The 461,373-nt window shown below is 63.0% G+C and carries 436 protein-coding genes, 4 tRNA genes, 1 other RNA gene and 3 pseudogenes (2 of these 444 running past the window's edge); 173 read left to right on the forward strand and 271 right to left on the reverse strand.

Annotated features, from left to right (window positions below):
• Positions 1-607 carry the 3' portion of an SDR family NAD(P)-dependent oxidoreductase gene (locus tag AC2ETI_RS03095; protein ID WP_483633556.1) on the forward strand. 233 nt of this gene lie to the left of the window's left edge, so 607 of the gene's 840 nt are visible here — the last part of the coding sequence; its start codon lies beyond the left edge, outside the window; it ends in the stop codon at positions 605-607.
• On the opposite strand, the gene AC2ETI_RS03100 is transcribed toward AC2ETI_RS03095, so the two are convergent.
• Positions 569-1,525 carry a DMT family transporter gene (locus AC2ETI_RS03100; protein WP_070386731.1) on the reverse strand — a complete coding sequence of 319 codons (957 nt, stop codon included), beginning with the start codon at positions 1,523-1,525 and terminating at the stop codon, positions 569-571. The two genes, AC2ETI_RS03095 and AC2ETI_RS03100, sit on opposite strands and share 39 nt — an antisense overlap.
• Before the next feature lie 91 nt (positions 1,526-1,616).
• A complete protein-coding gene (locus AC2ETI_RS03105) occupies positions 1,617-2,912 on the reverse strand; it encodes an MFS transporter (protein ID WP_020907429.1) in 1,296 nt (431 codons plus the stop codon).
• Positions 2,913-3,071: 159 nt separating this feature from the next.
• Between AC2ETI_RS03105 and AC2ETI_RS03110 the strand changes: the two genes are divergently transcribed.
• Positions 3,072-3,497 (forward strand): pyridoxamine 5'-phosphate oxidase family protein, encoded by a 426-nt coding sequence (locus AC2ETI_RS03110; protein WP_020907428.1) that lies wholly within the window; start codon positions 3,072-3,074, stop codon positions 3,495-3,497.
• Positions 3,498-3,573: 76 nt separating this feature from the next.
• Here the strand turns inward: AC2ETI_RS03110 and AC2ETI_RS03115 are convergent, their stop codons facing one another.
• The 5 genes from AC2ETI_RS03115 to AC2ETI_RS03135 form a co-directional block, all read right to left on the reverse strand.
• Entirely contained in the window at positions 3,574-4,353 is a 780-nt protein-coding gene (locus AC2ETI_RS03115; RefSeq protein ID WP_483633557.1) for a nuclear transport factor 2 family protein, read from the reverse strand.
• Complete coding sequence (locus tag AC2ETI_RS03120; RefSeq protein ID WP_408989486.1) at positions 4,350-6,080, reverse strand: acyl-CoA dehydrogenase family protein; 1,731 nt, start codon at positions 6,078-6,080, stop codon at positions 4,350-4,352. The genes AC2ETI_RS03115 and AC2ETI_RS03120 overlap by 4 nt, the downstream gene beginning before the upstream one ends.
• A 58-nt stretch (positions 6,081-6,138) precedes the next feature.
• Entirely contained in the window at positions 6,139-6,798 is a 660-nt protein-coding gene (locus AC2ETI_RS03125; protein WP_070386971.1) for a rhomboid-like protein, read from the reverse strand.
• Between the two features lie 22 nt (positions 6,799-6,820).
• The gene (locus AC2ETI_RS03130; protein WP_020969392.1) at positions 6,821-7,492 is read right to left on the reverse strand and encodes an O-methyltransferase; all 672 of its coding nucleotides are present in this window, start codon (positions 7,490-7,492) and stop codon (positions 6,821-6,823) included.
• 79 nt (positions 7,493-7,571) lie between these two features.
• A complete protein-coding gene (locus AC2ETI_RS03135) occupies positions 7,572-9,317 on the reverse strand; it encodes a proline--tRNA ligase (RefSeq protein ID WP_020969391.1) in 1,746 nt (581 codons plus the stop codon).
• Positions 9,318-9,372: 55 nt separating this feature from the next.
• On the opposite strand from AC2ETI_RS03135, the gene yaaA reads away from it, so the two are divergent.
• Complete coding sequence (yaaA, locus tag AC2ETI_RS03140; protein WP_019748050.1) at positions 9,373-10,116, forward strand: peroxide stress protein YaaA; 744 nt, start codon at positions 9,373-9,375, stop codon at positions 10,114-10,116.
• Positions 10,117-10,128: 12 nt separating this feature from the next.
• Here the strand turns inward: yaaA and AC2ETI_RS03145 are convergent, their stop codons facing one another.
• From AC2ETI_RS03145 to mqo, 10 genes are all read right to left on the reverse strand, one after another.
• Positions 10,129-11,637 (reverse strand): protein adenylyltransferase SelO, encoded by a 1,509-nt coding sequence (locus AC2ETI_RS03145; protein WP_060939567.1) that lies wholly within the window; start codon positions 11,635-11,637, stop codon positions 10,129-10,131.
• A gap of 35 nt (positions 11,638-11,672) precedes the next feature.
• Positions 11,673-12,101 (reverse strand): CBS domain-containing protein, encoded by a 429-nt coding sequence (locus tag AC2ETI_RS03150; RefSeq protein ID WP_483633558.1) that lies wholly within the window; start codon positions 12,099-12,101, stop codon positions 11,673-11,675.
• Positions 12,102-12,181: 80 nt separating this feature from the next.
• A complete protein-coding gene (locus tag AC2ETI_RS03155; protein WP_020907421.1) occupies positions 12,182-13,678 on the reverse strand; it encodes an MFS transporter in 1,497 nt (498 codons plus the stop codon).
• Between the two features lie 11 nt (positions 13,679-13,689).
• Positions 13,690-14,916, reverse strand: a complete 1,227-nt coding sequence (gene cobA, locus AC2ETI_RS03160; RefSeq protein WP_483633559.1) for a uroporphyrinogen-III C-methyltransferase — start codon at positions 14,914-14,916, stop codon at positions 13,690-13,692.
• Entirely contained in the window at positions 14,913-15,326 is a 414-nt protein-coding gene (locus tag AC2ETI_RS03165) for a cobalamin biosynthesis protein (RefSeq protein WP_021333008.1), read from the reverse strand. The genes cobA and AC2ETI_RS03165 overlap by 4 nt, the downstream gene beginning before the upstream one ends.
• Positions 15,310-16,686, reverse strand: a complete 1,377-nt coding sequence (locus AC2ETI_RS03170; protein ID WP_483633560.1) for a cobyrinic acid a,c-diamide synthase CobB — start codon at positions 16,684-16,686, stop codon at positions 15,310-15,312. The genes AC2ETI_RS03165 and AC2ETI_RS03170 overlap by 17 nt, the downstream gene beginning before the upstream one ends.
• Positions 16,680-17,294 carry a cob(I)yrinic acid a,c-diamide adenosyltransferase gene (cobO, locus tag AC2ETI_RS03175; RefSeq protein WP_019748043.1) on the reverse strand — a complete coding sequence of 205 codons (615 nt, stop codon included), beginning with the start codon at positions 17,292-17,294 and terminating at the stop codon, positions 16,680-16,682. Before cobO ends, AC2ETI_RS03170 begins: the two co-directional genes overlap by 7 nt.
• A 21-nt stretch (positions 17,295-17,315) precedes the next feature.
• Positions 17,316-19,280, reverse strand: coding sequence for a magnesium chelatase subunit D family protein (locus AC2ETI_RS03180; RefSeq protein WP_483633561.1), 1,965 nt, complete (start codon positions 19,278-19,280; stop codon positions 17,316-17,318).
• 224 nt (positions 19,281-19,504) lie between these two features.
• Positions 19,505-19,981, reverse strand: coding sequence for a GNAT family N-acetyltransferase (locus AC2ETI_RS03185; RefSeq protein WP_003942808.1), 477 nt, complete (start codon positions 19,979-19,981; stop codon positions 19,505-19,507).
• An 11-nt stretch (positions 19,982-19,992) separates the two neighbouring features.
• A complete protein-coding gene (gene mqo, locus AC2ETI_RS03190; RefSeq protein WP_483633562.1) occupies positions 19,993-21,531 on the reverse strand; it encodes a malate dehydrogenase (quinone) in 1,539 nt (512 codons plus the stop codon).
• Between the two features lie 146 nt (positions 21,532-21,677).
• Here mqo and AC2ETI_RS03195 point away from each other — a divergent pair, with 146 nt between their 5' ends.
• Together AC2ETI_RS03195 and mtr are read left to right on the forward strand one after the other, a co-directional pair.
• Positions 21,678-22,727 carry an alpha/beta hydrolase gene (locus AC2ETI_RS03195; protein WP_483633563.1) on the forward strand — a complete coding sequence of 350 codons (1,050 nt, stop codon included), beginning with the start codon at positions 21,678-21,680 and terminating at the stop codon, positions 22,725-22,727.
• Positions 22,724-24,100, forward strand: a complete 1,377-nt coding sequence (gene mtr, locus AC2ETI_RS03200) for a mycothione reductase (RefSeq protein WP_483633564.1) — start codon at positions 22,724-22,726, stop codon at positions 24,098-24,100. Before AC2ETI_RS03195 ends, mtr begins: the two co-directional genes overlap by 4 nt.
• 77 nt (positions 24,101-24,177) lie before the next feature.
• Here mtr and AC2ETI_RS03205 read toward each other — a convergent pair whose 3' ends face one another.
• Together AC2ETI_RS03205 and AC2ETI_RS03210 are read right to left on the reverse strand one after the other, a co-directional pair.
• Positions 24,178-24,723, reverse strand: a complete 546-nt coding sequence (locus AC2ETI_RS03205; RefSeq protein ID WP_003942671.1) for an alpha/beta fold hydrolase — start codon at positions 24,721-24,723, stop codon at positions 24,178-24,180.
• Positions 24,724-24,933: 210 nt separating this feature from the next.
• Positions 24,934-25,395 carry a PPOX class F420-dependent oxidoreductase gene (locus AC2ETI_RS03210; protein ID WP_060939574.1) on the reverse strand — a complete coding sequence of 154 codons (462 nt, stop codon included), beginning with the start codon at positions 25,393-25,395 and terminating at the stop codon, positions 24,934-24,936.
• A gap of 121 nt (positions 25,396-25,516) precedes the next feature.
• Between AC2ETI_RS03210 and AC2ETI_RS03215 the strand changes: the two genes are divergently transcribed.
• Positions 25,517-26,386: a PhzF family phenazine biosynthesis protein gene (locus AC2ETI_RS03215; protein WP_269577321.1), complete on the forward strand. Its 870-nt coding sequence runs from the start codon at positions 25,517-25,519 to the stop codon at positions 26,384-26,386.
• An 88-nt stretch (positions 26,387-26,474) separates the two neighbouring features.
• Positions 26,475-26,900, forward strand: coding sequence for a DUF6069 family protein (locus AC2ETI_RS03220; protein WP_483633565.1), 426 nt, complete (start codon positions 26,475-26,477; stop codon positions 26,898-26,900).
• On the opposite strand, the gene AC2ETI_RS03225 is transcribed toward AC2ETI_RS03220, so the two are convergent.
• The 5 genes from AC2ETI_RS03225 to AC2ETI_RS03245 all read right to left on the reverse strand — a co-directional run bounded on the left by AC2ETI_RS03225 (position 26,897) and on the right by AC2ETI_RS03245 (position 31,587).
• Entirely contained in the window at positions 26,897-27,730 is an 834-nt protein-coding gene (locus AC2ETI_RS03225; protein WP_019748033.1) for a GAF and ANTAR domain-containing protein, read from the reverse strand. The genes AC2ETI_RS03220 and AC2ETI_RS03225 overlap by 4 nt on opposite strands.
• Before the next feature lie 76 nt (positions 27,731-27,806).
• Positions 27,807-28,376: an RNA polymerase sigma factor gene (locus AC2ETI_RS03230; RefSeq protein WP_021333021.1), complete on the reverse strand. Its 570-nt coding sequence runs from the start codon at positions 28,374-28,376 to the stop codon at positions 27,807-27,809.
• An 84-nt stretch (positions 28,377-28,460) separates the two neighbouring features.
• Positions 28,461-29,972 carry a cobyric acid synthase gene (locus tag AC2ETI_RS03235; RefSeq protein ID WP_021333022.1) on the reverse strand — a complete coding sequence of 504 codons (1,512 nt, stop codon included), beginning with the start codon at positions 29,970-29,972 and terminating at the stop codon, positions 28,461-28,463.
• An 8-nt stretch (positions 29,973-29,980) separates the two neighbouring features.
• Positions 29,981-30,838 (reverse strand): type I methionyl aminopeptidase, encoded by an 858-nt coding sequence (map, locus tag AC2ETI_RS03240; RefSeq protein ID WP_007734970.1) that lies wholly within the window; start codon positions 30,836-30,838, stop codon positions 29,981-29,983.
• 29 nt (positions 30,839-30,867) lie between these two features.
• Positions 30,868-31,587: a transglutaminase domain-containing protein gene (locus AC2ETI_RS03245; RefSeq protein ID WP_020907403.1), complete on the reverse strand. Its 720-nt coding sequence runs from the start codon at positions 31,585-31,587 to the stop codon at positions 30,868-30,870.
• A gap of 53 nt (positions 31,588-31,640) precedes the next feature.
• On the opposite strand from AC2ETI_RS03245, the gene AC2ETI_RS03250 reads away from it, so the two are divergent.
• The 4 genes from AC2ETI_RS03250 to AC2ETI_RS03265 all read left to right on the forward strand — a co-directional run bounded on the left by AC2ETI_RS03250 (position 31,641) and on the right by AC2ETI_RS03265 (position 34,406).
• Entirely contained in the window at positions 31,641-31,991 is a 351-nt protein-coding gene (locus tag AC2ETI_RS03250) for a DMT family transporter (RefSeq protein ID WP_097387472.1), read from the forward strand.
• Entirely contained in the window at positions 31,988-32,314 is a 327-nt protein-coding gene (locus AC2ETI_RS03255) for a DMT family transporter (RefSeq protein ID WP_019748027.1), read from the forward strand. Before AC2ETI_RS03250 ends, AC2ETI_RS03255 begins: the two co-directional genes overlap by 4 nt.
• 54 nt (positions 32,315-32,368) lie before the next feature.
• Positions 32,369-33,187, forward strand: a complete 819-nt coding sequence (locus tag AC2ETI_RS03260; RefSeq protein ID WP_019748026.1) for a helix-turn-helix transcriptional regulator — start codon at positions 32,369-32,371, stop codon at positions 33,185-33,187.
• 142 nt (positions 33,188-33,329) lie between these two features.
• Entirely contained in the window at positions 33,330-34,406 is a 1,077-nt protein-coding gene (locus tag AC2ETI_RS03265; RefSeq protein WP_225989566.1) for an ABC transporter substrate-binding protein, read from the forward strand.
• A gap of 17 nt (positions 34,407-34,423) precedes the next feature.
• Here the strand turns inward: AC2ETI_RS03265 and AC2ETI_RS03270 are convergent, their stop codons facing one another.
• Positions 34,424-35,017, reverse strand: coding sequence for a GNAT family N-acetyltransferase (locus tag AC2ETI_RS03270; RefSeq protein WP_416315223.1), 594 nt, complete (start codon positions 35,015-35,017; stop codon positions 34,424-34,426).
• 162 nt (positions 35,018-35,179) lie between these two features.
• Between AC2ETI_RS03270 and AC2ETI_RS03275 the strand changes: the two genes are divergently transcribed.
• Together AC2ETI_RS03275 and AC2ETI_RS03280 are read left to right on the forward strand one after the other, a co-directional pair.
• Positions 35,180-35,578 (forward strand): DUF7144 family membrane protein, encoded by a 399-nt coding sequence (locus tag AC2ETI_RS03275; protein WP_416315222.1) that lies wholly within the window; start codon positions 35,180-35,182, stop codon positions 35,576-35,578.
• A gap of 78 nt (positions 35,579-35,656) precedes the next feature.
• Positions 35,657-37,102 (forward strand): hypothetical protein, encoded by a 1,446-nt coding sequence (locus AC2ETI_RS03280; protein WP_042951662.1) that lies wholly within the window; start codon positions 35,657-35,659, stop codon positions 37,100-37,102.
• Here AC2ETI_RS03280 and AC2ETI_RS03285 read toward each other — a convergent pair.
• Both AC2ETI_RS03285 and AC2ETI_RS03290 read right to left on the reverse strand, forming a co-directional pair.
• The gene (locus tag AC2ETI_RS03285) at positions 37,080-37,457 is read right to left on the reverse strand and encodes an SHOCT domain-containing protein (RefSeq protein ID WP_020969370.1); all 378 of its coding nucleotides are present in this window, start codon (positions 37,455-37,457) and stop codon (positions 37,080-37,082) included. The genes AC2ETI_RS03280 and AC2ETI_RS03285 overlap by 23 nt on opposite strands.
• A gap of 131 nt (positions 37,458-37,588) precedes the next feature.
• Positions 37,589-37,840: a three-helix bundle dimerization domain-containing protein gene (locus AC2ETI_RS03290; RefSeq protein ID WP_483633566.1), complete on the reverse strand. Its 252-nt coding sequence runs from the start codon at positions 37,838-37,840 to the stop codon at positions 37,589-37,591.
• A 219-nt stretch (positions 37,841-38,059) separates the two neighbouring features.
• Here AC2ETI_RS03290 and ppk2 point away from each other — a divergent pair, with 219 nt between their 5' ends.
• From ppk2 to AC2ETI_RS03310, 4 genes are read left to right on the forward strand one after another with little or no spacing between them, the layout of a single operon-like run.
• A complete protein-coding gene (gene ppk2, locus AC2ETI_RS03295; protein ID WP_153212522.1) occupies positions 38,060-38,827 on the forward strand; it encodes a polyphosphate kinase 2 in 768 nt (255 codons plus the stop codon).
• Between the two features lie 27 nt (positions 38,828-38,854).
• Positions 38,855-41,617 (forward strand): cation-translocating P-type ATPase, encoded by a 2,763-nt coding sequence (locus AC2ETI_RS03300; protein WP_019748018.1) that lies wholly within the window; start codon positions 38,855-38,857, stop codon positions 41,615-41,617.
• A complete protein-coding gene (locus AC2ETI_RS03305) occupies positions 41,614-43,308 on the forward strand; it encodes a SulP family inorganic anion transporter (RefSeq protein ID WP_483633567.1) in 1,695 nt (564 codons plus the stop codon). The genes AC2ETI_RS03300 and AC2ETI_RS03305 overlap by 4 nt, the downstream gene beginning before the upstream one ends.
• Before the next feature lie 47 nt (positions 43,309-43,355).
• Positions 43,356-44,321, forward strand: coding sequence for an endonuclease/exonuclease/phosphatase family protein (locus AC2ETI_RS03310; protein WP_483633568.1), 966 nt, complete (start codon positions 43,356-43,358; stop codon positions 44,319-44,321).
• A 36-nt stretch (positions 44,322-44,357) separates the two neighbouring features.
• On the opposite strand, the gene AC2ETI_RS03315 is transcribed toward AC2ETI_RS03310, so the two are convergent.
• Entirely contained in the window at positions 44,358-45,356 is a 999-nt protein-coding gene (locus tag AC2ETI_RS03315) for an Lrp/AsnC family transcriptional regulator (RefSeq protein ID WP_223257884.1), read from the reverse strand.
• A gap of 136 nt (positions 45,357-45,492) precedes the next feature.
• Between AC2ETI_RS03315 and AC2ETI_RS03320 the strand changes: the two genes are divergently transcribed.
• The 7 genes from AC2ETI_RS03320 (at position 45,493) to AC2ETI_RS03350 (ending at position 53,928) form a co-directional block, all read left to right on the forward strand.
• Positions 45,493-46,836: a DUF3100 domain-containing protein gene (locus tag AC2ETI_RS03320; protein WP_020969365.1), complete on the forward strand. Its 1,344-nt coding sequence runs from the start codon at positions 45,493-45,495 to the stop codon at positions 46,834-46,836.
• Between the two features lie 84 nt (positions 46,837-46,920).
• On the forward strand, positions 46,921-48,135 hold the full coding sequence (locus tag AC2ETI_RS03325) for an amidohydrolase (RefSeq protein ID WP_483633569.1): 1,215 nt from the start codon (positions 46,921-46,923) through the stop codon (positions 48,133-48,135).
• Positions 48,132-49,490, forward strand: coding sequence for an L-serine ammonia-lyase (locus AC2ETI_RS03330; protein ID WP_080910464.1), 1,359 nt, complete (start codon positions 48,132-48,134; stop codon positions 49,488-49,490). Before AC2ETI_RS03325 ends, AC2ETI_RS03330 begins: the two co-directional genes overlap by 4 nt.
• A gap of 125 nt (positions 49,491-49,615) precedes the next feature.
• Positions 49,616-50,521, forward strand: a complete 906-nt coding sequence (locus AC2ETI_RS03335) for a hypothetical protein (RefSeq protein ID WP_283567448.1) — start codon at positions 49,616-49,618, stop codon at positions 50,519-50,521.
• Positions 50,522-50,647: 126 nt separating this feature from the next.
• Entirely contained in the window at positions 50,648-51,808 is a 1,161-nt protein-coding gene (locus tag AC2ETI_RS03340; protein WP_047888828.1) for a serine hydrolase domain-containing protein, read from the forward strand.
• Positions 51,809-52,104: 296 nt separating this feature from the next.
• Positions 52,105-52,791, forward strand: a complete 687-nt coding sequence (locus tag AC2ETI_RS03345; protein ID WP_020969360.1) for a TetR/AcrR family transcriptional regulator C-terminal domain-containing protein — start codon at positions 52,105-52,107, stop codon at positions 52,789-52,791.
• Between the two features lie 9 nt (positions 52,792-52,800).
• Entirely contained in the window at positions 52,801-53,928 is a 1,128-nt protein-coding gene (locus tag AC2ETI_RS03350; RefSeq protein WP_060939584.1) for an FAD-dependent oxidoreductase, read from the forward strand.
• A gap of 23 nt (positions 53,929-53,951) precedes the next feature.
• On the opposite strand, the gene AC2ETI_RS03355 is transcribed toward AC2ETI_RS03350, so the two are convergent.
• Both AC2ETI_RS03355 and AC2ETI_RS03360 read right to left on the reverse strand, forming a co-directional pair.
• Positions 53,952-54,794, reverse strand: a complete 843-nt coding sequence (locus AC2ETI_RS03355) for an SDR family NAD(P)-dependent oxidoreductase (RefSeq protein WP_020969358.1) — start codon at positions 54,792-54,794, stop codon at positions 53,952-53,954.
• A gap of 102 nt (positions 54,795-54,896) precedes the next feature.
• Positions 54,897-55,640 (reverse strand): GntR family transcriptional regulator, encoded by a 744-nt coding sequence (locus tag AC2ETI_RS03360; RefSeq protein WP_182261083.1) that lies wholly within the window; start codon positions 55,638-55,640, stop codon positions 54,897-54,899.
• Between the two features lie 96 nt (positions 55,641-55,736).
• Here AC2ETI_RS03360 and AC2ETI_RS03365 point away from each other — a divergent pair, with 96 nt between their 5' ends.
• The 6 genes and pseudogenes from AC2ETI_RS03365 (at position 55,737) to AC2ETI_RS03390 (ending at position 61,478) form a co-directional block, all read left to right on the forward strand.
• Positions 55,737-56,864: a TIGR03364 family FAD-dependent oxidoreductase gene (locus AC2ETI_RS03365; protein WP_483633570.1), complete on the forward strand. Its 1,128-nt coding sequence runs from the start codon at positions 55,737-55,739 to the stop codon at positions 56,862-56,864.
• 25 nt (positions 56,865-56,889) lie between these two features.
• Positions 56,890-57,567, forward strand: a complete 678-nt coding sequence (locus AC2ETI_RS03370) for a phosphonatase-like hydrolase (RefSeq protein WP_019748003.1) — start codon at positions 56,890-56,892, stop codon at positions 57,565-57,567.
• Positions 57,568-57,592: 25 nt separating this feature from the next.
• The gene (locus tag AC2ETI_RS03375; protein WP_020969356.1) at positions 57,593-58,642 is read left to right on the forward strand and encodes a 2-aminoethylphosphonate ABC transporter substrate-binding protein; all 1,050 of its coding nucleotides are present in this window, start codon (positions 57,593-57,595) and stop codon (positions 58,640-58,642) included.
• A 2-nt stretch (positions 58,643-58,644) separates the two neighbouring features.
• A complete protein-coding gene (locus AC2ETI_RS03380) occupies positions 58,645-59,820 on the forward strand; it encodes an ABC transporter ATP-binding protein (protein WP_020907382.1) in 1,176 nt (391 codons plus the stop codon).
• Positions 59,817-60,719 carry a 2-aminoethylphosphonate ABC transporter permease subunit gene (locus AC2ETI_RS03385; RefSeq protein ID WP_483633571.1) on the forward strand — a complete coding sequence of 301 codons (903 nt, stop codon included), beginning with the start codon at positions 59,817-59,819 and terminating at the stop codon, positions 60,717-60,719. Before AC2ETI_RS03380 ends, AC2ETI_RS03385 begins: the two co-directional genes overlap by 4 nt.
• A pseudogene (locus tag AC2ETI_RS03390) lies at positions 60,694-61,478 on the forward strand (ABC transporter permease). The gene AC2ETI_RS03385 and the pseudogene AC2ETI_RS03390 overlap by 26 nt, the downstream one beginning before the upstream one ends.
• A gap of 57 nt (positions 61,479-61,535) precedes the next feature.
• Here AC2ETI_RS03390 and AC2ETI_RS03395 read toward each other — a convergent pair.
• Positions 61,536-63,158, reverse strand: a complete 1,623-nt coding sequence (locus tag AC2ETI_RS03395; RefSeq protein WP_019747998.1) for an AMP-binding protein — start codon at positions 63,156-63,158, stop codon at positions 61,536-61,538.
• A gap of 178 nt (positions 63,159-63,336) precedes the next feature.
• Between AC2ETI_RS03395 and AC2ETI_RS03400 the strand changes: the two genes are divergently transcribed.
• On the forward strand, positions 63,337-64,146 hold the full coding sequence (locus tag AC2ETI_RS03400; protein ID WP_060939588.1) for a LuxR C-terminal-related transcriptional regulator: 810 nt from the start codon (positions 63,337-63,339) through the stop codon (positions 64,144-64,146).
• A 4-nt stretch (positions 64,147-64,150) separates the two neighbouring features.
• Here AC2ETI_RS03400 and AC2ETI_RS03405 read toward each other — a convergent pair whose 3' ends face one another.
• From AC2ETI_RS03405 to dxr, 5 genes are all read right to left on the reverse strand, one after another.
• Positions 64,151-65,965, reverse strand: coding sequence for a penicillin-binding transpeptidase domain-containing protein (locus AC2ETI_RS03405; RefSeq protein WP_259119581.1), 1,815 nt, complete (start codon positions 65,963-65,965; stop codon positions 64,151-64,153).
• Between the two features lie 69 nt (positions 65,966-66,034).
• Complete coding sequence (locus tag AC2ETI_RS03410; RefSeq protein WP_003942692.1) at positions 66,035-66,871, reverse strand: GNAT family N-acetyltransferase; 837 nt, start codon at positions 66,869-66,871, stop codon at positions 66,035-66,037.
• Between the two features lie 111 nt (positions 66,872-66,982).
• Complete coding sequence (gene ispG, locus AC2ETI_RS03415; protein ID WP_007734888.1) at positions 66,983-68,140, reverse strand: flavodoxin-dependent (E)-4-hydroxy-3-methylbut-2-enyl-diphosphate synthase; 1,158 nt, start codon at positions 68,138-68,140, stop codon at positions 66,983-66,985.
• An 87-nt stretch (positions 68,141-68,227) separates the two neighbouring features.
• A complete protein-coding gene (locus AC2ETI_RS03420; RefSeq protein ID WP_020907377.1) occupies positions 68,228-69,445 on the reverse strand; it encodes a M50 family metallopeptidase in 1,218 nt (405 codons plus the stop codon).
• 7 nt (positions 69,446-69,452) lie between these two features.
• Positions 69,453-70,610, reverse strand: a complete 1,158-nt coding sequence (gene dxr, locus AC2ETI_RS03425) for a 1-deoxy-D-xylulose-5-phosphate reductoisomerase (RefSeq protein ID WP_483633572.1) — start codon at positions 70,608-70,610, stop codon at positions 69,453-69,455.
• A 120-nt stretch (positions 70,611-70,730) separates the two neighbouring features.
• On the opposite strand from dxr, the gene AC2ETI_RS03430 reads away from it, so the two are divergent.
• Positions 70,731-71,000 (forward strand): DUF2631 domain-containing protein, encoded by a 270-nt coding sequence (locus AC2ETI_RS03430; protein WP_019747993.1) that lies wholly within the window; start codon positions 70,731-70,733, stop codon positions 70,998-71,000.
• An 80-nt stretch (positions 71,001-71,080) separates the two neighbouring features.
• Here the strand turns inward: AC2ETI_RS03430 and rlmN are convergent, their stop codons facing one another.
• The gene (rlmN, locus tag AC2ETI_RS03435; protein WP_019747992.1) at positions 71,081-72,190 is read right to left on the reverse strand and encodes a dual-specificity RNA methyltransferase RlmN; all 1,110 of its coding nucleotides are present in this window, start codon (positions 72,188-72,190) and stop codon (positions 71,081-71,083) included.
• A gap of 102 nt (positions 72,191-72,292) precedes the next feature.
• On the opposite strand from rlmN, the gene AC2ETI_RS03440 reads away from it, so the two are divergent.
• Positions 72,293-72,703: a LapA family protein gene (locus AC2ETI_RS03440; RefSeq protein WP_483633573.1), complete on the forward strand. Its 411-nt coding sequence runs from the start codon at positions 72,293-72,295 to the stop codon at positions 72,701-72,703.
• A 95-nt stretch (positions 72,704-72,798) separates the two neighbouring features.
• The gene (locus AC2ETI_RS03445) at positions 72,799-73,641 is read left to right on the forward strand and encodes an HpcH/HpaI aldolase/citrate lyase family protein (protein WP_030244636.1); all 843 of its coding nucleotides are present in this window, start codon (positions 72,799-72,801) and stop codon (positions 73,639-73,641) included.
• 79 nt (positions 73,642-73,720) lie between these two features.
• Here the strand turns inward: AC2ETI_RS03445 and AC2ETI_RS03450 are convergent, their stop codons facing one another.
• The 6 genes from AC2ETI_RS03450 to rpsB form a co-directional block, all read right to left on the reverse strand.
• Positions 73,721-74,449 (reverse strand): class I SAM-dependent methyltransferase, encoded by a 729-nt coding sequence (locus AC2ETI_RS03450; RefSeq protein ID WP_483633574.1) that lies wholly within the window; start codon positions 74,447-74,449, stop codon positions 73,721-73,723.
• Between the two features lie 6 nt (positions 74,450-74,455).
• Positions 74,456-75,352 carry a phosphatidate cytidylyltransferase gene (locus tag AC2ETI_RS03455; RefSeq protein WP_003942673.1) on the reverse strand — a complete coding sequence of 299 codons (897 nt, stop codon included), beginning with the start codon at positions 75,350-75,352 and terminating at the stop codon, positions 74,456-74,458.
• A 48-nt stretch (positions 75,353-75,400) separates the two neighbouring features.
• The gene (gene frr / locus AC2ETI_RS03460) at positions 75,401-75,958 is read right to left on the reverse strand and encodes a ribosome recycling factor (RefSeq protein ID WP_003942777.1); all 558 of its coding nucleotides are present in this window, start codon (positions 75,956-75,958) and stop codon (positions 75,401-75,403) included.
• A gap of 43 nt (positions 75,959-76,001) precedes the next feature.
• Positions 76,002-76,730 carry a UMP kinase gene (gene pyrH / locus AC2ETI_RS03465; RefSeq protein WP_019747988.1) on the reverse strand — a complete coding sequence of 243 codons (729 nt, stop codon included), beginning with the start codon at positions 76,728-76,730 and terminating at the stop codon, positions 76,002-76,004.
• 200 nt (positions 76,731-76,930) lie between these two features.
• Positions 76,931-77,758, reverse strand: a complete 828-nt coding sequence (tsf, locus tag AC2ETI_RS03470; RefSeq protein ID WP_019747987.1) for a translation elongation factor Ts — start codon at positions 77,756-77,758, stop codon at positions 76,931-76,933.
• A gap of 170 nt (positions 77,759-77,928) precedes the next feature.
• Positions 77,929-78,786 carry a 30S ribosomal protein S2 gene (gene rpsB / locus AC2ETI_RS03475; protein ID WP_003942709.1) on the reverse strand — a complete coding sequence of 286 codons (858 nt, stop codon included), beginning with the start codon at positions 78,784-78,786 and terminating at the stop codon, positions 77,929-77,931.
• A gap of 307 nt (positions 78,787-79,093) precedes the next feature.
• Here rpsB and AC2ETI_RS03480 point away from each other — a divergent pair, with 307 nt between their 5' ends.
• Positions 79,094-79,594, forward strand: coding sequence for a M23 family metallopeptidase (locus AC2ETI_RS03480; RefSeq protein WP_024487342.1), 501 nt, complete (start codon positions 79,094-79,096; stop codon positions 79,592-79,594).
• A gap of 25 nt (positions 79,595-79,619) precedes the next feature.
• On the opposite strand, the gene AC2ETI_RS03485 is transcribed toward AC2ETI_RS03480, so the two are convergent.
• Together AC2ETI_RS03485 and AC2ETI_RS03490 are read right to left on the reverse strand one after the other, a co-directional pair.
• Positions 79,620-80,729: a MinD/ParA family ATP-binding protein gene (locus tag AC2ETI_RS03485; RefSeq protein WP_019747985.1), complete on the reverse strand. Its 1,110-nt coding sequence runs from the start codon at positions 80,727-80,729 to the stop codon at positions 79,620-79,622.
• Positions 80,730-80,851: 122 nt separating this feature from the next.
• Entirely contained in the window at positions 80,852-81,778 is a 927-nt protein-coding gene (locus AC2ETI_RS03490; RefSeq protein ID WP_031331262.1) for a tyrosine recombinase XerC, read from the reverse strand.
• A gap of 84 nt (positions 81,779-81,862) precedes the next feature.
• Between AC2ETI_RS03490 and AC2ETI_RS03495 the strand changes: the two genes are divergently transcribed.
• Positions 81,863-83,035: a multidrug effflux MFS transporter gene (locus tag AC2ETI_RS03495; protein ID WP_046379882.1), complete on the forward strand. Its 1,173-nt coding sequence runs from the start codon at positions 81,863-81,865 to the stop codon at positions 83,033-83,035.
• Here the strand turns inward: AC2ETI_RS03495 and AC2ETI_RS03500 are convergent.
• The 5 genes from AC2ETI_RS03500 to AC2ETI_RS03520 all read right to left on the reverse strand — a co-directional run bounded on the left by AC2ETI_RS03500 (position 83,032) and on the right by AC2ETI_RS03520 (position 87,849).
• The gene (locus AC2ETI_RS03500) at positions 83,032-83,802 is read right to left on the reverse strand and encodes a siderophore-interacting protein (protein WP_338480854.1); all 771 of its coding nucleotides are present in this window, start codon (positions 83,800-83,802) and stop codon (positions 83,032-83,034) included. The two genes, AC2ETI_RS03495 and AC2ETI_RS03500, sit on opposite strands and share 4 nt — an antisense overlap.
• Before the next feature lie 295 nt (positions 83,803-84,097).
• Entirely contained in the window at positions 84,098-84,457 is a 360-nt protein-coding gene (locus AC2ETI_RS03505) for a histone-like nucleoid-structuring protein Lsr2 (RefSeq protein ID WP_003942721.1), read from the reverse strand.
• Positions 84,458-84,860: 403 nt separating this feature from the next.
• Positions 84,861-85,988, reverse strand: a complete 1,128-nt coding sequence (dprA, locus tag AC2ETI_RS03510) for a DNA-processing protein DprA (protein WP_060939596.1) — start codon at positions 85,986-85,988, stop codon at positions 84,861-84,863.
• Positions 85,985-87,493, reverse strand: a complete 1,509-nt coding sequence (locus tag AC2ETI_RS03515; RefSeq protein ID WP_021333044.1) for a YifB family Mg chelatase-like AAA ATPase — start codon at positions 87,491-87,493, stop codon at positions 85,985-85,987. The genes dprA and AC2ETI_RS03515 overlap by 4 nt, the downstream gene beginning before the upstream one ends.
• Positions 87,493-87,849 carry a YraN family protein gene (locus AC2ETI_RS03520; protein ID WP_029255132.1) on the reverse strand — a complete coding sequence of 119 codons (357 nt, stop codon included), beginning with the start codon at positions 87,847-87,849 and terminating at the stop codon, positions 87,493-87,495. The genes AC2ETI_RS03515 and AC2ETI_RS03520 overlap by 1 nt, the downstream gene beginning before the upstream one ends.
• A 262-nt stretch (positions 87,850-88,111) precedes the next feature.
• Between AC2ETI_RS03520 and AC2ETI_RS03525 the strand changes: the two genes are divergently transcribed.
• On the forward strand, positions 88,112-88,846 hold the full coding sequence (locus AC2ETI_RS03525) for a hypothetical protein (RefSeq protein WP_003942731.1): 735 nt from the start codon (positions 88,112-88,114) through the stop codon (positions 88,844-88,846).
• A gap of 115 nt (positions 88,847-88,961) precedes the next feature.
• On the opposite strand, the gene AC2ETI_RS03530 is transcribed toward AC2ETI_RS03525, so the two are convergent.
• Positions 88,962-89,768 carry a helix-turn-helix transcriptional regulator gene (locus AC2ETI_RS03530; RefSeq protein ID WP_042951517.1) on the reverse strand — a complete coding sequence of 269 codons (807 nt, stop codon included), beginning with the start codon at positions 89,766-89,768 and terminating at the stop codon, positions 88,962-88,964.
• 144 nt (positions 89,769-89,912) lie between these two features.
• Between AC2ETI_RS03530 and AC2ETI_RS03535 the strand changes: the two genes are divergently transcribed.
• From AC2ETI_RS03535 to AC2ETI_RS03545, 3 genes are all read left to right on the forward strand, one after another.
• Positions 89,913-90,920, forward strand: coding sequence for an iron-siderophore ABC transporter substrate-binding protein (locus AC2ETI_RS03535; protein WP_030244629.1), 1,008 nt, complete (start codon positions 89,913-89,915; stop codon positions 90,918-90,920).
• Positions 90,921-91,001: 81 nt separating this feature from the next.
• Positions 91,002-91,235, forward strand: a complete 234-nt coding sequence (locus AC2ETI_RS03540; protein WP_019747974.1) for a hypothetical protein — start codon at positions 91,002-91,004, stop codon at positions 91,233-91,235.
• A 97-nt stretch (positions 91,236-91,332) separates the two neighbouring features.
• Complete coding sequence (locus AC2ETI_RS03545; RefSeq protein WP_080910454.1) at positions 91,333-92,514, forward strand: RtcB family protein; 1,182 nt, start codon at positions 91,333-91,335, stop codon at positions 92,512-92,514.
• A 65-nt stretch (positions 92,515-92,579) separates the two neighbouring features.
• On the opposite strand, the gene AC2ETI_RS03550 is transcribed toward AC2ETI_RS03545, so the two are convergent.
• From AC2ETI_RS03550 to AC2ETI_RS03575, 6 genes are all read right to left on the reverse strand, one after another.
• Positions 92,580-92,885, reverse strand: a complete 306-nt coding sequence (locus AC2ETI_RS03550; RefSeq protein WP_003942715.1) for a DUF2469 domain-containing protein — start codon at positions 92,883-92,885, stop codon at positions 92,580-92,582.
• 37 nt (positions 92,886-92,922) lie between these two features.
• Positions 92,923-93,603, reverse strand: a complete 681-nt coding sequence (locus tag AC2ETI_RS03555; protein ID WP_019747972.1) for a ribonuclease HII — start codon at positions 93,601-93,603, stop codon at positions 92,923-92,925.
• A gap of 50 nt (positions 93,604-93,653) precedes the next feature.
• On the reverse strand, positions 93,654-94,457 hold the full coding sequence (gene lepB / locus AC2ETI_RS03560) for a signal peptidase I (RefSeq protein WP_024487347.1): 804 nt from the start codon (positions 94,455-94,457) through the stop codon (positions 93,654-93,656).
• A gap of 55 nt (positions 94,458-94,512) precedes the next feature.
• Complete coding sequence (gene rplS, locus AC2ETI_RS03565) at positions 94,513-94,854, reverse strand: 50S ribosomal protein L19 (RefSeq protein ID WP_003942791.1); 342 nt, start codon at positions 94,852-94,854, stop codon at positions 94,513-94,515.
• A gap of 89 nt (positions 94,855-94,943) precedes the next feature.
• On the reverse strand, positions 94,944-95,831 hold the full coding sequence (locus AC2ETI_RS03570; RefSeq protein WP_003942742.1) for a hypothetical protein: 888 nt from the start codon (positions 95,829-95,831) through the stop codon (positions 94,944-94,946).
• Between the two features lie 104 nt (positions 95,832-95,935).
• Positions 95,936-98,269 carry a Tex family protein gene (locus AC2ETI_RS03575; protein ID WP_446696075.1) on the reverse strand — a complete coding sequence of 778 codons (2,334 nt, stop codon included), beginning with the start codon at positions 98,267-98,269 and terminating at the stop codon, positions 95,936-95,938.
• Between the two features lie 75 nt (positions 98,270-98,344).
• Between AC2ETI_RS03575 and AC2ETI_RS03580 the strand changes: the two genes are divergently transcribed.
• Positions 98,345-99,331, forward strand: a complete 987-nt coding sequence (locus AC2ETI_RS03580; protein WP_042951510.1) for a serine hydrolase — start codon at positions 98,345-98,347, stop codon at positions 99,329-99,331.
• Positions 99,332-99,357: 26 nt separating this feature from the next.
• On the opposite strand, the gene rffA is transcribed toward AC2ETI_RS03580, so the two are convergent.
• Together rffA and AC2ETI_RS03590 are read right to left on the reverse strand one after the other, a co-directional pair.
• Positions 99,358-100,500 (reverse strand): dTDP-4-amino-4,6-dideoxygalactose transaminase, encoded by a 1,143-nt coding sequence (rffA, locus tag AC2ETI_RS03585; protein WP_021343913.1) that lies wholly within the window; start codon positions 100,498-100,500, stop codon positions 99,358-99,360.
• The gene (locus tag AC2ETI_RS03590) at positions 100,490-101,476 is read right to left on the reverse strand and encodes a glycosyltransferase (RefSeq protein ID WP_021333052.1); all 987 of its coding nucleotides are present in this window, start codon (positions 101,474-101,476) and stop codon (positions 100,490-100,492) included. The genes rffA and AC2ETI_RS03590 overlap by 11 nt, the downstream gene beginning before the upstream one ends.
• A 172-nt stretch (positions 101,477-101,648) precedes the next feature.
• Here AC2ETI_RS03590 and AC2ETI_RS03595 point away from each other — a divergent pair, with 172 nt between their 5' ends.
• Both AC2ETI_RS03595 and AC2ETI_RS03600 read left to right on the forward strand, forming a co-directional pair.
• The gene (locus AC2ETI_RS03595; RefSeq protein WP_483633575.1) at positions 101,649-103,847 is read left to right on the forward strand and encodes a hypothetical protein; all 2,199 of its coding nucleotides are present in this window, start codon (positions 101,649-101,651) and stop codon (positions 103,845-103,847) included.
• Complete coding sequence (locus AC2ETI_RS03600) at positions 103,844-104,290, forward strand: GtrA family protein (RefSeq protein WP_020969332.1); 447 nt, start codon at positions 103,844-103,846, stop codon at positions 104,288-104,290. Before AC2ETI_RS03595 ends, AC2ETI_RS03600 begins: the two co-directional genes overlap by 4 nt.
• 5 nt (positions 104,291-104,295) lie before the next feature.
• On the opposite strand, the gene AC2ETI_RS03605 is transcribed toward AC2ETI_RS03600, so the two are convergent.
• Positions 104,296-104,874: a TetR/AcrR family transcriptional regulator gene (locus AC2ETI_RS03605; RefSeq protein WP_019747964.1), complete on the reverse strand. Its 579-nt coding sequence runs from the start codon at positions 104,872-104,874 to the stop codon at positions 104,296-104,298.
• Positions 104,875-104,942: 68 nt separating this feature from the next.
• Between AC2ETI_RS03605 and AC2ETI_RS03610 the strand changes: the two genes are divergently transcribed.
• On the forward strand, positions 104,943-105,518 hold the full coding sequence (locus AC2ETI_RS03610) for a dihydrofolate reductase family protein (protein ID WP_019747963.1): 576 nt from the start codon (positions 104,943-104,945) through the stop codon (positions 105,516-105,518).
• Here the strand turns inward: AC2ETI_RS03610 and trmD are convergent.
• The 24 genes from trmD to AC2ETI_RS03730 form a co-directional block, all read right to left on the reverse strand.
• Positions 105,515-106,219: a tRNA (guanosine(37)-N1)-methyltransferase TrmD gene (gene trmD / locus AC2ETI_RS03615; protein WP_019747962.1), complete on the reverse strand. Its 705-nt coding sequence runs from the start codon at positions 106,217-106,219 to the stop codon at positions 105,515-105,517. The genes AC2ETI_RS03610 and trmD overlap by 4 nt on opposite strands.
• Positions 106,220-106,228: 9 nt before the next feature.
• Positions 106,229-106,801, reverse strand: coding sequence for a ribosome maturation factor RimM (rimM, locus tag AC2ETI_RS03620; RefSeq protein ID WP_322742208.1), 573 nt, complete (start codon positions 106,799-106,801; stop codon positions 106,229-106,231).
• A 14-nt stretch (positions 106,802-106,815) separates the two neighbouring features.
• Positions 106,816-107,058, reverse strand: coding sequence for an RNA-binding protein (locus tag AC2ETI_RS03625; protein WP_003939023.1), 243 nt, complete (start codon positions 107,056-107,058; stop codon positions 106,816-106,818).
• On the reverse strand, positions 107,055-107,525 hold the full coding sequence (gene rpsP, locus AC2ETI_RS03630) for a 30S ribosomal protein S16 (RefSeq protein WP_003942818.1): 471 nt from the start codon (positions 107,523-107,525) through the stop codon (positions 107,055-107,057). Before rpsP ends, AC2ETI_RS03625 begins: the two co-directional genes overlap by 4 nt.
• A 209-nt stretch (positions 107,526-107,734) precedes the next feature.
• Positions 107,735-108,817, reverse strand: a complete 1,083-nt coding sequence (locus tag AC2ETI_RS03635; protein ID WP_483633576.1) for an amidohydrolase family protein — start codon at positions 108,815-108,817, stop codon at positions 107,735-107,737.
• Between the two features lie 3 nt (positions 108,818-108,820).
• Positions 108,821-110,398, reverse strand: coding sequence for a signal recognition particle protein (gene ffh / locus AC2ETI_RS03640; RefSeq protein WP_003942713.1), 1,578 nt, complete (start codon positions 110,396-110,398; stop codon positions 108,821-108,823).
• 115 nt (positions 110,399-110,513) lie between these two features.
• Entirely contained in the window at positions 110,514-113,021 is a 2,508-nt protein-coding gene (locus AC2ETI_RS03645; RefSeq protein ID WP_070796281.1) for a [protein-PII] uridylyltransferase, read from the reverse strand.
• Entirely contained in the window at positions 113,011-113,349 is a 339-nt protein-coding gene (locus AC2ETI_RS03650) for a P-II family nitrogen regulator (RefSeq protein WP_003942772.1), read from the reverse strand. Before AC2ETI_RS03650 ends, AC2ETI_RS03645 begins: the two co-directional genes overlap by 11 nt.
• Positions 113,350-113,405: 56 nt before the next feature.
• Positions 113,406-114,665, reverse strand: a complete 1,260-nt coding sequence (locus AC2ETI_RS03655) for an ammonium transporter (protein ID WP_042450902.1) — start codon at positions 114,663-114,665, stop codon at positions 113,406-113,408.
• A 247-nt stretch (positions 114,666-114,912) separates the two neighbouring features.
• Complete coding sequence (gene ftsY, locus AC2ETI_RS03660) at positions 114,913-116,361, reverse strand: signal recognition particle-docking protein FtsY (protein ID WP_483633577.1); 1,449 nt, start codon at positions 116,359-116,361, stop codon at positions 114,913-114,915.
• A 42-nt stretch (positions 116,362-116,403) separates the two neighbouring features.
• A complete protein-coding gene (smc, locus tag AC2ETI_RS03665; RefSeq protein ID WP_483633578.1) occupies positions 116,404-119,991 on the reverse strand; it encodes a chromosome segregation protein SMC in 3,588 nt (1,195 codons plus the stop codon).
• 26 nt (positions 119,992-120,017) lie between these two features.
• Entirely contained in the window at positions 120,018-120,302 is a 285-nt protein-coding gene (locus AC2ETI_RS03670) for an acylphosphatase (protein ID WP_019747956.1), read from the reverse strand.
• Positions 120,303-120,307: 5 nt separating this feature from the next.
• Positions 120,308-121,231: an SMP-30/gluconolactonase/LRE family protein gene (locus AC2ETI_RS03675; protein ID WP_483633579.1), complete on the reverse strand. Its 924-nt coding sequence runs from the start codon at positions 121,229-121,231 to the stop codon at positions 120,308-120,310.
• Positions 121,231-121,683, reverse strand: coding sequence for an OsmC family protein (locus AC2ETI_RS03680; RefSeq protein WP_020907278.1), 453 nt, complete (start codon positions 121,681-121,683; stop codon positions 121,231-121,233). The genes AC2ETI_RS03675 and AC2ETI_RS03680 overlap by 1 nt, the downstream gene beginning before the upstream one ends.
• Before the next feature lie 41 nt (positions 121,684-121,724).
• The gene (gene mutM / locus AC2ETI_RS03685; protein WP_019747953.1) at positions 121,725-122,594 is read right to left on the reverse strand and encodes a bifunctional DNA-formamidopyrimidine glycosylase/DNA-(apurinic or apyrimidinic site) lyase; all 870 of its coding nucleotides are present in this window, start codon (positions 122,592-122,594) and stop codon (positions 121,725-121,727) included.
• Positions 122,595-122,602: 8 nt separating this feature from the next.
• Positions 122,603-123,376: a ribonuclease III gene (gene rnc, locus AC2ETI_RS03690; RefSeq protein ID WP_019747952.1), complete on the reverse strand. Its 774-nt coding sequence runs from the start codon at positions 123,374-123,376 to the stop codon at positions 122,603-122,605.
• 19 nt (positions 123,377-123,395) lie between these two features.
• The gene (gene rpmF / locus AC2ETI_RS03695) at positions 123,396-123,578 is read right to left on the reverse strand and encodes a 50S ribosomal protein L32 (RefSeq protein WP_007729318.1); all 183 of its coding nucleotides are present in this window, start codon (positions 123,576-123,578) and stop codon (positions 123,396-123,398) included.
• 2 nt (positions 123,579-123,580) lie between these two features.
• Positions 123,581-124,141 carry a YceD family protein gene (locus AC2ETI_RS03700; protein ID WP_007729319.1) on the reverse strand — a complete coding sequence of 187 codons (561 nt, stop codon included), beginning with the start codon at positions 124,139-124,141 and terminating at the stop codon, positions 123,581-123,583.
• 189 nt (positions 124,142-124,330) lie between these two features.
• On the reverse strand, positions 124,331-125,092 hold the full coding sequence (locus AC2ETI_RS03705; protein WP_003942696.1) for a DivIVA domain-containing protein: 762 nt from the start codon (positions 125,090-125,092) through the stop codon (positions 124,331-124,333).
• A gap of 131 nt (positions 125,093-125,223) precedes the next feature.
• A complete protein-coding gene (gene coaD / locus AC2ETI_RS03710) occupies positions 125,224-125,718 on the reverse strand; it encodes a pantetheine-phosphate adenylyltransferase (RefSeq protein ID WP_003942776.1) in 495 nt (164 codons plus the stop codon).
• The gene (gene rsmD, locus AC2ETI_RS03715; RefSeq protein WP_483633580.1) at positions 125,715-126,281 is read right to left on the reverse strand and encodes a 16S rRNA (guanine(966)-N(2))-methyltransferase RsmD; all 567 of its coding nucleotides are present in this window, start codon (positions 126,279-126,281) and stop codon (positions 125,715-125,717) included. Before rsmD ends, coaD begins: the two co-directional genes overlap by 4 nt.
• Positions 126,278-129,682 (reverse strand): pyruvate carboxylase, encoded by a 3,405-nt coding sequence (locus AC2ETI_RS03720; RefSeq protein WP_483633581.1) that lies wholly within the window; start codon positions 129,680-129,682, stop codon positions 126,278-126,280. The genes rsmD and AC2ETI_RS03720 overlap by 4 nt, the downstream gene beginning before the upstream one ends.
• A 120-nt stretch (positions 129,683-129,802) precedes the next feature.
• On the reverse strand, positions 129,803-132,064 hold the full coding sequence (gene recG / locus AC2ETI_RS03725; protein ID WP_483633582.1) for an ATP-dependent DNA helicase RecG: 2,262 nt from the start codon (positions 132,062-132,064) through the stop codon (positions 129,803-129,805).
• A gap of 73 nt (positions 132,065-132,137) precedes the next feature.
• Positions 132,138-133,847, reverse strand: coding sequence for a DAK2 domain-containing protein (locus AC2ETI_RS03730; protein ID WP_020907273.1), 1,710 nt, complete (start codon positions 133,845-133,847; stop codon positions 132,138-132,140).
• 348 nt (positions 133,848-134,195) lie between these two features.
• On the opposite strand from AC2ETI_RS03730, the gene rpmB reads away from it, so the two are divergent.
• A complete protein-coding gene (gene rpmB / locus AC2ETI_RS03735; protein ID WP_003942669.1) occupies positions 134,196-134,387 on the forward strand; it encodes a 50S ribosomal protein L28 in 192 nt (63 codons plus the stop codon).
• 131 nt (positions 134,388-134,518) lie between these two features.
• On the forward strand, positions 134,519-135,313 hold the full coding sequence (locus AC2ETI_RS03740; protein ID WP_019747947.1) for an enoyl-CoA hydratase-related protein: 795 nt from the start codon (positions 134,519-134,521) through the stop codon (positions 135,311-135,313).
• 66 nt (positions 135,314-135,379) lie between these two features.
• Here the strand turns inward: AC2ETI_RS03740 and AC2ETI_RS03745 are convergent, their stop codons facing one another.
• Genes AC2ETI_RS03745 through AC2ETI_RS03755 form a run of 3 tightly spaced genes read right to left on the reverse strand, consistent with a single transcriptional unit; the run spans position 135,380 to position 137,631 of the window.
• On the reverse strand, positions 135,380-136,051 hold the full coding sequence (locus AC2ETI_RS03745) for a uracil-DNA glycosylase (protein WP_020907272.1): 672 nt from the start codon (positions 136,049-136,051) through the stop codon (positions 135,380-135,382).
• Positions 136,051-136,572, reverse strand: coding sequence for a gamma carbonic anhydrase family protein (locus AC2ETI_RS03750; RefSeq protein ID WP_007729328.1), 522 nt, complete (start codon positions 136,570-136,572; stop codon positions 136,051-136,053). The genes AC2ETI_RS03745 and AC2ETI_RS03750 overlap by 1 nt, the downstream gene beginning before the upstream one ends.
• Before the next feature lie 9 nt (positions 136,573-136,581).
• The gene (locus tag AC2ETI_RS03755) at positions 136,582-137,631 is read right to left on the reverse strand and encodes a thiamine-phosphate kinase (RefSeq protein WP_483633583.1); all 1,050 of its coding nucleotides are present in this window, start codon (positions 137,629-137,631) and stop codon (positions 136,582-136,584) included.
• A 77-nt stretch (positions 137,632-137,708) separates the two neighbouring features.
• Between AC2ETI_RS03755 and AC2ETI_RS03760 the strand changes: the two genes are divergently transcribed.
• Positions 137,709-138,401, forward strand: coding sequence for a DUF3515 domain-containing protein (locus tag AC2ETI_RS03760; RefSeq protein ID WP_078377411.1), 693 nt, complete (start codon positions 137,709-137,711; stop codon positions 138,399-138,401).
• Here the strand turns inward: AC2ETI_RS03760 and AC2ETI_RS03765 are convergent, their stop codons facing one another.
• From AC2ETI_RS03765 to AC2ETI_RS03775, 3 genes are all read right to left on the reverse strand, one after another.
• The gene (locus tag AC2ETI_RS03765) at positions 138,402-139,508 is read right to left on the reverse strand and encodes a D-alanine--D-alanine ligase family protein (protein WP_024487352.1); all 1,107 of its coding nucleotides are present in this window, start codon (positions 139,506-139,508) and stop codon (positions 138,402-138,404) included. It abuts the gene before it with no gap.
• Between the two features lie 72 nt (positions 139,509-139,580).
• Entirely contained in the window at positions 139,581-140,732 is a 1,152-nt protein-coding gene (locus AC2ETI_RS03770; RefSeq protein WP_483633584.1) for a cystathionine gamma-lyase, read from the reverse strand.
• Positions 140,729-141,727 carry an NAD(P)H-dependent glycerol-3-phosphate dehydrogenase gene (locus tag AC2ETI_RS03775; protein ID WP_019747941.1) on the reverse strand — a complete coding sequence of 333 codons (999 nt, stop codon included), beginning with the start codon at positions 141,725-141,727 and terminating at the stop codon, positions 140,729-140,731. The genes AC2ETI_RS03770 and AC2ETI_RS03775 overlap by 4 nt, the downstream gene beginning before the upstream one ends.
• Before the next feature lie 126 nt (positions 141,728-141,853).
• Here AC2ETI_RS03775 and cofC point away from each other — a divergent pair, with 126 nt between their 5' ends.
• From cofC to AC2ETI_RS03790, 3 genes are read left to right on the forward strand one after another with little or no spacing between them, the layout of a single operon-like run.
• Complete coding sequence (gene cofC / locus AC2ETI_RS03780; protein WP_099698029.1) at positions 141,854-142,603, forward strand: 2-phospho-L-lactate guanylyltransferase; 750 nt, start codon at positions 141,854-141,856, stop codon at positions 142,601-142,603.
• A gap of 51 nt (positions 142,604-142,654) precedes the next feature.
• Positions 142,655-144,898: an RNA degradosome polyphosphate kinase gene (locus tag AC2ETI_RS03785; RefSeq protein ID WP_003942685.1), complete on the forward strand. Its 2,244-nt coding sequence runs from the start codon at positions 142,655-142,657 to the stop codon at positions 144,896-144,898.
• Positions 144,899-144,915: 17 nt separating this feature from the next.
• Positions 144,916-145,842, forward strand: coding sequence for a bifunctional NUDIX hydrolase/histidine phosphatase family protein (locus AC2ETI_RS03790; protein ID WP_019747939.1), 927 nt, complete (start codon positions 144,916-144,918; stop codon positions 145,840-145,842).
• A gap of 165 nt (positions 145,843-146,007) precedes the next feature.
• Here AC2ETI_RS03790 and AC2ETI_RS03795 read toward each other — a convergent pair whose 3' ends face one another.
• The 3 genes from AC2ETI_RS03795 to leuC all read right to left on the reverse strand — a co-directional run bounded on the left by AC2ETI_RS03795 (position 146,008) and on the right by leuC (position 148,853).
• Positions 146,008-146,637, reverse strand: a complete 630-nt coding sequence (locus tag AC2ETI_RS03795) for an HU family DNA-binding protein (RefSeq protein ID WP_019747938.1) — start codon at positions 146,635-146,637, stop codon at positions 146,008-146,010.
• A gap of 157 nt (positions 146,638-146,794) precedes the next feature.
• Positions 146,795-147,403, reverse strand: coding sequence for a 3-isopropylmalate dehydratase small subunit (leuD, locus tag AC2ETI_RS03800; RefSeq protein WP_019747937.1), 609 nt, complete (start codon positions 147,401-147,403; stop codon positions 146,795-146,797).
• 28 nt (positions 147,404-147,431) lie between these two features.
• Positions 147,432-148,853 (reverse strand): 3-isopropylmalate dehydratase large subunit, encoded by a 1,422-nt coding sequence (leuC, locus tag AC2ETI_RS03805; RefSeq protein WP_019747936.1) that lies wholly within the window; start codon positions 148,851-148,853, stop codon positions 147,432-147,434.
• A gap of 178 nt (positions 148,854-149,031) precedes the next feature.
• Here leuC and AC2ETI_RS03810 point away from each other — a divergent pair, with 178 nt between their 5' ends.
• The 3 genes from AC2ETI_RS03810 (at position 149,032) to AC2ETI_RS03820 (ending at position 150,573) form a co-directional block, all read left to right on the forward strand.
• The gene (locus AC2ETI_RS03810; RefSeq protein WP_007729342.1) at positions 149,032-149,733 is read left to right on the forward strand and encodes an IclR family transcriptional regulator; all 702 of its coding nucleotides are present in this window, start codon (positions 149,032-149,034) and stop codon (positions 149,731-149,733) included.
• Positions 149,734-149,788: 55 nt separating this feature from the next.
• Positions 149,789-150,286 carry a pyridoxamine 5'-phosphate oxidase family protein gene (locus AC2ETI_RS03815; RefSeq protein WP_069145947.1) on the forward strand — a complete coding sequence of 166 codons (498 nt, stop codon included), beginning with the start codon at positions 149,789-149,791 and terminating at the stop codon, positions 150,284-150,286.
• A gap of 89 nt (positions 150,287-150,375) precedes the next feature.
• Positions 150,376-150,573 carry a DUF5302 domain-containing protein gene (locus tag AC2ETI_RS03820; protein WP_007729345.1) on the forward strand — a complete coding sequence of 66 codons (198 nt, stop codon included), beginning with the start codon at positions 150,376-150,378 and terminating at the stop codon, positions 150,571-150,573.
• A 139-nt stretch (positions 150,574-150,712) separates the two neighbouring features.
• Here the strand turns inward: AC2ETI_RS03820 and AC2ETI_RS03825 are convergent.
• The 10 genes from AC2ETI_RS03825 to AC2ETI_RS03870 all read right to left on the reverse strand — a co-directional run bounded on the left by AC2ETI_RS03825 (position 150,713) and on the right by AC2ETI_RS03870 (position 161,493).
• Positions 150,713-150,785 (reverse strand) — tRNA-Glu (locus tag AC2ETI_RS03825).
• 95 nt (positions 150,786-150,880) lie between these two features.
• A tRNA-Gln gene (locus AC2ETI_RS03830) sits at positions 150,881-150,952 on the reverse strand.
• A 156-nt stretch (positions 150,953-151,108) separates the two neighbouring features.
• Positions 151,109-152,584: a glutamate--tRNA ligase gene (gltX, locus tag AC2ETI_RS03835; protein ID WP_019747934.1), complete on the reverse strand. Its 1,476-nt coding sequence runs from the start codon at positions 152,582-152,584 to the stop codon at positions 151,109-151,111.
• A gap of 73 nt (positions 152,585-152,657) precedes the next feature.
• Positions 152,658-153,818: an alkane 1-monooxygenase gene (locus tag AC2ETI_RS03840; protein ID WP_020969312.1), complete on the reverse strand. Its 1,161-nt coding sequence runs from the start codon at positions 153,816-153,818 to the stop codon at positions 152,658-152,660.
• 390 nt (positions 153,819-154,208) lie between these two features.
• Positions 154,209-154,982, reverse strand: a complete 774-nt coding sequence (locus AC2ETI_RS03845) for a fumarylacetoacetate hydrolase family protein (protein ID WP_483633585.1) — start codon at positions 154,980-154,982, stop codon at positions 154,209-154,211.
• Between the two features lie 84 nt (positions 154,983-155,066).
• On the reverse strand, positions 155,067-156,080 hold the full coding sequence (locus AC2ETI_RS03850) for a 3-isopropylmalate dehydrogenase (protein ID WP_020907259.1): 1,014 nt from the start codon (positions 156,078-156,080) through the stop codon (positions 155,067-155,069).
• Between the two features lie 74 nt (positions 156,081-156,154).
• A complete protein-coding gene (serA, locus tag AC2ETI_RS03855; RefSeq protein WP_003944758.1) occupies positions 156,155-157,747 on the reverse strand; it encodes a phosphoglycerate dehydrogenase in 1,593 nt (530 codons plus the stop codon).
• Between the two features lie 250 nt (positions 157,748-157,997).
• Complete coding sequence (gene ilvC, locus AC2ETI_RS03860) at positions 157,998-158,999, reverse strand: ketol-acid reductoisomerase (protein ID WP_029255107.1); 1,002 nt, start codon at positions 158,997-158,999, stop codon at positions 157,998-158,000.
• 53 nt (positions 159,000-159,052) lie between these two features.
• On the reverse strand, positions 159,053-159,556 hold the full coding sequence (gene ilvN / locus AC2ETI_RS03865; protein WP_003944718.1) for an acetolactate synthase small subunit: 504 nt from the start codon (positions 159,554-159,556) through the stop codon (positions 159,053-159,055).
• Positions 159,553-161,493: an acetolactate synthase large subunit gene (locus AC2ETI_RS03870; RefSeq protein WP_019747929.1), complete on the reverse strand. Its 1,941-nt coding sequence runs from the start codon at positions 161,491-161,493 to the stop codon at positions 159,553-159,555. Before AC2ETI_RS03870 ends, ilvN begins: the two co-directional genes overlap by 4 nt.
• Before the next feature lie 266 nt (positions 161,494-161,759).
• Between AC2ETI_RS03870 and AC2ETI_RS03875 the strand changes: the two genes are divergently transcribed.
• The gene (locus tag AC2ETI_RS03875; protein WP_021333074.1) at positions 161,760-162,281 is read left to right on the forward strand and encodes a PH domain-containing protein; all 522 of its coding nucleotides are present in this window, start codon (positions 161,760-161,762) and stop codon (positions 162,279-162,281) included.
• Between the two features lie 72 nt (positions 162,282-162,353).
• A complete protein-coding gene (gene ilvD / locus AC2ETI_RS03880) occupies positions 162,354-164,195 on the forward strand; it encodes a dihydroxy-acid dehydratase (protein ID WP_019747927.1) in 1,842 nt (613 codons plus the stop codon).
• A 109-nt stretch (positions 164,196-164,304) separates the two neighbouring features.
• Here the strand turns inward: ilvD and AC2ETI_RS03885 are convergent, their stop codons facing one another.
• Positions 164,305-164,505 carry a hypothetical protein gene (locus AC2ETI_RS03885; protein ID WP_047890154.1) on the reverse strand — a complete coding sequence of 67 codons (201 nt, stop codon included), beginning with the start codon at positions 164,503-164,505 and terminating at the stop codon, positions 164,305-164,307.
• Between the two features lie 495 nt (positions 164,506-165,000).
• Here AC2ETI_RS03885 and AC2ETI_RS03890 point away from each other — a divergent pair, with 495 nt between their 5' ends.
• Positions 165,001-166,536, forward strand: a complete 1,536-nt coding sequence (locus AC2ETI_RS03890) for an amino acid permease (protein WP_019747924.1) — start codon at positions 165,001-165,003, stop codon at positions 166,534-166,536.
• A 68-nt stretch (positions 166,537-166,604) separates the two neighbouring features.
• Here AC2ETI_RS03890 and AC2ETI_RS03895 read toward each other — a convergent pair whose 3' ends face one another.
• Positions 166,605-167,432: a DoxX family protein gene (locus AC2ETI_RS03895; RefSeq protein WP_082148572.1), complete on the reverse strand. Its 828-nt coding sequence runs from the start codon at positions 167,430-167,432 to the stop codon at positions 166,605-166,607.
• Between the two features lie 90 nt (positions 167,433-167,522).
• Between AC2ETI_RS03895 and AC2ETI_RS03900 the strand changes: the two genes are divergently transcribed.
• Positions 167,523-168,653 (forward strand): PQQ-dependent sugar dehydrogenase, encoded by a 1,131-nt coding sequence (locus AC2ETI_RS03900; protein ID WP_020907254.1) that lies wholly within the window; start codon positions 167,523-167,525, stop codon positions 168,651-168,653.
• Between the two features lie 140 nt (positions 168,654-168,793).
• Entirely contained in the window at positions 168,794-169,840 is a 1,047-nt protein-coding gene (locus AC2ETI_RS03905; protein WP_019747921.1) for an NAD(P)-dependent alcohol dehydrogenase, read from the forward strand.
• Positions 169,841-169,915: 75 nt separating this feature from the next.
• Here the strand turns inward: AC2ETI_RS03905 and gatB are convergent, their stop codons facing one another.
• From gatB to AC2ETI_RS03925, 4 genes are all read right to left on the reverse strand, one after another.
• Positions 169,916-171,427, reverse strand: coding sequence for an Asp-tRNA(Asn)/Glu-tRNA(Gln) amidotransferase subunit GatB (gene gatB / locus AC2ETI_RS03910; RefSeq protein ID WP_019747920.1), 1,512 nt, complete (start codon positions 171,425-171,427; stop codon positions 169,916-169,918).
• Positions 171,428-171,452: 25 nt separating this feature from the next.
• Positions 171,453-172,484 carry an ATP-dependent 6-phosphofructokinase gene (locus AC2ETI_RS03915; RefSeq protein ID WP_019747919.1) on the reverse strand — a complete coding sequence of 344 codons (1,032 nt, stop codon included), beginning with the start codon at positions 172,482-172,484 and terminating at the stop codon, positions 171,453-171,455.
• A gap of 115 nt (positions 172,485-172,599) precedes the next feature.
• On the reverse strand, positions 172,600-173,262 hold the full coding sequence (locus AC2ETI_RS03920) for a response regulator (protein WP_007729374.1): 663 nt from the start codon (positions 173,260-173,262) through the stop codon (positions 172,600-172,602).
• Positions 173,263-173,271: 9 nt separating this feature from the next.
• Positions 173,272-174,546: a sensor histidine kinase gene (locus AC2ETI_RS03925; RefSeq protein WP_243617156.1), complete on the reverse strand. Its 1,275-nt coding sequence runs from the start codon at positions 174,544-174,546 to the stop codon at positions 173,272-173,274.
• Between the two features lie 164 nt (positions 174,547-174,710).
• Here AC2ETI_RS03925 and AC2ETI_RS03930 point away from each other — a divergent pair, with 164 nt between their 5' ends.
• The gene (locus AC2ETI_RS03930) at positions 174,711-175,385 is read left to right on the forward strand and encodes a hypothetical protein (protein WP_029255103.1); all 675 of its coding nucleotides are present in this window, start codon (positions 174,711-174,713) and stop codon (positions 175,383-175,385) included.
• Entirely contained in the window at positions 175,382-176,782 is a 1,401-nt protein-coding gene (locus tag AC2ETI_RS03935) for an alpha/beta-hydrolase family protein (protein ID WP_483633586.1), read from the forward strand. Before AC2ETI_RS03930 ends, AC2ETI_RS03935 begins: the two co-directional genes overlap by 4 nt.
• A 57-nt stretch (positions 176,783-176,839) precedes the next feature.
• Here the strand turns inward: AC2ETI_RS03935 and gatA are convergent, their stop codons facing one another.
• Together gatA and gatC are read right to left on the reverse strand one after the other, a co-directional pair.
• Complete coding sequence (gene gatA / locus AC2ETI_RS03940) at positions 176,840-178,318, reverse strand: Asp-tRNA(Asn)/Glu-tRNA(Gln) amidotransferase subunit GatA (protein ID WP_483633587.1); 1,479 nt, start codon at positions 178,316-178,318, stop codon at positions 176,840-176,842.
• Positions 178,315-178,614 carry an Asp-tRNA(Asn)/Glu-tRNA(Gln) amidotransferase subunit GatC gene (gatC, locus tag AC2ETI_RS03945; RefSeq protein WP_003944747.1) on the reverse strand — a complete coding sequence of 100 codons (300 nt, stop codon included), beginning with the start codon at positions 178,612-178,614 and terminating at the stop codon, positions 178,315-178,317. Before gatC ends, gatA begins: the two co-directional genes overlap by 4 nt.
• 278 nt (positions 178,615-178,892) lie before the next feature.
• Between gatC and AC2ETI_RS03950 the strand changes: the two genes are divergently transcribed.
• Positions 178,893-179,543 carry an ACT domain-containing protein gene (locus tag AC2ETI_RS03950; RefSeq protein ID WP_020969299.1) on the forward strand — a complete coding sequence of 217 codons (651 nt, stop codon included), beginning with the start codon at positions 178,893-178,895 and terminating at the stop codon, positions 179,541-179,543.
• 13 nt (positions 179,544-179,556) lie between these two features.
• Here the strand turns inward: AC2ETI_RS03950 and AC2ETI_RS03955 are convergent, their stop codons facing one another.
• From AC2ETI_RS03955 to AC2ETI_RS03995, 9 genes are all read right to left on the reverse strand, one after another.
• Positions 179,557-180,045: a GNAT family N-acetyltransferase gene (locus AC2ETI_RS03955; protein WP_019747912.1), complete on the reverse strand. Its 489-nt coding sequence runs from the start codon at positions 180,043-180,045 to the stop codon at positions 179,557-179,559.
• 47 nt (positions 180,046-180,092) lie between these two features.
• Complete coding sequence (gene ligA, locus AC2ETI_RS03960; RefSeq protein WP_400821228.1) at positions 180,093-182,174, reverse strand: NAD-dependent DNA ligase LigA; 2,082 nt, start codon at positions 182,172-182,174, stop codon at positions 180,093-180,095.
• An 82-nt stretch (positions 182,175-182,256) separates the two neighbouring features.
• A complete protein-coding gene (locus AC2ETI_RS03965) occupies positions 182,257-183,279 on the reverse strand; it encodes a uroporphyrinogen decarboxylase/cobalamine-independent methonine synthase family protein (protein ID WP_400820423.1) in 1,023 nt (340 codons plus the stop codon).
• Positions 183,276-184,388, reverse strand: coding sequence for a tRNA 2-thiouridine(34) synthase MnmA (mnmA, locus tag AC2ETI_RS03970; protein WP_003944736.1), 1,113 nt, complete (start codon positions 184,386-184,388; stop codon positions 183,276-183,278). Before mnmA ends, AC2ETI_RS03965 begins: the two co-directional genes overlap by 4 nt.
• Positions 184,388-185,617: a cysteine desulfurase family protein gene (locus tag AC2ETI_RS03975; protein WP_400820420.1), complete on the reverse strand. Its 1,230-nt coding sequence runs from the start codon at positions 185,615-185,617 to the stop codon at positions 184,388-184,390. Before AC2ETI_RS03975 ends, mnmA begins: the two co-directional genes overlap by 1 nt.
• 52 nt (positions 185,618-185,669) lie before the next feature.
• Positions 185,670-186,569, reverse strand: coding sequence for a lysophospholipid acyltransferase family protein (locus AC2ETI_RS03980; protein ID WP_020907246.1), 900 nt, complete (start codon positions 186,567-186,569; stop codon positions 185,670-185,672).
• Positions 186,569-187,405, reverse strand: a complete 837-nt coding sequence (locus tag AC2ETI_RS03985; protein ID WP_133728492.1) for a GNAT family N-acetyltransferase — start codon at positions 187,403-187,405, stop codon at positions 186,569-186,571. Before AC2ETI_RS03985 ends, AC2ETI_RS03980 begins: the two co-directional genes overlap by 1 nt.
• A gap of 135 nt (positions 187,406-187,540) precedes the next feature.
• Positions 187,541-188,497 carry an electron transfer flavoprotein subunit alpha/FixB family protein gene (locus AC2ETI_RS03990; protein WP_003944698.1) on the reverse strand — a complete coding sequence of 319 codons (957 nt, stop codon included), beginning with the start codon at positions 188,495-188,497 and terminating at the stop codon, positions 187,541-187,543.
• Positions 188,498-188,545: 48 nt separating this feature from the next.
• The gene (locus tag AC2ETI_RS03995) at positions 188,546-189,346 is read right to left on the reverse strand and encodes an electron transfer flavoprotein subunit beta/FixA family protein (RefSeq protein ID WP_019747906.1); all 801 of its coding nucleotides are present in this window, start codon (positions 189,344-189,346) and stop codon (positions 188,546-188,548) included.
• 271 nt (positions 189,347-189,617) lie between these two features.
• Between AC2ETI_RS03995 and AC2ETI_RS04000 the strand changes: the two genes are divergently transcribed.
• The 3 genes from AC2ETI_RS04000 to AC2ETI_RS04010 are packed head-to-tail and all read left to right on the forward strand — an operon-like array spanning position 189,618 to position 193,218.
• Positions 189,618-190,412, forward strand: a complete 795-nt coding sequence (locus AC2ETI_RS04000) for a class I SAM-dependent methyltransferase (RefSeq protein ID WP_317831003.1) — start codon at positions 189,618-189,620, stop codon at positions 190,410-190,412.
• A 29-nt stretch (positions 190,413-190,441) separates the two neighbouring features.
• Positions 190,442-191,977 (forward strand): 1,4-alpha-glucan branching protein domain-containing protein, encoded by a 1,536-nt coding sequence (locus AC2ETI_RS04005; RefSeq protein WP_483633669.1) that lies wholly within the window; start codon positions 190,442-190,444, stop codon positions 191,975-191,977.
• Positions 191,974-193,218 carry a glycosyltransferase family 4 protein gene (locus tag AC2ETI_RS04010; protein WP_264614385.1) on the forward strand — a complete coding sequence of 415 codons (1,245 nt, stop codon included), beginning with the start codon at positions 191,974-191,976 and terminating at the stop codon, positions 193,216-193,218. The genes AC2ETI_RS04005 and AC2ETI_RS04010 overlap by 4 nt, the downstream gene beginning before the upstream one ends.
• Before the next feature lie 10 nt (positions 193,219-193,228).
• On the opposite strand, the gene AC2ETI_RS04015 is transcribed toward AC2ETI_RS04010, so the two are convergent.
• Positions 193,229-193,864 (reverse strand): maleylpyruvate isomerase family mycothiol-dependent enzyme, encoded by a 636-nt coding sequence (locus AC2ETI_RS04015; protein ID WP_019747902.1) that lies wholly within the window; start codon positions 193,862-193,864, stop codon positions 193,229-193,231.
• A gap of 97 nt (positions 193,865-193,961) precedes the next feature.
• Positions 193,962-194,726 (reverse strand): acyltransferase, encoded by a 765-nt coding sequence (locus AC2ETI_RS04020; protein WP_019747901.1) that lies wholly within the window; start codon positions 194,724-194,726, stop codon positions 193,962-193,964.
• A gap of 137 nt (positions 194,727-194,863) precedes the next feature.
• Between AC2ETI_RS04020 and AC2ETI_RS04025 the strand changes: the two genes are divergently transcribed.
• The gene (locus AC2ETI_RS04025; RefSeq protein WP_483633588.1) at positions 194,864-196,171 is read left to right on the forward strand and encodes an outer membrane protein assembly factor BamB family protein; all 1,308 of its coding nucleotides are present in this window, start codon (positions 194,864-194,866) and stop codon (positions 196,169-196,171) included.
• Between the two features lies 1 nt (position 196,172).
• Here the strand turns inward: AC2ETI_RS04025 and AC2ETI_RS04030 are convergent, their stop codons facing one another.
• Genes AC2ETI_RS04030 through AC2ETI_RS04050 form a run of 5 tightly spaced genes read right to left on the reverse strand, consistent with a single transcriptional unit; the run spans position 196,173 to position 200,888 of the window.
• Positions 196,173-197,330: a THUMP-like domain-containing protein gene (locus AC2ETI_RS04030; RefSeq protein ID WP_020969292.1), complete on the reverse strand. Its 1,158-nt coding sequence runs from the start codon at positions 197,328-197,330 to the stop codon at positions 196,173-196,175.
• A gap of 1 nt (position 197,331) precedes the next feature.
• The gene (locus tag AC2ETI_RS04035; protein ID WP_003944733.1) at positions 197,332-198,348 is read right to left on the reverse strand and encodes a class I SAM-dependent methyltransferase; all 1,017 of its coding nucleotides are present in this window, start codon (positions 198,346-198,348) and stop codon (positions 197,332-197,334) included.
• A 53-nt stretch (positions 198,349-198,401) separates the two neighbouring features.
• Entirely contained in the window at positions 198,402-199,181 is a 780-nt protein-coding gene (locus AC2ETI_RS04040) for an enoyl-CoA hydratase/isomerase family protein (protein WP_003944701.1), read from the reverse strand.
• A gap of 10 nt (positions 199,182-199,191) precedes the next feature.
• Entirely contained in the window at positions 199,192-200,010 is an 819-nt protein-coding gene (locus AC2ETI_RS04045; RefSeq protein WP_003944751.1) for an NUDIX hydrolase, read from the reverse strand.
• A 56-nt stretch (positions 200,011-200,066) separates the two neighbouring features.
• A complete protein-coding gene (locus tag AC2ETI_RS04050; RefSeq protein WP_003944728.1) occupies positions 200,067-200,888 on the reverse strand; it encodes an ABC transporter ATP-binding protein in 822 nt (273 codons plus the stop codon).
• Between the two features lie 51 nt (positions 200,889-200,939).
• On the opposite strand from AC2ETI_RS04050, the pseudogene glgX reads away from it, so the two are divergent.
• Positions 200,940-202,982 (forward strand): annotated as a pseudogene (gene glgX / locus AC2ETI_RS04055) (glycogen debranching protein GlgX); the annotation flags it as partial.
• Here glgX and yczE read toward each other — a convergent pair.
• The 4 genes from yczE to ctaD form a co-directional block, all read right to left on the reverse strand.
• Positions 202,895-203,689 (reverse strand): membrane protein YczE, encoded by a 795-nt coding sequence (gene yczE, locus AC2ETI_RS04060; RefSeq protein ID WP_029255092.1) that lies wholly within the window; start codon positions 203,687-203,689, stop codon positions 202,895-202,897. The pseudogene glgX and the gene yczE sit on opposite strands and share 88 nt — an antisense overlap.
• Before the next feature lie 37 nt (positions 203,690-203,726).
• Positions 203,727-204,512: a peptidyl-tRNA hydrolase gene (locus tag AC2ETI_RS04065; protein ID WP_092763652.1), complete on the reverse strand. Its 786-nt coding sequence runs from the start codon at positions 204,510-204,512 to the stop codon at positions 203,727-203,729.
• A complete protein-coding gene (serB, locus tag AC2ETI_RS04070; RefSeq protein ID WP_020969288.1) occupies positions 204,509-205,729 on the reverse strand; it encodes a phosphoserine phosphatase SerB in 1,221 nt (406 codons plus the stop codon). The genes AC2ETI_RS04065 and serB overlap by 4 nt, the downstream gene beginning before the upstream one ends.
• A 116-nt stretch (positions 205,730-205,845) precedes the next feature.
• On the reverse strand, positions 205,846-207,636 hold the full coding sequence (gene ctaD, locus AC2ETI_RS04075) for an aa3-type cytochrome oxidase subunit I (protein ID WP_020907234.1): 1,791 nt from the start codon (positions 207,634-207,636) through the stop codon (positions 205,846-205,848).
• 349 nt (positions 207,637-207,985) lie between these two features.
• Between ctaD and AC2ETI_RS04080 the strand changes: the two genes are divergently transcribed.
• The 3 genes from AC2ETI_RS04080 (at position 207,986) to AC2ETI_RS04090 (ending at position 210,665) form a co-directional block, all read left to right on the forward strand.
• The gene (locus AC2ETI_RS04080) at positions 207,986-208,981 is read left to right on the forward strand and encodes an ABC transporter substrate-binding protein (protein ID WP_019747891.1); all 996 of its coding nucleotides are present in this window, start codon (positions 207,986-207,988) and stop codon (positions 208,979-208,981) included.
• A 49-nt stretch (positions 208,982-209,030) separates the two neighbouring features.
• Entirely contained in the window at positions 209,031-210,125 is a 1,095-nt protein-coding gene (locus tag AC2ETI_RS04085; RefSeq protein WP_113682981.1) for an iron-siderophore ABC transporter substrate-binding protein, read from the forward strand.
• A gap of 66 nt (positions 210,126-210,191) precedes the next feature.
• On the forward strand, positions 210,192-210,665 hold the full coding sequence (locus tag AC2ETI_RS04090; protein WP_019747889.1) for an NUDIX hydrolase: 474 nt from the start codon (positions 210,192-210,194) through the stop codon (positions 210,663-210,665).
• A 75-nt stretch (positions 210,666-210,740) separates the two neighbouring features.
• Here AC2ETI_RS04090 and nrdF read toward each other — a convergent pair whose 3' ends face one another.
• Positions 210,741-211,706, reverse strand: a complete 966-nt coding sequence (nrdF, locus tag AC2ETI_RS04095) for a class 1b ribonucleoside-diphosphate reductase subunit beta (RefSeq protein WP_003944744.1) — start codon at positions 211,704-211,706, stop codon at positions 210,741-210,743.
• 170 nt (positions 211,707-211,876) lie between these two features.
• Here nrdF and AC2ETI_RS04100 point away from each other — a divergent pair, with 170 nt between their 5' ends.
• Positions 211,877-212,794 (forward strand): SPFH domain-containing protein, encoded by a 918-nt coding sequence (locus tag AC2ETI_RS04100; protein ID WP_483633589.1) that lies wholly within the window; start codon positions 211,877-211,879, stop codon positions 212,792-212,794.
• Between the two features lie 12 nt (positions 212,795-212,806).
• Entirely contained in the window at positions 212,807-213,019 is a 213-nt protein-coding gene (locus AC2ETI_RS04105) for a type II toxin-antitoxin system antitoxin (protein WP_003944723.1), read from the forward strand.
• A 60-nt stretch (positions 213,020-213,079) separates the two neighbouring features.
• On the opposite strand, the gene nrdE is transcribed toward AC2ETI_RS04105, so the two are convergent.
• The 3 genes from nrdE to nrdH all read right to left on the reverse strand — a co-directional run bounded on the left by nrdE (position 213,080) and on the right by nrdH (position 216,013).
• On the reverse strand, positions 213,080-215,263 hold the full coding sequence (nrdE, locus tag AC2ETI_RS04110) for a class 1b ribonucleoside-diphosphate reductase subunit alpha (protein ID WP_029255087.1): 2,184 nt from the start codon (positions 215,261-215,263) through the stop codon (positions 213,080-213,082).
• Positions 215,221-215,700 carry a class Ib ribonucleoside-diphosphate reductase assembly flavoprotein NrdI gene (gene nrdI / locus AC2ETI_RS04115; RefSeq protein ID WP_019747887.1) on the reverse strand — a complete coding sequence of 160 codons (480 nt, stop codon included), beginning with the start codon at positions 215,698-215,700 and terminating at the stop codon, positions 215,221-215,223. Before nrdI ends, nrdE begins: the two co-directional genes overlap by 43 nt.
• A gap of 82 nt (positions 215,701-215,782) precedes the next feature.
• Positions 215,783-216,013, reverse strand: a complete 231-nt coding sequence (gene nrdH, locus AC2ETI_RS04120; protein WP_019747886.1) for a glutaredoxin-like protein NrdH — start codon at positions 216,011-216,013, stop codon at positions 215,783-215,785.
• 375 nt (positions 216,014-216,388) lie between these two features.
• On the opposite strand from nrdH, the gene AC2ETI_RS04125 reads away from it, so the two are divergent.
• Positions 216,389-217,132 carry a siderophore-interacting protein gene (locus AC2ETI_RS04125; RefSeq protein ID WP_483633590.1) on the forward strand — a complete coding sequence of 248 codons (744 nt, stop codon included), beginning with the start codon at positions 216,389-216,391 and terminating at the stop codon, positions 217,130-217,132.
• A 72-nt stretch (positions 217,133-217,204) separates the two neighbouring features.
• Here AC2ETI_RS04125 and AC2ETI_RS04130 read toward each other — a convergent pair whose 3' ends face one another.
• A complete protein-coding gene (locus AC2ETI_RS04130; protein ID WP_483633591.1) occupies positions 217,205-217,771 on the reverse strand; it encodes an NAD(P)H-dependent oxidoreductase in 567 nt (188 codons plus the stop codon).
• 106 nt (positions 217,772-217,877) lie between these two features.
• Between AC2ETI_RS04130 and AC2ETI_RS04135 the strand changes: the two genes are divergently transcribed.
• Positions 217,878-218,477 carry a TetR/AcrR family transcriptional regulator gene (locus AC2ETI_RS04135; protein ID WP_019747883.1) on the forward strand — a complete coding sequence of 200 codons (600 nt, stop codon included), beginning with the start codon at positions 217,878-217,880 and terminating at the stop codon, positions 218,475-218,477.
• Between the two features lie 35 nt (positions 218,478-218,512).
• Positions 218,513-219,292, forward strand: a complete 780-nt coding sequence (locus AC2ETI_RS04140) for an META domain-containing protein (RefSeq protein ID WP_279163832.1) — start codon at positions 218,513-218,515, stop codon at positions 219,290-219,292.
• Positions 219,293-219,311: 19 nt separating this feature from the next.
• On the opposite strand, the gene AC2ETI_RS04145 is transcribed toward AC2ETI_RS04140, so the two are convergent.
• Complete coding sequence (locus tag AC2ETI_RS04145) at positions 219,312-219,866, reverse strand: nucleosidase (protein WP_019747881.1); 555 nt, start codon at positions 219,864-219,866, stop codon at positions 219,312-219,314.
• A 68-nt stretch (positions 219,867-219,934) separates the two neighbouring features.
• Here AC2ETI_RS04145 and nadE point away from each other — a divergent pair, with 68 nt between their 5' ends.
• Positions 219,935-220,759 (forward strand): ammonia-dependent NAD(+) synthetase, encoded by an 825-nt coding sequence (nadE, locus tag AC2ETI_RS04150; RefSeq protein WP_019747880.1) that lies wholly within the window; start codon positions 219,935-219,937, stop codon positions 220,757-220,759.
• Between the two features lie 13 nt (positions 220,760-220,772).
• Here nadE and AC2ETI_RS04155 read toward each other — a convergent pair whose 3' ends face one another.
• From AC2ETI_RS04155 to moaA, 3 genes are all read right to left on the reverse strand, one after another.
• Positions 220,773-221,528, reverse strand: coding sequence for a hypothetical protein (locus tag AC2ETI_RS04155; protein ID WP_020969281.1), 756 nt, complete (start codon positions 221,526-221,528; stop codon positions 220,773-220,775).
• A 314-nt stretch (positions 221,529-221,842) separates the two neighbouring features.
• A complete protein-coding gene (locus tag AC2ETI_RS04160) occupies positions 221,843-222,100 on the reverse strand; it encodes a MoaD/ThiS family protein (protein WP_003944706.1) in 258 nt (85 codons plus the stop codon).
• Complete coding sequence (gene moaA, locus AC2ETI_RS04165) at positions 222,093-223,151, reverse strand: GTP 3',8-cyclase MoaA (RefSeq protein WP_019747878.1); 1,059 nt, start codon at positions 223,149-223,151, stop codon at positions 222,093-222,095. Before moaA ends, AC2ETI_RS04160 begins: the two co-directional genes overlap by 8 nt.
• A 111-nt stretch (positions 223,152-223,262) precedes the next feature.
• Here moaA and AC2ETI_RS04170 point away from each other — a divergent pair, with 111 nt between their 5' ends.
• The 4 genes from AC2ETI_RS04170 (at position 223,263) to AC2ETI_RS04185 (ending at position 227,554) form a co-directional block, all read left to right on the forward strand.
• A complete protein-coding gene (locus tag AC2ETI_RS04170) occupies positions 223,263-224,465 on the forward strand; it encodes a molybdopterin molybdotransferase MoeA (RefSeq protein WP_483633592.1) in 1,203 nt (400 codons plus the stop codon).
• A 28-nt stretch (positions 224,466-224,493) separates the two neighbouring features.
• Positions 224,494-225,480, forward strand: coding sequence for a bifunctional molybdenum cofactor biosynthesis protein MoaC/MoaB (gene moaCB, locus AC2ETI_RS04175; RefSeq protein WP_019747876.1), 987 nt, complete (start codon positions 224,494-224,496; stop codon positions 225,478-225,480).
• Complete coding sequence (locus AC2ETI_RS04180) at positions 225,473-225,886, forward strand: molybdenum cofactor biosynthesis protein MoaE (RefSeq protein ID WP_003944730.1); 414 nt, start codon at positions 225,473-225,475, stop codon at positions 225,884-225,886. Before moaCB ends, AC2ETI_RS04180 begins: the two co-directional genes overlap by 8 nt.
• Before the next feature lie 228 nt (positions 225,887-226,114).
• Positions 226,115-227,554 carry a DEAD/DEAH box helicase gene (locus AC2ETI_RS04185; RefSeq protein ID WP_019747875.1) on the forward strand — a complete coding sequence of 480 codons (1,440 nt, stop codon included), beginning with the start codon at positions 226,115-226,117 and terminating at the stop codon, positions 227,552-227,554.
• Between the two features lie 15 nt (positions 227,555-227,569).
• Here the strand turns inward: AC2ETI_RS04185 and bluB are convergent, their stop codons facing one another.
• The 3 genes from bluB to AC2ETI_RS04200 form a co-directional block, all read right to left on the reverse strand.
• Complete coding sequence (gene bluB, locus AC2ETI_RS04190) at positions 227,570-228,199, reverse strand: 5,6-dimethylbenzimidazole synthase (RefSeq protein WP_080909772.1); 630 nt, start codon at positions 228,197-228,199, stop codon at positions 227,570-227,572.
• A complete protein-coding gene (locus AC2ETI_RS04195; protein WP_483633593.1) occupies positions 228,196-229,248 on the reverse strand; it encodes a CobW family GTP-binding protein in 1,053 nt (350 codons plus the stop codon). The genes bluB and AC2ETI_RS04195 overlap by 4 nt, the downstream gene beginning before the upstream one ends.
• 81 nt (positions 229,249-229,329) lie before the next feature.
• Positions 229,330-229,932: a lipocalin family protein gene (locus tag AC2ETI_RS04200; RefSeq protein ID WP_021334361.1), complete on the reverse strand. Its 603-nt coding sequence runs from the start codon at positions 229,930-229,932 to the stop codon at positions 229,330-229,332.
• 178 nt (positions 229,933-230,110) lie between these two features.
• On the opposite strand from AC2ETI_RS04200, the gene AC2ETI_RS04205 reads away from it, so the two are divergent.
• A complete protein-coding gene (locus tag AC2ETI_RS04205; RefSeq protein ID WP_483633594.1) occupies positions 230,111-232,642 on the forward strand; it encodes an alpha/beta fold hydrolase in 2,532 nt (843 codons plus the stop codon).
• 10 nt (positions 232,643-232,652) lie between these two features.
• Here AC2ETI_RS04205 and AC2ETI_RS04210 read toward each other — a convergent pair whose 3' ends face one another.
• The 14 genes from AC2ETI_RS04210 to AC2ETI_RS04275 all read right to left on the reverse strand — a co-directional run bounded on the left by AC2ETI_RS04210 (position 232,653) and on the right by AC2ETI_RS04275 (position 245,327).
• Positions 232,653-233,768, reverse strand: a complete 1,116-nt coding sequence (locus AC2ETI_RS04210) for an NAD(P)/FAD-dependent oxidoreductase (protein WP_483633595.1) — start codon at positions 233,766-233,768, stop codon at positions 232,653-232,655.
• A 225-nt stretch (positions 233,769-233,993) separates the two neighbouring features.
• A tRNA-Ala gene (locus AC2ETI_RS04215) sits at positions 233,994-234,066 on the reverse strand.
• A 145-nt stretch (positions 234,067-234,211) separates the two neighbouring features.
• Complete coding sequence (locus AC2ETI_RS04220; RefSeq protein WP_007731305.1) at positions 234,212-234,955, reverse strand: DsbA family protein; 744 nt, start codon at positions 234,953-234,955, stop codon at positions 234,212-234,214.
• Positions 234,956-234,997: 42 nt separating this feature from the next.
• Positions 234,998-235,486 (reverse strand): MauE/DoxX family redox-associated membrane protein, encoded by a 489-nt coding sequence (locus AC2ETI_RS04225; protein ID WP_019747868.1) that lies wholly within the window; start codon positions 235,484-235,486, stop codon positions 234,998-235,000.
• 25 nt (positions 235,487-235,511) lie between these two features.
• The gene (locus tag AC2ETI_RS04230; protein WP_084326404.1) at positions 235,512-236,765 is read right to left on the reverse strand and encodes an MFS transporter; all 1,254 of its coding nucleotides are present in this window, start codon (positions 236,763-236,765) and stop codon (positions 235,512-235,514) included.
• 42 nt (positions 236,766-236,807) lie between these two features.
• Positions 236,808-238,445: a phosphoglucomutase (alpha-D-glucose-1,6-bisphosphate-dependent) gene (gene pgm, locus AC2ETI_RS04235; RefSeq protein WP_021334357.1), complete on the reverse strand. Its 1,638-nt coding sequence runs from the start codon at positions 238,443-238,445 to the stop codon at positions 236,808-236,810.
• Between the two features lie 97 nt (positions 238,446-238,542).
• Positions 238,543-238,887, reverse strand: coding sequence for a fluoride efflux transporter CrcB (gene crcB / locus AC2ETI_RS04240; protein WP_483633596.1), 345 nt, complete (start codon positions 238,885-238,887; stop codon positions 238,543-238,545).
• Entirely contained in the window at positions 238,884-239,261 is a 378-nt protein-coding gene (locus AC2ETI_RS04245) for a fluoride efflux transporter FluC (RefSeq protein WP_019747864.1), read from the reverse strand. Before AC2ETI_RS04245 ends, crcB begins: the two co-directional genes overlap by 4 nt.
• 23 nt (positions 239,262-239,284) lie before the next feature.
• Positions 239,285-240,088, reverse strand: a complete 804-nt coding sequence (locus AC2ETI_RS04250; RefSeq protein ID WP_037130102.1) for a DUF1295 domain-containing protein — start codon at positions 240,086-240,088, stop codon at positions 239,285-239,287.
• Positions 240,085-241,401: a class I SAM-dependent methyltransferase gene (locus AC2ETI_RS04255; RefSeq protein WP_317559306.1), complete on the reverse strand. Its 1,317-nt coding sequence runs from the start codon at positions 241,399-241,401 to the stop codon at positions 240,085-240,087. The genes AC2ETI_RS04250 and AC2ETI_RS04255 overlap by 4 nt, the downstream gene beginning before the upstream one ends.
• Entirely contained in the window at positions 241,398-242,687 is a 1,290-nt protein-coding gene (locus tag AC2ETI_RS04260; protein ID WP_069145920.1) for an SAM-dependent methyltransferase, read from the reverse strand. The genes AC2ETI_RS04255 and AC2ETI_RS04260 overlap by 4 nt, the downstream gene beginning before the upstream one ends.
• Complete coding sequence (locus AC2ETI_RS04265) at positions 242,684-243,427, reverse strand: DUF1365 domain-containing protein (protein ID WP_024487210.1); 744 nt, start codon at positions 243,425-243,427, stop codon at positions 242,684-242,686. Before AC2ETI_RS04265 ends, AC2ETI_RS04260 begins: the two co-directional genes overlap by 4 nt.
• On the reverse strand, positions 243,418-244,698 hold the full coding sequence (locus AC2ETI_RS04270; RefSeq protein WP_019747859.1) for an NAD(P)/FAD-dependent oxidoreductase: 1,281 nt from the start codon (positions 244,696-244,698) through the stop codon (positions 243,418-243,420). The genes AC2ETI_RS04265 and AC2ETI_RS04270 overlap by 10 nt, the downstream gene beginning before the upstream one ends.
• Complete coding sequence (locus AC2ETI_RS04275; protein ID WP_020969265.1) at positions 244,695-245,327, reverse strand: alpha/beta hydrolase; 633 nt, start codon at positions 245,325-245,327, stop codon at positions 244,695-244,697. The genes AC2ETI_RS04270 and AC2ETI_RS04275 overlap by 4 nt, the downstream gene beginning before the upstream one ends.
• A gap of 53 nt (positions 245,328-245,380) precedes the next feature.
• Between AC2ETI_RS04275 and AC2ETI_RS04280 the strand changes: the two genes are divergently transcribed.
• The 3 genes from AC2ETI_RS04280 (at position 245,381) to AC2ETI_RS04290 (ending at position 248,670) form a co-directional block, all read left to right on the forward strand.
• Positions 245,381-246,196: a GNAT family N-acetyltransferase gene (locus AC2ETI_RS04280; RefSeq protein ID WP_024487211.1), complete on the forward strand. Its 816-nt coding sequence runs from the start codon at positions 245,381-245,383 to the stop codon at positions 246,194-246,196.
• A gap of 108 nt (positions 246,197-246,304) precedes the next feature.
• Positions 246,305-247,588 carry an HNH endonuclease signature motif containing protein gene (locus tag AC2ETI_RS04285; RefSeq protein WP_483633597.1) on the forward strand — a complete coding sequence of 428 codons (1,284 nt, stop codon included), beginning with the start codon at positions 246,305-246,307 and terminating at the stop codon, positions 247,586-247,588.
• A 101-nt stretch (positions 247,589-247,689) separates the two neighbouring features.
• Positions 247,690-248,670 (forward strand): alkaline phosphatase family protein, encoded by a 981-nt coding sequence (locus tag AC2ETI_RS04290; protein WP_046378361.1) that lies wholly within the window; start codon positions 247,690-247,692, stop codon positions 248,668-248,670.
• Between the two features lie 89 nt (positions 248,671-248,759).
• Here the strand turns inward: AC2ETI_RS04290 and ssrA are convergent.
• The 3 genes from ssrA to AC2ETI_RS04305 all read right to left on the reverse strand — a co-directional run bounded on the left by ssrA (position 248,760) and on the right by AC2ETI_RS04305 (position 251,703).
• Positions 248,760-249,130: a transfer-messenger RNA gene (gene ssrA / locus AC2ETI_RS04295) on the reverse strand.
• Between the two features lie 66 nt (positions 249,131-249,196).
• Positions 249,197-250,735, reverse strand: coding sequence for an SDR family oxidoreductase (locus AC2ETI_RS04300; RefSeq protein WP_259118718.1), 1,539 nt, complete (start codon positions 250,733-250,735; stop codon positions 249,197-249,199).
• A gap of 20 nt (positions 250,736-250,755) precedes the next feature.
• A complete protein-coding gene (locus AC2ETI_RS04305) occupies positions 250,756-251,703 on the reverse strand; it encodes an NAD(P)/FAD-dependent oxidoreductase (protein WP_060938676.1) in 948 nt (315 codons plus the stop codon).
• Positions 251,704-251,768: 65 nt separating this feature from the next.
• Here AC2ETI_RS04305 and AC2ETI_RS04310 point away from each other — a divergent pair, with 65 nt between their 5' ends.
• Positions 251,769-252,353 carry a helix-turn-helix domain-containing protein gene (locus tag AC2ETI_RS04310; RefSeq protein ID WP_483633598.1) on the forward strand — a complete coding sequence of 195 codons (585 nt, stop codon included), beginning with the start codon at positions 251,769-251,771 and terminating at the stop codon, positions 252,351-252,353.
• 36 nt (positions 252,354-252,389) lie between these two features.
• Here the strand turns inward: AC2ETI_RS04310 and AC2ETI_RS04315 are convergent, their stop codons facing one another.
• The 7 genes from AC2ETI_RS04315 to prfB all read right to left on the reverse strand — a co-directional run bounded on the left by AC2ETI_RS04315 (position 252,390) and on the right by prfB (position 258,037).
• Complete coding sequence (locus tag AC2ETI_RS04315; protein WP_483407283.1) at positions 252,390-253,259, reverse strand: EamA family transporter; 870 nt, start codon at positions 253,257-253,259, stop codon at positions 252,390-252,392.
• Complete coding sequence (gene smpB / locus AC2ETI_RS04320) at positions 253,256-253,729, reverse strand: SsrA-binding protein SmpB (protein ID WP_003942330.1); 474 nt, start codon at positions 253,727-253,729, stop codon at positions 253,256-253,258. The genes AC2ETI_RS04315 and smpB overlap by 4 nt, the downstream gene beginning before the upstream one ends.
• Before the next feature lie 76 nt (positions 253,730-253,805).
• Complete coding sequence (ftsX, locus tag AC2ETI_RS04325) at positions 253,806-254,711, reverse strand: permease-like cell division protein FtsX (protein WP_003942367.1); 906 nt, start codon at positions 254,709-254,711, stop codon at positions 253,806-253,808.
• 81 nt (positions 254,712-254,792) lie between these two features.
• Complete coding sequence (ftsE, locus tag AC2ETI_RS04330) at positions 254,793-255,473, reverse strand: cell division ATP-binding protein FtsE (RefSeq protein WP_020969258.1); 681 nt, start codon at positions 255,471-255,473, stop codon at positions 254,793-254,795.
• A gap of 71 nt (positions 255,474-255,544) precedes the next feature.
• Positions 255,545-256,027, reverse strand: a complete 483-nt coding sequence (locus AC2ETI_RS04335; RefSeq protein ID WP_483633599.1) for an Rv3103c transmembrane domain-containing protein — start codon at positions 256,025-256,027, stop codon at positions 255,545-255,547.
• Positions 256,024-256,908, reverse strand: coding sequence for a mechanosensitive ion channel family protein (locus tag AC2ETI_RS04340; RefSeq protein ID WP_019747849.1), 885 nt, complete (start codon positions 256,906-256,908; stop codon positions 256,024-256,026). Before AC2ETI_RS04340 ends, AC2ETI_RS04335 begins: the two co-directional genes overlap by 4 nt.
• A gap of 22 nt (positions 256,909-256,930) precedes the next feature.
• Entirely contained in the window at positions 256,931-258,037 is a 1,107-nt protein-coding gene (gene prfB, locus AC2ETI_RS04345) for a peptide chain release factor 2 (RefSeq protein WP_003942364.1), read from the reverse strand.
• 133 nt (positions 258,038-258,170) lie between these two features.
• On the opposite strand from prfB, the gene AC2ETI_RS04350 reads away from it, so the two are divergent.
• The 3 genes from AC2ETI_RS04350 (at position 258,171) to AC2ETI_RS04360 (ending at position 261,137) form a co-directional block, all read left to right on the forward strand.
• Complete coding sequence (locus tag AC2ETI_RS04350) at positions 258,171-258,665, forward strand: beta-class carbonic anhydrase (RefSeq protein ID WP_283309207.1); 495 nt, start codon at positions 258,171-258,173, stop codon at positions 258,663-258,665.
• A 19-nt stretch (positions 258,666-258,684) separates the two neighbouring features.
• Positions 258,685-259,467, forward strand: a complete 783-nt coding sequence (hisN, locus tag AC2ETI_RS04355; RefSeq protein WP_283309208.1) for a histidinol-phosphatase — start codon at positions 258,685-258,687, stop codon at positions 259,465-259,467.
• A gap of 137 nt (positions 259,468-259,604) precedes the next feature.
• Positions 259,605-261,137: a multicopper oxidase family protein gene (locus AC2ETI_RS04360; protein ID WP_483633600.1), complete on the forward strand. Its 1,533-nt coding sequence runs from the start codon at positions 259,605-259,607 to the stop codon at positions 261,135-261,137.
• Here the strand turns inward: AC2ETI_RS04360 and AC2ETI_RS04365 are convergent.
• Together AC2ETI_RS04365 and AC2ETI_RS04370 are read right to left on the reverse strand one after the other, a co-directional pair.
• Entirely contained in the window at positions 261,131-261,769 is a 639-nt protein-coding gene (locus tag AC2ETI_RS04365) for a response regulator (protein ID WP_019747845.1), read from the reverse strand. The genes AC2ETI_RS04360 and AC2ETI_RS04365 overlap by 7 nt on opposite strands.
• The gene (locus AC2ETI_RS04370) at positions 261,766-262,872 is read right to left on the reverse strand and encodes a sensor histidine kinase (protein ID WP_283309331.1); all 1,107 of its coding nucleotides are present in this window, start codon (positions 262,870-262,872) and stop codon (positions 261,766-261,768) included. Before AC2ETI_RS04370 ends, AC2ETI_RS04365 begins: the two co-directional genes overlap by 4 nt.
• Before the next feature lie 142 nt (positions 262,873-263,014).
• Between AC2ETI_RS04370 and AC2ETI_RS04375 the strand changes: the two genes are divergently transcribed.
• From AC2ETI_RS04375 to AC2ETI_RS04385, 3 genes are all read left to right on the forward strand, one after another.
• A complete protein-coding gene (locus AC2ETI_RS04375; RefSeq protein WP_024487214.1) occupies positions 263,015-264,463 on the forward strand; it encodes an acyl-CoA dehydrogenase family protein in 1,449 nt (482 codons plus the stop codon).
• A 27-nt stretch (positions 264,464-264,490) separates the two neighbouring features.
• Positions 264,491-265,696 (forward strand): acyl-CoA dehydrogenase family protein, encoded by a 1,206-nt coding sequence (locus tag AC2ETI_RS04380; RefSeq protein WP_003942363.1) that lies wholly within the window; start codon positions 264,491-264,493, stop codon positions 265,694-265,696.
• A gap of 173 nt (positions 265,697-265,869) precedes the next feature.
• Complete coding sequence (locus AC2ETI_RS04385; protein WP_019747842.1) at positions 265,870-267,504, forward strand: acyl-CoA synthetase; 1,635 nt, start codon at positions 265,870-265,872, stop codon at positions 267,502-267,504.
• Positions 267,505-267,510: 6 nt separating this feature from the next.
• Here AC2ETI_RS04385 and AC2ETI_RS04390 read toward each other — a convergent pair whose 3' ends face one another.
• The 3 genes from AC2ETI_RS04390 to AC2ETI_RS04400 are packed head-to-tail and all read right to left on the reverse strand — an operon-like array spanning position 267,511 to position 271,063.
• Positions 267,511-268,839 carry an amidohydrolase family protein gene (locus tag AC2ETI_RS04390; protein WP_113682994.1) on the reverse strand — a complete coding sequence of 443 codons (1,329 nt, stop codon included), beginning with the start codon at positions 268,837-268,839 and terminating at the stop codon, positions 267,511-267,513.
• A gap of 40 nt (positions 268,840-268,879) precedes the next feature.
• A complete protein-coding gene (locus tag AC2ETI_RS04395; RefSeq protein WP_113682995.1) occupies positions 268,880-269,857 on the reverse strand; it encodes an isopenicillin N synthase family dioxygenase in 978 nt (325 codons plus the stop codon).
• Positions 269,858-269,872: 15 nt separating this feature from the next.
• Complete coding sequence (locus tag AC2ETI_RS04400) at positions 269,873-271,063, reverse strand: nitrate ABC transporter substrate-binding protein (protein WP_230091129.1); 1,191 nt, start codon at positions 271,061-271,063, stop codon at positions 269,873-269,875.
• Between the two features lie 251 nt (positions 271,064-271,314).
• Here AC2ETI_RS04400 and AC2ETI_RS04405 point away from each other — a divergent pair, with 251 nt between their 5' ends.
• From AC2ETI_RS04405 to AC2ETI_RS04420, 4 genes are read left to right on the forward strand one after another with little or no spacing between them, the layout of a single operon-like run.
• Complete coding sequence (locus tag AC2ETI_RS04405; RefSeq protein ID WP_019747838.1) at positions 271,315-272,097, forward strand: ABC transporter ATP-binding protein; 783 nt, start codon at positions 271,315-271,317, stop codon at positions 272,095-272,097.
• Complete coding sequence (locus AC2ETI_RS04410; protein WP_020969249.1) at positions 272,094-272,999, forward strand: ABC transporter permease; 906 nt, start codon at positions 272,094-272,096, stop codon at positions 272,997-272,999. Before AC2ETI_RS04405 ends, AC2ETI_RS04410 begins: the two co-directional genes overlap by 4 nt.
• Positions 272,996-274,066 (forward strand): isopenicillin N synthase family dioxygenase, encoded by a 1,071-nt coding sequence (locus AC2ETI_RS04415; protein ID WP_483633601.1) that lies wholly within the window; start codon positions 272,996-272,998, stop codon positions 274,064-274,066. Before AC2ETI_RS04410 ends, AC2ETI_RS04415 begins: the two co-directional genes overlap by 4 nt.
• A gap of 47 nt (positions 274,067-274,113) precedes the next feature.
• Positions 274,114-274,758 carry a GntR family transcriptional regulator gene (locus AC2ETI_RS04420; RefSeq protein WP_020907137.1) on the forward strand — a complete coding sequence of 215 codons (645 nt, stop codon included), beginning with the start codon at positions 274,114-274,116 and terminating at the stop codon, positions 274,756-274,758.
• A gap of 4 nt (positions 274,759-274,762) precedes the next feature.
• On the opposite strand, the gene AC2ETI_RS04425 is transcribed toward AC2ETI_RS04420, so the two are convergent.
• Both AC2ETI_RS04425 and AC2ETI_RS04430 read right to left on the reverse strand, forming a co-directional pair.
• Complete coding sequence (locus AC2ETI_RS04425; RefSeq protein ID WP_483633602.1) at positions 274,763-275,539, reverse strand: esterase/lipase family protein; 777 nt, start codon at positions 275,537-275,539, stop codon at positions 274,763-274,765.
• Between the two features lie 73 nt (positions 275,540-275,612).
• Positions 275,613-275,686: transfer RNA gene (locus tag AC2ETI_RS04430), tRNA-Met, on the reverse strand.
• Between the two features lie 450 nt (positions 275,687-276,136).
• On the opposite strand from AC2ETI_RS04430, the gene AC2ETI_RS04435 reads away from it, so the two are divergent.
• Positions 276,137-276,691 (forward strand): transglycosylase family protein, encoded by a 555-nt coding sequence (locus AC2ETI_RS04435; RefSeq protein ID WP_019747833.1) that lies wholly within the window; start codon positions 276,137-276,139, stop codon positions 276,689-276,691.
• 88 nt (positions 276,692-276,779) lie between these two features.
• Here the strand turns inward: AC2ETI_RS04435 and AC2ETI_RS04440 are convergent, their stop codons facing one another.
• Complete coding sequence (locus tag AC2ETI_RS04440; RefSeq protein ID WP_020907135.1) at positions 276,780-279,695, reverse strand: UPF0182 family protein; 2,916 nt, start codon at positions 279,693-279,695, stop codon at positions 276,780-276,782.
• A 174-nt stretch (positions 279,696-279,869) separates the two neighbouring features.
• Between AC2ETI_RS04440 and AC2ETI_RS04445 the strand changes: the two genes are divergently transcribed.
• Positions 279,870-280,472: a PPA1309 family protein gene (locus AC2ETI_RS04445; RefSeq protein WP_019747831.1), complete on the forward strand. Its 603-nt coding sequence runs from the start codon at positions 279,870-279,872 to the stop codon at positions 280,470-280,472.
• A 41-nt stretch (positions 280,473-280,513) separates the two neighbouring features.
• Here the strand turns inward: AC2ETI_RS04445 and AC2ETI_RS04450 are convergent, their stop codons facing one another.
• Entirely contained in the window at positions 280,514-281,536 is a 1,023-nt protein-coding gene (locus AC2ETI_RS04450) for a YlbL family protein (protein ID WP_020907134.1), read from the reverse strand.
• Between the two features lie 123 nt (positions 281,537-281,659).
• Here AC2ETI_RS04450 and AC2ETI_RS04455 point away from each other — a divergent pair, with 123 nt between their 5' ends.
• From AC2ETI_RS04455 to AC2ETI_RS04465, 3 genes are all read left to right on the forward strand, one after another.
• Complete coding sequence (locus AC2ETI_RS04455; protein ID WP_024487215.1) at positions 281,660-283,060, forward strand: zinc-dependent metalloprotease; 1,401 nt, start codon at positions 281,660-281,662, stop codon at positions 283,058-283,060.
• A 101-nt stretch (positions 283,061-283,161) separates the two neighbouring features.
• Positions 283,162-284,073, forward strand: a complete 912-nt coding sequence (locus tag AC2ETI_RS04460) for a hypothetical protein (protein ID WP_483633603.1) — start codon at positions 283,162-283,164, stop codon at positions 284,071-284,073.
• A gap of 4 nt (positions 284,074-284,077) precedes the next feature.
• Positions 284,078-285,421, forward strand: a complete 1,344-nt coding sequence (locus AC2ETI_RS04465) for an ABC1 kinase family protein (RefSeq protein WP_020907132.1) — start codon at positions 284,078-284,080, stop codon at positions 285,419-285,421.
• A gap of 5 nt (positions 285,422-285,426) precedes the next feature.
• On the opposite strand, the gene AC2ETI_RS04470 is transcribed toward AC2ETI_RS04465, so the two are convergent.
• Both AC2ETI_RS04470 and AC2ETI_RS04475 read right to left on the reverse strand, forming a co-directional pair.
• A complete protein-coding gene (locus AC2ETI_RS04470) occupies positions 285,427-285,750 on the reverse strand; it encodes a WhiB family transcriptional regulator (RefSeq protein ID WP_003942321.1) in 324 nt (107 codons plus the stop codon).
• Positions 285,751-286,262: 512 nt separating this feature from the next.
• The gene (locus AC2ETI_RS04475) at positions 286,263-288,401 is read right to left on the reverse strand and encodes an ATP-dependent DNA helicase UvrD2 (protein WP_029537946.1); all 2,139 of its coding nucleotides are present in this window, start codon (positions 288,399-288,401) and stop codon (positions 286,263-286,265) included.
• A 103-nt stretch (positions 288,402-288,504) separates the two neighbouring features.
• Here AC2ETI_RS04475 and AC2ETI_RS04480 point away from each other — a divergent pair, with 103 nt between their 5' ends.
• On the forward strand, positions 288,505-288,762 hold the full coding sequence (locus tag AC2ETI_RS04480; protein WP_003942350.1) for a mycoredoxin: 258 nt from the start codon (positions 288,505-288,507) through the stop codon (positions 288,760-288,762).
• A 30-nt stretch (positions 288,763-288,792) separates the two neighbouring features.
• Here AC2ETI_RS04480 and nudC read toward each other — a convergent pair whose 3' ends face one another.
• Positions 288,793-289,692, reverse strand: a complete 900-nt coding sequence (gene nudC / locus AC2ETI_RS04485; RefSeq protein ID WP_031333165.1) for an NAD(+) diphosphatase — start codon at positions 289,690-289,692, stop codon at positions 288,793-288,795.
• A 38-nt stretch (positions 289,693-289,730) separates the two neighbouring features.
• A complete protein-coding gene (locus AC2ETI_RS04490) occupies positions 289,731-290,798 on the reverse strand; it encodes a potassium channel family protein (RefSeq protein ID WP_021343744.1) in 1,068 nt (355 codons plus the stop codon).
• 156 nt (positions 290,799-290,954) lie between these two features.
• On the opposite strand from AC2ETI_RS04490, the gene AC2ETI_RS04495 reads away from it, so the two are divergent.
• Complete coding sequence (locus AC2ETI_RS04495) at positions 290,955-291,356, forward strand: DoxX family protein (protein ID WP_019747824.1); 402 nt, start codon at positions 290,955-290,957, stop codon at positions 291,354-291,356.
• On the opposite strand, the gene AC2ETI_RS04500 is transcribed toward AC2ETI_RS04495, so the two are convergent.
• Entirely contained in the window at positions 291,353-294,745 is a 3,393-nt protein-coding gene (locus AC2ETI_RS04500; protein ID WP_060938626.1) for an ATP-dependent helicase, read from the reverse strand. The two genes, AC2ETI_RS04495 and AC2ETI_RS04500, sit on opposite strands and share 4 nt — an antisense overlap.
• A complete protein-coding gene (locus tag AC2ETI_RS04505; RefSeq protein WP_020969239.1) occupies positions 294,746-298,108 on the reverse strand; it encodes an ATP-dependent helicase in 3,363 nt (1,120 codons plus the stop codon).
• Between the two features lie 52 nt (positions 298,109-298,160).
• Here AC2ETI_RS04505 and AC2ETI_RS04510 point away from each other — a divergent pair, with 52 nt between their 5' ends.
• From AC2ETI_RS04510 to AC2ETI_RS04520, 3 genes are read left to right on the forward strand one after another with little or no spacing between them, the layout of a single operon-like run.
• The gene (locus tag AC2ETI_RS04510) at positions 298,161-298,949 is read left to right on the forward strand and encodes an alpha/beta hydrolase (RefSeq protein WP_019747821.1); all 789 of its coding nucleotides are present in this window, start codon (positions 298,161-298,163) and stop codon (positions 298,947-298,949) included.
• 10 nt (positions 298,950-298,959) lie between these two features.
• Complete coding sequence (locus AC2ETI_RS04515) at positions 298,960-299,256, forward strand: MGMT family protein (RefSeq protein ID WP_019747820.1); 297 nt, start codon at positions 298,960-298,962, stop codon at positions 299,254-299,256.
• 49 nt (positions 299,257-299,305) lie between these two features.
• Entirely contained in the window at positions 299,306-301,057 is a 1,752-nt protein-coding gene (locus AC2ETI_RS04520; protein WP_483633604.1) for an NTP transferase domain-containing protein, read from the forward strand.
• 5 nt (positions 301,058-301,062) lie between these two features.
• Here AC2ETI_RS04520 and AC2ETI_RS04525 read toward each other — a convergent pair whose 3' ends face one another.
• Both AC2ETI_RS04525 and AC2ETI_RS04530 read right to left on the reverse strand, forming a co-directional pair.
• Positions 301,063-301,416 (reverse strand): hypothetical protein, encoded by a 354-nt coding sequence (locus AC2ETI_RS04525; RefSeq protein WP_020907125.1) that lies wholly within the window; start codon positions 301,414-301,416, stop codon positions 301,063-301,065.
• Positions 301,413-301,991 (reverse strand): hypothetical protein, encoded by a 579-nt coding sequence (locus tag AC2ETI_RS04530; RefSeq protein ID WP_070796178.1) that lies wholly within the window; start codon positions 301,989-301,991, stop codon positions 301,413-301,415. The genes AC2ETI_RS04525 and AC2ETI_RS04530 overlap by 4 nt, the downstream gene beginning before the upstream one ends.
• Positions 301,992-302,080: 89 nt before the next feature.
• Here AC2ETI_RS04530 and AC2ETI_RS04535 point away from each other — a divergent pair, with 89 nt between their 5' ends.
• Positions 302,081-302,848 (forward strand): 8-oxoguanine DNA glycosylase OGG fold protein, encoded by a 768-nt coding sequence (locus AC2ETI_RS04535; RefSeq protein WP_003942311.1) that lies wholly within the window; start codon positions 302,081-302,083, stop codon positions 302,846-302,848.
• Positions 302,849-302,883: 35 nt separating this feature from the next.
• Here AC2ETI_RS04535 and AC2ETI_RS04540 read toward each other — a convergent pair whose 3' ends face one another.
• The 7 genes from AC2ETI_RS04540 to AC2ETI_RS04570 form a co-directional block, all read right to left on the reverse strand.
• Entirely contained in the window at positions 302,884-303,531 is a 648-nt protein-coding gene (locus AC2ETI_RS04540) for a maleylpyruvate isomerase family mycothiol-dependent enzyme (RefSeq protein WP_069145901.1), read from the reverse strand.
• A complete protein-coding gene (locus tag AC2ETI_RS04545) occupies positions 303,476-304,225 on the reverse strand; it encodes a sirohydrochlorin chelatase (RefSeq protein WP_019747815.1) in 750 nt (249 codons plus the stop codon). Before AC2ETI_RS04545 ends, AC2ETI_RS04540 begins: the two co-directional genes overlap by 56 nt.
• Positions 304,212-305,372: a uroporphyrinogen-III synthase gene (locus tag AC2ETI_RS04550; protein ID WP_019747814.1), complete on the reverse strand. Its 1,161-nt coding sequence runs from the start codon at positions 305,370-305,372 to the stop codon at positions 304,212-304,214. Before AC2ETI_RS04550 ends, AC2ETI_RS04545 begins: the two co-directional genes overlap by 14 nt.
• On the reverse strand, positions 305,369-305,782 hold the full coding sequence (gene nirD, locus AC2ETI_RS04555) for a nitrite reductase small subunit NirD (RefSeq protein ID WP_019747813.1): 414 nt from the start codon (positions 305,780-305,782) through the stop codon (positions 305,369-305,371). Before nirD ends, AC2ETI_RS04550 begins: the two co-directional genes overlap by 4 nt.
• 90 nt (positions 305,783-305,872) lie before the next feature.
• Complete coding sequence (nirB, locus tag AC2ETI_RS04560) at positions 305,873-308,374, reverse strand: nitrite reductase large subunit NirB (RefSeq protein WP_483633605.1); 2,502 nt, start codon at positions 308,372-308,374, stop codon at positions 305,873-305,875.
• Between the two features lie 49 nt (positions 308,375-308,423).
• Positions 308,424-309,824: an MFS transporter gene (locus AC2ETI_RS04565; protein WP_085989607.1), complete on the reverse strand. Its 1,401-nt coding sequence runs from the start codon at positions 309,822-309,824 to the stop codon at positions 308,424-308,426.
• A 113-nt stretch (positions 309,825-309,937) separates the two neighbouring features.
• Positions 309,938-311,200, reverse strand: a complete 1,263-nt coding sequence (locus tag AC2ETI_RS04570; protein ID WP_070796175.1) for an MFS transporter — start codon at positions 311,198-311,200, stop codon at positions 309,938-309,940.
• 93 nt (positions 311,201-311,293) lie between these two features.
• Here AC2ETI_RS04570 and AC2ETI_RS04575 point away from each other — a divergent pair, with 93 nt between their 5' ends.
• Positions 311,294-311,974: a FadR/GntR family transcriptional regulator gene (locus tag AC2ETI_RS04575; protein WP_020907120.1), complete on the forward strand. Its 681-nt coding sequence runs from the start codon at positions 311,294-311,296 to the stop codon at positions 311,972-311,974.
• Here AC2ETI_RS04575 and AC2ETI_RS04580 read toward each other — a convergent pair.
• Genes AC2ETI_RS04580 through AC2ETI_RS04590 form a run of 3 tightly spaced genes read right to left on the reverse strand, consistent with a single transcriptional unit; the run spans position 311,971 to position 315,152 of the window.
• Positions 311,971-312,825: a TIGR02569 family protein gene (locus AC2ETI_RS04580; RefSeq protein WP_007731227.1), complete on the reverse strand. Its 855-nt coding sequence runs from the start codon at positions 312,823-312,825 to the stop codon at positions 311,971-311,973. The genes AC2ETI_RS04575 and AC2ETI_RS04580 overlap by 4 nt on opposite strands.
• Positions 312,826-312,870: 45 nt before the next feature.
• The gene (gene moeZ / locus AC2ETI_RS04585; protein ID WP_483633606.1) at positions 312,871-314,058 is read right to left on the reverse strand and encodes an adenylyltransferase/sulfurtransferase MoeZ; all 1,188 of its coding nucleotides are present in this window, start codon (positions 314,056-314,058) and stop codon (positions 312,871-312,873) included.
• Positions 314,059-314,105: 47 nt separating this feature from the next.
• Positions 314,106-315,152, reverse strand: coding sequence for a DUF3152 domain-containing protein (locus AC2ETI_RS04590; protein WP_153212496.1), 1,047 nt, complete (start codon positions 315,150-315,152; stop codon positions 314,106-314,108).
• Positions 315,153-315,481: 329 nt separating this feature from the next.
• Here AC2ETI_RS04590 and fasR point away from each other — a divergent pair, with 329 nt between their 5' ends.
• Positions 315,482-316,153 (forward strand): HTH-type transcriptional activator FasR, encoded by a 672-nt coding sequence (fasR, locus tag AC2ETI_RS04595; RefSeq protein WP_003942309.1) that lies wholly within the window; start codon positions 315,482-315,484, stop codon positions 316,151-316,153.
• Between the two features lie 69 nt (positions 316,154-316,222).
• Here fasR and AC2ETI_RS04600 read toward each other — a convergent pair whose 3' ends face one another.
• A complete protein-coding gene (locus AC2ETI_RS04600; RefSeq protein WP_003942312.1) occupies positions 316,223-316,453 on the reverse strand; it encodes a DUF3107 domain-containing protein in 231 nt (76 codons plus the stop codon).
• 107 nt (positions 316,454-316,560) lie between these two features.
• On the reverse strand, positions 316,561-317,256 hold the full coding sequence (locus AC2ETI_RS04605) for a ferritin-like fold-containing protein (RefSeq protein ID WP_195791237.1): 696 nt from the start codon (positions 317,254-317,256) through the stop codon (positions 316,561-316,563).
• A gap of 400 nt (positions 317,257-317,656) precedes the next feature.
• Between AC2ETI_RS04605 and AC2ETI_RS04610 the strand changes: the two genes are divergently transcribed.
• Positions 317,657-319,261 carry a DEAD/DEAH box helicase gene (locus tag AC2ETI_RS04610; protein WP_046378343.1) on the forward strand — a complete coding sequence of 535 codons (1,605 nt, stop codon included), beginning with the start codon at positions 317,657-317,659 and terminating at the stop codon, positions 319,259-319,261.
• 9 nt (positions 319,262-319,270) lie between these two features.
• Positions 319,271-320,473 (forward strand): Rv3212 family protein, encoded by a 1,203-nt coding sequence (locus AC2ETI_RS04615; protein ID WP_483633607.1) that lies wholly within the window; start codon positions 319,271-319,273, stop codon positions 320,471-320,473.
• A 15-nt stretch (positions 320,474-320,488) separates the two neighbouring features.
• Here the strand turns inward: AC2ETI_RS04615 and AC2ETI_RS04620 are convergent, their stop codons facing one another.
• Positions 320,489-321,286: a ParA family protein gene (locus AC2ETI_RS04620; RefSeq protein ID WP_483633608.1), complete on the reverse strand. Its 798-nt coding sequence runs from the start codon at positions 321,284-321,286 to the stop codon at positions 320,489-320,491.
• A gap of 71 nt (positions 321,287-321,357) precedes the next feature.
• On the opposite strand from AC2ETI_RS04620, the gene AC2ETI_RS04625 reads away from it, so the two are divergent.
• Together AC2ETI_RS04625 and AC2ETI_RS04630 are read left to right on the forward strand one after the other, a co-directional pair.
• Positions 321,358-321,981, forward strand: a complete 624-nt coding sequence (locus AC2ETI_RS04625; RefSeq protein WP_019747801.1) for an acid phosphatase — start codon at positions 321,358-321,360, stop codon at positions 321,979-321,981.
• A gap of 17 nt (positions 321,982-321,998) precedes the next feature.
• Positions 321,999-322,478 (forward strand): N-acetyltransferase family protein, encoded by a 480-nt coding sequence (locus AC2ETI_RS04630; protein WP_483633609.1) that lies wholly within the window; start codon positions 321,999-322,001, stop codon positions 322,476-322,478.
• A 26-nt stretch (positions 322,479-322,504) separates the two neighbouring features.
• On the opposite strand, the gene AC2ETI_RS04635 is transcribed toward AC2ETI_RS04630, so the two are convergent.
• A complete protein-coding gene (locus AC2ETI_RS04635; protein ID WP_019747799.1) occupies positions 322,505-322,975 on the reverse strand; it encodes a membrane protein in 471 nt (156 codons plus the stop codon).
• Between the two features lie 41 nt (positions 322,976-323,016).
• Between AC2ETI_RS04635 and AC2ETI_RS04640 the strand changes: the two genes are divergently transcribed.
• Both AC2ETI_RS04640 and AC2ETI_RS04645 read left to right on the forward strand, forming a co-directional pair.
• Positions 323,017-323,973 carry a diacylglycerol/lipid kinase family protein gene (locus AC2ETI_RS04640; protein ID WP_019747798.1) on the forward strand — a complete coding sequence of 319 codons (957 nt, stop codon included), beginning with the start codon at positions 323,017-323,019 and terminating at the stop codon, positions 323,971-323,973.
• A gap of 255 nt (positions 323,974-324,228) precedes the next feature.
• The gene (locus AC2ETI_RS04645) at positions 324,229-324,483 is read left to right on the forward strand and encodes a WhiB family transcriptional regulator (RefSeq protein WP_003940950.1); all 255 of its coding nucleotides are present in this window, start codon (positions 324,229-324,231) and stop codon (positions 324,481-324,483) included.
• Between the two features lie 119 nt (positions 324,484-324,602).
• Here the strand turns inward: AC2ETI_RS04645 and AC2ETI_RS04650 are convergent, their stop codons facing one another.
• The gene (locus tag AC2ETI_RS04650) at positions 324,603-326,105 is read right to left on the reverse strand and encodes a sensor histidine kinase (protein WP_483633610.1); all 1,503 of its coding nucleotides are present in this window, start codon (positions 326,103-326,105) and stop codon (positions 324,603-324,605) included.
• 8 nt (positions 326,106-326,113) lie between these two features.
• Positions 326,114-326,329, reverse strand: a complete 216-nt coding sequence (locus AC2ETI_RS04655) for a biotin/lipoyl-binding carrier protein (RefSeq protein WP_007731208.1) — start codon at positions 326,327-326,329, stop codon at positions 326,114-326,116.
• 136 nt (positions 326,330-326,465) lie between these two features.
• Between AC2ETI_RS04655 and AC2ETI_RS04660 the strand changes: the two genes are divergently transcribed.
• Complete coding sequence (locus AC2ETI_RS04660; protein ID WP_022597109.1) at positions 326,466-326,540, forward strand: 50S ribosomal protein bL37; 75 nt, start codon at positions 326,466-326,468, stop codon at positions 326,538-326,540.
• A gap of 102 nt (positions 326,541-326,642) precedes the next feature.
• Here the strand turns inward: AC2ETI_RS04660 and rsrA are convergent, their stop codons facing one another.
• The gene (gene rsrA / locus AC2ETI_RS04665; protein WP_003940722.1) at positions 326,643-326,924 is read right to left on the reverse strand and encodes a mycothiol system anti-sigma-R factor; all 282 of its coding nucleotides are present in this window, start codon (positions 326,922-326,924) and stop codon (positions 326,643-326,645) included.
• On the reverse strand, positions 326,921-327,619 hold the full coding sequence (locus AC2ETI_RS04670; protein WP_019747795.1) for a sigma-70 family RNA polymerase sigma factor: 699 nt from the start codon (positions 327,617-327,619) through the stop codon (positions 326,921-326,923). Before AC2ETI_RS04670 ends, rsrA begins: the two co-directional genes overlap by 4 nt.
• Positions 327,620-327,826: 207 nt before the next feature.
• Between AC2ETI_RS04670 and ybaK the strand changes: the two genes are divergently transcribed.
• A complete protein-coding gene (ybaK, locus tag AC2ETI_RS04675; protein ID WP_019747794.1) occupies positions 327,827-328,321 on the forward strand; it encodes a Cys-tRNA(Pro) deacylase in 495 nt (164 codons plus the stop codon).
• Between the two features lie 24 nt (positions 328,322-328,345).
• Positions 328,346-329,059, forward strand: coding sequence for an SIMPL domain-containing protein (locus tag AC2ETI_RS04680; protein WP_019747793.1), 714 nt, complete (start codon positions 328,346-328,348; stop codon positions 329,057-329,059).
• 3 nt (positions 329,060-329,062) lie between these two features.
• Here AC2ETI_RS04680 and AC2ETI_RS04685 read toward each other — a convergent pair whose 3' ends face one another.
• Positions 329,063-329,815, reverse strand: a complete 753-nt coding sequence (locus tag AC2ETI_RS04685) for an SOS response-associated peptidase (RefSeq protein ID WP_020969226.1) — start codon at positions 329,813-329,815, stop codon at positions 329,063-329,065.
• A 49-nt stretch (positions 329,816-329,864) separates the two neighbouring features.
• On the opposite strand from AC2ETI_RS04685, the gene aroA reads away from it, so the two are divergent.
• Both aroA and rsgA read left to right on the forward strand, forming a co-directional pair.
• Complete coding sequence (gene aroA / locus AC2ETI_RS04690; protein WP_400820302.1) at positions 329,865-331,178, forward strand: 3-phosphoshikimate 1-carboxyvinyltransferase; 1,314 nt, start codon at positions 329,865-329,867, stop codon at positions 331,176-331,178.
• A complete protein-coding gene (gene rsgA, locus AC2ETI_RS04695) occupies positions 331,127-332,164 on the forward strand; it encodes a ribosome small subunit-dependent GTPase A (protein ID WP_084326448.1) in 1,038 nt (345 codons plus the stop codon). The genes aroA and rsgA overlap by 52 nt, the downstream gene beginning before the upstream one ends.
• Before the next feature lie 139 nt (positions 332,165-332,303).
• On the opposite strand, the gene AC2ETI_RS04700 is transcribed toward rsgA, so the two are convergent.
• From AC2ETI_RS04700 to AC2ETI_RS04725, 6 genes are all read right to left on the reverse strand, one after another.
• Positions 332,304-333,545, reverse strand: coding sequence for a fatty acid desaturase family protein (locus AC2ETI_RS04700; protein WP_483633611.1), 1,242 nt, complete (start codon positions 333,543-333,545; stop codon positions 332,304-332,306).
• A gap of 138 nt (positions 333,546-333,683) precedes the next feature.
• A complete protein-coding gene (locus AC2ETI_RS04705; RefSeq protein WP_020907111.1) occupies positions 333,684-334,946 on the reverse strand; it encodes a fatty acid desaturase family protein in 1,263 nt (420 codons plus the stop codon).
• 24 nt (positions 334,947-334,970) lie between these two features.
• Entirely contained in the window at positions 334,971-336,089 is a 1,119-nt protein-coding gene (locus AC2ETI_RS04710) for a ferredoxin reductase (RefSeq protein WP_003940928.1), read from the reverse strand.
• A gap of 92 nt (positions 336,090-336,181) precedes the next feature.
• Positions 336,182-336,682 (reverse strand): DUF6912 family protein, encoded by a 501-nt coding sequence (locus tag AC2ETI_RS04715; protein ID WP_029255041.1) that lies wholly within the window; start codon positions 336,680-336,682, stop codon positions 336,182-336,184.
• 23 nt (positions 336,683-336,705) lie between these two features.
• Positions 336,706-338,115 (reverse strand): WS/DGAT/MGAT family O-acyltransferase, encoded by a 1,410-nt coding sequence (locus tag AC2ETI_RS04720; RefSeq protein WP_020969222.1) that lies wholly within the window; start codon positions 338,113-338,115, stop codon positions 336,706-336,708.
• Positions 338,109-338,534 carry an HAD-IA family hydrolase gene (locus AC2ETI_RS04725; RefSeq protein WP_020969221.1) on the reverse strand — a complete coding sequence of 142 codons (426 nt, stop codon included), beginning with the start codon at positions 338,532-338,534 and terminating at the stop codon, positions 338,109-338,111. Before AC2ETI_RS04725 ends, AC2ETI_RS04720 begins: the two co-directional genes overlap by 7 nt.
• Before the next feature lie 55 nt (positions 338,535-338,589).
• Here AC2ETI_RS04725 and AC2ETI_RS04730 point away from each other — a divergent pair, with 55 nt between their 5' ends.
• Positions 338,590-339,183 carry an Rv3235 family protein gene (locus AC2ETI_RS04730; RefSeq protein WP_020723642.1) on the forward strand — a complete coding sequence of 198 codons (594 nt, stop codon included), beginning with the start codon at positions 338,590-338,592 and terminating at the stop codon, positions 339,181-339,183.
• Between the two features lie 52 nt (positions 339,184-339,235).
• On the opposite strand, the gene secA is transcribed toward AC2ETI_RS04730, so the two are convergent.
• The 18 genes and pseudogenes from secA to AC2ETI_RS04820 form a co-directional block, all read right to left on the reverse strand.
• On the reverse strand, positions 339,236-342,079 hold the full coding sequence (secA, locus tag AC2ETI_RS04735) for a preprotein translocase subunit SecA (RefSeq protein ID WP_046378336.1): 2,844 nt from the start codon (positions 342,077-342,079) through the stop codon (positions 339,236-339,238).
• Positions 342,080-342,209: 130 nt separating this feature from the next.
• A complete protein-coding gene (gene hpf / locus AC2ETI_RS04740) occupies positions 342,210-342,890 on the reverse strand; it encodes a ribosome hibernation-promoting factor, HPF/YfiA family (protein WP_003940893.1) in 681 nt (226 codons plus the stop codon).
• A 175-nt stretch (positions 342,891-343,065) separates the two neighbouring features.
• The gene (locus AC2ETI_RS04745; protein WP_483633612.1) at positions 343,066-343,764 is read right to left on the reverse strand and encodes a ComF family protein; all 699 of its coding nucleotides are present in this window, start codon (positions 343,762-343,764) and stop codon (positions 343,066-343,068) included.
• Between the two features lie 48 nt (positions 343,765-343,812).
• Positions 343,813-345,591: an MtrAB system accessory lipoprotein LpqB gene (gene lpqB, locus AC2ETI_RS04750; RefSeq protein ID WP_020907106.1), complete on the reverse strand. Its 1,779-nt coding sequence runs from the start codon at positions 345,589-345,591 to the stop codon at positions 343,813-343,815.
• Complete coding sequence (mtrB, locus tag AC2ETI_RS04755) at positions 345,588-347,327, reverse strand: MtrAB system histidine kinase MtrB (protein ID WP_019747781.1); 1,740 nt, start codon at positions 347,325-347,327, stop codon at positions 345,588-345,590. The genes lpqB and mtrB overlap by 4 nt, the downstream gene beginning before the upstream one ends.
• Positions 347,324-348,024 (reverse strand): annotated as a pseudogene (mtrA, locus tag AC2ETI_RS04760) (MtrAB system response regulator MtrA). The gene mtrB and the pseudogene mtrA overlap by 4 nt, the downstream one beginning before the upstream one ends.
• 116 nt (positions 348,025-348,140) lie before the next feature.
• Complete coding sequence (locus AC2ETI_RS04765) at positions 348,141-348,782, reverse strand: dTMP kinase (RefSeq protein ID WP_483633613.1); 642 nt, start codon at positions 348,780-348,782, stop codon at positions 348,141-348,143.
• Positions 348,783-348,862: 80 nt separating this feature from the next.
• Positions 348,863-350,341, reverse strand: coding sequence for an adenosylhomocysteinase (gene ahcY, locus AC2ETI_RS04770; RefSeq protein WP_021332564.1), 1,479 nt, complete (start codon positions 350,339-350,341; stop codon positions 348,863-348,865).
• A 60-nt stretch (positions 350,342-350,401) separates the two neighbouring features.
• Positions 350,402-351,043: a TetR/AcrR family transcriptional regulator gene (locus AC2ETI_RS04775; RefSeq protein ID WP_483633614.1), complete on the reverse strand. Its 642-nt coding sequence runs from the start codon at positions 351,041-351,043 to the stop codon at positions 350,402-350,404.
• A gap of 48 nt (positions 351,044-351,091) precedes the next feature.
• Complete coding sequence (locus AC2ETI_RS04780; protein WP_003940894.1) at positions 351,092-351,274, reverse strand: rubredoxin; 183 nt, start codon at positions 351,272-351,274, stop codon at positions 351,092-351,094.
• Positions 351,271-351,456: a rubredoxin gene (locus tag AC2ETI_RS04785; RefSeq protein ID WP_003940827.1), complete on the reverse strand. Its 186-nt coding sequence runs from the start codon at positions 351,454-351,456 to the stop codon at positions 351,271-351,273. Before AC2ETI_RS04785 ends, AC2ETI_RS04780 begins: the two co-directional genes overlap by 4 nt.
• Positions 351,456-352,682, reverse strand: coding sequence for an alkane 1-monooxygenase (locus AC2ETI_RS04790; protein WP_020907102.1), 1,227 nt, complete (start codon positions 352,680-352,682; stop codon positions 351,456-351,458). The genes AC2ETI_RS04785 and AC2ETI_RS04790 overlap by 1 nt, the downstream gene beginning before the upstream one ends.
• A 111-nt stretch (positions 352,683-352,793) precedes the next feature.
• A complete protein-coding gene (locus AC2ETI_RS04795; protein ID WP_019747776.1) occupies positions 352,794-354,290 on the reverse strand; it encodes an amino acid permease in 1,497 nt (498 codons plus the stop codon).
• Between the two features lie 86 nt (positions 354,291-354,376).
• Positions 354,377-355,336, reverse strand: a complete 960-nt coding sequence (locus AC2ETI_RS04800; protein ID WP_021343715.1) for a cation diffusion facilitator family transporter — start codon at positions 355,334-355,336, stop codon at positions 354,377-354,379.
• A 28-nt stretch (positions 355,337-355,364) separates the two neighbouring features.
• On the reverse strand, positions 355,365-356,612 hold the full coding sequence (gene manA / locus AC2ETI_RS04805) for a mannose-6-phosphate isomerase, class I (protein WP_378667201.1): 1,248 nt from the start codon (positions 356,610-356,612) through the stop codon (positions 355,365-355,367).
• Positions 356,613-357,707 carry a hypothetical protein gene (locus AC2ETI_RS04810; RefSeq protein ID WP_021332559.1) on the reverse strand — a complete coding sequence of 365 codons (1,095 nt, stop codon included), beginning with the start codon at positions 357,705-357,707 and terminating at the stop codon, positions 356,613-356,615. It lies immediately after the preceding gene.
• Positions 357,708-357,870: 163 nt separating this feature from the next.
• Positions 357,871-359,244 carry a phosphomannomutase/phosphoglucomutase gene (locus tag AC2ETI_RS04815; protein ID WP_019747772.1) on the reverse strand — a complete coding sequence of 458 codons (1,374 nt, stop codon included), beginning with the start codon at positions 359,242-359,244 and terminating at the stop codon, positions 357,871-357,873.
• 127 nt (positions 359,245-359,371) lie between these two features.
• A complete protein-coding gene (locus AC2ETI_RS04820) occupies positions 359,372-359,758 on the reverse strand; it encodes a DUF3499 domain-containing protein (protein WP_020969213.1) in 387 nt (128 codons plus the stop codon).
• Positions 359,759-359,838: 80 nt separating this feature from the next.
• On the opposite strand from AC2ETI_RS04820, the gene AC2ETI_RS04825 reads away from it, so the two are divergent.
• Positions 359,839-360,327 (forward strand): metallopeptidase family protein, encoded by a 489-nt coding sequence (locus AC2ETI_RS04825; protein WP_003940797.1) that lies wholly within the window; start codon positions 359,839-359,841, stop codon positions 360,325-360,327.
• 155 nt (positions 360,328-360,482) lie between these two features.
• On the opposite strand, the gene AC2ETI_RS04830 is transcribed toward AC2ETI_RS04825, so the two are convergent.
• The gene (locus AC2ETI_RS04830; protein WP_020907098.1) at positions 360,483-360,761 is read right to left on the reverse strand and encodes a WhiB family transcriptional regulator; all 279 of its coding nucleotides are present in this window, start codon (positions 360,759-360,761) and stop codon (positions 360,483-360,485) included.
• 380 nt (positions 360,762-361,141) lie between these two features.
• On the opposite strand from AC2ETI_RS04830, the gene cofD reads away from it, so the two are divergent.
• Genes cofD through AC2ETI_RS04845 form a run of 3 tightly spaced genes read left to right on the forward strand, consistent with a single transcriptional unit; the run spans position 361,142 to position 364,080 of the window.
• A complete protein-coding gene (gene cofD, locus AC2ETI_RS04835) occupies positions 361,142-362,134 on the forward strand; it encodes a 2-phospho-L-lactate transferase (RefSeq protein ID WP_069145889.1) in 993 nt (330 codons plus the stop codon).
• Complete coding sequence (locus AC2ETI_RS04840; protein ID WP_483633615.1) at positions 362,131-363,516, forward strand: coenzyme F420-0:L-glutamate ligase; 1,386 nt, start codon at positions 362,131-362,133, stop codon at positions 363,514-363,516. Before cofD ends, AC2ETI_RS04840 begins: the two co-directional genes overlap by 4 nt.
• Positions 363,517-363,519: 3 nt before the next feature.
• Positions 363,520-364,080, forward strand: coding sequence for an NUDIX hydrolase (locus tag AC2ETI_RS04845; RefSeq protein WP_141487457.1), 561 nt, complete (start codon positions 363,520-363,522; stop codon positions 364,078-364,080).
• On the opposite strand, the gene AC2ETI_RS04850 is transcribed toward AC2ETI_RS04845, so the two are convergent.
• The 4 genes from AC2ETI_RS04850 to rfbD are packed head-to-tail and all read right to left on the reverse strand — an operon-like array spanning position 364,071 to position 367,750.
• Positions 364,071-364,841, reverse strand: a complete 771-nt coding sequence (locus AC2ETI_RS04850; RefSeq protein WP_019747767.1) for an SGNH/GDSL hydrolase family protein — start codon at positions 364,839-364,841, stop codon at positions 364,071-364,073. The genes AC2ETI_RS04845 and AC2ETI_RS04850 overlap by 10 nt on opposite strands.
• Positions 364,842-364,873: 32 nt before the next feature.
• The gene (gene manB / locus AC2ETI_RS04855; protein WP_019747766.1) at positions 364,874-365,956 is read right to left on the reverse strand and encodes a mannose-1-phosphate guanylyltransferase; all 1,083 of its coding nucleotides are present in this window, start codon (positions 365,954-365,956) and stop codon (positions 364,874-364,876) included.
• Positions 365,953-366,867, reverse strand: coding sequence for a glycosyltransferase family 2 protein (locus tag AC2ETI_RS04860; RefSeq protein ID WP_477994313.1), 915 nt, complete (start codon positions 366,865-366,867; stop codon positions 365,953-365,955). Before AC2ETI_RS04860 ends, manB begins: the two co-directional genes overlap by 4 nt.
• Before the next feature lie 43 nt (positions 366,868-366,910).
• Positions 366,911-367,750: a dTDP-4-dehydrorhamnose reductase gene (rfbD, locus tag AC2ETI_RS04865; protein ID WP_355332482.1), complete on the reverse strand. Its 840-nt coding sequence runs from the start codon at positions 367,748-367,750 to the stop codon at positions 366,911-366,913.
• 66 nt (positions 367,751-367,816) lie between these two features.
• On the opposite strand from rfbD, the gene AC2ETI_RS04870 reads away from it, so the two are divergent.
• Together AC2ETI_RS04870 and AC2ETI_RS04875 are read left to right on the forward strand one after the other, a co-directional pair.
• Positions 367,817-369,349, forward strand: coding sequence for an LCP family protein (locus AC2ETI_RS04870; RefSeq protein ID WP_483633616.1), 1,533 nt, complete (start codon positions 367,817-367,819; stop codon positions 369,347-369,349).
• Between the two features lie 21 nt (positions 369,350-369,370).
• Complete coding sequence (locus AC2ETI_RS04875) at positions 369,371-370,084, forward strand: TIGR03089 family protein (protein WP_483633617.1); 714 nt, start codon at positions 369,371-369,373, stop codon at positions 370,082-370,084.
• Positions 370,085-370,087: 3 nt separating this feature from the next.
• Here AC2ETI_RS04875 and AC2ETI_RS04880 read toward each other — a convergent pair whose 3' ends face one another.
• The 7 genes from AC2ETI_RS04880 to AC2ETI_RS04910 form a co-directional block, all read right to left on the reverse strand.
• Positions 370,088-372,538: an ABC transporter permease gene (locus AC2ETI_RS04880; RefSeq protein ID WP_483633618.1), complete on the reverse strand. Its 2,451-nt coding sequence runs from the start codon at positions 372,536-372,538 to the stop codon at positions 370,088-370,090.
• The gene (locus AC2ETI_RS04885) at positions 372,535-373,332 is read right to left on the reverse strand and encodes an ABC transporter ATP-binding protein (RefSeq protein WP_021343705.1); all 798 of its coding nucleotides are present in this window, start codon (positions 373,330-373,332) and stop codon (positions 372,535-372,537) included. The genes AC2ETI_RS04880 and AC2ETI_RS04885 overlap by 4 nt, the downstream gene beginning before the upstream one ends.
• Positions 373,333-373,466: 134 nt before the next feature.
• Positions 373,467-374,159 (reverse strand): response regulator, encoded by a 693-nt coding sequence (locus tag AC2ETI_RS04890; RefSeq protein WP_483633619.1) that lies wholly within the window; start codon positions 374,157-374,159, stop codon positions 373,467-373,469.
• A gap of 35 nt (positions 374,160-374,194) precedes the next feature.
• The gene (locus tag AC2ETI_RS04895; protein WP_483633620.1) at positions 374,195-375,382 is read right to left on the reverse strand and encodes a sensor histidine kinase; all 1,188 of its coding nucleotides are present in this window, start codon (positions 375,380-375,382) and stop codon (positions 374,195-374,197) included.
• Positions 375,383-375,417: 35 nt separating this feature from the next.
• A complete protein-coding gene (locus tag AC2ETI_RS04900) occupies positions 375,418-375,795 on the reverse strand; it encodes a hypothetical protein (protein ID WP_020907086.1) in 378 nt (125 codons plus the stop codon).
• Between the two features lie 7 nt (positions 375,796-375,802).
• Entirely contained in the window at positions 375,803-376,315 is a 513-nt protein-coding gene (purE, locus tag AC2ETI_RS04905) for a 5-(carboxyamino)imidazole ribonucleotide mutase (protein WP_047890252.1), read from the reverse strand.
• Positions 376,299-377,498 (reverse strand): 5-(carboxyamino)imidazole ribonucleotide synthase, encoded by a 1,200-nt coding sequence (locus AC2ETI_RS04910; protein ID WP_279393701.1) that lies wholly within the window; start codon positions 377,496-377,498, stop codon positions 376,299-376,301. Before AC2ETI_RS04910 ends, purE begins: the two co-directional genes overlap by 17 nt.
• A 191-nt stretch (positions 377,499-377,689) precedes the next feature.
• On the opposite strand from AC2ETI_RS04910, the gene AC2ETI_RS04915 reads away from it, so the two are divergent.
• Positions 377,690-378,307: a GtrA family protein gene (locus tag AC2ETI_RS04915; protein WP_021332550.1), complete on the forward strand. Its 618-nt coding sequence runs from the start codon at positions 377,690-377,692 to the stop codon at positions 378,305-378,307.
• Between the two features lie 26 nt (positions 378,308-378,333).
• On the opposite strand, the gene AC2ETI_RS04920 is transcribed toward AC2ETI_RS04915, so the two are convergent.
• The 5 genes from AC2ETI_RS04920 to AC2ETI_RS04940 form a co-directional block, all read right to left on the reverse strand.
• A complete protein-coding gene (locus AC2ETI_RS04920) occupies positions 378,334-379,656 on the reverse strand; it encodes a sensor histidine kinase (protein ID WP_019747754.1) in 1,323 nt (440 codons plus the stop codon).
• A gap of 26 nt (positions 379,657-379,682) precedes the next feature.
• Positions 379,683-380,363 (reverse strand): response regulator transcription factor, encoded by a 681-nt coding sequence (locus tag AC2ETI_RS04925; RefSeq protein ID WP_003940916.1) that lies wholly within the window; start codon positions 380,361-380,363, stop codon positions 379,683-379,685.
• Between the two features lie 37 nt (positions 380,364-380,400).
• Positions 380,401-380,967 (reverse strand): PH domain-containing protein, encoded by a 567-nt coding sequence (locus AC2ETI_RS04930; RefSeq protein WP_021343702.1) that lies wholly within the window; start codon positions 380,965-380,967, stop codon positions 380,401-380,403.
• A gap of 62 nt (positions 380,968-381,029) precedes the next feature.
• Complete coding sequence (locus AC2ETI_RS04935; protein WP_003941007.1) at positions 381,030-381,605, reverse strand: HdeD family acid-resistance protein; 576 nt, start codon at positions 381,603-381,605, stop codon at positions 381,030-381,032.
• Between the two features lie 118 nt (positions 381,606-381,723).
• A complete protein-coding gene (locus AC2ETI_RS04940; RefSeq protein ID WP_020907080.1) occupies positions 381,724-382,578 on the reverse strand; it encodes a biotin--[acetyl-CoA-carboxylase] ligase in 855 nt (284 codons plus the stop codon).
• 115 nt (positions 382,579-382,693) lie between these two features.
• Here AC2ETI_RS04940 and AC2ETI_RS04945 point away from each other — a divergent pair, with 115 nt between their 5' ends.
• Genes AC2ETI_RS04945 through AC2ETI_RS04955 form a run of 3 tightly spaced genes read left to right on the forward strand, consistent with a single transcriptional unit; the run spans position 382,694 to position 385,329 of the window.
• Positions 382,694-384,334 carry an acyl-CoA carboxylase subunit beta gene (locus AC2ETI_RS04945; RefSeq protein ID WP_003940853.1) on the forward strand — a complete coding sequence of 547 codons (1,641 nt, stop codon included), beginning with the start codon at positions 382,694-382,696 and terminating at the stop codon, positions 384,332-384,334.
• Positions 384,331-384,672, forward strand: coding sequence for an acyl-CoA carboxylase subunit epsilon (locus AC2ETI_RS04950; RefSeq protein ID WP_019747751.1), 342 nt, complete (start codon positions 384,331-384,333; stop codon positions 384,670-384,672). Before AC2ETI_RS04945 ends, AC2ETI_RS04950 begins: the two co-directional genes overlap by 4 nt.
• Before the next feature lie 15 nt (positions 384,673-384,687).
• Positions 384,688-385,329 carry a Maf family protein gene (locus tag AC2ETI_RS04955; RefSeq protein WP_007731146.1) on the forward strand — a complete coding sequence of 214 codons (642 nt, stop codon included), beginning with the start codon at positions 384,688-384,690 and terminating at the stop codon, positions 385,327-385,329.
• A 124-nt stretch (positions 385,330-385,453) separates the two neighbouring features.
• Here AC2ETI_RS04955 and AC2ETI_RS04960 read toward each other — a convergent pair whose 3' ends face one another.
• Together AC2ETI_RS04960 and AC2ETI_RS04965 are read right to left on the reverse strand one after the other, a co-directional pair.
• Positions 385,454-386,758 carry an HNH endonuclease signature motif containing protein gene (locus AC2ETI_RS04960; RefSeq protein ID WP_483633621.1) on the reverse strand — a complete coding sequence of 435 codons (1,305 nt, stop codon included), beginning with the start codon at positions 386,756-386,758 and terminating at the stop codon, positions 385,454-385,456.
• Between the two features lie 63 nt (positions 386,759-386,821).
• Positions 386,822-388,519 carry an MFS transporter gene (locus AC2ETI_RS04965; RefSeq protein ID WP_019747749.1) on the reverse strand — a complete coding sequence of 566 codons (1,698 nt, stop codon included), beginning with the start codon at positions 388,517-388,519 and terminating at the stop codon, positions 386,822-386,824.
• A 150-nt stretch (positions 388,520-388,669) separates the two neighbouring features.
• Between AC2ETI_RS04965 and AC2ETI_RS04970 the strand changes: the two genes are divergently transcribed.
• The 9 genes from AC2ETI_RS04970 (at position 388,670) to AC2ETI_RS05010 (ending at position 397,616) form a co-directional block, all read left to right on the forward strand.
• Positions 388,670-390,163 carry a condensation domain-containing protein gene (locus AC2ETI_RS04970; protein WP_483633622.1) on the forward strand — a complete coding sequence of 498 codons (1,494 nt, stop codon included), beginning with the start codon at positions 388,670-388,672 and terminating at the stop codon, positions 390,161-390,163.
• Entirely contained in the window at positions 390,163-391,626 is a 1,464-nt protein-coding gene (locus AC2ETI_RS04975) for a condensation domain-containing protein (RefSeq protein ID WP_483633623.1), read from the forward strand. The genes AC2ETI_RS04970 and AC2ETI_RS04975 overlap by 1 nt, the downstream gene beginning before the upstream one ends.
• Before the next feature lie 118 nt (positions 391,627-391,744).
• On the forward strand, positions 391,745-392,650 hold the full coding sequence (locus AC2ETI_RS04980) for a sulfurtransferase (RefSeq protein ID WP_019747746.1): 906 nt from the start codon (positions 391,745-391,747) through the stop codon (positions 392,648-392,650).
• Entirely contained in the window at positions 392,647-393,063 is a 417-nt protein-coding gene (locus tag AC2ETI_RS04985) for a SufE family protein (RefSeq protein WP_019747745.1), read from the forward strand. The genes AC2ETI_RS04980 and AC2ETI_RS04985 overlap by 4 nt, the downstream gene beginning before the upstream one ends.
• Positions 393,064-393,069: 6 nt before the next feature.
• On the forward strand, positions 393,070-394,470 hold the full coding sequence (locus tag AC2ETI_RS04990) for a condensation domain-containing protein (RefSeq protein WP_113683014.1): 1,401 nt from the start codon (positions 393,070-393,072) through the stop codon (positions 394,468-394,470).
• A 138-nt stretch (positions 394,471-394,608) separates the two neighbouring features.
• Positions 394,609-396,405 carry an acetyl/propionyl/methylcrotonyl-CoA carboxylase subunit alpha gene (locus AC2ETI_RS04995; protein WP_019747743.1) on the forward strand — a complete coding sequence of 599 codons (1,797 nt, stop codon included), beginning with the start codon at positions 394,609-394,611 and terminating at the stop codon, positions 396,403-396,405.
• 76 nt (positions 396,406-396,481) lie between these two features.
• On the forward strand, positions 396,482-396,907 hold the full coding sequence (locus tag AC2ETI_RS05000; protein WP_020907074.1) for a DUF1707 SHOCT-like domain-containing protein: 426 nt from the start codon (positions 396,482-396,484) through the stop codon (positions 396,905-396,907).
• Positions 396,907-397,257: a hypothetical protein gene (locus AC2ETI_RS05005; RefSeq protein WP_003940792.1), complete on the forward strand. Its 351-nt coding sequence runs from the start codon at positions 396,907-396,909 to the stop codon at positions 397,255-397,257. Before AC2ETI_RS05000 ends, AC2ETI_RS05005 begins: the two co-directional genes overlap by 1 nt.
• Positions 397,254-397,616, forward strand: coding sequence for a VanZ family protein (locus tag AC2ETI_RS05010; RefSeq protein ID WP_113683015.1), 363 nt, complete (start codon positions 397,254-397,256; stop codon positions 397,614-397,616). Before AC2ETI_RS05005 ends, AC2ETI_RS05010 begins: the two co-directional genes overlap by 4 nt.
• Here AC2ETI_RS05010 and AC2ETI_RS05015 read toward each other — a convergent pair whose 3' ends face one another.
• Complete coding sequence (locus AC2ETI_RS05015; protein ID WP_483633624.1) at positions 397,617-398,417, reverse strand: tyrosine-protein phosphatase; 801 nt, start codon at positions 398,415-398,417, stop codon at positions 397,617-397,619.
• A gap of 116 nt (positions 398,418-398,533) precedes the next feature.
• Between AC2ETI_RS05015 and uraD the strand changes: the two genes are divergently transcribed.
• The 6 genes from uraD to AC2ETI_RS05045 all read left to right on the forward strand — a co-directional run bounded on the left by uraD (position 398,534) and on the right by AC2ETI_RS05045 (position 405,252).
• Positions 398,534-399,052 carry a 2-oxo-4-hydroxy-4-carboxy-5-ureidoimidazoline decarboxylase gene (uraD, locus tag AC2ETI_RS05020; RefSeq protein WP_113683016.1) on the forward strand — a complete coding sequence of 173 codons (519 nt, stop codon included), beginning with the start codon at positions 398,534-398,536 and terminating at the stop codon, positions 399,050-399,052.
• Complete coding sequence (gene uraH, locus AC2ETI_RS05025; protein ID WP_113683017.1) at positions 399,049-399,378, forward strand: hydroxyisourate hydrolase; 330 nt, start codon at positions 399,049-399,051, stop codon at positions 399,376-399,378. The genes uraD and uraH overlap by 4 nt, the downstream gene beginning before the upstream one ends.
• Positions 399,379-399,442: 64 nt before the next feature.
• The gene (gene pucL, locus AC2ETI_RS05030; RefSeq protein ID WP_024487453.1) at positions 399,443-400,360 is read left to right on the forward strand and encodes a factor-independent urate hydroxylase; all 918 of its coding nucleotides are present in this window, start codon (positions 399,443-399,445) and stop codon (positions 400,358-400,360) included.
• Positions 400,361-400,413: 53 nt separating this feature from the next.
• A complete protein-coding gene (locus AC2ETI_RS05035; RefSeq protein ID WP_483633670.1) occupies positions 400,414-401,727 on the forward strand; it encodes an 8-oxoguanine deaminase in 1,314 nt (437 codons plus the stop codon).
• A 7-nt stretch (positions 401,728-401,734) separates the two neighbouring features.
• Positions 401,735-402,544 (forward strand): FAD binding domain-containing protein, encoded by an 810-nt coding sequence (locus tag AC2ETI_RS05040; protein ID WP_060938629.1) that lies wholly within the window; start codon positions 401,735-401,737, stop codon positions 402,542-402,544.
• The gene (locus tag AC2ETI_RS05045; protein WP_113683019.1) at positions 402,541-405,252 is read left to right on the forward strand and encodes a molybdopterin-dependent oxidoreductase; all 2,712 of its coding nucleotides are present in this window, start codon (positions 402,541-402,543) and stop codon (positions 405,250-405,252) included. The genes AC2ETI_RS05040 and AC2ETI_RS05045 overlap by 4 nt, the downstream gene beginning before the upstream one ends.
• Here AC2ETI_RS05045 and lat read toward each other — a convergent pair.
• Together lat and AC2ETI_RS05055 are read right to left on the reverse strand one after the other, a co-directional pair.
• On the reverse strand, positions 405,249-406,577 hold the full coding sequence (lat, locus tag AC2ETI_RS05050) for an L-lysine 6-transaminase (protein WP_070796163.1): 1,329 nt from the start codon (positions 406,575-406,577) through the stop codon (positions 405,249-405,251). The genes AC2ETI_RS05045 and lat overlap by 4 nt on opposite strands.
• A 66-nt stretch (positions 406,578-406,643) precedes the next feature.
• Positions 406,644-407,108: an Lrp/AsnC family transcriptional regulator gene (locus tag AC2ETI_RS05055; RefSeq protein ID WP_019747732.1), complete on the reverse strand. Its 465-nt coding sequence runs from the start codon at positions 407,106-407,108 to the stop codon at positions 406,644-406,646.
• A gap of 30 nt (positions 407,109-407,138) precedes the next feature.
• Between AC2ETI_RS05055 and hglS the strand changes: the two genes are divergently transcribed.
• Together hglS and amaB are read left to right on the forward strand one after the other, a co-directional pair.
• Positions 407,139-408,455 carry a 2-oxoadipate dioxygenase/decarboxylase gene (hglS, locus tag AC2ETI_RS05060; RefSeq protein ID WP_042951383.1) on the forward strand — a complete coding sequence of 439 codons (1,317 nt, stop codon included), beginning with the start codon at positions 407,139-407,141 and terminating at the stop codon, positions 408,453-408,455.
• Positions 408,452-409,957, forward strand: a complete 1,506-nt coding sequence (gene amaB, locus AC2ETI_RS05065) for an L-piperidine-6-carboxylate dehydrogenase (RefSeq protein WP_021343689.1) — start codon at positions 408,452-408,454, stop codon at positions 409,955-409,957. Before hglS ends, amaB begins: the two co-directional genes overlap by 4 nt.
• Here the strand turns inward: amaB and AC2ETI_RS05070 are convergent.
• Genes AC2ETI_RS05070 through AC2ETI_RS05080 form a run of 3 tightly spaced genes read right to left on the reverse strand, consistent with a single transcriptional unit; the run spans position 409,908 to position 413,126 of the window.
• Positions 409,908-410,693, reverse strand: coding sequence for an alpha/beta fold hydrolase (locus AC2ETI_RS05070; protein ID WP_113683021.1), 786 nt, complete (start codon positions 410,691-410,693; stop codon positions 409,908-409,910). The genes amaB and AC2ETI_RS05070 overlap by 50 nt on opposite strands.
• Complete coding sequence (locus tag AC2ETI_RS05075) at positions 410,690-411,754, reverse strand: isopenicillin N synthase family dioxygenase (protein WP_070796160.1); 1,065 nt, start codon at positions 411,752-411,754, stop codon at positions 410,690-410,692. Before AC2ETI_RS05075 ends, AC2ETI_RS05070 begins: the two co-directional genes overlap by 4 nt.
• Positions 411,735-413,126, reverse strand: a complete 1,392-nt coding sequence (locus tag AC2ETI_RS05080; protein ID WP_029255021.1) for a uracil-xanthine permease family protein — start codon at positions 413,124-413,126, stop codon at positions 411,735-411,737. Before AC2ETI_RS05080 ends, AC2ETI_RS05075 begins: the two co-directional genes overlap by 20 nt.
• 134 nt (positions 413,127-413,260) lie before the next feature.
• Between AC2ETI_RS05080 and AC2ETI_RS05085 the strand changes: the two genes are divergently transcribed.
• The 3 genes from AC2ETI_RS05085 to AC2ETI_RS05095 are packed head-to-tail and all read left to right on the forward strand — an operon-like array spanning position 413,261 to position 416,012.
• On the forward strand, positions 413,261-413,824 hold the full coding sequence (locus AC2ETI_RS05085; RefSeq protein WP_003940980.1) for a helix-turn-helix domain-containing protein: 564 nt from the start codon (positions 413,261-413,263) through the stop codon (positions 413,822-413,824).
• 57 nt (positions 413,825-413,881) lie between these two features.
• A complete protein-coding gene (locus tag AC2ETI_RS05090; RefSeq protein ID WP_019747726.1) occupies positions 413,882-414,886 on the forward strand; it encodes an acyl-CoA dehydrogenase family protein in 1,005 nt (334 codons plus the stop codon).
• 34 nt (positions 414,887-414,920) lie between these two features.
• Positions 414,921-416,012 carry an N-formylglutamate amidohydrolase gene (locus AC2ETI_RS05095; protein WP_483633625.1) on the forward strand — a complete coding sequence of 364 codons (1,092 nt, stop codon included), beginning with the start codon at positions 414,921-414,923 and terminating at the stop codon, positions 416,010-416,012.
• A gap of 24 nt (positions 416,013-416,036) precedes the next feature.
• On the opposite strand, the gene AC2ETI_RS05100 is transcribed toward AC2ETI_RS05095, so the two are convergent.
• Positions 416,037-417,368 (reverse strand): anaerobic C4-dicarboxylate transporter family protein, encoded by a 1,332-nt coding sequence (locus AC2ETI_RS05100; protein ID WP_020907057.1) that lies wholly within the window; start codon positions 417,366-417,368, stop codon positions 416,037-416,039.
• Positions 417,369-417,474: 106 nt separating this feature from the next.
• Here AC2ETI_RS05100 and AC2ETI_RS05105 point away from each other — a divergent pair, with 106 nt between their 5' ends.
• Complete coding sequence (locus tag AC2ETI_RS05105) at positions 417,475-422,022, forward strand: ATP-dependent helicase (RefSeq protein ID WP_031330957.1); 4,548 nt, start codon at positions 417,475-417,477, stop codon at positions 422,020-422,022.
• 48 nt (positions 422,023-422,070) lie between these two features.
• Positions 422,071-422,862: a DNA-formamidopyrimidine glycosylase family protein gene (locus AC2ETI_RS05110; protein WP_317559274.1), complete on the forward strand. Its 792-nt coding sequence runs from the start codon at positions 422,071-422,073 to the stop codon at positions 422,860-422,862.
• Here AC2ETI_RS05110 and AC2ETI_RS05115 read toward each other — a convergent pair.
• Positions 422,849-423,418, reverse strand: a complete 570-nt coding sequence (locus AC2ETI_RS05115; protein ID WP_019747721.1) for a TetR/AcrR family transcriptional regulator — start codon at positions 423,416-423,418, stop codon at positions 422,849-422,851. The genes AC2ETI_RS05110 and AC2ETI_RS05115 overlap by 14 nt on opposite strands.
• A gap of 87 nt (positions 423,419-423,505) precedes the next feature.
• Here AC2ETI_RS05115 and AC2ETI_RS05120 point away from each other — a divergent pair, with 87 nt between their 5' ends.
• The 3 genes from AC2ETI_RS05120 (at position 423,506) to AC2ETI_RS05130 (ending at position 425,986) form a co-directional block, all read left to right on the forward strand.
• On the forward strand, positions 423,506-424,447 hold the full coding sequence (locus tag AC2ETI_RS05120) for an oxygenase MpaB family protein (RefSeq protein WP_019747720.1): 942 nt from the start codon (positions 423,506-423,508) through the stop codon (positions 424,445-424,447).
• Between the two features lie 17 nt (positions 424,448-424,464).
• Positions 424,465-425,001, forward strand: coding sequence for a hypothetical protein (locus AC2ETI_RS05125; protein WP_019747719.1), 537 nt, complete (start codon positions 424,465-424,467; stop codon positions 424,999-425,001).
• A gap of 100 nt (positions 425,002-425,101) precedes the next feature.
• Positions 425,102-425,986 (forward strand): aldo/keto reductase, encoded by an 885-nt coding sequence (locus AC2ETI_RS05130; RefSeq protein ID WP_172933443.1) that lies wholly within the window; start codon positions 425,102-425,104, stop codon positions 425,984-425,986.
• 22 nt (positions 425,987-426,008) lie between these two features.
• Here the strand turns inward: AC2ETI_RS05130 and AC2ETI_RS05135 are convergent, their stop codons facing one another.
• Both AC2ETI_RS05135 and AC2ETI_RS05140 read right to left on the reverse strand, forming a co-directional pair.
• On the reverse strand, positions 426,009-426,752 hold the full coding sequence (locus tag AC2ETI_RS05135; protein WP_020907052.1) for a 3-hydroxybutyrate dehydrogenase: 744 nt from the start codon (positions 426,750-426,752) through the stop codon (positions 426,009-426,011).
• Positions 426,749-428,125, reverse strand: a complete 1,377-nt coding sequence (locus tag AC2ETI_RS05140; protein WP_020969173.1) for an MFS transporter — start codon at positions 428,123-428,125, stop codon at positions 426,749-426,751. Before AC2ETI_RS05140 ends, AC2ETI_RS05135 begins: the two co-directional genes overlap by 4 nt.
• Before the next feature lie 153 nt (positions 428,126-428,278).
• On the opposite strand from AC2ETI_RS05140, the gene AC2ETI_RS05145 reads away from it, so the two are divergent.
• Positions 428,279-429,226: a LysR family transcriptional regulator gene (locus AC2ETI_RS05145; protein WP_172933442.1), complete on the forward strand. Its 948-nt coding sequence runs from the start codon at positions 428,279-428,281 to the stop codon at positions 429,224-429,226.
• Here the strand turns inward: AC2ETI_RS05145 and AC2ETI_RS05150 are convergent.
• The 3 genes from AC2ETI_RS05150 to AC2ETI_RS05160 all read right to left on the reverse strand — a co-directional run bounded on the left by AC2ETI_RS05150 (position 429,195) and on the right by AC2ETI_RS05160 (position 432,346).
• On the reverse strand, positions 429,195-429,911 hold the full coding sequence (locus AC2ETI_RS05150) for a GAF and ANTAR domain-containing protein (RefSeq protein ID WP_019747714.1): 717 nt from the start codon (positions 429,909-429,911) through the stop codon (positions 429,195-429,197). The two genes, AC2ETI_RS05145 and AC2ETI_RS05150, sit on opposite strands and share 32 nt — an antisense overlap.
• Positions 429,912-429,961: 50 nt before the next feature.
• Entirely contained in the window at positions 429,962-430,504 is a 543-nt protein-coding gene (locus tag AC2ETI_RS05155) for a hypothetical protein (RefSeq protein ID WP_021332531.1), read from the reverse strand.
• A gap of 99 nt (positions 430,505-430,603) precedes the next feature.
• Positions 430,604-432,346, reverse strand: coding sequence for a glycerol-3-phosphate dehydrogenase/oxidase (locus AC2ETI_RS05160; RefSeq protein WP_047890264.1), 1,743 nt, complete (start codon positions 432,344-432,346; stop codon positions 430,604-430,606).
• Between the two features lie 108 nt (positions 432,347-432,454).
• Here AC2ETI_RS05160 and glpK point away from each other — a divergent pair, with 108 nt between their 5' ends.
• Together glpK and AC2ETI_RS05170 are read left to right on the forward strand one after the other, a co-directional pair.
• On the forward strand, positions 432,455-433,945 hold the full coding sequence (gene glpK, locus AC2ETI_RS05165; protein ID WP_019747711.1) for a glycerol kinase GlpK: 1,491 nt from the start codon (positions 432,455-432,457) through the stop codon (positions 433,943-433,945).
• A gap of 171 nt (positions 433,946-434,116) precedes the next feature.
• Positions 434,117-435,532: an MFS transporter gene (locus tag AC2ETI_RS05170; RefSeq protein ID WP_259118863.1), complete on the forward strand. Its 1,416-nt coding sequence runs from the start codon at positions 434,117-434,119 to the stop codon at positions 435,530-435,532.
• Here the strand turns inward: AC2ETI_RS05170 and AC2ETI_RS05175 are convergent.
• Positions 435,529-436,425, reverse strand: a complete 897-nt coding sequence (locus AC2ETI_RS05175) for a LysR substrate-binding domain-containing protein (RefSeq protein ID WP_483633626.1) — start codon at positions 436,423-436,425, stop codon at positions 435,529-435,531. The genes AC2ETI_RS05170 and AC2ETI_RS05175 overlap by 4 nt on opposite strands.
• An 84-nt stretch (positions 436,426-436,509) precedes the next feature.
• Here AC2ETI_RS05175 and AC2ETI_RS05180 point away from each other — a divergent pair, with 84 nt between their 5' ends.
• Positions 436,510-437,424, forward strand: a complete 915-nt coding sequence (locus AC2ETI_RS05180; protein ID WP_020907046.1) for a CoA transferase subunit A — start codon at positions 436,510-436,512, stop codon at positions 437,422-437,424.
• Positions 437,421-438,206 carry a CoA-transferase subunit beta gene (locus tag AC2ETI_RS05185; protein ID WP_483633627.1) on the forward strand — a complete coding sequence of 262 codons (786 nt, stop codon included), beginning with the start codon at positions 437,421-437,423 and terminating at the stop codon, positions 438,204-438,206. Before AC2ETI_RS05180 ends, AC2ETI_RS05185 begins: the two co-directional genes overlap by 4 nt.
• On the opposite strand, the gene AC2ETI_RS05190 is transcribed toward AC2ETI_RS05185, so the two are convergent.
• Together AC2ETI_RS05190 and AC2ETI_RS05195 are read right to left on the reverse strand one after the other, a co-directional pair.
• The gene (locus AC2ETI_RS05190; protein ID WP_019747706.1) at positions 438,187-439,368 is read right to left on the reverse strand and encodes an aminotransferase-like domain-containing protein; all 1,182 of its coding nucleotides are present in this window, start codon (positions 439,366-439,368) and stop codon (positions 438,187-438,189) included. The two genes, AC2ETI_RS05185 and AC2ETI_RS05190, sit on opposite strands and share 20 nt — an antisense overlap.
• 180 nt (positions 439,369-439,548) lie before the next feature.
• Positions 439,549-440,952 (reverse strand): NAD(P)H-quinone dehydrogenase, encoded by a 1,404-nt coding sequence (locus AC2ETI_RS05195; protein ID WP_020969166.1) that lies wholly within the window; start codon positions 440,950-440,952, stop codon positions 439,549-439,551.
• Positions 440,953-441,106: 154 nt separating this feature from the next.
• On the opposite strand from AC2ETI_RS05195, the gene AC2ETI_RS05200 reads away from it, so the two are divergent.
• Positions 441,107-441,577: a gamma-glutamylcyclotransferase family protein gene (locus AC2ETI_RS05200; RefSeq protein ID WP_003940753.1), complete on the forward strand. Its 471-nt coding sequence runs from the start codon at positions 441,107-441,109 to the stop codon at positions 441,575-441,577.
• A 13-nt stretch (positions 441,578-441,590) separates the two neighbouring features.
• Here AC2ETI_RS05200 and AC2ETI_RS05205 read toward each other — a convergent pair whose 3' ends face one another.
• Genes AC2ETI_RS05205 through AC2ETI_RS05220 form a run of 4 tightly spaced genes read right to left on the reverse strand, consistent with a single transcriptional unit; the run spans position 441,591 to position 445,739 of the window.
• Positions 441,591-442,667 (reverse strand): hypothetical protein, encoded by a 1,077-nt coding sequence (locus AC2ETI_RS05205; RefSeq protein ID WP_020907043.1) that lies wholly within the window; start codon positions 442,665-442,667, stop codon positions 441,591-441,593.
• Positions 442,668-442,722: 55 nt separating this feature from the next.
• Positions 442,723-443,871, reverse strand: coding sequence for a M20 family metallopeptidase (locus AC2ETI_RS05210; protein WP_003940741.1), 1,149 nt, complete (start codon positions 443,869-443,871; stop codon positions 442,723-442,725).
• Complete coding sequence (locus AC2ETI_RS05215) at positions 443,868-445,028, reverse strand: M20 family metallopeptidase (RefSeq protein WP_020969164.1); 1,161 nt, start codon at positions 445,026-445,028, stop codon at positions 443,868-443,870. Before AC2ETI_RS05215 ends, AC2ETI_RS05210 begins: the two co-directional genes overlap by 4 nt.
• Before the next feature lie 12 nt (positions 445,029-445,040).
• Positions 445,041-445,739 carry an enoyl-CoA hydratase-related protein gene (locus AC2ETI_RS05220; RefSeq protein ID WP_019747702.1) on the reverse strand — a complete coding sequence of 233 codons (699 nt, stop codon included), beginning with the start codon at positions 445,737-445,739 and terminating at the stop codon, positions 445,041-445,043.
• Positions 445,740-445,806: 67 nt separating this feature from the next.
• Here AC2ETI_RS05220 and AC2ETI_RS05225 point away from each other — a divergent pair, with 67 nt between their 5' ends.
• Positions 445,807-446,604, forward strand: a complete 798-nt coding sequence (locus AC2ETI_RS05225; protein WP_020907041.1) for a purine-nucleoside phosphorylase — start codon at positions 445,807-445,809, stop codon at positions 446,602-446,604.
• A complete protein-coding gene (locus tag AC2ETI_RS05230) occupies positions 446,601-448,193 on the forward strand; it encodes a phospho-sugar mutase (protein WP_182262351.1) in 1,593 nt (530 codons plus the stop codon). The genes AC2ETI_RS05225 and AC2ETI_RS05230 overlap by 4 nt, the downstream gene beginning before the upstream one ends.
• Here AC2ETI_RS05230 and upp read toward each other — a convergent pair.
• Positions 448,190-448,813 (reverse strand): uracil phosphoribosyltransferase, encoded by a 624-nt coding sequence (upp, locus tag AC2ETI_RS05235; RefSeq protein WP_007727319.1) that lies wholly within the window; start codon positions 448,811-448,813, stop codon positions 448,190-448,192. The genes AC2ETI_RS05230 and upp overlap by 4 nt on opposite strands.
• Positions 448,814-448,894: 81 nt before the next feature.
• Here upp and AC2ETI_RS05240 point away from each other — a divergent pair, with 81 nt between their 5' ends.
• Genes AC2ETI_RS05240 through AC2ETI_RS05260 form a run of 5 tightly spaced genes read left to right on the forward strand, consistent with a single transcriptional unit; the run spans position 448,895 to position 452,112 of the window.
• Positions 448,895-449,209 carry a type VII secretion target gene (locus AC2ETI_RS05240; protein WP_483633628.1) on the forward strand — a complete coding sequence of 105 codons (315 nt, stop codon included), beginning with the start codon at positions 448,895-448,897 and terminating at the stop codon, positions 449,207-449,209.
• Positions 449,206-450,180: a C40 family peptidase gene (locus tag AC2ETI_RS05245; RefSeq protein WP_483633629.1), complete on the forward strand. Its 975-nt coding sequence runs from the start codon at positions 449,206-449,208 to the stop codon at positions 450,178-450,180. Before AC2ETI_RS05240 ends, AC2ETI_RS05245 begins: the two co-directional genes overlap by 4 nt.
• Positions 450,177-450,530 (forward strand): hypothetical protein, encoded by a 354-nt coding sequence (locus tag AC2ETI_RS05250; protein WP_483633630.1) that lies wholly within the window; start codon positions 450,177-450,179, stop codon positions 450,528-450,530. Before AC2ETI_RS05245 ends, AC2ETI_RS05250 begins: the two co-directional genes overlap by 4 nt.
• The gene (locus AC2ETI_RS05255) at positions 450,527-450,826 is read left to right on the forward strand and encodes a YbaB/EbfC family nucleoid-associated protein (RefSeq protein ID WP_021332523.1); all 300 of its coding nucleotides are present in this window, start codon (positions 450,527-450,529) and stop codon (positions 450,824-450,826) included. The genes AC2ETI_RS05250 and AC2ETI_RS05255 overlap by 4 nt, the downstream gene beginning before the upstream one ends.
• Before the next feature lie 47 nt (positions 450,827-450,873).
• Complete coding sequence (locus AC2ETI_RS05260; RefSeq protein WP_020969158.1) at positions 450,874-452,112, forward strand: hypothetical protein; 1,239 nt, start codon at positions 450,874-450,876, stop codon at positions 452,110-452,112.
• Positions 452,113-452,127: 15 nt separating this feature from the next.
• Here the strand turns inward: AC2ETI_RS05260 and AC2ETI_RS05265 are convergent, their stop codons facing one another.
• From AC2ETI_RS05265 to AC2ETI_RS05275, 3 genes are read right to left on the reverse strand one after another with little or no spacing between them, the layout of a single operon-like run.
• A complete protein-coding gene (locus tag AC2ETI_RS05265) occupies positions 452,128-453,213 on the reverse strand; it encodes an adenosine deaminase (protein ID WP_020969157.1) in 1,086 nt (361 codons plus the stop codon).
• 9 nt (positions 453,214-453,222) lie between these two features.
• Positions 453,223-454,518, reverse strand: a complete 1,296-nt coding sequence (locus AC2ETI_RS05270; protein ID WP_019747694.1) for a thymidine phosphorylase — start codon at positions 454,516-454,518, stop codon at positions 453,223-453,225.
• Positions 454,511-454,915, reverse strand: coding sequence for a cytidine deaminase (locus tag AC2ETI_RS05275; RefSeq protein WP_019747693.1), 405 nt, complete (start codon positions 454,913-454,915; stop codon positions 454,511-454,513). The genes AC2ETI_RS05270 and AC2ETI_RS05275 overlap by 8 nt, the downstream gene beginning before the upstream one ends.
• Before the next feature lie 253 nt (positions 454,916-455,168).
• Between AC2ETI_RS05275 and sdhC the strand changes: the two genes are divergently transcribed.
• From sdhC to AC2ETI_RS05295, 4 genes are read left to right on the forward strand one after another with little or no spacing between them, the layout of a single operon-like run.
• A complete protein-coding gene (gene sdhC, locus AC2ETI_RS05280) occupies positions 455,169-455,573 on the forward strand; it encodes a succinate dehydrogenase, cytochrome b556 subunit (protein ID WP_020969155.1) in 405 nt (134 codons plus the stop codon).
• Between the two features lies 1 nt (position 455,574).
• Positions 455,575-456,030 (forward strand): succinate dehydrogenase hydrophobic membrane anchor subunit, encoded by a 456-nt coding sequence (locus AC2ETI_RS05285; protein WP_003940699.1) that lies wholly within the window; start codon positions 455,575-455,577, stop codon positions 456,028-456,030.
• 15 nt (positions 456,031-456,045) lie between these two features.
• The gene (sdhA, locus tag AC2ETI_RS05290; protein ID WP_019747692.1) at positions 456,046-457,797 is read left to right on the forward strand and encodes a succinate dehydrogenase flavoprotein subunit; all 1,752 of its coding nucleotides are present in this window, start codon (positions 456,046-456,048) and stop codon (positions 457,795-457,797) included.
• Entirely contained in the window at positions 457,797-458,564 is a 768-nt protein-coding gene (locus AC2ETI_RS05295) for a succinate dehydrogenase iron-sulfur subunit (protein WP_003940925.1), read from the forward strand. The genes sdhA and AC2ETI_RS05295 overlap by 1 nt, the downstream gene beginning before the upstream one ends.
• A gap of 58 nt (positions 458,565-458,622) precedes the next feature.
• Here AC2ETI_RS05295 and AC2ETI_RS05300 read toward each other — a convergent pair whose 3' ends face one another.
• A complete protein-coding gene (locus tag AC2ETI_RS05300; protein ID WP_097387561.1) occupies positions 458,623-459,645 on the reverse strand; it encodes a LacI family DNA-binding transcriptional regulator in 1,023 nt (340 codons plus the stop codon).
• A 75-nt stretch (positions 459,646-459,720) separates the two neighbouring features.
• Here AC2ETI_RS05300 and AC2ETI_RS05305 point away from each other — a divergent pair, with 75 nt between their 5' ends.
• Complete coding sequence (locus AC2ETI_RS05305; protein WP_097387562.1) at positions 459,721-460,512, forward strand: SDR family oxidoreductase; 792 nt, start codon at positions 459,721-459,723, stop codon at positions 460,510-460,512.
• Positions 460,512-461,373, forward strand: partial view of a Gfo/Idh/MocA family protein gene (locus AC2ETI_RS05310; protein ID WP_070386858.1) — the 5' portion only. Its footprint extends 179 nt past the window's final position; 862 of the gene's 1,041 nt are visible here — the first part of the coding sequence; the start codon lies at positions 460,512-460,514; the stop codon falls past the right edge of the window. The genes AC2ETI_RS05305 and AC2ETI_RS05310 overlap by 1 nt, the downstream gene beginning before the upstream one ends.

The raw sequence follows: 461,373 nt of genomic DNA on the forward strand, positions 1-461,373 counted from the left end.
GTTTGCACGCATTGCCGAGGAACAGTCAGGCCGCCTCGATCTTCTGGTCAACAACGTCTGGGCCAACCCGGCGGGCTATGCCGGCTTCGCCGATCCGTTCTGGAAGAGGCCGATCGACGATTGGGATTCGCTGATCGGAATCGGACTGCGCGCCCACTACGTTGCTTCGGTAGAAGCGGCGAAGTTGATGGTCCCCCGGGGCAGTGGAGTGATCGGCAATATCTCGTCATTCGGCACCCGCGGGTACCTGCACTCTGTCCTGTACGGGATGTCAAAAGCAGGTTTGGACAAGATGGCCGCCGACATGGCTGTCGAATTGAAGGGAACCGGCGTCACCGCACTTTCCTTCTGGCTCGGGTTGATCCGCAACGAGCGGATGGAGGCGAGTGGGATCGAGAGCTTCGAAGGCTTCTCACTGGCCGAGGCCGAAACCCCGGAATTCGTCGGCCAGGTCATCACTGCATTGGCCAACGATCCAGAAGTGAACGCGCGCAGCGGTCACACACTGATCACCGCCGAGACGGCCGTCGAGTACGGAATCACCGACGCCAACGGGAGACAACCTGCGTCACACCGCAGTGCCTTCGGTGGCGGCCCGCTTTTCTGAATCATCGGTCGCAGTGGTCGCGTCGCGTGCCGGCACAGCACGCGGCGCTGCCACTCGCGCCTTCAGGGCAAGCCAGGCACACCCGATGACGACGACGCCGCCGGCCACGATCGAGGGTGACAACGCCTCACCGAGTATCAGCGCCGACCAGGCAATGCTGAGCACCGGTTGAACCAACTGTGTTTGGCTCACAGTGGAAATGGGACCGATCGCCAGACCCCGGTACCAGGGAAAGAACCCGAGAAACATACTCACGCATCCCAGGTAGGCAAACGAAAGCCACGAATTCACATCGGCAGAAACCGGAGCCTGGGCCATGGACGCCACCGTCAACGCAATCGTGACCGGCAGTCCGAGAATCAATGCCCAGGCAATCGTCTGCCACGACCCGATCTCGCGGGCCAGCAACGCACCTTCCGAATATGCCAGCGCTGCACACACAACCGCGGCGAACAGAAGAAGATCAGCGAGATGAAACGAGCCGAGTCCGCCGTTTGCGACGGCCACGAACCCTACGACCGATACCGCGCCGGCGGCGCTTGCCCACCAGAATCCCTTACTGGGACGCTCTTTTCCTCGGACGACGGCAAATACCGCGGTCGCAGCGGGAAGTAGTCCGATCACGACTGCCGCGTGACTCGCCGGCGATGTCTGCAACGCAAACGTGGTGAACAGTGAAAACCCCAGTACCGCGCCAACGGTCACGAGTGCGATGCGCAACCACTGCCGAAGCGTCGGAAGCGTCGCGCGAGTAACCGACAGCATCACAATCGCAAGGGCCCCGGCAACGACGGCGCGGCCCGCGCCGACGAACAGGGGGTCGAGATCCGCGACGGCGACCCTCGTGAGCGGAACGGTGAACGAGAACGCCAGAACACCGAGCAAGCCCCACCACAAACCGGATCGAGACGATGGCATCGGTAGCGGTGCCCGTGACGTGACGATAGCGCTACTCTTCATACTCATATTCAACGATAGCAGTAGCGCACCAACCTGCGAAACTGGTATTTCAGGTGCGAACCCGTGTGCAGGAGATCGAAATTGCACCGAGCAGTCCGACGAGCGCGAAAGCGTAGAAACCCCACGGCACGGCGTAACCCGCACCCAGGAGAACTCCGCCCAGAATCGGGCCACAGATCGCACCGACCCGGCCGACACCCGCCGACCATCCGAGCGCTGTCGCGCGAATCTGCGGTGGGTGATTGGCGCTCGTGAAGGCGTAGACCAGTACCTGTGCACTGAAAACGAAGCATCCGGCGAGGAAGACCATCACGTAGATTCCGAACGACACCTTCACACTCAGAAGCGCCAGGAACAACGCTGCTCCCGTGAACCACACGATTGCTGCGGTACGCGGGCCGATCTTGTTCGCGACGCCCCCGGCGATCAACAGCCCGACGACGGCTCCGGCATTGAGGATCAGAAGGAACGTCAACGAGGCTCCGAGGTTGTAACCGGCCTCGCGCATGATCGTCGGAAGCCACGTGTTCAATCCGTAGACGAGCAGCAAGCCCATGAAACTGGTGATCCAGATGGCGATGCTGTTACGCAGGAACTTCGAAGAGAACAGTGCGCGAACGGGATTGGCGGCTTCGGCGCGCCCAGCTTCGGACGTAGGCGCAGCCTCGAGCTCGACACCGTAGCGGGCAGCGATTTCCTCGGCCTCGGCACGCTTTCCGTGAGCGAGAAGGTACGACGGGGATTCCGGCAGATACCGCAACATGAGTGGAATCAGGACGACGGCAGGAAGTGCGCCGACAACGAACATCGCCCGCCAACCGAAAGGTTCGATCACGACGAGCGCCAGCGCGGCGGTGGCAACGGCGCCGACGTGATAGCCGGTCATCAGCATGGTCGACGCAGATCCACCGCCTTGTTTCTTCGAGAATTCGTTGACCAGAGCCAATGCCGTCGGAAGGGCGCCACCCAGTCCCACCCCGGCGAGGAAGCGCAGCAGACCGAAGATGAACGGGTTGGGCGCAATTGCGCACAACAGAGTCAGAATCGAGAATGCGGCAACGGCGTACAGCAGCGCGCGGCGTCGACCGATGACGTCAGTGAGAGTGCCGATGACGAGGGCGCCGATGGTCATGCCGATGAGCCCGAAGGTCGAGATCATCGTGATCGTGCCGGTACTCAATCCCCACGCGTCGTAGTCGAGAAGCGAAGGAATGACCGCACCGAGTACGACCAGGTCGAATCCGTCCAGAAGCACAGCGATCCAACACAGCGGTGCTACCCACATTGCGGCACGCGCCCCAGGCGAACCGGTGATCGAACTCGATTGCGTATGCGGTGCGGTCATCGGATCCTCGACATTCACTGCTTGTGGGCGTTCGCTACCGGTTCAGATCCAGTAGTCCAGATCGAGATCTGTTCGCATTGCGAACGCATGTTCATAATGAGCACATCGATTGTGTACGGAGTCACAACGCCATGTCAAACGTCGCGGTAATCTCGAGGAATGGCACTCTCCGAAAATGAGCGTGAACAGTTCCTGGCCGAACCCCACATCGGGGCGCTGTCCGTAGCGGACGGCACCGAACGCGGTCCGTTGACCGTCCCGATCTGGTACCTGTACTCACCCGGTGGCAAACCATGGATCCTCACGGGCAAGGATTCACGAAAGGCACGACTCATCGAGTCGGCCGGGCATTTCTCGTTGATGGCCGAAAGGCTCGATCCGACAATCCGTTACGTCAGCGTCAGCGGATCCGTCGACAAGATCGTTCCGGGCACCGACGAGATGCTGGTCGAAGTCTCGCGGCGATACCTGACCCCGGACAAGGTCGACGGATATCTCGAATTCGCGCGATCGCAGTTGGGCGAGCAGGTAGCGATCTATATGAATCCGCAGCACTGGCTGTCTGCGGATCTCGGGGCGATCTGACAATTCTCAGAAAAGCGAAGGCTCGGCGCGCCGGAGTGGCGCGCCGAGCCTGACCTGCATTCGAGTGTTCTCGGTATCAGCTCTCGGTGAAGAAGCGCACCCGATTGAGGCGATGACCGCTCGCCTCGAAGCCGAACAGGGCGATGGCCGGTTCCCCGCACACGATTACGCTCGCCGTCACAGTTCGACCGGCAACCAGCATCTTGCTCTTCGTCACGCCGGTGAGCAGAGCGTTGACGTCGGCTTTGGACAACTGCGTTCCCGCCGGAAGCTCGACGGGTACCGGCGGCGTTCGACCGACAGCGGCCGCATCGAGGAACCGCGAAGCCGCCTTCTTGCCTTTGTCTCCGACTCCGAAGATGCCGCGCGAGAATCCGAGCGCTCCGCCGATCCCCTGGTTCGAGAGCAGCTGCGGGGTCAACTTCGCGGCAGCCTTCACCCCGGCAACGCCGGCGGTAGCGAGCTGGCTCAGCATCGTTGCCAATTCCCAATGCGCATAGAGGGTTCCGATCCGCAAGGAATCGGGCTCCCCCACCAAGTCGTAGCGCAAATGCATCGGCACGTCGAGGACGACTCCGGTCGACATCTCGGTAGCGAGGCTCAGATCGCGCCACACTGTGCGGCCGCACACGATATCGCGCTCGACGTGGAAGGTGATCGAATTGGGGGCGATGAACGTGTCGTAAAAACTCTCGATCGCCGCCTGCCCGTTATGCGGACGTGAACCTACAGGGTCGTTGATCTCGCCCTCTTCGGCAAACAGCGCAACCCAGGTCGAGCGATCATGCGCGCCGACGGCTTTCGGGGATCCCTCCACGACGGCCATCAACTGCTCACGTACCACCGGCGCGGTCATGCGCGCATCTCGTATGCACCGTCGTACGCCTTGACCTGCTGCCACACCCGGTCGAAGCGTTCACTGTCCACAACAGGCTTCCGCACTGCGGCCAAGGCCCACTTCTGCTGCTCCGGCGTCGACGACGGCTTTCCGTGCAGTGCGATCGCGTATCCCGAGAAGTCGCGAATCTGGAAGTCGAAGATCTGATCGACAACGTCGGCGTCGAGTCCGCTGATCTCGGCCTGCTCGAGAATCAGATGACCGTAGACGACGAGGGAGAACAGGTGCCCGACATTGAGCATGAAATCGAGATCCTTCTGCTGCTGCGCGTCCGGCGCTGCGGCAGTGAGCAATTCGGTGAGTGCGATCGCCTGCTCGTAGAAACGAGCGACGTTCGGGATCGAAGAGTGCTTCTCGTAGACGGGCTTCCACTCGTGGAACTGGATCTTCGCAGCGCCGCGGGTCGGTCCCTGATTCCAGAAGAACTCGTCGTCGGCTGCGTCGTCGCGCGTGACGATCTCCGGGAACTCCGCGGGGTTGAACAGGTAGTTCGGCAAGAACTTGAGGATCAGGCCGACGTTGACGTGGACGGTGCCCTCGAGCTTGGGCAGCGTGCCGATCATCTGCGCTGCTTCACGGAAGTACGTGGACTTCTCGTACCCCTTTGCCGCGATCACGTCGTGCAGCAACCCGACGACCTTTTCACCTTCCGAGGTGACCTTGGCCTTGGTCATGGGATTGAACAGCAGGTAGCGACGGTCTTCGAGGCTGGCGCTGCGGAAGTAGTCGACCGCACGCGCGCTGAACTGTTTCATCGCGATCAGACGTGAGTACGCGTCGACGAAGGCGGCGCGTACATGGGCGAAGTCGGTGACCGGATTACCGTAGAGAATTCGATTCTGCGCGTGAGTGATTGCTTCGAAGAACGCATGTTCGGTGATCCCGATGGAGCCGGTGCACAGGTTGAACTTTCCGACGTTGACCGTGTTGAGCGCGGCCTCGAATGCGGCGACGCCGGTGTGCAGAATGTCTTCCTCGCGCACCGGGTAGTCGTCGAGGCGGAAATTGCTGACGTACATTTGCCCGCGCAGGACATTGTCCACAAGCTGATAGTTCGGATGTGCACTGTCGGCGACGAAGAACACGTAGCCTTCGGGACCCTCGACGTCGGTACGGCGCCCGAACACAGACACCATTCCGGCTACGTTGCCGTTTCCGATGTAGTACTTCTCGCCGCTCGCGCGGAAGGCGACGTCGCCGTCGGTGGGAGTGAGAAGCATGTCGGTGGAGTACACGTCGGCGCCGTGATCACGCTCGGACAGGCCGAACGCCATGACACCACCGTCGACGAGTTCCTGCGCTGCACGCTTCTTCGCTGCGTCGTTGTCACTCATCCAGATCGGTCCGAGTCCGAGGATCGTGACCTGCCAGGCGTACCAGTAAGCGAGTCCGTAGAAACCGAAGATCTCACTCAAGGCCGCGTTGCGGGCACCGTCCCAACGACGGTTCTCGTCACCGTCGGCGAATGCCGCCGGAGTCTGGAACGTCGCGAACAACTTCTCCTTGCCGACGAACTCGAGAAAGTCGGAGACCCACACTGCGTCGAGGTCGTCCTGAAGCAGTTGCTTCTTGCCGCGCCTCTCGAACCATTCGATGGTGGCTCGCAGCAAACGGCGGGTCTCCGGATCGAACTGAGCGGGGTCGTAAGTATGGGGGTTGAAGAGCAATCCATCGGTGCCAGACACGTCATTACCTTTCGTCGATGACGCTAAACTACCAGCGGGTAACTTTCCGCGGTGCGATTCATGGAAGACCTGCGATTCTTCGCGAATGCCACAGGTCCATCGGATTCCACGTGCCCGCCCGAGCACGCGTGATCGGATAGCACGCCAATCCCAGCAACAACGCAGACATGTGGCCGATGGCGGTGAAATTGGTGGCGAAAATCAGAGGTACACCGTAGAAGACCAACAGCCCCGCGAGATAGACGTATCGCCACGGATCGACGATGCGGTACACCAGAATCCCCATGATGCCGGCCAGACCGTAGCTCACTCCCACGTCGAGAGTGTTGACCGCCGACTCCGCCACGTATCCGTGCCGAATACCTTCGTACAGAACACCTTCGCTGATGTACGTGGCTCCGACGTGGGCGATGACGACAACACACAGCCACCGCCACGTCCCGAGCCAACGCTCAGCCGTTGCATGAAAGATGGTGAAGAGAACCAGGTATCCCAACCAACCGCCACCTTCGAGCCAGAAGGCACTCGAGAACAGGACTCGTAGCGGGTCTTCGGCCAGGTGATGCAGATTGGTCGAGCGCTTGCCGAGAAAACGCTCCTCGACATTGTCAGGCAGATGCCGCAGGAACAGCGTGGTGAACAGCAGGGCAAGCAACCAGACATAGGTACCGGGAGCACTGCGCACCCATCGCCATGCCGCCTTTGCTGCCCCCAGCATCCTCACCGCTTCGAGTCTGCGCTCACTCGTTCACTACTGCAACGGCAAACCCGTCCCACCCCTTCGAACCCACGGTTTGAATGGCGGTGCCGTCGAGTTTCGGCTCGGCCGCGATCATCTCCAACACCGCTCGACTCGCTTTGACGCGCTCGTCGTCGATATCCGGGTTGGACACATGTCCCCCACGCACCACGTTGTCCACGATGATGACGGTTCCGGGATGCGAAAGGGCCAACGCCCACCGCACGTACTCGGTGTTGTTCTCCTTGTCGGCGTCGATGAAGACCAAGTCGAAAGGTCCCAACTCTTCCTTCGCGATCGACGGGAGGCTGTCGAGCGCGGCCCCGACGCGGACGTCGACACGGTCAGCCAAGCCGGCGCGCTCGATATTCGCCCGAGCGACATCCGCATGAGTGGGATCGAATTCCAGCGTGATGACCTGGCCCGAGGGGCCGACCGCGCGAGCGAGCCAGATCGTGCTGTATCCGCCGAGCGTTCCGATCTCGAGGACATTGCGCGCCAAGCACATTCGCGCCAGAAGGTTGAGGAGCTTGCCCTGGTTCGGCGCCACGTCGATGGGCGGGAGACCGGCCTCGGAGTTGGCGGCGAGTGCCGCGTCGAGAACCGGATCTTCACCTACCAACGTGGAAACGAGATAGCCGTCGACTTCTGCCCAATCCGGTTCGCGTTCCATAGCCACGATTGTGGCAGAAAAGAAGGGCCGCCGCAGACACCTCGGAAGGTGGCTGCGACGGCCCTGACGACTATTCGAATCAGCCGCGAACTGCGCTGATGATCTCCTCGATCGCCGAGTCGGCGTCGATCTCACGGCTCTCGCCGGTGAAGCGGTCGCGAATCTCGACCTTGCCGTCGGCCCAACCACGGCCGACGACAACGATCAGCGGAACACCGATCAGCTCGGAGTCCTTGAACTTCACGCCAGGCGACGCCTTACGGTCGTCGAGAATCACTTCGAGTCCGGCACGGTCGAGTTGCGCGGCGAGGCCTTCGGCGCCTTCGCGCGCGGTCTCGTCCTTGTTCGCGATGACGAGGTAGACGTCGGCCGGTGAAACCTCGGCAGGCCAGCGCAGACCCTTCTCGTCATGGTGCTGCTCGGCAATGACGGCCACCAGACGCGAGACGCCGACGCCGTACGAACCCATGGTCGGGCGGACGGGCTTGCCGTTCTCGGCGAGGACGTCGACGGTGAAGACGTCGGTGTACTTGCGGCCGAGCTGGAAGACGTGCCCGATCTCGATACCGCGAGCCGAGACCAGCGTGCCGGCTCCGTCGGGCGAGGCGTCGCCGTCACGAACCTCGGCGGCTTCGATGGTTCCGTCAGGGGTGAAGTCGCGACCGGCAACGAGGCCGACCACGTGCTTGCCGTCTTCGTCGGCGCCGGTGATCCAGCTGGTGCCGTCGACGACGCGCGGGTCGACAAGGTAGCGAACACCGTTGGCCTGCAGAGCCTTCGGGCCGATGTAACCCTTGGCCAGGAACGGGTTGTTCTTGAAGTCGGTCTCGGTGATCATCACGAACTCGGCCGGCTCCAGTGAAGCTTCGAGGCGCTTTTCGTCGACCTCACGGTCGCCGGGGATGCCGATACCGAGCAGTTCCCACTCGCCGCCGGGCAGGCGGGTCTTGACCATGATGTTCTTGAGAGTGTCGGCGGCGGTGATCGTGCGGCCGAGGTCGGCACCGTTCGCCCAGTCCACGAGAGTGTCGATGGTGGGTGTGTTCGCGGTGTCGTACACCTTCGCTTCGGGCAGCCCGTCGAACGGAATGGAGTCGGGAACAACAGTCTTGACGGCCTCGACGTTGGCGGCGTAGCCGGATTCGAGGCAGCGTACGTAGGTGTCTTCGCCGATCTCGCTCTCGGCAAGGAACTCCTCGGACGCGCTGCCGCCCATCGCACCGGAGGTGGCCGAGACGATGACGTACTTGACGCCCAGACGCGTGAAGATCTTCTCGTAGGCACCGCGGTGCGCCTGGTACGACTCCGTCAGACCTTCGTCGCTGAGGTCGAAGGAGTACGAATCCTTCATGAGGAACTCGCGACCACGCAGAATGCCCGCACGCGGACGCTCTTCGTCGCGGTACTTGGTCTGCACCTGGTACAGGGTGACCGGGAAGTCCTTGTACGAGTTGTACTCACCCTTGACCGTCAGAGCAAAGAGCTCCTCGTGGGTCGGGCCGAGCATGTAGTCGTTGCCCTTGCGGTCCTTGAGGCGGAACAGGTTGGGGCCGTACTCGGTCCAGCGGTTCGACGCCTCGTACGGATCGCGCGGGAGCAGAGCAGGCAGCAGAATTTCCTGCCCACCAATGGCATTCATTTCTTCGCGGACAACACGCTCAACCTCGCGCAGCACCCGCAATCCCAGCGGCAACCACGAGTAGACGCCTGGAGCGATACGACGCACGTAGCCGGCACGAACCAGCAATTTGTGGCTGGCAACTTCGGCGTCCGAGGGATCGTCACGCAGGGTACGCAGGAACAGGTGGGACAGACGGGTAATCACGAGGTGTAAGGATAGTCGCCGCAGTCGGCCGAGCGGGCCTCGGTACGGTTACAGCGTGCTTGTACTGCTGCCTCCCTCAGAAACCAAGTCCGACGGCGGCAAGGATGCGCCCCTCGATCTGGCCGAACTGTCGATGCCACAGTTGACCGAAACGCGCGAATTGCTGGTTCAGACGCTGGTCGATCTGGCCGCTGACGTCGAGGCGTCGTGCGAAGCGCTCGGGCTCGGTCCGACGCAAGCAGACGAAGTGGAACGCAACGCCAAGCTGTGGGTGTCCGCGACGCGGCCCGCACTGCAGCGCTACACCGGGGTGCTCTTCGACGCCCTCGACGCCAAGTCGTTCACCCGCGCCCAGAGGGCCAAGGCTCTCGATCGGATCGCGATCGGCTCCGCTCTGTTCGGTGCAGTCCGTGCGGGAGATCTGATCCCCGCCTACCGCCTTTCCGGCGGGTCCAAGCTGCCCGGGATGGGCACGCTCCGCTCACTGTGGAAGCCGGAACTGCCGAAGGCCTTGGCGGCCGAAGCCGACGGCCTTGTCATCGATCTACGGTCCGGCACCTACCAAGACCTCGGACCGGTTCCGGACGCACTGATCGCAACGGTCCTCACCGAGAAGCCGGACGGCACCCGCACTGTCGTCAGTCACTTCAACAAGCACCACAAAGGTCTGCTCGCCCGTGCGCTGGTGGTCTCGCGCGGCGAACCGACCGACATCAAGGGTGTTGCGCGGGTGGCGTCGAAGGCGGGCTTGCGCGTCGAAATCGCGTCGGAGCGCGAATTGATCATCCTGACGGATTGATGGCTTCGTCTGTCAAGTGCCACAGAAGGTTTGGAATGTCTCGCTGAAAGACTGCGGAGCCGCCTCGGTGTAGTCAGCCCACTCGTCGCGTCGGCCGAACGGGTGCGTGACCACTTCCAACAGCTTCTCGAAGGGAGCGAGGTCACCGTCGGTCGCGGCGCGCAAGGCCGCATCGAGCCGATGATTACGCGGAATGTACAGCGGGTTGACGCGATCCATCGCGCTCGCGGTCTCCGCGGCCCCGTGTCCGTTTTCGGTCAGGGCTCCCTGCCACCGCTGCAACCAGGGCGCGATGTGCTCCCGTGGCACGAGGTTGTCGAGAGGCACCGAATTTCCGCGCAATTCGTCGGCGAGAGCGCGGAAACTGCCCGTCCAATCAGCACCGTGTTCCGCCAACAACGTCAGCAGATCGTCGACGAGCGCCCGATCGACAAACGGCTGGGCCAGACCGAGCTTTGCCGCGAGACCGGCCGCGTAGTGACCCTCGTAGCGCTCGTCGAAGGTCTCGAGAACTGCTGACGCCGCGGAAATTGCTTCGTCGGGTGTGGAATCGATCAGTGGCAACAGCGTTTCTGCCAAGCGCGCCAGGTTCCACTTCAGTACAGCGGGCTGATTGCCGAATGCATAGCGGCCCCCGTGGTCGATCGAGCTGAACACTGCCGCCGGATCGAACGCGTCGAGGAAGGCGCACGGACCGTAATCGATGGTCTCCCCCGAAATTGTCGTGTTGTCGGTGTTCATGACCCCGTGCACGAAACCGATGAGCATCCACCTCGCCACCAGTGATGCCTGCGCCTCAACCACCGCCTCGAGGAACTTCAGGTAGCGATTGTGTGTACCCGTTGCCGGAAGTTCGGTCAGCTCCGGGTAGTGCCGGGCAATCGCGTAATCGGTGAGCGGCTGCAATACCTCGCCCTGCCGGGCCGCGAACTCGAAGGTCCCAACGCGTAGGTGACTCGACGCGATCCGTGCAAGCACGGCACCGGGTTCTGCGCCGTTGCGGCGAACGTCTCGGCCCGTCGCCACCACCGACAGCGCGCGCGTAGTGGGGACACCGAGGGCATTCATCGCCTCACTGACGAGATATTCGCGCAGCATCGGCCCTACGACCGCATACCCGTCGCCGCCCCGAGAGAACGGCGTGCGCCCGGAGCCCTTCAGATGCAAGTCCACTCGCTGCCCGTCAATGCTGACGAGTTCGCCGAGTAACAAAGCCCGACCGTCCCCGAGAATTGGTGCGTACCCACCGAACTGATGACCCGCATATGCCATCGCCACCGGTGTGGCCCCGACCGGCACCGTCGAACCGGACAGGACGCCGATCCCGTCCACACTTCGCAGCGCTGCTACGTCCAATCTCAACGACGCAGCCAGCTGCTCGTTCAGCACGAGCAACTGCGGGTCGGGCGCGGCAGCACCTTGCCACGGCACCGTCAGAGCGCCGAGTTCGTCGGCGAAGGTGCTCTCGAGGCCGGCCACGATGGTGACCGTGCCTGCTGTGGATTCCTGGAATGCGGCCATCACACGAGAGTAGTCACCGTGCGACAACCTATCGATCAGCCCTGATCGATGTACGACTCGAGCTGATCGCGTTCGCTCTTGAGCTCGTCGATGCGGCTCTTCACCACGTCACCGATACTGACGATGCCGAGGAGGTTGCCGTCCTCGATCACCGGCAGATGTCGGATTCGACGCTCGGTCATGATCGCGGCAATGCTGTCCACCGCGTCTGCCGGAACGCACGTGTACATCAGAGCGGTCATGACCTCGGAAATCTGGATCCCGAGAAGGTCCGGGCCACGCTCGTGCAGGCGTCGAACGACATCGCGTTCGGAGATGATGCCGACCACCGCGTCGTTGTCGACCACCACCATGGCTCCGATGTTGTGGCGGGCAAGATCGCACAGCAACCCGTTGACCGTCGTGTGGGCGTCGATCGTGACGATGCTGTTGCCCTTGTTTCGCAATATGTCCGCGATCCGCATCACGGCACCCCGATTCGTCGAGACTCTCGGCACGTCCTGCAACGATCGTATCGGCTAGCGAAGCGGAAAAACAGGACTGATCAGGCAATTCCCTGAGCTGCCTTCTCCGCAGCCTGTGCCTGGGCTACCTGAGAAGGTGTGAACCTGATGCACAGCGCCGCGATGCCGGCGAACACGGCGCAGACCGCGCAGCCCACAAGTGCGAAGGTGTATCCCTCTCCGAGTGCGATCAATTGCGCCGGATTCATGTCCGCTGCCTTGCCCGAAGTGCCGCCGAGCGAGAGCGTCTTCGACGTCGCCATCGCACCGATCACCGAAAGCGCCAGTGGTCCACCGAGCGTCTGGGCAACCTGAGCGATGGCCGTCAGCGGGCCGATCTCGGTCTCCGGGACACCGGCGATCGCGCACAGTGGCAACGGCACCATCGCGAGGCCGATACCGAATCCGATCCCGATCACAGGCACGAACAAGTTGGCCAGGTAGGTGGAATCGGAATCGAGAGTAGATCCGTAGAGGAGTCCGACGATCATGATCACGACGCCGGTGAGGACCAGCCAACGGGGTTGAACCTTTACGGCGAGCTTGGAAGCAACCGACGCGGCGGCGCCCAATCCGAACGCGAACGGAATGAACGCGATACCGGCACGCAACGGCGAATACTGCATGATGTCCTGCACGAACAGCGCGACGAAGGCCGTCATGCTGAACATCGCGCCACCAACGAAGAAGATGGCGAGGAACGTCGCGACACGGTTGCGATCGGCGAACAACGAGAAGGGCAAGAGCGGGTTGTCCGCAGTTCGCTCGACGAAGAGGAAGGCGGCGAGGGCGACCAATCCGGCCGCCAATGCACCGATGACGGCGATACTCCCCCATCCCATTTCCGGGCCTTCGGTGAGAGCAAAAACAACACCGGTACAACCGAGGGTCGCGAGGATCGCGCCGGGGACATCCAAAGCCAGACGCGTCTGATTCGTCTCGCGAAGGGCGCGGAACGCCATGCCGACGAGCGCGATGCCGATCGGGACGTTGATGAGGAAGATCAGACGCCACGACACCTCGGTCAATGCGCCGCCGATGATCAGACCGGCGATCGATCCGACGCCCGTCATGGCGGCAAAAATCGCGATGGCCTGATTACGAGCCGGACCCGCGGCGAAAGTCGTGGCAACAAGGGCGAAGGCGGTGGGCGACGCTACGGCTGCGCCGACACCTTGAAGCGCCCGCGCTGCGATCAACATGCCCTCGTTCAGGGCGAGACCACAGAGCAACGACGCCACCGTGAACAGCGAGACTCCCGCGATGAACATCTTCTTGCGCCCGTACGCGTCACCGAGGCGACCGCCGAGGAGCATGAGCCCACCGAACGCAAGCGCGTACGAGGTCAACACCCAATTACGACCACTGTCGCTCAGCCCGAGGTCTGCCTGCAGTGGCGCCAGCGCGAGGTTCGCGACGGTGCCGTCGAGCACCACCATCATCTGCAAACCACTCAGGACGATGATGGCGAGCCCGATGACTCGAGTCGCTACCGGGGCATTCGCCGAAGCGGTTTCAGATGTTGGGGAATCAGACACAAGACTTCACGTTACCCAGCGTCGACGGAAAAGCCCGCGACCGGCCCGATCACGATGATCGCCGGAGGCTTGATCTCCTCGTCTTTGACGCGCTGAGCAACGGTCGCCAGATCGGCCCGAAGTTCACGCTGGGTGCGCAGAGTGCCCTCTTGGATCACGGTGACCGGCGTTGTTGACGGGCGTCCACCGTCGACGAGCGCCTTCGCGAACTGATCGATGCGCTCGACCGCCATGAGCAGCACGATCGTGCCGCGCAACTTGGCCAGTGCCGACCAGTCGACCAGCGAATCCGGATGATCGGGAGCCACGTGCCCACTGACGACGACGAACTCGTGGGTGACGCCGCGGTGGGTCACCGGGATGCCTGCGGCCGACGGGACCGAGATCGCGCTCGTGATTCCGGGCACTACGGTCACCGGAACGCCGGCAGCGGCACACGCTTCGAGTTCTTCGTATCCCCGCCCGAAGACGTACGGGTCCCCGCCCTTGAGGCGGACCACGAACTTGCCTGCCTTCGCGTTGTCGATCAGCGCGGCGTTGATGGCCTCCTGAGCCATGGCACGGCCGTACGGGATCTTCGCGGCGTCGATCACCTCGACGTCGGGACCCAGTTCGGCGAGCAACTCCGGCGGAGCCAATCTGTCGGCCACGACGACGTCAGCGCGTGCGAGCAAACGGCGTCCGCGCACGGTGATCAGGTCGGGGTCACCGGGGCCACCACCGACGAGAGCAACGCCCGCAGCGGCCGGATCGGCCGTATCGGCGAGCACGCCCGACTGAAGACCTTCGACGACCGCGGTGCGGACTGCTGCCGAACGACGGTGATCGCCGCCGGCAAGAATTCCGATACTCATACCGTCGTACTCGGCGCTGGCGGGAGTTACCGCGGTGCCGTGCTTCGCGTTGTCGGCGCGCACGCAGAAGATGTGGCGACGCTCCGCTTCGGCGACGATCGCCGCATTGGTTTCCGGCTCGTCGGTCGAGGCGATGGCATACCACGCACCTTCGAGGTCGCCGTCGGCGTACGGGCGCTCTTCGACCGTGATCTGCCCGGCCGTGGCCATACCTTCGACGGCTGGAGTGAACGCGCGACTGATGACGTGAACACGGGCACCAGAGGCGACCAGCAGTCCGAGTCGGCGCTGAGCCACAGTGCCGCCACCGAACACGACCACGCGTCGATCGGTCAGGTTGAGGCCGACCAAGTAGTTGGTCTCGTCTGCGGTGGACTCGCTCACTCGCACTCCGTTTCGTCGTCAGAATTGGTCAAGCTGGAGGGAACTTTACGGGCCGCCGCCACGGTCACTCCATCCCTGGCAGTCTTGGCCACTAGGAGCGGGCCGCCCCCGGAGGCGAGGATCGCCGCCGCTTCCGCGACGCTTGCCGTCCCGATCGCGTGCTCGACGCGAGTCGACGGTGACGGAACCTGAACTCGCCCAAGTACGTCCGGGTCGAAACTCACAATCGGGACGTTCAGTTCATCGGCGGCAGCGAGCAGAGCTGCAGACGCCGCCTTGCCGGTCGCAGTGGCGAGGACCACGATCCTCGCTCGCTCCTGCAGCACCGCGTTCACCGCAGCGACGATGTCCTTCGCGGTGGCGCTCGACGTGAATCCAACGCCTATACAAAGGTCATCCCCGTGCGGCATCGACGAACTTCGCGATCGATTCGGGCTGCCCCACCGGATGAGTGTGCAGATACGACGCGTGGACGCCGCCGCGAACAAATCCTTCGCGGACACTGCCGCCGTCCCAGGGCCGCCACCCCCACGCACTTCCGCAACCGTCCGCGTCTGCCGAGACGAGAGACGTTCGGTGGAACTCGTGACCGGTGACGCGGGAGCCTGCTTCGAAGAGGCTGGAGTCGCTGATCGCCACTGCTTCGCGGTACCCGAGGGTCAGGCGTTTCCCGAATGTGGCATCCACCCCGACAACACCGGCCATGCTGTGACCGTCCAAGCTGCGAGCGAGGTAGAGCAGACCGGCACACTCGGCGTGGATCGGTGCGCCGCCGTCCGCCAGGTCACGAACCTGCTGCAGCAGAACGGTATTGGCCGCGAGGTCCACCGCATGCTCTTCCGGGAACCCGCCAGGAAGGACAAGAGCAGCAGTTCCCGCGGGAAGCTCGTCCCGCAACGGGTCGAACACCCGCACGTCCGCGCCGGCAGCAGTCAGGAGTTCACGGTGCTCGGCATAGCCGAAGGTGAAGGCAGGGCCGCCCGCCATGGCAACCACGGGACGAGACTCGGCATGTGCGCCGACCTCGGCAACCGGATCCCATGCAGCTGCACCCACGTTCGAGGCGGCCAGTGCACGAACAGCGTCCAGTTCGACGTGCGAGGCAATCAAGTCGGACATCGCGTCCACTGCGGCCACAGCGGCGGCGCCGTGCTCGGCCGCCGGAATCAGACCGAGGTGCCGGGAGGGAACTTCGAGTTCCGTCAACCGTGGCACAACTCCGAGCACTGCGACGCCGACCTTGTCGCACGCATGACGCAACACCTGCTCGTGACGAGCGCTCCCGACGCGATTGAGAATGACGCCGCCGATGCGCACACCTGCGTCGTAGGTCGCGAAGCCGTGGAGTACGGCGGCCAGACTCTGACTGTGCCCACGGGCGTCGATCACGAGGATTACCGGCGAACCGAGGATCGACGCTACCTGCGCCGTCGATCCCTCCGCCGACGGCTGCGAGTTGGCCTCGTCGATCTTTCCGTCGAACAGACCCATGACGCCTTCGACCACGGCGATGTCACAGCCGGCGGTTCCATGCCGGTAGAGCGGTCCGATGCGATCCGGGCCGACCAGAACAGTGTCGAGGTTGCGTCCGGGCCGCCCTGCCGCGAGTCCGTGATAACCCGGGTCGATGTAGTCCGGCCCCACCTTGAAGGGTGCAACGCTGCTACCGGACCGCCGCAGCGCGCCGATCAATCCCGTTGCCACCGTGGTCTTTCCGCTACCCGAGGCAGGAGCGGCGATCACCACGGCCGGAGTGGAAGGACTTACCATTCGATGCCCCGTTGACCCTTTCGGCCGGCATCCATCGGGTGCTTGATCTTCGTCATCTCGGTCACAAGGTCGGCGGCGTCGATCAGCGCCTGCGGGGCGTCACGCCCCGTGATGACGACGTGCTGGTTGCCTGGGCGATCGCGCAGTGTCTGCACCACCTCGTCCACGTCCACCCAACCCCACTTGAGCGGGTACGTGAACTCGTCGAGGACATAGAATCGATGCTCCTCGCCTGCAAGCCTTCTCGCGATCTCCTGCCAACCCTCCGCAGCGGCAGCAGCATGATCTTCCTCGCTACCGGCCTTGCGTGTCCATGACCAACCTTCGCCCATCTTGTGCCACTGCACCGGCCCACCGACGCCGGTTTCGTCATGCAGGTTTCCGAGCGCGCGGAACGCGGCTTCCTCGCCGACCTTCCACTTGGCACTTTTCACGAACTGGAACACGCCGATGTCGAAACCCTGATTCCAGGCACGCAGCGCCATGCCGAAAGCGGCGGTGGACTTACCCTTTCCAGGGCCGGTGTGCACGGCAAGTACCGGCGCGTTACGACGCTGACGCGTGGTCAGACCGTCGTCGGGAACTGTCTCGGGCACACCCTTGGGCATCGTGAACTCCTGAGCTGGGATCTATGCTGCGGCGCGGACGACACCCGCGACCTGCTGCGCTGACAATTCGGCAAGGCGGACGTAACCGCCACGTAGTTCTCGGGCCAACTCGGCTGCCAGCCCCAGACGCACGAGGCCGGTCTCGCAGTCGACGACGATGGAAGCGACGGACGCGTCGGCAAGAAGATGCGCGGCGACGCGGGCGCGGTGCAGCGCGTCCTTGCCTCCGGTAGCCCGGCCGTCGGTGAGCGTGACGACGAGGGCGCGGCGCTGCGGGTCACGAAGTCGTTCCCGCAGAACCACTTCGCGAGCACGCAGGAATCCCTCTGCGAGTGGGGATTTGCCGCCGGTACGCATCGACTGCAGGCGACGGACGGCGATGTCCACCGAAGAGGTCGGCGGCAGTACGAGCTCTGCTTCACGACCACGGACAGTGATGACGGCGACCTTGTCGCGGCGCTGATAGGCGTCGCGGAGTAACGAGACAACCGCACCGGTGACCGCGGAGAGGCGGTCGCGTGCTGCCATCGACCCCGACGCGTCGACAACGAAGACGATCAGATTGCCTTCTCGCCCTTCACGAATCGCGCCGCGGAGATCAGCAGGTGCCAGCCGCAGCCGTCCAGCAGTGCGGCCGCGCGCAACTTGAGACTCGGCTGCGGCGAAGACCGTGCTCGTCAGGTGCAATCCGTGGCCACGTTCCCGCGTGGACCGCACGACTCGTCCACGGGACGACATGGACCGCGAGCGGCGTCCCGGTGCACCTTCGCCAACACCAGGAACCTCAAGGAGCTTGGCCTTGAATTCGCCGGCCGGTGGCGCCGAGGGGCGATCGGTAGCGCGTACTCCCCCGCCAGGTCCGTCAGGGTCTTCCGGGCCGTCGTCGTCCGGACCCTCGTCTTCAGGACCGCCGTCTTCGGGGCCACCATCTTCCGGGCCATGGTCTTCGTCAGGGCCACGGTCTTCGGGATTCTCGGGAGGTTCGGGCTCTCCGTCGCGCGCGTCGTCCTCGACCTGCGACTGGGCGTCCTGATCGGCCTGCTCGAGTGCATCGTCCAACTGCTGCTGATCCAAGCCGGGCTCGTCGAACGGATCGCGGCGGCGGCGATGCGGCAGCGTCAGTTCCGCAGCCACTCGCACGTCCTCCGCAGTGACCTCACTGTCGCCTCGCCAGGCAGCGTGGGCGGTCGCGGTGCGCGCCAGCACCAAGTCCGCGCGCATACCGTCGACGTCGAACGACGCACACAGTGAGGCGATTCGACGCAGCTCGCGGTTGCTCAGCTCGACCGAGTCCAGTTTCTCACGCGCCGTGCGGATTTCGGCCGCGAGCTCCTCATCGGCGGATGAGTACCGAGCGACAAACGCCTCGGGGTCGCGCTCGTAGTCGAGCCGGCGACGCACCACTTCCATGCGTACGTCGACGTCGCGGGAAGCTGCGACATCGACCGCCAGTCCGAAACGGTCCAACAACTGTGGACGCAGTTCTCCCTCTTCGGGATTCATCGTGCCGACGAGTACGAATTTAGCCGGGTGCGAATGGGAAATTCCGTCACGCTCGATGTGAACGCGACCCATCGCCGCGGCGTCGAGAAGCACGTCGACCAGGTGGTCGTGAAGCAGATTCACCTCGTCGACGTACAGAACTCCCTGGTGAGCCGCGGCGAGCAGTCCAGGTTGGAAAGCGCGCTCACCGTCGCGGAGAACCTTCTCGAGGTCGATGGACCCGATCACTCGGTCCTCGGTGGCGCCGACGGGCAGTTCCACCAAGCGGGCCGGTCGTGTCGTTCCGGCGTCGTCGACCGCGGGCAGCAGCGCAGTCAGCGCGCGCACGACCGTCGACTTGGCAGTTCCCTTCTCACCGCGGACCAGGACTCCACCGATCCCCGGATGCACAGCACACAGAATCAGCGCCAACCGCAATTGATCCTGGCCGACCACAGCACTGAACGGGAAGCCCGCCACTGGTCGATCTTCTTCACTTCGCACGTCGATATCCCTCCACCTCTCGGTTTCCTCGCCGAGAATTTGGCTGCACTCGAATGTCGCGGCAACCTGGCTGAGATCTCCCGGTCAGTCGGTAGAGGAGAGATCTTTCACAGTGGCGGGACCGCGCCTGGATCGAACAGGACTTCCCCGCGAACATTCGGTATCGAAAAAACCCTAGTCGGCTCGCTTTTCCACGAGCCGACCAGGGTCAAATCTCCGACAAACTAGCTGACAGCCACGAAAGGCTCTCCCCCGCCACGGCGCATCGGGGTGTGCGGGATGCCGTCTTCGATGAACTCTTCGCCGTCAGCCTTGAATCCGTGCTTGGCGTACATCTCGACCAGGTAGGTCTGGGCGTTGATCCGACACGGCGCTTCGCCGACCTCGGCCAGTGCGGCCTGCAGGAGGCGGGTCGTGTGGCCCTGGCCGCGAGCCTGACGCGACGTGCAGAGGCGTCCGATTCGGAAGCTCTTGTTTCCGTCGTCGTGCTCTTCGAGCAGACGGAGTGTGCACACCACCTGGCCGTCCTGCTCGAGCCAGAAGTGGCGTGTTTCCGTCAGCAGGTCCCGCCCGTCCAACTCGGGATACGGGCAGGCCTGCTCGACGACAAAGACCTCCACTCGAAGCTTCAACAACTCGTAGAACGTCTTGTTGTCGAGGTCGAGTGCCCATGAACGCTTCAAAGCTGCTGTTGCCGTCATGGGTTGGACTATCACACAGTCGCGACGGTATCCGCGACCGGAGCCGATTCGGAAGCACCAGCGGAATCGAGCTCGAGAACCTTCGAGGACCAATCCCAGACCTGGTTGAACAGGCCTTCGTTGTCAGTGAGTTTGACGCCGATGGACGGAACCATCTCACGAAGCTTGCCCTTCCAACCCTGGAACTCGGTCGGGAAGCAGCGCTCGAGGACGTCCAGCATCGCCGGGACGGCCGTGGACGCACCGGGCGAGGCGCCGAGCAGGCCGGCGATGGAGCCGTCCTCAGCGGCGACCACAGCGGTACCGAATTCGAGGACGCCGCCCTTGCCCTTGGCACGGCGGATCACCTGGACGCGCTGGCCCGCGGTGATGAGCTCCCAGTCCTGAGCCTGCGCCTTGGGCGCGAATTCACGCAGATCCCAGATGCGACCGGCTTCGTTCTTGGCGAGTTCGCTGACCAGGTACTTGACCAGGCCGAGCTCGGTGACGCCGACGCCGAGCATCGAGAGGATGTTGTTCGGCTTGACCGAGCCGGGCAGGTCCGTGACGCGACCCTGCTTGAGGAACTTCGGCGACCATCCGGCGTAGGGGCCGAACAGCAGACCCGGCTTGTTGCCGATGACACGGGTGTCGAGGTGCGGCACCGACATGGGCGGGGCGCCGACGGCAGCCTTGCCGTAGACCTTGGCGCTGTGCTGGTCGATGAGTTCGGGGTTGGTGCATCGCAGGAAAGCACCGCTGACCGGGAAGCCACCGAAGCCCTTGGCTTCCTTGATGCCGGACTTCTGCAGCAGGTGCAGGGCGCCGCCACCGGCACCGACGAACACGAAGCGCGAGCGAACGGTGCGCTTTTCACCGGTGCGACGGTTGGTGACCTTGACGGTCCAGGACTTGTCCGAGTTCTGGGTCAGGTTGGTGACCTCGTGGCCGAAGTACATCTTGCCGCCGGTCTTACCGATGTAGCCGATGAGCTGCTTGGTGAGCGCTCCGAAATCGACGTCGGTGCCGTCCTGGCTCCAGTTCAGGGCGATGGGATCGGAGAAGTCGCGTCCCTTGGCCATGAGCGGCAAACGCTCGCTGAACTCGGCCGGATCGTCGATGTACTCCATGCCGCGGAAGAGCGTGTGGCCGGCAAGTGCGTCGTAGCGAGCACGCAGGTACTTGGCGTTGGCCTCACCGTGAACGAAGCTCACGTGTGGGATGGGGTTGATGAATTCCTTGGGCTGAGTCAGGACGCCCTGCTCGACCGCATGTGCCCAGAACTGGCGGGACACCTGGAACTGCTCGTTGACGTTCACGGCCTTCTTGATGTCGACCGTGCCATCGGAGTTCTCCGGGGTGTAATTGAGCTCACACAGGGCGGAGTGACCGGTTCCCGCGTTGTTCCAGGGGTCGCTGCTCTCGGCTGCGACGGCATCGAGCCGCTCGAAGGTCGAGATCGACCAATCGGGCTGCAGCTGGCGCAACAATGCACCCAGCGTGGCGCTCATGATGCCTGCGCCCACGAGCACTACATCCGTCTTCGTCTCTACCGCGTTCTGATTCGACACTGGAGAATCGACTTCCTTGTCATTAGCCGTGCGCGCATCCGCCTGCTGTGTTACGCCGAATAGGTTACCCGTGCGTACTCGCGCGGTTCACCACCCCCAATTGTGCTCTACAACGCGCACCCGAAACGACGATTAGATTGTGATTTGTGACTACTTGGGTTCCAGACGTCCTCGGTGACGGATATCAGCAGCTGACGATCCCGCTCGGAACGGATCCGGACGGCGAAGGCGAGGTGGACGCATCACTGGTCCGCTACCAACCGCGGAAGGAGGCGGTGAAGACACGTCGTGCCGTCTTGTACGTGCACGGATTCACCGACTACTTCTTCCAGAAGCACCTGGCCGAGCATTTTGCCGAGCAGGGCTACGCATTCTTCGCACTCGACCTGCGCAAGTGCGGGCGATCCCTCAAGCCGGGACACACGGCGCACTACGTCTCCGACCTTGCGCTCTACGACGCCGAACTGAACGAGGCGCTGCGCATCGTCCGCAGCGAGACCGACGGGAGCGAGGTGCTGCTCATGGCGCACTCGACCGGCGGTCTGATCGTTCCGCTGTGGCTGAACCGTTTGCAGCGCAAGCCCGGTGGCAGCGACGGCGCCGGAATCTGCGGGCTGGTGCTCAACAGTCCCTGGTTCGATCTTCAGGGCCCCTCGGTGGTGCGCAACGTGGGAACCACCGCGATCGACGCCCTCGGACGGGTATCGGCGAAGACGGTGATCCCGGGAACCGGACTACCGACTTACGGTTCCAGCCTTCATGTTTCGGCAAACGGAGTGTGGGACTACAACCTCGACTGGAAGCCGCTGGCCGGCTGCCCCGTCACCTTCGGCTGGATGCGGGCCGTCCGAGCGGGTCACGCGAAACTTCACCGCGGCCTCGACATCGGAGTGCCTGCGCTGATTCTGCGCTCGAAGAAGTCGCAGTTCGCCAAGGCGTACAACCCGAGCGTCGACCTCGCCGATTCCGTTCTCGACGTCAAGCAGATCGCACGCTGGGCGGGTTGCCTCGGCGATCGCACCACCATCGTCCCGATCGACGGCGCCCGTCACGACGTGTTTCTTTCGACCGAGAAGCCCTTGGCCACAGCCTTTTCCGAACTCGACCTGTGGCTGGAGTGGCTCGACGGCCACCTCACCCCCACCGCAGAAAGTTCGGCAAGCACAGCAAGCAACACACAGGAGATCGCGCAGTGACGCACTACGACCTTGCAATCATCGGCAGCGGATCCGGAAACTCGCTGCCCGACGAGCGGTTCGACGGCAAGAAGATCGCAATCCTCGAAGAGGGAACCTTCGGCGGAACGTGTCTCAATGTCGGGTGTATCCCGACCAAGATGTTCGTCTACGCCGCCGAGGTGGCACGCACCATCACCACTGCCGAGAAGTACGGCGTCGACGCCACGCTCGACGGCGTCCGTTGGTCCGACATCGTCAAGCGCGTCTTCGGCCGCATCGATCCCATTTCCGCAGGTGGTGAGCGGTACCGCAGCGAAGACAGTCCCAACACCACCGTCTACCGCGGCCACGCCACGTTCACCGGCGACAAGACGATCGACACCGGAACCGGCGAGACGATCACCGCCGACCAGGTGGTCATCGCTGCCGGTTCGCGTCCGATCATCCCGGAAGAGATCGCGTCGAGCGGTGTGAAGTACTACACCAACGAAGACATCATGCGACTGCCCGAACTTCCCGAGCACCTGGTGATCGTCGGCTCCGGATTCATTGCCACCGAGTTCGCACACGTGTTCTCCGCGTTGGGTTCTCGCGTGTCGATCATCGGTCGCAGCCAGAGACTGCTGCGGCACCTCGACGACGAGATCTCCGAGCGCTTCACCGAGTTGGCCGAACAGAAGTGGGACGTCCATCTGGGCTCACCCCTCACGTCGGTACGCGGCGACGGCGACAACATTGCCGTCGAACTGGCAAACGGCACAGTCGTTTCCGGTGACGTCCTTCTCGTCGCGGTGGGTCGTCAGCCGGACGGTGACCTACTCGGTCTCGACAAGGCCGGCGTCGAACTCGACGACAAGGGCTCGGTCGTGGTCGACGAATACCAACGCACCACCGCCGAGGGCGTCTTCGCGCTCGGTGACGTCTCGTCGCCGTACCAGCTCAAGCACGTCGCCAACCATGAAGCGCGCGTTGTTCAGCACAACCTGCTCCAGGACGCTTGGAAGGACACGTCCGAGCTTCGCAGCACCGATCACCGCTTCGTGCCGGCAGCCGTGTTCACCGACCCGCAGATCGCCGACGTCGGAATGACGGAGAAGCAGGCTCGCGACGCCGGACTCGACATCACCGTCAAGGTGCAGGCATACGGCGACGTCGCGTACGGCTGGGCGATGGAGGATCAGGAGGGCATCTGCAAGGTGATCGCCGAGCGCGGCACCGGACGCATCCTGGGTGCCCACGTCATGGGCACGCAGGCTCCGACCGTCATCCAGCCCCTCATCCAGGCGATGAGCTTCGGTTTGTCAGCTCAGGACATGGCGCGTGGCCAGTACTGGATCCACCCGGCCCTGGCCGAAGTGGTCGAGAACGCGCTGCTCGGCCTCGACATCTGAGCCCCGCAGCCCTTACAACGCCGAAAAGGCGGGCACTCCGCGCAGTGGGAGTGCCCGCCTTTTCGTAGGTCAGAGTTTCACCAGGGGCTGGTACGCAGCACGATCTCGGTTGCGAGTTCGGCCGGTGCCGACTTGACGACGTCGTCGACACCCGGAAGTTCCGTCACGCGGAAGTCGGAGTACACGAAACGACCGCTGGCGTCGGCGATGGCCCGACCTCCACTGCCCACGACGACGGTGGTCGGAACCTCGACCGGCGGTACGCCGGCAATATCGCTCGCCGACGGATGGCCACGGTCCACGGCGATTAAACTCGCGAAGCGGCCGAACTGACGTGCCGCCAACAGCCACGCGAGATCGGCGCCCTCCCGGTGACCGACCAGGTTCACCCAGGCGATGTTCAACTCGTCCAGAAGTACCACAGCCGAGGTCTCGTCGAGATTCTCGATCGATTCCACCGCGACGGTCCGCAGATCCGAATGGTGCAGTCGCTCACACACATCGTCGTACAAGTCGACGGGGTCGCCCTTGCCGGGGAGCAGGAGTACCGCATGCTTGCTGACCGGCCCGTCGATCCGAACGGTGCACGAACCACTGCCCACCGCTACTCGAGTCAATTCCATGTCTGGAAACGGTACGCGATCCACACTGTGGAGGACCCTGGAGTCGACAGAAGTATGACCACTCATACATTCTCACCACCGCCGGCGAGTCCGAATTGTTCGCTCTGCACCGCCTCTCCCCTGAGCGAAAGTGGCTTTCGGCGCATCTGAGGCGACGGACGTACCGTTCGCTCGGGTTGGGGGTGGGCCAAACTCGAGTGGGGCGCGGGGCTAGGTGCCGGACGGCTTGGGGAGCCTCGTCATTCCGTAGACGTGATCAGCGCGCACCGTGAGGATCTGTCGACGCTCCGCAACCATTGCTTCGCGGTACTCCTCCCAATCAGGATGCTCCTGGCCGCTGATGTCCCGGTACAGCTCGACCAGTGCGTCAGACACTTCGTCGTGAGGATCGGCCGCGACGGGTGTCACCACGGCAAGTCCTTCGATCACGGCGTAGCTCCAGAAGTCGGGCGCGCTGACGTGGAGGGAAACCCGCGGATCGCGGATCGCATTTTTACTCTTGGCGCGATCGGCTGTGATGGACACGGAAGCCGTCTTCGACTCGACGTCCCAGCAGTAAATGATGTTGGACAACTGTGGGCGGCCGTCACGCTTGACGGTTGCCAGCACGCCTTGTTTTCCCTGGGCCACGAGTGCGAACAACGCTTCGGCGGTGTCTGTGTCATTGCTCATATCTGCACCAACGACGCCGTGCGGCCGGTTTGTTCCGGAGGCAGGCCAGTTCGAAGATCGCGGACCGCAATCGCGCGATGTCTCTTCCCCCGATGGACGACAGCGGACAAAGATGGTCGACATGGCAACTTCTCACGACATCCTCCGACTGACTGCGTTCAGTTCGGATCCGGCCGGCGGTAATCCCGCCGGCGTGCTGCTCGACGCCCGCGGGCTCGACGACCCCGAATTACAATCCGTTGCAGCCGAAGTCGGGTATGCCGAGACGGCGTTCCTCATCGAACCGGAACTCGGAGGCAACCCGCGCCACAGCCGGATCCGGTACTTCTCCCCTATCGCCGAAGTACCGTTCTGCGGTCATGCCACTATTGCGACGGCCATCGCTCTCACCGAGCGAGACGGCGACGGAACCTTCACATTCGAAACACCGATCGGACCGGTATCCATCGACACGGCGACCGACGAGGACGGAAGGTCGACCGCGACCTTCACCAGCGTCGAACCGTCGGTCTCGCCGATCGATCACGCCGTGCTGACAGCGCTGCTCGGGCTCATCGGCGTCGATTCGTCTGCGCTCGACGCGCGGTATCCCGCAATGCTCTCGTACGCCGGCAACACTCACCCGATCGTCGTACTTCGTGATCAGTCGACATTCGACGAGTTCACCTTCGATCCATCCGCAATGCGAATTCTGATGGACGCGCAGGGGTGGGCCGGCACGGTGACAATCCTGCACCCCCTCGGCGACAACACCTTCGAAGCCCGAAATCTGTTTCCGGTGGGAAACATCGTCGAGGATCCTGCAACCGGGTCCGCAGCGGCGTCGACCGGCGGTTACCTGCGCAAACTCGAACCCGCGGCCACTCCGCGGCGGATCACCATCCACCAGGGCCGACACGTCGGGCGTCCCAGTGTGCTCGAGGTCGACATCCCAGTCGACGGCGGTATCTCGGTCACCGGCACCGCAGTGCCCGTCGTCGACGGGCAATAGTCAACCTCAGCGATGAGTTTCTGCCGGCCGGCGGGTCTATTCACCAGAGCGACGTCACAAGACCATCGCATCGAGCCGGGAGAACACCATGTCTGCAATCACGTCAACCGCACACAACCTCCACGTCACCAAGCCACGTGCCGTACTCGGCGCCACGGTAATTTCTCTCGTCGTCAATCTGATCCTGTGGTTGATCGGCCTCGCATTGGGCGGATCCTTCGAGATGACAGATCAGGGAAAGCCGGCGAGCGTCGCGCCTGGTGGGGTCATCACATTGACGGTGGTGCCACTGCTGGTCGGTTTGTCGGTCGCAATGTTGATCTCGCTGAAGTGGGAGCCGATCATCCGCATCGCCCAGATCGTGGGTGCAGTCGTGGCGCTCGGCACCATCGCTTTGACCATTGCCGCGGACTTCGACGCCGCCAGCACGGTCATGCTCGCGCTGATGCACGTGGTTGTCGCCGCGGGCGTCGTCGTCGCGCTCGAGGCTGTACGTCGGTCCCCCTCGAACTAGACAGCGGTAGGCGGCGCCGAATACGTCTCGACGATCTCGGCTGCCACGTCGCGCAACCGGGTATTCGTCGTCTGAGACTGCTTGCGCAGCATGTGAAATGCGGTGTCGGCGTCGATCCGATGGATGGCCATCAGCATGCCTTTGGCCTGTTCGATCGGCGCCCGGGTCTCGAGCGCACGTTGCAAGGCATCAGCCACCGCCTTGGCGGACTTGAAACGAGAGAAGTCGCCGATCGCGCGTGAGACCGTTGTCGTGAGAATCTCCATGACATCCGCGTCGACCCGGTCGAATGCCGCTGAGGCGCGTCCGTACAGGTTGAACGAACCCAGTCGCTGATCCGGCGTGAAGAGCGGCGCCGCGAGAAAGGACTTGATCCCTTCGTCCTTCGCCGCCGCCGCGAACCGCGGCCAGCGTTCCGCGCTGGTCTCGGCATCGACGACAACGGTTTCACCGGTTCGAGCGGCGTGCAGACATGGTCCGTCGCCGGCGTCGTATTGCTCGATGTCGACACGCAGAGTCCGCGAATCGGTATGAACGGCGGTGTAGGTCTGCCCGGCCAGATCGATGGTGACGCCGATGCTGTCGGCGCCCTCGATGGCGTCGTTCGCGATTTCGACGGCGCGCTGGAGCAAAACCACGAGTTCGTCCTCGTCGCCGATACTTCCTCCGAGCGCTGCCAGCAACTCCCGGACCGCGCTTGCAGTCAGCCGAGTTTCCGCAGCCTCGACGGCGACGTCAGCACCCGTTGCCGTCGCATCGTCCGGCATTACCGACGGCACCGAATCCTCGGTTCTCGGGTCGAAGCCTCTGGGGTCGAAAGCGGTATCCACGACGAAGCATTCTTCCAGCTACCCGGGCCGTCAGGAGAGTGAGTTCGGTGACAGAACCCGGCAAACCGCCGAGTCGTCATCGCCATCGGTCGAGCGCGAGACCCAGATTCCGCCTCGCCCGAGTGTGTTGGCCACGAACCGCGTCCGGACTCAGTTCCAGGACAACTGCGATCTGTGGATACGTCATGCCCTCGACTTCCCGCAAGACCCAGGCGGCGCGCTGACGCAGCGGTAGACGATCGAGTTCGGCTTCAAGAGCGTCGAGAAATGCTGTGCCGCATACTTCCTCGCTCGGATCGCGCAATCGAGTATCGACTTCGTCCCGAAGTCCGTCCACATCGGCGGCGCAGGAGCCGACTTTTCGATGGACATCCGAGATCTTGCGAGAACAGATCGCGAACAACCAGGTCTTGATGCTCGAGCGCCGCTGAAACCCCGGAAGTTGGCGCCAGGCGGCAACGCAGGTTTCCTGGACGATGTCGTCGACGTCACTCTCACTGGTGACGAGTCGACGGGCAAATCGATACAAGTGCGGGCCGTATCGGCGAACGATGACGTCGAAGGCCGCATGATCGCCGAGCATTGCCGAGTCGACCAGCACCTCGTCACTGAAGTCGGTAAGCAAGCCGTCGAATTGATCTGTCACCGCGCACACTCCTACTAGGGAGCCGTCGCGGGAGTGAGGCCTGGCTATTCTACCGCGTCCACGTCGACGCCCGCGGGAGCGCTCTCAGGCTTCGAGTGCGGAGGCAATGACGGGAAGCCCGATCGGCGCCCCACCGTTGATCAGTTTCTCGAGTAGATCCTGATCGAGGTGCTGCTCGACGAGATCAGCGAGAAGGTCGAGTTGTTGTTCTCGCACCGCGGCAACCGAGGTGTCGGGTGCAGCAACAAAACCGGGAACCGCGATCTCACGCAGCAGGCTGCGCCGAAAGTCGTCACTTTCCAGGAGACCATGCCAGTGTGTCCCTCGAACAGACCCTCGCACACTGCCTTCCGGCACACCGCCCGAGTCCGCCAGCAATGGACGGTCCCCGTTGTGCACGACGCGTCCGTGATGAATCTCGTACCCCGACACCGAGATACCGTCGGCGGAACCGGTTACCTGCGCCAGCACTTTGTCCGAAGCGAATTCGATGTCGAGGTCCAGCAGACCGAGTCCTGCGGTGATCCCTGATCCTGATTCGACGTCATCGACGATGGAATTACCCAGCATCTGGTATCCGCCGCAGACTCCCAGCACTGCCTGCCCGCGGCCCGCCCGGGCGATGATCTCGTCAGCCAGGCCGGTACTCCGCAACCACTCGAGGTCACTCACGGTGGACTTACTACCGGGGATCACCACGAGGTCTGCGTCGCGGATCCGCGACGGATCGGTCACCCACGAAACTGCCACGCCCGGTTCACATGCCAGCGCCTCGACATCCGTCGAGTTGGAGATGCGCGGGAGCCGAACCGCAGCAACGGTGAGCCAGGCCGAACCGACGGGTGGGCCAGGGCGCCCTACCGGGGCGTTGCCGGTGACGCCAAGCGAATCCTCGGCGTCGAGCCAAAGATCGTCGGCAAACGGAATCACTCCGAGAGTGGGTCGACCGGTGAGGCTGCGCAGTTGATCCAGTCCGGGTTCCAACAGTGCAACGTCACCGCGGAATTTGTTGATCACAAATCCCGCGATCAATGCCTGGTCGCTCGGCGAGAGCACAGCAACGGTCCCGAACAGATGGGCCAGGACGCCGCCGCGATCGATGTCACCGACGACGACGACCGGAATCTGCGCAGCCTCAGCCAATCCCATGTTGGCAAGATCCGTTGCGCGCAAGTTGATTTCGGCCGGTGAACCGGCGCCTTCACAGATCACGACGTCGAACTCGGATCGAAGCGATTCGAGATCTTCGGCCACGACGGCGCGAAGCCACTGCCGATGCTGCATGTAATCGCGAGCACCCACTGTGGTCATCGCCTTGCCCCGAACGACCAGTTGCGAAGTGCGATCACTCCCCGGCTTGAGCAGCACGGGATTGAATCGAACACTCGGCTCCAGACCGCATGCCCGCGCCTGAAGTGCCTGCGCACGGCCGATCTCTCCGCCGTCCAGCGTGACCACGGAGTTGTTCGACATGTTCTGCGCCTTGAACGGCGCCACTCGGACGCCTCGACGCGCCAACATACGACACAATCCGGCTACCAGAACGCTCTTGCCTGCGTCGGAAGTAGTGCCGGCTACCAGCAGAGCGCCGCGCATCGCCGAACTCAAGGCAGGGTGAGAATCTCTGCACCGGTCTCGGTGACCACCAAGGTGTGCTCGAACTGCGCCGTCCACTTACGGTCCTTGGTGACGACGGTCCAGCCGTCCTCCCAGATCTCGTAGTCGATACCACCGAGGTTGATCATCGGTTCGATCGTGAAGACCATGCCCGGTTCGATGATCGTCTCGACCGCGGGCTCGTCGTAGTGCAGGATCACGAGGCCGTTGTGGAAGGTCTCGCCGATTCCGTGTCCGGTGAAGTCCCGGACGACGCCGTACCCGAACCGATGGGCGTAGGACTCGATGACGCGTCCGATCACGTTGAGCGCGCGGCCGGGCTTGACGGCTTTGATGGCCCGCATCGTTGCCTCGTGTGTGCGCTCGACGAGCAAGCGGTTCTCTTCGGACACGTCACCGGCGAGGAACGTCGCATTGGTGTCCCCGTGCACTCCGTTGATGTACGCGGTGACGTCGATATTGACGATGTCTCCGTCCTGGATCACGGTCGAGTCGGGGATTCCGTGGCAGATCACCTCGTTGAGAGACGTGCAGCACGACTTCGGAAAGCTCTTGTAGCCCAACGTCGACGGGTATGCGCCGTGGTCGAGCATGAACTCGTGTGCGATGCGGTCGAGCTCGTCGGTCGTGACACCGGGAGCGACAGCCTTGCCGGCTTCCTGCAGCGCGCCGGCAGCGATCTTGCTGGCGATGCGCATCGCCTCGATCGTCTCCGGCGTCTGAACCCAGGGCTCGTTGCCCTCTTTGGCGGTCGGCTTCCACGCGTACTCGGGCCGCTCGATCTTCGAGGGCACAGCGAGGACGGGAGAGACGGTTCCAGGGACCAATGGGGTACGCACAGACATGCAGAACAGCCTAGACCTCGCGTCGCGCGTCAGCCGGATGCACTCCAGTTCCGGAAAACCGGATCGACGAGAATTCTGATGGGGGTCGACATCGTCTGTCCGAATTCCTCGAAGAGCTTGTCGCGAGATTCGAAGGTGCCCAGATCACGGTCGACGAATTCGGAGAAGTCCAAGCAATCGCACGAAATTGATTTGCCCCAACTGATCGGAGCGCGTCCGATCGCGTCGAACAGTGTCTCCTCGCCGGTATTCGTGAACGGTTCGAGCGCTGAGACCACCGCAGGTGAAACGATCTCGGAGATGTCCTGCCAGCGTCCGTCGACCAGAAATTCCGGCCACGCCAGCAGCACTGACTTCGGAATCACCGCATGTAGACGCCGAAATCTCGGGTACCAGAACTCCCCACGAAGTACGAGACCGCGAACTCGGGTGGCGATACCTCGGCGGCGAGCCAACGCTTCGACGATAGCCAGTCTCTGACTGCAGGATCCGCGTCCTCGGCTCAATGTCACCGAGACGGGTTGCCGGTCGTCGAGGCCGTACACCGGCCGAATATTTGCAGCGACGCTGCGATGCGCCGACACCAGGAACTCCTGCGCCGACTGGATCGCACCTTCTGCAATGTCCTCGTAGAGGCGAGCCACGTCATCGTGGCCCCAGTCGAGAATCGGCGTCGCGGTTATATCGCCACCGGACACATCGTGGCGGATGTCACCTTGGCGGATTCCGCCGAGCAGCACGCACGTCATGTCTCGACCGTAGTGCGCGACCGGAATCGGTGGAGCCTGACAGAATCCGAACCGTGAAGAAATGGCTCCTGTTGATCACCGCGATCCTGACCGAGGTGTCTGCGACTCTGTCTCTGCGCGCGGCCCTCGATCACCCCGCCTGGTACGTCGTGGTCGTCGGCGGATATCTCGCAGCATTCACCGCGTTGTCGTTCGTCCTGAGGGAGGGCATGGGACTCGGTGTTGCATACGGAATCTGGGGCGCAACCGGAGTTGTCCTGACCGCGGTGTTCGCGACTTTCCTTTTCGGCGACCCCCTGACAGCCACCATGGGCGTCGGCATTGCCCTGGTCATCGGCGGAGTCCTGTGCGTTGAACTCGGTTCCCAGGTTGCTGCCGACAGCGGGCCGGTGGACCCGGCATGACCTTCGTATTTCTGATCGCTGCAATTATTTCCGAGGTCACCGCGACGTTGTCACTACGGATGGCGTCGCAGGACGGCAGCGACAAACGATGGCTCGCGGTTGTCACCGTGGGGTACCTCGCCGCTTTCGCTTTCCTCACGCTCGCACTCGACGCGGGCCTGACAATCGGCGTTGCGTACGGCATCTGGACTGCTTGCGGGGTGGCGCTGACAGCAATCGCATCCCGCATTCTCTTTCGCGAACCGCTGACCAAGCTCATGATCGTGGGGATCGGCCTTATCGCGGCAGGCGTGCTTCTCATCGAACTCGGTGCGGGCCACTGAACCCAGCAAACAGGGTGTAAGGTTTACCTAACTTTGCTTTGGAGGTAGTCCGCGGTGCCGATCCCTGCCCTTCGTGAAATCGACGGTGGCCTCCACCTGTCGGATTCCGACCGCCACACTCCGATGGCGCGCGCCGTCCCGGCGCCGTTCCAACTGACGACGTACATCGTCGAGACCGACCACATCACCCAGTGGCCACAGCACGCTCATGCCGAGCACGAACTCATCTGGTCCGACCGCGGCGTCGTCAACATGATCATCGACAATCAACTCTGGACCGTCACGCCCGGCGTCGGCCTGTGGATCCCTCGCGGGGTCCTCCACGAAGGTCAGGCCAATCCGCACGTCGCATTCCGCGCCACTCTCTTCACCCCCGAGTTGTGGACTCCCGCCTGGAACGAACCGTGCATCGTGACCTTGAGTGAGGCAGCCCGGGTACTGCTGATACACCTCGCCCATACCGGAATGCCTGCAGAACAACGCCTTCGGGCACAGCAGGTCTGTGTCGATCTCCTCACCCCGGCATCGGCACCTCACTTCGACGTACCGATCCCCCGCGATCCCCGGCTTCGACAACTCGTCGACAAAGTGTTGTCGGATCCCGCCGACGATCGGTCACTCGACCAGTGGGCGCACGTTCTCAACCTCAGCCGACGCACGGTCACCCGGATTTTTGCCGCGGAACTTGCGCTGAGTTTTGCGCAATGGCGCACTCTGGTTCGCATGAGTACAGCGCTGGGCATGCTGGGGACCGGGATGAGTGTGAACGCCGTCAGCCGTCGAGTCGGGTACGGGACGTCGAGCTCGTTCATCGCTGCTTTTCGTAAGACGGTCGGCTACACCCCTGGCAATGCGCTCGCCGCTGTCAACTGACTCGAGCCTGACCTGTTGTCGACATCTGCTGGCCCCTTCGCTACACGCACGCGCCCTAGATTCACTTAGGTAAGCCTGCTCTCATGTGCGTACCGCGCTGAGTCGTGCAAGCACTTCCCCGATCTATCCCGAGGAGTTTCGCGTGTTCAGATCTGCCCGTCAGAGAATTCGTCCCCAACGGAAGAGGCGAATTGTCGTTGCGCTGATGGTGGCGGCCGCACTGCCTCTGACCGCCTGCACGCAGTCGTCATCGGACGCCCAGGAAAATAGTTCGTCGGCATCTGCTGTCGAGGACGGCGCATACCCCGTCACGATCGAGCACGCATTCGGCGGCACCACCATCGACAAGGAACCGACCAGGATCCTCACCCTCGATTCCGCAGCGGCCGACACTGTCATCGCCCTCGGCGTCACTCCGATTGCAATGCAGAAGGACTCGTGGGCCGGCGACGCCGACGGCTTCCTCCCGTGGACGCGCGCGGAACTCGAGAAGTCGGGCCAGCCGCTGCCCACACCGGCGCCGTACTACTCCGACAGCGGTGAGCTTCTGTTCGAGCAGATCCTCAATGCCGCACCCGACCTGATTCTGGCCCCGTACTCCGGTTTCTCCGAGCAGGACTATTCGCGTCTGAGCTCGATCGCCCCGACACTCCCCTACGACACCAAGCCGTACCAGCCGAGTTCGTGGCAAAACCTCGCCACCGATGTCGGCAAGGCCTTGGGGCGCCCGGCCCAGACCGCGGATTTGATCAAGTCCGTCGAAAAGACGGTAGAAGAGTCGAAGACCAGCCATCCTGAATTCAATGGAGTCACGTTCGCCTTCGGGTCCTACATCCGCGAAGGCGAAACCGAGACCGCCATCTACGGCCCGGACGATCCGCGCGTGAAGTTCGTCGAAAACCTCGGGCTCACAGTCGCTCCCGACGTGGTCAACGGTGCCAAGAACTTTGCAGGCGACTCGTTCCTGTTCGGCATCAGCATGGAAAAGCTCGACACGATAAACACCGACGTATATCTCGGATGGGCAAGCGATCAGTCGGAGGTCGACAGCACGTTGGCCAACACCCTGTTCGCACGGTGGCCGGTTATCGCCAACGGGAAGGACTTGTGGATCACCGACAATCGCCTGACAGCCGCCACCATGTACGTCAGCGTTTTGAGCGTTCCATGGGCAACTGACGAGCTGGTCCCCCAGTTGACCGAACTGGTTGCGAAGTAGCAGCTCGGCCCTCCTGATCAGAGACTTGTAGGCCACTCACTGCGCAGCGTTGCAAAAACCACAGTGTCGGTCCACTCGTTCTTGATCCACGCGTTCTGCCGAAAATGCGCCTCTCGCCGCAACCCGATTCGCCGCGCGAGTCGCGCCGAGGATTCGTTTCTCGCATCCATCTGCGCGACCACGCGGCGCAATCGGGGTGTCGCGAAGACCAGGTCGATCAGAGCGGTCACAGCTTCCGTCGCGAATCCTCGGCCGCCGAACTCGGGCGAGAATGCCCACCCGACTTCGGCGGTGCGCTCGGTGTCGACAGCGTCCCCTGATTCGTCGACTAGCCAGGCACTCACGCTTCCGACAACCCGGCCCTCGTATCCGACAACAAGAGCCACCGCGCCCGCTGCCAGGTCGCGGCGAGACATTCTGGTCTGCACTGCCTCTCGCGCATCGTTCGGGCTCCAGGGTTCGTTGAACAAATACCGGCACACGTCGCTACGCCCGTAGAAGGTGAGAAGGTCCTGATGATCGCCGGGACGGTAGGTACGAAGCACCAGTCGATCCGTCCGAATTGTTACCGGCGCAGTCGTCGGCGTCATGCCTGCGTCCTCCACATCCATGCCGTCACGGTAGATCCTCTCGGATTCGTGGGCGAGCGAATATCGCGAGGATGTCCAGCGCTCAATGTTTGATTTGCCCCGTGGCGGGATACTTCACCACCGTAAATGGTCGCAATACGGAGTTACGCCAGGCAATTTCGCACTTGATACCAAGGGGCGGTCATGGCCGAGGAATCACTGGTCAAGCAAGGTGTGGCAAAAGGAAGTGCGCTGGGCGGAGCCGTACTTCTCGTCACCGTCGGCGTGCTCGAAATTCTCCAAGGCATCTCGGCGATATCCAAGGACGATGTGACCGTCGTCGGCCCTGAATACGCGTACCAATTCGACCTCACATCCTGGGGATGGATTCACCTCGTACTCGGCGTGCTCGTCACCGCTGTCGGAATCATGCTCTTCACCGGCGCGACGTGGGGACGGGTAGGCGCGATAATCTTCTGTTCGCTGTCGATCCTCGCGAATTTCCTGTGGCTACCCCACTCTCCGTGGTGGTCGATCACCATCATCGCGCTCGACGTATTCGTCATCTGGGCTGTCGCGACATGGAATCCCGACGTGATCTGAAGTCTCGACTCCAGATCCACCCATCGAATTCAGCGTTTTCATCTGTGCGGCAGCAGTTTCCCTCCGGAGAGGAACATGATGGCAAACGGCACGAACGACGGCCCACTCCAGGAGGACGAACGTGCCGAACTAGCCAGGTTGCGGCAAGAGGTTGCAACACTTCGAGAGCAGACTCCCAGCGCCCGCGAAACGACCGTCGAGCAAGTCTCCCGGCCACCTCGACACGGACTCCGGTGGACTGCCGTGGCGATACTGCTGGTGTTGGTCGCCCTCCTTGCAGTCTTGTCCGTGACCACCCGCTTCACCCGTAGTCAGATACTCGATACGGACCGCTACGTCAGCACGGTCGCGCCACTTGGCGAGAATCCCGCCGTGCAGGCCGAGATCACGAATCAGATCACCGACGAGATCTTCGATCGTGTCGACGTCGAGGGGCTCACCACCGACGCACTCACCGCACTGACCGACGTGTCGAATCTTGCGGCCAACGCGCCGCGTCTGGATCAAGCCGTAGTGGGGTTGGCACCGGTGATCGCCGGCCAGGCAAAGAGCTTTGTTCACGACACGGTGGGCTCGCTCGTTCGGTCACAACAGTTCGAGGACTTGTGGATTCAAGCGAACCGATCGGCGCACAACGCACTGGTCTCGGTCATGACCGGAGATTACGGCCCCAATTCCGTCGAAGTCGATCAGAGCGGAACCGTCAGCATTTCGCTCAGTACGATCATCGACAGGGTCAAAGCAGCTTTGATCGACCGCGGCTTCGCCTTCGCAGACAAAATCCCCTCCGTGGACAAGGAATTTGTTCTCTTCCAGTCCCCCGAGCTGGTGAAGGCTCAGCGAGCCGTCTCGGCACTCGACAAGGTCTCAGCGGTGTTGCCGTGGTTGGGAATCGCTTGCGCGGCAGCCGCTGTCGCCGTTGCGCCAACCGGTCGCAGGCTCCGCGCACTGTCCCTGGTCGGCTTGTCGATTGCGTTGGGAATGCTGGTTCTCGCGATCGGAATTCTCATCGGACGCGCAATCTACCTCGACAGTGTGCCCACCGATATCCTCTCGCCAGACGCCGCGACTGCCGTCATCGACACAGTTCTGGTACCACTGCGCACGAGCCTGCGAGCGGTTGCGGTCCTCGGCGTGGTGGTCGGGCTCGGCGCCTACCTGGTCGGTGGGTCGTCGTCGGCGATCGCCGTTCGACGAGGCTACGGGCAGGCATTGGACTTCGTCCGGCATTCTTCAAGCGGCCGTACGCCAAATCAGGTGGAGCGGTGGGCCAATCAGCTTCGTGTTCCGCTGCGCTGCGCCATCATCGGCATCGCCGCATTGTTGCTGCTCTTCTGGCGCTACCCCACCGGTTTGGTCGTGGGTTGGATCGTCGTCATTGCGCTGGTTGCACTCGTAGCTCTCGAAGTGCTGGTTCGTCCGGCACGCGCCGCCGCGCAGGACGCCCGGCCTGACGACGCCGGAACCGACGACGCCAGGCCTGGGGCAGAAGATACAAAAACTACGCCAGCGCCTTTGCCTTGATTGCCTGGAATTCCTCTTCGTTGATCGCGCCGGAGTCGAGAAGCTCTCTGGCGTCGGCGATCTGCTGAGTCGGAGACCTGCCGGCGACGGTTCGAATGTAGTCACTCTGCGCGTGTATGTGCTGTTGAGCGGCCTCCATCGACCGCCGAGTCATTCCGTCATTCTTGACAACCACGTAGATCATCGCGGACAAGAATGGAATGACGAAGAGGAAAATCATCCACAACGCCTTGGCCCAACCCGAAGTCTCGTGATCACGGAACAAGTCGGTGATGATCGAGAACAACACGCTCAAATACGCCACAAAGGCAAAGCAGACGAAGATGAACCAGAAGAATTCCCAGAAACCTTCCATGTCAACGCTCCCTGTACTCGGTTTACACATAAGGAGTTCGGGAGGCTGACATTCCGCGCCTGAAATCTGCAGTCGGCCAAAACTCCCTGGTCCAAGGTCATTTCAGTATGCGCCGACGACGTCCGTTCCGGCTACAGTTCGAGAGGGTTCAGCACTGCGGACCGTTCATCCATTATCGGAATCACGATCATCCGGTTCGAGATCTCGTGTCTGGCCGCCTTTTCGACAAGGAGAGGCACGAAATCACGTATCCGACAGCCCATAAAACGTTGGTGAATTGTTCGCACTCTGTTTTCGATCTCCGATGGAGGAACATTCGGATACCGGGAAATCAGGCGAGTGATCACCCGCTCGACGTGGAGCAACTCTTCGTCGCCAGTCATTCGTTAATGGTCGTCCGTCCAGGCGACTGCGTCAAGACTCGAAACAGGTTCGAAAACAACACGATTCGGGTCTCGATCACGGAGAGAATAGGTTGACCGAATACGGGGCATACACATACGAGCGGACGATGCCCCGCGCGCTCACGTCTCCAAGGAGTGGAAGTGGGAAAGAACGCTCGGATTCTTCACGACGACGCGGCACTCGTCGCAGAAAAACCGATGAAGAACAAGGTATACCGCCACGAACTCAAGCCGATGCACGGTGAGCTCGTGGCTTTGCAGGAGTGGGTCAAATCGTCTGGCGCCAAGGTCTGCATCGTGTTCGAAGGCCGAGATACCGCGGGGAAGGGCGGAGTAATCAAAGCCATCACCGAACGCGTGAGTCCACGAGTGTTCCGGGTGGTTGCTCTACCGGCGCCGACGGAGCGAGAGCATTCGCAGATGTACGTCCAGCGCTACGTCCCACATCTCCCGGCGGCGGGCGAGATCGTCATCTTCGACCGAAGTTGGTACAACCGTGCCGGAGTCGAACGAGTGATGGGCTTTTGCACCGAAGAACAGGCTCATCAATTTCTCCAGCTCATTCCGACCGTCGAACGCGCGATCGTGGAATCGGGAGTCATCCTGCTCAAGTACTGGCTCGAGGTCAGCGAAGAACAGCAGCTCTTACGTCTGCAAAGCCGGATCGACGATCCTCGAAAGATCTGGAAGCTGTCGAATCTCGATCTGAAGTCGTTCAGTCATTGGTACGACTACTCGCGTGCTCGCGATGAGATGTTTCGCTTCACCGACACCGGCTGGGCGCCCTGGTATGTCGCGAACAACGACGACAAGAAACGCGGACGACTCAACATCATCAGTCACATTTTGAGTCAGATCCCCTACGAGCCCGTGCAATCCACTGACATCACCCTGCCGAAACGGCAGAAGGCCCACGGCTACCAGACGCCCAAACAACCGCTTCACTGGATTCCGACCCGGTATTGACGATCGCCAAGGAAAGGACGTGCGGTCATGAGCCCCACGCCGTGGCATGCGCAGAGTGGCGAATCAGTCGTGTCCGTACTGCAGTCGGACCAGCAGCGCGGACTGCAATCGAGTGAGGCCGACCAACGTCGACAACGCTACGGGTCGAACGAAATCACCTCGACGCCACCGCCGTCGACGTGGTCGATCGCACTGCTGCAACTGAAAGATCCGATGAACTTGATGCTCGTCGCCGTGGCCGCGGTCAGCATCGCCATCGGTGAAGTGCCGACAGCGATCGTGGTGGCGGTGCTCGTCGTGCTCAACATCGTCCTCGGAACTCGACAGGAGTTGAAGGCACGGGCCAGCGTCGACGCGCTCGCCAAGATGCAGACACCCCAAGCGCGGGTCATTCGTGACGGGAACCTGATTCAGCTCGACGCTACCGAACTGGTGCCGGGTGACGTCGTCCAAGTCGAGGCAGGAGACATCATCGCTGCCGACGGGCGGTTGCTCGCCTCGACCACCCTGGAGACACAGGAAGCCGCATTGACCGGGGAAAGCGCGCCGATCCCGAAGGACCCGAAAACGCTGAGCAATGAGGATATTCCACTCGGAGACCGCAGCAATCTGGTGTTCCAGAACACCTCGGTCACCCGCGGCACAGCGACCATGGTGGTCACCGAGACCGGAATGCAGACGCAGATCGGCCAGATCGCGTCGATGTTGTCGGCCGTCGCCCCTGGCAAGTCGCCACTACAACGAGAATTGGACTCTCTCACCAAACTTCTCGGCATCATCGCGTGGACGGCCGTGATCGTCATCGTCGTCATCGGACTCATTCGTGGTCAGGACCTGACAACGCTTCTGCTCCTTGGTATCGCGATGGGAGTGTCCGCGATTCCGACCGGCCTGCCAACCTTCGTCCAGGCAATGCTGGCCTACGGGGCCCGTCAACTGGCCGACGCCAAGGCCGTCGTGAAGAACCTGACCGACGTCGAAACTCTCGGCGCGACCAGTGCAATCAACTCGGACAAGACCGGCACGCTGACCATGAACCAGATGACCGTCCGATCGCTGTACGTCCACGGCCGTTGGTACACGGTCGACGGCGAAGGCTACGCCAAAGCGGGAAGGATCACGCAGGTTGCCGGCGAGGCACCGCCCGACTTCACCCTTCTCGCATACGGACTGTGTCTCGACAGCGATGCAACGGTTTCCGATTCCGGGGAAGTTGTCGGCGACCCGACCGAGGCCGCACTCGTGGTGCTCGCGGCAAAGATCGGTGCCGACGCCCCACTCACCAGACGGACCTACCCGCGGGTGGCGACGGTTCCGTTCGATTCCGCGTACAAGTTCATGGCCACGTACCACCATCTCGAAGTCGACGGCGTAAGTCAGTTCGTCGGATTGGTCAAGGGCGGACCCGATGTCGTCCTCGCTCGGTGTTCTTCGGCCTTTCTCCCCGGCCGTCGGCAGGTCCCGATCGAGGAAGTCCGAGACGAACTCACGGCAGCAAATCAGTCCATGTCCGAGAAGGGTCTTCGGGTGCTGGCATTCGCGGTCAGACGCCTCGACGGACGGGAAGACGCTGTCGTGGCGGACCCTATGTCCTTTGTCGAGGACCTGACGTTTGTCGGTATGGCAGGCATCATCGACCCGCTGCGTCCGGAGGCGGTCGATTCGGTGCGAACCGCACACCGGGCCGGCATCGAGGTCCGCATGATCACCGGCGACCATGCCATCACCGCCGCCGCGATCGGTGCCGAACTCGGACTCGGCCCGGGCGCGGTCGGCGGAGCCGAATTGCAAGCGATGACCGATGACGAACTCTCGGCCGCGTTGCCGAACCTGCACGTGTTCGGCCGAGTCACTCCGCAGGACAAACTTCGCTTGGTCGATGTCATGCAGAGCGGTGGCGCCGTGGTCGCGATGACCGGAGATGCTGTCAACGACGCCGCCGCGTTGAAGAAGGCCGATATCGGCGTCGCCATGGGCTCGGGCAGTGAGGTAACCAAACAGGCGGGCAAGATGGTGCTCACCGACGACAACTTCGGAACCCTCATCACCGCGATCACCCTGGGCCGCAACATCTACGGGAAGATCGTCTCGTACATCCGCTACCAGATGTCGAAACTCTTCTCGTTGGTACTCCTCTTCCTCGCTGCGAGCATCTTCAACATCAACGAGGGTGTGGCACTGACACCGCTGATGGTGCTGTTCCAGCACTTCTTCATCACACTGTTCCCCGTCGCCGTGATCATGCTCGACCCGCCGCCACCGGATCTGATGAACAAGCCGCCACGCGATCCCAAGATGCCGATCGCACATCGAAGCGCAGTCGCTCAGTGGCTCGCGTACGGCGTCTTGCAATTTGCCGTGACACTCGCAGCGATGCTTCTCGCACCCGGCGAAATGAGCACTACTGAGGCGAATGTCCCCATGACCACCGCATTCGTAGTGCTCTCTCTCGGTTCGATATTCGCTGGGTTGACCATGCGGCGTGATCCCGAGTCCGGACTTGTTCCGCCGGTTCTCGGTGCCATCAAGATCTTGACCATCCCCACGGTCGTGACCGTATTTGCCGTCGAGGCGGGTGTTCTCCAGGATCTCCTCATGACAACCTCACTGACCGGCGCCCAGTGGCTCGTCTGCCTAGGCTGGTCGCTGATCATCCCGGTTGTCGTCGAGTTGGAAAAGGCGATCCGACGCCGCCGCCTCTCACCGACACCTGTCGCCATCACCGCGACCACTGCAGTTGCCCCCGAGCGCGCCCGTCACTCCGCTGAGGGAGGGACAATCACACGATGACGTGGACGGAGGGTCTAGGTCGGCTACCGGGGATCGCGACTGCCCGCGGGTACCGCCGCGAATGGCTGCGAACCGACATCACAGCGGGGCTCGTCTTGACGGCCCTGCTGATCCCGGCGGGGATGGGCTACGCCGAGGCCGCCGGATTGCCCGCGTACGCCGGTCTGTACGCAACCATCGTGCCGTTGCTCGCGTATGCGGTAGTCGGACCGTCGAAGATTCTTGTACTCGGACCTGATTCGTCGCTGGCACCGCTCATCGCCGCCGCAGTCATACCGCTGGCGGTGGTCGGCGATTCGGAGAACGCGCTTGCACTAGCCGGAGTTCTCGCCGTTCTTGTCGGGCTCATCCTGGTGATCGGCGGATTCCTGCGTCTGGGTTTCGTGACCGAACTCCTCTCGAAACCGATCCGCCTCGGCTACCTCAACGCCATCGCGCTCGTCGTCGTAATCGGTCAGATTCCCAAGCTGCTCGGTTTCTCCGTCGACGCGTCCGGCCTCCTCGGTGAAATCGGTGAGATCGGAAAGGCTCTGGCCGGTGGAGATGTCGATCCCCTCGCTGCCGTCATCGGCGTGGGTTCACTCATTGTCATTGTGGTCTTCCGGCTCTGGGTACCTGTTATACCCGGTGTGCTGGTCGCCGTCGTCGCGGCAATAGTCTTGTCCGCCGCCGCCGGTCTCACCGATGACATCGGCATGGTCGGCGCACTGCCGGAAGGACTTCCCCTCCCCTCTCTCGGTGGAGTCACCTGGCAGGACGTCGGGCACCTGATCGGACCGGCGGCAGGTATCGCGCTGATTGCCTTCGCCGACACCGGCGTTCTCTCGCGCACCTTCGCCGCCCGCCACGGCGAGGACGTGAACGGCAGTACCGAGATGAAGGCGATCGGTGTCGCGAACGTGGCCGGCGGACTGTTCGGCGGATTTCCGATATCGGCGAGCGGATCACGGACGCCGGTAGCCGAACAGAGTGGGGCGCATACACAATTGGCCGGTGTCGTCGGAGCACTCGCCGTCCTGGTGTTTGTCCTCGTCGCTCCCGGACTGACGGCATATCTGCCCGATGCAACACTGGCCGCCGTCGTCATCGTCGCCGCGTGTGCACTGATCGACGTGGGCGGCATGGTCCGCATGTGGCGCATGAGCACCGTGGAATTCGGCCTCGCCGTCGCGGCGTTTCTGGGCGTTGCCCTGGTCGGGGTGCTTCAAGGCATCCTTGTTGCGATCGGACTCTCCTTCGTAGCGGTCATCGCGCAGGTATGGCAGCCACATCGAACCGAACTCGTCGAGACGGGCGAACCCGCGGGATTCCACGACGTCGAACGCCACCCGGACGGACATCGCATCCCCGGCCTCGTGTTGGTGAGATTTGACGCACCACTGTTTTTCGCGAACGGCGAGATCTTCGACGAGTACGTTCGCTCCGTCGTCGCCAAGGCACCCGACCCGGTCGAATGGGTGGTCATTGCCGCCGAGCCGATCACCGGGCTCGACACGACCGCCGTCGACGAACTCGTCGATCTGGATACATTTTTGGAGGGCAAAGGAATTCGATTGGCATTCGCGGAGATGAAAGGTCCGATCAAGGATCGACTCATCCGATTCGGGGTCGGCGACAGGTTCGATTCGACGCACTTCTACCCGACCATCGAAGCGGCCGTGAACGCATTCCGCACCCGAACCAGCGATTGACAACGCCGGGCAATCGGGAGCCTAGGCTGCATTAGGTACCGTTTGGTATGGGATTCACGACGGACAACGTTCCGGCTCGCCGTATCGCTCAGGTCGCCGGGGTGGGTGGGATTGCCGTCGGTGTCATTGCGCTGATCTCGCTGTACTCCACCAAGCCGATCAACCCGTTGATCGCCGTGGCCTCCTTTGTCCCGATGCTGCTTGCAGTCACACTCGCAGCGTCCGTGATATGCCTGGTTTTTCGCCGCTGGATCCTGCTGGCGATCTCGGTGGTACTGACAGCGGTGGGCGCGTCGGTGATCAGTCCACTGTATGTAGCAAACAGTTCCGAAATCGACGGGCCGTCTCTGCGCGTAATGCAAGCGAACCTTCTCTTCGGGCAGGCAGACCCCGTCAGTTTGACTGCGACGGTGCGTGAGAAGGCAGTCGATGTCCTGACGGTTCAGGAACTGACCACATCACTCGAAGGCTCTCTGAGAGATCAAGGGCTCGAGCAACTGCTGCCGCATCACTACTTGGTACCGGACGAGGCCGGCGGGGGTGGCGCAGGTATTTACAGCCGTTATCCACTGACGGAAACTCGGGAATTGAACGGCTTCGGACCTACCAATCTTGTTGCCGAAGTGGGATTCTCAACCCCGTTCACCCTTCTGGCGGTTCACCCCGGACCGGCGTACGTGACCCCGCCCGACGTGTGGACTGCCGAGCTGAGCACTTTGCGAAACGCGCTCGACGCTGCTGCCGCCGAGGGAACCGTCATCGTCAGTGGCGATTTCAACACGACCTTCACGCACAAGCAATTCCGTGACCTTCTCGACGTCGGCTACTCCGATACCGCAGACCAATTGGGAGTCGGCATCGTTCGCACCTACCCGGCGGACAAAAAATTTCCCGCGATCGTCGGCATCGACCATGTACTTCTGCGGGGTGCACAGGCGAAGTCTCTCGAGCGCATCGAGATCGAAGGTTCCGATCACTACGGCTTGATCGTCGACGTGGCGATCCCCCAGTAACCGGAGAGCACCCGATCCGCGCGAACGCGTTACGGATCACCCGTGCTTCGGCATGCTTCGACCCGACACATCGATCGTTCGATGTAGATGATGCGGCGTACGCAGGACGATCGACCGGTCCACCACGGATACGCCCGGAAACTGCTCGGCGAGATAACCTTCCAAACGCTGCACGTCGTCGATCGAGCGCAGCCACACCGCCAATGCGATGTCGTAGCTGCCGATCGTCGAAGCAACAAGCCTCGCCTCACGCAGGAGGGAAAGGCGCTGAGCAATGGCTTCCTTTCGCCCCTCGAGACGTAAGAAATACCAGGCGTAGACCGGCCAGCCGGAGTAGGGCCGAGCAATCTCCGTGCGGACGACCAGGCGCCCCGTCGACAGCTCGTGAGAAAGGAGCGCCCCGGCGCGAGCCGGCGTGACGCCGAGGGCTGCAGCGAGGGCCGAGACGGTAATTCGTGGTTCGCGAGAAAGGATGTCGAACAGCTTCGACTGTTCCTCTTCGCTGGCGCGTACCCCACGACTCTTCGCCGCCGGGGCCGACTCGAGCGCGGCAATTTCTTCCGCATCGAGAGCACGTAGACGCCAGTTTCGTGCGTCGGAATTCGCCGAGGACACGATCTGAGTTCGCATCGCAGTGACCATCGGCAGCGATCGTGTTCGTTCCAAGACATACCTGGACAATTGATCGAGGTCAGTGCAGGTGAGCGTGACGAGTAGATCCCGATTGCCGGTTGTGAGATCGACTGTGAGAACTTCGGGATCGTGCGCGATCTGTTCGGCCACGCTCAAGGTCTGTGCCGGTGCGCATTCGATCTCGAGCAGTGCGGTCGCCGACACGATGGGACCCCCACGGTACGCAGCGATCCACGCTATCCCTTGCGAGTGCAGACGCTCCCAACGCCTGGTCAGGGTGACCGGGTCGGAACCGATCGCGCGTGAAAGCTCGGACCACGAGGCTCGCGGCCTGATCTGCAGTGCGTTCAACAGCCGAAGATCTTCGTCCTTGAGCACCTGATCCTGCACCGAGGACCTCACTTTCAAAAGAATGCTGCACCGAGACAGGATCGAAACGCATCGATCCTAACTTCATCACATCAATAGTCCACCAAATCCTGAACCTCGAGAACGCTTGCTTCTTGCGTTCGTTCGCCCCCTCGAGAAAGACACCGACATGACCGAAGCATTCCCTGTCTCGCATGACGATTCTCCGGTCAGCGATCAAACCCCGACGCAAAAGATCGTTTTCGCCTTGAGGTCGCCACGGCTGTGGATCGTGGCGATTCTGCTCCTCGCGCTTGCGGCAGGCGCCCAACTGATCGGCCCCGCAGTGATTCCTGTCGGCGCTGCCGCCATCACGATCTTGCCCATGGTGTGGGGACTGATTGCCGGCGGTGCCGTCTCGAGTCAGAAGTGGAAACCTCTCGGCCTCGATCTTCAGGCCGCAGCCTCGGCAATCATGGGGCTGGCTGTTCTCTTGCTTTGCGCGAGACTGTCTTTCACCATCGGCCCGAACATCCAACTGTTGTTCGAGGCGGGCCCCGCCCTGCTACTGCAGGAACTGGGGCACTTGTTCGGCACTATCGCTCTCGCACTCCCGTTGGCGGTACTCCTTCGGATGGGACCGGCCACCGTCGGAGCCACCTTCTCCATCGACCGCGAGGGGTCCTTCGCGATGGTCAGTGAACGCTACGGTCCCGATTCCGACCAGTACCGTGGTGTCCTGTCGATGTACGTCTTCGGCACTCTGTTCGGTGCCGTGCTGATCAGCCTGATTGCGTCGCTGGCGACATCCTTCAACATCTTCGACCCCCTTGCATTGGCTATGGGTGCTGGGGTCGGATCCGGCTCGATGATGGCTGCCGCTGCCGCCAGCGTCGTTTCGGCGCACCCCGAGATGGCCGACCAGGTACTCGCCGTAGCGGCAACATCCAACATCATCACCGGCCTCCTCGGCGTGTATGTCGGCATGTATGTCGCACTCCCCCTTGCCGATCGAATCTACGGCGCACTCACCAAGCGCTCGAAGACGACCAGCGAACGGAAAGCCGACACTGCCCCACGAGCGGTTGCGCCGAGCGTCACCGTGCCGCTGACCACCATCGTTCCGATTCTGTTCGTCGGTGGGGTCATCGTCTCCTCAATCGCAGCGGGTGGCGTATCTCGATCGATCATCGTCGGTTACCTGATCCTCACCGGATTGTTGCTCCTGGGCGTCGGCGTGGCCCGCCTGACGCGCGGCAAGATCGCGGCGATGATCGCAATCATCACCATCGGCGCCTTGGCGACAACACCGTGGTCCCCCATCGGTGATTTCGTCTCGAGCACCGTCGGGACTGTCGACTTTCTCTCGATCTGCACCCTCACCTTGACTGTCGCAGGTCTCAGCCTCGGCAAGGACCTTCCCTTGCTCAAGACGATCGGCTGGAAGATCGTGCCCGTCGGAATCGTCGCGATCCTCGCCTCTTACCTACTTTCCGTGGTCGTCGCGGAGTTCGCGCTGGGCCTCTGGCACTAGAACTGCACCCGAAGACGCTGAGAACCGAAGACACCGCGATCCGAAGACACAGAGAACCAAAGATGTTGAAAGGAAGCAATACCCATGTCCATCGCTGACACCCTCACCCACACAGACTCGGTTTCGAGCACGATCGAGAAGTGGGCATCACGCCTCATCGATGTCAGCCACACGATCCATGCTCACCCAGAGCTGGCATTCGAAGAGCATCGGGCGTCCGCCCTCTTGGCGGACGCCGCACAGGAAGCCGGCTTCACGGTTACTCGCGCCGCCTACGGCCTCGAGACGGCATTCGAAGCTGTGCGAGGCTCCGGCCCCTTCCGCGTCGTAGTCTGCGCTGAGTACGACGCCCTTCCCGACATCGGTCATGCGTGTGGACACAATGTCATCGCCGCTGCCGGACTGGGAACAGCGATCGCGCTCGGAGAGGTCGCGGAGGAACACGGCCTGAGCGTCGTCCTTCTCGGTACGCCGGCCGAAGAACATGGCGGCGGGAAAGTCTTGCTGCTCGAACGTGGCGCATGGGAGGGCGCGGCGATGTCGATCATGGTCCACGGCGCTGCGGGTGAAGACGTCAGTTGCACGGTCACCGGAACGCAGGCAGTCGACCGGTTCGACGTGACCTACACCGGACGAGCCGCACACGCGGCCGCTGCGCCACACAAGGGCATCAACGCAGGTGACGCCGCCACGATCGCCTTGGTCGCCATCGGACTTCTCCGTCAACAACTTCCGTCCGACGTCAGGCTCAACGCCTATGTCGAGCACGGCGGCGAAGCAACAAACATCATTCCGGCCTCGACGTTGGTGCGAGCGGAAGTTCGGGCCGCAGAACTCGACGTGCTGTTGGACGCCAAGCGTCGCATGCTCTCCTGCTTCGAGGGCGCAGCTGTGGCCAGCGACTGCTCCTGGTCGACCGAACGCGCCGAACCGCGCTACGAGGAGCTTGTTCAACATCGCGTGCTGGCGACGATCTGGGACGAGGAGATCGCGAGCCTGGGCCGCACCGCGGCCGCCCGAACTCCCCTGACCGGCGGCTCGACGGACATGGGCAACGTGTCGAAGGTGGTCCCCTCGATCCACCCGATGATCGCGTTGCGCGGCGTCACCGGAGTTCCTCACACTATCGAGTTTGCCGCTGATGCCCGCTCCGCAGCGGGCGACGAAGCTGTTCTGCACGGAGCAATCGCAATGGCGCGCACAGTGATCCGAGCCGCCACCGGGGACTCGCGCTCCAATCTCCTGACGATTGCGGCCCAGCGCGAGTCAGGAGCGACCACCGTCACGAGCGCCGAATGAGCACCACCGGCGTCTATGTTTCCGCTCTCGAATTCTTCTCCATCGGCATCGGACCCTCCAGTTCACACACGGTCGGTCCGATGCGCGCCGCTCGCACTTTCGGCGGCGAGCTCTCCGCCGCCGGCTTGACCGCGTCGGTCGACCGAATTCGCTGCAACCTGCACGGCTCTCTCGCCGCCACCGGAATAGGTCACTGCACTCCCGACGCGGTGATTGCGGGACTTCGTGGGTTGGATCCTGAAACGTGCGAGCCGACCGACGTTCACGGGCGATGGGCCGAACTGTCGGACGGCGGATCGGTGATGCTCGTCGGCGGTTCACTCGGACATGTTGTGTTCACTCGCGAGGACATGGTGTTCGAGCCACTCGTTCGCCGTCACGGGCACCCCAACTCGATGACACTGACAGCCTTCAAGGGTAACGAAATCGTCTGTACGAGTACATATCTGTCGATCGGTGGCGGATTCGTACTGCGCGCCGGAACGGAGACGCAAGCAAGCACGCATTCGATCAACTCACACTATCGAACCGCGAAAGAACTACTGGCGGAATGCGACTCCGGAACTATCGCCGAGCTGGCACTGTCGGACGAAATCGCGATACACGGCCAGGATCGGGCATTCGCCGGCATCGACGCGATCTGGTCCGCGATGCGCGCATGCATCGAACGCGGCACCCAGACCGAAGGTGTATTGCCCGGGCGTCTCGGAGTTCGCCGACGAGCACGGTCTGCGAACATTCAACTGGAACAACGTAACTGCGCACCATCCTCACGCGAGTGGTTGACCGTCTACGCCATGGCGGTCAACGAAGAAAATGCAGCAGGCGGCCGCGTGGTAACGGCTCCGACGAACGGTGCCGCAGGCATCGTGCCGGCGGTGCTCTACCACCACATACGTGCGACGGGCGCCGGCGCTCACGACGTTCGAACCTTTCTCCTCACCGCTGCCGCAATCGGATCGATCATCAAGGCGAATGCCTCGATCTCGGGCGCGGAGGCGGGGTGCCAGGGTGAAGTCGGAGCTGCCTGCGCGATGGCGGCAGCCGGCTTGTGCGCTGTCATGGGCGGATCACCACGACAAATCGAGAATGCAGCTGAGATTGCCATGGAACACCATCTGGGGCTGACCTGCGATCCGGTTGGTGGCCTGGTCCAAATCCCCTGCATCGAACGAAATGCCGTAGCCGCCTCGACTGCAGTCACCGCAGCTCAGCTCGCATACCTGGGTGACGGGACGCATGTGGTGAGCCTCGATACCGTCATCGAAACCATGCGCCAAACCGGAAACGACATGTCCGTGCGTTACAAGGAAACCAGTGAAGGCGGACTCGCCGTCAATGTCGTCGAGTGCTGAGGGGATGTCGACGGCAGCGGCGACGGCGGGCGGACGCCATCGCCGGAAATATCATCCTCTCGAACGATGAAGTCCGGTGTACCGATTTCTACACTCGTTGACATGACTTTGTGGACGGTGACCAGATGATCGCTCATCACGCTGGAGGAATCCCACTGCACAACTCTCCACTGCACAACACCGCGGGGCCGTCGCGCTCGACGCAGTCCTCCGGTCGCAAGATCGCCACGTTGATCGCGTTGGTCGCCGGTTTCTCCGCTGCCTTCGTTCTCGCCCCGGGCATGCTGACGAGTAGGCCGGGCGATGGGTACGCAGGCGAGGGGGAATTCGTCGAGACGGTTCGCGCCGCGTTCGTCGAATACTGGAGTTCCGGTGTCCAAGCCTTCTCTCCGAGCTTGGAGTCCGCTGTCGACTACTGGCTGCGTTACCACGTGGCCAAGGCTGTGATCGCGGTAATCCTGCTGACGGTTCTGCTCGCACTCGGCCGCATGGTCAAGGCGTCGTTCGTGAACGCCGGCTCTCTGACGGTTGTAAAGAAACTCGCATTCGTCTCGGCGGGAGGCCTGGTCACGCTCCTCGCGCTGTTCTCTTCGGTACTCGTGATGGCAAATGTCCAAGGTGTTGTCGCACCCTTCTCTTCGCTGATCTCGATGTTGCCCGTGGCCCAGACGGATGGGGCACTCTCCGAAACCGTCGGGCAGGTCCGACAACAGCTCGCTCAGTCGACGGCCACCGGAAATCAGCAAAGTCCCGCCCTCGAACTGATGATCAGCGACTTCGCGCGGTATCACTTGGCCATGGCGGTGATCGCGCTGATCGCGGCAGCAATATCACTGGCCGTGACTGTGGTCGTGTCGGCACGCTTCGCGAGAACGGCACGATCCGACAGGCGGACGAGATTCATGTCGGGGTCGATAGGCCTTCTCACTGCACTGTTCACGCTGGGATTGATCGTTGTCGGCGTAGCAAATATGGGCACCGCGGCAGACCCCGCACCGGCGCTGGCGGCGTTCTTCGACGGCGGGCTCTGACCCAAGTCAAGGGTTCAGGCCAGGGTTCCGTAGTCCCCCGGTACCGGTTGAGGAGGTACCTGGGGACTGCGTCTGCCGTACCCGGGGTCGATGTGTGAGTGCCCTCGGACAGGCAGAGTTCGACTCATGAAAACCGGAGCAAGACGCATCATGCTTGTCGGCCTGTGCAGCGCCATGGTTGCCGGCGCTGTAATCAGCTGCAGCACGGACAAATCCGCAGACAATCCCACATCCACCACTGACAAGGTCATGGACTCTGCCATCACCGGCCAGCTCGATTCGATCATCGACGCTGCAGTGAATTCGACGGGGATTCCCGGTGCGATGGTGGGCATTTGGGGACCCGACGGCAACTATGTGAAGGTTGCAGGAGTCGCCGACACTGCAACCAAGGCACCGATGGAGACCGACTTCTACCACCGGATCGGTAGCGTCACCAAGACATTTACCGTCACCGCCCTGCTGCAATTGGTCGACGAGGGAAAGATCGGTCTCGACGATCCGATCTCCCAGTACGTCGACGGGGTCATGGAAGGTGATGCGATCAGCTTGCGTCATCTGGCAGGGATGCGCAGCGGCCTCGTGGACTACACGACGTCTGAACAGTTTGTGATGGAATATCTTTCGGATCCTCGCCGAACTTTCACACCGGAGGAACTCGTCGGATACGTCAAGGACCTCCCACTCCAACTTCGACCAGGGACCACCGTCGACTACTCGAACACCAACACTATTCTGCTGGGAATGGTGATCGAAAAGGTCTCCGGCTCAAAACTGTCGGACGTCATCGACACCAAGATCACGACACCACTCGGCATGGAGCACACCAGCTTTCCCACGACCAACGCGTTCCCGACACCACACGCACAGGGTTACACCAACCAAACGCTCGACGAATCCGTGACCGCGGCGACGGACTGGAATCCGTCGTGGGGCGGCGCCGCGGGTGCAATGATCTCGTCGTTGGACGACATGCGCATCTGGGTTCCGGCGCTGGCCAAGGGCGATCTCCTCACCGACGACACTCAGAAGCAGCGCCTGCAGACCGTGAACTTGAGCGAAGGGGACGACAGCTCCGGCTACGGACTCGGATTGTTCAACAGCGGTGGCTGGATCGGTCACAACGGAAGCCTGCCCGGCTACAAGACAGTCTCGGTCTACTTGCCCGAGAAGGACACCACCCTGGTCGTCTTCATCAACACCGACATCGACGGCGAGACTGATCTGACCAGCGCGTTGATGGTACCGATCACCAAGTTGATCAGCCCCGACAACGTCTACGGCTGATCACCTCAGGTCCGATCGACAATTCAGACAAAAGTGCCATATCGGGTTCGATCTGTCGATAAGCTCGACCGTCGGCAGATCGAAACCCGAAAGAGGCGCTCATGGGATCGTTGAACGACTGGCTACTCAACAGCGACAGCCCGCTCGTGGGCATAGTCGGCGGCATCCTGCTGACGATCGCAATGCTCTCCGGCGGTACGGGCATGTAGCCCATTAACATCAGCATGTGATTCGTGACATCTTCACGTGACTCAACGAACATGTTCGTTACGAACATGTTCGTGTACGGTGAAAGCATGCCCAACCAGCCAGCAAGTCCATCGAGCCGACGCAATCGTCCGGCCAAACCCGCTCTGACACGCGAGGGCATCGTCAGTACCGCGGTGGAAATCTTGCGGTCGGAGGGGTTGCAGAAGTTGACCATGCGTCGACTCGCCCTCGAACTCGACACCGGGCCGGCGTCGCTGTACGTGTACGTTCAAAATACCGCCGAATTGCACGCCGCCGTTCTGGACGAACTGCTCGGAGTCGTGGACCTCGCCGAAAATTCCTCCGGCACTTGGCAAGCGCGCCTCGAACGGGTGCTGACGTCCTACACGGCCATACTGTTCGATCATCCCGGCCTTGCCCAGTCGGCTCTCGTTTCCCGGCCCAGCGGAGTTCACTACGTACGCCTGCTCGAGCGCCTGCTGGCATTGCTAGACGAAGGCGAAGTCCCTTCGGGTCAAGCCGCGTGGGGCGTGGACTTGCTGCTGCAGTACGCGACGTCCACTGCTGCCGAACACTCGGCGCCGAACAATTCCGCCGACTCGGATGCCCAATGGAGCGCGTTGACCGACGCAATCCGGAACGCAAACCCGCAGACGCACCCACTCGTCGCAGGCCATGCAACAGCTCTACTTGCCGGTGAACCCACCGCGCGCCTCTCCTGGGGATTCCGCACGCTCATCACGGGCATCGAGAACACCCCACTCACTTCTTAGGAACCCACCATGAACCACTACCCCATCGCAATCATCGGCGCCGGCCTCGGCGGCCTCACCCTCGCCCGAGTCCTCCATCTCCGCGGAATCGATTCGGCGGTATTCGATTTCGAATCCGGACCAACAGCTCGGACCCAAGGCGGGATGCTCGACATCCACGAAGACTCGGGCCAGATCGCGCTTCGTGCCGCAGGCCTCTACGACGAGTTCCGCGCACTCGTTCATCAAGGCGGCGAAGAGACACGCGTCCTCGATCGAAATGCCGTCGTGCACCTGAGCGAGCAGGACACCGGAGACGGCGACCGCCCGGAAATCGACCGCGGCCAGCTGCGTGACCTACTGCTCAGCTCAATTCCGAAAGAAACAATCCGCTGGGGAGCAAAGGTCCGCAGTGCCCATCCGTTGCCGGACGGTCGGCATGAAGTCCACCTCGTGGATGGCACCCACTTCACCACCGATCTCCTGGTCGGCGCCGACGGCGCGTGGTCGAAAATTCGCCCACTGGTTTCAAACGCCACTCCTGCCTATACCGGAGTATCTTTCGTGGAGTTCGACCTTCACGACGCCGACAACCAGCACGCGAAGGCCGCTGAAACAGTCGGCGGCGGAATGATGTTCGCGCTCAGTGCCGACAAGGGCTTCCTTGCCCACCGTGAGACCGACAACAGTCTGCACATCTATGCCGCCCTGCGAGTTCCCGAGAACTGGTCAGCTAGTGTCGACTTCTCCGACGATCATATTGCGAAGAAGATTCTGCTGGAACACTTCTCGGACTGGGACGAGTCGCTGCGGTCACTGATCGTCGAAGCGGACAGCTCGCTGACCCCTCGCCCCATCCATGCTCTTCCCATCGGGCACAGTTGGAGCCGTACTCCCGGGGTCACTCTGCTCGGGGACGCAGCGCATGTCATGTCGCCGTTTGCCGGAGAGGGCGCGAACCTGGCAATGCTCGACGGCGCCGAACTCGGCCAGGCGATCGCGTCACATAGCGGCACGGAGGAAGGACTTGCTGCCTACGAGGAACGACTCTTCCCACGCAGCGCCGCATCGGCACAACAGTCGGCTGACGGTCTGGACATGTGCTTCGGCGAGAACGCACCCCAGGGGCTCCTGGACATGTTCAACTCACAACCGTGACCTGACGAATTCGGATCAGGTCGTCATGCCTCGAGGGCAAGCGACGAAGACAAACCACGGTGGGCTTCGACTTCATCGAGCAGTTGGTGGGCTTTCTGCTCGACCACGGACAGTGCATCGGCGCCGGCGACCCACCGACGCGGGGGTAGCGGCGAATCGACAAGTGCCACAAGTGCCGCGGCAAGTTTCACCGGATCCCCACCCTGGGCACCGTTCATGCTCTTCCACGCTTCGACGGTCTTGCCAGTCCGGGCGTCGTAATCGTCTATCGACAATTCAGGCCAGATCGACGACGCACCCTCGACAAGCAGTTCGGTCCGGAAGAATCCCGGCTCCACGATCGTCGTCCCGATTCCGTACGGTTCGACGTCGAATCGCAATGATTCCATCCAGCCCTCCAGCGCAAATTTCGACGCGGCGTAGGCTGCGCAAAACTCCTGACCAACCAGGCCCGCAAGCGAACTGACAGTCACGACATGTCCACTCCGTTGCCTACGCATCACCGGCAACACCGCCCGTGTCACATTGATCGGCCCGAAAAAGTTGGTCTCCATCTGAGCGCGAAGTTGCGCCGGACTGACAACCTCGAAGAACCCGGCGTAGAAGTTTCCGGCGTTGTTCACCAGCACATCGATTCCACCGAATCGTGCAACTGCCGTGTCCACCGCAGCATATGCGGCTTGTTCGTCGGTGATGTCCAAGGCAATCACCAACAGGTCGTCATGCTCACCGATCGCTGCAGAAACACGGTCCGCATCACGCCCCGTTGCCACCACCGCGTGCCCGCCGGCAAGAGCCGCCTGCGCAATGTCGACTCCCATGCCCCGGCCTGCGCCGGTTACGAACCAGACCTTCTTGTCACCCATGTTCACTGTCCTCCCGTTTGATGGAGTCCAGTACAGAACAGATTCCACGGGCCTGGGAGTGCCTATCGTTCCCGGTAACAGCAGACCCCCTCGACGCCCCTCCTACTCGCGAAGAGTCGTCAAGAAGGCAATACGGTCACCACGGTAGAGCGAACGAACGCGCTCGATCGGCACACCCTCCGGATCGACGGAGGTCCGGTGCAGCAGAAGCATCGGCATCGAGGTCGTGGACTCGACGAGCGTTGCCTCACGTGGTGACGCGAGCACCGTCTCGATCCGTTCGGTTGCGGAGGCGAAGACCACGCCGATCGAGCGAATGGCCGCGTAGAGCGATGTCGTCGCGTCGAAAGCGTCGAGCATCTCACCGAACCTGCTGTCCGGCAGGAAGGTTGATTCGAGTCCGATCTTCTCGCCGTCGGCGAAGAGGACACGTTCGAGATGAACGACGCTGTCGCCCAGCTCGATACCCAACTCCGTGGCGAGACCGTCGTCGGCCGACATTCGTTCGAACGTCACAACCTTACGACTGGGCACTCGCCCAGCACTCAGCGCGCCTTCGGTATACGAACGAATCGAGAGAGGCTGAACCAACTTCGGACTCGCGACGACAGTGCCCCGCCCCCGCCGCTCGATCCGTCCTTCGACAAGCAGATCACGAAGCGCTTGACGGACCGTCTCGCGAGCGACAGTGAACCGTGCCGCCAATTCCCGCTCGGACGGGACTGCGTCGCCCTCCTCGAGCCCACTGAGAATGGTCTCGATCTCGGTGCGCACCCGGTAGTACTTCAGCTCCGGTTCGATCACGACGCTCGAGGTCCCCGGCCCGGTGGACGTCTGCTGATTCATGGCGCAAGCGTACAAGAATTCGGTCTATACCAATTGTTAACCTGGAGTTCGTCTCGATTCTCCCTATTGGTCTAGACCAAACGTCACTATCTCTACATGCGAATTTTGATTGTGGGCGGAGGAATCCTCGGAACGGCGCACGCCGACGAGGCAATCCGCCGGGGACACGACGTCATCCATCTCGAACGCGAGCCCGAAGCCCGCGGTGCAACGGTACGGAACTTCGGATTGGTCTGGGTATCCGGGCGTGCTCCGCACGAACTCGAAGCCGCGCTGCGTTCGCGCGAGCTGTGGGCGGACCTTGCCGCCCGTGTCCCCGGCGTCGGATACCGCCCGGCCGGCTCCATCACCCTCATGCGCACCGAGGAGGAGGTCGCGGTCGCGAAGGAAGCATTCGCTCGGCCGGACGCCGACAACCGAGGGTTCGCACTTCTCGATCCCGACGCCGTTCGCGTCGTCAACCCCGCGCTCCGGGGCAAGTTTCTCGGCGGACTGCACTGCACCCTGGACGCCGCTGTCGAGTCACGGCAAGCGCTCCCCGCCATCCGTTCTTACCTCGAATCCACCGGCCGTTACACCTTCCACGCCGGAACGGAAGCCCGCGAGATCGCGACGAACACCTCCGGCGTACACATCCGCGACGACCACGGTCGCAACTTCGACGCCGATCTCGTGATCGTCTGCCCCGGAGCAACACTCGGCGGATTGGCCCGCGATCTCGCCGGCGATCTCCCGTTGCGACGTGTGCGCCTGCAGATGATGCAGACCGCCCCACTCGGCGAAAAGCTCACCACCGCAATCGCGGACGGTGACAGCTTCCGCTACTACCCCGGTTTCGCCGGATCTGCCCTCGATCACCTTCGCACGGTGCAGCCACAGGAACCGACTGCCGAGGAGCACCGCATGCAGCTCCTGTGCGTGCAGCGCTTGCACGGCGGTCTGACCATCGGTGACACCCACGAATACGAGGAGCCCTTCGACTTCGACGTCGACGAGGCGCCCTATCGCCATCTGTCCGGAGTCGTGGAAACACTTCTGGGACGCGATCTTCCGCCCATCGTCAAGCGATGGGCGGGCGTCTACAGCCAGTGCCTCGACCCCTCACAACTTGTTCACCGCGCACAAGCCGCCGACAACGTCTGGGTGGTTGCCGGTCCCGGTGGCCGCGGCATGACGCTCGGCCCGGCATTGGCGGAACAAACCGCCGACCAGCTCGGTCTCTGAATCCTTCCGACAAGAAAGACTTCTCATGTCTCCCATCACCCTTGCCGTTCTCGACATGGCCGGCACCACCGTCGCCGACGACGGACTGGTTCTTCGCGCGTTCGCCGCCGCTGCCGAAGCCGGCGGACTGCCTGCCGAAGGCCCGGAAGCCGACGCCGCTCGCCAGTACGTCCTCGACACCATGGGCCAGTCGAAGATCGTCGTGTTCCGGGCGATCTTCGGTGACGAGAACCGCGCCCAGGCCGCGAACGCCGCCTTCGAAACCACTTACGATTCCCTCATCGACCAGGGCCTGGCCGAGCCGATCCCTGGCGCGGAGAAGGCGATCACCACACTGCGCGAGGCCGGCATCAAAGTTGCCTTGACCACCGGTTTCAGCCGATCGACGCAGGACAAACTCCTCGTCGCACTCGGCTGGGAAACCCTCGCCGATCTCACCCTCTCCCCCGCCGAGGCCGGTCGCGGTCGACCGTACCCGGACCTGATTCTGACTGCCCTGCTCAAACTTTCGATCGACGACGTCCACCAGATCGCCGTACTCGGCGACACGTCCAACGACGTGCTCAGCGGCATTCGCTCCGGCGCATCCATCGTCGCCGGAACTCTGACCGGCGCACACGACGAGCAACAGCTTCGCGACGCCGGAGCCACCCACATCGTCCCGTCCGTGACGGAGTTCGCCGAACTCCTCACCCACTCCTGATCTCACCTCCGAAAAAGGAATCGTCATGCGTCTACGCCCGAGCATCGCTGCGGCCGCTCTCGCCGTGTCCGTCCTTTCGTTCACCACTGCCTGCGGTGGCACCGGCACTGCTGCCGGATCAGATACCGAGACCGTCACCGTCTACAGCGCCGACGGTCTGTCCGGTTGGTACAAGGGAAGATTCGACGCCTTCACCGCGCAGACCGGTATCGCCGTCAACCTCGTGGAAGCCGGATCCGGCGAGGTCGTCTCGCGGGTCGAGAAAGAACAGTCCAACCCACAGGCGGACGTGATCATCACGCTGCCGCCGTTCATCCAGAAGGCCGACGCCCAAGGTCTGCTCGAGCCCAGCGGAATCGACACCTCCGCCGTTCCCGCGGACGAGAAGGACGACGCCGGCAAATACGTACCCGTCGTCGAGAATTACCTCTCGTTCATCGCCAATCCGACTGCGTCACCCGCCCCACAATCTTGGGACGACCTGCTCACTGATCAGTTCAAGGGCAAGTTGCAGTACTCCACGCCCGGCCAGGCCGGCGACGGTACCGCGGTGTTGTTGCTGCTCCAGCATCTGATGGGCAAGGAAGGCGCACTCGACTACCTCGGAAAGCTCCAGGCCAACAACGTCGGTCCCTCGTCCTCCACCGGAAAGCTCCAGCCCAAGGTCAGCAACGGGGAACTCCTGGTCGCCAACGGTGACGTCCAGATGAACCTCGCCTCCATCGCCGACGACGGCTCGAAGTTCGACATCTTCTTCCCCGCGGGAGCCGACGGCACTCGCACCACCATTGCACTGCCCTACGTGATGGGCCTCGCCAAGAGCGCACCGAGCAGCGAACAAGCCAAGAAGTTGATGGAGTTCCTGCTCTCCGAAGAATCCCAGAAGACCGTCGCCACCGATGCACTCGGCGTATCGGTCCGCGAGGACGTCCGAAGCAGTGCCGGTGAATCGACCGACAAGAACACGCCTTCGGGAGTTCTGCAGGGCGTCAACGTGTGGACCCCGAACTGGAACGACGTCCTCAGCTCGCTCGACGCCGACATCGCCGCTTACCAGAAAGCCACCGGGAGCTGATCATGGCAAGAACCAGACTGGGGCGGACGCTCCCCGAGACCGTCGGTGTTCACGGAGCGATCGAACATTCCGCTCCGGCCATCACCTTCGATCGCGTCAACGTCGCCTACGGCCGCGGGAAGACCGCAACCCATGCACTCGTCGATTTCAATCTGCGAGTGGCACCGGGTGAAACTGTGGCACTGCTGGGGCCCAGTGGATCCGGCAAGTCGACCGCCCTGAAGGCCCTCGCGGGTTTTGTCCGCCCCACGTCCGGTTCCGTCAAGCTCGGCACCCGAGACGTCACCAATCTGCCTCCCGCACAACGCGGTATCGGCGTCGTCGTTCAGTCGTACGCTCTTTTCCCGCACATGCGAGTTTCCGAGAACGTAGCCTTCGGACTCCGAGCCCATCGCGTGCCGCGCTCGGAGATCGGCCCTCGCGTAGCCGAAGCCCTCGACATGGTCGGGATGTCGGCGTACGGAAAGCGCCTTCCCCGTGAGCTTTCCGGCGGTCAACAGCAGCGAATCGCAATCGCCCGAGCCTTGGCAATTCGCCCTGGAGTACTCCTCCTCGACGAACCACTGGCCGCCCTGGATGCGCAACTTCGCGAGAGCATGCTCGGCGAACTGGCGAGACTGCGCGCCGCACTACCTGACACAGCCATGCTCTATGTGACGCACGATCAGAGTGAAGCCCTGGCGCTCGCAGACCGAATCGCAGTGATGCGCAACGCCAGACTCGCGGACATCGACACCGCCGAGGCCTTGTGGAAACGCCCGCCGTCCAGCTTCACCGCGGCCTTCCTCGGGGGTGCCAACCTGCTGCCCTGCACCGTCACACGCGTCATCGGCACCTCCGCACTGGTCTCGATCGGTGGCACGCCGTTCACCGCTCACGCCCCGCAGCCCGAGATCGGGCACATCGAATGGGAGTCCGACATGGACGCCTACCTGTGTGTTCGTCCACACGCGGTAGGCGTAACCGGCGTCGGCGCACGAGGATCATTCCCGGCGCGCATCGTCTCGAGCGTCTGGCGCGGTTCCACGACGCGTCTGACGCTGGCTGTCCGTGGCCTCGACGACGTCCGCGTCGACGCGGATGTTCCAGGGCACGACGAACGACCGGTCGACACCGAAGTGGGCGTCGTCTTGCCCACGGACGGCAGTGTCCTGGTTCCGGCGGATCGCCACCCATGACGACAACCTTGGAACGCCCCGAAACCGCTGTGCCCCAGCACAAAGACCCGATCCCGTGGCGCCGGATCGGGTGGACGCTACCGCCACTGCTTCTTGTCCTCGTGTTTGCTGTCTATCCCACTGCGCGTGTCCTCACGGAATCGCTGAGCACCGGAAGCGGCACCGGGTTGTCCACGTGGTCCTCCGTGCTCGGTTCGGAACTGTTCAGGACCGCACTCTGGCGGACCATCCAGATCGCCGTGGCGTCAACCCTGGGGTGCCTGATCCTGGGAACCTTCCTCGCCTTGGTGCTTGCCTTCGTTCCATTCACCGGATCCAAGGTGGTGGGGCGATTGATCGACACGGTGCTCGCCCTGCCGTCATTCCTGATCACGCTGGCGTTCACGTTTCTGTACGGCACGGCCGGCGCCGTCAACGCCTTGATCATCCGCATCACCGGCGACGCGAGCGGCCCGCTGAACTTCCTGAACACTCCGTTCGGAGTCATCGCGGCCGAAATCACCTTCTTCACACCCTTTGTCGTGCGTCCGCTATTGGCCGCGTTCACCCAGATTCCGCGTGAACAGCTCGACGTTGCAGCCAGCCTCGGCGCGTCACCCGTCCGAGTTCTGCGGCAGGTGGTGATGCCGGAAGCGTGGCCAGCCCTCCTGGCCGGTGGATCGCTCGTACTTCTGATGACACTGAATGAATTCGGCATCGTGCTCTTCACCGGAGCAAAAGACGTCGTAACGCTTCCGGTCCTCATCTACACCCGCGGCATCGTCACCTTCGACTTGCCCGGCGCGGCAGTGATCGCGACGGTCCAGGTCGCACTCTCACTCGGCCTGTACTGCCTCTACCGATTCACCTTCAACAGATTGATGGGAGGCAGCCGTGCTGCTGTGGACACGAAGCTCTAGGGCTCTCGTACTCGGATTCTTCACCCTGGTCGTCGCGGTGGTTTTTGTCGCGCCCATCGCCACCGTCGTCGCGGCTGCCTTGGCCGGATCGTGGACCGGTCCACTTCCGTCGAATCTCGGCGGCAAGAACTTCTCCACGGCGCTGTCCGACGAGAACTTCGCCAGCCTGATCGTCAGTTTGCAGACTGCATTCATCTCGGGAGCACTGGCATTGATCGTCGGAACGTGGGCCGCGCTGGCCTCTCGTGAGGCACCGATGTGGCTGCGGCGCATCACCGATGCCGTATTCCATTTACCGATTGCAGTTCCGTCGGTCGCGATCGCCTGGGTCTGCTCATCACTTTCAACGAGCGCCCATTACTGCTCGGCGGCACCAAATGGATCGTGATTCTCGCTCACACGGTTTTGGTGCTTGCCTTTGCCTTCAGTTCCGTATCGGCCGCGCTCGAACGGCTCGATCCCGCCTACCGTCAAGCTGCCGAATCACTCGGCGCCGGCCCAGTGCGGGTGCTGACGCGGGTGACGCTACCGCTGCTGCTCCCAGCGTTGGGTGCGGCCGCCGGGCTTTCCATCGCACTGTCGATGGGTGAGCTGGGCGCAACGGTCATGGTCTACCCGGCGACATGGAAGACCTTGCCGGTCAGCATCTTCGGACTCACCGACCGCGGCCAGGTATTTCTTGCCGCAGCAAATACGACACTGCTGCTTGCAGTTACCCTGATCGCCCTCATGGTGGTCGGCAGAATCCGTCGGCGCTGACCTTGCTGTGCGCCTTTATTAACCGCCCGCGGTTAATAAAGGCGCACAGCAAGGGGTTTATCCCTTCCGCAAGATGTACCGCTGAACCTTGCCGCTCGGGGTCTTGGGCAGGTTCGGAACAAAGTGCACCGTGCGTGGGTACGCGTGCGCTGCAAACTTCTTCTTCACCAGGGTTTGCAGTTCCTTCTCGAGTTCGTCGTCACCGTCGACACCTTCGCGAAGTACGACGAACGCCTCGAGGACCTCACCGCGCAACTCGTCGGGCATGCCCACCACTGCCGCCTCGATGACGTGCTCGTGCATGACCAGCACGCTCTCGACGTCGAAGGGACCGATGCGGTAGCCCGCCATGATGATGACGTCGTCGTCGCGCGAGGAGAAGAAGAAGAATCCGTCCTCGTCCGTCATTCCGGCGTCACCGGTGATGTACCAGCGACCGTCTTCGCTGAATCGCTGCTTCGTCTTCTCCGGCGCATCGACGTACCCGGTGAACCACATCAACGGACTGTTGTGAGTATCGATCGCCACGCGTCCCTGAGTGCGAGCCGGTGCGATGTCATCCGAATTGTCCTCCAGCACAGCGGCAGACCAGCCCGGCAACGGACGACCCATGGATCCTGGACGGACGTCCTCGCGGAGTCCGTCGGCCCAGGCGTTGACAATGAACATGCCGTGCTCGGTCTGGCCGTAGTGATCACGAACCTCGACGCCCAACGAGTTCTTCGACCACGCAACAACATCCGGGGTCAAGGGCTCACCGGCCGAGGACGCGCGGCGAAGCGAGATGCCTTCCGGAACGGGCGCCTTGTCGGCACGCAGACTGCGGTACACGGTCGGAGCAGCGGCAAAATTGGTGACACCGAACTTCTCGATGATCTGCCACGTCAGCGGCGCGGAGAATCCGGCGTGCAGCAGAATGCTTCGCGTTCCCGCGGCAAGCGGACCGAGCAACGCGTAGTACAGCCCGTACGCCCAGCCCGGGTCTGCGGCGTTCCAGAACACGTCGTCCTGACGGACGTCGAGGCCGAACTCCTGGTAGGCATGGAACGACGCGAGCGCGCGCACCGGAACCGGCACGCCCTTGGGTGTCCCCGTGGTGCCACTGGTGAACAACTGCACCATCGGTGCGTTGCCGCCGACTGCCTGAGCAGCGCCCTTCGGGTCTTCGGCATCCTGAGCTGCGACAAGTGCATCGAAGTCCAACTCGTCACCGGCCGCGCCGCCCGCGACGATGACCTGCCACGCTGCGTCGGCGGGGATGTCCTCACCCGGCGCGAGCTTGTCGAGCTGATTGGCGTCGGAAACGACCACCTTCGCGCCACTGGCCGTCAAGCGGAAAGCGATGGCCGGCGAAGCGAACGCCGTGAACAAGGGCACGTGGACCGCGCCCCGGCGCCAGATTCCGAGGAGCGCGACCACGAGGTCCGCAGACTTGCCCATCAAGGTCGCGACGTTGTCACCCGGCTCGACTCCGAGGTCCGCCAGAGCTGCCGCGAAACGCGCGGACTGCTCACGTAGATGACCGTAAGTGAGGTCCACCGAGCTAAGGTCTGCCTCGACGACGGTGAATGCAACGCCATCCGCGGGATGCCGATCGCAGAGCAATTCTGCGGCGCTGGCATGCGGGGTGTCGTACTGGTCCAGCAGCTCGCGCACCCGTGCGGTGGGATCGGTGCTCATCAACTTGCTCCTTATCGATCGTCGTATGGTTGGCCCGACCGGTTACGTTGGCGGCTCGTCATACGTACTGTTCACCCCCTATGATCTAGCTCACAAGAGAACTTCACTACCCCCAGAAAGGGGTACCTGCGTGAATCGACATGCTTCGTCACTTCTGCGTCCCCGCGACGGGGACGCTATGCGAGGTGAACTCCGAACAATTGCAGCTCAGGGCGTTGTTCCCGTGCTGTTCGGAGGCGAGGTCCAGGACGGAACCCTGCACCTGAGCGAATTCGTCGGCACCCGCACCAACAATCTCAAGGGCTTGGCCATCCCGCCGCGCTCGGGCATGGGCGGACGCGTCGTCGCCCAGGGTTCACCGATCACCGTCAACGATTACGGCAATTCGCAGTCCATCACTCATCACTTCGACCGGCCTGTTCTGAGCGAGGGCCTGCATTCGATCATCGCCGTTCCGGTCATGGTGTCCGGCAAATCGCGCGCGGTCCTCTACGCCGCGATCCGCGACTCCGCTCCCCTCGGCGATCGCACAGCAGACGTCATGGTCAGCGCATCCCGGCGTCTCGGGATGGAGTTCGCCATCCGCGACGAGGTCGATCGTCGCCTGCAACTACTTCAGGCCGCCGCCGCGACCACCGCCGACGGTATGTCTTCGGAAGAGATCCGCGGAGTCCACGCCGAACTACGCAGTGTCGCCCAGACCGTGACCGACACCGACTTGCAGACCAAGCTCCGCGGACTTTCCCAGCGTTTGGCCAACCTGCTGCGCCCTACCGCCGACGCCGAATCCGCCGTCGCACTCACCCCACGTGAAGTGGATGTTCTCTCGCAAGTCGCACTCGGCTGCACCAACATCGAAGCCGGCCAAAGGCTTTCCCTTCGACCTGAAACAGTCAAGAGCTATCTGCGAAGCGCGATGGGAAAGCTGGACGCGAGCTCACGCCACGAAGCCGTGGTGACCGCCCGCAGGTTGGGACTGCTCCCCTGACGGGTCAGTAGCCCTCCGGCAGAGCGGTGAGCATGTCGCGGGTGACTGCGACGGCGTTGTCCGAACTTCCGCCCCGCACAACCAGAGTGGCGAAGGCCAGGTTGCCGCGATAGCCGACGAACCACGCATGCGATCCCCCGTCGACCTCGGCTTCACCGGTCTTGCCGTACACCTCACCCTGATCTTCGACGCGTTCTGCAGTACCGCTCGTGACCACGAGTCGCATCATGCCGCGCAGACCGTCGACCATGGCCGGCGTGATCGCCGGGCGCTCACCGTCGATGGTGGTTTCGCGCCCCGAAATAAGTTGCGGCACCGGAGTCGAACCGTTCGCGACCGTCGCAGCTGCCATCGCCATTCCGAACGGACTGACCACGACCTTGCCCTGACCGAACCCGTCTTCCGTCCGCTGGACCAGGTCCGACGCCGGCGGCACCGAACCGGAATCGATCGGCAATCCCACCACGTTGTAGTCCTGGCCGATGCCGAACTGCGCTGCGGCAGTGGTCAACGTGTCTGCCTGCATCTCGCTGGCCAACTTGGCGAAGGACGTGTTGCACGAACGCGCGAAGGCCGTTGCCATCGGCACCGTGCCGAGTGCGAACTCGTTGTAGTTGGGCACGCTGCGCTCGCCGATCTCGATTCGGCCCGGGCATGGCACCATCGTGTCGGGGGTCGCCTGACCGGTCGAAATTGCCGCACCTGCCGTGATGATCTTGAAGGTCGAACCAGGCGGGTACTGACCCATCGTCGCGACCGGCCCGTCGCGGTCAGCTGCCTTGTTCTGCGCGACGGCCAGGATCGCGCCACTCGACGGTTCGATCACCACCATCATCGCCTGATCCTTGTTCACGTTCACCGCGCGCTGAGCAGCGATCTGGATGTTGCGGTCCAGACTGATACTGAACGACGGAACCGGTTGTGGCGCAGTCTCGGTCAACACGTCGGTGTCGACGCCGTTCTGGTTGACCGTGACGACACTCCAGCCGGCTTTGCCGTCGACCTCGTCGATGATCGTCTTCTTGATCTGCCCGAGAAGGTCAGGCGCGAACTCCGGGTCGGTCGACACGAGATCCGATTCGTCCGATACCGATACTCCCGATATCGCACCCAACTGCGCCGAAACTTGGTCGTAGTCATCACTGCGCAGCCGCGTCACGAGATAGTCACCCTTGACGGCCGTCGAGGATTCGGCGATCGACTGACCGGTCAGCGACGGATCGAACCGCCCGAGAACACTTGCGAGACTGTTCGCGGAACCTATGATGTCGTTGCTCTTGGAGCGATCGAACTTCACTCGGTAGACGATTCCCGGCACCAGGACGTCGGTCCCCGAATGCTCGTTGACCCGCGCTCGCGGCGCCGCGGTTGCCCGCAACGACATCGTCTGCTTGTCACCGAGGCGCGGATGAACGTCCGTCGAACTCCAACGGACGGACCAGTCGCCGTCCTTGCGTCCCATCTGCAGCTCGCCGTCGTACGTCCAGACGCGGTCTTTCGGCAGGTGCCACTCGTAGGTGTAGCCGACCGTCGCAGTGTCACCGTTCATCTTCACCGACGTGGTCTCGGCAGTCATCGACTCCGCCTGAAGCGCATCCCAGGTGTCACTCAATACAGGACCCGCGGAATCAGGCCGGTCCGTCATTTTTGCTGCCTCGTCGATGTCCCTGTCACCGAACGCACTCAGGAACTGCTGCGCGACGGGCTCGGGGCCGGCGGGTTTCGGAGTACACGAACTGATCCCCACCGCCAAAAAGATCACGGTGCAGGAGGCCAACAGTTGGGCCGAGCGACTACGAGAGAAATGCCGAGTGTTCATCGAGCCCCATAGTAGGGCGACAAATGCTCCACCCAGCGTAGGCGCGACCATTGCACGCAGCTTGGACGCTCAGTCGAGCAGCACCGTCGAGAAGGTCGCGACCTGCCGGAACCCCACCCGCGAATAGGTCGACCGCGCAATCGTATTGAAGCTGTTGACGTACAGGCTCGCAATGCGACCGGTCGCCATGATCGACTCCGCTACAGCCGCTGTACCGGTCACGCCGAAGCCCTGCCCACGAAATTCCGGGTTGACCCACACGCCCTGAATCTGGCCACAGCGAGCAGACATCGAACCGACCTCCGCCTTGAAGACGACCTGGCCGTCCTCGATATGCGCCCACGCTCGACCAGCGGCGATCAGGCTTGCCACACGATGTCGATATCCGCGCCCACCGTCGTTTGCACGCGGATCGACGCCAACCTCTTCGATGAACATCGCGATCGCGGCAGGCAGATAGATCTCGAGTTCGTCCGAGCGAACCTGCCGCACCAGTGGGTCCGACGGGCATGCCAGCGGCTCGGATACCGCGAGCAACGGCTGTTCGGGGCGAACCTCCCGCGCAGTTCCCCAATCGAGCTCGAGCATCTCCCACAGCGGCAACGCCAATTCGGCGCGACCGACCACCGACGAGCACATGCGCGGAATCCGACAGGCGCGGTCAGCGAATGCCCGAATGTCATCCGGATCGCCTCGAAGTGGAACCAGATTTGCCCCGGCAAAGCACAGCGAGGACAACGGCCCGCCTCGACTCCACAGCTCGCCGTGAATCATTCGTGGGTCGACACCGCATTCTTCGACGCGCGCGGCAATCATGCAGGCGGCCACCGGATCGGCGTCGAGTACCCGTCGGACGTCTTCGAGATCTCGACTTCCGACCTGCTTGGCTCCGAGGAGTTTGAGCATCCGTCAACCCCCTCGACTCGACTGCGCGTCCACGAATATCACTACCCGATCATGATGCACTCAGATTGCCACGAACCTGACACCGACGGGGAAGATTCATCCGGCAATCACTCAACTCACGGTGACGACCGGCGCACCCTCCGAAGCGTCACCCTCCATGCTTTCGGCGATTTTCATCGCTTCTTCGATCAAAGTCTCGACGATCTGCGCCTCGGGCACCGTCTTGATGACCTTGCCCTTGACGAAGATCTGGCCCTTGCCGTTGCCGGACGCCACACCGAGGTCAGCCTCACGTGCTTCACCCGGTCCGTTCACGACGCAACCCATGACTGCCACGCGCAGCGGGATCTCCATGCCTTCGAGGCCGGCAGAGACCTCGTCGGCAAGTGTGTAGACATCGACCTGTGCACGGCCACACGAGGGGCATGACACGATCTCGAGCTTGCGGGGACGCAGGTTCAGAGACTGCAGAATCTGGTTACCGACCTTGATTTCTTCGGCCGGCGGGGCCGAGAGCGAAACCCGGATGGTGTCGCCGATACCCTCCGCGAGCAGCGCACCGAAGGCGACCGCGGACTTGATCGTGCCCTGAAACGCCGGCCCTGCCTCCGTGACGCCGAGGTGCAACGGGTAGTCGCACTTGGCGGCGAGTTGGCGGTAAGCCTCGACCATGATCACCGGATCGTTGTGCTTGACGGAGATCTTGATGTCACCGAAGCCGTGCTCTTCGAACAACCCGGCCTCCCACAGCGCGGACTCGACCAACGCTTCGGGCGTCGCCTTGCCGTACTTCTCCATCAACCGAGGATCGAGCGATCCCGCGTTGACACCGATACGAATCGGAATGCCTGCATCACCGGCAGCCTTGGCTACCTCTTTGACACGGCCGTCGAATTCCTTGATGTTGCCCGGATTGACGCGCACCGCAGCGCATCCCGCATCGATTGCCGCGAAGATGTAGCGCGGCTGGAAGTGGATGTCGGCGATAACCGGAATCTGGCTCTTCTTCGCAATGATCGACAACGCGTCCGCGTCTTCCTGACGCGGGCAGGCGACACGGACGATGTCGCAACCGGACGCGGTCAGTTCCGCGATCTGCTGGAGCGTTGCATTGACGTCGTGCGTCTTCGTGGTGCACATGGACTGCACCGAGATGGGGAAATCGCTGCCCACACCTACCGTGCCGACCTGCAGCTGCCGTGTCTTGCGTCGAGGAGCAAGAATCGCTGCGGGTGCCGAGGGCATTCCCAGTCCGATAGGGATGGTCACGTCTGTGCCTTCTTTCATAGCTTCACTGCAAGTTTAGCCGGGCGATCGCCGCACTACCGCGCGGCAACCGTCGCCATGCTCACACGGTCAGAAGATCTTGATCGGATTGACGATGTCAGCCGTGAGTGTCAGCAACATGAACGCGCCACCGATCACGATGAATACGTAAGTAATCGGAAGGAGTCTCGTGTAGTCGACGGGACCGCCCGGAATCAAGCCGCGGCGAGCGCGGAACCAATCGCGGATCTTCTCGTAGAAGACCACCGCGATGTGACCGCCGTCTAGCGGCAACAGCGGCAGAATGTTGAACACGCCGAGGAAGAAGTTGATCGACGCGAGCAGTCCGACGAACATCGGCCACTCGGCTCGATCAGCGGCCTCGCCACCGATCACGCTGGCGCCGACCACGCTGATAGGTGTGTCCAGCGCCCGCTCGCCGCCCGTGATCGACTCCCACAGAGCCCCCACCTTCGACGGAATGTCAGCCAACGCCTTCACCGAGTCGACCATGATCTGTCCGGTGTAGTCGAAGGCTGCCGGAACAGCAGAGAGCGCGTTGTACTCGATCAGATTGCTGACACCCTCGATTCCGACAGCGCCTACCTTTGCCAGTTCCGGCGTTGTGCTGCCCTCTTTGGCTACGTAACGCTCAACCGGCGATACGTCGACCGGAACTTGAACAGTCTCGTCGCCGCGCTCGACTGTGAGCGTGACTGTCCCGGACTTGTCGCGGATCGCCGCGGAAACCTTGGCGAAAGTGTCCGTCGGTTGACCGTCCACCGCGACGATCCGATCGCCGGCAGCAATTCCGGCTGCCTCCGCCGGGCCGGTACCGGTGCAATCCGCGAGTTTCCACCCCTGATCCTGACCGAGTTGCGTCGGAGCAACACACGTCACGCCCTTGACAACAGGCGGTGCCGGCTCCGAACTAGTTCGACCCCAACCGAGGAGCAATGCGTAGATCAGGAGGAACCCGAGAATGAAGTTCATCGCGATACCGCCGGACATGACGACGACGCGCTTCCACGCCGCCTTCTTGTACATCGCGTGCGGCTCTTCTTCGGGTGTCATCTCGTCGAGAGCCGTCATGCCGGCGATGTCGCAGAATCCACCGAGCGGCAGCGCCTTGAGGCCGTACTCGGTCTCACCTCGACGGAACGAGAAGATCTTCGGTCCGAAGCCGATGTAGTAGCGGCGAACCTTCATTCCCAAAGCTTTGGCCGTCCACATGTGGCCGGCTTCGTGCAGGGCGATGGACACGCCGATGCCGAGGGCAAACAGCACTACGCCCAGTGCAAAAACCATGAAAGCTCTAGCCCTCCTGCTTCACGAGCTGACGCGCTCGTGTGCGTGCCCAGCCGTCTGCGGCCAGAACGTCGTCCACGGTAACCGGTTCCGCGGACCATTGACCTGCATCGTCGAGAACAGCGGCCACCGTGCGGACGATCGCCGGGAAGGAAATGACACCGTCGAGGAATGCCTGAGCCGCCACTTCGTTGGCCGCGTTGTAGATCGCGGTGAAGCAACCGCCGGATTTGCCCGCGCTTCGCGCCAGATCGACGGCGGGGAACACCGACGAATCGAGCGGCTCGAATTCCCAGGTGGAGGCGGTGGTGAAGTCGCATGCCGACGCAGCACCTTCGATGCGGTCCGGCCAGCCTAGAGCGAGAGCGATCGGGAGCTTCATGTCCGGCGGGCTTGCCTGCGCCAGCGTCGACCCGTCGAAGAAGGTGACCATGGAATGCACGATCGACTGCGGGTGCACGGTGACGTCGATGCGGTCGTAGTCGATCCCGAACAGCAGGTTCGTCTCGATCAGCTCGAGGCCCTTGTTGACCAGAGTTGCCGAATTGAGGGTGTTCATGGGCCCCATCGACCAGGTGGGGTGCGCTTTTGCCTGAGCTGGATTCACACTTTCGAGATCCTCGGCGCTCCAGCCACGGAACGGTCCACCCGAAGCGGTGAGAACCAACCGAGCCACTTCGTCGCCTGTTCCACCACGTAGACACTGGGCAAGCGCCGAATGCTCCGAGTCGACCGGCACGATCTGACCGGGTGCGGCGGCTTTGGTCACCAGCGCTCCGCCGGCGACAAGCGATTCCTTGTTCGCCAGCGCAAGGCGCGCTCCCGAGTTCAACGCCGCCAGAGTCGGTTCGAGTCCCAACGAACCGACGAGTGCATTGAGGACAACATCGGCACCGCTGTCCCGAACCAGTTCCGTCACGGCGCTCGGTCCCGAACGGGCGGTTACCGACTGCAGCGCCGATGCCGCTGCAGGATCGGCGACGGCGACGTCCGTGACGCCGGTTGCACGAATCTGTTCGCCCAACAACTCGACGTTGTTGCCGCCCGCTGCGAGACCGACTACTTCGAAACGACCGGGGTTGGCTGCGATGACCTCCAGCGCTTGGGTACCGATCGAACCGGTACTGCCGAGGAGGAGGACGCGGGTACGTGTGGTTTCCTGCACTCGCCCATTGTTCCTGATAACACCTGAGAACAACCTTATCGACGCCCAACTACGTACGACAGGCAGTCGTATGTCACCATATTGGGCAGTAGTGCAACCGAATGAGCAGGAGGATCGACCGTGGCCGATACCCAGTTGGACGTCAAGTCCAGCGCCCCCGTCGTGGTCTCGCACGTCGATGAGGCCGAGGTCCCCTCTGCCGCATGGGGGTGGAGTGGTGAAGGACTCAAGTTTTTCCGTTTCCTCGGATGGTTCTTCGCGATATTCCTGCTTCTGATGATGATCGGAAACCATCACGGCAAAGTCGAGGATCTGTGGCTCATCGGCACCGCCGGATTGATGATCTTCGTTCTGGTCCGCGACATCGTCATCCGTCGCCGCCCGCGCTAGAGACCTGACAAAGAGAAGGCCTCCACGAACGAAAGTTCGTGGAGGCCTTCGCTTTATGTGTTTTTCAGGCCTGGAGGGTTTCAGTTCTCGGCTGCCAGCTGGCCACAGGCTGCGGCGATTTCCTGACCGCGCGTATCGCGCACAGTGCACGAGACGCCCTGGGCGATGACCCGACGCACGAACTCACGCTCGACGTCCTTGGGGCTCGCGTCCCACTCGCTACCCGGAGTCGGGTTGAGCGGAATCAGGTTGACGTGCACCAACCCGCCGAGTGCTTTCTTCAGCTTCTTGCCCAGCATGTCCGCGCGCCACGGCTGATCGTTGACGTTCTTGATCATCGCGTACTCGATGGACACACGCCGACCGGTCTTGTCTGCGTAGTACCGGGCAGCCTGAAGTACCTCCGACACCGACCAGCGATTGTTGACCGGCACAAGTGTGTCGCGCAGTTCGTCGTCTGGTGTGTGCAGCGATACCGCCAGCGTGACGCTCAGGCCTTCGTCAGCGAGCTTGCGGATAGCGGGAGCGAGGCCGACGGTCGAGACCGTTACGGACCGCTGAGAGAGGCCGAGGCCGTCGGGTGCGGGCGAAGTGATCCGTCGTACCGCTGCCACCACGCGCTTGTAGTTCGCCAATGGCTCGCCCATACCCATGAACACGACGTTCGAGAGGCGTCCGGGTCCGCCGGCAACATCACCGTCGCGCATGGCGGCCGCTGCCTCGCGAACCTGATCGACGATCTCGGCGGTCGAAAGGTTGCGGTCGAGGCCGCCCTGACCTGTCGCACAGAACGGGCAGGCCATTCCGCAACCTGCCTGACTCGAGATACAGAGCGTCGCCCGATCGGGATAGCGCATCAGGACGCTTTCGAGCAGCGTTCCGTCATGCGCCTTCCACAGGGTCTTGCGAGTGTCGCCCGAATCGCACGCGAGGTGCTTGATCGGGGTCAACAAGGTCGGGAACAGCGACTCCCCCACCTTCTCGCGCACCGATGCGGGGAGATCGGTCATCTTCTCCGGATCGGCTTCGAGTCGCGCGTAGTACTGACGCGCGAGCTGATCGGCCCGGAAAGCCGGAAGGCCGAGCTCTTTCACCGCTTCTTTGCGCTCGGCGGAATCGAGATCGGCGAGGTGCCGTGGAGGCATTCCGCGCTTGGGTGCAGTGAAAACGAGGGGAAGAGAGGCAGCCATAGTTACACCATTGTCCCATTGTTTTGGGGTGCTACCCCACTGCCACCCGATTGTGGCCGGATTACCCGTGCAACTTTGCGCAGGTTGCGTGATGATCATGTCATGTCAACCACACCAGAGGATCCGTCGAACTCCCCCGTGTACGGCCCTGCCGACGGTTTCGGTCCCGACCCGGAACTTCCGAAGGTGGGCGAGGACAAGGCAGTCGAAAAACACGATCCCGAACCGAACCCGACGCCTGAACCGGTGCCGACCGGAACGTCGGTCACCGACCGCACCAGGGCTGCGACGACCTGGGTTGGCCTGGTCATAGGCGCAATTGTGCTGATCTTACTGCTGGTGTTCATCCTGCAGAACCTCGAGAGCGTCTCCGTCAAGATCCTCGCCTGGCAGATCGACTTTCCGCTCGGAATCACGATCCTGCTCTCCGCGATCGCGGGCGCATTGATCATGGCGTTGGCAGGCGGGGTTCGCATCATTCAGATCCGGCGCGCAGCGAAGCGGCAGATGTGACTGAAATCTAGTTACGCAATTGGGTCGATCGATGGGCCAGCAGGCATCATTGATGTCGTGGAAATCACCGGAAAGGCCCTGATGTGACTACTCACATGGAGAGACCTGTGACCTCGCGAATTGCCCCACAGCAGGCAAGATCCTGGCTCCTCGTCCCCGCGTCCAAACCGGACACCTTCGACGCCGCACTCGCGAGTGCGGCCGACGCCGTCATTCTCGACCTCGAGGATGCCGTCACCGCACCCAACAAACCGGCGGCCCGCCGCGACGTCGCCGCATTCCTGAGCGAACACAATCACGCCTGGGTTCGGATCAACGATGCCACGACACCGTTCTGGGAAGAGGATCTGGCCGCACTCGCGGGCCTCCCCGGACTCGAGGGTGTCATGCTCGCAAAGACCGAAAGCGGTCAGCAGGCCGACGCCACGGCCGAGCGACTTCCCGAAGGCACCAAGATTCTTGCTCTCGTCGAATCCGCGGTAGGACTCGAGGCTGCGCCCGAGATCGCACGCACAGACGGCATCTTCCGTCTCGCATTCGGCAGCGGCGACTTCCGGCGCGACACTGGGATGGACGACTCCCCCACGTCGATGTCGTACCCGCGTTCGCGGCTCACCATCGCCAGCCGCGCGGCACGCATCGCTCCGCCGATCGACGGTCCCACGCTCGGCCCCGATCTAGATCTGCTCGCCCGAGACTGTGCGATCACCTTGTCACTCGGTATGGCCGGCAAACTCTGCATGACCACCGCGCAGACTGCCCCCGTCAACGCGGGACTGAGTCCATCCGTGGCCGACGCGATCTGGGCTCAGAATGTCATCGACGATCTCGGCGAAGACGGCTCACGCGTGCGCGATGGCAGCGACCTGCCCAAGCTCGCCAAGGCGAAGAAGATTCACAAGCTCGCCACCCTGTTCCACATCCCCACCGATCACTGATTTTTTTACTACTGAATCGGTGCAGAAAACGTCAGGCGCTCAAGTCGGAGCGCCTGACGTTCGTCTTTTGAGCCCGCTTTCACGCAAGTTCGAGTGATCGTGGTTTGGACCGAACATGGATCCGGTATCGCACCGTGAAGCCCAATCCCGTTACTTGCGAGAACGCACGCTCGGCAGTCTTCTCGGTGAACTCGATTCCGAGTACCCGCCGCAAGTCGTCTCGATTCTCGAACTCCCACCGGGCGTCGACACGCGTGAGCGAGAACCCTTGAGCCTCGAAGAATCCTTCGACCGCCGCGGGATCGTATTTGGGCAGATCCGCCCTCATCCACTCTCCGTGCGGGCCGGCGCTCACATCGAGATCCACGATCAGCAGGGCTCCCCCGGGCCTCAGGATGCGCATGGCTTCACGAATTCCCGGGCCGCAGCCTTTGCCGAAAAAGTACGCCGTACGGGCATGAACGAGATCGACTGAAGCATCCACCAGACCCGTGGACTCTGCTGAACCCTGGACTACGTCGATCGACGCCGAATCGCGGGTTCGTTCCCGCGCGGCCTTCACCAGCGGTGCGTGCGGCTCCACTCCGACAACACGACGGGCAGTACGAGCGAACTCCGGTAGATGGAACCCCGCCCCACAGCCGACGTCGACGACGTCGCGTCCAGACCAGTCGACCTGGGCTCGCATCGCGGCCCAGATGGAACCGTCGACGTCCTGCGCGCGGTTCTCGATTTCGTACACGCCCGGCCAGTGCCAGATGTTCGGGCTGGGGATCGGCTTGGAACGGCCGGAGAAGAAATCACGCACGCGAAATCAGACGAGTGCGTACAGAATCAGCCAGGTGACAAATGCCGACGGCAGGAGTGAATCCAGGCGATCCATGATTCCGCCGTGGCCGGGAAGCAGGGTTCCCATGTCCTTGATGCCGAGTTCACGCTTGATCTGCGATTCGATCAGGTCTCCGACCGTCGCGACTACCACCAGGACGACACCGAGCAGGACGCCGATCATCGAATTCGCGTCGAGGATCAACGTCACCGAAAGCAGGCTGCCGATGACGCAGAAAATGAGGGAGCCGACAAATCCTTCCCAGGACTTCTTCGGGCTCACAGCCGGCACCATCGGGTGCTTCCCGAACAGCACTCCGGCCGCGTAACCGCCGATGTCGGAGCACACGACACCGATCATCAGGACGAAGACGCGCCCCGGGCCGTCGTCTTCGAGCACCATCAATGCACCGAATGACGCCAACAGCGGGATCCACGCCAGAACGAACACCGTGATCGAGGTGTCTCTCAGGAAGTTCTTCGGGGTCGCCTTGAGCCCGTGGTCGAACAACCGCCACACCATGCACACCAGGACGGTTGCGGTGAATCCGCTGAGCACCCCGACCGGTCCCCACGGCCAGCCGAGCCAGATCGTGGCTTGCCCTCCGACGAGAAGGGGAATTCGCGGCACCTCGATGTCGGCTTCACGAAGCCGCGTTGTGACCTCCCACGTCGCGATGAACATCGCGATCGCGACGACAGCGATCCATCCCGGGGGCAGGAAGATCAAAGTGCCGATGACCAAGGCTCCGAGACCCGCTCCGACGCCGATGGCGGCAGGTAGGTTCCTGCCCGCCTTCGACTTCGGCGGTTGCGCGCCCTCAGCGCCGCCCGTAGGCCCGTCCGTGACGGGACCACCGGCGGTTCCCTCTTGTGCGTGCACCCAAACTCCCTGATCTACTCCCGACGACAAACACTGCAAATGAGGAGGCTATACCTCCATCAACTCTGCTTCCTTGTGCTTGACGAGTTCCTCGACCGTGTGCACGTACTTCGCCGTGGTCTTGTCGAGTTCTTTCTCTGCGCGACCGACCTCGTCCTCGCCGGCTTCACCGTCCTTCTGGATCCGGCCGAGTTCGTCCATCGCCTTGCGGCGGATGTTGCGCAGCGTGACCTTCGAATCCTCGCCCTTGGACTTGGCCTGCTTCACCAGTTCACGACGACGCTCTTCAGTGAGCTGCGGAACCGAGATGCGGATGATGCTGCCGTCGTTGGACGGGTTCACACCGAGATCCGAGTTGCGGATCGCCGTCTCGATCGCGTTGAGCTGCGAAGCCTCGTACGGCTTGACGATGACCATGCGGGCCTCGGGGACGTTGATGCTCGCGAGCTGCGTGATCGGCGTGATCGAACCGTAGTAGTCGATCACGATGCGCGAGAACATACCGGGGTTCGCGCGTCCGGTGCGAACCGAGCCGAGATCGTCCTTGGCTACCGTGACAGCCTTTTCCATCTTCTCTTCTGCCTCGAAGAGCGCTTCATCGATCACGGCTGTTCCTCCATGTTGTTCTGCATCATTTTTTGGGTGTCACTCACGACTTGATCAGGGTGCCGATCTTCTCACCGGACACCGCGCGAGCGATGTTTCCTTCGGTGAGGAGGTTGAACACCATCATCGGCATCGAGTTGTCCATGCACAGGCTGAACGCCGTCGCGTCCGCGACCTTGAGCTCACGTTCGATGACCTCGCGGTGCGTGATCTGTTCGTACATCGTCGCGTCCGGGTCGATACGCGGGTCGGCCGAGTAGACGCCGTCGACGGCCTTGGCCATCAGCACTACCTCGGCACCGATCTCCAGCGCGCGCTGCGCAGCAGTGGTGTCGGTGGAGAAGTAGGGCATACCCATCCCGGCACCGAAGATGACTACGCGCCCCTTCTCGAGGTGCCTACGTGCGCGAAGCGGAAGGTACGGCTCGGCGACCTGTCCCATGGTGATTGCCGTCTGCACTCGAGAATCGACGCCGGCCTTCTCCAGGAAATCCTGCAGTGCGAGGCAGTTCATGACGGTGCCGAGCATGCCCATGTAGTCGGAGCGCGCGCGATCGAGGCCACGCTGCTGCAGTTCCGCTCCGCGGAAGAAGTTTCCGCCGCCGATGACCACTGCAACCTGCACGCCCGATCGAACGACCTCTGCGATCTGCTCAGCCACCTTGGTGACCACGTCGGGATCGAGACCGACTTTGCCGCCTCCGAACATTTCGCCGCCGAGTTTGAGCAGGACCCGCTTGAATCCTGGACGTTCGTTGGCTGGTTCGGACATTGTTCTCCTCAGTTCGATACAAGACCTTGTAGGTCCTTCATTCTTCTTCTGCCGCCGAATCGGACACCGCGACATAGGAAAGCCCCCGGGACTCGTCCCGAAGCACTCTCATCCTGCCTCATCGGAGGCCCCAGGTACACGTAGACCCCGCCGGTAGAGCAAATGCTCTTCAGGCGGGGTCCATGTGTACGGGCTCCGAATTAAGCGGAGGCGCCGACCTCGAAACGCACGAAGCGCTTGATGGTCACGCCTGCCTCGTCGAGGATCGCCTTGACGGTCTTCTTGGAGTCCGTGACCGAAGACTGCTCGGTCAGAACGACGTCCTTGAAGAAACCGTTGACGCGGCCTTCGATGATCTTCGGCAGAGCCTGCTCGGGCTTGCCTTCTGCGCGGGCGGTCTCCTCGGCGATGTGACGCTCGGAAGCGACGATTTCAGCGGGAACCTCGTCACGCGTGACGTACTTTGCCTTGAGTGCTGCGACCTGCATTGCAGCGCCGCGAGCGGCCTCAGCAGCAGCATCGCCTTCGCCGGTGTACTCGATGAGAACGCCGACAGCGGGCGGCAAGTCGGAGCTGCGCTTGTGCAGGTAAACGGCAACGGGGCCGTCGAAGGAAGCGACGCGGCTCAGTTCGAGCTTCTCGCCGATCTTCGCGGACTGCTCCGCAATGACGGTGTCGATGGTCTTGCCGTCGAGCTCGAGCGCCTTGAGAGCGTCGAGGTCCGCAGGCTTGCCAGCAGCAGCGACGGTCACGATCTCGTCGGCCAGCTTGATGAACTCGTCGTTCTTGGCGACGAAGTCGGTCTCGCAGTTGATCTCGATCATGACGCCGTCCTTGGCGACGACGAGACCCTCAGCGGTGGTGCGCTCTGCGCGCTTTCCGACATCCTTCGCGCCCTTGATGCGCAGCTGCTCGACGGCCTTGTCGAAATCGCCGTCTGCATCTGCGAGTGCGTTCTTACATGCCATCATTCCGGAGCCGGTGAGCTCACGGAGCCGCTTGACGTCAGCGGCGGTGTAGTTCGCCATGATTAGCGAGCCTCCTCATGTGTCTGTTTCGGACCTAGGACTAACGGTGAAGCACGGCCTAGCGGTGAAGCACGGCCTAGCGGTGAAGCACGGCCTGACGGTGGTGCTCGGGCCTAACGGTGAAACGGCCCTGACCAAAAGAACTCTTGGTCAGGGCCGGTTTCAACGAATCAGGCCTCGGTGGCCGGTGCCTCTGCGGCGGGGGCTGCCTCAGCCTCTGCAGCCGGAGCTGCCTCAGCCTCTGCAGCCGGAGCTGCCTGCGAGAGCAGTTCCTGCTCCCACTCGGCGAGGGGCTCGCCTGCGCCGGCTTCGGGCTTCGCGTCCTTGTCGGCGCTCAGTCCTGCACGTGCCTGCACACCTTCGGCAACCGCGGAAGCGACAACCTTGGTCAGCAGTGCTGCGGAACGGATGGCGTCGTCGTTGCCCGGGATCGGGTAGTCGACGAGGTCGGGGTCGCAGTTGGTGTCCAGGATCGCGATGACCGGGATGTTCAGCTTGCGAGCCTCGGCAACTGCCAGGTGCTCCTTGTTGGTGTCGACGATCCACACCGCGGAAGGAACCTTGGCCATGTCGCGGATACCACCGAGGGTGCGATCCAGCTTGGTCATCTCACGCGTGAGCATGAGGATTTCCTTCTTGGTGCGACCTTCGAATCCACCGGTCTGCTCCATTGCCTCGAGCTCCTTGAGGCGAAGCAGACGCTTGTGAACAGTGGTGAAGTTGGTGAGCATGCCGCCGAGCCAACGCTGGTTGACGTAGGGCATTCCGACGCGAGTCGCTTCGGAAGCGATGGACTCCTGCGCCTGCTTCTTGGTGCCGACGAAGAGGACGGTGCCGCCGTGGGCAACGGTCTCCTTGACGAACTCGTACGCCTTGTCGATGTACGTCAGCGTCTGCTGGAGGTCGATGATGTAGATGCCGTTGCGGTCGGTCAAGATGAATCGCTTCATCTTCGGGTTCCAGCGACGGGTCTGATGTCCGAAGTGGGTTCCACTATCGAGCATCTGCTTCATGGTTACGACAGCCATGGCTGTGTACCTCAAACTTTCAATCCGGTTGATGCAGGCGATCGGGTGATCCCTGCCCTGGCACCCGCACGGCCGTCGGACCTGTTTCGTGAGAACCAGGACCAGCCGAGGCCGGAAAACGTGCGCGGGCGCGCGAAGTCGGACTGTGCGAGCACAGACCGCTCGACAAGTGTACGTCCTCGTCCGCCGATGCCATAACCACCCCGGAAGCAACAGACCGAACCGGCGGTTGTGGATCGGCGATCATCTTGTGGATTACCCGTCTGATCTGCATTGAAGCGCGTGCGACTCCACGCAAGATCAAGGAATGACGATGTTTCGCGGAGCTCGACGAGGAGTGGTCGTTGCCGTGATCTCCTGCTGTGTCGCCGTAGGCACGGCGTCGGCAGACACGCGTTTCGACTGGCCGCTCGCTCCCCGGCCGCACGTGGAACGCGCTTTCGACAAACCGGCCAAGAATTGGCTGCCGGGTCATCGCGGGGTCGATCTCGGCGGCAGTGCCGGCCAATCCGTCCTCGCGGCCGGCGACGGCATTGTGGTGTTCGCGGGAGTGGTCGCCGGAAAGCCGACGGTGTCGATAGATCACTCCGGCGGCCTACGCACGACCTACGAACCCGTCGTAGCAGTCGTTCGCGCAGGTGAACGCGTCGCCGCCAGGTCCGTGATCGGAACCCTCGAAACCGGGCACGAAGGGTGTGCTGTCGAAGCATGTCTGCACTGGGGCTTGCGCCGTGGACGCGAGTATCTCGATCCACTCGGACTCGTTCGGACGCAACCGCTCAGGCTCAAGCCATTGAAAGGAGGCTGATCGGTCGCAGAAATCGGTCGCAGAATCAGTGCCACTCGGAAACGGCGTGCCGACCCACAGCGTCCGCGAAGTCGTCGGCCACCATCGCTGCCAGTTCCATGAACGCTCGTCTGGTGGCCGGTCGCATCAACTCGAGGTCCATCACCGAACCCTCCGCGAGATGCTCGTCGAAAGGAATGACCTCGACGGCGCGGCATCGACGCATGAAATAGTCCACCAAAGCGTCCATGTCGATCACGCTCGACCCTGGTCGGGCGGCGCTGATGACGACGACGGTCCGTTCGACCAGATGGCCGTATCCGTGCAACTGAAGCCAATCGAGCGTTGCCGCTGCGCTGCGCGCTCCGTCGATTGCCGGCGAACTGACGAGAACCAACGAATTGGCAAGATCGAGAACGCCGTTCATCGCCGAGTGCATGATCCCGGTACCGCAATCGGTGAGGATGATGTTGTAGTAGACCTGCAAGATGTCGATGACCTGGCGATAGTCCGCCTCGCTGAATGCCTCCGAAATCGCCGGATCCTGCTCACTCGCCAGGACCTCGAGACGACTCGACGACTGGGATGTGTGCACTCGAACGTCCGAATAGCTCTTTATGTCCGGTCTAGCAGCAATCAGATCGCGCACCGTCGAATTGGTCTGCAGCGGAACACGTTGCGCCAAAGTTCCGAAATCGGGATTGGCGTCAACCGCCACGACGCAGTCACCACGAAGCGAAGCAAATGTCGCACCGAGTCCGACCGTGACCGTCGTCTTGCCCACGCCCCCTTTGAGCGAGAGCAAAGCGACTCGATAGTCGTTACGGATCGGCTGCTCGATTCGGGCGGCCAGTGCACGGTTGCGCTGTTCGTTGGTCGAATCCCCCAGATTGACCACACCTCCGGTCGCACGATGCAATCCCCTACGCCATCCGCCACGCGGCGTCCGTTTAGGGCGTTTCAGTAAAGCTTCGGCAACCAGATCCTGGTTTGTCACCTGCTGTTGGCTCGACGGTGGCGGTGGCGTGGTCCAGACCTCTTGCAGTCGTGCCACAGGCTCCGGCGTCGGCGCCGGCTCGGGAGCCGGTTGTGGCGCTTCGGACAGCCAGGCCGGTTGGCCGCTGTTCGGCAGGTGCTTCACATCTTGGCGGTTCACGAATCCCCCGGATTTCGCATGTCATCGAGTGTCTCGACACGACGATCGAACTTGCCGATTGTTCACTCTTCTGAGCTGCGACGCTACCAAATACCGGCCGAGAACTCGCGTCGCTTCACAATCTAGGCGCGTGGATGGGCCTGATCGTGGACGGATCGAAGGCGTTCGACCGACACGTGCGTGTACAGCTGAGTGGTCGCCAAACTCGCATGCCCGAGGAGTTCTTGGACCACACGAAGGTCTGCACCACCCTCCAGCAAATGCGTCGCAGCCGAGTGCCGAAGCCCGTGCGGACCCATGTCGGGAGCCCCTGGAATTGCAGCCATGGTTTCGTGGACCACCGAACGCGCCTGACGCTGATCGAGCCGGCCGCCTCGAACTCCGAGGAGCAATGCTCGCCCGGACCTATCCGAACTCAGCGCGGGTCGTCCGTGCTCCAGCCACCCGTTCAGTGCCGATTCTGCAGGCAGGCCGTATGGCACCGATCGCTCCTTGTTCCCCTTGCCGAGGACACGAAGCAAACGTCGATCAGCATCGACGGACTCGACGTCCAGTCCACACAACTCGCCGACGCGAATTCCGGTGGAGTACAACAATTCCACGATGAGTCGGTCTCGCAGGGCGAGCGGCTCCTGTTGCTGCGCACCGCTTTCCGCTGCATCCATTGCGTCGAGGGCCTGGCTCTGACGCAGCACCGTCGGCAGCGTGCGACGAGCAGGTGGAGCCGCCAGACGTGTGCCCGGGTCGACGGAAATACGTCCGGTCTGCGCGAGCCACGCAGTGAAACCACGCGCCGAAGAAGCCCGTCGAGCTACCGTCGTACGGGCTGTTCCTACGGCATTCTGGGCGGCCAACCACGAACGCATGACACTTAGGTCGAGGCGGTCGAGATCTGCATTCTCCGAACCCGCGGAGAAATGGGTCAGCAATGCCCGCGCGTCACCGACGTAGGCGCGGATCGTGTGTTCCGACCGGCCTCGGCTCAGTCGGAGGTGCTCGGCATACGCATCGAGGTGAACGCTCAAGCTCGCCGGCAATGCGTCAGTCATGAACACACGCTCGCTCGCCGCGATTGAAACTGCAAGCTGCCTCGCCGATAGGGTAGATCGGTGAATCGAGCAATTCCTCTGAAGATGTTGTGTGTACTGGCACTGATTTCCGCAATCGCTCCACTGTCCATCGACATGTACCTGCCCGGCCTACCTTTGATGGCGGATGCACTCGACACTACTGCGGCCAGCGTTCAGCTCACGCTGACCACCTTCATGGCAGGCCTCGGAATCGGCCAGCTGATCATCGGTCCCATCTCCGACGGACTTGGCAGGCGACGAATACTGCTGGCCGCGACAATCATCACGGCACTGAGCGGCGCGGCATGCGCGGTGGCGCCGAACATCGAGTTTCTCATCGGTGCACGACTCGTCCAGGGCTTGAGTGGAGGCGCTGCCATCGTTCTTGCCCGCGCTTGTATTGCCGACCGAGCGCGTGGCGACGACGCAGCGAAGCTCTTCAGCATCATGATGATCATCGGCGGTATCGCTCCCGTGGTCGCGCCACTGATCGGCGGCGCACTTCTGGGTCCCGTCGGATGGCGCGGGATCTTCTGGGTCCTGGCTGTTGCAGGCGCTGTGATGGTGGCTGGTGTCGTTTTGCTCGTTCCCGAGACACTTCCACCCGAGCGACGCCATGGCGGTGGTTTGAAGGCCCTGATCTCGAATCTGCAGTACGTGGTCCGAAACCGGCACTACCTCGGATATGCGCTCGCATTCGTCTTCGGATTCGGCGCCTTGTTCGCGTACATCTCCGCGTCACCGTTCGTCGTTCAGAACGTTCTCGGGCTGAGTCCGTCACAATTCTCGATCGTGTTCGCAGTGAACGCCACCGGAATGGTCACGGCAGCGATGATCACCACTCGCCTGCTCGGTCGCGTCGGAGCTCGCACGCTGCTGCGTTTCGGGGTGTGCCTGCTCCTCATTGGTGGCGCCGTATTGTTCTGTACCAGCGTGGTTTTCAGTTCCACGAATACGTGGTTGATCTTGGTCCCGCTGTTCGTGGCGATTTCGAGCATCGGGTTCATCATGGGCAATGCAACCGCTCTCGCCCAAGGAGAGGTCACCAACGCGGCCGGAACTGGTTCAGCCCTGATGGGAGCGGGCCAGTTCGGCTTGGCAGCGCTGGTTTCGCCGTTGGTGGGAATTGCGGGAGAAGACACTGCCGTGCCGATGGCAATCGCAATTCCCACCTTCGGAGTTCTCGCGGCCGTTGCGCTCGTGTTGCTGACTCGCGGCAAGGCCGCCGCGAGTTAGTTTTCGGCCGCGGCGAGTTCGGACTTCCAGACCCGGAAGCCTTCTTCGGTGCGACCACGACGCCAATAGCCGGAAATCGAAGCAGCCGCCGCCGGGACATTTCGTTCCTTGCGTATGTACGGCCGGAGGTTGTGCATGACGGCTTGTGCTTCACCGTGAATGAACACGTGCGGTTCGCCCGGCAACCATTCGAGTGCCTTGACCGCGGCGACAACCGGAGCGTTGTCGCCAGCTAATTCTTCGCCGACAGCATCGGACGATGCTCCGCGATGCAGCCAGGTCACGGCAATACCTTCTGGGGCATCGAGCGCGATTTCGTCTTCCGGCCCCCCGACTTCGACGACGGCGTAGCCGACCGCATCCGGCGCCAATCTCGCTATCGAAGCAGTAATAGCAGGTATTGCGGTCTCGTCTCCGACGAAGAGATACCAATCAGCGGATGGTGACGGCGAAAACGCGCCACCCGGTCCACGCAGGGTAATCTCAGCGCCCGGCTGAACGGACGCGGCCCACGGACCTGCAACTCCCATGTCGCCGTGGACGACAAAATCGATTGCAATCTCTTTGGCAGCAAGATCGTACGAACGAATCGTGTAGGTGCGCAGTATCGGCTGATCAGGAGTGCCGAATTCGATCTTTACATAGGAATCGCTGTATTCGCTGGGAGTGAAGGACTCGAAGCCCGGTCCCCCGAGAAACACTCGCACCATATGGGGAGTCAATTGTTCGGTCCGCAGAACCGTCAATGCAGTTGTCGGCTTGGCCACAGAAAGATCCTTCCAAAAGTTAGTGTTACCTAACTAAGGTACACGACAATTGCAGCGCATGGACAAAATGCCTCCCCCGGTACATCCGCCCCGCGCGCGACAGACCACGGTGCTCAACGAAATAAACCGACCACTCTGCCGGGTAAATTCGTCGGTGGCAACCAAATTTCCGAATCAGGACTCGTGCATGATCAGGCAGCACATCGCTATCGGAGAAATTCAGCAAAGCAATAGTAAAATACGCCTCTGGCCCCCGGCGAGGTTCGCCAGGGGCCAGAGGAGGTATTAATTCAACCTAGTGTGCAGCGTCGAAAGCGTCGATGATTTCCGCTTTGATACGCCCGCGCGGAGCAACTTCGTAACCGTTCTTACCCGCCCAATCACGAATGGCCTGGAGCGTCTCCTTGGAGCGGCCAGAACCCGACGTGGCCTGCGGAGATGCAGCCTGCGCCTTCTTGCCACGCTTCCCGCTCACCTTCGCCGCCGCCTCGACGAACGGCTTCACAGCAGCGTCGAACTTCTCTGCATTGGTGGCGCGCAGATCGATCACGTAATCCGTTCCCTGGTAAGAGAACTCAATTCGATCACCGAATCCATCGTCAATCGGCTTACCGTCAAGGTCGTCGATGAGTTGCCGAATCAGCTTCTCAGCCATTGCACTCCTCTTTCAATGATCGATTCAATTCTCCTTCACAATACACAGATAGAGCGTTGATGAACAAAAGAAGTCCGGAAACCTGTGCCATTTCCGAACAGACTCAATGGTCCGAATTAGCAGCGGGTTAACGACGCACCAATCAATACCCGCACTCAGGGGATCCAGACTAATCAGACTTCAAAGCACATTGACCTGAGACTTTCCTGAGGCCCGTTAAATTCACGGCCAAGTCTGCAAAGCTGGGTCGAGAATAACGCTGCGCACAGGCCGATCAAGTTCACGAAAAGCAGTCCTGACGTGCAATTACCAGCATCGCGAGGGTATTCGAGTTTCGTTCTCGCCGGAACGGTTAGTGGGCATCGCCACCCGCCCACCCGACGAGCACAATCAAGTTCACGCGCTACCGCGTCCGAAACCATCCGCTCGAATCGGAACTCGCAAACCCCTCGAGTTCGAGCAGAGGAAGAGTTGCACGAACCTGCGTTATGAGCAATCCCGATTCCTCGGACAGCTCACGCGTACTACGTGAACCTGTTCCCGGCAATGCTTCGTATACCAATCGAGAATTGCCCCGCAATGCGTCGATGTCACGTGTAGCGGCTGCATCCTCCGCGGAATCCCCGACACCAAATGGACCTGACGCTTCGACTACATCCACGGCATTGGAAACGAGTTGCGCTTCACCTTCGCGGATCATCCGGTGACATCCGGTCGACGATGCCGAAGTAACCGGCCCGGGCACCGCCATTACCGGGCGGCCCAATTTCCGGGCCCAATTGGCGGTATTGCGTGCACCACTGCGCCAACCCGCCTCGACCACCACTACTCCGTCCGACAACGCAGCTACCAGTCGATTCCTTGCCAGAAACCGGAACTTTGCAGGTGTTGTGCCCGGTGGATATTCACTTATCACTGCACCCGAACTCGCTATCTGTTTGAGTAGTCGCGCATGCCCTGACGGATACGCTCGATCGACCCCACAGGCCAAGACAGCCAGTGTGTTTCCACCTACGCCCAATGCAGCGCGGTGCGCGGCCCCGTCGATACCGAAGGCCGCCCCGGAAATCACGGTCCATCCGTCGACAGCGAGGTCACCGGCAATCTCTGCCGTCACGTGTTCGCCGTACGCAGTAGATGCCCGCGTGCCGACAATCCCAACCGATCTCTCGGTCAGATCAACCAAATCCCCGGACCCCAACACCCACAACACAAATGGCGCCGTCTCACCCCCGGAGGCATCGAGTCCGTCGAAGGAAAGCATTCGCCACGCCGGCCAATCGGCGCAGTTCGGTGTTACGAGTCTGCCACCCATTGCCTCCATCAGGTCGAGGTCTCGTTGGGCTGTGTCGATGTGAGCGCGGGCTCGCGTCTTCTCCTCGATTGCGGGTGGCAGCTCGCCGTTGCGGACCGCCCTCGCAGTTTCTTCGACCCCGAGCTCGTCGATCAACATGGACATATACGCGCTTGGGCCCTGCACGACGCGGGACAGATATGCCCAAGCGAGTAGTCGCGGATCGTGCGCAGTCATTGGAATCCCCTGTCTCGGAAGTCGAGTGCGGTGACAACTTGGTCTGGTCCGGGCATCGCCTCACCTGCCAGATCGGCGACACTCCAGGCAACCCGCAACGCTCGGTCCGCCCCACGAGCAGTGATGACACCTTTGCGCAGCGCCCGTTCCACCGGCGCCAGCGCCGCACGCGAGAGTCTGAACTTCTGTCTCAACGCGGGCCCTGGTACTTCCGCGTTGGTCCGCCACCCGTACTCACTCCACCGCTGGGCTGCAGTGTCTCGAGCCGCCGCCACGCGCGCACGGACATCGCCGGTACTTTCCCCTACTTCGTCGATCAGCGCTCCGGTTGCAACGGCCTGCATCCGAACCCTGATGTCGACTCGGTCCAAGAGTGGACCGGACAATTTCCCCAGGTAACGGCGACGCGCCGCAGGTGCGCAGACGCAGTCCGCGTCTCGCGGCGGCGCGCATGGGCAGGGATTGGCGGCCAGGATCAGCTGGAACCGCGCCGGGTACCGCGCAACTCCGTCCCGCCGGGCGATTCGTACTTCCCCGTCTTCGAGTGGCGTGCGTAGCGCTTCGAGCACCTTCACCCCGATCTCGGCACATTCGTCGAGAAACAGCACGCCGCGATGGGCGCGGCTGACCGCACCAGGACGAGCCATCCCACTACCACCACCCACCAGCGAACTGACCGACGAACTGTGATGCGGCGCAATGAAAGGCGGCATATCGATCAACGGCCGATCCTCCGGCAACACCCCCGCCACCGAATGAATCGCCGTCACCTCCAACGACTCCCCCTCCGTCAACGGCGGAAGAATCCCCGGAAGCCTCTGCGCCAGCATCGTTTTCCCGATCCCCGGCGGACCCGTCAACATCAAATGATGCGCACCCGCCGCAGCAACCTCGATCGCCCACCGAGCATCCGTCTGCCCGACAACCTCACTCAAATCACGCACCGTCACCACATCCGCACGCTCGAAAACATCAGGAACAGCCAGCGCCAACTCACCACGCAACCACCCGATCACCGCAGACAGATCGTCAGCTCCCAGCACTTCGATCCCCTTCACCAGGCCCGCCTCAGCCAACGCCCGAGCTGGAACCACCACAGTCCCCCACCCCGCCCGCTTCGCCGCAAGCACCGCAGGCAACACACCACGCACCGTCCGCAAACGCCCGTCGAGCGCCAACTCCCCCAAAAACACAGTCTCCCGCAACAACTTCCGCGGCAACTTCTTCGCCGCATCGAGAACCGACAACGACAAAGCCAAATCGTAAACGCTGCCCACCTTCGGCAACGTCGCCGGCGACAACGCCAAAATCACCTTGCTGTCCGGCCACTCCTCACCAGAATTGGTCACCGCGGCCCGAATCCGATCACGCGACTCGTGCAACGCAGTATCAGGCAGCCCCACCAAATGCACCGCAGGCAACCCGCGCCCGATATCCGCCTCGATCTCCACGATCTGCCCGTCCACGCCACTGACCGCAACAGAATGCGCCCGACCCAACGCCATCAGAACGCATCCACAAAATGCTCGACCGAAGGCACGCCGTCGCGGCCGATCAACACGGCCACCACATCGAAACGCACCCTCGACCACGACCGACCCGAATCAGTGAGCCACTGCATCGCCAACACCCGAATCCGACGCTGCTTCGCGAACGTCACCGACTCCGCCGGACTCCCGTACCCGACACCCGACCGAGTCTTCACCTCCACGAACACAATCCGATCACCGGACGTCGCAACAACATCCAACTCGCCGTACCGACAACGCCAATTGCGCTCGACAATCTCCAAACCAGAATCGATCAGGAACTCGACAGCCACATCCTCGCCCCGAGCACCCAACGCCATATTCCTCGCCATCGCAGCCCCCACCACTCACACCCCGCGCCCGCCCCATACGAAACGCGTCCCAACCACCACCCTCGATCCACCACCACAAAACCAAGCCACCCGAAAACAACCTGTTGACAACTCAGAACCTGTGGAATTCGGCAGCGCGACACACCAACGGCGACCCGAACCGTGACAATTTTCTGAAATCCCCACAATTTGGACGAAAGTCCAGTAGAACTAGTTACAGTTTTGCTCAAACCGTCACGCACCCCGCTGAATGGAGTTCTACATGGCCCGCCGCTCACTTCGCCACGCAGTAGCAACCACTACATCCCTCGTTCTCATCGCCGCCGGCGTCACTGTTGGACTTGGAGCCTCGGTGGCGCAAGCAGCACCGGCATGCGCGCTCAACCAGTCGGTCACCGACAGTTGGGCCGGTTCCCTCGGGACGCCGTACACCGTCAGCAAGGAGGTTGTCGGCGATGGCAAGGTCGCCGCGGGTCAGACGGTCACCTACATCACCAAGGTTTCCGGTTCCGGAGCCCTCGTCAATCAGATCCGCGATTTCCACCCGGCAGGATTCCAGCTGGTCAAGGCTCGCCTGAACGTCAAATGGCTTATCGGCGACCAGAAGTGGGACGACGTCACCAAGACCGTCGTTGTCGGCAACAACTCCGTGGTGGCAAAGGGCGGCGGATGGACCACTGCGGGCGGCGGCGTCATCGCTTTGGAAACCACCTACAAAGTTCCCGATAACGCAGTTGTAGGCACGCAGCTCGACAGCGGCGCCGGCACCAACATTGTGCTGGCGGCGGGCGACTGGAACATCAATCCGATGGGCGTCTGCGTCACCATCCGGCAGCCGAACCCCGTCGAGGCGGGCGCCGGAAGCCTCGAGGACATGGGCTTCGGCTCACTCAACTCCGGATCAGGCCAGGTATTCGGCTCCCTGACCGACCCGCAGGGGTCGATGACCAATGTCATCAGCGGTGTCTTGGGCAATGTGCTCGGCAACATGAGCTGATTCAGTTCGGATTAGTTAATCGGCCGAGCTACCAGCAGATGCTGGTAGCTCGGCCCATTTCTACTTTGTCGAACAAAGCTTTGCCGTCAACCGAGTTCAAGAAATCATCAGCAAATCACCGCATCAGCTTTCCGCCGTACCGGGCCGGCGTCGTACCGAATGTTTCCCGAAATGCGGCGATGAACCCACTGCTGGTGCGGTAACCAACCTGCGGGGCAACGTCATTGACACCCTCACCCCGCGCGAGCATCTCGAGTGATGCGTACATGCGTGCTCGAGTTCTCCACTGCCCGAAGGTAATCCCGGTATCGGCGACAAAGGCTCGCATCAAGGTCTTGGAACTGACCCCGAGTTCGCCCGCCCACTCCCCCAGCGTCCGTGAGTCTGCCGGATCGGCAAGGATGCGGGCAGAAACCGAACTCGCCGCAGCATTGCGAGGAACCGCGAGGACGTCGTGCCGTTCGGGCGCGGCAGCAAGAATGTCGTAGAGCAACTCCTGACTCATCAACCGCCGAGCATCGTCGATGGTCCGATCTGCGAGATGGCGCAGCAATTGAGCGGACAGAGCATCGACTTCGAGAACAAGTGGCTGAGTCCACCGCGGCCCGGCAGGGCGTAGATCCGGACGCGCATAGGCCGCAATCATGCACCCCTCCGTCAGAAGTGTCATGTCGTGGAGAACGGTGCCCGGCAACCAGACCAAGTGCTCGCTGTGCAGGTGCCACACATTGCCTCCGGCAGCGATCTGCATCGTCCCTTCACTCATCCAGGCGATCTGATGCTCGGGGTGTCGATGAGCTCCGTACGCAGTCACTCCGTCGACGACGTTGGTGTAGACCTGAAAATCTTTGAATGTCCGTCCGCGACTATCGGGCAGCGCTAGCAAGGACTTTGGACGAGTCGAGTACTCGATAGTGGACATTTTGCGTCTTTCTGGGCGTATCCGAGTCCATCCTGAAGGATGGACCGACGATCCCGCAAAGGTTAGCCTCACTTTATTGCTGACGCGACCAGTTCAGCACTTCACGCGGAACTCAGATCACTTCGCCCACCACTTCGAAGGAGCATGCACGTGCCCTCACGTAGCACCCGAATCCTCGCCGCCTTATTCACGACGGCCGCGATCATCGGGTTCTCGACCGCCTGTGGAACCTCGCAAGGCGTCGACACCGCATCAGCGACCCAGAGCAACGACGCATTCCCCGTGACGATCGAGCACGCACAGGGGTCGACGACAATCGATGCCGAACCGCGGCGGGTAGTGACACTCGGATACACCGATCACGAACCACTGCTCGCCTTGGGAGTCGAACCCGTAGGCATGGCCGAATGGTGGGGGTCCGGCATGGATGAAAGCTGGCCGTGGACGAAGAATTACTGGAAGGGGAAAACTCCGACCTACATCAACAGCGGCGGAGACTTCAACTTCGAGCAAATCGCCTCCCTCGCACCAGATCTGATCCTAGCGCTGTACGCCGACATCGACACGGAGACCTACAAGAAGCTGACCTCGATTGCGCCGACTGTCGCGCAGAGCAAGGACTACGACGCATACACAACGCCGTGGACCGACATGACACTCACCGCCGGGCGCGCCCTCGGCAAAGAACCACAAGCTCAGCAACTGATCGCGGATACCGAAAACGCGTTTGCCACCGCTCGCGCTGCACACCCGGAGTTTTCCGGGCAAACCGCAACGATCGTCAACCTCGACACTCCCGAGGGATACGTGTTCTCGTCGCACGACCCACGCGGCATCTTCCTCTCGTCACTCGGATTCACCCTCCCCCCGACGGTCGACGCATTCGTCGGCGACCAGTTCGGCGACTGGCTGCCGAACGAGCGATACGACATCCTCGAACCCGTTGATCGTTTGATCGTGATGGCCGATCCGGAGGGAGAGAAGGCCCTCCCCGGCAACACTCTCTACCAGCGGCTACCCGCTGTGAAAAACGGAAATGCGATAGTCGTGCGATACACCGCAGATCCACCCGTCGGCGCGGCGATGTCCGGCAATACCGTCCTGAGCATTCCGTACGCCATCGACCAACTGACCGCCACATTGTCGAAGTAACCAACAATTCCAGGTATCGAAAATATGTTCGAATGATGCTAGCCTCAAACCAGGAAGCACTCACGGACATCGAGGATCACCATGGACGAGGTACCGGAGACAGCGCTGGATCTTGCACGACTCGATCTGGCTCGGCTGGTCGACGAGTTGACGGTTCTCGACCAGCGACGCGTCGACATCGGCGAGAGCTTGGTTCAACTCGAGTACCTCTACGCCAGGATGGGCGCACGGCAACAAGCAGATGCTGCCCGAAAAGCCTTCCAGGAGAAGTACGTCGGACGAATCTACGAACTCGCAGACGGTCTGCGCACCTGAAAAGAGGTTGCACACAACCACTGACGGAGCGCATGGTCATTCCTGCACGACACACCGGACCGATCGGTTCGGCTGTGAACTATGTGGGAGAAATCTGATGGAGAAGATCACCAAGAGGCTGTGGAACTGGGCATCGATACTCGACGAGAACACTCGCGAGCAAGCGCTGCGCACGTCCCAGATGCCTTTTGTCCGTCCACATCTGGCACTTATGCCGGATGCGCACCTCGGTGCGGGAGCGACGGTGGGTTCGGTCATTCCGACGGAAGGCGCAATCATGCCCGCCGCCGTCGGAGTCGATATCGGCTGCGGAATGATTGCGGTCAAAACCCAGTTCAGCGCACGCGACCTTCAAGGCCGCGACCTGAGCGTTCTTCGCCACAGCATCGAACGCTCCGTTCCGCTCTCGGCAGGTGTCTACAACAAGACGCTGAGCGACACGGCGCAAATCCGCATCGCAGAACTCGAGGCAATGGCGGGCGATCGCCTGGCCTTCTACGACAAGTTCAAGAACAACTGGAGGTTTCAGCTCGGAACGCTGGGTTCTGGCAACCACTTCATCGAGGTGACGCTCGACGAGAGCGACGGCGTCTGGCTGTTCCTGCACTCGGGCAGCCGCGGTATCGGAAACAAGCTCGCACAGCATCACATCAAGATCGCCAAGGACTTGTGCGAGCGGTGGTACATCAACCTTCCCGATCCGGATCTTGCCTACCTGGTCGAGAAGACGCCCGAATTCGACTCGTACATCGCCGATCTCAACTGGGCTCAGCACTTCGCTCTGCTCAACCGCGAAGAGATGATGGACCGCGTCGTGAAGGACTTCGCGCACTTCATGGGTGACGGCAAGCCCGCGATCATCGACGAAGTCGAGCGGATCAACTGCCACCACAACTTCACCCAGAAGGAGTTCCATATGGGCCGGGGTGTGTGGCTGAGCCGTAAGGGTGCGATCAAGGCAGACGAGGGCACGCCCGGGCTCATCCCCGGTTCGATGGGGACGGCGAGTTACGTCGTTGTCGGGAAGGGAAACGTGCCGTCGTTCAAGTCCAGCCCCCACGGCGCGGGTCGGGTGTACGGACGTAACCAGGCACGCAAGACCTTCACCATCGAAGATCTCGACAAGGCGATGGTCGGCATCGAATACAAGCGTTCCGCGGCGTTCCTCGACGAGATCCCGGGTGCGTACAAGGACATCGACGTCGTGATGGACGACGCGAAGGACTTGGTCGAGATTCGACACACGCTGCGTCAGATCGTGAATGTCAAGGGCAACTGACCCCGCGCAACTCCGCGAAATGCGAAGTGCCCCGCCGATATCGGCGGGGCACTTCGTTGTCAAGATCAGTCAGGAAGGCGCAGATCCGGCTTGTCCAGCTCTTCGATGTTGACGTCCTTGAACGTCACGACGCGTACGTACTTCACAAATCGCGCCGGGCGGTACATGTCCCACACCCAGGCGTCGGACATCCGCAGCTCGAAGTAGATCTCCCCGTCTGAATTGTGGGGCAGCAACTCGACCGTGTTGGCCAGGTAGAAACGTCGTTCGGTCTCCACGACGTAGGAGAACTGTCCGACGATGTCCCGGTATTCACGGTAGAGCGACAGCTCCATCTCGGTTTCGTACTTCTCGAGATCCTCGGCACTCATCGGTTTAGCCAGTCCTCCCAGTTCGTCTGAACGTCCATCATCCCGTACGGCCCGCGCGTTGTTCCAACCGGACTCCCGCAGCCACCACGTTTGCGTAGGTCATGCGATGCTCGGGGCACGGCCCCAGCTCGTCGAGAGCGTCCATGTGCAACGGCGTGCTGTATCCCTTGTGAATCGCGAAGCCGTATCCGGGATGAGTGTCGTCCATCTCGGTCATCACACGATCTCGGGTCACCTTCGCGAGAACGCTCGCCGCGGCGATACATGCAGCGGCGCCGTCACCGCCGATAACTGGTAGCGACGGAGCCGTCAGACCCGGAACCCGGAACCCGTCGGTGAGGACGTAGCCCGGTTCGAGATCGAGGCCCGCGACTGCGCGACGCATCCCCTCGATGTTGGCGACGTGGATACCGATCTGATCGACTTCCGCAGCGGGTACCGAAACGACACTCCACGCCAACGCCAAGCGCTTGATCGCCGGGAAAAGCTCCTCGCGCGCACGTTCGGTCAGCTTCTTCGAATCGTCGAGCCGTGCCAGTGCCGCTTGCGGTTTCGGCGCCAGGACACACGCGGCAATGACGAGTGGACCAGCGCACGCTCCGCGCCCGGCTTCGTCGACGCCGGCGACCGGACCGAGTCCGGTTCGCGCCAACGCAGACTCCATCGTCCGCAGACCTGCCGATCTGCGAATGACAACGCGAGGGGGCCAACTACTCACTGTCTCTGCCTACTCGAAACTACGCGAATCCATGTGTGCGGTACGACAACTCAATTGCCCTGAATATCAGGCGCATCGATGCCGCCCATTCGCGACGGGGGAAGAACGATGAATCGAGCTTGACCGATGATGTTGTCGATCGGGACGGTTCCCTGGAACTCGTCGTCGACGTGGTAGCGCGAGTCGGCGGAATTGCTGCGGTTGTCACCCATGACCCACACGTGGCCCTCGGGAACGGTGATCGGTCCGAAGCAGCGGCCCGACTTCAATTCGGTGTCACACGTTTGCGTTCCCGGAGTGAACGGGAAATCCATCTTGATGTACGGCTCGTCGAGCGGCCTGCCGTCGACCAGGACTCGGCCCTGATCGTCGCAGCATTCGACGGTCTGGCCGCCGGTAGCGATCACTCGCTTGACCAAGTCGTTCTCGTCCGGCGGAACGAGGCCGACCCACGAACCGACCTCTTGAATGCCGCGGACGACAACGTTGTCGGACCGATTGGACACATATTTCGTGTTCCACGAATCGGGTCCCTTGAAGACGACGACGTCGCCGGGTTCCGGATCGCCGAAGCGGTATCCGATCTTCTCCACCACGATGCGGTCACCGGTACATCCCGCACAGCCGTGCAGTGTCGGTTCCATCGACTCGGATGGGATGAGAAAAACTCTGAAGACAAATGCCTGAAGGACGATGCTGAGTACCAGCGCTACGCCGATCAGAACAGGGAGTTCTCGCAGGAACGATCGCTGTTTCTTCTGCGGCCGATGTGAGGTCGGTTCCGCGGAACCGCTTGATCCCTCGTGATTCTCGGGTCCGGACGACAATGCCTGCTCCTTCGAAGAATCTGCCACAGAAACCAGATTAGCCCGACACCGCGCGTACGCGGTGCCGGGCTCATCGGAAAGATCAGCGCTTTTCCTTGATCTTCGCCTTCTTGCCACGAAGCTCACGGAGGTAGTACAGCTTGGCGCGACGGACGTCACCGCGGGTCAGAACCTCGATGGAGGCCAGCGTGGGGCTGTGAACCGGGAAGGTGCGCTCGACGCCGACGCCGAAGGAGACCTTACGGACGGTGAAGGTCTCGCGAACGCCGCCGCCCTGGCGACGAATAACGACGCCCTTGAAGACCTGCACGCGCTCCTTGGAGCCTTCGATAACCTTGACGTTCACGTTGAGCGTGTCGCCGGGACGGAACTCGGGGATGTCGTCGCGGAGCGACTTTTTGTCCAGGAAGTCCAGGGTGTTCATATGTCATCCTTGTATTTCGCAGGAGCAGAGGAACCGAGCGGCACGCGTTTCGGTCTCCCGAAACGGCGCTCGTCTGGTTCGTGCCCAGATCAAGTGCTGCTGCCTGGTCCAGGCAACCCGTCCATTGTGCCAGACGCGGACACCAGCGGGGAAATCGGTGGTGGCGGGGCCGCGTGGATGGTGTGGTCCAGTTCCTGCTCGGCCGCGGTCATCGCATGCTCGACGCTCGGTGATCCGGCAATGAGATCCTGGACGTAGATCTTGGCCCGGATGACCGGTCGACGCCATTTCCGCTCACGCTCGAGCGCGCGGTTCATCCGTTTCGGCTTGCGCGTGTACCGCCAGCGAGCCCACGGTGCACCCGGCCGGCTCAAGCGAACCGCTCCGATTACCAGCAGCGGAAAGACGAACAGGCCGACGAGCCCCGTCCATATCTTCCCCTTGAGAATCACGATTGCCGCCAAGGCGAAGTTGATCAACGCGACAAAAACGAAGACCAATTTGATCCACGGATCTCGTTCTTCACGGAATCCGGCGACGTCGAGCAATTCGAGGGGGCGGAAACCCAGCAGCACCAGACCGGTCACGGCGATCGCGACGAAGACCGCATCCACCGAGGTCCGACCTTGTTCGGACCAGTACACATCCTTCAGATAGAAGATCAGTGCGAACTCGTCGAGCACCAACGCCGCACCCATACCGAAGATCGCCGCCAGGACGGCACCGGTGGTCTGCGAACCATCGACGTAGACCGCGATCAACGCACCACCGGAGATCATCATGGCGATCACACCGAACACGACGTGATGCACATGCTGACCTCCGGGCGCGATGTTGCCCGGCCACCATTTCACTTGCGCGCGGATCATCCGGACGCTGAGACGGATGAAGAGGAACGCAGAGAGGAACCCGAGCAGGAAGAACAGCAACGGCAATCGGCCATGGGCGATGATCTCGCGCTCGAGCCACTCCCGCATCACTGTCCTCCCTTCACCGAATTCATGATCCGGCCCTGATCGGATTCATACCGCCAACCGACTCGATTGTGACGATACGGACTTCGAAAACCCGGCGGACGGATTTACTTGCCGAAGCCCGCCTTGCGCAGAGCCTCAGCCATCGACCCGGCAGCAGGCGCGCGGTTGTCCGGACGCGACTCGCGTCCACCCTGACGTCCGCCATTACCTCGTTGCTGCCCCTGACGCTGACCCTGCGGCTGGCCCTGACGCTGAGGTTGCCCACCTCGCGGGCCTTCGGACTTGCGGGGTGCGCCCACCTCGTCGTCGAGACGAAGCGTCAGCCCGATGCGTTGGCGTGCCTCGTCCACTTCGAGGACCTTCACCTTGACGACGTCACCTGACTTGACGACCTCGCGTGGGTCCTTGACGAAGTTGTGTGACATAGCCGAGACGTGAACCAGACCGTCCTGATGAACTCCGATGTCGACGAAGGCACCGAAGGCTGCGACGTTGGTGACCACACCTTCGAGAGTCATACCGGCCTTGAGATGCGCGACTTTCTCGATGCCTGCGGCAAAGGTCGCGGTCTTGAATTCGGGTCGTGGATCTCGTCCCGGCTTCTCCAACTCGGAGATGATGTCGGTGACGGTCGGTAGACCGAATCGCTCGTCGACGTAGTCGGACGCCTTGACCGATCGAAGTGCCTGCGAGTTTCCGATCACGGTGCGCACGTCCCCGCCGGCACTGGCAACGATCTTGCGAACCACCGGATATGCCTCCGGGTGGACGCTCGACGCGTCGAGAGGGTCGTCGCCGTCGGTGATCCGCAAGAAGCCTGCGCACTGCTCGAAAGCCTTGGGTCCCAGTCGGGAGACGTCCTTGAGTCCCTTGCGGGACTTGAACGGACCGTTCTGGTCCCGATGGGCGACGATGCTCTCCGCTAGGGAACCTGCGATTCCGGACACCCGAGCGAGAAGTGGCACGGACGCGGTGTTGACGTCGACGCCGACCGAGTTGACGGCATCCTCGACGACGGCGTCGAGGGAACGTGAGAGCAGCGATTCGGTGATGTCGTGCTGGTACTGACCGACACCGATGGACTTGGGATCGATCTTGACCAACTCCGCCAACGGATCCTGCAGGCGACGCGCAATGGACACCGCGCCGCGAATCGAGACGTCGAGGTCGGGAAGTTCCTGCGACGCGTAGGCCGAAGCCGAGTACACCGATGCGCCTGCCTCGGAGACGACGATCTTGGTCAGGTTGGGCGCGCCGGTCTTCTTGATCAGTTCGGTAGCGAGCGTGTCGGTCTCGCGTGAGGCCGTGCCGTTGCCGATGGCGATCAGTTCGACGCCGTGCTTGGCGACCAGCCCGGCAAGCGTCGCAAGCGCCGCGTCCCACTTGTTCTGCGGCTGGTGCGGGTAAATCGTCTCGTATGCAACAACTTTGCCGGTTCCGTCGACGACGGCAACCTTCGTTCCGGTGCGAAATCCGGGGTCGAGTCCCATGGTGGGTCGGGCGCCGGCGGGAGCCGCGAGGAGTAGATCCTTGAGATTGGTGGCGAAGACGTCGACGGCGTCCTTTTCGGCCGACTGCCGCAGACGCATTCGAGTGTCGATACCGAGCGTGACGGCGAACTTCGTCTTCCACGCCCACTTGACGGTGTCGAGAAGCCACCCGTCGGCGGCCCGACCACGGTCGGCGATCTCGAACCGCGACGCGATGCGGCCTTCGTAGACCGTGCGCTCCCCCGGCGCGAGTTCTTCGGTGTCGGCCGCCATGTTGAGCGAAAGCACTTCTTCCTTCTCTCCGCGCAGGACGGCGAGGATGCGGTGCGAGGGCAATTTGGAGAACGGTTCCGAGAACTCGAAGTAGTCAGCAAACTTCGAGCCATCGGTTTCCTTGCCCTTGCGGACCGATGAGACGACCTGGCCGCGACTCCACATCAGCTCGCGCAATTCACCGACCAGATCGGCGTCCTCGGCGAAGCGCTCCACGAGGATCGACCGGGCACCGTCGAGTTGCTCGTCCGAATACTGCGCGGGATCGGTGGTGGGATCTCCGATGAGAGCGTCCGCGACGGGCTCGTGGCCGGCCTCGCGGGCGATCTGCGCCTTGGTGCGCCGCTTCGGCTTGAAGGGGAGGTAGATGTCCTCCAGCCGCGCTTTTGTCTCGGCCAGCATGATCTGACCGCGCAGTTGATCGTCGAGTTTGCCCTGAGAGTCGATCTCCGTGAGCACGGCGTCACGACGGTCGTCGAGCTCGCGGAGATACCGCAGCCGCTCGTCCAGGAGTCGCAACTGGGCGTCGTCGAGCGTGCCGGTGACTTCCTTGCGGTACCGGGCGATGAAGGGCACCGTGGCTCCGCCGTCGAGAAGGTCGACTGCTGCTGCAACCTGGCCTTCGCGGACGTCGAGTTCCTCGGCAATGCGCTGGTTCACGGTCTTGAGAATCACGAGATCCGACCCTACCGCTATCCTGAGACAAGAAGATCGGCAACAGTGCCGTGTCAGGGCTACCGGGGGAAACAGATGAGTACGCGGTACGTCCGGATTGCCGCAATGGCGGCCGCAGTTACTTTTGCGGCTTCGTGCAGCGGCGGACAGAACCCGGATGATTCGATGCAGACCCCCGCCTTCCCCGACACCAATGTTCCGGTCGCGGAGACTCTCGACGGCCGACTGGCTCAAGCTCAGGTGGCGGCGCTCGGGCGTGGTGCGGACGTCTCCATCGCCGTCCTCGATCGATCCTCGGACAAGTACCTCGATGTTGCCGGCGACCAGCAAATCGAAACTGCCTCGGTGGCAAAACTTTTCATCGCCGAGGATCTCCTCCATCAGGACGCTCGCGGCGAGCGGCCCATCACGGACGACGATCGCACCCTCATGGCGGCAATGCTCGAATCCTCCGACGACACCGCAGCCAACCTTCTGTGGGACGAGGTCGGCGGTCAGGAGGTGATCACCCGGGTTGCCGAGCGTTACGCACTGACCGCGACGACGCCGCCGTGGGACGGAATGTGGTGGAACACCGAGACCACGACGCACGACCTGGTCACTTTCTACAACGGCGTCCTCGACGACTCCGACCAGCTCGGACCTGAGCGGGTCGAGCAATTCGTCGAGTACCTGCGGCAATCCACTCCAGAAGGAACCGACGGCTACGACCAGAGGTTCGGATTGCCCGAGGCCTTGTTCGGCGAGCCGGTCATCGGAGTCAAGCAAGGCTGGATGTGCTGTGTCGAGGACAAGTGGATCCATCTGTCCACCGGCATCGTCGGTGACGACAACCGATACATCATCGCAATCGGTTCGCGAGAAGACGTCCAGTACACGGACGAGGACAGCTTCTATCCCGACACCTCGTTCACCGACGCCGTCGACGACGAAAGCGCACTGCACGCACGTGACACGGTCACCGGCGTCACACAGATTCTCTTCCCGAGCGGAAGCATCGACGACTGGGCGGCGGCATCCACGACCGCGGATTCGGTGATGCCCGAAGCTTCCGGGCCCTGATTCGATCCACGCGGTCGTGTTCGTCCTCAAGCCTGCTTGTACTCGAGGACCGAACCGATGACCCGTTCCTGTTGTTCGGACGTGAGCATGGGCCACAGCGGCAGTCGAAGGATCGACGCGGAGAACTCGGCGCTACGCACACACGGCTCCGGTGTTCGTCCGTAGCGCACACCGGCCGCACTCGTATCGAGCGGAATGTAGTGGAACGGCGCCACGATTCCGTCGGCGGCAAGATGCCGAATCAAGCCGTCGCGGCTCTCTTCGGTAGGCATCTTGAGATAGAACAGGTGCGCGGTGTGCTCGCGATCATCGGGAACCGCCATGGGAACGACACCGTTCTCGGACGCCCACTCGCCCAGACTCACGCTGTAGGCATCCCAGACGCGATGCCTGGCCGCCTGAATCGCGTCGAACTCCGAGAGTTGTGCGTCGAGGACAGCGGCATTGAGTTCACTGGGCAGATAACTCGACCCGATGTCCTGCCACGAATACTTGTCGACCTGGCCGCGCAGGAAACGCGCACGGTCGGTCCCCTTCTCACGGATGATTTCGGCGCGGGTCATCAACTGATCGTCGGAGAGCAACAGCGCGCCACCCTCACCGCAGTGAACGTTCTTGGTGTCGTGAAAACTCTGCGTACCGATAGTTCCGATGGTGCCGAGCGCCCGCCCGCGCCACTTTCCGCCGAGCCCGTGAGCGTTGTCTTCGATCAACGCGACACCGTGGAGTTCCGCGAGGTCGAGGAGAGGTTCCATGTCGGCGGCGACTCCGCCGTAATGCATGACCAGTACTGCTTTTGTTCGTTCCGTGATTGCCGCTGCGACGCAGTCGGGATCGATATTGCCGGTACTCGGATCGATGTCGACGAAAACAACAGTGGCACCGCGCAACGCGACGGCGGTTGCCGCCGAACTGAACGCGAAGCTCGGGACGATCACCTCGTCACCTGGGCCCAATTCGAGTAGCAGCGCACCCAATTCGAGTGCGTGCGTGCACGAGGTCGTCAGCAGAGCATGCGTGGATCCGGTGATCGCTTTGAGTGCTGCAGTCGCGGACTTGGTGAAACGTCCGTCACCGTGAATGTGATCGGACTCCAGAACCGTTGCCAGATTCGACAATTCGTTCGATGCCCGATAGGGGCGGGAGAAGATGATGCGATCAGTGCTCACGACTACGCCGATCGATCGAGGTTCCGGGCCGCGGTGAATCGACAGTCAGATACAGAGGCTTTCCGACAAGGACGTGCAGTGCCACGCCAAGGTATTCGGCGATGAGACCGAGCGAGAACAGGATCGCACCCGAACAGACCAGCAGCGCCATGATGATCGACGCCCATCCTTCCGGGTCGTTGTTGTCACCGGTCATGGCTTGGACGAAGATCACCGCAGCCATGATCACACCGGCCGACGCCAGGGTGACCCCGAGCAGACTCACCAGTCGCAGACCGCGTGTTCCGCTACACAACACCATCTTCCAGAACAACGAGAACAAACGGCGATAGTTGTACCCCGATTCCTCGCGGCCTTCCGCTCGAAGTGTCACCGGCGCAGAGGCGGTATTGCCGACGACCCACGTCAGCGCGACGTCCAGATACACGCCGTTGGCGGCGACGCCGGCCAACTGTCGGCCGATGTCACCTCGGATCAGGCGGTAACTTTCGAATCTCGTCGAATCAGGGAACGCGAATACCGTCGCCAAGACGATCTTTGCACCGCGCGAGGTCAGGTTCCGCAAGAATCCATGCGGGCGGGTGTTCGTGGGTTTGGAATACACGAGATCGGATCGCTCCGTCAGCGCGGTGTCGAGGAAAGCCCCGATGTGCACCGGGTCGTGCTGGCCGTCTTCGTCCATCGTCACGATCCACTGGCCACGTGCAACGGCCATACCGGCGATAGTCGCCGCGTCCTGGCCGTAGTTGCGACTGAGCCACACGACACGCACCTGATCGAAACGGCGCTCCAATTCGAGTAACACGACGTCGGAACGGTCCGGACCGTTGTCGTGAACCAGCACGATCTCGTCGACGGTGAACTGCGCTCCACCGGGCGTCGAACTCGGTGCGCACAGGCCGTCCAACTCCTCGACGAGCGCCGTGATCGTCTTTTCGCCCTGATAAACGGGCACTACGACGGAAATCGAGTGCACTCGCTTCCACTCCCTTCAGGGGGCTCGACTGGCGCCGAGAGACAGGCACGATCGGGCCCACACCGTCGCGAACTTTAACACGCAGAGATGTCCGGACTTCGGATGCCGACGGCGCGTGATGCGCTCGCGTCTCCGCGCGCCCCACCTGCCCTGTTAAGGTCTGGAACTCGTGGTGGAAACTCGCACTCTCGCCCGGGCAGACGTGTACAAGTGGGGCGCCGTCACGGCGGTCGGTGTCATCGCCGGCTACCTGGCCGTGGTGCTCGCGAACGCTCGTCACTTCTACACCGACGACACCGAGTCCCAGTACGCGCCGCTGTGGGTCATGCTCGGCCGTAGCCTGCGAGAAGGACACCTGCCGGTACTCGTCCCCGAGAACTGGATGGCGGGCAACTACGCGATCGAGGAAGCGGGCCTTCTCAATCCGCCACAACTTCTGATCGACCTGATCGCACCGTCCTTCGACAACCTGGCGCTTTACGCGACGATCGTGAAATTGATCTTCGCGATCATCCTTGCGCTGGGCGTCTATCGGATCTGCCTGGAGTACGGCTCGAAGCCCACATGGGCTGCGGTCGCCGGAGTCTCGATTCCGTTCACCGGTTTCCTCCTCTTCTTCGACTCGGCCAGTTGGATGACAGCCTTCACCGGCACTGCCTGGATGGTGCAGGCGTGGGCCTCGGCAATCCGCTACGCCAGAGGCAAGAGCGGTCCGATCCCGACCTTCGTGTTCTTGTATCTCGCGATGTCGGTCCAATATGTTTTCCCCGCAGTCGAATCCGGCTTGATGATCGTCGCAGTCGCGATCGGCGAAGTTGTCTATCAGCGGCGTTGGCTGCCGTCGCTGCGGCTATTGGCGGTGTCCGCGTGTGCCGCCCTCGCCGGTCTCGCGACGTATCTACCGAGCCTGCTCACCGCCGACGTCACCTGGCGCGGTGCATCCGAAGTCAAGAACGACGCTTTCCTCGCCGTTCCCTGGTCGGAATCGCTGAACGCGAGCCTGCCGAGCACGATGCCCGCGTTCTCCTCGTGGTGGGGATACATCCAGACCATGCCCATGGTCTACGTCGCGTGGTTCCTCATTCCGGCTCTGGCATTCATCGACTGGGGCAAGGCACGCGCCGCGGCACGTGAATTGACCGCCGTCGGGATCTTCACGGTCGCCGTCCTCATGTGGACTGCCGGGCCGAGCACGATCGGCCCACTGCGGTGGCCCGCGCGCGTGCTTCCGATGGTGGCCATCGGACTCCTGCTTCTGGTGTGCATCCTGCTCGGGCGTTACGCCACGACCGACAAGTTGCGCGGACGCTGCGTTGCAGCGGGAATCCTCGTGGGCCTGCTTTTGATCAGGTCCGCCTCGGCAGCTCCCGGGCTCGCGAAATGGCATGTGATCTCAGCCCTGGTCGTTGCCGCACTCGGCGCTGCGATGGTGTGGCTGGGCCGCACCAAGGGCACCGCGCTCGCATGCCTGTTGGCAATCGCCGCGGTCTCCCCCATCGCCTACGCCCAGGTTCGGGCCGCGCAACCAACCCCAATGAGCTGGGACCTGCCCGAATCCCGCTCGGAGATGAAAGAGGCCTTCCCCGACTTCGAAGGCACGACACTGCAACTGGGCGACCGTGCACTCATCGCACCCGGGGACAAAACCCTCGACGGAGCGTACGGTTCCCTGGCTTTCGGCAACTACCCCAAAGACCTCGAACTGACCTACACCAGCGGCTACACCCCCAACGGGCACTTCTACTTCGGTGATCTGCTCTGCATGCGCTGGGACATGAGCGTCTGCCCCGACGCCTTCCGACGGGCATTCACCGTCGAACCCACCACCGGCCGCACCATCGTCGACCTGATGAAGGTGGACCGCGTCGTACTGCAGAACGCCCTCTACCCCGACGCACGTAAGAACCCGGCCCCCGACGGGTGGACATGGGTCGACTACCCCGGACACGAGAACTACATCTCCGTGCTCGAACGCGTCGACGGCCCCGTCTCGACACGAAACGGCCGCATCGCCGATACCCTTGGCGTCGAAGCTGTTTCGACCGCGGAATCGAACATGTCGAGCACCCTTCGTGTCAGTTCGGAGACCGGCGGCAAGGTTGTGTTCGCACGGCTCGGCTGGCCCGGGTATCGAGCTAGCCTCGACGGTCAGCCTGTCCCGATCGACGTCGTCGCGAAGTCCTTTGTCACCGTGGACATCCCAGCCGGGACGAAGGACGCTGAACTTGTCCTCACGTGGCGACCCCCGGGATGGAAGGTCGGCGGCGCTTCGATGGTCGCCGGAATCCTCGGCCTCGGCGTGCTCGAGTGGATGTATCTGCGGACACGACGCAAGGACCGGATCAACATCGTGAAAACCGAGTCTTCATGACCGAAGACATCGCATCACCCGAGAACCCCGGCCCACTGCTGCGGGTGGTCAAGCATCAACCCATCGCGTTTGCCATTGTCGGAGTGGCCAATACGGCGATCGGATACGGGCTCTTCGTGATCTGGTCACTGATCCTCGACAACAAGGATCTGTATCAAGTGGCTGTGATCGGTGCGTACTCCATCAGCGTGCTCATCGCTTTCGTTCTGCATCGGACGTTGGTTTTCCGCGTCCGCGGACATGTGGCACGCGACCTGGGCGCGTTCATCGTCGTCAATTCCGGTGGCCTCGTGCTGAATCTGATACTCGGAACGATCGCGGTGTCGATTCTGCATGCCCCGCCGCTTCCCGCCCAGGCGGTTGTCATGTTGATCGTTGCCGGGGTGAGTTTCTTCGGTCATCGATACTTCTCGTTCCGCCGCAAACCTGCCGAGCGGCACTGACCCTTCTACGATTCGCGGGGTAGCGCTCGATCCACCGCGGCCTCGACGATCGTACGAATATCTTCCTCCCCGAACAGGTTCGGCAATGTCAGTCGATCCAGTACGAGCCAGTTCAGCGACAAATAGAGCAGGCGAACGGTCATCGCATCACCCGGCACGCCCGACGCCAGATGATTGGCTACGTTCAGATCGAAGTCTTCTCGAATACGGACGGTCAGGACCGCTCGCAGGTCCGGGCGACGCACCGCCTCCAGCCGCAACTCCATGAGCGCGAGGAAACCCGCTCCAAACGAGGTGACCCGCTCGACCACGTCGAGCATGAGCGTCACCAGTCGCTCACGATCGGTGCCGTTGACGGGATCGATCAATCCCTCGAGGTCGTCCGGAATCAGTCGCTCGTAGATCCGGCCACCGGCTTGCGTGAGTAGGTCGTCGCGATTGGAGAAGTAGTTCGACGCTGTCCCGTTCGGCACGGCTGCCTGGGTGTCGACGGCTCGAAAGGTCAAGCCTCGAGCACCCTCTCGGGCCAACACCTCGATTGCCGCGTCGATCAGGGCAAGCCGTCGTTCCGGGTTCTTTCGCACTTGACATCACTCCTGACACGGCCCTAAGTTGAACCACTACAAACATAGTACTACGAACGGAGCGTTTCATGCGAAAGCTTGTGTACTACGTGGGAGCTTCCCTCGACGGCTACATCGCGGGACCAGACGGCGAATTCGATTTCTTCCCGGTTTCCGAACAGATCACGGCCTGGATATGCGATCGATATCCCGAGACCGTGCCAACGCATGTGCGGCCCGCTCTCGGAATCGAGGACGCACCCAACAGAACCTTCGACACGGTCGTCATGGGCCGCGGCTCTTACGAGCCCGGGCTGAGCCTCGGCGTGACCAGCCCCTTTGCGCACCTGCGCCAGTTCGTCGTCTCCAGCACCCTCGCTGACGCCGAGGATCCCGCGGTCACCATCGTTCGCACCGATCCACGTGCGGTCGTCAGATCCCTCAAAGAGGAAGAAGGACAAGATATCTGGCTGTGCGGCGGCGGAACTCTCGCCGGCGAACTACTACCGGAGATCGACGAGTTGATCGTCAAAAGGTATCCGATTGTCGCCGGCGCGGGCATACCGATGATCAGAGGTAACTTCGAGCCGACACTGTTCACACCGACTGCAACCGAATCGCTCGACGACGGCGCAAGCATCACCTGGTTGAAGAGAAATACCTAAGGAAGTAGATCCGGTCGACGCTCGGCCGTGCGCTGCAGCGACTGCTCATGGCGCCAGGCTTTGATCTTCGCGTGATCTCCGGAAAGCAGAACAGGCGGAACCTCGAGATCACGCCACACGGCGGGGCGAGTGTAACTGGGCCCTTCGAGGAGCCCGTCGGAGAACGAATCCTCTTGGTGTGACAGCTGATTGCCGAGAACACCGGGCATCAGTCGCACAACAGCCTCGACCATCACCAGCACGGCTGCTTCGCCGCCGATCAGAACGTAATCGCCGATACTGACTTCTTCAACGCGAACCCGCTTGGCGGCGTCGTCGAAGACGCGTTGGTCGATACCTTCGTATCGGCCGCAGGCGAAGACAAGGTGCTTGGCGGTGGCCCAGCGATGTGCGGTCGCCTGAGTGAACGGGACGCCGGCGGGAGTCGGCACCACCAGGATCGTCTCGGCATCATCCGGGCCGGAAGAATCGGAGCGACCGATCACGTCGTCCAGTGCCGGACCCCAGACGGTGGGTTTCATGACCATGCCGGGTCCGCCGCCGTACGGGGAATCGTCGACGGCTTTGTGTACGTCATGGGTCCACGACCGAAGATCGTGGACGTCGACCGAGATCAAGCCACGTTCGATTGCCTTGCCCAGCAAGGCAGCACGAAGCGGTTCGAGATACTCGGGAAAGATGGTGACGACGTCGAGACGCATGACAAACGATCAGTCGTTGTCTGGGTTCGAATTATCGCTGTTCGACTTGTCACCGAAGTCCGGGTCGAGCAGTCCCTCGGGAGGCTCGATCATCACGACGCCGTCGGCAATCGACACCGAGGTGACGATGGCGGCGACAAACGGGATCAGCAATTCACCGGACGTCTCACCGGTGCGGCGAATCGAAAGCAATTCGCCTGCGGCGGAATGCAATACCTCGACGACCGAACCGACCTCGGTACCGTCCGTGAGGACGACCTTCAGTCCTTCGAGTTCGTGATCGTAGAACTCGTCCGGATCATCCGAAGGCTCGAGTTCGGAACTGTCGATGACAAACAGTGTGCCGCGCAACGCATCTGCGTCGCCACGGTCACTGACGCCTTCGAGGCGCAGCAGAAGCCGCCCGGAATGATCCCGGGCGGCTTCCACTGTGTACGACTTCAGTGTGGACTCGCGCGGCTTGCGCCCACGCAGCACAGAACCTACGGCAAAACGATCTTCGGGCTCGTCTGTACGAACCTCGACTACCAATTCACCTTTGATGCCATGCGACTTCGCGACACGACCGACTACGAGTTCCACCTGTTTACTGCCGTCTACTGATCGGTGTCGACGACATCAACACGGATACCGCGGCCACCGATGCCGGAGACCAAGGTCCGCAGCGCGGTCGCCGTGCGACCACCCCGACCGATGACCTTGCCGAGATCGTCGGGGTGCACGTGCACCTCGACGGTCCGTCCCCGACGTCCGGTGATCAGCTCGACACGCACATCGTCGGGATTGGCGACGATGCCACGCACGAGATGCTCTACCGCATCAGCGACGACGGCACTCACTTGTCAGCAGCCTCGGCGTCTGCAGCGGGAGCCTCGGCGTCAGCCGCGGTGTCTTCTGCCTTGGCCTCGTCAGCCTTTGCAGCCTTCTTCTTCTTGGGGGTGATTGCTTCTGCAACCGGCTCGTTCTCGGCCTGCGCGAGTGCAGCCTGGAAGAGTTCGAGCTTGGTGGGCTTGGCTTCCTTGACGCGCAGGGTGCCTTCGGTGCCCGGCAGGCCCTTGAACTTCTGCCAGTCACCGGTGATCTTGAGGAGTGCCTCGACGGGCTCGGTGGGCTGTGCGCCCACGGACAGCCAGTACTGAGCGCGCTCGGAATCGATGTCGATCAGCGAGGGCTCTTCCTTGGGGTGGTACTTGCCGATGGTCTCGATCGCACGGCCGTCACGACGGGTGCGCGAGTCGGCGATGACAACGCGGTACTGAGCGTTGCGGATCTTGCCGAGGCGGGTGAGCTTGATTTTGACAGCCACAGCTGCAGTTCTCCTTCAGCGCGCACAACAGTGCTGCGCATGTCACGTGCAATTCAGCGACCCACACGATTTGTGAGCCCGGTTTTGCCTCTATCCTGTGACCGTCGCAGCGGTACGTAACCGGTTGCGACGAACAATGGTCCATTGTGCCAGATGGGTGGGCTCGTTCGGAAACCACCCTGTGCGCGCTTCGAGAGTGCAGGGACTCCCTAACCACTCACGGGGGTGCCGCGGAGGATCACACGCGCCGGCTTCGCGAGCACATCGGAGTTTCCGCGCGGATCTTCGGAATAAACCACCAGGTCGGCGGGCGCTCCCTCTTCGATGCCCTGGGCACCCAACCAACTCCGCGCATCCCAGCTGGCTGCGCCCAACGCCTGGTGAGCTGTCAATCCGGCAACTTCGAGTTCGGCGATCTCGTCGGCGATCCGCCCGTGCCTGATCGAACCGCCGGCATCCGTTCCGGCATAGATCGGAATCCCGGCCTCGTGAGCGGCACCGATTGTCTGGTGCCGACGAGCGTGCAAATCGCGCATGTGCGCCGCGTAGATCGGATACCGCGTGGCGGAGTCCGCGATCTCGGGGAAAGTAGCGATGTTGATCAGCGTCGGAACCAGGGCCGTGCCGTGCGCGACCATCGACTCGATGGTCGCGTCCGTCAATCCGGTGCCGTGCTCGATGCAGTCGATACCGGCGTTGATCAGGCCGGGCAAAGCGTCTTCGGCAAAAACGTGAGCGGTGACCTTTGCGCCTTCGGCGTGGGCGGCAGCGATGGCCTCGACCAGGATCTCGTCGCTCCACAAGGGAGCCAGATCGCCGACGGAACGATCGATCCAGTCGCCGACGAGCTTGACCCAGCCGTCACCAGCGCGTGCCTGACGCACTACCTCGGCCGGCAACTGAGATTCGTCGTCCAGGTCGACCGGCAAGCCCGGGATGTACCGCTTGGGTGCCGCGATGTGCTGACCTGCGCGAATGATTCGCGGCAAATCGAGGCGCTCGTCGATGAACCTGGTGTCGACCGGTGATCCGGCGTCGCGGAGCAACAGCACGCCCGCGTCACGTTCGGTCTTCGCCTGCTCCAGCAAGCCGTCGACGGTTTCGCCCCCGCCACCGCCGTAGCGGATACCGACGTGACAATGCGCATCCACTAGACCCGGTGTGATCCAACCCGATTCGACGATCGTCTCCGCACCGGACACCGCCTCGAAGGAAATCAGCCCGTCGACGATCCACAATTCGATCGGCTCGGCATCGGGCAGACCGATACCCCGCAGATGAAGCGCAGCCACCGACTACTTCTTGGGCAGCTTGAGCTGGGAAAGATCGATGCCTTCCAGTCCGGGCGGCAACTGATCGAGACCCTTGGGCATGTTCGACAGGTCGGGCATACCGGCCGGCATTCCGCCGGGCATACCCGGGAATCCGCCCATGCCGGGGAATCCTCCGCGCATCTTGGGCTGCGTCGGGCCCTTGCCGCCCTTCTTGCCCTTCTTGCCCTTCTTGCTGCGAACCTGCTTACGCGCGCCGGGCATGCCCATACGGCCGGCCATGGCAGCCATCATCTTGCGGGCTTCGAAGAAGCGATCCACCAACTGGTTGACGTCGGAAACCTTCACGCCCGAACCGTTCGCGATGCGCAGTCGGCGTGAGGCGTTGATGATCTTCGGATCGTCGCGCTCGGCCGGCGTCATACCGCGGATGATGGCCTGAATGCGATCGAGTTGCTTCTCGTCGACGTTGGCCAGCGCGTCCTTCATGCCGCCGGCACCCGGCAGCATGCCGAGGAGGTTGCCGATCGGGCCCATCTTGCGGACGGCCATCATCTGATCGAGGAAGTCTTCGAGGGTGAGCTGACCGGAACCGATCTTCGCTGCGGTCGCTTCGGCCTGATCGGCGTCGAAAACCTGCTCGGCCTGCTCGATGAGGCTCAGTACATCGCCCATACCGAGGATCCGGCTGGCCATGCGATCGGGGTGGAAGACGTCGAAATCTTCGAGCTTCTCGCCGGTGGACGCGAAGAGGATCGGCTGGCCGGTGACCTCGCGGACGCTCAGTGCGGCACCACCGCGGGCGTCGCCGTCGAGCTTAGTGAGGACGACACCGGTGATGCCGACTCCCTCACGGAACGCGTCGGCGGTACTGACCGCGTCCTGACCGATCATGGCGTCGAGGACGAAGATGGTCTCGTCCGGGTTGACGGCGTCACGGATACCGGCGGCCTGCGCCATCAGCTCGGAGTCGATACCGAGGCGACCGGCGGTGTCGACGATCACGACGTCGTAATGCTTGTTGCGTGCTTCTTCGACGCCGGCCCGGGCGACCTCGACGGGGTCGGCAGCGGACACGCCCAGTGCGTTTTCGCCGCCGCCGATGGAGGTACCGGGGTGCGGCGCGAAGACTGCCGCGCCCGCACGCTCACCGACGATCTGAAGCTGAGTGACGGCGCCGGGACGCTGAAGGTCGCAGGCTACGAGGAGGGGCGTGTGCCCCTGGTCCTTGAGCCACTTGGCCAACTTTCCGGCCAGCGTGGTCTTACCGGAACCCTGCAGACCGGCCAACATGATGACCGTCGGCGGAGTCTTGGCGAACTGGAGTCGACGAGTTTCGCCGCCGAGAACCTCGACCAGCTCTTCGTTGACGATCTTGACGACCTGCTGAGCGGGGTTCAGTGCACCCGAGACCTCGGCGCCCTTGGCGCGTTCCTTGATCTTGGCGATGAAGCTGCGCACTACGGGAAGCGCGACGTCGGCCTCGAGCAGGGCAAGGCGGATCTCGCGGGCCGTAGCGTCGATGTCGGCGCCGGACAGACGACCCTTGCCACGCAGATCCTTGAGAGATCCGGTCAATCTGTCGGAAAGGGATTCGAACACCGAGTGCGCTCCTGAAGGTCGTGCGAGTTAGCCGTGGATATTCTCGGGCACCAGCCTAGCCGCTACGCCCGCACCGATCCCAGCCGATGCGGGCGTAACTGCCGAAACCGGTCCGTCAATCCTCTTTCTTCTTCGGTTGTGGCACCGGAACCACCGCCAGCACCGCCTCCTCGACGCGCTCTCGCGCCGCGCGGGTATCGGCCTCACCGAAGTCGAGGCAGAACGCGTCGACCACCGAGGAACCCAACGTGGCGACCTTCGCCCACCGGATGTCGGCACCACTGTGTTCGAGTGCTGCGGCCAGTCGGCAAAGCAGGCCGACGCGGTCTTCGGTACGCAATTCGAGGATCGCGTGACCGTCACCGGGCGCGTCGAACCAGATGACCCGCGGCGGTGCCTGCGAATAGAGCACCGGAACCGCCGAGTCCTTGTTTGTCTGGATCGGGTCGTCCCACTGCTCTGCCCGTGCCTCCTCGTCCTTGGCGTCGAGAAGTTCGAGCAGATTCAGTTCACCGGCCGAAGCGCGGATCAATTCCTGCCTGAGCAGCACCGCCTGCGGCGGTGTGCCGAACCTCGGTGTGACGACAAACGAATTGACCGCCGAACCCGCATGCGACCCCAGCGAAGCGGAATGCACCCGCAACGACTGCAACGCCAGAACGCCGGCAGCCCGAGACAGCAGCCCGGGCGCGTCGGGCGCGATGACGGTCACGACGTAGGTGTGCGGATTCTCGGCCGGTACGAGCGAGACGTGAACCCCGCCCTCCTCGGCAATGGCCAACTGCTCGGGAGCGAGTGGATCGGGTTGTGGGAGTTCCTCCCCCGCCATCAACAAACGGCAACGACGCACGAGCTCACCGATCAGAGACGACTTCCAGTCGCCCCAGACGCCAGGCCCGGTGGCCAGCGAATCCGCCTCCGCCAACGAATGCAGGAGATCGAGAAGCGTCCCGTCCCCTTCGAGTGCGTCGACCACTCGCTGCACCGTTGCCGGATCGTCGAGGTCGCGACGGGTCGCCGTTTCCGGCAGCAGCAAGTGATAGCGCACCATCGCCGTCAACGTCGCGACGTCGGAAGGCCAGAGTCCCAAGCGATTTCCGATCGCGGTGGCCAATTCGGCACCGACGACGCTGTGGTCTCCCCCTCGCCCCTTCCCGATGTCGTGGATCAACGCACCGAGCATGAGCAGATCCGGCCTAGCGACGCGAGTGGTGAATCCGCTTGCATACGCGGCGGTTTCGACCAGGTGGCGATCCACCGTCCACGTATGGACGGCGTCGCGCGGCGGAAGATCGCGAATGGTCCCCCACTCCGGCAGGAGTCGACCCCAGAGCCCGGTCCTGTCCATCGCCTCGATCACCGGAACGGCACGCGATCCCGAACCGAGCACGACCAAGAGATCGTTGACCGCATTTTTCGGCCACGGCTCACGCAGTTCCGGGGCATTGTCGGCCAGTCGATTGAGCGTCGACGCGGAGATCGGCATGCCGTTGGTGGCCGCCGCTGCCGCGACCCGCATCACCAGACCGGGATCCTTCTTCGGCCTCGCATCGCGCGCCAGGACAACTTCGCCGGCATGCTCGACGACGCCCTCGTCCAGTGGTCGCCGCACCGGCGCGCGACGCAGCCGCGACAAACCACGCCGGGGCAAGGAGTTTCCGGCGGTACGGATACCGACGTCCACCGAATAGCTGATGGTGCGCGCCGATTCACTGAGAAGGCGGGCCAGATCGAATCGATCACCGATCCGCAGCGCCGCACCGATTTCGTCGGCGTCCTGCGCTCGCAGTTGATCGCGGGCGCGACCGGCAACGCGGTGAAGTTCGGTGCGCACGTCGAGCAACCGCCTGTGCGCGAGTGCCAGACCGCCGCCGGGCGAGTTGGGTCCCAGCCCTGGCATCCCGTCGGTCAATTGCGCGATGGACAGGGCGTTGAGCAGTTGGACGTCACGCAGCCCGCCACGGCCGCTCTTGAGATCCGGTTCGGCGCGATGGGCGATCTCGCCGCTGCGCTCCCACCTCGTACGGGTCTGGGTGATCAATTCGTCGAATCGGCTGCGGATGTCCATGCGCCACTGTCGACGGACACCACTGATCAACAGGTTGCTCAGCTCCACATCGCCGGCAATGTGGCGTGCTTCGAGCATTCCGAGTGCCGCCGTCATGTCGGTGGCCGCAACCTGAAGCGCCTGCGGAAGCGTCCGCACGCTGTGGTCGAGTTTGATGTGCGCGTCCCACAGCGGGTACCACAGGCTGTCCGCAACCTGGGCCACGACTGCTGGGTCCATGTCGTCGTGCAGCAGAATCAGATCGAGATCGGAATACGGCAACAGTTCGCGTCGGCCAAGACCACCCACGGCGACGATGGCAAACCCACAATCCGGTTTGATGCCCAGTTCGGTCCCCTTGGTGGTCAACCAGAACTCGTGCAGATCGACCAGTGCATGTCGCAGAGAAGGGGCGTCGAGCCTCCTGTTCTTGACGCCTCCGGTGAGTAGGGCCTTGCGTGCGCGGGCCAGGTCCGCAGCTTCGTCGGATCCCCCTGACGAGACCGGCCCTGGCCCCGTCGCTTTCGCGACGGAACCAGGGCCGAGGTTCTCGGACCCTTTCGGGTCAGAGTGCATCGCCACCGCGTTCCCCGGTGCGAACCCGGATGACCGACTCGACTGGCGAGACCCACACCTTGCCGTCACCGATCTTGCCGGTGCGAGCGGCCTCGACGATCACCTCGACCACCTTGTCCACGGCCGCGTCGTCGACGACGACCTCGACCCGGACCTTGGGTACGAAGTCCACGGAGTACTCCGCGCCTCGGTACACCTCGGTGTGACCCTTCTGTCGGCCGTAGCCCTGAACTTCGCTGACTGTCATACCCAGCACTCCGGCCTGCTCGAGTCCGGTCTTGACGTCCTCGAGCGTGAACGGCTTGACGATTGCTGTGATCAGCTTCATGTGCTCATCCCTTTCCAAACTCTGAAGTGCCTGAATTCACTTTAATCACGTGCTGATCACGCGAGGTCGTATGCGGTCTCTGCGTGTTCGGTCTCATCGATGCCGCGTGCCTCGTCCTCGGCCGAGATTCGCCAGCCCAGGGGCTTGAGTGCGAAGCCGATGATCGTCGTCAGAACGCCGGTGAAGACGAGTGCTGCGAGTGCGATCACGATCTGAACCACCAGTTGCTTGTAGTCGCCGCCGTAGAAGAGGCCGGTTGCGGTGCCGAAGAATCCGATACCGATCGTGCCCCACAGGCCGGAGACAAGGTGCACACCGACGACGTCGAGCGAGTCGTCGAAGCCGAAGCGGAACTTCAGGCCGACTGCGAGAGCGGACAGGATGCCGGCTACGGCGCCGAGGAAGATGGAACCGACGGGGTTGAGCGCACCGGCAGCAGGGGTGATGGCGACCAGACCGGCGACCGCACCGGAAGCTGCGCCGAGGCTGGTGGCGTGACCGTCACGAATACGCTCGGTGGCGAGCCAGGCCAGGACTGCGGCACACGTCGCGGTGGTCGTGTTGACCCAGGCGAGACCGGCGTTACCGTCGGCGGCGAATGCCGAGCCGGCGTTGAAGCCGAACCAACCGAACCAGAGAAGTGCTGCGCCGAGCATCACGAAGGGCAGGTTGTGCGGACGGAAGGCGGTCTTGCCGAAGCCGAGACGCTTGCCGACGATGAGGGCGAGGACCAGACCGGCCATACCCGCGTTGATGTGAACGACTGTGCCACCGGCGAAGTCGATCGGAGCGACGTTGGCGACGGTGACTCCGTCGTCGTTGACCGTGGTGCCGAAGAGCTTTGCCGCGATGCCGTCCTCGGAGCCCGAGAGGAGTCCGCCGCCCCACACCATGTGTGCGAGGGGGAAGTAGACGACGGTGACCCAGATACCCGAGAACAGCAGCCAGGTGCCGAACTTGACCCGCTCGGCCAGGGCACCACTGATAAGGGCGGTGGTGATGATCGCGAATGTCACCTGGAACGCGATGTCGATGACGTTGGGGTAGCCCCACGCGCCGGCGATGAAGTTGCCGTCAGCATCGGTGATGCTGTTCTTGAGGCCGAAGAACTCGAACGGGTTGGCAAAAATGCCCCCGATGTTCTCGGTGCCGTAGGACATCGACCATCCCCACAGAACGTAGATGACGCCGATGACGGCCATGGCCCCGAAGGACATCATCATCATGTTCAGGACGGACTTGGACCGAGACATCCCGCCGTAGAAGAAAGCGAGGCCGGGTGTCATCAGCAAGACCAGAGATGCAGCCATCAGCATCCATGCGGCGTTACCGGAGTTCGCCAACAAATCGTCGGTACTCACTTACTACCTCCTAGTCGCACGTGCCGGGCAGCACGTCGTTAAGGAGAAGAGTGCTGGGCTGGTGTTTCGTCCATGGCGCTGTCGCGTTTCGCAGACGTGAACCAATTGCCCAACTTTGTTGCAAACAGGTTTCGCCAGGGGGTTCTACCGACCCTGTGCGCCTTTTCGGTAGTTCGCGCTACCAAAAAGGCGCACGGGGGCGTCAGCCCAGGAGCGCGTCGACGAATGCACCCGGCTCGAAGGGCGCCAGGTCGTCGGCACCTTCACCGAGACCGACCAACTTCACCGGCACACCCAGTTCATGCTGAACCTGGAAGACAATTCCGCCCTTGGCAGTTCCGTCCAGCTTGGTCAGTACGACGCCGGTGATGTCCACGACCTCCGCGAACACTCGAGCCTGCGCCAGTCCGTTCTGGCCGACCGTCGCATCGAGAACCAGCAGAACGTCGTCGACCGACGCCTTCTTCTCGATGACCCGCTTGACCTTGCCGAGCTCGTCCATCAGACCGGTCTTGGTGTGCAAACGGCCCGCGGTGTCGATGAGGACCACGTCGACGCCGTCCGCGATGCCGCGAGAGACCGCGTCGAATGCAATCGCAGCGGGATCGCCACCCTCCTTGCCACGAACAACTTCAGCGCCGACACGCTCGGCCCACGTCTGGAGCTGATCGGCAGCGGCGGCGCGGAACGTGTCCGCGGCGCCGAGCACGACGCGACGACCGTCGGCGACGAGCACGCGAGCCAGCTTGCCGGTGGTGGTTGTCTTGCCGGTTCCGTTGACGCCGACGACGAGCAGAACAGCCGGGTGATCATCGTGCGGCAACGCGCGGATGGAGCGGTCCAGTTCCGGACGCAGTTCGGCGATCAACACCTCGCGCAGAAGGGCGCGGGCGGCAGCCTCGGTCCGGACGCTGCGGGCCGCCATCTGCTCACGAAGCTTCGTGACGACCTTTTCCGTGGTCGCGGAGCCGAGGTCTGCGATGAGAAGGGTGTCCTCGACTTCTTCCCACGAGTCCTCGTCGAGATCGCCGCCACCGAGTAGGCCGAGCAAGCTCTTGCCGACTGCTGACTGCGAGCGGGAGAGGCGCCCGCGCAGTCGGTCCAGCCGACCCTCGGTCGGGTCGATCTCGTCCAGCACGCGCGGTGCAGGCTCGACGGACTCGGGAACTACGACGGACTCGGGAACTACGACGGGCTCGGGTACGACTACAGGTTCGGGAACGACAACAGGTTCGGGAACGACAGGTTCTTCGACAACAGGTTCTGCTACCGGTGGTTCTTCTACAATCGGCTTTTCGATTACCGGCTCTTCGACAACCGGTTTCTCGACGACGGCCGGCTTCTCCGCAACAGGTTCTTCGACGACAGGTTCTTCGACGACAGGTTCTTCGACGACAGGCGGCTTCTCCGCGACCGGCGGCGTCGGAACCACCGGAGGTGGCGCCGTTGCCGTCGAGCCTTGACTGAAGTTGAACCCGCCGCCGGCCTTGTAGCCGCCTGACTTGTCCTTCTCGGGGGTGCCGAGCTCCGGCTTCGTCTCGGGCGCCTTCAGCGACACCTGCCCCTTGCGGTAGCGCAGGAATCCGGCAACGAGAACGACGAGTAGTACGGCCGCTACAGCCGCGATGATGATCCAAGCCTGGGTAGTCACCGGCCCATTGTTTCAGGCTCCGACCCGGAAAGTGAGCAGGGCTTACGTCGAGGCCATGTCTTGACCGCGAAGTCGCTGCGAAATCACGGTGGTGATGCCGTCGCCGCGCATGCTGACTCCGTACAACGCGTCGGCGATTTCCATCGTCGGTTTCTGGTGAGTGATCACGATCAACTGCGACTTCTCCCGCAATTGTTCGAAGAGTCCGATCAGCCGCCGCAGGTTGGTGTCGTCCAACGCCGCCTCGACCTCGTCCATCACGTAGAACGGGGACGGGCGTGCCCGGAAGATCGCGACCAGCATGGCCACCGCGGTCAACGACTTCTCGCCGCCCGACAGCAACGACAACCGCTTGACCTTCTTACCGGGCGGACGCGCCTCGACTTCGATGCCTGTGGTCAGCATGTCCGACGGATCGGTGAGAACCAGTCGTCCTTCTCCCCCGGGGAACAATTTCTCGAACACCCCCACGAACTCCCGCTCGACGTCGGCATAGGCCTCGGTGAACACCTGCAGAATTCGTGCGTCCACGTCTGCGACCACAGCAAGAAGGTCCTTGCGTGCGGTCTTGACGTCTTCGAGCTGAGTGGAGAGAAAGGTGTACCGCTCCTCGAGAGCTGCAAATTCCTCGAGCGCCAGCGGATTGACCTTGCCGAGGGTGGCGAGGTCTTTCTCCGCCCGCTTCGCGCGCCGTTCCTGAGTCGCACGATCGTACGGAAGCGGAGCGGGGGCGGTTACCTGCTCGCCGCGCTCCTTGGCCTGCTCGTACTCCTCGATTTCGAGAGCGGTCGGCGGCAGTTCGACGTCGGGTCCGTACTCGGCGATCAGATCATCGAGGCCTATACCGTACTGATCGAGGATCGACTCCTCGAGTTGTTCGATGCGCAGCGCTGCCTGAGCCTTCGCAACCTCGTCGCGATGGACGGCGTCGGTGAGTGAAGCGAGCTGTCCGGTCAGTGCCCGGACGATCTCGCGGACCTGATCCAGCTTGGCCGTGCACTCGGAGCGGGCCCGAGCCAACTCGTCGCGATGAGCAAGAGCTCCAGCGACGACGGCCTCGAGTTCGGCCGCCACGCGCTGCCCCGACTCGGCGACGGCAGCTGCAACCTCCGCAGCGTGCGCTCTGGCGCGCAGAGCCCGCTCGGCGCGAATTCGTGCCTCTCGTTCGGCAGCAGCGGCGCGGCGAAGCGAATCAGCCTTTCCGCGTACGGATTCCGCACGTTCTTCGGCGGTGCGCACGGCAAGGCGAGCATCCATTTCGACTATGCGCACTTCGGCCAGCGCTGCTGCGGCCATTTCGCGATCGGCAGCGGTCGATTCCGCACCGTGTCCCGGTGCAGTGCCGTCGGTTTCGGCGACGCGCAGACGTTCTTCCAGGTCCGCCAGCTTTGTCAGCGACTCACCGCGGCCCTCCTCGGCACGCACTCGCTGGGCAGTCAACCGCTCGGATTCCGCATGGGCGACTCGTGCTGCCTGCCCCAATCTGCCCAACTGCTCGTAGATCGCGGACATGGCAGCGTCCGACTCGTTGAGCGCGGCCAAAGTCTGCTCCGCGGTCTCGCGTCGAGCGGCCTGTTCGGCCAGAGCGCCGGACAGCGCCGCATCGAGTTCCTCGGATCGGCTCTCCGTTGCCGCCAGTTCCGCTGCTGACGCGTCGATCGCCGCCTGTACCTCCAGCGAGCTGGGTTGCCGATCCGAGCCACCGATCATCCACCCCGAACCGTGCAGATCGCCGGAACGCGTCACTGCACGAATTCCCTTGTGATCAGCAACAACTCGAATCGCGTCCTCGAGAGTCTCGACCAGGACAACGCCATCGAGTATTGCGGTCAACCCCGCACACAACTCGTCAGGGCAGTCGATGACGTCGACGGCAGGACGACTGCCCGGTGCGATCTCGGCCTCGCGTTTGATCACCGGTTCACCGCTCACGATCAGCGAGGCACGCCCACCGTCCTGATCGGCCAGCGCTGCAACAGCGGAGCGAGCCGAGTCCAGCGACTGCGCCACGACGGCGTCCGCCGCCGGCCCCATCGCGGCAGCGATGGCAGCTTCGTAGCCGGGCTCGACGTGAATCAATCCGACCAGCGAGGTGATGCCGTCGTCGCGCCGATGTTCGAGCAGCCAGCCGCCACCGTCCTTGCGCTGCAAGCCCATCGACAGTGCCTCGACGCGCGCACGGAGCGAAGCTATGCGTTGCCCGCTCGTCTTTTCTTCCTCACGAAGTTCTTCGACACGTGCGTCGATCATCTCGAGAGCTTCGACGGCGCGTTCATGATTGGTGTCGAGGCCTACTTCACCGGCGTCGAGGTCCCCGATGCTTTCCTGCACCGTGTCGAACTCGGCTTGTGCGGCATCCCCACGCAGACGAGCCTCGTCGATGGCCTCGGTCAGTCGGGAAACTTCCGCGTCGACGGATTCGACGCGGGTACGCAGAGTGTCGACCTGACCGGAGAGTCGAGCAAGACCTTCACGGCGGTCGGCGACGGCACGAACTTCCGCCATGTGCGCCCGTTCCGCCTCTGCTGCAGCATCTTCGGTGGCTGCCAGCTGGTCCCGAGCAGCTTCCGACGCCGCTCGCGCGATTTCGACGCCTTCGAGGAGTTCGGCCTCCTCGGCCGCAAGACGTTCGGCGCGCGCTTCCATCTCGTCCGGGTCCTGGCCGCGGTTGCCGACGGGTTCGGAGTCGAGATGTCGTGCACGCTCGCGGGCGATGCGCACGGTGGCGTTGACTCGTTCGGCAAGCGCGGAGAGCTGGAACCAACTCTGCGCAGCCGCTTCCGATCCCGGAGTCAGACGAGCGAGAGCTTGCTCCTGGCGCCCGAGTTCGAGGTTGGCCTCGTCGAGCGCGGACGCCACCTCGTTGTGCTGTTCGCGGGCCGCTTTCTCGTCCTGCGCCTGGTCGTTCAGTTGGGTTCGACGGGTCACCAGGTCGTCAGCGGCCAGCCGCATCTTGGCATCACGCAGGTCAGCCTGGACCGTCTGTGCTCGCCGAGCAACCTCGGCCTGGCGTCCCAGCGGTTTGAGTTGCCGACGCAGTTCCGCGGTGAGGTCACTGAGTCGAGCGAGATTGGCCTGCATGGAATCGAGCTTGCGTACCGCTTTTTCCTTGCGGCGGCGATGTTTGAGGACTCCCGCGGCTTCTTCGATGAAGGCGCGTCGATCCTCGGGGCGGGATTCGAGGATCGCGGCGAGCCGTCCCTGCCCGACGATGACATGCATTTCGCGGCCGATACCGGAGTCGCTGAGCAGTTCCTGGACGTCCATCAGACGGCAGGACGAGCCGTTGATCTCGTACTCCCCCGCGCCGTCGCGGAACATCCGGCGCGTGATCGACACCTCGGAGTACTCGATCGGGAGCGCGCCGTCGGCGTTGTCGATGGTCAAGGTCACCTCGGCGCGGCCCAGCGGCGCGCGGCCGGAGGTGCCGGCAAAGATGACGTCTTCCATCTTGCCGCCGCGCAGAGCCTTGGCGCCCTGCTCGCCCATCACCCAGGTCAACGCATCGACGACGTTGGATTTACCCGAGCCGTTCGGCCCGACGACACAGGTGATCCCCGGCTCGAACCGAAGAGTCGTTGCCGACGCAAAGGATTTGAATCCCTTGAGTGTCAGACTCTTGAGGTGCATGGGGGGAAACTTTACCGCCAAACCGGTCAGCGTTCGACGAACCCTGTCAGGTCGCCCCTGGCGGGGTCCCAGCTGTCGACCACGAGATCCACCGTGCCCGGTGTTGTTCCCGAGCGAAGCAACTCCAACAATCTCTCGAGCTGCGTGCGTTCGCCTTCCGCCACGACGAGCACTCGACCGTCACGCTGATTCGACGCATATCCGATCAACCCGAGTTCGAGGGCGCGGGCCCTGGTCCACCACCGGAACCCGACGCCCTGAACATATCCGTGAACCCACGCCGTCAACCGCACAGGCGGTGTCTCAGTCATGACGTTCAGCCCGCCACACGTTCGAGACGGTGGACGTCGCCGAGGAAACCGGCGGTGTAGATCGAGTTGGGGTCCCAGCCCGGGCCGGCACCGAACTTCACCGCGGATGTGAACGGCAGACCCGAGGCGATCTCACACGAAGATCCCGAATCCGGATCGACGCGAACAACTTTGCCGCCGGCATTGAATGCGACGTACAACGCGCCGTCCGGTCCGACGGTCAGATCGTCCGCCATGTTTGCCGGACCGAACCCGGGGAGCGTGATCGTTCGCACCGGCCCGCCCAGATCGTGTGCGTCGAGGACGTGGACCGCGGTCACCATGTCGAAAGTGGTCGTTACGTAGATCGTCGAACCGGAGCGTGCGAGGCCGTCGACGGTGCCGAGATCCTCACGAACGATCGAACTGGTTCCGCCACTGTCGATGACCGTGAGCCCCGGCCGGGTCAGGGTGCGAGCTGTGAGGAAACGGTTACCGTCCAGCGGCACAAGCCCGTTCGGCATCACCAGACCGTCGGCAATCGTTGTCACCGATCCGTCTGCGACGTCGACCTTACGAAGGCTGCCGTCGGCGATTCCGAACAGACCCGAGACAGTCGAGTTGCCCGTGGTGAAGTACACGGAACCGTCACGCGCGACCAGCCCGCCAGGTCCGGTGACGTCACCGACCAAAGTTGTCCGTGTTCCGTCCGGCGCCACTTTCAGCAGTGCACCCGGCCCTATCAGAGCCGACTGCGACAACACCATCGATCCGCTGCCGTCGAATTCGAGATTCTCGAGCATTCCGGCACCAGTCGTCACGACGCTCGACGTCCATTTGCCGCAACCACCGTCCGAGCCGTCGGCCGGGACCGAGGCCTGTGCCGGAGCACTCACCGCCACAACGGAACCCAGTGCGATCGCAGCGACAACACTGCCGGCGCGGGACATCAGGCTTCCGTGTCGAACGACAGCGTGACCTTGGTTCCGGCCTTGAGAGTGCGCCCGACCGTGCACACCTTGTCGACGGAACGCTCGACGAGAGTGATGAGGCGCTGCTGCGCTTCGGCATCCAACTCACTGAGGTCGAGTTCGAGAACCTCGTCGAGCTGCGGGTAGACCTCGTTTTCACGATCGGCGGCACCGGACACTCGAACCGTCGCGTCGTAGTTGTCACCGAGGCGGCGAGAGATCGGGAAGTCTGAGCTCATCCCGGTGCATGCAGCCAGTGCAATTTTGAGGAGTTCGCCGGGCGTGAAGACTCCTGGCACCGATTCGGAGCCGATGAGAACCTCTGCGCCACGCGAACTCTTGCCGGTGTAGAGGCGGGTTCCTGTGCGTTCCACCCAAAGCTCCGTGTGAGCTGGGGCGGTTGCAGTGTTGTCTGGAGTCTGTTCAGCCATGACGCAATCTTGCCACTCCGCCGAACCGAAGGGGCGGAGACCTAGGCGATTCGCCGTGCCCTCGGGGTCGGCTGACACCGCGGGCAACTGAACGACGATCGATTCATGAACTTCTCACGCTTGATCGGCGCGCCGCATCGCGGGCACGGAAGATTCTCCTGCCCGTACGCCGACAGCGACCGGTCGAAGTAGCCCGATTCCCCGTTGACGTTCACGTACAGCGCGTCGAAGGACGTACCGCCCTGATCGAGCGCCTCTCCCATCACCGAGTGCGCCGCGGTCAACAGTTCTCGAAGTTTGGGCCTGGTGAGCGATTCGGCGATTCGGTTGCCGTGAATCTTTGCACGCCACAATGATTCGTCGGCGTAGATGTTTCCGATTCCGGAGACCACTGTCTGGTCGAGAATCGCGCGCTTGATCTCGGTGTGCTTGCCCCGCAGGACTTTCACGACGGATTCGAGATCGAACGCAGCATCCATGGGATCGCGAGCGATGTGCGCCACCGACTCGGGCAGCATCGTTCCGTCGACCTCGACGAGGGGTGAAATCGACCAGCCCCCGAAGGTCCGCTGGTCGACGAATCGAAGATCAGCCCCGGAATCGAGGGCCAACCGAATGCGTAGGTGCTTTTCCCAGTCGACTGTCGGGGGTTGGACCAACATCTGTCCGCTCATCCCGAGATGAACCACCAGTCCGACACCGGCAGGCTCGAGAACCAGCCACAGATACTTGCCGCGACGCTCTGCCGAAGCGATGGTCTGCCCGGTGAGTTGGCCGATCAAGTCCTCGGAACCGAGAATGTGGCGCCTGATCGCGCGGGGATGGAGGACCTCGACGGCCTCGATCGCCGCACCTACAGCATGAGACTGTAGGCCGCGGCGAACGACTTCGACTTCGGGAAGCTCAGGCAAGAGTGAACTCAGCCGGCGAGATCAGACGGGTTGTCAGCAGCGACTGCGCTAGCAGCGGCATTCTCCGACATCGTCTTCCATGCCGAACTTGCTGCCTTCTGCTCGGCTTCCTTCTTGGAACGACCGACACCGACGCCCAAGGGCTTGCCACTGATGAGAACCGTGGCCGTGAATTCCTTGTCGTGATCGGGTCCGGTAGCGGTGATCTCGTAGACGGGAACTCCGGCACCGTGTTCTGCGGTCAGTTCCTGCAGACTCGTCTTCCAATCCAGACCCGCGCCGAGAAGCGGTGCGCGAGTGAGTAGATCGTCGAACAGATCGAGAACAACACGTCGCGCAGTATCGATGCCGTGCTGCAGGTGAATGGCGCCGAGAATCGACTCCATACCGTCGGCGAGGATGGACGGCTTGTCACGGCCGCCCGTCATTTCCTCACCCTTACCCAGCAGCAGGTGCGCTCCGAGTCCACCTTCACCCAGAGTCCTGGCAACCTCGGCGAGTGCATGCATGTTGACCACGCTGGCACGAATCTTCGCCAGATCACCTTCGGATTTGTCCGGGTGGGACAGATAAAGATTTTCGGTCACCGTGACGCCGAGAACGGAATCCCCGAGAAATTCGAGGCGCTCGTTCGTGGGCAGACCGCCGTTCTCGTACGCGTACGAGCGGTGCGTGAGAGCCAGGGTCAGAAGACCGGGCTCTATATCTACGCCGACAGCGGCGAGGAGCTTGTCGTGATTGCCCTCGCCGCCGGCGGCTGAAACTGTATTTTCGCTCGTCATAGTCTTTCTCCGGGGAGAACTAGACAGCAGCGGTTACCTGGCGGCCCTTGTAAGTACCGCATGACGGGCATGCGATGTGGGGAAGGGTCTGCTCGCCACAGCCACGGTTGGGGCAGGTAACGAGGGTGGGCACAGTGGTCTTCCACTGGCTACGACGCGACCGCGTGTTGGATCGCGACATTTTGCGCTTGGGGACAGCCACTTCTACTTCTCCTCGGCTTCGGTGATCACAAGATTTTCGCTGGTGTTTGATTCCACGCCAAATTTGGCCGCGAGACCAGCCCAGCGAGGATCAAGTATGTCATGCCCATGCCCAGATTCCGCAATCGCCAGGCGAATGCCACATTCTGAGCACAATCCCAGGCAATCGTCACTGCACAGAGGCTGGAGCGGAAGCGCCAGACCGACTGCATCGACGATGACCGGTTCGAGGTCGATTTCGTCGTCTTCGACCGCGTAGACCTCTCCCTCTTCCGTCGTCTCCTCGGTGGTGCTGTCCGGGTAAGCGAACAACTCCGTGAGATAGATGTCCACGGTGTCAGTGAAAGGTTCAAGGCACCGCGAGCATTCACCCTTGGTGGGTGCGTGCACGTTTCCGGTGACGAGAACGCCTTCGGACACTGCTTCGAGACGAAGATCGAGATCTATGTCCGCGCCCGCTTCGATCGCGATCAGATCGAGACCGATACGGTTCGGGGACTGAATTGTTCTCTCGACGGTACGCATCGACCCTGGACGACGACCGAGCTTGACCGTGTCCAGCAAAAATCCCGCATCACTTGATTGATGCGACGAACTACGACGATGCGTTGACAAAGAGAACTCACCTAACTGTTGAAACTGGTATGGGCAACCACTCCACAATACGGCAGCTACAACGCAAATCCCAATTCCGTCCACGAAAAAGTGGGCCGCCCCATATCGGACGACCCACCCTCGACTGTCTCGTTCGCTCTAGCGACGACGCTCCGAACGACGATCGTCGTCCTGGTAGTCGGGGACTCCCGAACCCGTTCGAAGCTGTTGACGACCACGCCCGACCGATCGAACCGTTCCGGTGAGGAACTCTTCGAACTCGGCCAACTTGGTGTCCACGTACAGGTCACACTCCGAACGCATCCTGTCGGACTCGGCATGAGCGGCGTCGATCACTCGCGCGGATTCCGCGTGAGCTGACTGGACAACCTCGGTCTGCGACACCAGACGAGCCTGCTCCGCCGTTCCCTCCGCCACTGAATGTTCGTACGAGGCCTGGCCGGACTCGATCATCCGATCGGCCTCGGCACGCGCCCGTCCGGTGACGGCCTCGTACTCACGGCGGCCGTCGGTGACGGTCCGTTCCGCTTCTGCTTCTGCGTCCTCGACCAACTGATCGGCGTGTGCGCGTGCTTCGGCAACCATGCGATCGGCCTGAGCCTTGGCATCGGACAGAATCCGGTCGGCGTCGTCGCGTGCGTTCTCGACAGTCGAGGTTGCCTCGGCATTGGCGCTGCTGACCGTCTTCTCGGCGTTTGCTCGCGCGTCACCGACCAATTTGTCGCGATGATCGAGGACGTCCTGAGCGTCGTCCAGCTCGCTCGGAATTGCGTCCCGGACGTCGTCGAGTAGCTCGAGTACGTCACCGCGAGGCACAACACACCCTGCGGTCATGGGAACACCGCGCGCCTCTTCGACAATTGCGACCAGTTCGTCCAGTGCCTCGAATACGCGGTACACAAGCAACCCCAATCTCTACCGGCCGAAATCGGCCCACATCGTCACCGGTCCACTCGGACCTGTGCCCGTTCCTGTCCAAGTTTGCCGGAAGAACGGCCAACGGGGTGTCGTCGTGGTCGGTGTGTCGGGGATCAGCTGTTTTCGGCTGCTCGTTCGGCGATACGCGCGAGTAGCCGAGAATGCACCTTGGCCGGGAGCATGTCGGAGACGTCGCCGCCGAAGGTCGCAACTTCCTTCACCAAAGAACTCGACAGATAGCTGTACGTCGGATTCGTGGCAACGAAGAGCGTGTCGACGCCCGTGAGCTTCTGATTCATCTGAGCCATCTGCAGCTCGTAATCGAAGTCGTTCGCGCCTCGCAGACCCTTGACGATCGCGCTGAGTCCTTCTTGTTTCGCGTAGTCGACCAACAATCCGTGCCACGACGTGACGCGAACGTTGGGCAGGTGGCTCGTCGCGTCTTCGAGCATCTCGATCCGCTCGTCGATCGTGAACATGCCACGCTTGCTCTTGTTGATCAGCACGGTGACCACGACCTCGTCGAATTGCGCAGCAACTCTTCCGATTACGTCGAGGTGACCGTTGGTCACAGGGTCGAAGGATCCGGGGCAGACGGCGCCAGTCATGAGTCCAGACCGTAGCAGGTGGCCAGCTCGATGCGGGCTTCACCGTAGTTCTTGGCCTTGATCGGCTCGTAGCCCTGAGGCCACACGGTCTCCGGCGAGCGCGACGATCGTTCGAGTACCACGATCGTGCCCTCCCCCACCCATTTGTTGGCCTGCAGATCAGCGAGCATGGACACGACGGCCTCGTCGGTTACCGCATACGGCGGGTCCGCGATCACGATGTCGTATTCACGCGCGCTCGGACCCGAGACCACGGCCGCAACCGGAGCGGCGCGAACCGTCGCCCCCGACAACGCGACAGTGCCGATGTTCGCCTTGATGACGGCAGCAGCCTTGGCATCGGATTCCACGAGAACAACGTGCTCGGCTCCCCGCGAGAGCGCCTCGAGGCCGAGAGCACCCGAACCCGCAAAGAGGTCGAGAACCGCGCACCCTTCGAGATCGATGCGCGCTTCGAGAGCACTGAACAGCGCCTCACGAACCCGATCCGACGTCGGACGGGTGCCGCTCGGCGGGACTCGCAGGCGTCGACCGCCCGCGAGTCCCGAGATGATGCGTGTCACTCTGCGGCGCTCTCCCCCGTCGAGACGACTACCAGCAGGTCTCCGCCCTCGACCTGTTGGACGGCGCTGATCGCGATCCGAGAGACGACGCCGGCGCGCGGCGAGGTGATCGCCGCTTCCATCTTCATTGCTTCGATCGTGGCCACGGTGTCGCCGGCGTCGATCTTCTGGCCTTCCTTGACCGCGAGCGTCACGACGCCCGCGAACGGTGCAGCCACGTGGCCCGGGTTGTTCTTGTCGGCCTTCTCCGCCACCGGTACGTCACTGGCAATGGAGCGATCGCGGATCGAGACCGGGCGAAGCTGGCCGTTCAGGATGCACATGACAGTGCGGTAGCCGCGCTCGTCGGGCTCGGAGATCGCCTCGAGACCGATGATCAGTTCCACGCCGGGAGCCAACTCGACCCGGTGCTCGTCGCCGCGCCGCAAACCGTAGAAGAACTGGTTTGCCGAAAGCCGCGACGTGTCACCGTACTTCTCGCGGTGTTCGAGGAATTCCTTTGTCGGGCCGGGGAACAGCAGACGGTTCAGCGTCGCCTGACGGTCCTTCGACGAGCCCTCTAGAAGTACCTCGTCCTCAGCGGACAACGTCGCTTCCGGCTTGGCCTGGCCACGTCCTTCGAGTGCCTTGCTGCGGAACGGTTCCGGCCAACCACCGGGAGGCGTACCGAGTTCACCGCGCAGGAAGCCCACCACGGAGTCGGGAATGTCGAACTTCGCCGGATCTGCGGCGAACTCCTCCGAAGGCACACCAGCGCCGACAAGATGGAGCGCGAGGTCGCCGACGACCTTCGACGACGGCGTCACCTTCACGAGATGCCCGAGCATGCGGTCCGCGTCGGCGTACTTGGCTTCGACCTCTTCGAACCGGTCGCCGAGACCGAGAGCAACGGCCTGCGTCCGGAGGTTGGAGAGCTGGCCTCCCGGAATCTCGTGCGTGTACACGCGACCCGTCGGCGCCGGCAATCCGGATTCGAACGGCGCGTACACCTTTCGCAGCGCCTCCCAGTACGGCTCGAGGTCGCACACGTTCTGCAGGTTCAGTCCGGTGTCGAACTCGGAGTGCGCGGCAGCGGCGACGATGGCCGAGAGCGCAGGCTGGCTGGTGGTTCCGGCCAGTGCCGCGGAAGCACCGTCGACTGCGTCGGCGCCCGCCTGCCACGCTGCGAAGTACGTGGCCAGCTGTCCACCGGGAGTGTCGTGCGTGTGAACGTGAACCGGCAGATCGAAGTTGCTGCGTAGCGCCGTCACCAGCTTGGTAGCTGCCGGAGCGCGCAGCAGGCCTGCCATGTCCTTGATCGCGAGCACGTGAGCGCCGGCATCGACGATCTCTTCGGCCAACTTCAGGTAGTAGTCGAGCGTGTACAGAGTTTCGTTCGGATCCGACAGATCACCGGTGTAGCTCAGCGCCACCTCGGCGAGGGCCGTTCCGGTCTCACGCACCGCGTCGATGGCAGGCCGCATCTGGTCGACGTTGTTGAGCGCGTCGAAGATTCGGAAGATGTCGATACCGGTGTCGGTGGCTTCCTGAACGAATGCGCGCGTGACCTTTTCGGGATACGGCGTGTAGCCCACGGTGTTTCGGCCGCGAAGAAGCATCTGAAGGCAGATGTTCGGGATCGCCTCGCGGAGTGCGGCGAGCCGGTACCACGGATCCTCGTGCAGGAAGCGAAGTCCCACATCATAGGTCGCGCCGCCCCAGGCTTCGATCGAGAGCAGTTCCGGCGTCAACCGCGCAACGTGCCCGGCTACTCCGAGCAGTCCGCTGGTCCGAACTCGCGTGGCCAACAACGACTGGTGCGCGTCACGGAAGGTGGTGTCGGTGACGCCGACGGCCTTCTGCTCACGCAACGCCTTCGCAAAACCTTCGGGTCCGAGTTCGAGCAGGCGCTGACGGCTACCGGCAGGAGGAGGCGTCGAAAGATCGATCTTGGGCAGCTTGTCCTGCGGGTACACCGCCGAGGGCCGCTCACCGTGAGGCTTGTTGACCGTCACATCCGCGAGGTAGGTCAGGATCTTCGTGCCGCGGTCTGCCGAAGAACGCAGAGTCAGCAGCTGAGGACGTTCCTCGATGAAGGAGGTCGTCACACGTCCGGCACGGAAGTCCGGGTCGTCGAGAACCGCCTGCAGGAACGGAATGTTGGTCGAGACGCCACGAATGCGGAACTCGGTGACCGCGCGGCGAGCCCTCGCGACAGCGGCTTCGAGGTCACGACCACGGCAGGTGAGCTTGACCAGCATCGAGTCGAAGTACGCGCCGACCTCGGCTCCGAGCGTGGCGCCGCCGTCCAGGCGGATACCGGCTCCGCCCGGGGTGCGGTACGCGGTGATGCGGCCCGTGTCCGGGCGGAATCCGTTGGCCGGATCCTCCGTGGTGATGCGGCACTGCAGCGCCGCGCCGCGAAGCTTGATCGTGTCCTGTGACAGACCAAGCTCTGCAAGCGTCGAACCGGACGCGATCTTGAGCTGCGACTGGACCAGGTCCACGTCCGTCACTTCTTCGGTGACGGTGTGCTCCACCTGAATTCGCGGGTTCATCTCGATGAAGACGTGATTGCCGCGCTTGTCGAGGAGGAACTCGACGGTACCCGCGCACGTGTACCCGATCTCCTTCGCGAAGGCGACGGCGTCGGCACAGATCTTGGCGCGCAACTCTTCCGAGAGATTGGGCGCCGGAGCAAGCTCGATCACCTTCTGGTGGCGACGCTGCAGCGAGCAGTCACGCTCGAAGAGGTGGATGACGTTGCCCTGCTCGTCGGCGAGGATCTGCACTTCGATGTGCCGGGGGTCGATGACGGCCTGCTCGAGGAAGACCGTCGAATCGCCGAAGGCCGATTCCGCTTCGCGCGCTGCGGCTTCGATCGATTCCTTGAGCTGTGAGCGCTCCGCAACGCGGCGCATTCCGCGTCCACCGCCGCCGGCAACGGCCTTGACGAAGATCGGGAAGGTCATGTCCTCGGCGGCCGCGAGCAACTCGTCGATGTCCGCTGACGGCTCCGAGGACGCGAGCACGGGGAGACCGGCGGCCTTTGCCGCTGCGATGGCCCGAGCCTTGTTTCCGGTCAACTCGAGGATCTCGGCGGACGGGCCGACGAACTTGATGCCTGCCTCGGCGCACGCCGCCGACAGATCCGGGTTCTCGGAAAGGAAGCCGTAACCGGGGTAGATGGCGTCGGCTCCGGCACTCTTGGCGGCGGCGACGATTTCCTCGACTGAGAGATACGCCCGAACGGGGTGACCCTTCTCCCCGATCTGGTAGCTCTCGTCTGCCTTGAGACGGTGGATCGAGTTCCGATCCTCGTACGGGAACACCGCGACGGTTCCGGCACCTAGTTCGTAGGCGGCGCGGAAGGCACGGATCGCAATTTCGCCGCGGTTCGCGACGAGCACTTTGGAGAACATTCGAGAAAACTACCCCGATTTCATCTTGCGTCTACATGCGGAGTCTCATATTTCGGACTGAATCGAGAAACCAACCCGGTGGTCCTCGTGCTATTCGATTTCAGGTTGTCGTCATACCCGTCACGACTTCTCGAGGTACTCGATCCGGTCGGAGTCCAGGGCAGCGGTCACCATGGAAGCGAGGGCGGGATGATCCTCGAGCGACGGATCGGAGTCGACGATTCCCTGAGCGAACTCCCTGGCGGACTCGAGGATGTCTCCGTGGGCCATGAGGGAAAGCAGTCTCAGATTCGAGGTTGTGCCCGACTGCGCCGCACCGAGAATGTCTCCTTCACGTCTGGTCGCGAGGTCGAGTTGCGCCAGTTCGAACCCGTCGTTGGTCGCTGCCACCGCCGAGAGCCGCTCGTACGCCGGTCCGCCGGGATTGCTTCCGGTGACGAGGATGCACAGCCCCTGGTGCTTGCCTCGACCGACTCGTCCGCGCAGCTGATGGAGCTGACTGACGCCGAACCGCTCGGCGTCGACGATCACCATCACCGTCGCATTCGGAACGTCCACACCGACTTCGACGACAGTCGTACAGACGAGGACGTCGATGTCACCGACGTTGAACGCGCTCATCACGACGTCTTTTTCGTCGGAAGGCAGTCGACCGTGCAGCAACCCGACTCGCAGATCAGCCAGCGGGCCACTCGACAGCTCTTCGAAGACGTCGACTGCCGACTTGGTCTCGGGCTGTTTCTCCTCGGTGAACTGGTCCTCACCGGCACCCTGCTCACCGTCGCCGATGCGTGAGCACACGACATACGCCTGACGGCCAGCGGCAACGTCCTCACGGATTCGTTCCCATGCGCGATCCACCCACTGCGGCTTCTGCTTCGCGGGCACGACGCTGCTCTTGATCGGGGTTCGCCCACGCGGTAGTTCCCGCAGAGTCGAGACCTCGAGGTCGCCGAGCACCGTCATGGCGATGGTTCGCGGAATCGGCGTTGCCGTCATCACCAGCAGATGCGGACTCAGACCTTCACGGGCACGTGATCGCAACTGATCACGTTGCTCGACACCGAAGCGGTGCTGCTCGTCGACGACAACCATGCCGAGGTTGAAGAACTCCACGTTGTCCTGGATGAGCGCATGGGTACCGATGACGATCCCGGCATCGCCGGTCACGGCTTCGAGCAGCGCTGCGCGCTTCGCAGCGACAGGCAGCGAGCCGGTCAGAAGGGCGATACGGGTGGAATGTTCGGCCGAACCGAGTTCACCGCCTGCGGCCAGCGGGCCCATCATCTTGCGCAGTGATCGCGCGTGCTGATTTGCCAGGACCTCGGTCGGTGCGAGCAACGCGCACTGATAACCCGCATCGACGACCTGCAGCATCGCGCGCAGAGCCACGATGGTCTTGCCTGACCCGACCTCGCCCTGAAGAAGCCTGCTCATCGGGTGTGGGCGGGCGAGGTCGCTGGAGATCTCCTCCGCGACTGCTTGCTGTCCCTCCGTCAGAGTGAACGGGAGCATCTCCTCGAACTGGTCCGCGATCCCGCCGGCAACCGGAGCGCAGGCCGGTGCCACACGCTCGGAATTGTCGTGACGACGCATCGCGAGAACCAACTGCAGAGACAGCGCCTCGTCGAAACGCAGACGATCCTGAGATCGTTCGATGTCCTCCTTGGCATCCGGGAGGTGAACGGTACGCAGCGCCTCGTCCAAACCGATGAATCCGTGCTCGGCCCTGGTCTCGTCAGGTAACGGCTCCTCGATCGGATCGAGTTGATCGAGCACTTGCCGCACGCACCGCATGATGGTCCAGCTCTCGACCTCGCGGGTCGCCGGGTACAGCGGGATCAATGCGCGGTCGAAGACGGACAGATCGAGTTCGGCGCCGGGATCCTGGTTTGCGCGAGCCAGACCGGCAAGGTCACCGGCTCCCTTGATCGACGCAAGCGGAACTACCGAATCCTCCTCGCCGACACGAGGTTCCGGGAGAATCAGGTAGCTCGGGTGGGTGAGAGACCACTTGCCGCGGAAGTACTTCACCGTCCCGGAGAACATCGCGCGCACGCCGGGCTTGATGACGTGCCGCACCTTCTGCGGGTTGAAGAAGGTGACGTCGACGGTCTGCGAATCAGTCGCGAGCGATACTCGCAACATCTGCCCCGGACGGTTCTTCATCTTCACGACCGCCGCCGACGCCACCCGCGCGATGATGGTGATGTGCTCACCTTCGGGCGGCTCCTTCTCGGCAAGTTCCTTGCCTGCCGACGCGTACCGGTGTGGGTAGTGACGCAGCAGGTCCTCGACCGTCCGAATCTCGAATGCCTCGTCGAGCGCGTCCGCGGTCTTCTTTCCCAGCAGCCGATCGAGTGGGTCGGCGAGCGTCGCCATCAGTTCCTCCAGCACAGTGTCGCGGTAAGCACATGTGTTCGTATATCAGTAGTCACCGACAGACCCGATTCGATCACTCCACACCCAACTGGAACAGGTCACCCGGCTGATCACCCTGATAGACGAGCACGTCGACGCCCGGATGGTGCGCGATGACGTGCGCCTCGAGCTGCCCGGCCAGGTCGTCCGGCGCGTCGGCGCCCATGAGTAGGGTCACGAGTTCGCCACCGGATCCGAGCGCGAGGTCGACCAGTCGCGCACTCGACTCCGCGACGTCGGGACCGATGAGCACCACCTCGTGCCCCATCAGACCGATCGCGTCACCCGGATCACACGTCCCGACGTACGTCAGCGAACGCTCGACCGCAATTCGCAATGATCCCCAGCGCGTCGCAGCCGCCGCCTCGGACATCGTGAAGCCGTCGTCGGCGACGTTGCGTTGAGCGTCGTGAACGGCAAGTGCGGCCAAGCCCTGAACCATCGACGATGTCGACAGCAGCAGAACCTGGTGAAGCGGATCGCGTGCAGCGGCACTGACTGCGACCAGTTCCTGAGCCGTCAAGGCTCCGTTCGGCAGCACCAGAACTTCACTTCGCTCCATCTGACGAATGCGGCCGAGCAGTTGCGCACGTGTCACCGGCGCGTCGTCGCACCGAAGAACCGTCGCACCCTCACTCTCGAACAACGCCGCCGCACTCTCACCGGCGACGACGGCCAGAACGCCGCGGGCACCGGCACCCGGGAATCGCCTCTCCGCCCGTGCCACCAACTGGTCGCGTTCGTCGACGAGAAAACTGCTGATGCGAATACCGTGGACCTTCCCGGCTTCGAGGCCGGCTTCCACGGCTGCACCGGCATCGCAGCAATGCACGTGCACCGACCAGCCACCGAAGCCATCGCTGACGATGACCGTCGAATCTCCGAGGACGGACAGTCGCGTGCGCAGCGCCGTCATGCGATCGTCGTCCGAGTCGTCGACGAGGTACATGACCTCGAAATCCTGTTCCGAGTGATCACCACATTCGATCGGGCTCTTGTGAGCCCAATCGTGATCGAATGCGCTGACGTCGACAACTGCGCTCGACCTCGGGTCCGGCGTCCCCAGATCCTCGCGAACCTGCGACTTCCCGGTCACCACCTCGACAAAAGCGTCGAGGATCAGAACCAGACCGAATCCCCCGGCATCGACCACCCCGGCCGACGCCAGAACGTCCAGTTGCTCCGGGGTCTTGTTCAGCGCGATCGCAGCCGCATCGGCAGCGGCGGCAACCACGGAAGCAAGGTCCTCGCCGCTCGGCGTCTTGGTGTCGACGCACTCCTGCGCTGCCTCACCCGACGCGCGCAGAACCGTGACGATGGTGCCTTCCACCAGATCGGAGACAGCCCGAGAAGCCAGTCCCGTCGCCGTGGTCAGTGAGTTCGCAAAGCTCCGGCCGTCGATGTGCTCGCCTTGAACGCTCTCCGCGATACCCCGGATCACCTGGGAGAGGATCACTCCGGAATTACCGCGTGCACCGGACACTGCGCCCCGAGCCAGCGCGTTCGCGACGCGGCCGGCACTGCGGACGTCGTCCTCGATCGTCTCGGCGGAATCGAGCGCGGCCCGCATCGTGAACAACAGGTTGGTGCCGGTATCCGAATCAGGGATGGGAAAGACGTTGAGGCTGTTGATCTCACCGCGACGTTTCTGGAGGCTGTCGACCGCCCGGCGGGCCCAGCGCCGCAGCAGATGTCCGTCCGCGACGGATTCCGCTTCTTCGGCGACGCGTTGCACTTCCCCCACTGACGGTTCCCCTCCACGATGGACAGACAGACGATGGAAAGACTGACGATGAAAAAGAGATCGGTGATCGGTGCAGTCGAGGGTAGTCCGACGCTTCTGCGCAACCGTCATTACCGGGCGGTTTGGCCATTCGGGCCGGAAGCGGTTACTCTTACACGGTTGCCTCGAACGGGCTACACGAAATAATGCTGCACTTTGTTTGTTGCTGATTGACTGTTTTCACGTTCGGCTGCACAGTGAGCGGTCAAGGATCGGTTCGAAGTCGAGTATATTCGGATTGTAATTCTGGCTGCCCTACCGTGTAGGGTAACCACTTCAATATTCATTTCTAACAAGGAGTTCGCGACTATGGCTGCCGTCTGCGACGTATGCGCCAAGGGGCCCGGCTTCGGTAAGTCGGTCTCGCACTCGCACCGGCGTACCAATCGTCGCTGGAACCCGAACATTCAGTCTGTTCGTACCGAGGTTGCCCCGGGTAACACCCGTAAGGTCAACGTGTGCACCTCCTGCCTGAAGGCAGGCAAGGTCGCTCGGGGCTGATTGCCCGAGCACAAACTATTGCAGGCTCTGCCCCCGTCACTTCGGTGACGGGGGCAGAGCTGTTTCTATGTGTCTGTTTCTATGTGTCCCCGTGTTTCGTATGGCTGTCCGACACCCGTAATGTGCGTTGAGTGACTTCCATCGATGACCTGAGCAAAGTGACCCTCGACGAGGGCGTACTCCGCATCACCATTTCCACCGCCGCCAACGGCACCTCCCTCGACGACGAAGGACTGGTTCAGGGCGCGCAGGCGCTCGAGACAGTCGGAAACGACATCGGGAGCATCCTTCTGGTCGGCGAAGGCGCAAACTTCTGTGCCGGCGGCAACGTCCGTGCGTTCGCCGCAGCCCCTGACCGCGGCGAGTACGTCGCCGAGGTTGCCCGTGTCTTCCACGTGTTCGTTCGCGCGCTCGACGCCGCGACCGCTCCAGTGGTGGCCGGGGTCCACGGATGGGCTGCCGGCGCCGGAATGAGCCTGGTCTGCCTCGCCGACGTCGCAATCGGCGGCACCGGCACCAAGCTCCGCCCCGCGTACCCCTCCATCGGTTTCACCCCGGACGGCGGAATGTCGTGGACACTCCCCCGCATCGTCGGCGTGGCACGCGCTCGCGAGATTCTTCTCAACGATTCGGTGATCGGTGGCGACGAAGCCGTCCGGCTGGGGATCCTCACCCGACTCGTCGGCGACGACGAGGTCCAGGAAGAGGCAGCTCGCCTCGCACGCGCCTTGGCCAACGGGCCGAGCACGTCGTACTCGGGAATCAAAGCGCTGCTGCGGTCGTCACGGACGAACTCGCTCGCCGAGCAACTCGACGCCGAGGCTGCGTCCATCGCCCTCGCGGCGAACAGCCCGATCGGGCGCGAGGGTGTCGACGCATTCGTCGACAAGCGTCGCCCCGATTTCACTTCCGCAAAGCAGGCCTAGTCAGCTGGCATGCCGAATGTCGTGTCACGACGTTCGGCATGCCAGGTGAGTGCAGGCGCAGTTCGATCAGCCCAGATTCCAGTCGACCGGGTCGGCCCCGAGTCCGGTCAAGAGTTCGTTCGCACGACTGAACGGGCGCGAACCGAAGAAGCCGCGCGAAGCCGAAAGCGGTGACGGGTGCGCTGATTCGATGATCGGTGTGTCGCCCAGCATCGGCGCGAGAGTGGCCGCGTCACGACCCCACAAGATCGCCACCATCGGTGACGACCGCGCCACCAAAGCGCGGATAGCCTGCTCGGTCACCGGCTCCCAGCCCTTCTTACGATGAGAAGCGGCTTGACCCGGCTGCACGGTGAGTACGCGATTGAGAAGCAGCACACCTTGTTTCGACCACGGCGTCAGATCGCCGTTCGGCGGTATCGGCAACCCGAGATCCTGGTGATACTCCTTGTAGATATTACCGAGACTTCGTGGAACCGGCCGCACGTCCGGGGCAACCGAAAAGCTCAACCCGACAGCATGACCGGGCGTCGGATAGGGATCTTGACCGACGATGAGCACCCGAACGTCGTCGAACGGGTTCGTGAATGCACGCAAGACGTTCTCTCCCGCAGGCAGATACTCCCGTCCCGCAGCGATCTCTTCGCGCAAGAACTTACCCATCGCGGAGATCTGCTCCGAGACCGGTTCGAGTGCCCGCGCCCACCCTGGATCGACGATCTCTGCAAGCGGCGCCATCAGTCGAGCCTGCGCAACGCGTCGCGGTAGTACGCCGCATTGGCTGCGTACATCTTGACGTTTCCGTCGAGGTGGCCGAGCGGAACTTCGTATCCCGCACGGACCTTGGCGGGCACACCGAGTGCCATGCTGCGCGGGGGAACTTGCATCTTGTTGGCCACCACCGCACCCGCGGCGACGATCGACCCCGTCCCGATCACCGTTCCGTTGAGAACCACGGATCCCGATGCGATCAGGCAGTGGTCCTCGATGGTCGACCCCTCGATGTGCGCGTTGTGGCCCACGACGCAACCGGAACCGATGACAGTCGCATCGATGGCGGTGCAATGGATGACAGTTCCGTCCTGGATGTTGGATCCGATTCCCACCGAAATGGTTCCGTAGTCACCACGCAATACCGCCTGCGGCCAGATCGAGGTGCCCGCCGCGAGAGTCACGGCGCCGATCACCACCGCGTCCGGGTGAACGTATGCGTCCGGATGAATGTCCGGAACTCTGTCTCCAAGTGCATATACAGCCATGAAAGCAACCTATACCGCGGTGGTGCCGGTGGTCGAAAAGCTGTGCCAGCCCCCACCGCTCTCGCGAAGCGAACCGTCGACGCTCACGCCGGAACCGGCCACAACCTCACCGATCACAGTCCAACCCGACGGAATCTCGACCTCAGACTCGAAAGTTGCTGCAAATCCGTGATCTTCACCACCGGAGAGGATCCAGTCCAGCGGATCGACGTCGAACGCCTCGGCCGCCGATGCGACATCGAGTGAGGTGGGAACCGCGGCCGAGACGATGTCGAACCGCACGTGCGAGGCCTCTGCGAGATGTCGAAGGTCCGCGATCAATCCGTCGGATACGTCCGTCATGGAATGTGCTGATTCTGCGGCGTCCCATGCCGATTGATACGGCGGATTCGGAACACGATGAGCGGCAAGCAGATCTGGAAAGCTTTCGGATTCGTCGAGCAATACGGCTTCGTCGAGCAGTAGTGCCAACCCTGCTGCCGAGCAACCGAACAACCCGGCGACCGCGATCTTGTCACCGATCTTTGCTCCCGAACGCAGAACTGCCGGACGGCCACCGAGATCGCCGAGCACGGTCACCGACACCACGACCACCGGCGACTGGACCAGGTCACCGCCGACCACACCGGCCCCCAGATCAGTTGCCGCGTCCCAGATTCCCGCGGAGATTGCGTCGATCACGTCGACCGGAGTCGAAGGCGGGCATCCCAGGGACACGGTGAATGCCGTCGGCCGCGCTCCCATCGAGACGACATCCGCAGCGTTCTGTGCCACTGCCTTTCGGCCGATGTCGCGTGGCGAAGACCAATCCATTCGGAAATGCCGACCTTCGACCAGCATGTCGGACGAGACGACCACACGGCCGTCTCCGGACGTCACGATCGCGGCATCGTCACCCGGCCCCAATTCGGTGGTGACCGGTTGGATTCGGCCGACCAGAGATCGCGCGATCACGTCGAACTCCCCCACCTGTTCAACAGTGTGCTCTGACCCGAACTCCGATGATGCAGCGAACTCCGATGATGCAGCGAACTCCGATGATGCGATGAGTGTCTCCAATGCCGACGCAATTCGCTCGTAAGCGGCCTGCGGTACCTTCTAGCTGTGGTCGTGAATGCTTCTGCAAGCTCACGCGTGTGTCGGCAATCCTACCGATTCACCGACGTGCCCTCAGAAGTGACGAGACCGCTGATCGACTGGACCAGGACCCGAGCGAAGAACTGAGCATGGCAGAAAACACCTCCACCGCAGACAACGCCGACATCGACCCCGATAGCGACGACGATCCGTCCGAGCGCCGCAGTCCGGCGCTGATCGCCACCGCCATCGCGCTCCCGGTAGCCCTGATCGTCGGAGTGGTGATCGCGGCCGTCGTCGCGGGAAACAACCCTGAACTCTCGCCGGTAGCGCTGGGACCCGTACCGGCACCGGCAGCGGAGTCGGAGGCCTGCGTTTCCCTCCTCGGTGCGCTCCCCGACAAGATCGACGACTTCACGAAAGCCGAGTTGGTTGACCCTGCTCCGGCTGGAGCGGCAGCTTGGCAGCGCAGCGAAGGTGAGCCGATCGTGTTGCGCTGCGGGCTCGACCGTCCGACCGAGTTCGACCAGGCTGCAGCACTACAGGTTGTGAACGGTGTCCAATGGTTCCAGGTCTCGGGAACCGACGTCGGTCTGGCTGCGAGCACTTGGTTTGCCGTAGACCGCGGTGAGTACATCGGTATCACGATCCCCGACGGGACCGGCCCGACGCCGATTCAGGAGATCTCCGACACCATCACGGCGACTCTCGAACAGAAGCCCCTCGACCCGGCGCCGGTCGCAGTTCCCTGATCAGCGAAGTCCGGTACCGCGAGCGATGGCGGTGTCGACCAGTGTCGAAATCAAAGTGCGGTAATCGATTCCGGTAGCGTTCCACATCTTCGGATACATCGAGATGGAAGTGAACCCGGGCATCGTGTTGATCTCGTTGATCACCGGGCCGTCAGCCGTGACGAAGAAATCGACCCGCGAGAGTCCCTGGCAATCGAGTGCCTTGAACGCGCGGACTGCAAGCTCCCTGATCTGGTCGCTCACCGACTCGTCGAGTTTTGCGGGGATGTCGAATTCGCAGACGTCGTCGAGGTACTTGGTGTCGAAGTCGTAGAACGCGTCCGAATCGGTGTCGGAATCCGGCATCCGGATCTCGGCGACCACACTCGCCTTGACGTCACCGTTCGGGAATTCGAGGACGCCGCATTCCACCTCACGGCCGATGATCGCGCCTTCGACGATCACCTTGGGATCGTGCAGGCGCGCATGAGCGATCGCCCCGTCCAGACCGTCCCAATTGCTCACCCGGGTGATGCCGATGGACGAACCACCACGAGCGGGCTTCACGAACACGGGAAGGCCCAACTCCGCCTTCTGCTCTTCGGTCAGCGTTGCGATTCCCGGTCGAAGCACGACCTGCACTCCGACGGGAAGCCCTTCAGCGGCAAGAAGCTTCTTCGTGAACTCTTTGTCCATGCCGGCGGCGCTGGCCAGGACTCCGGGTCCGACATACGGAACCCCGGCAAGTTCGAGCAATCCCTGAATGGTGCCGTCTTCGCCGTAAGCCCCATGCAGAACGGGGAAAACGACGTCGACCGACGCGAGCACAGCACCGGCGTCGGAGCCGTCGAAGGAGATGACCTCGCCCTCGCGGGTGGGGTCCGCGCTGAGGACCACCGACGTTCCGTCTTTGTCGACCGACGGCAACGCGCGCCCGCTGATCGCGAGGGAGCTGGGGTCGCTCGACCCGAGGACCCAGGAACCGTCGACTGTGATGCCGATCGGTACGACGTCGTACCGATCAGGGTCGAGGTTGCTCAGGACGCTTCCGGCGGAAACACAGGACACTGAATGCTCATTGCTCCGGCCACCGAAGATCACGGCCACGCGGGTACGGCTGCTGTTCACGCGTCAAACCGTACCGCCGAATCGACTTCGGCACGCGATCGGGCCGGGCCGGAAATCATCGACGTGGTCCGCTCACGCGTCGAGCGCGCGCTCGATGTCGGCCAGGAGATCGGCGGTGTCCTCGATGCCACAAGCGATTCGGACAAAACCCGCACTGACCGGATCGCCCCAGCGCGCACGACGATCCGCCGTCGTGTGGATCCCACCGAAGCTGGTGGCGGCCGTGACGAGATTGCTCGCTTCGACGAACGAGTGGAATGCTTGAGCCGAATCCAACTCGACGCTCACCAATCCGCCGAATCGTTTCATCTGACCGAATGCCGTTGTGTAGGACGGGTCACCGCGAAGGCCGGGATAACGAACGGACCGGACCGCTTTGTGTCCAGCCAACATCTCGGCCAGGGCCAGCGCGTTGTCGCACTGACGCCCGAATCGCAGGCCTGCCGTGCCGAGACTCCGGTGCGCAAGCCACGTCTCGAAGGGGCCGAGCACTGTTCCCGAAAGAAGTCGCTCACGCTCGATCAGCTGACTCACCGCCGCATCGGAAGTAGCGACGTAACCCATCAGGAGGTCACTGTGCCCGCTGAGTGCCTTGGTACCGCTGGCCACCACGACGTCGGCACCCAATTCGAGCGGGCGCTGCCCCAGCGGTGTTGCAGTCGTGTTGTCGACGATCAGCAGCGCGCCCGATCGGTGACACACGTCGGCGAGCACGCGAAGGTCGACCACGTCCAGCACCGGGTTGGACGGCGTCTCGGCGACGACGACCACGCGACCCGGTGACGCGTCGAGCAGTTCCCCGAAACTCGCGTCGCCCATCTGCAGGGTCGAGACTTCGCGAACGGTGATTCCCAACGGAGCCAACCGTTCGTTCGCGTACAACCGCACCTGGTAGTACCCGTCCGAGGGCACGACGACGATATCCCCGGCGACGAGCACGCTGCGCAAGGTCGCGGTGATCGCAGACATCCCCGACCCCATGACGAGTGCGTGGTCCGCTCCTTCGAGCGCCGCGAGCGCCGATTCGAGTCCGCGCCAACCCGGGTTCGACGCTCGAGCATAGGTATCGGACTCGGAGCCTTCGTCCACCGAAAGTTGGTACGGCGCAGCAAATATCGGACCCAGCTGCATGGGCTGACCCGCAGCGTGTTCGCGCGCAACGGCGCTCACACTGCGCGTCGAATCCCCGTAACCCTCGAAATCACTCACATTAATTTCACTCATTCCGGCTTCGTCCGGCGTCCGAGCAACTGACCGATCGCATCGCTGACGGCCATGCCTTCGTGGCACACCCGATGGACCGCGTCGGTCAACGGCATCTCCACGTCGTAGCCGGCAGCGAGTGCGCGTACCGACGTACACGACTTCACGCCCTCGGCGACCTGACCGTTGGTTGCCTTCTGTGCCGACTCCATCGACCCGCCCCGTCCGAGTCGCTCTCCGAACGTCCGGTTTCGCGACAACTCGGACGTGCAGGTCGCGACCAGGTCACCGACGCCCGCCAAGCCTGCAAGCGTCGACGCCTTGGCGCCGAGCGCGACACCGAGCCGAATCGTCTCGGCGAGACCACGGGTGATGATGCTGGCAACCGTGTTGTCGCCGAATCCACTACCGGCGGCCATGCCGCAGGCCAGCGCGATCACGTTCTTGCACGCGCCACCGATCTCGCAACCGATGACGTCGGAGTTGGTGTACGGCCTGAAATAGCCGGTAGCGCAAGCATCCTGGAGAGCGAGGGCACGCGAGGAATCCGAGCAGGCGATCACCGTGGCCGCTGGCTGCCCGCTGGCGATCTCGTGTGCAAGATTCGGGCCCGAGAGCACCGCGACGCGCCCCGGTTCCACGCCGGTCACCGACACGATGACCTGGCTCATGCGCATGAGCGTCCCGGTCTCGATTCCCTTGGCCAGACTCAGCAGAGTCGCATCGGGTCCGATCGAGCCTTTCCACTGCTCCAGGTTTCCCCGTAGCGACTGCGAGGGAACCGCCAGCACGATGAAGTCAGCGCCTGCCATCGCCTCCTCGTGGTGGTGGGTCGCGCGAATCGACGAAGGCAAAGCAATGCCTGGCAGATAGTCGCTGTTCTCGTGCGTGGTGTCGATGCGCTTCGCGACCTCTTCACGCCTGGCCCACATCGTCACGTCGGTTCCGGCCTCGGCCATCACCTTGGCCAACGCTGTTCCCCACGAACCTGCGCCCAATACAGCTGCCTTACTCACACGCTCACCCCGTCTACCCGGCGAAGCGGGTCGCCGCCAGAAAAATCGTCTGCACAGAGTATCGCCTGTGGTGCACTGCGGTGGGCAGCCGCGGACACCGAGCGTGATGACTGGCAAGATCGAGGGATGGACAGCGCGGAACCCCCGTACCCACACGTCGTGGAGACACCGCATGCGCGCACGGAGATCGAACGCCCCATGCATGCGATAGTGGCCGTCAAGTCCTTGAGATCGGCCAAGTCCCGGCTCGCGGGCGAACTCGACGCGGACGCGCGTGCAGACCTCGTGTTGGCCATGCTTCACGACACCCTCGCGACCGTTGCCGCCGTCTCTGCCATCGACACCGTCACGGTGGTCACCCCAGACCCGACCGTTGCCGCTCTTGCGTATTCCGTCGGCGTGACGGTCTACGCCGATCCAGCACCCAGCATCTCGCTGACCAACGGCGCCTCACCACGCGCGGAGGAAACCCTCAACGCAGCGTTGAGTGCAGCGGCCGCCGATATCCGAGCCAAACGCGGAGTGGTCGACCTCGTTGTGCTGCAAGCCGACTTGCCCGCGATGCAACCGAGCGAACTGACGGAGGCCGTGGCCGCCGCCCGAAGCGGTGGACGTTCAGTCGTCGTCGATCACCACGGCACCGGCACCTCGGCACTCTTTTCGTGTGGCGAGAGTGCGCTCGACCCTCGATTCGGTCCGGAATCCGCACGGGGACATGCTAATTCAGGTGCTCGTCCACTCAAAGGCCAATGGCCGGGACTGCGCACCGACGTCGACACCCACGCCGACCTCGACACCGTGCGCGCACTGGGAGTAGGCCCCGCGACATTGGCTTCGTTGACCAGACTCAAGGCCACGCCGTCGAACAGTCGATGAATTTTCTTTCATCGATTGTCGGACCGCGCGATTGTGAGGGATGATCGACGAGTGAGCAATGGCGAAGCACTCGAAAACCGTATTTCCGAAGACCAGTCGGACGGAGACCACAGCTCCGGCCGGCACGAGAACGGCGCGGCCACCTCCCCGCGATCTCAGGCCGTCGCGGTCGCCACCAACATCCCGGGCGCTCCCCCTGCAGCTACCAAGGCAGAGCTACCCGAATTGCTCGTCGGACTTCCCGAGGATCGTTACCTCAACCGCGAACTCAGCTGGCTCGATTTCAATGCCCGTGTTCTCGCATTGGCTGCCGACGAGTCACTGCCGTTGCTCGAACGCGCAAAGTTCCTCGCCATCTTCGCTTCCAATCTCGACGAATTTTTCATGGTCCGGGTCGCCGGACTCAAGCGCCGCGACGAGACGGGACTGTCGGTCAGGTCCGCCGACGGCCTCTCCCCACGCGAACAATTGGCGCTCATTGCGCGTCGCACCCAGGAACTCGCCGACAAGCACGCACACGTGTTTCTCGACTCGGTCCGCCCTGCCCTGGCGGCAGAAGGCATTTCAATTGTTCGATGGGCCGACCTCAGCGCCGACGATCACGGCCGGCTCTCGGCGCATTTCCACGAGCAGGTCTTCCCGGTACTGACGCCGTTGGCAGTCGATCACGCCCACCCGTTCCCCTACATCAGCGGACTGAGCCTCAACCTCGCCGTGACAGTGAAGGACTCCGTCACCCGCGGCGAACACTTCGCTCGCGTCAAGGTTCCCGACAACGTCGGCCGGTTCGTGCGAGTCAAGAGCACGACGTCTTCGTCCACCATCGATTCGTTCCTCCCGATGGAAGAACTGATTTCGGCTCATCTGGACGTGCTGTTCCCCGGAATGGAAATCGTCGAACATCACGCCTTCCGAATCACACGCAACGCTGATTTCGAGGTCGAAGAGGATCGGGACGAGGATCTGCTGCAGGCACTCGAACGTGAATTGGCGCGTCGTCGTTTCGGTTCGCCCGTTCGCCTCGAAGTTGCCGACGACATGACCGAGCACATGCTCGAACTGCTTCTGCGTGAACTCGACGTCGATCCGGCTGACGTGATCGAAGTTTCCGGGCTCCTCGACTTGTCCTGCCTCTGGCAGGTTTACGCCGTCGATCGCCCGGCGCTCAAGGACGCTCCGTTCGTCCCGGCGACGCATCCGGCGTTCGGCGAGCGTGAGACACCGAAGAGTGTGTTCTCGACCCTGCGCGAGGGCGACGTGCTCGTCCACCACCCTTACGACTCGTTTTCCACCAGCGTTCAACGCTTCATCGAACAGGCCGCGGCCGACCCGCAGGTGCTCGCGATCAAGCAGACCCTGTACCGAACTTCGGGCGACTCCCCCATCGTCAACGCACTGATCGACGCCGCCGAGGCCGGCAAGCAAGTTGTTGCCCTCGTGGAGATCAAGGCCCGCTTCGACGAGCAGGCCAACATCAAGTGGGCACGCAAACTCGAGCAGGCCGGCGTTCACGTCGTCTACGGTCTCGTCGGTCTCAAGACTCACTGCAAGACGTGCCTCGTCGTCAGGCGCGAAGGTTCCACAATTCGTCGCTACTGCCACATCGGCACCGGCAACTACAACCCGAAGACCGCGCGCATGTACGAGGACGTCGGATTGCTCACCGCAGCACCGGAGATCGGTGCTGACCTCACCGACCTCTTCAACTCGCTGACCGGATACTCCCGAAAGACGAGCTACCGCAACCTTCTCGTTGCGCCGTACGGGGTTCGCCGCGGGATCATCGAGCGGATCGACAACGAGATCGCTCACAAGCTTGCAGGCCGCGATGCCGGTATCCGCTTGAAAGCCAACGCATTGGTCGACGAGCAGGTCATCGACGCGTTGTACCGCGCGTCCAAGGCCGGTATCCCCGTCGAGATCGTGGTCCGCGGAATCTGCGCGCTCAAGCCGGGTGTTCCGGGCCTCAGCGAAAACATCGAAGTACGTTCCATTCTCGGGCGGTTCCTCGAACACTCGCGAATGTTCCATTTCCGCTCGGCCGACGAATTCTGGATCGGCAGCGCAGACATGATGCACCGCAACCTCGATCGCCGCGTCGAGGTCATGGTGCAGGTCAAGGATCCGAAACTGTCGAAGCAACTCGGTGACATCTTCGATTCCGCGCTCGATCCGCGAACTCGCTGCTGGGTACTGCATCCGGACGGCAGTTGGGTCGCTGCTCCCGAACGCGGTGAGGACGTACGTGAGCATCAACAGTCGTTGATGCGCAGCCGCACCGCCAGCGGGTCTTGACGGGCTCGGATCACACCATGAGCGACAAGCCGGTCAAAGCCAACATCTTTGCCGCAGGCGCGGTTCTGTGGCGGAAGGCTCCCCAGGATCCTTCCGCCATCGAGATCGCCGTCGTACATCGACCGAAGTACGACGACTGGTCATTCCCCAAAGGAAAGCTCGATCCAGGCGAGACCTTCTTGACCGCAGCAGTTCGCGAGGTCCGCGAAGAGACCTCGATCACCGGACGTTTCGGAAGGCACCTCGGTGGCGTGACGTACCCGATCCCGGGACATCGCAAACTCAAACGAGTCGAATACTGGTCGGCCGAAGCAGTAGACGGAGATTTCGGGCCGAATAACGAAGTAGATGTTCTCTATTGGCTTCCGGTCGCCGAGGTCGCCGATCATCTTTCCTACCCGATGGATCGAATGATTCTTCGCCGCTTCGTTTCCATTCGGCCTGATACGAAAACGGTATTACTCGTCCGCCACGCAAAGGCTGGAAGCCGTAAGCGGTACAAGGGCGACGACAATTTGCGTCCACTCGACGCCAAGGGCAAAGAGCAATCCGCCGCCTTGGTCGAACAGCTGAAAATCTTCGGAGCCGATTCGGTTTTCGCGGCTGACCGTACGCGCTGCATCGACACCGTAATGCCGTTGGCGGAGGCATTGGGTGTCGAGATTTCGACGGAACCTCTTCTGACCGAAGAAGGTTACGAGGCCGATCCCGACGCCGCTCGGGCACGTGCGCTGCAGATCGCCGCACTGGAGGGCACTCCAGTGATCTGCAGCCAAGGAGGCGTCATCCCCGATTTGATGCGCTGGTGGGCTGATACGGCCGGTGTAACACTGCCCTCTGCACGCAACCGTAAGGCGAGCACTTGGGTGCTCTCGTTCCTCGACGGCCGTCTCGTCGCCGCCGATCACCTCGACAGCCCGCTCCCCAAAGTCGCCAACTCCTGAGGGATTTGGACCAACCGGCCCCAGTTCGATTCGGTAGTTTTGCAAAGCACTGAAACACAGGAGAATTCACACTTCTCCCAGACAGCAAAAAGAGGTGCAGCCGCGGATCAGATCCGCGGCTGCACCTCTTTGTCTTACGGCATCGGGTTTTTCACCCGAACGCGACTACTTTCCGCGCTTGGCCGGAGCCTTCTTGGCCGGAGCCTTCTTGGCTGCGGTCTTGGCCGGAGCCTTCTTGGCCGGAGCCTTCTTGGCCGGAGCCTTGGCTGCGGTCTTGGCCGGAGCCTTCTTGGCGGGAGCCTTGGTGGCAACCGTCTTCTTGGCTGCGGTCTTGGCCGGAGCCTTCTTGGCGGGAGCCTTCGCGGCAACCGTCTTCTTGGCTGCGGTCTTGGCCGGAGCCTTCTTTGCCGGAGCCTTCTTGGCTGCGGTCTTCTTGGCAGCAGCCTTCTTGGCTGCAGCCTTGGTGGCCGGTGCTGCTACGCCACGCTTGACTGCCGGGCCGGTGGCCGGAAGCTTCTGTCCACCAGCGATAACAGCCTTGAACTGCGCACCCGGACGGAAAGCCGGAACCGACGTCGGCTTGACCTTGACGGTCTCGCCCGTACGCGGGTTGCGTGCAACACGTGCTGCACGACGACGCTGCTCGAAGACTCCGAAGCCGGTGATGGTCACGCTCTCGCCACGGTGGACGGCGCGGACGATGGTGTCCACGACGTGCTCCACTGCGTCGGTCGCTGTGCGCCTGTCCGAACCCAGCTTTTCAGTCAGAACATCGATGAGCTCTGCCTTGTTCATTGAAATTCCTCCGCTAATTGTGGTCCACCGTCGGACCGACTGAGAACCACGGTAAACCTGATAACGGCAAGAGTCTATGTGCCACGCCAATTCTCATTCAACGTGACTGCGAAATGGTGACCTATTTCTCTTCCCGCGCGGAGTTGCGGATTTCGGTTCAGCCCTGCGAAATTCGGGCTGGAAGGGTAGTCGGTTTCCATGAAGGCCTTGACTTTTCGAACTCGGAAATCGCTTCTACCTGCCGCAATGTCAGTCCGATGTCGTCGAGACCCTCCAGCAGACGCCACCGTGTGTAGTCGTCAATATTGAACGGCACCACCGTAGTTCCGGCGCTCACGGTCCGATTCTCGAGATCTACTGTCAATTCCAGTCCGGGCTGCTCTTCGAGCAACTTCCAGAGCAATTCGACGTCGCTCTGCTCGACCTGTGCCGCCACGAGACCGGCTTTTCCGGCGTTCCCGCGGAAAATGTCGGCGAACCGGGAAGCGATGACGACCCGAAATCCGAAGTCGGAGAGAGCCCACACGGCATGCTCACGCGAAGAGCCCGTGCCGAAATCGGGACCGGCTACGAGGACACTTCCCTTGTCGTACGGAGCCAGATTGAGAATGAAGTTGGGGTCGGTGCGCCAGCCTGCAAACAGCCCGTCCTCGAATCCCGTGCGCGTCACCCGTTTCAGGTACACGGCAGGGATGATCTGATCGGTATCGACATTCGAGCGTCGCAGCGGGACGCCGATACCCTTGTGCGTGGTAAAGGATTCCATCGAAATTCTCCTCGAGATGGTAAGTGGGTCAGACCAGATCGGCCGGTGCCGAGAGCGTTCCGCGGACCGCAGTGGCAGCCGCGACGAGCGGGGAAACCAGATGGGTCCGACCGCCTTTACCCTGTCGGCCTTCGAAATTCCGGTTGGACGTCGATGCCGAACGCTCGCCGGGAGCAAGCTGGTCAGGGTTCATTCCCAAGCACATCGAGCAACCGGCCTGGCGCCATTCGGCCCCTGCCGCCGTGAAGATTTCACCGAGACCTTCACTTTCGGCTTGAGCACGCACCCGCATCGAGCCGGGAACGATGAGCATCCGAACGCCCTCTGCCACATGGCGACCCTCGAGCACCTCGGCCACCGCGCGCAGATCTTCGATGCGTCCGTTGGTGCACGAACCGACGAAGACGGTGTCGACAGCAACATCCCGAAGCGCCATGCCGGCGTCGAGACCCATGTAGGTGAGCGCCTTCTCGGCAGCCTGACGCTCGCTCTCGTCGACGATCAGTTCCGGATCGGGCACTCGGTCACCGAGCGGTGCACCCTGTCCCGGATTGGTTCCCCACGTGACAAAAGGCGTCAATGCGCTTGCGTCGATGTGGACCTCGTTGTCGAATTCGGCGCCCTCGTCGGTCTTGAGCAACTCCCACGCGGCGACGGCTTCGTCCCACTCTGCGCCCGACGGTGCATGCGGACGGCCCTTGATGAACTCGTAAGTGGTCTCGTCCGGTGCGATCATGCCAGCACGGGCTCCGGCCTCGATCGACATGTTGCAGATGGTCATACGAGCTTCCATCGACAGTTTGCGAATGGCCTCGCCGCGGTACTCCAGGACGTAGCCCTGGCCGCCGCCGGTGCCGATCTTGGCGATGACTGCCAGGATCAAGTCCTTGCTCGTGACGCCAGGAGGCAGCTCGCCGTCGACCGTGATCGCCATGGTCTTGAAGGGGCGCAACGACAATGTCTGCGTCGCCATCACGTGCTCGACCTCGCTGGTGCCGATTCCCATTGCGAGCGCACCGAATGCGCCGTGCGTCGACGTATGACTGTCGCCGCACACCACGGTGGTTCCCGGCTGAGTCAGGCCGAGCTGCGGTCCGACCACATGCACGATGCCCTGATCGAGATCGCCCATGCGGTGCAAGCGAACTCCGAACTCCTCGCAATTTCGGCGCAAGGTGTCGACCTGAGTCTTGGACACGGGATCGGCGATCGGCTTGTCGATGTCGATCGTCGGAACGTTGTGGTCCTCGGTGGCGATCGTCAGGTCGGGACGGCGCAACGGGCGTCCGGCCAAGCGAAGTCCGTCGAATGCCTGCGGGCTCGTCACTTCGTGAACGAGGTGGAGATCGATGTAGATGAGGTCGGGATCCTGCCCCTCCCCTTTCACGACAACGTGGTCGTCCCACACCTTCTCGGCGAGAGTGCGTGCTTTCTGTGCCATGTCTTCCACCTCTGTACGTAGCCTCGCGTCGGCGGACTACGGGCTGGCCCGCCGCGCGTGAAGTAGGTCCCCAGCCCTCGCAGCAGATGCAGACTGCCCCTAGGAAATGCACTAGCCCTTCAGCAAATGCGCTAGTCCACCAGGAAATGCGCTATCATCCCACTATGCGAGAAACTGGTATCGACCTATGAGACAGCATAGCGGCATCGGCGTCCTGGACAAAGCAATGGGCGTTCTTCATGCAGTAGCTGAGGAACCGTGCAGCCTCACCGAACTCTGTGCACGAACCGGTTTGCCGCGCGCGACCGCCCATAGACTCGCCGTCGGTCTCGAAGTCCATCGACTCCTCACACGCGACTCGGATGGTCAGTGGTGCCCAGGGCCCGGACTCGCCGAACTCGCTGCCACCGCTAATGATCCACTCATTGCTGCGGCCGGACTCATCCTCCCCCGCCTTCGCGAAATCACCGGCGAAAGCGTCCAGCTGTACCGCCGGGAAGGCACCCAACGCATCTGCGTTGCGTCGATGGAACCGCCCACGGGCCTTCGCGACACAGTTCTCGTCGGGGCCAGGCTGCCGATGAATGCCGGTTCCGGCGCCAAGGTCCTTCTCGCATGGGCAGATCCACAAACCCAACGGACCGTTCTCGCCGATGCGTCGTTCGGCGAACGAGTGCTCCTCGAGGTTCGCCGGCGCGGCTGGGCACAGAGTGCAGCCGAACGTGAGCCGGGTGTCGCCAGCGTCGCGGCTCCTGTCCGAGACTCGGCAGGCGCTGTCATTGCCGCGATTTCGGTCTCCGGCCCCATCGATCGGATGGGTAGACGACCGGGAGCCCGCTGGGCGGCGGACCTTCTCGCAGCTGCCGAAGCGCTCCACAAGCGTCTGTAATTCGTGACACAGTAAGGCCTTCAGATCCTCGAGCACGTAGGAGTACGACGCGACCATGGCAGGAAAGCAGCGTAGTCAGATCACGATGACCGAGGCCGAAATTTCGAGCTTCGTCGAAAAGAGCCGTACGGCAACGATGGCGACGTTGAGCGCCGACGGAATGCCTCACCTGATCGCGATGTGGTTCGCGATAGTCGACGGCGAAATCTGGTTCGAAACCAAAGCCAAGTCGCAGAAGGCGGTCAATCTTCGCCGGGACACCCGTATGTCCGTCCTGATCGAAGACGGTCTGACGTACGACACGCTGCGAGGAGTCTCGATGGAGGGCACCGGAGTGATCGTCGAGGATCCGGGGGCTCTCTTTGCCGTGGGAATCAGTGTCTGGGAGCGATACACGGGCCCGTACACGGAGGATCTCCGCCCGGCCGTCGACGCGATGCTCCACAAGCGCGTCGCGGTACGGTTCGTTCCCGATCGAACTCGTTCGTGGGATCACCGCAAGCTCGGGATGCCTGCGATGCCTCTTTCCGGTTCTACTGCACCATCGCCGTAGACCCCGAGATTCGTGAAGCGAAATTCACGAGCTTTCGAATTCGGGCCGGCGTAGTTTCACCAACAGGCCCAACAACAAGGAGTGAGCATATGAGCGATCTCGACAGCAACACCCCGTCGGAACCCGAATCCCAATCGGAGGAAACCAAACGAAAGTTCCGTGAAGCCCTCGAACGGAAGAATCATCAGAACGCCAAATCGACCGACCATCGCGACGGACAGTCCAAGGTCCACAACACGCATGGCCCGGCCGATCACAAGCGAGAGTTTCGCCGTAAGAGCGGATAGCCGATCGCGGACAACAGAGTGAGATGACGATCACCCCCAGTCGAATTCGACTGGGGGTGATCGTTTTTCGCATCGCCGGAAACATTTCCCATACATACGAAAAGACCCTCCGATCAATGATCGGAGGGTCTTTCCTTTGTAGCCCCGACGGGATTCGAACCCGCGCTACCGCCTTGAGAGGGCGGCGTCCTAGGCCGCTAGACGACGGGGCCAGGACACGCTTTTAAACGTGGTATTCAGTCTTGCTCTTGGATGCTCAGCAAGCTTAGCTTGTCTGAGTCCGGCCACAAAATCGACCGGATTTCCGCTGGGGTACCAGGACTCGAACCTAGAATGGCGGTACCAGAAACCGCTGTGTTGCCAATTACACCATACCCCAAGGTCTTGCTCACCAGCCTTGCCCGATCCGCTTCGCTGTTGTGCTCGGCGGCTCGTCTCCGGCCGAAAAGAAGATTACCAGTACCCCTGCCCCAAATACCAAATCGTATGGTCACGGGAGGTTTTTGCTTCATTTTCGGCCGGAAGACAGTCCGATCTAGGCGGTTACCGCTGCCCTACCGGCGCGCAACCGAGCAATCGAGACCTCACGACCGAGCAATTCCATCGACTCGTACAGCGGAGGGCTGATGTGAGAGCCGGTGATCGCGACCCGAACCGGAGCGAAGGCCTTACGCGGTTTGAGCTCCAGATCCTCGATGAGGGCCTTCTTGAGTGCTTCCTCGATACTGGCCGCAGTCCACTCCGAGGTGGCCTCGAGCGCCGCAAGAGACGCGTCCAGAACCGGACCAGCGTCTTCCTTCAGGTTCTTTGCCGCCGCGGCCGGATCGAGCGCAAACGACGCCTCGTCGACGAACAGGAACTTCAGCAGATCCCACGCGTCGGACAGGACGACGATGCGCGTCTGCACGAGGTCCGCCGCAACAGTGAACGTGGCTTCATCGACGTCGGCGCTGATGTGGCCGTGCTCCACCAGGAACGACTTCAGGCGGGCCGCGAAGTCGGCCGGCTGGAGCAAGCGAATGTGCTCGGCATTGATCGCGTCGGCCTTTTTCTGGTCGAAGCGGGCAGGGTTGGAGTTGACCTTGGAGACGTCGAAGGCCGCAACCATCTCGTCGAGTGAGAAGACATCGTGATCGTCGGCAATGCTCCACCCGAGCAGAGCCAAGTAGTTCAGCAGTCCCTCGGGAATGAAGCCCCGATCGCGGTGAATGAAGAGGTTGGACTCGGGATCGCGCTTGGAAAGCTTCTTGTTGCCCTGACCCATCACGAACGGCAGGTGCCCGAACGACGGTGTGAAATCGGCGACACCGATGCGGATCAAAGCCTCGTACAACGCGAGCTGACGCGGGGTCGAGGACAGCAGGTCCTCACCGCGCAGTACGTGAGTGATCTTCATCAACGCGTCGTCGACGGGGTTGACCAGCGTGTACAGCGGAATACCGTTCCCGCGAGTCAACGCGAAGTCCGGAACGGTGCCTGCCTTGAACGTGGTCTCGCCGCGAACCAGGTCGTTCCACGTCAGGTCGTGATCGGGCATCCGGAGGCGGACGACCGGCTTGCGACCCTCGGCGACGTAGGCAGCGCGCTGCTCGTCGCTGAGGTCGCGATCGAAGTTGTCGTATCCGAGCTTCGGGTCGCGTCCGGCCGCCTTGTGTCGCGCTTCGACCTCTTCATTGGTCGAGTAGGACTCGTAGGCCTCGCCCGCGGCCAGCAACTTGGCAACGACGTCGAGATGCAGGTCGCGACGCTCGGACTGGCGATACGGTGCGTGCGGCCCACCGACCTCCGGGCCCTCGTCCCAATTGAGCCCCAACCAGCGGAGGGCGTCGAGGATGGCCTGGTAGGACTCTTCACTGTCGCGCTGCGCATCGGTGTCTTCGATACGGAACACGAACGTGCCGCCGTGGTGTCGTGCGAATGCCCAGTTGAACAAGGCGGTGCGCACCAAACCTACGTGCGGGGTTCCGGTGGGTGACGGACAGAAACGGACGCGTACTTCGCTGTTGGTCATGGCTCACTTGGCTCGGCGATGATGGATGGTCGTACTACAGGTTAGTCCCGCAGCGCTTCCTCCATCCCGCCGATCACTTACCCGGCAAGACGTTGATACGTGTCATGTCACCGTCGTAGTAGGCGAGTAGTCGCTTGTCCATGACCTTTCGCCACAGCGGCGGCACCCACGCGCACACGATCATGACCGCGTAACCCGCTGGAAGTTGCGGCGCTTCGGCCGCACTGCGCAGGCTCTGGTACCGCAGACGCGGATTCGCGTGATGGTCACTGTGACGCTGAAGTTGATAGAGGAACAGATTGCTGACGACGTGGTCGCTGTTCCAGCTGTCCTCGGGCGAGCAGCGAACGTACGAGCCGTCAGGCCGCTTCGCACGTAGCAAGCCGTAGTGCTCGAGATAGTTGGCGGTCTCGAGGAACGTGAATCCGGCAATCGCCTGAACGGCCAGCCACGGCGCGATTTCCCACCCGAACACCGCGATCAGGCTGCCGAACAGGACAACACTCATCGCCCACGCGTTCAGGATGTTGTTCCGATAGCTCCACGTCCGTCTGCCTTGACGCTGCAGGCGAGCGCTTTCGATCCGCCATCCCGAGCGCAGGCCGCCGATGACACTGCGCGGCAAGAAGAACCAGAAGTTTTCCTTGTATCGCGAACTGGCCGGATCCTCCGGCGTCGCGACACGGACGTGGTGACCATGGTTGTGCTCGACGTAGAAATGGCCGTAGAAGGACTGCGCCAGCGCTACTTTCGCGAGCCACTTCTCGAGCTTCTCGCTCTTGTGCCCTAATTCATGCGCCGCGTTGATCCCCACACCGGCAACCACGCCGGCAGTCATCGCGAGCGCGAACTTCTCCCCCGCCGCCATCGGCGCATTCACCCAGCACCAGGCGACGAACACGAGACCGACGTATTGGAGGGGCAGGAACAGATACGTGCACCAGCGGTAGAAACGATCCTCTTGCAATTCAGGGATCGCTTCGTCCGGTGGGCTGTTACCGTCCTCGCCCGCCAATAGATCGATCAGGGGAATGACGATCACGATGAGCCAGGCCCCGATGGCCCAGAAGAGCCCGAGACTGAATTTGTCGACCAGGAACCACGCAGCGAACGGACTGAGGGGCACCAGCAAACCCAGTGGCCACAGGTAGCGCTTCTTGTCTCGCCACACCGGCCGCTGACCGTTCTGCGCTTGCCCTGCCGCTGTCCGGGAGCCTTCCGCGAAGGTCGTCATGTATCACCACGTTTCTGCGCAATCCACTCGATTGCCCCATCGGCTTCTCTTCAGTTATCGGTCACCCTACTGCTCAGCGTTACATTTCAGGGAATTTGGTCTGTTGTGAGCCGCGGCAGCAAACCGCGAGGCGAACTCGCTCAACCTGGCTAAATCAGACATAACGCCAGGAGGATCAGGAACGAAGCTTCGCCTGGCTCATGAAACCCGCAGGTCAGTCCCAGGGCCCGATTATCTCGAACCGGAGGGCAATCCCAATCGGCCACCGAACGTTAGTTACCATCTTGCAACTTTTCTTTGACAGACACCTCTCGACTCACACCACGACGAAGGCCCCATCCGGTGGGAATGGGGCCTTCGTAGTGTCATGACGGAACGAACCGGGTCAGATCAATTCTTTGCGGTCACCGGGTTCGTGAGCGTGCCGATCCCCGACACCGTGACCGACACGGAATCTCCGTCGACGATCGGGCCGACTCCGGCGGGGGTTCCGGTGAGGATGACGTCGCCGGGCAGGAGGGTCATCACCGCCGAGATCCACTCGATGATCTTCGGAATGTCGTGAAGCAGGAAGGCGGTGCTGCTGACCTGCTTGACCTGACCGTTCACCTCGGTCTTGATGTCAACGTCGGACGCATCGAGGCTGGTTTCGATCCACGGACCGAGCGGGCAGAAGGTGTCGTGGCCCTTCGCGCGCGTCCATTGCCCGTCGTGACGCTGATGATCTCGCGCCGATACGTCGTTGGCGATCGTGTAGCCCAGGACCACGCTCAACGCCTTCGCCGCGGGTACGTCTTTGCAAGGCTGACCGATGACCACCGCGAGTTCACCCTCGAAATGCACCTCGTTGGACGTCGGAGGCAAGACGATCGGGGCGCCCGGGCCGACGATGGACGTATTGGGCTTGAGGAAGATCACCGGATCAGCCGGCGCCTCGCCGCCCATCTCCGCGATGTGATCTGCATAATTCTTGCCGATACAGATCACCTTGCTGGCGAGAATCGGAGCCAGCAGACGAACATCGGCGAGCGGCCAACTTCGGCCGGTAAAGGTGGGGTTCCCGAACGGGTGCTCCGCAATTTCCTTGGCGACGAGGGCATCCTCTTCACCTTCGATACTGACGAACGCAACACCATCGGGACTGGCAATTCGACCAAGACGCATACTGGCCAGTCTATCGGGGTGCCGGAAACGACTGACGCGCGCAAGCCGAAAGGCTTACGCGCGTCAGTCTCGTGAAAGAAATCCTTACAGCGCTGCAGTGATCCGGTCGCCGATCTCCGTCGTGGAGATGGGGCCTTCACCGCGGGTAGCCAGGTCGGCAGCGACCACAGCCTCGACGCGAGCGGCGTCGTCCTCGCGTCCGAGATGGCGAAGAAGCAGTGCGGCCGAGAGGATCGCGGCGGTGGGATCTGCGATTCCCTTGCCGGCGATGTCCGGAGCACTGCCGTGCACGGGCTCGAACATCGACGGGTTGGTACCAGACGCGTCGATGTTTCCACTTGCGGCCAAACCGATTCCGCCGGTCACCGCACCGGCCAGGTCGGTGATGATGTCACCGAAGAGGTTGTCAGTCACTATGACGTCGAAGCGCGACGGGTCGGTCACCATGTAGATGGTGGCAGCGTCGATGTGGCAGTACGCGGTCTCGACGTCCGGGTACTCGGCCCCGACTGTCTCGATCGCACGCGTCCAGATTGCTCCCGCATTGGAGAGCACGTTGGTCTTGTGGATCAGTGTGAGGTGCTTGGAACGTGTCTGCGCCAACGCAAATGCATAACGAACAACACGCTCGGCGCCGAACCAGGTGTTGATCGACACCTCGGTCGCGATCTCGTGATCGGTGCCGACGCGGATGGCGCCACCGTTACCGGTGTACGGGCCTTCGGTGCCTTCACGAACCACGACGAAGTCGATCTCCGGCTGGGCCGCCAACGGCGACAGCGCACCCGGGTACAGCTGTGCGGGGCGAAGATTCACGTGATGATCGAGCTGGAAACGCATGTTCAGCAGCAGACCACGCTCGAGGATGCCGGGTGCGACGATCCGCGGATCACCGATGGCGCCCAACAGGATTGCGTCGTGCTGACGGATCTGGTCCAGCTCGTCCGCCGGGAGCAACTCGCCGGTGGCGTTGTAGCGACGGGCACCGAGATCGTATTCGGTGGTTTCCAGATCCGGAACCAACTTGCCGAGCACCTTGAGTGCTTCGGCTGTGACCTCGACACCGATTCCGTCGCCCGGAATGACCGCAAGCTTCATGGAGTCCTCATCTCAGTAGAACTGTGCGCCTTTATTAACCGCGGGCGGTTAATAAAGGCGCACAGCAAAAACAATCAGGAAAGGTCGACCTGGGCGACGCGAGCGTCGAGCTGCGAGACGATTGCCTCGACCTCGGCGTCTCCGACGACGCGATCGACGCGCAAGATGACCGTTGCGCCTTCGCCTTCGGCATCCTGGCTCAGTGCTGCGGCGAGGATGTCCACGCCCGCGTTACCGAGAACGGTGCCGAGAACACCGAGAACGCCCGGGCGATCGCTGTAGTGAACGACGATGTTGTGCCCCTCGGCGCGCAGGTCGAAGCTGCGTCCGTTGATGTTGACGATCTTCTCGACCTGTTGCAGACCGGTGAGTGCGCCCGTGACCGACGTGACCGTGCCGTCCGCGGCAACTGCGCGAACCTCGACCGCGCTGCGGTGAGCAAGAGCCTCGGAGTGCTTCTCGACCGATACGGTCACGCCGCGCTGCTCGGCCAGTGCCGGAGCGTTGACGAACGTGACGGCCTCGTCGCTGCTGGCGGAGAACACGCCGCGCAGTGCAGCCAGGCCGAGGATGTCGACGGTTTCGGCAGACAGCTCGCCGGTGGCGACAACCTGCACGGTCTGCACAGCTTCGGGCGACAACGTCGCAGCGAGGAGACCGAGCTTGCGGACCAGCTCGAGCCACGGAGCAACTTCTTCTCCGACGGGGCCGCCGGAGACGTTGACAGCCTCGGGAACGAATTCGCCCGCCAGAGCGAGGAGAACACTCTTCGCCACGTCGATGCCTGCGCGGTCCTGAGCCTCGGACGTCGATGCTCCGAGGTGCGGGGTGACGACGACGTTGTCGAGCTCGAAGAGCTTGGAATCGGTGCACGGCTCGGTGCTGAACACGTCGAGACCGGCGCCGCGGACCTTGCCGGAGACCAGTGCGTCGTAGAGCGCGTCTTCGTCGATCAGACCACCGCGGGCGGCGTTGACGATGATGACGCCGTCCTTGGCCTTGGCGAGACGCTCGGCGTTGATCAGGCCGGCCGTTTCCTTGGTCTTGGGCAGGTGCACGGAGATGAAGTCGGCGCGCTCGACGAGCTCGTCGATGGTGACCAGTTCGATGCCGAGCTGCGCGGCGCGAGCTGCGGGCAAGTAGGGGTCGTACGCGATGATGGTGGTTTCGAACGCGGCGAGACGCTGCGCGAACAGCTGGCCGATGCGGCCGAGTCCGACAACGCCGACGGTCTTGCCGAGGATCTCGACGCCGTTGAACTTGCTTCGCTTCCAGGTGTTCTCACGCAGAGTCTTGTCTGCTGCGGGAATCTGGCGAGCGGTCGACATGAGCAGAGCAACTGCGTGCTCGGCTGCCGAGTGGATGTTGGAGGTCGGTGCATTGACGACCATCACGCCGCGCTCGGTGGCTGCGGGGATCTCGACGTTGTCCAAGCCGACACCGGCGCGGCCGATGATCTTCAGCTTGGTGCCTGCGGCCAGAACCTCGGCGTCGACGGTGGTGGCGGAACGGACGAGAATCGCGTCGGCCTCGGGTACCGCGGCGAGCAGCGCCGGGCGGTCGGGTCCGTCGACCCAACGCACCTCCACACCGTCACCGAGCGCCTCGACTGTGGACGGCGCGAGCTTGTCGGCGATCAGAACAACGGGACGGCCAGGCTGGCTCACGTGCAAACTCCCTGATTAGGTGGGTGTGAAGGTGGTTTAACCACCGATAGTTTAGTGCGCGCTCACTTCGAATCCACAACGCGGTAGGCGATACCACATAGTGGACACTTTCGAGGGCGAATTCTCGATGGAATATGAATCCGGACTCAGCCGGCCCGGAAAACGACTCCGGCCCAATGCCGCGCTGGTTCAACGTAATTGAACCGGCGCGACATCAGGCCAGTGGAGACGTGGAGCGTGAAACTGCGAATTACGCGGTTTCGGTGATCGGACGATCGACCCAGCTCATCAGGTCGCGCAGCTTCTTGCCGGTGACCTCGATGGGGTGCTCGGCGTTGGCCTTGCGCAGGCCTTCGAGCTCGGTGTTGCCGTTCTCGACGTTGGCAACCAGACGACGGGTGAACTCGCCGGACTGGATGTCGGCCAGGATCGCCTTCATGCGCTCCTTGGTGTCGGCGTCGATGACGCGCGGACCGGAGAGGTATCCACCGAACTCAGCGGTGTCGGACACCGAGTAGTTCATGCGGGCGATGCCACCCTCGTACATGAGATCGACGATGAGCTTGAGCTCGTGCAGAACCTCGAAGTACGCCATCTCGGGTGCGTAGCCGGCCTCGACCATGACCTCGAAACCGGTCTTGACCAGTTCCTCGGTGCCGCCGCAGAGCACAGCCTGCTCGCCGAAGAGGTCCGTCTCGGTCTCTTCCTTGAACGTGGTCTTGATGACGCCTGCGCGGGTTCCGCCGATGCCCTTGGCGTAGGACAGAGCGAGAGCCTGGCCTTCACCCTTGGGATCCTGGTCGATGGCGATGAGCGCGGGAACGCCCTTGCCGTCGACGAACTGACGACGCACCAGGTGGCCCGGCCCCTTGGGGGCAACCATGCCGACGGTGACGAACTCCGGAGCCTTGATCAGGTCGAAGTGAATGTTCAGGCCGTGACCGAAGAACAGCGCGTCGCCGTCCTTGAGGTTCGGCTCGATGTCGCCCTTGAAAATGCTGGCCTGAGCGGTGTCAGGTGCGAGCACCATGATGACGTCGGCCCACTCGGAAACCTCGGCAGGCGTACCGACTGTCAGGCCCTGCTCCTGCGCCTTTTCGCGGGACTTGGAGCCCTCCTTGAGGCCGATGCGCACATCGACGCCCGAGTCACGCAGGCTCAGCGAATGGGCGTGGCCCTGGCTTCCGTAGCCGATCACAGCAACCTTGCGGCCCTGAATGATCGACAGATCGGCATCGTCGTCGTAGAACATCTCGACTGCCACAGTTCTCAACCTCTCCTTGGATTTTTACGTGTCTAAAAGTACTAGCGGGTGGCCGTGATCGACTTCGGCCCTCGACCGACTGCCACGACCCCGGACTGAACGATCTCCCGGATACCGTACGGATCAAGCATCCGCAGCAGTGCATCCAGCTTGGACCGAGTACCGGTCGCCTCGATGGTGACGGACTCCGGGGAGACGTCGATCACCTTGGCGCGGAACAGGTTCACCGTTTCGATGACCTGCGTGCGCACGCTTGCATCTGCGCGCACCTTGATGAGCACGAGCTCGCGAGCGACGGATGCTTCACCGTCCTGCTCGACGATCTTGATGACGTTGATCAGCTTGTTGAGCTGCTTCGTCACCTGCTCGAGAGGGAACTCGTCGACCGTGACGACGATGGTCATACGTGAGATCTCGGGGATCTCGGTTCCGCCCACCGCAAGGGATTCGATGTTGAATCCGCGGCGGGAGAAAAGTGCGGAGACGCGGGCCAGCACGCCTGGCTTGTCCTCGACGAGAACACTGAGGGTGTGACTGGTGCTCACTTCTGATCCTCCCCTGTGCCCGCGGCGGGTCCGGCTTGCTCGCGTGACATGGCTTCGTGGATGACGGCGGGCTCGGCAACTGCCTCGTCGTCGTCGAACAGCGGCCGGATGCCCCGGGCCGCCATGATTTCGTCGTTGCTCGTTCCGGCAGCGACCATCGGCCACACCTGTGCGTCAGCGGTGACGATGAAGTCGATCACGACAGGCTTGTCGTTGATGGACTGCGCCTCACGGATCGCAGCTTCGACATCTTCTTCGCGCTCGACACGAATTCCGTGGCAGCCCAATGCTTCTGCGAGCTTGACGAAGTCCGGGATGCGGATGGCGCCGTGCGTTCCGAGGTTGGTGTTGGAGTAGCGCTCTTCGTAGAAGAGTGTCTGCCACTGACGCACCATGCCGAGGTTGCCGTTGTTGATGAGGGCAACCTTGATCGGGATACCTTCGAGTGCGCAGGTTGCGAGTTCCTGATTGGTCATCTGGAAGCAGCCGTCGCCGTCGATCGCCCACACCTCGGTGTCGGGCATGCCCATCTTGGCACCCATGGCTGCGGGAACCGCGTACCCCATGGTGCCGAGCCCGCCCGAGTTGAGCCACGTGCGCGGCTTCTCGTAACCGACGAACTGCGCGGCCCACATCTGGTGCTGGCCGACGCCGGCGCAGTAGATGGCATCCGGTCCGGCGAGCTTGCCGACGGTCTGGATGACGTACTCCGGGCTCAGCTGACCGTCGGTGGGACGGTCGTAGCTCAGCGGGTAGGTACGACGGATGTCGTTCAGGTACGCCCACCATTCCGAGAGTTCGAACGTGGTGCCCGTGGCCATGTCGGCACGGATAGCCTCGATGAGTTCGGTGATGACCTCTTTGCAGTCGCCCACGATCGGGACGTCGGCGTAACGGTTCTTGCCGATCTCGGCCGGATCGATGTCGGCGTGGATGACCTTGGCGTCGGGCGCGAAGGAATTCAGCTGACCGGTGACGCGGTCGTCGAAACGCGCGCCGAGGGTGATCAGAAGATCGCTGCGCTGCAGAGCGGCGACTGCGGCAACGGTGCCGTGCATTCCCGGCATACCGCAGTTGAGGTCGTGGCTGTCCGGGAACGCGCCGCGGGCCATCAGCGTGGTGACGACGGGGATACCGGTCAGCTCTGCCAATTCGAGCAGCTCCGGCGAGGAGTCCGACTTGATGACGCCGCCACCGACGTACAGAACCGGCGACTTGGCGTCGGCGATCAGACGTGCAGCTTCACGAACCTGCTTGCCGTGCGGCTTGGTGACCGGGCGGTAGCCCGGCAGACGCATCTCCGGCGGCCACGAGAACGTGGTCTGCGACTGCAGGATGTCCTTGGGGATATCGACCAGGACGGCGCCGGGGCGACCGCTGGCCGCGAGGTAGAAGGCTTCGGCCATGATGCGCGGGATGTCGATCGCGTCGGTGATCAGGAAGTTGTGCTTGGTGACCGGCATCGTGATGCCTGAGATGTCGGCTTCCTGGAAGCCGTCGGTACCGATCAGCGAGCGCGCCACCTGTCCGGTGATCGCGACGATCGGAACGGAGTCCATCTGCGCGTCGGCCAGTGGCGTGACCAGGTTGGTCGCACCGGGACCCGAGGTAGCCATGCAGACGCCGACCTTGCCGGTCGCCTGGGCGTAACCGGTGGCAGCGTGGCCTGCACCCTGCTCGTGGCGCACGAGCACGTGGCGGACCTTGACCGAATCGAAGAGTGGGTCGTAAACCGGGAGCACGGCACCGCCGGGAATGCCGAATACCGTGTCGACCTCGAGCTCTTCGAGGGCTCGAACCACAGACTGCGCGCCGGTTACCCGCTCAGGCGGGAGCTGGCGACGGTTGGCCGTCTGGGTTGCGGCAGCCGCGGTTGTCGGGCTCGGTGTCCCTGACTTGCGCGGCGTGGGTTGAGGCCGTGCTGTTGGTGCGCTCACTGGGAAATCCTCTGATTCTGGCTCCGGGCAACAAAAAACCCCCGTCAGCATCTGCTGAGCGAGGGTGGCGCGTCGTTATCTGGTGAGTTGAAAAATCGACTCAGGCGACGACGCGCCGGCCGATTACGAGCAACTCATTCTGTTTCACGCACTCGACAGTAGAGGCGCTAGTCGCGAACGGCAAACTTGGTGAGTCGACCGTCCCAGAATCTGAGATACATCGGCTGCAATGCGAAGATGTAGAGGTGTCAACTTCGCAGCAGCCCGTGCCACCGGCTCAATCATCCCACACGCCGAAACCACTTCGGCACGTCATCCGCATTTCGCAGCTCGCTTACATGGCGTGCGCGTTCCTCCTGTTCGCGGTCAGCTTCCCGATCTTCGGGTGGCCCGTCGCCTTCAGCTGGTTGCTGATCCTTCCGATCATCGCCGTGTATCTCGTCGCGCGACTGCGCACCACCGTCAGCCCTGACGGCCTCGAGGTCCGCTCGACGTTCTCCAAGCGCACCCTCGCCTGGGACGATGTCAAGGGTTTCCGCTTCCCGAAGCGCAGCTGGGCGCGCGCGGAACTCACCGACGGAACCGAGGTGACCCTGCCTGCGGTCAGCTTCGTCAGGCTTCCCGAGATCGCGATCGCCAGCGGCGGCCGCATCACTGATCCCTATGCATCGGCGGCAGAAGCCTTCGCCGCCAAGGAAGCCGAAGAGGAAGAAGCAGCTGCAGAAGCAGAAGCAGAATCCGAGGTCGCCGAGAACTCACAGGACCAGCCCGAAGAGAAGCGCCCGTAGCACGCGAGTAGCGTTGAAAGGCCCTCGCTTCTATTTGAGTGGACCAGCAACGATCACATAAGGAACACGCCCATGCCCCCGTTGAGGTCACGCACCACCACCATCGGACGTAATGCTGCCGGAGCCCGATCCCTGTGGCGCGCCACAGGAATGACGGATTCCGACTTCGGAAAGCCGATCGTCGCCGTAGCGAACTCGTACACCCAGTTCGTACCCGGCCACGTGCATCTCAAGAACGTGGGCGAGATCGTTGCCGAGGCCATCAGTGCGGCCGGCGGCGTCGCTCGTGAGTTCCACACCATCGCAGTCGACGACGGCATCGCAATGGGCCACGGCGGCATGCTCTACTCGCTCCCGAGCCGCGAGATCATCGCCGATTCGGTCGAGTACATGGCAAACGCCCACACGGCCGACGCACTGGTGTGTATCTCCAACTGCGACAAGATCACTCCCGGCATGCTCAACGCCGCGATGCGTCTGAACATCCCGACCGTGTTCGTCTCCGGCGGTCCGATGGAAGCAGGCAAGGCAGTGGTCGTCGGCGGCGTGGCCCAAGCCCCCACCGATCTCATCACCGCGATCTCGGCCTCTGCCAACGATGCCGTGTCCGACGAAGGCCTCGACGAGGTCGAGCGCAGCGCGTGCCCGACGTGCGGGTCGTGCTCGGGCATGTTCACCGCCAACTCCATGAACTGCCTGACCGAAGCCCTCGGCCTCGCATTGCCGGGCAACGGCTCCACGCTGGCAACTCACAAGGCTCGTCACGCACTCTTCTCTCGTGCGGGCACCACCGTGGTCGAGGCTGCCCTCAAGTACTACCGCGACGGCGACGAGTCGGTGCTGCCGCGCAACATCGCGACCCCGGCAGCGTTCCGCAACGCGATGGCTCTCGACGTCGCCATGGGCGGTTCCACCAACACCGTCCTGCACACGCTGGCTGCGGCACAGGAAGGCGAGGTCGACTTCGACCTCGACACCATCGACGCGATCAGCCGCAAGGTGCCGTGCCTGTCCAAGGTCTCCCCCAACTCGGACTACCACATGGAGGACGTCCACCGCGCCGGCGGAATCCCCGCGCTGCTCGGTGAGCTTCGCCGCGGCGGACTCCTCGAAACCGACGTGTCCACCGTGCACACCAAGAGCTTCGACCAGTGGCTCGACGACTGGGACATCCGCTCCGGCAAGGCAACCGACGAGGCAATCGAGCTTTTCCACGCGGCTCCCGGCGGCGTGCGCACCATCGAACCGTTCTCCACGGACAACCGTTGGTCTGCTCTCGACACCGATGCGGCCGGCGGCTGCATCCGCGACGTCGAGAACGCCTACACCGTCGAAGGCGGCTTGGTTGTCCTGCGCGGCAACATCGCACTCGACGGCGCAATCCTCAAGACGGCCGGCATCGACGAGGAACTGTTCTCCTTCCAGGGCCCGGCGCTCGTCGTCGAATCTCAGGAAGAAGCCGTCTCGGTCATCTTGCAGAAGAAGATCAAGGCCGGCGACGTTCTCGTCGTGCGTTACGAAGGCCCCAAGGGTGGCCCCGGCATGCAGGAAATGCTGCACCCCACTGCCTTCCTCAAGGGCGCAGGCCTCGGCAAGGAATGCGCACTGATCACCGACGGTCGTTTCTCGGGCGGAACCTCCGGACTGTCCATCGGTCACATCTCCCCCGAGGCTGCCGCAGGCGGAGTCATCGGACTCGTCCAGAACGGCGATCAGGTCCGCATCGACGTCGCCTCGCGCACGCTCGAGATCCTGGTCGACGACGACGTCCTCGCCGAGCGACGCGCGAAGATGGAGGCCTCCGAGCGCCCGTGGCAGCCGGTCGATCGTCAGCGCACCGTGACGACAGCCCTGCGCGCCTACGCCGCTCTGGCAACGTCCGCCGACAAGGGCGCGGTTCGCTACGTTCCGTAAATTCTGCCACGAACGGACATAGATCCCCGGCCGCTTCGGCCGGGGATCTTTTCTGTCAGCGTGCGAGATGAATCGGGATCAGATCCGCGCCAGTTCCTCCGGAAAATCTTCATCCGGTGTTGTACGAGCATGCACCACAACCCAATCCGATCATCGCGTCGGTTTGGTACGCATCGTCGGCAGCACATTCGACAACCACGCCGACACGTAGGAACTTGCGCATGGCGACCTTGAGCCGGCGCAGCGTCCAGGGACTTCTTTCACACGAGAACGGATGAAAGGTCAGCGCCCATACGGAATTCCGCGACATCGCACATCCGGTCGAGTTCGTAAGCGTCGAGAGACGTCGGAGTACCACCACCGAACGCCACTGCGTCGTAGTGCGTGCAGTGGCCTGTCAGCCGTCTTGCGCGGATACACATATACGTAATTCTGGTACGGACGTACCGCAACTGTGAGACTCATTGACCGCAAGACCGACCGACAGGTACCGAATAGTCGGCCGACACGCGGAGCACGAACGGAACGATATGAGCTATCAGACATTTCAGACTGAATCGCGCGTCCGGCTCGTGAGCGAATTCACTTGGACGTAGGGTTCCAGACACCAGCTGATCAATTCAGATACATGAGGGGGGATGACTTCCAGTCAGGTGATCATTTCGGTCAGTTCGAGCTAGCTGACTTGCACACGGCGCTCACCAGTGGTTCCCTCATCAGGTCGCTGAGACGCACATCACAACGACGACAGTCAGCCACCGCCCGCCACCCACAAGGTCGACGGGAAACAACCAAGGAGCAATACATGCCCGGAGTCGGCATATGGCGCACCAAATCCGTCGAGCAATCGATCGCGGACACCGACGAGCCTGAGACAAAGCTCAAGAAGGAACTGACCGCGAAGGACCTCACGGTATTCGGAGTCGCCGTCGTCATCGGCGCAGGCATCTTCACGCTGACTGCTCGAACCGCAGGCAATGTCGCAGGACCCTCGATTTCACTGGCATTCGTTCTCGCTGCGATCGCCTGTGGCCTTGCCGCGCTGTGTTACGCGGAGTTCGCCTCCACCGTTCCAGTCGCAGGCAGCGCATACACGTTCTCCTACGCGACGTTCGGTGAGTTCGCAGCCTGGATCATCGGCTGGGACCTCATCCTCGAGTTTGCTCTCGCCTCCGCCGTCGTCGGCAAGGGTTGGTCGCTGTACCTCGGCAACGTCATCGGGGCGAGCGGCAGCACCACCGCCCACATCGGGTCGATCAGCTTCGACTGGGGCGCCCTGCTCATCATCGGCGCGATCACCCTGATTCTCGCGATCGGCACCAAGGTTTCCTCGCGAGTCTCCGCGATCATTACCGCGATCAAGATCGCAGTAGTCCTGCTCGTCATCGTCGTGGGGGCGTTCTACATCAAGAAGGAGAACTACTCTCCCTTCATCCCGCCGTCCGAAGGATCCGAGAGCTCTGCAAGCGGAATCCATCAGACCTTGTTCTCCTGGCTGACCGGTGCAGGCGGAAGTAGCTACGGCGCCTACGGATTGCTCGCCGCAGCCAGCCTCGTGTTCTTTGCCTTCATCGGCTTCGATGTCGTCGCCACCACGGCCGAGGAAACCAAGAACCCGCAGAAGTCGTTGCCACGCGGAATCTTCGGCTCGCTCGCCATCGTCACCGTTCTCTACGTTGCCGTCACACTCGTCCTGACCGGCATGGTCAAGTACACCGAACTCAAGGACGGCAGTCCTCTGGTCGGCGATTCCAGCGCCACCCTCGCAACCGCATTCGAGGCCAACGGAATCGGTTGGGCACAAACCGCCATCAACTTCGGTGGCCTGGCCGGCCTCACGACAGTTGTCATGGTCATGATGCTCGGCCAGACCCGCGTCCTCTTCGCAATGTCCCGTGACGGCCTCATGCCGCGCAGCCTGGCCAAGACCAACGCCAAGGGCATCCCGATGCGCATCACGTTGATCGTCGGTGGCATCGTCGCCGTCCTGGCAGCCTTCTTCCCGATGGGCACGCTCGAAGAGATGGTCAACATCGGAACGCTGTTCGCATTCGTCCTGGTTTGTGTCGGTGTCATCGTCCTACGCCGCACCCGCCCCGACCTGCCGCGCGGATTCCGCGTCCCACTGGTGCCCTTCGTGCCGATCGTCGCCGTGCTCGCCTGCGGTTGGCTGATGCTCAACCTCTCGGTCGAGACCTGGATCCGGTTCCTCGTCTGGATGGCCATCGGTGTGCTCGTGTACTTCGCCTACGGTCACCGCAAGTCGGTCCTCGGTCGCAAGCTCAAGGACGGAACAGCCATCCCGTCCGCGAACGCCGACCCGGTACTCGTCAAGGACTGATCCTTCACAGACGAACCGCCGCTCTCCGATTCGGAGAGCGGCGGTTCGTTTGTTCGACGGCGCGAGTTTCAGATGAGCGGATTGGCACCGTTCAGGAAGATCCAAGTGCAGACGCCGGCAGCGATGCCGAGGATCAAGACCACGAGCGATCCGACGAACGGGCGGGTTGCCCAGCCACGACGACCGTCGAGCGAAATACGGCCAGGACCCGTCAAAATGATGACGCCCGCACAGATTCCGAGCAGCATCTCGTACTCGGTACCGGCCGGGGCGAAGTACTCCAGTCCAGGTGCGCTCGCCTGACGCAGCGCCCACGCATTGATCATCACGGCCAGAACCGATGCTGCCGCAACGGGAGTCAGCAACCCCAGGATCAGGAGGGCGCCACCTGCGACCTCACCGACGGCGCCGAGGATCGCCATCCACTTCGCCTGCTGGAACCCGGCATCCGCCAGCATCGTCTCGAAACCGCCCAGACCCGGCCCGTTCCAGATACCGGTCAACTTCTGCAGACCGTGCACCAGTGCTGTTCCGCCGACGGCCAAACGCAGTGCAAGCAAACCGAGGTCGAGAGTGCCTCGGCCCCGCGGAGTCTCGGTGGTCCCTGCCACGGCTTCGGCGGTGGGGACGGCGGTGATCGGAGCGTCGTACGCCGTCTCTCGCCCGAGAGCCACTGTCGGCTGATCCGCGCCCGGCGCTCGGTATGTCGGTATCTGTTCGGTCAGCGAGTTGGCGTTCGTGGAACCGAAATCGAGATCGTCGTCGGTCCGCGGCAACGGATTCTTGGCGCTCACCGTCGGAAATTGTTCGGTGGGCGAGTCATACGGACTGGACACGTTGCCCGTCGGCTTGTCCGCATCCGACAACTCGCTGGGATCTTTTCGCTCGTCAGTCACGTAGGTGAGCCTATGGCCGATTCACGAACTCGACGGGGAACCTTGGTCCGGCGTGGCGGCATCTGCCGTGGGTTACGTAACGTCTTGGGCATGACTACGGGTAGGCATGCAGCGCTGGGCGCACTGGCTCTGGTGCTCGGGACATCGTTGCTCGCAGGTTGCGCGGACTTCGACGAATCGACTGCCTCGCCGTTCACACCCGAACCGACCAACCAGGCAAGCGCCGAAGTGCAGCCGGAGAATCCGCCGCCGTCGACCACGCCGCCGGCGCCGCGGACCGGCCCCCTCGGGCCGTGTCAGGACGCCGACACCGCCGTGATCGCAACCTGTCTCGACACCACCGGCGGCCTCGTCACACTCCCGGACGGGAACTCCGGGCTGGTGGCCGAACGGCGAACCGGCCGAATCATGCAGGTAGCCCCCAACACGACGCCGGTCGAGGTTGCCAAAATCGACGTCGACGGTAGCGGCGACGGCGGACTGCTCGACATCGCCCTCTCCCCCACATTTGTCGAAGACAACCTGATCTATGCCTACGTCACCACCGGAACCGACAACCGGGTGGTCCGCATTGCTCCCGGTGACACCGCCAAGGAGGTCCTCGGCGGAATCCCGCGCGGTGCAAGCGGCAACGGCGGATCACTCGAGTTCGCGGCCCCGGACCAGCTCATGGTCCTGACCGGCGATACCGGCAACCCTGCGGTTGCTCAGGATCCCGGCTCGTTGGCGGGGAAACTGTTGCGAGTCCGATCGTTGACGCCAAACGCTTCGCCGCCTCGCCCGGAAGTTGTTCTGTCCGGAATCGGTAACGGCGGCGGCGTGTGTGTCGATCCAGGCATCGCGACCTGGGTCACCGACCGAACCACTCTCGAAGATCGCCTCCAACGCGTCGGCTCCGACGGCACAGTGACGTCGCCCGCTTGGACCTGGCCCGACCGGCCCGGCGTCGGGGGGTGCATTGCGGCGCAGGGAGTGGTAGCTGTCGCGTTGGGGGCCGGCAAAGCGATCTCCGCATTGGCCGCTGACCCCGGAACGGGAGCGATCACCACCGCGCCGTCGGCAGTGGCGAAAGACACGTACGGCCAACTGGGCGGTTTGGCGCTCGGATCCGACGGCTTGATGTGGGCGAGCACGATCAACAAGACCGCGGGCGAGCCGGGGCCGAACGACGACAAGGTGGTCAAGATCCCGATGCCGAGTGGCAGCGGCGGGATCGACTGAGCCGCGATCGCCGAAGCGCCATGTCTGTTCGGTCACGGATCCCGTGACCGAACATGCACAGATGCGTACTCTTTTGTTAGCGGGGCTAAACACCCCGCACTTGCCAGGAGCGGTTGGCCAACCACGACAAAGGAGTCGGTATGAAGGCAATCCAGTACACGAGAATCGGCGCGGAACCCGAACTCACGGAGATTCCCAAACCCGAGCCCGGTCCAGGTGAAGTGCTCCTGGAAGTCACCGCTGCCGGCGTCTGCCACTCGGACGACTTCATCATGAGCCTGCCCGAAGAGCAGTACACCTACGGCCTTCCGCTCACGCTCGGCCACGAAGGCGCAGGCAAGGTCGCCGCCGTCGGCGAGGGTGTCGAAGGTCTCGACATCGGAACCAATGTCGTCGTCTACGGGCCTTGGGGTTGCGGCAACTGTTGGCACTGCTCACAAGGACTCGAGAACTATTGCTCTCGCGCCCAAGAACTCGGAATCAATCCTCCCGGTCTCGGTGCACCCGGCGCGTTGGCCGAGTTCATGATCGTCGATTCTCCTCGCCACCTTGTCCCGATCGGTGACCTCGACCCGGTCAAGACGGTGCCGCTGACCGACGCCGGTCTGACGCCGTATCACGCGATCAAGCGTTCTCTGCCGAAACTTCGCGGAGGCTCGTTCGCGGTTGTCATTGGTACCGGCGGTCTCGGCCACGTCGCTATTCAGCTCCTCCGTCACCTCTCGGCGGCAACGGTCATCGCTTTGGACGTGAGCGCGGACAAGCTCGAACTGGCAACCAAGGTAGGCGCTCACGAAGTGGTTCTGTCCGACAAGGACGCGGCCGAGAACGTCCGCAAGATCACTGGAAGTCAAGGCGCCGCACTGGTTCTCGACTTCGTCGGCTACCAGCCCACCATCGACACCGCGATGGCTGTCGCCGGCGTCGGATCAGACGTCACGATCGTCGGGATCGGGGACGGCCAGGCCCACGCCAAAGTCGGGTTCTTCCAAAGTCCTTACGAGGCTTCGGTGACAGTTCCGTATTGGGGTGCCCGCAACGAGTTGATCGAATTGATCGACCTCGCCCACGCCGGCATCTTCGACATCGCGGTGGAGACCTTCAGTCTCGACAACGGTGCCGAAGCGTATCGACGACTGGCTGCCGGAACGCTAAGCGGCCGTGCGGTTGTGGTCCCTGGTCTGTAGACCGACAGCGGTAGAACACTGATGCCCGGCCGAATTCGATTCGGCCGGGCATCAGTGTCAGAAATTCGGTGTGCGCTAGCTGCACGCCTCGATGACAAGTTCCTTCACACGAGCCGCGTCTGCCTGTCCTCGGGTGGCCTTCATGACGTCGCCGACGATCTTTCCGGCGGCCTGGACCTTGCCACTGCGGATCTTGTCCGCGATGTCAGGGTTGGCCGCGAGTGCTTCGTCGACGGCTGCCTTGAGCTTGGTTTCGTCACGTTCGACGACCAGCTCCGGGTGGGCCGCGACAACCTGCTCCGGGTCACCCTCGCCGTCGAGGACGTGATCGACGACCTGGCGAGCGACCTTGTTGTTGAGCTTGCCGCTGTCGATGAGAGCTACGACCTGCGCAACCTGCGCCGGGGTGATCGGCAGAGCGCCGAGTTCGACGCCGCGGGTGTTGGCCTGCTGCGACAGGTAGGACAGCCACCAGGAGCGCGCTGCCTCGGGCGAAGCACCGGCCTCGGTGGTCGCAATCACCAGATCGATGGCGCCGGCGTTGACGAGGTCACGCATGACCTCGTCGGAGATTCCCCAGTCCTTCTGGATCCGCGCGCGGCGAATCCAGGGAAGCTCCGGCAAGGTGCCGCGCAGTTCTTCGACCCACTCGGCGCTCGGAGCAACAGGCTCGAGATCCGGTTCCGGGAAGTAGCGGTAGTCCTCGGCCGTTTCCTTGCGGCGTCCGGCGGCCGTGGTGCCGTCGGCTTCCTGGAAGTGGCGGGTCTCCTGGATGACCTCGCCGCCGGCGTCGAGAACTGCTGCCTGACGGCGCATTTCGTAGCGAACTGCGACCTCGACGCTCTTGAGGGAGTTGACGTTCTTGGTCTCGGTACGCGTTCCGAGTTCCTTGGCGCCGATCGGCATCAGCGAGATGTTGGCGTCGCAGCGCATCGATCCCTGATCCATCCGCACGTCCGAGACGTCGAGTGATTTGAGCAGATCACGAAGCGCCGTCACGTAGGCGCGGGCAACCTCGGGTGCGCGCTCACCGGCACCGTGGATGGTCTTGGTGACGATCTCCACCAGCGGCACACCCGCACGGTTGTAGTCGAGCAGTGAGTGGCTCGCACCGTGGATACGGCCGGTAGCGCCACCAACGTGGAGGGACTTACCGGTGTCCTCTTCCATGTGCGCGCGCTCGATGTCGACGCGCCACGTCGTCCCGTCGTCGAGGATCACGTCGAGGTATCCCTCGGTTGCGATCGGCTCGTCGTACTGGGAAATCTGGTAGTTCTTCGGCTGATCCGGGTAGAAGTAGTTCTTGCGTGCGAATCGGCCCCAAGGCGTGATGGAGCAGTTGAGCGCAAGGCCGATCCGGATCGCGGACTCGACAGCGGCTGCGTTCACCACTGGCAACGAACCGGGCATGCCCAGACAGACCGGGCACACCTGGGTATTGGGTTCGGCACCGAACTCGGTGGGGCACGGGCAGAACATCTTGGTCGCGGTGCCGAGTTCTACGTGCACCTCCATACCCATCACAGGCTCGTACTTGGTCAGTACTTCGTCGTAATCGAGGATGTCGGGCGCATCGACAGCAGTCATGGTGATCAGTTTATGCGTCTGCGGCTCAACCGAAGAATGCGGCTGCCTCCTCGTAGCGCTCCTTGGGCACCGTCTTGAGTTTGCGGGTCGCCTCGGCGAGCGGAACGAGGTCGATGGACGTTCCGTGCAACGCGACCATCTGACCGAAATCTCCGCGGTGAGCTGCGTCGGTGGCATGAACGCCGAAGCGAGTGGCGAGGATGCGGTCGTGCGGCGTCGGGGTGCCGCCGCGCTGGATGTGTCCGAGGACGGTGGTGCGAACTTCCTTGCCGATGCGGCGCTCGATCTCGTTTCCGAGCTGCTGCGCGACGCCGGTGAAGATCTTGTGGCCGAACTCGTCGATGCCACCTTCGCGCAGAGTCATCGACGCGGGATCGGGCATCGCACCTTCAGCCACGACGCAGATGAAGTGGGAGTCGCCACGCTGGAAGCGCTTCTTGACCATCGCGCACACCTCGTCGACGTCGAACGGCTGTTCCGGAACCAGAGTCAGGTGTGCCCCCGACGCCAGTCCGGCCTGCAGCGCGATCCAGCCCGCATGCCGGCCCATGACCTCGACGAGCATGACGCGCTGATGCGATTCAGCCGTGGTGTGGAGTCTGTCGATGGCGTCGGTGGCGACGGCCAATGCGGTGTCGAAACCGAAAGTCACGTCAGTGCAATCGATGTCGTTGTCGATCGTCTTGGGCACACCGATCACGGGTACGCCGCTCTCGGAAAGCCAACTGGCCGCGGTGAGTGTGCCTTCGCCGCCGATCGGGATCAGGACGTCGATCCCGTTGTCGTCGAGGGTCTGCTTGATCTGATCGAGGCCCGCACGGAGTTTGTCGGGGTTCACGCGAGCGGTGCCGAGGATCGTGCCGCCGCGGGTGAGGATGCGGTTGATGCGGTCATCGGAGTCGAGCGGGACCTTGCGGTCCTCGAGCAATCCTCGCCAGCCGTCCCGGAATCCGACCACGGTACTGCCGTAACGACCGGCCGACGTACGTACGACGGCGCGGATGACCGCGTTCAAGCCCGGGCAGTCGCCGCCGCCCGTGAGGATTCCGATTCGCATAGTGCAGCACCTCTCGTGACCGGATTGTGGATCTTGGTGTCCATCTTCCCCCAGTCACCGTATTGCCGCAGGATAGCGGCGTTGCCGAGCCGCAACGCCGCGCCGCACGGGACCCCTAACCCGGCGTGACGAGCCCGCTTTCGTACGCCAACACGACTGCCTGGGCGCGATCGCGCAGATCGAGCTTGGACAGCACCTTCCCGACATGGGTCTTGACGGTCTGCTCGGCGACGAACAGCCGCTCGGCAATCTCGACGTTGGACAATCCGCGGGCGATCAGTTCGAGGACCTCGCGCTCACGCGGGGTCAGCGCATCGAGCGCTGCGGGCCGTGCGCGCGGTGCGGCCCGCCGGCTGGTCACATCGGCAATCAGGCGACGCGTCACCGTCGGCGCCAGCAAGGCCTGCCCTTCGGCGACGACGCGCACCGCCCGAATCAGTTCCTCAGCCGGTGCGTCCTTGAGCATGAACCCGCTCGCTCCGACGCTCAGGGCCTCGTAGACGTAATCGTCGATGTCGAAAGTGGTAAGCATGAGGACTCGCACCGGCGGTTCCCATCCGGCGGACAGAATCTGGCGGGCAGCGTCGAGTCCGTTCATCTCGGGCATACGAACATCCATCAACACCACGTCCGGACGCAATCGCGCGACCTCGGCGACGGCGATCTTGCCGTCCGGCGCATCGCCGATCACGCTGATGTCGGGCTGGGCGGAGAGTAGGGCTCCGAACCCTTGTCGAACCATCGCCTGGTCGTCTGCGATGAATACTGTGATGGGCACTCGGACAGCCTAGGCTGGCATCGACGGCAACTCGGCCCGGACCTCGAACCCTCCGTCCTCGCGCCGGTTTGCCAACAGCATGCCGCCCACCGCCGAAGCCCGCTCACGCATTCCGCGTATTCCGTTGCCACCAGTGGTTTCCGACGCCGAGTGCTGATTGCCACCCAGTGGCGAAGGCCCGTTGTTCACGAGCGCGCTCACCGATTGCGGGCCGAACGCCACGGCGACCTCGATGGGTCCGCCTGGTGAATGCCTGGCCGCATTGGTAATCGACTCCTGAATGATCCGGTAGAGCGCAAGGCCCGTGGATTCCGAGACCGACGCTCGATCTCCGTCGACTCGCCACGACACCGGAAGTCCGGCACGGGTGCTGCCGAGCAGCAGGTCGTCTAATTGATCGACGCCCGGTTGCGGGGCCGTCACCACGGAGTCACCGTCGCTGCGCAGCACTCCGAGGAGTCCACGAATCTCGTTGAGCGCTGCTCGCCCTGTCTCACTTATCGATTCGAATTCGGTCCGGATCTCGGGAGTGACCGCATCGAGTCGGTACGGCGCACTCTGCGCTTGCACGACCACCATCGACATGTGGTGGGCCACGATGTCGTGCAAGTCGCGGGCGATCCGCGCCTTCTCCTCGAGGATCGTTCGCCGAGTGCGCTCGAGTTCACTGACTTCTTCCTGCTTGGCCAATTGACGACGAGAGAGAACCAACCAGCGGATCAGCAGGCAGAAGACCACCAGCGCGCTCAATCCGACAGCCCAACCGGCTCCGTCGCTTCCCGGAGCGTTGCCGAGGAAAAGCAGCACCGTGGAGATCCAGGCGACGCCGACAACCTGAATGGGCGCCCGCAGACTCACCGCGGCGAGCAACGACATCAGCACGATGATGTGGACGACCTGCCACGGGTAGTCGTAACCAGTTGTGTTGTCGAACACCAACGGGATGATCAGTGCCGACACCGCCGACACCGCCCATCCCAACGGAGCGTTGATCCGGATCAGGACAAACGGAAAGGCGGCCAACGCGGCGACGAAGGGCATGATCGGCGGCGAAACATGATGCGTCAGTTGCAGTGTCGGCCAGGCAATCGAATAGAGGATCAGAGTGATCACTACGATGACGATGTTCCAGAACTGACCGCGGGCCACGAAACTGGTTGCCCGGCGCACCTTCTCCGAATGTACGACCGCCCCGTCGAGGCCGGACAGCACCGACCCGGCAGTGGTGTATGTCGGCGCGGGCACACCCGGTGCGCCTCTGTTCTTCCTTCGGACCTTGATCACCCGTCAAGCCTATGAAGGCGAACCCGGAAAGTCCTCATACTGCAGAGTGAGATCCCCCTACCTCCGAGGTATCACAGGGGAGGGAATTCTCACCCGATCGCACGTCGGAGAACCCCTCTCCAGAGCGATGACCGCCAGGATTGTCCGTTCATAGCGTGAACGGCATGCGGATCACACGAGTGAAAGACCTCTCTCGAAGCGCCGGCACCTGGGCTGCCCTGGCGCTGGCGGCAACGGCAGCGATCACCGTCACTGCAGGAGCGAGCGGAGCCGAGCCGCCGCGCACCGAGAATTCGAACGCATCCAGGGCGATCGCCACTGTGACTACCGCGGATGCCTCTGATGCTGCGACCACCATCCCGTCGGATTTCGCCGCATTTGCCGGCTACACGCCTACCGTCGTCGACGGATACCTCGCCAACCCCCACGGCGACTGCTCGTCACCGATTCCGCTTCCCGACGAATTCGACTCGGCCTGCAAAGCACACGATCTCGGGTACGACCTACTCCGCTACGCGCATTCGCACGGAACGGAACTGGGGCCGTGGGCCCGCCAGGTCCTCGACGGTCAGCTCGACGAGCGAATGCATGCGGCCTGTGAAGACCGCACGTCCTTTCTCTCACGTGGGTATTGCTTCGCGATGGCCGATGTCGCCGTCACAGCGGTGAACGGAAACTCTTGGCGCCAAAGCTATCTGACACCGGTCGCGGAATCGGGGTTCGGTTACGGCACGGCCGGAGTTCTGGCAGTTTCCGCCCTCGGCTTCACCCTGATGCGATCGCGGCGCCTCGATCCGTCGAACGAGTTCTCCTTCTCCCCGAAAGCGATTGCAGCATGAGCGTTCTGAATGCGTCACGGACCCCCGTCCTCGCCCGAGTCGGGGCGCTCGCACTCCCCCGGGTGTCCACGAGCGTCGCCGTGGCAGCGATGTCCGCCATCTCGCTAGCTCCCGGACTCCTGCCGAGATCAGCAGTACTCCAAGGGGTATTCAGCGGTCTGCTCGTCGCGGTCGGGCTACTGGCGATGTGGGCGTTCTCCGCGGTAGCCCGTCGGCTCGTCCCCGACCGGGTCAAGGCCCGATTCGACGAACGTCATTGGCGCATCACCGCGTTCGGGTTGTCGACTGCCTGCACCGCAGTTGCGATGTTCGCCGCCGCCGGTTGGCAGAACTCGCTGCGAGCAGCGATGGGTGCACCGCCTGCCGGGCTGATCCACTGGGTGGAGGCGGGGTGCATTGCCTCGCTGACCGCCCTTGCACTCTGGGGCCTCGGGGTCGGACTTTCGAAGGCGCTGCGGTGGATGGGTTTCGCGCGGAGCGTGGGCGCACTGGTCATGGGAGTCCTCGGCGTGCAGTTGGTCGTCGGTCCCGCCGTCTGGAACGGCCTCGCCGATTCGTTCGACAAGTCCAACGCGTACATCGACACCGCTCTGACACAGCCACTTTCGGGCTCTGCGACAGGCAGCTCCGAATCGCTCATCTCGTGGACCTCGATGGGCGCGGAGGGACGCAAATTCATCGCTGCAGGTGAAGACTCGGTGCGCGTCTACGCCGGTGTGGATTCCGCACCCGATGCCGCATCGCGTGCCGCTCTCGCCGTGAGTGAACTCGATCGCGTCGGCGGCTTCGCCCGCAACAGCGTCGTGGTGGCCGTTCCGACCGGCTCGGGCTGGATCGACACCCACGCAGTCGACGGTATCGAGCAACGGTTCGGCGGAGACGTCGCGATAGTCGGGCAGCAATACTCCGACGCACCCAGTTGGGCGACATTCCTGTTCAGCCGCGACGACGCCGAAGAATCAGCCACCGCCCTGTTCACGGCTGTCGGTAGCCACATTGCCGCGATGCCGGCCGAGGATCGACCGGACCTGTTCCTCTACGGACAGAGCCTCGGCGCCGTCGGCGGCAGCGCCGCACTGACCGAGGCTCTGTCCGAGGGCAGTCCCATCGTCCCGTGCGACGTGTTGTGGGCCGGTCCCCCGGCCGGCGCGACACGGACGGACGGCGCAACCGTCCTAGCGAACACGTCTGACCCGGTGGTGTGGTGGTCCCCCGCCCTCGCGACGCAGAAGCCGGATCTGAGCCGTGCCGTGCAGGACGGCCCGATCCCGCAGTGGATCCCGGGCGTCACGTTCTTGCAGACCACCGTCGACATGCTCGGTTCGCTCGGTGTACCCGCCGGTCACGGCCACCGCTACGGAACCGATCAGGGAACAGCTTTGGGGACTTGCTCCTGAAACTGCTGTGCGCCTTTATTAACCGCGGGGGGTTAATAAAGGCGCACAGCAAACAGGTCAGACTGCAGTTGCAATCGGGCCGCGAGCAGCTTCGTAGGCGGCACCGACACGGTAGAGGCGCTCGTCAGCCATGGCGGGCGCCATGATCTGCAAGCCCACCGGCAGGTTGTCGTCCGCGGACAGACCCGATGGCACCGACATCGCGCAGTGTCCGGCCAGGTTGGTCGGCAGCGTGCACAGGTCGGAGAGGTACATGGCCAACGGATCGCCGACCTTCTCCCCCAACTTCCACGGCGTGAACGGGCTGGTCGGCGAGACCAGTACGTCTACCTTCTCGTAGGCCTTGTCGAAATCGCGTGCGATGAGGGTACGAACCTTGAGCGCCGAACCGTAGTAGGCGTCGTAGTAGCCCGAGGACAGTGCGTAGGTACCGATCATGATGCGGCGCTTGACCTCCGGGCCGAAACCGGCGGCGCGGGTTGCCGCCATGACCTGGTCGGCACTCATGTTGCCTTCGTCGACACGCAGTCCGTAGCGCATGGCGTCGAAGCGGGCCAGGTTGGACGAGACCTCACTGGGCAGCACCAGGTAGTACGACGCGAGCGCATGCTCGAAGCTCGGGCACGAAACCTCGACAACTTCGGCGCCCAAAGCCTTGAGTTGCTCGACAGCAGCGTCGAAGGAAGCGATGACGCCGGGCTGGTAGCTGTCGGAGTGAAGTTCCTTGACCACACCGACTTTGACGCCGCGCAGGTCGCCGACTGCACCTTCACGTGCCGCAGCGACCACCGGACGCACGGGGGCGTCGATGGACGTGGAGTCACGCGGATCGTGCCCGGCGATGACCTCGTGCAGCAGAGCGGTGTCGAGCACGGTGCGACCACAGGGGCCACCCTGATCGAGCGAGGAGGCGCACGCGACGAGCCCGAAGCGCGAGACAGTTCCGTACGTCGGCTTGGTTCCGACCGTCGCGGTGACCGCAGCGGGCTGACGGATCGAACCGCCGGTGTCGGTGCCGATGGCCAACGGGGCCTGACGGGACGCGAGCGCTGCAGCGCTACCACCACCGGATCCGCCGGGGATGCGGGTGACATCCCACGGGTTACGCGTCGGACCGAATGCGGAGTTCTCCGTGGAGGAGCCCATCGCAAATTCGTCGAGGTTCGTCTTGCCGAGGATCGGGATGCCCGCAGCGCGAAGCTTGCTCGTCAGGGTCGCGTCGTACGGCGCAACCCAGCCTTCGAGAATCTTCGACGCACAGGTGGTCGGCATGTCCGTCGTGGTGAAGATGTCCTTCAACGCGATCGGGACGCCGGCGAGTGCCGAAGCGGGTTCGTTTCCGCCTGCGAGCGAGTTGTCCACTGCTGCGGCGGCTTCGAGAGCCTGTTCACCGGCAACGTGCAGGAAGGCGTGGTACTCGGTGTCGACGGCAGCGATGCGGTCGAGATGCGCCTGCGTGACCTCTACCGAGGACACCTCACGCGAGCGGATCTTGCCGGCCAGCTCAGCGGCGTCCAGCGTGGTCAGATCGGTCATTCGCCCTCTCCAAGGATCTGCGGAACCGCAAAGCGATCCTGTTCGACTGCGGGTGCTCCGGACAATGCCTGCTCGGGGGTCAACCCGGGCACGATCACGTCGGGGCGCGTCACGTTGGTGACGGCATTGGGGTTCGCCATGGGCGGGACGTCGTCGGCCGCAACCTCGGTGACCACCTTGACGTGGTTGAGAATCGAATCCAACTGACCGGCGAACTCGTCGAGTTCGGCATCGGACAGGGCGAGTCTGGACAGCCGCGCGAGGTGCGCGACCTCGTCACGGGAGATGGCAGGCACCGCGGGGCCCCTTTCGGAAGAGGACGTGAACATTGCCGGTCCAGCCTAGTTCCTCGCCGCGACAGACCTGTAAGCACGCCTGCTGTGTCGACCGGTACGCGCGCCTACTGTGTCCACCGCCACGTCGAATCCACCTCGTGTTTCGCTCGTGTGACAAGCATGTGCACCCGGTGTGACCCCGCCGCGGCGCCCACCAACGCGTGCTGAGCAAGTGCAAAGATGGGTGTGGCCCGGGTCGACGTGATCCGGGCGAGAACCGATCAGCGAAAGGCACGCACGTGTCGTACCTGCTTCGCGTCCAACTGCCCGACCGACCCGGCAGCCTCGGCGCGCTCGCCGTAGCTCTCGGATCCGTGGGCGCAGACATCCTCTCCCTCGACGTCGTGGAGCGAGGCGACGGTTTTGCCATCGACGACCTCGTGGTCGACGTCGAACCGGGCGCACTGCCCGACACCTTGATCACCGCTGCCGAGCATCTGCCCGACGTGCTGGTCGATTCGATCCGCCCCTACGCCGGGATTCTCGACACCCATCGTGAGCTCGAACTCATCGATTCCGTTGCGACAGCCCGAAACGATCGACTACAGGTCCTCGTCGACGGCGCGCCGCGTGTACTGCGAGTCGGCTGGTGCGTCGTCGCGGACATCGGCAAGCACGGTGCGTACCGCGTCGTCGGTAGCGCCGGTGCGCCGGAAACCCATGCCACCGACATTCCGTGGATGCCACTGGACAAGCCAACCGCCCTCGACGGCGAGGCCGACTGGGTTCCGGACGTCTGGCGAGAGATGAACACCAGCCTCGCTGCCGCACCGCTCGGCTCCGGCAATCGCGTCCTCATGCTCGGTCGTCCCGGAGGACCCGAATTCCGCCCTTCGGAGATAGCCCGCCTCGGCTATCTCGCCGGAATCGTCGCGACAGTGCTGGGTTGACCAGGCCGGGTAATCAGGCCAGACCGCGAACCATGACCGTCAGCTCCATACCGCGAATCGGCTCCCACGCGCGCTCGGGATCGGGAACGAACCCGTTGCGGTCGTAGATGCGACGAGCATCGACCATCTCGGGCTGCGTCGAGATGACCACCGAGTGATCGCCTCGGTCGTAGGCTTCGGCGATCACTGCGCGAACCAATGCGGTTCCGGCGCCCGATCCCCGAGCCTGCGGCGAGACCGCGAGCATGCGGAACTCGAGTTCGCCCTTCTGCGCAACATCCGCGAAGGGCGTGCCGGGTTCGGCGATCGTCAAAGAACCCACGACCTCTTCGCCGAGAACGGCAACCAGCACCCGCCCCTGCTCCACCCGAGTTGCGGTGTCTCGCAGGCGCTCCGCGTACGGCGATCCGCCGGCGACAAATCCGCCACCCACGTACGACTGCACAGTCAGTTCCCCGACGGTCTCGAACTCAGCCGGTAGAACTTCACGAATCTCGATCATGGCGTCACTATCGCACCCAGCACACCAATCTCAGAAATCGGACAAAGTCACTCTGATTCGTCCAAATCGGTGGGAGCGACCGCATCCGGGCCATCTTCGAGCAACCGCCGGAAGCCGTCTTCGTCGAGCACCGGCACACCCAATTCGAGTGCCTTGTCATGCTTGGAACCGGGCGCTTCACCGACGACGACAAACGCAGTCTTCTTCGAGACCGACCCAGCCGCCTTACCGCCGCGCACCAGAATCGCTTCCTTCGCCTGATCTCGCGAGTACGTCTCGAGCGAACCGGTGACGACGATCGAGAGACCCTCGAGATTGCGCGGAATCGAGTCGTCTCGCTCGTCCTCCATGCGCACCCCGGCCGAAGCCCACTTGTCGACGATCTGCTGATGCCAGTCGACGGAGAACCACTCCACGACAGCGGCGGCGATCGTGGATCCGACGCCGTCGACTGCAGCCAACTCGTCGACCGACGCTTCCCGAATACGTTGCAGCGAACCGAATTCGCCAGCCAACGCCCTCGCAGCAGTGGGGCCGACGTGCCGAATCGACAGTGCCACAAGCACTCTCCACAGCGGCTTGTCCTTGGCCGAATCCAGGTTGGCCAGCAAGCGTTTTCCGTTGGCAGACAGGGCTCCCGCATTGGTGCGGAAGATCGGAACTTCGATCAGTTTCTCGGCGTCGAGTGAGAAGAGGTCGCCCTCGTCACCGATGACCTTCGCCTCCAGCAGTCCGGTCGCGGCCTCGTAACCGAGCACCTCGATGTCGAATGCTCCGCGCCCCGAGACGTGGAACACGCGCTCGCGCAACTGCGCCGGGCAGTACTGCTGATTAGGGCATCGCACGTCGACGTCGCCCTCTTTCGCGGGTGCCAACAACGTGCCGCACTCGGGGCAGTGCGTCGGCATGACGAACTCGCGCTCGGTACCGTCACGAACGTCTGCCACGGGACCGAGAACCTCGGGGATGACATCTCCAGCCTTGCGCAACACCACGGTGTCGCCGATCAGCACACCCTTGCGCTTGACCTCCGAGCCGTTGTGGAGGGTGGCCAAGGACACAGTGGAACCCGCCACTGTGACGGGTTCCATGTACGCGAACGGCGTCACGCGACCCGTGCGGCCGACACTGACCCGGATGTCGAGGAGCTTGGTCGTGACCTCTTCCGGCGGGTACTTGTACGCGATCGCCCACCGCGGTGCGCGAGACGTGGTGCCCAGACGTCGATGCAACGACATCTCGTCGACCTTGACCACCAACCCGTCGATCTCGTGCTCGACGTCGTGGCGATGTTCTCCCCAGTACTTCATCTTTTCGACCACGGCGTCGGCGCCGACCACCCGCGAGGTGTGCGTGGACACCGGCAGCCCCCAGGCGGCGAGGGCCACGTAGGCGTCGTACTGCGAAGCCGGCTCGAAACCTTCCATGCGCCCGAACCCGTGGCAGATCATGCCGAGGCGACGACGCGCGGTGACGGCAGGATTCTTCTGACGCAGGGAGCCCGCCGCAGAGTTGCGCGGATTGGCGAACGGCGCCTTACCCTCCTCCACGAGGGAGGCATTGAGTGCCGCGAAGTCCTCGAGGCGGAAGAACACCTCTCCTCGCACCTCGAGCAAGGTTGGAATCGGGAATTCGTCCGTAGCGGTGAGCCGCTCCGGGATGTCGTTGATCGTCAGGGCATTGAGAGTGACCAACTCGCCCGTACGACCGTCGCCGCGGGTTGCCGCACGCACGAGTTTGCCGTTCTCGTAGACGAGATTGAGCGCGACACCGTCGATTTTCACTTCGCAGAGATAGTGCAGTTCCGGCCCGGTTTCCTGCTCTACCTTGGCGATCCATCCGCGGAGTTCGGACTCGTCGAAGACATTGTCGAGGCTGAGCATCCGCTCGAGGTGATCGACGGACGTGAAGTCCGTCGCGAATCCGCCGCCGACGAGTTGTGTCGGAGAGTCGGGAGTTCGCAGATCCGGGTACTGCTCTTCGAGAGCATTGAGCTGCCCGAGCAATGTGTCGAATGCACCGTCCGAAATGACGGGCGCGTCACGAACGTAGTAGCGGAACTGATGCTGGCGTACCTCTTCGGCCAGCTCCGTCCACTGCTCGCGCGCCTCGTTGGGCGCTGGCTGCATTGCATCCGCGGTTTCAGTCACAGCTAGAAGATTATCGGTTCACACCGACACACCACACGACTCCACGTCAGAACGCAACACATCAGAACGCCGACGGATCGTCCACCAATGCCTTGCCGACGTCTGTACACAGCCGAAGGGCGGCTCGACTCCACTCGAGGCTCGCACCCGCAAGACCACAGCTTGGGGTTACCGCGACCTGGTTCTGCAGGAGTTCACGCGAGAAGCCGAGACGATCGATCAGGGTGACGGCCGGCATCGCGCACTCTTTCCACGTCACCGGCTTTTCCGGCGGGGCGGAAGGAACCAGACCGAGAGCCAATTCCTTGCCGGCGTCGAACAACTGGCCGATGCCGTCCAGATCACGTGAGCCGATGAGCGACATGTCGAAGCTCACGCCGAACGCCTGGCTTCGCCTCAGTAGATCCCACGGCATGTCGGCGCCGCAGCTGTGGACGATTGTGGGCAATCCGCAACCGCTGATCGTCGAGTCGAGAACGGCGAGCGCCTCGGGTTCCGGCAGAGCCGGAACGCTCTCCATCTTGGTGCGCCCGGGTAGTGAACCGGCCAGCACTGCCGCGATCTGCGGCTCGTCCAATTGGATCACCACCCGGGCACCGGTACGACGAGTGACCTCGGCGGCGTGGCGCGCGAGCCCCTCACCAAGTGATTCGGCGATGTCCCGGAGTGCCCCACGGTCGACGAGAACTCGCGAACCGTTTGCAACCTCGATCTCGGCGCCGAGTGTCAGCGGGCCGGCAGCTTGGAGCTTGACGACGTGGTCTCCGCCGACCAGACGGGCCGCTTCCCAGGCTTCCTCGAGTGCGTCGAGATCCTGATTCAGGAAGTCCTCGGCTCGCTTCGCGACGTTGCCCCGCCGAGGCACGACGCGATAGGCGCGGGTCGAGGCGTCGAGGTTGATGTCGACCAGAATCGCGCCTGCTCGGCCGACCATGTCAGCGCCGAGACCGCGGCTCGGCAACTCCACCAGGTGTGGGAAACCGCCCAGTTCGCCAAGGATGGTTGCGGCGCTTTCGCGGGCGTCCGTGCCCGGCCAGGATCCGATTCCGGTGACGAGGCCACCGATGGAAACCTGCTGTGTCACAGTGTGTTCGGCTCGGATTCGGTGCCGGAGATGGTGCCACTGCCGAGAACCTGGTCGCCCAGTTCGCTGTCGGGGCGATACAGCACGACGGCCTGGCCCTTCGCGACGCCGGTCAGTGGTTCGCGCAACGAAATGGAGATGCCGCCGCCCGAAGTACCGTCGTCGACGGCCTCGGCGACGGCCTGCGCCAGTCCGCCGTGCGCACGAACCTGCACCATGCACTCGACGGGGCCTTCCGGCGCCTGGCCCGAGGTCCAGATCGCGCGCTGGGCCGAGATGGCCCAGACGTCGAGATTCTTGGCCGAACCGACTCGCACCGTTCCGGTTTCGGGCTCGATCGCGGTCACGTACCGCGGACGGCCGTCACCTGCGGGACCTTCGACGCCGAGGCCCTTGCGCTGTCCGATCGTGAAGCCGTGTACGCCGTCGTGTGCGGCGAGGACCTCACCCGAATCGGCATCGACGACGCTTCCCGGACGAACGCCGATGCGCGCACCCAGGAATGCTCGGGTATCGCCGGTCGGGATGAAGCAGATGTCATGGCTGTCAGGCTTGTTCGCCACAGCCAGACCGCGCTCGGCGGCTTCCTCGCGGATCTGTTCTTTCGGTGTGTCACCGATCGGGAACATCGCTCGCGAAAGCTGATCGGCCGTCAGTACACCGAGGACATACGACTGGTCCTTGTCCGCGTCGACCGCCCGGCGTAGGACGCCGTCTTCGAGGCGCGCATAGTGACCGGTCGCCACGGCATCGAAGCCGAGAGCGACCGCACGGTCGGCCAGTGCGGTGAACTTGATCTTCTCGTTGCACCGCAGGCACGGATTGGGGGTCTCACCCGCTGCGTACGACGCCACGAAGTCGTCGATCACGTCTTCCTTGAAGCGATCGGCGAAATCCCAGACGTAGAAGGGTATTCCGAGGACGTCGGCAGCGCGCCTGGCGTCGCCGGCATCTTCCTTCGAACAGCATCCACGCGAACCCGTCCGCAATGCACCCGGCGCCGTGGACAGCGCAAGATGAACGCCGACGACGTCATGTCCGGCGGCAACAGCGCGGGCGGCGGCGACAGCGGAGTCGACACCTCCGCTCATGGCTGCGAGTACTCGCATCAGCGATCCCCTCCACGCGAACCGGCACCGGCAAGACCGGCGGCCCGAGCGCGCTCTACTACTTGTGGAAGCGCAGCGATCAGCGCGTCCACATCGGTGACACTCGACGTATGTCCGAGCGAAAATCTCAGTGAGCCACGCGCGACGGGCGATTCGACGCCCATCGCGATCAAGACATGGCTGGCTCTGGCCACACCGGCGGTGCACGCCGAACCGGTGGAACATTCGATACCGGCGGCGTCGAGCAGCATCAGCAACGAATCGCCCTCGCAGCCGGGGAAGGTGAAGTGCGCGTTACCGGGAAGCCGATCGGATCCGGTCGGGCCGTTGAGCACCGACTCGGGAAGAATCTCCAGGACTCCGTCGATCAAACGGTCACGCAGCTGCGCCAATTCCCTTGTGCTGGAATCGAAGTTCTCGACATTCGCGCGCAACGCCGCAGCCATCCCGACAACGCCCGCAGTATCCGGAGTGCCCGAACGCAGATCACGTTCGTGTCCGCCGCCGTGAAGGAGCGGCACACACGGAACCTGGCGTCCGAGCAGCAGTGCGCCGACGCCGTGCGGACCACCGAACTTGTGCGCCGCGATGCTCAGCGCGGACAACTTGCTCGCCGCGAAATCGACCGGCAATTGCGCAACGGCCTGAACCGCGTCGCTGTGCATCGGAATCTCGAACTCAGCCGAAATCTCCGCCAACTCCACGACCGGCATGATCGAGCCGACCTCGTTGTTGGCCCACATCACCGTCACGAGTGCTACCTCGTCGGCGTGGACGGAAAGCTCGTCGCGCAAGGTCTGCGGGTCGACGACACCGTTCTCGTCGACCGGCAACCACGTCACGCGCGCGCCCTCGTGCTGCTCGAGCCACTCGACGGCGTCGAGCACCGCATGATGCTCGACGGAGCTGGCCAGGATGCGAGTGCGTCGCGGATCGGCGTCACGGCGAGCCCAGTAGATGCCCTTGACCGCGAGATTGTCGCTCTCGGTTCCTCCAGAGGTGAAGATGACCTCCGAAGGCCGCGCACCCAGGCTGGCAGCGATCGATTCCCGCGACTCCTCGACGCGGCGCCGGGCCGCACGGCCGGAACCGTGCAGCGAGGACGCGTTGCCCACGGTTTTGAAGGTATCGGTCATCGCCTCGATAGCGGCTGCCGACATCGGAGTCGTGGCGGCATGATCGAGGTACACCGGAAATCCGGCGTGGGCACTGTGTGCAGGCAGAGTCATGGCTTGACAAGGATAGCCCAGCACGAGAGTTCGCCCAGCCTCGCTCAGCAGGCTAAGCGGTCATTGCCGGGGAGGTATCGATTTGTCCCACGGCTTGTGTCACGAGTTCCGGTGCGGGGTCGAAGATGTCGTGAGCTGCCAAATCGATGGTTTCGACGCCACGTACGGCTCTCTCGCATCGCTGCGCGAGGTCGACTCGACACTCCCCTGCCTCCTCGAGCGGAGCCAGCCTGACCTTCACCTCGACGTTCTTCTGACGCAGGATCCGACGGATGGACTGACCGATAGTTTCGGTGCCGACAAAGCACGGTCCGGTGCACAGGGAACCGTCGGCGTTCTCGTAGCGGATCGCCATCGGCTGAACCGGGCATTCGGCGTCGACGGCAGCTTGGAACATTGCCGGGCGAAAACCTCCGTACGCCCGCCCGCACCAGGTCGTTCCCTCGGGAAACACCATTACGCGGACACCACGCTGAAGTCGTTCGCGAACGACGTCGACGGTTCCGGGAAGTTCACGCAGTCGGGCGCGATCGATGGGCACTACGCGCATCCGGCGCGCGAGACCACCGAGCACTGCCCAGTCGAGCAGGTCGGCACGGGCGACGAAGTTGGCCGGGGCAACGGCACTCGCGACGAGGACGTCGGTCCACGACACGTGACCGGCGACAACCATCACGCCCGCCGGTTCGGCGCGCCCCAACCGCTGATCGTCGACCGTGAGCTTCATTCCCAGACAACGCAGCAACGCGCGCGAGTATCCGCGTTGCATCTCCGTACGCCAGGTGCGCGGGAGCAGCCAGCCGGCCGAGAGCACCGGCGCAGTCACCAGTGCGGCGCCGACCATGACCCCGCGGGCCATCACGGTGATACTCGACACACCGGGTGCGTCCGTGGGTAGGCACCCGTCGCCGCAGGGGCTCGTCGGCACCCAGTACGGCACCGTCGCGGTCATCAGCCGATCCCCGATTCGTGTGCGGCGGCCGCCGATCGCAGCCGTTCCAGATAGCGCTTGTTGGCGGAGTGAAGGCCTTGCAGCGCAACAAAATCGGCTACACCGAACTCGGGATCGTGAGCAGGTTCCCCGCAGATCATCGCGCCCATCCGCAAGTAGCCACGTAGCAACGGCGGCATCGTCACGCGTTCCGGTGCGGCAATCTCGTCGAGCGTCAGACCGCCGAGGACCACCGGGTTTCGTGGCGTCACCCGCCGCGACCCCGGACTGGCGTGTTTGTTCATCACGAAGTCACGGACGCCGCGGACATCGGCGCCGGCAATTGAATCGGGGCTCGGGAGGATGGGCACGGAGACGCAGCCCATCACCCACTCGTATCCGGTCAGTTCGAGGTAGTGCAGAATGCCCGACCACATCAGGCTGAGGACGGATCCGGTGCGGTGCGCGGGATCGACGCACGCGCGACCCATTTCGACGATCCTGTTCGCCACCGGATCGAGCGCGGAGATGTCGAATTCGGTTGCGGTGTAATACCCACCCGCCGCCGCAGCGGAATCCGGCGGCAGCATTCGGTAGCAGCCGACGTACTCCTCGGTGATGTTGTCGCGAACGAGTAGATGATCACAGAATTCGTCGAAGCCGTCGGCGTCGAGTTCGAAGACCCCGGCCGAGGCCGGGAGGGAGAAGCCTGGCTCGGAGGCGAACACTCGGTATCGAAGGCGCTGCGCTGCGACACGATGCTCGCGGTCGGAGGAGACGATCAGGGAATATCTCGGCTGGGCGACCTCACGGCCGAGATTGTCACTCGCGGAGCGAAGGACTGACGTAGTTGTCATGCGCAAGGTTTATCGAGCGCGAACGGCGTCTCGGTATCGACGAAGTGACATGCCGATGCAGGCCGGGTGAATAAAGCACTGTGCGCCTTTATCAACCGCGGGGGGTTGATAAAGGCGCACAGCAGTTTGCGCTTTTTAGCCCTTGTGGGACTTCACAGCTTCGGTGAGCTGCGGTGCGACGTTGAACAGGTCGCCCACGATGCCGAAGTCAGCGATCTCGAAGATGGGTGCCTCTTCGTCCTTGTTGACCGCGACGATGGTCTTGGACGTCTGCATGCCGGCGCGGTGCTGGATGGCACCGGAAATGCCGAGCGCGATGTACAGCTGCGGGGAGACCGTCTTACCGGTCTGACCGACCTGGAACTGTCCGGGGTAGTAACCCGAGTCCACAGCGGCACGCGAAGCACCGACTGCAGCACCGAGGGAATCGGCCAGCTCTTCGACGACGGAGAACTTGTCCGCGCTGCCGACGCCACGTCCACCGGAGACGACAACCGACGCCTCGGTGAGCTCGGGGCGGTCGCCGCCGACGATGGGCTCACGCGAGGTGACCTTGACGGCACTCTCGTCCTGAGCCGGAACCTCGACGGTGATCTGCTCGCCTGCGCCGGCCTGCGGAGCAGCCTCGACTGCACCCGGACGAACCGAGTAGACGGGAACGTCGCCGTTGGCCTTGGCTTCGACGGTGAACGCGCCACCGAAGATGGAGTGGACGCCGGTGCCGTCAGCCTTGATCTCGATGACGTCGGTCAGCAGTCCGGAGCCAAGACGTGCGGCCAGACGACCGGCAACCTCTTTGCCCTCGGTGCCGGCTGCGGTGATGACTGCTGCCGGGCTGGTGGACTCGACCAGAGCGGCGAGAACGTCGACCTTGGGGGTGACGAGGTAGCCGTCGATGTCGTCGGACTCGGCGACGTAGATCTTCTCGGCTCCGGCTGCTGCCAGAGCGTCGGCGAGCTTTGCTGCGGTGCCCGCGGGGCCGGCGACAACTGCCGACGGCTCACCGAGTGCGCGTGCAGCGGTGATGAGTTCGGTGCTGACCTTCTTCAGCGCACCCTCTGCGTGCTCTACGAGCACAAGTACTTCTGCCATGACTTAACTCTCCCTGAGTTCTTCTGCTGGATGTCTAGAAGGGCGCGATCAGATGACCTTGTTGCTGACGAGGTAAGCGGCAATCTTGGTGCCACCGTCTCCCTCGTCGGCGATGCGCTCACCAGCGGTACGGGGGGGCTTCGGGGTGGAGGACGTCACGGTGGTGCCTGCGTTGGCAACTCCGACGGTCTCCGGGTCGACTCCGAGGTCGGCCAGCGTGTAAACGAGAACTTCCTTCTTCTTCGCGGCCATGATGCCCTTGAAGGACGGGAAGCGCGGCTCGTTGATCTTCTCGGTGACCGAGACGATCGCGGGCAGCGAAGCCTCGAGGCCGAAGACGCCCTCGTCGGTCTCGCGCTCACCGGTGATCTTGCCGTCGGCGACGACGACCTTGCGCAGCTGCGTGAGCTGCGGGATGCCCAGGTACTCGGCGATGATGGCCGGAACAGCGCCGACGCGGCCGTCGGTGGCCTCGTTGCCGGCGATGATCAGGTCGGCAGGCTCGTCGTTCTCGAAGGTGATCTGTCCGAGAGCAGCAGCGAGCGTCCATGCGGTCTGGATCGCGTCGGAGCCGTGCAGTGCCGGGTCGTTGATGTGGACGGCCTTGTCGGCGCCCATCGACAGAGCCTTGCGGATAGCGTCGGTGGCGCGGTCGGGACCTGCGGACAGCACCGTTACCTCACCGCCCTGAGCTTCCTTGATGAGGAGTGCTTCTTCGACGGAGCGCTCGTTGATCTCGTCGAGGACTGCGTCGGCGGCTTCACGGTCAAGCGTGTAGTCGCCGTCGGTCAGCTTGCGCTCGGACCATGTGTCGGGGACCTGCTTGATCAAAACAACGATATTCGTCATGGGTCTTCGTCGACCTCCTGTGTGTAATTCACCTGATAAATCGTCTGTGGTGCTCGCGCAGTCCGAGCGTCCGAAAAGAGAGTCCGACAGGTCTCCCCACGGGCGAATTTCTCGGTTCACGTCGGCTGTGCGTTAGATTACCCCACGTTAAGTTACCGGTGGGTAACTTAACGTGGAACCTCGTCCACCATAACGGCACGAACAGGAATTGACAGCAGTGATCTGGACCACGGCGAACACGTTCTACTCGGATGGCACTAATCTCGCACGGGTGAGTGAAACGAGTGTCAGCAACCACGAGGACGCACCCCTGCCCTTGACGGGCGAACGAACCGTGCCAGGAATCCCCGAGGAGAACTACTGGTTCCGACGCCACGAAGTGGTGTACCGCGCACTTCTGGAGCGCTGCACGGACCGCCGAGTCCTCGAGGCCGGATCCGGAGAAGGCTACGGCGCCAACATGATTGCGGACGTCGCAACGAAGGTTACCGGCCTCGACTACGACGTCTCCGCGGTCGAACACGTTCGTGCGCGCTACCCCCGTGTCGAGATGCTCCACGGCAATCTCGCCGAGCTTCCACTGGCCGACAACTCGGTTGACGTCGTCGTCAATTTCCAGGTTATCGAGCACCTGTGGGATCAGGGTCAGTTCCTGCGCGAGTGCTTCCGAGTTCTCGCTCCCGGCGGTGAACTTCTGATCAGTACCCCCAACCGGATCACGTTCTCCCCCGGCCGCGACACGCCGCTCAACCCTTTCCACACTCGTGAGCTCAACGCCGCCGAAATGACCGAATTGCTCGAAGACGCCGGATTCCGCGTTCAGTTGATGACCGGCGTCCACCACGGTTCACGTCTGCAGGAACTCGACGCCAAGCACGGCGGATCGTTCATCAACGCGCAGATCGACCGCGCGTTGGCCGGTGAGCCCTGGCCCGAAGATCTCACCCGCGACGTCGAGGGCATCACCGTCGACGACTTCAGCATCAGCGAACCCGACATCGACGACAGCCTCGACCTCGTCGCTATCGCCGTGAAAGAAACTGCCGTGAAGGAATCCGGCGAGTGAGTAACGCAACACCCGTCACCGAACCGGGGATGTTCGCCCTGGTTCTGCACTCCCATCTGCCGTGGCTCGCCAACCACGGCAGATGGCCCGTCGGCGAGGAATGGATCTACCAGTCCTGGGCTGCGTCGTACATTCCGCTCGCCGCCGCACTACGACGACTGGCCGACGAGGGCCGATCGCACCTGCTGACGCTGGGAATCACGCCGGTGCTCGCGGCCCAGTTGGACGATCCCCACTGCCTCGCCGGTATGCATCACTGGCTCGGCAACTGGCAGATCCGTGCACACGAGGCCGCCGGCATGCCGGACGCAGCGCACCGCGAACTCGGAGCGCGCGAACACCGAGCGTCCGCAGCGGCTCTCGAAGATTTCGAGACTCATTGGCAGCACGGCGCCTCACCCGTGTTCCGCGACCTCATCGACCGCGAGGCCTTCGAGCTTCTCGGCGGGCCGCTGGCCCACCCATTCCAACCGCTGCTCGACCCTCGCTTGCGTGCGTTCTCCCTCCGCGAAGGTCTCGCCGACGCGCATGCCCGGTGGAACCACACTCCGACCGGGATCTGGGGGCCCGAGTGCGGGTACACCCCGGGCATGGAGCGCGGGTACGCCGAAGCGGGCGTCACCCACTTCATGGTCGACGGTCCCGCCTTGCGCGGCGACACGTCCCGCGGTCGCCCGGTTCGAGAATCCGACGTGGTTGCCTTCGGCCGCGACCTGCAGGTCAGCTACCGCGTCTGGTCCCCGAAATCCGGATATCCGGGTCACGCTGCTTACCGCGATTTCCACACCTACGACCACGAGACGGGCCTCAAGCCGTCGCGGGTCACCGGACGGACCGTCGACTCCGCCGACAAGTTGCCGTACGACCCCGAACTCGCCGCCGCCGCCGTCGACAAGCACGTCGCCGACTTCGTCGAAACCGTTCGGGCGCGTCTGCGCAGTGAATCCACCCGCATCGGCCGCGATGCCCTCGTGGTCGCAGCATTCGACACCGAACTGTTCGGGCACTGGTGGCACGAAGGCCCGCAGTGGCTCGAGAAGCTCCTGCGCGCGCTTCCGGAAGCCGGAATTCGCGTCGGCACCCTCGCCGACGCCAAGGAATCGGGATACGTGGGCGAACCCGTTCAGCTCGAGGATTCGTCCTGGGGATCGGGCAAGGACTGGCGCGTATGGGCCGGCGATCAGGTGTCCGACCTCGTGCAACTGAACTCCGAGGTGGTCGATACCGCCCTCACCACCGTGGACAAGTCTCGCGGCCGCGACAACGCACCCGGCCGACCGGAACTGCGAAACCGGGTCAACGATCAGGTCCTTCGCGAGACACTGATGACAGTTTCGAGCGATTGGGCATTCATGGTGAGCAAGGATTCGGCCGCGGGGTACGCCCGCGAACGCGCACACAAGCACGCCCACGCGACCAGGGAAATCTCCGAAGCGCTCGTTTCCGGCCGCGATGCCGTGGCCGAGCGGCTGGCCGAAGGCTGGAATCGCGCTGACGGATTGTTCCCGGGGCTGGATGCTCGCCGCCTGCCTGACACAGAACTGGTGAACGGGAGCGCGTCGTGAAGATTCTCATCGTCTCGTGGGAGTACCCACCGGTCGTTGTCGGCGGCCTCGGCCGACACGTCCACCATCTCGCCACCGAGCTTGCGGCTGCAGGCCACGAAGTCGTGGTTCTCTCGCGCCGCCCCTCCGGCACCGATGCGTCGACGCACCCGACGGTCACGCACATCTCCGAAGGCGTACTGGTCGTCGCAGTGGCCGAGGACCCGGCACACTTCGTCTTCGGCGAGGACATGCTCGCGTGGACCCTCGCGATGGGTCACGCGATGGTCCGTGCCGGGATGGCGCTGCACAAGCCAGGAGTGGGCGAGGGCTGGCAACCGGACGTCGTGCACGCACACGACTGGCTGGTCGCACATCCGGCGATCGCCTTGGCCGAATTCTATGACGTCCCACTGGTTTCCACGCTTCACGCCACCGAGGCGGGTCGCCACAGCGGTTGGATCTCCGGACGCATCAACCGCCAGGTCCACTCGGTCGAGTGGTGGCTGGCAAACGAATCCGACTCTCTCATAACCTGTTCGGCGTCCATGCAGGAAGAAGTGACCGAACTCTACGGTCCGACGCTGCCGCCGATCACTGTCATCCGCAACGGAATCGACGTGGCCACGTGGAACTTTCGCGAACGTGGCCCGCGGTCAGGGCCGCCGAAACTCCTCTTCGTCGGCCGCCTGGAATACGAGAAGGGTGTGCAGGACGCTATCGCGGCACTCCCCCGAATCCGTCGTAGCCACCCCGGCACGACCCTCGCGATCGCGGGCGAAGGCACCCAGTTCACCTGGCTCTACCAACAGGCGCGCACACATCGCGTCGCGCGGGCAGTGGACTTTCTCGGCAACCTCGATCACACGGAACTGCTCAGCTGGCTGCACGGAGCGGACGCCATCGTCCTGCCGTCGCGCTACGAGCCGTTCGGGATCATCGCCCTCGAAGCGGCCGCAGCCGGCACGCCGCTGATCACGTCCACCGCAGGCGGACTGGGCGAAGCCGTCGTCGACGGGGTGACCGGGATGTCGTTCCAACCGGGTGACATCGCCGGGCTCACCTCGGCGGTCCGCGAGGTTCTCGACGATCCCGCCGGGGCGCAGGAACGGGCAGTGGCCGCCCGGGCACGCCTGACGTCGGACTTCGACTGGCATCAGGTCGCCGAGGAGACTGCTCACGTCTACGCGGGCGCAAAGCGTCGGGTGCGGCAGCCGTTGGCGCGGCCGCAGATTCCCGAGCGGCCGCTCCCTGGTCGCTGAAGCACTGACCTCAGCGGGTCGGGAGGGGCGCGGTGAAGCGAGAACTCGCATCCCCGAGCAGATGGCCTGGTGGCAACATCCGGCCACACAACACCAGCAACAAGTCCTGCGCCGCTCCGTGAACCTCGGCGCCGGCGCCGTACGTCCAGTCTCGGTCGTCGGCGCGCAACCGAGCGCCGTCGAGGTCAGTTCCGAAATACTTCACGGTTTTGGGCGAGAGTCCGCTGAGCACACGAGTGAGCCGGTCTTCGGGGACCACGTAGTCGTCGCCGAGTGCCACGCGAATGTCCTGACCGTGAATCACGTCGTGTGAGAGTGCGCCCTCGAAGCCACCGCCCGGCGGCTTCCACGGGTGTGCGACGTTGTCGCGAAGCGAGGCAAGCAGTTGTTGCTCACCGACTTCCGACGCGTCGGCGAGCGCTCGCCGATTCGACATCTTGTTGAAGTTTCCGCGTGACTTGACCATTTCCACGACGAATCGCGGCGCCGAGTATCGGTAGGGCATGGTGATGTGCGCGATCACTTCGCGGACCCGCCACCCGTCGCACAGGGTCGGCGCGTTCCACTGCTCCGCGCTCAGGCCTTCGAGAAATCCCACCAGTTCGCGGCGCTGCGCCACGACCCATTCGGGTGTCTGTTCGCTCATGTCGGCACTCCTTTCACCGGCGCAGACTTTAGGCGCCGATACCGATACAGACCGGTGGCGGCGCCGAAAGTAATCGCTGGTTCTGCCAAAAAGTGAGCTACGACGTCGACGACGCGTCGGCAGCGTCCGCAGCAGCCTTCTTGCGTGCGATGTCCTCGAGTGCCGCGATGTACTTTGCACGATCGGCAGCGCCGGCTTCCCAATCGGACTTGCGGTTCTTGACCGCCTTCGCGGGCGAGCCGACCGCGATGCTGAAATCCGGGATGTCTCCCTTGACGACGGCGTGCGCACCGAGGACACAACCGCGTCCGACGCGGGTATTTCGCAGCACGGTGACCTTCGCTGCCACCCAGGTGTCCGGGCCGATACGGACGGGGCCCTTGACGATGCCCTGGTCCTTGATCGGTGTGTTGATGTCGTCCATGCGGTGGTCGAAGTCGCAGATGTAGCACCAGTCGGCTACGAGCGTCGACGCACCGATTTCGATGTCGAGGTAGGTGTTGACGACGTTGTCCTTGCCGAAGACGACCTTGTCGCCGATGCGCAGCGAGCCTTCGTGGCAACGGATCGCGTTGCCGTCGCCGATGTGTACCCAGCGCCCGATCTCGAGGCGGGACAGGTCGGGGGTCGAATGGATTTCGACGTTCTTGCCGAGGAACACCATGCCGCGCAGGATCACGTGCGGGTTGGCCATCTTGAACTTGGCGAGACGGTAGTACCGCACCAGATACCAGGGTGTGTACGCCTTGTTCGCCAGAACCCATTTGAGGGAATCGACCGTCAAGAACTTGGCCTGATCGCTGTCGCCTCGGCGTGATCCCCGCCATCGAGTGCGCAACGGTGCGCCCCACATGCTCGTCATGAGTGTTCAGCCTACGTGGGGCCGACTCACCGACCCTCGGGGTGTGCCCCGTCACGTTGCCCCGGTCGGGATAGTCTCTGGTCCGGGCTTGTGCAGTTACCGAGGGCTCTTGATCAAGTGAAGGCAGGGAGATTGTGATGCGGCGGGTCCTACGGTCGTCCGTGATGGTGTCGACGGCGATCGCTGCGGCCCTGATCGCCGGTTGCGGCAGCGACGACGGTCGGGTGGACCGGTACGCGTCGGCGGGTTGGCCGGCCATGCATGCCGACGCCCGCAACAGCGACACGAGCCCGGTCACCGGATCACGCGATGTCGAGTTCGCATGGTCACGCCCTCTCGGCGGTCCGGTTGCCGCGTACGCCTCGGTGGCCGCGAACGGCCAGAGCTTCGTCACCGCCCGCACCGAGAACGGCTGCAATCTCTTCTCGTTCCAGATGGATACGGGTCGCAAGAAGTGGTGCGCTCGACTCAACGACGGAGTAGTCGCCTCGACGCCCGTCGTCGACACGGCCACCAATGTCTACGTCGGCGAGAGCGGCGCGATGATGTCCTTCACCGAGACTGGTCAATTGCGTTGGCGCACGCTCGTTGTGGGCACTCCTCTCTCGTCGCAGTTCACCGGCGACGGAAACCTGTTGTTCATCACCCAATTGGGTCAGATCAACGTGCTCGACCCGCAGACCGGCGCCAAAGCGGTTCCGTCGTTCGACCTGATCCCGCCGCCGTCGATCGACCAGGGCGCAAATGCAGAACTCATTCCCGACAACAAGGGTTTGAACGAGTGCTTCCTCGGCACGTCCGGCTGCCCGGTGGCCAATACGCCGGCAGTGGACCTGGGCACCGGCAAGTTCTACTTCACCTTCTACGGACCCAGTTCTCAGGCAGCCGATCTGGTCGCCATGAAGTACACGGGCGGCGACAATCCGTCCATCGCCCGCGAGTGGTCCACCGACGCGCTTCCCGGTGGGACGGCATCGAGCCCGGACCTGTCGAAGGACGGCAAGACCGTCTACGCCACCGACAACAACGGATCTCTCTGGGCAGTGAACGCCGAAACCGGTGACACCAGGTGGAGTTACGACATCGGCTTCAACTCGGCCGGTAGTGCCTCGACGTCCGACGACGGTTTGATCATTCCCGCCGGCGGCGACAAGGGCCACCTCCTTGCCGTGCGCGACGAGGGAGATCACGCCGAACTGGCCTGGGAACGTAAAGACCTTCTGCAACTGGGTGTTCCGGCGCAGACCGCCGGCAACACCGGATACACCGTCGTCCGTGAGGGTGAGAACGGACTGAGCCTGATCACCTTCGACACCGAAACCGGTGAGACGGTGGATCAGGACACGTTGCCGGGAGCAGTCGGCTTCACCGTCGGCACCTCGATCGGCCCCAAGGGCGAAGTGTTGACGCCCAGCGCAATCGGTGAGCTGTTCGTCTTCAAGTGAGCTAGCGGGACGCCTCACAGATGAAGGCCGACGCCGATCGTCCGATCCGCACGATCACGACGCTCAGTGCAAGCGAGCCTTTGAGCTTGAGCCGTGGACGCAGCACTGCCGGGTCGACGTCGACTCCTCGCACCAAAATTTCGGCCACACCGCAGTCCCGCTTGGACAGTGTCTGTTTGAGCAGTTTCTCCGAGTACTTGATCTGCTCGAGGATCCGGAATCCGCGAACTCCCTCAGGGACGCTGTCACCGGTCAGATAAGCGATGCGTGGATCGAGCTGCCAGAGGCCGTGTCTGGCCGCGTAGTGGCGCACGAGGCCTGCGCGCACTACCGCTCCGTCCGGGTCGATGATCCACTCCCCCGGAGCTTGCTCCGGAATCACGTCGTCCTCGGCGTCGGTGATCGCCCACCCGCTCCCGTCGGAGCGAAGCACCGAAGCTCGACGCGTGACGCCGGACTCGGCCAGTCCCGTCGACCACAGGCATGCTTCCTTGACGCCGCCGTCGAGCGAGACGACCTCGACTTCCCCGTCCCAGCCCAGATTGTCGAAATCGAGTCCGGGAGCACACTTCACCGCGAGATCACGGCCGGAGTACGCCTCGATGAGGTCCGGTAGCGGCGGCATCAACGCTGCCGGATCGTGAGTGCGGCGACCGCCCGATCGCCGGGCGGGGTCTGCCAGTACGACGGTGTCGCGTGTCGTCGGGCGGAGCGCGTCGGCCCGCAACAACGCTGCGCTCGGCACGTTGCGCTGTGCCATCGCCAGGCGAACGGAATCGATGTCGCTGCCGATCACGCGATGCGCAACTCCGGTCAAGGCATGCAGTTCGGCGCCGATTGAGCACGTCACGTCGTGGACGTCGCGCCCGATCAGACGCTGCGCGCGGTGCGCCGCCACAACACCGGGAGTGGCCTGCTGCATCGCGTCGTCCGTGAACAACCACTGATCACTGCCGGGCAGTTTCGAAGCGGCCTTGCGTCGAAGCAGGACGGTGTCCACGAGCGCAGGCATGTGATCACCGAAACGCGTACGCGCCCGGCCGATGTCGGCCAGACGCGTACGCGTGGACAGTTCGAGCTGATCCACCTCGGCCAAGGCAGCTACGCCGGAATCACTTCCGAGATAGTCGACGTCGCCGAGGGTGAAGTCATAACCCAATTCAGTTGCCGGGCTTCACGCCGGTGATCATGACGTTGTAGAAGAATCCGCGAGGAACGACGTGGCGGAGCACCTTCTCGTCGACCCAGCTGAGCGTCTTCCAACCACCGAAAGCGAAACGTCCCCAGCCCCAACCGAGCTTCTCCGGCGGAACAGCTGCTTCGAAGGTACGGACCGGCCATCCGAGAAGCGCCGCGGCGAATTCCTCGGTGGCAGCGTGGACCTGATCGGCTCCCGCGGACTTCGCCATGTTCTCGAGGTCGGTGGGGTCGAACGTGTGGATGTCGACGACTGCTTCGAGCGCTGCTGCGCGAGAGGACTCGTCGAGCTCTTCCTGCGGGCGACGCCAATCTGCCAGGAACGGCAGCTTGGTCACGCGTGTGGTTGCTTCCCACGTCGCGCGGCCGAGCCAGCGGGCGTAGAAGTTACCGACAGTCGTGGGCTCACCGGCGAAGACGAAACGGCCGCCGGGCTTGAGGACACGAAGGACCTCGCGCAGCGACTTCTCGACGTCGGGGATGTGGTGCAGCACGGCGTGGCCGACGACCAGGTCGAAGGTGTTGTCCTCGTACGGAATGGTCTCGGCATCGGCAACACGGCCGTCGACCGGAAGGCCGAGGCTTTCTGCATTGCGCAGTGCGACCTTGACCATGCCGGGCGAGAGGTCGGTGACCGAACCGGTCTTGGCGACTCCACCCTGCATCAGGTTCAGGAGGAAGAATCCGGTGCCGCAACCCAGTTCGAGGGCGCGCTCGTACGGGAGCGGCTGATCGCCCGCGACGGCGTCGAAACGACCACGTGCGTAGTCGATGCAGCGCTCGTCGTACGAGATGGACCACTTGTCGTCGTAGGTTTCGGCTTCCCAGTCGTGGTAGAGCACCTGGGCGAGCTTGGTGTCCTTACGAGCGGCCTCGACCTCTTCGGCCGTGGCGTGCGGCCGCGGCGCGGGGTCGACTACCGAGGTGTCGGTAGCGGCGGGCGGCGTGACGGTTGCGTCGTCATTCGGGCTGGCTGTCATGGCGGCTATCCTACTCGCTGGTAAGAGATGAACAAGTTCTAGTTTAGGGGAGCCTACTCGCCCGTGAACTCGGCCTTGCCCGGACCGTTGGCGATGAACGACTCCATGCCGATCGCCTGATCCTTGGTCGCGAACAATCCGGCGAACAGATGCTGCTCGATCTTGAGCCCGGATTCCAGGTCGGTGTTCAGACCCTCGTCGATGGCTGCCTTGGCAGCAGCCAAGGCACGTGACGCTCCCCCGACGAACTGCGAGGCCCACGTGCGAGCGGCGGTATACACGTCGTCGGGAGCGACGACCTCGTCGACCAAACCGATGGCCAACGCCTCGTCAGCCCCGACGAAACGGCCGGTGAAGACCAGATCCTTGGCCTTGGCCGGTCCGATCAGACGAGCCAGGCGCTGCGTTCCGCCGCCACCGGGAATGATTCCGAGCAGAATCTCCGGAACTCCGAGCTTGGCGTTGTCTCCGACGATCCGGCGATCGGCCGAGAGTGCAACTTCGAGTCCGCCACCGAGTGCGTATCCGGTGATCGCGGCAACGGTCGGCTTCGGGATGGACGCCACGGCGCCGAGCCCGGCCTGCATGCCACCGATGGCGTCACGGATCTGGCCGTAATCCATCTCGGCCATTTCCTTGACATCGGCACCTGCTGCGAAGACTTTCTCGCCGCCGTAGACGATGACGGCCTTGACTGCCTTGTCGACGGTCGCAGCGTGTGCGGCAGCAGCCAACTCGTCCTGGACCTGACGGTTCAGAGCGTTCATGGGCGGGCGCGCCAGACGGATGGTGCCGATGCCTTCGGAAACCTCGAGAGTCACAAATTCAGCCATGATCGAGAGGTTACTTTGCCGCCTTGACCGACCACGGATGCGGCCCGGCGACGTAGTAACCGTCCTGATTCGGGAACTCGACGCGCAGAGTCTCCTCGTCGGTGATCAACGTAGGCAGGATGACGGGAATCTCCGGCTCGGCTGCGAGTATCTCCGCCACCGAGCTGAACTTGGCCAATTCGGTCAGCTGACTCCACGTCGGCGGCAACAGGATGCTGCCACCCTCCCGCCAATGCGCCAGCGCGTCCTGCGGGCTCTGCCAACGCACCTCGGCGGCCTCGGAGGTGACCCCGTCCGCGATCTGTCCGGTCGGTGACGCTGCGACGAAGAAGCGCGTGTCGTAGCGGCGGGTCTCGCCCACCGGCGTGATCCAGTTCGCCCACGGCCGCAGCAGATCCGTTCGCAGGACCAGGTTCTCCTTCTTCAGGAAATCGCTGAACGACAGCTCGTGCTTTTCGAGAGCTACTCGGTCCTGGGCGTAGCCGGCCGTGTCCGCGACGACGGTGTCCGCGGTCGGTCCGGCGAGTAGGACGCCGCACTCCTCGAACGTTTCCCGCACCGCAGCCAAGACGAGAGCCTTCGCCCGAGCCACATCCGTGCTGAACCGCTCGGCCCACCACTCGACCGACGGTCCGGCCCACTCGACCTCTGCCGTCGCATCGGACTTGTCGACGCCTCCGCCGGGGAAGACCGTCATGCCCCCGGCAAACGCCATCCCCTGTACTCGTTGAAGCAGGAAGATCTCGATCCCGGATTCGGCATCGCGCACCAAGATGACGGTCGACGCATCCTTGGGCTCGGGGACAGCGTTTGCATTCTCGTTAGCCATGCTTCGCGAACCTACGCGATCTGTGATCTGGGCCGCATTTCAGGTCCCACTGAAGCTCACGCGCGATGAGCCCCGGACGGCCTCGCACGTCGTGCGAAGTATCGGCCGTCCGCCTTGTCGAGGCTGATGGACTGGCTGAATGCCGCGCTCAGATTTTCGGCGGTGATGACGTCGTCCAGAAGGCCCTGAGAGACGACCTCACCTTCCTTGAGAAGGAGTGCGTGAGTGAATCCCGGCGGGATCTCCTCGACGTGATGGGTGATCAGAACGGTAGCCGGGGCGTCCGGATCGGCAGCCAGTTCGGCGAGTCTGGCCACAAGTTCCTCACGTCCACCGAGATCGAGCCCGGCGGCGGGCTCGTCCAGGAGAAGAAGTTCGGGATCGGTCATCAAGGCTCGCGCGATGAGGACGCGCTTGCGCTCGCCTTCGGAAAGCGTCCCGTACGTGCGATCCGCCAGGTGCTCGGCGCCGAGGCTTTCGAGCATCTCCACAGCGCGCGAGGTGTCCATGGATTCGTACTCCTCGCGCCACCGACCGAGAACGGCGTAGCCCGCCGACACGACGAGGTCGCTGACCTTCTCGTCGCCGGGCACGCGGTTCGCCAACGACGACGAGGACAAACCGATTCGCGGGCGCAACTCGTTGACGTCGACCTTGCCGAGAACTTCGCCGAGGAGGTGGGCAGAACCACTGGTCGGGAAAGTCTCACCGGCCGCGATGCGCAGCAGCGAGGTCTTGCCGGCACCGTTGGGTCCGAGCACCACCCATCGCTCGTCCAGCTCCACTTTCCAGGTGACGGGCCCCACGAGAGTGGACCCTCCCCGACGGATGAGTACGTTGTCGAAATCGATGAGCAGATCTGGATCAGGTAGCGGCACCCGAACATCTTCCCGCACATTCTCCGGCCGTTCACGGCAGGATCATCTTGCGTGTCGCCTCTCATCGAAACTCGCACCCCGACGCCCGGGTCTCCGTTCCCACTCGGCGCCAACATCGTGGACTCCGGAACCCAGTTCGCGGTCCACGCACCAGCTGCGTCGAGCGTCCAGATCTGCCTGATCGACCAGGACGGAAACGAAGATCGCGTCGAACTCCGGCAACACACGTACGGAATCTGGCACGGGATCATCGCCGGGATCGGTGCGGGGCAGCGATACGGAATTCGGGCAAGCGGCCCGTGGAATCCGCGCGCCGGACTGAGACTGAACCCACACAAGCTGCTCATCGATCCGTGGGCGTGCCGCATCGAGGGGGAACTCGGTGACCACCGTGCCCTCCTGTCGTACGCCGACGATCCTTTCGGCGACCCGTCTACCCTCGACTCGCTCGGCCACGTGCCGCTGTCCGTGGTGACTCCCGGCCTCGTGCCCGCCGGAGCCCGCCTCGAGACGCCGTGGGAGGAAAGCGTGATCTACGAACTGCATGTGGGCGCGTACACCGCCAGTCATCCAGGAGTACCCGCCGCCCACCGCGGAACGTACCTCGGCCTGACGGCACCGGCCGTGATCGATCACCTCGTCTCACTCGGCGTCACCGCCGTGGAACTGCTTCCCGTACAGGCGTTTCTGACCGAACAGAGCGTCCGCGAGCGAGGGATGCGCAACCACTGGGGATACTCGACGGCGTCGTACTTCGCCCCGCATCCCGGATACGCGGCAACTCCGGGCGGCGAAGTCACCGAGTTCCGGATCATGGTCGACGCACTACACGCGGCAGGCATCGAGGTCATCCTCGACGTCGTCTACAACCACACCTGCGAGCAGAGTGTCGACGGAATCAGCGTCAGCTGGCGAGGTTTGGACGGCCCCGGCTACTACCTTCTCGACGGCGACGGCCGCGACATCGACCTGACCGGGTGCGGCAACACGGTCGACGCCTGCTCCCCCATCGCCGTCCGCATGATCACCGACAGCCTCCGCTACTGGGCCACCGAAATGGGTGTCGACGGCTTCCGATTCGATCTCGCGAGCGCGTTGGGTAGGCCGCGCGGCGGCGGCTTCGACCAGCGGGCGTCCATCTTGTCGGCCATCTCCTCCGATCCGGTACTGACCCGGTGCAAGCTCATCGCCGAACCGTGGGATGCCACGGCCGACGGTTACCAGGTCGGAAACTTCGGACTCCAATGGTCGGAATGGAACGACAAGTACCGCAGCACTATTCGCCAGTTCTGGAACGGCGGCTCCAGCGTCCGGAAGGTCGCGTCGCGCCTCGCAGGGTCCGAGGACATCTTTGCCGGCAGCGGCCGTCGCCCATGGGCGTCGATCAACTTCGTCACAGCGCACGACGGGTTCACCGCCGCCGATCTGGTCGCGTACAACCACAAGCACAACGAAGCCAACGGTGAAGACAATCGTGACGGCGCCGATCACAACGATTCGTTCAACCACGGAATCGAAGGCCCGAGCACCGATCCCGAGATTCAGGACGCCAGGGCACGTCATGTACGGGCGCTACTAGCCACGCTCGTGCTGTCGACAGGCACACCGATGCTCACCGCCGGAGACGAGTTCGGCCACAGTCTCGGCGGAAACAACAACGCGTATTGTGTTCCCACACTTGCCTCCCCAGCCGATTCGTGGGCCCTGGACTGGACGGCGGCCGATCAGTCGTTGGTGCAGTTCGTCTCCCGAGCGTTCGGATTACGCCGAGCGGCACCGGCGTTGCGTCAGCCCGAATTCTTCGAAGGCAGAAGAAGACTGGAGCACCCGGACCTCGTCTGGTTCGACGCTGCCGGCGTCGAGTTCGACGACACCGCATGGTACGACGAGAGTCACCGAACGCTGCAGGCCTGGATCGACGGAGCCGACGTTCGGTCTCACACTCGGACCGGGCGCCCACTCGGTGACGACAGTTGGCTCCTGATCCTGCATTCCGGTGGACCGGTTCAGGTCACCGTCGGCACTCCGGAATGGTTCGACGGCACATTGACTGCATCGTTCGATTCGGCGTCACCGACCGGCGAACCTGCCTCCACGGCCGAAGTTCCCGTCGGCACGGAGATCTCATTGACCGGACCCACGGTCTTGGCCTTACGTTCCGTGACACGTCCGCCGGTAACCGCTGCTGTCATGGAATCCGGCAGCACCTTGATCAGTAATTGAATCGTCGGCCCGATCCCGAAGGCGTACAACACTGTTCCGACGCCAACCGTTCCACCGAGGAGCCATCCGGTAGCGAGGACCGCGATTTCGATGCTGGTACGCACGAGCCTGACCGACAAGCCGGTGCGCGCCACCAGTCCTGTCATCAACCCGTCGCGGGGACCCGGCCCCATGCCTGCCCCGATGTAGAGAACGCTGGCCAGTCCGTTGAGGAGGATTCCCGCGACCATGATCGCGGCGCGAACTGGCATGGAATCAAAGACCGGCAAGAAGGCCAGTGAAGTATCCACCGAGATTGCAATGACCACGACATTGGCGACCGTGCCGAACCCTGGCCGCTGACGGATCGGAATCCAGAGCAGCAGTACCACCGCACCGGTAATCGCAGTGATCACGCCGAAACTGAGCGAAACATGCTCGGCCACGCCCTGATGGAACACATCCCAGGGGTCCAGTCCGAGGCCGGCTGTGATCATCATGGCCATCGAGAAGCCGTACAACCACAGACCAACGAACAGCGAGGCGAATCTCCGTATCAACACTCGACCATCTTGAAGGCCACTGGACTGTTCATCCATAGCCAAGTTGTCGATACTGGACTGGTCGGTTAGGTCTCTACGGAACCGCGATGACTGTCATGGAGCCTGGTGCCACTTCCGTGAAGCCCGCATCACGAACCGCGACAGCCTCCGACCGCTTCAATCGGTCTACTGCCTCGGCCCACTGTTTCGGACTTGCGTCGCGTACCGAGCAGCGAAAGTCGTTCTGCGCCCATACCCAGCACTGTTTCTCGGACATGGCCGCTGCCAACAACATCGAGGCATGCCCTACCTGTGCCGACGCCTTGCCTACCGTCATCTCGAGCTCCGAGTCGATCCACAGCACCGGAAGACCGGGCTCGGGCTGGCCAGGCTCGTCGTGCTCCAGGTCGGTGCCACCGATCTGCAACTTCTTGATTCGCGGGTCCAGTTCTCCGACCGGCCCGGGAACCAGAGCCCGCGCCTGGGCGCCATCCACGTCGACGGTGATTCCCGGTACCTCTTGCGCGGCGAGCCACTGGGCTCCACGCGCTCGGCGAGACACTTTCCGGATCCGGGCACCCACCCACGCCGAATAGTCCTCGTGCCACGGGCCGGGCTCCCCGTCTTCGGTGAACCCGACGCGTTCGTCCAGGCACAGCGCCACTGCCGCCGTTGCGGCAGCCTCGAGCAGTGCAGTGCGCTTCGGCGGGTCTGCCTTCGGGATGTGGAGAATGATCGGCATCGCCAACACCAGTGCCGGATCCGCGGGATCGTCTCGCCCACCGTACCCAGCGGCCAACACCGCGTGGCGCTCGCTCCAGCGAGAATCGGGGCCGGACTTCACTGCTGGATCGGAACTGACTGCTGGATCGGAACTCATGGAATCGGAACGCGTCGTACGCCACCGTCGACGGCGTCCGCAGCCTCGACCTCGTCGCGGGTCACACCGAGAATGAACAGCACAGCATCGAGGAAGGGATGCGACAAAGCCGCGTCCGCGACCTCCCGCAACGCGGGCTTGGCGTTGAACGCCACACCCAGTCCCGCGGCGTTGAGCATGTCGATGTCGTTGGCACCGTCACCGACGGCGACAGTCTGTTCCATCGGCACACCGACCTGATCGGCGAACTTGCGCAGCGCAACGGCCTTCGCGGCGCGGTCGACGATTTCACCGATCACACGTCCGGTCAGCTTGCCGTCGACGATCTCGAGGGTGTTGGCGTGCACGAAGTCCAGTTCGAGTTCGTGTGCGAGGCCTTCGATGACCTGGCGGAAACCGCCGGACACCACGCCGCAGTGGAATCCGAGGCGGCGCAGGGTGCGAATCGTGGTGCGCGCGCCCGGCGTCAGTTCGATGCTCTCTGCCACCTCGTCGATGACGGAGGCATCGAGACCGGCCAGTGTCGCCACACGCTGGTGCAGTGATTCGGTGAAGTCGATCTCGCCGCGCATCGCAGCTTCGGTGACGGCGCGGACCTCGTCCTCGACGCCGGCCTTCGCGGCGAGCATCTCGATGACCTCGCCCTGAACGAGCGTCGAGTCCACGTCGAACACGATCAGACGCTTGGCCCGGCGAGCCAGTCCTGCGCGCTCGACTGCGATGTCGACGTTTTCGAGAGCGGCGACCTCGGCGAGTCCGGTACGCAGCTTCGCGTCGCCGTCGACAGTATCGGCTGCGCTGACGCTGAGTTCGAGGCCGGTGACCGGATAGTCGGCGACACCACGGATGGAGTCGATGTTGGCGCCCTGCTTCGCGAGTTCGCGTGCTACCGAGCGCATTGCGCGGGCATTGACGGGGCTGCCGAGAACAACGACCGCGTGAGTGGACACTGCAGGTCGACCTGGATCGGCACCGATTTCGATGTCGACGTTCATTCCGACCGTCGCCATCGCCTGTTCGAGCTCTTCCTGAAGGGCTTCGGGATCGTTCGGGCAGGCCACCATGACGCCGAGTGTCAGTCGACCTCGAATCACCACCTGCTCCACGTCGAGCAGACGCACATCGTGCCGCGACAGCGCCGCGAACAGTACCGAGGTGACGCCAGGGCGGTCCGGCCCGGTCACAGTCACCAGAACAGTGGTGTCAGAGGCACCCACCGAAAACTCCGATCGTTTCTTCGTTCGCGTCTTGATCGTCACCATTGTGCCAAGCGAAAGGCCCCACCCGTTACTCGGGCGGGGCCTTCGCTGATTACTTCAGTGTGTTACTTCGCTCAGGAGCGGCTGTCGGTGCCGGGGTCGCCTTCGTCCCCGACTGTGAGCGGCTCGTGACGAGCATCTTCGAGCACGGTGCTGGCGTTCTTCCCACCGTGACCGGGGCCGACGTGCGCTTCTGCGCGCATCCGCTCCACCATGTGCGGGTAGTGCAGCTCGAACGCCGGACGCTCGCTGCGGATGCGCGGCAACTCGGTGAAGTTGTGACGCGGCGGCGGGCAGGTTGTCGCCCACTCGAGCGAGTTTCCGTAGCCCCACGGATCGTCGACGGTGACCACTTCGCCGTAGCGGTAACTCTTGAAGACGTTCCAGATGAACGGGAGCGTCGAGGCACCGAGTACGAAGGCGAAGATCGTGGACACCGAGTTCAGCACCGTGAACCCGTCCGAGGGCAGGTAGTCGGCGTAACGACGCGGCATACCTTCGGCACCGAGCCAGTGCTGGACGAGGAACGTGCCGTGGAAGCCGACGAACGTGGTCCAGAAGTGCCACTTGCCGAGGCGCTCGTCCATCATGCGGCCGGTCATCTTCGGGAACCAGAAGTAGATACCGGCGTACGTGGCGAACACGACCGTACCGAAGACCACGTAGTGGAAGTGGGCGACGACGAAGTAGCTGTCCGTGACGTGGAAGTCGAGCGGCGGGCTCGCGAGGATGACGCCCGACAGACCACCGAAGAGGAAGGTGATCAGGAAGCCGATCGAGAACAGCATCGGCGATTCGAAGGTCAATTGCCCCTTCCACATCGTTCCGATCCAGTTGAAGATCTTCACACCTGTCGGCACAGCGATCAGGAACGTCATGAACGAGAAGTACGGCAGGAGAACAGCGCCTGTTGCGTACATGTGGTGAGCCCACACAGCGATCGACAGAGCGGCGATGGCCAACGTTGCGTACACCAGGCCGCTGTAGCCGAAGATCGGCTTACGGCTGAAGACCGGGAAGATCTCCGAGACGATGCCGAAGAACGGCAGCGCGATGATGTACACCTCGGGGTGACCGAAGAACCAGAACAGGTGCTGCCACAGGAGCACACCGCCCGTTGCCGGGTCGAAGATGTGTCCACCGAGATGGCGGTCGACGAACAGGCCCATGAATGCAGCGGTCAGCAGCGGGAACGCCAGCAGGATCAGGATGCTGGTGATGAAGATGTTCCAGGTGAAGATCGGCATGCGGAACATGGTCATACCGGGTGCGCGCAGGCAAATCACGGTGGTGACCATGTTGACGCCACCGAGGATGGTGCCGAGGCCGGCGACAGCCAGACCCAAGACCCACAGGTCGGCGCCGACGCCGGGGCTGTGCAGCGCGCTGGTCAGCGGCGTGTATGCCGTCCAACCGAAGTCTGCTGCGCCACCGGGCGTGACGAATCCGGCCGTCGTGATGATCGCGCCGAACAGGTACAGCCAGTAGCTGAACGCGTTCAGACGCGGGAACGCGACGTCAGGTGCACCGATCTGGAGCGGAAGAATGTAGTTCGCGAAGCCGAAGACGATCGGGGTCGCGTACAGCAGCAGCATGATCGTGCCGTGCATGGTGAACAGCTGGTTGAACTGTTCGTTGGAAAGGAACTGCATGCCGGGTACAGCAAGTTCGGCACGCATCATCAGTGCCATGAGGCCACCGATGAGGAAGAAGGCGATGGAAGTCGCCAAGTACATGATTCCGAGCACCTTGGGATCGGTGGTCGTGATCATCTTGAAAATGAATGAGCCCTTGGGTCCCTGCCGCGGCGGGTAAGGCCTGGCCGGCGCTATCGTGGGGACTGGCTGGGGCGCTACGGCAGTCACTGATCCTCCTGAATGTGCCTTTGGTCGCTCCGCAGACTCCGTCAAAGAGCCCTTGGTTGCGCCCGCAGGGTCCGTCGCCCGGGCTGCGGACAACGGCTTCTGGCTTGCGCTCATCGAATCGTAGACCGTGACTCCGAGGCACCGCGACCCGGTCCTACTCTGCGTCGTACTCGAGCATCCGTTTTTGGGGGCACCAAACGAACGACCTGCGGTTTATGTTCCCTCGGGAGTCCGAACCCACATCCGAATCGGCGTGTCGTACCCGTCGAAGAATTCGGCCGGTGTCCGTTTTCGGCCATCCCCTCCACTGATAAGGTCACCCTCGCCTAACTCACCTCAGGAGTATTCAGTGAAATTCTTTCCCCGCCGCGCCGCGCTGGTAGCCGTCGCAGCCTCGATCGCCTTGGTCGTTCCAGCCTGCTCGAGTAACGACGAGCCCGCTGCAACCACCACCTCGACCGAGTCGGGCGCATTCCCCCGCACGATCGAACACTTCCGTGGAAGCACCGAAATCCCGGCAGCACCCCAGCGGATCGTCGCGCTCGACAACAGCTTCACCGACGCCGTCCTTCTCCTCGAATCCCCGCTCGTCGGCTACGTCGACTACCGCGAGCCCGGTCTGCCCGACTACCTCGGATCCTCGCGGGAGGAATTCGCCGCGGACGCCGTCTCGGTCGGCACGGTCAGCAGTGCAAGCCTCGAGAAGATCGCCGCACTGCAGCCAGACCTCATCATCTCCGCCGAGGTCCGCGACGGGAAGAACTACGAACAACTGTCCGCAATCGCACCCACCGTCTTCACTCAGACGACCGGCCCGACGTGGAAGGACAACATCCGCCTGGTCGGTCAAGCGCTGGGCAAGGAGTCACTGGCCGAGGCGAAGATCACCGAGTACGAAACCCGCGCAGCCACCGTCGGCAAGGAAATCAACGAGAAGGCGAACAACCCGGTCATCTCGGTAGTCCGATTCGCCGGTGAACCGACGGCACGCCTCTACCGCACCACCTCGTTCAGCGGCATCGTCCTTCAGGACGCCGGATTGAAGCGCCCGGACAACCAGGGACCTGACCCCGCCGATGCCGGAAACATCATGATGAAGATCAGCCCCGAGCTGATCAACGAAGCCGACGCGGACGTCATCTTCATCAGCACCTGGCAAGACGCCGAGGGCAAGAGCGCCGAAGCTGCGAAGCCGTTCCTCGAGAGCCCGCTGTGGCAGACCCTTCGAGGACGCAAGGTCGACGTGGACGATTCACGTTGGATGTCGCCGGTCAGCATCCAGGGCGCCCACATGATCCTCGACGACCTCTCGGACACGTTCGAGGTGGACAAGCAGAACAGCTGAGTCGAACAGCTAACCTGAACGGCGCCCGCTCACACAGGAAGCCGTCGACTTGTCTGTTCTCTCACGCACGTCTGTTCTCTCACGCACGACCGCCCGCACGTCCATTCGTCGTGTCTCGATCCTGGGGATCGCCGCCACGATGCTCGTCCTCGGTGGTTGCTCGTCCGACTCGTCGGACGATCCCGCGAGCACCATCGTCCGGACCACTACGTCGATCGCCGGTGCCGGCGTGATGGGCATCGAACGCGACACCGCCACCGCGTGCCCGACGCCGACGCAAGCCGACCCGGGAGCGGGCCCCGGGGTGAAGCGTCGAGTCGTACACACTGCGGGTGAAACCGAGGTTCCTTCCGATCCCCAACGGATCGTGGTCCTCGACAGCGTCTCGATGGACGCCGTGTGCGCCCTCGGTCTGTGGGAGCGGGTAGTGGGCGCCGCGACCGGTGTCGACTCGCCTCAACCGTCGTACCTCGGTTTCGGCATCTCGGAGATTCCGAGCGTCGGCCCCGTGAGCGCACCCGACGTCAACGCCGTGAAGGCCGCCGCGCCGGACTTGATCCTCGGGTCCAGTCCGGCGTCCGACGGTTTGTACGGGCAACTCGACGCCATTGCCCCCACCGTGTTCGCCGGCTCGGATCCCGTGTACTGGAAAGCGCAGTTCGCCCTCGCCGGCCAGGCACTTGGCCGTTCGTCCGCGGCTGCGACGGAGCTGGACCGCTACCAGCAGGACGTCGTGCAGCTCGGCGACGCATTGAATGCATCACAGACGCAGGCATCAGTGGTTCGGTTCGGTTCGAAGGACCTGCAGATCGAGGGTCCCGCATCCTTCGCCGGACAGATCCTCAGCGACGTCGGCGTCCGGCGCCCACCGGCGCAGCGATTGACCGATGCGACCACAGCACCGATTCCGGCCGACGATCTCAGCGCCGCCGAAGGTGACTTGATCTACGTACTCTTCGGCGGGCCGAACGGCCGTACCTACGGCACCGAGATCATGAAGAGCGACCAGTGGCAGGACCTCGCCGCCGCCACCGACCGGCGTGTGTTCGTCGCTGAAGACGAAATCTGGAACGGAAACGGGATGACTGCCGCCCGTGCCGTATTGGCGGACTTGAAGGGAACCTTGAACGGATATGCGAGCTGACCGGAACGAACCACTACTCCCACATTCGAGGCGGCTCGCCACAACTGTGACGGTCGGGTTCTGATCATGCCGATCCCGGAATTCATTGTCGCTTTGCGCGAGAAGGTCGGTCATGCGCCGCTCTGGCTGTCCGGCGTGAGCGTCGTGATCCGCGACGACGACGGCCGGGTCCTGCTCACCCGCCGCGCCGACAACGGTCAGTGGGCCGTCGTGTCCGGCGTTCTCGAGCCCGGAGAGGAACCGTCGGCGGCGGCGGTGCGGGAGGCGAAGGAAGAAACCGGCGTCGACGCCGAATTGATTCGGATCACGAGTGTCGATGTCACAGAACCCATTACGTACCCCAATGGTGACGTGACCCAGTACCTCGACGTCTGCTTCCTGGCCAGGTGGACCGGCGGAGATGCGCACGTGGCGGACGACGAAAACCTCGAGGTCGCGTGGTTCGCGCCGAGCGAATTGCCTTCGGACATGACGGAAACCTCGCGTCTGCGCCTCGCAAAAGCATTGCTGGACAAGCCGGAAGCGTGGTTTCTGCGCTGACCCACTCCCCCATCGACGACCGAAGCCCGATTCCCGCGTGTGCAGGAGTCGGGCTTCGTTGGGTGCAGGGTCGCTCTAGAAATCCCAGTCGTCGTCTTCGGTGTTGACTGCCTTGCCGATGACGTAGGAGCTTCCCGAACCGGAGAAGAAGTCGTGATTCTCGTCCGCATTCGGTGAAAGTGCCGACAGGATAGCCGGATTGACGTCCGTCTCGTCCTTCGGGAAGAGGCCTTCGTAGCCGAGATTGTTGAGCGCCTTGTTGGCGTTGTAGCGCAGGAACTTCTTGACATCCTCGGTCAGGCCGACGCCGTCGTAGAGGTCCTGCGTGTAGTCGACCTCGTTCTCGTAGAGCTCGAAGAGCAGCTCGAACGTGTAGTTCTTGAGCTCTTCACGCTCGGCCTCGGTGAGCTGTTCGAGGCCCTTCTGGTACTTGTAGCCGATGTAGTACCCGTGCACGGCCTCGTCGCGGATGATGAGGCGGATGAGGTCTGCGGTGTTGGTGAGCTTGGCTCGCGAGGACCAGTACATCGGCAGGTAGAAGCCGGAGTAGAAGAGGAAGCTCTCGAGGAGCGTCGAGGCGACCTTGCGCTTGAGCGGCGACTCGCCGTTGTAGTAGTCGAGAACGATCTGCGCCTTGCGCTGCAGGTTGGGGTTCTCCTCCGACCAGCGGAACGCGTCGTCGATGTCCGGGGTGGAGCACAGCGTCGAGAAGATCGAGCTGTAACTCTTCGCGTGCACCGATTCCATGAAGGCGATGTTGGTGTACACCGCTTCTTCGTGGGGAGTGATCGCGTCCGGGATGAGGCTGACGGCGCCGACCGTTCCCTGGATGGTGTCGAGCAGCGTCAGGCCCGTGAAGACGCGCATGGTGAGCTGCTGCTCCTGCGCGGTCAGCGTTCCCCAGGACGGGATGTCGTTGGAGACCGGCACCTTTTCGGGCAGCCAGAAATTGCTGACGAGGCGATCCCATACCTCGGCGTCCTTCTCGTCCTGGACGCGATTCCAGTTGATGGCGGAAACGCGACTGACCAGCTTGACCATAATTCCTACCTAGCGAGAGAGATACTGCCGAATGTTGGCTTGCCTGAACACTACCCGTTGTGTCGGGTCCGCGATGCCAACACAACAACATGTGTCGCACGCGCCCCTCCACGAGTACAAAAAATGTGATATCAATTAAATATCACTTACCTATGGAAAGCGAGTCCCGCATGACCAGCTCACCCACCGTGGCCGAGAAACCGACCGGAGTCGCCACCACAACGATCGCCGAACGCCCAGGCTGGGACCTGTCCGGCAGCTGGATGCTCCTCGGCGGCGTACTTCTCTTCCTGGCCGGAATCGCGCTGTCCGTCGTTGGCGGAGTTCTGGGACTCTTCGCCCTGATTCCGGTCGGTGTGGTGCTGTTCATCGCGTCACTCCCCCTGCTGATGGGCCTGACCTTGGTGCAACCGAATCAAGCCCGAGTCCTTCAACTCCTGGGAAGCTCGTACAGCGGCACCCTGCGCACGCCGGGCCTGCGATGGACAAATCCGCTGACGGTCCGTCGATCGATCTCGACGCGCATCCGAAACCACGAGACCGGTCAGGCGAAAGTGAACGACGCCGACGGAAATCCCATCGAGATCTCAGCGGTGGTCGTCTGGCAAGTTGCCGACACAGCGCTCGCCTCATTCCAGGTGGACGACTACGAGGAGTTCGTCTCGGTGCAGACCGAGGCGGCCGTACGCCATATCGCCGGCAGCTACCCGTACGACGCCGAAGGCCGAGTCTCGTTGCGCGAGAACGCCGATATCATCACCACCACCTTGTCGGAGGAGGTTCACGCCCGCGTGCGTGCGGCGGGTGTCGAAGTTATCGAGACACGCATCAACAGGCTCTCGTATGCACCCGAGATCGCCAGCGCAATGCTTCGGCGCCAGCAAGCGGGTGCAGTGATCGCCGCCCGCAAGCAAATCGTCGAAGGTGCGGTGTCCATGGTCGACATGGCACTCAAGCAACTCGAGGAAAAGCACGTCGTCGAACTCGACGAGGAACGCAAGGCCACGATGATCAGTAACCTTCTGGTCGTGCTGTGCGGCGACCGCGACGCACAACCGGTGCTGAACACCGGTTCGCTCTACCAGTAAAGGAAAGGCCACATGGCCACGGATCCAGCTCCGAGATCGGAGCGTAAGAAGATCCTGCTTCGGTTGGACCCAGCGGTGCACGACGCGCTTGCCCGCTGGGCCGCCGACGATCTCCGAAGTACCAACGCCCAGATCGAGTTTCTTCTTCGGCGCGCACTCACCGAGCACGGTCGAATGCCGAAGAATGCCGGCAAGATGCACGGTCCAGGCCGTCCGCCGGCCTGATACCCCTGTGCGCCTTTTCGGTAGTAACCACTACCGAAAAGGCGCACGGGGCGGAGCCCTTTACAGCATGCAGGAAACGCAGCCCTCGACCTCGGTGCCTTCGAGTGCCATCTGACGCAGACGGATGTAGTACAGCGTCTTGATGCCCTTACGCCACGCGTAGATCTGCGCCTTGTTGATGTCGCGGGTGGTGGCGGTGTCCTTGAAGAACAGCGTCAGCGACAGGCCCTGGTCGACGTGTTGCGTTGCGGCAGCATAGGTGTCGACGATCTTCTCGTACCCGATTTCGTAGGCATCCTGGTAGTACTCCAGGTTGTCGTTGGTCAGGTAGGGCGCCGGGTAGTAGACGCGACCGATCTTGCCTTCCTTGCGGATCTCGATCTTCGACGCCACCGGGTGGATGGAGCTGGTGGAGTAGTTGATGTACGAGATCGAGCCGGTCGGCGGGACGGCCTGAAGGTTCTGGTTGTAGATACCGTGCTTCTGAACCGAAGCCTTCAGCTCACGCCAGTCGTCCTGGGTGGGGATGTGCAGCTTCGCATCGGCGAAGAGTCCGCGAACCTTGTCGGTTGCAGGCTCCCAGACCTGGTCGGTGTACTTGTCGAAGAATTCACCCGAGGCGTACTTCGACTCCGGGAAACCCTTGAAGTACGAGCCGCGCTCGATGGCGATCTTGTTCGACGCACGCAGTGCGTGGAACAGCACGGTGTAGAAGTAGATGTTCGTGAAGTCGATGCCTTCTTCGCTGCCGTAGAAGATCCGCTCACGAGCGAGGTATCCGTGCAGGTTCATCTGACCGAGGCCGATGGCGTGAGAGTCGTTGTTGCCCTGCTCGATCGACGGCACCGAGTAGATGTGCGTCTGGTCGGACACGGCCGTCAATCCGCGGATCGACACTTCGATGGTCTTGGCGAAGTCGGGCGAGTCCATGGTCTTCGCGATGTTCAGCGAACCCAGGTTGCAGGAGATGTCCTTGCCGACCTTCGAGTAGGACAGGTCGTCGTTGAACAGTGAAGGCGTCGAAACCTGCAGGATCTCCGAGCACAGGTTCGAGTGAGTGATCTTGCCTTCGATCGGGTTTGCCCGGTTCACCGTGTCCTCGAACATGATGTAGGGGTAGCCCGATTCGAACTGCAATTCGGCGACGGTCTGGAAGAACTCGCGAGCCTTGATCTTGGACTTGCGAATTCGCTTGTCGTCGACCATCTCGTAGTACTTCTCGGAGACGTTGATGTCGGAGAACGGAACTCCGTAGATGCGCTCGACGTCGTACGGCGAGAACAGGTACATGTCCTCGTTCTTCTTCGCCAGTTCGAAAGTGATGTCCGGGATCACGACGCCGAGAGAGAGCGTCTTGATGCGGATCTTCTCGTCGGCGTTCTCACGCTTGGTGTCGAGGAAGCGGTAGATGTCGGGGTGGTGCGCATGCAGGTACACGGCGCCGGCGCCCTGACGCGCACCCAACTGGTTGGCGTAGGAGAACGAGTCCTCGAGAAGCTTCATGATCGGGATGACACCCGAACTCTGGTTCTCGATCTTCTTGATCGGTGCGCCGTGCTCACGAACGTTGGTGAGCAGCAAGGCAACTCCGCCACCACGCTTGGACAGCTGCAGTGCCGAGTTGATGGAGCGGCCGATGGACTCCATGTTGTCTTCGATACGAAGCAGGAAGCAGGACACGGGCTCACCGCGCTGCTTCTTGCCCGAGTTCAGGAACGTCGGGGTGGCGGGCTGGAAGCGTCCGGCGATGATCTCGTCGACGAGTTCGACGGCCAGGTCTTCGTTGCCTGCGGCCAGGGTGAGCGCAACCATGCAGACACGATCTTCGAAACGCTCGAGGTAGCGCTTACCGTCGAAGGTCTTGAGCGTGTAGGAGGTGTAGTACTTGAATGCACCCAGGAACGTCGGGAAGCGGAACTTCTTGGCGTACGCGTGATCGATCAGGAACTTCACGAAAGTACGTGAGTACTGATCGAGAACCTCGGGCTCGTAATAGTTTTCCTCGACGAGGTAGTCCAGCTTCTCGTCGAGGTTGTGGAAGAACACGGTGTTCTGGTTGACGTGCTGCAAGAAGTACTGACGGGCTGCAGCGACATCCATCTCGAACTGGATCTCACCGTTGGCGCCGTACAGGTTGAGCATGGCATTGAGTGCGTGGTAGTCGAGACCGTTGGTGGAATCGCCGCCGCGTGCATCACGCTCTACGCTTCCTGCCGCGATCGTGTCAGTGATGGTTGGCGCCACTGCCCGTGCTCCTTCTCTGTTTCGAGATGATTCCAGAACTCCCCCAAGCCTTCTCGTACTCGGTCGACATCCTCGGCAGTGCCCATGAGTTCGAACCGGTACAGAAAAGGAACGTGGCATTTCTGGGAAATGATGTTTCCTGCATAGCAAAAGGACTCACCGAAATTGGTGTTTCCCGCCGCGATCACTGCTCTGATCAACGACCTGTTGTGTGGATTGTTCAAAAAACGAATGACCGGCTTCGGCACATAACTGGTGTCGCGCCCTGTCACGGTGACCCCGCCACCATAGGTGGGCAGAATCAGCACATAGGGCTCGTTTACACGAAATGAGCCGTCACGGTCATGGATAGGTATACGTGTCGCAGGCAGGCCGAGACGTTGAACGAATCGGTGGGTGTTCTCCGACACGCTGGAAAAATAGACCAGCGAAGTCATCGGTTGTCACCATTTTCTTGTACGGTGCCCGGAACTACTCAGATGTGTCGGCGGAGGTGTCCACCGCCGACACTGCGGCGCTTCAAGCAGCGACGGTCAGGGTCTTGATGCGATCGGGACGGAAACCCGACCAGTGATCTTCACCGGCAACCACGATGGGCGCCTGGAGGTACCCGAGAGCCATGACGTAGTCGCGGGCTTCGGCATCCTCGGTGATGTCGATGATGTTGTATTCGAGACCGGCCTTGTCGAGGGCGCGGTAGGTGGCATTGCACTGAACGCAAGCGGGCTTGGTGTAGACGGTGATGCTCATGAGAGTCCCTCTTTCGCTTAGCCAACAAAGGCCGATGTAGTGATGTTCAGCACCGATTCGACCGATTGCCGGAGTCTCGCTCGAGGCGTTCCGCGTTGTGGTCTCTCAGTGCTCAAGACACTACACCTAGTGGCCGACAGAAACACATAACGCGAGATGTTGTGAGTCACATCGTTGAAATTCCCAGGTAGCCCCAGTTCAGCGCATACATCTTCCGGCGCGTCGGCGTGTCGCCCGTCACATTTCGGTCGCAGGCCCGACAGCATCTGAAAACCACTACTCGGACCTACCATGAGCGTCGTGGAAACACCCCCGAAGGACGAAGCTCCGCGCCACCAGGCAACCGTGACGAGAACGCAGCAGGTGACATCTAAGATGCGCAGAATCACCTTCGGCGGTGCGGGCCTGAGCGACTTCGAGACGAGCGGGAGCCCCGACGAACGGGTGCTCGTCGGATTCCCCCTCGACCCCCCTCACGCCCGTAGTTACACGGTCCGGCGCTGGCAACCCTCGAAGAACGAACTGGAGATCGACTTCGTTCTCCACGGCCACGGCGGAGCTGCACTCTGGGCCGAGAATGCGCAACCGGGCGAGACCGTCCATCTCTCGACTGCGAGCGGGTGGTTCAAGCCGCCGGCAGAGTGCGACTGGCTGCTACTCGTCGCCGATCACGCCGCACTGCCAGCGATCGGGCGGATCTTGGAAGAAGCACCCGACGGTCTACCGATCCACGTCATTGCACAGGTGCCCGCGCCGAGCGAACAGCAGACGTTCACGACTCGCGCCGACGCTCATTACCGATGGATCGACGAAGCAGACTCACTGCTCGCCGAATTGGCTGCCATACCCCTGCCTCGCGGCGACGGCTACATCTGGTGCGCAGTCGAGGCAGCGACCGCCAGACGCATCCGCGCCCATCTGCGTCGAACATCGGAAATCCCGGCACCCCGCATGCACGTGATGGGTTACTGGCGGGAGGACAAGGAGAACTGGGAGCGTCGGTACGCCGTCGTCGCCGACCGTATCGACGCCGCAATGGGCGAAGCGATGATGGCCGGCAAGGATTTCGAAGCGGTTCGCGACGCCGTCGACGATGCGATGGAACGCGAAGGGCTCTAGGGCACATATGGGCGCGACTCGCATACGAGTGAGGGCCATACCTTCCGGCATGGCCCTCGCTCGTGAAACGGATTACGCGTTGACGAGCTGCTTGCTGGCGTCGACGAGGTCGGAGACGACCTTGGAGACCTGCGCGAGCACCTCTGCGTTCTCACGCGGGTGCAGCTCACCGAACAGTGCGCCGGTTCCACCGATGCTCAGTGCGGTGTCCTCGACGACCTTGCCGCCGGCGATGCGGACTGCCTTGGTGGTGTCTTCGTGTGCCCACTTGGCGCCGTTGCCACTGGGCGACGCGCTGATGACTGCGACAGCCTTGTCCTTGACGGCACCGACACCGTACGGACGCGAGATCCAGTCGATGGCGTTCTTCAGAACTGCGGGGATGGTGCCGTTGTATTCGGGGGTGACGAGCAGGAACGCGTCAGCGTCGCTCGCAGCGGCGCGCAGTGCGTCGACAGCGGGAATGGAAGCACCCTCGACGTCGATGTCTTCGTTGTAGAAGGGGACGTCGGCGAGGCCTTCGAAGACCGTCAGCGTTGCACCCTGGGGTGCGGCGGACACAGCCGTCTCGGCAAGCTGGCGATTGACGGATCCGGCGCGCAGGCTGCCGACGAGAACGAGAACATTGGTCTGTGACATAACGAGATTCCTTCGAGAGTGGTGCGGTTGGTGGCTCCGGTTGAAAGTTATATCAACTAAACGGACCGCGGTCCACTTACATTCCCCGGCCCTGTAACCTGATCCCGTGAGCGCAATCCCCCTCCCCCAGATCGGCGCCGTACCCGTCGAGCGCGGTGACGCAGCACGTAACCGCGTACTTCTGCTCGACGCCGCAGCCCTCCTCGTCGCCGAGCGAGGTGTCGACGCGGTCACGATGGATGCCGTCGCGTGCCGAGCCGGTGTGGGCAAGGGCACAGTTTTTCGGCGCTTCGGCAATCGATCGGGACTGATGCAGGCACTGCTCGATCACACCGAGCGAGAACTGCAGCAGGCATTCATGTTCGGCCCCCCACCGTTGGGTCCTGGCGCGCCGCCGATCGAGCGCCTCATCGCGTTCGGACGAGCCCGGATCGCCATGGTGGAAGTACAGGGCGAAGTCCTCCGAGCGGCGGAAAACGCTCCTGAATACCGCTTCGGCGGTCCGGCACGAGCACTCGGCATCGCTCACGTCATCGGACTTCTTCGAGGAGCCGGCGTCGAGGGCGACCTCGATCTGCTCGCTTCGGCACTGTTGGCACCGCTCGAAGCGTCGCTTGTCCTTCATCAGGTGCGCGATCTCGGGATGACCACCGAGCGCCTGGCCGCCGGCTGGGAAGACCTTGCCCGGCGCGTTACTCGATGTTGACTCCCCAGATCCGTCCCACCACTTAATGTGAGCCCATGCGCATCGCAGCTGCCGTCATCGGCCTCCTGACCATCGCCGCGGTAAGCGGTTGCTCCGCTTCGTCCGACTCCCCCGAGGACAAGACGGACCCCTCCGGCCGCGTCTTCATCTCGACCTCCGTCGACGGAACACAAATTCCCGGCGGCGGCCCGCTGACTCTCGATTTCAGCCAAGCGGGTCGAGTGTCCGCGAGCGCCGGATGCAACACGGCAAACGGCTCGATCGAGTTCACCGACGGCAAGCTGACCACCGGCACCATGGCATCGACCATGATGGGCTGCCCTCCCGGCATCGCCGAATCCGACACCTGGACAACAACATTGCTGACCTCCGCGCCGACGTGGAGCCTCGACGGCGACACCCTCACCCTGACATCGGACGACGCCACAGTGACTCTGCAGGACAAGAAGATCGTCACGCCGGATCGAGCGCTCCAGGGCACGACGTGGACCGTCACGTCGCTCATCAGTCCCGATGCGATCAGTACGAGCCTGGCTCTGGAGACGTCAGCTCCCGAACTCACGATTGCCGCAGACGGTTCGGTCAGCGGAACCACCGGATGCAATCGCATGACCGGAAGCGCCCAGGTATCCGACACCACAGTCACGTTCACGCCGATGGCAACCACGCGAATGGCCTGCCCCGAGGAGAACATGGACATCGAGCGTCAGATCCTGGCGGTACTCGACGGTGAAGTGAGCTACACCGTCGACGCCGACACGCTGACCCTGCGCAAGCCCGACAACACCGGATTGATACTGACTGCGCAGGCTTGACCAGACGCTGCAGGCTCGATCAGACGTTGTCGAGCAGCCAGCGCCCCAATTCGCGGGCGCTGGCATCGATCATCGCGGGCCAGTCCAAGGCCGAGTCGTCCGCGTGATCGCTGACATGTTTGACGAGGCGACAGGTAGCACCCGCAGCCTGCGCGGCGAATGCGATGGCAAACCCCTCCATGTCGACCAGATCGGCTCGCTGAGCGAGAGCGTCCCGGGTCGCAGTGTCGGCGATAAATGCGTCGCCGGTCGCCAACACCGAGTCGTCACCGCCGGCGAGTACCAAACGGTCCGCGACGTCGTGCCCCAGCGCTCGGATCGCGGTGCTGCTGATGTCGTGATTGATGACGACCCCGGGAACATAGAGGCCACCGTGGTGCGCGTGCAGCGCACCGGCGGTCCCGATGTTGACGACCAGCGGCAGATTCTCCCGCTCGTACCGCGCGAGAGCAGAGGCGACTGCTGTTGCAGCACTGACCTTTCCAATCCCCGTGATCAGCAGTTCGTATCCTTGCGGCACGTATGCCGCTTCCGACTTCGTCGCACTGACCACCAGAACGTTGTTCGCACTCATGTGCGCGACCGTACCGCCCCGGATACGGTGGCACTGCACGCGCCTGCTCACATCGCTAGAGTCCATTCATGGCCACACTGCGTGAAAGCATCATCGAAGAACTCGGCACAAAGCCGACAATCGACGCCGCAGCGGAGGTTCGCGCGCGAGTCCAGTTCCTGAAGGACTACGTGCGCTCGACCCCCGCCAAAGGGTTCGTTCTGGGAATCAGCGGCGGTCAGGACAGCACGCTCGCCGGAGCCCTCGCCCAACGCGCGGTCGCTGAACTTCGTGAAGAAGGCCACGAGGCCGAGTTCGTCGCCGTTCGACTCCCCTATGGCGCGCAGGCCGACGAATCCGATGCTCAGATCGCACTCGGCTTCATCAAGCCGGACCGCTCTCTCACGGTCAACGTCAAGCCTGGCGCCGACGCCACAGCCCGTGAGGCCTCCGAGGCGTTGGGGAACGGCGAATTACGCGACTTCGTCCGTGGCAACATCAAGGCGCGCGAACGAATGGTCATTCAGTATGCGATTGCCGGTCAGCTCGGCTACTTGGTAATCGGTACCGACCACGCCGCAGAAGCGATTACCGGCTTCTTCACGAAATTCGGTGACGGTGGCGTCGACATCACGCCGCTCACCGGCCTGAGCAAACGTCAGGGCGCTGCGCTACTGCAGGAATTGGGCGCACCCGAGAGCACGTGGCGCAAGGTGCCGACCGCCGACCTCGAGGACGACCGACCCGCGCTGCCCGACGAAGTTGCCCTCGGCGTCACGTACTCACAGATAGACGACTACCTCGAAGGAAAGGACGTTTCCTCCGAGGTAGCCGAAAAGCTCGAGAAGATGTTCGCCAACACTCGTCACAAGCGCACGGTGCCGGTCACACCCCTGGATGACTGGTGGAAGTAACTCTTACCAGCGACTAGCTACCGAACAGGCTGCCGAAGACGTCGCCCAGCGAACCCGTTCCCGAAGCCGGATCCTTCTTCGCGAAGTTGGTGGTGCATCCGTTGAACTGCACCGCATCGACCAGCGTCGAGGTGGCAGCGGAGCCGGTCCCGACACTGACGCCGTAGTGGTCGACTACCGCTTTCGGGTTCGCGGCGACGATGTCAGCCAAAGGCACTGACACGCGGTCCTTGGCGCCGTCGATGTTCTGAGTGCTCCACCACACGCCCTTCTGGAGATCCGCGTGAACGCCGCCGTCAGCCGTCGGCGTCGCGTCCGGTCCCGGGACCCACACCAGGGTGGTGAATCCGTTCTCGAACTTTCCGCCGGTGGTTCCGGTGAGGCGGAGCTGGAACGCCGCAGTCGGCGTGGCGGCGCGCTCGGCGAAACCGATCGCCTTGCTGACTGCGTCGGACAGCTTGATACCGCCGGCCGAATGGTAGGAAACCGAACGATCGCCGGTACCGTCGACGGCCAGCTTCAGTGAACCGTCCTTGTCGAGAACGTTGTCGGCCGAGTACGACGCGGTCTGATCCTTCTCGTCGGTGAACGGGATGCCCCACCCGTTCGGCGTCGCTTCGGTGGACAGGGTCGAGCACGAGGCTTCCGGCGCAGAAGAGCCGAGAGAACCGGTGGACGGAAGCGCAGTAGCAATTGCCGGAGCGGTGAGTGCAGCTGCCCCGAGGAGCGCTACGACGACTCCGACACGGCGCGTGGAATTAATCGACATTGAAATACCTTTCACATATCCCGAGTGGAATTGCGCCAAAATTAACACATGTCGACAATTGCCAACAGCGAAGGTATTTCTTTTGTCATCCAAACAGATGACAATTCAACTGGGCAATTAAAAGTGCATTTACTCCCCCAAAAGTAGGAGAAACTAAACAAAACGACCAATGCTGGACAATTGACCAACAATGGAGAAAACGGAGATAGATGCCACTTGAGCTGGAGTGATCAGGATATAAATATTTGGACCGGAAAACCGAAAAAGGACAATACGTCGGCAGCCCACAAATAGCTACGCCGGCAATTCTCGGACTAGCCTCCAGCGAAAGGCGGAAGAATATCGACAGCGCTACCGGAGGCTCGAGAGACGTCGCGGGTCAACTCGTCACCGACGAGGAAAGCCGAGACCGACAGCACTCGCTCCATCTCCGGTCCGTATCGCCCGACCAAGACCGCCACCAACTCGGCAAGTGTGTTGTCGGGCGAAATGGCGACTACCTCGCTACGGCAACCGGATACATCCGCTGCAGCAGCAAAGTAACGAACCGAGATCGAATGCGGATCAGCCACCGATCGCTCCCATACTTCTTTCCGGCGGAACGAAGTCCGCGGCGTCGATGCCGTGCCCTGCCCACTTGTTCCACATCGCACCGCGCCACAAATCCGCAAGTTCGTCGTCACTTGCTCCGGCCCTGAGCGCGGCACGCAGATCAACTTCACGGTCACTGAACAAACATGACCGAATTGTCCCCTCTGCAGTCATTCGCGTCCGATCGCAATCACTGCAGAACGAGCGCGTCACCGAAGCGATGATCCCCACCGTCATTTCAGTCCCGTTGACACGCCATTCTTCAGCAGGAGCCGACGGGTCTTCGCGACCGATTGCGGCCAATTCGAAACGCTCACTCAATACCGACAGCAATTCAGCCGCAGTCACCATGTTCTCGCGCGCCCAAGCATGGTCTGCATCGAGAGGCATTTGTTCGATGAACCGCAATTCGACTCCGGCGTCGAGGCACCACTGTAAAAGGTCCGCCGCGCCGTGGAGCGTTTCGCGCATGAGAACGGCATTTACCTTGAGCGGCGCAAGGCCAGCCACCGCGGCCGCTCGGATTCCCGCGAGAACCGAAGGCAACCTGTCTCGACGCGTCAATTCCGCGAAGTGCGCGCGATCAACCGAATCCAGGGAAACATTCACGCGGGTCAAACCAGCTGCAGCCAGCTTTGCGGCACGATGTTCGAGCCCAACGGCGTTGGTGGTCATGGCAAGTGGAATTCCTGGCACACGCGCGGCGCATCCCGCGATGATCTTTTCGAGGTCACTACGCATCAGCGGCTCGCCGCCGGTGAATCTCACCTCGCGAATACCGACTCGTTCGACACCGATTCCGACTACTCGAACGATCTCGTCGGCACTCAGAAGGTCTTCCGCAGCGATGGCCGGCAAGCCTTCCTCCGGCATGCAATACGTGCAACGAAGTGAACACTTCTCGGTGATCGAGACTCGCAGATCTCTGGCAACACGCCCGAACCTGTCGACCAGGAGATCCGTCTCGGGACGACCGGCGAGGGAGGCAGCGTCAAACCGCACGGTGGGAATTCCCATCGAGACCACTGTCATCACTTCACCAACTTCCGTATTGCTCCAGTATGACCGAAAGCCGTACTCCGTGTGTCGGACGGACCACACCGCCTAGGATCAAAACATGTCGAGGTTGTCGAGGTTACTGTCATGAGCGCGCGTTCGGTCGAGGAACACGCTGCGCACATCTCCGGATTGCTCACCGGCCTGCACACCCTCTCTCCGTCGGCGGTTCCGACGGCAGAAGCGTTGGGGCGCATAACTTGCTCGGATATCGCATCGCCGGTGGACCTGCCCCTCTTCCGCAACTCACAGATGGACGGATATGCGGTCGACGCCGCATCCGTTGCCTCGGTTCCCACGACACTGACGGTTCGAGGCGTGATCGCCGCCGGAAGCGGAAAACCACCGAAACACCTTCCAGGATCGGCATTTCGCATCATGACCGGTGCGCCGCTCCCCGAGGGTGCCGACGCCGTCGTTCCCGTCGAGGACACCACGGGCGTCACCGAACACGTGGTCACCATCGAACGGGGCAGGTCTGTAGGCGAATTCGTTCGCGAACGTGGCAGCGACATCACTGCCGGAATGCTACTGGTCACGGCCGGAACACACTTGGAACCTCGCCATATCGCCGCGCTGAGTGCTGTGGGCCTGGCCTCGCTCGACACGTACACGAAGCCACGGGTCGCGATAATTACGACGGGCGCCGAACTGAAAAGTGCCGGAACAACTCTCGAACCCGGCGAGATCTACGATTCCAACGGCCCAGCTTTGGCAACATTGGCCGAAGCCAACGGCGCCGATGTCGTCTCCGTCGCCCGAAGCAGCGACGACCCTGCCAAGTTCCGCGAATTACTCTCGTACGCAACCTCGGTCGCCGATCTGGTTTTCACCTCCGGTGGGGTGTCCATGGGCGACTTCGAGGTGGTGAAGGAAACTCTCACCCCTCTGGGTGCACACTTCGGCCACGTCGCAATGCAACCTGGTGGCCCGCAAGGCACTGCAGTCGTGAACGAAGTGCCGGTCCTGAGTTTCCCGGGCAACCCGGTCAGCACGATGGTCTCGTTCGAGGTCTTCGCCCGCGGCGAACTGCGCCGGGCCGCGGGTCTGCCCGAGATCCCGCGCGAACGGCTGCCACTTACTGCACCGCTGCGTTCGGTGGATGGCAAGCGCCAGTTCCTGCGCGCGCGTAGAACTGCGGACGGTATCGAACTCGTGGCCGGACCCGGCTCGCACCTCGTTGCAGCAATGGCGTGGGCCGACGTCCTGATCGACGTCCCCGCTGCCGTGACCGAACTCGGAGCGGGCGATCTCGTCGATGTCCTCCCGCTCTCGACTTCCTCGATTTGATTCACTCGATCTGATTCAAAGGACACTCATGACCGAATTGACACACGTCGACAGCGAAGGCCGAGCGCGCATGGTCGACGTCAGCGCCAAGGCCGAGACGACGCGCATCGCCGTCGCTGCCGGTGAACTCGTCACGACCGCCGAGGTAGTTCGCCTCGTCCGCGCCGACGGCATGCCCAAGGCCGATGTCCTCACCACCGCGCGCATTGCCGGAATCGCCGGTGCAAAAAAGACGTCAGAGCTGATCCCGTTGTGTCATCAGCTCGCGCTTTCGTCGGTCAAGGTGGAATTCGGGTTCACCGAAACCTCGATCACCGTCGAAGCGACGGCAAAGACTCGCGGACAGACCGGCGTCGAGATGGAAGCACTCACCGCCGTCGCGGTAGCCGGCCTGACCTTGCACGACATGGTCAAAGCGGTCGATCCCGGAGCCACCATGAACGGTGTTCGCCTGCTCACCAAAGACGGTGGTAAACACGGACATTGGACCCGCGACACTCAGAACGCACAGACATCTCCAGCGCACGCCTTCACCTCGCCACGGTCCGCAACCGTCCTCGTCGCTTCCACCGGCGGTGCCAACGGAACCAGACCCGACACCACCGGACCGACGATCGCAGCCTGGCTACGCGAGCGGGACTTCGAGGTGCGTGGACCGCTTGTGTACGCCGACGCAGACATCGCGGCAGGCATCGCTGACGCCAAGGAGGGCTCCCCGTCGCTTGTCATCAGCACCGGCGGCACCGGTGCTTCCCCCACGGATGCAACCCCGGAAGCTACCCGGGCAGTCTTGACCCGTGAGTTGCCCGGGGTCGCAGAAGCGATCCGAACCAAGGGCCTCGAGAAGACCCCACACGCGTCACTGAGCCGTGGTGTGGCAGGTCTCACAGGTACGACGGTCATCGTCAATCTTCCGGGTTCTCCCGGTGGAGTGAAGGACGGTCTCGCCGTCCTCGAACCCATCATCGATCACCTGCTCGCGCAGGTCGCAGGCGGAGGAGCACACGATGAGTGAGCTACTGGCTCGGATCTCCGAGCAACCGATTCACGCAGACACCGTCGACGCCGCCGTTGCCGGTCCGAAGAACGGCGCTGTTGTGGTGTTCACGGGAACGGTGCGCAATCACGATGGAGGTCAAGCAGTTTCAGCGTTGGAGTACCAGGCACACCCGGACGCGGAACGCTTTCTCGAGACGTGCTGCCAAGAGGTTGCAGCCTCGACCGGCCTGCCGGTTGCCGCGATCCATCGCGTCGGCCACCTCGAGATCGGTGACCTCGCACTGGTCGCCGCCGTCGCCGCCCCGCATCGAGCGGAGGCGTTCGCCGCGTGCGCCGAACTGGTGGAGCGCATCAAGCACGAGGTACCGATCTGGAAGCGGCAACACTTCGCAAACGGCGTCTCCGAATGGGTCGGGTTGTAGGTCGAACGCTCCGAGAAGGTAGAGTTGCGATCACTAGGTGCCTGAAATCGGGCATCCAGCGTCGTAGAACGCAAATTTTCTTGCTGAGTGCTCAATGCACCCGCTCTTCTTACGGCGAAGAAGCCTGCCGACCGGCAGCGCCGCCACCACTGTGCTTGATTGTTCGACCGGTTAATTCCCGTGTCGGCATCCGGGCACGAACACGTGCCCGAAAGGCTCTGAACACACTTGTCTGACATCTCTACGCCCGCTACCACCTTCGCAGCCCTCGGTGTGCGCGCACCGCTGGTGAAAGCTCTCGAAGACGGCGGAATCACTTCTCCGTTCCCGATCCAGATCGACACCCTCCCCGACACTCTTTCGGGGCGCGACGTACTGGGCCGCGGAAAGACCGGAAGCGGCAAGACCCTCGCGTTCTCCATCCCCATGGTCTCCCGCCTCGCCGGCGAACTGTCCGGAGGAAAGCGTCGTCCGGGTCGACCGCTCGGCCTGGTGCTCGCACCGACGCGTGAGCTCGCCACCCAGATCACCGCAACCCTCGAACCATTGGCCGCCGCATACGACTTGCGCGTGACCACCATCTTCGGTGGCGTCTCGCAGCACCGCCAGGTTCAGGCTCTCAAGGCCGGAGTCGACATCGTCGTCGCCTGCCCCGGTCGCCTCGAAGACCTCATGAAGCAGAAATTCGTCAGCCTCGACGCCGTCGAGATCACCGTGCTCGACGAGGCCGACCACATGGCCGACCTCGGCTTCCTGCCCGTCGTCACCCGCATCCTCTCGTCCACCCCGCAGGACGGGCAGCGCCTTCTGTTCTCGGCAACGCTGGACAACGGCGTCGACAAGCTCGTCAAGCGTTTCCTCAAGAACGAGGTCATGCATTCGGTCGACGAGGCCAACTCCCCCGTCGCCGCAATGACGCACCACGTGTTCGACGTCGACGGCGTCGAAGCCAAGAAGGCTCTGGTCGAGAAGCTCGCTTCCGGTACCGGTCGTCGCATCCTGTTCATGCGCACCAAGCACCAGGCACGCAAGTTGGCTCGCCAGCTCACCGAGTCGGGCATCCCGTCAGTCGACCTGCACGGCAACCTCTCTCAGGCTGCGCGCGACCGTAACCTGGCGGCATTCTCCGCCGGTGAAGCGCGCGTCCTCGTCGCCACCGACGTCGCAGCGCGCGGCGTCCACGTCGACGACGTCGAGTTGGTCGTCCATGTCGATCCGCCGGCCGAGCACAAGGCGTACCTGCACCGCAGTGGTCGCACCGCTCGAGCAGGCAGCGCCGGCGACGTGGTCACCGTGGTTCTGCCCGAGCAGCGTAAGGATCTCGCGATCCTCATGCGTAAGGCAGCCATCAAGGTGACCCCGGTTCGTTCGACTGCCAACTCCGAGCACGTCGTCAAGTTGGTCGGCGACATCGCACCGCACGTCACGCCGGCTCCGAAGGCTCCGGCCCAGCCGAACGGTGGACGCGGACAGCGTCCCGCCGGCCAGGGTGGACGCGGCGGCGCAGCACGTTCGGGTCAGGCACGCTCCGGACAAGGCGGTCAGTCACGCGGTGCTCGCACCGGCGGAGTTGCCCGTCAGGAACATGCAGGCGGCGGCGCTCGCCGTCCCCGCACCGGCGGCGGCGCTCGCACCGCAGGCTCCACCGGGGGCCGTCCCGCGCGCTAGGCCACCCGGTACAACTCAATAAGATTCGTAGTGGACAGCGTCGGCCAATGGCCGGCGCTGTCGCCATCCGAAGCGCTCGAGATCCGGAACCTGTTGAAACTCAGTCACCTTCCCGACGCACAGCCACGCAATGGGGCGTACGGGTGACGGAATGCCCATGAGTTCGGTGAGGTACTTCTCGTCGTAGAACGAAACCCAGCCGATGCCGATCTCCTCGGCTACCGCGGCGAGCCACAAATTCTGAATTGCGAGTACCGCCGAGAACAGTCCGGTGTCGTCGACGGTATGACGGCCGAGGATGTTCGGGCCACCGCGTGACGGGTCGTAAGTGACGACGATGCCGGTACCGCTCTCGGCGATTCCCTCGATCTTGATAGGGTCGAACGTCGATCGGCGATCCTCGGGCAAAGACTGCGCGAACTTCAGCCGGGCATCGGCGACATGTGCCGCGAAGGTATTGAGCGTCTCCGGATTACGAACGACGACAAAATCCCACGGTTGCGTGTTTCCCACGCTCGGCGCGCGATGGGCGGCGTCGAGAATGCGCATCAGAGTTTCGTCGGGGATGACCTCTCCCGAGAACTCGGCGCGAACGTCTCGCCGTCGCCGAATCGCTTCGTACACGGATACATCTGATTCACTCACGCCCCGACGGTATAGCGGTGCAATCCCAGCATGGCGTCGGGGTGCGGTTCGACCGTTTCCTCGCGCACGCAGGCGCGGAGTGCGCTGCCGACCACTCCCGAATCCATCCCGGTACCGATCACAACCAGTTGCGTGGTTCGAGGTTCGCCCGACTTCCACCGCAGCGGCGTGATCCGAACATGATCACCCACCGATTGGATCTCGAATTTTCCTGTGTAACCCGGAATCTCGAAGTTCACGAATCCTTTGATGCGGTACACCCCCGGCGGTTGATTCTCGAGGAAATGCGTCAGAGCCCTGGCATCGAGTGGCATCTCCGACGTGAAATCAACCGATTCGTAGCGGTGGTGCAGGTGATCGTGGTGACACGAGCCGTCCTCGTGATCGTCGTCGTGCCCCTCGCGCAAGAGCTCGTCGAGGCTCAGTTGATCGCCCGGAGCGGGAGGGGTCACCTCACCGGAATCGAACAGCAGAGCAGGGTCTATCCGTGAATGCGCCGTCTCCACTATCGGCGCTCGCGGATTCAACTCGCGAATTCCGGCCGTGAATCTCTCGCGCTCGGAGACCGGAACGCTGTCGATCTTGTTGACTACCACCAGGTCTGCCAGGCGGACATGTTGATCGAGCTCGGGATGTTCGCGGCGAACGGTGGAGAAATTGGCTCCGTCGACCAGGACCACCAGGCCGCCGTAGACGACAGACGGGTTCTCACTTCCGAGGACGAGTCGAATCATGTTCCGCGGCTCAGCAAGCCCGCTCGCCTCGATGACGATGACGTCGATCCCGGATTGCCGTTGCGCCAACTTGTTCAGCATCTCGTCCATGTCCGAGACGTCGACAGCGCAGCACAAACAGCCGTTACTGAGAGACACCATCGAATCGACCTGACCGGCGACCATCATCGAGTCGATGTTGACGGAGCCGAAGTCGTTGACGATCACGCCGATGCGTACACCGTCGTTGTTGCGCAGAAGATGGTTGAGCAGCGTCGTCTTTCCCGAGCCGAGAAAGCCTGCGACGACTATTACGGGAATCTGCTTCTTCGCCACCACGCAACCTTCCGAAACCACACGTACCGATCAGTGATCGTAGTGGAGTGTGGCTCCGGAAGGTTCACGCTGACAGCAGACTCACACCGTGCAGAGCGGACGGATGTCCGACGTGCCCTCGGTGGTCGGTGACGTCAAGATCGTGCACGCGTTGTATCCACGGGATTCGGCGACCCGGCGGATCTCACTCCAGCCGGCCGCGTCGACAATCGGGGACCGTGAGAGCACGAACCCGGAAAGCCTGAGTGGATCGCCCACCAGTGCCCACGAATAATCGTCGGCGATATACGTGACGATGTAGTTGGGCGGACCGTCCAAACTCTCCTGCGAGGGCACCCCGGGGAAGCTCACATGCAACTGGGCACCCGTTGCTGGATCGGTAACTCGGGCATTCCCGACGATCTCGTTGGCTTGGCCGGTCCACGTCGTACACGTGTTCTTCACGCTCACGTTCGACGAATCGACGATCCCGTAACTCGCCCGGGTGTCCTTCGCGCACGCGAGGTTGAAGGGCTGAGGAATCGCCGCCACCTGGTTCCATTCCCCTACGTAGCGCGCGGCGTCCAGGTTCGCCACCGGCTGCAGAGGTTCCCAGAGTGGGCTCGCCTGCGCGGTTCCCGAAAACAGCGTCGCTGCGGCGCACACTCCCGCAATCGCAATCGCACTTCGCCCCGACCACTTCATGTCATTGCTCCTCGTCTGTACAACGCTCGATCGGCATTGGTTCCTCAAGGTATTCGGAGCTGACGGACTGGAGGATGGGGACGTATGTAAAACTACTTTCGGTTTGTTATGAACCTACTTCACAAACCTTATGTAATCTTTGCTCAAAGATAGCTGAAAGTCGGACGGAGCTACTGTGATGAAGGTTGTCGACTTAGGTCTCGAGCGCACTCGCTATGCAGTCATCGACGAGACGATCGAGTCGAGGTGGCGCCGAGTCACCTCGATGCAGCACGACACCGTTGCCGTCGTGACTCCGCGCGACCGGATCACTTTCGCCGAACTCGAACTCCGGACCGATGCATTGGTCCGCGAACTTCGCCTACGTGGGTCACACGGGGCTCGCCCGGTTGCGGTCGATCTCGAACCAACCGCCGAGTCGGTGCCCGCCATCCTCGCTACTCTGATTTCCGGTCGGCCCTTGGTCATGATCGACCCACAACTCCCCGAGGCCCGGCGAGCGCACATCATGAGCGCCTCGGGCGCCGTCGCGCTGCAGTCGATCCTCGACGAATCGGCCGCAACCGGCTTCCGTTTCGACAACGCGCTGGAACCATCGAGTTCCGACCCTGCCATGATCGCGTTCACATCAGGGACCAGTGGAGCGCCCAAGGGAGTCGTGTTGAGCCACTCCATGTGCCTGAACAAAGCCGACGAACTTGCCGCAGCAATCGACCTGCGCCCCGACGATCACATCGGAAACCTGTTGCCCGTCAGTTTCGGAGCCGGAATCACGGCCCTGATCATGGGACTGATGAACGGCGTCACGGTCTTCTGCTGGGATCCACGCGTAGACGGAGTTTCGGGAATCGACGACTGGCTGATCGAGAATTCGATCACGACCGCGCACTGCGCGCCGTCATTCCTGCGCGCGTGGTCAAGCCTCGAATCCGATGAAGCACCGGACAATTCGCTCGGATCGCTGCGGGTCGTCGTGACGTACGGGGAAGCAGTGCACGGCGAGGATTACGCGCGCCATCGCAGTCACGGCTTCGCTCGCGTCACTTACGTCAACTGGCTGGCCACCACCGAGACCGGTGTCGTCGCGTACAACGCGTTCCCACCACATTCCGAACTACCCGTCGGAGTGGTTCCGGCCGGACGTGCTCGCGACGGCAAGGACGTACAGATCGTCGATGTGAACGGCGTGCCTCTCCCCGACGGAGAGATCGGCGAGATACAGGTTGTCTCGAGCGATCTTGCCGACGGATACCACGGTGACCCGGATCGCACTGCGGCACGATTCACGCGCCTCGGCGACGGAGTGAGCATCTACCGGACCGGTGACCGGGGCCGTATCGACGAACGCGGCGAACTACAACTGCGGGGACGCGTCGACGACGCCGTCAAGATTCGGGGCTATTTGGTAGAGCCGATGGAAGTCGAGGCGCATATTCGTCGAATTCCCGGCGTCTCCGATGTTTTCGTGGCTGTTGTCCTCGAGAACGATCGACCGGAGATTGTCGCCTACGTGGTCCTGACCAAAGCCGTGATGGCACGGTCGGGCGCCGAAATGCGCCGCGAATTGGCCAAATTTCTACCGACCTGGATGCTTCCCCGACATTTTGTCCTCCTGGCCGAGTTGCCCCGCAACGAACGCGGAAAGGTCGATCGCCCGAGGCTGCCGACTGTCGCGGTGAGGAGCGATCTGCCAACTCTTGCCGGCCCCACCGAGCTGATGTTGGCTGGTATCTGGAGGTCGATTCTCTGCACCGACTCCGTCGACCGCGAGGACGACTTCTTCGAACTCGGCGGCGACTCACTCGCTTCCATCGAAGTTCTCAGCAGAATTCAGGAGAAGTTCCGGGTTCGAATCTCCAGCGCACAATTCGTCTCCGCCAGCACAATCAAAGACCTTGCAGGAGTTATCGATCGAAGTGCGGTCGTCAAGCAAAGCGCGCCGCAGCCGACGGTTGTGCCACTCAAATCCGACGGTAGTGGCACTCCCCTCTTCATCGTGAACGGTGCCGGAGCACCACCGACTGCATTGTCGAACTTGTCGAATTCTCTCACCACAGATCGCCCGGTTTTCGCGGCGCAGGCCCGCGGATTCGAATCTCGTGGCCTACCCGACCGCTCGGTGAAAGGTGCGGCACGGCGACTGATAGTCGAGATCAAGAAGATTCAGCCGACGGGCCCGTACCTGCTCGCCGGATACTCCTACGGTGGATACGTAGCTTTGGAGATAGCCGCTCAGCTCGAACAGGCCGGCGATGACATCCAGCGGGTCATCGTTCTCGACAGCAGGATTCCGAGTACTGTCGTCCAGCGGTTGGCGGCCCGCGCGGGCGTCCCTCTGGATGCGTCCGCCATCGAGTTGGCGCCTCAACCCCAGTCGAACGTCCGGTGGCAGCCGACCAAGCCCGCAGTCGCGGCACTGTGGGTGCGCTCGCTGTTCGCCGGGATCATGCAGTATCCACCTGCGATGCAGTGGATCATTTTCCTCTACATCGCAAACCAGGCGATAGCGAGACATCGCATTCGTCCCTGTGCTGCCCCAGTCACAGTAATCCGTGGCGCCTACAACAATCGGGGTTCCGAAGTTTGGTCGCTCATTGCCACGGGCTCACTCGAATTCGACGACATCGACGCCGGTCACGAAGACCTGATTCGTCCACCGTATGTTCGGCAAACTGCATCGGCCTTCGACCGAATCTGTGACCGAACATGACCAACGATGCTCACGTCCAGCTGTAGAAGAGGGAGCGGCGCGGAGTGACAGCCCATTCGGTCGTCGACGAACAGACCCTTTCCTTGACGAATGCACCCGCCCTGCCCGCAATGACCACTCCCGTTGACTCGTCGACACGAGTGGTCCGCTGGAACACACCTCGCCGCCTCCCGAGACTGATGCACCGGCCTGCGAACTTCGGAGTCACCGGGCGCGGCGCGGAACCTTCGAGTCGATGCAGGATCGTTTCGGCCGCATGGACTCCCAAGGGGATCGCGGCCTGACAACTCATCCTCAGTGAGAGATCACCGACTGCGACGCCATCGCCCGCACCAAAGATGTTGGGGTGGGACGAGCATTCCAGTCGATCGTCGACCTTCAGACGACCGAGATCGTCGACCGGGAGGCCACTTCGGCGCGCCAGCTCGGGGACCCCGAATTCGGTCGCGAGAATCGTGCAATCGGCCTCAACCCGTACACCTCCCGCTAGCTCGCAGGACGAACCGTCGATCCGAGTCACCCGGGATTCGGTGACAATATCAACCCCAAGGTCGGTCAATGTTCTGAGAATTGCCGATCGAGCACGATCTGACAGATCCGGGGCCAAGATTCCTCCGGTCACCAAAGTGATTCGGCTGCTTCGCTGCTCAGCCAATTCTGCGGCAGTCTCGATCCCGGTGAGACCGCCGCCGACAACGCAGACCGCAGCCTTCTCGTCGAGAGTCGCCAGCCTGGACGAGAGGCGGACCGCGTCCTCGAATTCGGCGACGCCGAACCCGTGCTCGTCCGCCCCGGCGATCCTGCTGGGCAACTGCCTACTTCCGACTGCGTAGACCAAGTAGTCGTAGTCGAGCACGCTGCCGTCGTCGAGGGTGAGCCTGCCGAGCGCCGCCTCGATCGTCGTCACCTCTCCGAAGACTCGGTGTGCCGCACGCGGTAGCGCCCTGTCGAACGAGACCGTCGCGTCGTAGCCAGCCGCGATCATCTGATGGAGCCTGATTCTTTGCACGAAGTGTGGGCGCGGATTCACGACGGTCACCGTGATGTCCGACCGAGTTCTCAGCAGTCGCTTCGCTGCCATGACGCCCGCATATCCTGCCCCGATTATCACCACGTGTGCACTCATGGTTCTCCGTTCCGCCAACGGTCCCCATGCTGAGAATGCACGGGATGATCAGGCCTCATCGCGGACGTTATTGAACATTGACGCCCTGGCGTTATGGCGGTCGACACATCTAGGCAGAACTGTGCTGCATGCAATAGAGACTCGAAAAACACAGGGTCGACAACACAACACTGGCTCGAAAACAACAAATGCTCTGCACCGGTTGGTGCAGAGCATTTGTTCGGGTGGAGCTAAGGGGACTCGAACCCCTGACCCCCACACTGCCAGTGTGGTGCGCTACCAGCTGCGCCATAGCCCCGTATTCAATTCACTCTAACAGTCGAACTCGCAGCGGCTTTTCTGCTTTCCGCTTGCTGGAAGAAAGTTACACCACTTGACTCCTGGGCAACAAATCGCCTGGTCAGAGCGAAGCGGCCGCTCCTCGTCCGAGCGGCCGCTTCAGCTCAGGAGGAGAGCTTGGAAACCCAGTCGCTGCTGCCCGTGTCAACGATCTTGCCGTTCGCCACTACCGTGGGCGTCCCGTTCGACCCGACATCCTTGAGCGCCTGGCTGGCGGCTGCGGCATTAGCCGCGGCGGCTTCGACGTTGGTGCCGGAAGAGATGCAGGTTGCCACGTCCTCGGATGCGCCCGCATCACGAGCGATCTGGGCGAGGTCGTCGTTGGTGTGATCGCTGCTGCCGCCCTCGGCAGGCTGCGTGTCGGTCGCGAAAAGCTTGTTGTGGAATGCGGAGTACGCGATCGCGTCACCACCCTGAGCGACGCAGAGCAGAGCGGCGCCGGCCCGTGTGGAGTAGTCACCGCTGCCCGACGCCCGGTTGAGGAAGTTCAGCATGTGGTACCGCACGGCGACGTCACCGTTGTCGACGGCGGCCGCGAGAGCCTGGCCACTGAGGTGCTCGAGAGCAGCGCAGGCCGGGCACAGCGGATCCTCGAAGAGATCAATGGTCGTCGCGGCGGAGGGCTTGCCGAGCAGCACCACTCCGTTGTCCTGCACCGTGACGGCAACTTCGGAACTCTGCACGGAGCCATAGCCGTCGTTCTGGGGCTTGTTCTTGCTGTTCGTCCACAAGACACCGCCGATGACGAGGGCCGCGATCACGAGCACCGCGAGGCCACCGATGATGTAGGTGGAGCGGCTCGAGACCGGTTCCGGCGAGTATTTGTTCTTGCTGCTCTTGGTGCTCACGCTGATGCAGTCCTTCGTGCGTCGAAACGATTTACCGATTGCTTACCTTGCCACTGAAGACTGAGTATCCACTGAGAACGCCGCGCGTGATCCGGGCCCCAATGCGAGCGGCGAACGCGGGAACACGAGCAGCCAGACGGCAAGTGCCAAGAAGCCGAGGTCCCGGAGAATCTCCTTCAAATAGTCCCAAGCGCCGACGTCGGCTGCACCTCCGCCGCCGAAACATCCGCAGTCGATGGACAATCCCCTGGCCCACACCGAAATGATCACCGCAATGAGAACCGTGAGGATGACCACCGAGACCGCAGCGGATACTCGCACCGCCAGCCCGACGAGGATCAGCAGGCCCAGCACTATTTCGACCAGGGGAAGAGCCGTCGCCACCGGACCTACCAGCGACTCGGGCAACAGTTGATAGGCGCGCACCGCGATCTTCGTCTGCACGGGATCAAAGAACTTGAGTCCCCCGGAAATCAGCCAAACGGCCGCCAAACCCAATCGGGCCACAAGACTCACGATGCGAATTGCCACCCGATCGAGAGTACAGAATGCCCGGTCAGTCCAGGTTTGTCCGCGCAGGAGTATCCGTTAGCACCGTCACATCAGTCAGATCTTCGACGACGGATTCGACGGGCTTCGTTCGCGACGGAACGAACAACCAACCCGTCGCCGACACGACTACTACGGCTCCCATCACCGCGAAGGCCGCCGAGTACGACACATGCTGGGCGATCAGCCCGGCACAAATCGGCGCCACTACCCCACCGATGTCGGACATCATCTGGAATACCGCCAGAACGGGTCCGCCTCGGGCCGTCGATCCGACAACATCGGCAACCGCGGCCTGCTGGGCCGGACTCATGAGCCCGGAGCCGACACCAGTCACTGCGGCGATGGCGAAGAACACCACAAGGTTGTCGGTGAATCCCATTGCGATGGTTCCCAGACCGCAGATGAGCAGACCGCTCACCACAAAGGGCTTGCGTCCGAAGCGGTCCGAGAGTCGTCCGGACACGATCAACACCAACGCGTTTCCGACGGCAAAGATCGTGAGAGCGTAGGCCGCTATCGACGGGTCTCGGTCGAGGAACTCCACGACGAACAGAGGGACCATGGCAACGCGAACTCCGAAGATCACCCCGCCGAAGGCGAGGTTCGATCCGAGCGCTGCCCGGTACACCGGCGACTGGAGCCCTTCGGTGAGAGTCATCGACTTCACATCGACAGCCTTGTCCGGTGACGCCAGGTGAGATCCACGCAGGCTCACGAAGACAACGAGCGCGGCGATCACCAGCGCAACTGCGTAGATGATGAACGGCATCCGCAGACCGAACTGCAACAGCGCACCGCCGACCAGCGGGCCGCCGATCGATCCCATGAGAAAGCTTGTCGCGTACAGCCCCGAGACGCGGCCGCGACTGTCCGGCGGTGACATGCGAATGATCAGCCCGAGAGCCGACACCGTGAACATCGTCGACCCGATACCGCCCAACGACCGGAACAGCAGAAGCTGCCAGTACTCCCCGGCGAAAGCGCACGCACCGGTCGAGACCGCGACGATCAAAAGGCCGACGATGTAGACCGGACGCTCACCGAGTTTCTGTACCAAAGTGCCGCTCATCGGCGCGAACACCAATCGCATGAATGCGAAAGACGAGATCACGATCGTGGCGGCGGTGACCGATACGTCGAAGCTGCGCGCGAACTGCGGTAGAGCCGGAGCGACCAACCCGAACCCGAGGGCGATGACGAAGCTGGCGGCGACCAGTACCCAAATTTCCTGTGGCAGCTTGGCTGCACGAGTTTTCATGTCGCCCGGAATTCTAGCCGGGCGACACGAGCGGTCCGCGAGCTAGTTCGCCTTCAAGACGCCGGACACCAAGTCCTTGGCCGCTGCCTGAACCTGAGCCAGATGATCGGCGCCCTTCATCGACTCGGCATAAATCTTGTACACGTCCTCCGTGCCGGACGGCCTCGCTGCAAACCACGCGTTCTCTGTCGTCACCTTGAGACCGCCGATCGCCGCGCCGTTTCCGGGCGCCGCGGTCAGTGTCGCCGTGATCGGTTCACCCGCCAGTTCGGTCGCACTCACCTGATCGGGAGACAGTTTCGCCAAGACTGCCTTCTGTGCGCGTGTCGCGGGCGCATCGATCCGCGCGTACGCTGGGCTCCCGAACTTCTCGGCCAACGCGTCGTAATGCGCTGACGGAGACTTTCCCGTCACCGCGGTGATTTCCGACGCGAGCAACGCAAGGATGATGCCGTCCTTGTCCGTCGTCCAGACCGAACCGTCGTGGCGGAGGAAGGACGCACCGGCGCTTTCCTCGCCGCCGAATCCCACCGACCCGTCGAGCAGACCGGGAACGAACCACTTGAAACCGACTGGAACCTCGAGCAATTCGCGGCCCACACTGCTGACCACGCGGTCGATCATCGAGGAACTCACGAGTGTCTTGCCCACCTTGGTGTCTGCGCGCCACCCTGGCCGGTTCGCGAACAGATACTCGATGGCAACGGCGAGATAGTGATTCGGGTTCATCAACCCGCCGTCGGGCGTGACGATGCCATGGCGGTCGGAGTCTGCATCGTTTCCGGTCGCGATGTCGTAGCGATCCCGAATTCCGATCAGCGACGCCATCGCGTCGGGCGACGAGCAGTCCATGCGGATCTTGCCGTCAGTGTCGAGCGTCATGAATCGCCAGGTCGGATCGACGAGCGGATTCACCACTTCGAGGTCGAGTCGATGAGTTTCGGCAATCGCGCCCCAGTAGTCAACGCTTGCCCCGCCGAGTGGATCTGCACCGATCCTGATTCCGGCATCGCGGATTGCATCGAGGTTGAGGACAGAGGGGAGGTCTTCGACGTAGTACCGGAGGAAGTCGTAGCGTTCGACGCGGTCCAGCGCCTGCGCCGCCGTGACACGCCGTACCCCGGAAAGCCCCTTGCGCAGTAGCTCGTTCGCTCGATCGGCGATAACCGACGTCGCATCCGTATCCGCGGGTCCGCCGTGTGGCGGGTTGTATTTGAAGCCGCCGTCACGCGGCGGATTGTGTGAAGGCGTCACGACGATGCCGTCGGCTTTTGCCTCGGGTCCGGTCGAGTTGTACCGCAAGATCGCGTGACTGACCGCCGGGGTGGGCGTGTAGGCATCGCGTGAATCGACGAGGACGACGACGTCGTTGGCGACCAGGACCTCCAAGGCCGACAGCCAGGCAGGCTCCGAGAGCGCATGTGTATCGCGGCCGATGAATAGTGGTCCGTCGATGCCCTGCGAAGCGCGGTACTCGACAATCGCCTGGGTTGTCGCCAGGATGTGAGCTTCGTTGAACGCCGCGTCGAGACTGGAACCGCGATGTCCTGAAGTGCCGAAAAGTACCTGCTGCATCGGGTTCTCGGGATCCGGGGTGCGCGTGTAATACGCGGTGACCAGATGAGGAACGTCGATCAGATCCTCTGGCAGAGCCACTTGTCCTGCTCGTTCGTGCGCCACGAATCCCCCTCGGCCCGGTGGTCGACCACTGTGTCGACGCGACTGTGGACAATTCTCTACCCTGGCCGCGTGGCGTGCACGCTCGACGCCGGATCGGTCAATCCGTGATCTGGATTCCCAACCACGCAGCGGACAGTCCGACGATCAAACTGACGACGATGTAGATCAGCGAGACGGCCGTCTGGCGCCTCTCGACCATCCCGACATTCTCGTTCGCAAAGGTCGAGTAGGTGGACAAGCCACCGCAGAATCCGGCCGCCAGAAGTGCGGCCATCTCGGTGGAAAGAGCTGCCCCGGTGAACAATCCAAGGAGGAAGCAGCCGATCACGTTGGCGGCGAACGTCGCAGCCGGGAATCCCTTGTACGCGGGTACATACCGCGCCAACAGGTACCGGCCACTCGCACCAGCGCCGCCGCCGAGTGCCACCAGGAGAACTGTCATGCCGACGCTCCGTCCCGCGCGCGGATCCAGCGTTCACCGAGCCCTTTGCCCAGTGCAGCGGCGAGGATCGCGGGAATCAGCGTCCCGAGTACATAGAGAATCGATCGCCACGGACTCTCCGTCACGGCGTGAACCGCGAAGGACGAGAAAGTGGTGAAGCCGCCACAGAACCCGGTGCCGAGAAAGAGGTACCCAACCTTGTTGTGGACGAGGAGGGCCGCGAGAACACCGAGAACGAACGAGCCGACGACGTTGATGACCAGCGTCGTCCAGATGTGGGGGAAGAGCTCCCCCAGCCCGTATCGACTCAGTGCCCCCAATGCTCCGCCGACGGCAACCGCTCCCACCGCACCCGGCAGCTTCAGATCACCCATGCTCTCGCCTCACCCGAAAGAGCCTACGTCCCGGATCGGGCTTTCGGCGGGCGCGGAATGAAGTAACTTGTCCGCTGCTGATACTCGCGATAACCCGGACGCTGTTCCATATGTCGCTCGAGCAACCGCGCACCGGTGGCGAAGACCAGGAAGTACGTCATGGCGATCGGCGAGAGGACAGTCAACACTCCCGGCCACACGGACGCCGAGACGAGGAAGATCCCCCACCAGACGCATGCGTCGCCGAAATAGTTGGGATGCCGCGTCCACGCCCACAAGCCTTGATCCATGATGTGGCCACGGCTACCCGGATCGGATTTGAATTCCTCCATCTGCCGGTCGCCGACCGTCTCGAACGTGACGCCGACAATCCACAGCGCGATACCGAGCACAACAAGAAGCCCGAAGCTGCCGTTCGATACTGCGGCGACCTGGATAGGCAGGGAGACGAACCACAACGAAATCCCCTGCGTGAGATAAATCTTGCGGATCGCATACAGCGTTCGATTACCCGTCGCTCGTCCGAGCATTTCTTCGTACCGCGGGTCTTCACCCTTGCCGCGGGATCTGATCGCCATGTGCGTCGCCAACCGCAGACCCCAGATCGCCACCAGCGCAAGCATCAGCAACCGGCGCCAGAGGTCGCCGGTTCCCACTATCGCGGACACGAGCGCGATCAGAACGAAGCCGGCGCCCCACGACACGTCGACAACATTGTGCCGCCCGATCCGTACACCGATGGTGGCTGTCACTGCCATTCCGACGGCGATCGCCAACAGGCTCGTGAGCGTGACCACTCCGAATGCGCCCCAGTCGAATCCGTTCATCGCCGCGACACCCACTGCGGCCGGACCGATTCCATATCCGATCGACCATCACCGTGCGGCCGGACCGACAGAATCTGATCGACGCCCATCCTGCCGTCCCGAAATGCCATTCCTCCGCCGACGAGATAGAGACGCCACACCCGAGCGACTTCGACACCCACGAGATCCACGACGCGATCCCAGTTCGATTCGAAGGTCTCGATCCACGCGTCGACGGTCCGCACGTAGTGCTCACGCAGGGCGTGCACGTCCCGGACTTCGAGTCCACCTTCCTCGATCATCGCAACAGTGCGACCGACCGGCCGCATGTACATGTCCGGCGCGATGAACGACTCGATGAACGGACCTCCCCCGGGGTGCGCACCGGTGCGTGACATCTGCTGAATCAGCACACGGCCACCGGCAATAACATTGTCGTGGAGCGCTTTCACGTATGTCGGATAGTTGTCCTCACCGACATGCTCACCCATCTCGATCGACGCGACCGCATCGAAGGGCCCGTCCGGAATCTCACGATAATCTTGGAGCCGGATCTCGACCCAGTCTTCCAAACCGAGTGCGCGGATCTTCGCGTCGACAAAAGCCTTCTGCTCCGCCGAGATCGTGATGCCGACAACCCGAGCGCCGTACTCACGCGCTGCATGCAGGCTCAGCGAGCCCCAACCACAGCCGACATCGAGGAACCGTAGGCCTCGCGCCCGATCGAGGCCGACCTTGCGGCACACCAGATCCAGCTTGTCTGTCTGTGAGTCTTCGAGCGTGTATTCCGGCGCGTCGGAAGTCCAATAGCCCGAGGAGTACGCCATGTTCTCATCGAGGATCAGTTGGTAGAAATCGTTCGACAAATCGTAGTGGTGCCCGATCGCCTCGCGGTCGCGGGCGAGACTGTGCAAGCGGCCCTTCACCTGAGCCTGCGACGACGGTGGAGCCAAAGGTCTCCCGAAAGCACCGAAGGATCGCGCAGCCTTGACCGCGGCCAGGACGAGAGACGGGGTCGGGGTAATCGACCCGAGCCCCCGCTGGGCAGAGACCTTCCACACGTGTGTGAGCGCATCACCGAGATCGCCTTCGACGTCGAGTTCACCGAGAACATATGCCTGCGCCGCTCCCAACTCGCCGGGATTCCAGAGCAAGCGTCGCAGCACATTCGGGCTGTAGAGCGTCACTTTCGGAGCATCTTCCGGACCTGCTGTGCTGCCGTCCCAAGCAGTCAATCTCACCGGAAGTTCGCCGCCGACAAGTGGACTGAGGATGTCCGAGAGACGGCCCGCAACGCCGGCACCTTGTGCCGTCCGATCCATCGTGGCGGTCATCGCTGGTTCCTCCGATCGAGAACAATTTGCTGGACGTCGAGATACCCCGAGCGAAACCCCGCCTCGGAGTAGCAGAGATAGAAATGCCACATCCGCGCGAACACTGCATCGAACCCGAGCGCGGACGCTTCGTCGGTGCGAGCACTGAAACGCTCGTCCCACAGCCGCAACGTCTGCGCGTAGTGATCGCCCATCGACATCCGCTCACGCACCCGAAGGGTTGTCATGCGTTCGGTGACGTCCTCTATCGCCCGCACCGACGGGAGAAATCCGCCGGGGAAGATGTACTTGTGCACCCAGGTGTAGGTGTTGCGGGTCGCGAGCATCCGATCGTGCGGCATCGTGATGGCTTGGATCGCCGCGCGCCCACCCGGCGCCAGCAGGGCGTCGATCGTCTGGAAGTAGCTTCCCCAGTACTGGTGGCCGACAGCCTCGATCATCTCGACCGACACGACGGCGTCGTACTCCCCCTGTACCTGCCGATAGTCGAGAAGGTCGACCTGAACGCGATCTGCCAGTCCCGCAGCGCTTATCCGCTTCGCCGCCAATTCCTGCTGTTCGACCGACAGTGTCACTGAGCGCACCGTTGCTCCGCGCTCGGCTGCTCGGATCGCCAATTCTCCCCAGCCTGTGCCGATTTCGAGTACTCGCGAACCGGGACCGACACCCGCACCGTCCAGCAGGCGATCGATCTTCCGATGCTGAGCCGCTGCGAATGCGTCCCACGACGGGGTAGCTCCTACCGACAGATCCTCGAAGAGAGCACTGGAATACGTCATGGTGTCGTCGAGGAACAGTTCGAACATCTCGTTCGAGAGGTCGTAGTGCCGGGAGATGTTCGAGCGCGTGTTCTGCGTCGAATTCCGCTCACTGCGAGGCTGCTTCGGAATGTAGAGGCCTCGTAGCCGCTGCAGGAAGTCGGGAATCAGCGTCGCCACCCGGGAGGCGAAAACTTCCAGGACCGCGGTGAGGTCGGAGGCTTCCCAATCGCCCGCCATGTACGACTCGCCGAATCCGATCAACCCACTGTCGCCCACACGAGCAGCGAAGTCGTCTGGACGGTGGATGACCATCAACGGCGAATCCGGACTACCTCCACCGGAGAACTCACCGTTGGGCATCTGAACGCGCAGCGGCAAGCGCGCGACCGCCTTGTGGAACAGAGCGCGGGCAACTGGCGACGCAACCCTCACTTTGAAACCGCTGGGCACCGTGGCAACGCCCGGCCACCGCTCGGATTCGATCGGGTGAGCGGAAGGTTCGGTGCCGAGAGTGGTCGTGGTCATTGCACTGCCTCCTGCGGGTGATGTTGCGGTCGGGGAACGATAGGTAAGCGCCTGGCCCACAGCCGGATTCCTTGAAATCTGATCTGCGCGGCGACTCGGAGCGGAGCCAGCGGGATGGAGAGCGCACTGCGGACGATCTCGCGCGTCGTCGCCGGCACACAACGACCGGACACCGTGGCTACGAATGGCGCCTTGCCGTCACGGGCCAGAACTATCGAGAGCGCGAGCGCGGTGTCGGGTAGCGGTAATCGCATCCGGTACTCGCCGTCCAGATCGTTGAATGGAGACACGTAGAACTCTTTGGACGTGCGAGCCCCGCCACGTTCGTCGGTTTCGAGCAGGTAGCAATGCCGCTCGCCGTAGGTGTTGTGAACCTCGGCAACGACGCACCGCTGACTGCCGTCGTCGTTCAGACACCAGAACACACTCAGTGGGTTGAACACATGCCCGAGAACACGTGCGTTCGCAAGCATGAGGATGCGGCCGCCGGCGAACTCCAATCCGTTAGTTGCCAGAAAAGACTCGACGTTGGCACGAATCGATCGGGTGGGGTCACCGAGGTGATCCCCGGCGTCGAACTTCGCCAAGGATCGCAGTGCCTTCGGGAGCTCGGGCAGATCGTCGACGTCGACGAGCCAGCTGTAACTTCGGTACTCGAACTCGTTGTGCAACGGCTCCGTTCGTACGTGTCGGATGCTCGTATGAACGATGGACGGCGTGATGGGTGCAGTCACGGCCACCGACCTCCGACGCGTTCGGCGGCACGCAGGCCAGACAGTGCACCGTCCTCGTGGAAGCCCCATCCGTGGTACGCACCGGCAAACGCGAGCACGTCCGAGTCCAACTCGGGAAGCCGCGCTTGAGCGGCGACGGAGGTGGGTGTGTACTGCGGATGCTCGTAGGTCATCTGATCGATCACCGAGTCCGGGGACACCATTTCGTCTCCCCCCAACGTCACCAGGTAGCGCCGACCGGTCTCCGGCAGCCGCTGCAACCTCGTCATGTCGTAGCTGACCAGAACGTGATCTGGCTTCGCGTTGCATTCAGGGATGTAGTAGTTCCACGACGCGCGCGCATTGGTGTTGCCGGGCAGCACATTTTCGTCCGTGTGAAGTTGGGTGTGGTTGACGGAGTACGGCATTGCGCCGAGGACCTGGGATTCGGCAGGCGTCGGATCCGCCAAAATCTTCAGTGCTTGCTGCGGATGCGTTGCGACCACAACTGCGTCGAAGGTCTGGATCTGGTCGTCGCCGTCACGAATGTCGACGCGATCGTCGAACCGGTGGACGGCGCGAACCGGCGTGTTCAGGCGGATATCCCCGATGCTTTTGGCGACGAGACGAACGTATTCGCCCGATCCACCGGTGACTGTTCGCCAGGTCGGCGATCCAGTGACGCTCAGCATTCCGTGGTGATCGAGGAACGAGAACAGGTACCGCGCGGGATATTTCAGCGCCGAGCCGGGATCACACGACCAGACTGCCGACACGAGCGGAGTCATGAAGTGAGCGGTGAAGTAGTCGGAGAACCGGCCGCTGCGCAGAAACACTCCCAGTGTCTGGTCGGGTGCCGACGGATCCGTGTTGTCGAGCAGAGCGCGGGCACGGCGATGGAAGCGCTTGACCTCCATTAACATCGACAGAAAGCTGCCGTTGACAAGGAGCCCCGGCGTCGGGAGAACGCCGCGCAACCCTTGGCCTCCCGAGTACTCGAGACCGCAACCCCCACACCTGACCGACATACTCATGTCGGATTCCTGCGTAGGCACATCGAGTTCTGCGAACAATCGCAGCAATGTCGGATAGGTGCGATCGTTGTGAACGATGAACCCCGTGTCGATGGCGAGGCTTCGCCCTTCCGGGTCGGTGACCGAATGGGTGTCCGCGTGCCCGCCGAGCCGTGAATCCGCTTCGTAGAGGGTGACGTCACTGTCCTTACTGAGCACCCACGCCGCTGTCAGACCTGCGACACCACTACCGACGACGGCCACCTTGCGCTTGTCGGAACTCATCGTCGTTCTCCCATCTTTGTTGCGGCTACCCCGCGACTCATTCGTGCGATTGCATCCGCGACGAGGCGATGCCAGGTCGCCGCCCGACGGAGCATGAAGTGGCCTGCGCCGCCGATGCCGATCCATTCAGCGCTCTTACCCGACTTCTGCAGTTCGTCAACTTTCCGACGAGACGCTGCCGGGTCGGTCCACGAGTCGGCCGTGCCGTGGAGCACAACCAGTGGTGTGTCCGAACGCAGATTCACCGACGTTCCATCGGGCCACCACGGCGCCAGCGCAACCACACCGACCACCGCCGGATCGCCACACAGTTCGGCGGCGACCCGTCCGCCCATCGAGTGGCCCAGCAAAATCACCCGAGCTTGTGCATTACGTTTCGTTATCGCGTCGAGTGCGGCTCGAGCGTCGGCGACCGGACTGCGCTCGGCACCGTTCCAACCACGCACCCGATAGCGAGCCTGCACCGCTCTCACACCGGAGCGGCGAAGCTGAGCGGTGAACGGGCGCATCCGAAGGTTGGACAGATGCCAGGCGCGAGCCGGGCGATGGCTCGAGACCTTTCCTCCAGGCAGCACGAGCACCACCAGGTGCTGGTCACCGTCCTGCTGTTGCCGTCGGTTGGGCGTCATGCATGGCATTCGGAGCCGAAAACCATTTGGATGGGGTTCGTAGAATTTCTTTTGTGAATCGTGAAGCACTCGTCGGTGACGTCCTCGACGCCATGGACGCCAACTTGGTTTCCCATGCCTGCCACCTGCATGAACACTTGCCGACTGCATCGGTCACGGTCACTGCGGACGTTGTCGTCGCAGACAGCGGCCTCGCCGACGACACTTTCAACATCATCGCTGGTGCTCGCTTCGCCGTACCTGCCGACGGGCCCGAAGATCGGCGACTGATCGACATCCTCGCCTCGATTCGGGCAACCGGACGTCCGTTCTCCTGGTGGACCGGACCCCGCGATAATCCCTCTGACCTCGGGGCTCGACTGTCCGCCCTCGGCTGCGTGCGCTCCGAGGAAGAACGAGCGATGACGGCGGACCTTGACGTCGTCCCTCATCCGACGCCTGTCCCAGAACTCTCCGTTCATCGGGTGACTACTCGTACCCAGCTCGCCGACTATGCCGCCGTGATGGCCGCCAACTGGTCGCCGCCCTCAGCCGCAGTAATTGGATTCTTCGAAGACACCGCTGATGCCGCCCTCGATGAGCGTTCGCGGAGTTCGTTTGTCGTGGGGTACGCGAACTCCCAGCCTGTCGCCGGAGCCGAGGTCCACTTTGCCGCCGGCGTCGCCGGACTGTATGGCGTCGTCACACTCGAAACGGCTCGCCGACGCGGATTCGGCTCGGCGGTCACCCTCGCCGCACTCGACATCGCCCGCGAGCGAGGTGCCCGAACAGTAGTACTTCAGGCGTCCAGCGACGGCGCACAGCTCTATCGAAACCTCGGCTTCAAGGATGTCGGCACCTACGCCGAGTACTCGATCGGCAGCAGTTAGACGTCCCCGCGGGGACGCTTTCACCCCGTATCCGTGAAGGTGTCGGCACCCACATCTACCATCGAACGTACATTCGAAATGATGTCGGACGCGAGCCGGGGGGCAACCATGAACGCAGCATTAACCGAGAACGCACCACTGATCGATGAAGAAACGCAGGGTTCCGCCCGAGACGACGTGGATCAGCTCAGCTCGGAAATCTGCGCCCTCGCCGGCCAGATCGCCGCGGCCACGGCTCGATTCCTTACCCTCCTGTCGAAATTCGACGAAGACCGCGGATGGACCGGTCCGGGACTTCACTCGTGCGCCCACTGGTTGTCGTGGAAGTGCGGAATGAGCCTGCACACCGGCCGTGAATACGTTCGCGTCGCCAAAGCGCTCCGACCTTTGCCCGAGATGCGGAAGGCCTTCGAGCAAGGCCGCCTGTCCTACTCGAAGGTTCGCGCCCTCACCCGGGTCACCACGCCCTCCAACGAAAAGCAGATGGTTCGGTTCGGATGTGAGGCGCCCGCAGCCCAGATCGATCGTCTCGCCGCAGGTCTGCGTAAAGCAACCGACAACGAATCCGGCAAAACCAAAGCGGTCGAACATCTTCAGGTCCGCTGGCATTGGGACCCGGATACGGGCGAATTTGTCATCAAAGGACGCCTGCCTGCGCAGGACGGCGCCCGAATCCTCGCAGCGTTAGCTGTGGCGGAACGTGAACGCACCCGAATCGCCGCCATCCGCCCCGTCGACGAGAAGGCCACAAAGAACCCGGTCGGAAATATCGGGCCAGGTCTCGTCGCGATGGCAGAGCTCGCCACCGCCGCAGTCACGGACCGCACGCCCAAGGCCGCCGCGAACGAAGTTGTGTTCTTCCACGAAGCGAACACCGTCCGAGTGCCGAGCGGACCCGCATTGCCTCAAAATGCCGCTGAGGAAGTGCTCTGCAACGCCAAGCTTCGCCTGGGAACGACCAAGGAAGGATGCGTTCTGAATCTAGGTCGGCGGACTCGCGTCGTCAGCGCTAAACAAATGTTGGCATTGAACTACCGCGACGGATGCTGCCGCACACCAGGATGCGGACGGACCCGCTTCCTGCACGCACATCACGTGAGATTCTGGGGACGTGGCGGCAATACGGACTTGGACAATCTGATCATGCTTTGCGGTACCTGCCACCGCGCGCTGCACGACGGCCAGTTCACGATCTCTGCACTCGGCGAGCAGAAGTTCGCGTTCCACTACGCCAATGGAGACGTCATCGACCCAGCACCGCCAACAGAGGGGTTCGCCGATGGCCTATTGCGCGGAGACGTACCCGATGACGCGATCGTGCCGGCATGGAGCGGAGAGCCCCTCCACCTAGATCACGCGGTCAGCGTCATCCTTGACGGCTGGGCCGCGTGAGCAAACATTGGTCTAGTCCAATCTGAATCCGTCGTGAACAATCGGACAACCCTCGCATTCAGGTAGTGCAATTGGTCTAGTCCTATCGCAATATCTTTAGCGTGACCAAGAAAATCGCACGCACCTCAGCCGCTATCACACTCCTCCTCGCCGGCGCTGTTGCTGCCGGAACTGCAACTGCTGCAGCAATTCCCGGATCGTCCGACCTCAATCCGTCGGCCGCCGAGAAGACAGTTGTCATCGGCCTTGACGGCACCATGCTCAGCCACATCAAGACCGCCGACGCTCCCCGTCTCCAGAAGCTGATCGCCGAAGGAACCAGCGGAGAATCTTCCATCCTCGGCCACACCACCATCTCCGGACCGTCGTGGTCGACCATCCTGACCGGCGTCTGGGACACCAAGCACGGTGTCAAGGACAACACGTACGCAGGCGCCCGCTTCGACCTCTACCCGAGCGTGTTCACACGGTTGGAAACAGCACAGCCCTCTCTGCTCACCGAGTCGATCTCCACCTGGGGCGGCATCGACAACATCGCATCCAGCGGCACGCCGAAAGCCGACGTTGTCGTCACCACTGCCGATGCAGGTTCCGGAGCGGCCACCGATGCTGCGACCGCTGACGCCGTCGCCCGCGACATCACCGACAAGGGACCTGACCTGATCTTCACCCAACTCGATCAGGTGGACGGCGCGGGGCACAGCGGCGGCACCAACGGCGCTGCGTACGAAGAGTCCATTGCCTCGGTCGACGCTCAGGTGGGCAAGATTGTCGATGCCGTTGATCAACGCGCAGCGAAGACCGGTGAGAAGTGGACGGTTCTGGTCACTGCGGATCACGGCCACAAGCCTGCCGGAGGGCACGGTGGCCAGACGCCGGCGGAAGCAACGACATTCGTCATTGCACGCGGTGCGGGATACGCGGCCGGCAAGACCACCGACGCGTACACGATCGCCGACATCACGCCGACCATCCTCCAAAGCCTGGGCGTTGCATTGCCTGCCGATCTGGACGGAAAGCCGCTGGCCAAGGAAGCTCCCGGCTTCGTCGGCTCGGTCGACCTGGGATTCTTCGGCTCCTGATCGCAAGAAGACCCGGGCGCTCAGCAGAGTGCCGCAGCAAGACCGCAAAAAGGTCGGGCCGGAGAGCGTGTGCTCTCCGGCCCGACCTGTTGTGGAGCTGCCGGGAATTGAACCCGGGTCCTACGTTGAATCGCTAGGGCTTCTCCGTGTGCAGTTCGCTAAGTCTCTACTTGGATCTCCCAGTCTCGCGAACAAGCCAGGATGACGATCCCAGTCACTGTTTGATGTCCCATTCGACTCCGTGACCGAGCCGAACAGTAAAGCCCTCTAGCTGATGCCAGGAACCGGGTCGAGGGCAACCCCGGGCTGACAGACACGCTTCGCTACTTAGGCAGCGAGAGCGTAGTCGCGCTGATTGGAATCGGCGCTTATAGGTTTGCAGCGACGCTTACGGTGGTCTCTTGCCTGCACCGACACGCTTCCCCTAACTCAACACACGCAGTCGAAACCGTTCAGCCCCGTGTGTGCCCCGCGTCTTTCGTGGGGCTATTCACTATAACGCGCCGAAGTTCGGAAGTCATACCAATTAATCGGCGGCACTTTCCGTGTCCTTCGCCGCAGCTGATTCCCTGATAGCTGCGGTCTCACGCTCTGCAGCACCGGTGATGTTGGTGATCATCCCCTGGAAGACAACTCCGTGGAAAGGCAGGATCGAGTACCAGTACGCCCGGCCGGCGAGCCCGCGAGGGAAGAAGACCGCACGCTGATCGAGATGCGAACCCACCGGCCGTCCATCCGCACCCGCCGGACCTTCCGACACTCGCAACTCCAACCATGCTCCGCCCGGGACCTTCATCTCGGCGCGCAATCGGAGCAACTTGCCTCGATCGATTTCTTCGACCCGCCAGAAGTCCAGGGCTTCACCGGTGTTGAGTCGACGTGGATCCCGTCTACCCCGGCGCAGTCCGACCCCGCCGACCGCGCGGTCCATCCACCCCCGGATGGCCCACGCCAAAGGGAATGAATACCAACCATTCTCGCCGCCGATCGACTCGACGACCGACCAGAGGGTTTTCGGATCCGCAGCACAGTCACGGTCGCGGTGGTCTACGTAAACTGCCTCCCCTGCCCAGTCCGGGTCGGACGGAAGAGGATCGGACGGCGCTCCCGCGATCGTCGCGCCGGACCACGCCGTCTCCACCTCACCGGTCTCGATCTTGCGAAGCGCCAAACGCACAGCTTCCCGGTACGGCGTGAGGCCCTCAGCGGGAGGCGGGATGAAGTCGTCGATGTCGTGGTTGTGCATCACCGCGTCGTTCTGCAGTGATTCGATCAGTGGCATCGCCAAGCCCCGTGGGATCGGCGTGACCAATCCCACCCAGTGACCTGCCAGACGCGGGGTGAGGACGGGCAAGACGAGGATGCGTCGGCGTACCAATCCTGCGACGTCGGCGTAGGTGTTCATCATCTCGCCGTACTGCATGACATCGGGCCCACCGATGTCGAAGGCGCGGTTGACCTCTGGCGTTGTCGCCGCGGCTGCGATCAAATAGTGGAGTACGTCACGCACCGCGATCGGCTGAATGTTGTTGTGCACCCACTTGGGTGTGGTCATCACCGGAAGCCGGTTGGTCAAGTGGCGCACCATTTCGAAGGACGCCGAACCCGATCCGATCACCACCCCAGCTTGAAATACAACTGTCGGAACCTCGGAGTCGAGGAGGATCCGACCGACTTCGAGCCGAGACTGCAAGTGAGTCGACAATTCTCGGTCGGACGGATGAAGCCCGCCCAGGTAGACGATCCGGCGCACCCCCGCATCGCGAGCAGCGGCGGCGACGTTCTCCGCGCTTCGCTTGTCGATATCCGAGAACGACCCTCCACCGCCCATGGCGTGAACGAGGTAGTAGACCACGTCGATATCGTCGAAAACACCTGAGAGGGAGGCACTGTCGGTCAGATCCCCACGCTTGATCTCCACCGAATCATGCCAGGGCACATCTCGCAGTTTCTCCGGGCTGCGCACCACCACTCGAACGCGATGGCCCTCTTCGACCAGACGAGGGGCAAGACGTCCGCCGATGTATCCGGTCGCACCCGTGATCAACACTCTCACTGCGTCCATCACCCCACGCTACGCACAATTCAACTGCGAAGCGCGAGTGCAACCTCGAGGTCGTCGTTGGTCAACATCATGTTGATCCCCGCTCCAGCCTTCGCCCCGGCGGCTGCGGCCATGATGACCTGGGCACCCGGGTCGACGACGTTGCCCGCAGCGAACACGCCGGGCACGCTCGTCGCCCCCATCATGTCGACTGTGACGAAATCGCCCATCATCGTCTCAGCGCGCTGCGCGCCGAATGCGCGCAAGATCGCATCGTTGGGGTCCATCGTGAGAGCGCCACCGACAAAGACCGCCGAACGCGCGACCACAGTGCCGTCGGCCAACCGCACGCCCACCAACCGATCATCCTCGACGACGGGACCAGCGACCTCACCCTCGACGATCGAAATATCGCGAGCTGCAAGCTTTTCCCGATCTTCGGAACTCAGTTCGGTGATTCGATGGAGGAAGAGAACTACGTCGTCCGACCACTGGCGAACCATGAGGGCCTGGTGCATCGCAAATTCCGCGCTCTTGGCGATCACGCCAAGCGGCTGATCGCGCACGCTGTACCCGTGGCAGTACGGGCAGTGCAACACGTCGCGGCCCCAACGCTCGCCGAAGACTTCGAGTTCGTCCGGCAGGCGGTCCGTCAGACCCGTTGCAACGAGGACCTTGCGCACCTGAATCTTGCTGCCGTCAGCCAGTTCTACCGAGAACTTCTCGCCGTCCCGTGTCACGGAGACAACGGTGCCGTCATGGAACTCGCCGCCGAATTTGCGGACCTCACCTCGCCCGATGGTCAACAATTCGGCGGGGTTCATGCCGTCGCGGGAGAGGAATCCGTTCATGTGATCGGCGGCCGCGTTCCGTGGTGATCCGTTGTCGAAGACGATCACGGACCTGCGTGCCTGACCAAGGATGAGTGCGGCGTTCAGCCCTGCCGCGCCGGCTCCGATTACTGCTACGTCGAATGAGTTCTGCGTCATGAATCCAGAATGACAAGAGATCGCATTCTTGACAAACACTGTTGCCACTTTGGCAAAATAGATCCATGACCGAAACATCGTTCGAAGCCGTTCTAGCCGGCATCGGCCCTCGCCTACGTGCGTTGCGCCAGCAGTCCGACATGACCCTGGCCGACCTGTCGGAGACCACCGACGTCAGCGTCAGCACACTCTCGAGACTCGAATCCGGTACTCGCCGAGCCAACTTGGAGTTGCTGCTGCCGATCGCCAAGGCACACGGCGTCCCGTTGGACGACCTGGTGAACAGCAAGATCAAGGACCCCCGCGTTCGAGAAGAACCGCGAACGGTCGGATGCATGACGGTCATTCCGCTGACCAGTCAGCCCGGCAACCTCCAGGCCTACAAGATGATCATCTCCCCCACCGACGACGATCGCGAACCGGGATCCCACGAGGGCTACGAGTGGGTCTACGTTCTGTCCGGGCGCATCCGACTCCAACTCGGCGACCGAGATTTCATCATGGGGGCAGGTGAGGCCGCCGAGTTCGACACCCACATTCCGCACCGCATCAGCGCTGCCGACGGCCGACCTGCGGAGGCGATCAGTCTCTTCGGGAAACAGGGCGAGCGTGTTCACCTACGCGCAGCGCCGGCCGACAGACGCGGCTGAAACACTAGGACTGAAAACGCTGGAACTCGAAAGAATCTAGGCGCCCGCGACGGCAATCATGCCGACTGCCGCCAGCGCCAACAGCATTCCCGCTTGTTGCACGCGGCTTACCCGCTCGCCCAGCATCACCATGGCGAGCAGAACCGTCGCAGCCGGATACAGCGAACCGATCACGCTGACCAGTGAGAGCATTCCGCCTTGGAAGGCGTAGATCATCGTCCCGTTCGCGACGACGTCGAGGACGCTGACGTACACCGCGAGTTTGAGTGGCTCGCCTCGTGGGAGAACGAAGTGACCGGCCGCCAGCGCGACCAACCACACCACGACGGTCGCTGCGCCGCGAGATACGGCCAACGCCCAAAGCCCGCTGCCCTCGCCGATCTGGTGAAGTGCGATGAACGAGAGAGCAAATGCGCCACCGCTTCCGACGGTCAGAAGCGCCACTTGCCTGGTGAAGCGGAGAGTGATTCCGCCGGCAACCTCACCCGCGGTGTCGTCAGGCGACTCGCGGCTGACCAGGACGACGGCGACCAGCGCGACGGCAATACCCAGGTACGCGATCAACCCCGGCCGCTCACCGAATGCGAATCCGACGAGGACCGGAATACCCGCCACCAGAACAGCTGTCAGCGGCGAGACCACCGACATGGGGCCAGTTGCCAGCGCGAGATAGAACCACCACACCGCCAGACCACTCGTGACGCCCGCGATCGCGCCCCAGATCAAACCGTTCAGCGTCAGCGTCCCGGAAACGAAAGGTGCTGCGATCAGAACGATGACGAGCGAGAGCGGATACGAGACGATCACCACACGCAGTGCGGCAACTCGTCGTGATGCAACTCCCCCGACGAAGTCGCTGACTCCGTAGGCAACTGCCGCCACGAGGGCAAGCAGGATGGAGGTCAGCGCATGCCCTTGATACGACGACCGAGCTCGCGAGTCACCTCGCGCTCGGCGGTCCGCTTGGCCATGTCCTGGCGCTTGTCGTAGTCCTGCTTACCCTTTGCCAGCGCGAGTTCGACCTTGACCTTGCCGTCGTTGAAGTACATCGACAGCGGAACCAGTGTCTGGTTTCCCTCGCGGGTCTTGCCGACGAGGTGCTCGATCTCACGCTTGTGCAGCAGGAGCTTTCGGGTGCGACGCGGTGAGTGGTTGTTCCACGTGCCTTGCGTGTACTCCGGAATGTGCAACGAGCGCAACCACACTTCGCCGTTGTCCACGGTGGCGAATGCATCAACGAGCGACGCCTTGCCTTCACGCAGACTCTTGACCTCGGTCCCGACGAGCGCGATACCGGCCTCGTAGGTGTCGATGATCGTGTAGTTGTGGCGTGCTTTGCGATTGGTCGCAATGACCTTGCGGCCCTTTTCCTTCACTGTCCGGGCCTCTCAGTCCGCTGTCTTGCTGTCGAATGGTTCTTGCTGTTCCAGCATAGAAGCTCGTGCAAACCGATTATTCGCGGACGTACAGACGCAGTGTCACGTACGCCGTCACCGCGGCCATTCCGACGCCGGCAAGTACGAGGATCGGCGAGACGAACAGCACGTCACTGTTGGAGATCCGCGCCACGATATTGGCTTCGTAGACATCGGACAGGACCCCGTCGATGAAGACGTTCTTCGCCGTGAACAGTCCGGCAATGGCGAGCACCGCACCGATCAAGGCCGCCACGACGGCTTCGAGGAGGAACGGAAGCTGGGTGTACCACCGCGTCGCGCCGACCAACCGCATGATGTTGACCTCGGTACGACGCGTGAACGCGGCGATCTGGACCATGTTGGCGATCAGCAGGATGGCCGCGATCGCCTGGACGATCGCGATCGCGAACGCTGCGTTGCGCACTCCACCGAGCACACTGAACAGTCGGTCCACCAACTCGCGCTGATTGAGCACACTCTCGACGCCGGGCCTCGAACCGAAGGTGTCGTTGATGACGCCGAACCGCTCCGGGTCACTGAGCTTGACCTTGAACGACGCCGGGAAGCTGTCCGGGCTCACCAGCGCTGCCAGCTCGGGCTGGTCCTTGAACACGCGCTCGGTGGCGTCCTTCACGGCGTCTTCGCGGTTGAGGTACTGAACCGCGACGACGGACGGAGTCTGCTCGAGTTCCTTGCGCAACGAACTGCAGATCTCCTGCTCGCAACCGGGATCAGCCGAAGAGATGTCGTCGGTCAGGAAGATCTGCACCTCGACGCGTTCGAGGAAGATCTGCTGGGTCTTGCCTGCCATCTGCACGACCAGCAGACCACCGCCGAAGAGACCGAGGGAGATCGCCGTCGTCAAGATCATGGCGATGGTCATCGTGATGTTGCGGCGTAGGCCGGTCAGTACTTCGCTGAAAATAAAGCTGGCGCGCATCGGGGAATCCGATTCCTTTTCGAGAGGCCGGTTGTTTCACGACAACCGGTGGGCGTACGGGACGTGTGGTCGTAGTCGGCGCTACCTGCCGACGCCGTACACACCCCGCGCTTCGTCTCTGGTCACCTTGCCGAGATCGAGTTCGATGACGCGTCGACGCATGGAGTCGACGATGTGGTGATCGTGGGTCGCCATCACGACGGTGGTGCCTGTGCGGTTGATCCGCTCGAGCAGCAGCATGATGTCCTGGCTCGTTTCGGGGTCCAGGTTGCCGGTGGGCTCGTCGGCGAGCAGCACGAGCGGGCGGTTCACGAATGCGCGGGCGATGGCGACGCGCTGCTGCTCACCGCCGGAGAGTTCGGTGGGCAGTCGATCGGCTTTGCCGGCCAGACCGACCATGTCGAGAACCTCGGGCACAGTGCGCGCGATGACGTTGCGGGGTTTGCCGATGACTTCCAACGCAAAGGCGACGTTCTCGGACACCGTCTTCTGCTGAAGCAGGCGGAAGTCCTGGAAAACACAGCCCATGCTCTGGCGAAGCTTCGGCACGCGGCGGGCCGCCAACTTGTTGACGTGGAAATCCGCCACCTCGATGTCACCGGACGTGGGCGACTCCATCTTGAGCAGCAACCGCATGAACGTCGACTTGCCAGAGCCGGAGGGGCCGATGAGGAAGACGAACTCCCCCTTCTCCACCTCCACGCTGACTTTGTCGAGCGCCGGCCTGGTGGAGGCCTTGTAGGACTTCGACACATTCTTCATGCTGATCACAACTAGCCAGTCTAGCCGTTATCTAACGGTGACCTTGGCGCCACGCGCGAGCACCCTCGTCCTTATCCGGTACCGGTGGTCGCAGGTGACTGTGGCACCGACGTCGGTGCCTGCATTGCCGCACCAGGTTGCGGGACGGTCGTCGTCGCAGGAGTCGTCGGCACTATGGTCGCAGACTGTTCGGCGTTTCCCGGAGCAGGCGCTGGACCAGAAGTCGGCGTCGGAGAACCGGAGCTGCCCGTACTCGATTCCGAGGACGGAGCCTCGGAGGTGGTCGTCTGCTCGGTCGAGGACGGCACGGGGGTCGTCGTCGACGGTTTGACCGATGGAGCGATGTACGGCTCGGTGACTGACGTGTCGACGCTGGGCGGCGGAGTTGCTGCCGTTTCTTCCGGATTGAGGTACGTGTGCAGCAGATACGTGAGGATCCAGGCGACCACGAGAATGAACGTCGAGGTGCGCATCCGGCCACCGAAGATCCGTGACGGAAGCCAGTCCAGGTGAATCAGGCGGTCGAGTCCGCGGCGCGGTTCCTGATCGGTCATTCGCTCGCCTCCTCGGTCCGTGCGGTGTGCAGATCCGGTGACACCGTGATCCCCTGACGTCGCAGTGCTGCGGCGACGCGGACACGAAGTGCTCGCCCGACCTGGAATTGTTTGCCAGGCAGCGTGCGCGCAACCATCCGCACGTTGACCTGATCGACCTCGAGGCTTTCGACGCCCATGACAGTGGGCTCGTCGAGCAGCAGTTTCTTGAGTCCACGGTCAGCCATCGCGTCGACTCCGACCTGACGAAGTACCTCGTTGACCCGGGTGAGGTCGGCAGTCGCCGGAACCGGAACGTCGATGACGGCGCGTGCCCAGTCCTTGGACAGGTTGGTCGCTTTCACGATCTGGCCGTTGGGAACGGTGATGACCTCGCCGTCGGAGTTTCTCATCCGCGTCACGCGCAGGGTCACGTCCTCGATGACACCTTCGGCGTCGTCGGAGGAGCCGGTGATCGCAAGCCGGACGGTGTCACCGAAGCCGTACTGGCGTTCGGTGATGATGAAGAAACCGGCAAGAATGTCCTGCACGACGCGCTGTGCACCGAAACCGAGCGCCGCACCGAGAACAGTTGCCGGCGCCACGAGACTGCCGATCGGCAAATTCAGTTGGTCGAGAACCTTCAGCGTCGCGATCACGTAGATGAACGTGATGACCACCCAGGTGATGACCTGCGCGACCGAGTGGCGATGCTTGGTCGCCTCGGAGCGAACCAGCGCATCGCCCAACTGATAGTTGGAGTCGATCTGGTCGGTGACCTTGTTGCCGCCCCAACTGACCAACCGGGCGAGAATCATCGCGCCGAGCACGGTCATGAGGACGGACAAACCGGTGGTTTGAAGCCAATCGAGCAGGTTCTGCCCAGGTCGAAGTAAAGTCATCGTGCCTTTCGGTATCCGAACGCTATGCGGACTGGTTCTCGCTCATGCGCCAGCGAATGCCGGCCTCGAGGAACCCGTCGATGTCGCCGTCGAGCACTGCCGACGGGTTGTTGACCTCGTACTCGGTACGCAGGTCCTTGACCATCTGGTACGGATGCAGAACGTAGGAACGCATCTGGTTGCCCCACGAGCTGCCGCTGTCGCCCTTGAGCGCATCCATCTCGGCGCGCTCTTCCTGACGCTTGACCGCGAGCAGCTTGGCCTGCAGGACGCGCATCGCCGACACCTTGTTCTGGAGCTGCGACTTCTCGTTCTGACAGGTGACGACGATTCCCGTCGGGATGTGTGTGAGTCGAACGGCGGAGTCAGTGGTGTTCACGGACTGGCCACCCGGACCGGACGAGCGGTAGACGTCGACGCGGATGTCGTTCTCGTTGATCTCGATGTGGTCGGTCGTCTCGACGACCGGCAGGACCTCGACCTCGGCGAACGACGTCTGGCGACGCCCCTGGTTGTCGAACGGGCTGATTCGGACGAGCCGGTGGGTGCCCATCTCGACGGACAGCGTTCCGTAGGTGTACGGGCCCTTGATCGCGAACGTCGCGCTCTTGAGTCCGGCTTCTTCGGCGTACGACGTGTCGTAGACCTCGACGCCGTAGTCGTGCTTCTCCGCCCAGCGGATGTACATACGCATGAGCATCTCGGCCCAGTCTGCGGCGTCGATACCGCCGGCGCCGGAGCGGATGTTGATGAGTGCGTCGCGCTCGTCGTACTCGCCCGACAGCATGGTCTTGACTTCCATCGCCGCGATGTCGTCACGCAGGCTCGCTCGCTCGGCGTCGGCATCGGCCACCGCGTCGGGGCCTTCGTCTTCTGCCAGTTCGTAGAGGATCGGCATCTCGTCGAGCCGCTCGCGCAGTGCAACGATGCGGCGAAGCTCCGCCTGGGCGTGGGAGAGCTGGCTGGTGACCTGCTGGGCGTGTTCCTGGTCGTTCCACAGACCGGGGTCGGCCGCCTGGTGCTCGAGCTCGTCGATGCGTCGGCGCAGCTCCTCGACGTCCACAACCGATTCGCAGGTGCGAAGGGTGGTGTCGAGGGCGTTCAGGTCTGCAATTACGTCGGGATGCACGGTTCTCAAGGCTACCGGGTGCCGACCTGGGCTCTGCTGTGCGTCACCCTGTCCGCTCCCCCGTGCGTCACCTATTGGGATCACCGCGACTGGAAGCCTTGCCAACCAGGGTCCGAGGGAACCTACTGGAGTGATGACTGTCACCGACGAATACCTGCAGAACAACGCCGCCTACGCCGAGCAGTTCACCGGTCCGCTCCCCCTCCCACCCAGCAAGCACGTTGCCGTTCTCGCCTGCATGGACGCCCGCATCGACGTCTATCGGGTGCTGGGGATCCAGGAAGGTGAATCGCACGTCATCCGCAATGCGGGTGGAGTCGTCACCGACGACGAGATCCGATCCCTCGCCATCAGCCAGCGTCTGCTGGGAACTACCGAGATCATCCTCATCCACCACACCGACTGCGGAATGCTGACGTTCACCGACGACGACTTCAAGCGATCCATCCAGGACGAGATCGGCGTCAAACCAAACTGGGCTGCCGAATCGTTCCCCGACATCGACGAGGACGTCCGTCAGTCGTTGAAGCGCATCGAGAACAGTCCGTTCGTCACCGCGACGACCTCCCTACGCGGATTCGTCTTCGACGTCGCCACCGGAAAGCTGAACGAAGTCCTCCCCGTTTGAGCCGGTAGGTTGTGTACCCGTGACCGATCGCGCATCCGACCTCGCACTAGCCCTCCGTATCGCCGACGAGGCTGACGCGATCACTCGCGCCCGCTTCGGTGCGCTCGATCTTCGAGTCGACGACAAGCCGGACCTCACCCCTGTCTCGGACGCCGACCTCGCTGTCGAGCGTGCAGTGCGCGCGACACTCGGTGAGCACCGACCGGAGGATTCCGTACTGGGCGAAGAATTCGGCGGCGACGCAGTCTTCGAGGGCAGGCAGTGGGTGGTCGACCCCATCGACGGGACCAAGAACTTCGTCCGCAACGTACCGGTGTGGGCCACGCTGATCAGCTTGCTCGAGGACGGCGTCCCCGTTATCGGCGTCGTGAGCGCACCCGCCCTGAATCGGCGATGGTGGGCTGCAACAGGTTTGGGCGCACATACGTCCTTCGGGGACAGTGATGCGCGGGCGATCCAGGTATCCGCCGTCGATCGCAGCGAGTCAGCGAGCCTGAGCTTCTCGAGCCTCTCGGGGTGGAAGGACCGCGGAATTCGCGATCAGTTCGTCGAACTCACCGACCACGTATGGCGCGTGCGCGGTTACGGGGACTTCTTCTCCTACTGCCTAGTGGCCGAAGGCGCCGTCGACATTGCTGCCGAACCCGAGGTTTCCCTGTGGGATCTGGCAGCGCTCGACGTATTGGTCCGTGAGGCCGGCGGCGCGTTCACCGATCTGGTCGGCGGCGCAGGTCCGCACGGCGGCAGCGCGGTCGCCACCAACGGACTGCTGCACGAAGACGTTCTAGCCCGCCTGCGGTAACCACCCGGATACCAGAACATCCCACCCGCCGCAAGGGTCCGAGGGAGGAGTTCCGACAGGCCCGTCGGCAGGATTCAGCACGACATCTCGGCCCGTTGACTGGAAGTAGTTGATCACGCACTACTTCCAGGAGAACGATGAACCGGATTTCCAGGCGCACGATTCTGTTCGGTCTGGCCGCAGCGCCCCTCGGGCTCGCGGTGGGCTGCGGCGCCGACCCGGCAGCGAAGAGCGCCACGTTGGCGGAGGCCGGAACTTCGCGTCCGCTACCGATTCCGCCGCTTGCCGAATCCACCGTCGACGACGCAGGTGTTCGCCACTTCACACTTCGTGCCGGTGCCGGGACCACCGAGATCGTCGCGGGAAAACTCACCGACACTTGGGGTTTCAACGGATCCATTCTGGGGCCCACCGTCCGCGCCGAACGCGGAGAATCTGTCGCATTCACGATCGACAACACACTGGCAGAGCCCACGACCGTCCATTGGCACGGCATGCATCTGCCCGCCAGATACGACGGTGGCCCGCACCAGACCATCGAAGCCGGCGGACGCTGGGAACCGGCGTGGACGATCGGTCAGCCGGCGTCGACGCTCTGGTATCACCCACACCCGCACGGATCCACCGAACGGCACGTGCAGCGCGGTCTTGCCGGACTGTTCCTGATCGACGATGCCGACACCCGGGCGTTGGACATCCCCAAAACCTATGGTGTCGACGATGTTCCGCTGATAATCCAGGATCGTCGATTCCTCGCCGACGGCAGCTTCGACGAATCAGATCCGACCGACATCGGCCTGCTCGGCGACACGATCGTCACCAACGGCATCTCCGACGCCTACCTCGACGTCACCACCGGGGTCGTCCGGTTGCGCATCCTGAACGGCTCTTCCGGCCGTCTCTACAACCTGGGGTTCCCCGACGACCGCACGTTCGATCTGATTGCCACCGACGGCGGACTGCTCGAATCACCGATTGCGATCAAGCGGATTCAGCTCAGCCCCGGCGAACGAGCCGAGATCGTGGTTCGCGTCGACCCCGGTGCGACGACCACACTGGTGTCGTTCCCGATCGAGGACGGCGGTGGCGTGAGTTCCTCCGACGCCGAGAACTTCGGCATGACCGACCGCTTCGACATCATCGAACTGCGGGGCGTTGCCAGCCGCGCGTCACGGTCGACTCTCCCGGCGCAGTTGGCCGTACTACCGCGTCTCGATCCGTCGAAGGCAAGCGTTTCCCGAACCTTCGATCTGCAGTGGTACATGATCAACGGGCAACGAATGGACATGAACCGCATCGACTTCGAGGCCGAGGTCGGCGCGACCGAGGTGTGGACGATCACCAACAAGGACAACTGGCCACACAATTTCCATGTCCACGACGTACAGTTCCAGATCCTCGACGTCGACGGTCGCACTCCCCCGCCGCACTTGCGCGGACTCAAGGACACCGTCTACACACCGCCGGGCAGCAGGGTTCGCGTCGCACTGCAGTGGTCCGAGTACACCGATCCCACGTTCCCGTACATGTTCCACTGCCACCTGCTGATGCACGAGGACCAAGGGATGATGGGCCAATTCCTCGTCCTCGAGCCGGGACAGAAGGCGGCTCCGATGCAGATGGACATGCCGATGGACATGCCGATGCCTGGTTCGCACTCCGGTCACTGAAAGTTCTGCAAGTGGTACACAGCGAGGCGAACCCGATTGTCGCAACCGGTCTTCGACATCAGGTTCGCCACGTGCGTCTTCACCGTGGTCACACCCAGATGCAGTGAGTCTGCGATCTCCTGATTGCTCTTCCCTTCTGCCACCAGTGTGAGGACCTGCGATTCGCGATCGGTCAGCGGAACCCTCTCTGTCACCGCAGTGTCTGCGATACCACCGATCACCGCTCGATCCACAACGCGGCGGAGAAGTTCCGGAGTGAACACCATCTCGCCCTCGGCGACCCGCCGAATGGCGCCGAGCAGCTCGGCGGGTTCGGTATCCTTGACGAAGAACCCCGAAGCCCCCGCGGCGAGTGCGGGATACAGATGATCGTCGTCGTCGAAGGTGGTCAGCACGAGAATGCGTGCTCGACGACCGGCCTTGACGATCTGCTGCGTGGCACCGATCCCGTCCAGCCCGGGCATTCTCAAGTCCATCAGAATCACGTCGGGATCCAATTCGGCAGCGAGTGCTACCGCCTCGACGCCGTTCGACGCCTCACCGGCCACGGTCATGTCCTCGGCTGCAGCGCACAGCATCCGCAAACCGGCGCGCACCAGTCGCTGGTCGTCGACGATCAGCACGCTGATCACGAGACACCGCCCGAGACAACCAGTGGAATACTCACGTGCACTTCCCATTTCCCGTCACTGTTCGTGCCGGCGGTCATCTCGCCGCCGACCAACTCCGCGCGCTCCCGCATTCCCACCAGGCCATGACCTGCATTCCGGGGCGATCCCTCGACGTCGTTGACAACCCTGACATGCACCCGGTTGTCATCGCGACCGACCGAGACCGATACCAGCCCCTTCTTGTCGCCATGCTTCATGACGTTGGTCAGTGATTCCTGAATCACCCGCAACAACGTCAGCCTCCCGATCGCGTCGAGATCGGCTGCGCCTGACTCGACATTCTCCTGGGTATCGAAAACCGACTGCACCTCGAAACCTGCCGCACGCACACGATCTATCGCCGCACCGATTTCCGCGTCTACGGCATCCGGCTCGACCAGAGCGACCTCACCGAGCGAAGGATCACGAAGTGCGACCAGAAGCCGACGGATATCGGCCAACGCATCCGACGCCGTCGCACGCACATCCGCGAGGACCTCACGCACGGCCTCGTCCTGGGGCGCCAAGACATGTTGAGCCACGCCGATTCTCAGGACGATCGATGCCATGTGGTGTGCAACCAGGTCGTGCAGTTCGCGGGCGAGCGCACTGCGCTCCGCAGCGCGGGTCTGCGCAAGATTGTTCGCGGCCAATTCACGCTGCGAGCGCAGATACAGTCCGAGCAGCAGTGGCAACCCCACGTACGCAAGCACTTTCACAGCCGTGGTGACCGAGAAGAATGCTTCGTGAGATTCGAACCAGATCCCCGCGAGCACCGAACCGCACCATCCTGCTGCCGATACGGCAACCATTTCTCTGCGCTCGGCCCGCATCGTGACGTCGACGACGGCGACAGCCCCGAGATACGGAACAAGTTCGGACAGCCCCCAGGCGTCGGCGACGAACATCGGAACGGCGAGCGCCGAGATGGCCAGGGACGCGAAGACCGGCCATCGACGGCCGGCGACGAAGGCGAGCGCCGACAGCATCGACAGCATCCAGTAGGTGACGGGAACTCGATACTCCCCCGGATACGTGCTGGCGATCAACAGGCACGGGACCACCACCAACGGCGCGTAGCGCATATATCGCTGTATCCGATCTGGCACCTCTGTCCGGCTCACCCCTCGAGCCTATGACGCGCATCATTTCGCGGTTTCTCGACAACAGACCTTACTGATGAGTAAGATAAAAATCGTCCAACGCCCCAACACCGAGAAACAGCTGGTGATCATGACCAAGCAAGACAGTGTTGCCCCCGACAAGAGCGCTCAGCGCAGCGAATCGGGCGCGCAGCGCGGCGGCGCCAAGGGTGCGCCCCGCGACACGTCCGCCGTCGGCCTGAACCCGATCAAACGCGACGCCATGGGCGCAGCCATGCGTGTGCTTACCAAGATCACCGGTTCGGAACTGGCCGAGAAATTCAATCTGCGTCAGACCATCGATCGCGTGACCTACGAGGGCACCAAGACGGGCTTCAAAACCCTGGGTGCCGCCACTCGAGGATTCCAGAAGGTCTCGGGCAACGGCGCACCCAAGCGCCTGCCCGACAACCCGAGCAAGAACGCCGACTACTTCGATCTCACCCCGGACGACGACCAGAGGATGATCGTCGAGACGGTGCGTGAGTTCGCGGCCGAAATCCTGCGTCCCGCGGCCTACGACGCCGACGGCGCAGCTCAGGCCCCCGCCGATCTCTCCAAGCGCGCGGCCGAGCTCGGTATCACGCTGATCAACGTTCCCGAAGAACTCGACGGAGCAGCCGCCGATCGCGGCGCAGTCACCAATTCTCTTGTTGCCGAGGCACTTGCGCACGGAGACATGGGACTTGCACTTCCGATCCTCGCACCGAGCGGTGTTGCAGTTGCACTGACGCAGTGGGGCACCGACGCGCAGCAGAAGACCTACCTTCCGGCCTTCACCGGCGAGCAGGTCCCCGGCGCAGCAGTGGTGGTCAACGAACCACGCGCACTGTTCGATCCGTTTGCCCTGCAGACCAAGGCAGTGCGCTCCCCCAGCGGCTACAAGCTCAACGGCGTCAAGAGCTTGGTGCCCGCCGCGGCTACGTCCGAACTATTCGTCATCGCCGCGGAACTCGACGGCAAGCCGTCCTTCTTCATCGTCGAATCCGACACCAAGGGACTCGTCGTCGAAGCAGATCCCAGCATGGGTCTGCGCGCCGCCGGCCTGGGTCGCCTGATCCTCACCGACGTCGCTGTGTCGGAGTCCGCGCTGCTCGGCGACGGTGACGCCGAGCAGCGCAAGGCCGAATACGCCGACGCGATTCGCCTGGCTCGCCTCGGTTGGGCGTCCATGGCCGTCGGCACCAGCCAGGCAGTTCTCGACTACGTGATTCCGTACGTCAACGAGCGCGAAGCGTTCGGCGAGCCGATCAGCCACCGCCAGGCGGTTGCCTTCATGGTCGCCAACATCGGCATCGAACTCGACGGACTGCGTCTGGTCACGCTTCGCGGCGCTTCACGCGCCGAGCAGGGCTTGTCCTTCGCTCGCGAATCCGCTCTGGCCCGGAAGCTGGCTTCCGAGAAGGGCATGCAGATCGGCCTCGACGGTGTGCAACTCCTCGGTGGACACGGGTTCACCAAGGAACACCCGGTCGAGCGCTGGTACCGCGACCTCCGTGCCATCGGCGTTGCCGAGGGCATCGTCCTCATCTGACGCCGCTGAACTTCCAGGAGAACCACGATGATCAACCTCGAACTTCCCAAGAAGCTCAAAGCATCAGCGAACCAGGCACATCAGGTCGCGGCGCAGATCTTCCGACCCATTTCACGTAAGTACGATCTCGCTGAGCACGAGTATCCCGTCGAGCTCGACACCATGGCCGCCATGGTCGAAGGCCTCTCCGATTCCGGTGGAGACATCGGCGGTGCCAGCGGCGGACGATCCGACGCGAGCGCCAAGGGTGGCAACGCCAACGGCGGCAACATGTCTGCGCTCCTCAACTCGCTCGAAACATCTTGGGGCGACGTCGGACTCATGCTCTCGATCCCCTACCAGGGGCTCGGCAACGCCGCGATCGCCGCAGTGTCCACCGACGAACAGCTCGAACGTTTCGGCAAGGTGTGGGCCTCGATGGCCATCACCGAACCGAGCTTCGGTTCCGACTCCGCCGCAGTGACCACCACCGCCGTTCTCGACGGCGACGAGTGGGTTCTCAACGGCGAGAAGATCTTCGTCACCGCCGGTGAGCGTTCGACGCACATCGTCGTGTGGGCGTCGGTCGACAAGTCGAAGGGCCGAGCGGCCATCAAGTCGTTCGTCGTTCCGCGTGACGCACCGGGCCTGAGCGTTGCTCGCCTCGAGCACAAGCTGGGCATCAAGGCCTCCGACACCGCAGTACTCCTGCTCCAGGATTGCCGCATTCCCGCGGACAACATCCTCGGCAGCCCTGAGGTCAACGTCGAGCAGGGCTTTGCCGGCGTCATGCAGACGTTCGACAACACCCGGCCCCTCGTTGCAGCCATGGCCGTCGGCGTCGGACGCGCAGCTCTCGAAGAACTGCGCGGCATCCTGACCGAAGCCGGTGTCGAGATCTCCTACGACACACCGGTCTACAACCAGCATGCAGCTGCAGCCGAGTTCATCCGTTTGGAAGCCGACTGGGAGGCCGCGTACCTGCTGTCTCTGCGCGCGGCGTGGATGGCGGACAACAAGAAGCCGAACTCGCTCGAAGCGTCCATGTCCAAGGCGAAGGCCGGCCGCACCGGCACCGACGTGACGCTCAAGGCAGTCGAGTTGGCCGGCACTTACGGCTACTCGCAGCGCCCGTTGCTCGAGAAGTGGGGCCGCGACTCGAAGATTCTCGACATCTTCGAGGGCACCCAGCAGATCCAGCAGCTGATCGTCGCACGCCGCCTGCTCGGAAAGTCTTCCGCCGAACTGAAGTGACGGTCGAACTGAAGTGACGGTCGCACAGACCCGATCCCGAAACACTCCGCCCCGCCACCTTTCGAGGTGGCGGGGCGGACTGCTCGGTCGCCATCGTGAAACTTCACCACCGAAACCTGATTGCCCATTAGTGTGTAATCAGTCCTACAACGACGCTCGGAAGAGGTTCACGTATGCCCGGATTGGTCACCAAGGTCACTGACACCATCGGCGCGGCGGGGGTCATGTTCCGAGCCGGACTCGTCCCGTTCCCTCGCCTCGATCGCGGGCTCAAATCCATTGCAGCCGTGGACAAGTACGGACCCTTTGCCGGTCCGGTCCATGCACACGCCGAGAACGGCTACGACGCGGTGGCGATCATCGACGAGCGCGGACCCATCACCTATGCCGAGCTAGAGCGTCAGAGCAACGCGTTGGTCCGGGCGTGGCAGGCCGACGGCATCACGTCCGACTCGGTCATGGGTGCGATGTGCCGTAACCATCGAGGCTTGGTCCTGACCATGCTGGCGGCAGCGAAGAACGGAACAAAGCTCGTTCTCATGAACACGGGCTTCGCACGGCCCCAACTCGTGGACGTCGCCGCGCGTGAGAAGGTGGTCGCCTTTGTCTACGACGACGAGTTCGCGGACATCGCCGATGCCTTGCCGGAAGACGTCGTCGTCTATCGTTCCTGGCCAGAGGGCACGGCCGCGGACGGTTCCACGGCAACTACTCTCGACGAGGCCATCGCCGGACGCACCACGTCGTCGGTGCCGGCACCCGAGAAGAACGGTGGCTTCGTCCTCCTCACCAGCGGCACAACGGGAACTCCCAAAGGCGCGCCGCGTGGCCACACCTCCCCTCTCGCGTCGGCACAGTTCCTCGACCGCGTGCCGTTGCGCCGCGGACAGACCATGATGATGGCGGCCCCCGCCTTCCACGGAACCGGCGTCTCGCAGTTCGCTCTCGCGTTGGCGCTCGGCCAGACCGTCGTCATGCATCGAAAGTTCGACCCGGAGAACACGATCAAACTTGTCGCACAATACAAGTGCGACAGTCTGGTCGTGGTCCCGACGATGCTCACTCGGATCATCGACCTCGGTCCCGACGTGCTGTCCAAGTACGACACGTCGAACCTGAAGATCATCTTCTCGGCAGGTTCGTCACTCTCACCCGATCTGTGCAAGCGAGTCACGGCCTCGTTCGGCTACGTCCTCTACAACCTGTACGGATCCACCGAGGTCGCGGTGGCGACAGTCGCGACTCCCGAGGATCTGACCATTGCGCCGGGAACCGCGGGCCGCGCGCCGGTGACCTGTCACGTCGAACTGTTCGACGAGAACAACAAGAAGATCACCACCCCACACACGATCGGCAGAATCTTCGTCGCCAGCGGGCTGAGCTTCGAGGGATACACCGACGGGCGTGACAAGGAACGTATCGACGGACTTCTCTCGACCGGCGACGTCGGACACTTCGACGCCAACGGCCTCCTCTTCGTCGACGGCCGCGACGACGACATGATCGTCTCCGGTGGCGAGAACGTCTACCCGCTCGAAGTCGAGAACCTGCTCGCCGATCGAGAGGACGTCTTGGAAGCGGCAGTCATCGGAGTCGAGGACGCCGACTTCGGGCACCGCCTGCGAGCGTTTGTCGTCGTCGCCCACGGCGCCGACCAGAACTCCGACGAGCTGAAGGATCACGTCCGGTCGAATCTCGCGCGCTACAAGGTTCCCCGCGAGATCGTCTTCATCGACGAACTTCCCCGCAACGCCACCGGAAAGCTGTTGCGCCGCGTCCTGATCGAGATGGAGATCAGCGAAGACTGAGCACAGTCACAAAGCGCTGAGCGTCCGGATCAATTCCGCCTCGTCGACGCGAGTGGAGTGCCCGTCGCGGAGCACGACCTCGCCCGCAACCAACACCGTGTCCACGATCTGACGACTGCCCGTCGTGAGAATGGACGCGCCCGGATCTCGCACCGGGAGGCAACCGAAGTCGCGTTCGAACCGAATCATGGTGAGGTCGGCGGGATCGCCCACGGAGATCCCGCCAGACCTGGCCGGCAGACCGAGTGCTGCGTTCGCACCGCCGGATGCGATGTCGATCATGGCTTCGAAGCCGAACAGGTCGGCGCGGCCGCGCGCGGCTCGCTGCACGTAGGCGCCGGTGCGCAGAGTCTCGAGCATGTCCTGAGTGTCGTTGCTGGCTGCGCCGTCCACACCCAACCCCACCGCGATCCCCGCGTCGAGGAAACTCGGGACGGGCGCGATTCCGCTACCGAGGCGCATGTTGCTGACGGGGTTGTACGACACTCCGACGCCGCGCTCCGCCAGCACCTTCTGACCACGGTCGTCGAGTTCGACGCAGTGGACCGCCAGCACCCGGTCCCACAAGAACCCATGGGAATCGAGGTAGTCGACCGCGTTCATGCCCGCGTGTTCGGTACACATCGTGTTGTCGGTCTGCGTCTCGAGCAGGTGAATCGAGACCGTCAGGTCGCGAGCCTGCGCGAACTCACGCACTTCCGACATCCCGTCCGGGGTCAGCGAACGTGGGTTCGGTACCGCGACTGCCACGTCAATGCGGGAACCGGCGACGTCGCGCATCATCTGATCCGTATGTGCGAGAACATCTCCGAGTGGTTGCATGAGCCGCGGATCGAAGCCCCACTTCCTCGTCTTGTCCGCCCGGTCTGCGGTTCCGCGTCCCAGCACCGCACGAATCCCGGTGTCGTGCAACGCCCGGATCACAGCGTCGTGAACCTCGCTGGACGGGTGCGGCCACATGTGTTCGACCAGGGTCGTCGTACCGCTGCGCAATGCCTCCAGCGAGGCTGCGACAGTGGCCGTGTATGCGCGCTCGGGAGTGATCTGAACCGACTCTTCTGCGACCGCGAGTAGCCATTCGAGAAGCGGTGTCCCTTCGGCGATCCCCCGCATCAGTGACTGCTGAAGGTGCGTATGGGTGTTGACGAACCCAGGGATCAGATACGCCCCCGATCCGTCCACACTTCCAGGTGTGGCGGTGCCGGTCGACTTCTCGATCGATTCGACCACCCCATTCGAGACGACGACGTCGCGGCCGGCCAGCCATTGCCCGCCGCTGTACAACGTCACGTCCCGGATGATCGCGTCGGTCATGTTCTTGGGCGCGGTAGTCATCGCCAGTTCTCCTGAAAGTGTGTGACGGAACGGATACGGATCAACGCGCGAAGTTCGCGCGTACTCGCTGGTCGATGTAGTCCTCGGCAGTGATCGGCGGGTACTTGCCCGCCGGCCCCTCGATGGTCACGTCGCGGTTCGCCTGAGCGAAGAACGCGAGGCTGTAGCGGGCTCCCCGATAGTCGGTGACTCCGGGACTCTTGACCCGGTGGAAGTTCGACGGCAGGACATCATCACTCCATCTCATCAGCATGTCGCCGATGTTGCAGGTGATCGCTTCCTCGGCCGGCACCACCGACGTCCATTCCTGGGTGTCCATCTCCTTGCCCGGGCACAGTTGCAACCCGCCCTGACCGTCACGCTGGAAAAGCAATGTCAGGCAATCGAAATCGGTGTGCGCTCCGGCACGCCACATCCCTTCGACATCTGCGTCGGCGGCAAGGGGGAAGTAGTGGAGTAGTCGCAGTGTGCTCTGGTAGGTGGCCACCGACGGGTCATGTGCCCTGGTGAAGAAGTCTCGTTCGAATCCCAGCTTCTCGGCGAAGCACGACAACAGGTCCATCGCAATGCCCCAGCACTTGGCTTCGAAGTCCAGGATCGTTTCGCGGAATCCACCCAATTCGTCTGCAGTGGGCCACAGATCACCCATATGCGGGCGGGTCACCTGGTAGGACTCTTTCTGATCAGGCGTTCCGATGGACGGACGCACCTGCGTCATGCTCTCCCAGCCGGAGTTGAAACCCTTCTTGAGCGGATACTGCGCTTTGACCTCATTGGGCAGTGCAAAGAATCGCTCGGCCGCCGCGAAAGCCTCGCGGACCTGGTCCAGATCGATTCCGTGATTGACGATTTGGAAGAATCCGATGTCGGTCGCTGCCGACCACAACTCCTCGGCGATCTCGCTGCGCCGGTTCTCGAAATCCGAGAGATCGATTCTTCGGACCTCGCGGTCGGTGGTCTCCGTGCCCAGGCCACCCATGCGGGTCTCGCGGTTGAGTTCTGTCATGTCGTACGTCATTTGCTGTGAGCTCCTTCAGCGGATTCCGATGGACCGATCGGTGAATTTGTCGGTGTAGATCTCTTCTGCAGTCAATGACTGCGGTATCGCCGCACCCCCGGCGTTCAGAATGGGCTTCAGTTCTTCGACGGTGTGAGCGACTCGCGTCATGTCGAACGTGCCGACGGATCCGTCTGCCTCGTTCGCGATCAGGCCTTTCTCTTTCAGGAGCTGGGCACTGAACGCTGCTTCACCCTCGGTGTAGGGAGAGAACGACACGTCCTGCGAGACGACGTCGACAATGGCAGCATTCGCCGTATCCGGCGCAGTGATGTAGTCCGCGGTGGCCTGCTGAATGATCGGAACCAGCTTGCTCAAACACGGCGAGAGTGTCTCGACCTTGTCGGCACGAACGGAAACATTGGACGCGTAGATGTCGAAACCCGAATCTTTCAGCAGGTCATAGGAAACCGGCTTGTCCCACGCCGGCGTCTCCTTCTCGTACGTGTACGGTTCCGAATTCGCGAATCCTTGCTGAGCGATGGTCGGGTCACCGACAAATCGCGAGGGAGCTCCGTCGTAGCTCGTGTCGAGCTGAGACTGCTTCAGTAGTCCTTTCGCCACGAGCCACTGCGGAAAGAGTTGCTCCTTGGAAACGACGACACTCGCGTCGGACTTGCCGATATCGGCAACACTCGTCCAGTCCGGATGAGACTCTTTGTCCCACATGAGGATTGCCGGGCTGTATTTGAGCAATGGCGTGACGGCCACAACGGGCTGACTTGCCGCTGCCGCGATCACCTGATCCCCGTGCACCAAGCCGAGAGTGATGGAATCGTCGACGTACATCTGGGAGCTGACGGATTGGAACCCGATTGCCGGTCCCCCGGCCCGCAAGGTCAGGTCGACTCCGGTGTCCTTCCCTCCGGCGACAAGAGTCCCACTGACGGACTTGTCGTCGGTGTCGACCGAATAGCCGGGACCGAGCATCTCGAAGAGCGCTCCCATATCCGACTGTGGCTGCCATTGGAGTTGAACCACAACGTTTTCCGGACAGAGACCCGCAAGGTTCTGCGCCTCGGCAGCTGGTTCGAGAGATTCGGCTTTCGCCGTCTCAGCCTCACTGGAGCTGCACGCAGTCAATCCGATGGCTGCACACATGGCCAGTGCCGCGCCCGCCGCTCCCACACTTCTGCGATTGGAATGCACCTTGCGATTTGAATACACAGCGTCTCCTTCGTGAAAACAATTGGGATGTGGGCGAACCAAGAAGGGTGATCCGATGAGCACACTCTGCAGCACGTGGATTACATGCAATCGCCTCGTTGTTTCCATCAGGTAACGCGCGCCAGGATTCTCGCTTCACCTGCAATGTCACCTCACATTTACATTCAGCAATCTAAGCGACATACATGCAATTCAAGATAGTTCCTACATCTTGAAGAACTTTTGCATGCATTACCGAACCGGAGGCTCAGATGGAACTCGCGAACACGATGCAGGATGCCGACGCTCGCAAGCTCACCGCGCCGATGCAGATGGTCTTTTCCGATGTCGTCAAGAAGTTCGATACCGGCACTGTCGCGCTGGACGGCATCGATCTGGACGTGGAGCGAGGAGACTTCGTCGCCGTGGTCGGACCCTCAGGCTGTGGCAAGTCGACTTTGTTGCGCATGGCGGCCGGCCTCGAGCGACCGACCAGTGGTGCGGTTGCCCTCGACACCGAATCAGTTGGCTTCATCTTCCAGGAGCCGACTCTCCTCCCCTGGCGAACCGTGCAGGCCAACGTCGAATTATCGGCTGAACTCGGTGGCGGCGACAAAGCAGCGCGAAAGTTGCGCGCCGACGAGGCAATCCGCGCAGTCGGCCTTGCGGACTTTGCGAAACAACTGCCCAATGCGTTGTCAGGCGGAATGAAGATGCGTGTCTCGTTGGCGCGTGCGCTCACCCTCGCACCCGCTGTGATGCTGCTCGACGAACCTTTTGGTGCGCTCGACGAGATGACACGACTGGAGATGCAGGTAGAGCTCCAAAGGCTCTACACCGACAAAGGGTTCACCTCGATGTTCATCACGCACTCGGTATCCGAGGCCGTGTACCTCGCGAACAAGGTGGTCGTCATGACCGCCAGGCCTGGACGAATACATTCGGTCGTGGACATCGATTTCCCGTACCCGCGTAGCCCGGAACTGCGCTACGACGCCCGATACACCGAACACGTCGCCGAGATCTCGGCCAGCCTCCATGGGAGCTCACGATGACCGAAGTCCTTGCAGTACAACAGGGCACCACCGTACGCAATACCGCCGTTCGTACTGATTCTGCGACCACGGCGCAAGCACAGGCACAGTCCGGACGGCCCTCTCGAATGAGAGCGCTCGGCACCTTCCTGCTCTATCCGCTGCTCTCACTTGCCGGCGCGGTCGCAGCGTGGTCGATCGTCAGCTACCTCGTTCTCTCCCCGGAACGTCGATTTCTCCTTCCGCCGCCGAGTCAAGTACTGACGAAGTCGCTACTCGACTGGAAACACCTCTCTCCCATGCTCGAAGCCCTCGCAGTGACGGCACAGGTTGCGCTGGTCGGCTTCGTCGTCGCGGTGGCAGTCGGCGTCGGAACCGGCGTGCTGATGAGCCAGGCCAAGTGGATCGAGCGGATCGTCTATCCATATGCCGTTGTGCTGCAGGTCATTCCCATCCTCGCCATCGTCCCCCTCATCGGGCTCTGGTTCGGCTACGGCATGACCGCGCGCACCCTGGTTTGCGTTCTCATCGCAGCCTTCCCGATCATCACCAACACACACTTCGGGTTGCAATCGGTCGATCGCGGACTGCACGAACTCTTCACCCTCGGCCGCGCCTCGCGTTGGGATCGACTGGTGAAACTCGAACTTCGAGCGGCAATGCCGGCCATTCTCACCGGTATCCGCACCGCCTCCGGCCTTGTTGTCGTCGGTGCCATCATCGGCGACATGTTCTTCGCCAAAGGACAACCCGGGATCGGGACCCTGCTCGACGTCTACCGAAGCCGCCTTCAGTCCGAGGATCTGATCGCCGCGATCGTGATCGCGTCGGTGTTCGGCGTCCTCGTCTTCTCTGCCTTTGGATTCCTCTCACGTGTGCTCGTCGGTAAGTGGCACACGTCCGGCCGCAAGGACTTTAAATGACCCACGAAATTCCCGCCTTCGAAATCCCTACGATCGATATCAGCCCTTACCTCACCGGCGAGGCATCGGCTGCAAACGCCACCAACAGCACTGCCTGTGCGGAAGTGGCAGCTCAACTCGATCGCGCGTGCCGGGAGGTCGGATTCATACAGATTGTCGGACACAGCATTCCACGATCGGCGACCGACGGACTGGCCGACGCTCTCGACGAGTTCTTTGCTCTCCCACTGACGGTGAAGAACAACTATCGCCGTCCCTCGTCCGAGAACCGTGGCTACTCGCCACCGAAGTCGGAATCACTCAGCATGAGCCTGGGCGTCGCCGCTGCGAACCAGATGAACGATTTCTACGAAGCAATAGTCGTGGGCACAGAGGTGAGCGACTATCCGGGCGTCGACCTACCCGAGTCCAGCTACGCTGACAACACTTGGCCTGAGGCCGCGCCCGGATTCCGACCGGCAATCGAAGAGTATTTCCGTCATGCCCAGGGCTTGGCACGAATCCTGATGTGCGCCTTTACCGACGCCCTCGGATTGCCGCCCGAGTACTTCGATTCGATGCTCGACCATTCGATCGACGCGATGAAGATGAACAACTACGCACTGCCTGAGGGCGAGATCCGCATCTCCGGCGACATGACGGGAATGGGCGCTCACACCGACTTCGGAATCTTGACCATCCTGTGGGCAGATCAAGTTCCGGGCCTTCAAGTTCTGAGTGCCGATGGCGTATGGCACAACGTCCAACCTGCCGACGGCGCACTCTTGATCAACCTCGGCGACGCAATGGCACGCTGGACGAACGACCGATGGCGCTCGACAGTGCACCGAGTCGACCCACCTATCGTCGATGGTCAGATCATCCGACGTCGCTCTGCCGCATTCTTTTTCGACGGAAACTACGACGCCGTCATCGAAGCACTGCCAGGGACTCTCGAACCGGGCGAGGTGGGATACCCGCCGATCACGATCGCCGAGAACATCGCGGCCAAAGTGGCCGGACTGAAAGGCGCGACGGCGCCCGACGTCGACAGTCGCAGCGCTGACCGGGTGCGCGCCGCCGGATAGCGCTCCCGGGTACCGTCGATATCGTGCAGGATCGAAGTGAGGACAAGATGACCACCACCGAACGAGCTTTGCTCACCGAGTCCGTGCACGAGACGCTTCGCGAACTGATCTTTTCGGGAGAGCTGGCGCCGGGGACACCACTGAGTGTTCCCGCGCTGGCGAGCAAGCTCAATGTCAGTCGAACGCCGGTCCGCGAGGCCGTGCAGCAGTTGATCTACGAGGGCATCGCGGTCCACACCCGAAATGCGGGTGCAAAAGTCGATTCGCTGGACGCAGAGTCTCTGCGCGCGGTCTTCGAGGTGCGTGAGGTACTCGACGGTCTCGCGGCGTTCAACGCGACGGCCAATGCCACGCATGAAACCGTGTCACAGCTGAACAAGATGGTGCAGGTGCAACGCGAACTTCTCGAGAGCCCGCCGGATCAGCGTCGCGATTCGACGCTGGACCTCGAGTTCCACACCTTGATTCGTGAGACTGCATGCAATCACCCGCTCAGTGAAGCCCTACATCGTCTCGACGGACAGTCACATCTCTACCGTTCGGACATGTGGAGCCTCGAGCTCAATCGGCGGATCGCCGTCACCGAGCACGCTCGTATAGTCGCGGCCATCGAATCGGGTGACGCCTTGGGGGCCAGAACTGCCGCGAGCGCACACGTAGCCGGGCTACTCGTCCGAACAACCCGGACCTGAAGCTTTACCGAAATGACGGGAACAACGTGTCAGGCCAGGTGATGTCGCCGTCGTTCTCGTCCACGAACGTACCGACACAGTCGCGCCCCAAAGCGCTGATCGCTCCCGAGATGACCTCTGGATGCTCGAGCTCGGTGAGATGGTCTGCTCCGGTTCCGGCCCCGGGAACGCCATCGACGTACACCCGGCACTGGCCCCCGTCCAACCGACCGTCCGCCCACTCGCCCGAACTCTGCACCACCGAATAGTAGGCAGATCCAGGAGTGTCCTCACCGGCATTGAGCTTGGCGGGAACTTCGGAGAACATGCAGGTGTCGTAACCGTCGGCAGGGCCTTGTACGCAGCCACCGGGGCTACCGTACTGAGGAGCACCGATGGCAACGAATGAATCCACTACTTCGGAGCCACCGAGGAACTTCGCGTAGTACCGGGAGCTCAGTCCACCCGCACTGTGCGCGATCACCCCGACGAAGTCAGCGCCGGCAGCGTAGGAGCGAATCGAATCGGCAATCAGCTCGGCGTCGGCCGCAATCATCTTGCCGGGTGCGTCGACGAAGTGTGTCTCGTAGCCCGCAGCGCTCAGTGCCTCGTCGAGGGCGCGGTAGGTCGCCTGGTGCGTTTCTCCCGAGTTGTAGAGCTGCTGCCCTGGAACGATGAAGACCACGCGCTTCGCATCGGTGATCCGCCCACCGGCGGCAGCGCTTCCTGCCGAGAACGCCAGAGCGGTGGTCACCAGCGAAGTAGTCACCGCCATCGCCAAAAGAATCTTCGAGAGTCGCACGTCGCCACCCTACGACGGCTGCGCACAAAAAAGGACCGCCGCACTGGAATCCAGTGCGGCGGTCCTTTTCTAGTAGCGGGGACAGGATTTGAACCTGCGACCTCTGGGTTATGAGCCCAGCGAGCTACCGAGCTGCTCCACCCCGCGATGCATTGACAAAGTTACACGAGCAGATGAACGGAACGCAAATCGCCTGCGCTGGAGCGAAATACACGCCTGAAAGTCGAAGAATCGGGTGACTGGGTTCACAAAATGCCCGTGAGCATCAACACATAACAAGCATGTAACGAACGTACCTCGAAACGGCATCGGAAAGGCTCTACCAGCACAAACGCCGAAAATCCTGGATGGGAGAAGACCAGGTGGTCCGGAAAATCGCGAATCGACCCTCGTTCAGCGCTCCCGTACGGTCGGTCCCGGCCCGAATCAACCGGGCGAACGCCGACCCGCCGCTGCTCCACTCTGCCCCGCGGGATCGGAACCCCCGAAACCTTCGAGGGGCAGAGACACGGAGAGACAAGCGCCCGGGAAAGTCAGCATCATCGCCGACCCGCAGGCCCGCCGATGTCAGCAAGCGCGGAGAGGATTTACCCCGACATGACGTACACCAGCATCAGCAAGCGTGCATTCGGCACATTGGCAGTAGCCGGCGCACTTGTCGCAGTGCCCCTCACCATGAGCACCGGCACCGCTTCCGCAGCCACCCACAACTGGGACGGCGTCGCACAGTGCGAGAGCGGTGGCGACTGGAACATCAACACCGGAAACGGCTACTACGGCGGCCTGCAGTTCTCGCAGAGCACCTGGACCGCCAACGGTGGCACCGGCTCGCCCGCCAACGCTTCCAAGGAAGAGCAGATCCGCGTCGCCGAGAACACCCTGCAGAGCCAGGGCCCCGGCGCATGGCCCGTCTGCGGCCAGCGTCTGACCGTCGCAAGCGAGCCGGCAGTCGAAGAGGCTCCCGCCGCAGCACCGGCTCCCGTCGCCGAGGCACCCGCAGTTGCTCCCGCCGTCGAAATCCCGGCCGAGCTCAAGCCCGCCGCACAGCAGGCTTACGACACCGCTCGTGACCTCGCCGGCCAGTACGGATTCGCCGCACAGTTCCAGCAGCTCTCCGATGCCAACGCACCGATCGTTGCAGCACTGCGCTGATTCAGCTCATACAGCTTCACTGAGCACACAAGAAGGCCCACCATCCGATCGGATGGTGGGCCTTCTGCTATTCATGAACTGACGCCGCTTACCTCGGCAGCGCCTGGTACGCGTCGACAGCCTTCTGCAGGCGGTCGAGCGCAGCACCGTAGCTGGTGAAGTCACCGCTCTGTTGCGCCGACTTCAATGCCGCCATTGCCGAATTGACCTCGGCCAGCGCCTTCGTGACGTCATCCGAAGAAGCCGGCGGGGCCGGTGCCGTCGGAGTAGTCGGCGTTTCCGGTTGCGCTCCGGTATCCGGATCGGGTGCCGGCTGAGTGACAGTCGCTGCCGAACCTGCGCCCGGCCAAATCTGACTGATCGCCTCGGAGACGGTCGGTGCATAACCGATCCGAATGCCGTTGGTGTCGCTGAAGCTCACCAGCACACGCGCCAACTGAGGGAACGCGTTCTGCGAGTTTCGCTGCGAGTACAAAGGTTCGACGTAGAGGATTCCGCCCTCGGCAATCGGCAGAGTCAGCAGGTTTCCGTACTGAATCTTGTTCGACTGCTTGAGCAGTGACACTTCCGAAGCAACACGCGAATCCGACGTCATCGCAGACTGAGCCTGCTGTGGACCTTGAGTCTGCGTATCGGTCGGCAGCTGCAGCACCGTGAACTTGCCGTAGTTCTCCTTGTCGTTCGCCACCGAGATGTAGGCCGACAGCAACTCACGACTGAACCCGACCATCGGACTGGTCAGACGGAAATCCGCCTTCGCGGTGTCCTTGTCGCCCACCAGCACGTAGTACGGCGGCTGGTTGGCCGACGTGTCGATCGTCGGATCACTCGGAACCGACCAGAACGCGTTGTTGGTGAAGAACTCACTCGGATCGTCGACGTGGTACTTCGCCAGCATCTCTCGCTGAACCTTGAACATGTCTTCCGGGTAGCGGAAGTGCGCCTGCAGGTCGTCCGAGATTTCGCTCTTCGGCTTCACCGTGTTCGGGAAGACTCCCATCCACGCCTTCAGAACCGGATCCTGCTCGTCGACCTGGTAGAGCGTGACCGTGCCGTCGTACGCGTCGACCGTGGCCTTCACGGAGTTACGGATGTAGGAGAACTCCTGACGCGGAATGAGGCGCCCGGTCGTCTGGTCGATACTGTCCTCGACCAACCCGTCGAGCGAACTGCGCTGCGCGTACGGGTAGTCCTGGGCGGTGGTGTAACCGTCGATGATCCACTGCATCTTGCCGTCGACCACTGCCGGGTAGGCAGCGCCGTCGGTCGTCAGCCAAGGCGCGACCTCCTCGACCCTTTCCTTCGGATCACGCTTGAAGATGATCTTGGAGTTCGAGCCGATTGCACTCGAGAACAAGATGTTGCGCTCGGTGTACTTCGCCGCGAAGGCAAGACGGTTGAACCAGTTGCCGATCGAGACACCACCCGAACCGGTGTAGGTGTACTTCGAGGTGTCGGTGTCGTACTCACGAGGTCCCTCGCCGTCGACGGAACCGACGATCGAGTAATCGGCGTCCGACTGGCTGATCACCTCGCCGTAGTACGACCGAGGATTGTCTACCTTGAGGTTCTCGTTCTCGGGCGTGGTCGTCAGGTCGCTGACCGAGTAGATCGGGTAACCACCGGTGTTGTTCTGACTGTCGCCCTGCACGGCCGTGACTTCGTTTGCCTGGGCCGCGACGAAGCCGTTGCCATGCGTGTAGACCGTGTGCTTGTTGATCCAGTCCGTCTGGTTGCCGGAAAGATTGTTCGGCGACAGCTCACGCGCTGCGACGACGAAGTCGCGCAGCTGGCCGTCCTGTTCGTAGCGGTCGACGTTGAGCGTCTGCGGGAACCCGTAGAAGTTCTTGAGCTGACGCTGAGCGGTGAACGTCGGCGACAGGATCGTCGGATCCAGCAGTCGGGTGTTCGCGATCGTGGTCCGGTCGGCCGGAACGTCCTGGGGCTGCTTGGTGCCAACTCCCGGATAGTCAACGTAGTCGACGTTTTCTTCCGTGATCCCGTACGCCTGACGGGTCGCTTCGATGTTTCGTTCGATGTACGTGCTCTCCTTCTGCGCCGCATTGGGCTTGACGGAGAACTGCTCGACGATCATCGGGTAGACGGCACCGACGAGCACCGACGAAAGAACCAGTAGAGCGACTGCCATGGCCGGTATCCGAAGATCCCGCGTGAAGATCGAGGCGAAGAACGCCAAGGCGCAGATGACCGCAATGGACAACAGAATCAGCTTCGCCGGCAGAACCGCATTGATGTCGGTGAAGCCCGGACCGGTGAACGTCGGTTCCTTACGACTACTCGACATCAACGAGTACCGATCGAACCAGTACGCCACCGCCTTGAGGAGCACGAAGGTGCCGGCGATGACAGCCAGTTGAACACGTGCGGCAGTCGTGAATGTGCCAGCGCGCCCGGCCAACTTGATCCCACCGAAAACGTAGTGGGTAACCAGGTTTGCCACGAAGGCAAGCAGAATCGAGACGAACAACCAGTTCAGAACGAAGCGGTAGAACGGCAGATCGAACGTGTAGAAGCCGACGTCCAAGTTGAACTGAGGATCAGTGATGCCGAACGGCTGACCGTTGAGGAACAACTGGATCGTGACCCAGTTGGCCTGCGCGATGAGACCGGAGAGAATGCCGATCGCGACCGGAATGATCACGCCGAACAGACGAAGTCGCGACATGACGGTCGTGCGGTAGCGCGCGATCGGATCATTGGGTCCGGAGACCGGAACGAACACCGGACGTGCGCGGTACGCGAGAAGCATCGCGAGCCACACGATGGCTCCGACGACAATTCCGACCACGAGGAAGAGCACGAATCGCGTCAGCAGAACCTTGGTGAAGACACCGCGGTAGCCGACTTCTCCGAACCACAACCAGTCCGTGTACATGCCGATCAGTCGCGGCCCCACGAGCAGCAAGGCCGCCACTACGACAGCCACCACCAACAAGATTCGACTGCGTCTGGACAGAGAGGGTAAACCTGCGGGGGGCCGCATGCCCACGTGCCACGCTCCAAGATTTGGCGACGCCGTGGCGTCGCAACCGATTGCATCGATCACTGCGGCCACGCCCGAGTGGACTTGGCCGTTTCCGACCACTCTACGTAACAACGGTCACGGGTTGACAACACGGAGAGCAGGGAGCCGGACAGAAGGTGGGAGGATGAACGTGTGAGTGAAGAGAATATGAGCAGATCACCGAGTGCCCTCGCCCGGTGCGTTCATGAAGTTGTCGACCACATCGACGCCGAAGGCTGGGATCAACCGCCGAAGCTGTACGCGTTGGTGCCTACCGAAATGCTCGCCGCGGCCGAACCCGGACTGCTCGACCAACTCGCCGAGGGCGCCGAATACACACCGATCGAACAGGAATCGCTTCCCGAGGACATCATCGGCGGTTCACGGGCACTCGACGAGTTCCTGGCAACGACGCATTGGCCCGAGTCGGTGCAGGGTTGCATCCTGGTTCAGGAGATCGTCGTCCTGCCGCCCGAGGCGGAATCGGATCTCGATCACGCCACGGCGCCGGTATTGACCGATCAGCATGCTGCGGACGAGGTCGCGCGACTGACGGCCAACGCGCATCCCGATAGACGCGAGGCTCGACTGTTCGTCGGCGTGCTCCGTGACGGTCCTTCGCTGTCGCTTCTGCAGATGCGTCCCGACGAGGATGCGGATCCGTACGGCGACCTGGAACTGCTCACCTACGACGGTCTTGCACCTCACCTGGTTCACGCGTTGTACGCGACGCTCGACGAGGTCGAAGAAGACTGAAAGAAGAAGACTGACCGAGTCCGTCTTCGGCAAGGCAGGTTTCAGCAGCGGGGTGCGTCGCCGCCCGTGTTGAGGCTTTCGAGTGAGTCCACTGCGCCGGGCAGGTTGTCGACCTTGACGAGTCGAAGCCCGTCCGGCGCATTCTGTTTCGCCTCGTCACAGTTCTGGGCCGGCACGAGGAAGGTCTCAGCACCGGCTTCGGAGGCGGCGATCAACTTGTACCTGATACCGCCGATCGGACCGACCTCGCCGTCGGAGTCGATGGTGCCCGTTCCGGCCACGAACTTTCCGCCGTTGAGCTCCCCTGGAGTCAGCTTGTCCACCAACGCCAGTGTGAACATCAGTCCGGCAGAAGGACCGCCGATGTCGGCAAGGTTGAACTGCACGGTGAAGGGAACGTCCGGGACCTCGTTGGGCGTGACGCCGAGGTAACCCGATTCGGGCTTGTTGGGCCGCGCCCCAACGGTGACCGGTACAACGGTCTCCACACCCTCGCGAAGGACGGTGACGTCGATCGCGGTGCCGGGCGCGATCGCACCGACCGTGTCCTGAACGCCGGTGATGGTGGTTACCGGAGTGTCGCCGATCTTGACCAGGACATCGCCTTCTTGAAGGGCACCCGCGGCAGGGCCGTCCGGGGTCACCTTCGAAACAGTGAGTGCCACCGGCTTACCGAGAAAGTGCAGTGCAGCCAACTCGGCACTGTCCTCGGACTGCTGGAAGTCGGCGGTGTTGGCCTGCTGAATCTCTTCCTTCGACTTCTCGGGCGGATAGATCTCCGAGCGTGGGACGAGTCCGTTGCTGCCACTCGCCCACAGTCCGAACGCTTCGAAAATGTTGAGGCCGTCGCGAACCGACACCGTTGTCATGTTGAGGTTGCCGTCGGTGGGATCGACTTCGGTCCCCTGGATGTCGACGACAGGCTTACCGTCGACGTCGCCGAGGGTGTTGAAGGTGGGGCCAGGACCGAGTGCGACATAAGGAACAGTGACCATTGTTCCGACGACTCCCAACACGACGATGGGTGCGAGTGCGGCCAAGAGCGTCACTATCCGTCGATTCACCTGATCCAGAGTAAAGCGCGAAGGCGCCGGAGCACCGATCGCACCGCCTGAGCGCCGTGCGTGTTCGCCGTCAGCGTGACTCGGAGGGCGACTCCGACCGCTCGAGCCTTGTACCGTTGAGGTATGAGCAATATGCCGTTCGGCTTCTCCAACTCCGACGACGATCCCGATCGCGACAAGAACGCGGCGGGTGGCAATCCGTTCGGGGGTGGTGACACGCCGTTCGGGTTCGGCGCGGGCGGTGAGGGATTCGATCCGGCTCAGCTCGGCCAGATGCTCACCCAGTTCGGTCAGATGCTGAGCGGGATGGGCTCGTCGATGGGCCAGGGCGGTACTTCCGGCCCGGTGAACTACGACATCGCCAAGAAGCTGGCACGCCAACAGATCGGATCGGTTACACCGATCACCGAGGGCAATGTCAAGGCGATCGCCGACGCCGCACATCTGGCCGAGATGTGGCTGGACGCCGCAACGACGCTTCCGGCCGGAGCGAGCCGCACTCTCGCCTGGACTCCGAACGACTGGCTCGACAACACGATCGACACGTGGAAGCGACTCTGTGATCCGGTGGCCGAGAAGGTGGCGGGCATGTGGGTCCAGGGACTTCCCGCCGAAGCACAGCAGATGGCGGGCCCGATGCTGGGCATGCTCGGCCAGATGGGTGGACTCGCGTTCGGCTCGCAATTGGGCCAGGCACTCGGCCAACTGTCCACCGAGGTGCTCTCCTCCACCGACATCGGCTTGCCCCTCGGACCAGAGGGCACCGCGGCCCTTCTCCCCGCTGCGGTTCAGGCGTTCAGCGAGGGTCTCGAACAGCCGCATCAGGAAGTTCTGGTGTTCCTCGCTGCGAGGGAAGCAGCTCATCAGCGCCTTTACAGTCACGTTCCGTGGCTGCGACAGCGTGTTCTCGCCACAGTCGAGGAATACGCCCGCGGGATCACGATGGACTTTTCGGCAATGGAAGAATTTGCCAAGGACCTCGACCCGTCCGCTCTCACCGATCCGAGCAAGCTCGAAGCGCTGATGCAGCAGGGCACGTTCGAGCCGCAGAACACCCCGGAGCAGAAAGCCGCTCTCGAACGGCTCGAGACTCTGCTTGCGCTGGTCGAGGGTTGGGTGGAGACGGTCGTCACCGCCGCACTCGGCGAGCGACTGCCCGGTGTTGCCGCGATGAGCGAGACGTTGCGGCGTCGCCGTGCCACCGGCGGCCCCGCCGAACAGACCTTTGCGACGCTGGTCGGACTCGAACTTCGTCCTCGCAAGGTCCGTGAAGCGGCCGGGTTGTGGCAGAAGCTCACCGCGGAAGCCGGTATGGACACTCGTGACGGCGTCTGGTCACATCCCGACCTCATGCCCGATTCGAGCGATCTCGACGCACCGGACGGATTTGTCGCCCGGGTCCTCGGCGGCGGCGAAGCCGGCAATTTCGACGACCCGATCGCCCAGCTCGAAGCCGTCGAGGCAAAAGAGCGTGCGGCCGAGGCAGCGATGGACAAGACCCGCGAGGACGACGAAGAGAAGTAATTCCTTCTCGACACATTTTCGCAGTTCAGCCATGCTGACGTCCTGTGGATAACCGTCACTGACGCGGACTCCCCGACGGCCCGCCGTGCCAGCATCGAACGATGACCGGTAACACGCAAGACGACACCACACAGAACAGCACGTCACAGCGATCCGCGGGACCCCGATGGGACCCTCGGATCGCTGTTCTGTCGCGCCCGGACGGTCGGCTGCAGCTGGGATGGACACCCGGACGTGCCGTCCTGCTGACGCTGCCTGTCGGGGTCGATGCGCGCGCGGTGAAGTCGATCCTCCGCAAAATGGACGGCTCCAGATCCCGCGCGACCATCCTGTGGGAAGCGTCGACGCGCGGCATTTCGACGTCGGTGACGGAGAAGTTGCTCGAGCAACTCACCGATTCCGGATTCGTCCACACTGCCGCCAGGAGGACCGTGTCCGTCCGGATCCACGGTGTCGGTCCGCTCTCGGACGCCGTCGAGCGCGCCCTGGTCACCGGCGGGGTAAGCACGCGTCGCTCGCGCGGGTATCGCAACACCGACGTCGTGCGCACGTGGAACGAACAACTGGTGGTCCTGGCCGACGACGTTGTCACTGATCCTCGCCTGGTCAGCGATCTCGTTCGCTGCGGACTCCCCCACCTTTCCGTCCGCATCCGCGACGGCAACGGCGTGATCGGTCCTCTTGTCTTGCCGGGCCAGTCGAGTTGCCTGCGATGCGCCGACATCATCCGATCCGAACTCGACCCTCATTGGCTTCATCTGTCCGCGCAGCTACTCGGCAGCGCCGGCCACGCGGAATCGGCGATGATCCATGCAAGTGTCGCGCTGGCCCTGGCCGAGATCGACTCCGCATTATCCGAGACAACGGCGACGCATGCGGCGAGTCTGTCGTCGACGCTCGAGATCGCGCTCCGTCCGTATCGGATCACAACCAGGCGCTGGCCTCGGCAAATATCTTGCAGTTGCCAATACCTGGCACCTGTTTCGGGCAAAGGACGCCCCAGTCAGACATGATGGTGTGGTGTCCGAGATCCCACGCAAGAGTTCTGCCCGTACTGCCAAACTCGCGAGCATCCCCCTGGGGATGGCCGGTCGCGCCGCCATGGGCTTCGGACGCAAGCTCGCCGGCGGCGACAAAGGCGAGATCGACGCGCAGTTGAGCGCGAAGGCCGCCGAGCAACTGTTCGCGGTGCTGGGCGAACTCAAGGGCGGCGCGATGAAGCTGGGCCAAGCGCTCAGCGTCATGGAGGCGGCGATTCCGGAGGAATTCGCGGAGCCGTACCGCGAGTCGCTGAACAAGCTCCAGGCCGCCGCCCCGCCGCTGCCGACCAAGCAAGTACACAAGATGCTCGATCAGCAACTCGGAACCAAATGGCGCGACCGATTCCAGTCGTTCGACGACGAACCGACCGCGTCGGCAAGCATTGGGCAGGTTCACCGTGCGGTCTGGGCGGACGGCCGCGACGTAGCCGTGAAAGTTCAGTACCCCGGCGCCGACGAAGCTCTACGCGCCGACCTCAAGACCTTGGGCAGATTTGCCGGTCTCTTCGGTTCGGTCATGCCCGGTGTCGATGTGCGCCCCGTGATCGAGGAGTTCACCGCGCGCACCGAGGAAGAACTCGACTATCGGATCGAGGCGAACAATCAGCGAGCTTTTGCAAAAGAATTCGACGGAGATCCCCAATTCGTGATCCCGCACGTCGTGGCGAGCGCGCCGAAAGTGGTCGTGACCGAATGGATGACGGCAACCCCGCTGACCAGAATCATCGAAAGTGGAACGCCGGAGCAGCGCAATGCTGCCGGTGCACTACTCGCCGAATTCCACTTCGCGTCTCCGGCCCGTGTCGGCTTGCTTCACTGCGACCCGCACCCCGGCAATTTCATGCTTCTCGAGGACGGCCGACTCGGCGTCATCGACTTCGGTGCCGCTGCGCCGTTCCCGAACGGACTGCCACGGGTTCTCGGCACGATGGTGCGCTTGGCTGTCGAGGAACAATTCGACGAATTAACGGAGTTGTTGCGCGCCAACGGTTTCGTGATTCCCGGACGCACGGTGACCGACAAGGAGATCGCGGATTACCTGCGACCCTTCACCGACCCGATCCAGACCGAGTCATTTCACTTCACTCGGTCGTGGCTGCAAAAGGCCGCCGGAACCGCCACTGACTTCAACAGTGCGCAGTTCCGAACGGCCCGTGCACTCAACCTTCCGGCCGAGTATTTGATGATCTTCCGAGTTCTTCTCGGTTCGGTCGGCATATGCGCCCAGTTGGACGCATATGCCCCGTACATGGAAATCCTGACTCGTTGGTTGCCAGGGTTCGCGGAGCCGGTTCTGGATGACACCGGCTCCGCCGAATAGGGCTCTCACGCGCACACGAGTTGCTTGCGTGGGCGCCCCCTCGGTCTCTTGCGCGCTATGACGGCCCCCTGATCGAGGATCTCGCCTCCCCACACCCCCCACGGCTCGGCGCGGTCGAGAGCCGCACTGAGACAACGGGAACGGATGGGGCACTGCGCGCACAGTGCCTTCGCCTGCTCGAGTTCGGCCGGAGCTTCGGCGAACCAGAGATCGGGGTTGGATGCCCGGCACGGCAGGTCGCGGCGGGTGGACGCGACCTCGATGAACGTGACTGCAGCCGAAGTGACGTCGGTGGAAGTTACTGCAGTGGTGGAGTTTTCGGATTCCACGCGGATTGTCTGGGCAGACAACTCGGTCTCCTAGTGCTCGGATGCGAAACTGTGTCGCACGATATGGGTTCGATGGGTGCGAACCTGAGCCGAGTCGGAAACCGGATAAAGAGGGGTATCCAACACAAAGGCCACGGTCCGCAGGGGCTGCGGGTCCGTGGCCGTAAGTGAACGGATGTGTCCTACCGAGAAATACCTCGATGGCTTAAGAACACGGACTCGACAGCTGCTTTCTTTGCTGCTGCTTGAGGGCGCAGGCGGAACGCATGCTGCGCCCATCCCGCTGCACGCGGCAGCATGGGGGCGGCAACAGCGAACTTTGCGCTTGCGCACGCTTCATACGAGATCAAGTTCGTCATTTTTTTGCCACCTCCATTTCGTGTCGGTCCGGATAGTTTCTGCGCACAGGTTGCCCCGTAACACTGAAAACCAGAGTAGAGAATTCGTCGAATCTGCACAACCTATTTTTGACCTGCGGTTATGTAACTCACCGTTGTCGATTCGGATGCATTTCAGATATCGAGTGTTGCCGCACGCAGTTCGCCGCGAATGACAGCTAGTACGTCTTCCCCGAAGTTGTCGAGTTTCTTCGGCCCGATTCCAGGGATCGAAACCAGTCCGCGATTGTCTTGTGGTCGTTGTTCGGCAATAGCCATCAGTGTGTTGTCACTGAAGACGACATAGGCCGGAACTTTGAGTTCTCGGGACTTGTCCAGCCGCCAGGCCTTGAGGTGCTCGAGCAATTCCAGGTCGACATTGGACGGGCATTTTTCGCAGCGCCCGAGCATTGTCGCCGACGTCCCGATCAACGGTTTGCCGCAGACGCGGCAGCGCGGACGCTTCTTGTTCCCCGACGACGGCGCGGCAACGCGCGAAGCCGGTGAGTCCTCGGGGATGAGCCCGTTGAGGAACCTCGACCGGCGACGGGACTTGCGTCCCCCCTCATTGCGAGCCAATGCCCAAGACAGCTGCAGATGCTCGCGGGCGCGGGTAACACCCACGTACAGAAGCCGACGCTCCTCCTCCACCGCGACGTCGTCGGCGCCCGAATTGGCGTCGCCGAGAACGTGTTGGATCGGCAGGGTGCCGTCGTTGAGGCCGACCAGGAACACCGCATCCCATTCGAGCCCCTTGGCCGCGTGAAGGGAAGCCAACGTCACGCCCTGCACGGTCGGTGGGTGCCGCGCCTCGGCTCGGGCTGTTAGCTCCTGTAGAAGCCCGGTGAGCGACAGTTCGGGTTCGTGGACGAGTTGTTCTTCGGTCAGCGCCACGAGAGCCGAGAGCGACGCCCAGCGCTCGCGGGCTTGCGTGCCCGAAGGTTCTTCGTTGGTCAGACCGAGTGGCGCGAGTACAGCGCGAACCAGTGAAACCAGCGCTTCGCCGTTGTCTGCGCCTTCGGGGAGGTCGTCTCGTCCGGCGGCCTGACGCAGTGCCGCCACTGCCTGACGGACCTCGGTGCGGGTGAAGAAGCCCTCTCCACCACGCACCTGGAACGGAATGCCGAGCTTGGTGAGTGCCTGCTCGTGCGCCTCCGACTGAGCATTGATCCGATACAGAACAGCGATCTCGGCCGCTGGAGTGCCTGCCGCGATCAGCCGTTTGATCGCCCGCGCAACGCCGAGCGCTTCGGCAGGCTCGTCGTCGAACTCCATGAACTCCGGCTCAGGCCCCGGAGCGCGTTGCCCGATCAACTGAAGACGCGTCCCGGCGATCCGTCCGCGCGCTGCACCGATCACGCGGTTCGCCAGCGACACGACCTCAGGGGTGGAGCGGTAGTCCCGTTCGAGCCGGACGACGGTCGCTTCGGGGAATTTCCGCGAGAAGTCCAACAGATAGTTCGGGGTGGCGCCGGTGAAGGAGTAGATGGTCTGATTCGCATCGCCCACCACTGTCAGGTCGTCGCGGTCGCCGAGCCAGGCGTCGAGCACCCGCTGTTGCAGCGGGGTGACGTCCTGATACTCGTCGACCACGAAGCAGCGGTACCGCTCGCGGAACTCGTCGGCAACCGTCGAATGCTCTTCGAGCGCAGCCGCGGTGTGAAGTAGGAGATCGTCGAAATCGAGGAGCATGCCGTCCTGGCCACGTGCCTTCAGCTCTTCGTATGCCGCGTAGACCTGCGCAACCTTGGTGGCATCGACCGGCGCCTCGCGACGAATCTTGGCTATCGCGCGTGGGTAGTCCTCGGGCGCGATCAGTGAGGCCTTGGACCACTCGATTTCGCTGGCGAGGTCGCGCACGCTTTCCGTGCTGGTGGACAACCCGACACGAGCGGCGGCACTGCTGACAACCGCGAACTTCCGATCGAGCAGACGCCACGGGGTGTCACCGATCACCTGCGGCCAGAAGTACTTGAGTTGACGAAGAGCGGCGGCGTGGAAGGTGCGAGCCTGTACCTGCGGCCCACTCCCACCAACCCCCAGCTCACGAAGCCGTCCACGCATTTCGCCGGCCGCTCGCGCTGTGAATGTCACGGCAAGCACCTGCCCGGCGGAGACATGACCGTCGGCGACCAGATGCGCGATCCGGCGCGTGATGGTGCGGGTTTTGCCTGTTCCAGCGCCCGCGAGGACACACACCGGGCCGCGTGGCGCGAGCACGGCGGCCGATTGTTCTGGATCCAGTCCGGTGTCCGCAGGCATGGGGACCATCATGGCAGGACGTTCCGACACTCCATTCGCCGCGCCCGACGGTATGTGGGCAAGAGAACACGGGCCGATACGGAACAACGCTCTCGGTCGTGGTGTTATATCGGCCGTGACTTCTACCGAAAATGCGCCTGCCCTGACCATCTACTCGACCACGTGGTGTGGCTACTGCCGCCGCCTCAAGACGCAGCTCAACGCGTCGGGGATCGAGTACACCGAGATCGACATCGAGAACGATCCGGCAGCAGCCGATTTCGTCGGCAGCGTCAACGGTGGAAATCACGTCGTTCCGACCGTGAAGTACGGCGACGGCAGCGTCGCGACCAACCCGTCGCTCAACCAGGTCAAGCAGGCCCTGGGTCTGTAGAGCCTTTCAGGCTGCTGTCTGACCCAGCTCCTATTTGACCCAGCTCTCGAGCATTCCGCGAGCGATGGAGATCGAGCCGGGCAGCAGCAGTGGCGCGTCCGCTTCCGAACCCCAGTCGCCGAGTTCGAGAGCGGCACGCACCTCGTCCTTCGTGAACCAGGTGCCCTCGGCGATCTCGCCGTCCGCGAACAGAAGCGGAGCGGCGGGGTCGCCGATTGCGGCGAAGCCCAACATCACCGAGCGCGGGAACGGCCAAGGCTGGCTCCCGAGGTATCGAACGCTGTGCACGTCGATGCCGACTTCTTCCTTGATCTCGCGGACAACGCACGTTTCGAGTGACTCCCCGGCCTCGACGAATCCCGCGAGAATCGAGAAACGTCGCTGCGGCCAGGTCGGCTGACGCGCGAGTAGAACTCGATCGCCGCCGTCGTGTACCAGGCAGATGACCGCCGGATCCGTTCGGGGAAACTCCTCGTGGCCGGTGGACGTGGAAATGCGTGACCAGCCGGACATGGTGGGTTCACTCGGTGCGCCGTCGATAGCGCTGAATCCGGCACTGTCGTGCCAGTTGAGAATCGCGACGGCACCGGTCAACAAACCGGCGTCCGCGTCGTCGAGTGTTCCGCCGAGCATGCGCAATTCGGACAACGTGCCCGCCAGCAGCGACACCCGCACCGCCCAGACGTGGCGATTCTCCCGAATTCCCAGGAACACTGCACCGCGCACCGGTTCCGGACCCAGTTCGGTTGCCTCGGCGAAGACCAACTGACCTTCCGGTGAGACCTTGACCTGACCCCGTGAATTCACACGGAGGAGCAGCGCGTCCACCCAACCCGTGGTCAGTGCGGCGGCATCCGACCGCAATTCCTCGGCGCGGCCGACGCTCGAGCGTGAGAGCAGCGGTGTTTCGGTCAGCTGGAAGTCGTTCACGCTCACGACATTACTGCGCGCACGAAGCTCGGCAGCACTCAGTTCGTGACGCGGCGGATGTAGAGCAGGCGATCGTTCGCCTCGACGGCGTCCACCTCGGGCGAACCGACGCGAACCAGACGGCCGTCGCGAACTACCCCGAGCACGATGTCGGAGAGATGACGCGGAGAGCCGCCGACCTCGTCACGTTCGACTGCGCGCTCGGCGATCGCGAATCCGGCTTCCGGGGTCAGAAGGTCTTCGATCATCTCCACGACAGTCGGCGTTGTGGTCGCGATGCCGAGGAGTCGACCTGCCGTCTCCGAGGACACGACCACCGAGTCTGCGCCGGACTGACGCAGAAGATGCGCGTTGTCGGCTTCACGGATGGCTGCGGCGATCTTGGCTTTCGGCGCGATTTCGCGGGCTGTCAGTGTCACGAGCACTGCGGTGTCGTCACGATTCGTGGCGACGATGATCGACGACGCATTCTGCGCGCCTGCCAACCGAAGTACGTCCGATTTCGTCGCCGAACCGAACACCGTCACCAGGCCCTTGCTCGCCGCGGAGTCGAGGACTGTCTGATCGGTATCGACGACCACGATCTCCGACGCCGGTACACCGTCACCGAGCATTGCTTCGATTGCCGTCCGCCCCTTGGTCCCGTATCCGACGACGACGGTGTGATTACGCACGTGCTGCCTCCAACGCTGAATTTTGAACGCCTGACGCGAACTCTCGGTCAGAGCTGAAAGTGTGGTTCCGACCAACACGATCAAGAAGAAGATTCGAAGTGGCGTGATCAACAGGACGTTGACCAGGCGCGCCGACGGAGTGAACGGAGTGATATCGCCGTAGCCGGTGGTCGAGAGCGAAACCGTCGCATAGTAGATGCAGTCGAGCAGCGACAGCTCGTTGTCCTGTGCGTCTCGGTATCCGGCGCGATCGATGTAGACGATCAACACGGCGGCGCCGAGAGCACCCAATGCGATGAGAACTCGCTTGTAGATGGCCCGCGCCGGACTGGTCTGTAGCTGGGGAATGCGCAGCACACCGACAAGGGCGAAGTCAGGCTGATCGGTCAATGCTTCCGACCTGGTCAAACGCGCCCGGAGCTTACCGGCCATACATCGACTCTCTCACTCGAACTTACGAAATACCTACACGGACATCGGCAGGCAGCGTAACCCTCGAAGATCGACTTCGGAACTCGGGCGCCGAATAGCGCGCGGGTCGTGGCGCCGGTAGTGGCAAGAAGGTCCACCGTGAGGCAGGCTGGGCAAATGCCTTTCACCGGTTCGACGTCCACTCCCAGTCAAGCGGCCGCTCTTCGTTTGTCGGCCCTCCTTCTCGGCGCCGGCACCATGCATTTTGCAGCGCCCTCGTTCTTCGACAGCACCGTTCCCCGCCAGCTTCCCGGACAGGCCCGCACCTACACCCAGGTGTCCGGCGTCGCGGAACTGGCGATCGGCGCTGCCTTGGCCGTGCCGAAGACCCGCAAGCTCGGCGCGGGCCTTGCCGCCGCGCTCTTTGTTGCCGTGTTCCCCGCCAACATCCAGATGGCGATCGACTGGTGCCGAAGCCCGAAGACGTCCACCCCGCAGAAGATCGGTTCGATCGCACGTCTCCCCCTGCAGGTTCCGCTGGTGACCGAAGCACTCAAGGCTCGCCGAAACGCAAGCTAATCTTGCGCGCCTGCCGTTCGGATGAGGCGAGCGAGAGCCTCACCGTCCGGCAGGTTCTCGGGTGCGATGGTGCGACCCGATCGAACGTAGTGAAACGCCGCCCGCACCTTGTCGGCCGGAAACTGTTCGTTGCGCCCCGCCGAACGAGCTCTGGCTGACATCAATTCGGCCCAGGCCACCCGATACGCGGCCAACTGCATCACAACAGCGTCCTCGTTGGCGGCCGACGGTTCGGCACCGGTCTTCCAGTCGATCACCGTCCATCCGCCGTCGGGATCGGCGAACACAGCGTCGATCCGACCTCGCAAAACCGTTCCGGCAATGGATGTTTCGAAAGGAACTTCCACTTCGATCGGGCTGCGATTGGCCCACGGGGACCGCAAGAACGCATCCTGAAGTTTCACCAGGTCGGTCTCGGGACCCGCGCCGGTATCCGCGGCGCCGGGTAGCTCGTCGAGATCCAACAGCCGAGTCGCACCGAACCTTCGCTCGATCCAGGCGTGAAAAGCGGTTCCGCGACGAGCCAACGGGTTGGGCGGATACGGCAGCGGACGACGTAGGCGAGCCGCCAGTTCGTCCGGATCTGCCTTGAGGTCGACGAGCTGAGTCACCGAAAGCTGCGCCGGGAGAATCACTTCGGCCCGCGCGTTTGCGCGGGCCTCGCGCTCGGCCAGGAGAACGTCGACGTCCGAGGCCCAGTTCTCCGGATCGTCCTCCGGTTCTTCCGCCTCTTCGCTGTCTTGCGGCAGCGAAGCGAGTGCGGACAGGACGCTCGCGGCTCCGGCCTCGACGGCGCCGCGCCGCGCACCCAGCGGATCCGGCGGCCACTGCGCCGTACGGGGAGTGGCGGCCAACGGGTTCTCGGTATCGGGTTCCGGGGCCGGCGCCCATTCCTCCACGACGCCGATCGCACCGCGTGAGTCTTCCTCATCGGCATCGTTGTCGGCCGTGACCATCTGATGCAGCTCGTCCAGGAACTCCGAAGGCCCCTTCGGTTCCGCACCGGATTCCGCCCAGTGATGCGCCGAGATGAACAGCGCCCGTTCGGTTCTGGTCAGCGCGACGTAGAACAACCGCCGGTCCTCGTCCAGTCGACGGTTGGACAAGGCCTTCTTGTGCGCCGTTATCGCGTTCTCGAGGTCCTTGCGGTTGTAGAGCTCCTCGAGGTCGAGCACCGGAACTCCGTCGGCCGAATCCGCGTCGACCGCCCGGTCACCACGCAACGACGGTGGCAGTTCGGCGAGCGCCCCGAGCCACGATCCGGACGCGGTGGACGAGGGGAACACCCCGTCGCTGACATGCGGGATCGCCACTACTTCCCATTCGAGCCCCTTCGCCGAGTGCACGGTCAGGATCTGGACCCGATCCGGCGCCACCTCCACTTCGCCTGGCGTGAGGCCCTTTTCGATCTGTTCGGCTGCCGCGAAGAAAGCCAGCATCCCGGTCAGATTGGCAGTTGGACGCGTCGCGTAGTTGGCGACGACGTCGGCGAATGCGTCGAGGTGCTCGCGGCCCGCGGTCCCGACGACGCCGACTCGGGTCCGTGCGCCCGCCTCGATTCCGATCCCGAGCACCCGCTCGACCTCCGCCACCAATTCGGTGAGCGGCTGGCCGATACGTTCGCGCAACGACGCCAACTCTGCCGCTATCGCGTTGATGCGTGTGTACCCGAGAGCCGAATAGCGTTCTGCCGGGCCTGGATCGGAGATCGAGTCGACCAATCCTGCTTGCTCGGCGTTCTCCCCGGGCAGAGCATCGTGGACCGCCGAGGTGAGCGCCTCGGCGTCGGTGACCGCACCCGCCGTTCCGTATCCCGCGGAGATGGCAAGTTCGCGGGAGCGTTGAGAGAGTGCGGCGAGATCCTTCGCGCCGATCTGCCATCGCGCGCCGGTGAGCAGCCGAACAGCTGCGCTTCCTGCAAGTGGATCGGCGACCACCCGGAGCATGGCGATCACGTCAGCAACCTCGGGTGTGTGCAGGAGCCCACCGAGCCCGACAACTTCGACCGGCAGACCTTTGGACCGCAAGGCCTCGGCCAGCGGAGCGGCATCGGCGTTCCGGCGGATCAACACCGCTGCCGTGGGCGTCGGGCGGTCTTCGGCACGTGCCGCCTCGTATTCTCCGGCGATCTTCTCCGCCACCCACTGACGTTCCTGTTCGACGTCGCCCAGCAACGCCAGTCGAACGTCTCCGGCGACGGCTCCCGGTCGCGCACGAAGGGTGCTGACCGCCACACCGCGTCGACGCAACGGTGCCGACGACAGGTTTGCCAGTTCGAGAGCCTCCGGCGGGTTACGCCAACTGGTGAGCAGTTCGAGCGTCGGAGCCGGCTTTCCGTTGGCAAGCGGGAAATCGGTTGCGAACCGTGGCAGGTTGGCCGCCGACGCGCCGCGCCAACCGTAGATCGACTGCATCGGATCGCCGACGGCCGTCAGTGCCAAGCGGCCGTCGGCTCCCCCACCGAACAACGAGGACAACAACACTCGCTGAGCGTGACCGGTGTCCTGGTACTCGTCGAGAAGAACTACCCGAAAGCGCTCACGCTCGGTCTGCCCGACCTCGGGATGCTCGGCGGCGACCCGGGCAGACAGCGACATCTGGCTGCCGAAATCCAATGCGCCTTCACGCCGCAGCGTCTCACCCAGCCGGGCGACGAGAGGCAACAGTTCGATGCGCTTATGTTGCACATCAAGGTAATTCAACAACTCCTTGCTCGGTCCACCCCGCTGTTTCGGGCCGGCGGGCAGAGTGTGAATCAGCTTGTCCAGCTCGGTGTGTGCCTCGAGCAACTGCTCGGGATCGACCAGGTGCTCCGCCAACTGACCGGCAAGAGCCAGAACGGTCTCGGTGATCGAACCCGGATTCTTGTCGGTGTCCAGATCACTGTCCCAGCCGCTCACGACGCGGTGCGCAACCTGCCACAGTTCGGTCTCGGACAACAACGTCGCCGAGGGTTCGATGGGCAACAGCAGTCCGTGTTCGGAGAGCAACCGTCCCGCGTAAGCATGGTAGGTACTGACTTCGGGTTCGCCGGCCAGAATCCGGGAACGCACTCCGCCGGTCGGGTCGAGTGCCCGCAGAACGTCCGAACCCGCCAGCCGCGCCAACCGCTTGCGGATTCGCGACGTGAGCTGTTGCGCCGCTTTGCGCGTGAAGGTCAGGCCGAGAACCGCCTCGGGGTCGACGAAGCCGTTGGCCACCAGCCACACGACGCGAGCAGCCATCGTCTCGGTCTTTCCGGCACCGGCGCCGGCGACCACCAATGTCGGACCGAGCGGTGCGGCGATCACTGCTGCCTGCTCGGGCGTCGGAGGGTGCTGACCGAGCGCGACCGCCAGGTCGACAGGGTCGATCTTCGGTCGGCGTGCCTTCTGCGTCGCGGCAGCCACTTAGTTACTCACCTGTCGTCCCTCGTCGTGTGCCGGGCAACTCGAACGCACCGGGCAATGTCTACATCCGTCGTTGACCCTGGCCAGGTACTGCGGTCCTTGGGTCGCTGCGGCAGCGTTGTGAATGACGTCTCGCCACATCTCGACGGCTTCGGCCGTCAGCGGCGGCTGAACTCGCTGCGCCGCACCGTCCTTCTTGTTGGACTTGGCCACGAATACCAGGCGTGCACCGCCGGGTTGTGTGGCCGGTTCGCCGGCAATCGCACCTTCGGCCGCTGCGACCTGGTACGCCGCCAACTGCGCGTGAGATTGCGCGGCCTCGTTACTGACGGGGTTTCGCGCAGTCTTGACGTCGACAACCACCGGGCGACCTTCGGTGTCGCGCTCGAGCCGGTCGATCCGGCCACGTAGCTTGACCGCAGGCGCTCCTTCTTCGCGCGGTTCGAGGACCCCCTCGACCGCGACCTCGACGCCGACTTCGGTCAGCTCACCGCGAGTTGCGTTCATCCAGGCGGTGAACGTCGCCAGCATCTCCCGAGTTCGATTGAGTTCACGGCGCGAGTACCACTGCGATCCCAGATCGATGGATTCCCAGGCATTTTCGAGTGCCTTCTCGACCTGATCCGGTGGAATCCGGCCGGCCAGTGCCTGCACCAAGGTATGGACCAGCGTACCGGCGATCGCATGAGTGTTGTCTCCGTCGCTGCCACCGTGACGCTCGAACACCCATCGGAGAGGACATGTTTCGAGAAGCTCGATGGTGGACGGGGACAGTGAAACCGGTCCGTCCTCGGGTTGCCACATGGGAGCAGCGGTACTCGGCTCGGCTGTGCCGTACCACTGATCCGGATGCGCGCCTCGTACTCCGGCCGCAGCCAGACGGGCCAACTGGCGAGCAGCCCGAGAATGCTTCTCGGGGTCGAAATGCGCGATGTCGGGATCACACACCACGCTGCGAAGCTGTGCGACCAGTGCAGGCAGCGACAGAACCCGGGTATCCCCGGTCTCGGGTGCAACGACGTCGAGATCGGAGGACGGGTCGTCCGAGTACGCGTCACCACGGATCAATTCGTCCACGAACCGCGAAGGCACCAAGTCGGTGTCCCCCGAAGCCGATTCGACTGCGGTGATCAGCAGACGGCGACGAGCACGGCTACAGGCGACCAGGAACAACCTGCGTTCTTCGGCCAGAAGCGGCGCGGTTCGCGAGAGTCGTTCGGCAGCCGAGTCACTGCCGTCGGAGACTCCGTTGACCAGGTCGATAAGAGCTTCGGTACGCAGTAGCGAGCCGCGTGCCCGCAAACTCGGCCAGAGCCCCTCCTGCACACCCGCCACCGCCACAACCGCCCATTCGCGCCCCGCCGCGGCGTGAGCGCTGACCACGGTGACGGCGTCGGGAGCGATGACCGATCGGCTCCGCGAGTCGGTCGGTATCTCCTGGCTGGTCAAGTAGTCGACAAAACCGGAGAGTTGCGAACGCGGCAGCCGGTCGACGTAGTTGGCAGCCGCGTCGAAGAGTGCGACTACGGCGTCGAGGTCTCGATCGGCTTGTGAGCCGATCGGTCCGCCGCGCGCCGACGCAGCCGCCCAGCGCCGTTCCAGCCCCGTCGCCTGCCAGGCCGCCCACAGAACTTCTTCGACCCCGAGACCACGCTCGAGAGGCACTCGGGCCTTGCGAAGGACCGACAGCACGCGATTGAGGGCCGCAGCTTCGACGTCTGTCAGCTTGCCCATCAGGCGCTTGGACTGCGCACGATCCTCGTCGATCAGAATGAGCCGCAACAACTCCGAGGAGTCCCGATCACTTCCCGATGCCAACTCGACCCGGCGCAGGCCACGACGCAACCGGCGCAGGGTGACCGGTTCGGCGCCGCCGATGGGACCGGCCATCAGGGCAAGCGCGTCGTCGCCGGTGAACTGATCGCCGCCGAGCGCCCGAAGGACCAGCAGCAGGCCGGACACTCCGTGTTGCCGCGCGAGCGGCAATTCGGTGGCAGCGGTCGTGACGGGCACCCCCGCCGCGAGCAGGGCTCGCCGGAGAGGGGCGAGAGTGCGCGGGACCGACCGCACGATGACGGCCATGTCGGACCACGCAATCCCGTCCAGCAGATGCGCCCGGCGCAAGGTATCTGCGACGACTGCCGCCTCTTTGGCCGTCGTACCGAGAACCCGCACCGACGCCCGTCCCGGATTCTCATCGGTGAGATCGGATGGAACCGCGATGCGATGAGCCAAGTTGCCGGGCAGCCGCGCAGCGATCTTGGCCGCGATCGACGCGACGTCGGCGTTGTTGCGATACGTGACGGGCAGAACGATCTGGCGCTCGTCTCCGCGCTCGGCCAGTCCGAGCAGGAACGCCGAATCCGCACCGCGGAATCCGAACACGGACTGATCGGGATCACCGGCGATGACCGTGCCCGCAGTTCCGGTTCCGATCAACCGAACCAGTTGCGCCGCCTGCGGATCCAGATGTTGTGCGTCGTCGACAAGGAGGTGCCGGATCCGAGCGCGCTCGGAGCGAAGCAATTCGGGATCGGTGGCGAACGCGGTCAAGGCCGCACCGATCAACTCGGCCGCGTCGAGCGCCGGCGCCGTCGCCTCCGGAGCCTCGACACCGACACTGCCGCGCAGCAGCACGCCTTGCTCGTAGGCCTCGGCGAACCGCCCGGCCGCCACCCACTCCGGACGGCCACGCTTCTTGCCGAGCTTGACCAGATCTTCGGGGCCGAGCCCGCGCTCGTTGGCTCGCAGCATCAGATCTCGAAGTTCGACGGCAAAGCCGTTCAAACCCAATGCGGGTCGCAGGCGCTCCGGCCACCGGAGCGCACCGTCTTCGATGTCGCCGCGCAACATCTCGCGGAGCACCGAGTCCTGCTCGGCGCCGGTGATCAGGCGTGGCGGCGCGTTGCCGTGTGCTGCGGCTTGAAGCCGGAGAACGGCAAAGGCGTAAGAGTGAACGGTGCGTACCAGCGGCTCACGGGTTGCCTGCGGTCCGCGTTCCTGTTGGTACCCGAGCAACCCAGCGGTGATCTGCTCGCGGACCTGCGTCGCGGCTCGGCGTGACTGGGTGAGCACCAGGACCGATTCAGGATCTTCGCCACCCGAGATCTTCTGCACTGCCAGATCCACGAGAAGGGACGTCTTGCCGGTTCCGGGACTGCCGAGTACCTGCCAGGGATTCCAAGCCGCTGCCGAACCGAAAGAAACAGGGCCGAACGCGAGCTGGAACGGATCCTCGGACGGCGGCGCGAAGAGCCGCGTCGTCCCTTCATCCCACGTTCGGGGTATCGGAGACGGCGCAGTTCGGTGCACCAACCGCGCCCGCGGAATGGTGACCTTGCTGCGTGTTGCCGTCTCACTCACCCAGGCATTCCACCAGAGCGCACCGACAACTCACACATCGCCTGCATCCGGCATGATTGACCTCGTGTCTGCACTCCATACGTATCTCTACGGACCTGTCGGGGCGCCGGAGATCCTTTCGCTGCACGGTCTGACCGGTCACGGCCGCCGTTGGCAGTCGATGGCCGAGAACCAACTGCCCCAAGCGCGCTGGATCTCGCCCGATCTGCGCGGTCACGGGCGCTCGACCTGGGCTCCCCCGTGGAACATCGAATCCCACGTGGAGAGCCTGCTCGAGACACTGGACGAACATGCAAACGGACCGGTGGTGATCGTCGCGCATTCGTTCGGCGGAATGCTGGCGCTTCACCTCGCGGCCACCGCGCCGGAACGCGTTCGTGGGCTCGTTCTGCTCGATCCAGCGATCGGCTTGGATCCGACTTTCATGCAGGAAGTGGCCGAACTCACAATCGGCTCACCGGATTACACCGATGCGGCCGAGGCGTACTCCGAGAAGATTCACGGCTCGTGGGGTGAGGTTCCCACCCAGGACCTCGACGTCGAGATGGCCGAGCACCTGATTCAACTGGGCAACGGGCGCGTCAACTGGCGCCTGTCCACGCCCGCAATCGTGACCGGGTGGGGCGAACTCGCTCGCCCGATCGTGCTGCCACCGCCTTCGATGCCGACCGTGCTGGTTCAAGCGATGAAAGTCCAGCCTCCGTACGTCACCGACGAGTTCCGGGCAGCGCTCACCGAGCACCTCGGTGAAAATCTGACCAGCGTCGAATTCGACTGTGACCACATGGTCCCGCACGTGCGGGCCGACGAAGTTGCCGCCCTCGTTCGCAGCGTGCTCTGAAGGAACCGACATGGCAGCCACCACCGAAGAGCAGATCGAAGAGGTACGGCGACTCATCGCGTCGATTCCGGCCGGTTTCGTGGCGACGTACGGCGATATCGCTGATGCTGCAGGACTTTCCAGTGCTCGCACGGTCGGTTGGATCATGCGGACGGACTCTGCCGACCTGCCGTGGCATCGGGTTCTCGGCGCCTCCGGCAAACCGTCGGCGCACCTGGCTCATCGTCAGATCGCCAAGCTCGAACTCGAAGGGGTACCGATCAAGGAGGGTCGGATCGACCTGAAGAAGGCACGGTTTCACTTCTGATCCCGTGTCACCGGTCGTCCTCACCCCGGCGATGGGGCAGCATGGAGGCATGACCACCACGCCGCCGACCGCCGCCGTCATTCTGGCGGGTGGTCGCGGGACCAGAATGGGTGGTGTCGACAAACCTGGCCTTCTCGTACACGGTCGCAGGCTCCTCGACATCGCGCTTTCAGCAACGTCGCATCTCGACGCCGTCGTCGTGGTCGGCCCGCATCGACCTGAACTTGATCCTGGAATCACCCAAACTCAGGAATCTCCGGCCGGAGCCGGCCCTGTCGAGGCGATCTGGGCCGGGTTGTCTGCGACCCGGTTACCCGATAACGCCGTGGTGGTGGTGCTGGCGTCCGACCTGCCGCACATCGAGGCCGAATCAGTCGACGCCTTGATCGCTGCCACGTCGACGGACAATCCGGTGACGTGTGCCGTGGACGAGAACAACCGAACCCAATTCCTGTTCTCCGCATGGACATTTCGCGAACTCCGGCAACGCCTGTCCACATTGCGGGAGAGTTCGGGGCTGGAGAACCAACCTATGAAAGCGATTGTCACCGAGCCGTTCTCGACGCTGAGTGTCGCTGGTACGACCGACTGCGACACACCGGAAGACATCGATCGCGCGCGAAGCCATCCGCGGCTGACGGTCGATCAAGCCCGCGCCGCCGTCAGGAACTCGCTGACAGCATTGCCGCCGCACCGTGCCGATCTCGCCGACAGCCTCGGAGCAACGCTCGCGCAGCCTCTGGTCGCCCTGGGTGATCTTCCCAGGTCAGACGTTTCGGCGATGGACGGGTACGCGGTCTCCGGCGAGGGCCCCTGGCGAATCCGCACCGAGATCCGCATCGCGGGCGCCGACGGGCAACTCGAACTCGGCGAAGGTGAAGCGATTCGCATTGCCACGGGAGCACACCTGCCCCTCGGCGCCACCTCGGTAATTCGTGACGAGTATCTGTCCGTCGACGAGCTATCTCGGATGGTACGGAGAATGCCGGATGCGCCGCACCGCAACGACGCTCGACCACGAGGGGAAGATTGGACCACCGGATTCACGATCGCCCCGACAGGTACCGCGGTGACTCCGGCGGTGATCTCCGCAGCTGCCAGCGGTGAAGTGTTCGACGCCCTCGTCCGTGGTCCGGTACGGGCACGCCTGATAGTCACCGGCGACGAGATCCGGCGGACCGGTCCACTGCGTGAAGGTCAGACTCGCGACTCCGTCGGCGGGATTCTCCCCTACATACTGGAAAGCAACGGCGTACGGTGCGTGGCGAATTCGCACCTGCGAGACACTGCGGACAGTTTCGAGCGGGTGCTCGCAGACGGAGTCGACCAGGAAGCCGATCTACTCGTCGTCATCGGTGCGACGGGAGGCGGCGCTGCCGACGAAATGCGCAGTGCGCTCGATCGACTCGGCGCTCGCACGATTGTCGGGCGAGTCGCCTCGCGCCCCGGCGGATCTCAGATAACGGCCGTCCTGCCCAGTGGTCTGGTGGTTCTCGGCCTCCCCGGCAATCCGTATGCCGCCGTGACCACCCTGTTGACGATGCTGCCCACCGTCGTGGCCGCCTTGACCGGAAGCGACACGCCGCCGCCACTACTCGGCATCATCGAGAACGCCGCTGCGGTGAGTTCCGATGCGGTACGGCTGTTGCCGGTGACACAATCCGAAGACGGTCGCTGGCGCGCCGATCCGTCTGTACGTACCGCGCACCTTGCGGGGTTGATCGAACGCTCGGCGTTTGCACTCGTACCGGCACACTCCGACGACGGCGCCGTCGCCGAATTGGTCGTCCTCCCACGCTGACGGGGTCAGCGGTTTCGGCGCCCGCGCCGGCCGACGTCCGCCAGCACGATCACGCCGACCACGATCGCGAGCACCAGCGAATACACGCCCCACAGCACCAAGAACGGCAGCAGCCAGCCGGCATCAACGGTCTGACCGCGCGGTCCGACGCAGTACAGCGTGAAATTGGTGGACGTACCGTCGCCGTCGGTAAAGGAATCCGAGACGACCATCGCGCTCGATGTCGGTTCTTCACAGAAGATCGGCGCCAAGTGCGCGACCTGGCCGGGCCAGATCACCGAAGACAGCAGTGCGGCAAAGATTCCCACGACCACGATCACCGCTACCGAGATCAGTAACGGAGCGATTCGGCGGCTCACAGCGGCTGCACCAGAAAGGGAGTTCCGTCAGGCTCGAAGACCACAAGTACTCGCGAGCGTGGGGATTCCACCATCACGGAGGCGTATATCGACTCGGTGCGACTGACCGAGATCCCGGAGACTTCGCCGTCGTCGACTCCGCTGCTCGCCAGCGCGTCGTCGACCAACTTCTCGACATTCGCCAATGCCGGCACTTGATCCAGCGTGAACGATCGCGCATCGAGATCATCGGTGACACTGACTTGCACGGGGATGGGCTCGCCGAGAATGACGCCGTCGAAAGAGAATCTGTCGAGCTGTGACGGCTTCCCGGGGTCACGAACGGTGACGCCGAGCGTCTCGATCGGGCTGATGTCGATGCTGGTCACCGATATCGCGTCGACGCCGTATCTATGTGCGAGGCTGTCGAACCCGCCTCGCACCAACTCCGACGTCATCCCACCGCCACGTTCGCGCATTTGGTTGTCGAAATCCATCCGATCGACGGCACCGATGCATCCGCTCAGACCCGTGGCCGTCAAGGCGATGGCTACCGTCCACAGCGCCGGCCGCACCTGCGAGGACGCCAATTTCATGAGCGGAGCGTACCGCGAGTGTCCGGTTCCATCTCGGTGACCTGCGCGTCGGACGAATTCCTGTCGGCGACTCGTGGGATCATCGCGCCATGAATCGTGTCGACGAAGGATTCGAACCGCCGGACGCATTGGTCGAGTGGTGCCGCTCCCGCACCTTTCCACTGCACGTCCTCGACGACGAAGCGACCGTCGACCTGGATTGGTGGAACGCGCACCTGAAGGACGCCGGCCACACCATCAGCCTGCGCGGGCGTGATCTCGACGGCAAAGTGATCACCGAAGGCCGAGCTATCGTTCAACGCAACGACCTTCGCCCGTCGAGCGACCTCGTTGTCGCCCAGCACGACGGCCTCGGACTGCTCTTTCTCTGCGCGGCCTGGCAAGGCTCGCACGAAAGCAGACGGTTCACGCGGCGGTTCCCCAACGTCTTCAATCCGCATCACCGCGAAGACGAGGATCCGCTGACCCAGATCACAGCCATTCTCGATCACTGTTCGAAAAACAAGTCGATGCCGGTCGTGCGACGCGACACCTGGTCCGGGTGGCCACTCACCCCCGGCGTGGGGGTATCACTCATGGCCGCTTTCATGTGGGCGGTGGGCGTACAGGACGAAGGCCGACGCGCTCAGATGATCGATCAGTACGGCGTCTCGACACTCATCCACGAGGGCTGGCTCGAGGATCCTTCCGTCACGGGCTTCACGACGCGTCGCTACCGCCGGTACTGCGAACTGCTCGACAGTTGGGCCTATGCCGCCGGCACCCAACCCGAGATCGTCGAGATGTGGTTGGTGAAACGGTGGAGTGCGCGGTTGGCCCAAGCACGCAACGACGTCAGCGCCCCCACCCTGTTCTAACTCTCAGAAAGGCCGTGTCTCAGAAAGGCCGTGTCTCAGAAAGGCCAGGCAGGGAGGGTAGGCAGCCCCACCCTCGTCGGCCTCCCGACCAACCAGGCCAAGGTCTCCGCATCCGACAGCGAAGGAACACGTACACCCGGGACCGCTGTCTCCAGTGCGCCCAACTGACGGGCGAGAGTGAATTCCACGAACTCGGCAGGCCAGTCGTGGCAGGTGTAGCCGATGTCGAGGTCCATCAGGTGAATCTCGATCTCGTTCCAGCGCAGAATCGGCAGATCGAATGCCGTCACAGGTTTGCGCCACGGCACCGGCGTGTCCAGTCGATCTGCCTGGATCTCGCACAACGCGTCGACCAGTCTCGTTCCCGAGAAGCGGTAGTCGAGAGCCAACAACTCAGCCGGGCGATCTGCACCTTCCTCGATTGCAGCATTGCGCGCGTCCGGTCCCCCGGGATACATCTCCCCCGATTCGCCGCCCTGCACTCCGGCGACAAATCTGCCCAGCGCGTCGGCGTTGCGCGACATGTGCGTCACGACGTGTCCCCGGCTCCACCCGGGGAGCCCGGAGGGCTCACGCGCCTGCTCTTCGGTCAGTGCACCGATGAGAGCCTGTGCCTTGACGTCGGATTCACGAACTGCGGCGACCAGGTCGGCATACGTCGGCGTTACGGAGTGAGACGTCATGCAGCGATACTAGTTCCCTTCGCGCACTCTCATACCGATTCACGACAAGGTCCACCACTCCCGGATCGACGCCGAGCGGTTCGGTCACACCATCGGCTCCTGCAGCGTGCAATCTTTCGTGAAACAGTCCGTGTGCGAGGAGGTACGAGGCAACGAACACTCGCTTCGCGCCGCGAACGCGTGCTGCTGCAACGACATCGGCTACCTTCGGTTCCCCGGTCGCGATGTATCCGATGTCCACCCGGATCCCCGCCGCTTCGGCGAGCATCAGCGCAGCACGCTCGACGTCTCGCAGCGCCCGCGCATCGGAGGACCCGGCGGCAGCAAGCACTATCGCGTCGCCTGGACTCCACCCCGCTTCGGTCAAGCGTCGGAGCAGCACGCGCGCAAGCGCCGGATCGGGTCCGAGTGCGGGCGTCACAGTCACAGCCGAGTGCTCACTGATCGCCACTTCGCGTCGAACATCGGTGTGAACGTGGTAGCCGGACGCCAGGAAGGCCGGTACGAGAATCGCTCGCCCCGGAGTGTCCCGGAGGACTTCAGAAGGTGACGGACCGAGCACGTCGACAAAGGCAACGCGCGTGCGTCCGACGCGCGTGCCGACGGCTTCGGCAAGGGCAGCAACCATTTCCACGCCGCGTGGGCTACGCGTGCCGTGAGCTACCAGTACGAGTACATCGTCATCGCGTTGCATAGTCACCTGGATTCTGGACGTAGTCGCCGGGGTCGAGGGCAAGTCGATAGCCCCGCTTGACCACGGTCTGAACGGCTTTGGGCGCACCGAGGCACGCGCGCAATCGGGCGACGGCGGTCTCGACGGCATGGGTGTCGCCGCCGCCACCGGGAAGAGAAGCCAGAAGTTCGTCGCGGGAGACGACTCGGCCGGGGCTCGCCCCGAGAGTGCGGATCAACGACATCGCAGCCGGCGGCAATTGCTTCACTTCACCGTCCACGACGACGCAACCGCCGCGGATGCTGATTTCGTGTTCGCCGGCTTGAATCTTGTTGGCTCGCTGCGGGAGTTCGTCGACGATGTGTCGCGCGAGCGCCCCGAGACGTGCCCGCGCCGGGGCTGTGGTCGGTACATTCAAGGCTTCGAGCGGCGCCGAGGTGACCGGGCCGACGCACATTGCCGCCACCGGACCCCGCATCGCGTCGAGAATGTCGCCGAGATCCCCGGTCTTGTCGGCGCGCATCAACATCGACGCAACGGCCGGTGCACTGGTGAAGCTGACGGCGTCGATTCCAGCTGAAGCGATGGCGTCGATCATCCGGTCGAGCAGCGTCGGATCCTCCGGCGGTTCCCATCGATAGACAGGAACCGCGATGACCTCGGCGCCCGCGTCGCGCAGCACCTGACAGAAATCGGGAATCGGCTCCCATTCGGTAGTGGCGCCGTGCAGTTGAACGGCGATTCGTTTTCCCGAGACACCTTCTGCAAGAAGATGTTCGAGCACTTCGGCGGAAGACTCGGATGCCGGAGACCATTCTTCACGAAGGTCGGCCGCGCGGATTGCCCCTTTGGCCTTGGGTCCGCGCGCGAGCAGACGAGCCGAGCCCAACGCGGATCCGAGATTTTCCGCCTCACCCCACCCGTCGGCTGCTTCCAGCCAACCCCGGAATCCGATCCCGGTGGTGGCGACAACCACCTCGGGAGGATCCGAGATGATCTGCTGTGTCACCCTTTCGAGCTCGCGGTCGTCGGCGAGAGGGATGATCCGAATCGCCGGAGCGTGAACGACGTCCGCTCCCCGACGAGTCAGCAACGTCGCGAATTCCTCCGCGCGGCGCGAAGCGGTGATACCTACCGTGAATCCAGCCAACGGCATGTCGTCACTCACGAGACTGCATCGGCGACAGTCGAGCGAACGCCCTGCATCTGAAGGCTGTGTACCTGAACGACGCCTGCCCACACGCGAACTCCGTATACCGGCAGCGCGACCGCGGAGTCGTCCAGCGCTCGGCCGTCGACCAGCGAGAACGCCTGCTTGAGCAGCGGCGAGACCACGATCGGTTCACCGTCCCGGTCGCCGACGAGTCCGCGTGACATCACCGCGGCGCGGCCGTACGGATCGAAGTTGCTGACAGCCCGCAGTGTGCCGTCCTCTAGCAGGAACAGCGCCACCTGCTCGCCGCCGCGAAGAAGCACGGCGACCCCGCGTCCAGGGATCAGATGGCTCAGCGGGCAGGCCGACGTCCATTCGAGTCGATCCGAATCCAGCTTGGCGATCTGCGCATCGATGACACTCATCGAAGTCCTCCTGTCGATCCGGCGACAACGTCGCGCGGGTTCTTGTCTACGTTTCTACGGACCCCGTGTTTCCCACGGGTTACGCGACTATTACCGGCGCGTAGGGATGCTCGGCATACCCATCAGGACTGGAACCTTGCGCACTCCGGTCTCGTCGAACACAACCGTCGGGTCGGCTTCTTCCGGTGCATTCACAAATGAGACGAACCTCGACAGCTTCTCCGGATCACCCAGCACACCAGCCCATTCGTCCTGGTAGCCCTCGACGTGCTTGGCCATCAGAGCCTCGAGTTCTTCGCCGATTCCCAGGCTGTCTTCACAAATAACGGCCTTGAGGTGATCGAGTCCGCCTTCGAGTGATTCGACCCACGGCGCCGTGCGCTGCAGGCGATCGGCGGTGCGGATGTAGAACATGAGGTAGCGGTCGATGTACTTGACCAAGGTTGCGTCGTCGAGGCCTCCGGCAAGCAGTTGAGCGTGTTTGGGCGACTGTCCGCCGTTGCCGCCCACATACAGATTCCAACCGTTCTCCGTCGCGATGACGCCGACGTCCTTGCCACGCGCTTCGGCGCATTCACGAGCACATCCCGAGACGCCGAACTTGATCTTGTGCGGCGAACGCAGGCCGCGGTAGCGGTTCTCGAGGTCGACGGCCATTCCTACCGAGTCCTGAACGCCGTAGCGGCACCAGCTCGAACCGACGCAGCTCTTGACCGTCCGCAGGGACTTGCCGTACGCCTGACCCGATTCCATCCCGGCGTCGACGAGACGCTTCCAGATCGCGGGCAACTGTTCGACACGAGCCCCGAACAAGTCGATGCGCTGACCGCCGGTCACCTTCGTGTACAAGCCGAAATCACGCGCCACCTCACCGATGACGATGAGCTGCTCACCCGTGACCTCGCCGCCAGGCATACGAGGTACCACGGAGTACGTACCGTTCTTCTGGATGTTCGCGAGGAAGTGATCGTTGGTGTCCTGCAACGACGCCTGCTGGCGGTGCAGGATGTGATCGGAGTCCGTCGATGCCAGAATCGAAGCGACTACGGGCTTGCAGATGTCGCAACCGGCGCCCTTACCGTACTTGGCGATCAGCGCCGAGAAGGTTCTGGTCTGCGTCGACTGCACGATCTGGAACAACTCGGCCCGCGATTGCGCAAAATGCTCGCACAGTGCCTTCGACATCACGACGCCGGAATCGGCCAGCAGCTGCTTCACAGTGGGAAGGCAACCGCCACAAGTGGTTCCGGCGCTGGTGCACGCCTTCACCGAAGCAATGTCGCATGCGCCGGCCGCGATTGCGCCGCAGATGGCTCCCTTGGTCACCGCGTTACACGAGCACACCTCGGCATCGTCGGGCAGCGAGCCTGCACCCGGCTTCTCCCCCGCAGGCGAGATCAATGTCGCCGGGTCACCGGGTAGTTCGCGACCGACCAGCGGGCGCAGCGACGCGTAGGCCGACGCGTCACCGACAAGAATGCCGCCGAGCAGGATCTTCGCATCATCTGAGACCACGAGCTTCGCGTACGTCCCCTTGGACGCGTCGCTGAGGACAACTTCGAGAGCGCCCGGTGAGGTCGCCATCGCGTCACCGAAACTGGCGACGTCGACGCCCATGAGCTTGAGCTTGGTGGACATGTCGGCGCCCGGGAAATCCGCGGCCCCGCCGAGCAGACGATCGGCCACGATCTCGGCCGTCATGTAGCCGGGAGCAACCAGACCGTAGCAACGGCCCTCCACCGCAGCACATTCTCCGACGGCATAGACGTTCTCGTCCGAAGTCACACAGCCGAGGTCGGTCAGAATGCCGCCGCGCTCCCCCACTGCGATGCCGGCGTCGCGGGCCAGCTGATCACGCGGACGAACTCCGGCGGAGAAGACGAGCAGCGACGCGTCGATAGTGGAGCCGTCGGAGAGTTCGACCACAATTCCGTTGTCGGCCTGCGAGATTCCCGCCGTCCCGACTCCGGTGTGGACAGTGAGCCCGAGTTCGGTGACGAGGCGAGCGAGCAGTGCGCCGCCGCCCTCGTCGACCTGCATCGGCATCAATCGCGCATTGTGTTCGACGACGTGTGCCGTCATTCCCATGAGCGAGAGAGCATTTGCGGCCTCGAGTCCGAGAAGACCGCCGCCCACCACGACGCCGACAGCGCCAGGACCCGCCTTCTCGGCGGCGGCCCGAATACCGTCGAGGTCGTCGAGGGTGCGGTAGACAAAACATCCGTCGCCGTCGTGCCCCGGCACGGGAGGCACGAACGGATACGAACCGGTCGCCATCACCAGAGCGTCGTAGGAGATCGTCTCGCCGGTTGTCGTCGTGACCGTGCGTGCATCTTTGTCGATCGAGAGCGCGCCTTCCCCCACTCGGAGATCGACCAGGCCGTCACCGACGTAATCGTTACCGGCCAGTGCCAATTCCTTGGGGTCCCACGCTCCGACGTACGAGGACAGCCCGACTCGGTCGTACGCTGCGTACTGCTCGTCGCAGAGTACGGTCACCGACCAGTTGTTCGCTTCGTCGCGCGAACGCAGTGCCTCGACGAATCGGTGTCCGACCATTCCGTGTCCGATGACAACAACCGACTTGCTCATGACGCCTACTTCCTGAGGTACGAGATAGTTCTGAGATTCTGCGGACCGCTCACGCCGTGACTGCGACCTTCGCCTCGTCGACGTCTGTGGTCAGCGTCGACGGCTTGCGCAGGAAGACGAACCAGGTGACTGCGATGCAGGCGATGTAGAAGGCCAGGAACACCCAGAAGGCCATGGTCGCCGACTTCGCGGGGCTGCTGTACGACGCGCGCAGCACCAGGTTGATGCCTACGCCGCCCAAACCGCCTACCGCACCGGCAAATCCGATGAGAGCACCGGAGATACTGCGCGACCACGTTGCCTTCTCGCTTCGATCCATGTGATCGAAGCTCTGAGCCTTCGCCTCGAAGATCGCCGGGATCATCTTGTAAACGGATCCGTTTCCGATGCCGGAGAGCAGGAACAGGGCGATGAATCCGAGAACGAATGTCACCATGATTCCGGCGCTGGCGACGCCCGCGGTGTTGTCGTCCATCGTTCCGGCCGTCACGAGAATCGATGCAGCGAATGCCATGGCGACAAACGTCCACATGGTGATCTTGCCGCCGCCGATCCGGTCGGCCAGCTTGCCGCCGAGGGGGCGAGCGATCGAACCGAGGAGAGGACCGATGAAGGCGATCTGTGCTGCATGCAGCGCGGCCGCGGCCGGAGTGGCACCGCCGGCGAGGAAGTTGATCTGCAGAACCTGACCGAAGGCGAAGCTGAATCCGATGAAGGAACCGAACGTACCGATGTACAGGAAGCTGATCACCCACGACTCGGAGAACTTGAGTGCCTTGGCCATCGAGCGCAGGTCCGACTTCTGGTTGCCCAGGTTGTCCATGAACAGCGCGGCACCGACGGCAGCAGCGGCAATGAACACGAGATAGACAGCGCACACGATCCACGGAGCACGGTTACCGACGGTGGCGATCACCAGCAGACCGATCAGCTGGATCATCGGCACACCGATGTTGCCGCCGCCGGCATTGAGACCGAGCGCCCACCCCTTGAGGCGTTGCGGGTAGAAGGCATTGATGTTGGTCATCGACGACGCGAAGTTGCCGCCGCCGATACCTGCAGTGGCCGCTACCAACATGAACGTGGTGTACGACGCACCCGGATTCATCATCAGGTAGAGCGTGAGAAGTGTTGGTACGAAGAGGAACAGCGCACTCATGACGGTCCAGTTACGACCGCCGAACCGTGCGGTGGCAACCGTGTATGGAATGCGGAGGACCGACCCGACAAGTGTGGGCACTGCGACGAGGAAGAACTTTCCGGCCGCGTCGATGCCGTAGATATCCGTCGGCATGAACAACACCATCACGGACCAGATCGACCAGATCGAGAAGCCGACGTGTTCGGCTACCACTGACCAGATCAGGTTCCGCTTCGCGATGTCCTTGCCGCCGGATTCCCAGGCGTCGACGTCCTCTGCATCCCAATGCTCGATGTAATGACTCACCAGGGCCTCCTGAATATGTTGGAGACCCAAAGGTAGAAAACGGTTATTGCGCCGGTGCTGCGTGCGATGACCGCGAAGTCAATTGATCCTCACCCGGTAACAAGACCGGGTGTGAGCTAGTTTTTCGCAGGTGCGTGCCAGGAATCCTCGAGCATCCGAGGCTTGCATGCCTGGTAGGCGCCCAGGAGCACCACGATCACAGCGACGACGAGCAGACCGAACGGCGCAGCGTATCCACCGGACACGTCGTGGAAAACGCCGAACAGGAGCGGACCAAGGCAGGCAACGGAGTAGCCGATGCCCTGGGTGAAGCCGGACAGTGCCGAGGAACCGATGTGCGAACGAGTACGCAGGTTGATCAGCGTGAGCGACATCGGGAACGTGCTCGGACCGAGGCCCAGGACGACAACCCACACGACCGGCGCCGCCATCGGGGCAAAGTACAGCCCGCCCATGCCAACCAGGTAGCAGACGGCACACGCGATCACGACAGGGAAGGGATTGGCCATGCGGGCGCACAGGGTCGGCGCACCGAACGCTGCGACGAGCCCGATCACCGAGAACATTCCGACCATCGTTCCGCCGAAGGCATCACTGGCTCCGGCGTCACGAAGGATCGAGGGAATCCACGTGAACATCGAATACGTGATCAGTGAGGTCATGCCGAACATGCCGGCCATCCCCCAGGCCACGGGAGAACGCCAGACCTGACCGCGTGGCTGTTCTGCCACTGCCGCAACCGAATCCGATGCATTCTCGACGGACCCGGCTGCGTTCGCGCGAGCCTTGCGCGAGCGAGCGAGGGTGATCAACCACGGCACTGCTGCGGCGAAGCCGAAGGCGGACCACCAGCCGATCGAGAACCGCCACCCGAAGGCGTCGGCAACCGGGACTGCGACGAACGCCGGAACGATGGTGCCGATCTGCACGGCCACGATGTAGACCGAACTCATGGTGGCGAGGCGATCCGAGAAGTACCGCTTGACCAACGGCGGGATCACGACATTGCCGATTCCCATGCCTGCCAGTGCCAAAGCCGAGAGGGCCAGCAACGACCATGTCTGAGACATCATGGCGCGCAACAGCATTCCGACGCCGGCCATGAGCATCGCGACGAGGGCCGTTCGCTCGAGCCCGATACGTTTCGCGATGGCGGGAGTGATGAGACCGAAGATGGCGAACATTGCGGTCGGAACCATGCCGAAGACACCGACGATCGAGGCGGAGAAGCCGATCTCGTCGCGAATCTCGGCCGCCAAGGGCGAGAACGAGGTCACCGCAAGTCGAAGTACGAGCGCAGACATCGCAATCGCTGCGAAGACGAGCACACGGCCTTGTATCAACGAGCGGGTTTCGGTTCTCTCCAGTTGAGCAGTCACCGGCAAATCATAGGATGACCGGACGAACTCGCACAAGCGCGGTAATCTAACGTCACATTCACACCACTTACCCGGACCCGAGGAAACAACCACGTGCAACCCGTTCGACGCGCAAGTCTCATCTCACAGGTCACCGAACAACTCCGCAACGAGATCCGGAGCGGGACCTGGCCGATCGGTTCCAAAATCCCCACCGAACCGGAACTGTCGGAGCTGACCGGGACCGGTCGCAATACCGTGCGCGAGGCGGTCCAGGCGCTTGTTCACGCCGGAATGCTGGAACGTCGTCAGGGATCGGGTACCTACGTCGTTGCTGTCTCCGACCTCGGTGGCACTCTCGGCAACTACTTTGCCGGTGCCCACCAACGGGACGTACTCGAACTTCGGCGCGCACTCGACATCACTGCAGCCACCCTCGCCGCCGCACGGCGAACCGAAGACGACATCGCCGAACTGACGCGACTACTCGAGCTTCGCACCGCGTCATGGGAGGGTCAGGACATCGACGCTGCCACCACCGCTGACGTCGCCCTGCACCGAGCAATCGTCGCGGCCAGCCACAACGAGGTCTACCTGGAGTTCTACGACTCCCTGCTCCCCGTCATCGAGACCACGATCCAACAGCACATCGATGCAACCGGCGAAGGATTCCACTCGCAGCACGCAAACCTCGTCAACGCTGTCGTCGACGGGAACACCGTGGCCGCCTCGAACGCCGCACGCGAGCTGTTCGAGGGCCTGGTCTCGGACTTCGGTACCGGCGCCCCGATCTAGAGCAGCAAGCGCACGATGTCGGAAGTACGGGCCAACCCCGGGAACGCGTCCGCCGTCGAGCGGGGATGCAGAACATGAACTGCCAAGCGGAACATCACCGCACGTAGAAGCATCTGCGGCCACTCGGGAAGGTCTTCCCACCGGCCGACCAGTGCCTCGTCGGCACCGCCCCACGAGATCGCGTCGACCACAGCGACGGCAGCGGCCCACGCAGCCGGTCGCCAATACGGCGTGATGTCGGTGATTCCGGGGGCCATACTGCCCGAGAACAGCACCGTCCCGAACAGATCGCCGTGCACGAGCTGGTCCGGGCTCTGCACCGGCTTCCGCAAAGTAGCGAGCCCGGCAATCAGTTCCAGACTTTTGCGACCGTCAGGAGTGGGCGTCTCGAGTTGCTCGACGCCCTTCGCGATCCTCAGCGGAACCGTTTCCCATGCCGCGCGATCAGCGGCGACGAATACGTCGACCTCGGCCCACGGCGGCACCGGCGGTTGTGCAAGGAAGCGCGGGCGCTCGAGCGAGGCCGTCGCCGCATGCAGTCGGCAGGACATCGAGACCACTTCGTCGTGACGTGGTTCCGGCGACCCGACGATGAATGTGTCGGCGCGCCAGCCCGAGACGACGTAACGACCGTCAGTCGAACGCACCGGTCGAGCCAGCCGAACGCCGTCGACTTCGAGGTTCTCTCGCACCTTCGCCGACCACGCTGCGCGGGCATGATCCGCGACTGCTGAAAGGACGACGTCTCCACACAGCCACCCGCCGTCCCAATCCGCACCGAGTGGGATGGGATCGACTTCACGGAGGCCGAAGGTGGAGCACACGTGCTGGGGAGGTTGGCCTGTGCTCACACCCCAACGCTACCGGTGCGCGGCGCCGCCTCCCGCGAGGCGCGCCTAGTAGACCGGCAGACTCGCATCCACCTGGTTCGCCCAGGCGATCGCGCCGCCTTGAACGTGAACTGCGTCGGAGAAACCGGCGTTCTTGAGAAAGGCCAGTGCCTCGGCCGAACGAATGCCGGTTTTGCAGTACAGAACTATCTGCTTGTTCTGCGGCAACGTCGCCAGAGCTTCACCGGAAAGGATGCGGTCCTTCGGGATCAGCACCGCCCCCGGCAGATGCATGATGTCCCATTCAACCGGTTCTCGTACGTCTACCAGCTCGATCGATCGTCCCTCGCCGATCATGGCCTCCAGCTCCGGCGCCGTGATCGTAGAACCGACAGCAGCAGCGCTCGCCTCTTCGGACACGACACCGCAGAACGCGTCGTAGTCGATCAAGGCGGTGACCGGCACGCGGGTCGGATCACGCTGAAGGCGGATCGTCCGGAACGTCATCGCAAGAGCGTCGTAGATCATCAGGCGCCCGAGAAGCGGTTCGCCGATCCCTGTGATGAGCTTGACCGCCTCGGTCGCCATGAGCGAACCGACGGTCGCAGGCAGGACTCCGAGCACACCACCCTCGGCGCACGAGGGGACCATGCCGGGCGGCGGCGCCTCCGGGTAGAGATCGCGATAGTTCAGTCCCGCGCCGTCCGGGGCGTCTTCCCAGAAGACCGAGACCTGCCCTTCGAAGCGGTAGATCGAGCCCCACACGTACGGCTTTCCGGCGATGACGGCGGCATCGTTGACGAGGTACCGCGTCGCGAAGTTGTCCGTACCGTCCAGGATCAGGTCGTACTCCGAGAACAGTTCGACGGCGTTGGAGTTGTCCAGGCGGAATTCGTGCAACCGGACGTCGACGTGCTCGTTTATCTCGAGAATCGACTCCTTCGCGCTGACCGCCTTCGGGCGTCCGACGTCGGAGCGTCCGTGAATCACCTGACGCTGCAGGTTCGACATGTCGACCTCGTCGAACTCGACGATCCCGATGGTGCCCACTCCTGCGGCCGCGAGATAGAGCAGTGCAGGCGAACCCAATCCACCGGCGCCGATGAACAGGACGCGCGCATTCTTGAGCCGCTTCTGGCCGGTCATGCCCACGTTCGGGATGATCAGATGCCGGCTGTATCTGGCAACTTCCTCCCGGCTCAACTCGGCTGCCGGCTCCACCAGTGGTGGCAATACGACGGGTGTTGCAGACACCGCGAAACACTCCTAGTTCAAGACGAGATCAGGGATTCTCGATCCGGTCACGCTCGGGGGTACGGCCACGGATTGAAGCGGCACGTGAGTCCGTTCATCGGAACGACGCCCTCGGGATCAAGCCTAGCGATGTCGTTGTTCGCGGTTCCGAAGGTCTGCTGCATCATGATCGGTGCGAGTCCGCCTTCGGTCTCGCAAGGCTGATGGGCGGCGTATCCGATGGCATGGCCGACCTCGTGATTGATCTGATACTGCCGATACGAGCCGATGTCACCCTGGAACGAAATAGCGCCTCGCACCCATCGCGGTTCGTTGAGCAGGACTCGGTCCATGCTCGGGTTGTAGCAGGATCCTTCGAGTTCGATCTCGTATCCGCAGCCTTCACGGATAGTCATCTGCGAGGTCAAGGAGATCCGGAAGTCCGGCTCGCCCGCGTCGACGCGCCGGAACGCGACCTTGGGATCATTGGTCCAACTCTTCGGATTTGCCAGCGTCTGATCGACCATGCGTCCGTACGATTCGTCACCGCCGAAACCGGTCGTGTCGACGCCGTCCTCGATCTCGACCGTGTACGTGAACTCGCGTTCGGTTCCCTGTCCGACCTTGCCCGTCGTACCCGGTACGACGTGCCACGTTCCGCCGCCCGCGACGGTGAACGGACCACCGTCGGGGAGAGCGCCGGACGGTATCGACGACGCAAAGGTTCCGTCTCCGGCCGGCGGCGCACCGATGACGTCGGTTCCGTCGGTGCTGTGTGCGAGGTCGGCAGTGGCCGACGTCTTGCTCGCGGTGTCTGTGGCGTCCGGACGTACTGCGTCGACGATCACAAGGATGGTGAGCACCACGAGAACCGGAATCGCGTAGGCCCGCCAACCGTAGGTCGAGACGAAGCGCCCGAGCTTGCTCTGCTTTCGCGCTGCCCGGTCGGGCCGCGGATTACGCGGGGTTCGGCCCACTTCTCGTTTGGTCGGATCCCACTGGGCACGCAAGGGCTGATGGGAGGAAATGCCGCGATAGTCGCGTTCGCCGTAGGCACGATCATCCGGCACCTCTGGCCGACGTTCGTCGCGGGGCGCTCCAGTTCCGCTACGCATTCGACGTTCCTCACGTTCAGGGTTCTGCGTAGTTCGTCCACGCATGCGCGGTCCCCCTGGGTCAGTCACGTCGTCCAGAATCTCACACACGGCAAGTCACTCGCCCGGGCTGACCGAAACATGCTGGTCCTGGCGTGTCATGGCAACCCGTCCTGTAACGAGAAAGACCGCTGGTCTCGCTCACCGAGGCACGCGCGACTCGCCCGGGCGACACACGGTATCGTTCATTCGGCTACGACCGGTGTGACGGAGGATACTGGCGGGTACGCACACGCGACTCGCGGATCCGCGCGCCGACCGAATTTACTTTTGCTCAGATTGGAAGCGACATGACAGAACTCGCGGATCGGACAGACTCCGATCGCGGTACAACGGCTGGCAAGCCTGCCGGAACACGTCGCAGCACCCGACTCCCCCGCGATGCGCGCCGCCTCCAGCTCCTCGCAGCTGCAAGTGAGGTATTCGTCGCGAACGGGTACCACTCGGCCGGTATGGACGAGATTGCCGAGTGTGCCGGTGTCAGCAAGCCAGTCCTGTACCAACACTTTCCAGGCAAGCTCGAACTGTATGTCGCAGTCCTGCAGAGTTATGTCGACAGCCTCATCTCGGGTGTACGCCAAGCCCTGCGATCGACGACGGACAACAAACAGCGTGTCCGCGCCGCAGTCCAGGCGTTCTTCGACTTCGTCGACAACGACTCGCAGGGCTTCCGCCTGGTGTTCGAGTCCGACATCATGGGCGAACCTCAGGTCCAGACACGCGTCGAACAAGCCACCGAAGCCTGCGTCGACGCCGTGTTCGACCTGGTCAGTCAGGATTCCGGACTCGATCCGTACCGCGCGCGCATTCTTGCGGTCGGTCTGGTCGGTGCCAGCCAGTTCACGGCGCGGTACTGGCTCGAAGCCGCGCGGCCGATCCCCAAGGAAGAGGCCGTGGAAATCACCGTGACACTGGCGTGGGGCGGTCTCTCACACGTGCCGCTGCAGGCCGAAACCAAGTAACCGGAACCCGAACGAGAATGGGCGGGCAGTCTCACGACTGCCCGCCCATTCTGCTGTTACAGCTACGCGTCAGACGGTAGGCGCGAATCCGACCTTGCGGATATCGGACGGACCGATCTCCACGTACGCCACACGAGAAGCCTGCACCAGGAACTTGCGGCCCTTGTCGTCGACGAGAGCCAGAACCGGCTCGCGGCCACCGAGGACAGCCGCGACCAGTGTCTCGACCTCGTCAGGGGTCTGTTCGCTGTTGACGATGAGCTCACGCGGGCTGTCGATTACACCGATCTTGACCTCCACGGTCAACCTCCGAACTGTTCGTGAATTACATCCGTTGTCGACGCAAGGCTAATGCAGCAGCGACCGCCCACGCTCCTCTGCACGCTGTGCCCAGAGCGAACAGGCACCTAGACGAGTCCGAGAATCGCCATCCGCTCGGCGTGCTTTGCCTGCATACCGTCGAACAACGCGACAACTCCGTTGAGGTCACCCGAGGCCGAGATCACCAGATCCGTGAGGTCCTCACGCTGCGCCAGCACGAACTGTGCCTGCGTGATTGCTTCACCCAGAAGACGGCGTCCCCACAACATCAGCCGGTCCTTGGCACGAGTGCTGGCCTCCACTGCCGCCTTCACCTCGAGCACCACGAACTCCGAGTGGCCCGTCTTGGACAGCACGTCCTCGACGATCTCGGCGACATCCGCCGGGAGGGAGTGCCCGATCTCGCGGTAGAAATCGGCAGCGATTCCGTCGCCGACGTACGCCTTCACGAGCGATTCCAGCCACGTCGACGGTGTCGTCGACGCGTGATAGTTGTCGAGAGCACGAACGAACGGGTCCATGACGGCAAAGATCTCGTGGCCACGTTCCGTCAGCGCCGTTTCCAGAGTCTCGAAGTGGTCCATCTCGGCGGCGGCCATGCTGGCGAACGCCACCTTGCCTCGCAGGTCCGGTGCCATTTGTGCGTCCTCCGCCAACCGGTAGAACGCCGAAATCTCGCCGTAGGCGAGAACGGCAAACAAATCGATCACGCCGGGGTGATCGGAAGCGACTCGGCCTCCGGTTCCAGCGTCCGTCGAAGCATCAAGATCGTGTGCGCCCATGACTACGAACTGTAGTGCTTCGACGGCCGACGCGACCGCCAAGGACCGCATGTCCGATTCGGTGATCTTCGACATGTCATCGCGAGGGGCGGACAACGTGCAGCTACAATGGTCTTGGGAGTTCGCCAGTTCCCCCGGCTCTTATGATTAGCCGGGACGGCTGCTTTAGGTCAGCCGACACGACTGTGCTCACGCGGACCCCACCGATAATGTGCGCGCACCTGCATCGACGGTTGTTGCCCGCTTCGCCGAGATCTCCGGACGGTTCGAATTCGTCCGAGTGGAATTCAGTGCTGAGGCGTAGGCATGACCGAAGAAAAAGAGGGCATCGACATCGGCCGATTTACGGCCTGGCCCCTTACCTTGTGCGTGCGTACCGCCACGAGGAAAGGCTAGTCCCCTGAGCAAGATCACTGTCGACCACGAAGACGAAGCAACCGAGAACACCGTTTCCGTCCAGCTCGACGACACCCATGTACCCCCGAGCTTCGCCGAACTCGGTGTCCGCGACGAAATCGTCCGCGCACTGAACGAGATCGGCATCGAGCGCACCTTCGCCATCCAGGAACTCACCCTTCCGTTGGCTCTCGCCGGTGACGACCTCATCGGTCAGGCCCGCACCGGAATGGGCAAGACCTTCGGTTTCGGCGTCCCGCTCCTGCATCGCATCGTCACCGCCGAGAACGGCACGGCTGTCCTCGACGGCACGCCTCGCGCTCTGATCATCGTTCCCACCCGCGAGCTGTGCATCCAGGTCGCTCGCGACCTCGAGAACGCCAGCAAGTACCTCCGAGTCGGCGACCGCGGTCTCCAGGTTCTGCCCATCTACGGCGGCCGGCCGTACGAGGCGCAGATCTCGGCACTGCAGAAGGGCGTCGACGTTGTCGTCGGCACCCCGGGTCGCCTACTCGACCTCGCCAACCAGTCGCACCTGATCCTGGGCAAGGTGGGCGTTCTCGTCCTCGACGAGGCCGACGAAATGCTCGACCTCGGATTCCTCCCCGACATCGAACGCCTCATGAGCATGGTCCCCGACAAGCGTCAGACGATGCTCTTCTCCGCCACGATGCCCGGCCCGATCATCACCCTGGCGCGCACCTTCCTGACGCAGCCGACGCACATCCGCGCCGAGGAAGCCGAATCCTCCGCAGTGCACGACCGCACGAGCCAGCACATCTACCGTGCGCACGCTCTCGACAAAGCCGAGATGGTCGCCCGCGTTCTGCAGGCCGAAGGCCGCGGCGCGACGATGATCTTCACCCGCACCAAGCGCACAGCCCAGAAAGTCGCCGACGATCTCGCCGAGCGCGGTTTCTCCGTCGGTGCCGTCCACGGTGACCTCGGACAGATTGCCCGCGAGAAGGCCCTGAAGGGCTTCCGCAACGGCAAGGTCGACGTGCTGGTCGCCACCGACGTCGCCGCACGCGGCATCGACATCGACGATGTCACCCACGTCATCAACTACCAGTGCCCCGAGGACGAGAAGACCTACGTCCACCGCATCGGTCGCACCGGCCGCGCCGGACGCACCGGCATCGCTGTCACGCTGGTCGACTGGGACGACATTCCTCGCTGGCAGCTCATCGACAAGGCACTGAGCCTCGGAATCCCCGATCCGGTCGAGACGTACTCGAGCTCGCCGCACCTCTACGAAGAGCTGTCGATTCCGGCTGACGCCAAGGGCACTGTTCGCAGGGCCAAGGCCGCCCCTGAGAAGGCTGCAACCGACAAGGCAGCAACGGACAAAGCAGACGCGCCGAAGACGGCCGACGCCGACGGCAACGAAGAGAAGGCCGCGCCTCGTCGCAACCGGACTCGCCGCCGTACCCGCGCCGGTGCTTCGACCGACGCCGCGACGTCCACCACCGCCGGCGCCACCACAGCTCCCCCTTCGGCACCGGCTGCAACCGCTACCGAGAACTCGGACGAAGACGGAGCGGCCAAGCCGCGTCGCCGTCGGCGTCGTCGCCCCGCGGCTTCCGCGACGGCAGGCGCCGCAGAGTAAGCTGCCGATGTGCTGGCTCCCGAAAGGCGTACTCGCTCAGATGTGATCGGTGCGCTGGCAATCGCGCTGGCAGTAATCGTGGCGGTGACCGTGGTGTGGTTGCGCAGTGATGCGCGCGGAACCACCTCGGTCACCGCCGAATCTCCACTCCCACCTCTGTCGACGTCGGTGTTGTTACCCGACGTCCTGAAGCAGACGTGGGAATCTCCCAGTGCCGACTCGACGGCACCCATCACCGTCGGAAATGCCGTCGTCACCGCCGACGGTTCCGACGTGATCGGCCGCGACCCGGCAACAGGCGAAGAAGTGTGGCGATACGCGCGCAACATTCCCCTGTGCGGTGCGATCGGTTCGTGGGATCGCGTCGTCAGCGTCTATCAGGACAATCGCGGTTGCTCTCAGGTCACGTCACTGGTCGCCGACACCGGCGCCCGAAAGGACCAGCGCAACAGCGACGCCGATTCCGCGGTCACCTTGTCGGCGGACGGCACCTATCTGATCTCACGCGGCAGTGAGCGAATGGAACTGTGGCGCTCGGACCTCGTCCGAACTCTCGAGTACGGCAGGGTCGACGCGAAGGTCAATCCGAACAAGCAACCCCGCACCGGATGCACGCTGCTCGACGCTGCGTCGAGCGCCAACCGAGTCTCGGTACTCGAGCGTTGCCCGGGTGAAGCCTCCAACAGGTTGACGGTGATGAACCCCGCACCGAAGGACGCCCAGGAACCCGAAGAGTACGGATCCTCGATTCTCCTCGACTCCGAAGGCGCCCGCCTGCTTGCCGTGGCCGGCGAGAAGACGGCCGTCTACCTCCCTGCCGCCAACGGAACCGCTTCTCGCATCACCATTTTCGACGGAACCGGCAATCCGATCGTCGACTATCCGATCGAGGGAGCGGTGACCGAAGGGGCCCGCACCCACGCCGACAAAGCTTCGATCACCTGGTGGACCGGCTCGCAGACCGTCAACCTCCGCCTGAGCGATCTGGCTCCGACGTGGATAGTCAACGGAACGTCCGGGCCCGGAAGCATGGTCGCCGGTCAGATGCTCATCCCCGTTCCGGGCGGCATTGCAGCCGTCAGCCCGTCGGACGGAGCGGTGCAGCGCATGATCGCAGTCGACCGCGGTGAGACGTCGACGCCGATCGTGCTCGCCAGTGCGGGCGAGACGATTCTGGAACAGCGCGGCGATACCTTGTTCGCGCTGCGCTAGAAGCTCTCGCCTTCCTCAGAGCGCCAGTTCCGGCGCGAAAGTCACGACTTCATTTCCAGCCCAATGCTTTACGAGATTGTCGGCGAGTTCTCGATAGGCATCCGCGCCCTTGTTCTTTCGCCCGGCAAGGACCGTCGCGCCGGAAGCAGAGGCCTCGGCGAACTTGACGGTCCGTGGAATCGGCGGCGCCAGAACGGCGAGGGAGTAGCGGTCACTGACGTCAGCGAGTACGTCGCGACTGTGCGTGGTTCGAGCGTCGTACAGAGTCGGAAGTGCGCCGAGCAGAACAAGATCCGGGTTGGTGATGGCTTGGACTTCACGAACCGTACGCAGCAGCTGTCCGACGCCGCGGTGTGCGAGGGTTTCGCATTGCAGTGGAACCAGAACCGACTGCGCCGCAGTCAATCCGTTGAGTGTGAGCACACCCAACGACGGTGGGCAGTCGATGATGATGATGTCGTAAGAACCCAGGAGCGGAGACAGCGCCCGCTTGAGCGCGAACTCTCGACCGGGTCGCATCAGGAGCAGCGCTTCGGCGCCCGCGAGATCGATGGTGGCCGGCAGGAGATCCATACCGTCGTCCGTTTTCAGCACGGCGTCGACCGCGTCGAGATCACCCGCCAGGACCTCGTTGACCGAACGCTCGAGGCGATCCGGGTTGTGTCCGAGCGAGAACGTCAGGCAGCCCTGCGGGTCGAGATCCACCACCAGAACTCGTTGTCCGAGCGCGGACAAAGCCGCACCGAGAGAAGCGACGGTAGTGGTTTTAGCCACGCCGCCCTTTTGATTCGCCACTGCGAGAACCGTCGTCACACGTAGATCCTTGCGCACTTCGCGCCAGGAGGCGAGCTACACACGCGAGGCAGCCTGCAATGATGGTCGACATGACCTCCCAGTCCGCCCCCTCGTCGATCCCCCTCGGTGCTCGCGTCGTACTCATGCGCCACGGTGAAACCGAGTGGGCACGCACCGGGAAACACACGGGCCGGACCGAGGTTCCGCTGACTCCGCTCGGCGAGATGCAGGCAACCGCGACCGGAAATCGCTTGCGAACCCTCGACCTCCGGAACCCCATGATTCTGACGAGTCCGCGGCTGCGCGCACAGTTGACGGGTGATCTCGCCGGCCTGCCGGAAGAGCGAACCTGGGATGCACTTTCCGAATGGGACTACGGCGACTACGAAGGCCTCACGACGCCCGAGATCCGCGCAACGGTGCCCGATTGGACCGTCTGGACACACCCGTGCCCCGGCGGCGAGCAGACCGATCAGATCCATGCCCGCACCGACATGGTGCTGTCGATGGTGCGTTCGCAGCTACCCGAGCGGGACGTGATCCTGATCGGGCACGGCCACTTCTCACGCGCGCTCATCGCCCGCTGGCTCGAGCTCCCGGTCACCGAAGGAAAGCGTTTCGCGTTGTTCCCGGGCGCTTACACGGTTCTCGGTTACGAGCACGGCGCCAGCCACCTCGTCCATCACAACGTGCCGCCGCTAGTGGAGGCTTGAGGCTTAAGATTCTCCCCATGATCCGACGCGCCACGCCCGCAGACGTCCAGCCGATCACCGACATGATCTACGAGTTGGCGGACTACCAGAAGGCCCTCGACGAGTGCACCGTGAAGGCGGAACAGATCGGCGAGGCATTGTTCGGGCCGGCCGCGACGGCCTTCGCGCACGTCGCTGTGAATTCGGCTGACGACGTCGTCGGCATGGCGCTGTGGTTCCGCAATTCCTCCACGTGGGACGGCGCCCACGGCATCTACCTCGAAGACCTGTACGTCAAGCCCAGCCAGCGCGGATCAGGCCACGGAAAGGCTCTTCTGGCCGCGCTCGCCAAGGAGTGCACCGACAACGACTACACCCGGCTGTCCTGGTCGGTGCTCAACTGGAACACGCCCTCGATCAAGTTCTACGAGTCACTCGGTGCCGACGCGAAGACGGAGTGGACCACGTATCGCCTGACCGGCACCCACCTCGGAGCTCTTGCCGCCGAAGCTGAGTAGGACTGAAGCAGGGTAGGCGTTCCGTCCTACTTGTCCCGCGGCTCTTCGGTCTCGTCCGGGCGTCCCTCTTCCGGCGACACCTCGTCTGCGTACGCTCCATACTCCGCTGCCATCCATCGAGACGTCGGAGCCGAGAACAGGCAGCCCAGAGCGCCGAGAACGACGACACCCAGAACGATGCCGAGCGGCACCTGATGCGAATCGGTCAGGAGCGACCAGGCGACCGGCAGGAGCAGCAACTGCGCGACGACGGCGATTGCCCGGCCCCACCGGCGGCCCGTCAGCAAAGCGATACCGGCAGCCAACACCGCGCCGCCGAGGATCGCGACCCAGGCAGCAAATCCGTATCCGTTGGTGACGCTCTGATCGTGGCCGGTCGCGCCGCGAATCACTGCGACGATCGCGAACCCGGCGGCAACCAGCCCTTGCAGCGTCACGAGGGCACCTGCCCATGTGACTGTCTTGGGCAGGGCGTTCGGACTGGCGGTATTCGGCACGAGGCCAGCCTAGAACACGACACCGGATAGGCTCATGCCCCGTGCGCGCACTGCTGATCGTCAACCCCAATGCCACCTCCACCACTGCTGCCGGTCGTGACCTGTTGGCACACGCCCTCGAGAGTCGGGTGCGACTTACTGTGGCGCACACCACACATCGGGGACACGCTGCCGAACTGGCGCGCGAAGCCCACGAAGACGGCTTCGGCTCGGTGATCGTCCACGGCGGCGACGGAACGGTCAACGAAGTGGTCAACGGACTGCTCGGGTCACCGCATCCCGCGTCGATGAAATCGGTTCCGGTCGGTCCGATCCCGACGATCGCTGTCGTCCCGGGAGGCTCGGCAAACGTTTTCGCGCGCTCACTCGGTATTGCCGCCGACCCGATCGACGCCACAAACCAACTCGTCGATCTACTCTCGGAACGAACGAGACGCCGAATCGGGCTCGCACACTGCGACAACCGTTGGTTCACGTTCAACGCCGGAATGGGCCTCGACGCCGATGTATGCGAAGCCGTCGACGCCAGCCGTAAGAACGGTGACGCCGCCACACCCGCCCGGTACGTCCGAACCGCGATCGCGGCGTTCTTCCGTGCCAAGCGAGCCGAGCCCGCCCTGACAGTCCACCTCCCCGATCAGGATCCCGTCTCCGGAGTCCACTACGCGTTCGTGTCGAACTCGAGCCCGTGGACATATCTGGAAGAGCGTCCCGTACACACCAATCCGGGAACGACCTTCGACAGTGGACTCGGCATCTTCGCTATGACGAGCACCAAAGTCCTACCGTCTCTGCGGGTTGTGCGACAGCTCCTCGCACGCGGCGCAGAACCGAAATCGAAGGTCCTTCTACGCACCGACGACGTCCCGACAATCACCATCGAATCGTCGCGACCGATCGGACTGCAGATGGACGGCGACTACATCGGACTTCGCGAAAAAGTCGAATTCACCTCGGTCCCGGATGCACTGGAAGTGTTCGCACCGATTCCGACGTGAGTCAGGCAACACGTTTGACCTGCAAAAACTCTGGTGCCGAATAGTCGAAATCGGGTAAAATGCCGGTGACGCCCAGGTGGCCGTCAGGTGTGTCACAAATTAGTGAGTTGGCCCACGAACCCGTTCAAACCTATTGACATACCGCGAGTTCGTGAAAGCATTCACAAGTAACAGTGCGGAAACATTGATGACGCACACACAAACTCATTGGTACCAAATGGTGTGAATACACACCCAATTAAGGAGCGAAAAAAGATGGACTGGCGCCACAACGCAATCTGTCGCGACGAGGATCCCGAACTGTTCTTCCCGGTGGGAAACAGTGGACCGGCCCTCGCTCAGATCGCTGATGCCAAGGTTGTCTGCAACCGCTGCCCCGTCACCGCCGAGTGCCTGTCCTGGGCTCTCGAGTCCGGTCAGGATGCAGGCGTCTGGGGCGGAATGAGCGAAGACGAGCGCCGCGCACTCAAGCGTCGTAACGCACGTACCCGTGCACGCACTTCCGTCTAGGTAGAACCGAGACGTTCGACTCGCGGCGGAGAACAGCCCCTCCGCACAGTCGAAGACGACAGCCCGACACCACATGGTGTCGGGCTTTTTGTCTGCTCGAATCGCTAACGCTGCTCGAATCAGTAACGCGCAGTGCGTCTACCGAGCGGCACACGCAGAACCGCGTCGGTGCCGCCACCGCTTCCCGGGTGCAATCCGAGCGAGCCACCGAGTTCGGCGCCCAGCAAAGTCCGCACGATCTGGAGTCCGAGCCGATCGGACTTCTCGAGGTCGAAGTTCTCCGGCAGGCCGCGCCCGTTGTCGTGGATGATCACGTCCAACCAGCGCGCAGAACGCTCGGCGCTGAGTGTGACCGTGCCGGTCACTCCCGGATCGAAAGCGTGCTCGATCGCGTTCTGCACCAACTCCGTCAGCACCATGACCAGCGGGGTGGCGCGCTCGGCGGAGAACACTCCGAAACTGCCCTCACGCCGAATCGCCACCGGCACACCCACTCCCGCGACATCGGAGAGCATGGGAACCAACCGGTCGATCACCTCGTCGAGATCCACCTCTTCGTCCACCGACATCGACAAGGTGTCGTGAACGAGGGCGATGGACGTCACGCGCCTCACCGACTCTGTCAACGCCTGTCGCGCTTCGTCGTTGCTGGTTCGCCTGGCCTGTAGACGCAGAAGCGCCGCGACGGTTTGCAGGTTGTTCTTCACTCGATGGTGAATCTCGCGGATGGTTGCGTCCTTGCTCAGGAGAGCGCGATCACGACGCTTGACCTCGGTGACGTCGCGGACGACGACCGCCGCACCGACATGCCGGCCGCCCGGCTTGAGAACCAGGGCTCGCAGCAGAACGGTCGCCCCGCGCGCCTCGATCTCCATACGGCGACCGGGCTTGTCCGCCAACGTATCTCGGATGTATCCCGCAGCTTCCTGAGACTCGAACGGGTCGGTGACCAACGAACGGGTCAACGCCGCGAGGTCTTGGCCCACCAGATCCGAACTCAGACCCATCCGGTGATAGGCCGAGAGCGCGTTCGGGCTGGCATAGACGACGGTGCCTTCGGTATCGAGACGGATGAAGCCGTCGCCCGCACGTGGGCTCGAGTTGGTGTCGGAGCGCGATTCTCGGATCGGGAAGGTTCCGTCGCTGATCATCTGACACAGGTCTTCGGCGCAATCGAGATACGCGAGCTCGAGCGGACTCTGCGCTCGCTGGTGCGACAGGTTGGTGTCGCGGCTCAGAACCGCGATGACTCGCCCGTCCAGACGCACCGGAACGGCTTCCCGACGCGGCGGCATTCCTTCACGCCACGTCTCGTCTTCCCCGCGCACGACGCGGCCCTCGACGAGAGCGCGAAGAACCTGCGGGTGCTCGGACTCGGAAACGACCGTTCCGACCGCGTCCTCCGGAAAAGCCGTCGATGCCGTTGTCGGCCGGCAATGCGCGACGCAGATGACCGTCCCCTCGGATCGGTTCTTCTCCGATTCGGTGCCCACCCACAGGAGAACGTCGGCAAAGGAGAGGTCGGCGAGCAGTTGCCACTCCCCCACGACGCGCTGGAGATGGTCGACCGCCACACCGGGAAGATCGGTGTGTTCGGCGAGGAGGTCACTGAGAGTGGACATCGTCCGGCTTAGGAGATCACGGCGATCAGATCGCCTTGCTGAATCACGTCGCCGACCTTGACGCCCACCGTCGTCACCGTTCCCGGAACCTCGGCCAGGACGGGAATCTCCATCTTCATCGATTCGAGGATGACCAGGGTGTCGCCGTCCGCAACGACGTCTCCCTCGCTCACGACGACCTGGTAGACCGTCGAAACCATCTCGGCGCGCACGTCTTCTGCCATCGTGAACCTCACTTCTGTCGGAACTGCACTCTGACCACGAAAATACGTCGACGGATCACTCGATCGACCTGCCAATGGAACCACACCGGCATCGGCGTGAAACAATGACGCGAAAGAAACAGAAGGGAGACCAATCATGGGTAAGCGTGGTCGTAAGAAGCGCAGCCGTAAGGGCAACGCCGCTAACCATGGCAAGCGTCCAAACGCCTGACATGTAGCGCAACAAAACGTCCGAGGGGCGGGGAAGCATTGCTTCCCCGCCCCTCGGCGTTACTGCCTTCCGACTGCTGCCGCTCAGATCTTCACTGACGGGCTAGCTGTCGGTTTCGGTAGTCGTTATGACGATGGTCCGACGCAACTCGACGGTGAGCCGCTGACGCAGGCTTTCCGGCGCGTGGTCTCCACCGCACTTACGGTTGATCAGGCTCTTGACCTTCTCCTCGATCCCGTAGGCCTCGAGGCACGATCCACAATCGTCGATATGACGCTGCAGGCGAGCACGACTTGAATCGTCGCATTCACCGTCGAGCATCAACCAGACGTCGGCGATGACTGCCGAGCAGTCGAGCCTTTCGAATTCGTCCTGCTCACTCATCGTGTGACACCTTCCGTCTCGGTGGCTGCGACTGTGGCTGTGTCGACCGCGCCGTCCCGATTGAATCCCCGGTCTTTTGCGACATCGGCCAAAAGACCACGCAATTGCTTGCGACCACGGTGCAGTCGCGACATCACCGTTCCGATGGGTGTGCCCATGATCTCCGCGATCTCCTTGTACGGGAATCCTTCGACATCGGCGTAGTACACGGCCATACGGAATTCCTCGGGAAGCGACTGCAGCGCCGCCTTGATGTCGTCGTCAGGCAACGCGTCGAGCGCCTCCACCTCGGCCGATCGCAGCCCCGTCGAGGTGTGCTCGGCGGTGGCAGCCAACTGCCAGTCGGTGATCTCGTCCGTCGGATACTGCGCGGGTTGGCGCTGCTTCTTGCGGTACGAGTTGATGTAGGTGTTCGTGAGAATCCGGTACAGCCAGGCTTTCAGGTTGGTACCGGCACGGAACGAACGGAAAGCGGTGTACGCCTTGACGTACGTCTCCTGCACGAGATCCTCGGCATCAGCCGGATTCCGCGTCATGCGCAGGGCAGCGCCGTACAACTGGTCGAGCAGCGGGAGCGCGTCGCGCTCGAACCGGGCAATCAACTCATCCGCAGTTTCGGGCGTTTCGGACACAGCGCCGTCGATAGGTTCAGTTACCCCTGACGGTTCGTCCTTGGGCCGGTCGTGTTCCAGCACTCTGATCCCTTCACTAGCCGTAGGGATCAAGGTTACCGCCAACTGAAGATCCGACCCACGGGCCGGTGGTGGCTCACACACAGCCAGCACGGTCGCTCCTTCGCTTCTCGGGACAAGTTTCATCAACTGGTACCAACACGGGAGTCTGCGACTCTGTTCCCGGCCTGGTCGGATGTACCTGTCGGCGATCCACATAGGGTGTTCCTCATGGCCGGAACAGCGACCCCTGCGACCGTACTTCTCGACAAGTCGAAGACACCGCACCGCGTTCACAGCTACGACCACGATCCTCGCGCCGAATCGTTCGGCGACGAGGCGGTCACTGCACTGGCCGAGTTGGTAGGAGTCGAGGCCGCACAGATCTTCAAGACCTTGGTCGTCAAACTCGACACCGGCAAGCTCGCCGTCGCGGTCCTGCCGGTCCCGAACAAGCTCTCGCTCAAAGCCGCAGCCGCTGCCCTCGGTGCAAGCAAAGCCGTCATGGCCGATCGCGCCGAAGCCGAGCGTTCGAGCGGCTACGTCTTCGGCGGTATCTCGCCGCTCGGCCAGCGCAAGAAACTGCCGACCGTGATCGATGCGTCGGCGCTCGACTGGGACCGCATTCTCTGCAGCGCCGGTCGACGCGGGCTCGAGATCGAGCTGGCTCCGACGGACCTCGCGCAGTTGAGTGGCGCGGTCACGGCGCAAATCACGGCGGGCTGAGTATCCGGTCGCTACGGTCTCACCATGCGACCACACCTGAAAACTCTTGCACTGACCGCTGCAGCGGCAGCTCTCACCGTCTCGCTGACGGCCTGCGGGAGTTCGGACAATGCCGCCAAGGAAGTCACGGTAGTCGGATCAGGGCAGGTCCGCGGGGCGCCGGACATCCTCAATGCCGACATCGGCATCGAGGTGGTTGCCCCGGATGTATCGGGAGCGGTCTCGGAGTCGAATGACAAGGCCCGTCAGATGATCGACGCGATAGTCGCCGCCGGTGTGGCCCCCGAGGACGTGCAGACAAGCGATCTGTCCGTCCAGCCGCAGTACGACGCCAGCGGCGGACCGTTCGTCGGCGGCAACGTGACCGGCTACCGGGCAACCAACTCGGTACGAATCGTCGTGCGCGATCTCGACAAGGCCTCTTCTGTCCTGGACGCCGGCATCGCGGCGGGTGGAAACGCGGCACGGCTCGGTAACGTCGCCTTCGCCATCGACGACGACTCTCAGCTTCTGGCCGACGCTCGCACCCGGGCCTTCGAGGACGCGAAGAACCGTGCCGAGCAGTACGCGGATCTGTCCGGTACGTCGCTCGAGAACGTCGTGACCATCACCGAGGCACACGACACGAGTGGCGGTCAGACCATGCGCGCTCCCGACGCCTCGATGTCCGACATGGTTCTCGCCCCGGGAACCCAGCAGGTCTCGTTCGAGGTGACCGTTACCTGGGCTCTCGGCTGACCGCTAGAGCAGGCTGATCTGCTCGCCGGCACGGTCGACGTCCGGCTCGATCAACTCGTGCCCGTTGTTCTTGACACTGTTGACCAGCGGCCGGACTCGATCGACGTCGATCCGCTCGAAGAGGTCCGGCACCGGTTCGAGCAGAGCCGAATCGACGGTGTTGTCGGGATCGAGCCACGCCTCCCAGCGGTCACGAGGCAGGGCGAGGGGCATGCGGTCGTGAACCTGCTCGAGGTGACCGAGAGAGTCGACTGTGACGATCGAGCAGCTCAGGACGGGGCTCGCGTTCTCGACCCTCGGGTCCCGCCAGGCAGACCACACGCCCGCCATGAACAGCCGTGATCCGTCGTCGGGGTGCATGTAGTAGGGAATCTTCGCTGCCTTTTTCCCGCCGGTGGCCTCGGTCTGCCACTCGTACCACCCGTCCATGGGGACCAGGCAACGTTTGAACTTGAAGGCGGTCCGAAACGCCGGCTTCTCCGCCAGCGAGTCGGCGCGGGCGTTGAACAGGACCGGGCCTTTGCCCAGTTCCTTGGTCCACGACGGCACCAATCCCCATCGCATCCGCCGAATCCTCTTGGTCGGATCGCTGTCGGGGTTTTCCCGATCGTGGCGTTCGACGACGGTCAACACCTCGGTCGTGGGGGCCACGTTGTAGTCGGCTTCGACGGGCGCCGAGTGGTCCGTCTCGTCGAGCGCATCGAGTTCCACCGCCAGGGTGGCCGGGTCCGCTGTGGTCGCATACCTTCCGCACATGACACCCAGGGTGGCACGGTTTCGACCATTCCCCCACCGATGAGAGAAGATGGACCATGTGAGTCTGAGTCTGTGGAGCGCCCCGAGGGCCCAAGCACCCGTCGATGCAGTGGTGACGCTGCCCGGATCCAAGTCCATCACCAATCGAGCTCTGATTCTTGCCGCACTTGCGGATGGCCCGTCCACGATCACCGGTGCACTTCGCAGCCGTGACGCTGACCTGATGATCGCAGCTCTGCGTGACCTCGGCATCGGCGTCGAGGAAGCCGGCGATCCGACCACGCTTCGCATCACCCCTGGGCCCCTGCGCGGCGGCGAGGTCGACTGCGGCCTGGCCGGCACCGTGATGCGCTTCCTGCCGCCACTCGCCGCGATGGCCGACGGCATCGTCCGCTTCGACGGCGACGAGCAAGCACGCACACGCCCCCTCGGCACCATCTTGGAGGCACTGCGCGGTCTCGGCGCTCGGATCGAGGGTGACGCACTCCCGTTCACCGTCACCGGAACCGGATCCCTACGCGGAGGAACGGTCACCATCGACGCATCCGGCTCGTCGCAGTTCGTCTCCGGTCTCCTGCTCTCGGCTGCTGCCTTCGAAGAGGGTGTCACCGTTCACCACGACGGCAAGCCCGTCCCGTCCATGCCACACATCGACATGACCGTCGAGATGCTCCGCCGAGCCGGAGTTTCCGTGACGACACCAGCCACGGGCGGAGACGCAGACACGTGGCGGGTGGCACCGGGGCCGGTGCGCGCCGTGGACTGGGCGATCGAACCCGATCTCTCCAACGCCACACCGTTCCTGGCCGCAGCCGCCGTTACCGGCGGAACCGTCAGCGTCCCGATGTGGCCGTCGTCGACAACGCAGCCCGGCGACGCGATCCGCGGGATCCTCGCCTCGATGGGCGCCGACGTCGCTCTTGCCGACGGCGTGATGACCGTTCGCGGCCCGGAGAAACTGCGCGGCATCGACATCGACCTCCACGACGTGGGAGAGCTGACCCCCACCGTCGCGGCCCTGGCTGCTCTCGCCGAGGGCACCTCGCATCTACGAGGTATTGCACACCTGCGCGGGCACGAGACCGACCGTCTGGCCGCCCTCGCCGACGAGATCAACAAGCTCGGCGGCTCCGTCACCGAAACCGACGACGGCCTGACGATCGTTCCCGCGGAACTCCATGGCGGACAATGGCTCTCGTATGCCGACCACCGCATGGCAACAGCCGGCGCCATCATCGGCCTGGTCGTCGACGGCGTCGACGTCGACGACGTCGGAACCACAGCCAAGACACTGCCCGGCTTCGAGAACATGTGGATCGACATGCTCGAGAGCTCGCCGGCGACACCGAAGGCAAGCTTCTGAGTCCGCGGCAGTACGACGAGTCCGACGTCCGGGTACGTCCCGGCCGCGGATCCCGCCCCCGTACGAAGACTCGGCCCGAACATCTCTCGGCCGAATCGGGGATGGTGGTGTCGAAGGATCGTGGCCGTTGGGGTTGCGTCCTCGGCGGCGATCCCGACCGGCTGATCGTCACGATGCGCGCCCGCGAACTTGGCCGCACCCCCATCGTCGTCGGCGATCAGGTGGACATCGTCGGCGATCTGTCCGGCAAAACCGATACCCTCGCCCGCATTGTCCGGGTCTCCGAGCGTTCTACGGTTCTGCGACGGACGGCCGACGACACTGATCCCTTCGAACGCATCGTCGTCGCGAACGCGGAGCAGTTGCTCATCGTCGTGGCACTCGCCGATCCCCCACCGCGCACCGGTTTTGTCGAGCGCGCACTGGTCGCCGCCTACGTGGGTGGCCTGACACCGATCGTCTGCCTGACCAAGAGCGACCTCGAACCACCCGAGGAATTCGCGAGCACTTTCGCCGACCTCGACATCCAAGTGGTTGTCGCCGGTCGCGACGATCCCCTGGACGAACTGACGCAGATCCTCGAGCACAAGTTGACCGCCCTGATCGGACATTCCGGCGTCGGAAAATCGACATTGGTCAATCGCCTTGTCCCCGATGCCAATCGAGCGGTCGGCATCGTATCCGGCGTCGGCAAGGGCCGGCACACATCGACGCAATCGGTGGCACTCCCCCTCGCCGGTGGCGGTTGGGTGATCGACACCCCGGGCATCCGTTCGTTCGGTCTGGCGCACATCTCGCCCGAGAACGTGGTGGCTGCATTCTCGGATCTCGCTGCGGCGATCGAGGATTGCCCGCGCGGATGCACGCACCTCGGGCCGCCGGCAGACCCCGAATGCAAGCTCGACCTGCTGGAGGGCAAATCCGCTCGACGCGTCGTCGCTGTGCGACAACTGCTGGAAGCGATCAAGTCCAACGATCAGTACTGAGCGACACCCCTGCACGACGCCCCAGCGCGAGAACAGCAAAGCGGCCCGACACCATGTCGAATGGTGTCGGGCCGCTTGTTGCGTCTGGTCAGCGCAGGCGGGAGATCAGCGCAGGCGGGAGATCAGCGCAGGCGGGAGATCAGCGCAGGCCGAGGAGGCTGCGCAGCTTTCCACTCTTGCGCTTACGTGCGATGGCGCTCTTGAGACCGTTACGACGCCCGGTCACGGGATCGACAGTCGACGTCAGTTCGCCGTCGAACATCCGCTCCGACGCCGTCTCGGGCGCATTGTCGACGGTGTCCTTGAGGTACTTGTTGGGCAGCGACAGCTTGGCGATGGTGCGCCAGGACTTGGCGTACTGCACGGCAAGTGGGCCCGTCGTGTACGGCAGGTCGTACTTGTCCGCGAGCTGACGCACCGTGACCGCGATGTCCTTGTAGCGGTTGCTGGGCAGATCGGGGAACAGGTGATGCTCGATCTGGTAGCTCAGGTTGCCCGTCATGAAGTCCATGAGCGCGCTGCCCTCGATGTTGGCGCTGCCGAGCATCTGACGCAGGTACCACTGGGCCTGCGTTTCCTTGTCGATGTCTTCCTTGGTGAACTTCTCGGCACCGTCCGGGAAGTGACCGCAGAAGATGACCGCGTTGGTCCACACGTTCCGCAGGGTGTTGGCGGTGAAGTTGGCCGACAACGTGCTCTTCCACGCCGGGCCGGTGACGGCCGGGTAGATGACGTAGTCGCGCAGGACCTGCTTGCCGATCTTCTCGCCGACCTCGCGGAGCTTGCGCTGGGTCTCTTCCTTGTCGGCGCGGCCCTTGGCCACCTTGCCGAGCTCGAGGTGCTGTGCGGCGATGCCGTACTCGAAGAACAGCGCGAGCAGCGTGTTGTAGACCAGATTGCCGGCGTTGAAGGGCTTCCATCGCTGATCGCGGGTGACGCGCAGGAGTCCGTATCCGACGTCGTCGTCCATTCCGAGGACGTTGGTGTACTTGTGATGCAGGTAGTTGTGGGTCTGCTTCCAGTGCGCAGACGGGCCGGTGACGTCCCACTCCCACGAGGTGGAGTGGATCTCCGGGTCGTTCATCCAGTCCCACTGCCCGTGCATCACGTTGTGCCCGAGTTCCATGTTCTCGATGATCTTCGAGAGCGTCAGCAGGCCAACTCCGGCGAGCCACGCCGGACGGCGACGGCTGGCGAAAAGCACTGCGCGGCCGCCGATTTCGAGTGAACGCTGCAGGCGAATGACGTTGCGCACGTAGCGCGCGTCCTTCTCGCCGCGCGACTCCTCGATGTCGCGACGAATCGCGTCGAGTTCGCGGCCGAGCGCCTCGATGTCGGCGTCCGTGAGATGTGCATATTCCTTGACATCTGCAATCGCCATGGAAAGCCTCCTAGCAGTGAGTTAGGCGCAAAGTAGTAAGTGCAGAACGATCATGACTTCGAATCGTTCAGATCAACTGCACCTACTGTAGCGTAACTTACGGCACCGTAGGTTAGGTTTTTCCCGATGTAACCTATATCACTTCCGGCGCTTCGGCATGCGAGAACGCGCCTGCGACTTGAGTGCGGTCAACAATCCGAGGCGCTTGCCGGTGACCGGATCGGTACGCAGGTCCTCGACCATCGCCATGGCTGCGTCCCGGAACCCTGAGTCACGGAACCGTAGTTCCGAGGACGTTTCCGGAGCATTGTCCGAGGTCGCAGTCAGCCACTTGTCCGGCAAGGCCAGCTTGTGGATCGTGCGCAGCGCCAGGAGATACTGCTTGAAGAGCGAACCTGTGGTGTACGGGAGATCGAACTTCTCGCACAATGCACGCATCTTCACGGCAATTTCGGGGTAGCGGTTGCTCGGCAGATCAGGGAAGACGTGGTGCTCGATCTGGTAGCTCAAGTTGCCGCTCATGAGTCCCATGAGCTTGCCCGAATTGAAGTTCGCGCTACCGAGCATTTGGCGCAGGTACCACTCGTGACGAGTCTCCTGCTCGAATTCGGCAACGGTGAACTTCTCGGCGCCGTCCGGGAAGTGACCACAGAAGATGACGACGTACGCCCACAGGTTGCGCACGAGATTCGCGGTGGCATTGGCCGTCATGGTCGACTTCCACGCCGGCCCCGTCAGCGCGGGGAACAAGATGAAGTCCTTGCCCACCTGACGAAAGATCTTGCGCGCGAAGTCTTTGTTCGCCTGCGAGTTCAGTTGCCCCTTTTCCGCGCCCTCCAACTCGGCTGCCGCCGTGAGGTCGTGCAGCGCGATGCCCCACTCGAACGTGGCCGCCAAGATCACGTTGGCGATCGGCTGGAAGAGGTTGATCGGCTTCCACGGCTCGTCACGCGTCATACGCAGGATCCCGAAACCGAGGTCCTCGTCCATCCCGACGACGTTGGTGTACGTGTGGTGCTGGTAGTTGTGCGCACGCTTCCAGTGCTCGGAAGGACCGGTCTGATCCCACTCCCACGAAACGGAGTGAATCTCGGGATCGTTCATCCAGTCCCATTGCCCGTGCATGACGTTATGCCCGAGCTCCATGTTCTCGATGATCTTCGACAGGCTCAGCAGGGTCGTGCCGACCAGCCATGCCGGTCGGTACCGACTGCCGAACAGCGCGATACGCCCACCGAGCTCCAACGCCCGCTGGACGCGAATGACGCGACGAATGTAGCGGGCGTCCCGGATTCCACGAGAGTCTTCGATGTCGAGTCGAATCTGATCGAGTTCACGTCCGAGAGCTTCGACATCGGCCTCGGTGAGGTGCGAAAACTCTTTGATATCGGTGATGGCCACCGTGGTCCTCCGTGTGCCTAGAAGCTATGCGTCCAGCGTACAGTCGCCGGCGGCAGCGGAGATGCACGTCTGAATCCGCTCGCCCTCCGCGTGCTGTTTTCCCGAGCGTAGGTCGATTGCGTGGCCGGCGACGAGAGGCACGACACACGTCTGGCAGATGCCCATGCGGCAACCGAAGGGCATCAAGGCGCCGGATTGCTCGCCGGCTTCCAGAAGCGTCGTCGCGCCGTCGACGGTGATCGTCTTACCCGACTTCTCGAACGTGACCGTGCCGCCGTCCGCCGAGGCGTCGATGCGTGAAACCGCGAATCGCTCCATGTGGAGTCGATCCTCGATGCCTTCCGCCTTCCAGACGTCTTCGAGCTCGTCGAGCAACGGAAGGGGTCCGCACGCCCAGGTGTGGCGCTCACGCCAGTCGGGGCAGACCGTGTCGAGAGAACTGAGTTTGAATTTTCCGTCGCGGCGCGTGAGCTGAACGTGACTCACGAAGTCCTCGTGCTCGGCGTGCAGTGCCGTGAGTTCGTCGGCGAACATCACGTCGGATTCCGTCGGAGCCGAGTGGATGTGCATGACGTCGGGCAATTGACCGCGCCGGTTCATCGTCCGCAACATGCCCATGACCGGAGTGATGCCACTGCCGGCGGTGATGAACAGGATCTTCTCCGGCGGCGGATCCGGCAACGCGAAGTTACCCGAAGGCGTGGCCAGTCGAACGATGGTTCCCGACGGCACGGCCCCGCTGACGAGGTGGCTCGAGAGAAAGCCCTCGGGCATGGCCTTGACCGCGATGGAAATGCGCTTGTTCTCCCAGTTGGGAGGCGAAGTAAGTGAGTACGACCGCCAATGCCAGCGTCCGTCGATATGCAGACCGATGCCGATGTACTGCCCCGGCTGGTAATTGAAGTCGAATCCCCACCCCGGCTTGATGACGATGGTCGCCGAATCCGTGGTCTCAGGCCGGACTTCGACGATCTGACCACGCAGCTCGCGGGCAGACCACAACGGATTTGCGAGGTGCAGATAGTCGTCGGGAAGCAATGGTGTGGTCAGCCGAGCCGCCGCACCACGAAGCAGATTGAGCTTCGACCGCGCTGCCGGAACTACCGACGCTGCCGGTGCCTCGATCCAGTCCTTCAGACCCATCAGACCTCCACCTCTCACCTTCCGAACCCACTGCCTACGGTACCGTAGGTTATCAGGTTACGGTACCGTAGGTTACTTGACGGTAAGCACATTCACAGCAGGTCGAGCAAGAACGGCAACTCCTGCGCGGCGTACCACGCCAACTCGTGGTCCTCCGCATCGCCGAGCGTGAACTCGGCATCGGCGTCACCCAGATCTGCCGCGTCGACTATGCCAGCAGCGCGCTCGATGTCCGATTCTGCCTGTTCGAGGTCGACATGCACAGATGCAACCTGAGCCATCGTCAGAGGACCCGCCAATCGAACTACAGAATCGTCGAGATCGGGCCGCAACTTCACATCGGCATCGTCGACGTCGGCGGCAACGACAGCACGCCGGAAGGTGACGTCACCCTCGGTTCCGGCGATAAGCCGCAGCGACGCACGCGCAGCCTCACCCATGGCGACCTCGGCCAACTCGTCGTCATCGCCCGCCGCGTACGACTCACGCAGAGTCGGGGTGACCGCAAAAGCCGTCCGGCTCATCGGGTCGAACTCCTGATCTGCGACCAACTTCTGCAAAATCTCGACCGTCGCCGGTACGTACACCCTCATGAGACCACCTTCATGCTCGTTCATCACCGACTCGCATCCGTCAATTCCTCGAGTGACTCGAAGATCAGCGAACGAACGACGTCGACGTCCGACATCGCGTCACGGTCGGCATTCAAACCGTAGTAGACATTTCCGTCGTACGACGTCAGGGCGATGCTGAGTGTCTGATTCTTGAGCAGTGGCGACACCGGATACATCTCCAGCATCCGAGCCCCACCGAGGTAGAGCGGGAACTGTGGCCCTGGCGCATTGGTGATCATCAAGTTGAACATTCGCTGCGACAGACTACTGGCCGCACGGGAGCTCATCGCATGCAGCGTCGCCGGCGCAAACCCGGACATTCGCACCATCGTCTGCGCGGTGACCCGCCGACCCTGACGCGCGAATGCCTCCGTCGCATGCGCCACGTGAGAGAGCCGAACAACCGCGTTGGGTTCACCGACAGGCAGGTCGATGAGGAACGAGGAAACATGGCCCGGCGCCTGCGGATCGTCGACGTCGGGACTCTCGGGGCCGTCCGTGTACACCGACATGGGCACCATCGCCCGCACGATGGTCGCCTCGGTCACCGGCTCACCACGCGAGAGCAGCCAGTTCCGCATCGCACCTGCGATGACGGTGAGAATCACGTCATTGATCTCGCACCCGTACCGCGCGCGAATACGTCGATAGTCCTCGAGAGACGTCTTGGCCACCGCAAGGCGTCGATTGCGCGAGATGGTGGCGTTGAGCGGGCTCGACGGGGCCACCTGGGTCGCCGTTCGAACCACTTCTGCGAGTTTCCCGAGTGCACTCACAGCCTCGGTGACGGATGTGGTCACGTCGTTGAACGCTGCACGCGCCCGTGCGATCCCCTCCCCCGGGCTCGTCACGAGATCTGCCATTGCACTGACCAACAGGCTGGTATCGCTCGGCGGCCTGGCGGGCATCCACAATTCTTCGGGGCCTGGCGCTCGATTCTTCTCCGGATCGAAGATCACCTGACTGATCTCTGGAGCCGCCTCGCCGTCCACCAACGACGAATGAGACTTCGTGAAGATGGCAAATCTGTTTCTGCTCAGCCCCTCGACCAGGTACATCTCCCACAACGGCCTCGTGCTGTCGAGGGGTCTCGACGTCAGCCGCGCGATCAGATCCATCAGCTGTTCGTCGGAACCTGGTTTGGGCAGAGCCGATCGGCGTACGTGATAGGTGATGTCGAAATCCGAGTCGTCCACCCAGACGGGGCGGGCCAGGCCGAACGCCACCTCACGCACTCGCTGGCGGTAACGCGGAACCGATCCGAGCCGCTCTTCGACCAGACGAAGCAATTCCTCGTGATCGATCCCGTTTCGCAGTTGCCGGAAGATCCCCAACGAGCCGACATGCATCGGCGTCGTCCCGGCTTCGAGGAAGTAGAAAGCAGCATCCTGAGTCGTCAGTCTGTTCACCATGGCTTCGTGTCCCCTCCTTCGCCGAGATCGAACAGAATCGACAACTCCTCGATGGTCGATTCCGAGCCGACGTGGTGGACCCCGACCATCCCGACTGCCACCGCCGCCCGGACGTTGATTTCGAGATCATCCACGAAAACGAAGTCCTCCGGCTCGACGCCCAAACGACTCGCCGCCAACAGATAGATCTCGGCGTCGGGCTTCGCCATCTCGACATCACCGGACAAGATCACGTCGTCGACCAAGACCCCGTCTCCGAGATCCCGCAACCACTGAGCATTGGCACCGCCGGGATCGTTGCTGACGATTCCCGTCACGATTCCGCGGGCCTTCACCGCGCGCACGACCGCGCTCAAGCCGTCGAGATCCGATCCCGGACCGAACAGCACGCCACCGACATCCAACAGAAGTCCCCGCACGCCATCACCCTAAGTCGCGATGGTGATCACGGCGACATCTCGAGCGTTTCGTGTCATGCTTCTCACCATCGCTCGGGGGAGCGAAGTCCGAGACGACCATCTCGGACGCACGATCATCCGGGGGGATGTCATGGAGCAGGACTGCACAATCATTCTCGAGCCGGCACCACAATTCGAGCCTCACGCGCATACCGTCGCGCTTACGCGGCCGCAGTGCCGACCCGACCGAGCGCAGTGCCGAACCGACCGAATGCTGCGTCGCCCACGAAAGACACCACACAACGGGACGTCGTCCAGTGCCGGTTTCACTCACGTGCTGGAACCGCAGTTGGCGGGTGCCGACATCTTCTGGAACCGATCACTTCGCCTGGTTCTCGAAACCGTCGACCGGCGACGAAATCCGCGGCAACTCAAGGGCGTATTGACGCCGTCCGTCCTGGAAGTTGTTGCGCGACTTTATACTTCGGAATTTTCGGCCCGGAAGCTGGGCGGCGCGGCCGTTCACCGCACCCACGTTCAAGCAGTGTCGAAGAGTACCGCCGAAGTCTGTGCGACGTACACACGAGGCACGCAGACATTTGCCGTCGCGGGTCGGATCGACCATACAGACGGAACAGGCTGGACGGTCACCGCACTACACGTGGTGTGACCGTCCAGCCTGCTGAGTACTAACTGCGCTGGTAGCTCAGCTGTACTGAACCTCAGCGCTTGCGCTTGGACTTCGGAGCTCGATTGCTCTTCGACTGCGTCCGTGCTGCTTCACGACGTTCGCGGCGCGAGGCGGCCCCGTCACCGGAGTCGGCGGCCGAGTCCCGCGTTGCCTTCGCCTTACCGTCCTCGTCCGGGCCGGTGTACGTCAATCGCGACGGACCTTCGTCGTCAAGTCCCTTGGCGCGCAACGCCGTCGGGGCAGCAGTTCCGGTTGTCCTGGCTGCGGCTTCCTGCGTCGGGAGCGGCTTGGGCGCCGTGGCGGACGCCGCAGCGGCCGAGCCGGCCGTGACCGAGATTCCGCTCGCGGGCTGCGCCGGAGCTGCCTCGACCTGCAGGTTGAAGAGGAATCCGACGGACTCTTCCTTCAATCCGTCGAGCATGCCGATGAACATGTCGTAACCCTCGCGCTGGTACTCGACCAGCGGATCGCGCTGGGCCATCGCACGCAGACCGATTCCCTCCTTGAGGTAATCCATCTCGTAGAGATGCTCACGCCACTTGCGGTCCAGGACCGAGAGGAAGACACGACGCTCGAGTTCACGCATACCGTTTTCGCCGGCGATCGCATCGATCTCGGCTTCGCGCTTCTTGTACGCCGCGTGGGCGTCTTCGAGCAAAGCGGTTCGCAGGTCGTCACGGCTCAGGTCACTGTTGATGCCTGCGCCGTCCTCCCCTGCCAACGTCTTGTGATCGATGCCGACCGGGTAGAGCGTCTTGAGCGCGGTCCACAGCTGCTCGAGATCCCAGTCCTCGACGTATCCCTCGGCGGTGGCACCGTCGACGTAGGCGGTGACCACGTCAGTGATCATCTGCTCGACCTGGCCCTCCATGTCCTCACCCTCGAGGATCTGGCGGCGCTCCTTGTAGATGACCGTTCGCTGCTGGTTCATGACCTCGTCGTACTTGAGGACATTCTTGCGAATTTCGAAGTTCTGCTGCTCGACCTGAGTCTGAGCGCTCTTGATGGCCTTCGAGACCATCTTGGCTTCGATCGGGACGTCGTCGGGAAGGTTGAGGCGCGTCATGATCGACTCGAGTGCCGAACCGTTGAAGCGGCGCATGAGCTCGTCACCGAGCGAGAGGTAGAACCGCGATTCGCCGGGATCACCCTGACGTCCGGAACGACCGCGCAACTGGTTGTCGATACGACGCGATTCGTGACGCTCGGTGCCCAGAACGTACAGGCCGCCGGCGTCGCGGACCTTCTCCGCGTCTGCCTTGACCTCAGCCTTGACCTCGTCCAGGACTGCGTCCCAGGCTGCTTCGTACTCGTCCGGCGTCGTGACCGGATCGAGGCCCTTCTTGCGCAGCGCGATGTCCGCGATGATGTCCGGGTTACCACCGAGAACGACGTCGGTACCGCGGCCGGCCATGTTGGTCGCGACGGTGACCGCACCGGAGCGACCGGCCTCGGCGATGATGGTCGCTTCCTTTTCGTGGAACTTCGCATTGAGGACGTTGTGTGCAACGCCGCGCTTGGTGAACTGCTTGGACAGGTACTCCGAGCGCTCGACGCTGGTGGTACCGATCAGGACGGGCTGGCCGTTCTCGTGGCGCTCGACGACGTCGTCGACCACCGCGTCGAACTTGGCTTCCTCGGTCTTGTAGATGAGGTCGCCGTTGTCGACTCGGACCATCGGACGGTTGGTCGGGATCGGGATCACACCGAGGGTGTAGGTCTGGTGAAGCTCGGCAGCTTCCGTCTCGGCGGTACCCGTCATGCCGGACAACTTGTCGTACAGACGGAAGTAGTTCTGCAGGGTGATGGTGGCGAGAGTCTGATTCTCCGCCTTGATCTCCACCTTCTCCTTGGCCTCGATCGCCTGGTGCATGCCCTCGTTGTAGCGGCGGCCGACCAGCACGCGGCCGGTGAACTCGTCGACGATGATGACCTCACCGTCGCGGACGATGTAGTCCTTGTCCTTGGTGTAGAGCTCCTTGGCCTTGATCGCGTTGTTCAAGTAGCTCACCAGCGGAGAATTCGCGGCTTCGTACAGGTTGTCGATTCCGAGCTGGTCCTCGACCAGTTCGACGCCCGCCTCGTGCACACCGATGGTGCGCTTGCGGATGTCGACCTCGTAGTGGACGTCCTTCTTCAGCAGCGGCGCGATGCGAGCGAACTCGCTGTACCACTTGCTGGAGCCGTCGGCCGGGCCCGAGATGATGAGCGGGGTTCGGGCTTCGTCGATGAGGATCGAGTCGACCTCGTCCACGATGGCAAACGCGTGGCCACGCTGGACCAGGTCGTCCAGCGAATGCGTCATGTTGTCGCGCAGGTAGTCGAAGCCGAACTCGTTGTTGGTGCCGTACGTGATGTCGGCTGCGTAGGCGACGCGGCGCTCAGCCGGGGTCATGCCCGAGAGAATCACACTGGTCTCGAGGCCGAGGGCGCGGTGAACGCGACCCATCCACTCGGAGTCACGCTTGGCGAGGTAGTCGTTGGTCGTGACCACATGGACGCCGTCACCGGCGATCGCGTTGAGATAAGCCGGAAGAACCGACGTCAGAGTCTTGCCCTCACCGGTCTTCATCTCGGCGACGTTGCCGAAGTGCAGGGCCGCGCCACCCATGATCTGCACGTGGAAGTGCTTCTGGTTGATCACGCGCCACGACGTCTCACGGGCCACGGAGAATGCCTCGGGCAGCAACTCGTCGAGAGTTTCCCCGGCGGCATAGCGCTCACGGAACTCGGTGGTCTTGGCTTTGAGTTGCTCGTCTGTCAGGCCTTCGACATCGGGCGACAGAGATTCCACATGCTCGGCGATGTGCTTGAGCCGCTTGACCATGCGACCTTCACCAACACGGAGCAGCTTCGATAGCGACAGCGACGGCACAGTCTTCTTCGTCCTCAATCTTCGGCGACAGGGGTCACACACTGAAAATCCGGCCGGGGTCCGAAAACTCCGGCCGGATTCCATGGTAGGCGCTACCGGCGGCGAGCGAGCAAACCCACCACCGATTGGGTCATGTCAGGCGGATCAATCCGTAGTCGAAAGCGTGACGACGGTAGACGACGGACGGCTTGTCCGACTCCTTGTCATGGAAGAGAAAGAAGTCGTGTCCGACCAGTTCCATCTCGTACAGAGCGTCGTCGATGGTCATCGGCTCGGCCGGGTGATCCTTCGTGCGGACCACGCGTCCCGGGCCGTCGTACTCGTCCGGCTCTTGGCCGTTCAGCGAAATGTCCGGTGTGACTCCGAGTGAGTCTGCGTCGACGAGGGAGGCGGTTGCCTCCGCGACGGACACCGGTCGCTTGTCGCCGTAATGGACCTTCTTGCGGTCCTTGGTTCGACGGAGGCGACTCTCGAGCTTGTCGATCACCGATTCGAAGGCGGCGTAGAAGCTGTCTGCGGACGCTTCGGCTCGGGCCACCGGGCCTTTACCTCGAGCGGTGATCTCGACGCGCTGGCAACTCTTGGCCTGTCGTCGGTTGCGTTCATGTTGAAGTTCCACGTCGAAGTGGAATATGGAGGGGTCGAAGTGTTCGAGTCGCGCCAGCTTTTCCGAAACGTAGATTCGGAAGTGATCGGGGATCTCGACATTTCGTCCCTTGACTACGACGTCGGATCTCGGAGCTGCGGCATTCTCGGAACGCTCGATGGTGGCGTCCTCGATGAAAAACGAGGCTTGCGAAGGGGTCGTCACTCGTACCTCCCAATTACGGCCCCGCCCCACGGTGGGCGGCGGCAAATTCTGCAAGTACCGAGAGGGGATCCGCCCGGCACCAGTATCGAAGTACCACCTCCTACCAGTATTTTCGGGTGTGCCGCCGACGCTAGTACGTAACGCGCGCGAGTGCCACTGTTCCAACGAAATTCATCTAAGCCCCTGCAAGAACAAGCACGAGAGTTGTCCGAATCCCACTGAGCGCGAGAGCCCGAACCGACTCTGCCGCAGTCGCTCCCGTGGTCAGGACGTCGTCGAGCAGGACGATGTCGCCGTCCCCGACAATCGAAGAGACTGCAGTGGTGTCGAGAGACACATGACCGTTCACATTGGTCACCCGGTCGGCCGCGGACAGTCCGACCGAGTCACGTACTCCTCGCGTCATCCGGAGAATCGGACAGACACGTACCGGACGCCCCTCGACATAACCAACTTCCCGCTTTTCGCGCACACTCTCGGCTATCCGGCGAACCGGATCACCCCCGCGAGAACGCGCCGCTCGGGCGCGTGTGGGAGCCGGCACCAGCATGATCGGCGTACGACCCCCGCCGCCGACCTCGCCCCACCGTTCCAGAGTGCCCAATGCGCCGGCCACAGCGATCCCCAGAGGCGTCGCGAGGTCTCGACGACCCCGTTCCTTCATCTCGATCACACTGCGCCGCCTGGGGCCGTCGTAGCGGCCGAGTGCCCAGACCGGCACGCCCGGGTCTACGCGCGGACTCAATTGAACCGGATGGTCACGCAGCAGTTCCGCGCACTCACCGCACCACAGTGTCCCCGTGCGGCCACACCCACCACACTCGCGTGGCAACAGCAGATCGAGCAATCCGGCACCGAATTTCTTGTCCCCCATGGCCGAATCATGAATCAGAGCACCGACATGCACCAGAGCACGGAGACGTCAGCCAGGTAGAACCGGAATCGCCTTCTGTCCGGTCAGCACAGTCACTTCACGCCAGCGTCGATCCCCGGCGGGGTCGTTGTTGTTCAGTTGGAACACCGCACGCGCGTCGGCGACGTACTCGGTGGTCGGCGACGCATCCACGGAGGTGACGGGAGCGGTCAGGTTTCCACTCGGCAGCGCGTCCATTCGCGAACCGTCTATGGCGACCTGGACGACCGGTATGTCGGCTCCGCTGCGCGCGATCACGATGGTGTCGCTGTTGCTCCAGTCGAGTGAGAGCGCGGTACTGCCCAAGCCGGACGCCACCGCACGCGGACTCGTCAGGGCGTAGACCCCGCTGGGTGTGCGCACGACCACGGCCAGGTAGACCTTGCCGTCGATGATCATCGCGGCTCGCACGCCGTCGCGGGATAAACGTAATTCCGAGATCGTGGAACCGACCGACGTCAACGCCCCGACATCGACGTTGGTGACCGACACCCGACCAGTGCCTGGTTCGCGGACGACCCGAACGACGGTATTGCCGTTCACCGCCGCCCAGACCGCATTGTTGTCCAGCTCCCACGAAGGTCGGGTGATGGCGCTGCCTTCGAGCACCGGAGCGGAACCATCGCCGTATGTACCGAGCGACAAGTCGAACCGGGTGGCTGGATCCGGCCGAGCGGTGTCTGCGACGGCTGCGACCAACTTGCCGTCCCGCGAGAGAGCAGCCGCCGTGAGGTTGCCCGCATTGCCCGCGAAACCGGGCACCGGAGTCGCCTCCTGCTCGCTGACGCTCACCAGTGAACCGTTGCGCAGTGCGTGCAGTCCGACGGTCGCACTCGTGGTGGCCAGCGGGTTGGTCGACGCGACGTCGGCGGTGGTCCAGCCTTCCGCATGAGCAGCGTCCAGCGGTTCGCCGTCGATCTCCAGAACGTACGGTCCCGCGACATCGGCATTGGCGAGCGTCCAGATGACTTGCGCTGCAAACAAACCGCGCGTCGCAGCATCCATCGGGTTGTCCAGACGGAAGTTGATGCGCACACCGCCGAGACCGACTCCGACCTGTCCCGGCTTGCCGTCGGCCTTGGTGATCGGACCGATCACCGACACGCCATTGCCGAGTTCGTTTCGTACAGCCGGCGCCAGCGCTGCCTTCGGTCCGTCGATCATCAGGCCGATCAGCTGAGCGGCCACCTGGTCCTGTCCGCCGGAGATCCAGCGAAGATCGGGGACGACTGTCTGACTGGTCGGGTCGAGGAAGAACAACGACTTCCGCTGATATGCGCCGAGGAACTGCGGGCGCTCCATGATCACACCGGGTGGCAGATCGCTGATACGCCATTCGCCATCGGTCAACGTCAGCGTCATCTTCGCTTCGAAGCTGCCCTCTTCGGGGACGTACAGCCCGCCGGGGTCGAGGCGACCGACCTTGTTCACACGAATCGTGTACACCGCTTCGGAACTGGTTCGCGACGCCGACAGGGTGTCGATCTTGTCGACGATGACGGCACTGGCCGCGTCGTCCCAGCGCGCCGAGGCGTCTTTGGTGAGGTACTGACGGGCTGCAGCATGCCGGTTGGACGGATCGGTACTCGCCTTGACGAAGTCACGTACCAGCAAGTCCGGCTCTCGCCCCGATGCCGGTGATTCGACGGAGGTTCCGGGCACGGCTGTTGCCAGAGTTCCGATTGCCTGCGGCGAGGAGGATTCCGGCAGACTCGCGCACGCGCCGGTCAGCAACAGCACGCTGAGCGTTGTTGCGAGAAGTGCCAGACGGCGGCGTGTTCCGATCATGATCGATCCCCACCGTTGGACTCGTTCCGCGAGTCCGATTCGCGCGGAGTCGGCAGGGACGACGTGACCTCGCCGACGGTATCGGCGACGATGTCGGCTTCGCTCGGTGTGCGGACGAACTTTGTGGTCGTCGGCTTGAGAGGCAGTGGGCTCGACACGACTTTCTTGCCACGGGTGCGCGAGAGCGTCAGCCGGAAGCAGGCGCCGACTCCCGGTTCGCCCCAGGCCTCGAGCTTGCCGTCGTGCAGATTCGCGTCCTCGACGCTGATCGCGAGGCCGAGTCCGGTGCCGCCGCTGCGGCGCACGCGGGACGGGTCCGAGCGCCAGAACCGGTTGAAGACCAACTTCTCCTCGCCCGGACGCAACCCGACGCCACTGTCGCGGACGATGAAGGCGAGGGCATTGTCGTCGGCGCGAAGGCGAAGCAGAATCGGCTTCCCCTCACCGTGGTCGATGGCGTTGGCCAGGAGATTTCGCAGGATGCGTTCGACGCGGCGCGGATCGACATCTGCCATGACGGGCTCGTCGGGCATGTCCACGATCAGTTCGGTGCCGGATTCGCGGGCGAGATGGCGAACTGTAGAAACGGCCGCTCGCGCACACATACGCACGTCGAGTTGTTCGGATGCGAGTTCCGCGACACCGGCGTCGTGGCGGGAGATCTCGAGGAGGTCCGCCAGAAGCCCCTCGAACCTGTCCAGCTCGGCGACAAGCAGTTCCGACGACCGACGCAGCATCGGGTCGAGGTTCTCGCTGCCGTCGTAGATCAGGTCGGCGGCCATTCGGACCGTGGTCAGAGGTGTGCGGAGTTCATGGCTGACATCGGAGGTGAAGCGTTTCTGGAGACTGCCGAACTCCTCCAGCTGGGTGATCTGTTTGGACAGACTCTCGGCCATCTCGTTGAAGGACATGGCCAGGCGCGCCATGTCGTCCTCGCCGCGGACCGGCATTCGTTCCTTGAGTCGGCCGTCTGCGAAACGCACCGCGATTCGTGAGGCCGATCGGATGGGAAGCACGACCTGCCTGGCAACCAACAGCGAAATCGCAGCCAGGAGCACCAGCAACACGGCTCCACCGATCAGCAGGGTGCTTCGAACAAGCGACAGACTCCGGTCTTCGCTGGCGAGCGGGAAGATCAGGTACAGCTCGAGTCCCGATATCGACGACGCGGTGGGGCTACCGATGATCAGCGCTGGACCGGAGTAACCGTTCGGGTTGGACACCGTCGCGAATTGGTAGCTGATCTGGCCGCGTTTGACGAACTCGCGCAGGTTGTCGGGGATCTGATCGACCGGTCCCGAACTCGTCGGCTGGCGCGGCCCGTCCCCAGGCACGATGAGCACCGGGTCGAAGGTGCCGGCCGACCCGGAGGCCTGGCCCGAGGTCTGGTTGCGACGGCTTGTCAGTCCGGATGCAGCGCTTTCCAATTGAACGTTGAGCGCCGTCGAATCGTCGACGCCCGCGAGTTGGTCTTCGACGATGCCGCGGGCACGGTCCATTTCCTCGGTTGCCGCGGTGATCTTCGTTTCCAACAGTCGATCGGTGATCTGGCTGGTCAGCACGACACCGAGAATGACGATGACGATCAAGGACAACGTCAAAGTCGAGACGACCACTCGCAACTGGAGCGAGCGTCGCCACGTGTGTGCGAGGGTGTTGCTCATCGAGTGACACCACCGCAGAAATGGCGTCAGCCGTCGATTGAGACGACGACGCCACCTGGAAACTCCGCTCACGGCGGTCCGGCCTTGTAGCCGACCCCCCTGACCGTCAGAACCACTTCGGGATTCTCGGGATCAGTTTCGACCTTGGCGCGCAAACGCTGAACGTGCACGTTCACCAGACGGGTATCGGCGGCGTGGCGGTATCCCCACACCTGCTCGAGGAGGACTTCACGGGTGAACACCTGGCGCGGCTTGCGCGCCAATGCGACCAGCAGGTCGAATTCGAGTGGTGTGAGCGAGATCTGCTCGCTGCCGCGGCTGACCTTGTGCGCCGGAACGTCGATCACGATGTCGGCGATGCTCAGCAGCTCGGCCGGTTCTTCTTCGGTGCGGCGCAGGCGAGCGCGAACTCGCGCCACCAATTCCTTCGGCTTGAACGGCTTCATGATGTAGTCGTCCGCACCGGATTCGAGGCCGAGCACGACGTCGACGGTGTCGGTCTTGGCCGTCAACATCACGATGGGCACACCGGAATCCGCACGCAGAACCCGGCATACGTCGATCCCGTTCATTCCGGGAAGCATGAGATCGAGCAGGACGAGATCGGGGCGCGTCTCACGCACTGCCGCGAGCGCCAGGGTTCCGTCGCCTACCACGTAGGGATCGAAACCCTCACCACGTAGGGATCGAAACCCTCACCACGCAGCACGATCGTGAGCATCTCGGCGAGTGCCGTGTCGTCGTCGACAACCAGAATCCTTGGTTTCATATCCCTATCGTTGCATCTCGGAGCGATGAATCAGACCGTTACGAGGCCGTGCGGCGTGCCGCGTCTTTCCCTCTACTGTGCCGGAAAGTTCGAATCCCGGCTGCCAGGGTGACCGATCACGCGAAATCCGCGAGCCTGCGTGCCAGATTGGCCGGGTCCGTCTCCGGCCCCACGATCCACCAGGGTGAGGCCCAGTTCGTCGCTGCCAACTGCTTGTAGAGCTCACCGGTTCTGGCCTGCAGACCGCCGTCGCGCTCGTAGGCGTCGAGCTGACGCGACGCGTCCTGGGCCTCACGGGAGCGGGCGCGCTGCTCGGCCAGAGCTACCGGTACGTCGAGGTACAGCTGCAGATCGGGAGCGGGGAGAGCGAGACGACCCAACTCCAATTCACGGATCCAGGCGACCATCTCGCCGTCCACGCCCTGATGCACTCGCGCCGCGTTGTAGGCAGCGTTGGAGGCAACGTAGCGGTCGAGGAGAACAATGTCGTTGGTGGACAACAGTTCCGAGATCCGATCCGCAGCACCGGCGCGGTCCAAAGCGAACAGGACTGCCATCGCGTTCACGGATTCAGCCAGGTCTCCGTGTGATCCTTTGAGCGCCTCGGCAGCAAGATCCGCGTGGATCGACTTTCCGTACCGCGGAAAATCCAGAGTCGCGATCGACGTGCCGCCGCGGCGGAGTTCGGTCTCCACTTTGCCGATCAACGTTCGCTTTCCAGCTCCGTCGAGGCCTTCCAATGCCACCAGTGTTCCCACGGCGGACAAGCCTATCCCCCGGCCTGCTTGCGCAGACCGGGGGACGGCGGGCACAACTTTCTCAGCGACGAATCGCCGGGTCAGTAGCGGTAGTGCTCCGGCTTGTACGGGCCTTCGACGTCGACGCCGATGTACTCAGCCTGATCCTTCGTGAGCTTGGTCAGCGTGCCACCGAGTGCCTCGACGTGGATCTTGGCGACCTTCTCGTCGAGGTGCTTCGGGAGGCGGTAGACCTCGTTGTCGTACTCGTCCGGCTTCGTCCACAGTTCGATCTGTGCGATGACCTGGTTGGAGAAGCTGTTGCTCATCACGAACGACGGGTGGCCCGTCGCGTTGCCGAGGTTGAGCAGGCGGCCTTCGGACAGCACGATGATCGAGTGGCCGTCGGCGAAGGTGAACTCGTCGACCTGCGGCTTGATGTTGATCCGCGTGACGTCGCCGGACTTCTCGAGGCCTGCCATGTCGATCTCGTTGTCGAAGTGACCGATGTTGCCCAGGATGGCCTGGTGCTTCATGGCCTTCATGTGCTCGAACGTGATGATGTCCTTGTTACCGGTGGACGTGATCACGATGTCGGCCCAGCCGATGGCCTGCTCGACTGTCTTGACCTCGAAGCCGTCCATGAGCGCCTGAAGGGCGTTGATGGGGTCGACTTCGGTGACCGCGACGCGAGCGCCCTGGCCACGAAGTGCCTCGGCACAACCCTTGCCGACGTCTCCGTAACCACAGACCAGCGCAGCCTTGCCGCCGATCAGAACGTCGGTGCCGCGGTTGATGCCGTCGAGCAGCGAGTGGCGTGTGCCGTACTTGTTGTCGAACTTGCTCTTGGTGACCGAGTCGTTGACGTTGATCGCGGGGAACGTGAGTTCGCCGGCAGCGGCAACCTGGTACAGACGCAGAACGCCCGTGGTGGTCTCCTCGGTGACGCCCTGGACGGACTCGGCGATCGCAGTCCACTTGCCCTTGTCAGCGGCGAGCGACTGACGCAGAAGCGCAAGGAAGACCTTGTACTCGTCGGAATCCTGGTCGTCGTCCGTCGGCGGCACGACGCCGGCCTTCTCGAACTGTGCGCCCTTGAGCACCAGCATGGTGGCGTCGCCGCCATCGTCGAGAATCATGTTGGCGGGCTCGCCCGGCCAGGTCAGCATCTGCTCCGCTGCCCACCAGTACTCTTCGAGGGTTTCACCCTTCCAGGCGAAAACCGGAACGCCCTTGGGCTCTTCCGGGGTGCCGTGCGGACCGACGACGATGGCGGCGGCAGCATGATCCTGCGTGGAGAAGATGTTGCACGAAGCCCAGCGGACCTCGGCGCCGAGCGCCGTCAGCGTCTCGATCAGAACCGCGGTCTGAATGGTCATGTGCAGCGAGCCGGAAACGCGAGCGCCCTTGAGCGGCAACACCTCTGCGTATTCGCGACGAAGCGCCATGAGGCCGGGCATCTCGTGCTCTGCCAGACGGATTTCCTTGCGACCGAACTCCGCGAGCGAAAGATCTGCAACTTTGAAGTCGATGCCGTTACGGCTCTCGGCCACGGGCGTTGTTGAAACTGAGGTCGTCATCTGCCTCTCCTGGTTGACGTGCAAACTATGCACAAGCCTATCGGTGTACCAGGCTATCGGTTAGACGCCCTCTCCCGCCCGCCCCTCTACTGCGCGACCCTCTCGCGCCACGTCGATGAATGGCCCGAGCAATGTGCCCAGATCCTCCGCCACCGAAACCTCGGACTCCGGCGGCATCGAAATGTAGCTGAGCCCGAGACGCGCAATCGCCCTGGCCAGAATCCCGGCATCGGCGGGTGACGCCTGAATCCACCCTCGCTGGAAGCTCTCCGCAAGCCGCGACGACGCGCCTTCGATGATGACCGCGCTGTCAGTGGTGATCAGGCGAAGAAGGTCCGGCTTGGCCTCACCGGTGAGCAGAGAGATCACCAACGGGTCGGTTGCGCTGGAGGCGAAAAACGATCCGAAGCCCGCCGTCAGTGCCTCGACTGCACGTCCGTCGTTCGCCACCATGGCCTCGTCCACCGCATCGACGAATCCGTCGGCAAGGCGAAGCGCGTATGCCTCGGCAAGCCCTTGCCTCGAACCGAACTCGTTGTAGAGCGTCTGACGACTCACACCGGCATGCTTGGCCAGAACTGTCAGCGTCACCTCGGACCAGTCACGCTCGGTCAACAACTCACGCATCGAATCGAGCACCGACGTACGCAGCAGCAGGCGCGACGCTTCTTTCTGCGGCAGACGAGTTGGCGTCGAAGTCATGGTGACGACACTACCGCCGCACTCAGGTCCGTTCGACGCCGACGCAACTCACCGCCGCTCGACCTCCACCATGAAGAAGTCGCTCTTCGCCGCGCCGCAGTCCGGGCAACTCCAGTCTTCGGGAATGTCGTCCCAGCGAGTTCCCGGTTCGATACCGTCCTCCGGCCAGCCGACTGCCTCGTCGTACTCGAAGCCGCATTGCGCGCACTGATACAGCTTGTAGTCGTTCATGATTCACTCCCTGCCGTTGCCGGCATCGGCTCGAAGTCCAGCTTTTCCCTCACGCCGCAGTCCGGACAGCACCAGTCGTCCGGCACGGCATCCCACGGCGTGCCCGCCGGAAACCCTTCTCGTGGTGCACCCTTCGATTCGTCGTAGACGTATTCACACACCGGGCATCGATAGCTGCTCATCACGCTGCTCCGTACCGAGCAAGGATGCGATCACGCTTGGACGGCTGAACGTTGACGCGGGTGATGTCGCCGCCGTAGTGCGCAAGGACCTTGGGATCCATTACTTTTCGCCACAGCGGCGGAACGTAGGCGAGCATGATCATGCTCGCGTATCCACTGGGCAGGTTGGGTGCACCGTCCATGCTTCGAAGCGTCTGATAACGACGTGTCGGGTTCGCATGATGGTCACTGTGACGCTGGAGGTGATACAGGAAGATGTTGGTGCAGATGTGATCGCTGTTCCAACTGTGCTCCGGTGCGGCGCGCTCGTACCGCCCACTGTCCAGACGGCGACGCTTCAGTCCGTAATGTTCGAGGTAGTTGACGGTTTCGAGCAGGCAGAATCCGAAGACGGCCTGCAGCACCAGGAACGGCAGCACCGAGAGCCCGAAAACGGCGACGAGGACACCGAAGAGTACGACGGACATCAACCACGAATGCAGGACGTCGTTGCGAATTGTCCACGGCTTCTTACCCAGTCGATCGAGCCTGGCTTTCTCCAGGGACCACGACGAGCGCAGAGATCCCCACACACTGCGCGGCAGGAAGGTCCAGAAGCTCTCGCCGAAGCGAGAAGACGCCGGATCCTCGGGCGTGGCGACCCGCACGTGGTGTCCACGATTGTGCTCGATGTAGAAGTGGCCGTAAAACGACTGCGCCAGAGTGATCTTCGACAACCAGCGCTCGAGATCGTCCTTCTTGTGACCTAGTTCGTGTGCGGTGTTGATCCCGATTCCTGCGACGCAACCGATACTGATCGCCAGACCGATCTTGGAGATCAGCCCCAGTCCCCCGTCGATTCCGAGCCAGGACAGGTCGGTCGCCGACCAGAGATAGCAGGCCAGGACCAGGCTGGCCAACTGGAACGGTATGTAGATGTAGGTGCAGTACCGGTAGTACTTGTCGTTCTCGAGGCGCTCCATCACCTCGTCCGGCGGATTCTCGCCGTCCGGACCGAAGAAGATGTCGAGGATCGGGAGCAGGATGTAGACGAGCAACGGCCCGATCCACCACCACACCGGCGAGACCGCGTTCCACCCGAGACTGTTGAACAACGCGACCAATCCGACGGCAATGAAGACCGCCGTCGGCGGCACCAGGCCGAGCAGCCAAAGATATCTCTTCTTGTCACGCCACTGCTCGGGCGGGAGTGTCTGCCCGGACTGCGAGTTCACGTGCGTCGACACGGTCTACCTCCTCGATTCGGACCGACTCGACAACTGTGAGTCAGTTCACCCTGAGATAGACAGTACTACGCTATTTGTACAAGTGATAGACAAATCATAATCTTTGTACATTTACTCGATTTCGCCGCGTTCACGCTTCCCGATCAACGAATGCTGCCTGCTGTAGGCGAAGTAGATGACAACACCGAGGGCCATCCAGACCACGAACCTCATCCAGGTCTCCACCGACAGGTTGAACATCAACCAGAGACACGCGAGGACAGCCAGGATCGGGATCAGCGGGACCAGCGGCACCCTGAACCCGCGGGGTAGGTCCGGCCGCGTCCGACGAAGCACGAGAACCCCCAACGACACGAGAACAAACGCGAACAACGTGCCGATATTGACCATTTCCTCGAGGGTGCCGATCGGGAACACTCCGGCGAGCACCGCGACCACAACGCCGACCAAGATCGTGATCCGCACGGGAGTTCCGTGCTTGCCGGTCGGCGCCAGGCGTCGCGGCATCAGACCGTCGCGTGCCATCGCGAAGAGCACCCTGGTCTGCCCGAGCATCAGCACCATCACCACGGTCGTGAGACCGGCCAACGCGCCGAACGAGATGACGTTTTTCGCCCACGTGATGTCGTGGAAGGCGAATGCCGTTGCCAGGTTGGAAGTATCGCCCTCGAGTTCGGTGTACTTCACCATCCCGGTCAACACGAGTGTCACTGCCACGTACAGAACCGTGACGATCAAGAGCGAGCCCAGGATGCCGCGTGGCAACGCCTTCTGCGGCTCCTTCGCCTCCTCCGCAGTCGTGGCGACGACGTCGAAGCCGATGAACGCGAAGAACACCAGACTGGCTGCCGCGAGCAATCCGTACCACCCGAATGTGCTGCCACCGGCCCCGGTCACGTACGAGAACAACGACTGGTGGATGCCCTCTCCCGTCGAGCCCGGCTCCGACGGCGGAATGTACGGCGAGTAGTTGTCGGTGTCGATGTAGAACAGACCGACGATGATCACCAGCAACACCACCGCGACCTTGATCGCCGTGATCACCAGTGACACCCTCGAAGAGAGTTTTGTGCCGGTCGCGAGCAGGATCGTGATGACGGCGATCACCAGCACCGCACCCCAGTCGAACGAGATCGGCCCCAACTCGACGATCGGGCTGCGTGAACCCATCACTTCGCCGAGGTACAGCGACCAGCCTTTTGCCACCACCGAAGACGCCAAAGCGAATTCGAGGATGAGATCCCAGCCGATGATCCAGGCGACGAATTCACCGAACGTCGCGTACGAGAACGTGTACGCGCTACCGGCGACCGGGACCGTCGACGCGAACTCGGCGTAACACAGCGCTGCCAGTCCGCAGGCGATTGCCGCGATGACAAAAGCCAGGGAAACCGACGGCCCGGCGACGTTTCCCGCCGTCCGAGCCGTGAGTGTGAAGATGCCCGCACCGATGACCACTGCGACACCGAACACCGTGAGATCCCACGAGTTCAGCTCTTTCCGGAGTTTGGTTTCCGGCTCGTCGGTGTCCTTGATGGACTGCTCGATCGATTTGGTTCGAAACAGCTTCGACCGTCCAGATCCGGCCTGCTCGTCCTTGACAGCCATTGCCGCCTCCTTGCTGGGGACCAGCAGGTCCCACCATGGGCAAGTAGAGAGATGGCATCAGCCTAAGCCCGCAGGCGTGGCTTTGTTCAGGGTTTGTCGGGAGCCTGCAGATCTGTTTCAGGACGATCTCCTGCGCTGAGACGATCCAGGTCCGGCTCGAGGTAGATCACCCGCGCCGCAGGCACTGCCGCGCGCACGCGAGACTCGGCCTCGTCGATCGCCGTCGCCACATCCGAGATCGTCGATCCGATCGGCACCGCAACCTTGGCAGCAACAAGGATCTCCTCGGGACCGAGGTACTGCGTCTTGCAATGAATGACGCGTTCGATACGAGTTCCGTCGACCAGTGCGTTGAGGATCAGTTCGGTCTCCACCGCCGTTGCGCCCTCACCGATCAGCAGCGACTGCATTTCGATGATCAGAATGACCGCGATGATGCCGAGCAGGACACCGATGCACAGAGTTCCGATGCCGTCGAAGACCGGATTTCCGGTCACCATCGTGAGGCCGACGCCGCCGAGTGCAAGGACGAGACCGATCAATGCGCCGGTGTCCTCGAGCAGCACAACAGGGAGTTCCGGGCTACGAGAGGTTCGGATGAAGTTCCACCACGACGCATTTCCCTTGAGCGGTCGTGATTCCTTCGCTGCGGTCCGGAAGCTGTAGCCCTCCAGGCAGATCGCGATGAACAGGATCGCGATTGCCACGAAAGCCGAATTGAGTTCTTCGGGATGCTGAATCTTGTGAATACCTTCGTAGATCGCGAACAGCGAACCGAGGGTGAAGAGCACCAGTGCAACGACGAACGAATAGAAGTACCGGTTGCGCCCGTAACCGAACGGGTGCAGTTGATCTGCCTCACGTTCTGCCTTCTTCTGCCCCAAGAGCAGCAAACCCTGATTGGACGTGTCGGCCACCGAGTGCACCGATTCGGCGAGCATCGACGACGATCCGGTGATCAAGAATCCGGCGAACTTGGCTACGGCAATTCCGGCATTGGCTCCGAGGGCCGCCAGAATTGCCTTCTTGCCACCATGAGCCGACACAATGTCTCCTCGCTATCGACCGAGATTCCTATCGACCGACCACTGCACTGAAAACCTGCGCAGTCGGGGTTCGTGTGGTCAGGTGTACTACGGGCTCGTCGGCAGCAATCCACGCGGCTCGGCCCCGATCGAGGTCGAGAGTGTCGGCACCGCACGTCGCAGTGACCGCGCCGTCGGTGCAGATCAGGATCCGCGGGCCGCCGGCTTCGACAACGAGGTCGATGGAATTCGAGTCGAACTCCAGACGCGTCAAACGAAATTCAGGTGCGGGCGTGACGTACTCGTATCTACCTGACCCTGACTGACCTGATCCTGACTGACCTGATCCTGGCGAAGGGGCCGGATCGAGCACTTCGATATCGGCCCCGACGAAGTCCAGAACCCTCAACAGTTCGGGCACGTCGACGTGTTTGGGCGTCAGCCCGCCGCGCAGCACGTTGTCGGAGTTGGCCATGATCTCGACCGCGAGTCCATGGAGATACGCGTGGAGATTTCCCGCAGCGAGAAACAGTCCTTGGCCGGGCTCGAGTGTGACGCGGTTGAGCAGTAGTGCCGCCAGAACGCCGGCGTCGCCGGGGTACGCCTCGCTCAATTCCAGCGCGGTGCGGATCTCGGTCACGAATTCGGCGTCGTGGTGCGCGACGTAGGTGATGCACCCGGCAAGCACGGCAGGGAGCAACGTCCCGAGCACCGTGGACGGCAGCGTGATCCATGTCGTGAACAACGCCCGGAGTCCGTCGGAATCGGGTTGGCCTTCGAGCAGACCGATGTACGGCTCCAACTCGTCGACGGCCAGAGCGCGCAGCAGTTTGACAGTCCGCGTCGGCTCGCGGAATCCGGCAAGCGCTTCGAATCTGCTCAGCGCGACAACGAGTTCGGGCTTGTGGCTGCCGTCCTTGTAGTTGCGAATCGGCGATTCCATGGGAACGCCGAGTGCGTTCTCACGACGAAAACCCTCGTCGGCTTGAACGGCGCTGGGATGCGCCTGAAGCGACAGCGGCTCTTCCGCCGCAAGCAACTTGAGCAGGAATGGGAGTCGCTCACCGAATGCCTCGAGGTTCTCACGGCCGAGTTCTCGCTCGGGTTCGCGGTGCAGAACCTCGAGCAACGACTCGCTGCCGGACTCGGTGATCACGCGCGCCGGGTCACCCGGGTGCGCGCCCAACCACAACTCCGCTTCGGGATGATTCGACGGGGTCGCAAGACCGCGTAGTTCGGCAATTGCCGTTCGCGAGCCCCACGCGTAAGAACGAAGTGCACCTTCGAGTTCACGCACTTACTTCGCACCGCCCGTCAACTGCACGTACGCCGCGGCCATGTCTACTCGAGACGCCAACACGAATACCTGCTCCATCTCCGATATCACCACGTTGGTCTGGTCCTCGTCTGCCGCCACCACCAGATCGGCGTCGGCCAGTGCGTCCATCCGGCGTCTCGCCTCCCCGCGCGTGGATTCGGTCGCGAAGACGAACGCCCGCGCCGGCGGGGTCGGCAGTGCGCCGTCCAGTTGCGGATCGTGAAAGAACGGGTCGTGGAACACCGAATCACGCGAAGCTGCGTCCGGCGCGAACAGAGCTCGTGCCGAACGAATCACCTCCGACATCTCGGCGGCAGCGGCATTCAGGCCAGAACTCATCAGCGAAACGCTCGAGAACTCTGCGAGTGCTGTTGTCACGGAACCACTCCCACACAGAACGACCCGCCGGCCGCTCATTCTGGTGGCCAACGACTTGGCCGGGTTGTGGAATACCTCGTTGGCCGGCCCGTCCCGCAGCGCCTCCGCATCAACGGCGTCGGCGATTCGACCGAGCACCGCCGAACGGTCCTCGATCGATCCCTTGCCCTCGATTTCGGCGGCAACCGCGAGGAAGACGGCGAGGAACCGCGTCATCGTGTGCCTCGGCGAGGCGTAGAGCCGCGGCGGCAACGACATGGTGCGCCCGGCCGCCACAGCCCGCATGGGCCCCTCGTCCGGAACGGCGACAACAACTTCGGCGCCACGGCGAACTGCACTGTCGACGGATTCGACCAGGCGCGGATCACCGGCATCGTCACCGGCAACGACGATCACGTCCAACGGTCCGGCCCACGACGGCGTCCGGTCGAGTACGAGGAGCGGACAACCGACCGAATCTCCGACGAGAGCAAGCGCGATCCTGGCTCCGTGCCGAGCGCCACCGGCACCGGCAATCAGCACGACGCTGCGCGGGCGCAGACCGGCCAGCCGAGAGATCACACCCTCGCCGACGGCCGATGCGGTGGCCCGAATCTGTGCGCCCCCCATGGCCACAGACCGCAGTAACCCTTCCGAATCGGCAGCCGACAAACCCTCGCTGTCGTCGAGGTCGAGAAGCGGCATCGGCGCTGTCATCTCACCGCACCCCCTTCTCCGTTAGCAGTTCCCGCACCATCCAGCATTCCAGCTCTACGCGGTCCGTGGTGGCAAAGCCCTCGTTCCCGAGGCAGTCGGCCCCGAGATAGTCCCCCAACTATCCCAGGGCTTCGCCTCACCGACAAACCGATCAGACTCGGATTCAAGCCCGGACGATCGCCAGAATTTCGTTCACCAATGCGTCGACATCGGCGGACGTGGGTGCTTCGACGTTGAGTCGCAGCAAAGGCTCGGTGTTGGACGCGCGCAAGTTGAACCAGGCATTTCCCTCGAGACTGACTGTGACACCGTCGAGGCGATCCACCGACTCGGTGCGGTCCGCGAATGCTGCCAGCACAGCGGCCGTGCGATCGGCCGCGTCGGCCACCGTGGAGTTGATCTCACCCGAGGCCGCGTAGCGGGTGTACTCCGCCATCAACTCGGAGAGCGGACGATCCTGCTCGCCCAGTGCGGCGAGTACGTGCAACGCCGCGAGCATGCCGGAGTCGGCGCCCCAGAAATCGCGGAAGTAGTAGTGAGCTGAGTGCTCGCCGCCGAAGACGGCACCGGTCTCGGCCATCTCCTGCTTGATGAACGAGTGGCCGACTCGGGTACGGATCGCGACGCCGCCGAGTTCTTCGACCAGTTCGGGCACTGCCCGTGACGTGATCAGATTGTGGATGATCGACGCGCCCGGTTCCTTCGCGAGCTCGCGCTTGGCGACAAGTGCCGTCACCGCGGACGGAGAGACGGGGTCGCCCTTCTCGTCGACGACGAAGCAACGGTCCGCGTCACCGTCGAAAGCCAAGCCGATGTCTGCTCCGGTCTCACGCACGTATGCCTGCAGGTCGACGAGGTTGGCCGGATCGAGCGGATTGGCTTCGTGGTTGGGGAACGTGCCGTCGAGCTCGAAGTAGAGCGGGAGAACCTCGAGAGGCATCGGCCCGAATACTGCCGGCGCGGTATGGCCGCCCATGCCGTTTCCTGCATCGACTGCGACCTTCATCGGGCGCAACGCAGCCAGGTCGACCAATCCGCGGAGGTAGCTCGCGTATTCCTCGAGGACGTCCTTGGTGCTGGCGGTACCTGCCGGTCCGTCGTACGCGGGAACACCCGAGACGACCTCGGCGGAGATGACTGCCAGGCCGGTGTCCTGACCGACGGGCTTGGCGCCGGCCCGGCACATCTTGATGCCGTTGTACTTGGCCGGATTGTGGCTCGCCGTGAACATCGCGCCCGGGCAGTTCAGCAAACCGGATGCAAAGTAGAGCTCGTCGGTCGACGCCAATCCGATGTAGACGACGTCGAGTCCTTGAGCGAGCACGCCGTCACCGAAAGCAGAAGACAGTGTGGGCGACGATGCACGCATGTCGTAGCCGATCACAACCGTCGTGGCTGCGCCGGCCTCGTCACGGACCAGACGGGCGAACGACGCTCCCACGTCGCGGACAAAATCTTCGTCGATCTGCTCACCGACCACGCCGCGCACGTCGTACGCCTTGATGATTGCAGCAACCGACTCGGCTGTTCGCCCCACTGAAAACTCTCCTTGTGCATGCACCCTCACAGACGAGAACGTCCGGGCGCATGGCGTCCGGAGATTCGCAGTACTCGGGTGTGGAAGTACTCGGTCGAGCCTAGCGTCTGCGGCGACGAATCTCGCGTCAGTTGGATGGGTCGGGCAGTACGCGGAGGTGTCCACGACGCCCTGTACGGGCAGTACTCGGAGCCGCGGGACGTATGTCCTCATCTGCGTCGACGTTGGACTTGTTGCGATCTCCGAGACCGGCTTCACGTACAGCTTCGGCCAAAGCGGTCAGATCGTCTTCGTCGGGAGTGCTCGACGCGAATCCGCCTTCGTGGCGGACGAGTTCCCAGCCCTTGGGGGCGGTGATTCGAGAGCCGTGAGTGTCACACAAATCCCATGAATGGGGCTCGGCGACGGTTGCCAGCGGCCCGACAACCGCAGTGGAGTCCGAGTAGACATACGTAAGCGTCGCGACGGCGGGGTTCTTGCACCCGGGGCGGCAGCAGCGACGCAGAGATCTCACAGGTACGGAGCCTAGCCCTCCCCACGTCCGGAACCTACTCGGACACACCGAGCAGTTTCTTCTGTCGTAATCTGGGCGCCATGCCACAAGCCCGCCGCCGACGCTCGGTCACCACTCGTTCCATCGAGCGACACGGCCGTGGCCTGCGCGGACCACTACTTCCCCCGGAGGTGCCGGCCAGGCGTACCCGGGCCGAGAAGTTCGATCTCCTGGTGCTCGACGCCTTCTCGCCCGTCGACCTCGCGTGGCACGACCGGTTGACGAAACTCGACATCGCGGTGGACGAAGTTCCGAAGATTCACGCGCACGATCCGGAGTCGGTCACATGGCCGCCGGAGGTCATCGCAGACGGCCCGGTTCCACTGTCACGACTGATTCCGGCCGGAATCGACCGTCACGGAAATACGACTCGCGCAAGAATTGTGCTGTTTCGCCGCCCATTGGAGCAGCGCGCGAAGGATCCGGAAGAACTCACGGATCTGGTGCACGACGTGTTGGTCCATCAAGTCGGCACGTATCTGGGCGTCGACCCACAGGTCATCGACCCCACACTGCCCGACGAGGACTGACGCACCGTCAGACGAAAAAACTGATGTCACACGAAGAAGTAAATCCACACGAAGAACAAAACAGTCGTTGCTTGACCTGCAATTCCCCGTTGCAGGTCAGACTTTCGAAGACCGCCCGTCAGCCCCGACGCTGACAGAACCGATTCAGCAGCAGATCAGATGATCCCCCGCTTGAGTCGCCGACGCTCGCGCTCGGACAACCCTCCCCAGATTCCGAACCGTTCGTCGTTCGCGAGCGCGTACTCGAGGCACTCGTCACGAACTTCACAACCGAGGCAGATCCGTTTTGCTTCCCTCGTCGATCCACCCTTTTCAGGGAAGAACGCTTCGGGATCGGTCTGCGCGCAGAGAGCACGCTCCTGCCACTGATCCTCGATGGTGTCGAACAATTCTTCGAAGCCGGTGACGAGACTCAGCACTGGCCGAGTACTCATACCGTCGAACTCACTGCTGCAGGCACCTTCTGCTGCGCCTGCTCGGGAATCGGTCTGCGGTTCGTCGCTTACTGTCATTGCGAGAGAACTGATCTCGACATTTTCATTGGGCATCGTTCCGCCTCCTCACCTGTAATAGCGCAGAATTTTCACTCCATCTTCAACCCCACCCCGTCGACCGTTCGAAACTGTGTTCGAAACCGGCCCCGCTGCAAGTGAACTCACAAGTAGCGGTTGGAATGACACATTTGAGATTACACACGTCCAGCGTGTCGCGGTCAAGCTAAACGAGATGAATCCATTAGTATTCCGGCCCCCAATTGACGGGACCTTCTGCCCGCCAGACACGACGACGCGCCGACCGCCTAGGCTCTGTTGTCGTGAACGTGACTGTATTGGTTGGCGGCGTCGGCGGGGCCCGTTTCCTTCAAGGTGTGCAAAATGCGCTCGGAATCGCCGGTGGTGAATCCCTCGAGAAATACGAAGGCCCACATCGCATCACGGCCGTCGTCAACGTCGGAGACGACGTCTGGATGCACGGTCTGCGGATCTGCCCCGATCTGGACACTTGTATGTACACACTCGGCGGCGGTATCGACACCGAACGCGGGTGGGGGCACGCCGGCGAAACCTGGAATGCGAAAGAAGAACTCGCGGCATACGGAGCGAAGCCGGACTGGTTCGGCCTCGGAGATCGCGATATCGCAACGCATTTGATTCGCAGCCAGATGCTCCGCACGGGATATCCGTTGTCCGCGATCACCGAAGCATTGTGCAATCGCTGGAATCCGGGTGTCGCACTGCTTCCCGTGAGCGACGACCGCAGCGAAACACACGTTGTGATCACCGATCCGGAAGACAGTGAACAGAAGGCGATTCATTTCCAGGAGTGGTGGGTACGCCATCGAGCACAGGTGGAAACTCACAGCTTCGCTCACGTCGGCGCCGAGCAGGCCAAGCCCGCGCCGGGGGTGGTCGAGGCGATCGACGGTGCCGACATCGTGCTGATCGCACCGTCCAATCCCGTCGTGAGCGTCGGCGCGATCCTCGCGGTGCCCGGCATTCGCGGAGCCCTGCGGACCACCGCGGCCAAGGTTGTCGGCCTCTCCCCCGTCATCGGTGGAAAACCGTTGCGCGGCATGGCTGACGAGTGCCTCGAAGTGATCGGGGTCGAGACGACTTCCGAGGCGATCGGTCGCCACTACGGAGCTCGCTCGATCAACGGCATTCTCGACGGCTGGCTCGTCGACGAAGGTGACACGGCCGACATCGACGGGGTGGACGTGCGAAGCATCCCACTTTTGATGACGTCCCCCGAAGAGACCGCAAAAATGGTTCGAACGGCTTTCGAGATCGCCGGAGTCGAACTGTGACCGAGCCCGGAACCGAAGCAAGCCGCGACAGAAATCACTCTCCCGGCGATCACTCCCCCGGCGCCGCAATCGAAGTCATTCCCGTGCTCGGCCTTCCCGAGTTCCGGCCCGGAGACGACTTGGCCGCCGCTGTCGTCGACGCGACACCGTGGCTCGAGAACGGCGACGTCGTTGTCGTCACGAGCAAGGTGTTCTCAAAAGTCGAGGGTCGCATCGTTTCCTCGCCGACCGATCCGGAAGAGCGCGACGCAGCACGACGCCTCCTGGTGGATCAGGAAGCCGTCCGCGTCGTGGCCCGCAAGGGCCGCACTCTGATCACCGAGAACAAACTCGGCATCGTGCAGGCCGCATCGGGCATCGACGGCTCCAACGTCGACGGTGCCGAACTCGCCCTGCTCCCCGTGGATCCCGATGCGAGCGCAGCGGGGCTGCGTGCCCGAATTCTCGAGAGCACGGGCAAGTCCGTCGCCGTCGTCGTGACCGACACGATGGGTCGTGCGTGGCGCAACGGGCAGACCGATGCCGCGATCGGTTCCTCCGGCATTCCGGTCCTTCACGGCTACCTCGGGGCACAGGACAGTCAGGGCAACGATCTGATCGTCACCGAGATCGCGATCGCGGACGAGATCGCCGCTGCGGGCGATCTGGTCAAGGGCAAGCTCGGCGGCGTTCCCGTCGCCGTCGTGCGAGGACTCCGATTCGAGGACGACGGTTCGAGTGGCCAGGATCTGATCCGTCGCGGCCCGGATGATCTCTTCTGGCTGGGAACCGAGGAGGCTACGGCGATGGGCCGCGGCCAGGCGCTGCTGTTGCGTCGGTCGGTTCGGCAGTTCGCAGGTGATCCCGTCGACGCGGAGATCATTCGCAGCTCGATCGCCGAGGCACTCACTGCCCCAGCACCCCACCACACGAGGCCTGTTCGATTCGTGTGGCTGCGGGCCGAGTCGGTCCGCACGTCGCTTCTCGAGAAGATGCGTGAGAAGTGGGCCGCCGATCTGCGGGCGGACGGTCGTAGCGACGAATCCGTCGACGCGCGGGTTGCCCGCGGAAACATCCTGTTCGATGCCCCCGAAGTCGTCATTCCCTTCTGCGTGCCCGACGGCGCACACAGTTATCCGGATGCCCGACGTACCGCGGCGGAGTCCACGATGTTCACCGTCGCTGCCGGCGCGGCAGTGCAGGGACTGCTGGTCTCGCTGGCCACACGCGGCGTGGGAAGCTGCTGGATCGGATCGACGATCTTCGCCGCCGACCTCGTACGCGAACAACTCGATCTCCCGGCCGATTGGCAGCCACTCGGCGCAGTCGCAATCGGGTACCCCCTCGAACCACTGACTCCGCGCACGGTCTCCGCCCCCGGGGACGCGTTGGTGGAGCTGTAGGTCATGTCAGCCGAATCGCTGCACGCCTCCGCCAAGGGCGTCCTGGAGGGCTGGTCGACGTCCTCCGAAGCGGACGAGTCACTGCGGCACACGATGCTCGCGTTCCTCGATTCGGCTCCGGACGGCTGCCTTCGTCACCATGCCCCAGGACACATCACCGCGTCGTCTCTGGTTCTCGACGAGAGTGGCTGCCATGTCTTACTGACCCTGCATCCCAAGGTGGGCAGGTGGATTCAGCTCGGAGGTCACTGCGAGCCCGACGACGAGACGGTAGTCGATGCGGCATTGCGGGAGGCTCGTGAGGAGTCCGGAATTCACGACGTTCGGATAGACGCGGACCTACTCTCCGCCCACACACATCCGATCACGTGCTCACTCGGGGTCCCGACCAGACATCTCGATCTACGGTTTCTTGTTGTGGCGCCGGACAATTCACATATCGTCCGCAGCGCGGAGTCCACCGACCTCCGGTGGTGGCCGGTGGACGCGCTACCGCCGACTGCCGAACGCGAGACCATCGACCACCTGGTAGCGCTCGCCCATCAGCGCAAGAATCAGGACTGAATCGGAGACAGCTCGGGCTGCTTGGCGCTCACGCCGTCGCCCGAAGATGTTCCCTTCACGCGCCGAGCTACCCACGGCACCAAGAACTCTCGCGCCCATTGACGATCCTCGCGACGAGTTTCCGCTTTCGTGAGAACCGGCGCAGGCCCGAGGTCGGGCGCGATCAATCCGTGTTCGACGCCCAGTACGTCGAGCACCCGCGTCGCCATGTTCTCGTGCCCGGCGGGCGACATGTGGAGGCGATCCCAGTCCCACATCCGTAGGTCCTGATATTCGGAGAATCGCCAGAAGTCGACGAGGGTCGCGCCGTGGCGGTCCGCTACCTCGCGAACAAGCTCGTTGTAAATCGCCAGGCGTCCGCGGAGCTTGCCGAAGAAGGCGGACCATCCGGTGTCGTATGCGGTGAACATGAGAACCTGCGCACCGGAAGCAGTGAGCTGGCCGATTGCCGAATCGTAGCGGGCGACCATCGCGTCGATGTCGAGCTTCGGACGCATCATGTCGTTTCCGCCGGCGTAGATGGTCACCAGATCGGGCTTCAACGCCAGAGCGGGTTCCAACTGCTCGTCGATGATCGGTCCGAGTAGGCGACCACGAATCGCCAGGTTGGCGTAGCGGAACTCGGGGTTGTTCACCGCCAGCTGCTCGGCCACTCGGTCTGCCCACCCGCGCAGACCGTTGGGGAATCGTTCGTCGGCGTCGCCGACGCCCTCGGTGAACGAGTCACCGAGGGCAACGTAACGGCTCGGAAGAGAAGTCATACCCGCCAGTATTCCAGTAGGTCAGCTAACGATCACACATCTGTGCTGAAGCGCACGCCACCGTCCGGCAGCGTCACCCCCGGCCACACACGTGCGCCGCGCAACAATTCGCACCGCGCACCGATGTCCGCGCCGTCTCCGATGACGGCGTCGCGGACCAGTGCTCGTGGTCCGATACGGACGCCGAATCCGAGGATCGATCGTTCGACTACCGCACCGGCTTCCACAACGGCGCCGTCGAAGAGAATCGCACCGTCGAGGCGCGCACCTGCGCCGACTTCTGCGCCACGGCCGACAACCGTGCCGCCGATCAGGACGGCGCCAGGCGCAATTCCCGCCCCGGGGTGAACGAGCGACTCGCCGCGCGGACCTTCGAGAGCCGGCGAAGGCGCGATGCCTCGCACCAGGTCGGCGGAACCGCGAACGAAGTCCTCGGGGGTTCCCATGTCACGCCAGTACGACGAGTCGACGTGGCCGAACACCCGCTTGCCCTCGGCCAGGAGATTCGGGAACACCTCGCGCTCGACCGATACCGGTCGTCCCTCCGGGATCTGTTCGATGATCTCGCGCTTGAAGACGTAGCAGCCGGCGTTGATCTGATCCGTCGGCGGATCCTGGGTCTTCTCCAGGAATGCCGAGACTCGTCCGTCCTCGTCGGTCGGAACACAACCGAATGCACGCGGGTCTCCCACACGAACCAGGTGAAGTGTCACGTCGGCGTCCGTCTTCTCGTGGGTCTCGAGAATGGCGTTCAGGTCGGTGCCACCGAGCACGTCACCGTTGAACACCATGACGTTGTCGCCGCGCAACTTCGGGAGTACGTTGCGGATTCCACCACCGGTGCCCAGCGGCTCGGTCTCGAAGACGTAGTCGATCTCGAGCCCCATCTTGGAGCCGTCGCCGAAGTAGTCCTCGAATACCTCTGCCTTGAAAGATGTTCCGAGCACCACGTGCTTGATACCGGCAGCCTCGATCCTGGCAAGCAGATGCGTCAGGAACGGAAGGCCGGCGGTCGGAAGCATCGGCTTGGGCGCCGACAGCGTCAACGGACGCAGCCGAGTGCCCTTGCCGCCTACCAGGATTACGGCGTCGGTCGGATTCGGATCGGACATCATTTTCCCCCGTGGTTCGAAACTGATGGGTTGTCGGTCGAGTCGTCGGTGCGAGCGCGCTCGCGTACAGCAGAAGCTACGGCGATCTTGGACCGCACGGCCAGGCCACCGCGCAAGGCAAGTCGCAGCGGAGCCTGCCACCAGTGCGGATGACGATCAGCTTGGAACTGGTAAGCGCTGCGATGATGGGCGGGCAGCATCAGTTCCGGATGCCGGCCTGCCGCATGGCCTTTGGCATGGGTCACGACAGCGGAGGGAACAAAGACGTTGAGCCACCCGGCTTTTCCGAGGCGATCACCGAAATCGACGTCCTCCATGTACATGAAGTATCGCGAGTCGAAGCCGGAGATGGCGTCGAAGGCATCACGTCGTACCAACAGGCACGACCCGGAAAGCCAACCGACGGAGCGCTCGGTGACGGCCTCGTTCTCCTGACGGTAACGAGCAGTCCACGGGTTCTTCGGCCACAGGGTGCCGAGCAACGCGTGCCCGACCCCCGAGGTGATGTCGGGCACCGTTCGTGCCGACGGATAGACACTTCCGTCCGGTTCGAGGACCTTCGGCCCCAGTGCACCGGCCCTTGGCCACCGATTTGCCGCAGCGACCAATTCGTCGAGTGAACCGGGTGCCCATTGGACGTCAGGATTGGAAATCACGACAAATTCGATCGACGAATCGATCTCCGCCACAGCCCGATTTATCGCTCCGCCGTAGCCGATGTTTCCCCCTGTACGAAGCAGACGAACATGCTCGTACTTGGCATCCGCCGCCTCCGGCGCACCATCGGTCGACCCGTTGTCGGCCATGATGACCTGGGGTTTTTCTGTCGTCGCCGCGGCGAGCGTGCTCAAGAAATTCTCGAGATGCTCGCCTGGGGAGTACGTCACCGTTACCACGGCCAGCTTGGGACTCACGCCGGTCAGCCTAGCCGCCCACGGGCACTGCCCCGAACAATGCTCACGCCAGAGCGGCGTGCAGAGCCTCTCGCCACGGACGCAGCGGCGTCATTCCCGCGGTAACCCACGCGCGCTCGGACAAAACCGAATATGCCGGGCGGGGCGCAGGGCGCACGAAGTCCGCGCTGCTGCACGGGCGCACCCGCGCCGGGTCTGCTCCGATCTCCTCGAACACCGCTCGCGCCAACTCGTACCAACTGGCTTGCCCGCCGTTGGTCAGGTGGAATGTCGACGCACCCGTGAAGTCCCGCAGCGCAAGTTCGACGATGCCGCCGGCCAGATCGACGCTGTACGTGGGTGACCCGATCTGGTCGTCCACGACGTTCACGAATTCTCGTTCGGCTTCGAGCCTGCGCATCGTGGCGACAAAATCCGTACCGACACCCGAATACACCCACGCGGTACGGACAACGGCCACGTCGGCCCCCGACTCTCGTACTGCGATCTCGCCGTCCAGCTTGGTTCGGCCGTATACCGTCGCGGGACCGGTCGGTGCATCGACGTCGTATGGCGCGCTCGCGTCGCCCGGAAAGACGTAGTCCGTCGAAACGTGGATCAACCGCGAACCGGCCCGCGCACACGCTCGCGCGAGATTCAGCGGTCCGATCTCGTTGACCGCCCTCGCTGCCTCCTGGTCGGTCTCGGCGGCGTCGACCGCCGTGTACGCAGCGCAGTTGATCAGCACCGCATCGGGCGAGACGAAGTCGTCGACCGCGCGGCTGTCTGTGATGTCGAGCTCGCGGGAACCGACGGCCGTCACAGTGTGACCCGCCGACGTTGCGAGAGCATCGATACGTGTCCCGAGCTGCCCTCGGGCGCCGGTGAGCAGGATATTCGTCACATGGTTGAGTCTGGCACGCCGCGTCGAGGTACCCGCGGCCGAGCATCGGACCAGTAACCTGAAGGGGTGTCCCACCAGCAACCGCAGCGCCGCGCGCGTCCACGACCTGCGCCGATTCGGACCAAGACGAGCCCGGCTCGCATAGCGGTCGCGGTGCTCTCCGTGCTCGTACTGCTGGTCACCGGGTTCGCATGGCGAGGTGTGGACTCGTTGAGAAACAGCCTTGCCACTGCAAGCGGACTCGGCCTCGGTGGGGGCAAGGACGGAGCCATCGACATTCTGATGGTGGGAACCGACAGTCGCACCGACGCACACGGCAACCCGCTTTCACAAAGCGAGCTCGACTCGTTGCGCGCTGGTGAGGAAGTTGCGTCCAACACCGACACCATCATCTTGATCCGCGTCCCCAACGACGGAAGTTCGGCAACCGCGATCTCGATTCCCCGAGACGCGTACGTCAACGTCCCCGGTATCGGTATGTCGAAGATCAACGCCGCGTTCGGTGCCACCAAGGAAACCGAGCGACTGAAGTTGGTCAACAACGGGTCGTCCGACAGCGACGCAGACAAGAAGTCGACGGAAGCCGGCCGGACCGCGCTCATCGGAGCGGTAGGAAATCTGACCGGCATCACCGTCGATCACTACGCCGAAGTCGGTCTACTCGGATTCGTCCTGCTGACCAACGCAGTGGGCGGAGTCGACGTCTGCCTCAACGCGCCAGTCGACGAACCGATGTCCGGAGCCAACTTCGCAGCCGGGAATCAGACACTCGACGGCGCCGACGCGCTGAGCTTCGTGCGACAACGACACGACCTTCCTCGCGGCGACCTGGACCGGATCGTGCGCCAGCAGGTGTTCATGGCGTCCCTCGTCAGTAAGGTACTCAGCGCAAAAACCCTCAGTGACCCGGGCAAGCTCAGTCAGTTGACCTCGGCCGTTCAGCGTTCCGTCGTCATCGACGACGACTGGGACATCATCGAATTCGCCAAGCAGTTGCAGAATCTGGCCGGCGGAAAGGTGCAATTCGAGACCATTCCCGTTCTCGACATCAACGGCATGACCGATTACGGCGAGTCCATCGTCAAGGTCGATCCCAAGGCCGTCAAGAAGTACATCGCCGGATTGGTCGGCGCCGACAGCGAGGACTCGGAGGAGACCTCCGAGGCACCGACCACCGTGAATGCATCCTCGATCACGGTCGACGTCGCTAATGCCAGTGACGTCGCGGGGTTGGCCAGCGGGGTTTCCGAGGCATTGAGTGCCCTCGGGTACAAGCAGGGACAGGTCGGCAACAACACCGGCTCCGACGTCTCCGAATCGACGGTGTTCGCAAAGTCCGCGGACGACGACGCTGCACTCGCGGTGGCCGAGGCACTCGGCGGTCTGACGGTCAAGGCGGATTCGTCATTGTCCTCGGGCAAGGTTCGGGTTGTCATTGCCGAGGACTACAGCGGACCGCAATCCGCGGACGCGGTATCCCCGTCCGAAGGCGCGACAAGCACGACTGAATCGGCGAGCACCACCGAGACCAGTCCCACCCCTGCCCCTCCCGGTCCGCCGATCGACGCAGCCTCCAACGGTCCCCGCTGTGTTAACTGAACGGCTGCGTAAGCTGATTACGTGCCTTCGCCTGTAGACAACCTGACCGACGCCCTCCTCGGACCGATCCTGGCTGCCGACCCGGCCGGCCCTCGCGTGACCTACTACGACGACGCCACCGGCGAGCGCATCGAATTGTCTGCGAGCACTCTGGCCAACTGGGCGGCAAAGACAGCGAACATGGTTCGGGACGAGTTCGCCCTCGAGCCCGGCGGCAAAGTTGCCGTGCTGCTTCCCGCGCACTGGCAGAGCGTCGCCGTCTTGCTGGGTGTGTGGTGGGCAGGCGGTGAGGTGGTCCTCTCCCCCGACGCCGACGCCGAACTGGCTTTTGTCACTGCCGACCGTCTGGACGATGTTGCGGCCGTACCGGAAGTAGCCGCACTCTCACTCGACGCGTTCGGCAAAGGTTTGAGCGATCTTCCGCTCGGCGTCGCCGACTACGCAACCTCCATTCGTGTCCACGGGGACCAGTTCCGTAGCGCCGGAGCCGGTTCGGCGCTGGAAGACCGGTCCGTAGCGGACACGATCGACGCCGCACGGGCATCGGCGAAGAACGTCGAATTGGCGTCGACGGATCGTGTCCTCTCCAGCCGCACGTGGGACACGGCAGACGAATTGATCGACGGGCTTCTGGCCGTTCTCGCCGCGGGCGCCTCACTCGTGCAGGTAGCCCACCCGGACGCGGAAGCTACCGCGCGCCGAGTGGGCACCGAGAAGGTCACGAAGCAGTTCTGAACGCTAGCTCGCGAGAGCTGTCACCGGTGACACCAGCCCCGCCCGCCTAGCGGGGAGCAGTGACGCGATCACACCGCAGATTCCGCCGATCAACACGATGGCTACCAATTGCGCCCACGGCACTGCGCTGAGGGCGACGTCCTCGATCCCGAACACCGAGGCGGTACCGGCTACACCGAACACCATCCCGAACAGCACTCCGATCACCGATGCGACTCCTGCCACCAGCAGTGCTTCCCAGATCAACATGGCTCGAATTCCCTTCTTGGTCAGTCCGAGTGCGCGAAGCAGTCCGGATTCGCGGCGCCGTTCGAGAACCGACAGTGCCATGGTGTTTCCGACGCCGATCAGAGCGATCAACACCGCTACCGACAGCAACCCGGCAACCACCATGAGCATGGTGTCGAGGATCGAATCGAGCGCCGAGCGCATTTCGGTCATTCCTTGAACATCGCTGCCCGGAGCTTCCTGGCGTGCCAGTTCGGTGATGCGGTCGGTGGCAGCGAGCGCCTCTTCGTCGGTGTCCGTCCCCAACCTGACCCAGTAGGAATCGGTGGTCGGCGTGGTGGCGGCTACGCCCAGATCGCCTCGATCCAACAGCGCTGGTTGACCTTTCACACCTTCGATCACGCTGACGTTCACGGCACCGCGATCCCCACGCGCCGTCGCCGTCTCACCCGCCGAGAGTTTGTATTCGGTCAGGTCAGCGGGCGAGAGCACCAACTGACCGGCCGCGGGTACCGAGATCTCGGTACGCAGAACATCTTTCACCTGGGCAGCGTCGACACCGAACCCGGTCAACGAACCGCGCCCGTCGATCGTCAGTTCGGCCTTGTCCAGACCGCTCACCGCGCCGACGCCGTTGACCGCGGCGATGTCTGTGCCCAACCCTGCGGGAAGCGGTGCCGAACCGGAACTGCTCACCATGACGTCGACGGGGAATTGACTGTCCATCGCCGCGGGTGCGGCTTCCTTGACCGTCGCGATTCCCACGACGAGCGTGCTCGTCAAGGCCACCCCGATCAACAGGGCCGTGGCTGTCGCCGAGGTCCGGCGTGGGTTCCGACCGGCGTTGCCTGCTGCCAGGCTTCCCACCGGACCGATCAGTCTCGCCAGCACTCCGCCGGCGGCATTGATCAGCGCGGGCACGATTCGCCCGGACAGTGCTGCGATCCCCAGGAACGAAAAGAGTCCACCGGCAGTCGCCGCCGGCACCTGCTGATTCGTCACTCCCAGAACGGTCATCGCGATGCCCGCGAGCAGTATCACGACGCCCAGAACCCGGCGCACGACCGACACCTGAACGCTCTCGGGCTTGGACTCCATCGGCTGCAGTGCCGCCAGCGGGGAGAGCCTCGTTGCCGCCCGCCCGGGCGCAGATGCAGCGAGCATCGTCATCACGATGCCGACGGCAAGACCGACCAGCACGGTCACCGGGGTGACGCTCAGTGACGAAAGAGGCACCGGCACATCTGCGGCCGTTGCTACGCGACCGATCGCCCAGGCAAGTCCGACACCGAGTCCGACGCCGATCACCGAGGCGATCACGCCGACCGCAGCGGCTTCGCTGCGAATGCTCCGGCGAACCTGTTTGGCTGTGGCGCCGACGCATCGCAGCAACGCGAGTTCCTGAGTGCGCGCGGCGAGCAGAACGGCAAACGTATTGGCGATCACCAGCGCGGCAACAACAACGGCAATGGCACCGAAGGCGAGCAACACCGTGCTGAGGATCTTGGTGCCACCCATGTATTCCGCTGCCGCGTTGTCGGTGGCTTCTTCTCCCGTCAACACGGTGGAGTCCGCGGGCAACGCGCTCGCGATCGAATCCACGAGTTGTTGCTGAGAGCGCGAACCGTCACCGGCGACACGGAACTCACGTTTGGCGCTGTCCCCGGCCCACGCGCTCACCTGCTCGGCGGTGGTGAATATCTTGATCCCGCCCAGTCGTTGCGCCGAACCGGAGAGATCGACCAGCCCGACCACCTGCGCGGTGGGCGCAGCGGCACCGACCGTCGAATCCCTTGCCGTGACAGTGATTCGGGCACCCGTCGGTATTCCGGAGTCCGCGCTCACCAACACCTGCCCCAGACCGGCCGGAAGCGAACCCTCCGACAAGTTCTCCCAACGCAATTCGGGATTGTCGGCGATCGAGAGAGCATCCCCGTAGGACGCGCTCTTTGCCTCGGAGTCGACGCGAACATACGTCGACACGTCGTCGGCGACTGCCGAGACGCCCGGCACCGCACTCAGCAGTGCTTCCGTCACGCCTGGACCGGAGGCGACGACATCCGTGGTTTCGTATTGCGTCGCAAGTGATTTACTCACACTCGCATCGACCGTCGAGCTCAATGTCAAAGTCGCGACGATGTATCCGACTGCGATCACCACGGCGAGTATCGAAGCCACATAGCGCCCGGCATGTGCCCGCGCCTGGGCAAAGGCCAGACCCCTCATCGCAGTGCACCCGAAACTGCAGGAACATCAGCCAGGTCGTCGGCACCGAGTGCTCGCATGGCACCGATCACCGAGTCGACGGTGGGACGGTCGATCTCTCCGGCAATACACCCGTCCGCGATCAACACGACTCGGTCCGCATACGACGCCGCCACCGGATCGTGTGTCACCATGACGACCGTCTGACCGGTCTCCCGAACACTGGTGCGCAAGAGGCCCAGAACCTCGGTCCCGGAACGGGAATCCAAATTTCCGGTGGGTTCGTCGGCAAAGATCACGTCGGGCTGCGGCAGTAGTGCGCGGGCGACAGCTACACGCTGCTGCTGACCACCGGACAACTCGTGCGGCAGGTGGTCGAGGCGCTTCGACAGACCCAGTTTCCCGATCACCTCGTCCATCCACTCGGGCGAGGGTTCACTACCCGCCAGCTTCATCGGCAGCAGCATGTTCTCCCGAGCAGTGAGCACCGGTAGCAGGTTGAACGCTTGGAAGACGAATCCGATTCGCTCGCGTCGAAGTTCGGTGAGTTCCGTGTCGCCGAGTTTCGTGACCTCGGTGTCGCCCAGGAAAACCTGTCCACCCGAAACCGTGTCGAGCCCGGCCAGACAGTGCATGAGCGTCGACTTTCCGGAGCCGGACGGGCCCATGATCGCGGTGAACCGCTCACGACCGAAGTCCACGTCGACCCCGCCGAGCGCGTGAACCGTGGTCTCACCGGTGCCGTACACCTTGGTGACACCGCGGGCAGTGATCGCCGGCACTGCGGCTGGTTCCGTCGTGGTGTGCGCATGCATTTTTTGCCCTCCGTAAAGCTTCTCGCTATGACGGAATCGACGTTATTGCAGCGCAAGTGGTCTCCGCGTCGGAGCGCGGGGCGATCTTGGAGAGCCCGGTGTCATCCCGGGGTAGGACTGAACAGGGCTGCGCGTCAGCCCTCGGTTCCCAGGAGATCTGCGCGCCGGACAAGTCCGATCTGGAAGGCAAAGACGACGGCCTGCACACGATCACGTGAATGAGTCTTCGAAAGAACCCGTCCGACATGGGTTTTCACTGTCGTTTCGGAGACGTGGAATCTTGCGGCGATCTCCGAATTCGACAGCCCGTACGCCATGGCCTCGAGCACCTCGACCTCGCGCGGTGTCAGCTCTTCGGGCAACTGCGATTCGGGCGCCGAACCTTCCAGGAGAGGTCCGACGTGCTGAAGCAGTCGCCGAGTGGCCCGAGCTTCGATCACCGCGTCCCCGCGATGCACGGTGCGGATGGCGTCGAGCAACTGTTCCGGTGGTACGTCCTTGAGCAGGAAACCGCTGGCGCCCGCCCTGATTGCCGACATCACGTACTCGTCGTTGTCGAAGGTGGTGAGCACCACGACCTTCGGCGCATCGGGGTCGGCCAGGAGCCGACGGGTCGCCTCGATGCCGTCCATCTTCGGCATCTGGACATCCATCAGGACGACGTCGACACGACGGGCCGCCAACTCGGTCAATGCCTGCTGACCGTCCGAAGCCTCGACCACCACGGACAAATCCGGCTGCGAGTCGATGACCATTCGAAAACCTGCGCGGACCAGCTGCTGATCGTCGATCAGTGCCACTGCGATCGGAGCCACGTGTTCGTCCATGCCACTCACCTTAAGACCTTCAGACGTTTCAAGACCTACCCAGACGTTCGTTCATACGGCAGGACGGCCCGGACACTGTATCCGCCGCCTGATTTCGGCCCGGCGGTTACTTTGCCTCCGTGCAGCTTGGCTCGCTCGGCCATTCCGATCAGTCCCTGTCCACCTGGTGACGATTCGACCAGCGCGGCGCTGCCGCCCCGTCCGTCGTCGGTGATGCCGAGAACGAGTTCGGTTTCAGCCCACGTCATCTCGACGCTCGCCTGTGCTCCTGGCCCCGCATGTTTGAGAACGTTCGTCAGCGATTCCTGGACGATGCGATACGCCGTCAACCCCGCACCCGCAGAGAGTTCGCGTGGTTCACCGGTCACACTGACGGCGATGTCGAGTCCGCTGCTGCGTAACTCGTGGAAGAGACTGTCGATATCACCGGCGCCCGGGATCACCGAGAAATCCCGGGGCGTGTCCTCACGCAGGACGGACAGAAGCGATCGCATGTCGGTCAACGCTTGGCGACCGGTGGAGGCAATGGTTTCGAGCGCCTGGATTGAAGCCTGAGGATCCTTGGCCGCGCTGTAGCGTCCGCCGTCAGCCTGAGCGATGACAACGGTCAACGAATGCGCGACGATGTCGTGCATCTCGCGCGCAATCCTCGAGCGTTCGCTGATCGTCGCGATTTCCGCTTCCTGCGCACGCTCGAGTTCGAGCAACCGTGCGCGCTCGGTCAGACCTTCCAATTGTTTGGTGCGAACTCGACGCAAATCACCGAACGCCCAGACCGCGAGCATGAAGATCATGACGGCCACGGACTGCATGACCTGCGAAGACACCGGGATTCCGTCGTAGCCGAAGTATCGAACAGTTCCGGCAATCGAGCCGAGCAACGCGAGCACCAGGCCGGTGAGCGAACTCCACCGAGCGCCATAGGCGGCCAGCGCGTACAGGGAGATGGGCACGACAACGGCCGATGCGAGCAGTGTGTTGCCGATGAAGATCACGTGTAGAACTGCGAACCCTGCGATCACCATGCCGGAGAGTTCGGGGCGCGAGCGTCGCCATGCCAACGGAACGGTCATACCCAGCGAGACGAACACCGCCAGCGGACTCGCCTCGACCGCAACGACAACGCTGAACAGTGCGGCAACCGTCGCAATGCAGATGTCCACACCGCGAGCATGTTCCGCGCTCCAGCGGACGAAGCGTTCACTAGTCGGAAAACGAGCCATGCCGCCAAGAGTAGCTTTTACTGACGAGCTTTCACTCAGGTGCGGTAACCGCCGTCTTCGAGACCGGCCTCGATTTCGAATCGGTTCCGCGGACCGCGATGACGCAACTCCTCACGCAGGTACAGCAGCCCGAATACGATTCCGTACCTGGCCCATTGGTCCGCGTGAACGGCCTCGTGGCGAAGGACGGATCGAGTCGTGTTTCGCCGGGTGAGGTACACACCACCGAGAGTCGTTCCGCCTCTGGCGAACCCGCCGCGCAGCCCGGAAGCGACAAAGATCCCGGACTCGTCGTCGAAGCGGATGTCCGCGCCGAGAATCCCGGCGTAGAACAGGGCGACGCGAGTGACGAATGCGGACTGCGCGCTGCCCCGACTCGCTCGGATCAGCGGCAGCCCACGCCGTGCACACACGAGAAGATCAGCCCAGCAGTTTCTCGCGGAGCGCCTTGTCCTTGTCGAGCACCATCGCCTCGAGGCTCTCCTGGAAAGCCACCATCCGCTGCTGCAGTGCGGGATCCGAAGCGCCGAGGATCCGAGCGGCCAACAGACCGGCGTTGCGAGCGCCGCCGATCGAGACCGTCGCCACCGGGACGCCGGCCGGCATCTGCACGATCGAGAGGAGTGAATCCATACCGTCGAGGTACTTGAGCGGCACCGGAACACCGATGACCGGCAACGGTGTAGCCGAGGCAACCATGCCCGGAAGATGCGCGGCGCCACCGGCACCGGCGATGATGACCTTGATTCCGCGGCCCGCGGCTTCCTTGGCGTAGTCGAGCATCCGCTGAGGCGTGCGATGCGCCGAGACGACACCGACCTCGAAGCGGATACCGAACTCGGCCAGAGCTTCGGCTGCAGCTTCCATGATCGGCCAATCCGAATCGCTGCCCATGATCAGGCCGACCTGCGCGCTCTCACTCACCGTGTACATCCCATCCGTCGGTCCAAACTGCATACGAAAGCCAATGTGCTGCGCGCTCGGCGCGTTCGCGAACTGCGGCAACGTAATTCGGATCGTCGATGGATCCGGCGCCGCCGACGATGTTGACGTGGCCGATCTTGCGATCCTTGCGCTCACCCTTGCCGTACAGGTGGATCTTCGCATCGGGCATCCGCGCGAAGAGGTGATGGACACGCTCGTCCATCGTCATCTCGGGCGCTTCCGGTGCACCCAGAACGTTTGCCATCACCGTGACCGGCGCGATCGGCGAGGTGTCGCCGAGCGGGTAGTCGAGAACGGCACGCAGATGCTGTTCGAACTGAGAGGTGCGTGCGCCGTCCATCGTCCAGTGACCGGAGTTGTGCGGGCGCATTGCCAGCTCGTTGACCACGAGAGTGCCGTCAGCCGTCTCGAAGAGTTCGACGGCCATCGAGCCGACGACACCCAACTCGGAAGCGATGCGCAGCGCCAATTGTTCGGCTTCCTCGGCAACGGCACTCGAAAGGGCGGGGGCAGGTGCGATCACGACGGCGCACTGGCCGTTGCGCTGAACGGTCTCTACGACCGGCCACGTAGCGCCCTGTCCGAACGGCGACCGCGCAACCATGGCAGACAGTTCCCGACGCATCGAGACCATTTCCTCGACGATCAGCGGAACACCCCTGTCCAACTGCTCGGTGACAATGGCTTCTGCTTCGTCCTGATCATCGGTGATCCAGACGCCCCGGCCGTCGTAGCCTCCGCGGGTTGCCTTGATGACAAGCGGCCAACCGTGTTCGGCACCGAAACGCACGACGTCTTCCGCCCACGTCACTTCGGCGTACGCGGGTACAGGTGCGCCCAGTTCGGCAAGTTTGCGACGCATCAGCAATTTGTCCTGAGCGAAGATCAGAGCCTGCGGCGGAGGCTGAACGTTCACGCCTTCGGCAACAAGAACCTCGAGATGTTCGGTCGGCACGTGCTCGTGGTCGAACGTCAACGCGTTGGAACCGACCGCTGCGCGGCGAAGAGCGTCGAGGTCGGTGTGGCTACCGAGCACGACATCGGGGCTGACCTGAGCTGCCGGCTCGTCCGCAGTCCCGGAGAGCACTCGGAGCGTCTGGCCCAGGGCCACCGCCGCCTGGTGAGTCATCCTGGCCAACTGTCCGCCACCGATCATGGTGACGACGGGCATGGATGCTTTTGCCGGTCGAGGGGTGGTCGGGCGGGCGGGGATCTGCGCGGGATCGTTGTTGCCGGTCACGGCTCTCTATGTTGTCATGTGCCGCGTTCGCCCGTTCATTCAGCGTTCCCAATCTGTGATTCTGCTGATGAATCCGCGGCAAATTGGTGGTAACGCGGTTTCGTTTCGTAAACTCATCTGTTGTGCCATTTGTCGACGGGGTCATTGCCCGCATACCCCAACCGTTTCGTGACATCGCTCTGCGTCACAGCGAGCTGATCAAATTCGCGATCGTCGGCGGAACTACCTTCCTGATCGACTCAGGCATCTTCTACACGCTCAAGCTGTCGATCCTCGAATCCAAGCCGATCACGGCCAAGATCATCGCCGGCGTCGTCGCGGTGATCGCGTCGTACATTCTCAACCGCGAGTGGTCGTTCAAGAACCGTGGTGGCCGTGAGCCAGCGCACGAAGCTGCGCTGTTCTTCATCATCAGCGCCATCGGCGTCGTCATCAGCTTCATACCGCTCTACATCTCCAGTTACGTCTTCAACCTGCGCGTACCCGAAGTCAGCTTGGCGACGGAGAACATCGCCGACTTCATCAGTGCGTACGTCATCGGCAACCTGCTGCAGATGGCGTTCCGATTCTGGGCCTTCCGCAAGTTCGTGTTTCCCGACGAGAATCCGGAACCGCTCGAACTGTCCGACACCACAGGATTGTCCGAAACCACAGCGTTATCCGAAACCACGGCGTTATCCGAAACCACGGCGCCTGACCCGGTCATTCCTGATGCCGAAGAGGAGCTCGGGCACTCCTGAGTTTTCCGTCTGCGCGAGCCTTTCGGTCAGCGCGGTTCGCGGTGCGGAACGACGTCCGCGGTCGGCGCAGTGTTGGCCACCGGCAGGAAGACCGCGAACAAGGCAGGCTTACGCCTCTGCAGTTCCAGTCGGCCCCCGTCGGCTTCGATCAGTGCACGTGCGAGCGCCAACCCGACGCCGGTGGACCCGGCCCCTGAAAATCCTCTGTCGAAAATGTGCGGTGCAAGGTCGTTCTCCACGCCGGAGCCTTCGTCGGTGACCTCGACGCACACCATCGAGTCACGACGAGACGAACTGCGCCCGGTACCGTCGATCAATCGGACAGACACCGTGCACGTACCTTCACCGTGTTCGAACGAATTGTCGACCAGAACGGAAACAGCTTCACGCAGACGCGAACCTGTGGTCGCGGCCATCACCGCGCGATCGCCGCGTAGGCGGAGCCTGCGTCCCTCTCCGTCGAACTGAGCCTGCCAGTCGCGGGTCACCTGTTCCAGCTCGCCGACTACCGACACCAGACTCGCCGATGACCCACTGGTGCGCGACGAGCGAATCAGGTCGTCGATTCCGTCGGTGAGCCTGTCCACTTGCGCCATGGCTTCCTCGGCCTCGTTCACGACGTCAGGATCTTCGTGAACGGACAACTCGTCCAAGCGCAGCCGCACTGCAGTCAGTCGACTGCGCAGTTGATGCGAGACATCCGCGACCAGCGCGCGTTCTCGTTGCAGCCGCACCGAAATCTCCACAGTTGCCGCGTCGAGGACGTCGGACACGCGGTCGAGTTCGGGGATGTCGTGCCGACGAGGATCCGGCCGGAAGTCACCTTCGGCGAGGCGCGCCGCCCGGTCGGCCACATCCTGCAGCGGATCGGCAAGCCGACGTGCAGTGACCACAGCGACCACGGTGCCTGCCGTGATGGACAGAAGCACGAGCACACCGACGGCCATCACCGCTTGCTTCTGCTGGGTGCGCAAGTTCTCCGACGGCACCTCGAGACGCAACGAGCCGGACGTTCCCATCGCGAGCGATTCGACGAGTGCGTTCTTGACCGTCGCCTCACCGACGTCGACGCGTGCAGCGCCGTCGACGACGGTCGGATACACGACGACGAGGCGCCCGTCGTTCGGGGTGAGAACCTTGAGCGAATCGGTGTTCAACGCACCTTCGACGAGCCCGTTCGTCCCCTCTTGCGCGATGACCTCAGCGGCCATCCGGTCGAGGCGCACCCGGAGATCACTTCGCGTCACGTCCTCCACCCAGAGCCACGCCGTGTAGATCAGCGGAACTCCCAGCAGCAACGCCGTCATGATCACGACAGCGAGAATCGACTGCAATATGCGACGCCGCATGCCGGCAGTTCCTGATTCTCGAGAAGTTAGTCGGTGTTGATTCGGAAACCGACACCGCGGACGGTGGCAATTCTGCGTTCCACAGCGGGGCCCTCGTCACCGATCTTGCGGCGCAGCCACGACATGTGCATGTCGAGCGTCTTCGATCCACGAAGCTCGACGTCGCCCCACACCTCACGAAGGATCGTATCGCGCGATACTACTTCCCCGGCATGTTCGAGGAGGACCCGCAGAAGTTCGTATTCCTTGTTGGCCAAGGCGATTTCGGAGCCGTTGACGAGTACGCGTCGTGCCGCGGGCTCGAGCCTGATGCCACCGACCTCGACGATCGTGTCCTCGCGGCCACCGTGGCGACGCAGGAGTGCTCGCACACGTGCCATCAACTCGGCGAGACGAAACGGCTTGCTGACGTAGTCGTCTGCGCCGGCGTCCAACCCGACCACGAAGTCGACTTCGTCGGTTCTGGCGGTCAACATCAGCACGGCGAGCGAGGTGCGATGCGCACGAATCTGTCGACAGACCTCGAGGCCGTCCATGCCCGGAAGGCCGAGATCGAGAATCAACAGATCGAAATCACCTTCGAGCGCCTGCTGCAACGCAGCGGGTCCGGTCGGTTCGACCGTCACCGAATACCCTTCACGCCCAAGTGCGCGGGAGAGGGGTGCGGCAATGGCCTCGTCGTCTTCGGCTAGCAATACGGCAGTCACACGAACAGACTACGGACAACACGCCTTTGCACGTTGATTACCAGCCATTTCGATCGTTCGGGTCGTCGTTTTCACCCGCCGGCCGCTGCGGTGGCTGCGATGGTGGCTGCTGCATGGAATCGAAAACCTGGTGATACAGCAGGGCGTGAACGTGCTCGACGTCAGGAATGTCGTCGAACTCAAGCGGATCGTCACTGGCAGAGGCGATGACCAGAGTTCCGGTCTTGAGCATTCGATCGATCAAGCCGTGGCGGAACTGAACATTGCTGATCCGCCCCATGGGGATGTCGATACCGGTATGCGTGAGCACTCCGTGGCGTATGAGCACTCGCCGATCGGTGACGATGAAATGCGTGAACTTCCAGACCGTGAACGGCGCAACCGATCGCCAGGCCACGACACCGAGCCAGATGATTCCGATGGCGATGGACGACACGGTGCGAGCCGTGCCGTCCAATCTCGTCTGTGCGAGGCCCAACAAGAACCCGGCGACGGCCGTCGCAAGCACGAACGTCAGCGCCGGAAGCACCAACATCTTCCAATGAGGATGGCGATGCAGTATCAGTTCCTCGTCCTGAGCGAGGGCGTCTTCGGGATATCCCATGACGGGAAGTCTGCCATCCCGCACCGACTTTCAGGCAGACCCACGTTCAGGCACACCCACGTTCAGGGCTGCGCGATCTTTCGCAGCACCAACGGGGTCACGACGATGATGATGCCGTACAGCACCATCCACACGCCGACCACGATGCGGAAGACGTCGAGCGAGAGTTCGGGCTGCAGAAGGACGATTGCACCCGCGACGATGCTGATGACTCCGAGCACGATCGACAGACCGCGATCGACGGTGTGCCCGGACGCCGCGTCGACCAGATCGAGAACGCCACGGAATACCCACCAGGCACCGATCACCAATGCGATCAGAACCACCGTCTGCAAAGGGCTACGGAGAACCAGGAATCCGAGGAGCACTGCCAACGCGCCGGAGATCGCGACAAGCGTCCGAGTTCCACCCGAAGCCGTCACGTCCGCGAACGAACGGATGATCTGGACGATTCCGAATCCGAACAACTGAATCGCAATTACCACCGCGACCACGAAAAGGGTGGCATCCGGCCATGCGAGTACGGCGATACCCAGGCCCAATGTGAGGACACCGAGCAGCACCGTCACACCGGTGAGTACGCGGCGAGCGCTCTCGGCCGTCTCGGCTTCGGTCGGAACAACGATCGGTGTGGTCATGACGCCCCTAGGCAGCTCAGTAAATCCCGCAGTTAAATGAAATGAAGGACGGACGGTTGGTTCGAAAACCGGCCAGGGCCAAAAATTAGCACTTTGGTGCCAGAAAATCCGGCAAGGCTCACGATTCGGCTACCGGGGCGGCCCGAAGGTGCGTGATATCACCCGCAGCGACCGCAAAGGTCTCCCCATCTGTTCCCTCGATTTCGATGACAACGCGGCCGGAAGTGTCGATGTCGGTCGCGATACCGAACACCTCCTTGTCGCCCGGCAAGACCGCGCGGACTCGTTTGCCCAGCGTCCCGCAACGCTGCCGGTATTCGGCAGCCAACACAGATGTATCCCATTTCGATGATTCCCAAGCACGGAATTGCGTCGCCAACTCACGGGCAATTGCTCGAACGAGGGTGTCGCGGTCGACAGTCGATGCTTCTTCGATGAGGAGTGATGTAGCGGTCGGGACGGGCAGCTCCTCGACACCCAGGCTCACGTTCAACCCGATGCCCACCACCACCGCGGGATCGGGCGCTGTCCTTGCCACCTCGGCCAGAATTCCGGCGACCTTCTTGTCACCGATGAGAACGTCGTTCGGCCACTTGAGTTCTGCGGGCACTTCGGCCACGTTCCGCAGCGCGTCGACGACCGCGATTCCCGACAGTAGCGGGAGCCAACCCATGTCCGTGAGATTCATTCCGGGCATCGACAGCAGAACCGACATCGAGATCTGCGCTTGCGGCGGACTCACCCAAGTGCGCGAATGACGGCCGCGGGCACTCGCCTGATACTCGGCGATCAGAACGTGACGGTCGGCATCCGGATCTGCCGCTCGCGCAAGGAGATCCGCGTTCGTCGAACCGGTCTCCTCGACAACGTCGAGGCGGTTCCAGAAAACGCGCGCGTCGTCGTTGTCACTGCGCACGAGTGCGCGTCGTAGGGCATTGCCGTCGAGGGGCGGGCGGTTCAAGTCGGTCCACATAGCCCCAGCCTATGACGACAGCGAGAATGTACTGGTCAGTAGCTTGAGCCTGCAAGACAGCGACAATCGGACCTGCCTTCGAAGCCCCCCACGCACTCTCGTTAAGCTCACGTCCATGACCACTGTCCAAGAGCCGAACGCGCCGGAGGCGGCGGCCGCACCCGATATCCACACGACCGCGGGAAAGCTCGCGGACCTGCGGAATCGCCAAGCCCAGGCGCAGGCACCGAGCGGCGAAGCCGCCATCGACAAGGTGCACGCCAAAGGCAAGCTGACCGCCCGCGAGCGCATCACCGCCCTCCTCGACGAGGGCTCCTTCGTCGAACTCGACGCACTGGCACGGCACCGAAGTGTGAACTTCGGTCTCGCTGACAACCGCCCGGTCGGCGACGGCGTCGTCACCGGTTACGGCACCATCGACGGCCGCGACGTCTGTGTCTTCTCACAGGACGCCACCGTTTTCGGCGGATCGCTCGGCGAAATCTACGGTGAGAAGATCGTCAAGGTCATGGACCTCGCGATCCGCACCGGTCGCCCCCTCGTCGGCATCAACGAAGGTGCAGGCGCGCGCATTCAGGAAGGCGTCGTCTCGCTCGGCCTTTACGGCGAGATCTTCCACCGCAACGTCCAGGCCTCGGGTGTCATCCCCCAGATCTCACTGATCATGGGACCCGCCGCCGGCGGCCACGTCTACTCCCCCGCACTGACCGACTTCGTCGTGATGGTCGACGAGACTTCCCAGATGTTCGTCACCGGCCCCGACGTCATCAAGACAGTCACCGGCGAAGACGTCACGATGGAAGACCTCGGTGGTGCTCGCACCCACATGGTCAAGTCCGGAGTCGCCCACTACGTCGCTTCCGGCGAGCAGGATGCCCTCGACTACGTCAAGGACCTGCTCAGCTACCTGCCGTCCAACAACCAGGCAGCAGCTCCCCGCGGCGAGATCACCGACCCGATCGTCGGTTCGATCGAAGACAGCCTGACCGCTGAGGACATCGAACTCGACACCCTCATCCCGGATTCGGCCAACCAGCCGTACGACATGCACGAGGTCATCCGTCGCATCCTCGACGACGACGAGTTCCTCGAGGTCCAGGCCGAGCGCGCGATGAACATCATCGTCGGTTTCGGTCGCGTCGACGGCCGCTCGGTCGGCATCGTCGCCAACCAGCCCACCCAGTTCGCGGGCTGCCTCGACATCGACGCCTCGGAGAAGGCCGCACGCTTCGTGCGTACCTGCGACGCGTTCAACGTCCCGATCATCACCCTCGTCGACGTTCCCGGTTTCCTTCCCGGAACCGAGCAGGAATACAACGGCATCATCCGTCGCGGCGCGAAGCTCCTCTACGCGTACGGCGAAGCAACGGTCGGCAAGATCACGGTCATCACCCGCAAGGCTTACGGCGGAGCGTACGACGTCATGGGCTCCAAGCACATGGGCGCCGACGTGAACCTGGCATGGCCGACCGCTCAGATCGCCGTCATGGGTGCATCCGGAGCTGTCGGATTCGTCTACCGCAAGCAGCTTCTCGAAGCCGCGAAGAACGGCGAAGACGTCGATGCATTGCGCCTCAAGCTGCAGAACGAGTACGAGGACACCCTCGTCAACCCGTACGTCGCCGCTGAGCGCGGATACGTCGACGCTGTCATTCCTCCGTCGCACACCCGCGGACAAATCGTTTCCGCATTGCGACTGCTCGAGCGCAAGGCCGTTTCCCTTCCGCCCAAGAAGCATGGGAACATTCCCCTATGACCGCAACCACCGAGGACATTCTCAGCGAAGATGTCGCACTGGCGGAGACTGCACCGACCAACGGTGCGGTCGTCGAGGGAAGCGCGACGGACGCTTCGCTCACGGAGCTGACCGAGACGTCGACCTCCGACGCGTCGGTCATCAAGATCGTCAAGGGTTCGCCCACCGACGTCGAGATCGCGGCACTGGTCAGCGTGCTTGCCGCGGCTGCCGGCAGCGGTCAGGCTCCCGAGTCGAATGTTCCCGCGGAGACCTGGGGCGATCCGACTCAGTTCCACCGCACGCGTGCGCCGTTCTCGCCGTACGCGTACCTGAACCCCGCGATCCGTCGCAGCTGACGATCACTTGCTGACGTGACTCAACTGGTTCTAGCTTCAGCGTCCCCGGCTCGCCTCGCAGTTCTGCGGGCGGCCGGGGTTTCGCCGCTTGTGCGTGTCTCCGGCGTCGACGAGGACAAGATTGCCGACAACCTCGGCCCCGACGCCGCTCCCGAAAAAGTCGTGACGGTGCTGGCGGAGGCCAAGGCCGCCGAGATCGTTCCCGGCCTCGCCGCCGACAATCTCACCGACGTAGTCGTTGTCGGGTGCGATTCGATGCTCCTGATCGACGGGCAACTTCAAGGCAAGCCAGGCAGCGTAGACATCGCCCGAAAGCGATGGGCCGCAATGGCCGGACGCAGCGCCACTCTCTTGACCGGGCACTGTGTCCTACGCGTCGCCGACGGCCGCATCGTTCGCATGGCCTCGGATCACAGCGCAACAGTGGTTCATTTCGCGCAACCGTCCACCGAAGATCTCGAGGCATACCTGGCAACGGGCGAACCGCTCCAAGTCGCCGGAGCATTCACGCTCGACAGTCTCGGCGGCTGGTTCGTGGAGAGGATCGAGGGTGATCCCTCGAGTGTCATCGGTATCGGATTACCTTTGGTACGAACACTTCTCGAGCGTGTCGGGGTTTCCGTCTCGGATCTCTGGCGCACGCAGAGCATCTTCTGACACGATTTCTCCAAGCACGTTTTCTCCACGCACGTTTTCTCCAAGCACCACTGACCAGCCTCGCATCGGGTTCATGCCGATGCGAAGCTGGTCGTTTTTGTTGTCGCCGAAGAGGCTTGATCCCTCAGGTTTTGAATGTGGTGTTCGCGGGCCGCGGGTGCTGCCGCGGATCGATCGAGGGCGGCGGGATGAACCACGGTTTGTTGTCGACTCCGATCCGGATTTCCCATTTCCCGACGAACCTGGATTTGCGGTGCATCAGCCGGTGATGCGAACGGCACAGCAGGACAAGGTTGCTCATCACCGTCGGCCCGCCGTTGGCCCAGTGCCGAATATGGTGCGCATCCGTCCAGGCCGGTACACACGTGCAGCCGGGGAACGCGCAGCCTTTGTCTCGGGCGATCAACGCCACTCGCTGTTCGGCGGACACCAACCGTTTCCCGGGTTTCGCATCGAGCGGCGCCCCGTGGTCGTCGAGCAGCACGGTGGACAGGAAACAGTCGCAGCCGAGAAGCCTGGTCTGCGAGACCGAGAGTGGTCCGAGCCAGGGCATGTGCCCGACATCGAGATCCGATACAGCCGCTCCACCACCATCGGGCGAGGGTGCGGCGGCGCAGTCGCGGTGCTCGGCGAGGTCGCGGGCGTTGATGTGCACGTTCACGTGCGGGCGTTGACCACCGTCGGTGCCGGTTTTGGCGCAGTCCAGGTAGCGGCGGATCAGTTCGGTGAACCCGTCCGCCGTCCGTTTCGCTGCGGACCGAGAATCCGGGGTTCCATCGGGTGCCGGGGTGGGCATCGTCAGATTCGACAGGGCGGAGAGCAGCATTTCGCCGGTGAGAGCGTCGAAATCCCCGCGCACCACCACCCGACCATTCAACGTCGACGCGATCCGCAACTCGTTCCGATCCACATCCTCGGCGGGCGGAATCTCATCGGACTCGAACACTCGCTCCAAGGTCGCGATCACGTTCCGCACCTTCGTCGTCGTCGCCTCCACCCCCGACGCGGCAGCCAACAACAAATCGACACAGCGAGGGAGCGCTTCCTCCGGCATGCCCTTCGGTGGTGATTCGCAGAACGCCACGATCAACACGGCATGATCGAAGGAGCAGTCCCCGACATCGAACCGGGCAGTCACCGCCGGAAACGGGCGTAGCGCTGCACCGAGGGCGGCGATCTTCTTTCCGTCCCGGATTTGCAGCATCGTGTTCGCCGCCAACCAGCACCCCACCCCGCGGCTGGCAATTACCTGATCATCGGGACGCATCGAGAGTTCGTCCACCACGGCCACTCGAACAGCCTCGAGACGAAGAATCTCCACACTCGCCGACACCGCAGCAGCACTCAACTCAGAAGCCGTCAACCGCCACAGTCGTCCGCGCAACCCCACTGCAGAACCGGACACCACATCCGACAACAGCACGCTCATTGAATCCCCCGATCCCCTACTCAGGAGAATACTCGAACACCCGTTCGAGTCAAGGGTATTTTTTCAGACTGGGGAATTGACCCGCGGCAGGGCAGTCGAGGCCAATCCGATGCCGAGCGCAATTGCTGCGATGATCGCGAGCACGCGGCGTTGGGCTTCGAGAAACGCTTCGCCAGCCGCCGCGCGAGTAGATGCGTACGCGGCATCAACTGCCACTTGAACGGATTGGCCCCCGGCGCCGGCAGTTCCTTCGCGGCGACATTCCGGCGCCACCTCCATCGGCGTTCCGGATGCCAATTGACTTGTCGCGCAATCGACAAATGCCTTTTCGGCGATGTCGACCAGGCCGGGATTCACGCCGGCAGCTTCAAGATTCGCAACGTACTCGGGCCGCTCCCCCTGCACTGCTTGCGGAGCTTGGCCCGCGACGAGCGAGAAGAACACCACTCCGATCAAGGCCAGTCCGATCGAGCTGCCAACCTGCTGAACGGTCGGTAGCAGCCCCGACACCGAACCCGCGTGCGCGGGTTCGACCGTCGCGAGGATCGCGGTCTGCAGTGGCGCCACGAACAGTCCGAGCCCTGCGCCCCCGAGGAGGAGAGGACCGGCGAGCGCGAGCCAGCGTGGATCAGTTCCTTCGTGTTCGAGGATGACCGACAACGCGATCAGCGAGCCGGCAAAGACGACCATGCCCAAGATCAGAACGCGGTTTCCAAGCATCCGGTACACCGCGGATGAGAGAACCGCAGCCACGCCCATGCCGACGGCCCACGGGAGCGTCATCACGCCCGCTCGCAATGCGGAGAACCCGAACCCGAACTGAAGCGTGAGACTGATGGTGAAGATCAACGAAGTCAGGGTTCCGAAGAATACGAACGCAAGAACCGCGCCGATCGCGAAGGCTCGGTCGCGGAAAAGCTCCAGACGAAGGACCGGATCGCCGCCTCGTTTCGCCAGACGCGATTCGTAGAGCACAAACGCCAATGCCACCGGCACCGACATCGCGAGCATGACAACAAGACCTGTGGGCCATCCACGCGCCCTTCCCTCGGCCAGGGGAAGGATCAGCAGGAACAGCGCCAGCGATGACAGTGCGGCGCCGATGAGGTCCAGTGAGCGCACATGCTCAGCGCGAGCATCGACGAGATGGAAATACCCGAGAATCAAGGCGGCGATGCCGATCGGAATGTTGACGAAGAAGATCAGGCGCCAGCCCCAGTCGAAGAGATTCCACTCGATCAGCAGCCCGCCGATCAGAGGCCCACTGACCGTTGCGAGCCCGATGGTCGCACCGTAGATCCCGAACACTCGCGGATGCCTGGCCTTCGGAAACAGACCCGAGATGATGGCAAACGTCTGGGCGGACATCGAACCGGCCGCCAACCCTTGCAAACCCCGGAAGACGATCAACATCGTCGCGCTCTGAGCGAGCCCGCACAGCAACGAGGCCGCGACGAATACGAACAGGGCGGTCAGAAAAACAACCCTACGACCGAACAGGTCCCCCAACCTGGCCGCGGTGATCAACGAACACGCAAAAGCCAGGATGTACACGCTGACCATGAGCAACTGCGCCGATACGCCTGCTTGAAGATCGACGGCGATACTCGGAAGCGCGACGTTGACGATCGTCGCGTCGAGCAACTGCATGAACGCCGCCGCCAGACTCGTCGCCAACCCGAGCCAGGGCGTCAGAGAACCAGCTCGCCGTCCGCCCTTGTGGTCGGCGCCGACAGCGTCACCTAAAGGGTCCGGAAGCACCGAATTATCCTAATCGAACAGGACGCTTCTAGAACCTGTTCTTGTTTAGATTGTAGTATTTCGGACAATTCAGTCCCCCAGATGGGATAGTTCGTCGTCTGCCCATTTTCAGAGCAGGCTTCTCGACGACACACGCAGGAGTTCTACTCGATGGATCTGAACTTGATCACCCATTGGCACCCGCTTCCTGGACGGGTAATCGAATGGGGCGTCACGCATGCTTCCGCTCAACGAGCCGCCGAAGCCGAGATCGACCGAGAACTACCCCCGACCACGATGCAGGATCGCCACCTGCGACGCGCCCGCGTCACCGCAGAGAAGGGCGATCCGCAGTCTCCGTGGATCGGTATCGCCTTCGATTTCGCAGGAACACTCGACCGCGACGCCATGACGCGAGCCCTGCAGCGCTACGTCCGTCGCCACGACACGCTGCACAGCTGGTTCTCCTTCGACGAAGCAACCACCGACGCTGCGGACACCGCGTTCGAGGTCCGTCGACACGTGGTGCCGGTCGAGAGCATCGAACTCGAGTACGGCGTCGGCGACGACGTCTCCGAATCCGAGGCGATCCGCGCACTCGTCGCAACCAAGTTCGCAACGGAAACCAGTGCCCTTCAGTGGCCGGCCTTCGTGTTCGGCGCCGTCGAGCACCACCATGCCGACCTCGAAGCCGATCCGAGCTTCACCCTGTTCCACGCAGTCGACCACGCCCATTCGGACATGAACTCGATGGTGCTGATGTACGCGGAATTGCGTCAGCTCTACGCCGCGGAAACGACCGGGTCACATCCCGAACTAGGCCCCGCGGGAAGTTACGCACAGTTCGGTCGCGTCGAACGCGAGCGAACAACCGAACTGACTATGCAGTCCCCCGAAGTGCACCAGTGGCTCGGTTACCTCATGCGCAGCGGCGGCTCGTTCCCCGGATTTCCGCTCCCGCTCGGGGCGGAAGACGCGCCCAAACCGGCTATCGGTTCACGCTTCGACCTGGCCGACGACAATGAGTGCGAAAGGTTCGGTGCGGTCTGTAAAGCCAACGGCGCCAACTTCATCGGTGGAATATTCACCGCCCTCGCGATTGCGGAATTCGAACTGGCCGGACGCGACAAGTACATCGCCCTCTCGCCGGTCAGCACACGAACCGAGGCCGACTCGTTTGCACAGGGCTGGTACATCAACCTGATCCCGGTCGGCATCGACGTCGACGACAAGCGACGCTTCACCGAGTTGGCAAAGCTCGGGCAGCAGGGGTACCACGACGGCAAGGCACTCCTCGATGTCTCTGTGCAGCAAGTCATCGATCTGGTTCTGTCGAGCTTGGCCGAGTCGGATTCCGCACCCGGCGGATTGTCGAAGACGCTCACCCCACCGCCGATCGTCTCGTACATCGACGGCCGCCGCATGCCGGATCCATACAGTTACGCCGAGACGAAGGCAACGGGAATCGTCGGCGGCAAAGAGACGCAGATCGCGTCGATGTGGATCAACCGGATGCACACCGGCACCTGGATCGCCGTGTCCCACCCTGACACCCCCATTGCCCACGAATCGGCCACCCGCTTCGCCGAGCACGTCTCCAAGATCATCAAAACTGTTGCAGCTCAGGGCGACTACTCGTTCTCGGCACCAGAGGGAGCATCCTGATGCATGTCACCTCGATCGATCGATACGGACTCGAGCCCGGAATCGTCACCGAATGGTCGCTCCAGCCCGCGGACGGCGCCGTCACCGAGTCGGAAGTACCACCGTCGTACAACCAACATTTCCATCTCGAGACTGCGCGAACACACGGCATGGGCCGGAGTGTGTGGATGGCAGCCGCATTCGACCTTCCCGGAGAACTGAATCGGCCCGCACTCGATCTCGCGCTGCGCCTGTTCATCAGTCGCCATGACACTCTGCACACAGGATTCGAGGTGGGCGAGTTCACCACCACCCGAATGGGACTCGATCCCGACGGCACACACATCGAGACTTCGGAACCTGTGAAGTTCGATTCTACCGAAGACCTCCGAGCGCACCTCAAGAAGCGATTCACGACGGTATGCGATCCACTGACCTTCCCCGCCTACACGTTTGCCACGGTCGAACGCGAAGAGCACTACACGGTCCTGAGCGCCTTCGATCACACACTCGTCGACGGCTACTCGTTGGTCATCGCTCTCGGGGAACTGCGACAGATCTACGAGGGACTGATCGCCATACCCGAACTGACCGACCACGAGGCCGTCGACGCAGTGATGAGCCGACTGGGTGACCCGGGAAGTTTCGTGCGGTACTGCGAACTGGAGGCCGACGCTCTGCTTCCCGTCGACAACGACCCTCGAATCCGAGAGTGGGCAAGGTTCTACGAGATTTGTGGTGGCACATCGCCGAGTTTCCCCTTGGATCTCGGCGTCGAGGCAGGAAAGCCCGCGCCTCAGGGCGCCGATGTGCGCGTGCTGCTCGACGAGGAACTGACCGCGACGTTCGACGAGATCTGCCTATCCGCCGGCGGCAGCGTGTTCACCGGAATCCTCACTGCGATGGGACTTTCCGTCCACTCGTTCACCGGACAGGCGACGCTTCCACTGCAATTCCCGCTGCACATCCGCAAAGATCCACGCTGGGCCGACGCCATCGGCTGGCTCACCACGAGCGCGCCGATCACGGTCCAGATCACTCCCGATGCGGATTTCGGTGCATCCCTTGCACATACGCACGCGTCGTTCCGAGTTGCGTTGACGCTCGAGGGCGTCACCATGGCCCAGGTTCGAGATGCTTTGGGCGACAAGATTCGACGCACGCACACTGACGTCTTCATGGTGTCGTACATCGATTACCGCAAACTACCCGGCACCGACGATCATGATCTCCTCAACGCTCATCACATCAGCAATGTGACTGTCGCCGACGATGCCCAGTTCTGGATTTCGCGAACGAACCGTGGTCTCTCGCTGCGTTCGCGCTTCCCGGACACCGACACGGCAAACGAAACCATGGTGAATTTCCTCACCGATCTCGACCGGATTCTGAGGGAAGTCTGCGCCCGGGGCGTGACGCCGATCGGAAGTGTCACCGAACAATTGAGAGATTCGAGCGTCGGGGCAGGAACACCGAGGATTTAGTGTCGACAACGGGTACGAGCAGGCAGAACCTGCTTCCGGGCGTCTCCCCTTGCGCGCAGCGCATAGAATCGATCAAGTCCGTGTTCGAACCGAACGATTCGTCTTCAGGAGTACGCCCGTGCCCGTTGCCCCCGATCCCTCAACCGCGTTTGCCGAGTTCGCGCATCCCGACCGGTTGGTCTCGACGGAATGGCTCTCGGCGAATCTCGGTACGCCGGGCCTCAAGGTCGTCGAATCCGATGAAGACGTGTTGTTGTACGACGTCGGCCACATTCCCGGCGCAGTGAAGATCGACTGGCATCTCGACCTCAACGATCCGGTCACCCGCGATTACATCGACGGTGCGAAGTTCGCAGAGTTGATGAACCGCAAGGGCATCAGCCGCGACGACACCGTCGTCATCTACGGCGACAAGAGCAACTGGTGGGCCGCCTACGCACTCTGGGTCTTCACTCTGTTCGGCCACGAGGACGTCCGTCTTCTCGACGGTGGCCGCGATGCGTGGATCGCCGAGAACCGTGACACCGCATTCGACGTTCCCGACATCACGTCAACGGATTACCCGGTCGTCAAGCGCAACGACGCTCCCATCCGCGCATTCAAGGACGACGTACTCGCACACTTGGGCGACGGGCCGCTCATCGACGTGCGATCTCCGCAGGAGTACACCGGCGAGCGCACCCACATGCCCGACTACCCCGAAGAGGGTGCGTTGCGCGGTGGACACATTCCCAGCGCTCTCAGCATCCCGTGGGCGAAGGCAGCGGCACCGGACAGCCGCTTCCGCACCCGCACCGAACTCGGCGAGATCTACGGCGGTCTGTCGGCCGACGACAACATCGTCGCGTACTGCCGCATCGGTGAGCGTTCCAGCCACACCTGGTTCGTGTTGACCCATCTTCTCGGCTACCCGAACGTTCGTAACTACGACGGTTCCTGGACAGAGTGGGGCAATGCAGTGCGCGTCCCGATCGTCCAGGGCGAAGAGCCCGGCGCAGTTCCTTCCTCCGTATCGGCGTCATGAGCACTCTTCCTTCGGCTCTGGCCGAGATCGTCGACGACTTCGCAGCCGTCGGCGCCTCGGACAAGCTCACCCTTCTTCTCGAGTTCAGCCGAGAGCTACCGCCGTTGCCGGCGGAGCTCGAGCAGAGCGCGATGGAGCCGGTCCCCGAATGTCAGTCGCCGCTGTTCCTCTCGGTCGACGATTCGGATCGCGACAACGTCCGCCTGTACTTCAGCGCGCCCCCCGAGGCTCCCACTACGCGTGGTTTCGCATCGATCCTCGCGCAGGGGCTCGACGGTCACAGCGCGGACGAGATCCTCGGTGTACCCGACGACTTCTATTCGGCGCTCGGTCTCGCAGAAGCTGTGAGCCCGCTCCGTCTGCGCGGAATGTCGGCCATGCTCGCGCGCATCAAGCGGCACTTGCGGGGCTGAAAAAACATGGAGTTCACCGAACTGGCCGACTATGCGATTCCGGCCGGCGCACTCGTCGAATGGTTGCCGTGCGCAACCGGGCCATGGGTTCCGGATCCGCGGCCCGTCTCCTACATTCACGAGGCACATCTCAACCGTTCCGCTGCAGGTGCGGGCGACAAGTCTTGGCTGGGAACAGCTTTCGAGATTTCCGGCCCGCTCGACGTCGATGCGTTCCGAGTCGCCCTCGGCCGCTGGATCGACCGTCATGAAGTTCTGCGCTCGCATACCGTCCTCGAGCCCTCGAGTGGCGAGATCACCCGGCACACCGTCCCGATCGGCGGAATCGACATCGGGGTCGTCAGCCACGGCTACGATGCGTCCAGCCAGGACAACTTCGACCACCTTCACCGCCTGTTCGACGATTACGCGTCCCCGCACAGTTGGCCGTCGTACGTCTTCGCGACGTTGACGCCCCGCGGTGGCGACGGTCCGTTCACCGTGTTCTTCGCGGCGGACCACTCGATCATCGACGGTTTCTCGATCGTGCTGGTCGCTCACGAGATCGCAGCGCTGTACCGCGAGGCCTCGACCGGCAGCGCTGCAAATCTGTTCCCGGTGGGCAGCTACGTCGATTTCGGTGCCGTCGAACGCGAGCAGATGGCCGACATGGAAGCCGAGAAGGCTGCGGTGGAGATCTGGCGTAAGGCTCTCGGAACGGACGGGTTACCCCAGTTCCCGCTACCGATCGGTGAACGCGGAACCGATTCTCAGAACGGCCTGTCGACCTGGCTACTCGACGCCGAGCAGTCCAAGGCCTTCAGTTCGACGTGTGCAGCAGCCGGCGTGGGTTATTTCGCCGGACTACTCGGCGGACTTGCGGCCGTAGGTCGCGAAGTCGCGGGATCCGATCAATTCGAGGTCGTGACGCCGGTTCACACCCGCAGCGCTCAGGAGTGGGCGGGTGCGCTCGGCTGGTTCGTCGGACTGTGCCCGGTCGAGTTCGCCGTTGGATCGGACTGTTCGTTCGTCGACCTCGCGACACGCGCCGCCGAATCGATCGCTTCGGTCAAGCCTGCCGCCGCGGTCCCGTTCGATCGGATCGGTGAGCACCTCGAAACCCCGATTCGACCGCGATTCGTGGTGTCCTACATGGACGTTCGCTTTGTACCCGAGGCCGCACAGTGGCCCGAATGGAACGCCAGAGCACTTCGAAGCAAGGCATACACGCACGACGTCTACATCTGGATCAACCGCACACCCCAAGGCCTCAATCTCGCAGTCAGGTATCCAGGCAACGAGACGGCGAACGCCGCGGTTCACGCCTACGTGGCCACACTGCGCCGGACCGTCGAAGAAATCGTCGCCGAACCGGACACCGGCACCTCCGGCAGCTACTCATCGGTAGTTTTCGAAACCGTTTCCTAAGCCGGAGTGGGCTTTAGCGATCCGGTTACAGCCAGCGCCGAAGCGATGCATACACTCCGAAGTGATGCCAATCCCCCGATGGTGAAATCCCAGAGGAATACACCGCGGAGACAGACTATGCGAACCACAGGAGGCTCAGTGCCCAGTCATGCCAGCGCGCACATTACGAAGGTGCTTGTCGCGAACCGCGGTGAAATCGCGGTACGGGTCATCCGGGCGGCCAAGGATGCCGGCTACGGCAGCGTTGCCGTTTACGCCGAGCCCGACGCAGAAGCGCAGTTCGTGAAGCTCGCAGACGAGGCATTTGCCCTCGGCGGACAGACGTCCGCCGAGTCCTACCTCGTGTTCGACAAGATCCTCGATGCCGCCAAGAAGTCCGGCGCCGACGCCATCCACCCCGGCTACGGCTTCCTCTCCGAGAACGCCGACTTCGCCCAGGCCGTCATCGACGCGAACCTCATCTGGATCGGTCCGTCACCGCAGTCCATCCGCGACCTCGGCGACAAGGTCACCGCTCGCCACATCGCAGAACGCGCGAAGGCTCCGATGGCTGCCGGCACCAAGGACCCCGTCAAGGGCGCAGACGAGGTCGTCGCATTCGCCAAGGAATACGGCGTACCGGTTGCGATCAAGGCTGCCTTCGGCGGCGGTGGACGCGGCATGAAGGTCGCCCAGACCATCGAGGAAATCCCCGAGCTGTTCGAGTCTGCCACCCGTGAGGCCATCGCAGCCTTCGGTCGCGGCGAGTGCTTCGTCGAGCAGTACCTGGACAAGGCCCGCCACGTCGAGGCTCAGGTCATCGCCGACCAGCACGGCAACGTCGTCGTCGCCGGTACCCGCGACTGCTCACTGCAGCGTCGCTTCCAGAAGCTCGTCGAAGAGGCTCCGGCTCCGTTCCTGACGGACGACCAGCGCGCACGCATCCACGCGTCCGCCAAGGCCATCTGCAAGGAAGCCGGCTACTACGGCGCCGGAACGGTCGAGTACCTGGTTCAGGGCGACACCATCTCCTTCCTCGAGGTCAACACCCGCCTGCAGGTCGAGCACCCCGTCACGGAAGAGACCGCGGGCATCGACCTGGTGCGTCAGCAGTTCCTCATCGCCAACGGCGAAGAACTCTCCATCAAGGAAGATCCCACCCCGCGTGGACACTCCTTCGAGTTCCGCATCAACGGTGAAGACGCCGGCCGCGGCTTCATGCCCGCCCCCGGCCCGGTCTCCGTCTACCGTGAGCCCACGGGCCCCGGCGTCCGCGTCGATTCCGGTGTCGTCGCCGGCGACGTCATCGGCGGACAGTTCGACTCCATGCTCGCCAAGCTCATCGTCACCGGCGCCACCCGCGAAGAAGCCCTCCAGCGGGCATCGCGCGCTCTGGCCGAGTTCGAGATCGACGGCCTCGCGACCGTCCTCCCGTTCCACCGCCACATCGTCGAGAACCCGGCATTCGTCGGTGACGGCGAGAAGTTCGACATCTACACCAAGTGGATCGAAACCGACTGGGAAAACACCATCGAGCCGTACGCCGGTTCCGGTGCACCGGTCGACGACGAGGACGAGGCTCTGCCGCGTCAGAACGTCGTCGTCGAGGTCGGTGGACGTCGCGTCGAGGTTTCCCTCCCGGGCCAGTTCTCGCTCGGCAACGGCGGCGGCGCAGCATCCGGTGCCATCCGCAAGAAGCCGAAGGCACGCAAGCGCGGCGGCGCCGGCGGCGGCGCAGCATCCGGTGACGCCGTCACCGCTCCGATGCAGGGCACCGTCGTCAAGGTCGCAGTGACCGAAGGCCAGGAAGTCGCAGAAGGCGACCTGATCGCGGTTCTCGAAGCCATGAAGATGGAAAACCCCGTCAACGCGCACAAGGCCGGTGTCGTCACCGGACTGTCCGTCGAGCCGGGTGCAGCAATCACGCAGGGAACGGTTCTCGCAGAACTGAAGTAAGGCCTCCGGCCCAGTGCGCCTTTCCGGTAGTCCCCACTACCGGAAAGGCGCACAGTCGTTTGAGTAGGCTGTAACGATGGCTGACGTCCCCGACATTCGCATCGGCACTGCAGAACGCGAGCAGGCACTCGATCTCCTGAGCGAGCACTTCGCCGCAGGCCGCCTCACCGTCACGGAGTTCGACGAGAGAAGCGGAATCGTCAGTGCCGCAACAACTCGCAGTGAACTCGTTCCGGTGTTCGCCGATCTACCGGGCAACTATCAAGCTCCAGGCACCGCTCCCCTGTCGATGGTGACACCTCCCGCCGCACCGGCGGAGCGACGATTCAACCCCGACTGGTCCGGACGCGTCATGGCCGTCATCCCGATTCTCGCGGTGATCCTGTTCTTCGTCACCGGTACCTGGTTGTGGTTCCTCGCGATTCCCCTCGCCGGCGCACTGCTGTTCGGTACCGACAGGGAACGCAAAGCCAAGCGTCGCCGCGAGCGGGACTCCGACTGATGGAGCCGATCGAGATCAACGCAGGCGGATGGTATCTGCGAGCACTGCGCGCAGACGAGCGTGTGGACGACCGCCCTGCCCTTGCCGACGGCGGTATCACCGACCCCGATTACGTGAGTCAGCGGAGCGCTCAGTGGCACGAAAACAGCGTCTACTCCTGGGCCGTGTGCCAGCCCAACACCGGTGAGCTTCTCGCCGAGGTCGTTCTGACGCCTCTCGACTCCACCGCCCTGCTGACCGGCTGGGCCCGCGACGGGCACACCGAGGCGCTCACGACAGCCGCCGACGCCGTCACCAGGTTCGCCGAAGGTGCACTCGGACTCGTCGTCGTCGAGGGGCAGACGAATTGAAGAACAACCGATACTGGCCGCTGGCGATCGCCGTGGTCATTGCCCTGATCATGCTCTTCTCCCCGGGCTCCACCGTCCCGTCGAGCCCGGAGAACACCGACAAGATCACTCACACGTTGATGTTCGCGGTGCTGGCGATCACCTCGTTGCACGCCCGGATCCCGGCGTGGATCACCGCGGTGTGGCTCGTGATTTTTGCTGCGACTTCCGAGGTTCTTCAAGCAGCGCTGCCCATTTCGCGTTCCGGTTCGATCTGGGACGGCACCGCCGACCTGCTCGGCATCGCCATCGGGATCGGTATCGTCAGCCTCGTGATGCGGCGTCGAAGGGCCCGCGACGACGAGCCGAGCAGGTCCTGATCAGCTGAGCAGGTTGCTCCGCAATTGTTCCTGGGTCGACGCGTCGATCTTCAGGCCGTCGGTGAAGTAGGCCTCGATCGATCCGTGGACCTGCGCGAGCTCTGCCATCGACGCCTCCAGGTACTCGCGCCTGACACCGAGGACACCTTCGAGCAGGGTCGGATCGATACCCTTGGCCTCGAATCGCTCGAGGAGCGGCGCGAACATCGGCAACAGAACCTTGTTGGTTTCGAGGTAGTCCGCGAAGACCGCGTCCTCGGAGGCACCCAGGAACAGCAGTAGCGCGGCTGCGGCCCAGCCCGTGCGGTCCTTGCCCGTGGTGCAGTGAATGAGTGCCGGCGAGCTGGGCGGCTGCGCCAAGTCGACGAACAGTTGCCGGTACGACGCGACGGCACTCGGCAAGGTCACGAAATCGCGGTAACTTCCCTGAAAGTACTCGAGCGCCTGGCCGCCGCCCAACGCTTCGGCAGCCAACGCCGGGTCGGCGATCATCTGCTGCATCTGAGCCGGAATGGCGCGATACTGCTTGTCCGCCAATACGTCCAGGCCGAGTTCTCGTATTCCGTCCGGCGTCAGATCCGGCGCCGTCTCGCGTTCGGACTCGGTGCGCAGGTCGTAGATCGTGACGATGCCCAGATCGGCGAGGGTCTGTGCGCCCTCCGCACTGAGCGATGCCAGATCGGTGGAACGAAACACACTCCCGGTGCGGACGGTGCCACCGAAGCTCGATTCGGGTCCACCGATGTCTCGGAGGTTCGCCAGGGACGGTACGACGGAAGACAGCTTCGGAGTATCGGTCATACCTAAGAATGTATCTGTCACCGGAAAAGGGCGGCCGGAGAAATAAGATCGAGACACATCATCTCCCGTAATTGCTGCGCTACAGATCCGTAACATGCTCAAGTAATCCTGTGGACATGCCTACAACGAATTCCAGTGGTCTCGGAGCCTTCGATGCGCTCGGTGACCACCAGGCAGTCGCGGCGCTGCTCGAGTGTTGCCATTCCGCCGTGTGGGCACAGGAAATCGCCGCGTCTCGCCCGTTCACCGATCTGGAAGCTCTGTTCGACAAAGCAGATGCGGTGCTGGCCGAGCTTCCCGAGTCCGAGATCGACGACGCTCTGTCCGGCCACCCACGAATCGGTGAGCGAAGCGAAAGCGCGGCCTCGACCCGTGAACAGTCGGAAGTCTCGTCCGCGACAGAAGACGTCCTCGCGGAACTTCGACAGAAGAACGCCGAGTACGAAGAGACATTCGGCCATGTTTACCTGGTCTGCGCGTCGGGGAAATCTGGAACGGAGCTCCTCGACATCCTTCGAGGCCGTCTCCGAAACGACCCGGCGACCGAGCGTTCCGTGCTTCGAACCGAATTGGCCGCCATCAATCGAATCAGGCTTGCCCGTCTGATCGATTCACTCGCCGGAGGCGCAGCATGAGCAAGACCCTGAGCACGCACGTTCTCGACGCGACGACGGGCATTCCCGCGGCGGGGATTCGCGTCGAACTTCGTGATCGAGACGGCGTCACGATCACCAGTGCCGAGACCGACTCCGACGGCCGCATCCCCGAACTTGCTCCCGGTGGTCTGGTCACCGGTCACTACACCCTGACTTTCGACACGGGAACGTATTTCGAGACCAACGGACAAGAGAACTTCTACCCGGAAGTGACAGTGACCTTCCGGGTGGACGACACGACGCGGGGCTATCACGTCCCACTGTTGCTGTCGCCCTTTGCTTATTCCACCTATCGCGGGAGCTGAACACGTGACTACCGAAAACATCACAACCGGCAACATCACGACCGGTGTTACAAGCACCGACCGGTTGAGCGGATCCATCGAACTTACCGGTCACCAGTACGGCAAAGCTGAGAACAGGGTAGTCCGAATCTACCGCGACACTCCTCGTCACGAGATCCACGACATCAACGTCTCCACCTGCCTGCGTGGAGATTTCGCCGACGCGTACCTCACCGGCGATCAGTCGAAGGTTCTGCCGACCGACACGCAGAAACAAACGGCCTATTCCTACGCCAAGGAAAAGGGTCTGATCTCGATCGAGACGTACGGACTCGAACTCGCCCGTCATTTCGTCGACGACATCGAACCGGTCAGTGGCGCGCGGATCGAGATCGAGGAATACGCTTGGGAGCGTGCGATTGTCGACGGCAGCGAGCACGACTACACCTGGATTCGGAAGGGTCAGGAAGTTCGGACGGCGTCGATCACGATCTCCGATACTGGGACAGCCGATGCCGGGACGTGGGTGATCGGCGGTTTGAAGGACCTGGTGATCCTCAAATCGACCGGAAGTGAGTTCTCGGGTTTCCTCGAAGATCCGTACACGATCCTCGAGCCGACAGACGACCGCGTCATGGCGACGACGTTGGTCGCCCAGTGGCGATTCGTCACCACCGACGTCGACTGGGAATCGGTCTACGTGGGTATCAAGGCACAAATCGTCAAACAGTTCGCGCAGGTGCATTCACTTGCCTTGCAGCAGACGCTCTTCCACATCGGCAAAGCAATTCTCGAAGAGTTTCCGATCATTGCCGAGGTTCGACTGTCGGCACCCAACAAGCATCATTTCGAATATGCACTCGGCCGCTTCGGAGTCGAGAACGACAACGAGGTGTTCCACGCCGCCGATCGTCCGTACGGGCTGATCCAAGCTGCGGTCAGCCGATCCGACGCACCAGACGCGGGGCCGTCGTGGACACCCTATTCAGGCTGGTTGTCGTGACCGACCCGGCCCTCGGGACCACTCTCGTCGTCGCCAATGCCCATGTGGTCACGATGGACAGCGAGCTTTCCGAGCACCCCGACGGCTACGTCGTGATCTCGGGCAACAAGATTGTCGACGTGGGGGCCGGAAAGGCTCCCGTGTACCCCAATGCGCACGTGATCGACGGCAACGGTTGCCTGATCACGCCCGGTCTGGTGAACACACATCATCATCTCTACCAATGGATCACCCGTGGCCTGGCAGCAGACTCGACGCTCTTCGAGTGGCTGACCACGCTGTACCCCGTCTGGGCGGGTATCGACGCCGACGCCGTTCACGTGGCGGCCACCGGCGGACTCACCTGGTTGGCAAAAACCGGATGTACGACCACCACCGACCACCACTACGTCGTTCCCCGCGACGCCGGCGACGTTTTCGAAGCCGAGATCACCGCCGCTGCGCAGGTTGGCCTTCGATTCCACCCGTGTCGTGGGTCGATGGACCTCGGTCAGAGTTCCGGCGGCCTGCCACCGGATCACGTCGTGGAAAAACTCGACGACATCCTGACCGGCACGCAGTCGGTGATCGACCGCTGGCACGATCCGAATGCGGGGTCGATGCTGCAGATCGCGGTAGCTCCCTGCTCACCCTTCTCGGTGACGGAGTCACTGCTCCAAGAGTCCGCGACGCTGGCCCGCGAAAACGGCGTGCGAATGCACACGCATCTCGCCGAGACCCTGGACGAGGAAAGCTTCTGCCGAGAGCTTTTCGGTTGCACGCCGGTCGAATACATGGAACGCGTCGGTTGGGTGGGTCCGGACGTCTGGTACGCACACGCAGTCCATCTCGACGACGCCGGTATCGAGACGATGGCGCGAACCGGAACTGCCGCGGCACACTGTCCGACCTCCAATGCGCGACTGGGGGCCGGTATCGCCCGTGCCGCCGATCTGGTGAAGGGCGGGGTCACCGTGGGGCTCGGTGTGGACGGCGCGGCGAGCAACGAAGCATGCAGTCTGATCGAGGAGTCTCGTCATGCGCTTCTGTTTGCTCGCGCCAAGGGCGGACCGCAGACGATGACGGTGCGAAAAGCCTTGGAATTGGGAACGATCGGCGGCGCACGAGTTCTGGGCCGCGAGGGCGAAATCGGATCGATCGAGGTCGGAAAACTTGCCGACCTGGCGGTGTGGAAACTCGACACCGTCGCGCACGCCGGCATCACCGATCCGGTGGCGGCGCTCGTACTCGGCTCGACGCCCCCGCTGAAGTTACTACTCGTCAACGGGCAAATCGTAGTTGCCGACGGACGAGTCACCACCGTCGACGAGGACGTCGTGGCCTCGGATGTCGCACGCGCACACCGCGACCTACTCGGAAAGGCTTGAGGCAGCGATGGATCTGCACAGCGTCGACGAAGTTCTGGTGCCGCGGACCCGCTCCGAGCTCCCCTGTGCCTCACCCGGTATCGGGTTCATCGGCGGCGGCACCTGGCTGTACTCGGAACCGCAGCCGCACCTGACCACTCTTGTCGACCTTGCGGGCTTCGACTGGAAAGCTGTCGTGGTCGGCGATCTCGGTCTCGAAATCGCGGCCACCTGCACCATCGAGGAACTGTGCCGCGCCGGTCTTCCCACCTCATGGTCCGCCGCAGCGCTGTTCCAACACTGCGCTGACGCACTGCTCGCATCGTGGAAGGTGTTGCGATACGCGACCGTCGGCGGCAACATCGCGCTCTCCTTCCCGGCCGGAGCGATGACGACTCTGTGCACCGCTCTCGATGCCGAACTGACGATCTGGCGTCCGGACGGTACCGAATACTCAGTCCCCGTAGTCGATTTCGTCATCGACGATTCTCGCAACGTGCTCGGCCCCGGCGAGATCATCCGCAGTATCCGGATTCCCGTGCATGCACTGACCGCACGTACCGCGATGCGAAAACTGGCACAGACGTCACTCGGGCGATCGGCCGTAGCCGTTGCCGGACGCTGCGGTGCCGACGGTTTCACACTGGCGATCACCGCCGCGACCCGCCGTCCGTACGCTCTGAAATTCGACGAACTCCCCGACGCCGCTGCACTTGCGGATGCGTTGCACAGCAGGATTCCGGAAGACGCTTACTTCACCGATGTCCATGGAACTGCGCCGTGGCGGAAGGCGATGACTGACCTTCTCGCCGAAGAAATCCGAGGTGAACTGGAATGAAGTACTCGGTGGACGGAGTTCCCCGCGACGACCAGCCCCGCCCCGGACAGTGCCTGCGAACCTTCCTCCGCGAGCACGGAGCGAACTCCGTCAAGAAGGGGTGCGATGCCGGAGACTGCGGCGCCTGCTCGGTTCTGGTCGACGGACACCCCACCCATTCGTGCATATTTCCCGCCCACCGCCTCGGCGGCCGCGACGTCGTCACCGCCGCCGGCCTCGGAACACCGGAGAAACTTCACCCCATTCAACAGGCATTCGTGGACGCCGGTGGATTCCAATGTGGTTTCTGTACAGCGGGAATGGTAGTCACCGCATCAGCGCTGTCGGTCGAACAAAAATCCGATCTCGCGTGCTCGATGAAAGGTAACCTGTGCCGTTGCACCGGTTATCGGTCCATTCGTGACGCCCTCGCGGGTACATCCAATACCGAGACCGCCAAAACAGGCGGGGCACAAGGGCGTTCCATCGCAGCCCCGGCGTCCGCACGCATCGTCACGGGGACCGAGCAGTACACCATGGACTTCTCCCCGGGTGAGAAGCCGATCGGCCTGCTTCACGTCGCAGTACTCGGCAGTCCGCACGCACACGCACACATAACCCGGATAGACACGGCAGCAGCGGAAGCGGCGCCGGGCGTCGCCGCGGTCCTCACCTTTCAGGACAGTCCGGACGTGCTGTTCTCGACCGCCCGGCACGAGGACCGCAACGACGATCCGGACGACACGCGGGTGTTCGACAGGACCGTCCGTTTCCGCGGCCAGCGAGTCGCCGCGGTCATCGCCGAAACCCCGACGCAGGCGGAACGTGCACTCTCGCTGATCGAAGTCGACTACGAGGTACTCGACGCGGTATTCGAACCAGATCTGGCGCGTTCCCCCGGCGCTCCGCTTCTGCACGGCGACAAAGACGAGAGCTCGCGGATCGCAGAAGTCCCTCGCAACGTGGTTGCCGCGCTTCACGATGGTGTCGGCGATCTGGACCGTGCGCTTGCGGATGCCACTGCAGTCGTCGAAGGTACGTGGAAAACTGCGCGAGTCCAGCACGTGGCCTTGGAAACTCACGGCGCAGTGGGGTGGCTCGACGAGGACGGCCGTCTCGTCATCAGAAGCAGCACACAGGTGCCGTTTCTGGTTCGGGACGAATTGGCGCACATCTTCGATCTCGATCGCAGCCGAATCCGGGTGTTCGCCAAGCGGGTCGGTGGAGGCTTCGGCGGGAAGCAGGAACTACTCACCGAAGATCTGGTCGCACTCGCCGTCCTGCGAACGGGTAGGCCCGTTGCTTACGAGTTCAGCCGCAGCGATCAGTTCACCATCGCACCGTCACGGCACCCGATGCGAGTTTCGGTTCGCGCCGGCGCCGATGCCGACGGAACTCTCACTGCACTGGCCATCGACGTCCTTTCCGACGCCGGGGCGTACGGGAACCATTCGATCGGAGTCATGTTCCACGGTTGCGCCGAATCCATGGCGGTCTATCGCGCTGCAACCAAACGCGTCGACGCCGAAGCGGTCTACACGAACAACGTTCCGTCCGGCGCCTTCCGTGGTTACGGGCTCGGCCAGATCATCTTCGCCGTCGAGGCGGCCATGGATCAGCTCGCTGATCGTCTCGGCATGGACCCCTTCGAGTTTCGGCGGCGAAACGTCGTCGTACCCGGAGACGATTTTGTCGACTGGCACGTCGAGGACGGTGATCTCGAATTCGGCAGCTACGGACTGGACCAGTGCATCGACCTCGTCGACAGTGCACTGTCGAGCGGACGCGGCGAGGCTGCACCGGCAGGGTCGCGTTGGCAGATCGGCCGGGGCATGGCAATTGCCATGATCGCGACGATCCCGCCGCGTGGTCACTTCTCCGACACCACCGTCGCACTCGAGGCAGACGGTCGGTACGTCGTGAACATCGGGACCGCTGAGTTCGGCAACGGAACCACCACGATTCACCAACAGATCGCGGCCACCGAATTGCGGACGACAGTCGATCGCATCACGATTGTTCAATCCGACACCGATGCAGGCGGATACGACACCGGAGCATTCGGGTCGACGGGAACGGTGGTCGCCGGCAAGGCGCTCCTGATCGCCTGCGAGCGCCTTCGCGAGCGGATACTGACCCGTGCAGTGCGATTGAGTGGCCGCGGCGCGCAGATCGACGATCTTTCGCCGGACGGGGTCGAAACGTCCCACGGTTGCCTCGATTTCGCGACGCTACTCGAAGGTGGCCCGCTCGCCGCTGACGGTCGCCACGACGGAACACCGCGCTCGGTCTCGTTCAACGTTCACGGTTTTCGCGTTGCCGTCGACACGGATACCGGCCGGGTGAAGATCCTGCAGTCGGTTCAGGCCGCCGATGCCGGCACCGTCATGAACCCGGCACAACTGCGAGGGCAGGTGGAAGGCGGTGTCGGACAGGCCCTCGGCGCTGCACTGTCGGAGGAAATCGTCATCGAAGAAGGTCGAGTGATCAATCCTCAGCTACGCAATTACCACGTTCCACAGATCGGAGATTTGCCGATCACCGAAGTACTGTTTGCCGACACGTACGACAAACTCGGGCCTTTCGGCGCAAAATCGATGAGTGAGGCCCCCTTCAATCCGGTAGCACCGGCGTTGGCAAACGCGATAGCCAACGCGTGTGGAGTGCGTATGTACTCCACACCGATGACACCGGATCGAGTGTGGAGCGAACTCCAGGCCAGAGCCTAGACTTCGCGCTCGAGCACTCGCTCGACTGCGTCGACCGCGTCGTCCAACTCACCGGTGGTCACCGTCAGCGCGGGACGGAATCTGATTCCTCTCTTCCCGGTTGGCAGTATCATCACTTGCTCGTCTTCTCGCAGTCGCTGGACGACGCGATCACGAAGGTCACTGTCCGCCAACGTAATCGCGCACATCAGACCACGACCGCGCGGCTCGGTCGCCGCCGCGTAGCGCCCGCAGACTTCGGTCAACCGGGCAAGGAGATGCGCACCCGTGAATCGCGCGCGGTCGATCAGCCGGTCCTGCTCGATGACTTCGAGTATCCGCCGGGCGCGCACCATGTCGGTGAGGTTGCCACCCCACGTCGAATTGATCCGGGAACTGACGTGAAACACATTGTCGCGCACTTCATCCACTCGACCGCCGGCCATGATGCCGCAGACCTGCGTTTTCTTACCGAAGGCAACCACATCCGGATGCAATCCCAATTGCTGATAGGCCCAAGCGGTTCCGGTGATTCCGCATCCCGTTTGCACCTCGTCGAGAATGAAGAGGGCGTCATTCTCACGACACAGCTCTTGCATCGCCTGCAGGAATTCCGGCCTGAGGTGATGGTCACCGCCTTCGCCTTGGATCGGCTCGGCGATGAAACAGGCTATATCGTCGGGGTTGTCGGAAAACGCTCGGCGCGCTTGGTCGAGAGCTTTCCTCTCCGCAGCTTCGACATCGCGACCGTCTGCGAGATACGGCGAGTCGATCCGTGGCCAGTCGAACTTGGGGAATCTCGCGACCTTGCCCGGTTCGGTATTGGTGAGCGACATCGTGTATCCGCTCCGACCGTGGAAGGCCTCGGTCAAATGCAGGACCTTCGTCCCCAGATCGCTTGACAATCCACGGCTTTCGTTCAACCGACTCTTCCAGTCGAAGGCAACCTTGAGCGCATTTTCCACCGCAAGTGCCCCGCCGTCCACGAAGAACAAGTGTGGGAGCGCCGAATCCCCCAGGACCCGAGCGAAAGCCGCAACGAAGCGCGCCATAGGCTCGGTGTAGATGTCGGAATTACTCGGCTTGTTGGAAGCGACAACGGCCAATTCCTGCTGGAATTCCTCGTCGTCGGCGATCGCCGGGTGATTCATCCCCAGGGCGGAAGAGCCGAAGAAACCGAACATGTCCAGAAACTCGGTGCCGTCTCGCAGGTCGCGGAGATACGAACCTTGCGACCTTTGCACATCGAGAATCAGATCGAATCCGTCGACGAGAATGCTGGCCTTCAGCACCTCGTAGACCGGAAAGAGCGCACTGTCACCGAAGTCTCGCATCGCAGTACTCATACTGCGAAGATTATGTCAATTTTACGAAAGTGTCGATAGGAAGCCGTAAAAGTTACGGAACACCCGTCATTCGTCGTAAAAAGTTTGTAGGATGATGGTGCTTCGCGTGTTGACGTTGGCTGCCGTACGGATCTCCTGCAGCAATCGTTCCAACGCGCGAGGTGACGCCACCCGGACCAGGAGGACGTAGCTTTCGCTCCCGGCCACGGAGTGACACGAGACGACGGCCGGTAGATGACGCAAGCGAGCAGGCGCATCGTCGGGCTGCGAAGGATCGAGAGGAGTGATCGCGACAAATGCGGACAGATTATGACCGAGTGCCTCCGGATCGATCTTCGCCGAGTAGCCACGGATCACCTTGCGAGACTCCAATCGACGCACTCTCGACTGGACTGCAGAGATCGAGAGTCCGGCCTTCTCAGCAAGACTCGCGAGAGTGGCACGGCCGTCCAAGACCAATTCACGCATCAAAAGTCGATCGGTTTCGTCGACCGGAACCCCGGCAGCGTCACTGGTTTCTGTTTCTCGCACCTGCGCAGGCTAACGCAATCGGACATTCGTATGGTTGAAACCTGGGAGCTACGTGCACGGTTCGCAGCGGCCCTCGCCAAGATGTATGGGGACGAGGTCCCCGCTTACAACACCTTGGTAGATGTAACGATGCAGGTGAACCGTGATTTTGCCGCCGAGCATCCGGATTCGGCGGAGCGCCTGGGCAGCCTGGCGAGAGTCAGCGCCGAGCGTCACGGCGCCATCAGACTGGGGACTCTCGACGAACTACGTGACGTAGCCACCGTCTTCGGCGGATTCGGTATGTTTCCGGTCGGCTACTACGACCTCCGGCTCACCGACTCCCCCATTCCCGTTGTCTCGACGGCCTTTCGCCCCACCGACCCTGCCCAACTCGCCCGGAACCCGTTCCGTGTTTTCACTTCGGTACTGACCGGCTCCGATTCCAGGTTCTTCGACACCGACCTCGAGCGTCGGATCACCGGGTTCCTGCGTCGCCGCACCCTGTTCTCTCCAGAACTTCTGCAGTGGGCACGGCAAGCGAACCGCGAGTGCGGCCTACCGGAGCCCGAGGCGACACAATTCGTCGAAGCGGCGACCTCGGCGTTTCGGCTCGGCACCGATCCCATCGACGCCGGTTGGTATCGCGAACTTGCCGCGATCTCACCTGTCGCCGCAGACATCGCCGGCCAGAGCTCGACACATGTCAACCACCTCACCCCGCGAGTGCTCGACATCGACGAGTTGTACCGCCGAATGACCGAGCGCGGCATCACCATGATCGACCGCATCCAAGGCCCGCCGAGATGGAATGGACCGCCACTGCTTCTGCGGCAGACGTCGTTTCGCGCACTCGCCGAAGACAGACGTTTTCGCCGGCCGGACGGATCGGTCACCACAGAACCTGTCCGCGTCAGATTCGGCGAGGTCGAGGCACGCGGAATCGCGTTGACCCGCAGCGGGCGTGCAATCTACGACCGACTGATCGCAAGGCCCGCGGACGCCGACTGGGACAGCGAATTTCCGCACACCGAGGACGGACTCGACGACGCGGGGTTGGCGTACTTCACGTACCGAAACGAAGGAACTGTTGTCGTCCGCGACCCGATCGTCTACGAGGACTTCCTACCGGCATCCGCGGCCGGGATCTTCGCGTCCAATCTCGATTCCGTGACCGGATTCGTTTCCGATGCGCCCGGCGCCGAATACGGGCAGGATCGATTGGAGGGCGCCATCGACCGCACCATCGAAGATCCGTTCGAGCTGTACCGCGCACAACAAGAGGCATCACGTGCCCTGCTTTCTCCCGCCAACAACCACTCCCGCCTACAAACACTCCCGCCTTCAAACACAGAGGACTCCCCGTGAACCTGCCTGATCCTTCGAGCCTCGCCGATCGCGCCGAGAGAGCCCTCGCTGCCTGCGGTGTCGAGTGGCCCGCCGGTGATCTGAGCGCACACACGCCGATCACCGGCACACAGCTGCGTACGGTCCGGCAGCACTCCGGCCGAGAGGTCGACGACGCCGTCGAGGCGGCTCATCGAGCGTTCCTCACCTGGCGCACCGTCCCCGCTCCGGCGCGCGGCGCGGTCGTGCGGCGGCTGGGCAGCCTACTTACCGAGCACAAGGAGGATCTCGCGGAGATCGTGACGCTGGAGGCAGGCAAGGTCACCTCGGAAGCTCTCGGCGAGGTACAGGAGATGATCGACATCTGTGAGTTCGCGGTCGGTCTCTCCAGGCAGCTCTACGGGCGCACCATGCCGTCCGAACGTCCCGGCCACCGGTTGTCGGAAACGTGGCACCCGCTCGGCGTTGTCGGGGTCATCTCTGCGTTCAACTTTCCGGTAGCGGTGTGGTCGTGGAATACCGCCATTGCTCTGGTCTGCGGCGACTCCGTCGTCTGGAAGCCTTCGGAAACCACTCCGTTGACCGCTCTGGCATGTCATGCGCTCCTGCGGCGTGCGCTCGCGGATTGTGAAGCACCGATCGACGTGCACCAGTTGGTCGTCGGCGGACGTGACGTCGGTGAGGCGCTGGTGGACAACCCACTCGTGGCCTTGGTCAGCGCCACGGGTTCCGTGCGGATGGGCCGCGCCGTGGCTCCGCGGGTCGCCGCGCGCTTCGGACGAAGTCTTCTGGAGTTGGGTGGGAACAACGCCGCGGTCGTCACGCCGTCGGCGGATCTCGAGCTTGCCGTGCGCGGAATTGTCTTCTCCGCCGCGGGAACTGCCGGGCAGCGCTGCACCTCACTGCGCCGACTCATCGTTCACGAGTCGATCGCCGACAACGTCGTCGACCGCATTGCGTCCGCGTACGCGCAACTCCAGGTCGGTAGTCCCTTCGATTCCGGTGTTCTGGTCGGACCGCTGATCAACGAAGCCGCGTACGAGGCAATGCAGAAGTCCCTCTCGGCCGCGCGCGGCGACGGCGGAACCGTGGTGTGTGGCGGTGATCGCGTCGGCGAATCCGGGTTCTACGTGACACCTGCTCTCGTTCGCATGCCCGCACAGACCGAGGTGGTACGGGCGGAAACATTTGCACCCATCCTCTATGTCTTGACCTACACCGACTTCGACGACGCTATTGCGCTGCACAACGGTGTACCTCAAGGACTTTCATCCTCGATCTTCACACTCGATCAGCGAGAAGCAGAGCGCTTCCTCGCCGCCGACGGCTCCGATTGCGGCATCGCGAACGTGAACATCGGAACGTCCGGTGCGGAGATCGGCGGCGCATTCGGCGGCGAGAAGGAGACGGGCGGCGGACGCGAATCGGGTTCGGATTCATGGAAGGCCTACATGCGCCGAGCCACCAATACCGTCAACTACTCGGACCAGTTGCCGCTGGCTCAAGGCGTCGAGTTCGGCTGAACGCGTTCTGGGCAAAATCGGCGATCGCTTCGATCAACTCCGGGAGCGCCGACAACTGCGGGGCGTGGTCGGTGTCCAGGCTGACCACCTGGGCACCGGGAACAAGTTTTTGCATGGCACGTTGAGCTTCGATCGGCACGGTTCGATCGAGCGTGCATTCGACATACAAACGCGGGACGGTTCCGAATCGTTCTTCCGTCCAGACGGGTGCCATCAGGCGGGCCGACTCCAGTTGTGGAACGAGCATGCGGGCGGCGAAGATCGCATCAGCCACCGGCGCTTCGTGGAAGAACACAGCGGCACCGGCTTCGGGCGGAACCACCGTCGCATTCCCGTCGTCCACGGGGACCAACCAACGTGAGATCCCGACCGGACTTGCCAGACCGACTTCGATGCAGAGCATCCCGAAGTCCATCTGCGATGGAAGCATCATCCCCGCGACGTAAACAAGACCCGCTACCCGCGAAGGCAGTAACTCAGCCACCTGCGAGGCCACGATGCCTCCGCCGGAGTGACCGACGAGGGTGCACTGCCCGTCCAGGGACTCGACGACTGCCACAACATGTTCGGCAACTACGTCGAGATCGATCACGTCGTCGGGGTTCCAACTTCCCGAGCCTGGAAGCTCCACCACAACGGGATTGAAGCCGGCCGATGTCAGTGGGCCACACACACGATCCCAGACCCAACCGCCGGCCCACGCTCCGTGGATGAGGACGATGTTCCGTGCACTCACTGCTTGATCTCGAGCTCTGCAGCCGAAAGTACCCGAGCCGCCTCACGACCTGCGGCGGCGTTGGACTTTCCCTGCCTCGACCCGGCCAATTTGGCCTTGATGTGATCGCGAACGGTAATGGATTCGTACTCCAAGCCGGAGTCGTCCTGAAAACTCGGCAGAGTCGCAATCACCGCGTCGACGTTTCCGTCGTGGAAGAAGGCCGCCGATCGCCGACGCTTGATGGTGCCGTTCACCACCGGAGGCGCAACTCGGTGCAGCGTGGACATCCACCTGTCGTTGGTCAGTCGCGCGGTGAGATCCCCGAGATTGACCAGTAGCGCGCCGTCGACCGGCCAGACATCGTGCCAGCGTCGGTCGCTCCCGAGTACTTGCAAACCTTCGACCTGATCCGCCCACAGCACGGTGACCAGCCCGAAATCGGTATGTTCGCCCATACCCTTCAACTCACCGTCCAATGTCACCGTCCCTTCGGGTAATGCGTAGTTGTTCATCCGCAGTACGTCGATGGAATGATCGGTGATCGACTCGAAGAATCCTGGGGTCAGACCGAGCGCATCTTCGAAAATGGTGGTCAGTGTGCGTGCCACCCGCTCGCCATGGGCATAGTAATTCTCCACTCGTTCCGTGAAACCTGGCACTGCGGGCCACAGATTGATTCCGTAATCATCCTCCGACAGTTCGAGTTCGGTGAATGATCTGGCTTCGGTTCCGACGTTGAAGGCCTCGAAGAAGTCATTCATCCGAGTCGCGGATTCGACGCCGAGGCTCAAGCTCAGCGACTCGCTCTTGGGCGGGCTGTACCCACGATTCGCGCCCTCGATTCGGTAGCCCGACTTCGTCTCCATCGGCAGTCCGAAGAAGTCGTCCATGGCTTCGGCGAGGCCGGAAGAAACATCGGTCGGAACACCGTGGCCCCGAATCTGGATGAAACCGACAGTCCGACAGGCATGGTCGACTTCGGCGGCCACTCGCGCCTTGTCCTGGTCGGCACCACCGAGCACGTAGGGCGAGATGTCGATGACGGGAACTTCGAAGGGATCAGACTGGGACTGTGACACTGGCGTCTCCTGCAGAGCTGGTGGCGGGTTCAGATTTTGCAGTGGCATGGAGGCTCTCTCGCGATCGCCTCGCGAGTTCACCGAGTCGGGTGTGATTGAACAGCAGATTGAGTGAAAAGGCAGAGGCCGCAGCCAAGGTGATGCCGCTACCGAGGAGGATCTGAGCCGAGGAGGGGAATCGCTCGAACATCCCCTCCGCAAATTCCGGCAGAATACCGATTCCGACGGACACAGCAGCGATCGTGGTGTTGATCGGGTCACTGAGATCGACCTTGCGCAGTGTGTTGATTCCGACCACGGCGACAGTGGAGAACAAGATGATTCCGACGCCGCCGACCACCGGATCAGGCAGGGCTGCAACCACTTCACCCATTCGCGGGATGAGGCCGAGAACGATCAGAATGGCACCGCTGGTAGCGGTCACGTACCGGCTGTACACCCGGGTCGTGGCAACGGCGCCGACATTCTGCGAGAAAACGGTGTCGACAAAGGCATTGAAGATTCCGCCCAGAACTCCCGACATGCCGTCGGCCACCAGCCCGCGTGCGAGATCTGCTTTTTTCAAAGGCTTTCCGGTGATCTCGCTGACCGCCAGCATGCTCGCCGTCGATTCTGCGAAGACGACTGCCATGACGATACTCATCGCCACCACGGCGGTGACGGGAAACTCCGGAGCGCCGAAGTGGAACGGCATCGGGAAGCCCACCCAGGCCGAGCCGCCGACGCCACTCAGATCGATCAGACCCATCGGGATGGCGATCACGGTACCGATCACCAGTGCCATCAGTACACCGAGTTGCGTCCACATCCCGCGACCGAGGCAGATGAACGCCACCGCGACCACAACGACTGCGGCAGCCAGCGCCAGGTTCTTCGGATCGGCGAACGACGGGGAGGTCGGGTCGTTTCCGACGATCAGTCCTCCCGCGACACCGATCAACGAGATGCCGATGACTGTGAGGACGACGCCGGTGACCAGGGGTGGGAAGTATCGGACGATTTTGGCGAACGGAACGGCCAACGCTATGCCGACCACGCCACCGACCAGCATGGACCCGTACACGGCCTGCAGGCCGTACTCCTTGGCGATCAGAATCATGGGCGTCAGCCCGGCGAACGTCGCACCGCAGACGATCGGCAGGCGGACACCGGCAACCTTGCCGACGCCCAGGCTCTGAATGATCGTGATGATGCCTGCAACGAGCAAGTCCGCACTGATCAGCATCGCGACCGTGCTGCGGTCCAGCCCGACTGCGGCACCGAAAACCAGCGGAACCGTGATGCAACCGGTGTACATGATGAGGACGTGCTGAAGAGCAAAAGCAGACTGGCGGGCAATGGGGAGCCGCTGGTCGACTGGATGGATGGCCATGCGCCGATCTCCGTCCGAAGCTGGAAGTGTTTCGTGTACGGGACTATTCAGCACGTCGATAATTTCTTACCGTGGTCGAATTTGTTTCGTCTGTGTAATCAAAACTTTCACCAGAGCACTGCTATCTTCGGCACATGGACGACGACCAGAGAGCGATAGCGACCGCAATCGGGGCAGCCGTGCGGACAGCGAGAAAAGAAGCCGGTTTGACGTTGCGTGAGGTTGCCGTGAAGTCAGGGTTGTCGCAGCCATTCCTGAGCCAAACCGAAAACGGGCACGCAGTACCCAGCGTCATGAACCTTCATCGCCTCGCGCAATCGCTCGGCACCACGGCGCACTCACTCTTGGCACAGGGCGAGCGAACTCCGTCCAGCCTCGTCCGCGCCGGCGAGGGGCGAACCTTCGAACTGGCACACGATTCGGTGATCCGATTCTGCTCGACCGGTTCACGGACCATGGAACCCAACGAGATCACGGCAGCACCTCACTCCGAGGCAGGTGAGCACACCGAGCATGCCGGCGAAGAATTCATTCATGTTCTCGAAGGATCTGTCGAGGTCGAGGTCGGGCTGGACGAGCATCACGTTCTTCATGTCGGCGATACCCTCCTCTACACCTCGACCATCCCGCATCGGTGGTTCAATCGCACCGCTGCAGTTGCGAGATTCCTCATCGTGAGTTCACCGCCGTCCTTCTAGATACGCCACCGCTGCAGTTCCACACCACAACCCCGGCTCGCGGCTTACCCTGACAGCGTGACCAAGTGGCCGGAACTTGCGCGTGAGATCGCCGATACCGTTCTGTTTCCCGTCGCCGACAGCGTCGACGCCGACGGAGAAATCCCCAGCAGCCATTTCGACGCGCTCGCCGCCGACGGCTTCTACGGCATCGCCGCCCTCGGTGAGGGTGGCCCCAGCAGCGAAGAACTGGTCGAGGTCCTCGAAACCTTGTGCGGCGGTTGCCTCGCGACGACGTTCACCTGGATGCAGCATCACGGCGTCGTCGGGGCCCTGGCAGCGAGTACCAATACGTCTCTGCGCGAACAATACTGGGACGGTCTGGTTTCCGGCACGATTCGCGGTGGGGTTGCCTATGCCGGCGCTATCCCCCGCCCACCGCTCCTGTGGGCCAAGCGGGTGAACGACGGCTACGTCCTCGACGGGATCGCACCCTTCGTCACCGGTTGGGGCATCGTCGATGTTCTCTTGGTGTCGGCGCGCGACGAGTTCGACAATTCCATCGTTCATTCCGTCGTACCGGTGGGCGAGGCCCCGGGTCTGACGATCGAGGAGCTTCCACTGATCGCGGCGCGCGGGAGCAACACCGTCCGAATCGTGTTCGACGCTTTCGAAATTCCCGATACCGACGTCTGTGCTGTCGTCAGCGACGAACAGTTCCAGAGCACCCAACTCCCCGGCTTGTGGCTCAACGGCGCGATGGCCATGGGCATCACCCGCCGCGCCGTGACCGAACTCACGGATCTGGGAGTCGACGCCGACGCGTTCGAAGAACAAGCCGCCCGGGCGCGCGCCGATCTCGATGCAGCACTGCGCGGCGGCGGCGACATGTCGGCCGCACGCGCCCGCGCATCGGAACTTGCGATACGAGCATCGGCCGCGCTCGTCACCGCGACCGGAAGCCGCGCCCTCGTCGGCAGCAACACCCCCGAGCGGCTCATGCGAGAAGCCACCTTCACTCTTGTCGCGGCTGGTCGACCGGAGATCAAGACAGCTCTGGTGGAACGACTCAGCGGATACTGAGTCTGCACGGTTGCACTCGATTACGCTGGGGCTCATGACCAGTGGAGAACCAGTACTCATCCCGGCCGGAACCGTGTTCACGCCGGAGGACCTGACGTTCTATGCCGATCGCGACTCCCGCAGTCTCGACGACGCCATCGCCGAAGCCGACCTTCTTGTCAGTTGCCCACACTCGGGTTCCGCGATTCCAGCAGAACTCTCACGTTTTCTCGCACCCGAGTTCACACAGCGGCTGCAATTCGACTTCACCGACATGTCCACCAGTCCCATCGTGCGCCGTTGGGCCGAAATCGATTCGCGCATCGTGTACGTGGAGAATCCGCACCCTCGCATGATTCGCGATCCCAACCGTGCGAAGCCCGAAAACCTGGAAGCGTCACTGCGCGAAGCCTTCGCCCGCGTCCACAAGGCCGGTGCAGGCAACAAAGCAGACCTCACCGGCGTCGACGCAGTTCGCCCTGTCACCTTCTCGTTCTACCCCCTGTTGCTCGAGCCGACCGACGACGCGGGCTGGAAGAACCTCGCCGAGACCTTCACCGAGACAGCCGAACACGGTTTGGGTGTCTACGAAAGAACTCGCGACGCACTGATCGAAGCCATGGTGGAGAAGAGCTTCGAACTCGGTCGATCGTTCACGACGTTGTCGTTCCACGACACGATGAACCACACCACCCGGCGGGACGGCGCCGTCAATGTCGAACGGCCTGAAGCAGATCGACTCCCCGACGTCGTCGCACTCTCTAATCGTGGCGACCACCACGGCAATCGACGCGGCGACAATCCCGTGACGATGGATCCGGAGCTCATTCGCACACTTGCGGTCTCACATCGCAAGGGATTTCAGGTCGACGATGCAGATGCCGTCGCTCTCAATCAGCCGTACCTCGGCAGTTTCGAAATCATCCGAGCCGGAGCCCGATTCGCCGAATTGAGCGCCCGCGCCGCCGAAGCCGGGATCACGTTGAGTGCGGTTCAGGCCGAATTCAAACGAGAATTCCTACTGGGAGACGAACTGGCCGCATACATCATGGAACCCGGCCTCGATTGGCCTACACCCGACGCCGAACGGGTGGACCAGCTCGCCCACGCGTGCAAGGCGAGCTGGGACCACTACCGCAACAGCTGACTCAGCAATATCACTCAGGCTGACTCAGCCGAGCACCACTCCGAACACCGCGCCGGCCGCAATCGTCGTGACGGCCAAGATGATGGTCGGCAGGAAGAACGAGTGGTCGACGAGCTTGGAGCCGAGCTTCGTGCTGCCCGAGAGGTCGAAGTTCGCAGCTGCGATCTGCGAACCGTTTGTCGGCAACAGATAGACACCGGCAAACGCTCCGGCCCACATGCCGCTCACCAGGCCGGGTGCAATCCCGGCCGCGAGACCGATCGGCACGATCGTCCTCGTCGCGGTCGACTGGCTGGTCGTCAGGACACAAACCAGGAAGACACCGAGCGCGAAGATCCACGGCGCGGCGTTGACCCAGTCGCCGACGGTGCTCGTGATCAGCTCCGAATGTGCGCTGATGAACGTGTCCGTCAGCCATGCCAGACCGAACAGCGCGATGGCCGAGACCATGCCGGCACGGAACACCGTCGACGAGGGCACGTCGGCAACGTTCGGGCGGCACACCAGCAGGATCAACGTACCCACGACGAACATCAGCATTTCGATGATCGGTGTCATCCCCATCGGGGAACCGTCGGCGGCTTCGGGGCGAATTCCCTTGAACAGGCCGAAGATCACGATGGCCAGAACGCCGGCCAGGAAGATCAGTGCCGCGTTTCGTCCGGTCTTCGTCGAGACGAGTTCGGTCTTGGACGCTGCACCAGGTCCGGCCAATTCGCCCGACTTCATCTTCGCCTGTATGTCCGGGTCGTCGTCGAGATCCTTACCGAGCCTGTTGACCGCGATGGAGGAGAGGACGATGCCGACGACAGCGGCCGGGAAGGTGATCTTGATGATGTCGATGAGTTCGAAATCGTAAGGCGGCACGTCGGTCAGCGTGACCATTGCCGCCATCGCCGCGGACACCGGACTACACGCCAGCGCCACACCGGTCGAGACAACCGACAGCGACAGCGGTCGTGACGGCCGCACACCGTTCTTGTACGAGACGTCGTATATGACGGGGAGCAGCGGGTAGAGGATGTTGGACGTACCGGCACCGACCGAGAACAGGAATGACACCAACGGCGCGATCAGCGTGATCTGTTTCGGGCGAGATTCGATCAACTTGGCTGCGATGGTGACCATCCAGTCGATACCACCGGCCGCCTGCATCATCGACGACGCGAGGACAACGGACAGGACGATGAGGAGAGCGTCGACCGGCGGACTGCCGACGTCCTCTCCGAAGACGAACACGAGGACGGCAACACCTGCGCCGCCCCACAGACCGAGAGCGACACCGCTCGATCTGGTACCCATGACAATCGCCCCGAGCACGACCGCCAGCTCGAGGACAATCTTGACTGCTTCCATCAGGCACTCGCCTTCTCGATAACAAGAGAATCGCTATAACAGGGCAAATAGTATGCTCTGCACTTCGGCTGCGGGCACGAACACGCTGTCGGTGGGAAGGGGCAATATGGTGGTCGTGACCAATGTCCTCGGTAGGTTCTCGCCCGCCACACGCGAGTGGTTCGGCGGCGCTTTCAGCGCTCCGACTGCTGCGCAGCTCGGTGCCTGGGAATCCATCGCGAGTGGCTCTCACACACTTGTCGTCGCACCCACCGGCTCCGGCAAGACATTGTCGGCGTTCCTGTGGGCCCTCGATCAACTCGCCGCGAAGGACGAAGGCGAACGCGCCACCAAAGTCCTCTACATTTCGCCACTCAAAGCGCTGGGCGTGGACGTCGAACGGAACCTTCGCGCGCCGCTGGTCGGCATCACACAAACTGCGAAACGTCTGGGCCTCACCCCGCCAGAGATCACCGTCGGTGTCCGTTCCGGCGATACGTCCCAGGCCGATCGGCGCTCGTTGATCAAGCGTCCTCCGGACATCCTGATCACGACGCCGGAGTCGTTGTTCCTCATGCTCACCTCCGCTGCCCGGGAAACACTGGTCGGCGTCGACACCGTGATCGTCGACGAGGTTCACGCGGTGGCGGGTACCAAGCGCGGCTCGCACCTTGCGCTCTCTCTGGAACGTCTGGACGGCTTGCTCGAGCGTCCGGCGCAACGCATCGGATTGTCGGCCACTGTCCGTCCCCACGAGGAGATCGGGCGGTTCCTCGCCGGTTCGGCACCGATCCGAATCGTGGCACCGCCTGCCGCCAAGACCTTCGATCTCACGGTCCGTGTCCCCGTCGAGGACATGACCGAATTGGGTATCGCGACGCCCGCCGACGGTTCCGAATCCCCCACCCCGCAAGCCGGTTCGATCTGGCCCCACGTCGAGGAACAGATCGTCGACCTCGTGCTCGATCACCGATCGTCCATCGTGTTCGCCAACTCTCGGCGCCTCGCCGAACGATTGACAGCCAGGCTCAACGAGATTCATGCAGAACGCATCGGTCTGGCCGTCGAGAAAACACCTCGCCCGCCCGCGCAGATCGGAGCTCCCACCGAGGTCAACTACGGCGCAGAACCCCTCCTTGCTCGCGCCCACCACGGATCGGTCAGCAAAGACCAGCGAGCCCTCATCGAAGACGACCTCAAATCGGGTCGATTGCGATGCGTCGTCGCCACCAGCAGTCTCGAACTCGGAATCGACATGGGCGCCGTCGACTTGGTCATCCAGGTGGAGGCGCCGCCTTCGGTTGCCAGCGGCCTGCAACGTGTCGGTCGCGCGGGCCACCAGGTCGGCGAGATCTCACGAGGCGTCGTCTTCCCCAAACATCGCACCGACCTGATTCACTGCGCGGTGACCGTCGAGCGCATGGTCGAAGGCAAGATCGAGGCGATGGCCGTTCCCGCCAATCCCCTCGACATCCTTGCCCAGCAAACTGTTGCGGCCACCGCTCTGGAACCGATCGACGTCGACGACTGGTTCGAGACGGTGCGCCGAAGCGGTTCCTTTGCAACGCTTCCCCGTTCGGCCTACGAGTCGACTCTGGATCTGCTCGCCGGGCGGTACCCCTCGGACGAGTTCGCCGAATTACGTCCGCGCCTGGTCTGGGATCGCGAGTCCAACACTCTGACGGGCCGCCCGGGTTCGCAGCGCTTGGCAGTCACTTCCGGCGGCGCCATCCCCGACCGCGGCCTCTTCACGGTCTACATGGTCGGTGAGAAAGCATCAAGAGTCGGCGAACTCGACGAAGAAATGGTCTACGAATCCCGGGTAGGCGACGTCTTTGCGCTCGGCGCCACCAGTTGGCGGATCGAGGAGATCACCTTCGATCGGGTTCTGGTCAGCCCCGCCTACGGCATGCCCGGTCGTTTGCCCTTCTGGCATGGCGACGGACTCGGTCGCCCTGCCGAACTCGGACAGGCGTTGGGACAATTCGTTCGAGAGACCGCGCTGGGTAACGAAGCCGACGTCGTCGAGCGTTGTCGCGTGGGCGGGCTCGATCACAACGCCACAACCAATCTGATCCAACTCGTCGGTGAGCAGAAGAATGCCACCGGGCAGGTCCCGTCGGATCGAACGCTGGTTGTCGAGCGCTTCCGCGACGAACTCGGCGATTGGCGTCTGGTGCTGCATTCCCCGTACGGCCAACGGGTTCACGCACCGTGGGCCCTCGCCATCGGGGCCCGCTTGCAGGAACGATACGGCGTCGATTCCAGTCCGACGGCCTCCGACGACGGCATCATCATCCGTCTCCCCGACACCGAGAACGAACCTCCCGGCGCCGAACTGTTCACCTTCGACGTCGAGGACATCGAAGATCTGGTCACCCAGGAGGTGGGTGGCTCGGCATTGTTCGCCTCCAGATTCCGCGAATGTGCCGCCCGCGCACTGCTTCTCCCACGCCGCAATCCCGGCAAGCGTGCTCCACTGTGGCAGCAACGTCAGCGGTCGGCGCAACTGCTGGACGTCGCTCGCAAGTTCCCGACATTCCCGATCCTGCTCGAGACCGTGCGTGAGTGCTTGCAGGACGTCTACGACCTGCCGGCACTGAAGGAATTGTTCGGCAAGATCGAACGGCGCCAGATTCGAATAGTCGAAGTGGAGACGCCCTCGCCTTCACCGTTCGCAAGTGCGCTCCTGTTCAACTACGTGGGCGCGTTCATGTACGAGGGCGACAGCCCCCTGGCCGAGCGACGCGCCGCCGCACTGTCGTTGGACTCCACGTTGTTGGCCGAACTCCTCGGCCGCGTCGAACTGCGCGAGCTGCTCGACGCCGGAGTGATCGAGCAGGCAGAACGTGAACTGCAACGGCTCGCTCCGGACCGCAAGGCCAAGGACCTCGAGGGCGTCGCCGACCTCCTCCGTATGCTCGGCCCGCTGACCACCGAAGAAGTCACCGAACGCTGTCTCGAAGATCCGGTCTCGTGGCTCGACAAGTTGGTCGCAGACAAACGTGCCCTCCACGTCTCCTATGCGGGCGAGAGCTGGTGGACCGTCGTCGAAGATGCAGCGCGCCTTCGCGATGGACTCGGCGTTCCCCTACCCATCGGGGTTCCGGCCGCGTTCATCGAGCCGGTCGATCAGCCACTCGACGACCTCCTGAGCCGATACGCACGCACTCACGGACCATTCACTCTCACGGATGCGGCTGCACGCTTCGGTATCGGAGTATCCGTCGCGCGTGACGTTCTCGGTCGGCTCGCGCTCGAAAAGCGTGTTCTCGAAGGAGAATTCCGCCCGTCTGCAACTGGGAGCGAATGGTGCGACGCCGAAGTCCTGCGCCGCTTGAGGCGTCGCTCGCTCGCCGCGGCACGGCAAGAGGTCGAGCCGGTCAGTACCGCAACGCTCGGACGTTTCCTTCCCGGTTGGCAGCATGTGGGCGGCACGCTGCGCGGAATCGACGGTGTTGCAACGGTAGTCGATCAACTTGCCGGCGTTCCGATTCCGGCGTCCGCTCTCGAATCGTTGATCCTGCCGAGCCGAGTCGCCGACTACTCCCCCGCGATGTTGGACGAACTCACCTCGACGGGTGAAGTCCTGTGGTCCGGATCCGGAGCAATCTCCGGCAAAGACGGGTGGGTAGTTCTGCACCCCGCCGACCTGGCACCGATCACGCTCAATTCGCCCGCCGACACCGATGTCTCGGAGTTGCAGAAGCGCATCCTCGACCTGCTGTCCGGCGGCGGTGCCTACTTCTTCCGCCAGTTGGTCGACGCGTTGCAAACTACGGAGTCGGCTGCAGACACGGTCGACAGTGCGGTGACGACGGCACTGTGGGAGTTGGTGTGGCTCGGACACATCGGTAACGACACCGTCGCACCGCTGCGCGCACTTCTCTCGGACACCACCAGAACCACCACAAGTCACCGATCGCCTCGACGTGTTCCTCGTGCCCGTCCGTACCGCGGAATGGCGCGCGCTTCAACCCCGGCTCGCACGGGACCGGCAACCGCCTCCGGTCGGTGGTTCCAGCTGCCGGCCATCGAACCGGACCCGACCATCCGGGCGCACGCCACGGCCGATCTGTTGCTCGAACGGTACGGCGTCGTCACCCGCGGATCGGTGATGAGCGAGAACGTGCCGGGCGGTTTCGCGTTGATCTACAAGGTACTGAGCACATTCGAGGACAACGGGCGCGCTCGACGCGGATACTTCGTGGACACCCTGGGCGGCGCTCAATTCTCGACGCCTCCCGTGGTCGACCGCTTGCGCACGTTCGGTGATTCCATCGAGGGGCGCCACACCTCCTCGGCTGCAGTCACTCTCGCGGCGTGCGACCCGGCCAATCCATACGGCGCAGCACTGCCGTGGCCGGCGTCGGGGGGCGAAGAGTCACCCGGACACCGACCCGGACGTAAGGCGGGAGCACTGGTCGTTCTGGTGGAGGGCGAGTTGGTTCTGTTCGTCGAGCGCGGCGGTCGCACCATCCTGACATTCACCGACGACGGCGGAACTTTGCGCCTGGCAGCGCTGTCGCTTGCCCAGAAGGTGACTTCTCGCGCTGTCGACAAGTTGGTAGTGGAGAAGGTCGACGGAGAGACCATCCACGGCAACGATTTTGCTCCCGTCCTGGTCGAAGCCGGCTTCGCCGCCACTCCTCGCGGATTCCGTTTGAGATCATGAGGATTGAGGTCATGATGGTTGCGATCGTGAAGTGCTGGAGCGGCGACCATGCCTGAGGGCGATACCGTGTGGCGGGCCGCCAACGATCTGCGCGCTGCCCTGGCCGAGAAGGTACTCACCACCTGCGATGTCCGCGTTCCTCGCTATGCCACCGTCGATTTATCGGGACATCGTGTGGATTCCGTCGCCAGCCGCGGAAAGCATCTGCTGATCCGCGTGGGCGAAGCGTCCATTCACACGCATCTGAAGATGGAGGGTCAGTGGCAGATTTATCGCCCCGGCGAGCGCTGGCGCAGACCCGCCCACCAAGCGCGCATAATCTTGGCCACCGAAGACTCTGTAGCAGTGGGCTTTTCACTGGGAGTCACCGAGATCCTCGAACTGGGGCAGGAACAGGAGGCCGTCGGGCACCTCGGACCGGACCTGCTCGGGACCGATTGGGACAGTTCCGTGGCCGTCGAGAATCTTCGCGCTGCAGACTCCGTACCGATCGGAATCGCGCTCCTGGATCAGCGCGTGATGGCCGGACTGGGCAACGTGTACCGCAACGAGATCTGCTTCCTACGAGGCATTCACCCGAAAACGCCGACACACCGCGCCGGGAACCTCGACGAGATTGTGGATCTGTCATTCCGCACCATCAACGTCAACAAGTCGCGTCGCATCCGGGTCACCACCGGCGACACCCGCCCAGGTAGGCAAACGTGGGTGTACGGCAGACGCGGAAAACCATGCCGCCGATGCGGAACCCGCATCAGAGAAGACACCCTCGGACCGGATCAGCTCACCGAGCGAAATATCTTCTTCTGCCCCGTGTGCCAGCCGTTCACGCCTGGTTAGCGTTGATCAGCAGCCGGACGCAATGGCGCACAAATCGCTCGCGCTCGACGACGATCGAGCCGTCGAGATAACCGATGAACAGTGTGAACAACGCCCCGACCAGCCCGACTGCCACCAGCTGCTTGTCCACCGGATCAGCAATCTCGGACAACTGGTCGTACACCAGGTCCACGAACGCCGGCATCGATTCGATACCGCGTCCGCTCAGCACCGGCTCCGAGAGCGGAGCGATCAGAAGCACTCGCCCCATTGCCGGGTCGTCGACCATCAGCTTGACGAAAGCGTCGACCGCAGCGGTGGCGACTGCCTCGGATGTCGTCTCGGACTCCACTGCCGTGGCGAGCGCCGACTGCGCGCGCTCGGCGACAAACGTGTGGACCGCGACAACGTACTGATCGCGATCGGTGAAGCTCTCGTAGAAGTACCGCTCGGTCAGACCAGCGGCCTTGCAGACCGCTCGCACGTTGACGGCCGGACCGTCGACCGCACCGAGCAGTGTCACTCCGACGTCGAACAACGTCGCCTTTCGAGTGGCCCTGCGTTCTTCGATGCTCACAACTTCCCCACTTCGCCGACACTTGTTCTTCAATGCACCCGGTATTCGATCCTTGACTACCGCTGTTGTCGATCCTAATCTGACAACATGCGTAGTCAACTTGGCGACAGCAGCACCCCGGTTCCCCTCGGTCCGGATTCCCTGACCTGGAAGTATTTCGGCGACTGGCGCGGGATGCTCCAAGGTGTCTGGGCAGGTTCGATGCAAAACATGCACCCTGGTCTCGGCGCCGGGGTCGAGGAGCACTCGCAGTTCTTCGACGAGCGCTGGGAACGGCTGTACCGCTCGCTGTATCCCATTGCCGGCGTGGTCTTCGACGGCGATCGCGCGCAGCAGACAGCCGAAGAAGTCCGTGGCTATCACACACGGATCAAGGGCATCGACAAGCTGGGACGCCGGTACCACGCACTTGATCCCGACACCTTCTATTGGGCGCACGCGACATTCTTCATGGGCACCATCGTCACCGCCGAGAACTTCTCCGGTGGCCTGACCGAGGCCCAGAAACGACAACTCTTTACCGAGCACATTCAGTGGTACCGCCTGTACGGGATGAGCATGCGCCCGGTTCCCGAAACCTGGGAGGCATTTCAGGAGTATTGGGACCACATGTGCCGCAACGTACTCGAAGACAACAAAGCGACCCGCGACGTCTTGGATTTGTCGGGGCTGGGAAAGCCCCCGTACATGACGTGGCTACCCGATCCGTTGTGGCGGCTCACGCGGATTCCCCTCGCCCGCGGATTCGTGTGGCTGACAGTGGGCATGTACGACCAACCGGTTCGCGACCTTCTCGGCTACTCGTGGACCAGTCGCGATCAGAAAATTCACAACGCTGTCGGCCGCACCGTCAACGCCGTCTTCCGCCTGGTGCCGTGGCGATACCGGTATCAACCGCGCGCTCGCGCGGGATGGGACCGAGCCAGCGGCAGAATTCCCGCCGGGGCACCACTGGTCCACACACCGGCGCGCAATCTACCGCCGCTCGAGCAGCGAGATAATCCGATGCACTACAGCCCGAGGGTCTGATCTGCCATGCTCTGAACATGGAGTGGGACCTGCGAACACTGCTGAACCGGCCGATCACGTCTCACGGTGCGCCGCTGGGACAAGAACGTGTGGCGGCGAGAACCACCGCGTACATCTACGGCAACATTCTTGTCCTTGCCGCACTCGTCCCGGTGACGAAATCTCAGGAATCACTGGGCGCCGCGATTGTGGTCGGCACGGCATTGTCGACGTATATCGCCCACACATTTGCCGAGAGCGTCGGCGAGAGCATTCGCAACGACCGCCGTCTCACCACCGCGGAGAGAATCGACTCGCTGCGCGATTCTGTCCCGATCCTCACCTCCGCGGTTGTTCCTGTCGCCATTCTCGCGACGGCGTGGTTCAACTTCCTGGAACCACGGACGGCGCAGTTGATCGCGGAAATCGTCTTGATCCTGCGCATCGGATCCACGAGTTACGTGATCAGCCGCCTTCACGGCGAGAAGGTCAGCACGAACACACATCTGGCAGCCTTCGGCCTCGCTGCCGTCGCCACCCTCATAGTCGGCTTGAAGATAGTGCTCACTCATTGACGAGCCACAACTGCAAATTGCCAGGCCTGAAGGGGTACTGCCGTTACCCGGCTGAGCAGTCACTCCCACCGAACCAGTGGCCGCCGCTACCGTGGACGACATGAGCATCCCGAGCCTGAAACTGAACAACGGCGTCGACATCCCCGCGCTGGGCTTCGGCGTCTACCAGACCCCGCCGGACGAAACTCTCGCCGCAGTCGAGTCCGCGCTGTCGGTGGGTTATCGCCATATCGATACGGCCGCGGCCTACGGCAACGAGAAGGGCGTCGGCGAGGCGATCCGGCGATCCGGTCTCGATCGCGGTGAGATCTTCGTCGAAACGAAAGTCTGGATCACCGACTACGGATACGACGAGACCTTGCACGCCTTCGACAAGAGCGCAGGCAAACTCGGAGTCGAGCAACTTGACCTCCTCATCCTTCACCAGGCGTTGCCGAGCGAGTTCGAGCGCACCATCGACGCATACAAGGCGCTGGAAACACTTCTCGCAGACGGCAAGGTTCGTGCCATCGGAGTCAGTAACTTCATGCCGGATCACCTCACCCGACTATTGGACGCAACGTCCGTGGTGCCGGCGGTCAACCAGATCGAGGTCCATCCGTACTTCAGGCAGTCGACCTTGCTCGAGGCCGACGCCGATCACGGCATTCTGTCTCAGGCATGGTCACCGATCGGCGGAATCACGTTCTATCGCGACGGCTCTCACGGCTCAACCCTCGAGGACGCCACCATCGGCGCTATCGCTTCCTCTCACGGCAAGTCTCCCGCACAGGTGATGCTCCGCTGGCACCTCCAGCAGGGCCGCCAGGTGATCCCCAAGTCGGTGACTCCCTCACGCATTGCGGAGAACTTCGACGTGTTCGACTTCGAACTCACCACCGAAGAACTCTCCGCAATCGACGCACTCGACACCGGAGTTCGCGGCGGTCCCGAACCCGAGGTCATCACTCGCGAGAAGTTCGGAATCGAGATCCCCGAAGCGTGAAAGACCCAGCAGCTCGGGTGGTCTAGCTGGCGCTCCACCCTCCGTCGATGGTGTACGACGCCCCCGTCACCATCGACGCCTCGGTCGATGCCAACCAGCCCACCAGCGATGCCACCTCCGCAGGCTCGACCATCCGTTTGATTGCGCTCTCGGTGAGCATCACCTTTTCGACAACCTCGGATTCACTGATTCCGTGAACCTTTGCCTGGTCGGAGATCTGGGATCGCACCAGTGGCGTCAGGACGTAGCCCGGATTGACGCAGTTGCTGGTGACACCGTGTGGGGCGCCTTCGAGCGCAACAACTTTCGACAGTCCTTCGAGTCCGTGCTTAGCCGTGACGTATGCACTCTTGAATGCCGAAGCGCGGAGCCCGTGGACCGAGGAAATGTTCACGATGCGACCGAAACTGTTGCGGTACATGTACGGCAGGGCGGCCCGAGCGAGGAGGAATGGCGCTTCGACCATGAGGCGCTGAATCTTCCGGAAGTCCTCGACGTCGAAATCCTCGATAGGACTGACCCGTTGTATGCCGGCGTTGTTGACGAGTATGTCCGTCTCGAGTGACAGATCCACGAGTTGGTCGGTGTCGAGGAGATCGACGGCCCACGCAGTGCCGTCGATCTCCTCGGCCAGGGACTTCGCGGCGACGTCGTCGAGATCGGCGACGGTCACGTGCGCGCCGCGGGCGGCGAGGAGTCGAGCACACGCCTCGCCGATCCCGCTGGCACCACCGGTGACCAGAGCAGACTTTCCGGTCAGCGTCATACAGACACACCGGCCCGCTCGTCGGCGAGAACACGGGCGTCAGCGGCGTCGACGGACTCGAGCGAGATTCCCTTGGTCTCCCGCGCGAAAATGACTGCAACGATGGTGACCAGGGATGCCAGCAGGAGATAGATCGCGATGGGGACCGAGGAGTCGAACTTGCTCAGCAATCCGGTCGCGATGATCGGAGCCAGTGAACCCGCCACGATGGACGTGACCTGATAACCCAGGGAGACACCGGAGTAGCGCATCCGAGTCGGGAACATCTCGGCCATGATCGCGGGTTGGCCTGCGTACATGAACGCGTGGAACACGAGCCCGATGATGATTGCCGACAAGATGACTGCATTGTGCCCGCTGTTCATCATCGGGAAGGCGAAGAATCCCCACGTTCCGGCGGTGACGGCGCCGATCATGTACACCGGGCGTCGACCGATCGTGTCGGACAGTTTGCCTACCAACGGAATCACTGCGAAGTGCACGGCATGTGCCATCAGCATCCACCAGAGGATGTGCGCCGTGTCCGCATGAACGACGACCTTGAGGTAAGTGATCGAGAAGGTCACCACGAGGTAGTACATGACGTTTTCGGCGAAACGCAGCCCCATCGCGGTCAACACTCCGCGCGGGTAACGCTTGACGACCTCGAAAACGCTGTACGAGGTTGCCTTGACCAGTTCTGCTTCCTTCTGCGCCGCAATGAAAATGGGAGCATCGGTGACCTTGGTCCGAACGTAGTACCCGACCAGAACGATCACCGCGGAGAGCCAGAAGGCAACGCGCCAGCCCCAACTCATGAAGGATTCGTCCGAGAGCGTCGACGTCAGGATCAACAGCACGACCGTCGCCACCAGGTTGCCCATCGGCACGCCGGCCTGAGGCCACGACGACCAGAATCCGCGCGATCGATTCGGGCTGTGCTCGGCGACCAGGAGTACCGCCCCACCCCATTCGCCGCCGACCGCGAATCCTTGGATGAAGCGCAGCGTGACCAGCATTGCCGGCGCCCAGTAGCCGATCTGACCGTAGGTAGGCAGGCAGCCCATCAAGAACGTTGCGGCGCCGACCAACAGCAAACTGAACTGCAGCAACTGCTTTCGGCCGAATTTGTCTCCGAAGTATCCGAAGACGATTCCGCCGAGTGGCCGGGCGGCGAATCCGACGGCGTAGGTGATGAAAGCCGCGATGATCGCATCCAGCTCGTTGCCGCCGCCGGGGAAGAAGACCTTGCTGAAGACCAGCGTGGCCGCCGTGCCGTACAGAAAGAACTCGTACCACTCGACCACGGTGCCCGCCATCGAGGCGCCGACCACCTTCTTCAGCCCCGATGGTGGGGCTTGGCTCTCAGGTTTCGGCATGTTGTCGACGCTCATCGTGGACTCCCTCGTCTTCAGTTCGCGATTCGCCTGCTCTTCACGATCAGGAATGTGACCGCTCGCACATTTTTTGTGACTCGATGAGTATCAGTGCAGATTGATGGCACGACAATGACAAATCTCGCACCATATAGGTGCAAAAATGCAGATATGACTCTCGGACTGAGCCCGGACGACCTACTAGTGCTTCTCGCGGTCGGTCGCACCGGTCGCTTCAACACCGCCGCCGACGACCTCGGCCTCAATCACACCACCATCTCGCGCCGCATTTCCTCGCTCGAGAAGTGTCTCGGCGGCCGTGTCCTGGTTCGCTCGTCCGGCGGCTGGGAGCTGACCGACCTGGGCAGACAAGCCCTCAGCGCGGCCGAGCGCATCGAGGCCGCGGTGAACGAACTGGCGCTCGACTCCACCGGTCAGCAGCAACTCGACGGCGTCGTGCGAGTCTCGGCGACCGACGGATTCAGCGCATACATCGCGGCGCCCGCCGGCGCCGCGGTTCGCAGACGCCATCCCCGCGTCAGCGTCGAGATTGTTGTCGCAACCAGAAAGGCGTCGCAGATACGCTCGGGCCTCGACATCGAGGTTGTGGTCGGCAAGCCTCAGGTTCACCGCGCCGAAGCAGTCCATCTGGCCGACTACGCGCTGGGTTTGTACGCGTCCCGAGACTATCTACGTCAGAATGCTGTTCCCGAGAGTGCCGCAGATCTGGCCGATCACTCGCTCGTGTACTTCATCGACTCGATGCTGCAGGTCGACGAACTCGATCTGGCTCGCAAGCTCACAGTTTCCATGCCCGAGGCCGTCACGTCCACCAACGTGTTCGTCCACATCGAGGCAACGCGCGCGGGTGCCGGCATCGGCCTTCTCCCCTGTTTCATGGCCGAGCAGCACGACGATTTGATTCGCGTTCTACCGGCTCACATCGAGGTGAGACTTTCCTATTGGTTGGTGGCCCGTTCGGAATCCTTGCGACGCCCGGAGGTCGCAGCGGTGGTGACAGCTCTTCGAGAGACGGTGGATCGCAAGCGATCTCAACTCCTCGGTTCTCCCGGGACGAACGAAGCGCTCAGTCCAGAGTCGAACGATGCTGGACGATGACCTTGCGCGCCAATTCGGCGATCTTGACGTTCATGTTTTGTGAGGTTCGCACCAGAATGTCGAAGGCCTCGTCGTCGGACACACGATGCAGTGCCATCAGCAGACCGACGGCCTGACCGATTTCGCGGCTGCTTGCCAGACCACGTCGCAGCGAGTCGGCATCCTCGCCTCGCGTCAGCGCAGTGACGGCCACGGATGCAAATGACGCCAACATGATCGCGTGGTCGGCAACGGTTTCGGTGAAAGCCCCCGGAGTGTCCGAGAAGAGGTTGAGGGCACCGAACTTCTGACGATCGACCATCAGCCGGAACCCCATCGATCCGCGAATGGGTGTCTCTGCCACTACTTTCCGAGCGAACTCGGGCCACTGATTCGGGGTGCGAAGGTCCGACTCGAGTTGCGGCGCCTCCGTATCGAGGGCGTCGATGCACGGTCCCTCACCGGTGGCACGCTCGAGATCGTCTGCATAATCGGCGATCTCGTCGCTCGCCGCTACGGTGACGTTGGTGTTTCCACGTCGCAGCATCAGACTTGCGTGGTCGCAACCGGGAATCAACTCGACAGCCGCCGAACAGATCGCGGAGTACACCTCGGCGCTGTCTGCCGCGGAGTAGAGGATCTCCGCCAACGCCGCGAACACTGCCTTGGGTTCTGTCAGTGCTTGGTCGCGCTCAGCCATCTCCATACACCTCGGGGTCTACCGTTCATCGAATTCTTCATCGAACGGTACAAACCTTACTTACTCGACCTGATGGGGTCGCCGCCGCTCGCCGATTCCCGCCCGTCCGTCCCCTGAAAAGCCTCCGTAGCTGCGCGGTGATGCAGCGCCGTGACCGTGGTGATCTGCTTGGACACCAGGTCGTTGAGTTCGCGGTACTGCTCCTCGGTCTCCCCGGCCGGAATGTCTCGCAGGACCTCCCACATCGCACTCTTGCCGCACAGCGCGGTCCGCATGATCTCGAGCGTTGCCAACTTCACGAGGCGATTACGCCAGATGGCGTCGACATGGACGAGACGTCTGATCCGATTGACCGTCGCGTCGATCTTGGAGTACCGCGGCAGAGATATGCCCTGGGTGTCCTCGATCAGTTGCAGCAGCTGCTCGATCTCGTACTCGAGCTCACCCGGCAACGAATCCAGCTCACCGTCGGCCCAGGCACCGTACGAGTCCGCGAGTGACCGCGAGAGTTGCAGCCCCACCATCGCCCCGCACAGGTGAGTGACCAGATAGCCGGTAGCTATGTGTTCCTCAGCAGATCGCGACCGATTACCGAACATTGAGATCCTCCTGGGCGACGCTCGACCGGTCTGTGCTGACACGGGTGGTGATTCGCCATCCGCCTACCCGCGACAGACCGAGAACAAACGACAGGCGACTCAGACCCGATCCGGCACCACGACGACGGGCTCGAGGATCTCGGCCCGCGACTCCGGCGCTGCGGCGCGCAATGCGTCGGCCGACTCGTCGTCCGGCTGGGTCTGAGACTCGATTTCGGCTTCGACACGCGCTCGGTACGTGTCGACCTCGCGTTCGACGGTGGCGGCATCCCAACCGAGAATCGGGGCAACCAATCCGGCGACCTGCTGTGCGCAGTTGACACCACGATGCGGATATTCGATTGCGATACGCGTACGGCGGGCGAGGATGTCGTCGAGGTGCAGTGCCCCCTCGGCCGCGGCGGCGTACACAGCTTCGACCTGAAGGTAATCGGGCGCGTCCGTGATGGGCTGCAACAACTCCGGTGTCTGCCGGCCGAGTTCGAGGACCTCGGTGATGAGCGAACCGTAGCGGTCGAGCAGGTGCTTGACGCGATACGGATGCAAGCCGTACTGCTCGCCCAGTTGCACGGTCTGGTTGATCAACGCGAAGTATCCGTCGGCGCCGACGAGCGGTACCTTCTCCGTGATCGACGACGCAACCCGCGCCGGAATGTCTTCTGCTGCGACGTCGACGGCGTCTTCCGCCATGACCCGATACGTCGTGTACTTTCCGCCGGCGATGGCGACCAGACCTGGAGCCACACGGGCAACGGCGTGCTCGCGCGAGAGCTTCGACGTCTCGTCGCTTTCACCGGCAAGCAGCGGACGCAGGCCGGCGTACACACCGTCGATGTCGGCGTGCGTCAACGGCGTGACCAGGACGGAGTTCACGTGGCCGAGGATGTAGTCGATATCTGCTTTGGTTGCCGCCGGATGTGCGAGATCCAGGTTCCAGTCGGTATCAGTGGTGCCGATGATCCAGTGACTGCCCCACGGAATGACGAACAGCACCGACTTCTCGGTACGCAGGATGATGGCGGCTTCACTGACGATGCGATCGCGCGGGACGACGATGTGTACGCCCTTCGACGCTCGCACCCGGAACCGTCCGCGCTGACGTGAGAGCGCTTGGATCTCGTCCGTCCAGACACCGGTCGCATTGATGACGACGTGACCCTTGACCTCGGCGGTACGGCCGTCTTCGCAGTCCCGAACACGAACTCCCGAGACCCGATCCGCTTCCCGCAGAAAGCCGACGACCTGCGTCGACGTTCGGACGACCGCGCCGTAGTGTGCAGCGGTCCGTGCGACGGTCATGGTGTGCCGAGCGTCGTCGACGACGGTGTCGTAGTACTGGATGCCACCGGTCAGCGAACTGCGCTTGAGGCTCGGCGACATGCGTAGTGCGCCCGCCCGCGTCAAGTGCTTCTGGGAGGGGACCGACTTTGCGCCGCCCATTCGGTCGTAGAGGAAGATTCCCGCCGCCATGTACGGGCGCTCCCACACTCGGTGAGCCAGAGGGAACAGGAACTTCAGCGGCTTGACCAGGTGCGGAGCGAGCGTGGTCAGCGAGAGTTCGCGCTCACGCAATGCTTCACGAACGAGGCCGAATTCGAGTTGCTCTAGATAGCGGAGACCGCCGTGGAACATCTTCGACGAGCGACTGGACGTGCCGGATGCGTAGTCACGGGCCTCGACCAACGCAACCTTGAGTCCGCGGGTGGCCGCATCGAGCGCAGCCCCGACACCGACAACACCGCCGCCGACAACGACGACGTCGAATTGCTCGGTCTGAAGCTGTTCCCAAGCAGCTTCACGCTGCTGCGGGCCGAGAAACTGCGCACCTTGCTGCTTACTCAACCCGGTCTCCTGTAAGTCGACGACGAATCCGTTTACAGGCTAGTAGCTTGATCCACATACTGCGACAGCGCACGGATAACTGCGAACGCGCCCGAACATAGGAGCACAGTGAATCAATACATCGCCGCCATCGACCAAGGCACGACGTCGAGCCGCTGCATGATCTTCGATCACGACGGCGCCGTGGTGAGCGTTGCGCAGAAAGAACACGAACAGATTTTCCCGCGTGCCGGTTGGGTCGAGCACGACCCGGTTGCGCTGTGGATCAACACCCGGGAGGTGGTGGCCGGTGCTCTCGCGAAGGTCGACCTCACGCGAGCCGACATCGCGGCCGTCGGAATCACGAATCAGCGTGAGACGACCGTCGTTTGGGAGCGTTCGACGGGCAAGCCGATCTACAACGCGATCGTGTGGCAGGACACGCGCACGGATCAACTGTGTGTCGAACTGGGCGGCGACGAGGGTCCGGACAAGTACCGAGACAAGACCGGACTGCCACTCTCGACCTACTTCGCCGGGCCGAAGATCCGGTGGATTCTCGACAACGTGGACGGCGCGAGAGCCAAAGCGGAGGCCGGAGAATTGTGCTTCGGCACCGTCGACACGTGGATCGTATGGAACCTGACCGACGGTGTTCACGTGACAGATGTCACCAATGCGTCACGCACGATGCTGATGGATCTCGAGACCCTCCAGTGGGACGAATCGATCTGCGCGGACTTCGGAATCCCGATGTCGATGCTCCCGGAAATCCGTAGTTCGTCCGAGGTCTACGGCACCGGCCGTCCTCGCGGCAATCTCGCCGGTGTGCCGGTCGCCGGAATCCTCGGTGACCAGCAGGCAGCCACATTCGGCCAGGCCTGCCTCTCCGAGGGTGAAGCCAAGAACACCTACGGCACCGGCAATTTCATGCTTCTCAACACCGGAACGAAGCCGGTGCACAGCAAGCACGGACTGCTGACGACCGTCTGCTACAAACTCGGCGAAGCCCCTGCCGTCTACGCACTCGAAGGTTCCGTCGCGGTGACCGGCTCCTTGGTCCAGTGGCTTCGGGACAATCTCGGAATCATTCAGAACGCCAAGGACATCGAGCCGCTCGCCGCGAGTGTCGACGACAACGGCGGCGCCTACTTCGTACCCGCGTTCTCCGGACTGTTCGCACCCCGGTGGCGACCGGATGCACGCGGCGTGATCGTCGGCCTGACGCGGTTCGTCAACAAGGGACACCTGGCTCGCGCGGCGCTCGAGGCGACGGCATACCAAACCCGTGAGGTCATCGACGCCATGCGTGCGGATTCGGGAGTCGAACTGTCCGCGCTGAAGGTCGACGGCGGCATGGTGGTCAACGAAACCCTGATGCAGTTCCAGTCGGACATCCTCGGAGTTCCCGTCATCCGCCCGGTGGTCAACGAAACGACAGCACTCGGCGCTGCGTATGCAGCGGGCCTCGCCATCGGTTATTGGGCCGACACCGAAGACATCCGCAACAACTGGGCCGTCGGCCAAACCTGGGAACCGGCGATGGACGAATCCGAAAGGTCACGGCTGTACGCGGAGTGGAACAAGGCCGTCGAGCGGACGTACAACTGGTCCGAGTAATCACCCCGATCCTTCCATACCGGAAGAGCTGATCATGGTCGCCTATTGATACTCCTGAGGTATCAATAGGCGACCAAGTTGGTATTGGACGTGACCTACACCACTCTGCGAATCTCATTCAGGCGCGCCACGTTTCGGCGCCGCGAATGTTGCAGAGAAAGGTCGCCACGCATGAGTTCACCCACTCGCAGTTCCGAGGAGATCAACGCCAAGGCACGAAGAGCCGGTATCGCTTCATTCATCGGAACCACCATCGAGTGGTACGACTTCTATATCTACGGCACCGCTGCTGCCCTGGTATTCGGCGAGATCTTCTTCTCCGACACACTGCCGAACGGAGTCGGCACGCTCCTCGCCTTCATCACCCTGTGGGCAGGCTTCCTCGCCAGGCCGATCGGCGGGATCATCTTCGGCCATCTCGGCGACCGGATCGGGCGCAAGAACACTCTGGTCATCACCTTGATGATGATGGGCGTCGCCACTGTCGGGATCGGACTCCTCCCCACCTACGGGCAGGTCGGCATGTGGGCCCCGATCGGTCTGGTCACCCTTCGCGTGATCCAAGGAATTGCGGTCGGTGGTGAGTGGGGTGGCGCGGTACTCATCGCCAGCGAGAACGCACCGAAGGGCAAGAGCATCCTCTACTCCGCGTTCGCTCAGCAGGGCTCGCCCGCGGGAAATCTGTTGGCGACCATCGCATTCTTCCTGCTGTCCTCGATGCCGACGCCGTCATTCCTTCTCTACGGCTGGCGAATCCCTTTTCTCGTTTCGGCAGGCCTGGTCATCCTCGGCATGATCATTCGCCTGAAACTCGAAGAGTCCGACGAGATGAAGGCCGTTCTCGCCCGCAAGAAGGTCGTCAAACTTCCGCTCGCCGAAGTATTACGCAAGCACTGGGTGCTGGTTCTCCTCGGCGCCGGCGCACTCCCCCTCGCCCAGGTCACCTATTTCAAGAACACCTTCGCATTGTCCTGGGCTACAAAAGAACTCGGATACGACCGCGGCACATTCCTCGCCGCTATCGCGATCGCACTTGTCGTGCAGTTCATCGTCCAACCGTTCGGGGCCGTTCTGGTTTCCAAGATAGACATGCGGAAGGCCATGTGCCTGATGGTGATACCGGAGTTCGTTCTCATGCCCGCGATGTTCTTTGCCATCAGAACCGGGAACTTCACCATCGCAGTCGTTGCGATGTGTCTCGCCACGATCCCGCACTCGATGTTCTACGGCGCCATCGCCGGCGTTCTCGCTCGCGCCTTCCCTGCGAACATCCGTTACACGGGTCTGTCGACGGCGTATCAACTGTGTTCCCTTGTCGTCGGCGGCGGAACTCCGGTACTGGCGCAGTGGATGCTCAACACGTCAGGCAACATCGTCGGGGTCGCGATCGTGTCCGGACTGTACGCACTTGTCTCGCTGATCTGCACCCTTCTCCTGCTCCGACGTACCGGCTACAACGCAAGCGAACTCTCGACGGCCGAGCAAGCGGATTACGACGAACTCGAACTCGAGAACGCTCTTGCCGATACTGCAAACTCGCCGAAGTCCGAAGCGGGTGAAATTCCTACCGGGAGGGCAACCGTCTAAGCCAGGGACGGCAGCGCCTGCTCGGACAATTTCAACACTTCGAGAAGAGCAGGTCTGTCGTCTCCATCTCGCCAGGCGATACGCAGTTGAAGGGGAGGAGGTGGATCCATGACGGGAACAAAGACAACATCAGGGTTCACGATGCTTTGGGCCACCGACGAAATAGTCAAAGAGCATCCGATTTCCGCGGACACCAGCGCGATCAACGACATCGAATCCGGTGCCGTCTGCACGATTCGAGCCAGGAACCCTGCGTTCTTCGACGCAGTGAGCAGAGACTCCCGCAGAATCGAACCCGGCTCCGCCGGAAGCGTCACCCAATTCTCGGACTCCAATTCGATCAACCGAACCGATTCCCTCGACGCCAACGGGTGGTCTTTCGACATGGCAACCAGAAAGTTCTCCTCGGCGATCAATCTCGACGTGATCCCGAGCGGCGGGACGGTCCACCGGACCATCCCGATGTCGAGGCGTCGATCGAGCAACATCAACAACGCCTCGTTCGCGAAAGCGGAACTGTCGAGCACAAATTCGATACCGGGATTCGTCTTTCTCACCAATTTCGCCCACCGCCCGACGAGTAGGTGCGACGAGGTTCCCGCGAAGCCCAGACGAACGCGACCTGTCGTTCCCTGGCCTGCCGCGGATACCGCGATCTCGGCCATCCGGCACGCGTCCAGAATTTCGCGCGCCGGAAGCAGCAGTGCTTCACCGGCAGCAGTCAACCGCACAGCTCGAGTACTTCGATCGAACAACGGCGAACCGAGCTGTTTCTCGAATTGCCTGATGGTTCGACTCAGCGGCGGTTGCGCAATCCGAAGCCGCTGAGCCGCACGGCCGAAATGTAGCTCCTCAGCCACCGCGAGAAATGCGTTGATCTGATGAATTTCCACCCGACATTGTTGCGCCACACCGGCCGACCATGTCAAGTTTCCGAAACCGACCAAGTGCGCGAGAACGTAAGAAGAGGTACACACGTGGACAAGACGCTCTCGATGAAAGAGGCTATCGGTCGATACGTCGGCGACGGAATGACTGTTGCGTTGGAGGGCTTTTCGCATCTCATTCCATTTGCCGCGGCACACGAGATCATCCGGCAGGGCAGGAAGGACCTCACGCTGTGCCGGATGACGCCGGACATCGTTTCCGATCAACTCGTCGCCGCCGGCTGCGTCCGAAAGCTGGTCGCTTCGTTCTTCGCCAGCGGCTCCGCAGGTTCTCTGTACGAGTTACGCAGACGCATCGAGAACCAGGACCCGCTCCCCCTCGAAGTCGAGGAATACAGCCATTACGGCATGGTGTGCCGGTATCAGGCGGGAGCCGCCAGGCTTCCCTTCTTCCCGCTACGGTCGTACGCCGGTAGTGATCTACCCGCACTCAACCCACAACTGAGACTCGTCGAGGACCCGTACGGCGGCGGGAGCGTCTACGTTGTGCCGCCATTGAATCCGGATGTCACGATCATCGGCGCACAGCGAGCGGACACGTCCGGGAACGCGCAGATCTGGGGCATCGCCGGGGTGCAGCAAGAGGCCGTGTACGCCGCGAAGAAGGCAATCGTCGTTGTCGAAGAACTGGTCGACGACGAGGTCATCAGGTCAGACCCGAGCCGAACTCTGATTCCCTCGCATGCAGTCGACGCGGTTGTCGTCTGCCCGCGCGGCGCACACCCGTCGTACGCGCAGGGATACTACGACCGCGATTGCGGCTTCTACCGACGCTGGACTGAAATCTCCAAAGACCCTTCACGGCTGAGAAATTGGCTCGACGAATGGGTGTACGCACTCGACAGTCACGGCGAGTATCTCGCCAAACTCGGAGCCGACTACTGGTCGGATCTCGAGGTCGGACCAAAACTCTCCACACCAGTCGACTACGGGAGCAGACTATGACCACCACGATCGACACCGGTAGCACCACCTCCACCGAAACGATCGTCGCCGTCGCGGCACGCGAATTGGCGGGTAAGCGCCGGGTCTTCGCCGGAGTTGGACTACCCACGCTCGCAGTCGATCTCGCGCGGCACACGTCGAATCCGGACGTCGAGCTGATCTACGAATCCGGAGTGTGCGGTGCACATCCGTCGGCAATGGCCGAGGGTATCGCGGACTCCGTGGTTGTCTCCGGTGCCGAATCCGTGCTGAGCATGGCCGCGCTCTTCGGTTACGTCCTGCAAGGTGGCAACGTCGACGTCGGATTTCTCGGGGCCGCCCAAATCGATCGAACGGGCAGTCTGAACACAAGTTTCATCGGTGACTGGAAGAACCCGACGGTCAGACTGCCCGGAGCAGGCGGGGCCGTCGAGATCATCGCGAACGCCGCCGAGATCTTCGTCGTGATGCGTCGCCACGACCTCAGTTCCTTTCCGGCCGAGCTCGACTTCTGCACCTCACCCAGCCCCGCCCGCGCCCACGCCAGCGGTAAGGGCGTCATGCCGGCAGGCGCAGGAGTGACCAAGGTATTCACCAACCTCGGCGTCCTGACACACCAGGGCCCCGGCGGCGAATTGGAGTTGACCAGCGTCCACGAGGGAATCTCGGTCGATCAGGTCAGGGAATCGACAGGATGGGACCTCGCCGTCGCCGATCACGTCACCGTCACCACCCCACCATCGAGCACGGAGATCGATCTGCTCCGCAACACTATCGACAAGGTCAGGCTGTACCTGCGGTAACACTCTTCCGGAGCCTGCCGACGGCATCGACCAGCACGGCTTCGGGATACGTCGCGAAACACAATCGAGCGCTTCGACCGAGGTCAGCTTCGACCGCGAAGGCCGAACCTGGGACAAATGCCACGCCATGCTCGAGCGCGGCACCCAGGAGTTCGGTGGTGTCGACGTCGTCGACGAAATCCATCCAACAGAACATCCCGCCACGGACCTCGGAAAAGCGTGCACGCCCACTCAATTCCGTCTCGGCGGCCGTGACCAGCGCCTTCGCTCTGGCGCCGTAGCCTTCCCGGAGCTTGTCGAGGTGCGTTTCGAACCATTCGACGTCGGAGAAGAGGTCTGCGGCGATCTGCTGGGTGAGCGAAGACCCGCACAGGTCAGCGCCTTGCTTGATCAGTTCGACCGCCTCGCAGACCTTTCGGTCGCCGTGCAGCCAGCCGACGCGCAGCGCCGGTGCCAACACTTTGGAAGCACTGGACAGCCGAATCACCCTGTCCGACAACGCCGCCAGCGGTGCGGGCGGTTTCTCGCCGAAGTACAGTTCGCCGTACGGGTCGTCCTCGAGAACCCAGAACCCGTATCGGTCCGCCAGTGCCGCCAAGTGCGCTCGCCGCTGCGCCGAAAGCACCGCGCCCCGCGGGTTGTGGAAATTGCTCACGGTGTGCACAACTTTGGGCCGAAGACCGGCGGCGAGTTTCGCCTCGAGCGCGTCGGTGTCCATTCCGTCCTCGTCCAACTGGACGGGGACGAGACGAGCCTGCGCCGTCCGAAAGACCTGCAGCGCACCGGTATATGCCGGTTCCTCCACGACCACAACGTCACCGGCGTCGAGGAGGACCTGCGCGAGCAGGCTCAAACCTTGCTGAGAACCGTGTGTGATCACAACTTCGGACACGTCGAGTGCCCGCCCGATCTTGGAGGATTCGCGCTCGGCGATCACCTCACGGAGGCGCCGCAGGCCTGACGTCTCGCCGTATTGAACGGACGAGGGGTCACCGAGTGCGTCGTGGGCTGCCTTCGAGATTCGTTCCCGCGGAATGAAATCAGGATCGGGTAGTCCGCCGGCCAAGCTGATGACGTCGGGTCGGGCAGTCAAGGTGAGCAGATCGCGAATTGCAGAACTACGGAGTCCGTCCATACGAGCGGACAGCGCGGCGTGTGTCATGTGAAGCTCCCAGGCACGCAGAATGAAGGTCAGAGGAAAACACCCTGAGCCGTCCTGGGTCAACGGGGCGGGAGAGCGCCGAGATACCGACCCTTGATTCGGTCGGTATCTCGACTATCTCACCAATACTTCAGTATGTGAAACAGACTTCTCACATTGTAAGAAGACTCTGGTCCGTTCTCAGTCCAGGTCGTCGTGACGCATGAGCTGACGAGCTGCCTCGGTGATCGATCCGGTCAACGACGGGTATACCGAGAACGTCTGAGCCAGGTCGTTGACCGTCAGGTTGTTCTGCACGGCAATCGCAATCGGCAGGATGAGTTCCGAAGCGGTGGGCGCGACCACAACACCGCCGATGACCACACCGGTAGCCGGGCGGCAGAAGATTTTCACGAAGCCGCGGCGCAAACCGGACATCTTGGCGCGCGGGTTGGTGTTGAGCGGCAACATGACGGTGCGAGCAGGCACCTCTCCGTTGTCGATCGCGGCCTGCGAAACACCCACCGTTGCAATTTCGGGGCGCGTGAAGACGGCCGATGCGACGGTCTTCAACTTGATCGGGCTGACACCTTCACCGAGTGCGTGGTACATCGCGATACGTCCCTGCATCGCAGCCACCGACGCGAGCGGGAGCAGTCCGGTGCAGTCACCGGCGGCGTAGATACCGGAAACCGTGGTGCGCGAGACCCGGTCGACACGCAGGTATCCACCCTTGTCCAACTCGATGCCGACGCGCTCCAGGCCGAGACCGTTGGTGTTGGGGACGGAACCGACGGTCATCAGAGCGTGGCTTCCTTCGACCGTGCGGCCGTCGGAGAGCTTGACGATGATGCCCTTCTCGGTGCGCTCGACGGCGTCTGCGCGGGCGTGCTTGACGAGGGTGACACCGCGCTCGGCGAGGGCGTCCTCGAGCACGAGCGCCGCATCGGCATCCTCGCCGGGCAGAACACGGTCACGACTGGACACGAGTGTGACCTTGACGCCCATCTCGGTGTAGGCGGAGACGAACTCGGCACCGGTGACACCGGAACCGACCACGACCAGGTGCTCGGGCAGCTCGTCCAAGTCGTAGAGCTGACGCCACGTCATGATTCGCTCACCGTCGGGCTCGGCTCCCGGGATGATGCGGGGGCTGGCGCCGGTGGCGATCAACACGACGTCTGCGTCGATGGTCTTCTGCTCGCCGCTTCCGAGCGTCGCGCGAACCTGGTGTGCTGCCATACCGAGGAGCGGATCGGTCAGTTCGGCGGTGCCGGAGAGAACCTCGACGCCGACCGTCTGCAACCGTGCGCGAATGTCCGAGGACTGGGACAACGCGAGACTCTTGACTCGGGAGTGGATCTTCGGCAGTGACACCGAAGCCTGCTCCGGATCCAGAGTGATGCCGAGGTCGGATGCACGACGCATGTCGGTGCGGATTCCGGTGGACGCGATGAACGTCTTCGACGGGACACAGTCGAACAGCACACACGCGCCGCCGACGCCGTCCGAATCGACCAGGGTGACCGTGGCCCCGTGCTGCGCGGCTACCAGTGCCGCCTCGTAGCCGGCGGGTCCGCCACCGATGATCACGATCCGGGTCATGTGTCCTCCAAGTCCTCGCGTGGCCGGCAGGGGTCTCCCGTCGACCAGTGTCACGCTATTCGAGCACCACGTGTCGCGCAGTGCTTGTACCAGATTACTTGCGTCCGGTGGTCCGCTTCGCCACACCCTCGGACCACGGTTTAGGCTTGCGCCCGTGTCGATTTATGCCGCCTACGGTTCCAACATGCATCCCGAGCAGATGTTGTTGCGCTGCCCACACTCGCCCATGTCCGGGACAGGGTGGCTGCGAGGCTGGCGCCTGACCTTCAGCGGCGAGGACCTCGGCTGGGAGGGGGCTCTCGCCACCGTGGTCGAAGACCCCGATTCCAGTGTTTTCGTGGTCCTCTACGACGTCCCGGAAGAGGACGAAGTGAGTCTGGACCGCTGGGAAGGTGCCGAACTCGGTCTGCACCGCAAGATCCGCGTGCGGGTCGACACCGCAGGCGATGCGGTGCTCGCTTGGCTCTACGTCATGGATGCGTACGAAGGCGGGCTGCCGTCGGCCCGCTACATCGGCGTGATGGCCGACGCCGCCGAGATTGCCGGAGCGCCGGCCGAGTACGTGCGAGAGTTGCGGACGAGAAACAGCCGCAACGTGGGTCCGGGTAACGGTGTTACCGATTAGATAGCTGTCCTGCTCAAAGCAGCAGGAAATACGCGAGCACTGCAAGTGCTGCGAGTACCACCACAATCGTCAGGCCGATGAGCACACGCTTGGAACCGCGTGACTCCGATTCGCCTGCGGCAACTGCAGTTTCCGGCTCGACTGTTGCCACCCCGGTTGCAGTTTCAGCCGCCACCTTCTCACGTCCGAGAGTGTCGAACACCTCCGTCACGTCGTGTGAAGGCGGCAAACCGATCGGAACGATCGTGTGCGACGTCGAGGTGAAACCGGCAGCCAGAATTGCGGCCCCCAGCGCGGCCGACTGCTCCGGTCCGGGCCCGAGTTCACATCTGACACCGAGCTTTTCGGCGATTCCGGCCGCTATGGACATCATGGCTGCTTTGTCTGTCGCCGGTTCTCCGTCACCGGTGACGACTACGGCGTCCAGGTTCTCCGGCATCCAACCGAACGCACCTAGTGCCGTCGCGAGGCGTGAACTCGGTGAACTCCCGTCGCCGGCGAAGCCGAATGCGCGGCCGGCGGCGACGCCCGAACGCACCAGCGTGACCGCTGCCCCGGTGTCGTCGACGTGATAGATGCCGATGAGCGTGCCGGCGAGTGCCGCGATTTCCGACTCGAACCACGCCGAGACCGCCTCGGCGTCCGAGACGAGAGTGACCCGCTCGAGGCCTGCATAGACCAGTGAATCCTGCATGAGGGCCGCTGTGGACGAGTCCCAGCGCGACGGGTAGGTCGCGACGATGTCGGGCGCTCCCCCACTTCGACCACCACGATCGGGCAGCGGCTCGCATTCCTGCAACAGGCAGCGAATCGACGTCGCCACCAAATCCTCGGCGCGGTAACGGGTATCGGCCGTTCCGGAGACGCCACTCGGGTCCCCCACACGGCCGACAAAACCTGACCATGATTCCGAGAATTCACGGCCGGCACCCAATTGCTCGGTACCGCCGAGCACGGTCGTTCCGTCCTTGCGTTGATTGAGAATCGTGTCCCTGACCAACACCACCGGATCGGCCGAACCCGGATCGTTGGACGCAACTACAGCCGTCGACACCAATGTGCCGATTCGCACTCCCACACCTATGGACATGCCCGTACCTTCACTCGAACGACACGAAAAACGGTACCCCCGACGGGAACCGGAACTATCCCAGAACCAGGCTCGTCAGAACCTTCACACCGACGCCGAGTGCACGCTCGTCGAGATCGAAAGTGGGTTGGTGGATGTCGAGCTGATCGCCTTCACCCGACCACACGCCGAGCCGCGCCATGGCACCCGGCACGGTTTCGAGGTACCACGAAAAGTCTTCGCCACCACCGGATTGCGGGGTGTCCGCCAAAGCATCTTGTCCGACGGTCGCGATGGCGTCCTCGAACATCCGAGTGGACACCTCGTCGTTGACGACCGGTGGCACTCCGCGACGATAGTTGAGTTGGTAGCGAACTCCGGTGGGCGCGAGCAGTCCGTGGACGATTTCTTCCACGAGCGGTTCGAGCAACTCCCACGTGTCGTGATCGCCGGTACGTACCGTGCCCGTCATCATGCCGGTCTGCGGAATCGCGTTGGGCGCCTGACCTGCACTGACCGCACCCCACACCATCACGGTGCCGGTACGCGGATCGATACGACGGCTGAGCATTCCCGGCAGCCCGGTCACGACTGTGCCGAGTGCGTAGATGAGGTCCGTGGTCAGGTGCGGCCTCGACGTGTGCCCACCCGGAGAGTCGAGAACGACCTCGATCGTGTCTGCAGCAGAGGTGATCGCGCCAAGACGCATTCCGACCTGGCCTGCCTCGAGTCGCGGATCGCAGTGCAGAGCAAAGATTCTGGACACGCCGTCGAGCGCGCCGGCAGCGATGACGTCGAGTGCACCACCAGGCATGACTTCCTCGGCGGGCTGGAAGATCAGCCGAACCCCGACGGGAAGTTCGGGCAGCGTGGCCAGAGCCAATCCGGCGCCGAGCAGGATGGTGGTGTGGGCGTCGTGCCCGCATGCATGAGACACACCGGGGACCGTGGACGAGTACGTCGCCCCGGTCGCCTCCTGCATCGGCAAAGCGTCCATGTCGGCGCGAAGTGCGATTCGCGGCCCCTCAGGTCCGATGTCGCACGTGAGCCCGGTGCCACCGGGAAGGATCTTCGGCGACAGCCCAGCGGCGGTGAGGCGGGTCGCGACGAATTCGGTGGTCGCGTATTCGCGGCGAGCCAACTCCGGGTTGGCATGGATGTGTCGACGCCACGCGACGAGGTCGTCGGTGTGCGCGTGAATCCACGTGTCGATTGCCGCGTTCACCGGCGATCTACCCCTTCCAACAGACGGGTGCGTTGTTCTGGATCGGACGCTACCCGGACAGCAGTGCGGGCCAACGCAATTGCACCGTCGACTACCGCTCGATCTGCGGAGGTGGTGATACACGCGGCCGCGAACTCCGGCTGATGTGTCACTGCCCCCGATGAATCCAAGCCTATGACCGGGTGAATTCCCGGAATCACATTGGTCACATTACCCATATCCGTACTACCCAGTGGACGGGAGCGCTCCCATTCCGCTGCCAGTGGCACCCGCCCGAGGTCGACGATCTGTTCACGGTACGCCGCCGCCAGCCACGGATCGGGGGTCAACTCGGTGTAAGTGGGCGATACCGTGCGGATTTCGTGGGTGCATCCGGTGCCGAGTGCGCCCGAGGCGAAGCAGGCGTCGGCACGCTCGGACAGATTGGCCAACGACGCGGCCGTCTCGGCACGCAGGTAGTACAGCAGTTCGGACCGAGCCGGAACGATGTTGGGAGCAGTGCCGCCATCACTGACGATTCCGTGAATCTGTTGCCCTGGCTGGAGGTGCTGGCGCAACAGTCCGACCGCCACCTGCGCGAGCGTCGCGGCATCGGCGGCATTACGACCGAATTCCGGCGCAGCAGAGGCGTGCGCTTCGCGACCGTGATAGCTGACGGCGATGTCCGCCAGGGCCAGCGAGGTGGCACCGATGATGTCGATCGGTCCTGGATGAACCATCATGGCCGCGCCGACGCCGTCGAATGCACCACGCTCGAGCATCAGAACTTTGCCGCCACCGGTTTCCTCCGCGGGAGTACCGATCACTCGGACTGTGATCCCCAGTTCATCGGCCACGGTAGCCAACGCGATGCCGGCCCCGACCGCGGCGGCGGCAATGATGTTGTGCCCACAGGCATGACCGATCTCGGGCAGCGCGTCGTACTCAGCGCAGATCGCGATGACCAACTCTCCACTGCCGTAGGTGGCATCGAAGGCCGTCGGCAGATCGACGATCCCGTGAGTGACCGCGAAACCGTGCTGCGCCAGCAGGTCCGACACTTTGGCAGCGCTGCGGAACTCCTCGAAGGCAAGTTCCGGATCGCTGTGAATCGAATGCGACAGCGCAATCAGATCAGCCTCTACGGACCTGACTGCGCTGTCGACATTCTGGTTCACGCGATCATTGTCTCACCCGAAGGAGAAGTTGCTCTTGTCAGTCACCTGAGCGAGGTCCGCAAGCGCATCGCGGTGGATGCCTGCCTTGATTCCCGCCAAGTTCTTGCCGTGAGTCGACGTCAGTGCCGACGCCTTGGTCACTGCTGCGGCGAGTACTCCGTCGCCGTCGACCGTTTCCTGCACGATGCCGGCAGCAAGCGCGTCGGCGCCGCCGAATCGACGCCCCGTCGTCATCGCGTCGACTGCCGTCTGCTTGGGCAGACGACTGTTCAACAGTGCTGACATGCCGACAGTGAACGGCATGTTCAGTCCGACCTCGGGGAGGCAGTAGAAGCCGCGGTCCGCGCGCATGATCTGGAAATCGTGTGAGGACGCGAGCATGGCGCCGGCGCCGAACGCGTGCCCCTGCACGGCCGCGACCGTGGCCATCGGGAAGGTCAACAAACGGCTGTAGATGGTGTGGACCTTGTCCAGGTAGCCGGGCAGACCGTCGAGATTGCCGAAGATCCACGTCGTGTCCAGGCCGTTCGTGTAGAACTTGCCCGTCGCGGTGGTCACCAGGGCTGCGGGCCCCTCGTGCGCTTCGACCTCGTCCAACTTGCTGTGAACAGCGTCGATCCACTCAGGGCCGAAGCGGTTCTCGTTGTCCGTTTCGCCCTCGTTGCCGAGGTACAGGATGAATACGTCGCCGTCGCGTTCGAGATAAGGCATGGATGGGAGAGTAACGCCCGCCAACTCACCCGGCGAACCGACCCGACTCCTCAGTAGGGTTGCTCACATGGGAACGATCGCCGAGGCCGCCGCCGCTGCTCTGTCCGCCATGACTGGCTCTTCGTCACCGTCAGTCGCCATCGTGCTCGGGTCGGGGTGGACCGATGCCGCAGACGTGTTCGGCGACGCCGGTGCGGACGTGACAGCCGAAGTCTCGATGGCGGATCTTCCTGGCTTCGCCCCACCGTCCGCGCTCGGTCACGCGGGCACCATTCGTTCGGTGCGCGTCGGAAACACCGAAGTTCTGCTGCTGCTCGGGCGCGCGCACGCATACGAGGGCCACGATCTCGGTACCGTCGTCCACCCGGTCCGGACAGCCATTGCTGCCGGCGCCGACACGGTCATCCTCACCAATGCGGCCGGCGGTATTCGCGAAAACTACACAGTCGGTCAACCGGTGCTGATCAGTGACCACCTGAACCTGACGGCCCGCTCTCCCCTCGTCGGCGCAGAGTTCGTCGACCTGGTCGACGCCTATTCGCCGGAACTGCGTGCGCTGGCTCGCTCGATCGACCCGGACCTTGCCGAGGGTGTTTACGCCGGGCTTCCCGGTCCTCACTATGAGACTCCGGCCGAGATTCGAATGCTTCGTACACTCGGCGCCGATCTGGTCGGCATGTCGACGGTTCACGAGACCATCGCGGCTCGTGCGCTCGGCGCCCGCGTTCTCGGCATCTCCATGGTCACCAATCTGGCCGCCGGAATCACGGGCGCCCCGCTCGACCATCAGGAAGTGCTGGCGGCGGGCAAAGCATCGGCGGCCCGGATGGGAGTGCTGCTGCGTCAACTGGTCGAGCAGCTGTGACACCACTGAACGTCACCGAGTGGATCGACGCCGATCCGGACCCAGTTACCCGCGCAGAATTAGCAGCCCTTTCCGAACATGAACTGACCGAACGCTTTTCCGCACCACTGACGTTCGGCACTGCTGGGCTTCGCGGGCCGGTGCGCGGCGGGCCCAACGGCATGAACCTCGCGGTCGTCATCCGGACCACGGCCGGTCTGGCGGCCTGGCTGACAGCTCGCTGCCAGGGCGGGTCCCGCGTTGTGGTCGGCCGCGACGCCCGGCTCGGTTCAGAGGCATTTGCTCTCGCCGCCGCCGAGGTCATGGCAGCGGCCGGGTTCGAGGTGACCCTGCTCCCCCGCCCACTGCCGACACCGCTGGTGGCGTTCGCGGTGCGCAGGCTCGGGGCAGCGGCAGGTATCCAGATCACCGCCTCCCACAATCCTGCCGCCGACAACGGTTACAAGGTGTATCTCTCGGGCGGAGCGCAACTCGTCTCCCCCTCCGATCGTGAAATCGAGAGCGAGATCGCCCGCATCGGTAGTGCCGCCGACGTCGCGCGAGCATCGGTGATTCCGGCCGACGATTCTCTGGTCGAGGAGTACATCGCCCGCATCGCGACCCTCCCGCACGGCGACGCCCGCTCGATCCGGATTGCGCTCACGGCAATGCACGGCGTCGGCGGCGAGACTGCGACCGCGGCTCTGCGAGCAGCAGGATTCGACGACCTGCACGTCGTGGCGGAGCAGTTCGATCCCGACCCCACGTTTCCGACCGTCGAGTTCCCCAATCCCGAAGAGCCCGGTGCCGCAGACCGCCTGCTCGCCCTTGCCCGAAGTGTCGACGCGGATCTGGCGATCGCACTCGACCCGGATGCCGACCGCTGCGCCGTCGGAGTTCGCGACGGTGATCAGTGGCGCATGTTGCGCGGCGACGAAACCGGGGTGCTCCTGGCCGACCACGTACTGCACACGGCGCCCGAAGATTCGTTGGTGGCGACGACGATCGTCTCCTCGACTCTGCTCTCGAAGTTGGCGAAAGCTCGCGGAGCCAGGTTTGCGCAGACACTCACCGGATTCAAGTGGCTCACGCGCGCCGGCGACGGACTCGTCTACGCCTACGAGGAAGCGATCGGGCACTGCGTCGATCCGGATGTGGTGCGGGACAAGGACGGAATCTCAGCTGCCGTTCTGGTGGCCGACTTGGCTGCCACCCTCGCGGGCAGCAACAGAACCCTGTTGGACGTTCTAGGCGACTATGCCGTCGAATTCGGACTGCATCGCGGGGACCAAGTATCCCGCCGCGTCGAGGATTCGAGCGACATCGCCGAAATGATGAAACGACTACGCGCCGATCCTCCTGGCCAACTCGCGGGTGAGCCGGTCACGACCGAGGACTTGTCCCTGGTTCGCGGCGGTATGCGCACCGACGCAGTGATATTCGACGGGCCGTCGATCCGCGTGGTTGTGCGACCGTCCGGAACCGAGCCCAAGCTCAAGTGCTATCTCGAAGTTGTCGTCCCGGTGGCGAACCGCGACGACCTCGCGAACGCACTAGAGCAGGCGAAGGCCCGGCTGGCCGAACTTCGAACCTTCGCCCTTTCGCTCTAGCGGGGTCCGAACTGCCGATCGCCGGCGTCACCGAGACCGGGGACGATGAAAGCGTTCTCGTCGAGTCCGTCGTCGATGCTCGCGATGACCAGACGAACCGGGTGGCCGGACGCTGCCAGCGCGTCGACGCCGGCCGGAGCGGCCACGACGCACACTGCCGTGACATCCGTCGCGCCACGCGCGACCAGCAAGTCGATGGTGTGCACCATCGAGCCACCGGTGGCGAGCATCGGATCGAGCACGAACACCGGGATACCGGACAGATCCGCAGGCAGGGATTCGAGGTACGGAACCGGCTGATGAGTCTCTTCGTCACGTGCCATTCCGACAAAGCCGACGCCGGCCGACGGAATCAGCGCACTCGCCTGTTCGACCATGCCCAGACCGGCCCGCAGCACGGGTACCAACAACGGCGGCTTCGCGAGCCGGATGCCCGTCGTCGCTGCTACCGGGGTGTCGACCGGAAACTCCTCGACCTCCGCGTCACGCATGGCCTCGTAGACCAGCATGTGCGTGAGCCTGCGAAGTGCGGAACGAAAAGTTGCGTTCTCACTGCGTGCATCACGCATTGTCGTCAAGAGGGCCGCCGCGAGCGGATGGTCGACTACGTGCGTCTGCATGACCATCAGAATAGTTCCTCGGGAACCGGAGCACCCCGCGCGGCGTCCAAGAAGGAGTAAGCGCAACGGGGGGAAGACAAGTTGACAAATCTGGATCTGGACACTGAAAGCATCGCGGAGTTCGCCACGCGGTTGGGCACTGTTGCCGACAACGTCGCGCAAGCTCGACAGGACGCGGCGGGTGGCGATCACTTGGCTCTGTCCGCTGTGCTGGGGCTGATCGGCGGCGACTTCGTCGATGTCGCGAGCCGAGCACAGCAAGCGCACATCGACGACATCGATCGACTGTCCGCTGTGATCTCCAGCGTCCAGTCAGCCACCCGCGACGCTCACGCCGTCTATCTCGACTCCGAGGAATCGGTACGAACGACTCTCGCTGAAGCCGCACACTCATGATCGACGTCGACGCACTCGCACGACCGATCATCGATCTGGTCGACATTGTCGGGACTGGCGTCCCCAGCGCAAGTGGACCCGACGTCGGCATCCGAATCGCTACGGACGCCCTCGAGATCGCATACCAATTGGGAAGCGCTGCTCTGAGCGAACTGGCGTCCTCTCAGAGCTCGTCCACGGCACTCACCGCTGCGGTGACCAAAACCGAGCAGACGCAGACGTCGACGCGAAACCTCGCCGATCGTGGGACCGACATCGCCGGCGTCGTGGACGAAGCAACAACGTCCGTGTACGCGGGAATGACCGAACTCGGTGAGATTCTCCAGTCGTTTCTGACACTCGCGATCAAGGCCGGGCCGACGCTGATGACACCGACGGGCCAATTGATGTTGTTGTCGGCCGCGTTGGAGCACCTCGGACGCGCGGTATCGGTTATCGAGCGGGTACGCGGTGAGCTGGCGGGGTCGACCGACAAGATGTCCGCACTCGTCCCGTCCGTCCCGATACCCGATCCCGCACCTGGAGTCTCCGAGTCGGCGGGCGGTTCCGGTTCCGTCGGTGGTTCTGGTTCCGTCGGTGGAGTAGAGGTCGAACTTCCCGACGGCTCGATTGCCACCGCACCGAACGCCGAGGCCGCTGCTGCCGTACGCAACGCGCTTACTCAACAGGGTGTCCCGTACGCCTGGGGAGGCACGACACCCGGAGTCGGTCTGGACTGCAGTGGTCTGACGCAATGGGCGTACGGCCAGGCCGGAGTCGATATTCCGAGGTTGGCTCAGGAACAGGGAATCGGGAACCAGGTCGATCAGAACAATCTGATGCCGGGCGACCTCGCGGTCTGGGACGGCCACGTCGCGATGGTGATTGGCGGCGGCCAGATGATCGAAGCCGGCGACCCAGTCGAAATCAGCGCCATCCGAACCACGAACAGCGGCATGGGCTTTCACGGTTTCTACCGTCCGACAGAATGACAGGAAACATGAACGAGAACATGCGGGAATCACCGCCGATCATCACAGCCGTCTCCGTCAACCGCGCTGGAACCATCGCGGTCCGCGCCACGGAACACGCCATTCCCGTGGACCTGCGGATCAGCCAGGAGGAACTGCGGTACGGCGGGGAACGGTTGGCGCAACAGATACTCACACTGTGCTCGAAATCAGCGATCGAGGCCGGCGCCCGCCATCGTGTGGAGCTCGAGGAGACCGGAGTCCCGGCAGCGATCCTCGATCGGCTCGGTCTCGCGACCCGAGACGAACTGGCCGATGTCGACGCCGCCGAGGGCCAGATCCTTCCGTCGAGCTGGATGCGTTCGATATGAGCGAGATTGATCGAATCATGGAGCTGGCGAAACACCGGACCGGACTCTTGCAGGACGCCGTCGACGGGGTCGGCGCTCTGCGGGCAGTCGTCTCGAGCGAGGGTGGGATAGTCACGGCGACTGTCGACGGGCTGGGCGCTCTGGTCGATCTACGGATTACCGACGCAATCACCACGATGAATTCTCGCACTGTGGCCGCATTGACGGTGGCAACAATTCACCAGGCAGTTCGACAGTCCAACGACGAACGAGAGCGACTGGTCAGTGAGCTCCGAGTGGCACTGAAACAAACGTGACGAACCCCCGCTATGCCTTTCGCTCTGCGGTGGATAGGCTTCCGCCCATGGCTGGAGACATCGTCCCTATCGAAATCGGACTCACCGACGGAGACCTCGTCACTTTGTGGGCACCCCGCTGGCGCGAAGGCGACGACGAGTGGGAAGCGTTCCTCGGCCATGAGGAAGACCTGTACGGGTTCTCCTCCGTCGCAGAACTCGCGGCCTTCATCCGAACGGACTCCGACAACGACCTGGTCGAGCATCCGGCGTGGGCCGTCGTCTCCGGACTGTCGGCAGCCGAGCTCGAACCGGAAGAGAACTTCACCTTCGACTTCGTCGGCGTGCCGGAACTGGCCGCAGGTGACCCTGAGGCACTGGCGGTCTCGGAACTCGAAGACACCTTGAACATGGCTCGCAACATCGGCGAGGTGTGCGAACTGGACGCGGTCATCCGCTTCTTCAGCGGCCATCCGGTACTCGGCGCGCTTGCGACCGGCGCCGGCACCTTCGAAGGTCGCGAAGGCCTGGAGCTGTGGGACCAGGTCGGCGCTGCGATCGTCAAGGACTGGGACGCCGTTCTCGACGCCATCGACAAGGTGGTCACCTCCCCGAAGGTCGACGCAGCTGCCGTCGCGGTCGCCGAAGCTGAACTGCTCGCTGCCGCCGAGAACACCGTCGACGCCGACGATGTCGCCGAGGAGGGCGAGGACGAGGAATTCGACGAAGACGACCTCGACGAGGAGGAAGACGAAGTCGAGACCTTCTGGGGCGAGGTCGGTGTCGACCCGATCCGCATCATCACCTCAGCCGAGACGTTCTACACTCTGCGCTGCTACATGGGCGATCAGGCGATCTTCCTCGGCAAGGACGGACTGATCACCGTCTTCCGTAGCGAGCGCGCACTCGCCCGCTACCTCGCCGACAACCACGAACACGATCTCTCGCAGGTCAGCACGTACGGCGAAATTCAGAATGCTGCCGTCGACGGTTCACTCGAAATCGAAGTCACGGACGAGAACGTCTACGTTCTGCCCGGTATCGCCGACGACCTCGCCCAGGGCCCGGACGTCGTCGATGCCGAGCAACTGGAACTTGCCGTCGAATTGTTCACCGATGCAGCGGATTTCGCCGACGACGACTCCACCGAGGAGGCTCTGTCCGCGTCGAACGAGCTGGGTTGGTACGTCTCGTACCTCCTCAACCCCGATCCGTCGCGGATGGCTCCGAGTGCGCCGTTCACCAAGGAATCCGAGGCCTGGCGCGAACTCGAGCGTGAGTTCGAGGCCCGGCTGCGATCTGAGTAGTCGGGTGCACGTCAGCTAGCCGATGAGCACGGCGTAACCCGGCTTGATGACGTCGTCGATCAACGCGAGTCGCTCGTCGAACGGGATGAAGGCCGACTTCATCGCGTTGATGGTGAAGCGTTCCAGATCGGTCCAGCCGTAACCGAAGGTCTCGACCAACGCGGCCATTTCCCGGCTCATGCTGGTGTCGCTCATCAGCCTGTTGTCAGTGTTGACGGTCACGCGGAAGCGCAAGTCCGCCAACAGTCCGAACGGATGGTCCGCCAGGGCGGCTACCGCTCCGGTCTGCACGTTCGAACTCGGGCACAGTTCCAGGGGAATGCGCATGTCACGGACGTAGTTCGCAAGTCGACCCAGCTCTGCCCCACCTTGGCCGGCTACGTCGATGTCGTCCACGATCCGCACGCCGTGGCCCAACCGATCCGCTCCGCAGAAGGCGATGGCTTCGTGGATCGACGGCAACCCGAATGCCTCCCCCGCGTGAATCGTGAAGTGGGCGTTCGCATCACGCATGTATTCGAAGGCGTCGAGGTGCCGGCTCGGCGGGTTACCGGCCTCGGCACCGGCGATGTCGAAACCGACGACGCCGCGGTCCCGGAATCGCACAGCGAGTTCGGCGATCTCCCGCGACCGGGCGGCATGCCTCATCGCCGTGAGAAGACACCCGATTCGGATCTCCCGTCCCGCGACCCTGGCAGCGGATTCGCCGGCCCGGAAACCTTCGAGAACGTGCTCGACGACCTCGTCCAAACTCAGGCCTTGTTCCAGGTGCTGCTCGGGCGCAAAACGGATTTCGGCATAGACGACGTTGTCGTCGGCCAGATCCTCGGCGCATTCACGCGCTACCCGTGCAAGCCCTTCCGGGGTCTGCATCACCGCGACCGTGTGCGCGAACGTTTCGAGGTAGAGCTCGAGCGATCCACTGTCAGCGGCAGTTCGGAACCATTGCGCGAGTTCGGATGCCGTAGTCGCCGGCAGCTCGTCGTAGCCACACTGCTCGGCCAGTTCGAGGACAGTCTCGGGTCGGAGTCCTCCGTCGAGATGATCGTGGAGAAGAACTTTGGGTGCGCTGCGGATCGTGGTCAACTCCGGTGCGTTCATTCGCCAACGCTAACGCGAATCACCCACAATTCGCTCGATGAGCAACGGTCGCGAAACGGTGTCGGAATCGGCCCCGATCGACCAGCCTCCGCCGAGGCTCCGCCGCGCAGCATCAAATCTCTCGGGAGTGTCGGTGTGCAGTGTCATCAGCTTCTGTCCGGCGCGGACCACGTCGCCGGGCTTCGCGTGCATCTCGATGCCGGCACCGGCCTGAACGGCTTCGCCCTGTCGTTCGCGTCCGGCTCCGAGCTTCCAGGCCGCGATGCCCACCGCCATGGCGTCGAGTCGGGTCAGCACGCCGTCTCGGTCCGCGGTGACGACGTCGCTGTGCCGGGCCACCGGCAGCGTCGCGTGTGGGTCCCCACCTTGTGCGGCGATCATCGCGCGCCACCGGTCCATGGCCGTGCCGTCGGCCAGTCTGTCTGCGGGGTCGATACCGTCGATCCCAGCCGCGGACAGCATCTCCCGAGCCAGGACCAGGGTCAGCTCGACGACGTCGGACGGCCCGCCGCCTGCCAGCACCTCGACGGATTCACGCACCTCGAGAGCGTTGCCAGCCGTCAATCCCAGCGGGGTGTCCATCCCGGTGATGAGAGCACTTGTACGCACGCCGGCGTCGTTGCCCAACTCGACCATCGTGCGTGCCAACTCTCGCGCGTCGCCGAGGTCCTTCATGAACGCTCCGGAACCGACTTTGACGTCGAGCACCAGGGCGCCGGTTCCCTCGGCAATCTTCTTGCTCATGATCGAACTTGCGATCAGCGGAATGGATTCCACCGTTCCCGTCACGTCGCGCAGCGCGTAGAGCTTCTTGTCGGCGGGGGCCAGGTTCGCTCCGGCAGCGCAGATCACCGCGCCGATTTTCGGGTCCGCGAGTATGTCGACCATCTCCGTCGCCGTGAGCTCGGCTCGCCAACCTGGAATGGCCTCGAGCTTGTCGAGAGTTCCACCGGTGTGGCCGAGTCCGCGTCCCGACAACTGCGGGACTGCAAGACCACATGCCGCGACGAGGGGCGCGAGCGGAAGGGTGATCTTGTCCCCAACACCACCGGTCGAATGCTTGTCGACAGTGGGCAGCGGCAAGTCCGAAAAGTCCATCCTCCCGCCGGATTCGATCATTGCCTCGGTCCATCGGCCGGTCTCTGCTCGTGACATTCCTCGGAAATAGATCGCCATCGCGAGCGCCGACATCTGCTCGTCGCCGACGACCCCCTCAGTGAACGCCTGAACTATCCAGTCGATCTCGGTTCCCGACAACTCGCGGCCGTCACGCTTGGCGCCGATGATGGAAACTGCGTCAAACATGGCGGAGCCCCTCTGCTTGTTCCGGCCCGAAAGCATCAGGCAACAGCTCGCTCAGCGGCTTGAACCCACTGCTCGTGTCGACAAGCATCTCACCCCCGCCGTGCTCGAGAAGAAGCTGTCTGCACCTGCCGCATGGCATCAGAATCGAGCCCTTCGCGTCGCAGCACGTGAAGGCAACCAGCCGCCCGCCCCCGGTGGCGGCTAAGTTACCGACGAGTCCACATTCGGCACACAGGCTCAAACCGTATGAGACATTTTCCACATTGCATCCTGAGACGATCCGACCATCGTCTACCAGGGCAGCTGCACCCACTGCATAGCCCGAGTACGGTGCATAAGCCTGCCGCATGACCACTTGCGCGTTGTGCCGCAACAACTTCCAGTCGATGTCACCCATGGTTCGTTATCCAATCACGCCGACTGAATGGATGCAGAAACCACGCCGAAACCGGCTAGGTGAGATTGGAAAGGCAAACCTTACAAAGAGTTTGGTACGCGTACGAATCCCGCATCTGATTAGTTCCCGGTTTCACATAGGTTTAGAGTCTGAGTCAAGTCGGTTCAGGATCCCGTCGAGCCCGGGCTGAGGTACATCGAAGCTCTCTGCAGGCTCGACGCGTCCACCAATGACGTTGGAGGCACAGCACTCGATGAGTACTACGACTGAAGCCGCTCCTCAGAAGGAGCGCACGAGGTCGCTTTACCGGGGCGACCCCGGAATGTGGTCCTGGGTTCTACACCGGATCACAGGCGTCGCTACTTTCTTCTTCCTATTCGTACACGTTCTCGATACGGCACTCGTTCGGGTCAATCCCGATACGTACGACGCCGTCATCGACACGTACAAGAACCCCCTCGTCGGCCTCATGGAGATCGGCCTCGTCGGCGTAGTCCTCTACCACGCCCTCAACGGCGTGCGCGTGATGTTGGTGGACTTCTGGTCGAAGGGCCCGAAGTACCAGCGCGTCATGCTCTGGACCATTCTGACGATCTGGTTCCTGGTGATGATCCCAGGCGCCGGACGCATCCTCATCAACATGTTTGCGGAGCACTGACATGGCGACTACTCACGGACCCGAAGCCAAGAGCCTGGGCACCTCATACGACCGTCCCGCAAGCCTGGACAACCCGCGGTCCCCGCGCGCGAAGGCTCGGAACAACTTCGAGTTGTACGCATGGCTGTTCATGCGCTTCTCCGGCGTCGCCCTGATCGTTCTGGTCCTGGGCCACATGTTCATCATGCTGATGCTCGACGGTGGCGTTCACCGTCTGAACTTCGCATTCGTCGCAGGTCGCTGGTCCAGCCCGTTCTGGCAGTTCTGGGATCTGACGATGTTGTGGCTGGCACAGCTGCACGGCGGTAACGGCCTGCGCACGGTCATCGCGGACTACTCCCGCAAGGACTCCACGCGCTTCTGGCTGACCACGATCCTCGTTCTCTCGATGATCCTGATCATGGGCCTGGGCACGTACGTCATCTTCACCTTCGACCCCAATATCTCGGCGAGCTAGGGGAGCACAGACTTCATGCAGGAACATCGTTATGACGTGGTCATCGTCGGCGCCGGCGGCGCAGGCATGCGTGCGGCAATCGAAGCTGGCCCCCGTGCCCGCACGGCCGTACTGACCAAGCTCTACCCCACCCGCAGCCACACCGGCGCGGCCCAGGGCGGCATGTGTGCCGCACTGGCGAACGTGGAGGAAGACAACTGGGAGTGGCACACCTTCGACACCGTCAAGGGCGGCGACTACCTCGCCGACCAGGACGCCGTCGAGATCATGGCCAAAGAGGCCATCGACGCGGTGCTCGACCTCGAGAAGATGGGTCTGCCGTTCAACCGCACGCCCGAAGGCAAGATCGACCAGCGTCGATTCGGTGGCCACACACGTGACCACGGCAAGGCACCCGTCCGCCGTGCGTGTTACGCAGCCGACCGCACCGGTCACATGATCCTGCAGACGCTGTACCAGAACTGCGTCAAGCACGATGTCGAGTTCTTCAACGAGTTCTACGCGCTCGACATCGCCATCACCGAGACCGAGGACGGCCCGGTTGCCACCGGTGTCATCTGCTACGAGCTCTCGACCGGCGAGCTGCACATCTTCCACGCCAAGTCGATCATCTTCGCGACCGGCGGCTCGGGACGTATGTACAAGACGACGTCCAACGCGCACACCCTCACCGGTGACGGCATGGGCATCATCTTCCGCAAGGGCCTGCCCCTCGAGGACATGGAGTTCCACCAGTTCCACCCGACAGGACTCGCCGGTCTCGGCATCCTGATCTCGGAAGCCGTCCGTGGTGAAGGTGGCATTCTCCGTAATGCCGACGGTGAGCGCTTCATGGAGCGCTACGCCCCCACCATCAAGGACCTCGCTCCGCGTGACATCGTGGCCCGTTCGATGGTCCTCGAGGTTCTGGAAGGCCGCGGCGCCGGCCCGAACAAGGACTACGTCTACATCGACGTGACGCACATCCCCGAGGAAGTTCTCGACGAGAAGCTCCCCGACATCATGGAGTTCTCGCGCACCTACCTCGGCGTGGACCCCGTCAAGGAGCCCGTGCCCGTCTACCCGACGTGCCACTACGTCATGGGCGGTATCCCCACCAAGATCAACGGTGAGGTTCTGCGCAACAACGACGAGGTCGTCAAGGGCCTGTACGCCGCCGGCGAATGTGCCTGCGTTTCCGTGCACGGTGCAAACCGCCTCGGCACCAATTCGCTCCTCGACATCAACGTGTTCGGCCGCCGCGCCGGCATCGCTGCCGCCGAGTACGCGAACTCCACCGAGTTCGTCGACCTGCCGGAAACCCCGGCTGCGATGGTCGAAGACTGGGTCGGCGTCATCCTGTCCGATCACGGCCACGAGCGCGTTGCGGACATCCGCACCGAGCTGCAGCAGTCGATGGACAACAACGCCTCCGTCTTCCGCACCGAAGAGCGCCTCACCCAGGCACTCAAGGATGTGCGTGCTCTCAAGGAGCGCTACAACCACATCACGGTCCAAGACAAGGGCAAGCGCTACAACAGCGACCTGCTCGAGGCCATCGAGCTGGGCTTCCTCCTCGAAATGGCAGAGGTCACCGTCGTCGGCGCCCTCAACCGCAAGGAATCGCGCGGCGGCCACGCTCGTGAGGACTTCCCGGATCGCAACGACGCCGAGTACATGAAGCACACGATGGCGTACAAGGAGGGTGACGGCCTGCTCTCCGACATCCGTCTGGACTACAAGCCGGTGATCCAGACCCGCTACGAGCCGATGGAGCGTAAGTACTGATGTCTGCGCCTGCTGTAGATGCACCCAAACTCCCCGCTGTTCCCGAGGGGGCCGTCATGGTCACTCTCAAGATCGCGCGGATGAACCCCGAATCGGGCGAGGGCCAGCACTGGGACAGTTTCCAGGTCCCGGCACTGCCCACCGACCGTCTGCTCAACCTGCTGCTGTACGTGAAGGGTTACCTCGACGGCACCCTCACGTTCCGTCGCAGCTGCGCACACGGTGTCTGTGGATCGGACGCCATGCGGATCAACGGTGTGAACCGTCTGGCCTGCAAGCTGCTGATGAAGGACATGCTGCCCAAGGACGGCAAGCCGGTCACCATCACGGTCGAGCCCATCAAGGGTCTGCCCGTCGAGAAGGACCTGGTTGTCGACATGGAACCCTTCTTCGACGCATTCCGCGCCGTGAAGCCGTTCCTCATCACCAGTGGCAACGAGCCCACTCGTGAGCGCATCCAGAGCCAGCACGACCGTGCTCGTTTCGACGACACGACGAAGTGCATCCTCTGCGCATGCTGCACCACGTCGTGCCCCGTGTACTGGAGCGACGGCAGCTACTTCGGTCCCGCTGCCATCGTCAACGCACACCGGTTCATCTTCGACAGCCGTGACGAGGCCGCTTCCGAGCGTCTCGACATCCTGAACGACAAGGACGGCGTGTGGCGTTGCCGCACCACGTTCAACTGCACCGACGCATGCCCCCGCGGCATCCAGGTGACAAAGGCAATTCAGGAAGTCAAGCGAGCTCTGCTCTTCGCTCGATAGTCAGGCCTTCGGCCCTGTGCGCGGTTAGGGAGTCTCCGGACTCCTTAACCGCGCACAGCTATGTCGGGGGCATGTTGAGCGGTGTCACGACTTGAACCGGTGACGTCGTAAAGCCGAAGTGAGCGCCCATGGCGCCGTGTTCTTTCATGACCACCTGACAGGCAGTGCGAACATCCGCCCGCAGATCGTGGTGGAGCACCGCTGATATTCGCCTCTCCCCCAGCAGCTTTCGATTGTCACCGTCGAGATCGTGCGCGATGAAGACACTGCACTCCCGGTTCAGTTCTTCGAACGCGTCGACAGTGGCCAAGTTGCCACCACCGATCGAATACACGGCACGGATCTGCGGATCGGATTCGAGTGCAACTCGCACCAGTTTCCTACTCGTCTGATCCAGACCATCACTGTTCGGAATGTCGATCAACCGTCGATGCGGAGCCGCGACGCGCATGGCGGATCGAAATCCCATCTCCCGTTCTTCCTCCCCGCGAAAGAATCCGCTACTCATGCTGACCAGCACGTTGCCGTCCCGATCCCCCAGCCACTGATCGATCAAGTACGCGGCGGTGGCTCCGGCGGCTCGGTTGTCGATGCCGATGTAGGCGGCTCGCCTGCTACCGGGAACATCGGTCACCAACGTGACGACCGGAATCTTTGCCGCCACCAACCGGTCGATCGCCGCCACGACTTCCGGAGTGTCGGGAGCCTTGACGATGACTCCGTGGGATCCGCGTCGGCGAATCTTGTCGAGCGTCGACGTCATCGCTTCGACCGAACCGGTTTCACGAAAGTGGAACCGGGAACGAACGACAGCAGGCGCAAGGGTCGGCAGTTCAGCCTCGAGCGCGTCACGGACGGCGTCGGAAAACCTTGCGGGGGTTTGCAACACGACGTCGACGATGAACGTGCGACCGACCAGTTTCAGTTGCGAGCGTTGACGTTCCAGGTCCGTGATCGCTTGGCGAACCTCCGATCGTGTGCCCTCCCGAACTCCAGGACGGTCGTTGAGCACCCGGTCGACGGTGGCCTCACTCAGGCCCGACTGCTGAGCGATCTCCCGTACTTTGAATCGATGCGCCACAACTACCTCACGATGATGGATATTTGATGGTTTTTCGCTGTTGCTCGAGGTCTTCGTCACAGCCAGACTAAACCCATGACTTCTCCGCCGGGCGTAACCAGGCCCGCACTCCTCGCCGACACCGTCTTACTGGTCAGTGGCGGCTCGCAAGGCGTCGGCGCCGGCGTCGTACGCGCCGCAGTCCGTGAGGGCGCTCAGGTGGCTTTCACTGGCAGACGCCCGGACGTCGGAAAAGCTCTCGAGGCAGAACTTCCGGGAACCCACTTCATCGAAGCCGATGTGGCGCAGACCGATTCCGCGCTCGCCAGCGTGGCCGAGACGATCTCACATTTCGGCCGTGTGGATGCCCTCGTCAATTCCGCCGGACTCACCTCGCGCGGCACGCTGCTCGACACCACCGAGGAACTCTTCGACCAGCACATCGCGGTGAACCTTCGCGGTCCGTTCTTCACGATGCAGGCAGCCGTCAAGGACATGCGCGAGCGTGCGGTCCCCGGGTCCATCGTCAACATCATCTCCACGTCCGAACTCGGCGGGCAACCGTATCTCGCGCCGTACGTCGCAGCGAAGGCCGGGCTGGCGGGGCTGACCCGCAACGCCGCCCATGCGCATCGCTGGGATCGTATCCGGATCAACGGTCTCGACATCGGGTGGACACAGACCGAGGGAGAAGACCTCACGCAGAGAGCTTTTCACGACGCTGGTGACGATTGGCAGGAACGTGCGGGCAGCACCCTCCCCATGGGCAAGCTCGGACAGGTCGACGAAATCGCCGACTTCGTCGTCTTCCTGCTCTCCGATCGCAGCGGAGTCGTGACAGGTTCGATCATCGACTGGGACCAGAACGTCTTCGGAGGGCTTGACTGATGGGCGCTCGAATCGGAGTCATCGGCCTCGGACGAATCGGCAGCTACCACGCCCGAAACCTGCTGACGACGGACGGCGTCGACGCACTGGTTGTCACCGACGTCGACGCACGTCGAACCTCGGACGTGGCAAGCGAACTCGACGTGGAGTCCGCTGCCGATCCCGACGCGCTTTTAGCGTCAGGCATCGACGGCGTTCTGATCGCCGCGTCGTCGAGTTCGCACGCCGACCTGATCGAAGCCGCAGTCCGCCGAGACATCCCGACGTTCTGCGAAAAGCCGGTAGCCGACTCGATCGAATCCTCGGTTCGTGTCCTCGCGACTGCCGAGCAGACGTCGGTACCAGTCCAGATCGGATTTCAGCGCCGATTCGACCCGTCATTTGTGGCGGCGTACAACGCAGTTCGATCCGGAGAACTCGGTTGGATCCACACTCTCCGATCGACCACCCTCGACCCCGCTCCCCCGCCGATCTCGTACATCGAACACTCCGGCGGCATCTTCCGCGACTGCTCGATCCACGATTTCGACATCGTCAGGTGGGTCAGCGGCCGCGAAGTCACCACGGTTTTTGCCACCGGCTCGAATCAGGGTGATCGCGGGATCGCCGATGCCGGTGACGTCGACACCGCCGCAACGGTTCTCACTTTCGAAGGCGGAACCATCGCGGTCGTGTCAAATACCCGCTACAACGGCCGCGGCTACGACTGCCGACTCGAGGTACTCGGCTCGGCGGACTCCGTCGTTGCCGGGCTGGACGACCGCTTGCCACTCCGCTCGCTCGACCCCGGAACATCGTTCCCCTCGCAGGAGCCGTACACGTTCTTCATGGACCGCTTCACGTCCGCCTACCGTGCGGAAC

This window comes from Rhodococcus sp. MurmanLake-1 (genome assembly GCF_056945715.1).

Excerpts from the sequence above, each read along its gene's own strand:
- AC2ETI_RS04720 (WP_020969222.1), bottom strand. The coding sequence starts at position 338,115 with ATGGTGAACAGACTGACGACTCAGGATGCTGCTTTCTACTTCCTCGAA.
- AC2ETI_RS03220 (WP_483633565.1), top strand. The coding sequence starts at position 26,475 with ATGTCTGCAATCACGTCAACCGCACACAACCTCCACGTCACCAAGCCA.
- fasR (WP_003942309.1), top strand. The coding sequence starts at position 315,482 with ATGACAGAACTCGCGGATCGGACAGACTCCGATCGCGGTACAACGGCT.
- AC2ETI_RS03350 (WP_060939584.1), top strand. The coding sequence starts at position 52,801 with ATGAACCACTACCCCATCGCAATCATCGGCGCCGGCCTCGGCGGCCTC.
- AC2ETI_RS04510 (WP_019747821.1), top strand. The coding sequence starts at position 298,161 with ATGATTGACCTCGTGTCTGCACTCCATACGTATCTCTACGGACCTGTC.
- AC2ETI_RS03445 (WP_030244636.1), top strand. The coding sequence starts at position 72,799 with ATGGAGAGACCTGTGACCTCGCGAATTGCCCCACAGCAGGCAAGATCC.
- AC2ETI_RS03750 (WP_007729328.1), bottom strand. The coding sequence starts at position 136,572 with ATGGCTGTATATGCACTTGGAGACAGAGTTCCGGACATTCATCCGGAC.
- AC2ETI_RS04850 (WP_019747767.1), bottom strand. The coding sequence starts at position 364,841 with ATGACTTCTCTTCCGAGCCGTTACGTTGCCCTCGGTGACTCGTTCACC.
- AC2ETI_RS03935 (WP_483633586.1), top strand. The coding sequence starts at position 175,382 with ATGAGCGTTCTGAATGCGTCACGGACCCCCGTCCTCGCCCGAGTCGGG.
- AC2ETI_RS04490 (WP_021343744.1), bottom strand. The coding sequence starts at position 290,798 with ATGGCCGGTAAGCTCCGGGCGCGTTTGACCAGGTCGGAAGCATTGACC.
- AC2ETI_RS05285 (WP_003940699.1), top strand. The coding sequence starts at position 455,575 with ATGGCGACTACTCACGGACCCGAAGCCAAGAGCCTGGGCACCTCATAC.
- AC2ETI_RS04350 (WP_283309207.1), top strand. The coding sequence starts at position 258,171 with ATGACTGTCACCGACGAATACCTGCAGAACAACGCCGCCTACGCCGAG.
- rlmN (WP_019747992.1), bottom strand. The coding sequence starts at position 72,190 with ATGGCTGCCTCTCTTCCCCTCGTTTTCACTGCACCCAAGCGCGGAATG.
- AC2ETI_RS03125 (WP_070386971.1), bottom strand. The coding sequence starts at position 6,798 with ATGCTGGGGGCAGCAAAGGCGGCATGGCGATGGGTGCGCAGTGCTCCC.
- AC2ETI_RS04035 (WP_003944733.1), bottom strand. The coding sequence starts at position 198,348 with ATGACAGCCAGCCCGAATGACGACGCAACCGTCACGCCGCCCGCCGCT.
- AC2ETI_RS03995 (WP_019747906.1), bottom strand. The coding sequence starts at position 189,346 with ATGACGAATATCGTTGTTTTGATCAAGCAGGTCCCCGACACATGGTCC.
- AC2ETI_RS04970 (WP_483633622.1), top strand. The coding sequence starts at position 388,670 with ATGGATCTGAACTTGATCACCCATTGGCACCCGCTTCCTGGACGGGTA.
- AC2ETI_RS04260 (WP_069145920.1), bottom strand. The coding sequence starts at position 242,687 with ATGACCACGACCACTCTCGGCACCGAACCTTCCGCTCACCCGATCGAA.
- AC2ETI_RS03205 (WP_003942671.1), bottom strand. The coding sequence starts at position 24,723 with ATGGAATTGACTCGAGTAGCGGTGGGCAGTGGTTCGTGCACCGTTCGG.
- AC2ETI_RS03975 (WP_400820420.1), bottom strand. The coding sequence starts at position 185,617 with ATGACTCTGCCTGCACACAGTGCCCACGCCGGATTTCCGGTGTACCTC.
- AC2ETI_RS04990 (WP_113683014.1), top strand. The coding sequence starts at position 393,070 with ATGGAGTTCACCGAACTGGCCGACTATGCGATTCCGGCCGGCGCACTC.
- AC2ETI_RS03980 (WP_020907246.1), bottom strand. The coding sequence starts at position 186,569 with ATGACCGCGACGGTGCCGTACTGGGTGCCGACGAGCCCCTGCGGCGAC.
- AC2ETI_RS04535 (WP_003942311.1), top strand. The coding sequence starts at position 302,081 with ATGAATCGTGTCGACGAAGGATTCGAACCGCCGGACGCATTGGTCGAG.
- AC2ETI_RS05250 (WP_483633630.1), top strand. The coding sequence starts at position 450,177 with ATGACAGGAAACATGAACGAGAACATGCGGGAATCACCGCCGATCATC.
- AC2ETI_RS04435 (WP_019747833.1), top strand. The coding sequence starts at position 276,137 with ATGACGTACACCAGCATCAGCAAGCGTGCATTCGGCACATTGGCAGTA.
- AC2ETI_RS05045 (WP_113683019.1), top strand. The coding sequence starts at position 402,541 with ATGAAGTACTCGGTGGACGGAGTTCCCCGCGACGACCAGCCCCGCCCC.
- AC2ETI_RS03540 (WP_019747974.1), top strand. The coding sequence starts at position 91,002 with ATGGACGAGGTACCGGAGACAGCGCTGGATCTTGCACGACTCGATCTG.
- AC2ETI_RS03370 (WP_019748003.1), top strand. The coding sequence starts at position 56,890 with ATGTCTCCCATCACCCTTGCCGTTCTCGACATGGCCGGCACCACCGTC.
- rsrA (WP_003940722.1), bottom strand. The coding sequence starts at position 326,924 with ATGAGTGAGCAGGACGAATTCGAAAGGCTCGACTGCTCGGCAGTCATC.
- manB (WP_019747766.1), bottom strand. The coding sequence starts at position 365,956 with ATGATGTCCGATCCGAATCCGACCGACGCCGTAATCCTGGTAGGCGGC.
- AC2ETI_RS04650 (WP_483633610.1), bottom strand. The coding sequence starts at position 326,105 with ATGTCCACTCTCAGTGACCTCCTCGCCGAACACACCGATCTTCCCGGT.
- AC2ETI_RS04395 (WP_113682995.1), bottom strand. The coding sequence starts at position 269,857 with ATGACGTACGACATGACAGAACTCAACCGCGAGACCCGCATGGGTGGC.
- AC2ETI_RS04940 (WP_020907080.1), bottom strand. The coding sequence starts at position 382,578 with ATGTGGACCGACTTGAACCGCCCGCCCCTCGACGGCAATGCCCTACGA.
- AC2ETI_RS04935 (WP_003941007.1), bottom strand. The coding sequence starts at position 381,605 with ATGACCACACCGATCGTTGTTCCGACCGAAGCCGAGACGGCCGAGAGC.
- AC2ETI_RS04710 (WP_003940928.1), bottom strand. The coding sequence starts at position 336,089 with ATGGGTCTGAAGGACTGGATCGAGGCACCGGCAGCGTCGGTAGTTCCG.
- dprA (WP_060939596.1), bottom strand. The coding sequence starts at position 85,988 with ATGACTGCGCACGATCCGCGACTACTCGCTTGGGCATATCTGTCCCGC.
- AC2ETI_RS04015 (WP_019747902.1), bottom strand. The coding sequence starts at position 193,864 with ATGAGCGAACAGACACCCGAATGGGTCGTGGCGCAGCGCCGCGAACTG.
- AC2ETI_RS04775 (WP_483633614.1), bottom strand. The coding sequence starts at position 351,043 with ATGACTTCGACGCCAACTCGTCTGCCGCAGAAAGAAGCGTCGCGCCTG.
- AC2ETI_RS03900 (WP_020907254.1), top strand. The coding sequence starts at position 167,523 with ATGACTACGGGTAGGCATGCAGCGCTGGGCGCACTGGCTCTGGTGCTC.
- AC2ETI_RS04645 (WP_003940950.1), top strand. The coding sequence starts at position 324,229 with ATGGACTGGCGCCACAACGCAATCTGTCGCGACGAGGATCCCGAACTG.
- AC2ETI_RS04300 (WP_259118718.1), bottom strand. The coding sequence starts at position 250,735 with ATGGACGCAGTGAGAGTGTTGATCACGGGTGCGACCGGATACATCGGC.
- AC2ETI_RS05140 (WP_020969173.1), bottom strand. The coding sequence starts at position 428,125 with ATGAGCGTCGACAACATGCCGAAACCTGAGAGCCAAGCCCCACCATCG.
- AC2ETI_RS03610 (WP_019747963.1), top strand. The coding sequence starts at position 104,943 with ATGCGAAAGCTTGTGTACTACGTGGGAGCTTCCCTCGACGGCTACATC.
- AC2ETI_RS03310 (WP_483633568.1), top strand. The coding sequence starts at position 43,356 with ATGGGATTCACGACGGACAACGTTCCGGCTCGCCGTATCGCTCAGGTC.
- AC2ETI_RS03280 (WP_042951662.1), top strand. The coding sequence starts at position 35,657 with ATGGCAAACGGCACGAACGACGGCCCACTCCAGGAGGACGAACGTGCC.
- gatA (WP_483633587.1), bottom strand. The coding sequence starts at position 178,318 with ATGACCGATCTGACCACGCTGGACGCCGCTGAGCTGGCCGGCAAGATC.
- AC2ETI_RS05195 (WP_020969166.1), bottom strand. The coding sequence starts at position 440,952 with ATGACCCGGATCGTGATCATCGGTGGCGGACCCGCCGGCTACGAGGCG.
- AC2ETI_RS04780 (WP_003940894.1), bottom strand. The coding sequence starts at position 351,274 with ATGAACGACTACAAGCTGTATCAGTGCGCGCAATGCGGCTTCGAGTAC.
- AC2ETI_RS05130 (WP_172933443.1), top strand. The coding sequence starts at position 425,102 with ATGAGCATCCCGAGCCTGAAACTGAACAACGGCGTCGACATCCCCGCG.
- AC2ETI_RS04950 (WP_019747751.1), top strand. The coding sequence starts at position 384,331 with ATGACCGCAACCACCGAGGACATTCTCAGCGAAGATGTCGCACTGGCG.
- ybaK (WP_019747794.1), top strand. The coding sequence starts at position 327,827 with ATGGCCGGAACAGCGACCCCTGCGACCGTACTTCTCGACAAGTCGAAG.
- AC2ETI_RS04180 (WP_003944730.1), top strand. The coding sequence starts at position 225,473 with ATGAGTGAGCTACTGGCTCGGATCTCCGAGCAACCGATTCACGCAGAC.
- AC2ETI_RS04810 (WP_021332559.1), bottom strand. The coding sequence starts at position 357,707 with ATGACAGCGCCGATGCCGCTTCTCGACCTCGACGACAGCGAGGGTTTG.
- AC2ETI_RS03885 (WP_047890154.1), bottom strand. The coding sequence starts at position 164,505 with ATGTCGCGGAATTCCGTATGGGCGCTGACCTTTCATCCGTTCTCGTGT.
- AC2ETI_RS04205 (WP_483633594.1), top strand. The coding sequence starts at position 230,111 with ATGAAGGTTGTCGACTTAGGTCTCGAGCGCACTCGCTATGCAGTCATC.
- AC2ETI_RS05255 (WP_021332523.1), top strand. The coding sequence starts at position 450,527 with ATGAGCGAGATTGATCGAATCATGGAGCTGGCGAAACACCGGACCGGA.
- AC2ETI_RS03905 (WP_019747921.1), top strand. The coding sequence starts at position 168,794 with ATGAAGGCAATCCAGTACACGAGAATCGGCGCGGAACCCGAACTCACG.
- AC2ETI_RS04200 (WP_021334361.1), bottom strand. The coding sequence starts at position 229,932 with ATGAAGTGGTCGGGGCGAAGTGCGATTGCGATTGCGGGAGTGTGCGCC.
- AC2ETI_RS04310 (WP_483633598.1), top strand. The coding sequence starts at position 251,769 with ATGACCGAAACATCGTTCGAAGCCGTTCTAGCCGGCATCGGCCCTCGC.
- AC2ETI_RS03300 (WP_019748018.1), top strand. The coding sequence starts at position 38,855 with ATGAGCCCCACGCCGTGGCATGCGCAGAGTGGCGAATCAGTCGTGTCC.
- AC2ETI_RS04040 (WP_003944701.1), bottom strand. The coding sequence starts at position 199,181 with ATGGCTGAATTTGTGACTCTCGAGGTTTCCGAAGGCATCGGCACCATC.
- AC2ETI_RS04385 (WP_019747842.1), top strand. The coding sequence starts at position 265,870 with ATGCCCGGATTGGTCACCAAGGTCACTGACACCATCGGCGCGGCGGGG.
- map (WP_007734970.1), bottom strand. The coding sequence starts at position 30,838 with ATGTCTGTGCGTACCCCATTGGTCCCTGGAACCGTCTCTCCCGTCCTC.
- AC2ETI_RS04785 (WP_003940827.1), bottom strand. The coding sequence starts at position 351,456 with ATGAGCAGCTATCGATGCCCGGTGTGTGAATACGTCTACGACGAATCG.
- ligA (WP_400821228.1), bottom strand. The coding sequence starts at position 182,174 with ATGCAGCCAGCGCCCAACGAGGCGCGCGAGCAGTGGACGGAGCTGGCC.
- AC2ETI_RS04890 (WP_483633619.1), bottom strand. The coding sequence starts at position 374,159 with ATGGACGAACACGTGGCTCCGATCGCAGTGGCACTGATCGACGATCAG.
- rpsB (WP_003942709.1), bottom strand. The coding sequence starts at position 78,786 with ATGGCTGTCGTAACCATGAAGCAGATGCTCGATAGTGGAACCCACTTC.
- AC2ETI_RS04895 (WP_483633620.1), bottom strand. The coding sequence starts at position 375,382 with ATGGCTCGTTTTCCGACTAGTGAACGCTTCGTCCGCTGGAGCGCGGAA.
- AC2ETI_RS03820 (WP_007729345.1), top strand. The coding sequence starts at position 150,376 with ATGAGCGATCTCGACAGCAACACCCCGTCGGAACCCGAATCCCAATCG.
- AC2ETI_RS03720 (WP_483633581.1), bottom strand. The coding sequence starts at position 129,682 with ATGTTCTCCAAAGTGCTCGTCGCGAACCGCGGCGAAATTGCGATCCGT.
- AC2ETI_RS03330 (WP_080910464.1), top strand. The coding sequence starts at position 48,132 with ATGAGCACCACCGGCGTCTATGTTTCCGCTCTCGAATTCTTCTCCATC.
- AC2ETI_RS03335 (WP_283567448.1), top strand. The coding sequence starts at position 49,616 with ATGATCGCTCATCACGCTGGAGGAATCCCACTGCACAACTCTCCACTG.
- AC2ETI_RS03215 (WP_269577321.1), top strand. The coding sequence starts at position 25,517 with ATGGCAACTTCTCACGACATCCTCCGACTGACTGCGTTCAGTTCGGAT.
- trmD (WP_019747962.1), bottom strand. The coding sequence starts at position 106,219 with ATGCGTCTCGACGTCGTCACCATCTTTCCCGAGTATCTCGAACCGCTT.
- upp (WP_007727319.1), bottom strand. The coding sequence starts at position 448,813 with ATGCAGACGCACGTAGTCGACCATCCGCTCGCGGCGGCCCTCTTGACG.
- AC2ETI_RS04845 (WP_141487457.1), top strand. The coding sequence starts at position 363,520 with ATGTCAGCCGAATCGCTGCACGCCTCCGCCAAGGGCGTCCTGGAGGGC.
- AC2ETI_RS03670 (WP_019747956.1), bottom strand. The coding sequence starts at position 120,302 with ATGACTGAGACACCGCCTGTGCGGTTGACGGCGTGGGTTCACGGATAT.
- AC2ETI_RS04715 (WP_029255041.1), bottom strand. The coding sequence starts at position 336,682 with ATGAGGGTGTACGTACCGGCGACGGTCGAGATTTTGCAGAAGTTGGTC.
- uraH (WP_113683017.1), top strand. The coding sequence starts at position 399,049 with ATGAGCAAGACCCTGAGCACGCACGTTCTCGACGCGACGACGGGCATT.
- AC2ETI_RS04605 (WP_195791237.1), bottom strand. The coding sequence starts at position 317,256 with ATGGGCGCACACGATCTTGATGCTTCGACGGACGCTGGAACCGGAGGC.
- AC2ETI_RS05190 (WP_019747706.1), bottom strand. The coding sequence starts at position 439,368 with ATGACACACGCCGCGCTGTCCGCTCGTATGGACGGACTCCGTAGTTCT.
- AC2ETI_RS03495 (WP_046379882.1), top strand. The coding sequence starts at position 81,863 with ATGTTGTGTGTACTGGCACTGATTTCCGCAATCGCTCCACTGTCCATC.
- AC2ETI_RS05265 (WP_020969157.1), bottom strand. The coding sequence starts at position 453,213 with ATGAACGCACCGGAGTTGACCACGATCCGCAGCGCACCCAAAGTTCTT.
- AC2ETI_RS05150 (WP_019747714.1), bottom strand. The coding sequence starts at position 429,911 with ATGGAGATGGCTGAGCGCGACCAAGCACTGACAGAACCCAAGGCAGTG.
- AC2ETI_RS03285 (WP_020969370.1), bottom strand. The coding sequence starts at position 37,457 with ATGGAAGGTTTCTGGGAATTCTTCTGGTTCATCTTCGTCTGCTTTGCC.
- AC2ETI_RS03955 (WP_019747912.1), bottom strand. The coding sequence starts at position 180,045 with ATGATCGAGATTCGTGAAGTTCTACCGGCTGAGTTCGAGACCGTCGGG.
- AC2ETI_RS03505 (WP_003942721.1), bottom strand. The coding sequence starts at position 84,457 with ATGGCTGAGAAGCTGATTCGGCAACTCATCGACGACCTTGACGGTAAG.
- AC2ETI_RS03570 (WP_003942742.1), bottom strand. The coding sequence starts at position 95,831 with ATGCGGGAGTGGCTCGAGCGCGAGATCATCGCCCATGGCCGATTGCCG.
- AC2ETI_RS03645 (WP_070796281.1), bottom strand. The coding sequence starts at position 113,021 with ATGCACTCTGACCCGAAAGGGTCCGAGAACCTCGGCCCTGGTTCCGTC.
- AC2ETI_RS03185 (WP_003942808.1), bottom strand. The coding sequence starts at position 19,981 with ATGACGGCAACAGCAGCTTTGAAGCGTTCATGGGCACTCGACCTCGAC.
- coaD (WP_003942776.1), bottom strand. The coding sequence starts at position 125,718 with ATGACTGGCGCCGTCTGCCCCGGATCCTTCGACCCTGTGACCAACGGT.
- AC2ETI_RS03290 (WP_483633566.1), bottom strand. The coding sequence starts at position 37,840 with ATGACTGGCGACGAAGAGTTGCTCCACGTCGAGCGGGTGATCACTCGC.
- AC2ETI_RS03790 (WP_019747939.1), top strand. The coding sequence starts at position 144,916 with ATGAGCGACAAGCCGGTCAAAGCCAACATCTTTGCCGCAGGCGCGGTT.
- AC2ETI_RS03810 (WP_007729342.1), top strand. The coding sequence starts at position 149,032 with ATGAGACAGCATAGCGGCATCGGCGTCCTGGACAAAGCAATGGGCGTT.
- hglS (WP_042951383.1), top strand. The coding sequence starts at position 407,139 with ATGGTTGAAACCTGGGAGCTACGTGCACGGTTCGCAGCGGCCCTCGCC.
- AC2ETI_RS04090 (WP_019747889.1), top strand. The coding sequence starts at position 210,192 with ATGCCGATCCCGGAATTCATTGTCGCTTTGCGCGAGAAGGTCGGTCAT.
- AC2ETI_RS03365 (WP_483633570.1), top strand. The coding sequence starts at position 55,737 with ATGCGAATTTTGATTGTGGGCGGAGGAATCCTCGGAACGGCGCACGCC.
- AC2ETI_RS04275 (WP_020969265.1), bottom strand. The coding sequence starts at position 245,327 with ATGACGCCCAACCGACGGCAACAGCAGGACGGTGACCAGCACCTGGTG.
- AC2ETI_RS04830 (WP_020907098.1), bottom strand. The coding sequence starts at position 360,761 with ATGAGTACTCGGCCAGTGCTGAGTCTCGTCACCGGCTTCGAAGAATTG.
- AC2ETI_RS03210 (WP_060939574.1), bottom strand. The coding sequence starts at position 25,395 with ATGAGCAATGACACAGACACCGCCGAAGCGTTGTTCGCACTCGTGGCC.
- AC2ETI_RS04415 (WP_483633601.1), top strand. The coding sequence starts at position 272,996 with ATGACCCACGAAATTCCCGCCTTCGAAATCCCTACGATCGATATCAGC.
- nadE (WP_019747880.1), top strand. The coding sequence starts at position 219,935 with ATGGCCACACTGCGTGAAAGCATCATCGAAGAACTCGGCACAAAGCCG.
- AC2ETI_RS03165 (WP_021333008.1), bottom strand. The coding sequence starts at position 15,326 with ATGCCGCACGGGGATGACCTTTGTATAGGCGTTGGATTCACGTCGAGC.
- AC2ETI_RS04360 (WP_483633600.1), top strand. The coding sequence starts at position 259,605 with ATGAACCGGATTTCCAGGCGCACGATTCTGTTCGGTCTGGCCGCAGCG.
- AC2ETI_RS03770 (WP_483633584.1), bottom strand. The coding sequence starts at position 140,732 with ATGAGTGAAATTAATGTGAGTGATTTCGAGGGTTACGGGGATTCGACG.
- AC2ETI_RS03845 (WP_483633585.1), bottom strand. The coding sequence starts at position 154,982 with ATGCGTCTTGGTCGAATTGCCAGTCCCGATGGTGTTGCGTTCGTCAGT.
- AC2ETI_RS03930 (WP_029255103.1), top strand. The coding sequence starts at position 174,711 with ATGCGGATCACACGAGTGAAAGACCTCTCTCGAAGCGCCGGCACCTGG.
- AC2ETI_RS05080 (WP_029255021.1), bottom strand. The coding sequence starts at position 413,126 with ATGGCCATCCATCCAGTCGACCAGCGGCTCCCCATTGCCCGCCAGTCT.
- AC2ETI_RS03550 (WP_003942715.1), bottom strand. The coding sequence starts at position 92,885 with ATGAGTGCCGAGGATCTCGAGAAGTACGAAACCGAGATGGAGCTGTCG.
- AC2ETI_RS03675 (WP_483633579.1), bottom strand. The coding sequence starts at position 121,231 with ATGTCCCGCGCCGGCAGTGTTGTCGCTGCGATCGCACTGGGTTCCGTT.
- AC2ETI_RS03680 (WP_020907278.1), bottom strand. The coding sequence starts at position 121,683 with ATGGCTGAACAGACTCCAGACAACACTGCAACCGCCCCAGCTCACACG.
- cobO (WP_019748043.1), bottom strand. The coding sequence starts at position 17,294 with ATGCCCAAGGGTGTGCCCGAGACAGTTCCCGACGACGGTCTGACCACG.
- AC2ETI_RS05170 (WP_259118863.1), top strand. The coding sequence starts at position 434,117 with ATGAGTTCACCCACTCGCAGTTCCGAGGAGATCAACGCCAAGGCACGA.
- AC2ETI_RS04625 (WP_019747801.1), top strand. The coding sequence starts at position 321,358 with ATGACCTCCCAGTCCGCCCCCTCGTCGATCCCCCTCGGTGCTCGCGTC.
- nrdI (WP_019747887.1), bottom strand. The coding sequence starts at position 215,700 with ATGACTTCGCTGGTCTATTTTTCCAGCGTGTCGGAGAACACCCACCGA.
- AC2ETI_RS03360 (WP_182261083.1), bottom strand. The coding sequence starts at position 55,640 with ATGAATCAGCAGACGTCCACCGGGCCGGGGACCTCGAGCGTCGTGATC.
- nrdF (WP_003944744.1), bottom strand. The coding sequence starts at position 211,706 with ATGGTCAAGCTGGTCAGTCGCGTTTCCGCCATCAACTGGAATCGCGTC.
- AC2ETI_RS03530 (WP_042951517.1), bottom strand. The coding sequence starts at position 89,768 with ATGTCCACTATCGAGTACTCGACTCGTCCAAAGTCCTTGCTAGCGCTG.
- AC2ETI_RS03150 (WP_483633558.1), bottom strand. The coding sequence starts at position 12,101 with ATGCGGATCGCGGACATATTGCGAAACAAGGGCAACAGCATCGTCACG.
- AC2ETI_RS04245 (WP_019747864.1), bottom strand. The coding sequence starts at position 239,261 with ATGGGTGATCTGAAGCTGCCGGGTGCGGTGGGAGCGGTTGCCGTCGGC.
- AC2ETI_RS04025 (WP_483633588.1), top strand. The coding sequence starts at position 194,864 with ATGCGGCGGGTCCTACGGTCGTCCGTGATGGTGTCGACGGCGATCGCT.
- AC2ETI_RS05305 (WP_097387562.1), top strand. The coding sequence starts at position 459,721 with ATGACTTCTCCGCCGGGCGTAACCAGGCCCGCACTCCTCGCCGACACC.
- AC2ETI_RS05135 (WP_020907052.1), bottom strand. The coding sequence starts at position 426,752 with ATGACGCTGACCGGAAAGTCTGCTCTGGTCACCGGTGGTGCCAGCGGG.
- AC2ETI_RS04250 (WP_037130102.1), bottom strand. The coding sequence starts at position 240,088 with ATGAACGGATTCGACTGGGGCGCATTCGGAGTGGTCACGCTCACGAGC.
- AC2ETI_RS03375 (WP_020969356.1), top strand. The coding sequence starts at position 57,593 with ATGCGTCTACGCCCGAGCATCGCTGCGGCCGCTCTCGCCGTGTCCGTC.
- gatB (WP_019747920.1), bottom strand. The coding sequence starts at position 171,427 with ATGACTGCTGTCGATGCGCCCGACATCCTCGATTACGACGAAGTACTG.
- AC2ETI_RS03325 (WP_483633569.1), top strand. The coding sequence starts at position 46,921 with ATGTCCATCGCTGACACCCTCACCCACACAGACTCGGTTTCGAGCACG.
- rplS (WP_003942791.1), bottom strand. The coding sequence starts at position 94,854 with ATGAACACCCTGGACTTCCTGGACAAAAAGTCGCTCCGCGACGACATC.
- AC2ETI_RS05085 (WP_003940980.1), top strand. The coding sequence starts at position 413,261 with ATGGACGACGACCAGAGAGCGATAGCGACCGCAATCGGGGCAGCCGTG.
- AC2ETI_RS03480 (WP_024487342.1), top strand. The coding sequence starts at position 79,094 with ATGACGATGTTTCGCGGAGCTCGACGAGGAGTGGTCGTTGCCGTGATC.
- AC2ETI_RS03655 (WP_042450902.1), bottom strand. The coding sequence starts at position 114,665 with ATGCTGATGGCTGCATCTCTGGTCTTGCTGATGACACCCGGCCTCGCT.
- AC2ETI_RS03105 (WP_020907429.1), bottom strand. The coding sequence starts at position 2,912 with ATGACCGCACCGCATACGCAATCGAGTTCGATCACCGGTTCGCCTGGG.
- AC2ETI_RS04045 (WP_003944751.1), bottom strand. The coding sequence starts at position 200,010 with ATGGCTAACGAGAATGCAAACGCTGTCCCCGAGCCCAAGGATGCGTCG.
- AC2ETI_RS05100 (WP_020907057.1), bottom strand. The coding sequence starts at position 417,368 with ATGGAAGCAGTCAAGATTGTCCTCGAGCTGGCGGTCGTGCTCGGGGCG.
- AC2ETI_RS04155 (WP_020969281.1), bottom strand. The coding sequence starts at position 221,528 with ATGTCGATTAATTCCACGCGCCGTGTCGGAGTCGTCGTAGCGCTCCTC.
- AC2ETI_RS04920 (WP_019747754.1), bottom strand. The coding sequence starts at position 379,656 with ATGCGGCGTCGCATATTGCAGTCGATTCTCGCTGTCGTGATCATGACG.
- AC2ETI_RS04880 (WP_483633618.1), bottom strand. The coding sequence starts at position 372,538 with ATGAGGGGTCTGGCCTTTGCCCAGGCGCGGGCACATGCCGGGCGCTAT.
- AC2ETI_RS04885 (WP_021343705.1), bottom strand. The coding sequence starts at position 373,332 with ATGCATGCGCACACCACGACGGAACCAGCCGCAGTGCCGGCGATCACT.
- AC2ETI_RS03850 (WP_020907259.1), bottom strand. The coding sequence starts at position 156,080 with ATGAAGCTTGCGGTCATTCCGGGCGACGGAATCGGTGTCGAGGTCACA.
- AC2ETI_RS03535 (WP_030244629.1), top strand. The coding sequence starts at position 89,913 with ATGCACGTGCCCTCACGTAGCACCCGAATCCTCGCCGCCTTATTCACG.
- AC2ETI_RS05185 (WP_483633627.1), top strand. The coding sequence starts at position 437,421 with ATGACCACCACGATCGACACCGGTAGCACCACCTCCACCGAAACGATC.
- nirD (WP_019747813.1), bottom strand. The coding sequence starts at position 305,782 with ATGAGTGTCATCGATGCGCAGATCGCCAAGCTGGATTCGGATCGACTC.
- yczE (WP_029255092.1), bottom strand. The coding sequence starts at position 203,689 with ATGGATGAACAGTCCAGTGGCCTTCAAGATGGTCGAGTGTTGATACGG.
- AC2ETI_RS04105 (WP_003944723.1), top strand. The coding sequence starts at position 212,807 with ATGGCCACGGATCCAGCTCCGAGATCGGAGCGTAAGAAGATCCTGCTT.
- AC2ETI_RS03345 (WP_020969360.1), top strand. The coding sequence starts at position 52,105 with ATGCCCAACCAGCCAGCAAGTCCATCGAGCCGACGCAATCGTCCGGCC.
- uraD (WP_113683016.1), top strand. The coding sequence starts at position 398,534 with ATGCCTACAACGAATTCCAGTGGTCTCGGAGCCTTCGATGCGCTCGGT.
- AC2ETI_RS04440 (WP_020907135.1), bottom strand. The coding sequence starts at position 279,695 with ATGCGGCCCCCCGCAGGTTTACCCTCTCTGTCCAGACGCAGTCGAATC.
- AC2ETI_RS03400 (WP_060939588.1), top strand. The coding sequence starts at position 63,337 with ATGCGAGGTGAACTCCGAACAATTGCAGCTCAGGGCGTTGTTCCCGTG.
- AC2ETI_RS03255 (WP_019748027.1), top strand. The coding sequence starts at position 31,988 with ATGACCTTCGTATTTCTGATCGCTGCAATTATTTCCGAGGTCACCGCG.
- AC2ETI_RS04680 (WP_019747793.1), top strand. The coding sequence starts at position 328,346 with ATGCGACCACACCTGAAAACTCTTGCACTGACCGCTGCAGCGGCAGCT.
- AC2ETI_RS03405 (WP_259119581.1), bottom strand. The coding sequence starts at position 65,965 with ATGAACACTCGGCATTTCTCTCGTAGTCGCTCGGCCCAACTGTTGGCC.
- purE (WP_047890252.1), bottom strand. The coding sequence starts at position 376,315 with ATGTACACGGTGAGTGAGAGCGCGCAGGTCGGCCTGATCATGGGCAGC.
- AC2ETI_RS04065 (WP_092763652.1), bottom strand. The coding sequence starts at position 204,512 with ATGAGTTCCGATCCAGCAGTCAGTTCCGATCCAGCAGTGAAGTCCGGC.
- AC2ETI_RS03745 (WP_020907272.1), bottom strand. The coding sequence starts at position 136,051 with ATGGCGCCGCTTGCAGAGATCGTCGATCCAGGGTGGGCGCGGGCACTC.
- AC2ETI_RS05000 (WP_020907074.1), top strand. The coding sequence starts at position 396,482 with ATGGCTGACGTCCCCGACATTCGCATCGGCACTGCAGAACGCGAGCAG.
- AC2ETI_RS03410 (WP_003942692.1), bottom strand. The coding sequence starts at position 66,871 with ATGCTCAAACTCCTCGGAGCCAAGCAGGTCGGAAGTCGAGATCTCGAA.
- AC2ETI_RS04460 (WP_483633603.1), top strand. The coding sequence starts at position 283,162 with ATGACCGGTAACACGCAAGACGACACCACACAGAACAGCACGTCACAG.
- AC2ETI_RS03355 (WP_020969358.1), bottom strand. The coding sequence starts at position 54,794 with ATGGGTGACAAGAAGGTCTGGTTCGTAACCGGCGCAGGCCGGGGCATG.
- AC2ETI_RS04540 (WP_069145901.1), bottom strand. The coding sequence starts at position 303,531 with ATGACGTCTCACTCCGTAACGCCGACGTATGCCGACCTGGTCGCCGCA.
- AC2ETI_RS04745 (WP_483633612.1), bottom strand. The coding sequence starts at position 343,764 with ATGGGGGACAAGAAATTCGGTGCCGGATTGCTCGATCTGCTGTTGCCA.
- AC2ETI_RS05245 (WP_483633629.1), top strand. The coding sequence starts at position 449,206 with ATGATCGACGTCGACGCACTCGCACGACCGATCATCGATCTGGTCGAC.
- AC2ETI_RS04370 (WP_283309331.1), bottom strand. The coding sequence starts at position 262,872 with ATGCGCTACGCGCCGTTGGTGGTGGTCCCGTGCCTGTTGATCGCCAGC.
- AC2ETI_RS03100 (WP_070386731.1), bottom strand. The coding sequence starts at position 1,525 with ATGCCATCGTCTCGATCCGGTTTGTGGTGGGGCTTGCTCGGTGTTCTG.
- moaCB (WP_019747876.1), top strand. The coding sequence starts at position 224,494 with ATGACCGAATTGACACACGTCGACAGCGAAGGCCGAGCGCGCATGGTC.
- AC2ETI_RS03340 (WP_047888828.1), top strand. The coding sequence starts at position 50,648 with ATGAAAACCGGAGCAAGACGCATCATGCTTGTCGGCCTGTGCAGCGCC.
- AC2ETI_RS03380 (WP_020907382.1), top strand. The coding sequence starts at position 58,645 with ATGGCAAGAACCAGACTGGGGCGGACGCTCCCCGAGACCGTCGGTGTT.
- AC2ETI_RS04520 (WP_483633604.1), top strand. The coding sequence starts at position 299,306 with ATGACCACCACGCCGCCGACCGCCGCCGTCATTCTGGCGGGTGGTCGC.
- AC2ETI_RS04210 (WP_483633595.1), bottom strand. The coding sequence starts at position 233,768 with ATGAGTGCACACGTGGTGATAATCGGGGCAGGATATGCGGGCGTCATG.
- AC2ETI_RS03440 (WP_483633573.1), top strand. The coding sequence starts at position 72,293 with ATGTCAACCACACCAGAGGATCCGTCGAACTCCCCCGTGTACGGCCCT.
- AC2ETI_RS04230 (WP_084326404.1), bottom strand. The coding sequence starts at position 236,765 with ATGAAAACTCGTGCAGCCAAGCTGCCACAGGAAATTTGGGTACTGGTC.
- AC2ETI_RS03145 (WP_060939567.1), bottom strand. The coding sequence starts at position 11,637 with ATGGCCGCATTCCAGGAATCCACAGCAGGCACGGTCACCATCGTGGCC.
- AC2ETI_RS04335 (WP_483633599.1), bottom strand. The coding sequence starts at position 256,027 with ATGACCGATCAGGAACCGCGCCGCGGACTCGACCGCCTGATTCACCTG.
- AC2ETI_RS04380 (WP_003942363.1), top strand. The coding sequence starts at position 264,491 with ATGATCAACCTCGAACTTCCCAAGAAGCTCAAAGCATCAGCGAACCAG.
- AC2ETI_RS05275 (WP_019747693.1), bottom strand. The coding sequence starts at position 454,915 with ATGGGTGACATCGACTGGAAGTTGTTGCGGCACAACGCGCAAGTGGTC.
- AC2ETI_RS03985 (WP_133728492.1), bottom strand. The coding sequence starts at position 187,405 with ATGACAACTACGTCAGTCCTTCGCTCCGCGAGTGACAATCTCGGCCGT.
- AC2ETI_RS04410 (WP_020969249.1), top strand. The coding sequence starts at position 272,094 with ATGACCGAAGTCCTTGCAGTACAACAGGGCACCACCGTACGCAATACC.
- AC2ETI_RS04930 (WP_021343702.1), bottom strand. The coding sequence starts at position 380,967 with ATGGGATATCCCGAAGACGCCCTCGCTCAGGACGAGGAACTGATACTG.
- AC2ETI_RS04795 (WP_019747776.1), bottom strand. The coding sequence starts at position 354,290 with ATGGCTGTCAAGGACGAGCAGGCCGGATCTGGACGGTCGAAGCTGTTT.
- sdhA (WP_019747692.1), top strand. The coding sequence starts at position 456,046 with ATGCAGGAACATCGTTATGACGTGGTCATCGTCGGCGCCGGCGGCGCA.
- ftsX (WP_003942367.1), bottom strand. The coding sequence starts at position 254,711 with ATGCGCGCCAGCTTTATTTTCAGCGAAGTACTGACCGGCCTACGCCGC.
- smc (WP_483633578.1), bottom strand. The coding sequence starts at position 119,991 with ATGCACCTCAAGAGTCTGACACTCAAGGGATTCAAATCCTTTGCGTCG.
- AC2ETI_RS03890 (WP_019747924.1), top strand. The coding sequence starts at position 165,001 with ATGCCCGGAGTCGGCATATGGCGCACCAAATCCGTCGAGCAATCGATC.
- recG (WP_483633582.1), bottom strand. The coding sequence starts at position 132,064 with ATGGCGACGCTCGCCGACCCACTCGATCGGCTGCTGGGAAAGAAGACC.
- AC2ETI_RS03525 (WP_003942731.1), top strand. The coding sequence starts at position 88,112 with ATGGCCCGCCGCTCACTTCGCCACGCAGTAGCAACCACTACATCCCTC.
- AC2ETI_RS04270 (WP_019747859.1), bottom strand. The coding sequence starts at position 244,698 with ATGAGTTCCGACAAGCGCAAGGTGGCCGTCGTCGGTAGTGGTGTCGCA.
- AC2ETI_RS03110 (WP_020907428.1), top strand. The coding sequence starts at position 3,072 with ATGGCACTCTCCGAAAATGAGCGTGAACAGTTCCTGGCCGAACCCCAC.
- AC2ETI_RS05125 (WP_019747719.1), top strand. The coding sequence starts at position 424,465 with ATGGAGTGGGACCTGCGAACACTGCTGAACCGGCCGATCACGTCTCAC.
- AC2ETI_RS04960 (WP_483633621.1), bottom strand. The coding sequence starts at position 386,758 with ATGAGCGTGCTGTTGTCGGATGTGGTGTCCGGTTCTGCAGTGGGGTTG.
- AC2ETI_RS04340 (WP_019747849.1), bottom strand. The coding sequence starts at position 256,908 with ATGACTTTACTTCGACCTGGGCAGAACCTGCTCGATTGGCTTCAAACC.
- AC2ETI_RS04130 (WP_483633591.1), bottom strand. The coding sequence starts at position 217,771 with ATGTCACAGACCAATGTTCTCGTTCTCGTCGGCAGCCTGCGCGCCGGA.
- AC2ETI_RS04285 (WP_483633597.1), top strand. The coding sequence starts at position 246,305 with ATGAACGCAGCATTAACCGAGAACGCACCACTGATCGATGAAGAAACG.
- AC2ETI_RS04545 (WP_019747815.1), bottom strand. The coding sequence starts at position 304,225 with ATGCAACGCGATGACGATGTACTCGTACTGGTAGCTCACGGCACGCGT.
- AC2ETI_RS05035 (WP_483633670.1), top strand. The coding sequence starts at position 400,414 with ATGGACAGCGAGCTTTCCGAGCACCCCGACGGCTACGTCGTGATCTCG.
- AC2ETI_RS05155 (WP_021332531.1), bottom strand. The coding sequence starts at position 430,504 with ATGTTCGGTAATCGGTCGCGATCTGCTGAGGAACACATAGCTACCGGC.
- AC2ETI_RS04455 (WP_024487215.1), top strand. The coding sequence starts at position 281,660 with ATGAGCAATATGCCGTTCGGCTTCTCCAACTCCGACGACGATCCCGAT.
- AC2ETI_RS03990 (WP_003944698.1), bottom strand. The coding sequence starts at position 188,497 with ATGGCAGAAGTACTTGTGCTCGTAGAGCACGCAGAGGGTGCGCTGAAG.
- AC2ETI_RS03270 (WP_416315223.1), bottom strand. The coding sequence starts at position 35,017 with ATGGATGTGGAGGACGCAGGCATGACGCCGACGACTGCGCCGGTAACA.
- AC2ETI_RS04700 (WP_483633611.1), bottom strand. The coding sequence starts at position 333,545 with ATGGCGATTGCAGATGTCAAGGAATATGCACATCTCACGGACGCCGAC.
- AC2ETI_RS04655 (WP_007731208.1), bottom strand. The coding sequence starts at position 326,329 with ATGGCAGAAGACGTGCGCGCCGAGATGGTTTCGACGGTCTACCAGGTC.
- AC2ETI_RS05015 (WP_483633624.1), bottom strand. The coding sequence starts at position 398,417 with ATGACCGATACTCCGAAGCTGTCTTCCGTCGTACCGTCCCTGGCGAAC.
- AC2ETI_RS04100 (WP_483633589.1), top strand. The coding sequence starts at position 211,877 with ATGACCAGCTCACCCACCGTGGCCGAGAAACCGACCGGAGTCGCCACC.
- AC2ETI_RS05205 (WP_020907043.1), bottom strand. The coding sequence starts at position 442,667 with ATGTCCATAGGTGTGGGAGTGCGAATCGGCACATTGGTGTCGACGGCT.
- AC2ETI_RS03420 (WP_020907377.1), bottom strand. The coding sequence starts at position 69,445 with ATGGTTTTTGCACTGGGCGTAGTGCTGTTTGCCCTCGGCATCGGCGTG.
- AC2ETI_RS05220 (WP_019747702.1), bottom strand. The coding sequence starts at position 445,739 with ATGCCTTATCTCGAACGCGACGGCGACGTATTCATCCTGTACCTCGGC.
- AC2ETI_RS03795 (WP_019747938.1), bottom strand. The coding sequence starts at position 146,637 with ATGAACAAGGCAGAGCTCATCGATGTTCTGACTGAAAAGCTGGGTTCG.
- gltX (WP_019747934.1), bottom strand. The coding sequence starts at position 152,584 with ATGACCAACAGCGAAGTACGCGTCCGTTTCTGTCCGTCACCCACCGGA.
- moaA (WP_019747878.1), bottom strand. The coding sequence starts at position 223,151 with ATGACAGTGGTCTCGATGGGAATTCCCACCGTGCGGTTTGACGCTGCC.
- rnc (WP_019747952.1), bottom strand. The coding sequence starts at position 123,376 with ATGACGAGCGAAAATACAGTTTCAGCCGCCGGCGGCGAGGGCAATCAC.
- ilvC (WP_029255107.1), bottom strand. The coding sequence starts at position 158,999 with ATGTTCTACGACGACGATGCCGATCTGTCGATCATTCAGGGCCGCAAG.
- AC2ETI_RS04255 (WP_317559306.1), bottom strand. The coding sequence starts at position 241,401 with ATGACCGCCACGATGGATCGGACGGCACAAGGTGCCGGCGTTGCGGGC.
- AC2ETI_RS04140 (WP_279163832.1), top strand. The coding sequence starts at position 218,513 with ATGCGCATCGCAGCTGCCGTCATCGGCCTCCTGACCATCGCCGCGGTA.
- AC2ETI_RS03130 (WP_020969392.1), bottom strand. The coding sequence starts at position 7,492 with ATGGAACGCGAACCGGATTGGGCAGAAGTCGACGGCTATCTCGTTTCC.
- sdhC (WP_020969155.1), top strand. The coding sequence starts at position 455,169 with ATGAGTACTACGACTGAAGCCGCTCCTCAGAAGGAGCGCACGAGGTCG.
- lat (WP_070796163.1), bottom strand. The coding sequence starts at position 406,577 with ATGAGTACTGCGATGCGAGACTTCGGTGACAGTGCGCTCTTTCCGGTC.
- AC2ETI_RS04530 (WP_070796178.1), bottom strand. The coding sequence starts at position 301,991 with ATGAAATTGGCGTCCTCGCAGGTGCGGCCGGCGCTGTGGACGGTAGCC.
- AC2ETI_RS03515 (WP_021333044.1), bottom strand. The coding sequence starts at position 87,493 with ATGGCGTTGGGTCGGGCGCATTCTGTTGCGGTCAGTGGCGTGGACGGG.
- AC2ETI_RS05260 (WP_020969158.1), top strand. The coding sequence starts at position 450,874 with ATGGCTGGAGACATCGTCCCTATCGAAATCGGACTCACCGACGGAGAC.
- AC2ETI_RS03650 (WP_003942772.1), bottom strand. The coding sequence starts at position 113,349 with ATGAAGCTGATCACAGCAATCGTCAAGCCGTTCACGCTCGAGGACGTC.
- mnmA (WP_003944736.1), bottom strand. The coding sequence starts at position 184,388 with ATGCGAGTACTCGCAGCCATGAGCGGAGGTGTCGACTCCGCTGTCGCC.
- AC2ETI_RS03245 (WP_020907403.1), bottom strand. The coding sequence starts at position 31,587 with ATGACGTGCGTGCTGCTCGGCGGAATCCGCCAAGGTGACATCCGCCAC.
- AC2ETI_RS04005 (WP_483633669.1), top strand. The coding sequence starts at position 190,442 with ATGTTCGCCCTGGTTCTGCACTCCCATCTGCCGTGGCTCGCCAACCAC.
- AC2ETI_RS04170 (WP_483633592.1), top strand. The coding sequence starts at position 223,263 with ATGAGCGCGCGTTCGGTCGAGGAACACGCTGCGCACATCTCCGGATTG.
- lpqB (WP_020907106.1), bottom strand. The coding sequence starts at position 345,591 with ATGATCGGAACACGCCGCCGTCTGGCACTTCTCGCAACAACGCTCAGC.
- AC2ETI_RS03235 (WP_021333022.1), bottom strand. The coding sequence starts at position 29,972 with ATGCGCGGCGCTCTGCTGGTAGCCGGCACTACTTCCGACGCAGGCAAG.
- AC2ETI_RS03320 (WP_020969365.1), top strand. The coding sequence starts at position 45,493 with ATGACCGAAGCATTCCCTGTCTCGCATGACGATTCTCCGGTCAGCGAT.
- AC2ETI_RS03545 (WP_080910454.1), top strand. The coding sequence starts at position 91,333 with ATGGAGAAGATCACCAAGAGGCTGTGGAACTGGGCATCGATACTCGAC.
- AC2ETI_RS04515 (WP_019747820.1), top strand. The coding sequence starts at position 298,960 with ATGGCAGCCACCACCGAAGAGCAGATCGAAGAGGTACGGCGACTCATC.
- ilvD (WP_019747927.1), top strand. The coding sequence starts at position 162,354 with ATGCCCCCGTTGAGGTCACGCACCACCACCATCGGACGTAATGCTGCC.
- AC2ETI_RS04985 (WP_019747745.1), top strand. The coding sequence starts at position 392,647 with ATGAGCACTCTTCCTTCGGCTCTGGCCGAGATCGTCGACGACTTCGCA.
- AC2ETI_RS04630 (WP_483633609.1), top strand. The coding sequence starts at position 321,999 with ATGATCCGACGCGCCACGCCCGCAGACGTCCAGCCGATCACCGACATG.
- AC2ETI_RS04420 (WP_020907137.1), top strand. The coding sequence starts at position 274,114 with ATGACCACCACCGAACGAGCTTTGCTCACCGAGTCCGTGCACGAGACG.
- AC2ETI_RS03840 (WP_020969312.1), bottom strand. The coding sequence starts at position 153,818 with ATGACGACCTTCGCGGAAGGCTCCCGGACAGCGGCAGGGCAAGCGCAG.
- AC2ETI_RS05040 (WP_060938629.1), top strand. The coding sequence starts at position 401,735 with ATGGATCTGCACAGCGTCGACGAAGTTCTGGTGCCGCGGACCCGCTCC.
- AC2ETI_RS04145 (WP_019747881.1), bottom strand. The coding sequence starts at position 219,866 with ATGAGTGCGAACAACGTTCTGGTGGTCAGTGCGACGAAGTCGGAAGCG.
- AC2ETI_RS03395 (WP_019747998.1), bottom strand. The coding sequence starts at position 63,158 with ATGAGCACCGATCCCACCGCACGGGTGCGCGAGCTGCTGGACCAGTAC.
- AC2ETI_RS05145 (WP_172933442.1), top strand. The coding sequence starts at position 428,279 with ATGACTCTCGGACTGAGCCCGGACGACCTACTAGTGCTTCTCGCGGTC.
- AC2ETI_RS05225 (WP_020907041.1), top strand. The coding sequence starts at position 445,807 with ATGGGAACGATCGCCGAGGCCGCCGCCGCTGCTCTGTCCGCCATGACT.
- AC2ETI_RS05105 (WP_031330957.1), top strand. The coding sequence starts at position 417,475 with ATGGTGGTCGTGACCAATGTCCTCGGTAGGTTCTCGCCCGCCACACGC.
- AC2ETI_RS04685 (WP_020969226.1), bottom strand. The coding sequence starts at position 329,815 with ATGTGCGGAAGGTATGCGACCACAGCGGACCCGGCCACCCTGGCGGTG.
- AC2ETI_RS03490 (WP_031331262.1), bottom strand. The coding sequence starts at position 81,778 with ATGACTGACGCATTGCCGGCGAGCTTGAGCGTTCACCTCGATGCGTAT.
- AC2ETI_RS03305 (WP_483633567.1), top strand. The coding sequence starts at position 41,614 with ATGACGTGGACGGAGGGTCTAGGTCGGCTACCGGGGATCGCGACTGCC.
- AC2ETI_RS05095 (WP_483633625.1), top strand. The coding sequence starts at position 414,921 with ATGACCAGTGGAGAACCAGTACTCATCCCGGCCGGAACCGTGTTCACG.
- AC2ETI_RS03170 (WP_483633560.1), bottom strand. The coding sequence starts at position 16,686 with ATGGTAAGTCCTTCCACTCCGGCCGTGGTGATCGCCGCTCCTGCCTCG.
- AC2ETI_RS04475 (WP_029537946.1), bottom strand. The coding sequence starts at position 288,401 with ATGATGGTCCCCATGCCTGCGGACACCGGACTGGATCCAGAACAATCG.
- AC2ETI_RS05005 (WP_003940792.1), top strand. The coding sequence starts at position 396,907 with ATGGAGCCGATCGAGATCAACGCAGGCGGATGGTATCTGCGAGCACTG.
- AC2ETI_RS04125 (WP_483633590.1), top strand. The coding sequence starts at position 216,389 with ATGCGCAGAATCACCTTCGGCGGTGCGGGCCTGAGCGACTTCGAGACG.
- AC2ETI_RS05110 (WP_317559274.1), top strand. The coding sequence starts at position 422,071 with ATGCCTGAGGGCGATACCGTGTGGCGGGCCGCCAACGATCTGCGCGCT.
- crcB (WP_483633596.1), bottom strand. The coding sequence starts at position 238,887 with ATGACAGTTCTCCTGGTGGCACTCGGCGGCGGCGCTGGTGCGAGTGGC.
- AC2ETI_RS03115 (WP_483633557.1), bottom strand. The coding sequence starts at position 4,353 with ATGACCGCGCCGGTGGTACGTGAGCAGTTGATGGCCGTCGTGGAGGGA.
- cofC (WP_099698029.1), top strand. The coding sequence starts at position 141,854 with ATGGACAGCGCGGAACCCCCGTACCCACACGTCGTGGAGACACCGCAT.
- AC2ETI_RS03815 (WP_069145947.1), top strand. The coding sequence starts at position 149,789 with ATGGCAGGAAAGCAGCGTAGTCAGATCACGATGACCGAGGCCGAAATT.
- AC2ETI_RS04945 (WP_003940853.1), top strand. The coding sequence starts at position 382,694 with ATGACCACTGTCCAAGAGCCGAACGCGCCGGAGGCGGCGGCCGCACCC.
- AC2ETI_RS04405 (WP_019747838.1), top strand. The coding sequence starts at position 271,315 with ATGGAACTCGCGAACACGATGCAGGATGCCGACGCTCGCAAGCTCACC.
- AC2ETI_RS04390 (WP_113682994.1), bottom strand. The coding sequence starts at position 268,839 with ATGACTACCGCGCCCAAGAACATGACCGACGCGATCATCCGGGACGTG.
- ahcY (WP_021332564.1), bottom strand. The coding sequence starts at position 350,341 with ATGACGACCTCAGTTTCAACAACGCCCGTGGCCGAGAGCCGTAACGGC.
- AC2ETI_RS04910 (WP_279393701.1), bottom strand. The coding sequence starts at position 377,498 with ATGCCCGTCGTCACCATGATCGGTGGCGGACAGTTGGCCAGGATGACT.
- ppk2 (WP_153212522.1), top strand. The coding sequence starts at position 38,060 with ATGAAGAACAAGGTATACCGCCACGAACTCAAGCCGATGCACGGTGAG.
- AC2ETI_RS04825 (WP_003940797.1), top strand. The coding sequence starts at position 359,839 with ATGCCACAAGCCCGCCGCCGACGCTCGGTCACCACTCGTTCCATCGAG.
- AC2ETI_RS05270 (WP_019747694.1), bottom strand. The coding sequence starts at position 454,518 with ATGTTTGACGCAGTTTCCATCATCGGCGCCAAGCGTGACGGCCGCGAG.
- AC2ETI_RS05295 (WP_003940925.1), top strand. The coding sequence starts at position 457,797 with ATGTCTGCGCCTGCTGTAGATGCACCCAAACTCCCCGCTGTTCCCGAG.
- aroA (WP_400820302.1), top strand. The coding sequence starts at position 329,865 with ATGGACCATGTGAGTCTGAGTCTGTGGAGCGCCCCGAGGGCCCAAGCA.
- nrdH (WP_019747886.1), bottom strand. The coding sequence starts at position 216,013 with ATGAGCATCACCGTCTACACCAAGCCCGCTTGCGTTCAGTGCAATGCC.
- AC2ETI_RS03580 (WP_042951510.1), top strand. The coding sequence starts at position 98,345 with ATGAGTACGCGGTACGTCCGGATTGCCGCAATGGCGGCCGCAGTTACT.
- AC2ETI_RS03915 (WP_019747919.1), bottom strand. The coding sequence starts at position 172,484 with ATGCGAATCGGAATCCTCACGGGCGGCGGCGACTGCCCGGGCTTGAAC.
- AC2ETI_RS04975 (WP_483633623.1), top strand. The coding sequence starts at position 390,163 with ATGCATGTCACCTCGATCGATCGATACGGACTCGAGCCCGGAATCGTC.
- AC2ETI_RS03520 (WP_029255132.1), bottom strand. The coding sequence starts at position 87,849 with ATGGCGAGGAATATGGCGTTGGGTGCTCGGGGCGAGGATGTGGCTGTC.
- tsf (WP_019747987.1), bottom strand. The coding sequence starts at position 77,758 with ATGGCGAACTACACCGCCGCTGACGTCAAGCGGCTCCGTGAGCTCACC.
- AC2ETI_RS04020 (WP_019747901.1), bottom strand. The coding sequence starts at position 194,726 with ATGACGAGCATGTGGGGCGCACCGTTGCGCACTCGATGGCGGGGATCA.
- pyrH (WP_019747988.1), bottom strand. The coding sequence starts at position 76,730 with ATGTCCGAACCAGCCAACGAACGTCCAGGATTCAAGCGGGTCCTGCTC.
- rpmB (WP_003942669.1), top strand. The coding sequence starts at position 134,196 with ATGGCTGCCGTCTGCGACGTATGCGCCAAGGGGCCCGGCTTCGGTAAG.
- nirB (WP_483633605.1), bottom strand. The coding sequence starts at position 308,374 with ATGAGCAAGTCGGTTGTTGTCATCGGACACGGAATGGTCGGACACCGA.
- AC2ETI_RS04730 (WP_020723642.1), top strand. The coding sequence starts at position 338,590 with ATGCTTCTCACCATCGCTCGGGGGAGCGAAGTCCGAGACGACCATCTC.
- AC2ETI_RS03275 (WP_416315222.1), top strand. The coding sequence starts at position 35,180 with ATGGCCGAGGAATCACTGGTCAAGCAAGGTGTGGCAAAAGGAAGTGCG.
- leuD (WP_019747937.1), bottom strand. The coding sequence starts at position 147,403 with ATGGAATCCTTTACCACGCACAAGGGTATCGGCGTCCCGCTGCGACGC.
- AC2ETI_RS04305 (WP_060938676.1), bottom strand. The coding sequence starts at position 251,703 with ATGACGCAGAACTCATTCGACGTAGCAGTAATCGGAGCCGGCGCGGCA.
- AC2ETI_RS04495 (WP_019747824.1), top strand. The coding sequence starts at position 290,955 with ATGCCTTTCACCGGTTCGACGTCCACTCCCAGTCAAGCGGCCGCTCTT.
- AC2ETI_RS05120 (WP_019747720.1), top strand. The coding sequence starts at position 423,506 with ATGCGTAGTCAACTTGGCGACAGCAGCACCCCGGTTCCCCTCGGTCCG.
- AC2ETI_RS03385 (WP_483633571.1), top strand. The coding sequence starts at position 59,817 with ATGACGACAACCTTGGAACGCCCCGAAACCGCTGTGCCCCAGCACAAA.
- AC2ETI_RS04590 (WP_153212496.1), bottom strand. The coding sequence starts at position 315,152 with ATGCGTAGCGGAACTGGAGCGCCCCGCGACGAACGTCGGCCAGAGGTG.
- ftsE (WP_020969258.1), bottom strand. The coding sequence starts at position 255,473 with ATGAAGAATGTGTCGAAGTCCTACAAGGCCTCCACCAGGCCGGCGCTC.
- AC2ETI_RS03600 (WP_020969332.1), top strand. The coding sequence starts at position 103,844 with ATGACCGAAGACATCGCATCACCCGAGAACCCCGGCCCACTGCTGCGG.